Source organism: Bythopirellula polymerisocia (assembly GCF_007860015.1).
In the GTDB taxonomy this organism is placed as follows: domain Bacteria; phylum Planctomycetota; class Planctomycetia; order Pirellulales; family Lacipirellulaceae; genus Bythopirellula; species Bythopirellula polymerisocia.
Window position 1 is genome coordinate 131,567 of the sequence record NZ_SJPS01000004.1, and the last position, 461,373, is coordinate 592,939.

At 53.0% G+C, this 461,373-nt stretch carries 371 protein-coding genes, 7 tRNA genes, 1 pseudogene and 1 riboswitch; of the genes and pseudogenes, 188 read left to right on the top strand and 191 right to left on the bottom strand.

The window, feature by feature from the left end; genetic code table 11:
• Positions 1-849: 849 nt before the first annotated feature.
• The 11 genes from Pla144_RS13355 to ffh form a co-directional block, all read right to left on the bottom strand.
• Positions 850-1,212: a hypothetical protein gene (locus Pla144_RS13355; RefSeq protein ID WP_146451192.1), complete on the bottom strand. Its 363-nt coding sequence runs from the start codon at positions 1,210-1,212 to the stop codon at positions 850-852.
• Between the two features lie 278 nt (positions 1,213-1,490).
• Positions 1,491-2,774 (bottom strand): thymidine phosphorylase, encoded by a 1,284-nt coding sequence (locus Pla144_RS13360; RefSeq protein ID WP_146451193.1) that lies wholly within the window; start codon positions 2,772-2,774, stop codon positions 1,491-1,493.
• Between the two features lie 20 nt (positions 2,775-2,794).
• Positions 2,795-3,619 carry a purine-nucleoside phosphorylase gene (locus Pla144_RS13365; RefSeq protein WP_146451194.1) on the bottom strand — a complete coding sequence of 275 codons (825 nt, stop codon included), beginning with the start codon at positions 3,617-3,619 and terminating at the stop codon, positions 2,795-2,797.
• Positions 3,620-3,626: 7 nt separating this feature from the next.
• Positions 3,627-4,460 (bottom strand): purine-nucleoside phosphorylase, encoded by an 834-nt coding sequence (locus Pla144_RS13370; protein ID WP_146451195.1) that lies wholly within the window; start codon positions 4,458-4,460, stop codon positions 3,627-3,629.
• Positions 4,461-4,490: 30 nt separating this feature from the next.
• Positions 4,491-5,213 carry a deoxyribose-phosphate aldolase gene (gene deoC / locus Pla144_RS13375; protein WP_146451196.1) on the bottom strand — a complete coding sequence of 241 codons (723 nt, stop codon included), beginning with the start codon at positions 5,211-5,213 and terminating at the stop codon, positions 4,491-4,493.
• A gap of 40 nt (positions 5,214-5,253) precedes the next feature.
• Entirely contained in the window at positions 5,254-6,027 is a 774-nt protein-coding gene (locus Pla144_RS13380) for an AMP nucleosidase (RefSeq protein WP_146451197.1), read from the bottom strand.
• Positions 6,028-6,064: 37 nt separating this feature from the next.
• Positions 6,065-6,538: a nucleoside deaminase gene (locus tag Pla144_RS13385; RefSeq protein WP_146451198.1), complete on the bottom strand. Its 474-nt coding sequence runs from the start codon at positions 6,536-6,538 to the stop codon at positions 6,065-6,067.
• Positions 6,539-6,703: 165 nt separating this feature from the next.
• Positions 6,704-7,291: an NADPH-dependent FMN reductase gene (locus tag Pla144_RS13390; protein ID WP_146451199.1), complete on the bottom strand. Its 588-nt coding sequence runs from the start codon at positions 7,289-7,291 to the stop codon at positions 6,704-6,706.
• A 30-nt stretch (positions 7,292-7,321) separates the two neighbouring features.
• Positions 7,322-7,726 (bottom strand): holo-ACP synthase, encoded by a 405-nt coding sequence (gene acpS, locus Pla144_RS13395; protein ID WP_231936354.1) that lies wholly within the window; start codon positions 7,724-7,726, stop codon positions 7,322-7,324.
• A gap of 2 nt (positions 7,727-7,728) precedes the next feature.
• The gene (gene trpS, locus Pla144_RS13400) at positions 7,729-8,697 is read right to left on the bottom strand and encodes a tryptophan--tRNA ligase (RefSeq protein WP_146451200.1); all 969 of its coding nucleotides are present in this window, start codon (positions 8,695-8,697) and stop codon (positions 7,729-7,731) included.
• Between the two features lie 77 nt (positions 8,698-8,774).
• Positions 8,775-10,256 (bottom strand): signal recognition particle protein, encoded by a 1,482-nt coding sequence (ffh, locus tag Pla144_RS13405; protein WP_146451201.1) that lies wholly within the window; start codon positions 10,254-10,256, stop codon positions 8,775-8,777.
• Between the two features lie 336 nt (positions 10,257-10,592).
• On the opposite strand from ffh, the gene Pla144_RS13410 reads away from it, so the two are divergent.
• The 5 genes from Pla144_RS13410 (at position 10,593) to gap (ending at position 15,831) form a co-directional block, all read left to right on the top strand.
• Entirely contained in the window at positions 10,593-11,948 is a 1,356-nt protein-coding gene (locus Pla144_RS13410) for an AAA family ATPase (protein WP_146451202.1), read from the top strand.
• A 165-nt stretch (positions 11,949-12,113) separates the two neighbouring features.
• Entirely contained in the window at positions 12,114-12,590 is a 477-nt protein-coding gene (locus Pla144_RS13415; protein WP_146451203.1) for a hypothetical protein, read from the top strand.
• Positions 12,591-12,730: 140 nt separating this feature from the next.
• A complete protein-coding gene (mch, locus tag Pla144_RS13420; RefSeq protein WP_146451204.1) occupies positions 12,731-13,693 on the top strand; it encodes a methenyltetrahydromethanopterin cyclohydrolase in 963 nt (320 codons plus the stop codon).
• Positions 13,694-13,705: 12 nt separating this feature from the next.
• On the top strand, positions 13,706-14,578 hold the full coding sequence (locus Pla144_RS13425; protein ID WP_146451205.1) for an ATP-grasp domain-containing protein: 873 nt from the start codon (positions 13,706-13,708) through the stop codon (positions 14,576-14,578).
• Between the two features lie 233 nt (positions 14,579-14,811).
• Positions 14,812-15,831 carry a type I glyceraldehyde-3-phosphate dehydrogenase gene (gene gap / locus Pla144_RS13430; protein WP_146451206.1) on the top strand — a complete coding sequence of 340 codons (1,020 nt, stop codon included), beginning with the start codon at positions 14,812-14,814 and terminating at the stop codon, positions 15,829-15,831.
• 93 nt (positions 15,832-15,924) lie between these two features.
• Here the strand turns inward: gap and Pla144_RS13435 are convergent, their stop codons facing one another.
• The 6 genes from Pla144_RS13435 to Pla144_RS13460 form a co-directional block, all read right to left on the bottom strand.
• The gene (locus Pla144_RS13435; protein ID WP_146451207.1) at positions 15,925-17,415 is read right to left on the bottom strand and encodes a hypothetical protein; all 1,491 of its coding nucleotides are present in this window, start codon (positions 17,413-17,415) and stop codon (positions 15,925-15,927) included.
• 164 nt (positions 17,416-17,579) lie between these two features.
• On the bottom strand, positions 17,580-18,995 hold the full coding sequence (locus Pla144_RS13440) for a hypothetical protein (RefSeq protein ID WP_146451208.1): 1,416 nt from the start codon (positions 18,993-18,995) through the stop codon (positions 17,580-17,582).
• Between the two features lie 200 nt (positions 18,996-19,195).
• The gene (locus tag Pla144_RS13445) at positions 19,196-19,783 is read right to left on the bottom strand and encodes an ATP-dependent Clp protease proteolytic subunit (RefSeq protein WP_146451209.1); all 588 of its coding nucleotides are present in this window, start codon (positions 19,781-19,783) and stop codon (positions 19,196-19,198) included.
• Between the two features lie 78 nt (positions 19,784-19,861).
• Entirely contained in the window at positions 19,862-20,512 is a 651-nt protein-coding gene (locus tag Pla144_RS13450) for a ClpP family protease (RefSeq protein ID WP_146451210.1), read from the bottom strand.
• 90 nt (positions 20,513-20,602) lie between these two features.
• Positions 20,603-22,090, bottom strand: a complete 1,488-nt coding sequence (gene tig / locus Pla144_RS13455) for a trigger factor (RefSeq protein WP_146451211.1) — start codon at positions 22,088-22,090, stop codon at positions 20,603-20,605.
• 212 nt (positions 22,091-22,302) lie between these two features.
• Positions 22,303-22,375 (bottom strand) — tRNA-Gly (locus tag Pla144_RS13460).
• 171 nt (positions 22,376-22,546) lie between these two features.
• Here Pla144_RS13460 and Pla144_RS13465 point away from each other — a divergent pair.
• Positions 22,547-22,876: an ASCH domain-containing protein gene (locus tag Pla144_RS13465; protein ID WP_146451212.1), complete on the top strand. Its 330-nt coding sequence runs from the start codon at positions 22,547-22,549 to the stop codon at positions 22,874-22,876.
• Between the two features lie 13 nt (positions 22,877-22,889).
• Here the strand turns inward: Pla144_RS13465 and Pla144_RS13470 are convergent, their stop codons facing one another.
• The gene (locus tag Pla144_RS13470; RefSeq protein WP_146451213.1) at positions 22,890-23,546 is read right to left on the bottom strand and encodes a hypothetical protein; all 657 of its coding nucleotides are present in this window, start codon (positions 23,544-23,546) and stop codon (positions 22,890-22,892) included.
• 101 nt (positions 23,547-23,647) lie between these two features.
• On the bottom strand, positions 23,648-24,616 hold the full coding sequence (locus Pla144_RS13475; protein ID WP_146451214.1) for a M28 family peptidase: 969 nt from the start codon (positions 24,614-24,616) through the stop codon (positions 23,648-23,650).
• Between the two features lie 1,754 nt (positions 24,617-26,370).
• On the opposite strand from Pla144_RS13475, the gene Pla144_RS13480 reads away from it, so the two are divergent.
• The 3 genes from Pla144_RS13480 to Pla144_RS13490 all read left to right on the top strand — a co-directional run bounded on the left by Pla144_RS13480 (position 26,371) and on the right by Pla144_RS13490 (position 28,461).
• The gene (locus tag Pla144_RS13480) at positions 26,371-27,579 is read left to right on the top strand and encodes a cysteine desulfurase family protein (protein WP_146451215.1); all 1,209 of its coding nucleotides are present in this window, start codon (positions 26,371-26,373) and stop codon (positions 27,577-27,579) included.
• A 107-nt stretch (positions 27,580-27,686) separates the two neighbouring features.
• Positions 27,687-28,019 carry a HesB/IscA family protein gene (locus Pla144_RS13485; protein WP_146451216.1) on the top strand — a complete coding sequence of 111 codons (333 nt, stop codon included), beginning with the start codon at positions 27,687-27,689 and terminating at the stop codon, positions 28,017-28,019.
• Between the two features lie 262 nt (positions 28,020-28,281).
• Entirely contained in the window at positions 28,282-28,461 is a 180-nt protein-coding gene (locus tag Pla144_RS13490) for a Flp family type IVb pilin (RefSeq protein ID WP_146451217.1), read from the top strand.
• Positions 28,462-28,539: 78 nt separating this feature from the next.
• Here the strand turns inward: Pla144_RS13490 and queA are convergent, their stop codons facing one another.
• Positions 28,540-29,604, bottom strand: coding sequence for a tRNA preQ1(34) S-adenosylmethionine ribosyltransferase-isomerase QueA (queA, locus tag Pla144_RS13495; protein WP_146451218.1), 1,065 nt, complete (start codon positions 29,602-29,604; stop codon positions 28,540-28,542).
• Positions 29,605-30,033: 429 nt separating this feature from the next.
• Between queA and Pla144_RS13500 the strand changes: the two genes are divergently transcribed.
• From Pla144_RS13500 to rsmH, 3 genes are all read left to right on the top strand, one after another.
• On the top strand, positions 30,034-31,518 hold the full coding sequence (locus Pla144_RS13500; protein WP_197530671.1) for a Do family serine endopeptidase: 1,485 nt from the start codon (positions 30,034-30,036) through the stop codon (positions 31,516-31,518).
• 298 nt (positions 31,519-31,816) lie between these two features.
• Positions 31,817-32,467, top strand: coding sequence for a Crp/Fnr family transcriptional regulator (locus Pla144_RS13505; protein ID WP_197530672.1), 651 nt, complete (start codon positions 31,817-31,819; stop codon positions 32,465-32,467).
• Complete coding sequence (gene rsmH, locus Pla144_RS13510; RefSeq protein ID WP_231936356.1) at positions 32,457-33,332, top strand: 16S rRNA (cytosine(1402)-N(4))-methyltransferase RsmH; 876 nt, start codon at positions 32,457-32,459, stop codon at positions 33,330-33,332. The genes Pla144_RS13505 and rsmH overlap by 11 nt, the downstream gene beginning before the upstream one ends.
• A 44-nt stretch (positions 33,333-33,376) precedes the next feature.
• Here rsmH and Pla144_RS13515 read toward each other — a convergent pair whose 3' ends face one another.
• The 10 genes from Pla144_RS13515 to Pla144_RS13560 all read right to left on the bottom strand — a co-directional run bounded on the left by Pla144_RS13515 (position 33,377) and on the right by Pla144_RS13560 (position 44,976).
• Positions 33,377-34,414, bottom strand: a complete 1,038-nt coding sequence (locus Pla144_RS13515; protein ID WP_146451222.1) for a tetratricopeptide repeat protein — start codon at positions 34,412-34,414, stop codon at positions 33,377-33,379.
• 128 nt (positions 34,415-34,542) lie between these two features.
• The gene (locus tag Pla144_RS13520; RefSeq protein WP_146451223.1) at positions 34,543-35,109 is read right to left on the bottom strand and encodes a hypothetical protein; all 567 of its coding nucleotides are present in this window, start codon (positions 35,107-35,109) and stop codon (positions 34,543-34,545) included.
• A 218-nt stretch (positions 35,110-35,327) separates the two neighbouring features.
• The gene (locus Pla144_RS13525) at positions 35,328-36,308 is read right to left on the bottom strand and encodes a type II secretion system F family protein (RefSeq protein ID WP_146451224.1); all 981 of its coding nucleotides are present in this window, start codon (positions 36,306-36,308) and stop codon (positions 35,328-35,330) included.
• 1 nt (position 36,309) lies between these two features.
• Positions 36,310-37,275, bottom strand: coding sequence for a type II secretion system F family protein (locus Pla144_RS13530; protein WP_146451225.1), 966 nt, complete (start codon positions 37,273-37,275; stop codon positions 36,310-36,312).
• 110 nt (positions 37,276-37,385) lie between these two features.
• A complete protein-coding gene (locus Pla144_RS13535; RefSeq protein WP_146451226.1) occupies positions 37,386-38,711 on the bottom strand; it encodes a CpaF family protein in 1,326 nt (441 codons plus the stop codon).
• A gap of 481 nt (positions 38,712-39,192) precedes the next feature.
• On the bottom strand, positions 39,193-40,398 hold the full coding sequence (locus Pla144_RS13540) for an AAA family ATPase (RefSeq protein ID WP_146451227.1): 1,206 nt from the start codon (positions 40,396-40,398) through the stop codon (positions 39,193-39,195).
• Positions 40,399-40,515: 117 nt separating this feature from the next.
• Positions 40,516-42,336 carry a type II and III secretion system protein family protein gene (locus Pla144_RS13545; RefSeq protein WP_146451228.1) on the bottom strand — a complete coding sequence of 607 codons (1,821 nt, stop codon included), beginning with the start codon at positions 42,334-42,336 and terminating at the stop codon, positions 40,516-40,518.
• A 119-nt stretch (positions 42,337-42,455) separates the two neighbouring features.
• Positions 42,456-43,502: a Flp pilus assembly protein CpaB gene (gene cpaB, locus Pla144_RS13550; protein WP_146451229.1), complete on the bottom strand. Its 1,047-nt coding sequence runs from the start codon at positions 43,500-43,502 to the stop codon at positions 42,456-42,458.
• A 280-nt stretch (positions 43,503-43,782) separates the two neighbouring features.
• Positions 43,783-44,349: an A24 family peptidase gene (locus Pla144_RS13555; protein ID WP_146451230.1), complete on the bottom strand. Its 567-nt coding sequence runs from the start codon at positions 44,347-44,349 to the stop codon at positions 43,783-43,785.
• A 447-nt stretch (positions 44,350-44,796) separates the two neighbouring features.
• Positions 44,797-44,976, bottom strand: coding sequence for a Flp family type IVb pilin (locus tag Pla144_RS13560; RefSeq protein ID WP_146451231.1), 180 nt, complete (start codon positions 44,974-44,976; stop codon positions 44,797-44,799).
• Positions 44,977-45,181: 205 nt separating this feature from the next.
• Positions 45,182-45,268, bottom strand: a riboswitch (cyclic di-GMP riboswitch).
• Positions 45,269-45,654: 386 nt separating this feature from the next.
• Here Pla144_RS13560 and Pla144_RS13565 point away from each other — a divergent pair.
• Together Pla144_RS13565 and Pla144_RS13570 are read left to right on the top strand one after the other, a co-directional pair.
• The gene (locus Pla144_RS13565) at positions 45,655-46,527 is read left to right on the top strand and encodes a hypothetical protein (RefSeq protein ID WP_197530673.1); all 873 of its coding nucleotides are present in this window, start codon (positions 45,655-45,657) and stop codon (positions 46,525-46,527) included.
• A complete protein-coding gene (locus tag Pla144_RS13570; protein WP_146451233.1) occupies positions 46,524-47,564 on the top strand; it encodes a DUF362 domain-containing protein in 1,041 nt (346 codons plus the stop codon). The genes Pla144_RS13565 and Pla144_RS13570 overlap by 4 nt, the downstream gene beginning before the upstream one ends.
• Before the next feature lie 89 nt (positions 47,565-47,653).
• On the opposite strand, the gene Pla144_RS13575 is transcribed toward Pla144_RS13570, so the two are convergent.
• The 3 genes from Pla144_RS13575 to Pla144_RS13585 form a co-directional block, all read right to left on the bottom strand.
• Complete coding sequence (locus Pla144_RS13575) at positions 47,654-48,349, bottom strand: hypothetical protein (RefSeq protein ID WP_146451234.1); 696 nt, start codon at positions 48,347-48,349, stop codon at positions 47,654-47,656.
• Between the two features lie 123 nt (positions 48,350-48,472).
• A tRNA-Ala gene (locus tag Pla144_RS13580) sits at positions 48,473-48,545 on the bottom strand.
• Entirely contained in the window at positions 48,536-48,727 is a 192-nt protein-coding gene (locus Pla144_RS13585) for a hypothetical protein (protein ID WP_146451235.1), read from the bottom strand. The genes Pla144_RS13580 and Pla144_RS13585 overlap by 10 nt, the downstream gene beginning before the upstream one ends.
• Before the next feature lie 25 nt (positions 48,728-48,752).
• Between Pla144_RS13585 and Pla144_RS13590 the strand changes: the two genes are divergently transcribed.
• Both Pla144_RS13590 and Pla144_RS13595 read left to right on the top strand, forming a co-directional pair.
• Positions 48,753-49,775 carry a lysylphosphatidylglycerol synthase transmembrane domain-containing protein gene (locus tag Pla144_RS13590; protein WP_146451236.1) on the top strand — a complete coding sequence of 341 codons (1,023 nt, stop codon included), beginning with the start codon at positions 48,753-48,755 and terminating at the stop codon, positions 49,773-49,775.
• 246 nt (positions 49,776-50,021) lie between these two features.
• Complete coding sequence (locus Pla144_RS13595) at positions 50,022-51,410, top strand: uracil-xanthine permease family protein (RefSeq protein WP_146451237.1); 1,389 nt, start codon at positions 50,022-50,024, stop codon at positions 51,408-51,410.
• A gap of 167 nt (positions 51,411-51,577) precedes the next feature.
• On the opposite strand, the gene Pla144_RS13600 is transcribed toward Pla144_RS13595, so the two are convergent.
• The 4 genes from Pla144_RS13600 to Pla144_RS13615 form a co-directional block, all read right to left on the bottom strand.
• Positions 51,578-52,525 (bottom strand): MBL fold metallo-hydrolase, encoded by a 948-nt coding sequence (locus tag Pla144_RS13600; RefSeq protein ID WP_231936388.1) that lies wholly within the window; start codon positions 52,523-52,525, stop codon positions 51,578-51,580.
• A gap of 362 nt (positions 52,526-52,887) precedes the next feature.
• Complete coding sequence (locus Pla144_RS13605; RefSeq protein WP_146451239.1) at positions 52,888-54,399, bottom strand: PQQ-dependent sugar dehydrogenase; 1,512 nt, start codon at positions 54,397-54,399, stop codon at positions 52,888-52,890.
• Positions 54,400-54,507: 108 nt separating this feature from the next.
• Positions 54,508-55,197, bottom strand: a complete 690-nt coding sequence (locus Pla144_RS13610) for a phosphohydrolase (protein ID WP_146451240.1) — start codon at positions 55,195-55,197, stop codon at positions 54,508-54,510.
• An 87-nt stretch (positions 55,198-55,284) separates the two neighbouring features.
• Positions 55,285-56,715 (bottom strand): HD-GYP domain-containing protein, encoded by a 1,431-nt coding sequence (locus Pla144_RS13615; RefSeq protein WP_146451241.1) that lies wholly within the window; start codon positions 56,713-56,715, stop codon positions 55,285-55,287.
• A gap of 277 nt (positions 56,716-56,992) precedes the next feature.
• Between Pla144_RS13615 and hydA the strand changes: the two genes are divergently transcribed.
• Positions 56,993-58,369 (top strand): dihydropyrimidinase, encoded by a 1,377-nt coding sequence (hydA, locus tag Pla144_RS13620; protein WP_146451242.1) that lies wholly within the window; start codon positions 56,993-56,995, stop codon positions 58,367-58,369.
• Between the two features lie 3 nt (positions 58,370-58,372).
• Here the strand turns inward: hydA and Pla144_RS13625 are convergent, their stop codons facing one another.
• The 5 genes from Pla144_RS13625 to Pla144_RS13645 form a co-directional block, all read right to left on the bottom strand.
• Entirely contained in the window at positions 58,373-59,296 is a 924-nt protein-coding gene (locus Pla144_RS13625; RefSeq protein ID WP_146451243.1) for a class I SAM-dependent methyltransferase, read from the bottom strand.
• 21 nt (positions 59,297-59,317) lie between these two features.
• The gene (preA, locus tag Pla144_RS13630) at positions 59,318-60,445 is read right to left on the bottom strand and encodes an NAD-dependent dihydropyrimidine dehydrogenase subunit PreA (protein ID WP_146451244.1); all 1,128 of its coding nucleotides are present in this window, start codon (positions 60,443-60,445) and stop codon (positions 59,318-59,320) included.
• Between the two features lie 87 nt (positions 60,446-60,532).
• Complete coding sequence (locus Pla144_RS13635; RefSeq protein ID WP_146451245.1) at positions 60,533-61,210, bottom strand: HAD family hydrolase; 678 nt, start codon at positions 61,208-61,210, stop codon at positions 60,533-60,535.
• Complete coding sequence (locus tag Pla144_RS13640) at positions 61,207-62,835, bottom strand: DUF6798 domain-containing protein (RefSeq protein WP_146451246.1); 1,629 nt, start codon at positions 62,833-62,835, stop codon at positions 61,207-61,209. Before Pla144_RS13640 ends, Pla144_RS13635 begins: the two co-directional genes overlap by 4 nt.
• Positions 62,836-62,995: 160 nt before the next feature.
• Positions 62,996-64,477 (bottom strand): undecaprenyl-phosphate glucose phosphotransferase, encoded by a 1,482-nt coding sequence (locus tag Pla144_RS13645; protein WP_231936357.1) that lies wholly within the window; start codon positions 64,475-64,477, stop codon positions 62,996-62,998.
• Between the two features lie 265 nt (positions 64,478-64,742).
• Here Pla144_RS13645 and Pla144_RS13650 point away from each other — a divergent pair, with 265 nt between their 5' ends.
• Positions 64,743-70,892 carry an alpha-2-macroglobulin family protein gene (locus tag Pla144_RS13650; protein ID WP_231936358.1) on the top strand — a complete coding sequence of 2,050 codons (6,150 nt, stop codon included), beginning with the start codon at positions 64,743-64,745 and terminating at the stop codon, positions 70,890-70,892.
• A gap of 42 nt (positions 70,893-70,934) precedes the next feature.
• Here the strand turns inward: Pla144_RS13650 and dcd are convergent, their stop codons facing one another.
• Together dcd and nth are read right to left on the bottom strand one after the other, a co-directional pair.
• Positions 70,935-71,510, bottom strand: coding sequence for a dCTP deaminase (dcd, locus tag Pla144_RS13655; RefSeq protein ID WP_146451247.1), 576 nt, complete (start codon positions 71,508-71,510; stop codon positions 70,935-70,937).
• 68 nt (positions 71,511-71,578) lie between these two features.
• A complete protein-coding gene (gene nth / locus Pla144_RS13660) occupies positions 71,579-72,283 on the bottom strand; it encodes an endonuclease III (RefSeq protein ID WP_146451248.1) in 705 nt (234 codons plus the stop codon).
• A 289-nt stretch (positions 72,284-72,572) separates the two neighbouring features.
• Here nth and Pla144_RS13665 point away from each other — a divergent pair, with 289 nt between their 5' ends.
• The 19 genes from Pla144_RS13665 to Pla144_RS13755 all read left to right on the top strand — a co-directional run bounded on the left by Pla144_RS13665 (position 72,573) and on the right by Pla144_RS13755 (position 88,305).
• Positions 72,573-72,986, top strand: a complete 414-nt coding sequence (locus Pla144_RS13665) for a DUF309 domain-containing protein (protein ID WP_146451249.1) — start codon at positions 72,573-72,575, stop codon at positions 72,984-72,986.
• A 57-nt stretch (positions 72,987-73,043) separates the two neighbouring features.
• Positions 73,044-73,757 (top strand): LON peptidase substrate-binding domain-containing protein, encoded by a 714-nt coding sequence (locus tag Pla144_RS13670; RefSeq protein ID WP_231936390.1) that lies wholly within the window; start codon positions 73,044-73,046, stop codon positions 73,755-73,757.
• Positions 73,758-73,858: 101 nt separating this feature from the next.
• Entirely contained in the window at positions 73,859-74,482 is a 624-nt protein-coding gene (gene folE / locus Pla144_RS13675) for a GTP cyclohydrolase I FolE (RefSeq protein WP_146451251.1), read from the top strand.
• A 27-nt stretch (positions 74,483-74,509) separates the two neighbouring features.
• Positions 74,510-75,361, top strand: a complete 852-nt coding sequence (locus Pla144_RS13680) for a hypothetical protein (protein WP_146451252.1) — start codon at positions 74,510-74,512, stop codon at positions 75,359-75,361.
• Positions 75,362-75,423: 62 nt separating this feature from the next.
• Positions 75,424-75,906, top strand: coding sequence for a hypothetical protein (locus Pla144_RS13685; protein ID WP_146451253.1), 483 nt, complete (start codon positions 75,424-75,426; stop codon positions 75,904-75,906).
• A gap of 32 nt (positions 75,907-75,938) precedes the next feature.
• Positions 75,939-78,926, top strand: coding sequence for an anaerobic glycerol-3-phosphate dehydrogenase subunit C (locus Pla144_RS13690; RefSeq protein ID WP_146451254.1), 2,988 nt, complete (start codon positions 75,939-75,941; stop codon positions 78,924-78,926).
• A gap of 14 nt (positions 78,927-78,940) precedes the next feature.
• Entirely contained in the window at positions 78,941-79,168 is a 228-nt protein-coding gene (locus Pla144_RS13695) for a MoaD/ThiS family protein (protein ID WP_231936392.1), read from the top strand.
• An 11-nt stretch (positions 79,169-79,179) separates the two neighbouring features.
• Complete coding sequence (locus tag Pla144_RS13700; RefSeq protein WP_146451256.1) at positions 79,180-79,629, top strand: molybdenum cofactor biosynthesis protein MoaE; 450 nt, start codon at positions 79,180-79,182, stop codon at positions 79,627-79,629.
• A 17-nt stretch (positions 79,630-79,646) separates the two neighbouring features.
• The gene (gene moaA / locus Pla144_RS13705; protein WP_231936359.1) at positions 79,647-80,675 is read left to right on the top strand and encodes a GTP 3',8-cyclase MoaA; all 1,029 of its coding nucleotides are present in this window, start codon (positions 79,647-79,649) and stop codon (positions 80,673-80,675) included.
• Positions 80,676-80,677: 2 nt separating this feature from the next.
• Positions 80,678-81,874, top strand: coding sequence for an aminotransferase class V-fold PLP-dependent enzyme (locus tag Pla144_RS13710; RefSeq protein WP_197530676.1), 1,197 nt, complete (start codon positions 80,678-80,680; stop codon positions 81,872-81,874).
• 41 nt (positions 81,875-81,915) lie between these two features.
• On the top strand, positions 81,916-82,362 hold the full coding sequence (locus tag Pla144_RS13715; protein WP_146451258.1) for a YkgJ family cysteine cluster protein: 447 nt from the start codon (positions 81,916-81,918) through the stop codon (positions 82,360-82,362).
• Positions 82,363-82,747: 385 nt separating this feature from the next.
• Positions 82,748-83,152 (top strand): HU family DNA-binding protein, encoded by a 405-nt coding sequence (locus tag Pla144_RS13720; RefSeq protein WP_146451259.1) that lies wholly within the window; start codon positions 82,748-82,750, stop codon positions 83,150-83,152.
• A 326-nt stretch (positions 83,153-83,478) separates the two neighbouring features.
• Positions 83,479-83,697 (top strand): hypothetical protein, encoded by a 219-nt coding sequence (locus Pla144_RS13725; protein ID WP_146451260.1) that lies wholly within the window; start codon positions 83,479-83,481, stop codon positions 83,695-83,697.
• 241 nt (positions 83,698-83,938) lie between these two features.
• Entirely contained in the window at positions 83,939-84,895 is a 957-nt protein-coding gene (locus tag Pla144_RS13730) for a dihydroorotate dehydrogenase (protein ID WP_146451261.1), read from the top strand.
• Between the two features lie 218 nt (positions 84,896-85,113).
• A complete protein-coding gene (gene rpsP, locus Pla144_RS13735; protein WP_231936360.1) occupies positions 85,114-85,599 on the top strand; it encodes a 30S ribosomal protein S16 in 486 nt (161 codons plus the stop codon).
• A gap of 79 nt (positions 85,600-85,678) precedes the next feature.
• On the top strand, positions 85,679-86,377 hold the full coding sequence (trmD, locus tag Pla144_RS13740) for a tRNA (guanosine(37)-N1)-methyltransferase TrmD (RefSeq protein ID WP_146451263.1): 699 nt from the start codon (positions 85,679-85,681) through the stop codon (positions 86,375-86,377).
• Positions 86,378-86,478: 101 nt separating this feature from the next.
• Complete coding sequence (gene rplS / locus Pla144_RS13745; RefSeq protein WP_146451264.1) at positions 86,479-86,850, top strand: 50S ribosomal protein L19; 372 nt, start codon at positions 86,479-86,481, stop codon at positions 86,848-86,850.
• Between the two features lie 4 nt (positions 86,851-86,854).
• Positions 86,855-87,295 carry a YraN family protein gene (locus Pla144_RS13750; RefSeq protein ID WP_146451265.1) on the top strand — a complete coding sequence of 147 codons (441 nt, stop codon included), beginning with the start codon at positions 86,855-86,857 and terminating at the stop codon, positions 87,293-87,295.
• A gap of 59 nt (positions 87,296-87,354) precedes the next feature.
• On the top strand, positions 87,355-88,305 hold the full coding sequence (locus tag Pla144_RS13755; RefSeq protein WP_146451266.1) for a cytochrome c: 951 nt from the start codon (positions 87,355-87,357) through the stop codon (positions 88,303-88,305).
• Positions 88,306-88,310: 5 nt separating this feature from the next.
• Here Pla144_RS13755 and Pla144_RS13760 read toward each other — a convergent pair whose 3' ends face one another.
• Together Pla144_RS13760 and Pla144_RS13765 are read right to left on the bottom strand one after the other, a co-directional pair.
• Positions 88,311-89,012, bottom strand: coding sequence for a class I SAM-dependent methyltransferase (locus tag Pla144_RS13760; protein ID WP_146451267.1), 702 nt, complete (start codon positions 89,010-89,012; stop codon positions 88,311-88,313).
• Between the two features lie 12 nt (positions 89,013-89,024).
• A complete protein-coding gene (locus Pla144_RS13765; protein ID WP_146451268.1) occupies positions 89,025-90,497 on the bottom strand; it encodes an outer membrane protein assembly factor BamB family protein in 1,473 nt (490 codons plus the stop codon).
• 292 nt (positions 90,498-90,789) lie between these two features.
• Here Pla144_RS13765 and Pla144_RS13770 point away from each other — a divergent pair, with 292 nt between their 5' ends.
• The 3 genes from Pla144_RS13770 (at position 90,790) to Pla144_RS13780 (ending at position 93,896) form a co-directional block, all read left to right on the top strand.
• Positions 90,790-91,686 carry an ABC transporter ATP-binding protein gene (locus Pla144_RS13770; protein ID WP_146451269.1) on the top strand — a complete coding sequence of 299 codons (897 nt, stop codon included), beginning with the start codon at positions 90,790-90,792 and terminating at the stop codon, positions 91,684-91,686.
• On the top strand, positions 91,683-92,498 hold the full coding sequence (locus Pla144_RS13775) for an ABC transporter permease subunit (RefSeq protein WP_146451270.1): 816 nt from the start codon (positions 91,683-91,685) through the stop codon (positions 92,496-92,498). Before Pla144_RS13770 ends, Pla144_RS13775 begins: the two co-directional genes overlap by 4 nt.
• Positions 92,499-92,666: 168 nt before the next feature.
• Positions 92,667-93,896, top strand: coding sequence for a nucleoside permease (locus Pla144_RS13780; RefSeq protein WP_231936362.1), 1,230 nt, complete (start codon positions 92,667-92,669; stop codon positions 93,894-93,896).
• Positions 93,897-93,966: 70 nt separating this feature from the next.
• On the opposite strand, the gene Pla144_RS13785 is transcribed toward Pla144_RS13780, so the two are convergent.
• From Pla144_RS13785 to Pla144_RS24620, 4 genes are all read right to left on the bottom strand, one after another.
• Complete coding sequence (locus Pla144_RS13785) at positions 93,967-95,694, bottom strand: sodium/solute symporter (protein ID WP_146451271.1); 1,728 nt, start codon at positions 95,692-95,694, stop codon at positions 93,967-93,969.
• Positions 95,691-95,912 carry a DUF485 domain-containing protein gene (locus tag Pla144_RS13790; RefSeq protein ID WP_231936363.1) on the bottom strand — a complete coding sequence of 74 codons (222 nt, stop codon included), beginning with the start codon at positions 95,910-95,912 and terminating at the stop codon, positions 95,691-95,693. The genes Pla144_RS13785 and Pla144_RS13790 overlap by 4 nt, the downstream gene beginning before the upstream one ends.
• A gap of 178 nt (positions 95,913-96,090) precedes the next feature.
• Entirely contained in the window at positions 96,091-97,437 is a 1,347-nt protein-coding gene (locus tag Pla144_RS13795; protein WP_146451273.1) for a DEAD/DEAH box helicase, read from the bottom strand.
• A gap of 510 nt (positions 97,438-97,947) precedes the next feature.
• Positions 97,948-98,112: a hypothetical protein gene (locus Pla144_RS24620; RefSeq protein WP_197530677.1), complete on the bottom strand. Its 165-nt coding sequence runs from the start codon at positions 98,110-98,112 to the stop codon at positions 97,948-97,950.
• Between the two features lie 589 nt (positions 98,113-98,701).
• Here Pla144_RS24620 and Pla144_RS13800 point away from each other — a divergent pair.
• Both Pla144_RS13800 and Pla144_RS13805 read left to right on the top strand, forming a co-directional pair.
• Positions 98,702-98,899 (top strand): cold-shock protein, encoded by a 198-nt coding sequence (locus Pla144_RS13800; RefSeq protein WP_146451274.1) that lies wholly within the window; start codon positions 98,702-98,704, stop codon positions 98,897-98,899.
• Positions 98,900-99,303: 404 nt separating this feature from the next.
• Positions 99,304-99,504, top strand: coding sequence for a hypothetical protein (locus Pla144_RS13805; RefSeq protein WP_146451275.1), 201 nt, complete (start codon positions 99,304-99,306; stop codon positions 99,502-99,504).
• 76 nt (positions 99,505-99,580) lie between these two features.
• Here Pla144_RS13805 and Pla144_RS13810 read toward each other — a convergent pair whose 3' ends face one another.
• From Pla144_RS13810 to Pla144_RS13825, 4 genes are all read right to left on the bottom strand, one after another.
• The gene (locus Pla144_RS13810) at positions 99,581-100,204 is read right to left on the bottom strand and encodes an SOS response-associated peptidase (protein ID WP_146451276.1); all 624 of its coding nucleotides are present in this window, start codon (positions 100,202-100,204) and stop codon (positions 99,581-99,583) included.
• A gap of 204 nt (positions 100,205-100,408) precedes the next feature.
• Complete coding sequence (locus Pla144_RS13815) at positions 100,409-101,077, bottom strand: PEP-CTERM sorting domain-containing protein (RefSeq protein WP_146451277.1); 669 nt, start codon at positions 101,075-101,077, stop codon at positions 100,409-100,411.
• A 512-nt stretch (positions 101,078-101,589) separates the two neighbouring features.
• Positions 101,590-102,210, bottom strand: coding sequence for a hypothetical protein (locus Pla144_RS13820; protein ID WP_146451278.1), 621 nt, complete (start codon positions 102,208-102,210; stop codon positions 101,590-101,592).
• A gap of 569 nt (positions 102,211-102,779) precedes the next feature.
• Positions 102,780-102,864 (bottom strand) — tRNA-Ser (locus Pla144_RS13825).
• Positions 102,865-102,927: 63 nt separating this feature from the next.
• Between Pla144_RS13825 and Pla144_RS13830 the strand changes: the two genes are divergently transcribed.
• Positions 102,928-103,194 (top strand): DUF6800 family protein, encoded by a 267-nt coding sequence (locus Pla144_RS13830; RefSeq protein WP_231936364.1) that lies wholly within the window; start codon positions 102,928-102,930, stop codon positions 103,192-103,194.
• Positions 103,195-103,238: 44 nt separating this feature from the next.
• Here Pla144_RS13830 and clpB read toward each other — a convergent pair whose 3' ends face one another.
• On the bottom strand, positions 103,239-105,896 hold the full coding sequence (gene clpB / locus Pla144_RS13835; protein WP_146451279.1) for an ATP-dependent chaperone ClpB: 2,658 nt from the start codon (positions 105,894-105,896) through the stop codon (positions 103,239-103,241).
• Between the two features lie 162 nt (positions 105,897-106,058).
• Positions 106,059-107,969 (bottom strand): molecular chaperone DnaK, encoded by a 1,911-nt coding sequence (dnaK, locus tag Pla144_RS13840; protein ID WP_146451280.1) that lies wholly within the window; start codon positions 107,967-107,969, stop codon positions 106,059-106,061.
• Between the two features lie 366 nt (positions 107,970-108,335).
• On the opposite strand from dnaK, the gene pheA reads away from it, so the two are divergent.
• The 8 genes from pheA (at position 108,336) to Pla144_RS13880 (ending at position 113,864) form a co-directional block, all read left to right on the top strand.
• Positions 108,336-109,445: a prephenate dehydratase gene (pheA, locus tag Pla144_RS13845; protein WP_146451281.1), complete on the top strand. Its 1,110-nt coding sequence runs from the start codon at positions 108,336-108,338 to the stop codon at positions 109,443-109,445.
• 107 nt (positions 109,446-109,552) lie between these two features.
• Positions 109,553-110,323 (top strand): triose-phosphate isomerase, encoded by a 771-nt coding sequence (gene tpiA, locus Pla144_RS13850; protein ID WP_146451282.1) that lies wholly within the window; start codon positions 109,553-109,555, stop codon positions 110,321-110,323.
• A gap of 71 nt (positions 110,324-110,394) precedes the next feature.
• The gene (gene secG, locus Pla144_RS13855) at positions 110,395-110,829 is read left to right on the top strand and encodes a preprotein translocase subunit SecG (protein ID WP_231936365.1); all 435 of its coding nucleotides are present in this window, start codon (positions 110,395-110,397) and stop codon (positions 110,827-110,829) included.
• Between the two features lie 74 nt (positions 110,830-110,903).
• Positions 110,904-111,791 (top strand): YicC/YloC family endoribonuclease, encoded by an 888-nt coding sequence (locus Pla144_RS13860; RefSeq protein WP_231936366.1) that lies wholly within the window; start codon positions 110,904-110,906, stop codon positions 111,789-111,791.
• Positions 111,788-112,390 carry a guanylate kinase gene (gene gmk / locus Pla144_RS13865; protein WP_146451283.1) on the top strand — a complete coding sequence of 201 codons (603 nt, stop codon included), beginning with the start codon at positions 111,788-111,790 and terminating at the stop codon, positions 112,388-112,390. The genes Pla144_RS13860 and gmk overlap by 4 nt, the downstream gene beginning before the upstream one ends.
• The gene (locus Pla144_RS13870) at positions 112,383-112,646 is read left to right on the top strand and encodes a DNA-directed RNA polymerase subunit omega (RefSeq protein ID WP_146451284.1); all 264 of its coding nucleotides are present in this window, start codon (positions 112,383-112,385) and stop codon (positions 112,644-112,646) included. Before gmk ends, Pla144_RS13870 begins: the two co-directional genes overlap by 8 nt.
• Positions 112,647-112,682: 36 nt before the next feature.
• Positions 112,683-113,222: a flavoprotein gene (locus Pla144_RS13875; RefSeq protein WP_146451285.1), complete on the top strand. Its 540-nt coding sequence runs from the start codon at positions 112,683-112,685 to the stop codon at positions 113,220-113,222.
• 12 nt (positions 113,223-113,234) lie between these two features.
• Complete coding sequence (locus Pla144_RS13880; protein ID WP_146451286.1) at positions 113,235-113,864, top strand: phosphopantothenoylcysteine decarboxylase domain-containing protein; 630 nt, start codon at positions 113,235-113,237, stop codon at positions 113,862-113,864.
• An 8-nt stretch (positions 113,865-113,872) separates the two neighbouring features.
• Here Pla144_RS13880 and Pla144_RS13885 read toward each other — a convergent pair whose 3' ends face one another.
• The 3 genes from Pla144_RS13885 to Pla144_RS13895 all read right to left on the bottom strand — a co-directional run bounded on the left by Pla144_RS13885 (position 113,873) and on the right by Pla144_RS13895 (position 116,150).
• A complete protein-coding gene (locus tag Pla144_RS13885) occupies positions 113,873-114,082 on the bottom strand; it encodes a DUF2934 domain-containing protein (RefSeq protein ID WP_146451287.1) in 210 nt (69 codons plus the stop codon).
• 190 nt (positions 114,083-114,272) lie between these two features.
• Positions 114,273-114,749: a CBS domain-containing protein gene (locus Pla144_RS13890; RefSeq protein WP_146451288.1), complete on the bottom strand. Its 477-nt coding sequence runs from the start codon at positions 114,747-114,749 to the stop codon at positions 114,273-114,275.
• Positions 114,750-115,037: 288 nt separating this feature from the next.
• Complete coding sequence (locus Pla144_RS13895) at positions 115,038-116,150, bottom strand: aminopeptidase (protein WP_146451289.1); 1,113 nt, start codon at positions 116,148-116,150, stop codon at positions 115,038-115,040.
• A gap of 165 nt (positions 116,151-116,315) precedes the next feature.
• On the opposite strand from Pla144_RS13895, the gene Pla144_RS13900 reads away from it, so the two are divergent.
• The 3 genes from Pla144_RS13900 (at position 116,316) to Pla144_RS13910 (ending at position 123,061) form a co-directional block, all read left to right on the top strand.
• Positions 116,316-118,229 carry an acyl-CoA dehydrogenase family protein gene (locus tag Pla144_RS13900; RefSeq protein WP_146451290.1) on the top strand — a complete coding sequence of 638 codons (1,914 nt, stop codon included), beginning with the start codon at positions 116,316-116,318 and terminating at the stop codon, positions 118,227-118,229.
• Between the two features lie 304 nt (positions 118,230-118,533).
• On the top strand, positions 118,534-120,522 hold the full coding sequence (locus tag Pla144_RS13905; protein ID WP_146451291.1) for a redoxin domain-containing protein: 1,989 nt from the start codon (positions 118,534-118,536) through the stop codon (positions 120,520-120,522).
• 223 nt (positions 120,523-120,745) lie between these two features.
• On the top strand, positions 120,746-123,061 hold the full coding sequence (locus Pla144_RS13910) for an efflux RND transporter permease subunit (RefSeq protein ID WP_146451292.1): 2,316 nt from the start codon (positions 120,746-120,748) through the stop codon (positions 123,059-123,061).
• Between the two features lie 172 nt (positions 123,062-123,233).
• Here the strand turns inward: Pla144_RS13910 and Pla144_RS13915 are convergent, their stop codons facing one another.
• A complete protein-coding gene (locus Pla144_RS13915) occupies positions 123,234-123,983 on the bottom strand; it encodes a rhomboid family intramembrane serine protease (protein WP_146451293.1) in 750 nt (249 codons plus the stop codon).
• Positions 123,984-124,127: 144 nt separating this feature from the next.
• Positions 124,128-124,289, bottom strand: coding sequence for a hypothetical protein (locus Pla144_RS24625; protein ID WP_197530678.1), 162 nt, complete (start codon positions 124,287-124,289; stop codon positions 124,128-124,130).
• Positions 124,290-124,317: 28 nt separating this feature from the next.
• On the opposite strand from Pla144_RS24625, the gene Pla144_RS13920 reads away from it, so the two are divergent.
• Positions 124,318-126,024 carry an esterase/lipase family protein gene (locus Pla144_RS13920; RefSeq protein WP_146451294.1) on the top strand — a complete coding sequence of 569 codons (1,707 nt, stop codon included), beginning with the start codon at positions 124,318-124,320 and terminating at the stop codon, positions 126,022-126,024.
• Positions 126,025-126,056: 32 nt separating this feature from the next.
• On the opposite strand, the gene Pla144_RS13925 is transcribed toward Pla144_RS13920, so the two are convergent.
• Positions 126,057-127,406, bottom strand: coding sequence for a WS/DGAT domain-containing protein (locus Pla144_RS13925; protein WP_146451295.1), 1,350 nt, complete (start codon positions 127,404-127,406; stop codon positions 126,057-126,059).
• Between the two features lie 458 nt (positions 127,407-127,864).
• Between Pla144_RS13925 and Pla144_RS13930 the strand changes: the two genes are divergently transcribed.
• On the top strand, positions 127,865-128,452 hold the full coding sequence (locus tag Pla144_RS13930) for an HdeD family acid-resistance protein (protein ID WP_146451296.1): 588 nt from the start codon (positions 127,865-127,867) through the stop codon (positions 128,450-128,452).
• Positions 128,453-128,576: 124 nt separating this feature from the next.
• On the opposite strand, the gene Pla144_RS13935 is transcribed toward Pla144_RS13930, so the two are convergent.
• The 4 genes from Pla144_RS13935 to Pla144_RS13950 form a co-directional block, all read right to left on the bottom strand.
• Positions 128,577-129,287, bottom strand: coding sequence for an ankyrin repeat domain-containing protein (locus tag Pla144_RS13935; RefSeq protein WP_146451297.1), 711 nt, complete (start codon positions 129,285-129,287; stop codon positions 128,577-128,579).
• A gap of 39 nt (positions 129,288-129,326) precedes the next feature.
• Positions 129,327-129,539: a hypothetical protein gene (locus tag Pla144_RS13940; RefSeq protein WP_146451298.1), complete on the bottom strand. Its 213-nt coding sequence runs from the start codon at positions 129,537-129,539 to the stop codon at positions 129,327-129,329.
• Positions 129,540-129,690: 151 nt separating this feature from the next.
• Positions 129,691-130,485, bottom strand: coding sequence for an alpha/beta fold hydrolase (locus tag Pla144_RS13945; protein WP_146451299.1), 795 nt, complete (start codon positions 130,483-130,485; stop codon positions 129,691-129,693).
• A gap of 28 nt (positions 130,486-130,513) precedes the next feature.
• Entirely contained in the window at positions 130,514-131,989 is a 1,476-nt protein-coding gene (locus tag Pla144_RS13950) for a peptidoglycan-binding protein (RefSeq protein ID WP_146451687.1), read from the bottom strand.
• A gap of 98 nt (positions 131,990-132,087) precedes the next feature.
• On the opposite strand from Pla144_RS13950, the gene Pla144_RS25310 reads away from it, so the two are divergent.
• Positions 132,088-132,216, top strand: coding sequence for a hypothetical protein (locus tag Pla144_RS25310; RefSeq protein WP_261342327.1), 129 nt, complete (start codon positions 132,088-132,090; stop codon positions 132,214-132,216).
• A 660-nt stretch (positions 132,217-132,876) separates the two neighbouring features.
• Here Pla144_RS25310 and Pla144_RS13955 read toward each other — a convergent pair.
• A complete protein-coding gene (locus Pla144_RS13955; protein WP_146451300.1) occupies positions 132,877-133,101 on the bottom strand; it encodes a hypothetical protein in 225 nt (74 codons plus the stop codon).
• Between the two features lie 137 nt (positions 133,102-133,238).
• Between Pla144_RS13955 and Pla144_RS13960 the strand changes: the two genes are divergently transcribed.
• A complete protein-coding gene (locus tag Pla144_RS13960; RefSeq protein WP_146451301.1) occupies positions 133,239-133,868 on the top strand; it encodes a class I SAM-dependent methyltransferase in 630 nt (209 codons plus the stop codon).
• Positions 133,869-133,951: 83 nt separating this feature from the next.
• On the opposite strand, the gene Pla144_RS13965 is transcribed toward Pla144_RS13960, so the two are convergent.
• Complete coding sequence (locus Pla144_RS13965; RefSeq protein ID WP_231936367.1) at positions 133,952-134,527, bottom strand: VOC family protein; 576 nt, start codon at positions 134,525-134,527, stop codon at positions 133,952-133,954.
• A gap of 272 nt (positions 134,528-134,799) precedes the next feature.
• Between Pla144_RS13965 and Pla144_RS13970 the strand changes: the two genes are divergently transcribed.
• A complete protein-coding gene (locus tag Pla144_RS13970) occupies positions 134,800-135,051 on the top strand; it encodes a hypothetical protein (RefSeq protein WP_146451303.1) in 252 nt (83 codons plus the stop codon).
• 211 nt (positions 135,052-135,262) lie between these two features.
• On the opposite strand, the gene Pla144_RS13975 is transcribed toward Pla144_RS13970, so the two are convergent.
• Together Pla144_RS13975 and Pla144_RS13980 are read right to left on the bottom strand one after the other, a co-directional pair.
• Positions 135,263-135,335: transfer RNA gene (locus Pla144_RS13975), tRNA-Lys, on the bottom strand.
• Positions 135,336-135,619: 284 nt separating this feature from the next.
• Positions 135,620-136,090 (bottom strand): hypothetical protein, encoded by a 471-nt coding sequence (locus Pla144_RS13980; protein WP_146451304.1) that lies wholly within the window; start codon positions 136,088-136,090, stop codon positions 135,620-135,622.
• Between the two features lie 651 nt (positions 136,091-136,741).
• Here Pla144_RS13980 and Pla144_RS13985 point away from each other — a divergent pair.
• From Pla144_RS13985 to Pla144_RS14000, 4 genes are all read left to right on the top strand, one after another.
• Positions 136,742-137,995, top strand: a complete 1,254-nt coding sequence (locus Pla144_RS13985) for a S26 family signal peptidase (protein ID WP_197530679.1) — start codon at positions 136,742-136,744, stop codon at positions 137,993-137,995.
• Positions 137,996-138,123: 128 nt separating this feature from the next.
• Positions 138,124-140,112 (top strand): signal peptidase I, encoded by a 1,989-nt coding sequence (lepB, locus tag Pla144_RS13990; protein WP_197530680.1) that lies wholly within the window; start codon positions 138,124-138,126, stop codon positions 140,110-140,112.
• An 89-nt stretch (positions 140,113-140,201) separates the two neighbouring features.
• Entirely contained in the window at positions 140,202-141,044 is an 843-nt protein-coding gene (lptB, locus tag Pla144_RS13995) for an LPS export ABC transporter ATP-binding protein (RefSeq protein WP_146451306.1), read from the top strand.
• 45 nt (positions 141,045-141,089) lie between these two features.
• Entirely contained in the window at positions 141,090-142,259 is a 1,170-nt protein-coding gene (locus Pla144_RS14000) for a TIGR03032 family protein (protein WP_146451307.1), read from the top strand.
• A 7-nt stretch (positions 142,260-142,266) separates the two neighbouring features.
• Here the strand turns inward: Pla144_RS14000 and Pla144_RS14005 are convergent, their stop codons facing one another.
• Positions 142,267-143,346, bottom strand: a complete 1,080-nt coding sequence (locus tag Pla144_RS14005; protein WP_197530681.1) for a DUF1573 domain-containing protein — start codon at positions 143,344-143,346, stop codon at positions 142,267-142,269.
• Positions 143,347-143,839: 493 nt separating this feature from the next.
• On the opposite strand from Pla144_RS14005, the gene Pla144_RS14010 reads away from it, so the two are divergent.
• From Pla144_RS14010 to purQ, 3 genes are all read left to right on the top strand, one after another.
• Positions 143,840-144,685, top strand: coding sequence for a prephenate dehydrogenase (locus tag Pla144_RS14010; RefSeq protein ID WP_146451309.1), 846 nt, complete (start codon positions 143,840-143,842; stop codon positions 144,683-144,685).
• Positions 144,669-147,608, top strand: coding sequence for a phosphoribosylformylglycinamidine synthase subunit PurL (gene purL, locus Pla144_RS14015; RefSeq protein WP_146451310.1), 2,940 nt, complete (start codon positions 144,669-144,671; stop codon positions 147,606-147,608). Before Pla144_RS14010 ends, purL begins: the two co-directional genes overlap by 17 nt.
• Positions 147,609-147,819: 211 nt before the next feature.
• Positions 147,820-148,584, top strand: coding sequence for a phosphoribosylformylglycinamidine synthase I (purQ, locus tag Pla144_RS14020; RefSeq protein ID WP_146451311.1), 765 nt, complete (start codon positions 147,820-147,822; stop codon positions 148,582-148,584).
• Between the two features lie 20 nt (positions 148,585-148,604).
• Here purQ and Pla144_RS14025 read toward each other — a convergent pair whose 3' ends face one another.
• Positions 148,605-150,014, bottom strand: a complete 1,410-nt coding sequence (locus Pla144_RS14025; protein WP_146451312.1) for a hypothetical protein — start codon at positions 150,012-150,014, stop codon at positions 148,605-148,607.
• Between the two features lie 258 nt (positions 150,015-150,272).
• On the opposite strand from Pla144_RS14025, the gene Pla144_RS14030 reads away from it, so the two are divergent.
• From Pla144_RS14030 to Pla144_RS14065, 8 genes are all read left to right on the top strand, one after another.
• Positions 150,273-151,292, top strand: a complete 1,020-nt coding sequence (locus Pla144_RS14030) for a DNA polymerase III subunit (protein ID WP_146451313.1) — start codon at positions 150,273-150,275, stop codon at positions 151,290-151,292.
• A gap of 279 nt (positions 151,293-151,571) precedes the next feature.
• Positions 151,572-153,791, top strand: coding sequence for a V-type H(+)-translocating pyrophosphatase (locus Pla144_RS14035; RefSeq protein ID WP_146451314.1), 2,220 nt, complete (start codon positions 151,572-151,574; stop codon positions 153,789-153,791).
• A gap of 587 nt (positions 153,792-154,378) precedes the next feature.
• Positions 154,379-155,077 (top strand): PEP-CTERM sorting domain-containing protein, encoded by a 699-nt coding sequence (locus Pla144_RS14040; RefSeq protein WP_146451315.1) that lies wholly within the window; start codon positions 154,379-154,381, stop codon positions 155,075-155,077.
• A 165-nt stretch (positions 155,078-155,242) separates the two neighbouring features.
• Positions 155,243-155,331: transfer RNA gene (locus tag Pla144_RS14045), tRNA-Ser, on the top strand.
• A gap of 301 nt (positions 155,332-155,632) precedes the next feature.
• Positions 155,633-158,461: a TolC family protein gene (locus Pla144_RS24630; RefSeq protein ID WP_197530682.1), complete on the top strand. Its 2,829-nt coding sequence runs from the start codon at positions 155,633-155,635 to the stop codon at positions 158,459-158,461.
• A 99-nt stretch (positions 158,462-158,560) separates the two neighbouring features.
• A complete protein-coding gene (locus tag Pla144_RS14055) occupies positions 158,561-160,138 on the top strand; it encodes an efflux RND transporter periplasmic adaptor subunit (RefSeq protein ID WP_146451316.1) in 1,578 nt (525 codons plus the stop codon).
• Complete coding sequence (locus tag Pla144_RS14060) at positions 160,135-160,842, top strand: ABC transporter ATP-binding protein (RefSeq protein ID WP_315851804.1); 708 nt, start codon at positions 160,135-160,137, stop codon at positions 160,840-160,842. The genes Pla144_RS14055 and Pla144_RS14060 overlap by 4 nt, the downstream gene beginning before the upstream one ends.
• Before the next feature lie 8 nt (positions 160,843-160,850).
• Entirely contained in the window at positions 160,851-162,155 is a 1,305-nt protein-coding gene (locus tag Pla144_RS14065; protein ID WP_146451318.1) for an ABC transporter permease, read from the top strand.
• A gap of 137 nt (positions 162,156-162,292) precedes the next feature.
• Here Pla144_RS14065 and Pla144_RS14070 read toward each other — a convergent pair whose 3' ends face one another.
• The 5 genes from Pla144_RS14070 to Pla144_RS14090 form a co-directional block, all read right to left on the bottom strand.
• On the bottom strand, positions 162,293-163,264 hold the full coding sequence (locus tag Pla144_RS14070) for a sigma-54 interaction domain-containing protein (RefSeq protein WP_146451689.1): 972 nt from the start codon (positions 163,262-163,264) through the stop codon (positions 162,293-162,295).
• 530 nt (positions 163,265-163,794) lie between these two features.
• Positions 163,795-164,700, bottom strand: coding sequence for an LpxI family protein (locus tag Pla144_RS14075; protein WP_146451319.1), 906 nt, complete (start codon positions 164,698-164,700; stop codon positions 163,795-163,797).
• Positions 164,701-164,777: 77 nt separating this feature from the next.
• Positions 164,778-165,845, bottom strand: a complete 1,068-nt coding sequence (gene lpxD / locus Pla144_RS14080; protein ID WP_146451320.1) for a UDP-3-O-(3-hydroxymyristoyl)glucosamine N-acyltransferase — start codon at positions 165,843-165,845, stop codon at positions 164,778-164,780.
• 146 nt (positions 165,846-165,991) lie between these two features.
• Entirely contained in the window at positions 165,992-166,429 is a 438-nt protein-coding gene (locus Pla144_RS14085) for a hypothetical protein (RefSeq protein ID WP_146451321.1), read from the bottom strand.
• Positions 166,430-167,081: 652 nt separating this feature from the next.
• On the bottom strand, positions 167,082-167,945 hold the full coding sequence (locus Pla144_RS14090; RefSeq protein WP_146451322.1) for an SDR family oxidoreductase: 864 nt from the start codon (positions 167,943-167,945) through the stop codon (positions 167,082-167,084).
• A gap of 320 nt (positions 167,946-168,265) precedes the next feature.
• Between Pla144_RS14090 and Pla144_RS14095 the strand changes: the two genes are divergently transcribed.
• From Pla144_RS14095 to Pla144_RS14115, 5 genes are read left to right on the top strand one after another with little or no spacing between them, the layout of a single operon-like run.
• Positions 168,266-169,069, top strand: coding sequence for a hypothetical protein (locus tag Pla144_RS14095; RefSeq protein WP_146451323.1), 804 nt, complete (start codon positions 168,266-168,268; stop codon positions 169,067-169,069).
• Positions 169,070-169,095: 26 nt separating this feature from the next.
• Positions 169,096-169,761 (top strand): DUF4129 domain-containing protein, encoded by a 666-nt coding sequence (locus Pla144_RS14100; RefSeq protein WP_146451324.1) that lies wholly within the window; start codon positions 169,096-169,098, stop codon positions 169,759-169,761.
• A complete protein-coding gene (locus Pla144_RS14105; protein WP_146451325.1) occupies positions 169,745-171,112 on the top strand; it encodes a DUF4350 domain-containing protein in 1,368 nt (455 codons plus the stop codon). Before Pla144_RS14100 ends, Pla144_RS14105 begins: the two co-directional genes overlap by 17 nt.
• Positions 171,097-172,044 carry an AAA family ATPase gene (locus Pla144_RS14110; protein WP_146451326.1) on the top strand — a complete coding sequence of 316 codons (948 nt, stop codon included), beginning with the start codon at positions 171,097-171,099 and terminating at the stop codon, positions 172,042-172,044. The genes Pla144_RS14105 and Pla144_RS14110 overlap by 16 nt, the downstream gene beginning before the upstream one ends.
• Positions 172,041-173,363, top strand: a complete 1,323-nt coding sequence (locus Pla144_RS14115; protein ID WP_146451327.1) for a DUF58 domain-containing protein — start codon at positions 172,041-172,043, stop codon at positions 173,361-173,363. Before Pla144_RS14110 ends, Pla144_RS14115 begins: the two co-directional genes overlap by 4 nt.
• 11 nt (positions 173,364-173,374) lie before the next feature.
• Here Pla144_RS14115 and Pla144_RS14120 read toward each other — a convergent pair whose 3' ends face one another.
• Positions 173,375-174,388, bottom strand: a complete 1,014-nt coding sequence (locus tag Pla144_RS14120) for a stage II sporulation protein M (protein ID WP_146451328.1) — start codon at positions 174,386-174,388, stop codon at positions 173,375-173,377.
• Between the two features lie 599 nt (positions 174,389-174,987).
• Here Pla144_RS14120 and Pla144_RS14125 point away from each other — a divergent pair.
• The 4 genes from Pla144_RS14125 (at position 174,988) to hemG (ending at position 180,635) form a co-directional block, all read left to right on the top strand.
• Positions 174,988-175,803 carry an RDD family protein gene (locus Pla144_RS14125; protein ID WP_146451329.1) on the top strand — a complete coding sequence of 272 codons (816 nt, stop codon included), beginning with the start codon at positions 174,988-174,990 and terminating at the stop codon, positions 175,801-175,803.
• Between the two features lie 156 nt (positions 175,804-175,959).
• Positions 175,960-176,976 (top strand): DUF1559 domain-containing protein, encoded by a 1,017-nt coding sequence (locus tag Pla144_RS14130; protein ID WP_146451690.1) that lies wholly within the window; start codon positions 175,960-175,962, stop codon positions 176,974-176,976.
• Between the two features lie 1,134 nt (positions 176,977-178,110).
• A complete protein-coding gene (locus tag Pla144_RS14135; protein WP_146451330.1) occupies positions 178,111-179,136 on the top strand; it encodes an outer membrane beta-barrel protein in 1,026 nt (341 codons plus the stop codon).
• A gap of 53 nt (positions 179,137-179,189) precedes the next feature.
• Complete coding sequence (hemG, locus tag Pla144_RS14140) at positions 179,190-180,635, top strand: protoporphyrinogen oxidase (RefSeq protein WP_197530683.1); 1,446 nt, start codon at positions 179,190-179,192, stop codon at positions 180,633-180,635.
• Here the strand turns inward: hemG and Pla144_RS14145 are convergent.
• From Pla144_RS14145 to typA, 4 genes are all read right to left on the bottom strand, one after another.
• Positions 180,632-181,105: a hypothetical protein gene (locus Pla144_RS14145; RefSeq protein WP_146451332.1), complete on the bottom strand. Its 474-nt coding sequence runs from the start codon at positions 181,103-181,105 to the stop codon at positions 180,632-180,634. The two genes, hemG and Pla144_RS14145, sit on opposite strands and share 4 nt — an antisense overlap.
• 154 nt (positions 181,106-181,259) lie before the next feature.
• Entirely contained in the window at positions 181,260-182,285 is a 1,026-nt protein-coding gene (locus Pla144_RS14150; protein WP_146451333.1) for an SHD1 domain-containing protein, read from the bottom strand.
• Between the two features lie 120 nt (positions 182,286-182,405).
• Positions 182,406-183,233 (bottom strand): hypothetical protein, encoded by an 828-nt coding sequence (locus Pla144_RS14155; RefSeq protein ID WP_146451334.1) that lies wholly within the window; start codon positions 183,231-183,233, stop codon positions 182,406-182,408.
• A gap of 218 nt (positions 183,234-183,451) precedes the next feature.
• Positions 183,452-185,329, bottom strand: a complete 1,878-nt coding sequence (gene typA, locus Pla144_RS14160) for a translational GTPase TypA (RefSeq protein ID WP_146451335.1) — start codon at positions 185,327-185,329, stop codon at positions 183,452-183,454.
• Positions 185,330-185,792: 463 nt separating this feature from the next.
• Here typA and Pla144_RS14165 point away from each other — a divergent pair, with 463 nt between their 5' ends.
• Together Pla144_RS14165 and Pla144_RS14170 are read left to right on the top strand one after the other, a co-directional pair.
• A complete protein-coding gene (locus tag Pla144_RS14165; RefSeq protein WP_231936368.1) occupies positions 185,793-187,559 on the top strand; it encodes a hybrid sensor histidine kinase/response regulator in 1,767 nt (588 codons plus the stop codon).
• 86 nt (positions 187,560-187,645) lie between these two features.
• Positions 187,646-188,824 carry a metallophosphoesterase gene (locus Pla144_RS14170; RefSeq protein ID WP_146451336.1) on the top strand — a complete coding sequence of 393 codons (1,179 nt, stop codon included), beginning with the start codon at positions 187,646-187,648 and terminating at the stop codon, positions 188,822-188,824.
• Positions 188,825-188,845: 21 nt separating this feature from the next.
• On the opposite strand, the gene Pla144_RS14175 is transcribed toward Pla144_RS14170, so the two are convergent.
• The 4 genes from Pla144_RS14175 to Pla144_RS14190 form a co-directional block, all read right to left on the bottom strand.
• Positions 188,846-189,568, bottom strand: a complete 723-nt coding sequence (locus tag Pla144_RS14175; RefSeq protein WP_146451337.1) for a class I SAM-dependent methyltransferase — start codon at positions 189,566-189,568, stop codon at positions 188,846-188,848.
• A gap of 90 nt (positions 189,569-189,658) precedes the next feature.
• Complete coding sequence (locus tag Pla144_RS14180) at positions 189,659-191,695, bottom strand: VWA domain-containing protein (RefSeq protein WP_146451338.1); 2,037 nt, start codon at positions 191,693-191,695, stop codon at positions 189,659-189,661.
• Positions 191,696-191,701: 6 nt separating this feature from the next.
• Positions 191,702-192,595: a DUF58 domain-containing protein gene (locus Pla144_RS14185; RefSeq protein WP_231936369.1), complete on the bottom strand. Its 894-nt coding sequence runs from the start codon at positions 192,593-192,595 to the stop codon at positions 191,702-191,704.
• Positions 192,596-192,805: 210 nt separating this feature from the next.
• Positions 192,806-193,822 (bottom strand): AAA family ATPase, encoded by a 1,017-nt coding sequence (locus Pla144_RS14190; RefSeq protein ID WP_146451339.1) that lies wholly within the window; start codon positions 193,820-193,822, stop codon positions 192,806-192,808.
• Positions 193,823-194,042: 220 nt separating this feature from the next.
• Between Pla144_RS14190 and ispD the strand changes: the two genes are divergently transcribed.
• Both ispD and tyrS read left to right on the top strand, forming a co-directional pair.
• The gene (gene ispD, locus Pla144_RS14195; RefSeq protein ID WP_146451340.1) at positions 194,043-194,780 is read left to right on the top strand and encodes a 2-C-methyl-D-erythritol 4-phosphate cytidylyltransferase; all 738 of its coding nucleotides are present in this window, start codon (positions 194,043-194,045) and stop codon (positions 194,778-194,780) included.
• Positions 194,781-194,872: 92 nt separating this feature from the next.
• Positions 194,873-196,165, top strand: a complete 1,293-nt coding sequence (gene tyrS / locus Pla144_RS14200) for a tyrosine--tRNA ligase (RefSeq protein ID WP_146451341.1) — start codon at positions 194,873-194,875, stop codon at positions 196,163-196,165.
• Positions 196,166-196,180: 15 nt separating this feature from the next.
• Here tyrS and Pla144_RS14205 read toward each other — a convergent pair whose 3' ends face one another.
• Together Pla144_RS14205 and Pla144_RS14210 are read right to left on the bottom strand one after the other, a co-directional pair.
• Positions 196,181-196,816 carry a DM13 domain-containing protein gene (locus Pla144_RS14205; RefSeq protein WP_146451342.1) on the bottom strand — a complete coding sequence of 212 codons (636 nt, stop codon included), beginning with the start codon at positions 196,814-196,816 and terminating at the stop codon, positions 196,181-196,183.
• A gap of 190 nt (positions 196,817-197,006) precedes the next feature.
• Entirely contained in the window at positions 197,007-198,077 is a 1,071-nt protein-coding gene (locus Pla144_RS14210; RefSeq protein ID WP_231936371.1) for a DUF1559 domain-containing protein, read from the bottom strand.
• A 346-nt stretch (positions 198,078-198,423) separates the two neighbouring features.
• Between Pla144_RS14210 and uvrA the strand changes: the two genes are divergently transcribed.
• The 4 genes from uvrA (at position 198,424) to Pla144_RS14230 (ending at position 204,365) form a co-directional block, all read left to right on the top strand.
• Positions 198,424-201,264, top strand: a complete 2,841-nt coding sequence (gene uvrA, locus Pla144_RS14215) for an excinuclease ABC subunit UvrA (RefSeq protein ID WP_146451343.1) — start codon at positions 198,424-198,426, stop codon at positions 201,262-201,264.
• Positions 201,261-202,148, top strand: a complete 888-nt coding sequence (locus tag Pla144_RS14220; RefSeq protein ID WP_146451344.1) for a hypothetical protein — start codon at positions 201,261-201,263, stop codon at positions 202,146-202,148. The genes uvrA and Pla144_RS14220 overlap by 4 nt, the downstream gene beginning before the upstream one ends.
• A gap of 9 nt (positions 202,149-202,157) precedes the next feature.
• The gene (locus Pla144_RS14225) at positions 202,158-203,198 is read left to right on the top strand and encodes a ThiF family adenylyltransferase (RefSeq protein WP_197530684.1); all 1,041 of its coding nucleotides are present in this window, start codon (positions 202,158-202,160) and stop codon (positions 203,196-203,198) included.
• Between the two features lie 249 nt (positions 203,199-203,447).
• Positions 203,448-204,365 (top strand): serine/threonine-protein kinase, encoded by a 918-nt coding sequence (locus Pla144_RS14230; RefSeq protein WP_146451345.1) that lies wholly within the window; start codon positions 203,448-203,450, stop codon positions 204,363-204,365.
• A 68-nt stretch (positions 204,366-204,433) separates the two neighbouring features.
• Here Pla144_RS14230 and Pla144_RS14235 read toward each other — a convergent pair whose 3' ends face one another.
• Positions 204,434-206,023, bottom strand: coding sequence for a sigma-70 family RNA polymerase sigma factor (locus tag Pla144_RS14235; RefSeq protein ID WP_391580969.1), 1,590 nt, complete (start codon positions 206,021-206,023; stop codon positions 204,434-204,436).
• Between the two features lie 703 nt (positions 206,024-206,726).
• On the opposite strand from Pla144_RS14235, the gene Pla144_RS14240 reads away from it, so the two are divergent.
• The 3 genes from Pla144_RS14240 (at position 206,727) to glgB (ending at position 210,270) form a co-directional block, all read left to right on the top strand.
• Positions 206,727-206,945 carry a hypothetical protein gene (locus tag Pla144_RS14240; protein WP_146451346.1) on the top strand — a complete coding sequence of 73 codons (219 nt, stop codon included), beginning with the start codon at positions 206,727-206,729 and terminating at the stop codon, positions 206,943-206,945.
• Positions 206,946-207,228: 283 nt separating this feature from the next.
• Entirely contained in the window at positions 207,229-207,897 is a 669-nt protein-coding gene (locus Pla144_RS14245) for an RNase H family protein (RefSeq protein WP_146451347.1), read from the top strand.
• 153 nt (positions 207,898-208,050) lie between these two features.
• Entirely contained in the window at positions 208,051-210,270 is a 2,220-nt protein-coding gene (gene glgB, locus Pla144_RS14250; RefSeq protein ID WP_197530685.1) for a 1,4-alpha-glucan branching protein GlgB, read from the top strand.
• 132 nt (positions 210,271-210,402) lie between these two features.
• On the opposite strand, the gene Pla144_RS14255 is transcribed toward glgB, so the two are convergent.
• Entirely contained in the window at positions 210,403-212,718 is a 2,316-nt protein-coding gene (locus Pla144_RS14255; RefSeq protein ID WP_146451349.1) for a hypothetical protein, read from the bottom strand.
• A 418-nt stretch (positions 212,719-213,136) separates the two neighbouring features.
• Between Pla144_RS14255 and topA the strand changes: the two genes are divergently transcribed.
• Positions 213,137-215,890 carry a type I DNA topoisomerase gene (topA, locus tag Pla144_RS14260; protein WP_146451350.1) on the top strand — a complete coding sequence of 918 codons (2,754 nt, stop codon included), beginning with the start codon at positions 213,137-213,139 and terminating at the stop codon, positions 215,888-215,890.
• 32 nt (positions 215,891-215,922) lie between these two features.
• On the opposite strand, the gene Pla144_RS14265 is transcribed toward topA, so the two are convergent.
• Complete coding sequence (locus Pla144_RS14265) at positions 215,923-216,936, bottom strand: hypothetical protein (RefSeq protein WP_146451351.1); 1,014 nt, start codon at positions 216,934-216,936, stop codon at positions 215,923-215,925.
• A gap of 691 nt (positions 216,937-217,627) precedes the next feature.
• On the opposite strand from Pla144_RS14265, the gene Pla144_RS14270 reads away from it, so the two are divergent.
• Positions 217,628-218,488, top strand: coding sequence for a hypothetical protein (locus tag Pla144_RS14270; protein ID WP_146451352.1), 861 nt, complete (start codon positions 217,628-217,630; stop codon positions 218,486-218,488).
• A 157-nt stretch (positions 218,489-218,645) separates the two neighbouring features.
• Positions 218,646-220,085: a polysaccharide biosynthesis/export family protein gene (locus Pla144_RS14275; protein WP_146451353.1), complete on the top strand. Its 1,440-nt coding sequence runs from the start codon at positions 218,646-218,648 to the stop codon at positions 220,083-220,085.
• Positions 220,086-220,154: 69 nt separating this feature from the next.
• On the opposite strand, the gene Pla144_RS14280 is transcribed toward Pla144_RS14275, so the two are convergent.
• From Pla144_RS14280 to Pla144_RS14300, 5 genes are all read right to left on the bottom strand, one after another.
• Positions 220,155-221,081 (bottom strand): hypothetical protein, encoded by a 927-nt coding sequence (locus Pla144_RS14280; protein WP_146451354.1) that lies wholly within the window; start codon positions 221,079-221,081, stop codon positions 220,155-220,157.
• 327 nt (positions 221,082-221,408) lie between these two features.
• The gene (locus Pla144_RS14285; RefSeq protein WP_146451355.1) at positions 221,409-221,822 is read right to left on the bottom strand and encodes a hypothetical protein; all 414 of its coding nucleotides are present in this window, start codon (positions 221,820-221,822) and stop codon (positions 221,409-221,411) included.
• A 265-nt stretch (positions 221,823-222,087) separates the two neighbouring features.
• Positions 222,088-224,625 carry an O-antigen ligase family protein gene (locus tag Pla144_RS14290; protein ID WP_146451356.1) on the bottom strand — a complete coding sequence of 846 codons (2,538 nt, stop codon included), beginning with the start codon at positions 224,623-224,625 and terminating at the stop codon, positions 222,088-222,090.
• Between the two features lie 392 nt (positions 224,626-225,017).
• A complete protein-coding gene (locus Pla144_RS14295; RefSeq protein ID WP_146451357.1) occupies positions 225,018-225,833 on the bottom strand; it encodes a tyrosine-protein phosphatase in 816 nt (271 codons plus the stop codon).
• Positions 225,834-225,955: 122 nt separating this feature from the next.
• On the bottom strand, positions 225,956-228,280 hold the full coding sequence (locus Pla144_RS14300; RefSeq protein WP_197530686.1) for a polysaccharide biosynthesis tyrosine autokinase: 2,325 nt from the start codon (positions 228,278-228,280) through the stop codon (positions 225,956-225,958).
• Positions 228,281-229,387: 1,107 nt separating this feature from the next.
• On the opposite strand from Pla144_RS14300, the gene Pla144_RS14305 reads away from it, so the two are divergent.
• A complete protein-coding gene (locus Pla144_RS14305) occupies positions 229,388-229,948 on the top strand; it encodes a transcription termination/antitermination NusG family protein (protein WP_197530687.1) in 561 nt (186 codons plus the stop codon).
• A 252-nt stretch (positions 229,949-230,200) separates the two neighbouring features.
• Complete coding sequence (locus Pla144_RS14310) at positions 230,201-231,574, top strand: nucleotide sugar dehydrogenase (RefSeq protein ID WP_146451360.1); 1,374 nt, start codon at positions 230,201-230,203, stop codon at positions 231,572-231,574.
• Positions 231,575-231,790: 216 nt separating this feature from the next.
• On the opposite strand, the gene Pla144_RS14315 is transcribed toward Pla144_RS14310, so the two are convergent.
• Positions 231,791-232,204, bottom strand: a complete 414-nt coding sequence (locus Pla144_RS14315) for a hypothetical protein (protein ID WP_146451361.1) — start codon at positions 232,202-232,204, stop codon at positions 231,791-231,793.
• A 93-nt stretch (positions 232,205-232,297) separates the two neighbouring features.
• On the bottom strand, positions 232,298-233,758 hold the full coding sequence (locus Pla144_RS14320) for a hypothetical protein (RefSeq protein ID WP_146451362.1): 1,461 nt from the start codon (positions 233,756-233,758) through the stop codon (positions 232,298-232,300).
• A gap of 608 nt (positions 233,759-234,366) precedes the next feature.
• On the opposite strand from Pla144_RS14320, the gene rfbB reads away from it, so the two are divergent.
• The 21 genes from rfbB (at position 234,367) to Pla144_RS14425 (ending at position 262,978) form a co-directional block, all read left to right on the top strand.
• Positions 234,367-235,413, top strand: a complete 1,047-nt coding sequence (gene rfbB, locus Pla144_RS14325; RefSeq protein ID WP_146451363.1) for a dTDP-glucose 4,6-dehydratase — start codon at positions 234,367-234,369, stop codon at positions 235,411-235,413.
• A 268-nt stretch (positions 235,414-235,681) separates the two neighbouring features.
• Positions 235,682-236,590, top strand: coding sequence for an exosortase/archaeosortase family protein (locus tag Pla144_RS14330; RefSeq protein ID WP_146451364.1), 909 nt, complete (start codon positions 235,682-235,684; stop codon positions 236,588-236,590).
• 629 nt (positions 236,591-237,219) lie between these two features.
• Positions 237,220-237,900, top strand: coding sequence for an exosortase U (xrtU, locus tag Pla144_RS14335; RefSeq protein ID WP_146451365.1), 681 nt, complete (start codon positions 237,220-237,222; stop codon positions 237,898-237,900).
• A 53-nt stretch (positions 237,901-237,953) separates the two neighbouring features.
• Positions 237,954-239,375, top strand: a complete 1,422-nt coding sequence (locus Pla144_RS14340) for a lipopolysaccharide biosynthesis protein (protein ID WP_146451366.1) — start codon at positions 237,954-237,956, stop codon at positions 239,373-239,375.
• Positions 239,376-239,433: 58 nt separating this feature from the next.
• Complete coding sequence (locus Pla144_RS14345) at positions 239,434-240,654, top strand: glycosyltransferase family 4 protein (RefSeq protein ID WP_146451367.1); 1,221 nt, start codon at positions 239,434-239,436, stop codon at positions 240,652-240,654.
• 82 nt (positions 240,655-240,736) lie between these two features.
• On the top strand, positions 240,737-241,423 hold the full coding sequence (locus Pla144_RS14350; RefSeq protein ID WP_146451368.1) for a class I SAM-dependent methyltransferase: 687 nt from the start codon (positions 240,737-240,739) through the stop codon (positions 241,421-241,423).
• Positions 241,424-241,617: 194 nt separating this feature from the next.
• On the top strand, positions 241,618-242,436 hold the full coding sequence (locus Pla144_RS14355) for a class I SAM-dependent methyltransferase (RefSeq protein ID WP_197530688.1): 819 nt from the start codon (positions 241,618-241,620) through the stop codon (positions 242,434-242,436).
• Between the two features lie 119 nt (positions 242,437-242,555).
• The gene (locus tag Pla144_RS14360) at positions 242,556-243,746 is read left to right on the top strand and encodes a glycosyltransferase family 4 protein (protein ID WP_146451370.1); all 1,191 of its coding nucleotides are present in this window, start codon (positions 242,556-242,558) and stop codon (positions 243,744-243,746) included.
• Between the two features lie 104 nt (positions 243,747-243,850).
• Positions 243,851-245,146 carry a hypothetical protein gene (locus Pla144_RS14365; protein WP_146451371.1) on the top strand — a complete coding sequence of 432 codons (1,296 nt, stop codon included), beginning with the start codon at positions 243,851-243,853 and terminating at the stop codon, positions 245,144-245,146.
• A 61-nt stretch (positions 245,147-245,207) separates the two neighbouring features.
• On the top strand, positions 245,208-246,353 hold the full coding sequence (locus Pla144_RS14370) for a glycosyltransferase (protein ID WP_146451372.1): 1,146 nt from the start codon (positions 245,208-245,210) through the stop codon (positions 246,351-246,353).
• A 37-nt stretch (positions 246,354-246,390) separates the two neighbouring features.
• Entirely contained in the window at positions 246,391-247,548 is a 1,158-nt protein-coding gene (locus tag Pla144_RS24635; protein WP_231936396.1) for a glycosyltransferase, read from the top strand.
• 340 nt (positions 247,549-247,888) lie between these two features.
• Complete coding sequence (locus tag Pla144_RS14380; RefSeq protein WP_197530691.1) at positions 247,889-250,147, top strand: bi-domain-containing oxidoreductase; 2,259 nt, start codon at positions 247,889-247,891, stop codon at positions 250,145-250,147.
• 208 nt (positions 250,148-250,355) lie between these two features.
• On the top strand, positions 250,356-251,609 hold the full coding sequence (locus Pla144_RS14385; protein ID WP_146451375.1) for a glycosyltransferase family 4 protein: 1,254 nt from the start codon (positions 250,356-250,358) through the stop codon (positions 251,607-251,609).
• 218 nt (positions 251,610-251,827) lie between these two features.
• A complete protein-coding gene (wecB, locus tag Pla144_RS14390; protein WP_146451376.1) occupies positions 251,828-252,943 on the top strand; it encodes a non-hydrolyzing UDP-N-acetylglucosamine 2-epimerase in 1,116 nt (371 codons plus the stop codon).
• 318 nt (positions 252,944-253,261) lie between these two features.
• Positions 253,262-255,157, top strand: coding sequence for a heparinase II/III family protein (locus tag Pla144_RS14395; RefSeq protein ID WP_197530692.1), 1,896 nt, complete (start codon positions 253,262-253,264; stop codon positions 255,155-255,157).
• A gap of 275 nt (positions 255,158-255,432) precedes the next feature.
• A complete protein-coding gene (locus Pla144_RS14400; RefSeq protein WP_146451378.1) occupies positions 255,433-257,202 on the top strand; it encodes a tetratricopeptide repeat protein in 1,770 nt (589 codons plus the stop codon).
• A gap of 379 nt (positions 257,203-257,581) precedes the next feature.
• Positions 257,582-257,911 (top strand): DUF433 domain-containing protein, encoded by a 330-nt coding sequence (locus Pla144_RS14405; RefSeq protein ID WP_146451379.1) that lies wholly within the window; start codon positions 257,582-257,584, stop codon positions 257,909-257,911.
• A gap of 1 nt (position 257,912) precedes the next feature.
• Complete coding sequence (locus Pla144_RS14410) at positions 257,913-258,272, top strand: DUF5615 family PIN-like protein (RefSeq protein ID WP_146451380.1); 360 nt, start codon at positions 257,913-257,915, stop codon at positions 258,270-258,272.
• Between the two features lie 260 nt (positions 258,273-258,532).
• The gene (locus tag Pla144_RS14415) at positions 258,533-258,730 is read left to right on the top strand and encodes a hypothetical protein (protein ID WP_146451381.1); all 198 of its coding nucleotides are present in this window, start codon (positions 258,533-258,535) and stop codon (positions 258,728-258,730) included.
• Between the two features lie 239 nt (positions 258,731-258,969).
• A complete protein-coding gene (locus Pla144_RS14420; protein WP_146451382.1) occupies positions 258,970-260,652 on the top strand; it encodes a TIGR03790 family protein in 1,683 nt (560 codons plus the stop codon).
• 796 nt (positions 260,653-261,448) lie between these two features.
• Positions 261,449-262,978, top strand: a complete 1,530-nt coding sequence (locus Pla144_RS14425) for an MraY family glycosyltransferase (RefSeq protein ID WP_146451383.1) — start codon at positions 261,449-261,451, stop codon at positions 262,976-262,978.
• Between the two features lie 255 nt (positions 262,979-263,233).
• On the opposite strand, the gene Pla144_RS14430 is transcribed toward Pla144_RS14425, so the two are convergent.
• Positions 263,234-264,010, bottom strand: a complete 777-nt coding sequence (locus tag Pla144_RS14430; RefSeq protein WP_146451384.1) for a hypothetical protein — start codon at positions 264,008-264,010, stop codon at positions 263,234-263,236.
• A gap of 585 nt (positions 264,011-264,595) precedes the next feature.
• Here Pla144_RS14430 and Pla144_RS14435 point away from each other — a divergent pair.
• The 3 genes from Pla144_RS14435 (at position 264,596) to Pla144_RS14445 (ending at position 266,458) form a co-directional block, all read left to right on the top strand.
• Positions 264,596-265,390, top strand: a complete 795-nt coding sequence (locus Pla144_RS14435) for a hypothetical protein (protein ID WP_146451385.1) — start codon at positions 264,596-264,598, stop codon at positions 265,388-265,390.
• Between the two features lie 377 nt (positions 265,391-265,767).
• Positions 265,768-266,037 carry a hypothetical protein gene (locus tag Pla144_RS14440; protein ID WP_146451386.1) on the top strand — a complete coding sequence of 90 codons (270 nt, stop codon included), beginning with the start codon at positions 265,768-265,770 and terminating at the stop codon, positions 266,035-266,037.
• Positions 266,030-266,458 (top strand): PIN domain-containing protein, encoded by a 429-nt coding sequence (locus Pla144_RS14445; RefSeq protein WP_146451387.1) that lies wholly within the window; start codon positions 266,030-266,032, stop codon positions 266,456-266,458. The genes Pla144_RS14440 and Pla144_RS14445 overlap by 8 nt, the downstream gene beginning before the upstream one ends.
• A 433-nt stretch (positions 266,459-266,891) precedes the next feature.
• Here Pla144_RS14445 and Pla144_RS14450 read toward each other — a convergent pair whose 3' ends face one another.
• Entirely contained in the window at positions 266,892-268,133 is a 1,242-nt protein-coding gene (locus Pla144_RS14450) for a PEP-CTERM sorting domain-containing protein (RefSeq protein WP_197530693.1), read from the bottom strand.
• Between the two features lie 1,066 nt (positions 268,134-269,199).
• Between Pla144_RS14450 and Pla144_RS14455 the strand changes: the two genes are divergently transcribed.
• From Pla144_RS14455 to Pla144_RS14465, 3 genes are all read left to right on the top strand, one after another.
• Complete coding sequence (locus tag Pla144_RS14455) at positions 269,200-269,949, top strand: hypothetical protein (RefSeq protein WP_146451389.1); 750 nt, start codon at positions 269,200-269,202, stop codon at positions 269,947-269,949.
• A 466-nt stretch (positions 269,950-270,415) separates the two neighbouring features.
• Positions 270,416-271,180, top strand: a complete 765-nt coding sequence (locus tag Pla144_RS14460; RefSeq protein ID WP_146451390.1) for a hypothetical protein — start codon at positions 270,416-270,418, stop codon at positions 271,178-271,180.
• 288 nt (positions 271,181-271,468) lie between these two features.
• Positions 271,469-272,383, top strand: a complete 915-nt coding sequence (locus Pla144_RS14465) for a hypothetical protein (RefSeq protein ID WP_146451391.1) — start codon at positions 271,469-271,471, stop codon at positions 272,381-272,383.
• A 396-nt stretch (positions 272,384-272,779) separates the two neighbouring features.
• On the opposite strand, the gene Pla144_RS24640 is transcribed toward Pla144_RS14465, so the two are convergent.
• Positions 272,780-272,929 carry a hypothetical protein gene (locus tag Pla144_RS24640; RefSeq protein ID WP_197530694.1) on the bottom strand — a complete coding sequence of 50 codons (150 nt, stop codon included), beginning with the start codon at positions 272,927-272,929 and terminating at the stop codon, positions 272,780-272,782.
• A 209-nt stretch (positions 272,930-273,138) separates the two neighbouring features.
• Between Pla144_RS24640 and Pla144_RS14470 the strand changes: the two genes are divergently transcribed.
• Positions 273,139-273,876, top strand: a complete 738-nt coding sequence (locus tag Pla144_RS14470; RefSeq protein WP_146451392.1) for a hypothetical protein — start codon at positions 273,139-273,141, stop codon at positions 273,874-273,876.
• A 798-nt stretch (positions 273,877-274,674) separates the two neighbouring features.
• A complete protein-coding gene (locus tag Pla144_RS14475; protein ID WP_146451393.1) occupies positions 274,675-275,379 on the top strand; it encodes a PEP-CTERM sorting domain-containing protein in 705 nt (234 codons plus the stop codon).
• A gap of 500 nt (positions 275,380-275,879) precedes the next feature.
• Here the strand turns inward: Pla144_RS14475 and Pla144_RS14480 are convergent, their stop codons facing one another.
• On the bottom strand, positions 275,880-277,043 hold the full coding sequence (locus tag Pla144_RS14480) for an ROK family protein (RefSeq protein ID WP_146451394.1): 1,164 nt from the start codon (positions 277,041-277,043) through the stop codon (positions 275,880-275,882).
• A gap of 152 nt (positions 277,044-277,195) precedes the next feature.
• Here Pla144_RS14480 and Pla144_RS14485 point away from each other — a divergent pair, with 152 nt between their 5' ends.
• The gene (locus Pla144_RS14485) at positions 277,196-278,176 is read left to right on the top strand and encodes an aldose epimerase family protein (protein ID WP_146451395.1); all 981 of its coding nucleotides are present in this window, start codon (positions 277,196-277,198) and stop codon (positions 278,174-278,176) included.
• 164 nt (positions 278,177-278,340) lie between these two features.
• A complete protein-coding gene (locus tag Pla144_RS14490) occupies positions 278,341-278,988 on the top strand; it encodes a DUF4405 domain-containing protein (RefSeq protein WP_197530695.1) in 648 nt (215 codons plus the stop codon).
• A 366-nt stretch (positions 278,989-279,354) separates the two neighbouring features.
• Here the strand turns inward: Pla144_RS14490 and Pla144_RS14495 are convergent, their stop codons facing one another.
• Positions 279,355-279,834, bottom strand: a complete 480-nt coding sequence (locus Pla144_RS14495) for a hypothetical protein (RefSeq protein ID WP_146451397.1) — start codon at positions 279,832-279,834, stop codon at positions 279,355-279,357.
• Between the two features lie 218 nt (positions 279,835-280,052).
• On the bottom strand, positions 280,053-280,856 hold the full coding sequence (locus tag Pla144_RS14500; protein ID WP_146451398.1) for an enoyl-CoA hydratase/isomerase family protein: 804 nt from the start codon (positions 280,854-280,856) through the stop codon (positions 280,053-280,055).
• Between the two features lie 431 nt (positions 280,857-281,287).
• On the opposite strand from Pla144_RS14500, the gene Pla144_RS14505 reads away from it, so the two are divergent.
• The 7 genes from Pla144_RS14505 (at position 281,288) to Pla144_RS24645 (ending at position 289,855) form a co-directional block, all read left to right on the top strand.
• Positions 281,288-282,187: an ABC transporter ATP-binding protein gene (locus Pla144_RS14505; RefSeq protein WP_146451399.1), complete on the top strand. Its 900-nt coding sequence runs from the start codon at positions 281,288-281,290 to the stop codon at positions 282,185-282,187.
• A 68-nt stretch (positions 282,188-282,255) separates the two neighbouring features.
• The gene (locus Pla144_RS14510) at positions 282,256-284,070 is read left to right on the top strand and encodes an ABC transporter permease (protein WP_146451400.1); all 1,815 of its coding nucleotides are present in this window, start codon (positions 282,256-282,258) and stop codon (positions 284,068-284,070) included.
• Positions 284,067-285,713: a hypothetical protein gene (locus Pla144_RS14515; RefSeq protein ID WP_146451401.1), complete on the top strand. Its 1,647-nt coding sequence runs from the start codon at positions 284,067-284,069 to the stop codon at positions 285,711-285,713. The genes Pla144_RS14510 and Pla144_RS14515 overlap by 4 nt, the downstream gene beginning before the upstream one ends.
• A gap of 288 nt (positions 285,714-286,001) precedes the next feature.
• Complete coding sequence (trkA, locus tag Pla144_RS14520; protein ID WP_231936373.1) at positions 286,002-287,336, top strand: Trk system potassium transporter TrkA; 1,335 nt, start codon at positions 286,002-286,004, stop codon at positions 287,334-287,336.
• Positions 287,337-287,473: 137 nt separating this feature from the next.
• Positions 287,474-289,051, top strand: coding sequence for a TrkH family potassium uptake protein (locus Pla144_RS14525; RefSeq protein ID WP_146451402.1), 1,578 nt, complete (start codon positions 287,474-287,476; stop codon positions 289,049-289,051).
• Positions 289,052-289,114: 63 nt separating this feature from the next.
• Entirely contained in the window at positions 289,115-289,627 is a 513-nt protein-coding gene (locus Pla144_RS14530; RefSeq protein WP_146451403.1) for a hypothetical protein, read from the top strand.
• A gap of 57 nt (positions 289,628-289,684) precedes the next feature.
• The gene (locus Pla144_RS24645; protein WP_197530696.1) at positions 289,685-289,855 is read left to right on the top strand and encodes a hypothetical protein; all 171 of its coding nucleotides are present in this window, start codon (positions 289,685-289,687) and stop codon (positions 289,853-289,855) included.
• 19 nt (positions 289,856-289,874) lie between these two features.
• Here Pla144_RS24645 and Pla144_RS14535 read toward each other — a convergent pair whose 3' ends face one another.
• Positions 289,875-291,521, bottom strand: a complete 1,647-nt coding sequence (locus Pla144_RS14535) for a prenyltransferase/squalene oxidase repeat-containing protein (RefSeq protein ID WP_146451404.1) — start codon at positions 291,519-291,521, stop codon at positions 289,875-289,877.
• Between the two features lie 276 nt (positions 291,522-291,797).
• Between Pla144_RS14535 and rpmG the strand changes: the two genes are divergently transcribed.
• On the top strand, positions 291,798-291,974 hold the full coding sequence (gene rpmG, locus Pla144_RS14540) for a 50S ribosomal protein L33 (RefSeq protein ID WP_146451405.1): 177 nt from the start codon (positions 291,798-291,800) through the stop codon (positions 291,972-291,974).
• A gap of 54 nt (positions 291,975-292,028) precedes the next feature.
• Positions 292,029-293,768 (top strand): single-stranded-DNA-specific exonuclease RecJ, encoded by a 1,740-nt coding sequence (gene recJ, locus Pla144_RS14545; protein ID WP_146451406.1) that lies wholly within the window; start codon positions 292,029-292,031, stop codon positions 293,766-293,768.
• A gap of 50 nt (positions 293,769-293,818) precedes the next feature.
• On the opposite strand, the gene ilvE is transcribed toward recJ, so the two are convergent.
• The 6 genes from ilvE to Pla144_RS14575 form a co-directional block, all read right to left on the bottom strand.
• Positions 293,819-294,676, bottom strand: coding sequence for a branched-chain-amino-acid transaminase (ilvE, locus tag Pla144_RS14550; RefSeq protein WP_146451407.1), 858 nt, complete (start codon positions 294,674-294,676; stop codon positions 293,819-293,821).
• 78 nt (positions 294,677-294,754) lie between these two features.
• Positions 294,755-295,537 (bottom strand): ABC transporter ATP-binding protein, encoded by a 783-nt coding sequence (locus tag Pla144_RS14555; RefSeq protein ID WP_146451408.1) that lies wholly within the window; start codon positions 295,535-295,537, stop codon positions 294,755-294,757.
• A complete protein-coding gene (locus Pla144_RS14560; RefSeq protein WP_146451409.1) occupies positions 295,530-297,044 on the bottom strand; it encodes an ABC transporter permease in 1,515 nt (504 codons plus the stop codon). The genes Pla144_RS14555 and Pla144_RS14560 overlap by 8 nt, the downstream gene beginning before the upstream one ends.
• 57 nt (positions 297,045-297,101) lie before the next feature.
• Positions 297,102-298,685 carry a lysine--tRNA ligase gene (gene lysS / locus Pla144_RS14565; protein WP_146451410.1) on the bottom strand — a complete coding sequence of 528 codons (1,584 nt, stop codon included), beginning with the start codon at positions 298,683-298,685 and terminating at the stop codon, positions 297,102-297,104.
• 298 nt (positions 298,686-298,983) lie between these two features.
• Entirely contained in the window at positions 298,984-299,388 is a 405-nt protein-coding gene (locus Pla144_RS14570) for a DNA polymerase ligase N-terminal domain-containing protein (protein ID WP_197530697.1), read from the bottom strand.
• Positions 299,389-299,436: 48 nt separating this feature from the next.
• Complete coding sequence (locus tag Pla144_RS14575; RefSeq protein ID WP_146451412.1) at positions 299,437-301,755, bottom strand: DUF11 domain-containing protein; 2,319 nt, start codon at positions 301,753-301,755, stop codon at positions 299,437-299,439.
• 419 nt (positions 301,756-302,174) lie between these two features.
• Between Pla144_RS14575 and Pla144_RS14585 the strand changes: the two genes are divergently transcribed.
• The gene (locus Pla144_RS14585) at positions 302,175-303,674 is read left to right on the top strand and encodes a DUF1598 domain-containing protein (protein ID WP_197530698.1); all 1,500 of its coding nucleotides are present in this window, start codon (positions 302,175-302,177) and stop codon (positions 303,672-303,674) included.
• On the opposite strand, the gene Pla144_RS14590 is transcribed toward Pla144_RS14585, so the two are convergent.
• Together Pla144_RS14590 and Pla144_RS14595 are read right to left on the bottom strand one after the other, a co-directional pair.
• Positions 303,671-305,041, bottom strand: coding sequence for a glycerate kinase type-2 family protein (locus tag Pla144_RS14590; RefSeq protein ID WP_146451414.1), 1,371 nt, complete (start codon positions 305,039-305,041; stop codon positions 303,671-303,673). The genes Pla144_RS14585 and Pla144_RS14590 overlap by 4 nt on opposite strands.
• 87 nt (positions 305,042-305,128) lie before the next feature.
• A complete protein-coding gene (locus Pla144_RS14595; RefSeq protein WP_146451415.1) occupies positions 305,129-307,795 on the bottom strand; it encodes a hypothetical protein in 2,667 nt (888 codons plus the stop codon).
• 500 nt (positions 307,796-308,295) lie between these two features.
• Here Pla144_RS14595 and Pla144_RS14600 point away from each other — a divergent pair, with 500 nt between their 5' ends.
• Positions 308,296-308,583, top strand: coding sequence for a transcriptional regulator (locus Pla144_RS14600; RefSeq protein WP_146451416.1), 288 nt, complete (start codon positions 308,296-308,298; stop codon positions 308,581-308,583).
• Between the two features lie 384 nt (positions 308,584-308,967).
• Positions 308,968-310,428, top strand: coding sequence for a protein kinase domain-containing protein (locus tag Pla144_RS14605; RefSeq protein WP_146451417.1), 1,461 nt, complete (start codon positions 308,968-308,970; stop codon positions 310,426-310,428).
• Between the two features lie 90 nt (positions 310,429-310,518).
• Here the strand turns inward: Pla144_RS14605 and Pla144_RS14610 are convergent, their stop codons facing one another.
• The 3 genes from Pla144_RS14610 to Pla144_RS14620 form a co-directional block, all read right to left on the bottom strand.
• A complete protein-coding gene (locus Pla144_RS14610; RefSeq protein WP_146451418.1) occupies positions 310,519-311,589 on the bottom strand; it encodes an NAD(P)/FAD-dependent oxidoreductase in 1,071 nt (356 codons plus the stop codon).
• Between the two features lie 32 nt (positions 311,590-311,621).
• Positions 311,622-312,434, bottom strand: a complete 813-nt coding sequence (locus Pla144_RS14615) for a hypothetical protein (protein ID WP_146451419.1) — start codon at positions 312,432-312,434, stop codon at positions 311,622-311,624.
• A gap of 171 nt (positions 312,435-312,605) precedes the next feature.
• Complete coding sequence (locus Pla144_RS14620; protein ID WP_146451420.1) at positions 312,606-313,655, bottom strand: hypothetical protein; 1,050 nt, start codon at positions 313,653-313,655, stop codon at positions 312,606-312,608.
• A 289-nt stretch (positions 313,656-313,944) separates the two neighbouring features.
• Between Pla144_RS14620 and Pla144_RS14625 the strand changes: the two genes are divergently transcribed.
• Positions 313,945-315,984, top strand: coding sequence for a PTS sugar transporter subunit IIA (locus Pla144_RS14625; protein WP_231936375.1), 2,040 nt, complete (start codon positions 313,945-313,947; stop codon positions 315,982-315,984).
• A gap of 31 nt (positions 315,985-316,015) precedes the next feature.
• Here the strand turns inward: Pla144_RS14625 and Pla144_RS14630 are convergent, their stop codons facing one another.
• The 3 genes from Pla144_RS14630 to Pla144_RS14640 form a co-directional block, all read right to left on the bottom strand.
• Positions 316,016-317,959, bottom strand: a complete 1,944-nt coding sequence (locus tag Pla144_RS14630; RefSeq protein ID WP_146451421.1) for a SulP family inorganic anion transporter — start codon at positions 317,957-317,959, stop codon at positions 316,016-316,018.
• 85 nt (positions 317,960-318,044) lie between these two features.
• Complete coding sequence (locus Pla144_RS14635; RefSeq protein ID WP_146451422.1) at positions 318,045-318,353, bottom strand: hypothetical protein; 309 nt, start codon at positions 318,351-318,353, stop codon at positions 318,045-318,047.
• Positions 318,354-318,388: 35 nt separating this feature from the next.
• The gene (locus Pla144_RS14640; protein WP_146451423.1) at positions 318,389-319,054 is read right to left on the bottom strand and encodes a carbonic anhydrase; all 666 of its coding nucleotides are present in this window, start codon (positions 319,052-319,054) and stop codon (positions 318,389-318,391) included.
• 767 nt (positions 319,055-319,821) lie between these two features.
• On the opposite strand from Pla144_RS14640, the gene Pla144_RS14645 reads away from it, so the two are divergent.
• Positions 319,822-319,894, top strand: a tRNA-Arg gene (locus Pla144_RS14645).
• Positions 319,895-319,926: 32 nt separating this feature from the next.
• On the opposite strand, the gene Pla144_RS14650 is transcribed toward Pla144_RS14645, so the two are convergent.
• Both Pla144_RS14650 and Pla144_RS14655 read right to left on the bottom strand, forming a co-directional pair.
• The gene (locus Pla144_RS14650) at positions 319,927-320,676 is read right to left on the bottom strand and encodes a hypothetical protein (protein ID WP_197530699.1); all 750 of its coding nucleotides are present in this window, start codon (positions 320,674-320,676) and stop codon (positions 319,927-319,929) included.
• Positions 320,677-320,909: 233 nt separating this feature from the next.
• Positions 320,910-321,710 carry a hypothetical protein gene (locus tag Pla144_RS14655; RefSeq protein WP_146451425.1) on the bottom strand — a complete coding sequence of 267 codons (801 nt, stop codon included), beginning with the start codon at positions 321,708-321,710 and terminating at the stop codon, positions 320,910-320,912.
• 846 nt (positions 321,711-322,556) lie between these two features.
• On the opposite strand from Pla144_RS14655, the gene Pla144_RS14660 reads away from it, so the two are divergent.
• The gene (locus tag Pla144_RS14660) at positions 322,557-322,994 is read left to right on the top strand and encodes an NINE protein (protein ID WP_146451426.1); all 438 of its coding nucleotides are present in this window, start codon (positions 322,557-322,559) and stop codon (positions 322,992-322,994) included.
• 183 nt (positions 322,995-323,177) lie between these two features.
• Here Pla144_RS14660 and Pla144_RS14665 read toward each other — a convergent pair whose 3' ends face one another.
• From Pla144_RS14665 to Pla144_RS14705, 9 genes are all read right to left on the bottom strand, one after another.
• Positions 323,178-326,042 (bottom strand): BatD family protein, encoded by a 2,865-nt coding sequence (locus tag Pla144_RS14665; protein ID WP_146451427.1) that lies wholly within the window; start codon positions 326,040-326,042, stop codon positions 323,178-323,180.
• A gap of 40 nt (positions 326,043-326,082) precedes the next feature.
• Positions 326,083-327,285: a hypothetical protein gene (locus tag Pla144_RS14670; RefSeq protein ID WP_146451428.1), complete on the bottom strand. Its 1,203-nt coding sequence runs from the start codon at positions 327,283-327,285 to the stop codon at positions 326,083-326,085.
• A gap of 17 nt (positions 327,286-327,302) precedes the next feature.
• Entirely contained in the window at positions 327,303-328,406 is a 1,104-nt protein-coding gene (locus Pla144_RS14675) for a vWA domain-containing protein (RefSeq protein WP_146451429.1), read from the bottom strand.
• A gap of 25 nt (positions 328,407-328,431) precedes the next feature.
• Entirely contained in the window at positions 328,432-329,520 is a 1,089-nt protein-coding gene (locus Pla144_RS14680) for a vWA domain-containing protein (RefSeq protein WP_146451430.1), read from the bottom strand.
• Positions 329,520-330,512, bottom strand: coding sequence for a hypothetical protein (locus Pla144_RS14685; RefSeq protein ID WP_146451431.1), 993 nt, complete (start codon positions 330,510-330,512; stop codon positions 329,520-329,522). Before Pla144_RS14685 ends, Pla144_RS14680 begins: the two co-directional genes overlap by 1 nt.
• Entirely contained in the window at positions 330,509-331,384 is an 876-nt protein-coding gene (locus tag Pla144_RS14690) for a DUF58 domain-containing protein (protein ID WP_146451432.1), read from the bottom strand. Before Pla144_RS14690 ends, Pla144_RS14685 begins: the two co-directional genes overlap by 4 nt.
• A gap of 55 nt (positions 331,385-331,439) precedes the next feature.
• Entirely contained in the window at positions 331,440-332,450 is a 1,011-nt protein-coding gene (locus Pla144_RS14695) for an AAA family ATPase (protein WP_146451433.1), read from the bottom strand.
• A gap of 409 nt (positions 332,451-332,859) precedes the next feature.
• Complete coding sequence (gene rpiB / locus Pla144_RS14700) at positions 332,860-333,312, bottom strand: ribose 5-phosphate isomerase B (protein WP_146451434.1); 453 nt, start codon at positions 333,310-333,312, stop codon at positions 332,860-332,862.
• Between the two features lie 188 nt (positions 333,313-333,500).
• Positions 333,501-334,625, bottom strand: coding sequence for an L-threonylcarbamoyladenylate synthase (locus Pla144_RS14705; RefSeq protein WP_146451435.1), 1,125 nt, complete (start codon positions 334,623-334,625; stop codon positions 333,501-333,503).
• A gap of 239 nt (positions 334,626-334,864) precedes the next feature.
• Here Pla144_RS14705 and Pla144_RS14710 point away from each other — a divergent pair, with 239 nt between their 5' ends.
• Positions 334,865-335,821 (top strand): NHL repeat-containing protein, encoded by a 957-nt coding sequence (locus tag Pla144_RS14710; RefSeq protein ID WP_197530701.1) that lies wholly within the window; start codon positions 334,865-334,867, stop codon positions 335,819-335,821.
• A gap of 20 nt (positions 335,822-335,841) precedes the next feature.
• Positions 335,842-338,913, top strand: coding sequence for a VWA domain-containing protein (locus Pla144_RS14715; RefSeq protein WP_146451436.1), 3,072 nt, complete (start codon positions 335,842-335,844; stop codon positions 338,911-338,913).
• An 11-nt stretch (positions 338,914-338,924) separates the two neighbouring features.
• Here the strand turns inward: Pla144_RS14715 and Pla144_RS14720 are convergent, their stop codons facing one another.
• The 10 genes from Pla144_RS14720 to nuoH all read right to left on the bottom strand — a co-directional run bounded on the left by Pla144_RS14720 (position 338,925) and on the right by nuoH (position 350,318).
• Complete coding sequence (locus Pla144_RS14720; protein WP_146451437.1) at positions 338,925-339,431, bottom strand: hypothetical protein; 507 nt, start codon at positions 339,429-339,431, stop codon at positions 338,925-338,927.
• Positions 339,432-339,486: 55 nt separating this feature from the next.
• On the bottom strand, positions 339,487-340,542 hold the full coding sequence (locus Pla144_RS14725) for a DUF1559 domain-containing protein (RefSeq protein WP_146451438.1): 1,056 nt from the start codon (positions 340,540-340,542) through the stop codon (positions 339,487-339,489).
• A 166-nt stretch (positions 340,543-340,708) separates the two neighbouring features.
• Complete coding sequence (locus tag Pla144_RS14730) at positions 340,709-341,503, bottom strand: ABC transporter ATP-binding protein (RefSeq protein ID WP_146451439.1); 795 nt, start codon at positions 341,501-341,503, stop codon at positions 340,709-340,711.
• Between the two features lie 104 nt (positions 341,504-341,607).
• Positions 341,608-342,045 carry a hypothetical protein gene (locus tag Pla144_RS14735; RefSeq protein ID WP_146451440.1) on the bottom strand — a complete coding sequence of 146 codons (438 nt, stop codon included), beginning with the start codon at positions 342,043-342,045 and terminating at the stop codon, positions 341,608-341,610.
• A 23-nt stretch (positions 342,046-342,068) separates the two neighbouring features.
• Positions 342,069-343,802 (bottom strand): NADH-quinone oxidoreductase subunit N, encoded by a 1,734-nt coding sequence (locus Pla144_RS14740; protein WP_197530702.1) that lies wholly within the window; start codon positions 343,800-343,802, stop codon positions 342,069-342,071.
• A gap of 56 nt (positions 343,803-343,858) precedes the next feature.
• A complete protein-coding gene (locus Pla144_RS14745) occupies positions 343,859-345,673 on the bottom strand; it encodes a complex I subunit 4 family protein (RefSeq protein ID WP_146451442.1) in 1,815 nt (604 codons plus the stop codon).
• A 39-nt stretch (positions 345,674-345,712) separates the two neighbouring features.
• Entirely contained in the window at positions 345,713-348,115 is a 2,403-nt protein-coding gene (nuoL, locus tag Pla144_RS14750) for an NADH-quinone oxidoreductase subunit L (RefSeq protein ID WP_146451443.1), read from the bottom strand.
• Between the two features lie 6 nt (positions 348,116-348,121).
• Entirely contained in the window at positions 348,122-348,481 is a 360-nt protein-coding gene (gene nuoK, locus Pla144_RS14755; protein WP_146451444.1) for an NADH-quinone oxidoreductase subunit NuoK, read from the bottom strand.
• A gap of 8 nt (positions 348,482-348,489) precedes the next feature.
• Positions 348,490-349,062: an NADH-quinone oxidoreductase subunit J family protein gene (locus Pla144_RS14760; protein ID WP_197530703.1), complete on the bottom strand. Its 573-nt coding sequence runs from the start codon at positions 349,060-349,062 to the stop codon at positions 348,490-348,492.
• 2 nt (positions 349,063-349,064) lie between these two features.
• A complete protein-coding gene (gene nuoH, locus Pla144_RS14765) occupies positions 349,065-350,318 on the bottom strand; it encodes an NADH-quinone oxidoreductase subunit NuoH (RefSeq protein ID WP_146451445.1) in 1,254 nt (417 codons plus the stop codon).
• 297 nt (positions 350,319-350,615) lie between these two features.
• Here nuoH and Pla144_RS14770 point away from each other — a divergent pair, with 297 nt between their 5' ends.
• The gene (locus Pla144_RS14770) at positions 350,616-351,845 is read left to right on the top strand and encodes a glycosyltransferase (RefSeq protein ID WP_197530704.1); all 1,230 of its coding nucleotides are present in this window, start codon (positions 350,616-350,618) and stop codon (positions 351,843-351,845) included.
• A 22-nt stretch (positions 351,846-351,867) separates the two neighbouring features.
• Here Pla144_RS14770 and Pla144_RS14775 read toward each other — a convergent pair whose 3' ends face one another.
• The 8 genes from Pla144_RS14775 to Pla144_RS14810 form a co-directional block, all read right to left on the bottom strand.
• Positions 351,868-352,779, bottom strand: coding sequence for a class I SAM-dependent methyltransferase (locus Pla144_RS14775; RefSeq protein WP_197530705.1), 912 nt, complete (start codon positions 352,777-352,779; stop codon positions 351,868-351,870).
• Positions 352,776-354,008, bottom strand: a complete 1,233-nt coding sequence (locus Pla144_RS14780) for a glycosyltransferase (RefSeq protein WP_146451448.1) — start codon at positions 354,006-354,008, stop codon at positions 352,776-352,778. The genes Pla144_RS14775 and Pla144_RS14780 overlap by 4 nt, the downstream gene beginning before the upstream one ends.
• A gap of 85 nt (positions 354,009-354,093) precedes the next feature.
• The gene (locus Pla144_RS14785; RefSeq protein ID WP_197530706.1) at positions 354,094-355,632 is read right to left on the bottom strand and encodes an SDR family oxidoreductase; all 1,539 of its coding nucleotides are present in this window, start codon (positions 355,630-355,632) and stop codon (positions 354,094-354,096) included.
• A 180-nt stretch (positions 355,633-355,812) separates the two neighbouring features.
• Positions 355,813-358,140, bottom strand: a complete 2,328-nt coding sequence (locus Pla144_RS14790; protein WP_146451450.1) for an efflux RND transporter permease subunit — start codon at positions 358,138-358,140, stop codon at positions 355,813-355,815.
• Between the two features lie 96 nt (positions 358,141-358,236).
• The gene (locus Pla144_RS14795; RefSeq protein ID WP_146451451.1) at positions 358,237-359,442 is read right to left on the bottom strand and encodes an NADH-quinone oxidoreductase subunit D; all 1,206 of its coding nucleotides are present in this window, start codon (positions 359,440-359,442) and stop codon (positions 358,237-358,239) included.
• Between the two features lie 30 nt (positions 359,443-359,472).
• On the bottom strand, positions 359,473-360,003 hold the full coding sequence (locus Pla144_RS14800) for an NADH-quinone oxidoreductase subunit C (protein WP_146451452.1): 531 nt from the start codon (positions 360,001-360,003) through the stop codon (positions 359,473-359,475).
• Between the two features lie 86 nt (positions 360,004-360,089).
• Positions 360,090-360,719 (bottom strand): NADH-quinone oxidoreductase subunit A, encoded by a 630-nt coding sequence (locus Pla144_RS14805; protein ID WP_146451453.1) that lies wholly within the window; start codon positions 360,717-360,719, stop codon positions 360,090-360,092.
• A 49-nt stretch (positions 360,720-360,768) separates the two neighbouring features.
• Positions 360,769-361,317 (bottom strand): NuoI/complex I 23 kDa subunit family protein, encoded by a 549-nt coding sequence (locus tag Pla144_RS14810; RefSeq protein WP_146451454.1) that lies wholly within the window; start codon positions 361,315-361,317, stop codon positions 360,769-360,771.
• A gap of 808 nt (positions 361,318-362,125) precedes the next feature.
• On the opposite strand from Pla144_RS14810, the gene csrA reads away from it, so the two are divergent.
• The 5 genes from csrA to Pla144_RS14835 all read left to right on the top strand — a co-directional run bounded on the left by csrA (position 362,126) and on the right by Pla144_RS14835 (position 366,229).
• On the top strand, positions 362,126-362,344 hold the full coding sequence (gene csrA / locus Pla144_RS14815; protein ID WP_146451455.1) for a carbon storage regulator CsrA: 219 nt from the start codon (positions 362,126-362,128) through the stop codon (positions 362,342-362,344).
• A 244-nt stretch (positions 362,345-362,588) separates the two neighbouring features.
• Positions 362,589-362,660 (top strand) — tRNA-Glu (locus Pla144_RS14820).
• Positions 362,661-362,934: 274 nt separating this feature from the next.
• Complete coding sequence (gene argC, locus Pla144_RS14825) at positions 362,935-363,945, top strand: N-acetyl-gamma-glutamyl-phosphate reductase (RefSeq protein WP_146451456.1); 1,011 nt, start codon at positions 362,935-362,937, stop codon at positions 363,943-363,945.
• Between the two features lie 65 nt (positions 363,946-364,010).
• On the top strand, positions 364,011-365,204 hold the full coding sequence (gene argJ / locus Pla144_RS14830) for a bifunctional glutamate N-acetyltransferase/amino-acid acetyltransferase ArgJ (protein ID WP_146451457.1): 1,194 nt from the start codon (positions 364,011-364,013) through the stop codon (positions 365,202-365,204).
• Entirely contained in the window at positions 365,204-366,229 is a 1,026-nt protein-coding gene (locus tag Pla144_RS14835) for a potassium channel family protein (protein ID WP_146451458.1), read from the top strand. The genes argJ and Pla144_RS14835 overlap by 1 nt, the downstream gene beginning before the upstream one ends.
• A gap of 52 nt (positions 366,230-366,281) precedes the next feature.
• Here Pla144_RS14835 and cbiE read toward each other — a convergent pair whose 3' ends face one another.
• From cbiE to Pla144_RS14850, 3 genes are all read right to left on the bottom strand, one after another.
• Complete coding sequence (gene cbiE, locus Pla144_RS14840) at positions 366,282-367,523, bottom strand: precorrin-6y C5,15-methyltransferase (decarboxylating) subunit CbiE (RefSeq protein WP_231936376.1); 1,242 nt, start codon at positions 367,521-367,523, stop codon at positions 366,282-366,284.
• 115 nt (positions 367,524-367,638) lie between these two features.
• Positions 367,639-367,962, bottom strand: a complete 324-nt coding sequence (locus Pla144_RS14845; protein WP_146451460.1) for a hypothetical protein — start codon at positions 367,960-367,962, stop codon at positions 367,639-367,641.
• 77 nt (positions 367,963-368,039) lie between these two features.
• The gene (locus Pla144_RS14850) at positions 368,040-368,291 is read right to left on the bottom strand and encodes a hypothetical protein (protein WP_146451461.1); all 252 of its coding nucleotides are present in this window, start codon (positions 368,289-368,291) and stop codon (positions 368,040-368,042) included.
• On the opposite strand from Pla144_RS14850, the gene Pla144_RS14855 reads away from it, so the two are divergent.
• Positions 368,290-368,562, top strand: coding sequence for a hypothetical protein (locus Pla144_RS14855; protein WP_146451462.1), 273 nt, complete (start codon positions 368,290-368,292; stop codon positions 368,560-368,562). The genes Pla144_RS14850 and Pla144_RS14855 overlap by 2 nt on opposite strands.
• Before the next feature lie 23 nt (positions 368,563-368,585).
• On the opposite strand, the gene glgX is transcribed toward Pla144_RS14855, so the two are convergent.
• Positions 368,586-370,646: a glycogen debranching protein GlgX gene (glgX, locus tag Pla144_RS14860; RefSeq protein WP_231936398.1), complete on the bottom strand. Its 2,061-nt coding sequence runs from the start codon at positions 370,644-370,646 to the stop codon at positions 368,586-368,588.
• 489 nt (positions 370,647-371,135) lie between these two features.
• On the opposite strand from glgX, the gene purM reads away from it, so the two are divergent.
• Positions 371,136-372,197, top strand: coding sequence for a phosphoribosylformylglycinamidine cyclo-ligase (gene purM / locus Pla144_RS14865; protein ID WP_146451464.1), 1,062 nt, complete (start codon positions 371,136-371,138; stop codon positions 372,195-372,197).
• 102 nt (positions 372,198-372,299) lie between these two features.
• Here the strand turns inward: purM and Pla144_RS14870 are convergent, their stop codons facing one another.
• Both Pla144_RS14870 and Pla144_RS14875 read right to left on the bottom strand, forming a co-directional pair.
• Positions 372,300-374,393, bottom strand: a complete 2,094-nt coding sequence (locus tag Pla144_RS14870) for a protein-disulfide reductase DsbD family protein (RefSeq protein ID WP_146451465.1) — start codon at positions 374,391-374,393, stop codon at positions 372,300-372,302.
• A 561-nt stretch (positions 374,394-374,954) separates the two neighbouring features.
• Positions 374,955-376,604 (bottom strand): sulfatase family protein, encoded by a 1,650-nt coding sequence (locus tag Pla144_RS14875; RefSeq protein ID WP_146451466.1) that lies wholly within the window; start codon positions 376,602-376,604, stop codon positions 374,955-374,957.
• A gap of 660 nt (positions 376,605-377,264) precedes the next feature.
• On the opposite strand from Pla144_RS14875, the gene Pla144_RS14880 reads away from it, so the two are divergent.
• Together Pla144_RS14880 and Pla144_RS24650 are read left to right on the top strand one after the other, a co-directional pair.
• Entirely contained in the window at positions 377,265-378,599 is a 1,335-nt protein-coding gene (locus Pla144_RS14880) for a TrkH family potassium uptake protein (RefSeq protein WP_146451467.1), read from the top strand.
• A gap of 244 nt (positions 378,600-378,843) precedes the next feature.
• Complete coding sequence (locus Pla144_RS24650) at positions 378,844-379,017, top strand: hypothetical protein (RefSeq protein ID WP_197530707.1); 174 nt, start codon at positions 378,844-378,846, stop codon at positions 379,015-379,017.
• Between the two features lie 466 nt (positions 379,018-379,483).
• On the opposite strand, the gene Pla144_RS14885 is transcribed toward Pla144_RS24650, so the two are convergent.
• The 3 genes from Pla144_RS14885 to Pla144_RS14895 all read right to left on the bottom strand — a co-directional run bounded on the left by Pla144_RS14885 (position 379,484) and on the right by Pla144_RS14895 (position 382,136).
• On the bottom strand, positions 379,484-380,815 hold the full coding sequence (locus Pla144_RS14885) for an HD domain-containing protein (RefSeq protein WP_146451468.1): 1,332 nt from the start codon (positions 380,813-380,815) through the stop codon (positions 379,484-379,486).
• 9 nt (positions 380,816-380,824) lie between these two features.
• Entirely contained in the window at positions 380,825-381,523 is a 699-nt protein-coding gene (locus Pla144_RS14890; protein WP_146451469.1) for a hypothetical protein, read from the bottom strand.
• Positions 381,524-381,644: 121 nt separating this feature from the next.
• The gene (locus Pla144_RS14895; RefSeq protein WP_146451699.1) at positions 381,645-382,136 is read right to left on the bottom strand and encodes an acetolactate synthase; all 492 of its coding nucleotides are present in this window, start codon (positions 382,134-382,136) and stop codon (positions 381,645-381,647) included.
• Positions 382,137-382,380: 244 nt separating this feature from the next.
• On the opposite strand from Pla144_RS14895, the gene Pla144_RS14900 reads away from it, so the two are divergent.
• Both Pla144_RS14900 and Pla144_RS14905 read left to right on the top strand, forming a co-directional pair.
• On the top strand, positions 382,381-382,764 hold the full coding sequence (locus tag Pla144_RS14900; RefSeq protein ID WP_146451470.1) for an acyl-CoA thioesterase: 384 nt from the start codon (positions 382,381-382,383) through the stop codon (positions 382,762-382,764).
• A 37-nt stretch (positions 382,765-382,801) separates the two neighbouring features.
• Positions 382,802-383,377: a DJ-1/PfpI family protein gene (locus tag Pla144_RS14905; protein WP_146451471.1), complete on the top strand. Its 576-nt coding sequence runs from the start codon at positions 382,802-382,804 to the stop codon at positions 383,375-383,377.
• 165 nt (positions 383,378-383,542) lie between these two features.
• Here Pla144_RS14905 and Pla144_RS14910 read toward each other — a convergent pair whose 3' ends face one another.
• Together Pla144_RS14910 and Pla144_RS14915 are read right to left on the bottom strand one after the other, a co-directional pair.
• Positions 383,543-384,286, bottom strand: coding sequence for a gamma-glutamyl-gamma-aminobutyrate hydrolase family protein (locus Pla144_RS14910; protein ID WP_146451472.1), 744 nt, complete (start codon positions 384,284-384,286; stop codon positions 383,543-383,545).
• Positions 384,287-384,759: 473 nt separating this feature from the next.
• Positions 384,760-385,422 (bottom strand): CPBP family intramembrane glutamic endopeptidase, encoded by a 663-nt coding sequence (locus tag Pla144_RS14915; RefSeq protein WP_146451473.1) that lies wholly within the window; start codon positions 385,420-385,422, stop codon positions 384,760-384,762.
• 184 nt (positions 385,423-385,606) lie between these two features.
• Here Pla144_RS14915 and Pla144_RS14920 point away from each other — a divergent pair, with 184 nt between their 5' ends.
• The gene (locus tag Pla144_RS14920; RefSeq protein WP_146451474.1) at positions 385,607-386,662 is read left to right on the top strand and encodes a 3-oxoacyl-ACP synthase III; all 1,056 of its coding nucleotides are present in this window, start codon (positions 385,607-385,609) and stop codon (positions 386,660-386,662) included.
• Between the two features lie 245 nt (positions 386,663-386,907).
• Here the strand turns inward: Pla144_RS14920 and Pla144_RS14925 are convergent, their stop codons facing one another.
• Positions 386,908-387,654 carry a hypothetical protein gene (locus Pla144_RS14925; protein ID WP_146451475.1) on the bottom strand — a complete coding sequence of 249 codons (747 nt, stop codon included), beginning with the start codon at positions 387,652-387,654 and terminating at the stop codon, positions 386,908-386,910.
• A gap of 605 nt (positions 387,655-388,259) precedes the next feature.
• Here Pla144_RS14925 and Pla144_RS14930 point away from each other — a divergent pair.
• Complete coding sequence (locus Pla144_RS14930; protein ID WP_197530708.1) at positions 388,260-389,231, top strand: phosphotransferase family protein; 972 nt, start codon at positions 388,260-388,262, stop codon at positions 389,229-389,231.
• A 195-nt stretch (positions 389,232-389,426) separates the two neighbouring features.
• Here Pla144_RS14930 and Pla144_RS14935 read toward each other — a convergent pair whose 3' ends face one another.
• The 14 genes from Pla144_RS14935 to Pla144_RS14995 form a co-directional block, all read right to left on the bottom strand.
• Positions 389,427-391,769 (bottom strand): hypothetical protein, encoded by a 2,343-nt coding sequence (locus tag Pla144_RS14935; protein WP_197530709.1) that lies wholly within the window; start codon positions 391,767-391,769, stop codon positions 389,427-389,429.
• Positions 391,759-391,920 carry a hypothetical protein gene (locus tag Pla144_RS24655; protein WP_197530710.1) on the bottom strand — a complete coding sequence of 54 codons (162 nt, stop codon included), beginning with the start codon at positions 391,918-391,920 and terminating at the stop codon, positions 391,759-391,761. The genes Pla144_RS14935 and Pla144_RS24655 overlap by 11 nt, the downstream gene beginning before the upstream one ends.
• A 249-nt stretch (positions 391,921-392,169) precedes the next feature.
• On the bottom strand, positions 392,170-394,557 hold the full coding sequence (locus Pla144_RS14940; protein ID WP_146451477.1) for a hypothetical protein: 2,388 nt from the start codon (positions 394,555-394,557) through the stop codon (positions 392,170-392,172).
• A gap of 79 nt (positions 394,558-394,636) precedes the next feature.
• On the bottom strand, positions 394,637-395,449 hold the full coding sequence (locus Pla144_RS14945; protein WP_197530711.1) for an Abi-alpha family protein: 813 nt from the start codon (positions 395,447-395,449) through the stop codon (positions 394,637-394,639).
• A gap of 262 nt (positions 395,450-395,711) precedes the next feature.
• On the bottom strand, positions 395,712-396,149 hold the full coding sequence (locus tag Pla144_RS25140) for a helix-turn-helix domain-containing protein (RefSeq protein ID WP_231936377.1): 438 nt from the start codon (positions 396,147-396,149) through the stop codon (positions 395,712-395,714).
• 51 nt (positions 396,150-396,200) lie between these two features.
• Positions 396,201-397,601, bottom strand: coding sequence for a PEP-CTERM sorting domain-containing protein (locus tag Pla144_RS14955; protein ID WP_146451702.1), 1,401 nt, complete (start codon positions 397,599-397,601; stop codon positions 396,201-396,203).
• Between the two features lie 198 nt (positions 397,602-397,799).
• Positions 397,800-399,347: a serine/threonine-protein kinase gene (locus Pla144_RS14960; RefSeq protein WP_146451479.1), complete on the bottom strand. Its 1,548-nt coding sequence runs from the start codon at positions 399,345-399,347 to the stop codon at positions 397,800-397,802.
• A 361-nt stretch (positions 399,348-399,708) separates the two neighbouring features.
• Positions 399,709-400,530, bottom strand: a complete 822-nt coding sequence (locus Pla144_RS14965) for an enoyl-ACP reductase FabI (RefSeq protein WP_146451480.1) — start codon at positions 400,528-400,530, stop codon at positions 399,709-399,711.
• A complete protein-coding gene (locus Pla144_RS14970) occupies positions 400,530-400,964 on the bottom strand; it encodes a 3-hydroxyacyl-ACP dehydratase FabZ family protein (protein WP_146451481.1) in 435 nt (144 codons plus the stop codon). Before Pla144_RS14970 ends, Pla144_RS14965 begins: the two co-directional genes overlap by 1 nt.
• Positions 400,965-400,976: 12 nt before the next feature.
• Complete coding sequence (locus Pla144_RS14975) at positions 400,977-402,425, bottom strand: phytoene desaturase family protein (protein ID WP_146451482.1); 1,449 nt, start codon at positions 402,423-402,425, stop codon at positions 400,977-400,979.
• A gap of 107 nt (positions 402,426-402,532) precedes the next feature.
• Positions 402,533-403,936: a phytoene desaturase family protein gene (locus tag Pla144_RS14980; protein ID WP_231936378.1), complete on the bottom strand. Its 1,404-nt coding sequence runs from the start codon at positions 403,934-403,936 to the stop codon at positions 402,533-402,535.
• 45 nt (positions 403,937-403,981) lie between these two features.
• The gene (locus tag Pla144_RS14985) at positions 403,982-404,245 is read right to left on the bottom strand and encodes an acyl carrier protein (RefSeq protein ID WP_146451484.1); all 264 of its coding nucleotides are present in this window, start codon (positions 404,243-404,245) and stop codon (positions 403,982-403,984) included.
• Between the two features lie 82 nt (positions 404,246-404,327).
• Positions 404,328-405,572: a beta-ketoacyl-[acyl-carrier-protein] synthase family protein gene (locus Pla144_RS14990; RefSeq protein ID WP_146451485.1), complete on the bottom strand. Its 1,245-nt coding sequence runs from the start codon at positions 405,570-405,572 to the stop codon at positions 404,328-404,330.
• Positions 405,573-405,731: 159 nt separating this feature from the next.
• Positions 405,732-407,015, bottom strand: a complete 1,284-nt coding sequence (locus Pla144_RS14995; protein ID WP_146451486.1) for a hypothetical protein — start codon at positions 407,013-407,015, stop codon at positions 405,732-405,734.
• A gap of 130 nt (positions 407,016-407,145) precedes the next feature.
• Here Pla144_RS14995 and xylB point away from each other — a divergent pair, with 130 nt between their 5' ends.
• On the top strand, positions 407,146-408,654 hold the full coding sequence (xylB, locus tag Pla144_RS15000; protein WP_146451487.1) for a xylulokinase: 1,509 nt from the start codon (positions 407,146-407,148) through the stop codon (positions 408,652-408,654).
• Between the two features lie 89 nt (positions 408,655-408,743).
• Positions 408,744-410,054 (top strand): outer membrane protein assembly factor BamB family protein, encoded by a 1,311-nt coding sequence (locus tag Pla144_RS15005; protein ID WP_231936400.1) that lies wholly within the window; start codon positions 408,744-408,746, stop codon positions 410,052-410,054.
• A 12-nt stretch (positions 410,055-410,066) separates the two neighbouring features.
• Here Pla144_RS15005 and Pla144_RS15010 read toward each other — a convergent pair whose 3' ends face one another.
• The gene (locus tag Pla144_RS15010) at positions 410,067-410,993 is read right to left on the bottom strand and encodes a DUF1571 domain-containing protein (RefSeq protein ID WP_146451489.1); all 927 of its coding nucleotides are present in this window, start codon (positions 410,991-410,993) and stop codon (positions 410,067-410,069) included.
• Between the two features lie 205 nt (positions 410,994-411,198).
• Between Pla144_RS15010 and Pla144_RS15015 the strand changes: the two genes are divergently transcribed.
• Entirely contained in the window at positions 411,199-411,861 is a 663-nt protein-coding gene (locus tag Pla144_RS15015) for an MBL fold metallo-hydrolase (protein WP_146451490.1), read from the top strand.
• A 32-nt stretch (positions 411,862-411,893) separates the two neighbouring features.
• Here the strand turns inward: Pla144_RS15015 and Pla144_RS15020 are convergent, their stop codons facing one another.
• Complete coding sequence (locus tag Pla144_RS15020; RefSeq protein WP_146451491.1) at positions 411,894-413,666, bottom strand: ATP-binding protein; 1,773 nt, start codon at positions 413,664-413,666, stop codon at positions 411,894-411,896.
• A gap of 604 nt (positions 413,667-414,270) precedes the next feature.
• Here Pla144_RS15020 and Pla144_RS15025 point away from each other — a divergent pair.
• The 4 genes from Pla144_RS15025 (at position 414,271) to Pla144_RS15040 (ending at position 417,847) form a co-directional block, all read left to right on the top strand.
• Entirely contained in the window at positions 414,271-414,906 is a 636-nt protein-coding gene (locus Pla144_RS15025; protein WP_146451492.1) for an OmpH family outer membrane protein, read from the top strand.
• 88 nt (positions 414,907-414,994) lie between these two features.
• Positions 414,995-415,867, top strand: coding sequence for a UDP-3-O-acyl-N-acetylglucosamine deacetylase (lpxC, locus tag Pla144_RS15030; RefSeq protein ID WP_146451493.1), 873 nt, complete (start codon positions 414,995-414,997; stop codon positions 415,865-415,867).
• Between the two features lie 58 nt (positions 415,868-415,925).
• Positions 415,926-416,732, top strand: a complete 807-nt coding sequence (lpxA, locus tag Pla144_RS15035) for an acyl-ACP--UDP-N-acetylglucosamine O-acyltransferase (protein ID WP_146451494.1) — start codon at positions 415,926-415,928, stop codon at positions 416,730-416,732.
• Positions 416,729-417,847, top strand: coding sequence for a Gfo/Idh/MocA family protein (locus Pla144_RS15040; protein WP_146451495.1), 1,119 nt, complete (start codon positions 416,729-416,731; stop codon positions 417,845-417,847). Before lpxA ends, Pla144_RS15040 begins: the two co-directional genes overlap by 4 nt.
• 147 nt (positions 417,848-417,994) lie before the next feature.
• On the opposite strand, the gene Pla144_RS15045 is transcribed toward Pla144_RS15040, so the two are convergent.
• From Pla144_RS15045 to Pla144_RS15055, 3 genes are all read right to left on the bottom strand, one after another.
• On the bottom strand, positions 417,995-418,957 hold the full coding sequence (locus tag Pla144_RS15045; RefSeq protein ID WP_197530712.1) for an N-acetylmuramoyl-L-alanine amidase: 963 nt from the start codon (positions 418,955-418,957) through the stop codon (positions 417,995-417,997).
• 204 nt (positions 418,958-419,161) lie between these two features.
• The gene (locus tag Pla144_RS15050) at positions 419,162-420,625 is read right to left on the bottom strand and encodes an ABC transporter permease (protein ID WP_146451497.1); all 1,464 of its coding nucleotides are present in this window, start codon (positions 420,623-420,625) and stop codon (positions 419,162-419,164) included.
• A 65-nt stretch (positions 420,626-420,690) separates the two neighbouring features.
• A complete protein-coding gene (locus tag Pla144_RS15055; protein ID WP_231936379.1) occupies positions 420,691-421,035 on the bottom strand; it encodes an acylphosphatase in 345 nt (114 codons plus the stop codon).
• Between the two features lie 165 nt (positions 421,036-421,200).
• Here Pla144_RS15055 and Pla144_RS15060 point away from each other — a divergent pair, with 165 nt between their 5' ends.
• Positions 421,201-422,328, top strand: coding sequence for a hypothetical protein (locus Pla144_RS15060; RefSeq protein ID WP_146451499.1), 1,128 nt, complete (start codon positions 421,201-421,203; stop codon positions 422,326-422,328).
• A 253-nt stretch (positions 422,329-422,581) separates the two neighbouring features.
• On the opposite strand, the gene Pla144_RS15065 is transcribed toward Pla144_RS15060, so the two are convergent.
• Positions 422,582-423,943 carry an aspartate aminotransferase family protein gene (locus Pla144_RS15065; protein ID WP_146451500.1) on the bottom strand — a complete coding sequence of 454 codons (1,362 nt, stop codon included), beginning with the start codon at positions 423,941-423,943 and terminating at the stop codon, positions 422,582-422,584.
• A gap of 200 nt (positions 423,944-424,143) precedes the next feature.
• Here Pla144_RS15065 and Pla144_RS15070 point away from each other — a divergent pair, with 200 nt between their 5' ends.
• On the top strand, positions 424,144-425,661 hold the full coding sequence (locus Pla144_RS15070) for an NCS1 family nucleobase:cation symporter-1 (protein ID WP_146451501.1): 1,518 nt from the start codon (positions 424,144-424,146) through the stop codon (positions 425,659-425,661).
• Positions 425,662-425,696: 35 nt separating this feature from the next.
• Here Pla144_RS15070 and Pla144_RS15075 read toward each other — a convergent pair whose 3' ends face one another.
• On the bottom strand, positions 425,697-426,662 hold the full coding sequence (locus Pla144_RS15075) for an L-threonylcarbamoyladenylate synthase (RefSeq protein WP_146451502.1): 966 nt from the start codon (positions 426,660-426,662) through the stop codon (positions 425,697-425,699).
• Between the two features lie 215 nt (positions 426,663-426,877).
• Positions 426,878-427,747, bottom strand: coding sequence for a nitrilase-related carbon-nitrogen hydrolase (locus tag Pla144_RS15080; RefSeq protein ID WP_146451503.1), 870 nt, complete (start codon positions 427,745-427,747; stop codon positions 426,878-426,880).
• 240 nt (positions 427,748-427,987) lie between these two features.
• Between Pla144_RS15080 and Pla144_RS15085 the strand changes: the two genes are divergently transcribed.
• The 10 genes and pseudogenes from Pla144_RS15085 (at position 427,988) to Pla144_RS15130 (ending at position 436,807) form a co-directional block, all read left to right on the top strand.
• Complete coding sequence (locus Pla144_RS15085; RefSeq protein WP_146451504.1) at positions 427,988-429,499, top strand: CoA-acylating methylmalonate-semialdehyde dehydrogenase; 1,512 nt, start codon at positions 427,988-427,990, stop codon at positions 429,497-429,499.
• A gap of 160 nt (positions 429,500-429,659) precedes the next feature.
• The gene (locus Pla144_RS15090; protein ID WP_146451505.1) at positions 429,660-430,088 is read left to right on the top strand and encodes a hypothetical protein; all 429 of its coding nucleotides are present in this window, start codon (positions 429,660-429,662) and stop codon (positions 430,086-430,088) included.
• A gap of 137 nt (positions 430,089-430,225) precedes the next feature.
• Positions 430,226-430,432 (top strand): annotated as a pseudogene (locus Pla144_RS25145) (type II secretion system protein); the annotation flags it as partial.
• Positions 430,433-430,937: 505 nt separating this feature from the next.
• Positions 430,938-432,137, top strand: coding sequence for a hypothetical protein (locus tag Pla144_RS15100; protein WP_146451507.1), 1,200 nt, complete (start codon positions 430,938-430,940; stop codon positions 432,135-432,137).
• 120 nt (positions 432,138-432,257) lie between these two features.
• Positions 432,258-433,034, top strand: a complete 777-nt coding sequence (locus Pla144_RS15105; RefSeq protein ID WP_146451508.1) for a hypothetical protein — start codon at positions 432,258-432,260, stop codon at positions 433,032-433,034.
• Positions 433,035-433,692: 658 nt separating this feature from the next.
• Positions 433,693-434,088, top strand: a complete 396-nt coding sequence (locus Pla144_RS15110; protein WP_146451509.1) for an S-adenosylmethionine decarboxylase — start codon at positions 433,693-433,695, stop codon at positions 434,086-434,088.
• Entirely contained in the window at positions 434,085-434,645 is a 561-nt protein-coding gene (locus tag Pla144_RS15115; protein WP_146451510.1) for an SET domain-containing protein-lysine N-methyltransferase, read from the top strand. Before Pla144_RS15110 ends, Pla144_RS15115 begins: the two co-directional genes overlap by 4 nt.
• Before the next feature lie 228 nt (positions 434,646-434,873).
• Positions 434,874-435,422: a PH domain-containing protein gene (locus Pla144_RS15120; RefSeq protein WP_146451511.1), complete on the top strand. Its 549-nt coding sequence runs from the start codon at positions 434,874-434,876 to the stop codon at positions 435,420-435,422.
• A gap of 225 nt (positions 435,423-435,647) precedes the next feature.
• Complete coding sequence (locus Pla144_RS15125; RefSeq protein WP_146451512.1) at positions 435,648-436,121, top strand: thioredoxin family protein; 474 nt, start codon at positions 435,648-435,650, stop codon at positions 436,119-436,121.
• A 185-nt stretch (positions 436,122-436,306) separates the two neighbouring features.
• Positions 436,307-436,807 (top strand): thioredoxin family protein, encoded by a 501-nt coding sequence (locus tag Pla144_RS15130; RefSeq protein WP_197530713.1) that lies wholly within the window; start codon positions 436,307-436,309, stop codon positions 436,805-436,807.
• Positions 436,808-436,827: 20 nt separating this feature from the next.
• On the opposite strand, the gene Pla144_RS15135 is transcribed toward Pla144_RS15130, so the two are convergent.
• The 4 genes from Pla144_RS15135 to Pla144_RS15150 form a co-directional block, all read right to left on the bottom strand.
• Positions 436,828-437,796 carry a hypothetical protein gene (locus Pla144_RS15135; RefSeq protein WP_146451514.1) on the bottom strand — a complete coding sequence of 323 codons (969 nt, stop codon included), beginning with the start codon at positions 437,794-437,796 and terminating at the stop codon, positions 436,828-436,830.
• A 183-nt stretch (positions 437,797-437,979) separates the two neighbouring features.
• On the bottom strand, positions 437,980-438,951 hold the full coding sequence (locus tag Pla144_RS15140) for an aldo/keto reductase (RefSeq protein ID WP_146451515.1): 972 nt from the start codon (positions 438,949-438,951) through the stop codon (positions 437,980-437,982).
• The gene (locus Pla144_RS15145; protein ID WP_146451516.1) at positions 438,944-439,990 is read right to left on the bottom strand and encodes a ferrochelatase; all 1,047 of its coding nucleotides are present in this window, start codon (positions 439,988-439,990) and stop codon (positions 438,944-438,946) included. The genes Pla144_RS15140 and Pla144_RS15145 overlap by 8 nt, the downstream gene beginning before the upstream one ends.
• A gap of 166 nt (positions 439,991-440,156) precedes the next feature.
• Positions 440,157-440,579: a hypothetical protein gene (locus Pla144_RS15150; RefSeq protein WP_146451517.1), complete on the bottom strand. Its 423-nt coding sequence runs from the start codon at positions 440,577-440,579 to the stop codon at positions 440,157-440,159.
• A 503-nt stretch (positions 440,580-441,082) separates the two neighbouring features.
• On the opposite strand from Pla144_RS15150, the gene Pla144_RS15155 reads away from it, so the two are divergent.
• On the top strand, positions 441,083-441,496 hold the full coding sequence (locus Pla144_RS15155) for a hypothetical protein (protein ID WP_146451518.1): 414 nt from the start codon (positions 441,083-441,085) through the stop codon (positions 441,494-441,496).
• A gap of 122 nt (positions 441,497-441,618) precedes the next feature.
• Here Pla144_RS15155 and Pla144_RS15160 read toward each other — a convergent pair whose 3' ends face one another.
• Positions 441,619-443,031, bottom strand: a complete 1,413-nt coding sequence (locus Pla144_RS15160) for a hypothetical protein (RefSeq protein ID WP_146451519.1) — start codon at positions 443,029-443,031, stop codon at positions 441,619-441,621.
• 729 nt (positions 443,032-443,760) lie between these two features.
• Between Pla144_RS15160 and Pla144_RS15165 the strand changes: the two genes are divergently transcribed.
• Together Pla144_RS15165 and Pla144_RS15170 are read left to right on the top strand one after the other, a co-directional pair.
• A complete protein-coding gene (locus tag Pla144_RS15165; RefSeq protein ID WP_146451520.1) occupies positions 443,761-445,116 on the top strand; it encodes a transporter in 1,356 nt (451 codons plus the stop codon).
• A gap of 25 nt (positions 445,117-445,141) precedes the next feature.
• Positions 445,142-445,894 (top strand): C39 family peptidase, encoded by a 753-nt coding sequence (locus Pla144_RS15170; protein ID WP_146451521.1) that lies wholly within the window; start codon positions 445,142-445,144, stop codon positions 445,892-445,894.
• Between the two features lie 6 nt (positions 445,895-445,900).
• On the opposite strand, the gene Pla144_RS15175 is transcribed toward Pla144_RS15170, so the two are convergent.
• Positions 445,901-447,010: a DMT family transporter gene (locus Pla144_RS15175; protein WP_146451522.1), complete on the bottom strand. Its 1,110-nt coding sequence runs from the start codon at positions 447,008-447,010 to the stop codon at positions 445,901-445,903.
• A 1-nt stretch (position 447,011) separates the two neighbouring features.
• Between Pla144_RS15175 and Pla144_RS15180 the strand changes: the two genes are divergently transcribed.
• Complete coding sequence (locus tag Pla144_RS15180) at positions 447,012-447,668, top strand: peroxiredoxin-like family protein (RefSeq protein WP_146451523.1); 657 nt, start codon at positions 447,012-447,014, stop codon at positions 447,666-447,668.
• Positions 447,669-447,920: 252 nt separating this feature from the next.
• Complete coding sequence (locus tag Pla144_RS15185) at positions 447,921-448,568, top strand: hypothetical protein (protein ID WP_146451524.1); 648 nt, start codon at positions 447,921-447,923, stop codon at positions 448,566-448,568.
• A gap of 95 nt (positions 448,569-448,663) precedes the next feature.
• Here the strand turns inward: Pla144_RS15185 and Pla144_RS15190 are convergent, their stop codons facing one another.
• Both Pla144_RS15190 and Pla144_RS15195 read right to left on the bottom strand, forming a co-directional pair.
• Positions 448,664-449,734 (bottom strand): cytochrome-c peroxidase, encoded by a 1,071-nt coding sequence (locus Pla144_RS15190; protein ID WP_197530714.1) that lies wholly within the window; start codon positions 449,732-449,734, stop codon positions 448,664-448,666.
• Between the two features lie 127 nt (positions 449,735-449,861).
• Complete coding sequence (locus tag Pla144_RS15195) at positions 449,862-451,409, bottom strand: hypothetical protein (protein WP_146451525.1); 1,548 nt, start codon at positions 451,407-451,409, stop codon at positions 449,862-449,864.
• A gap of 726 nt (positions 451,410-452,135) precedes the next feature.
• On the opposite strand from Pla144_RS15195, the gene Pla144_RS15200 reads away from it, so the two are divergent.
• The 3 genes from Pla144_RS15200 (at position 452,136) to Pla144_RS15210 (ending at position 456,833) form a co-directional block, all read left to right on the top strand.
• The gene (locus Pla144_RS15200; RefSeq protein ID WP_197530715.1) at positions 452,136-453,200 is read left to right on the top strand and encodes a PEP-CTERM sorting domain-containing protein; all 1,065 of its coding nucleotides are present in this window, start codon (positions 452,136-452,138) and stop codon (positions 453,198-453,200) included.
• 335 nt (positions 453,201-453,535) lie between these two features.
• Entirely contained in the window at positions 453,536-454,351 is an 816-nt protein-coding gene (locus Pla144_RS25575; RefSeq protein ID WP_391580970.1) for a type II secretion system protein, read from the top strand.
• Between the two features lie 76 nt (positions 454,352-454,427).
• Positions 454,428-456,833 (top strand): hypothetical protein, encoded by a 2,406-nt coding sequence (locus tag Pla144_RS15210; protein WP_146451527.1) that lies wholly within the window; start codon positions 454,428-454,430, stop codon positions 456,831-456,833.
• 207 nt (positions 456,834-457,040) lie between these two features.
• Here the strand turns inward: Pla144_RS15210 and Pla144_RS15215 are convergent, their stop codons facing one another.
• Positions 457,041-461,216, bottom strand: a complete 4,176-nt coding sequence (locus Pla144_RS15215) for a beta strand repeat-containing protein (protein WP_146451528.1) — start codon at positions 461,214-461,216, stop codon at positions 457,041-457,043.
• Positions 461,217-461,373: the final 157 nt, after the last annotated feature.

A 461,373-nucleotide genomic window follows, 5' to 3' on the forward strand; every position in this document is an offset into this window, starting at 1 on the left:
TGCCACCACCTCCATCACAAGCCGCCAAGACCTCACGGCGAAATTCCTTCGAGTAAGCTAACATCGGTTCACCTCCTGTTTCTGGTGAACCTAGATTAACTAACTTACCTAGAGGGCGCTAGAGCTATTCGATGGACGCACTAGGCATGTCCTACTCCTGTTCCGGGAGAAACCAATCCGATGAGCTTTGAATAGCCATTATTGTAGTTGCACGACAAAGAAAACTCAATATTCCCAACTGGAATTTGGCTAGATCATACCCCGGAATCTATACCGGGCCTGACTTTCCCTTGCGGCGGCGGAGTGCCAAACCCCGGAACTTAACCGCAACGCCACCCCAGCAACCGCTCCCTCCAAATGGGGCTTTAGCAGCGGCGGACGACAATACTTTTCCTGCAAGAGTCCGTCAGGCTAGAAAAGGAAAAAGCGGTTTCCTTCCAGGTGTTAATGTATACGCCAAAAAACGGACATCATAAAGTAATGATTAGGTTAGGATATACTTAACAATGAAGAGTATTGGTGCAATATTTGGTGTGCTGCTAATTTGGTATTCATCACTGCAATGGTGTTATGAGTATTGGCACAAATGGTATCCATCGGGGGTATATTTTTACTTTGTTCCAATTGGTGTTTACCTAGTCTTTCGAGCATGTCATCTCACTTCATCCTGGAAACCGTTCTGGATTTCACTCATTGCCCTGATTCCTCCGTTAGTTGCACTGGCGTGCCGTGGCTTCAACATCTGAGCATGCGGCGGTGTGCCAAACCTCAGAACTTAGCGGTGCCTACCGATGGTAGCGGCGGTCCATAAATTCTCGCGGTACTAGGGAGAAAGTCCGTTTTCTGCCTTCAGTCGGCAGCCTCAACCGACGCTTCCAAGGGGACACTCTTGATTGCCGTCAGGTCCTCCGCTGCGAACTGGTACAAGGTGTTGTTATGAACCACGAATATGTATTTGTCATTAGCCGCTATGGCAGGAGCACATCCCATCAAATCATCTGCCAAGGTGCCGCCAAAACCTCCACCTCCGCCCTCTCCTCCACCGAAGCCAAACCCTATACCGAAACCCCCACCTTCCGCCTGGCTAGAGGGTTGCTTTGAACCCTCTTTAGTCTGCTCTTGTGCATTAGAAAAGCCCAATAAGGTTACGACAAGTACCGTTGTCGCTACGCAAGCTGTTAGGCATGACAGAAGATTTTTCTGATTGATCATCGCATGGTCCTTTTTTGATTATGGTTGACGAATGGAAAGAAATGAAGATTACATCCCATGAGGCGGAACGAGTCCGTCATAACCCCAGGTAGCAAAGAGCAACATTAGCTAAGACTCGCCAGAGGCGAAGCAGCAATCTCAGAAGGGCCATCGTTGATTACCAACTAGCGAGACCGTCTGGGTGCGGCGTGCCATTCGAGTGCCAAACCGCTGCAGTAAACATGCTCAGTTTATCATACTATTCTAACCGTTGTTTCAATCCCACCTACAAGTCTGACTCATCCCACCCGTTCCAGAATTAACGGGCCGACTTCTGGCGGTTCGTCTGAGATCTGAATCGCGGAGAGAAACAATTCTCGGCCGTCAGCGGCAACGCCGGCCGGTGCAAAGAGTTTGGCGAGCGGATCGCCAGTGTTCACTTTTTCCCCCAGTCGCACCAGCATTTCAAAACCGGTCGAGAGATCGAGCACATCCCCCAGTTGCTTGCGGCCACCCCGCATGGCGATCACCGCCTGGCCGAGCTTCTCGGTATCCATGGCTGCAATGTATCCTGAGCGACTTGCAGGAACATCGCTGGTGGGGGAGACCTTCCGTGGCGCGTCCAGATTGCCACCCTGAGCGGTCACCATTTGGGCGAATTTCTCGCGTGCTGCTCCAGAGTCGATGGTCTGCTGCAATTGCTCGCGCGCGGATTCAATCGAAGCGGACTTTTTGGTCGAGACCAACAGCTCCGCTCCCAGGGCAAGGGTCACTTCCATGAGATCATCAGGCCCGTTCCCCTCGAGCGCGGCAACTGATTCGTCGACTTCCACCGCGTTGCCGACCATGCGGCCCAGAGGCTGATTCATGTCAGTCAACACGGCAGTCGTCTGCACATTCATTCTCTGACCAGTGGCCACCATCGACTCAGCCAGCTCTCGAGCCAATTCGGCGGTCTTCATAAACGCGCCGCTGCCAAATTTCACATCTAGCACCAAAGCATCGAGCCCCTCGGCGAGTTTTTTGCTCATGATGCTGCCAGTTATAAGAGGTATCGAGGGGACCGTGGCAGTCACGTCGCGGAGGGCGTAAAGCTTGCGGTCGGCGGGGACCAGGTCGGCCGTGGCACCGCTGATCACACAACCTATCTTCTTTACCACGGCACGCATTTCGTCCATTGATAGATCGGTCCGAAAGCCGGGGATCGCTTCGAGTTTGTCCAGCGTTCCACCCGTGGCGCCGAGCCCACGACCAGAAATCATCGGCACTTGCAGGTCACAACAGGCGAGCATCGGTGCAAGAGGCAGCGAGACCTTGTCGCCAATCCCGCCAGTCGAATGTTTGTCGACCTTTGGTAGGCCACCTGCGGGCCATTCAAATCGGGCTCCTGAGGCGAGCATGTTGTCTGTGAGTGCAGCGATCTCAGCGGTCGTCATTCCCTGCAGATAGATCGCCATTGCCATCGCCGACATCTGATAATCGGGAACGTCTCCCCGCGCATAGCCGGCGACGAACTCACCGATCTCAGCTGCAGTGAGTTCCCCGCCGTCGCGTTTCTTGGCAATGATCCAGACAGGATTCATAGGTTATCCGCAACCTTTCTTTACTTGAGTGACGCGACTACCGATTGCACGATTTCGGTCAGCTTGTGTGTGGCAGACTGTGCAGCATTAATCACGTCGTGTCCTGACGTTCCGCTGGGAGCATCGGGGGAACCAACATTGGTGATCGTAGATAAACCAAGCACCCGCATGTCTGCGTGCCGGGCCGCAATCACCTCGGGGACCGTGGACATCCCGACTGCATCGGCCCCCAAGTGGCGGGCTAACCGATACTCAGCACGCGTTTCATAGGTCGGCCCCAACATGGCCAAGTAGACCCCACGGTGGAGCACGAAGTTATTCCGTCGCGCCGCCTCGGCTGCGATCTCCATGAGATCACGATCATAGGGACTCGACATATCGGGGAACCTCGGGCCAAGCTTGTCGTCATTCACGCCGATCAAGGGATTGTCGAAAAGAAAATTTATCTGGTCGTCAATCACCATCACGTCGCCGACAGCATACCGCGGGTTCACTCCCCCCGCTGCGTTGGACACGATCAACGTGTCAGCGCCCAAGGCACGCGACAGCCGCGCAGGTTGTGCTGCCTGTTGAGCGGTATATCCTTCGTACAGATGAAACCGACCCTGAAACGCGACGACGGGTACGTCTGCCAATCGACCACAAATCAGGCGGCCCTTGTGACCCAAGGCTGTCGTGCGAGGGAAGTGTGGTATCTCGGCATAGTCGAAAGTCTGCTCGACAACGATCTTATCAGCTAATCCCCCCAACCCCGAACCGAGGATTATTCCAACGCTTGGTGTGGAGTCCCACCTTTCTCGGACGGCCGCTGCCGCGGCAGCGCTCTGGTTAGCAACTTCTTGCATCGCCTCGTTAACCTCGCTCTCGCTCGTGGGCTAGTACGCCCAGCACCAAAGAGCGCAGTTTGGGCTCCGCCGAATTGGCCACGGCAATAATCTCTTCCACGACTGCCGGCTTCAAGTTGTCCGGCAAGCACATGTCCGTAACCACCGACAGGCCAAACACTCGCATTCCACTGTGGACCGCGACGATCACCTCCGGCACGGTGGACATGCCGACGACGTCGGCCCCGATTTGCCGTAGGAAACGGTACTCAGCACGGGTTTCCAGGTTCGGCCCTGTGACGGCCACCATCACACCACGCTGGACGGGGAAGTTTCCCTTGCGGGCAATCTCTTGTCCCAAAACGATTAGTTCGGGGGTATAGGGGGCACTCATGTCTGGGAAGCGAGGCCCGAGGCGGTCGTCGTTGACACCTACCAGCGGGTTGTCGCCCATGAGATTGATTTGGTCGTCGATGATCATCACATCGCCGGGGACGTAGTAGGGATTCAATCCCCCGACGGCATGAGTCACGATCATCAACTCGGCGCCCAAGGCTTTCATCACCCGCACAGGCAACGTGATCTGCTTGAGGGGATAACCCTCGTACTGATGAAAACGCCCCTCCATGGCCATCACAGGCACCCCTTCTAGAGTTCCACACACGAATCGTCCCCGGTGGCTCACGGCCGTGGAGCGCGGAAAGTTTGGGATGTCTTCATAGTCAATGGCAACTGCCCCTTCAATGCGATCCGCAAACCCTCCTAGGCCAGTCCCCAGGATGATGCCGGCACGAGGGGTCTGGTCCCATTGTTTGCGGATTGCCTCGGCGGCAGCTTGGATTTGATCGAAAAGTTCTAGCATGCTTATGGTCTCATTGTGGAATGGTATGCGTTAGTATCCGGCTGAGCTTTCCGATTGCTCACCGCGTTCACCTTGAGAAATTGCGAGTGTGCCGCTGGTCCCGAGCCGAGTGGCCCCCAAGGCAACGAATCGACACGCGTCCGCATAGCTGCGGATTCCACCAGACGCCTTAACTTGCACCTTGTCGCTGGTGTGCTCGCGCATCAGACGAATATCGTGCTCCGTGGCCCCCGTGGCCTGCATAGATCCGTCAGCAGATTTCACAAATCCGAATCCCGTAGAAGTCTTCACAAAAGCAGCGCCCGTCTCTTCGCAAATCTCACAGAGTTTTATTTTGAAGGAGTCTGCGGGAAGCAGTCCTGTCTCGAAGATTACTTTGGTGATGGCTCCAGCGGCAGAAGCAGCTTCAACGACGGCACGAATGTCGGCAGACACATATGCCCAATCTTCTTGAAGCACGCGACCGATATTAACCACCATGTCGACCTCGCGGGCTCTGTCCTGACAGGCGATCTCGGTCTCACGTACTTTTGTTCCCGTCGTCGTCCCACCGTGAGGAAAGCCAATAACTGTGCTGGGAACTACACTCGAACCTGCCAGCAATTCGCTTGCCAATGCGACCATCGCTGGCTTCACACAAACACTCGCTGTCCCCACTTCCACACACATCGTGCAAGCCTGCCGAAGATCGGCATCTGTTTGGGTCGGACTCAGGACGGCATGATCTATCAGGGCAACAACTGAGGAGGACATCACAGGGAACTCGTATGATTTAAAGGATAAAGTTTAGCGATCAATAACGGAAATGCTTAATCTTCTCGCCTTTGTCACCAATCTCGGTGAGAGATTCGATACCTATCTCCAAGTGCATGTCGGACCAGATGGAATCAACCTTGGCATCGCTCGCCTGGGTCTTGATCCCGTGTTCGGACATCGGCAAGTCGGATACTAGAAGCAAAGCACCACGTGAGATTTCATTCTTATGTCCCACAATAAATATCGTGGCGACTTCCATATCGATCGCGATTGGAGTGTATTCGATAAGTCGGGCCTTAAAGTGTTCGTCGTGTTCCCAAACCCGTCGGTTGGTCGTGTAGATGACACCCGTTCGATAATCAAGCTTGCGTTCCACGAGTTTGTCAGAAACAAATTTGTGCAACTTGAACGATGGCAAGGCCGGAACTAATTTCGGCAAATAGTCATCGGACGTTCCTTCGCCGCGGATCGCGCCAATGGGGAGGATAAAGTTTCCAATCTCAGTGGAAGTCTTGAGTCCCCCGCACTTTCCCAAAAACAATACCGCCTCAGGATGATAGGCGGTAAGCAGATCCATCACAGTTGCCGCATTGGGCGAGCCAATCCCAAAGTTAACAATCGTGAGGCCATCTTCATTCGTGGCTGCCTGCATCGGACGGTCTTCACCATGCACTTCGCAACCAAACTTTTTGGCGAATTTGCTGACGTAATTGCGAAAATTTGTCAACAGGACATAATCACCAAACTTTTCGAGCGGCATGCCCGTATAGCGGGGGAGCCAATCTCTCGCGAGATCCAGTTTCGTGACCATAGTTGTGTTGAATCCTTCTTGGGCTTACTAAAGGTGATTAGTAAGCGACCTTGCCAGGGCTTGCATTCCACAGATCGAACAATTCACGGCATTCGTCGACCAACAAACCGCCGATCAATTTTACCTGGCTGCCGCCTATCCTCAGCAATTCGGCAGCCGGCAACTGCAATTCATTGAAACCTGATGTGTCGGCGTCGGCAATCGTAGCACCGTAGAACACGGTTCCAACTCGTGCCCAATGGAGGGCGGCCATACACATCGGACAAGGTTCGCAAGTGGTTGCCACAACTGCGTCGGTCAGGAAGATATTCTCGACCGTCTTGCAGCCTAGCCGAATCGCGTTCACTTCTGCGTGGGCTGTGATATCCGTTGTCAATACCACGGAATTATGCGCTTGCGCAATTACTTCATCGCCGATGGCAATCGCACAGCCAAAAGGACTTTGTCCCTGAGCGATCCCCTCACGGCAGGTCTCGATGGCAAGTTGCATCAATTCGGCTGGATCGATCATGGAGTTACCAATAAGTACTGGGAAGTTGAAGTTTGTGAAAGAAGTTATTTGTTTTGAAATTTCGTTAGTCGAAAGTACAGTAGGTTTAGATTAACAGAGTATTCACCGCATCGCCTAGCGAGAAACTTCGAAGGCAAGTTAGGTTCCACAAAAAATCATACATTCTTAAGGGCGGGCAAGTCGCTGGAGTACGTCGGCGAGCCCTTTTCCCAGTTTTGCAATCGCCTCCTGGGTCGAGGAGTCCTTCAATTTTCCTTCCTCGTCAAAGGCATCATGGGCTTGGGAAACTGCCCGCTGATCCGGTAAGACGGTCACGCCGATATTTTGCAGGATAGCCCGGACGTGGACCAGTCCCCGCAGACCACCCAGCGCACCAGGTGAGGCAGCCATGAGCACCGCGACCTTGTCAATATAAGGCGCCAGTCGAGGCTCACCTGGAACCGGTCGTGAGACCCAGTCAATCGTATTCTTTAGCAGTGGCGTGATCGAACTGTTGTACTCGGGGCATGAGATCATCAGCCCGTCACTCTCTAGAAACAGTTCTTTCAATTTGGTCGCATTTGCGGGCAGACCCTGCTCTTTCTCCAAGTCCTCATCCATGATCGGAAGCGGATAATCGGCCAGATCGATTAAGGTGACCTCGGCACCCGCCTCCTCTGCTGCTGTAGCAGCCAGTCGGACCAACTTCTTGTTATGGGATTCTTTGCGAGCACTCCCAGCGAAGGCCAAGATACGAGGCTTACTCTTCTTCATGATCGTCAATCCTCTAGTTAGATCTGCCAATTAAAAATCATCAGATGCCACACCTTCCGCAATCGCGTATGCCGTTGCATGGCTGCGGCAATGGGAGATACTGATGTGCATCTTTGTGATGCCTGATCGCTCAAAGACCTCACGGGCACCTCCACAAAGGGCAATTGTGGGTGCCCCGCCGGGTTGGTTGCGGACTTCGATATCTCGCCAGCTAATTCCGCGCCTCCAGCCCGTGCCGAGTGCCTTGAGTACAGCTTCTTTCGCGGCCCAGCGACCGGCATAGTGTTGAGTCGCTGCTTTCTTCGTGGAGCAATACGCGATTTCATGGGGAGTATACACTCGACTGATAAACAACTCGCCGTGGCGATCGATCATCTGCGCAATGCGCAAGCATTCGATGATATCCGTGCCGATGCCTATGATCTGCAGTGCCACGGTTAAAAGCCCTTGAGTCCACAGGCTTCCTGGGCACGATTGAGTACCTCACCAGCCTTTTGGCGGGCTTTGGCAGCTCCGGCTGCGAGGATGTCGCGCACATCATCAGGTCGCCGTTGCCAATCTTCGCGACGACTGCGTGCATCCGCGAAGAAAGCCTCAGCCGCCTCTGCCAGTTTCTTTTTCACGTCTCCATAGCCAAACCCACCACGCTGATAAAGTTCGGCCATCTCCGCTCGATCACTTTCAGCGGCAACGAGTGAATACAAAAGATACAGCACGTCGTCCTGCGGGTCTTTGGATTCGTCCATCGGTCGCGAGTCAGTTGCGATTCGCATGATCTGTTTTTTTTGAGCCTTGGCATCTTCAAATACTGCCAAGGTATTGTTGTAGCTCTTCGACATTTTCTCACCATCGGTACCTGGCACTCGGGCCGAACTGTCGAGTACCTTTGCCTTGGGAAGTACAAAGACCTCGCCATATTGGTGATTGAAACTCCCGGCAATGTCGCGGCACACTTCGATATGCTGGACTTGATCTTCGCCGACAGGCACGGTGTCACTGTCGTAGGCCAGGATGTCGGCTGCCTGCAACACGGGATAGGCAAACAGTCCAGCGTCGGCGGTGAGCCCCTTGGCTTTTTTATCCTTGTAGGCATGGCAGCGCTCGAGCAACCCCATCGGTGTGCCACTCAGCAGTATCCAGCAGAGTTCGCTCACCTCGGGCACATCCGACTGGACAAACAAGACCGCCTGCTGAGGATCGAGTCCCAAGGCAATTAAATCCATTGCCGCGTCGAGCGAGTATTGAGCAAGCAACTGCTTATCGCGCACGGTCGTCAGCGCATGAAGATTTGCGATGAAGTAGTAAGCCTGCTCTGCATCCTGCAAGGCAATGTACTGCACAATCGCACCGAAATAATTCCCCCAGTGAGGACGTCCAGTAGGTTGGATTCCGCTAAGAACGCGCATGTGGTAATCGTCTGTGTTCAGTAGTGAATAGCCGTGACTCAGCGAGTCGCAGGGCATGTGACTTTTTGGTAACTCACTCAGCTTCCACGCTGCTCTCGCTTGCGGCGGCGCATCTCACGGTCTCGCTCTTTCTTGAGCTTGGCCTTCTCGGCAGGTGAGAGCCGCTTGCCAGTGGGTTGCTTTTTCTTCGAGAGCTGGGCGTTGGGGTTGGTCATGTCAGACTGCATCTGACGCATCATCTTCATCCGCTCTCGCATCCCTTTACCCGCCAGTTGGGTCATCATCTGTGCCATGACATCGAACTGTTTGACCAGTTCGTTCACTTCGTGGGGCTCGACCCCCGAACCGGCAGCGATGCGGCGGCGGCGGCTTTGATCAATTGTCTTGGTTGGGTTTCGCCGTTCATCGGCAGTCATCGAGTCGATAATTCCAAACAAACGCTTCATGTCTTGCTCGGGATCGACGTCTCCCATGGCATCCTTGAGGCCACTCATGCCAGGGATCATGCCCATGACCTTTTGCAGCGGCCCAAGCTTTTTTATCTGGCTCAATTGCGATTTGAAGTCGTCGAGCGTAAATTCGCCCTTCTTCATTCGCTCTTCCTGGCGAAGCATTTCATCCTGATCGAATTCCCGCTGGGCCTTCTCGACGAGTGTCAGAATATCGCCCTGACCCAGAATGCGACCGGCCATGCGGTCGGCATGGAATTCTTCGAGTGCATCAAGATGCTCGCCCGTGCCGATGAACTTGATCGGCACACCGGTTACATGCTTGACTGAGATGGCTGCTCCGCCACGGGCATCTCCATCCATTTTGGTAAGGATCACGCCATCGAGTTCCAAGGCATCGTTAAATGCCTTCGCACTATTGACAGCATCCTGGCCCGTCATGCCATCGACAACGAGATAGGCTTGGTGGGGATTGCACTGGCGGTCGATCCGTTGCAGCTGGCCCATCAATTCTTCATCAACGTGCAGTCGCCCAGCCGTGTCGAGGATCACGACGTCGGCCCCGAGTTTCTTCGCTTGCTTGAGAGCCTCGTTGCAAACTGAGACGGGATCCTTCTGCGCGCGATCTGAAAAGACGTCGATACCAAGTTGCTCGCCAAGCACGTGCAGTTGGTCGATCGCGGCAGGACGTTGGAGGTCGGCAGCGACTAGGAGCGGCTTACGTCCGGACTCCTTGAGCATCCGACCAAGTTTTCCGCAGGTCGTTGTTTTGCCCGAACCCTGCAGACCGCACATCATTAGCACGGTCACTTCGCCCTTGCCCAGAAGGTGCAGGGAGTTGTCGACCGGACCCATCAGGTTCACGAGTTCCTGGTACACGAGGCCCACAACCTGCTGACTGGGGTCGAGCGACTTGAGTACCTTCTCACCAAGCGCCTGCTCGGTGACGTCCGCCATGAATTGCCGGACGACCGGGAAGCTCACATCCGCTTCAAGCAGCGATTTCTCGACCAGTTTAAGGCCGTCGCGCATGTTAGATTCAGAAAGCTTGCCCTTGCCCCTGAGCGTCTTGAACGCCGAGCCGAGTCCGTCTTGAAGGGCTTCAAACATAAGAGATACCGCTAGGAATGTATTCGAGGTTGTTGCACCCCCCGATCGTGGGGGAAGGGGGCTGAAACTTGGATTCTAGCCGATTTCGCGGGCAGGGGAAATCCTCCGTGCCACAGACTTCCTGCCTGTGAATCTAGGCGACTGGCAGGATTCCTACCCCACTTATCCGCTAAGACTGGCAAACCTCCCCGGCCACTCGAGCGGATCGGCCCCCATTCGCCGCTCATGACTGGACAACCCCTATTTCATGACCAAAAGTCCAGTGTGGGAACTTCTGCGCGCGTTGGTTCCCTGAAATACAAAGTTCTTGTCAAAAACTTTCAGCAGGTAAGCTCGATGGCCAGCGAAACGCTTCACGCACCCGTTCATTCCAACATTCCTTCCCCGGTTGCGAGTTCCGCACGAAATTGTGCTTCCCAGGATAGTCAATCCTCGTCGTCTCCGGTGCGGTTTGTCCCCCCCGATCCTGAATCGCTTGAAGAGACGGGCCTCAATGAGCACGACTTGGAAGTGCTCGTGTTAAAGCTCCTCTTGAAGCGGGGCACGGTGTCTGGTCGAGGGATCGCTGAGAGGCTGCATCTTCCACGCCCAATTCTTCAACAATCATTTGAAAGGTTGCGCTCGGAACTGATGATCGCCATCAAGGGTTCTTCAGGTTTGGAAGACTACGTGTTCCAGCTGACCGAGGCTGGTTTTGATCGCGCTCGACGCGAGCATCAGCATTGCTCCTACGCCGGTGCCGCCCCGGTGCCCCTGGATGCCTACATGGAAGGCATTGCCAATCAATCGCTTCAACAAAGCTCACTGACGATGGAAAAACTGCGGGCCGCATTCTGCGACCTGCGTTTGAGCGAAACGCTTATTAGCCAACTCGGCCAAGCGATTAACGATGGTCGCGGCTTGTTCCTGTTTGGCCCCCCTGGCAACGGCAAGACGAGTCTCTCTGAGTTAGTGGTGAGTGCCTTCGGAGAGTATCTTTGGATTCCACGAACCATCACCATCGACGGGGAGTTAGTGCGACTCTACGATCCGCGCAGCCATGAGGCGGTTGAACTGCCCCAGTTGGAAGAAATCAGCTACGACAAACGATGGATCTTGATTCGTCGGCCCACGATCATTGTCGGTGGCGAACTGACGATGGAACAACTTGATTTGCAGGTGAATCCACAAACCGGCATCAGCGAAGCTTCGGTTCAATTGCGAGCTAATGGCGGGGCACTGGTGATCGACGATTTCGGTCGGCAACGGATGCCCACGTCCGAACTCCTGAATCGGCTCATCGTGCCGATGGAGAAACACCACGACTATCTTAATCTCTCCAGCGGCCGGCAAGTGGCCGTCCCGTTTGACATGCTGATCGTATTTTCGACCAACTTGGAGCCAAGCGACTTGGTCGACGAGGCATTCTTGCGGCGTATCCCGTATAAGATCGAAGTCGAGGGCCCGAGCACTGAAGAGTTCGTAGCTCTGTTGCACGACCTAGCAAGCAAGATCGAATGCAATTGCGACCCTGGCGCGGTGGACTATCTCCTTAACAAACATTACGAGCCAACCGGTCGTCCATTACGTTTCTGTCACCCTCGCGACCTCCTGCGGCAGATCCGCAACTACTGCGAATTCCACAACCAACCACTGGCTGTAACGAGTCAAACGATCGACATCGCCGTGAAAAACTATTTCGCGGGACTGTAGTATTCTGTTCGTTACGACGTGGTATTCTTCCTTAGCCGCGACGCACCTTCGAGTGGAGCTCGACAAAGTGGAGCGAGTCTCTATCTCATCTCCACCCCTATACCGCTTTGTGATAGAATCTGCACGGTATTGTAGGTCACCCAACTTTCAGGCACAGTGCAAGCGATGGCAACGGATATCGACGACTTAAAAGCAAATCTCAAACGCTGGACTCTGTTTCTCGGAGTGCTCCAAATCGCGGTTGGCTGTGTCATTGGATTTATTCCCCCATCAGCCGTAGCTTGGTTTCGTGGGATCGTGATGGCCCATATAGAATTCACCGCCAATGGTGTCTTAATGGTAGCCTTTGGATTCCTGATCGCTGAACTAAACCTGAATTCGGTGGCATTGAAAATGTGGTTTATCCTATTGCAAATCGGAACATGGACAAACGGAGCGGCGGGAGTAGCCGCTGCTTTCCAGGGTGCAACCTCGAAGCTTATGCCAACGCTCAATGAGAAATTTCCGCCACCCAACGGGACCGATAGTGCCCTGGTTTCCGGCTCACTCAAACTCTGCGGAGTGACAATCATGGCTGCGTTGTTGCTCACACTTTATGGGCTAGCACGATCGAGAACGACCGATCTCGATGAGAACGTCTGATGACGCTTTCTACAAAAAAAAGACCCTAGAATAGTGCATAGTCTCGATTACATAGCGTTCCTAGGCAGAGACCGTATTGAAGAGGTAACTTGTCCACCAGTCGCTAGCGAAAACCTCTGCCATCCGCTATCGTCACATTCATGAGTGACCACTCGTATTTTCAACTGAATCAACGTGCTAGGCGCCTCTGCCAGGAGATTGTGGCCCAAGCGCGATCGCTGCAAGTCACGGTCAACACACTCAACTGTGGCGAGACGCTCATTGACATGGGAATCGAGGTGCAGGGAAGCCGGGAGGCGGCACTGCTGCTTGCGCGGGTCTGTCTGGCGGATTTAGGGGAAGTAGCGTTTGACGACTCACCAACGGGCAATCAATGGCCGAATGTGAAAGTGACGACTCGCGAGCCGGTCGCGGCTTGCCTGGCCTCTCAGTATGCCGGTTGGGAGATTCAGGGCGAAAAGTTCTTCGCCATGGGTTCGGGACCGATGCGGGCCGCGGCGGGGCGGGAGGCTTTATTTGATGAGATTGGGAACCGAGAGACCGCAAGCGAAGTGGTCGGCGTGTTAGAGACAGGGAAGTTTCCGCCGGAGCAGGTTTGCCTAGAACTTGCCGAGAAGTGTGGCGTCGCGTCGGAGGGATTGACGCTGTTAGTGGCACCCACCAGTTCGGTATGTGGCACGTTGCAGATCGTCGCTCGTAGCGTCGAGACGGCCCTGCATAAGTTGCACGAACTAAAGTTTGATCTGTCTCGCATCGAAGCGGGTCAGGGGACTGCCCCGATGCCCCCCTTGTTGACGGACGACTTTGCCGCGATTGGACGCACGAACGACGCGATCCTCTATGGCGGGCAGGTCACGCTGGAGGTGCATGGCGATGACGAGTCACTAGCCGAGATCGGACCACGTGTCCCTAGTTCGGCTTCGCCGGATTACGGCAAGCCATTCGCCGAGATACTTGCCGAGTATGACAATGCTTTCTACAAAGTCGATCCACTCCTCTTCAGCCCTGCGGTAATTGAGCTGGTGAATCTCGATACGGGAAATCGCTTCCGGTACGGTGAAGTGAACATGGAAGTGCTAACCCAATCTTTCACGAGCCACTAGCAACTTATCCCCATGCAAATTGCAATCCTGGGCAATGCCGATAGTTGGTATACAAACGACCTCGTTCGCGCTGCGGATGGGCGGCACGAGATACTCCCCATCGATTACCAGCAGCTTGCCTCAACGGTCGGAGGCGACACGAAAGTTCACACGGCGTGGGTAAACCTCAACGAGTTAGACGCGGTGCTAGTCCGCTCTATGCCGCCGGGGTCGCTCGAACAAATCATCTTCCGCATGGACGCCCTTGCGAATCTGGCAATGGCGAGCGTCAATGTGGTGAACCCTCCGCGATCTATCGAAGTGGCGGTCGACAAATACCTGGCCACGACGCGGCTAGCTGCAGCGGGCCTGCTCGTGCCTAAAACAATTACCTGTCAGACGCTGGAACAAGCGATGCTGGCCTTCGAGGAGTTGGGAGGCGACGTGGTCCTCAAACCGCTATTCGGTTCCGAGGGGCGAGGCATCGTGCGACTCAGCGATGAGGCGATCGCCTTGCGAACGTTCAAGGCACTTGCCGCGATTGGCTCGGTGTTCTACTTGCAAGAATTTCTGGAGCACGAAGGATGTGACCTCCGACTCTTGGTGATTGGCGAGGATGTGCTGGGCATGAAACGTTGCAATAAACTCGACTGGCGGACCAATATCAGCCGAGGTGCGACGGGCGAGTCGCTGGCCGTAACCAGCGAACTGGCAGGAATAGCCTTGCAGTCGGCGGCCGCCATTGGGGCCCCCCTGGCGGGCGTGGATTTGCTGCCTACGCGTGATGGTCGTCTGATTGCTATTGAAGTGAACGCAGTGCCCGGCTGGCGGGCATTGTCAGAGGTGACTGGCGTGGACGTAGCTCTGCGGGTGCTGAGATATCTGGAGACCCACGGACCACAGTAGTAATGTTGTTGTAAAGGCGAGATATTTTCCGAAATTGCCCTCTTTGCCAGCCAGTTGTTGGACCCGCACGGGATCGGTATAATCGCTGGTTAAACATCCACCTAGCACGGCCAAAAGAGGGCCTGTGCCCCTGCCTTGTGGCCGCTTCTGTATAAAGTGTCCGAACCGTCCGAAGGCTGTTTAGACTGATTATAGTGACCGGTCGGAGTTCAAATCACAAAGGAGAAAATACTGTGTCGATTAAAGTAGCAATTAATGGATTTGGCCGCATTGGCCGACTGACGTTCCGCAACCTGCACGCCCGTTCCAGCGAGTTCGAGGTGGTGGCAATTAACGACCTGACCGACAACCAGATGCTGGCGACTTTGCTCAAGTACGACAGCACCCACCGCCGCTTTCCTGGCAACGTTTCTCACGATGCCGAGCATTTGATCGTCGATGGTAAAGAAATCAAAGCATTGGCGGTGCGCAATCCAGCCGAACTCCCCTGGGGTGAAATGGGAGTGGATGTAGTGGTAGAGAGCACGGGCATTTTTACTGCCCGTGCCACCGACAGCAAGCCTGGCTACGATACCCATCTCAAAGCAGGTGCTAAGAGAGTAGTGCTAAGTGCCCCTGCCAAGGATGGTGCCGATCTGACTTGTGTACTTGGGGTGAACGACGACAAGCTCACCGCGGACATGAAGTGCATTTCCAATGCAAGTTGCACAACGAATTGTCTTGCGCCTGTTGCTAAGGTGCTGCACGAGACATTTGGCATCGAGAAAGGCCTCATGACTACCGTGCATGCCTACACGAACGACCAGCCCACGCAGGATCAGCCCCATCAGGATCCTTATCGGGCTCGTTCGGCTGCCCAGAACATCATTCCGACGAGCACCGGTGCTGCCAAAGCTGTCGGCTTGGTAATACCAGAATTAAAGGGCAAATTGACCGGGATTGCCCTGCGGGTGCCCGTACCGAACGGTAGCGTGGTCGATCTGACTGCGATACTTGGCAAGAAAGTTACCGAGGCAGATATCAACTCTGCTGTGAAAGCCGCTGCCGAGGGTCCGCTCAAGGGGATCTTGTGTTATACCGAAGATCCGATCGTATCGACCGATATCATCGGCGACTCCCACAGCTCGATATTTGCCGCCGACTTCACTCAAGTGATCGATGGCAACATGGCCAAGATTGTGAGTTGGTACGATAACGAATGGGGTTACAGTTGCCGAACAGCGGATCTGATTGCTCTGATCGGCAAACTGTAAGCGACTTTGTATCTAGTAAAAAATAAAAGCCTCGTCCTGAGTTTGGGACGAGGCTTTTTTGTTGACACATCGTTGCAGGTCTGGTGAATTACCTCAAAACTCCACCTGATATTTCTGAGTCATCTTACGACGGATGGCTGCGGTGGCGTCGTCGATCAACTTGAATCCTTCTACGCGGGCATTGTTGGAGGCGGCCATAGCTTGAGCTCGAGCGGCAGATCGATCAGCTGCACTTGCCCGGGCACCGCCGTAGGCATCGCCAATAAGGTTGCCAAAGTAGCCGTAGTCGATCGAGTAATTACTGTAGCCACCGCCTCCCATTCCAGCTGTTGCAGTGCCGTAATCTATCCCGCCCTGTCGCTTGGAGAGAGCCATCGAACGCAAAGTAGTCGCAAGTTGGGCGCCGAACTCGAGCAATTCCGGATCGACGTTCAAAATGGGCATGCGATCGATCTTGCGTGAGTAGCGTTCCATCACGGCTGCACTTGCTTTATTGCCTTTGAGGTCCCGGCGGAGGTCCTTGATCAGCACATCGATCGAACGAAAGTAAACAAGCGAAGCCTCTCGTATCTCGCTTTCAGGTGTTTCTTCCGAGCTCTGACTTTCGCCGGTAGAGTCTTTGAGTTGGCTGAACTTGGTTGACGGAAGTTCGATCACACTGAAAACTCGGCGTTGGCCGTCTTGCGATAAAGGACCTTCCATGTGGATCGCTCGATCCTTTACGCTCAACTTCCAGGATTCCAAATCCGAGATATTAGCACCCAAATCACCTAAAACAGAAAGCACCAATTCCTTGGCAACTGGTTCGAGTGGAGCGATGTCGCTTGCGAAGTCGACCCGCAGCTGGGCTTGCACATCTTTGCCGACTGCGACTCGCAAGGTGGCGCCTTGCAGGCTCGTGAGTAGCGGAACGATCTCCTCGGCCGACAATCCCGTCTTTTTGAGTAGCGGAGATGCTTCGATCTTTTGAATAACTTCATGAGGCTGCACGACATTCGCCAGATCGATGGCCATGAGAATCTGGACCTTTTCGTTGGTCAACCGCGTGGCCTGCTTGAGATAGTCCGTAAGGGCCACTTCGGTGTTCTTCTTGGCAAAACTCAACCACCGGGAAACGAACTGGCGTTCGGCAGGAAACATGACTCCCAGTTCCTGGCGACTCAACTCGACAAAGTAAGCATCACTCGGAGTCCAGGCAGCTTCGCTGCCGTCAATTGTATCGAGATATCCGCCTTCACTTCGGGCAATGGAGCGCATGGAGACCGACTCGCTTAGCTCCATAACACCCAATTCCCACAGTTGAGAGAAGTCATCGCTTGGCTGCAATGCTGCTGCCAGTACCAGCTTCTTTGCTTCGGGGGGGAGGAAGATGGGCCGCTCAACGTAAGCGAGTTCCAGTTTTTTGCCCCAGCCCTCTTGCTGGGCAAGGGGACTCTGCAATGTTTGCTCCACATCGATCAAGACCAGGGTATTCGCTGACGCGGGAACTTTTGCAAGTAATTGGTCGAATTCGCCACACTGGGCACTATTTGTTAAAGCGAGTGTAAGCAAGAGAATGAGTGGGCCACAACATTGTCGTATCATCAATAAACCTCATTGTGATGAGAAGCTTTGATTCAAAAGAATCGGGAGACTAGTAAACTGGAGATGATACCAAAAAGAGAAGTCGATTGGTAGAACTTACCACTCAAATCGAGATGACTTTAAGCGAAATAGAATCGCAGAAAGCTGAATTCAAGTTTCAGAGGTTACTTCCGTGCAGTCCACTGCTGCTTGCCCGCAGTTGTTGAAGACGGCCGGGAATTGGGCGAGTTTCGGTTGCGAATTGCGCTGGTTTTCCACTGCTGATCGTCTGTCGTCGTGGCGAATCCAGAATTCACGCCAGCGCTAAAGTGAGTGGCCGCGCGCCATTGTGGCTCAGCTTTTGAAGCTGAGTCTGCCGAGGCCAGTGATGTGCTCTGGACCGTGGAACTACTCTTCACTTTCCGATCAGATCGGAGTGGATTGATGCTTGCGAGTTCCACTTCCTCTTCCAATGATTCCTCTGAGTCATGAGCAAGCTGAGCGACATCAGCATCCTCCATCCTGGCTAGCGTTGCCGATTCAAGCGGAACCTGCGCTAGTAGCTTGCGGCCATCGGAGGCTTCCAGGCGGACCCACAATTCACAAGGCCCAGCGGGAAGCTGAGCAACTTCCAAAGGCAATTCCAAGTGCAGCCCATCGCCAAAATGAGAAGTCTGCCAGGCGGCGGCGGTTTCTTCTTCGGTGAAATCCCACCGTTTGATTCGCTCAGGCGATTCGGGGTCTCCCTGCATGACCATTAGCGAAACTTTGCCATCGAAGTCGGCAGGCTCGTTTCTGGAATCGCGTGCTTCGACGACGGAGAGCAAACTACTGGGCTCTGGTGCACCCGTCGAATCACGGAAGACATGGGCAATGACCAGTCGCTCCGCTTTCCGGCTTGACGGTTTAGAAGGAACATTTTCGATCTCGGTCTTGCTCTCAACTATTTCTTCGACTTCTTCGACGGTTTCCTCTTCGAAGGGAAACTCCACGGATTCGCCCAACTCATCAAGGCCGGTTTCAGATTCGTCGTAAGTAGCTGTTTGGTAGGCGGCCGGATCAGGAATGCGAACGGTCTCGGCACGTTGCTCGTATTCAACGCTCTCAGAATTAGCCAGATGCGTGGCCTCTAGTTCTACTTCGGAGCTGATCGGTTCGCCAATTTCTAGTTCGAGGGCGGGAACTTCAAGCTCTTCAATGGGTGTTTCCGACTCGGTCGCAGGCTCAGCAGAATCCAAGATAGATTCTTCGCGCGGCTCCTGCAGAGTTCTCAGGGATGGTTTTTTCTCGACAGTTGATTTTTTTGTACTAGACCGAGTTGGCTGTTTGGATACAGGGCTCGGCTTGGACGCCGATGCCACATGGGGCTGCGAACAACGGCATTGACGCAGTTTATCGGAATACTCAACCACATAGTCTTCCAACTCGTAGATGTAGTCTTCCTGAGCCCGCAGTTCTCGCTCGAGAATGTCGATTTGATTGTCACGTGTCGTACGGCATCCTATCGTCGCAAGTAACGACAGTAGAGCCGCGCACACCGTCAAGGCATGTAGTGCTCGCATGACAAGGTTTAAATCTGTCGTATCGTTTGCTGTTGGCATCACTCAGCTCGACCTGGACCCGGGAAAAGACTTCTGGCAACTGGCAGAGTCGCTGCGCACACACCCGCCGAAGCCAATTGGGGGGTAAGGAATAGGAAAACCGGTAGGCACCGTCAAGCGAGATAAGCGGTGCTAGCACTAGTAGTCGCTGGTCCGATGACCTAAGTACTTGGTCATTGGACGTTGAAAATTGGAAATTCCTACAGCTCCATTTTCTCAATGACTTTATCGATGATTCGATATTCACAGGCGTCGGCGGCGGACATGAAGTGGTCGCGGTCGGTATCACGCTCGATTTGCTCGAGGGTTTGGCCTGTGTGCTCGATCAGGATGCGATTGAGTTTGTCCTTCGTTTTGCGATATTCGGCCGCATGGATCATGATGTCTTCAGCTGTCCCTTCCATGCCGGCGGAAGGTTGGTGAATCATGATGCGAGAATTGGGCAGTGCATGGCGTTTGCCAGCAGCGCCAGCTGCCAGGAGCAGGGCACCCATCGAGGCCGCCTGACCCAGGCAGTAAGTGGCAACATCGCAGGTAACAAACTGCATCGTGTCGTAGATGGCCATCCCAGCCGTCACACTGCCACCTGGCGAATTGATGTAATAGTGAATATCGGCCTTCGGGTCATCAGATTGGAGAAACAGCAATTGTGCCACGATGCTGTTAGCAACGTCGTCATTTACCGCCGAACCCATCAGCACGATGCGATCCTTGAGCAAACGACTGTAGATGTCCATGGCCCGCTCTTCGCGGCCAGACTTTTCGATGACAAAGGGAACTAGCGACATGACGGCAATCCATTGGTTGGGGGGATAAATTTGATTTGAGAACTTCGAATTGAAAATCGCCTGGATTAGGCACCAGATTCAATCGTCATCCTCATCTTCCGATTCTCCACCAAGTGCGGGTTGTTTAATGAGAATGTCGTCGACGATACCGTATTCCTTGGCCTCGGAAGCGGTCATGTAGTAGTCACGATCACAGGCCTTGTGAATATCTTCGATCGACTTGTCGGTGTGTTCAGCCAAGATGCGGTTAAGGATCTCCCGGGTGCGGATGATCTCGTTGGCCTGGATTTCAATGTCAGAGACCTGGCCTCCGACGCCGCCGTGTGGCTGGTGGATCATGACCTTCGAGTGTTTGAGAGCAAAGCGCTTTCCACTGGCTCCGCCTGCCAGTAGTACGGCACCACCGCTAGCCGCCAGCCCTACACAGTAGGTTGCCACGGGAGGTGAAATCATCTGCATCGTGTCGTAAATCGCCAAGGTAGAAGTGACACTTCCGCCCGGCGAATTGATATAGAAATGAATGTCCTTGCGACGATTCTCACTCTGCAGGTAGAGCAATTTCATCACCAGTTCATTGGCGTTACCGTCGTAGATTTCCCCTTGCAGAAAGATCACGCGGTTTTCCAACAAGAGATCGCCCAGCGTCATCTGGCGTTGACGCTGATAGTCACGCATCGCCGAAGCGAGCCGAGGGTCAAAGCCGTTCTCGGCTGACGTTTCAAAATTCATAACAACTCCCTTTTGGAAACTCGCTCCTGATATTTAACCGCTCACGCCATGCGACAGATTTATTATTGCCTCAAACTAATTAGAGGCAACTTAGCTTTCCGTCGACTCGGAGGTTTCTGGGGCAGATTCACTCACAGAGGTCGGGCCCTCACCACCACCGGCAGCAAGGTTCACTGCTTCTACATCGAACGCTTCTGGCTCGTATGGTTTGTCGGCAAATTTAGCATGCTCCTGAACAAGCTCAAGAACTTTTCGTTCGACGATCTGATTCTGCAACACATCCATCAAGCCACGTTTCTCGATCTGGGCACGCACGCGACGAGGGGACTCGCCACTCTGCATGGCGATCAAGAGAACTTCCTTTTCAAAATCCCCTTCCTGGGCCTCAATATTTTCATCCTCCGCGATCCGCTCCAGAATGAAATGCTCTTTCAGACTTCGGGCTGTGGAGGCTGCGCTGTTTTGACGCAAGGTGTTTTCACGGGCACGAATTTCCGCTTCATTGAAACCGGCTCGTCGGAGTTCCATGACTGTGCGTTCGAGTTCACGACTGCTCTGACGCTTCAGCAAGCCAGGAGGCAACTGCCAATCAGCCGACTTGGTAAGCAGGGAAGATATTTGTGCTCGAATCTTTTGTTGTTGCTCATATTCAAGTTGTCGATTGAGACTGTCGTTGATGGCGTCGCGAAGGTCTCCCTCGGTCTTGAAATCTCCCATTTCGGAGAGGAACTCTTCGTTAAGTTCGGGGAGCTTCAGTTTCTTGACTTCAAGCACCTCAAATTCCACGTTGATCTTTTTGCCACGCAAGTCTTCGTTGGGAGCATCTTGAGTAAGCTCGAAATCAACTTTTCGACGATCCCCCGCCTTGGCGCCCACCATCAGTTTGGCGAAGTCTGCAACCTCGCCGTCGCGGAAGCTCAGTTTCTGGCGAATTCGCAATACATGCTCTTCTTCTTTCTCCAGTTGCTTGCCATCGTGCGAAGTGGTGATGTTCACCGTGAGATAGTCGCCCTCACTAGCCGGCCCATCATGGGGAACAAGCTGACCGTAGCGGGCCAGCATCTTTTCCAGGTGCAGATCGACATCGGCGGGAGTAAACTCGCGCACAGGCCGCTCAATCTTAGCCCCTTTCCACTTGGGCATGTCAAATTCAGGGCGCACCTCGATGTCGAATTCGAAGGTCATCGGTCCATCATCGGGGACTTCGACGGCGTCGAGATTGAGATCAGGCTCGCTGATGGCTGTGAAGGACTGCTCCTCGCTGATCTGACTCAAGCTATCTAAGAGCAATGATCCCTTGATTTGTTCGGCAATTTGCTTCTTGAATTTGCTTTCCACCAGCTTACGTGGGGCACGACCTATCCGGAAACCGGGCACGTTTGCGCTGGGCATCAGTTCGCTGTAGGCATCGTTCATGTAGCGGTCGATATCCTCGCGGGAGACCGTTACCGTCACATGACGTTCGCAATCGCTGGGGCTGGCGACTTCAACCTCGAGATTGAGCGGTTTGTCTTCCTCACCTTCAGGCTCTGCGGTCAACGTGTCGGCTTGTAACTCGTCCAGTTCTTCGTCTGCCATGAACTTTTCTCTCTGCAAAAACCCCGCCTCAAGTGACTTGAGGCAGGTAAATAAAGGTCTTAAAAAACCAAAGGCCCGCAACCGGCAATGGCACCTCCCCTGAAGGAAGGCCAATAATCGGGGGCGGGCTCCAATTCGAAGCGAATTCTCTCAGCAGTCCTACGTGTCTGGCCCGGAATATACCCAGCGACCTCGTAACGACCAATAATCAGAGCGGGTGATCGGGTTCGAACCGACGACAACAACGTTGGCAACGTTGTGCTCTACCAACTGAGCTACACCCGCGGATCGCCCTGAAGGACTCCCAGCCAGTAGCCGAAGAACCGCAAGAACGATTCCCGAATTATAGGCCCGCCGCATCCTTACGCAAGGGGATTTGCCCACTCAGGAACGCTAAAATCCCCGGGAATCGTCTACTCCTAGCCAAGTCTTGCCCCTTCTGGTTACGATGGCCCCATGTTGCTGTTTAAGAAGAAGTTTCTGCCAGCCATACGTAGCGGTGAAAAGACGCAAACCATTCGTTTGTGGAAACATCGCATGATGCGTGACGGCCAACGGAGCTACATCCCCGGCGCAGGCTACATCACGATCGACTTGGTTCAGCAAGTAAAAATCGACGAATTGACCGACGCCGATGCGATCCCTGACGGTTTCCCCACAGCCGTGGCTCTTCGCACTGAACTCGATTCTCTCTACGCAGACAAGATTGCCGCAGGTTACCAGGCCTACCGGGTCGTGTTCCACCTTCAGGAACCGCAACCCACCAAATCAGTTGCATCGAGCTAGCAACTGGTTCACTTCAATAGGAAAAGATTTCCTGCATCGCTTGGGCGATCTGCTGCGGGTGATTGAGCATGTGGATCATGCTTGTGGCAAGGAGCAGAATTGCGAACAGCACGATCCCCAACCACCGTGGGTTGGAATCCACGGAGAGAGAATCCAGCCTCGCACCGAGCAGTCCTGCCAGCTGCCGCCAACTGGTCAGATTTTGTTTCGCACCACTCGCGACCAGCGAAACGTTGCGCATGATCTCGAAGGTTTCCAAATGGAGCTGGATCCCCACGGTTGGAAGCGACAAACTGTCCCCCGCCCAACGGGCTTGGGGGTCCAAACTGCGGGCAGCCTCTGAGAGCACAGGTCGAAGCTCTTCGCTGCTGATGTTGTAGATGATCAGCCGGGGTCGCGAGAGCAACATCGTGAGCCAGATGCCCAGCCCGTAAAGCAAAAGCAGAAACAGCCAGACATAACCGCCGAACTCCACAGAGGCAGCTTCAGGACGGAATAATTCGATGGGGCCAATGAACACCATTCCCGAGAGCGCGACACCAAGCGTAGCCAAGTCCGCCCCGCCGGTCGTAATAAATGGCTTCCGCCGCGCGTTCAAGATCCCCAGCATCAAGCAATAAGATGCCACCGGCAGCAAGGCAATCGTCAGGCGCAATGGATCAGGCAGCATCCCCACATGCTAACTCTGCCAGGCAAATAGTAATAGGCCCAAGCAAGAAGTTAGCCGGCATCGTCCCGATGCCCCGTCGCCATCGTTTCGATGCCGCTGAGCTAATTCGCCGACCTCAACCACTCCAGCATTACCAATCCGACCTTGCCAAGAGAATCCGCCGAACAACGCCCCGGGGTATCGGCAGTTGTGTGCCAGTAGCTATTCCGTCTGTCGGGGTATTCGAAGTCGATCACGTCGCAAACCGGGATCCCGCCGATGTTGTGCAGGGGTAGATGGTCATCGCGAACCTCATAGCGGACCTGAGGTATGAATTCATTAACTCCCAGCCGAGCAGCAGTCTCCCAGATCCCTTGGACAATAGGTCGTGTGTCATCCCACGCCACGCTATTGCGTTCTTGGTAGATGCTCAGTTTAGCATCGCCAACCATGTCGAGCAGCACCCCAGCGACATAGCTGTAATCTCGCTCGTTCTTGCGATATTCTCGGGCAAAGTACTCACTGCCGAGAAAGTAGGGGTCCGTTCGGTCGGAGTAAACCATCTCTTCTGCGTCGAAGAGCACAAAATCGAGTCCATAACGATCCGGGAGACTCTTTATATGATGCGCCAGTTCCATCAACACCGCCGTCCCACTGGCCCCGTCGTTGGCACCTAAGAATAATCCCTCGCGGCGCTGGCGTGGATCGAGATCCTGTGAGGGGAGTGGACGCGTGTCGTAATGAGCACAGAGCAGAATCCGCTCCTTACTCTCCGGATTCCACTGGACAATGAGGTTCGCCATCGGCACGGGCTGACGAGTAATCGGATGCCTGGCGGAAAACCGCTGCCAGGTGACCTGCCCCCCCAGTTTTTCAAAATGCTTGGCGAGCAACTCCTGTTGCTTCTGCATCCCCGGACTGCCACTCATGCGATTGCCCAAATCACAAAGCTGGCGAAGATACTCGTAAGAACGCTTGCCGTTAAATGAAGTAGGCCCCTGAACGACTGTCTGAGGCGGTTCAGACTGCGCAGCAATCTCTAAAGTCGTGAGAATAGAAGCAGTCAAGATTGCGATGCTAAAGAATTTCATTCTGCCAATAACTCCTGAATGAGAAATCGTGCTCACACGACATAACTGATACGGGAAATTATAGGCCGAATCTTGCAGTTGCGGATAGTTGAGTTAGAAAAGTGCTACTGCCGCAGGCCGGACCGAGTAGCACCAGTTCCGGCAAATCAATTCGGCCAAGAGCAAAGGGGCTAGAGCCGGAAGAATGGCACTCGTCTCTAGACTCTCAGCTTTTCAGCTAGAGCTTCGCACGGGATTTCCAAAAAGAAGAGCGTGATCCACAGGTCGTCTTGCTGGCGGCAACTGAGGGCAGGGCTGAGGCTTGCCGAGAAATTTGCGGCGGTAAATTTACGTTAACCAAAGACAAGTGAAGAAAGTGAGTAAGAACAATTTTTTATACTTCTTTCTGCCCCGTTTTCTTCTCAAACGCTTCAACTAAATTTATCCTATAAGTTCGTGAGGAATTTCGTTATGAGGAGGTTCATTCAATTCTTCGACAGCGTTTCTAGTAGTCTGCCTGTTTTGTTACTATTTGCGATTATGCTTGTATTTGCTAGTGGCAAAAATTTATACGGATTGCTAGTTCTGTTGATATGTCTCGGAGTGATCATTGGGCATTGTCCTCGACTATTTCGGAGTGATAGAACTGTGTGGCGACCACAGAATGTGCTCCGAGTAAGTGCGATCATACTGATCCTAGCTCCGGTTTCATTGTTCTCACCATTCGATGTGTTTTTCCGCCATGGCGACGAACTCAGCTTAGCTGTTTTGCCTGTAGCGGGCGGCCTTTCCAATATTGAAACGCTTAAGTCGCAAGGCAAACAACCACTGGAAGATTTTATTCCTATACTCTCTTCTCATTCGCTTCCCATGTTCTCTAAAACGAAATATGGACTTGTATTGGTTGTTCCATGGTAAGGAAAAGAAATCGGGTCAGTGCAATTTTCCAAAAATCGTAATGCCCCCTTTGTGCTTCCTGTTGCCCGACTCTCCGAGTCGGGATTCATTCAATCCCGACTCCCACCCAGGCGGGTTGACTCAGAGTCAGGCAACAATGGCGAATCCGAAATTGGCCCAAAGATCTTTGTAGATTTCGGCCACTCGATTTCAGATAATAGCCCTCGCCACCTCCAGGCGATATCTTTGACAACTTGAATAAAGCGCGAGCCGCTGGCGGCTCAGCGTGCGCCAACCATCGTACCCGCCCGCAGGGACGGCGAGACCGAGCGGGCGCAGGGTTTTGTTTGGAAAAACTCCCCCCCGCCCGGCCCGCCGCGAACCACGTAACTCTCGATCCGCCAACGAGTTGAAACGATGCGGACCGGCGAAATAGGAGGGGGTTTTTTAATAAAAAAAAGATTTCGGCAAAAAAGATCCAGGTAACCTTAGGGTCGGGTGTCCCCGTTCGTCGGCGTCCGCGTCCGTCTGGCCCAATGTTTTTTGTTGGAATTGGCCCCCCATGTCAGGGAATAGTCCTCGCCAAATGCCAGGCGCCATCGATGCCAACTTGGATATCGCGAGCCGCTTGCTGCTGAGCGCTGCATGCACCACGCATCCTTGAAGACCGGTCGCGCAAAAGCCGTCGACTCCAATATGATGGCTGTTTCGCGCGGAGGGCCGTTTGCAATGGATCGACTGTCCGAAGTTTTCCGGCAGTCTGGGAGACCCTCAGCGAATCGAGTGAAAAAATCGAACTCCAGTCGGCCTCGCAGAGGTGCCCACGAGAATCAATCGCTTAGCTCAAGACCCTATTGTTGGCTACAATAACGAATGACATGACTAAGCACCCACCCATCTACATGGACAATCACGCCACTACGCGGACCGATCCCCGCGTGGTCGAGGCGATGCTTCCCTATTTCTCTGAAACATATGGCAATCCGGGGAGTGTAGGGCATTCGTTTGGCGAGGAGGCCCATGAAGCCGTCGAGATTGCAACGGGTTCCATTGCTGAGTGCCTTCATGCCGATCCTCGTGAGATTATCTTCACCAGTGGTGCGACCGAGAGTAACAACCTGGCAATTCGGGGCGTTGCAGAGCGCAACCAGCGGCGTGGCAAACATCTCGTGAGCGTGCGCACCGAACATCGGGCCGTCTTAGAACCGCTGGAACGCCTGGGGCAAAGTGGTTATACGGTCACGCTCTTGGATGTCGAACAGCATGGTTCTTCGCAAGCAGGATGGTTGGATCCTGAGCGTGTGGCCGAGGCATTGCAAGATGACACGATTCTGGTGAGTGTGATGCTCGCCAACAATGAGATTGGCGTTATCCAGTCACTTGCAGAAATCGCTGCCGTGTGTCGCCACAGTGGAGTGCTATTGCACTGTGATGCGACTCAGGCGGTCGGCAAAATCCCGGTCGATGTCCGCGAACTGGGTGTTGACCTCATGAGTTTTTCGGGCCACAAGATTTATGGCCCCAAGGGAATCGGCGCGCTCTATGTTCGACAGGGGAGCCCCATCGTGCGGTACTCGCCGCAGATCACTGGCGGTGGGCAGCAAGGAGGACGACGTAGCGGCACACTCAACGTGCCAGGTATCGTCGGGATGGCCAAGGCACTCCAATTGTGCGTCGAGGAAATGCCAACCGAGATGGAGAGACTTGCCGACCTGCGAGACCGGCTGCTGACTAACTTGCAGGACCGCGTGACTTGCGTATCACTCTGCGGCCCGGCGACTGGCGAGCGAAGTGCGGCAGGTGGCCGTTTGCGATTGCCGGGCAACTTAGATGTCGCCTTTGGAGATATCGACGGCGAGGCACTGATTATGGAAATTGGCAACCTGGCGGTCAGTTCGGGGGCGACCTGTTCCTCACACGAACCAGGGCCCAGCCATGTGCTGCTGGCCCTGGGGCTCGGAGAGGACCTCGCACGGAGCAGCCTACGATTCGGCCTGGGCCGATTCAATACGTCCGCAGAAGTCGATTTGGCAGTAGAAAGCGTCTCGCATGCCGTAGAAAAACTGCGAAAACTGGGGGCCAGATAGGGTTCGGCTTTTCCTCGGAAAGTTTTTGCTATAATCTAAGTAGGGAGCCGAAAGGCGAACCTTTACCGCGAAATTTCCTTCCATCCCGCATAGCTAGGATTCAACCGATGAGCATTGTCTTGACCGAAACCGCTGCCAAAGAAGTCAAGCGGATTATTGAAGATCAGAAACTTGAGGGCGATACATTACTGCGCGTCGGTGTCGCAGGGGGTGGTTGCAGCGGGTTTAGCTATTCGCTGGGATTCGACCGTTCCTTCGACGAGAAGGCCGACTCGAAGTACGAGTTCCACGGAATCCCCGTCGTGGTCGACAAGAAGAGTGCCCTCTATCTGGACGGCACGACCGTCGATTTCTACGAAGGCCTCGAAAAACGCGGCTTTACGTTCGACAATCCTAACGCCGTAAAAAGCTGTGGATGCGGAAGTTCATTCCAGGCGTAGGCTAAACCCCAGCCGGTCCGCCACGCGGTCCTGGGTTTTGGATCGCTGTAATGCTCTCTCCCGGAGGCATGTGTGCCTCCGGCTGGGTTGGGTCGTGTGCACATCCCCTACGAATGGCGTAACCGTAACTTTCGCTAACTTTGTCTCACCATCTACCGCTCATTCTTCCGCCTGAGCTGCGATTATAACCTAGGGTTCAGATAGGACATGGACGCTCTCGGCTAGTCGCCGCGAGAACTCCTCTTATCTGGATGGATTTCTTATGAAACAGCTCATCAAACAATTTCTGAAGAACGAGGATGGACCAACTGCAGTAGAGTATGCCGTGATGCTCGCGCTGATCGTGATCGCGTGCTTGACCTCTGTAGGACTGCTCTCGAATCAAACCGCAGCCAGTTTCGACAATTCTGCTACGCAACTTAACGCAGTGTTAGGTTCGTAAAGTCTGAACCCGTCGAGACAGCTATCGAATCGTAGTTGGGGAACACTTGTAGTTCGAACGTGAATCATTCACGAGTCGCTACAGTATCAACATCGCATCGCCATAGCTGTAGAACCGGTATTCTTCTCGGACAGCCTCTTCGTAGGCTCGTCTGACCAACTCAGTCCCCCCTAATGCCTGCACCAATAGCAGCAGTGTCGTACGGGGAAAATGGAAGTTGGTGAGCAGTGCATCAACCAATTGGAACTCATAGGGAGGATGGATAAACAAGTCTGTCTCCCCTTGCCAAGGGACAATCGATGCTGAGTGCTGACGGTCAAGATTCTGACCAGCGGCGACCGACTCCAGTAACCGCGTTACGGTTGTCCCCACGGCGATAACTCGTCCTCCAGCGGCTCGTGTGGTGTTTAGCTCCTGAGCGGCAACAGCGTTTAGTTCTCCCCACTCGGCATGCATGGGATGCTGAGTTGGGTCGTCGACCGTGATCGGTCGAAACGTGCCCAGCCCCACGTGTAATGTTACCGCCGACAAATCCACGCCCGATTGTTCAACAGCCCGCAAGAGGTCAGGCGTAAAATGCAACCCGGCAGTTGGTGCCGCCACGGCCCCGGGATTGCGTGCAAAGACGGTTTGATAGTCGGCAATGTCCGAGTCCACCATGTGTCCCTTACGTATGTAGGGGGGCAGGGGAACATGTCCAACTTCATCCAGCAATTCCAGAGCAGGGCGGTCCTCGGTGGGCCGAGCCAGCCACTCACCTTCAGTAAGTTGCTCCAGTAGCCATAGGGTCGTGGACGATCTCCCCTCGCGATCGACCAGCTTGATCTGCTCAGGGGGATGAAGATGGCCACGAGTTTTGCAGACAAGCCGCCAGTCTCCATTTGCATTCGAGCCAAGATAGAGTCCTTGCCATCGGCCCCCGGTGCTGGTCCTCAATCCCCGCAGTTGGGCAGGGATCACCTTAGTATCGTTCAGCACGAGCCGATCACCCGGATCAATCAGTTTGGCTAGGTCGCGGATATGATAGTGGTCGATCGAGTCCGTATTTCGATCGAGCACCATCAGCCGCGCATCGGCACGATGCGCAAGCGGCTGCTGGGCGATTAGTTCGGCAGGAAGTTCGTAGTCGATCCAAGGTTCCATAAATATTGACCATTGTGCGGGTTCGAGTCGTCTGAAGTGTACCGGTCTGTCGCCAAGAAACTAGAGCAAAACCGACGGATGCTTCTGCGATTTCAATGAGAAGAATCCCAACTAGCGGGCGAAGAGTTCAAAGCCAAAAATTCTAACTTTAGGCTCTCAACATTTACTTGTTCATTCTTCCCAACAAAGGCAATGTCCAGTTCACATTCTGTGACTTTGGTTGCACACGTGAACATTCTACAAACCTTTTCTCTATTGGCCACGTACTAGCAACTATCGCAATCGCCTCGGGGGTTGATTGCTTGAAGATGCGATACGGAAGCTAAGTTGCCAAGTGTCGCTAGTGGCTCCGTTTGCAATGCCGGGCAGGCTTTCTTCGCAAACGGGGATTCACACATCAAGTAGATATTGGAGGTTGAGATGAATATTGTGGCACGAATCAGAGAATCCCATGCAATATGTACAGCGGCCAAGTTGGTCATGGTTGCCGCTGTCTTGAGTCTATTTACTTCAGTCAAAGCGTCGGCTACGGACAACGCTAGTCCGGCCGTTGCCGCAGCCCGAGATCTCTCTGGGGCTTTTCGGTCTGCTTCCGAAAGTGTGATGGATGCCGTCGTAGCTATCGAATCCAGGAAGGAAGAACACAATCTTTCTGCAGGGCAGGGCGTGCCTGAGGGAACGAATCCATTTCAAGGGAGCCCATTCGAAGATTTATTTCGGGATCGACTCGGCCCTGGAAAACCGAGCACTCCGCACCGAAGCCAAACTGGCATCGGCTCCGGCGTACTCATTCACAAGTCAGGCCTCATCTTGACGAACAATCACGTCGTTGAGGGAGCAGACCAGGTAATCGTCCGACTACACGATGGCCGCGAGTTCAAGGCTGTGGACGTGAAAACCGATCCAAAAACGGATATTGCAGTCGTACGCATTCAGGCAGACGAAGATTTTCCATTCGCCAAGCTCGGCGACAGCGATGTCGTTGAAATCGGTGACTGGGTACTCGCCCTGGGCCAGCCCTTTGGTCTGGAAAGCACTGTCACCGCAGGGATCATCAGCGCGAAGCATCGTGGCATTGGTATCACTGCCCGTGAAAACTTCTTGCAAACCGACGCGGCAATCAATCCAGGCAATAGCGGTGGCCCGCTTGTGAATTTGGATGGTCAGGTCATCGGGATCAACACGGCCATCTCCTCCTCTGGCGGGGGAAATGACGGCATTGGTTTTGCGATCCCCGTGAATATGGTGAAATGGGTTGGGAAACAACTCGTAGCCGAAGGAAGGGTTCATCGTGCCTATCTGGGAGTCGGCATCCAACCCATTACAGCAGAACTAGCAAATCAGTTTCACGTGAGCCCTCGTGAAGGTGTTCTCATAAACCAAGTCCATACCAACACGCCCGCGGACAAAGCTGGCCTCCTGTCCGGCGACGTGATTGTTGAGTTTTCAGGCAAGGCAGTGACCGATCCCCGTGAACTGCAACTCTTAGTAGAGTCTGCCGACATGGAAAAAAATCATTCTCTGAAGGTTGTCCGGGATGGAAAATCGATCGACTTGTCACTGCGACCCGAGGAATTGCCGGAAGACTTGGATACAGAATCGCCCTCCGCGATGGAAGCTGAGTCAGATCAACTTGGAAAACTCGGTTTATCTGTTCAAGACTTGAGTCCGTCGATCGCTGAGCAACTTGGCATGGAGGGAGTGACAGGCGTGCTGATTACGGAAGTACTTGCAGGCAGCCCCGGCCAGCGCCAGGGCCTTGAGCCGGGGAACATGATTACCCACGTGAATCGCCATGCTATCGATAGCAAGAGCAAGTTGATGTCCGAGTTAAGTTCCGCCTCTCTTGAGGATGGAGTTCTCTTGTTTGTCAAAACAAACTCGGGCTCTCGATTTGTGGTTTTAAAAAGTTAGAGAAAGCAGCTCCTGGTGAGCTGCGAGCAGTGAATTCTGCCCGGGCCGGCGATGCTATCCTCCCCCCGCGATGCATCGTCGGCCTCTTTTATGCGCGATCATGGAAGAAGCTTGTGCCCTGAGATGATTTGGAAGGCTTGACGTTTGCTCTCGATCGTGTCAAGAATCGAGCTAGCCATCTCTTGCCTTCAGAATCAAAATCATGCTGCCGACCTCGTCAAACTTTAAAAAGTATCACGCGATTCTATCGCAATCTCCTCTATTCCACGGGTGCGACCGTCAATTCTTACATGACCGCATGGTTCATTTAGAACCTATCGAGCATCCGCGCGGTGCCGTTGTGCTTGACGCCCAACAAACGACGACCACTTTTTTCATCGTTGTCGAGGGGAGGGTTAAGCTCGTCAGTCGGGCTGAGGCCAATGAGAGAGAGATCACGCTTTTTCTCTTAGGCCCGGGGGAGGCATTTGACGTTGTCAGCTTGCTGGATAAACAGGCTCACAACCTAACAGCTGAAGCCTTGGATGATGTAACTTTGCTCTCGGCCTCAGCCGATCAGGTTCGCAATTGGATCTCGCATCATCCAGAGTTCAATCGAACTTTTCTTCCTTATTTGGGCCGCAAGATGTCGCTTTTATCAGAACTCGCCAGTGACTTGACGCTGCACGACACGGGAATCCGCTTAGCGCGGTTGATCCTGCGTCACGTCGATCCCAGTTCGTCGAAGCATGAGGTAAACCTCATCAATAACCTGTCTCATGAGGAACTGGCCAATATGATTGGCACTGTGCGCGTAGTGGCTAATCGGCAGATTCAGAACCTTAAGCGTCGTGGGATCATCGATGCCCGTCGGGGTCACCTGGTCGTCAATGACCTTGATGCCTTGGTCAAACAATGTGACTTCACCGTTCCAAAGCCGGGCAGCGAGGATGGCACTTTTGAATCCTAGCTGCCATATTCCCGTATTGCTCGACGAAGTGATCGAGTGGTTGGAACCCTCTGCAGGCAGAATATTGGTTGACGGCACGCTAGGTGGGGGAGGGCACACAGCGGCATTTGCGGAACGTGTTGCGTCAGAAGGATTAGTCCTGGCTATCGATCTAGATCCTACAGCTATCAACCGAGCTGAGATTTCATTGACCGGAAAGCCTATCAAGCTAGTACAAGCCAACTATGCAGAGATTCCCACCATCTTGAACCAACTCGAAATTGCCTCAGTAGATGGCATTCTGCTCGACCTTGGACTTTCTAGCGATCAATTGGCTGACGATCAACGTGGCTTCTCGTTCCAAACCGGCGGCCTGCTCGACTTGCGGTTCAATCCCGATAGTGGGGAAAATGCCAGGGAACTTCTCGCCCGCATTGGCGAGAATCATCTAGCAGATATCATCTACAAGTATGGCGAAGAGAGATTCAGTCGTCGGATTGCTAGGAAGATCGTAGCAACACGCCATGAGGCGCCGATTCACACTGCCGAGCAATTAGCCGGATTGGTTCGAAGCTGCGTACCAAAAAGTCGCGTTGCGAAAATCGATCCTGCCACGCGGACATTTCAGGCACTTAGAATCGCAGTCAACGGAGAACTTGACTCACTGGAATCTGCCCTGAAATCGCTGCCCGATTGCCTCAAGCCTGGTGGACGGCTTGCGATCATCAGTTTCCACTCTCTCGAAGATCGGCTTGTAAAACACGCCTTCCGCAATGACGATCGACTTTCCGTGCTAACTAGGCGGCCGATACTGGCATCGGATCGAGAATCCACTATCAATCCCCGCTCGCGGAGTGCGAAGATGCGAGTCGCGGAGCGTGCGTAGTAGTCTTCGCTGAGGTCTGTCTGTCACAAGCAAAAGTCCAGTGACTATCGCACCGGCGGAAAACTTAGCGGCGAATTCCCTACGGGCATCGAAGCTGTTTCAGCGGGAAAATTTTGTGGCTGGGGTATCATCGCATGCGCACCGGTCGAGGGATACTGGGCACTTGCTGATTGATTAGGTGGAAACATTGGTGTCGGCAAGATGTCATCGTTCGAACCCGGAGTGAAATTTTCTGCCGCAGTAATCGAAACTTGGATACCTTGACGAGGCGTCTTTTCCGCAATTCTTTGCAAAGTAGATGGGTCTAAAATAGTCAATAGTTTCTGAGCATCGGCAAATTCAGGATTCTCAGCCAAGGAGTTTTTCAGGTATGAAGCTGCCTCAGCAGTGCGTTCTCTCTGCTGTAAGAGCACAGCCATATTGTAGTTCGCATATGAGGGCTCGTAGACTGCCTTCAAATGAGCGATTGCCAAGTCCAGCCGATTCTTCTCGATCCAAACCTTAGCAATATTATTACGATAGAGCTGTTTGTCGGGTTGCATTCGCACGGCCTTATCCAGTAGTTGCAGGCAATCATCCATCTGGCCGTTGCGTGAGAGGCATAGGGCTAAGTCATTCAGTGCACTAGGGTCCTTCGGATTGAGCGTCACTATTTGTTGATAGAGTGGTATTGCTGTTTGAATGTTACCTTCGCGATCTTCCAAACGAGCAAGTCCTAGTAGACAGTCAGAATTCTTTGGTTCCAGCGCAAGCCCTTTTTGGTAGAGTGAGCGGGCCTGATCTGTATTGCCCCCTTGATCACTCATCTGAGCCATCGAGAGATACATTGCTGCCGATGGCTTTCCGCTGCCAAACTCCAATGAAATAGGATCACTCTTGAAATCTGTTGCCTTGGGTTTCTTCGAGTCCTTGGAAGTGAAGGGCGCAGTGATCTTCTCGGTCCAGCTCGTTTGGGCCACTGGTGGGGCTGACGCACCGAAATTATTCGGCTGAGCCTGCTTTTTAGCTCCGGGAAAACCCGGAGTCGAGCAACCTGCCGATAAGACCACCAATGTCCAAGTTAGTTTCCAACTCGATCGCATGACTCCACCCTCCCTGGCGAAATTTTCGATCTATCTTGATAAGAATTCGCAATGAGATCGATGCCGCGACTTGATCAAGACCCAAACCTATTGGGCTTCCACAAATTGCGACTAAATATTTCTAAGCGCTACTGAGACGACACCGCACTGCTTGAGCCACTGGCTGCAGGCAGCATCGGTGCTGGCTGATTTGATTGAAATCCAACAAACATATTATCCACCGCACCGGCAGGATGTCCTTCCGAAACGAGGTGAGTATCGTTGACCATGATCGGCTCTGCCACGGAGCTTTGGTTCGCAGCCCAACTATGAACCGCTGCAATTCGACTAGCTGTAGCAGACTGGTCTTCTCCGCGCTGCACGTAAACTGTCCGTTGCTCTTGTGGAGCCTGAGTGAGGATCCATTTCGCTTTTAGCTTGCCAGCATTTGTCAATTGATTCGTGCCGGGTTCGAAATGGTAGTCACCAAGCAGACATTGTCTTCGCCAGCCGTTGTTAATCATTACCGCGTAGGCACTGTTGACCGCGTTGCGTGCCGGTGGCACATAGTACCGCGGCCAATGGACATTTGTACAGTAAGCTGCAACATACAATTGGCAAGGACTTGCACCCTGGCAATGCGTGCATTGGGCCTGTACGCCTGACGCGGTTACAATCAGTGAGAGAGCAATCGAGAGTATACCTAGCAGTTTCATCGTCTGGGTCCAATGTGTTGTGCGAGGGGTTAGCACCAGTCTCGTTGTGAAACTAGCCGTGTTGAGTTGCCGGCTACTCCTGTGCGTTTACCAAGCGGGTTGGCAAATCAAAGGGAAGTCGGCGCCGCTTCCTCTGCGGCACCCATCGTCACTATCGACCCAAACGGGACAGAAGCTCCGGAACTTATGTTGGAACCGGATTCTCTTGCCCAGTTTGCCTAAGTTGGATTCATTGAGGGGAAAAGCTCGTTAATCATCGTGATAGCAGCCGGACCCACAAGTACCACAAAAATCGCTGGAAAAATGAATAGAACGAGCGGGAAAATGAGTTTAACGGCAGTTTTTGCAGCTTTTTCCTCCGCCATCTGCCGCCGGCGCGTCCGCATCGAATCACTCTGCACTCGAAGGGCCTGGGCCACGCTGGAACCGAACTTGTCAGCTTGGATAAGGATTGCTGCCAATGCTTTTAAGTCGTCGACTCCTGTGCGAGATCCCAGGTCATGAAGCACTTCGTTGCGGGCACGGCCCATTTGAAGTTGCAAATTGCACAGGCCAAATTCCTCCGCAATGATGCGGTAGGCTTTCTTCATTTCCTCGGCCACTTTCCGCATGGCCTGATCAAGTCCCAAGCCGGCCTCAACACAGACTACCATCAGGTCGAGGGCATCTGGCAAACCATAGAAAATATTGTCCTGGCGACTCTTGGTCATAAACCAGATCACCACTTCGGGCAGGAAGAACATCACGAGTCCGATACCTGCGGAGTAGGTAATCGAATCAATGTTAAATCCCCGCGTGAGAATAACAGCGCCCCCGCCGATCAGAAAACCCACTACTAGCCCAACCATTTTCAATGCCCAGAAGGCTTCCGGAGCTTTGGGGCCACGGAAACCTGCCTGGTTAAGCTTCGAGCGGGTTTTGCCAATGTCCTCATTAGATTTAGGTTGCAAAGGCTTCGACAGGGCAGGCGAAGCCATCGACAACACTTGGGACATTTTGCTCCCTTTGCCTTTTCCTTCGCGCAGCAAGTCGACCTTGCGACTATTGGGATCGCGTATTTCCTTTAGCCGCTCTTCAGCGCGAGGCTTTCCTCCCGCGAATACTTCGAGCAGCCACCAAATCACAGCGGCGGTGCAGCCGATGATCGACAGGTGTAGGATCAAAGGGGAATCAAATAAACTGGATGCGAGCAAACTCATGTCAGACTCGGATGTTAACGATTTTGCGAATTGCCAAAGCTCCCAACAGCTGCATTACGATGCCGCCGACCAACATTTTCTTACCAAGTTCGTCGGTAAACAGCAGGGAAAGATAGTCAGGATTCATGCGATATACGGTGACAAACAACAGCGGAGGCAATGCCAATAGGACGATGCCCGACAGACGGCCTTCGCCTGTGAGTGCCTGTACTTGCCCCCAGATAGCGTAACGTTCGCGGATTAGGCGACCAATTTTGTCAAGAATTTCCGCCAGATCACCACCCGTCTGCCTTTGCAGGATCACAGCGGTGACAAAAAACTTGAGGTCCAAGTTAGGGACTCGATCGCACAGATTTGAGAGCGCTTCTTCAAATGGAAGGCCCAAGTTTTGTTCTTCAAAAACTCGTCCAAATTCCGACGCAATTGGATCGGAGCCCTCTTGTGCAACAAGATGAAAACCCGCGGCCAGACTATGTCCAGCACGCAATGCTCGAGCGACCAATTCAAGCGCCTCGGGCAATTGAGCGGCAAATTTTGCGAAACGTCGTTTCCGGCGGAATACTAGCCAGAAAAATGGTAAAGCGGCAAAGGTAATGCCCACCACGGGGGCCAACATCACGTTGAGCCCTGCCAAACCTACCATGGAACCTGATCCTACACCCAGGCCTAGGCAAATTAGCAGAAAGGTCCCAGTAGACATCGTCACTTGAGCCTGTTCAAAGAGCAGGTTCAAATTGAATATACTGCCAAAAGCAGCCTCGAATGCAGACTTTCCCCGCTCTTTGGCGAGCAATTGGGTCAGTTCCGTCAGACCGGTGGGATCGTTCTTGTCTCCCTTACCAGTAATCGTCGAAAGACGCTCTTCCATCTGCGATACCGACTGATCGCGGAAAAATACGGCTATTCCAACGATGAGCGCGAAGACACCTACGAATGCTGCGCCGATTATTAGGACACTAGGAAGCATGATCGACTCTCTATGCTCTCTCTGGTTGTTCGACTTAGGAAGGTCGTTTGTGGTAAATGGCTCGCCGGGGTCCCCCTCTAGCGCCCCCCGGCAAGCACAAATTAATATGATCAGTCGCGAAGCATCATCCGCTCACGGAAGGCACTCGCTGGAAGCCGCACACCATGAGACTCCAGCCGAGGAATGAACGTCGGTCGAATACCAGTGGCCTGGAAATATCCTGTGGCGCGACCATTACTATCAACACCCTCCTGATGGTAATTAAAGACATCCTGCATCACGATTGTATCTTGTTCCATTCCAATGATCTCGGTGATCGCGGTCACTTTACGGGGACCACCCGAGAGACGGTTGACCTGTACAATGAGGTCCACAGCGCTGGCGATTTGGGATCGCATCGCTCGGATTGGCATTTCAAAACCTGCCATCATGATCATCGTTTCGATACGCGCGATAGCATCCCGCGGTGTGTTTGCATGGCAAGTGGTAAGTGAACCATCGTGACCAGTATTCATCGCCTGCAACATGTCGAGCGTTTCCGGTCCCCGACATTCGCCGATGATGATTCGGTCGGGACGCATACGCAGACAGTTTCGCACCAGGTCGGTCGCAGAGATCTTGCCCTTGCCTTCGATATTAGGTGGACGAGTTTCTAGCCGCACGACGTGGCTCTGCTGTAACTGCAATTCTGCCGCATCTTCAATCGTGACGATGCGATCCTCATTCGCGATGAAACTCGACAAGGTATTAAGCAGTGTAGTTTTACCAGAGCCCGTACCACCGGAGATGATGATATTCAGTCGGGCTTTCATTGCACCTTCCAGGAGCATGACCATCTCAGGAGTCATGCTCTTATAATTCAACAGATCTTCGAGCTTGAGAGGATTGGAGCCGAAACGGCGAATTGTCAGGCTGGGGCCGTCCAGGGCCAGTGGCGGGATGATTGCATTCACACGCGAACCGTCCTGAAGGCGGGCATCGCACATCGGGCAGACTTCGTCCACCCGGCGACCCACCTTCGAGACAATGCGGTCAATGATTTGCATCAAATGTTTGTCATCGCGGAAAGTAACTTCTGATTTTACGAGCTTACCACTCGATTCGACAAAAACGTTTTTTGGGCCATTGATCATGATTTCGCTGATCTTGGGGTCCTTGAGAAGCATCTCCAGTGGTCCAAGGCCGAAAGTTTCGTCTAGCACTTCCTCGATGAGGCGGTCGCGTTCGTTGCGATTCAGAAAAGTGTCTTCCGTATCGCAAAGGTGTTCGACGACCAGGCGAATCTCACGTCGGAGCACATCCCCTTGCAACTCGCCTACGTGCGACAAGTCAAGCTTGTCTACCAACTTAGAGTGGATGCTCTGCTTGAGCTTTTCAAACTCCAGCTTTTTGTCCGCGTCACCTGAGGTGGGCAGAGTGGTATTAAGCTTAGTCATAGGGAATCGCTCCACGTTTTCTATGCTGCGCGGGTCGCAATCTCGAAGGAAGGCCGTACGGACGGATCACACAGAGGATCGAAATTGCTTCACGCAAAGATAGCTCATAATCAGGAAGGTTGAGCCAAGAGTTGCAGGTTCACATCGAGAATCGCAGGTGGATTACACGAAATGATGGTTAGGCCGAATATACCGGGAGAGAAAAGTCAATTACTCTCAGGCGGCAACCTATCTTCTTTGGAAGCTTGAACTGAATACCCATCTCCACCCGCACCTTAAGGCGTGTCAACTCTATGCGGAGGAGAGAAAGCGAGAGGAGAATTCTACACTCAGCCCGAGAGAGGTAATTATTCGCCGAAGGGGTGGAGCAGCAATGCTAGCCACCCCAAAAACCCGGAGAACGTGGCGATAGCAATCCCATTCTCCACCGGTTCGGCGAATACTTACCGAGAGAGTGGGTTCGGCTGAACGGATAAGGCCGCTACTTCGCTGGCCAGAGATTAAGCCAGCGACGGCTTTTTGAGTCTTTGTCTCCCACCTCGCTTTCCTCGCGCACCTTGCCGCAGATTGCGTCGGAAAGTTGTAGGATCGAATTGGTGATGCCAGCCTTAGGGGCATGCTGCACAAGGGGTACTCCGTTATTTCTTACTTCGACCATAGTCCGATAGTCGTTAGGAATCTGCCAGAATATATCCCGACCGATGGATTCCTGAGCCTTTTTGAGACTAATTTGACTCGAATCATGACCAACTCGATTTACGATAATCTTCACTTTACTTCTCAATGACTCGTCGCTATCGAAAGTCATCATCAATCGAACTACATTTCGCAGGCAGGGCAAGTCTAATTGCGTAACCATCAAAATATCGTCAGCCATATAGATGGCTTGCATATCCAGGTCGCCGAAATACTTGGAGAGGTCGATTACGATATGAGTGAAAGAGGTCTTCAATAGTCCGATCACTCTTTGCAGGCTGTCGGGAGTGATTTGCTTTACGTCCTCAAGCTGGACAGGACGTGGCAATAGATGTAGACCCGTGGAATGTTTAGTAAGGGATTTCTTCAGGAGAGTCAGATCGAGTCGCCCGACGTTTTGCGCAACGTCAGCCAAAGTGTATTCAGGAATTGTATCAAGGAAAACATCCGCATCGCCAAGCGCGACATCCAGATCTACGAGCACAACGGAGTTAGCTTCATCTGATGCAATGGCACAGGCTAGGTTCACGGCCACACTGGTCGAGCCTACTCCGCCAGTTGCACCACCCACAGCGATAACTCGGCAGCCAGCAGCATTCGTAGTCTTTTCTCCGGCATTCTGTCGTTTGACACGTTTCAGCGCGGTGATCAAATCCTCTTGCTTGAGCGGTTCTGTAAGAAACTCTTTCGCACCGGCACGCATTGATTCGAGAATCAACCGTCCATCAGTGCTGCTGCTAGTCACTAGCAGGGTACATTGTGGGTGCTCAGCAGTGACTTCCGCAACAAGCTGAATTGCCCTAGCGGGATCCGCATCCATTGCAATCAAGCCGATATCGGCCTTGGTTTGCTCGATCACATCGGAAAAAAACTCATATCGTGAACTCTCTGCTTCGAGCCAAACGCTATCTAGCTGCAAGAGAACAGACTTGAGTTTTTCTCGCGACGCATCGTTGGGATCAACTAGCGCTATCCGGAGTACATTAGCCATAATTCGAGTCCAGCTTCTCGGGCGAAATCACCGAAGACCGGGCCGCACAATATTCAAAGGAGCAATTTCAAGGGTGTGAGATCCCGGTAGCCTCACACGTTGCTGAGCTAATGTAGCTTATTTTTCCATGTCGTATCCAATAGGGCCGATTAATCCTGGTGTTGAAGTAGCTGCCGGACGAGACTGACTCTCGGACTGATACTCATGATGTTGAGGAATTTGAAGGTTGCTATAGGCGGGTTGTCTTGCTTGATGCAATGGTGCGGTCATCTGCATCGCTGACGGGTCCGCAGGAAGACTATTCCCAGGGGTGCTTTTCCCAGCGGGCGCTGTCGGCTCAACCGGTGTTGCGGGTTGCAGCGATTCAGCTGGCATTCCTAAGGAATCATAGCTTTGATCCCCATATTCAAAATCGGAGTCAGCAGGAACTGGCCCATACTCATTCATGGGAGTAGGTTGACCGCCATAGCCATCGGTGGCTACGCACACACTTCCCTGAGAGTTGTTGTAGTAGTTCGCACAGTTCTGGCCACACCCGGTTGGCGCACAAGCCCCGCAAGCGGGAACTTCCAGGTGGCCGCCAAAATAAAGCTGGCAATTGTTTGGCGAAACCGTTTCCATACCGGGTCCACAGAGTGGTACCTCATGCGGATCCATGCCATCGACAAATTCGGGTGTCACCAGGATCAAGAGTTCGATCTCATTGACGGTCTCTTGGATGCTACGGAAGGCGGCTCCAACATATGGAAGATCACCGACGTACGGAAGCCCACGTTCCTGAGCTTCTACACGAGTCTGTACCAAACCAGCTAATGCCAATGTTTGGCCAGCTTTCATCTCAACGCCAGTATCTACTTGACGAACTCTCAAAGCTGGAATAGGCGAGTTGCTTCCTACGAGTGTGATTGCATTTGCATAATCAAGATCGCTTACACGGGGACGAACTTCGAGACGAATGTTTCCATTTCCAAGGACTATTGGCACGAAGTCGATCTGTGTGCCATAGGGCTTATACTGAATCGTAACTTGATTGATACCTTGAGGAATTGGAACAGGTATCTCTCCGCCTACATTGAACTGAGCCGGACGGCCACTAACTGTCGTAATGGTTGGGTCAGCGAGAACTTTTGCAAGCTGATTCTGCTGTAATGCATCGATAAAGCCAAAAAACGTACTATTATTGCCCAACACGCCAAAACGAATTGACTCACCAGAAGCTGCGACCTCACCGCCAGCGATACTGGAGCTTGTAATCAAATCTGAAATGCTGGAAACAAATCCGCCGTTATCGCTGAAGCTAGCAAAATCCACGCCTAATCTGCGGAGTTTGGTCCGGGAGACTTCCATGACTCTTACTTTGAGCATGATCTGCTGAACACCACCCACGGAAATGTTATTCACGATCTTGGGAGCATAGTCTTCGGCCAGACGGATGATAGGGCTGACCGATTCAGGTTTCTCGACAAACCCTTCCAGTACCAAGCTATTCGTCAGGCGCATCACCTTGATCGAGGATTCAGGGAATAGCCGTTCAAGTGCCAACTCCAGTTCTCGCACGTCGCCGTAGATCATCACGTCGACTGTGTAGACTTGGTCGTCCTCATCCCATAGATTTACTTGAGTTACACCCGGTTTGCGGGCCGCAAGTTGGACTTGGTTCGCACTGATCGGAGTGACGGTCACCAATTCAGGATTGTTGACCACCATCCGCGGGATACGTTTCTCAAGTGTGAGAATCCTGCTCGTATTGACTGTCAACTCCAGCCGTTCAGTTGACTGAGTGATATTGCGAATCACCTGGGACTGTTGAAACTGTGCAAGGACAGTCGAGTTGAAACTGCAGAGCAAAGTCACTGTGGCCAACGTCATGTGAGCCAGAGTGATCTTATTAAGTGCCAAGTGGGCAACATTGAGGCGGGGAGTGAGTTCGGGGTACATCCTTGTACTTCCTTCGCTTTGAGTTTACTGGAATGTTGAACCCGATAGGATCGGGAGCCTCAAATCAGTCGCTGGGTAAGTAACATCCTTGTCACCTATACCAGCACTTAGTTCTGGGTTTATTCAAAATCTATCGGGAATTGACCCTCGGGTTTGTCAGCTCCGAGATCCGGTCCGGTCGAAGTGGCCTCGCCTGATCCATTGCCAACGGTATTCGTAGAGTAAGTGTTAAAATTCTCTTCTTCCTTTTCCAAGGGTTCGCCAGTCGTGTTATCAAAGTCAATCTGGCTGACCTCGTTGGGGAAGATCAATTTCATGCGGAAGGGAGGCTCGACTTCAACCGTCGGGTTGTGACTTATTTCCTTGCGGAGAGCCAATTCCATTTCTTCTTTCTCATTGCTCTTGTCGAATGCAGCCCGTTCTTTCTCGCGACTGCTGGAATCGCTGCGGGCAAAGATGTCCTCTAGCGATTGTTCCGCGTCATCTACGATCAAGTCGTCATCCGGGTGGCGGGGAATCAGGCTCAGCTCGCCCATGTTTTCTGCAGTAGTCATTCGACTCGCCTGTTGGGGAGTCACGACCAACGACAAAGTCTTAGCAATGCTCCGCTCTTCAGTTCCTTCGGCAGTTCGTTGCACAGCCTGATCTACCGCATAGACACGAATATTTTGCAGAATAATTTTAGTGAAGGAATGTGGGATGCCGTTCCGCTCGTTCTGCGGAACAAAGAGTTGTACATCCACACGGTCACCAGGGCTCAGCAGGCCAGCCGCACTCTTGCGAGCATCGACGGACACAGTCTTAAGCCGCATGCCTGGAGGAATGCCAGAGATCGGATCATGAGTTTCGCCCTTGGCCAAGAACTTACCATCATTGAGAGGCTCCCCCTGAAAGATAGTCGTCTTGGGACGACGGCTTTCGATGTCTTCCCACTTGGTAATGGCACCCACGGGGACCTTGTCCCGGGGCCATTCTTGCAGGCTGACCATGGCATCATTCACCGGGTCCCCCAGATTGATGTTCTGGAGAGCCACGTAAATGGGCACCGTCTCGATGGAGGCTTGTTTCTTGTTGTTGCTGTCGAGGACCTGGCTAATGCCTATCGAGGCGACCAAGCCGCAGCCAAGCGCAAGCGCAAGCAATAATAATGATTTCGGACGCATCATACCCCCCTGGCATGAGGTCGGAATTATCGGATTCCGGTTGTGTGCCACAACAAGTTGTTGTGAATGGTAGTATCTTTAGGGTCAATAATGTTATCTTGGCCCTTTTTCCGTCGGGTTCTTCTACAGGCCGATCCCGCGATAAAGGGGTTGACCTGTCTTGACGCAATCTCCGCTAACTTGGGCGGACTCTTACGCCTTGTCTGATTCTTCGGCTCTCACTGGCTTTGTGGTCCACTAATTTGTGGAAATTATCCGGTTGTCGCGGTCGTACAACCATTTTCTATAGCTGCATCCCGTGCCAGGCAAAATATGCGATCGAGCCAATGGCAATGGGAATTCCGTAAGGGAGTAAAAACATTCTTGGTTTTCGTTCAGCCGCAATCTCAGCGAGCTTCTCGGGGTCTTTGACCGTAACAATCTCGTTGAAAATGCCCCAGAATTGGTCACGATGCTTGTCCCAAGACTTGGTCCACAGCACCATCCCGACAGCAATGACTCCTCCCACGATGGCAGAGACCGCAAAGGCGAAAAACGTGACGGTTGGCCACATCCAGGCCCCCACACCTGCCAGCAACTTCACGTCGCCAGCACCCATTCCGCCAATGGCATACAATGGCATCAAAAGGGCCAGCCCTACGACCGTACCCAGCAAGCTATACCCCAAGCCTTCCCAGCCCGCATAGGAGGACAGCACGGCGCTGTACGCCCAGCCACTGAGGATCATTGGATAGGTTATCCAGTTCGGAACCTTGAGTTGCAGGCCGTCGATGACAGCAGCCACAATGAGAATCACGGTCACAAACCAGACGTGCCAAGTATCACCAAGAAAATGTACCAATTCGTTCATCAGATTATCCACTTTGCGAGGTTGTAAGTTGCAACGCGTCTTCCACCACTCTGGGTGTCTCAGCTGCGGGGTACGAGGAAGAAAGTTACCATCAAACTCAACATGGCCAGCGCACAACACGCTAGTTGAAATACTTGGGTAAACAACTCATTGGGTATCATGTTGAACATGGTGATAGACTCCACATCATGCGACCGATGGGACGCGCAAATACCCGTCTGACGGGCTTCTTCTAAGCAACAATAGCTTACGAATTACGTGAGTAGGGAGAGTTTGCAAAGTTTTTTCGCGATATAGTCGCCATTCGCTCCGCGAAAGTAGCGCTACTTTCGCGGAGCGAATGGCGACGGTGATTAAAAAAACCTCCCGGGACCCATGTGGATCCCGAGAGGATTCGTCAATTCAAGCGTAGTTCTGACTCCCTGAAAGGGAGAGGCCCACGTTGGATCAGCTACCAGTCAACTGACCAGCGACACCCGTAAAGGTAGCCGAGGCGTTGGTACCGACCGACCGAATCGCCGTCAAGCAGACGATCACGATCAAGGCGAGCATGACTGCATACTCGACAGCGGTGGGGCCATCTTCCGACACGAGGAAACGTTGTACCTTCTTAGCAAAATTCTTCATAGCATTCCTCCAATTCTCGGTGCCGACTTTGTCGACACCCTTCAGGGTTGTCAGGAGTTTTAGTGCTCCCGTTAGTAGGCATTTCTCCGCGTTTCGACCTTCCTGATCTAAGAGCCTTCAATTTGCGGTATCAATGCCTGAACAATAACAAGTGTGCGATTCATCCCTTTGTGTGTGCTTCGTTGCGACTTAAAGTGTGTCTCCATTCGGTAGTCAGGCGAACGTCGAGTAACGTACTCGCCGCCCCTTGACTTTGCGTCCCAACCTTGCGGCTGGTTTGCCTTTGTCGGGGATGATCTCGCAGCAGGCTCAGGTCTGCTCAACAACTCTCACCTAGGACATCCGTGAGTAACCGACTGGTCAGGAAAAGAGAAGTCTTGCAGGTGGCGCCCGCAGCGCTCACCTTTTGCAATCGGCTGACAACCTGTCATTCCGACCACACTTGAAACTTATGTCAGTTCCAAAGGAAGTCAAAATGAAATGGCCAGTCGGGCCATATATTTTCTGTTGGCAGTGTGTACAACTCTCCCCCTCCGTCGATTCAATACAACTCCATCCGAGAAGTCCCTGATTTAAGCTCTTTTTGATGTCATTTTGCAACCTAGACTTGCAATGCGTGGCGATTGGGAATCGTCATCTCCAGACGCGGCTTACCGCTTTGCAAACAAAGAGAACGAAGTGAACGTTATCAAGCAAACAATCGAGCAGCTCGCCTCGGCGGATCGCTGTGCTTACAGCCCCACAGGACCCTGGGCCGCCGAGCCGACTGCACTTACCTGCTTGGCACTTGAGATTCACAACCAACACCAACCAGCCATTCGACTGGCGAAACAACTCGCCGACGCACAAGATTCGAACGGATCAATTGGCGCACTCGCAGACCACGATACTCCTGCTTGGCCAACTAGTCTGGCAATCTTGGCCTGGTTGGCGTGTGCTCAGAAGGCATTCGCCGACAATATCAGGCGCGCCGTCGATTGGTCGCTGGCCACGTATGGCAAACCCGCTGATCCCACACCACAGGTTGGCCACGACCCAAGTATCCTCGGATGGTCGTGGGCCGCCGATACTCATGCCTGGATGGAACCGACCTGTATGTTCGTCTTAGCGCTCAAAGCTGCTGGAATCGGTAAGCACTCACGGGCTCGTGAGGGAGAAAGGCTCATCATCGATCGCTTGCTGCCGACCGGCGGCAGCAACTACGGCAGTACCCTGGTACTTGGACAAGCTACTTTGCCACAAGTTCAGTCGACTGGCCTTGCCATGCTCGCTCTTGCGGGAGAAGAAAATTCTGATCCGCGCGTGGAGGCTTCGCTTAAATATTTGGAAGAAACTCTCGGCCCAATGACCACCACTAGCTCGATGTGCTACGGATTGCTTGGACTCACTGCCCACAATCGCCGCCCACCGCAAGCCGACGACTTTCTCCAACAATCACTAGAACGTGAAGTGAGTCGTGGAACTTGTGAGTATAAATTGGCCCTGATATCACTGGCTGCCCTTAAAGATTTGGCGATTTTTCCAGGGGTCCTTCCCAAGGTAAGTGTATGACAGCACCCAAACAAACTTCACCCAGCGAATCCTTATCGAAACCCACTCGCAGGGCACTACTTGCTGCCGGCGGGGTGGCGTTAGCCGGTTTTTCAGGCGCCAAGGTCCTGGGGCAATTGCTTCTGCCCCGTGCTGATGTCTTCGTTGCCCGCAACCAGAAGTATGATGGCGTGTTGGTGCAAACAATCCGCGATGGCCTAGCCGCTTGCGGCTTCGCGTCTCCCCATTTTGCGGGCAAACGGGTCCTTCTCAAACCCAACATGGTAGAGCCAACTCGCCAAATTCCCCACATGACCACGCACCCAGCCGTGATCATTGCTGCTGCTGAAGTCTTCCGCCAATGGGGCGCAACCGTCACTGTCGGCGAAGCTCCCGGCCATGTCCGTGATACTGAGATGGCCCTAGTCGAGTCGGGTGTCGCCGAAGCCCTCCTCGATTCGAAATTAAACTTTGCTGACTTAAACTACGAAGAAGTAGCTTGGCGTGTGAACCGTGGTCGCGTCAGCCCGCTAAAAGGAATTTACTTTCCGCGCAGCGTGTGTGAAGCCGACTACGTCGTATCGCTTCCGAAGATGAAAACCCACCACTGGGTTGGCATCACTTGTGCGATGAAGAATTTTTATGGGACTCTGCCTGGAATCAAATACGGCTGGCCCAAGAACGTGCTCCACCACAACGGCATCCCGCAAACCGTGGTCGACATCAACGCCTCCCTGCCCAAAACGCTTGCCATCGTCGACGCGATCGACTGCATGGAAGGGGACGGCCCGATCATGGGCAGCATGAAGCACATGGGCCTGGTGCTAGTTGGCAGCTCATTACCCGCCGTCGACGCAACCGCAGCCCGAATCATGGGCCTTCGCCCTGAACGGGTAAGTTACCTCCAACTCGCCGCTGATCGCCTCGGTCCAATCGCCGAAGATCGCATCACCCAGCGGGGTGAGCATTGGCAAGAACTCGTTAGTCCCTTCACGATTCTCGACGAGCCGCATCTAAACAGCTTGCGCGCCACACTCACGGGGCAGTTGGTGAGTTAATACTCATTTGATAGCCGCGTCGCGGAAATCTCAGAAAGAGAAGTGACTTCTGCTTGACAACGCGGAACGTGTCTGCGCTCATCTCCTAACTATTGCCCATCCTGAGCCTGCTCTCCCAGCACGCCGTCGACAATCCGTCGCACTTCTTCCGATGGATCAACCTCTTCAACGTCCTCCGGAATCTCAGCAGCATCCGCATCTGCCTTGGCGGCGGCCAGCATCGCCCGCAAATCCTCGTCACTTACCTGCTCCCTAAATACCCAAGTTCCGTCTGGTTGGCGGGTAGCGATGTGGGACATGACACCGTCGATATCCTCTTCTTTGATCTTGTCTTCCAGCACTCCACTCACAAACCGCCGGAGCGTCATTTGCCCCGCGGCAATTTCTTCGGCATCAAGACCCGACTTATCCAGATACTGGGCCTCGATCACAGAAACGACTAAAGTGTTCAACAAGGGCGACTCCACGAGCGCAGTCATGATTTCCTCCAACTGTGGGCCCGAAATCTGTTTCGCTTGGAAGGCATCAATCACGCGATTGAGTTCCTGCTGAACTTCAATTTTTTCTTGCGCGGGCAGATTTGAGGCATCAAGCGATTGCTCGATGGCAATCGTGGCGACTGACGCTACCCACCCACGCCACTTGAATGAGGCAACGACCCCAAAGATCACCGCGAGGGCGACGAAGATTGCCAGCACAATGAGGCAACCCCGCAAGCAGCCAGAACCCTTTCGAGGTTCGCGGTACGACTCTTCCGGTTCGATTTCAAAGCGTTCGCCAGGCATTCGATAAAACTCCTGCTATAATCCAAGCTTGAAATCCTTGCTGCGCAAGAAAAACCCGGTCACTTACCCATTCGTAAGTGAGACCGGGCAATTGGAATGGTGGAGGCCAACCAATGTTAACAGTGGAGGATAGCGGGCTCGAACCGCTGACCTTCTGGCTGCCAGCCAGACGCTCTCCCAGCTGAGCTAATCCCCCGCGGAAGTGACCAATTGGGCATGTTCGTGCGATGAACCGCACTGGCCCTTTCGGCGACGAACTGGCAAACTAACACCCTCCAAGCCGATTGTCAACGCCGCAACAGCCCGCAGAATACCCAACGCCCAATCACCAATGATCAATGGACTGATATCCGCTTCCTCGTCTTGGTCGTTGGACATTGGTCATTGAAAATTGGTCCTTCCTATGAGCCTCCCCAAAAGTCTGAAAATCCTGGTCACCGTGTGCAAAGTCGCCCTTGCCCTGGGAATCGTCATCTATCTCGTGGCAAAAATTGAAGGGGACGCTGGATTTTCGCGGCTTGTTAGCGAACCCAAGGACTGGCCATTTCTGGCAGCCGCGCTGGTCCTGGTGCTTGTCTCATTCTCATTCAGTTTCGTCCGCTGGTATCTCCTGGTCCACGGACTCGGCATGCAGTTCCTGCTGAGCGATGCTTTCCGGCTCGGCACGCTGGGTTTTATGCTCAACCAAGTGATGCCCGGCAGCGTCGGTGGCGACTTATTCAAGGCCGCTTTTATTGCCCATGAGCAACCGGGCCGCCGGACCGAAGCAGTCGCCTCCGTTTTCATCGACCGTTTCGTGGGTTTGGTAGGCATGTTAGTGGTTGCCAGTGTGGGACTGATATTTGCTGGCCAATCGCTTCGCGATAGTCCCCTGTTGAAAGGGGTCGAGGTAATTGTCTGGACTGCTACTGCCGCAGGCTTGGCAATGCTCATGCTTATGACCAGCCGCCTCGTATCAGGTAACTGGATGCAGAATCTCCTCGGAAAGATCCCCTTGGTGGGCCACCCCTTGAGCCAGTTGAGCGAAGGCTTGGCCAACTTTCGCAGTCATCGACTCTATCTGGTGGCTGCATTCTGTCTCGCGCTCAGCACACATTGCCTCTTGGTAACTGCCTTCTGGTTTATCAGCCGGGGCCTCCCCATCACCGGACCAAGTTTTCAGAACAATGCCACGATCGTGCCTATGGCCTTGGTAGCGGGGGCGTTGCCGCTCACACCAGGAGGTTTGGGCCTCACAGAAACAGGCCTCGCTAAATTATTCGGCACGATCGGTCTGCGCGAATCCGACGGCGCAATGGTCGCACTCTGTTACCGAGCACTTACCTATGTGGTCGCCGCCCTAGGAGCCTTCTACTATATTGCTGCCAAGAAACGAATTGACAAACTCTTAGTTGAGGCGGAAGAACTCGCCGAAGAAATCGCTTAGCGTATCCCCACACGAGCGTTTGCCAACTTGCCGCGATCTGACACATCGCAGGGAATCTCACGGAAGATAGTCTCGGACGGAAAACCCCATATCTCGCCTCCCCTTTTTGTGCCTTTTCGTGTTCTTAGTGGCCGATCCATTTGAACCGACTTACGACAATAGCCTACGGACTCTGCCACCACTTGAGGTAAACTGCTATGCTGGTGAAGCTTTCCAATGCTGCAACAAAGGGAATGAGTACGCCCCATGTCGCAACCAACTCGATTGCCTAAAGACGCCACGGGCCTTCTCTATGACTTGGAAGACCGGCCCGATTTCGCCGCCAGTCTCGTGGGTGCGATCCAGCACGTGCTGGCAAGCGTCGTGGCGATCGTGATGCCAACTTTGGTGATTGGCAAGGCACTCGGCCTGGGAGATGAAATCCCGCATTTGATAAGCATGTCGCTGATCGTTTCCGGAATCGGTACCTTCATTCAGTCGCACCGAATTGGGCCCGTAGGATCAGGGTTGCTTAGCTTACAAGGGACAAGTTTTTCGTTCGTAGGGCCTATTATTGCTGCCGGCATGGCCTACAAAACAACGGGCCACACATCGGAACAGATACTCGCGCTCATCTTTGGACTCTGCCTTGCTGGTTGTCTGGTGGAGATTGGCATCAGCCAGTTCATTACGTCGTTGACGCGGATCATCACGCCGGCGGTGACTGGTAGCGTGATTACGGTGATTGGCTTATCGCTGATTAAGATTTCTTTCACTGACCTGATCGGCAGCGAGGAATCATCTTCAGCGAGCGGCCTGACAAACCTGGCAGTGGGTTTCTTGGTCGTGGCCGTGATTGTCTGGTTGAGCGTTCTGACAAATTTTTGGTTGCGTATCATGGGAGTGATGGCGGGAGTCGGCATTGGTTTCGCAGTTAGCTGGTCATTGGGGATGGTCGATTTCGCAAGACTCAGCAGCGATGCCTGGACAGCAGTCCCGCAACCATTGAAATACGGGCTCGATTTTGATTGGGTCTACTTCGTGCCGATCATGCTCGTCTATGTGATCACTACCATAGAGACGACGGGTGACCTGACAGCAAACTCCGTGATCTCCGGCGAGCCTGTCGCGGGCGACATCTATCTGTCGAGAATCAAAGGGGGTGTGCTGGGCGACGGAATTAACTCCGGCTTGGCTGCACTTCTGAATACGTTTCCCAACACCACGTTTTCGCAAAATAATGGAGTGATCCAAGTGACCGGCATCGCCAGCCGCCACCTTGCGGGTTACATCGCAGTCATCTTGATCACGCTGGGGTTGTTCCCGGTACTGGGCAGCGCATTGCAATTGATACCCAGGCCGGTGCTGGGCGGAGCGACACTCGTCCTGTTCGGCTCGATCGCCGTGGCGGGGATTCGCATCCTGGCGTCGCAGCCATTCAGTCGCAAACAGATTTTCGTTGTCGCGCTCTCGATAGGATGTGGGCTAGGCGTGGCCATGGTGCCCGAAGTACTCAAACCACTTCCCACTTCACTGGGCAACGTCTTCGAGTCACCAATTACCACCAGTGGTGTCATCGCAATCGTGGCAACCCTGCTACTGCCGGGTGATCCCAAGGAAACAGCAAGCCGCGGTCTTACAGATCGCCGGGAATGACACGTTGCTGCAATGTGGCGAAGAGCAAGTATCCCCTCACTCGCAGAACGGCCACTCTCGATGCTGTTTGGTTGTTACGCAATATCGACATTAGCAGCAGAGGCAAAATCGCAAACGTCACGAGTGGGCGGATCGTCGTGAGGAGGCCGAAGAGAAAAAAGCTGCATTTAACGAGGGTGTGTAGCCGAGGCAAAAATATGCCGCCCTCTTTTCCCGCTTGCGAGCAGGAAGCTCGCAGCCGCGCACAAGATAAGCGTGTTCGGCTCGGGGACTGGCTTGAGTGTGATCGAGTCGAGCGCTTGAGTAAAAATGGTGGCATAAGGATAGAGGGCCCTGACGTTCGCCTCCTCTTGGGGCAGCGAACCGGCACGCAAATGCGCGGCAATGATGTGCCGAGGGTTGATTTGATTGAGGATTACTTGCTTGTTGGCCTCGGTGAGCAGTGTGTTAAACGTAGGGAGCACCACCGCGTCAATCTGGCGACTGGGAAAGTCGAAGTTTTCGAAATTCTCGTTGATGTAATCCACGTCACCCAGATGCAAGAGCGACAATCCGCCCATCGTTATGAGGTAAGTGAAGTCCTGGACTCCCGAAAAATCGTTGCCAAATTGATCGAAATGCTCCATGTGAAAAACTTCGATCTCGATGCCGGGCTCGCCAAATTGGATCGACTCAGTTTGGAAGGCAGGGGCGATATTGAGCGCCTGCGAATGCGGACCCAGCGAGGACAATACTTGGGGTGGACCCAAGAACTTGGCATCCGGGTTATTCGCCAGAAAAGTTCCCACGGCACCGCGAGCGTAATGGTCGGGATGATTGTGCGTGGCCAGGGCATAGGCAATATTATCGAACGGCGCGATGCCACGGACCAAGTCCTGCAAATCGGGCGACGACAGACGCGTCCAAAATGAGTTGTTGTGTAGCTGCAGTGCGTCGACGAGGACCTTCTTTCCGCCAGCCGAAAGCAGTACCCCGTTGTTGCCCATGAACGTCACCTGCATGTCTGCGTGAACAGGAGCAACCAGCACGACGAGAAGACTGGCCATCGCGGAGAGAAGGGTCAATCGCGCAGAAAGCGCTTTCAATTCAAAGTGAAATAGGGGGGGAATCTTCATCACTTGGGCTTTCTCCGGGTCTTGGCTGGTGTGTTTCAGAAAATCAAAGTTTAAACAACAGCGGCGATAGATGACGCGACGCATAAACGACGAGAAGCAGGTAGGGTAAATGCAAAACCACCAATCGCAACGGGTAGTTTCCAAGCAGGATCGAAAGACATTGTAGAGGGGCCACTCTGCAAATGCAACCAAAATCCGGGAGAAATCAGAAGTGCAGTCCTTTCGCCCTCAGCGCAGATCACCGAAGGAGAAAAGGAAAACTATTTTTAGGGACGTAATAATCCACCTTAGTATTTGTACGCCAACCTCCACTCTACAACTGTCCCGCCCACTGTCTTGGCTGCAGAGAATTAGCGGAAAGTTTATCTGCGGCGAGTTCCCCAAAGACTTAACATGCTTGCGACACTCAGAGCCAGCGTCGATGGCTCAGGGATATTAAGCGGTGAACTGGTCAATGGTTCTGGAGGATCCTGAGCTGTTTTGCCCAGATTACGCTGCCAGATGAGGAAGTCACGGCCATCGGAATCGCCGTCATCATCCGCGTCGGCGTTGGCATTGATACTGTAACTCGCTTCCCATTTTGCAAGATCGTCTCCGTCTACAATTCCATTCCCGTCAAAATCACCGGGCACAACGGCATCGGTGACAAAACGAAATATTTCTCCCGTGTAATCTAAGACGTAAAGATTTCCATAAAAATCTTCGGCGAAAGAGACAGGCGCATTGAGTGTACCGGCATCAGGAGGCAGCGAACCATGGATGTTGGTTGCGGTCCCAATAGGATTCAAGGGATCGAATGTGCGAATAAAATTCTGCTGAGAATCGCCAAAAAAATACTGTCCTTGCAATTCCGGATCAGGACCACGATAGACATAGCCGCCAGTCACCGCGGCCCCTCCACCGCGAGGATAGTCGTACTCTGGGTCAACTGCCCCAGCGGGAGTAGGATCATTCGGATAGGCTGGGTTTTGAATGAATCCTTCGCGAACTCGCCAGCCGTAGTTCCTTCCTCCGGTGTCGGAGGCTGGTTGGAAATCGATCTCCTCACGAGAGCCTTGCCCGACATCCCCGATCCAGAGGTCCCCCGTTTGTCGGTCAAAACTTGCCCGATAGGGATTTCGAAGTCCATAAGCCCAGATTTCATCATCCCCTGTAACACCGACAAAAGGATTCGAAGCAGGAATGCCATAATTGCCTCCCGTGCCGTTAGTACCATCGACATCGATCCTCAGTGCTTTTCCAAGCAAGTTGGAAGTGATGTCTTGAGAGTTGCCGATGCCGGCCGTGTGGCCAGTGCCAGTATCGTTTCCGTTACCTCCGTCGCCCGTCATGATGTAAAGATATCCGTCATTGGGACTGAAACCAATCCAACCCCCATTGTGGTTTGATTGGGGTTGATTAAAGGCGAGTAGTTCTGTTGCTCCCGCATTGGCAACTTCCGGATTCTCTGAGACTGTATACTCCCGAATGTGTGTCCGCGTAGCCGCCGTTCCACCATCATCGTCGACTGTCACGTTGATGTAGAACTTGCCATTCGTTGCGTAGTCCGGATGGAAGGCCAGGCCGAGCAGGCCCTCTTCACTACTGCTGCTATCCGTGTCTGGAACCGACAGGAACGGAGTCGAGATAATTGTTTCAGTCGACAAGTTTACAATCTTGATAGTTCCAGTTCTTTCCAAGACGAACAGACGCTCTTTATCCCCTGGAGCAAACGTGGCAAACACGGGCTGATTTAAGCCATTAACCACCCGATGCAAACCCACGGCAGCACCAAACGAATATGCCACTCCCAAAAACCCGAAGGCCAGCAGAAAAGCTGAGGTTGTTAGAGTGCCGCTGAAAGATGCGTATTTGTAGCCAGATCTCCGTGCCATGATTCGCCTCGCTTGTTCCGGTAGTGCGATACTTCTGTCCCGAGTGCAAGTATCCCAAATGAGCGAGCTGAATGCAAGAAAACCAAGCAATAATCGTAAGCTAGCGAGCTATTCTGAATCAGCCAAATCATCGTGCGAGACGGCCAGTTCTCGCAGCATTTCTAAGGCATCTTCGACTTCCGAAACTAAGATGCCAATTTGTCGCCCTGCCAAATCGCACCTTGCCAGACAAGTTAATTCGTCGAAATCCTCAGCCGCCTCAAGCCTTCGCCGTGCTCGGACTCCGAGTGAACCGTTCATAAGTGAATGCGCAATCGGGAGGTTCTCAATAAACCAGAGAGTTCGTTCGGTGACGATGCCTTCAAGTGCCTTCAGGGTAGCAGCATGCGGTTGTTTGCGATCGAAAGCCTTTCCCACATCATGCAACAGTGCCGCAGTTAACAGTTCTTCATCGTAAGGAATTTCTTCGCGAACTAGCACGAATACCTGCAGGCTGTGGTAGAGAGCATCTCCTTCCGGATGGGTATGCGGGCTTTGCTTGATCTCGGCAAGAGGGTGCAGCAGTTCGGCATAAGCTGTAAAGCGACGATTCCATTCCACAAGTTGATCGGCGCGGGCTAACGAACGTATCTGCTGGCCGACTTCTGAATCAGAAGGAATATCGATTTGACGAATCCCCTCGGGGAAGAGTCGCTCGGCAGCCGAACGCCGCGCATCCGAATGGCGCAACTCCGGTTGCTCGCGAATGAGCCTGGCGGCTTCCCAGGCGATCTGGCGGCGTGCTTTCGAGTGCTTCACTGGTACGCTAGTGTCAGCTAGTGGTCGAAATGGCGAGCATCGAGGATTCGACGATCTGGAATGGGACGCAAGAATGAGTAAAGCATTCTATCTTGTACCGGCCAACGCGGCACTATCGAAAGTGCAAGTGAGTGTATCAGTTTTGGCTTTTTTCCACGGCTGAGTGTCTCGTTTACCCAGACTAATGCGGCGGAAATCTTCCTCACGGGCGACAAATGCCTCGACCACCGCGGGATCGAATTGCTGAGCGTAGCTAGTGACGATCCACTCTCGGGCGGATTCATGCGTAAGTGCCTCCTTGTAGGGCTGATCGGTCTTAAGGGCGTCGTAAACATCAGCTACGGCCACTATTCGCCCCTCCAGCGGGATCGCTTTCCCTTGCAGGCCTTGGGGATAACCACTCCCGTCCCAGTGTTCGTGGTGCGTCGCTGCGATCTGTTCGGCAACCTTCAAAAAGTCATCATTGGCGAATTGCTTGCGGATCGATGCCAGGCATTCTTTGCCGAGTGCGGCATGCATTTCGATTGCTTCACGTTCACTTGGAGTAATGCGATCGGGCTTGAGGAGAATGGCATCCGGAATGCCGACCTTCCCAATGTCGTGTAGCAAGGAAGCGGTTGCCACATCCGCTACAAAACTAGGTGTGATTCTATGATTCGTCCGTGACATTTCGCTGGCCAAAATCAAAACATAAGAGCGGATACGCTCCAAGTGTTTATTGGTATCGTAGTTGCGGAACTCAGCAAGTCTTGCCAGGCCGAACGTGAGCGCATTACGTGTGCAAATTAAGGACTGGGTCCTCTCTGCTACTTGCGTTTCGATTCGTTTGTTTACAGCATCCAATCCCGCTTCGTAGCGTTTGAGCAAAAAGGCGGCTATCATTGCTGTAGCCCCGACCACGAAAGCAGCCAAGATATAACCGATTTGCATAACGGGCCGAACCGTCGCAGCAACAAACGAAGCGATGGCGATGTCGGAATGGTATACACCCAAGATGGCATTGATGCTGGGAAGACTCAAACCTGTAAAGGTATATATTTTTCCTTCCAGATCGACCTTGCCGTTGACGATTGGAACTCGTTGGAACTCTGCCTCATGTGCCAAATGAATGATCGGTCCATTTGTGCCATCGTTCATCAAGAGGCACTTTCCAGGGAACAATCGAAGTAGCCCTGGGTCGTTCTTGAGGTCGGGATGGCATAGCATGGCACCGTTGTCGCGACGCATAAAGCAGAGGATACCATCGTGTGAGATGTTTGCGTTTTCACACAATATCTGCAGCTTCTGCCAATCCTCAGTGCCAGGTTCGGCTGTCGTGACATGCAGTTCCCTGACTTCGAGCGCAAGTTCGTGCGCCTGCAATTGTCCTGCAGCGGATACATAGTCGTGGACAATGTGGTCATAGGATTCCCACAACCAGCCGGTTACCCATGCGACACCAAACAAGAGGCACCCTGCCTGGGCGGAGACTAATAATGCCAAGAGGAAATATCGGATTCTGATCGGATGCAGGGTCATAGAGGTCGTTCAAATTCTGAGATGCGGTAAATCACTGAGGCTAGGAATTCCCTCTCCTATGAAGCAATTAAGTAGGGGGGAATCAGAGTAAGAATAGCTCGTTGAATAACTCCAATTCTTGATGAAATTTACTCAATGAAGGCTATTTCAATCGATCGCTCTCCCAACAGGCACATTCCCCAAATACGACTTGACCCGACCCTCTAGAGCGTCACAATTGGCCAATTGTGACGCTCATGGAATGAATTTCGATTTTCCTCGATTCGGTAGGTTGCACATGTCCTTGCTCATCAAAAATGGTCGGATTGTCACAGCGTCAGATGACTTTGTGGGAGACATCCTCTGTGAAGGGGAAGTTATCTCGAAAATTGCGCCCCATCTTGATGCAAAAGCCGATGAGGTTATCGATGCAGCAGGGAAATATGTCTTCCCTGGCTTCATTGATCCTCACGTCCATATTTACCTTCCATTCATGGGTACGTATGCCAAGGATACATACGAGACGGCAAGCAGGGCGGCTCTCGTGGGAGGAACTACGACATTGATCGAAATGTGCTGCCCCGCACGCAGCGACGATCCCTTGGAGAGCTACGAACTTTGGCTTTCGCGCGCCGAGCTAAGTGCCTGTGACTACTCCTTCCATATAGGAGTTTCAAGATTCGATGACGAGACCGCAGGCCAACTCCGTGAAATCGTCAGGCGAGGGATTGCTTCATTCAAGATTTTTCTGGCCTACAAGGGGGCGTTTGGCATCAACGATCAGGAATTGTTTAACACGCTCAAGTTGGCGAAGGAACTAGGGGTCATCGTCACAGCGCATTGTGAAAATGAAACGCTCGTCGCTGAGTTACAAGCCCGTTTACTCAGCGAAGAGAAGACCGGTCCTGAGTGGCAAAATGAGTCCCGACCTCCGCAAGTTGAGGCCGAAGGGGTTCATCATTTGATGACCTTTGCCGAGATGACGGGTGCTCATGTCTACTGCGTACACACCTCGTGTCGCGAAGCGTTGAAAGCCGTTCAAGAGGCCCACCTGCGCGGGGTCCATGCGTGGGTCGAATCAGTGATTCCACATTTTGTGCTCGACAAGTCATATACAGAGAAGCCTGAGTTTGAAGGCGCCAAATACGTGATGTCGCCACCTTTGCGTGATGCCAGTCATCAGGATGCACTGTGGGCAGCGTTGAGATCACGACTTATCAGCACGGTGGGTACCGACCACGCCCCATTTGATTTTGTCGGACAAAAGGAGATGGGCAGAGGTGATTTCACTAAGATACCCAATGGCATACCCTCCGTTGAAGATAGAGTGAATATCCTGTACACCCACGGCGTCTGTCGAGGACGCATTGATCTGAATACATTCGTCGACGCTGCAAGCACCCAAGCGGCGCGAATTTTTGGGCTCTACCCACGCAAGGGGACCATTCAAGTAGGCAGTGACGCAGATTTGGTGATCTACGACCCCGACTATCGGGGAACGCTTACTGTGGCCACTCAAGAAATGGCCGTCGATTACAACGCCTTCGAAGGTTGGAAAATCGAAGGGAGACCGGAAGTTGTCACCGTGCGGGGGAAGGTTCAGGTGCAAGGCAGTAAATTCGTCGGTGAGTTAGGCCATGGACAGCTTATGACGCGCGAGCCATCGCATTTCTAGCCATCACCGTTTTTCAAGGGTTAGCATATAGTAACGATGTACGCCACCGCCCACGGTGAATGGCATCAAGAGACCCGAGATCGAATTTTCCAATAGCCGCTGTGGAAAAGCCTTTAAGAAGGCCCGTGCTGCCATAGGCATCTTGAAGAATCGGCGAGAGAGACTGTAAAAGCGGGCCAGGTTGTGGCTTATATTAGACGAAAGATCCTGCAGTTCAATCAGGGATAAGTCTTCTTCCTGTGCTTGCTGGAGCCAATCATCGCACACTGCAAATTCTTCAACAGCCATGGTTTTTTCTACTAGTCGCGCTGCCAACTGCAAATTGGTGTCGTAGGTTTCGAGCGGAGCGTCGCGAAAACAATCGATGACAATGAGCTTCCCACCGGGGCGCAAGACCCGCTGGATTTCGGCAAGAGCTCCCTGCCAATCCGTTCCCTGGCAGAGGCACTCGATTGCAAAGACGGCGTCAAATGCCGCATCATCAAAACGTAGCTGATGAAAATCACCCTGCTCAAATCTGACGTTTGCATATTTTGACGCCTCTTTGACCGCACCTTCAACGTGCTCGACCGAGAGATCGACGCCGGTTAACTGACAATCAGGCAAACGGCTGGCCATATTGCGGAGGTTGAATCCCGTTCCACAACCCACTTCGAGGATGTTGCCTTCTTGAGGCAACTTCTCGGCGATCAGAGATACTTGCCCTAGATAGCCGCTTGTGGAGAACTCCTCATCGCAATTGAGGGCCACGTGCATGGCTCCCTCGCGAGAATGGAACAACCGATATCCCCGATCACTTTGCTTGTAGTAATCAAGTACACTGGAGGAGTCGATTTTGCGATTTGCAATCGCCTGAGTGTCAAATTGCTTGGCGGCGACTTGCAAACACTCGGCAAGCGACAGATCGGGAATCGAAGCAACCTCCATGTAGTCGGCAATCCTCTTTTTCTAACCTCGTGCTAAGGCATCCGATTGATCGACAAAGTCATCGCCAGACCACTGGGCATCGTCGCGAATCATCCGCTTGTCATGCTCAGCCTTGGCAGCAGCGCGGGTAGCCGCTTGACGTTTTACAAGATCGGCATGCGTAGTGAAATACTGTACGCTATGCCCTTTGAAATCTTCTATGCACTCAAACTTATGCTTCTCCATGAAAGCCAGCAGTTCGTCGCACATCTCTTTAACGATGCCATAACCAAACTTCATCACCCCGGTACAGACTTGCACGGTGTCTGCCCCCAGCAAGATGAACTGGGCAGCATCGTTACCTGTTTCTACGCCGCCAATGCCACTGAGGGTCCGGTCTGGATATTCGTTGCGGATTACTTGGGCAATTTCCATGCACATCCTTAGTGCAATTGGCATCACAGCGCGGCAAGAGTATCCACCCGGAGTGGTATACCCTTCTACTTGGGGCTCAGGACGCAGGGTTTCCAGGTCGACGCCCAACACGCTTCGAATCGTGTTGATTGCACTCACACCCTCACATCCTGCTTTGAATGCCGCCCGAGTGGGATCTTCAATATGCGTAACATTAGGGGTCATCTTGGCCCACACAGGGACCTTGGCCACGGCATTCACCCAACCGGAAACTTCCCCCAGGATGTCTGGATTTTCGCCCATGGCGGATCCCATCTTGCGTTCTGGAAGTCCATGAGGGCAAGAGAAATTCAGTTCAAACGCATCAACACCCAAGTCTTGGCAACGTTCGACGATTTCGACCCATGCGTCTTTATTGAACTCCTCCATGATTGATGCGATCAGAATTCGATCAGGATAATTGTCCTTGACGGCCTTGAGTTCCTCAGCCCAGATGTCGAAGCTTCGGTCGCTAATTAGCTCGATATTCTCCCAGCCGATGATCTCTTTCGAGTCTCTTGCACGGAGGCGCGCATAACGGGGCTGGACATTGACCACTTTGGTGGCGTCGAGGCTGATCGTCTTGCAAATGACGGCTCCCCAACCTTCTTCAAATGCCTTCCCAATAACATTTCCGTTGGTGCCTGGAGGGCCTGAGCCAATCACAAAGGGATTGGGAAGTTTTAGGCCATTAACGGTTGTTGCTAGAGTAGGCATCGGAATTCCTCCGCGAGTGAATAGGGGCTACTCATAGTTTGTCGCATCTTGTAGGTAGCGTCAATCACGATCACTCGCTGACAGAAATTATGCAATATTCAATGCACGATAGATGCGGCTATCCAACAAGGAATCGGCGATGAACTTGGCACCAGGGAATTGGTGTGTATGTGAATGACCACTGGGGACCGCCACTGCGTAGTTGCCTGCTGCAACTGCAGCCTGGCATCCCAACTGGCTATCTTCCAGCACAAGGACCTCCTGAGGTGGAAACCCAAGCTTCTGCGCAGCCAGCAGATAAACATCAGGGGCTGGCTTTCCATGCTCGATGTCGTCTCCTGATAGAGTAAAGCGAAATCGATCTGTCAGATCGGAAAGCTCCAGCACGTGGTCCAGGAAATCGCGAGTGCTACTGGTGGCGATTGCCATAGGCAGATCAGCCGCCTCCAAAGCGTCAAGCAGCGGTATTAGACCAGGCATTGGGGTCAAGCGAGTTTCCAATAGTTTTCGCATCACTTCCATGGATTCACTCGCAAGCTCTGGCACCGTGGTGTCGAGTTCATGGTAGTCAATCATGATCTGCAATGCTTTGGCCGACTGGCGTCCCATCATCTGATTGAGAAGTTCGTCAGTAAACTCGCAACCGCGACGTGCCAGCACGGTACTCCCTACTTCTTGGTAGAGTACTTCCGTGTCGAACATCAGGCCATCGAGATCGAACACGACTCCGCGAAGAGGTGTGGCAGACAAGGGAAAGTCGGTCATTGCGTTGTGATACTCCCGGCTTCTTCTGGAGGTGGAGATGAACCTTTGGTCGTAGATCGGTAAATCTTAAACCAGTCATTCTCAAAGACCACTGGTAAACCTAGAGGAGGATACTCATTGGCAATTATGAAATCGATCCCATGTTGCGAGGCAATTTCTCGTATTCTGTCCGTACCCAATTCGCCCAATGATCGGTATGAGACTTGCTTTCCCCATTCATTCGTGTGCGAGTAGATCTCTCGGTTGCGACGAAACCACTCGACAATCGATGCAGGGTCTTGAGGAACATCTTTCCAATTGAAATAGTCCGGTCGACCAGCGTAGCATTTGAAGGATTGTCCGTGTCGAGGGATGAGAAACAGTGTGTCCTTGGGAGTATTCTCTTTTGCCCAACCACAAGCCTCCTGCCAGGCAAATCGATCCGAGAGTTTGGAATCACTCGGAGCAGTATTGTCTAGCCCTCGGTTGATAGACAAATTCAATAGTAGGGCGGCAGGGACGACTATCGCAAAGATTCCCGCAAGCACCACCGCATGAGATCGTCTGTGAGCAACCATACTAAATAACCACGCAGCAGAAAGTGAAATCGCCAATGGCACGGCAATATCCGCCATGCGAAACCAATAGAATTTCAGCAGACTGGCAGAAAGGGCAAAGTGATTCCAGGTAGCCACCTCCCAGGCAAGCCCCAGTGCTCCAAAGACGACACATGCTCCGGCAAATCTTTGCACTCGTACGAGTTGCAGTAAGGACCGAGATGGCAAGCGACCGCAGGCACGCCACAACCACAGAAACATTGCCAACAAGAGACCGAAACGCCACGTGCGCAAGAGTAATTCTGCTACGGGCAAGGTCAGCGGAGCCAAATGATGCGGTAGCCGCTCGAAAACATAAATCTGATTGGCTTCGGCTTTTACATTATCCGGTACATCGATGGACAACATCAGCCCCGGGATAACGCCAGGGAGCGCCAATAACCCGCCGAGTATCAAAGTGGGAAGCATTGCGTAGAATGATGGTCGAGATTCTTTGTCCTCAATTCCCCAGACTGCCAGCGCGGCAAGCACGGACCAGCCCCCCACTAAGACATGCCACGCTGAGGCAATGCCTAAAAGTGGCCAGACTTGTCGCCAATTCCCTCGTGCGAGTTCCGCGAGTCCCCAGAAGACGAACACGTAGGCAAAGCATTTGCCTTCGACACCACCGACAACCCACTCCCCGGCAAAGTTTCCCCACGCAATGAGTGTCACCAGCAGCATTGCCGTGACCACCGATAGATACTTCACTGGCACTATCTGCCAGCTCAATCGTTGCCAAGCCCAAGCCAAACTCATCCAGGCCACAATCCGTCCCAACCATGCAACCGTTGGCAAGCTGAACCACTTCGTCAACAACCCCACGGTCCAGTAGAAGAACAAATGCGGATCAGCCGACTCCAGAAAAAGGTCCCCCGCACACCAATCGGGATTCCAATAATGTTTGGCCTTCGCAAGATAGTGGGCCTCATTATTATGCGGGACTGGAGCCCCACCTTCGACAAAGAAGACCAGCAAGATCAGCGCAATCTCTAACAACCGCGCAGTGGCCGTTTCATAGGGAGCCGAATTGTCTCTGTTTCGTGCCATCCCCACAGGTTAAGGAGCAATTAGCGGATTGGCCAGGGCACTCTCCATTAACCGCGAAGCGAAGCCACGTAGAAGTGAAGTGCAGCTTCATAGGACGCCTCGGGTCCAATGCAAACTTCTTGGTACGGTCTGCTCTCTGGAAGTACCAGCCGCCGACCACTCAGTATGCATTCTCTTGCTTGAACACGACCAGCGCGGTTTGCACAAGGATTTTTAAGTCCATCCATAGGGTCCACTCCCGGATGTAGCGGTGGTCGAATTCGATGCGGCGTTCCATTTTTTCTAGTGTTTCGGTCTCCCCACGCCAGCCATGCACTTGGGCCAGTCCTGTCATCCCGGGTTTCACTTTGTGCCGGAGCATGTAACCGTCGATCAACATTCGATACTGCTCGTTGTGGGCCGTGGCATGGGGTCGAGGGCCGACAAGCGACATACTGCCACCGATTACATTGAACAATTGCGGCAACTCATCTAGTGAAGTCTTCCGCATCAGTCGGCCTAGTGGAGTGACGCGATCGTCATCCTTAGTGGCTTGCGAGACATCGTCATTGTCCTGACAAACGCGCATGGAACGGAACTTCCAAACGCGGATTTCTTCGCCCATGAGGCCGTATCTTTTCTGCCGAAAAAACACCGGCCCTGGAGACGACCATTTTACGAGCAAAGCAAGTATCGCCAGTGGCACAGCCAAAATCACCAAGAGTGCTGTCGAAACCAATAGATCAAAACCCCGTTTCAACACGCCGTCGATTCCCGTGATTGGCGTCTCAAAGACGCTCACCACCGGTAGGCCATTGATTTGATTCCAGCGAGCATGCAACATTTGGAATACAAAGAAGTCGGGAACAATGTAGACCGAAGCCGTGGTGTCACTCAACTTGCTCAAGTAATCGCGAATACGTTTCTCCGCACGCATGGGGAACGTGATAAAGATCATATCCACCTCGCCCCGGCGAGCCATCTCGGCCAGTCGAGTCAATGTGCCGGCACTGGGCAACTCGCGGCCCATGGATTCTTTGATTCGATTTGAAGGTCGATCGTCAAAGAAACCAGCAAACTCCAATCCCAATTCTTGTGAGGACTGAATGTTGCCGGCCAATTCCAAACCTAGTGGGTTAAGTCCACAGATGGCAAATCGGCGTGTATTGAAACCACGCTTACGCAAACTCTTGAGTACCAGCCGAAATACAATACGGCTACTTCCCATTGCCAATGGGGTTAGCAGCAGCCAGATAATCTTGGATTCATAACTAAATCGCGCATTGAGCTGGGTCAATAAGCCAGCACCCAACACAAGTGGGGCCGTGTACATCCAGTTCAACATCAGGCAATACAGTTCAAGAGCCAGCCGCGAACCGCGCCAACTACGATACAAACCGCTGACTTCCGAGGCGATCAGATGGATCAGCAGTGTTGTGGCGGCGATGACTGCCAGTTCTTGTGGCGAAGCTAGTTGTGTAAACTGAGCAGCCAAAGTCGCGCCGCAAACGATGCCGAGCGCATCGAGCAGGCGATAGGCGATACTGATCACCGACCGGTGCATGCGCACATGGTAGTTGCCGGAGGAAACCACGGTATGAATTCCTTGGGAGAAGGGTTGAAAAGCCGATGCTGGCAGCCAGTGCCGAGCGACGTTTCGCAAGTTTACGTTCCAGTCCGGCCTCTGGTTGAAGAATCTTGGGAAGAAGCACAAAGGTGTTGATAAAAAGCAACATGCACCGCCTTGAAATAGCCCGGGTTAGATATCAGGGAACTTTTTCCAGCCCAATTCAGTCAGATAGTGGAGAGTATGGAAACTCGCATACGGCTGGACCTCAATAGCACTTCTGCCGTAGAACACAGGCTTATTGAAAAGGCCCTGATCAGCTTGTTACTGGCGAACTAGCACAACAGATGGTGTGATCACGATGAAATTCTGGATATCCGTTATTTTCTCATTATTCTTCCTTCTACCTGGTAAAGACGGATCTCTCATGCTCCAGGAAGCAAACAAGCTCTACGACGAAGGGAATTACCAGGATGCTCTTGATAACTATCAACGTCTGTTGAAGAAATCGACGGCCGATTCTGCTCAACTTGTTACAAGCCTCCAACGCTCGCTGGAGTGCCATCGACGGCTCAATCGCCACAGTGAAGTCGATGCTCTACTGGAATCTGTTGCGACGATCCATGCGGAAGATTGGCAAGTACTAGCCGCGGTCGCGGAGGGCTTCGATTCCTTAGGGCACTACGGCGTGATGACGGCAGGCGAATACATACGCGGACCGCAACGTGGTGGGCAGGGCAGAGTCGTTAATTCGATTGACCGTGATCGTGTCCGATCGCTTCAGCTCAATCGCCAAGCATTCGAGATACTCTCTCAAACAGGTGAACAGAAGAAAACCCCGCAAGCATTTGCATTCCTGCAAAGATTCGCTGCCTCTCTCCTGCAACCAAGTTCAAGTGGACAATCATGGCGGCTGCAAGAGCTGACCGATCTTTCCCAACTTCCCGACTATGAAGATGGCTGGCAACATCGATCCTTTGGAACTTCAGGCGCCCCCGTAACAGAGGGGGGAGATCCTGTGTTCTATGAAGTTCCTGCTACCTGGGAGGCAGCAGTGAACGATGGTGAGCGATGGCGTTGGATTCTGAGCCAGACAGTCACTTGGCAACCCGAGAGACTTACCTACGAACTTCTCACCCGTGCCCAGTTCTTACAGTCTCAATTCGGCTCACAGACCATGGCCGAATACAATTGGTGGTTTGGCAGATCACCAGAAGCGGGAGAAGGTAAAAAGGACACGGGTACCTTCGCCCTGCATACACTCAGCGAAAATGAAATAATCGCGCGCTTAGCAACGGGCATCAAACGCTTTTCACTCCCCGACGAGCACAACTTCATCAAGCTCTATGAGCAGGTCACTGAAGAAAATACCAGTGCCGAAAACGGTCCGGGCCTCGACGCTTGGACGCAGGCTATCACTTCTTTGGCGAATATTTTCGAGAACCGGCGACAGTATCCTCGGGCATTAGAATATTGGCAGCGAATCGCAGACCGACCGATCCCCAGTCGACAAGCTGCCCTTGACCGAGTCTCGCAAATAACTGGCAATTGGGGTCGCTTCGAGCCGGTCTCTTCGCAACCTGCCGGAGTGGGTGCTACTGTCGATTTTCGGTTTCGCAACGGCAAACGTGTCGAATTCGTAGCCCAGCGGATTGAAGTCCGCAAATTGCTTAACGATGTGAAGGCCTACCTCAAAAGCAACCCTGATAAACTGGATCATGAGCAGCTCAATATCGAGAACATCGGCTACCAGCTGGTGACGAGCAAGCAGCAAAAGTATCTCGGCGAAGAAGTCGCTCGTTGGAGTTTGGACCTCTCCCCACGGGAGAATCATGTTGATCGCCGCATCACCGTGACGACTCCCTTGCAGGAGCCAGGGGCCTATCTGCTTACCTCCAAGATGGCCGACGGCAATACAACCAGCATCGTGCTCTGGCTCAATGACACGGCGATCATCAAAAAACCCGTCCAGGGCAAATCGCTGTACTACGTAGCCGACGCGACAACTGGCCGCCCTGTTGCCAAGTGCAATCTAGAATTCTTCGGCTTCGCGCAGCAGCATGTGAATGGAAATCGCTATCAAATCGAAACGAAAAGCTTCGCTGAGAATACCAATGCCGATGGAATAGTGACTATTGCTTCCGACGAAACCAATCGCCGCTATCAATGGCTCACGACTGCAACCACATCAGAAGGCCGTTTCGCTTACATGGGTTTTCGCAATATCTGGACCGGTGACTATTACGACCAGGAATATCAACAAGTTAAGGTGTTTTCGATCACCGATCGGCCTGTTTATCGACCGGAGCAGGAGGTGCAATTCAAGTTCTGGGTCGCCCAGGCCCAATATGACATGCCTAACGAATCGCGATTCGCGGCCAAGTCGTTTCAAATTGAAATCCGCGATCCGCGCAACGAGCGCGTCTATAGCACGCAAATGATCTCCGACCTATATGGGGGGTTGTCGGGCACTTGGCAGGTTCCCGCTGGTGCTACTTTGGGGCAATACCAAATTAATGTAGTTAATCACGGCGGCGGAACGTTCCGTGTCGAGGAATACAAGAAGCCTGAGTTCGAGGTCACGGTCGATGCCCCTGATGAGCCGGTTGTGCTGGGAGAAAAAATCACTGCCAAAATATCGGCCCGCTATTACTTCGGTTCCCCCGTCACCACTGCCCGCGTGCATTACAAGGTACTTCGCACCAGCCATACGGAACGCTGGTATCCACCCTCTCCTTGGGATTGGCTCTACGGTACTGGATACGGTTGGTTTGGCGAAGATTACAGTTGGTATCCTGGCTGGCGACGCTGGGGCTGTTTGCCTCCGTCCCCGTGGTGGATTTGGCAGGCACCCACGCCTCCCGAGGTTGTCATCGAACGCGATGTGGAAATCGGCCTCGACGGAACGGTCGAGGTTGAGATCGATACTTCATTGGCGAAAGAGCTTCACCCCGATGAAGACCATAGCTATCAAATCCAGGCTGAGGTCGTCGACCAGTCTCGCCGCACTATTGTCGGCAGCGGCAGCGTCCTGGTTTCTCAGCAGCCTTTCCAGGTAACACTGTGGACCGATCGTGGGCATTATCGCACAGGTGACACAATTACCGTCGGCACGGCAGCTCGGACACTCGCTGGCAAACTGGTCTCAGGGACTGGCAAATTACGTCTACTGAAAATCGTCTATGAAGATGGCAAACCGGTCGAGACCGAGGTGGGGCGTTGGGAATTGAATCTTGGAGAGACAGGCCAGGCGTCGATGCCAATCAAGGCCTCAGCTCCAGGCCAATATCGCCTCTCTTATGAATTGACTGATGAGAAAAATCAAACGGAAGAAGGGGGTCGCATCTTCACGATCGCAGGCCCCGACTTTAATGGTGCTGAATTCGAGTTCAATGACCTTGAAATCGTTCCCGACCGCCGCAACTATCAGCCCGGTGACAAGGCAGCCCTGCAAATAAATACCAACCAAGTCGGCTCGGCAGTCTTGTTGTTTCTTCGCCCCGCCAACGGAATCTATCAGCCACCGCAGTTGGTCCAGCTCACCGGCAAGAGTACCCTCGTGGAAGTTGATGTTGTGGCCAAGGACACACCCAATTTCTTTGTCGAAGCCGTGACGGTGCACAGTGGTCGGGTCCATTCTCTGGTGCAGGAAATGTTTGTCCCTCCTGTCAAGCGAGTCCTCAACCTGGAAGTCGTGCCGTCGTCTCCCGTCTACCTTCCGGGACAAGAGGCCAAGCTTACGCTCAAGTTGACCGACGTCGAAGGGATGCCATTTGTCGGCTCACTGGCCTTGGCAGTCTACGACAAGGCTCTCGATTACATCGCCGGCGGCTCAAACGTGGCCGACATTCGTGCCTTTTTTTGGAAGTGGCGTCGGAATCACAATTCGCAGGGAGATACTAATCTACAAGGTTACAGTCCTGTTCTGGTGAAACCTGATCAACCGACAATGGGGAATCTCGGTATTTTTGGTGAGAACGTTGTCGACGAAATCGACCAACAACTTAAGCAGAGAGAACTAAGTGGATCTGTACGTCGCCTCCCCATGATGCTGGGTTTTGAGGCCGGAGAGGCAATGCCGATGGCCGCTGCCATGGCGGATGATGATGGAGCAGTAGGTGGTAATGAGAATTTGGCTGCCAAAAGAGAATCAACCGATACCCCAAATCTGGTCGAACCCACTGTCCGCCAAAACTTCGCAGACACAGCTTTCTGGATGGCCACGCTGGAGACCAACGCTGAAGGAATCGCCCAGGTCGATTTTCCCATGCCAGAGAATCTCACCGCCTGGAAAATCCATGCCTGGGGAATGGGCCATGGCACTCAAGTGGGAGAAGGATCCGCAGATGTCGTCACGCGCAAAAACTTGATCGTCCGTCTGCAGTCACCCCGGTTCTTTGTCGAAACTGACGAGGTCGTACTTTCTGCTAACGTGCATAACTATCTCGCCACGGAAAAAAAGGTTCGCGTCTCTCTGGAGTTGGACGGTAATGTGATCAGTGGTCCGGATGACATGGTGCAAACTGTCTCCATCCCCGCTGAGGGCGAACAGCGCGTCGACTGGCGCGTGAAGGTTGTTCGAGAAGGTGAGGCTACGATTCGCATGTCGGCCCGCACCGACGAAGAATCGGACGCGATGCAGATGAGTTTCCCTGTACTCGTGCATGGGATGCTCAAGACCGAGGCTTACACGGGGGTGATTCGTCCGCAAGAAGAGTCCGGTGAATTTACAGTCACTGTCCCCAGCGAGCGGCGGGCTGAAGAGACTCGGCTCGAAATCCGCTACACGCCGACGCTTGCCGGTGCGATGATCGATGCCTTGCCCTACTTGATCGACTATCCCTACGGGTGCACCGAGCAGACCCTCAATCGATTCCTCCCGGCGGTCATCACACAACAGACTTTACGGAGGATGAACATTGATCTGGCAGCGATCCAGGCAAAACGCACGAATCTCAATTCGCAGGAAATAGGTGACGATCGAGATCGTGCATCGGGCTGGAAACGATTTGACCGCAATCCGGTATTTGACGATGCTGAGCTGAGTAAGATCGTCAAGGCGAATGTGAATCGGCTCACGGAGATGCAACTGGGCGATGGTGGCTGGGGTTGGTTCAGCGGGTTCGGCGAACAGAGTACTCCTCACAACACGGCCGTAATCGTTCGTGGCTTGCAGATTGCCTCGCAAAATGAGGTTGCCCTCGTTCCCGGGGCATTGGACCGAGGCATCGCTTGGCTTGCAAACTATCAGGCCGAGCAAATTCGGCTGATCGAAAACTACGAGCTTGAGCAGAAGTTACCTGTCAAGCAACGTGGCAAGAATCGCTCGAAGCCCCACGCCGACAATCTCGATGCTTTGGTGTTCATGGTGCTTGCTGAGCAAGGAGTCACTTCACCAGAGTCAACCGAAGCCACGACCAGAATGCGTGACCTCCTGTACCGTGACCGCACCAAGCTCGCCGTCTACAGCCTGGCGACTCTTGGCGTTGCCTTGCACAAGCAGGGCGAAACAGAAAAACTCGCCATGGTCATGCGTAATATCAGTCAGTATCTACGTGAGGACGATGAGAATCAAACCGCATGGTTGGAGCTTCCAGGCGGTAGTTGGTGGTATTGGTACGGCAGCGAGTACGAGGCTCACGCCTACTATTTGAAACTGCTCGCCGCGACCGAGCCGGACAGCAAGATCGCCCCACGGTTGGTCAAGTATCTCTTAAACAACCGCAAGCACGCCACGTACTGGAACAGCACCCGCGACACGGCACTGGTTGTAGAGGCCTTTGCCGACTACTTGCAGGCCACAGGCGAAAAGGAGCCTGACGTCACGCTCACTCTCTGGATCGACGGACAAGAGCGCAAGTCGGTCACTATCACCAAAGAAAACCTGTTCTCTTTCGATAACAAGCTCGTGCTAACAGGCGAAGAACTTGCTGAAGGCAGACACACAGTTGAACTCCGCAAAAAGGGAGATTCACCGATTTATTACAACGGCTACCTCACGAACTTTACCTTGGAGGATGATATCAAGGCCGCAGGATTGGAGATCAAGGTCAATCGCAAGTACTTTAAGCTCACACCCGCCGATAACAAGAGATCGGTCGCTGGTGGTCGTGGACAAGTCGTCGAGCAGGCTGTGGGAAAATATGACCGTACTCCGTTGGTAAACTTTGCCGAGGTCACCAGCGGTGACCTCGTGGAAGTAGAACTCACAGTCGAGAGCAAGAACGACTACGAGTACATCTTGCTCGAAGACATGAAGGCGGCAGGACTTGAACCCGTCGAGGTCCGCAGTGGCTATAACGGCAATGAACTGGGAGCCTACGTGGAACTCCGCGACGAACGAGTTACTTTGTTCCTACAGCGATTAGCCCGAGGTCGCCACAGTCTCTCCTACCGACTCCGCGCCGAAATCCCAGGCCGATTCAGTGCCCTGCCTGCCAAGGCATCGGCGATGTACGCCCCCGAGTTGAAGGCAAATTCTGATGAGATGAAACTGCGGGTGGGAGAGTAATTCGAATTGGTAGATTTGTGATTGGATGATTTCTATTTAGTCTCACCCATGCGATCGCTCCAAACCGAAATTCAGCGGCAATTGCGGGTCGTTTTCTCGCTCGGGGTCGAGCTCTTCAAAGAGCAAGCTCGGTTGGATGTCGTGATTGTGTTGGTATTTTGAGCAGTACTCTTCCACGGAGCCAGTAAGTTCGTGGTAGATAATCTGACATATCTCGGTACCTGCATAAATTCGCACAGGCTGAACGGCGAACATCTCCAGCGTCCAGAAGCCCTCGAAACCAACGTCGCCAAAACCGGCGGTCACATGCACGAATAGTCCGAGTCGGCCAACGGACGAACGCCCTTCGATCTGCGGCACGAGATTACGAGTGTGCGTGCGCTCCACAGTGCGGCCCAAGTAAAGCTGGTTGGGGCTCAGGACGATCCCTTCCTTGGGAATCTCAATGCGGCGGACCCGATTGGCCTTTGCCATGTCGAGTACCACTTCCTCATAGACCATCAACTCATCATGTAGCGTGAGGTTGTAGCTATTGGGATTGATCTTCGTCGGATCAAAAGGATCGATGTCGATGTCCCCGCCCATGCGGCTGAGGATTTCTTGACCTGAAAGAATCATGGCGATTAGTCAGTGGTTTGTTGTTAAATGTAGGTTGATTAGCCGCGATGCAGCGCATCTCTGGGTTCTTAGGTACTCACTCCGATTTTGGGGCAAACCGTTTCCAATGAGCAGTGTTCACAGTCAGGTTTTCGCGCCGAACAAACTTGCCTACCATGAAGGATCATGCGATGTGAGAAACCGATCCACTCGTCTTTGGGGATGAGTTGCATCAGGTCCTGTTCGACTTTCACGGCATCCTTGTTCTTGGTAAGCCCCATCCGCTGGCTGAGGCGGCCTACGTGAGTGTCGACGACGATGCCTGAAGGTATACCAAAGGCAGTTCCGAGCACTACGTTAGCCGTCTTACGCCCGACTCCCGCGAGACCGACAAGGGCATCCAGATCCTGCGGTACTTGCCCTTTAAATTTTTCCACAAGTTCAACACTGCAAGCCTTAATATTCTTCGCTTTGTTGCGGAAGAAACCAGTGCTTTTGATGGCCGTCTCCAGTTCTCCAAGGGGAGCGGAGGCAAAGTCGGCTGGTTTCTTGTACTTGCGAAACAGGTCCTTACAGACCAGGTTGACTCGCTCGTCGGTACATTGGGCTGAGAGAATAGTTGCCACCAGCAGTTGAAAGGGTGTCTTATGCACCAGCGCACAATTGGCATCTGGAAAATCTGCGTTCAACTGCCGCAAGATTTTAGCCGCGTGACGCTTTAGTTGGCCAGCAGGAGCAAGCTTTTTCGTGTTCTTGGACTGCCGAGTAGCCGTGGAAACTCGTTTTGGTGGCATGGCGGTCAGCGCTTTTGGAGTTCGACGCTATGGAAGCAAATATGCGATAAAAACCGGCAGAACGGATCCAAGCTTGGACCTCGACGAGATTAATTACCGCAAAGGTTTCTGTTCTTGCCGGTCTATTTTCCGCTCACCGCTCGAACTGTCAAGTGATTGGAATAAGGCGAGTTTGCCAAACAGATTGTGCTCATACAATAATATTGATTCCGGTTGGCCCCCACGATCAATCTCGCCTATAATCCCTTAGTTAACGCCCGCCCAACGAATCCCACCCTTTGAGGACCCCATGACCAGTGATAGTGCCGGTGAGCAAGATATTTACGATCCGCTCTATCTGGCCGGGATCGAGCATTTCAACGTATGCGATTTCTTTGAGGCTCACGAAACCTGGGAGGAATTGTGGACTGAGTATCGTGGTCCTGCCCGTAGATTCTATCAGGGTTTAATCCAGGCGGCGGTCGCTCTGCATCATTTTGGAAATGGAAATATCCGAGGGGCGCGAAAGGTTTACCTCACGAGCCTCAATTACCTTGCTGATTACCCAGCGATTTATCAGGGGCTTGATCTCGAGAATTTTCGCAAACAATATGGCGAGTGTTTTGCAGAAATACTGGACAGCGAAGAAGAATATCCGCAAATTGAGATAATACCCGATTTGATACCTGAAATTCATTTGCAGCCCGCTGCGGCTGATGCCTGACAACCATCCTCGTGGAATTGTTCCCGAGTAGAATTTAATGAAAGTAGTGTGAAAACTATGGTTCCCTGGAACGCAGAAGATTTGATATTCGACGAGACACGCTTCAAAGGGACGGCTCGTTTGTTTCCGCTCCCCGACTTGATCATGTTTCCTCATGTGATGCAGCCCCTGCACATTTTTGAGCCCCGTTATCGAGACCTCCTCAATGACGCTCTCGACAGCGACGGTTTGATCGCCATGTGCATGCTTGCACCTGGTTGGGAATCGGACTACGAAGGCAATCCGACACTCTTGTCGCACGCTTGCTTAGGCAGAGTCGTTACTCACCAAAGGACCGACAACGGCGAATACAATATCTTGCTTCTGGGTATGCGGAGGATTCGGATTGAACGCGAGTTGCCCTCGCCCCGTACTTTCCGGCAAGCAGAAGTTACTTTACTCGACGATTTCTGCAAGACCAGCAACGATGAAAAGCGTTCCGATCTTCAGGCAATGCTCACTCGGCAATTCCAAGAGTTTCTCCCTCAGGGCAAATCAATGGATGGTGCGCTGAAGGAGATCTTGGCAACTGAGATTCCCTTAGGAGTACTCACGGATTTGGTCAGTTTCGCCCTGCCTATGGAGTTTCAGCAAAAACGCGACTTACTCGGTGAATGCGACATCGACAAGCGAGCTACCATGTTGCTCTCGGCACTCGATGCAAAAGGACTTGGTAAGTCCGGGCGCAATCGTCGATTTTTCAATACGCTCCCTCCATTTAGCGCCAATTGAAACCATCGCACTAGAATTCTGTCGGTTGACTATGCCCCCTGAGGGGACGTAACATCGATGGTTTGGCCCCCTTCGGTTAGAATTCTCTAGGTAGATCGAACATGAGTACCTCTGTCTCTAGCTGCGCGACTGACGAAGCCATGCCCTGTGAGTCGACCCCGGTGGACTTGCCACGCATCGAACGTGCAGTGAGAGAAATACTCTCTGCTGTCGGCGAAGACCCTGATCGTGAAGGATTGCGAGAAACACCTGCGCGAGTAGCTCGGATGTATGCTGAGCTTTTCAGCGGTTTGCACACTGATCCAAAAGTTCACTTGCAAAAGTTTTTCACAGAGAAGTACGACGAAATGGTTCTCGTGAAAGATATCGCCTTCAACAGCATGTGCGAGCATCACATGCTTCCTTTTATCGGAAAGGCGCATATCGGCTATGTGCCTAATGGCAAAGTGGTCGGGCTAAGCAAATTAGCCCGAGTGGTCGAGGAAGTTTCTCACCGCCCCCAGGTACAAGAGCGCATGACTGAACAGATCGCCGATCTCTTGATTCAAGAACTTGAAGTAAAAGGGGTTGCCGTGGTGATTGAGGCGTCTCACTCCTGCATGTCTATCCGTGGCATCCGCAAGCCGGAGAGCATGTGCGTCACCTCTGCAATGAAGGGCTTGTTCCGTACAAATCTTTCTAGCCGATCAGAAGTCATGACCCTCATCTACGGTGATCGACGTTAGCTTGGCCGACCTTCTCTGAATCTTACTATGCAATTGCTCATTCAATTCCTGCTGCGACTATCCTTTGGATTGGCGGCAGGGATGGCGATCACCTCGTCGAAGCAAGTCACGAGTGGCTACTTCCGCAATCACATGTATGTGACGCTGGGACTGTCAACACTCGCGGCAATGGTGAGCTATTCGGTTGCCCCGGAAGTCTTCTGGTATGCATCATTTGCGGCGTTACTGAGCTACGTGGGCTCTGTTTGCTGGCTTTATGAGATGTCAGTTGCCGGAAAGGCATTTTTGCTGATAGTGATTTCTGTTTCACTTATTGGTTTGAACGGCCAACTAAATGATCAAGTAGAATCTAATACGGGCCATTGGAGCAACTATTTTCCCGTAGTTGAGAACGATCAAGTATTAACGTCTGAACAGGCAAATGTTTTGCAAGTACAAGCGAGTTGGATGGGTTTGACGTCAGGCCTATTGACAGAAATATCAATTGTAAGTTCCGGCTTGCTCCTCGGCATGACCATGGCCGCGATGTTGTTGGGCCATTGGTATCTCAACACACCGACGATGGAACTTGCCCCTCTGCGGCGGCTAATCCTGGCCATGGGCGCGGCTGTCGTGTTCCAGATGATCGTCTCTGCACTCGGACTCTGGGGCGAATTGGAGTACGCACAAGAAATCACAACGCAGTGGTGGTTGTTTCTCTTGCTTCGGTGGTCGTTTGGGCTAGTGGGCGTCGCCGCGCTGGCCTGGATGGCGTGGGAGACGCTGAAAATCCCCAACACCCAGAGCGCGACCGGAATTCTTTATGTCGCGGTGATCGGCACGTTTGTCGGTGAAACCATGGCCTTGCTACTGTCTGCCGAGTCGCTATTTCCTCTATAATACCGATATCATGATCGAGGCCGACAACTGCGGCTTAGCGATCACACTTGGAAGAGGCTACCGTGAATATTACTTATGCTTGCCCAATTTGCCATGCCCCGGCACGAACTAGCTTCGAAGCCGCCACTCGCGAACTAGACTGCCCCCATTGTCACCAGCGACTTGCTGTCCCAGAGGATGCAGTAGCGGGAAATATTGTGAAGCGTTGTCTGGTTTGTCCCAGCACGGATCTTTTTGTCCGCAAGGATTTCCCCCAGCGATTAGGTATTCTAATTGTAGCCATCGGCATCGTGGGGAGTTCGATTGCTTGGTACCACGCCAACTTGGCCTGGACTTACGGCATATTGTTTGCCACGGCGCTCGTAGACGTGCTTCTCTATTCGTTCGTCGGGGACGCCCTGATGTGCTACCGCTGTCAGGCCCAGTATCGAGGTGTGGCAGAGATGGATGCTCATGGAGTTTTTGACTTGGAAACGCATGAACGCTATCGTCAGCTCAGTGCACGTCTCGAAGCAAATCGTGAGCAAACGGCCCCTCGCGCATGAACGCCCGCCATTCAAAATAGGTACCACGCATCATGGAAGTCGAAAGACAGCGGATTCAAGAAGATCTGCGTGGTCAAATCGCGGGGGATGTCTATTGCGATGACCTATATGTCCAGCTCTACGCCAGCGACGCAAGCATCTATGAAATCTCACCGCTCGGTGTTGTTCGACCGAGGAACGTGGAAGATGTTGTTGCGACCGTTAAGTATGCGGCGGCTAACGAGATTCCCCTGCATGCGCGCGGAAGTGGTTCGGGACTTGCTGGAGGAGCACTAGGGCGGGGTTTAGTGGTAGACTTTTCACGCTACCTTCGCAAAGTTCTCATGGTTGATGAAGAAACGGTGCGTGTGGAAGCTGGTATCGTGCTCGACGATCTCAATCGTCATCTGGCCAGCAGAGGAAGATACTTTGGACCTGATCCCGCCACCAAACAAGTGACGACCATCGGTAGCATGGTTGCGCTTGATGCCTCTGGGAGTCACTGGCCCGTGGTAGGATCGGCCCGTCGGCACGTAAAATCATTGCAGGTCGTGATGGCTGATGGTGATGTGAAGGAACTCGGGCTGCACAACATTCCCTTGAAAGAGGCGACTACCGACGAAGAGCAATTAGCCGCCGATCTCTCAGCAATTCTTGAGAACCACCAAGACGCTATCCTCAAATACCATCCCAAAAGTTGCGTGAATTGTAGCGGTTATCAACTAGATAACTTGCACGTGCCAGGATTCGGTGGTTCGCAGCTAAATCTGGCACATTTGCTCGTGGGAAGTGAAGGAACGCTCGGGCTGGTTACAGAAGCAACACTCAGTACACTCCCACTACCCGAGCACGTTCTTAGCATCCTGCTCTTTTTCAATTCGCTGGATAAAGCCGCTCATGCTACGTTGGAAATGACCTCGCTCGGGCCGAGCGCATGTGACCTCATGGATCGACGCCATTTGAGTATTGCTCGTGAGAGCGACCCTCGTTATGAATTCCTCATTCCCCTTGAAGCAGAAGCGGTGCTGCTGGTTGAATTCCAAGCAGACTCTGATGACGAGATTCAAGAGCGGTTGGCCCAGACAGTAACACTCATCAAGGACAAATTACGATTAGCATCTGGGGCTTACATTGCTGCAGACAAGCTTGACCACGACCTGCTTTGGCAACTTGCCCGGCACTACACACCTACTTTGTACCGCCTGAAAGGATTGACGCGCCCCTTGCCCTTTATTGAGGACATCGCCGTCCCGCCAGAGAGCTTGCCGGATTTTTTGCCTCGGGCGCAGCAGCTATTCAGACAGGAACAAACGACGACTTCATTGTTTGGACACGTCGGCCATGGGCAGTTGCATATTCGCCCTTTTCTCGATTTGGCCAATTCCGAGGACATCGGTAAGATGGATCTGCTAGCAGACCAACTTTACGAGGAAGTTTGGCGAGTGGGTGGAACCATCAGTGGCGAGCATGGCGACGGGCTGAGTCGCACTCCGTTTGTAGCTCGTCAATTCGGACCGTTGGCGTCTGCGTTCCAGGAAGTAAAACAACTCTTCGATCCTAATAATCTCTTAAATCCCGGTAAAATCGTGCCCGCTGAAGTCAGCGGTCTGAGTAGCAACTTGCGTCATGTGCGCTACCCTCTGCTCGATTCCGTGTTCACACCAACCACCGAAGAAGCGAAGGAAAAAACTGCATTACCGGCTCGGATAGAATTGCAATTGGCCTGGCAACCAGAAGAAATGGCTCATGCCGCCCGCACCTGTAATGGTTGTGCGGCGTGTCGGACACTAGCTGAAGAGACTCGGATGTGTCCGATATTTCGTTATTCTCCCCGGGAAGAAGCTTCCCCACGTGCTAAGGCCAACTTAGTGAGAGGCGTTTTGACGGGTAGTCTCCCTGCCGAAACCCTGCTCGAAAGTGATTGTAAGGAGATTGTCGATCTTTGTGTGCATTGCCACATGTGTCGGCTAGAGTGCCCAGCCGTTGTGGACATTCCCAAGCTCATGGTTGAAGCAAAGGCTTCCTATATGGCAACCAATGGCGAATCGTTGCACGGTTGGTTTATGAGCCGCATCGACAGACTTTGCTTCTATGGATCAAATTATAATCGAGTCGCTAATTGGGCGATTGGTAATCATGCCTGCCGGTGGGTGATCGAAAAGTTGTTGGGCATCTCACGCAGTCGCAAACTCCCCCGTTTCCGCAGTCGACCTTTTCTGCAGTGTGCCGATCAGCAGAAGATCCAATTGCCAGAGAAAACTGGTGTGGAAATGGTACTTTATTTCGTCGACACCTATGCAAACTATTGCGACTCACAATTGGCCGAGGCATTTGTTGCAGTACTCGAACACAATGGGGTTCCCGTCTATATCCCTCCGAGGCAACAGGAGTCGGCCATGCCTTATATAGCCCGGGGCCATGTGTCGCTTGCTCGAAAAATCGCGGAAGCTAATGTTGCATTGCTGGCAGAAGCAATTCGCCAAGGCTACACAATCGTAGCGACAGAGCCCTCGGCCGTCCTGGCGTTGACGCATGAGTATTTGCAACTCTTGCCGGATGATCAGGATGCCGAAATGGTTTCGAAGAACACCTATGAAGCCTGTCATTATATTTGGCGACTCCATCAGCGAGGCAAGCTCTTGCTGGACTTCGATTCGCTGGACACTTCGCTTGGTTACCACACCCCTTGCCACATCAAAGCCCTGGGAATTGGTTCCCCTACCCAGAATTTGTTAGGTCTTATCCCTGGCCTTAAGATCGAACAGATCGAAAAAGGATGCAGCGGCATTGCGGGGATGTACGGTTTTCAGCGAGATAATTACCGCAACAGCCTGCGAGCTGGATTGCCTCTCATTACGGAAATGCGAAACGGACTGTTTGCCGCAGGGACTACCGAGTGCAGTACATGTAAAATTCAGATGGAACAAAGCACCTCGAAACCAACGATTCACCCAGTGAAGGTTCTTGCTTTGGCGTATGGACTGATGCCCGAGCTACGACAACTCCTTGATAGCCCAGGTCGGGATTTGGTGGTAACATGAGAGTGAAGGTGAAAATGTTTGCGGCAGCCCGGGATGCTACAGGAGCTTCCGAAGTGGTTGTAGAACTACCAGAGCTAGCTAGAGTGCGCGATTTGCGAATTGCCTTGGAGAGTGAGTACCCGCAACTCGCACCACTGCTGTCCCGGGCAATGTTTGCTATCAATACCCATTATGCGGATGAAGACACTCCTGTTCCTCTGGCAGGTGAGATCGCTTGTATCCCACCAGTTAGTGGTGGTTAACTGCAAATCCAATGATTCAACTTACAACTTTCCCGATTGATTCAGACGCACTAGTCCGCCAAGCACAAGTGCCTGCTTCGGGGGCGGTTCTCCTTTTTCTCGGAGTCACCCGGCAGCACACCTCTGGCCGGGAAACGGCTGAGCTGCGTTACGACGCCTACCATGAAATGGCGGAGAAAGAGTTGGCTGCCCTGGAAGAAAAGGCCCGCCAAAAATGGCATCTCAACGAATGTCTGATTGTTCATCGTTTAGGGAAAGTGCCTTTGGGCGAGGCGAGCGTGGCTATTGTTGTGGCGAGTCCGCACCGTCATGCAGCGTTTGCTGCCGGTGAATGGTTAATCGACACTCTCAAAATGAGCGTCCCGATCTGGAAAGAAGAACACTGGGCCGACGGGTCGAGCGATTGGATACATCCAGAACATGACGTGAAACACTCGCAGGCCACCTCAACAAACAAATGAGCAGAATCTCGCCAACCGTGACATCTAAACTATCTATTCTTGGCGAGCAACTCACCGATCGATTGGGTCGAGTCCACACATCCTTGCGAGTCAGTGTAACCGATCGCTGCAATATCCGCTGCTTCTATTGCATGCCGATTGAGAATGTCAACTTTCGCCCTCGCGAGGAATTGCTCACGTTTGAGGAAATTGAACGATTTGTGCGCATCGGTGTGACGGTTGGAATTCGGAAGCTCCGACTCACAGGAGGAGAGCCCTTGGTGCGGAGCAAGTTGCCCCGATTGGTCGAGCGGTTAGCAGCCATCGAAGGTGTCGATGACCTGGCACTCACCACCAACGGTATTTTGCTCGCCGAGCAAGCCGCCGCTTTGCAAGCGGCGGGTCTTCATCGCTTGAACGTGAGTCTCGACACCTTAAATGAGGAAACCTTCCAGAAGATTTCCAGGCGCACTGGCTTGCAACGTGTCCTCGATGGAATTTTTGCGGCTAGGCAAGCGGGTTTTGAAGATATTCGACTCAATGCTATAGCCATCCGTGGGCTTACTGAAGCCGAAATCATTCCTTTGGCGGAATTCGCCCGTAGTAATGATTTCGAATTGAGGTTTATTGAATTCATGCCTCTGGATGCCGAGAATCAGTGGGAGCGTGAACAGGTACTTACCACTCAAGAGATCCGACAAATTCTCGAAGCCGCATTTTGTTCCCTTGAGCCGAGTCCTCGAATCGATCCGAGCCAGCCTGCCCTAGATTATCATTTCGCGGACGGCCGCGGGAGGATCGGGTTTATCAATCCTGTGAGTCAGCCCTTTTGCTCAAGTTGCAATCGTTTGCGGATCACTGCGGAAGGGCAGGTCCGAAACTGTTTATTCTCAACGACTGAATGGGATGCGAGGTCCTTGCTACGCGGTGGTGGAACCGATGAACAGATTCGCGAACTGGTTCGCGAACTGGTTCGCGATTGTGTGTCTCACAAGCATCCTGCTCATGGAGTGGGGGAGGTAGACTTTGTGAAGCCCGCCCGGGCCATGTACCAGATTGGCGGTTAAGCGTGGACCACTCTGATAGAAGTCAAACCGCTCGCCGCCGCTTGTATCTTGACAATGCTGCCACCAGTTGGCCGAAGCCGATGTGTGTCTATGAGGCTCTCGACAGCTATCAGCGCGAGATTGGTGCCCCCTATGGCCGCAGTGGTTATCGAGCCGCTGAAGAAGCGCAGCGGCTTGTAGTTAGTGCCCGCCGCAAGGTCGCCGAAATAGTTGGAATTCAGAATCCCAATCATTTGGCCTTCACTGCTAATGGAACGGACGCACTCAATACCTCGATTCTCGGCATTCTTCGCCCGGGGGATCATGTTGTCACGACGGTGTGCGAACACAATTCCGTGGTGAGGCCTCTCATATATCTGGCAGACGAACACCAGGTCGAAGTGAGTTACGTTACCTGCGATGTAGCTGGATATGTCTCACCGGACGACATTCTGAAGGAGCTGCGTCCCAATACTCGCCTAGTGGTAGTGATTCACGCCTCCAATGTCACGGGGGCCATCCAACCAATCGCTGAAATCGGCAATCGGGTCCGCACACACGGGGCATACTATCTGGTGGACGCAGCCCAGTCCCTGGGACATGTCCCGTTGGATTGGAATGCATGTCACGTTGATTTGCTTGCCGCTTCGGGTCACAAGGGATTGCTGGGGCCGCTTGGAACCGGCGTGCTCTGTCTTGGAGAGCGAGTGCTTGACGAACTTCAACCGCTCCGCCGAGGCGGCACGGGTACTGAAAGCGATGACGAGCGTCAGCCGGCCGAATTACCCGAGAGGTTCGAGGCGGGTAATCTCAATGTCCCAGCTCTGGCAGGGCTGGCGGCCGCCGCCGAATATCTCCAACAGCATTCGATCGAAGCGATCCAACTCCACCATCACCAGCTATCCGAACGACTACTCGCCGGATTGGAATCTCTCCCAGGTATAACGATTCACGGTCCGCGTAGCGATCAACCTCGGACCAGTGTGGTCAGCTTCACCTGCGCTGGTTATGATCCACAAGAGCTAGCCGCACTGCTGGAAATGGCGGCGGGGATCGAGTGTCGCGCCGGTCTGCATTGTGCCCCTAGGATGCACCGTGCATTGGGAACCCTGGCCGGTGGCGGTACGATACGGCTTAGCCCGGGTTGGGCGACCACACGCGAAGAAATCGATACCACGATTTCTGCATTGGAGCATCTGTTGGCGAGCCCAGTAAAATAGATCGAGTCAAATTATCTCAGATTGGAAAAACCTTTTGCACCATGGCCAAGTCTGCCAAATCTAAAAACAGTTCGACCCAGGAACCTTGGTACAAGGATGGCTTGCGTTTCAAATGTACTGGCTGCGGCGATTGCTGCACGGGTGCACCTGGCTACGTTTGGGTGAACCAACAGGAGATCGATGCAATGGCCAAACGACTCGCGATGAAAGTCGAGACATTTCAAGCAAAATATGTCCGTAAGATTGGCATCCGCCGCAGTTTGGTGGAATTCTCCAATGGCGACTGTGTTTTCTTCGATAACGAGTCGCGAAAGTGCAATGTCTACGAGCAACGACCGCGGCAATGCCGCACCTGGCCGTTCTGGAACTCGAATCTAAAATCTCCCGAAACCTGGGCCGAGACTTGCGAATCATGCCCCGGCAGCGGCAAAGGGAAGCTCTACCAACTTGAGCAGATCCAGGAACAGGCCGATGTCTTTAATGTTTAGTGCGAGCCGACATTGCAAGCAGTGAATCTGTAACGGTTGGTTCAAGTTTGTGGATTGCTATGCCGATCAATGGGGCATGAGCCTAGGCTACTGCCGGTAAAATTGCGTCAACTCAGAACGATGAAGAGCTGAGGCAGTTTGGGAGGTTTAATGCCGCTTGAATGGCTGTTCTTTGACAATTCGATGCCTTTTCAAGGACCTTTCTGGCCCAATCGCAAGACCTGGAGCCGAGTCGTAAGTCTTTGAGCGGTGTACCGAAACCTTGACACTAAGTCTTGCGCCAATTACACTTGGAGCAAGTGGACGTGATTCACTTGGTGAACTTAGCTCATTTGATGAAGCACCCTTGTGATCCCTTTCCGGGCTATTCGCGGAGGACCTCGTCGTGACAAAAAAAGAGATCGTACGGACTATTTCTGAAGAAATTGGTCTCACTCAATTGAAGACAAAGGAAATTGTCCAAAAGACCTTCGATGCGATCGTGGAAACACTCGTCGAGGATAGACGCATTGAGTTGCGGAATTTTGGCGTTTTTGAGGTCAAACGGCGTGCTGCTCGCAAGGCCCGTAATCCACGAACCGGCGAGAAAGTCTTTGTACCCGAAAAGTTTGTCGTGACGTTTAAGCCCGGCAAAGAAATGGAAGAAAGAGTGCATGAACTCGAACGGCAGGCGAATGCCGCCGCCGAAGCAGCCCATCGAGCGGCCGCTGGTTCGCCACCACCAATCAATTCAACAAATCACGAAACTCTTTCCCCGCCAACGAGTTATGTTCCAAAAGCTGGCACTTAATGCTAGCAGGCAGCGGTTTCGCTCCCTTTTGTAGAACTGAATTCACAGGGTGGACAATTGGCAGTGCCGAATTCTGCTCTCGGCGCAGTAATCCAAGATTGCTACTCTATTCGCGACTTTTCTACCAGACTTTCGGCTCTAGACGATCCAGACAATTGTTGTGGATCGGATGACGGGTTGTTTGTCACTGACTTTTCGTTTTTTTGTGGGACTGGTAGTTATCCGGGAAGAAGAATTCTCGGGAAGCTGCTGACTAATTGGAAGCGGTCCACCCTACTGCGTGCGCAGTTGGGTTTCGCTTCGGTGCTCAAGGAGGAGCTACGCCCATGCGTAAATGGCTCTTGGTAATGGCGACTGTCTGCACGTTGACCAGCACGACTGGCTGCCTGCTGCCGGGGTATTCGGCAGATCCGGCGAGACGTTCGCAGCAGTTGATTTTTACATCCGAAAACCTGCGCTCTATGCTCGATGAGTGGGAACGGATCTGGTTTCTCGACCAGCCTTCTCACTTGACGCCCATTAGCGTCCACGGTGGGATTATCTAACCTCGTAGGGGCTTTTCGTTCAGCGAAATGGCCAGCGAAGGAGCTGCGCTACCGGTACGCGAAGAAAATGACTAATAATCCAGGCCTAGTGACCAATTTTTAAGCCGGAAATTGGTTTCTCATCGATGTGAACAAATCGACTTTGCAGTCCGCCTGAAGGAATTCTAGAAGGCATAGGCAGAGTGAATTTGGTAGGATACGTGGCTGCCGTATCACCAAGTTCCGCTCTTGAAACGTTCCCATGCCAGAACCACCGGCTTACGAATCAACAATTACGCCCCCACATTCAGTCAACCTGCAAGTCAGTTTGGGGCGTGTTCAACTGGCCAATCCGATTTTGGTTGCTTCGGGGACGTTTGGCTATGCCAGGGAAATGGAATCGCTGGTCGATCTATCTCGTTTGGGAGGAATTGTCCCCAAGACGATCACCAGACTCCTGAGGAAAGGCAATGCTCCCTGGCGGACGATTGAAACCCCCTCGGGGATGCTCAATTCGATCGGGCTCGATAATGATGGGATCGAATTGTTCATTTCCCATCACTTGCCGTATCTGGCGTCGCGGAACACAGCGCTCATCGTAAGTATTGCCGGACGGACTCACGACGAGTTTGTCGAGATGGCAGAAATGCTCTCAGCGGAATCCGGGATCGCGGCTATCGAGTTGAACATCTCTTGTCCCAATGTCAGTGGGGGAGTCGATTTCGGCACTGATACGAGCATGTGCGAACGGCTCGTGTCCGCTTGTCGACAGAATTCGTCGATTCCGATTATTGCCAAACTGACCCCAAATGTGACCAGCGTTGCTGACATGGCCTGTGCGGCCTCGGCGGGGGGAGCGGATGCGATTTCCCTGATAAACACATGCCAGGGGATGGCTATCGATTGGCGAAGGCGGAGGCCCCTGTTGGGCAATGTGGTTGGAGGGCTAAGTGGCCCGGCTATCAAGCCCATCGCCTTACGGGCTGTGTATCAGGCTGCCCGGGCAACCGAGACCCCCATTATCGGTATTGGGGGGATAGCCACCTGCGACGACGTCATGGAATTCTTGGTCGCCGGTGCCACTGCAGTGCAACTTGGCACGGTAAACTTCTACAATCCCAAGGCCTCGATGGAAGTGCTGGATGCGCTGCCGGAGGCAATTGGCGAACTGGGAGCGACCTGTCTCGATGAAATCGTTGGCACGCTGAATATTGACTGAGCAGATATTTGGCCGGAAAATGAGATACCAATGGTAAATGCTCATCGAACATTGGTCATTTCTATCACCCCCCCTTGTCAAAAGCGCCATAAATCTGGCAAAATCTTAGGTTTCCAGCATCCAGGGCGGCCTCGATGGTCGCATACCAAAAATACAGTTTGGCAGATTCCATTGGCAGGTCTCAATGGGATGGGCCAAGATCAGGCGAGGAGTACTTCGTGGCAGTCAGAATTCGATTGAAGAAGATGGGTCGGACCCATCGCCCGTTTTTCCGTGTTTGTGCGTTTGATCAGAACGCCCCTCGTGATGGCAAGGCCTTGGAAGAACTGGGCGTCTACGACACCAGCGTGCCCGAAACCGATGCCCGCGCTATCCTTAATGGAGAGCGGATCGCCTATTGGCTAGGTGTGGGTGCCCAGCCAACCGAGAAGGTTGCTGTGCTGATCAAGAAGTATGGCAAAGACGGAACCCACTTGGCCCAACAACAGGAAGCCTTGGCTAATAAGGCTCAGCCCAAGGTTGTTCCTGATCCGGGCGCGCCTGCTTCACTTCCTAAGAAAAAAGAGGAAGAACCGGCCCCTGTGGAAGCAGCCGCTGAAGAAGCTCCAACTGCGGAAGCTGCTCCAGCGGAACCGGCGGCCGAAGCCTCCGCTGAAGAGCAACCCACTGATGCAGCTGCCGAGGAAACTGCAGCAGCAGAGTAAAGGGGTGAGTAAGTGAGTAGGTGACTAAGTGGAAATGTACTTTTCACCTACTCACTTACTCACCATTCACCAAAACTAAATGCGATTCGATGTGCTGACGCTGTTTCCGGAGATGTTTTCCGGATACATGACGCAGAGCTTGTTAAAGCTAGCCATCGAACGAAACCTAGTGCAGATTCATCTGCACAACCTGAGAGACTGGAGTCGCGACAAGCACCAATGTGTCGACGATCGCCCCTTTGGCGGCGGGCCCGGGATGGTGATTAAACCCGAGCCAACGGTTGAAGCGGTTGAAGGTGTACAAACTCTGGGAACAAGCCCAGGGAAGCTGATCATGCTTACCCCTCAGGGGGAAACGTTAAATCAGCAAGTGGTCGAGCGACTGGCCAAGCACGAGCGATTGGTGCTCTTGTGCGGACGCTATGAGGGTTTTGACCAGCGAGTTTGCGATATTTTACAGCCAGAGGAGTTGTCGATCGGCGACTTTGTCCTCAATGGCGGGGAAGTGGCGGCGATGGCAGTGATCGATACTGTTATCCGCCTTGTGCCCGGCGTGTTGGGAGACGAGGAGTCGAGCCATGTGGATTCCTTTTCCACCGGCAATCGGCTGCTTGAGCATAGTCAATACACAAGGCCGCGAGAGTATCGTGGCCACCAAGTACCGGAGATTCTCCTCAGTGGAGACCATCCCCAGATAGCAGCCTGGCGAGAACAGAACAGCAGAGAACGGACCAAATCGCGGCGTCCCGATTTACTCGACCGGACCGCAGAGAACTGAGAATTGGAAGCTATTTGCCACAGGCTTTTAGCAGTTAGCCAGAAACTGACGGCTAAGTGATAATAGCTACGTGCTAACCGCTAAAATACAAGGAATGAATCATGAGCCAAGACATCATCAAATTAGTCGAACAATCGAGCCTCAAGGAAGACGTTCCTCAGTTCGAGATTGGCGACACGGTAGACGTGCATACCCGTATCCTCGAAGGGGATAAGGAGCGGATCCAGGTGTTCACCGGCGTGGTGATCGCCCGCAGTGGCACTGGTTCTAAAGAGATGTTTACCGTCCGGAGGATCGTCGACAGCCAAGGGGTAGAACGCAAGTTCCCTGTCCACTCCCCGCGGATTGCCAAGGTGGAAGTCAAGCGAAGCGGCGTGGTGCGTCGGGCTAAGCTTTACTTCCTCCGCGAACGTTCTGGCAAGGCCGTCCGCCTCAAGGAACGTCGTACCGATCGGGCCAAAGTCGGGAAATAGTCCCATGACTTCGCTACTTTCCTGGTTGCCGTTTCCATTCCCATCCTCGGCACCCAAGAATTTTGGCGAGCGAGGTGAATTAGCTGCGGCACGATTTCTCAAGCGTGTAGGCTATCGCATTGTCACGACCCGTCTCCGCAAACGCTACGGCGAGATCGATATCATTGCCGTCGACTACTCCGGTGAGTGCGAGACGGTCGTTTTCGTAGAAGTAAAAACCCGTCGCCGCGACGACAACACCCAACCGGCGGAAGCGGTCGATTCAAATCGGCAGCGAAGACTCACGAATGCTGCCCTCGCTTTCTTGAAGGGCCACGGTTTACTCGACTATGCCAGCCGGTTCGACGTAGTAGAAGTTGTCTGGCCTGACGGCCAAAGGCATCCCAACGTCCGGCACATTATCGATGCGTTCCCAGCAGTTGGCAAAGGGCAAATGTATAACTGATTCACAAGCTTGTGAAGCATTCGGTTGTCTCATATTCGATTTCTATTGACTAATGCAGCATGAAAGCACGCTCCCGACAATCCTCAGTACTGCTTCTGATGCAGATGATATTGGTCGCCGTTTTGGTGACCTGCCCGGTTAGTTTTTCTCTTGCTGGCGAATCAGCTATTCCCACACAAGCCACTTCGCACATCAACGTCGCACGGTTCCCCCATCTGCACAACTTACAGCAGCTTTCGCAGCGCATCTACGTGGGCGGCGAGCCCCTCGAGGATATGGCGTTTGCCGAGCTGGCCGAGTTGGGAGTCCGAACAGTGGTGAGTGTCGATGGTGCTAAGCCGCAAGTGGTGGCTGCTCGCCATCATGGCCTGCGGTACGTGCATATCCCCATTGGCTACGACGGCGTTCCGGAGGAAGCCGGACAGGCGCTGGCCCAACTTGTGCGTACCGTCGAGGGACCGATCTACATCCATTGCCACCACGGCAAACATCGGGGCCCCGCTGCAGCGGCGGTCGCGTGTCTTGCAGAAGGGGCCGTAGATCCTAATGGGGCTCTCGACATTCTCAAAAAATCTGGCACTAGCAGTGATTATGCTGGACTTTGGCGAGACGTTGAAAAATACCAACCCCCGACTAAGGACGCACTACTGCCTGCGCTAGTCGAGGTAGCCCAAGTTGATTCCCTTACCGCGGCGATGGCCCAAATCGATCGGGCAAGCGACAATCTCAAACTCCTCCAGCAGACTTCTTGGCAGCCGCTCCCCGACCACCCGGATATCACAGCTCGTCAAGAGGCTTTGCTAGTGCGCGAAGGCTTGCACGAGGCTGCACGTCAACTTACCCTCGAGCAGCAATCAGATGATCGTTTTGTCGAATGGTTTGCCACCGCGGAGAACACGGCCCAAGAATTAGAGCAGGCGCTCGAAGCAAGTGACGCAAGTTTTGTCGCTAAACAAATGGATATCCTCGGCAAAAGCTGTCAACAATGTCACAAAGCCTACCGAGATTAACCCCGCTAAGCCGCCAGCGGCTTTTTCGCCAGGCACACCCAGTCCCAGGGAGTCTTGGCCGAAGTCGAATCCAGACCATCGTCGTCCCAGGGATAGTGTATTCGCCGAAGTGCGAAAAACCTCATTCCTCGTGACACAAGAGCCCGGCGGAGTTCTTGACGGGTGTAATGTTTTTGCTCTGTGTCACAACGACGGATAAGATCATTCTCGGCTTCCAATGTTCCGCCAAACGCCTCGGCATCTTGCTCGGCCACATGGCGCGCCGATTCCAACGAAGGTACCACCACAAGCAGATGTCCTCCCGGACGCACCAGTTGCACCAAACTATTCCACTGGCCTGTACGCATCAAAGCACGAGGAGAAGTGATCACATTCAGACAGGCAACCAGATGGCCGACTTCACCGAGTTTTGCTCCAGCATCCTCTAGCGGCAAGGTTTGCCAAGTCGCCTGAGTCAGCTCTCGGCAGCGCCTACGAGCCCGGCGGACCATCGCCGAGGCAAAATCAAAGGCGATGACCTTTCCAAATTGAGGCCCAAACCGTTTAGCGAAAGACCCGATGCCACATCCCGCATCGACCAGCGTCTGCCGTCGCGTTGGGTGAACCGCTTCCACCAACTCTTCAAGTTGCTCCCCACTGCTGGCGGTGATATCACAGACTGATTCTTCAAACTGTGCGGCCAGTTGGTTCCACCCTTGGTGACTCATGTGAGGATTGTGTCACTCCGCAATTGAGTAAAGATGCCCCGAAGTGCGAATGATCATCTCGTTGCCGACTATTGCCGGAGTGGCATCGATGGGCTCGTCAAGCATGTTGGTGGCCAAGACCTCGAATTCGGGGCCGTGTTTGACAACCGTCGTCGCACCATTGCGTCCGGCAAAGTAAATCCTATTCGCAGCTGCGACCGGTGACGCATAGATCGAATCCATCTCCGGAAGCCGCTTGCCCCGGTAGATTACTTCGCCCGTCTCCGCGTTGTAACAGGAGAGGATCGCGTTGTTGGATTTCGTGAAATAGAGGTGGTCACCGTAGATCAACGGCGAAGGAACATAGGGAGTGTCACGATCTAGGTGCCAAGCGATCTGGTCGCTGTCGGTGATGTCTCCCTTGGAGCCTAGAGGAATGGCATACAATGCTGCGCCACGATGGCCGGTCATGCAGAACACAAGGTCACCATAGGCAACCGCCGTAGGTACAGCTCCCATTGCCTGTCCGCCACACTCCCAAATGATCTCGCCATTGGCGAGGTCGTAACCACGAGCACGATTCATGCCGTTGACGATGACTTGCACCTTTCCATCGTGTTCGACAATGAGGGGAGTAAGCCAAGTGGTTTCCTCATCGCGTTCAACCTTCCATTTGCTCTCGCCCGTGTTGGCATCTAACGCGGTGATGAAGGATTGACCCTCGTGGTCCCAATTGACGATCAGGGTATCCTTGTAGAGGGCCGGAGAAGATCCCTCGCCAAAGACATTGCGTATACTCATTTTGCCGAGGTCTTTGTGCCAGCGTAGTTTGCCATCCATGGTGTAGGAATAGATTCCACGCGACCCGAATGATACATATAAATTCTTTCCATCGGTCACCGGTGTTGGCGAGGCAAAGCTGGCCGTGCCATGATGCCCTTCGTGAGGAACCGCTTCGCAAGCCGTTTGTTGCCAGACCACTTCGCCTGTATTGCGATCCAAGCACATGACGACAAATTGGTAGTAGTTGGTTGGCACTTCTGCCCGCCCAAATCCCCCACCGCGACCGCCGAAACCCCCTCGGCGTCGACGCTCCCCACCACGTGGAACTTCACCGCGTGGTCGCTCGGTTTCTTGGGGCGTTTCGGCTTGGGCAAGCAGCGAATACCGCTCGTTGCCAACCAGCTGAAATTGTGAATCAATGTTTATGACCGCAGTCTCCCCGGTTGTGTCGGCCGTTCGGTCGGTTTTTATCGCGGTTTGGAGATAAATGCGATCTCCCCATACGGTCGGCGAACCGCTTCCCTGACCAGGAATCGCAACCTTCCAGCGGACGTTTTCTTCTTCGCTCCAAGTCGTAGGTGGATTGCCCTTGGGTGCCACGCCCGTAAACTCAGGTCCGCGAAAACCAGGCCAATGCAGGGCAGATTCCTCCGCTAGGGAAGGATTCAAGGTTGTAAATAACACCGCAAGAAAAGTCACCACCGAACAAGTGTACTTGAACATCCTCTGCTCTCCTCGTTTGGGTATCTTGGTTCACTATCAACAAGACTAAATGTTTTCGACTCGAATCTGCGTTCATTCTACAGAGTGGGTAAAAGCTAAAACTAGTGCATTTCGCAAGAGACTTTTAAGCAATTATTAAGTTTGGCTGTAGTTTTTCTGCAAGAAATCGCTCGACGTTAACTTAGGCGAATTATTTCAATGTATCTGTTATAGTCGAGAGTTAATCGCGGTTTGTGAGTCGAATCGGATTTACGGTATTCGTTCTTGGTCAACTTGATCCTGAGTACTTCTAGTGAACGTCATAGCAACAGAGCAACTTTCGCTGAACTATGGCAATCGAACGGGCATCACTGAGGTCGACCTCTGCGTGCCTCAGGGAGAAATATTTGGTTTTCTTGGACCAAACGGAGCCGGCAAGACCACCACGATTCGAATTCTGCTGGGTCTACTTAAGCCACACCAAGGGACTGCGCGGATTTTCGGCCAGGATTGTTGGAGCCACAGTGCCACTATCAAAGAGAGCCTTGGTTATCTACCCGGCGACTTGCGCCTCTATCCCTGGTTCACCGGCAAAAGGGCCCTCAGCATCCTAAGTTCAATTCGAGGAAAAGATCTATCCATTCGAGGACAGCAACTTCTCGATCGATTCCAGTTAGATGAAAATGTCCCCGCGAGAAAGATGTCACGGGGAATGCGGCAAAAGTTGGGGATTATTCTCGCGCTTGTCCACGAGCCGCAACTACTGATCCTTGATGAGCCGACTTCGGGGCTCGATCCTCTGATGTGCGACGAATTGTATCGCTGTTTGCGTGAATTGACTGCGACCGGTGCCACGGTCTTCTTTTCTAGTCATACGCTAAGTGAGGTGGAACTTCTATGCAACCGGGTGGCCATCGTCCGCGGCGGAAGAATCATTGCTGATGAATCTATGGACACTCTACGCAAACGGGTTCATCGCGCTGTTGTGCTCAGATATCGTGAACCTGACGATGCCGCGCGGACTCAGCTCCCTTCGTTCCTTCAGCTTGAAGAGTGCAACGGCGCAGTCTGCCGTTGTGTGCTAACAGGAACAACGCCGCAGTTGGTCGAGTGGGCGGCTGAGCAACCTTTGGAAGATTTGTCAGTAAGTCCTCCCAGCCTGGAAAGCTTGTTCCGTCGATTCTACGAGGCAAAGGAGCCTGGCAAGTGATCAAAGGCATTTTGCGAAAAACACTATTTGAAACTTGGGCGTTGCATTTGGCGTTTGGAATCGCCCTCTTTGTGGTGGGGATGTTGCTCACGATGCTGCTCCCTCAACTCGAAAAGGGGCTTAATCAGTTCTTGACGACCTTGCCTTTCGTACGCACGTTTATCCAAGCCCTGCTTGGTAATGACTTTGGCGGGAACATCAATGCAGAGACCTTGCGGGCAATCGTATGGGTTCATCCGACAGTCTTAACTTTGCTTTGGGCTCATGAGATCGTCTACTGCACGCGACTGCCGGCTGGCGAAATCGATCGAGGAACTATCGACGTACTCTTGAGTTGGCCCATATCTCGCCGAAGACTCTATGTGAGCGAATCCATTGTCTGGCTTGTGGCAGGCGCATGGCTCTGCGGAATGTTATTTGCTGGGTATTGGACGGCAGGGGTATTCGCTCCATCTCAAGGGGACCGCTCACTTCGAATGCCACTCGTGGTGATAGGCAATCTGTATTGCGTTTATTTTGCCATCGGAGGCGTGGCACTGATGGTCTCTGCACTGAGTAATGTTCGCGGCAGAGCGATGGCAACAGTCTTTGGTCTGCTGTTAGCTTCATTCCTGCTCAACTTTCTGATTCAGTTCTTGCCAGAAATCGAGTTTTTGAGTCCGCTGGGTGTGCTTAGCTACTATCGCCCCGCTAGTATTCTAGCTACAGGTAAAGTTCCCTGGGCTGATATGCTGACACTTATGGGCATAGGATTCGTTGGTTGGATTGCGGGGCTAGAGGCATTTAGTCGCCGCAACATAAGCACTTTGTGAGCAGACCCGCGCAGAGAATCCTAGCGATTTGTACTGGCATGACCGCCCCAGTGTTGGTAACTTTTCTGGGGAATATAACGAGTCATCGCACGACTGCTGCAAGTTGTGCAAGGGATTGCAAGAGACTGTTCAACGATCCTACTAATCCTCTTTCCAGGAGTTTTTGCCGTGACGAGTGTCCGAACGCAACTTTCGATTATGATGTTCCTCCAGTTTTTCATCTGGGGGGCCTGGTATGTGACGGTCGGAAACTACATGACGGCCCACGGCATGTTTGATCAGGTATCCTGGGCCTACACGGTCGGGCCTATTGCCGCAATAATCTCGCCCGTATTTCTGGGGATGATCGCGGATCGATTCTTTGCCACCGAACGGGTGCTCGCTGCCATGCATTTGATCGGAGGACTGGCAATGTTTGCCGTGCCCGCCGCAGCAGAAATTGGCCCAGGTGCAATGATAGCATTGTTGATGGTTCATATGTTGGCATACATGCCGACTTTAGGACTTACCAATACGTTGGCGTTTCACAACATCGAGGATCAAGAAAGAGACTTTCCTTTGATTCGCGTATTTGGCACGATCGGCTGGATTGCCGCGAATTGGGTCGTGAGCAAATGGCTGGTAGGTGATGAAAAAGCAGTGCAGTTCTATGTGACGGGAATCGCCAGTATTGCATTGGCAGGTTTCAGCTTAACATTGCCACATACTCCTCCTCCAGCGGCGGGTAAGAAAGTTTCCATCGGTGAGATCTTTGGGGTCGACGCATTGCAACTTCTCAAAGAATGGCCCTTCGTAGTGTTTATTGTCGGTTCGTTTCTAATCTGCATCCCCCTGGCCGCTTACTATGCTTATGCACCCGTGTTTGCCTCCAAAGTAGGCTTCGAGAATGTCGCCTTCACGATGTCCTTCGGCCAGATTTCGGAAATAGTGTTCATGCTTTCAATGCCGCTATTCTTCCGCCGACTCGGCGTGAAATGGATGCTCTTGGTGGGCATGGCAGCCTGGGTTGCCCGCTACGGACTGTTTGCCGCAGCGGATGAAGACAATATCAAATGGATGGTTCTATTAGGCATCTTGCTTCATGGGATCTGCTACGACTTCTTCTTCGTGACCGGGTTCATCTACACGGACAAGAAATGTTCTAAAGAGATCCGTGGGCAGGCTCAAGGATTGTTGGTGCTAGTGACTCAGGGACTCGGCCTGGGTATTGGAGCTCAGGTCGTGGGCCGATTGGTGGCTAAGTATACAACTGCAGGTGATCCGCCGGTGACCGATTGGGGAAGCTTCTGGATCGCCCCCGCCGCAATGGCCGGCGTAGTGATGTTGCTTTTTGCTTTCCTGTTCAATGATCGAGCCGTGGAATCCGAGGTGAAGGGGGAGACCGAGACGAAACCCTGACGATTATTTCGTTCCAAAGAAATGTAGGCCGTTACTTGTTCCAGCGTTGGGCCAACGCCTCCCGCTCGGCTTATTGTTTGTTTCGCGATAGCAGGGATACCACAACCAAAGTAGCAAACCCCAGCGGAATTGTAACGATCCCTGGTTGGCTAAAAGGCACCAGGGCGTTTTCCGCTGGCAGGCCATAAACCGCAGAATATGTGTCAGCGCTCAGCAGAATCCAGCCAAGTGAACTAGTCATGCCCACGACCACGGCGGCAATAATTCCCTGCTTAGTGACGCCCTTCCAGAACAGCAGCATCACCAGCGAGGGCAAATTGGCCGAGGCGGCGACACTGAACGCCCAGCCGACCAAATAACTTACATTGAGCTTCTCGAACAAGATGCCCAGCACGATGGCAATTGCCCCGACGATGACCGAAGTGATCTTAGCGATCCGCACTTGTTCGTGGTCAGTAAGCTTAATGCCAGAGAAACAACCTACCAAGTCATGAGCAACTGCCCCCGCAGATGCCAGAATTAATCCACTCACGGTGCCAAGTACCGTAGTAAAGGCGATAGCTGAAATGATGGCAAACAGCAATTCGCTCATGCTTTTTGCCAAAAGCGGAGCAGCCATATTGCTGTTGGTCACGTCCATCGCCCCGCTGGTCATCGCTCCCAAGCCCATGTAGAGCGTCAAGACGTAGAAGAATCCGATGCAGCCAATACCGACGATGGTGCTCTTGCGAGCGGCGGCTTCATTCTTGACTGTGTAGTAGCGAATAAGAATATGTGGCAACGACGCCGTGCCGCAAAAGAGGGCGAGCATTAGCGAAAGAAAGTTCAGCTTCTCGGAAAACTGGTCCCCACGGATTCCCTTAAACTTTGGATGTTCGCCAGGACGCAATATCTGGCTACCAGGTGTTTGTTTAGGCGAGTAGGTGGTTGTCACTGAGCCGTCTTTTGCAGTCGTTTTCGAACTCGTCCAGAGCACAACTTCGCTCTTCTGCAAGGTGCTGAAGAATTCAATCAGTCCCAGGGGGCCTGTACGTGTCTTGCCATCGGGCAGTTGGGAAACAGTGCCGACAGGCCGAAGAGATGCTTCGCCAGGCCCTTTGCCTTTTGGTAGCCCATTGATGATTTCACTCCCGTCGGGCGTGATTGTTACTGTCTGTGCCTCGGGGGTACTGGGATCGACCTCAAATCCACGTTGGAGAATCATCACCGTCAGCACAGCACTGAAAATCACCAAGAGCGACCCCTTGAGGAATTGCACCCAGGTGGTCGAAACCATGCCGGCAGTAACAACGATGATAATGACCACCGCGCCAACGATGAGTACACCCGCCCAATGGGGAAGGCCCAACAATGGTTGCACCAATACGCCGGCACCTACCATCTGCGGGATCAGATAAAATACGCTCACAGCGAGCGTACTCAAACCCACTGCGAGTTTAATCCCAGGAGAATCAAAGCGAGAATTCAGCGCATCAGCGAAAGTGAACTTTCCCAGTCGTTTCATAGGCTCGGCAACGACAAAGAGTGCGACAACCCAACCTGCGAGGTAACCGATGGAATAAAGAAACCCATCATAGCCATGAAAGGCGATCATCCCACAGATACCAAGAAAGGACGCGGCCGAGAGGTAATCCCCCGCAAAAGCGACGCCGTTCACGAACCAGGGTATCTGCCCATGTGCTGCAAAATAACCGGCGGAGGATTTCGCTCGACCACCAAGATAGAAACTGAGCCCAAGCGTGATCCCGACAAACAAAAAGAAAATGGCCACCGCCAGAAAGGAAGGTGTGTAAATCACCGTTCATCCTCCGCAGTTCTACAGAGAAAACCATAGACGAGTGCCAACACAAACGCTGCCAGGATCAATCCAAAACCATACCAAATTGCTAGATTCACACCTGCAAAAGGAGTGGAATCCATCGTGGAGGGCCAGAAGGTATTAAGCAACACAAACCCGCCGTAGAGCAGCAGGTAGAGAAAAAACAGAACCAGTCCGATCCGCGAATTTCGTGTCATGTGCTCGCCTGCGAAAAGTGAATTGCAATGATGCCAGGATATCTTAAACATCACCGCAATCAAAGAGCGAGCCACTTCAGAATTGAGCGCGGATGAATGCTGATACTGCGCAGAGGCGAACGAGCGGTAGGCCGGCAATACGCACGGCTTTCCGGACTACTGCTCGTTTCGACCTGCTTTACTTGCCCGTCGTAACACGCCGAGGACGACGCTTAGGGCGACGAGGCTTATTCACGCTAACCTGAGCTTCAGTCTTCTGTGCCCCGGACTTTGCAAATTTGGGGCGACTCGATGCGGACTGATTTTTCTTGCCGGATTGGGGTCTTCCAGAAGAACGTCTCGGGCGTGACGAATCACCGTTTGATTGGGAAGTTGACTTCTCTGGCAAGGCATACTCGGGTTGAGTCTTTTCTATGTTGATCGAACGACGAGTGAGTCGCTCAATTTGTCGCAATCGACCACGCTCTTCGCCGCCACAGAACGAGGTGGCAATGCCGCTTGCACCTGCGCGGCCAGTGCGGCCAATTCGATGTACGTAAATCTCAGGGACCTCAGGCAATTCATAGTTTATCACATGCGTGACCGCATCAACATCGAGCCCACGAGCTGCGATGTCGGTGGCGACCAGGACCGGTGGGCGTTGCGATTTGAATTGCTCCAGCGTACGAGCGCGGGCGTTTTGGCTCTTGTTGCCGTGAATCGCTGCGGCGCGTATCCCCGCACGCAGCAAGTGCTTCACGATTTTATCTGCACCATGTTTTGTGCGAGCAAAAACCAGCGTCCGCTCCCATGCCGTGTTTTGCAGATAGTGCGTCAGCAATTGTGGTTTGTGCTGAGTATTGACCAAGAAGACGGACTGCTTCACAGTATCGACCGGTGAAGAATTCGGCGAGACCTGTACGTGTTTTGGATCATTCAGCCACTGCCCGGCCAGTCGTCGAATCGCATCTGGCATCGTTGCAGAAAACATTAGCGTCTGGCGATCTTTCGGTACTGCTGAGACAATCCGAGTCAGGTCTGGCAGGAATCCCATGTCGAGCATCTGGTCTGCTTCATCGAGAATCAATACCTCGACATGTTTCAAATCAACATGGCCTTGATTCATCAGGTCTAGCAATCGACCTGGTGTGGCGACCACGATATCAACACCCTTCTGCAGTGCTCGGACCTGGGGATTTTGGTTCACGCCACCATAAATGGTTGTGGATCGCAGTTGGGTGAATTTGCCGTACTTGGCAAAACTCGCAGTGACCTGCACGGCCAGCTCACGTGTGGGTACAAGCACCAATGCGCGAATCGGTCGCGTGCGGAGCTTGGTGCGTTGGTTCCCTTCAGACAACGTGTGCAACGTCGGCATCGCAAACGCTGCTGTCTTACCTGTACCTGTTTGGGCGCAGCCCATCAGGTCGTGTCCCTCCAGGACCGTCGGTATAGCCTGTGCTTGAATGGGGGTGGCCGTCTCGTAGCCTTCGGCGCGAGTTGCGCGCAACAGAGACTCGGACAAGCCTAATTGGTCAAATTTCATCAAACAGTTCTCTCTTTCAGAGTATACAGATCGAGCGCAAGGACAGAAACACTGTCGGCAAATACGCTCGACCAAAATGGATTATGCCCAACGACCTTCGTGCCGAGGTCGGTGGTGCGGGATTCGCTCGACCACTGACGGATATGTTTACGCAGTATTTCCCTGTGCAAAACAATTCAGTAAGTGGGAGGCCGGCGGCGCAGATTCATCTCTCTCAAGCAAAATCTGCACAGCTCTACTGGAGCCCCAGGAGCAAGAAAATCAGTCGCGGTCGCCAGCAAGATACTAGGGCGGCAATAATGAGCTCGCCCGAGTGACCGCTACAGTCGATTTTGAATGATCCGGTGACGGATGGTACCATCCCGGTCTCGCGCCTTCATAACTATCGGCAGCGTAAGTGTACCACAATCAGGCTAGTAGTCAATGGAGGGTTTAGCCCTATTTACCGATTGCTTCCAGCCGCCGTCTCTTAGAACGAGGGCTGAAAGCCACAGCTAGGCAAAAAGCACGTCATTCGTCCGCATCTGGTTCTTCGGCAGTCGAGTCGAGGTCGTGAGGCTTGACCTCCAGAATCCCCTCTTTCTTCTTACGGCGGCGCTCCCGCTTTTCATCGTTCTTGCGCTTCTTTTCAACTTCTCGACGCATTTTTTCAAACGTGTTTTGGTTTTTTGCCATCCATTTATCCTGGGTTCTTGTTCGAGACAAACATGAATTCATCGCGGGAAAGTTTTATCTCGTAGACATTCATTGTATCGGGTGCTTCATGGTCTAGGAACCACTGCTAAGCCGCAATCATAATTGTCAAAGGTTGAGTCACCAAAACAGGAATGAGATCCGACCTTTGAACCCATATAGATCAGACAATCAAGGTTCGAGATCGAAGAAATAACGGGTATTATGGGGTCAATTTTCAACTTATTTTGCTACTCCGGGGAGGATTCTTCAACTTCCGGTCACCAAACACGCTACAATGGAAGCTAGTAAAAGGAAAGCAAAGGCGACGCGAGAGGCTTTGCTGGGGGAATGTCTTTTTTTGGTGATATGCCAACGAACGACTCTTTTCGCTAGCGTTCTTCTTAACTCGGCCTTGTGATAGACCGGCATCAATATGCAGGTTGTGTTTTCAAGGTTGTTCCGATGTTGGTTCAGCTTGCTTTTCGCCATGGGTCGCTCTACTGTGGAGCGACAATAGCTGGACCGTATGTGTACTGCACGGCGCATCGGTCGGGTACTATTTCGTTCTGCGTGCAAGGAGTGATGCGAAGTGTCGCAAGGTACTATTAAGAAGTTGACTGAAAAGGGTTTTGGATTCATCGAGGGAGAGCGGGGAGATATCTTCTTCCACAGTTCCGCCGTCGAGGGCGAAGGCTATGAGAGCCTCCGTGAGGGACAAAAAGTAGAGTACACGGAAGGACAGGGCCCGAAGGGGGCGCGTGCAGAAAACGTCAAGGTCTTAGCCTAAGACTCAGGCGGTGCTGCCAAAACCTTTTTGGCACAAAAATTCTCGGCCGTCCGGAGGCTGATAGCCCCCGGGCGGCTTTATTTTTTCCGCGCCGACTGGCAAGTCGCGAAGCGGATTGCACGTTCACAAGTGTGACGTGCGAAGAAAGATGTGCAAACATGGAGAATACTACCAAGCCCCTTCCTCTTCACACGAATCCCACCGGAAAAGTTTGCCCGATCTGCGGCAAGAGTTCCTATTCCCCGTCAGGCATTCATCCTCAATGTGCCATCCAGCAAGCCGACGCTCCCCGCCAAAAACGCCTTGCGGATGCGAAGCGCGCCAAGAAACTTCACGAAGAAGCAAGCAAGTCTTCGGTTGCAAAGCGGTAGCTACACCGCGCTGATTCAGACTGCGATTCCATCGTGCGGTCGGGGTGGTATTCGCATCTCCCCGCTGATACTGCGGATAAACTGCAATCTGTGGGCGCGCTGTATGCTCAAAACGAAGCAGTTGGGGCAGAAACTGCTCGATTCGATCCTGGTCTAGAGATCGTGATCGATGCCTGGGACAAGATTTCGGAAGAGACTAGGGCTACGATCCTGGGCTTGATCGAGAGCGACTGATATATCTCGGGGCGGATTTTGGATTCCGCCTCCACCCCTCCGCGCTTCGGAGGTACCAGTACAAGTACCACCCTTCCTATTCAGGGGTTTTCCTAGTTTGAAACGTCCCATCGGCTGATGGCAGCAAAAGTCTCTCCAAAGCTTCACGTTCCACAATCTCGGAGTCGAGCCAAGATTCCAAATCGTTATCCTTGGTCAGCGCGACAGGCATTCTGTGGTGCCCAACCTCTTGCACTTCAGCATTCGGCGTGGTGGTGACTATCGTGCAGCTCTCGACAGTCTCACCGTCCCACTGCCAGTGTTCCCACAATCCAGCAAATGCGAATAGCTCATTTTCAGGCAGGTGGAAATAGTGGCCCTTCTCCATGAACTCAGTGGCAGGAATGAGACACCGGCGACTCTTGAACGCTGCCCGGAAAGTTGGTTTCGTGTCGATAGTCTCTCCCCGGGCGTTGAAGCATTTCCGCTGATAGGCTTTGCGGGAAGTTTGCTTGCCAGACGGCCTCCACCAGAAAGGCAGCAGCCCCCACTCCATTAGAACTATCTCGCGCTCGCCTAAATCATCTATGCGAATCACGGGAACTTGGTTGAGTGGGTAAAAGTCTCCGAAGGGCAACGCGAGTTGATCGTCGGCAATGGTTGCCTTGAACTGCTTGGCTAGCAGGCGGGCTTCGTTCAAGAGGCGGAAGTGGTGGCACATCGCGAGGAATGTAGTGCAAACCCTAGCTTTACCGCTGCCAAAATTGACAACTATTCAGGTACTCAAGAATTATAGTTCTCTAGGCAACTTCAAAGGCTCAAACGCTGCTAAGCCATAGAGGACGATCAGGAGGAAAAGCAAAGTGGGCCACCCAGTTCTATGGAACCGGGAGGCCCACGATGAATCGAACCAAAAAATGGAACTCTATCGTCGACGAATCAAGAGACCCAAGCCACAGATACCCATCAATACCAGTGAAGTGGGTTCGGGTACCATCGTCAGGTTGAAATTATCCAAGAAAGCAGACTGAGGATTCACACCCGCGTTGCGTCCACCGGTCATCACGGCAAACACGCTCATAGTATTTCCAGTCTGGACACCATTCAATGACAGAGCAAACGGAGTGACCGCCGAGCCAAAACTGCCGGGGGGGATTGGTGCTGTCAACAAGTCTACGGTGTCCTGCAATCCACCTCCAGGAGTATTTGAAACGATGGCAACATACCACTCGTTCGCTAGAAAGTTTGCTTCGCGGGCAGCGTCAAAAGTCAAGATATAGTTGCCGTCTTGTGGAGCGGCAACGCTTTGAATCAGAATCGAATCGCCAGTTAGATTGCTCCCATTACCTAAACCGGTGAAAGACTTGTACCAAATGCCTGTGAGACCATCACTACTGGAAAAGCCGGCAGTTTGGAATTGTGTCGAGAAGTCGAAATTATTGGGTTTGTTTGCGGAGAGCACCCAGGGACTATTGCTCGTGATGCCGCCACCCGTGGCTGCCTCAAAGCTTCCGTCGACCAATAGATTTGCCTGCGCAACACTGGCCGTAAGGCCTATGGCCAATAGCAGGGCACAAAAGATTTGCTGTTTCATTAGTTCAACCCATTCTTTGTTAGTGGTAAAAACCTAGATGCAAAAAAAAGACTGATTCCGACGAATATCGCAAAGAAAACAGATAGCTTTGAAAAGAATTGAAACCGCTTCCACGCGTCATGGTAATGGCATTTCCACCACGCTGTCAATCAAATTTAGTGATTTTTAGCTAACTAAGTGCCTTGAATTTCGAACCTTGCTAAAAAAAGCTCATTTCAGTGAAAAATACCCGGATTATCGCAAGCCCAAAGCGAGTAGGAACTGCCCGGTAGCCTCTTTCGTGACCAATGGGGGTTCTTGTCCTGGTGTGTTCTACTAACGATTTAGCAACGATGAGGAAAATTATCCGGTCGGAATCATTGAGGCCGAAGTGGTTAGGTTTTCATCTCGTACCCAGCCCCTCGCGACTGCGGATAGCCGATATTTCTCCCCACGTGCCGAATCTCAAGCACACCTGGGGGAATATTCGGAAGAATATTGTCAGAGTGTGGTGATAAGTTATCTAGGCACTCTCAGGCTGCGTTGCCATTTTCCGAGCCATGTGCAAAGGACTCGGCACACTTGGGGCAGACCATCTCACGCAAATTAGGAAATCTCTCGGCATCTAAGACCTTTAGTTTGGCAGAGACTTCCTCCGCAGCCAACCACCCTACCGGCTCAAGCAAGGCTCGCTTGCAACAACTGCACAGAGTCAGAATCCTATTAGAGCGTGGTCGTGACTTGTCGAGGATACCAAGATAGGGCTGCGACTCGGTCTTAGTAAGTAGGCTCTCGTAGAGTACTTGTCCGCCCTCCTCCGGATGGATGATCATTCGCATGTGACGTATCAGCGTGGGAGAATCACAACGGAACGGCAGCACGACTGGTTTGTTGCTTGATCGGACTCGAGAATGCGCTTGCTGATACAGAGTGCAAACATCGTCGCCCCCGACGAAGTCCCACAGAGATCGCCCGAGGACATTTTCCTCAGTCAATTCCGTGGCCCCATTCTCTTTAGCAAAGGCTAGCCAGAGTGTGTCCACCCAAATCAGAATGTCGGCCCGATCAACTCGGTATCGGTATCTCGGAATCTCGGCGGCCATGACAGATGAATTCGTTTCGCAAAAGGAATACTCTTCGGACCATCCACTCATTCTTACAGCGGATCATGTCACCCGCAAGAATCCATCGCACGGAATTAGCCACAGTGCCGGTGAATTACCGGTGGCGACTTCCCAATATCCGCCTCCTTTGAAGGAACGTACTCAAAATCTTGACACCAGTCTAGAATTCATGCTCTCCCATAAACTCAAAGGAATGAGGTAAGGTGGGCAAGAGTTGGCTCTGCTATCATGTGGCCTTCTCGATCATCATGGGCAGACATTGCCTAGGGCACGACAATCGAAACCTATGAACCCAGTTTGAGAAGATCATTGAAGGGGCAGGGGCTGACTCCGTGGCCGAAGCTGTTTCACAATCTTCGAGCCACCCGTGAGACGGAGCTGGCCAACGATTTTCCGATCCAGGTAGTTTGTTCATAGATCGGAAATAGCACCACTGTGGCTTTAAAGCATTACCTGCAGACCAAATCTAGAAAGCCTCCGACGCCAACTGCAGGCTCAAGACGAAGCAGTCAAGGACCGAATTGTGTAGAAATGAGGGGCAAAACGGTACTGGAAAAGTGGAAAGCTTTGGGGTTTCCAATGTAATTGCAAAAACCGAGCGGTCGGGGTGGGATTCGAACCCACGGTACCCGGAGGCACGCCGGTTTTCAAGACCGGTGCATTCGACCACTCTGCCACCCGACCGAAACGGGAATATTCGCCACGTTGACGCCGTGAGCCGTCTCCAGTACAAAAGATAGGCTAGAGGTGGCTTATTGCCAAGCTCTACTTAGCCAGTCGTACCCATTTGCTGACAAGGTGACCTTTCGCAAGGAGATTTTCGTGGGAGCCAGTGAACGTCAAAGAGAACTACGCCGTCGCCGTAAGCGCTATCATAAGTTGGCCCAGCTAAAAGGCAAACTTGCCAAGGCGACGCAATCCGAGAAGCTCGAAATCGTCCGCAAACTTCGCGAGATGTCACCGGGTGCCGAGAAACTGATTGTTGAATGGGAACTCGTCGAGGCGGGACGTTAGGATTCTGAAACGGATGGCTGGAACAAGTCGTGCGCTGTTCCGGTCTACGACTTCTTGGCGAAGGTGAATTCATCGTCTGCGAAGTCAACCACGATTGTCGAATCCTCAGGATAATCTCCTTTCAAGAGTTCCGTGGCTAGCGGATTCTGGATCGATTGCTGGATCACCCGCTTTACGGGTCGAGCACCGAATAGGGGATCGTACCCTTCCGCCGCAATGTGGTTGCGAGCCGCTTCGGTAACAACCAGGTTCAATCCCCGCTTGTTCAAGAGTTCAGCCAGTTTTTCTATTTGTAATTCGACGATTTGCGCGACCTGACTTCGATTGAGTGGTTGGAACACAATCGTCTCGTCGATGCGGTTAAGAAACTCCGGCAGGAATCGCGCCTTGAGTGTCTCACTCAGTGCCTGGCGCATCTCTTCCTGTGAACCTCCTTCGGAGGTGATTTGCTGAATGAGTTGGCTACCTACGTTAGAAGTCATTACGATGATAGTGTTCGTAAAATCAACCGTATGTCCGTGATTGTCCGTGAGCCGACCGTCGTCGAGCACCTGCAACAAGATATTAAACACATCGTTGTGCGCTTTTTCAATTTCGTCCAAAAGGACAACCGAATAAGGTCTCCGACGAACTGCCTCGGTGAGCTTTCCCCCTTCTTCGTAGCCGATGTATCCGGGAGGAGCACCGATAAGCCTGCTGACGGTATGTTTCTCCATGAACTCGCTCATGTCGATGCGGACCATCGAATTTTCGTCGTCAAAGAGCGTCTCGGCCAGAGCTTTGCAAAGCTCGGTCTTGCCGACACCCGTTGGTCCGCAGAACAGAAACGAACCGATCGGGCGATTGGGATCCTGCAGCCCGCTCCGGCTGCGACGTACCGCATTCGCCACGGCCACGACCGCTTGATCTTGTCCAACGACTCGTTGATGCAATCGTTCTTCCAGCACGAGTAGTTTGGCCCGCTCAGTTTCCATCATTCGAGAAACTGGCACGCCGGTCCAAGCGCTTACCACTTCGGCGATTTCATCGGGGCCAACCTCCTGTCGCAGGAGACGCCGCGTGCCTTCTGGCTTGGTGGCACCCTCTTCTGAACTGGAAGTTTGTCTCTGCTCGATTTCTTCCAACTGTTTGGTAAGCTGCTTTCGCTGTACATCGAGTTCGTAGAGAGATTGGTAGAGATCTTCCCCTACCGGCTCGCCTGCCGATTGTTTGTCCTTGATCGTGGCCGAGAGTTGCTCACCCCGATGCGTGGCATCGAGCAGCTTCTCGCGGACCTGCTGCACATCCCCTACGCCAAGCTTTTCGCTCTCCCACTGCTCGCGCAGGTTAGCCAATTGTTTCTTGATCTGGGCCATGTCCTCATTGACTTCGGCTAGCCGCTGTTTCGCGTGTTCCTCGGTCTCCTCGGCCAATTGCCTTGCCGCCAACTCAAGCTGCATCAGTTTTCGTTGGAGCTCGTCAATCTCGGTGGGGACACTCTCAAGCTCCATTGCCAAGCGGCTGGTGGCCTCGTCCATCAAGTCGATGGCCTTGTCAGGCAGAAAGCGATCAGCAATATATCGATGTGACAGTTCCGCCGCAGCCACCAGAGCAGAGTCTTTGATCCGCACCCCCTTATGATGGGCTTCGTAACGTGGTTTTAAACCACGCAAGATGGCGATTGTGTCTTCAACGTTCGGTTCTCCGACAAATACAGGTTGGAAACGTCGTTCAAGGGCTGCGTCTTTTTCAATGTACTTGCGGTACTCATCAAGCGTCGTTGCCCCAATGCAGCGAAGCTCACCGCGTGCGAGCGCCGGCTTAAGCAGGTTTGCTGCGTCATTGCCCCCTTCGGCCGCCCCGGCACCAACAACCGTGTGAAGTTCATCAATAAACAGAATGACATTTCCGCCAGCATCCTGGACCTCGCGAAGTACCGCCTTGAGTCGCTCCTCGAATTCGCCACGGAATTTTGTCCCGGCAATCAACGCCCCCATATCGAGCGCGACCACGCGCTTGTTTTTCAGGCTCTGTGGCACGTCGCTCTGCACGATCCGCAGTGCGAGTCCCTCGGCAATGGCCGTTTTGCCGACGCCTGGCTCACCAATCAACACGGGATTATTCTTCGTGCGACGCGAAAGCACCTGGATCACTCGACGAATCTCCTGGTCCCGGCCAATTACCGGATCAAGCTTCCCCTGATCGGCTCGCTCGACCAAGTCGATACCATATTTCTCCAGAGCCTGAAACTTCGCCTCGGGGCTGGGGTCGGTTACTCGTGCTGAACCGCGCACCTCACGCAGCGCCTTGAGAATATCCTGATCGTCGACGCCATTGAGCTTCAGAACATCTTGGGCCGGAGATTTTTCATGGGCCAACGCCAATAGCAAATGCTCGGTCGAGACGAAGTCGTCCTGCATTGCATTGGCTTGCCCCTGGGCCGCTTCGAGAATCTTGCTCGTCGTAGAGCCAATCTGTGGAGGGGCACCACCAGATGCCTTCGGCAGATGCCCAAGCTCAGCATCGACAATCTTTGTGAGTTGTCCCTGATTCGCACCAATTCGATCCAAGAGAGGCCTCACGACCCCATCCTGCTCTTCGAGCAGAGCGGAAAGCAAATGAATTGGCTCAAGCTGCGGATTCCCCGCATCGGCCGCAAGCTCTTGCGCCCGTTGAACGGCCTCTTGGGCCTTGATCGTAAGTTTGTCAAAACGAAATGCCATATAAATCAAATGCGGAATGGTGAAATCTGATTGCGGAATAATAATTGATAGCCGCGATGCGGAGTACGAGCGCAGCAGAGAGCAAAACTTTAACTTCCGATTAAGTAAAATCCCTCCGGACAGTAAATCGCAATTGTATTTCGTCCGGAGGGGCTATTGTGCTTAACTCTTCACTTCAAACTCTGCGTCAATCGCGTCATCGTCTGCGGAGTCTGAAGAATCGGACTCGGCACTCGCGCCATCCGCTGAATCGGACTCGCCTGCGGCGGTGGTTGCCTTGTACAGCGCTTCGCTCATCGCGTGAGACGCTGCTTCAAGCTCACCGACAGCCGCCTTGATAGCCGCGGAATCTTCGCCCTTTGCCGCTTCGCGGACCTTGGTAATAGCCGCCTCGAGCGACTGCTTGTCAGAGTCCTTGAGCTTGTCACCTTGCTCCTTGATCAGCTTTTCAAGCTGGTAGCAACGCGATTCGGCTTCGTTGCGGGCTTCGACCAATTCACGTTTCTTCTTGTCATCTGCCGCGTGAGCCGAAGCGTCGGTCTTCATCCGCTCGATTTCTTCCTCGCTCAAGCCGCTGGACTGCTCAATTCGCACAGTCTGCTCCGTGCCGGTGCCAAGATCCTTAGCAGCGACATTGAGAATACCGTTGGCATCAAGGTCGAATTTCACCTCAATCTGCGGCACTCCACGCGGGGCAGGGGGGATGCCCTCGAGATTGAATTGTCCCAAGAGTCGGTTGTCAGCACACATCTCGCGCTCACCTTGAAACACACGAACTGTGACTGCAGTCTGGTTATCGTCGGCCGTGCTGAACACCTGCTTCCGCTCAGCGGGGATCGTGGTGTTTCGCTCGACCAACTTGGTCATCACGCCACCGAGGGTCTCGATGCCAAGCGAGAGGGGCGTTACGTCCAAGAGCAGGATGTCCTGCACCTCGCCACTGAGCACGCCACCCTGAATCGCGGCACCGATCGCGACCACTTCATCTGGATTGACCCCCTTGTGTGGGTCTTTGCCAAAGATTTCTTTCACAACTTCCTGCACCTTAGGAATTCGGGTCGATCCACCGACCAGCACCACCTCGTCGATGTCGCTGGGCTGCATTTTGGCATCTTTCATTGCCTGAAGTACGGGACCACGTACACGCTCGATCAGGTCGTCGACCAATTTTTCAAAGTCGGCGCGAGTGATATTTAATTGCAAATGCTTAGGGCCGCTGGCATCCGCAGTGATAAACGGCAGATTGATGTCGGTAGAGTGCGCCGAGCTAAGCTCCTTCTTCGCCTTTTCGCAGGCTTCCTGTAATCGTTGGAGGGCCATCGTATCCTTGCGGAGGTCGATGCCTTGCTCTTTCTTGAATTGGTCAGCTACGTGGTTAATGAGCGCTTCGTCGAAATCGTCGCCACCCAAGTGGGTATCACCATTTGTGGCTATAACGCGAAATACGCCGTCGGCCACTTCGAGAATCGAAACGTCAAACGTACCTCCACCCAGATCGAACACGCAAATCTTTTCGTGGGCCTTGCTGTCCAGGCCATATGCCAACGACGCCGCAGTCGGCTCGTTGATAATGCGGGCAACTTCAAGACCGGCAATCTGACCTGCGTCCTTGGTCGCCTGGCGTTGGGCATCGTTAAAATATGCCGGCACGGTGATCACTGCCTTGTTCACGGTGTGACCGAGATATGCTTCAGCAGACTCTTTGAGTTTACGCAGGGTCTTGGCTGAGATTTCTGGGGGAGTGAACTCCTGATCGCCTGCCTTGATCTTCACATAGTCCTGCGGACCACCCACGATTTCGTAGGGCACCATTTTCTCTTCGGACGCGACTTCGTCGTGCCGACGGCCCATGAACCGCTTGATCGAATACACAGTCTTAGTGGGGTTGGTGACAGCTTGGCGACGCGCAGGCTCTCCGACGAGGACTTCCCCTTTGTCTGTAAAAGCCACTACGCTGGGTGTGAGGCGGTTCCCTTCAGGATTGGGAATCACCTTTGCTTCTTTACCCTCCATCACCGCGACGACCGAGTTGGTCGTGCCAAGATCGATACCAATGATTTTTTCGCTAGCCATTTTATGCTCCTGGTTATGAACCTAGTTTGTTAGGTTTAGGGATTGCTGAATTCAAATCAACAGCCCAAATTTTGTATGCAAGTGAGTACTTCCACCGATGCGCAGAATTACCTTGCAGGAAGGAAAGCAAAGACCATGCCGATAGGAGTGCCACTCTTAAAAACCCGTAAATCCTTATCTTGTAAGCATTTATGCATAGCTCACTTGGCTGGCAAATTGACAGAAATGGATTTGTATCTGTCAGAATGGCAGAGTTTAGCGCGGTAAGCTTGCTTTGAGTGATTCCAGCTCAATGCCAGATTGGCAGACTTTGCTTCCCTGAGCCTTTGGCTTGGCGTACTGATTAATGATACCCATACTTGAGCGATGGCTAAAAAGAAGAAAAGTAAACGGCCCGGAAAAACTACCTCAAGCGGGGTGAAAGCTCCTGCGCAGCGTCAGATCGACAAGCTAGATCAGGAGATTCTGGAACTCATCAATCGACGCGCCGAGTTGGCCATTCAGCGTAAGAGGACCACGCCGACAGAAAGCGCCGACTTGCGTGAATCCTTGGAGCACGTGGTCACGTTAGGACATTCCGACAAGGGCCCGCTTAGCGCCGATTCCGTCCGCTCAGTATTCCGTGAAATCCTCAGTGGCACTCAGGCGGCCTCCCAGGTCACTAGAGTCGCCTATTTGGGCCCAGAATTCACTTACAGCCATCTCGCCGCTATCGAGCGGTTTGGCCAAAGTGCCGAACTCGTTCCCGTCGCCACCATCGCGGCTGTGTTTGAGGAAGTGGAGCGTGGGCATGCCAATTTCGGCCTGGTTCCAATTGAAAATTCCACCGACGGCCGCGTCGCCGATGCCTTGGAGTGTCTGGCTCGATCCCCTATTCAGATCTGTGGCGAAGTCCCCCTGCGGATTCGCCACTGTCTGCTTGCCAATTGTAGTCGCAGTAGTGTCGTGCGGGTTTACAGCAAGCGACAACCTCTTTCGCAATGTCGGAACTGGCTCAGTCAACATCTGCCCGATGCCCAACTCATCGAGGTTTCCAGTTCAGCCGAAGCGGCCCGCAAGGCCGCTGAGGAATCAGGCTCGGCAGCTATTGCCAGCGAGCAGGCAGGGGTCAACCACGAGATTGCCGTCTTGTCCCATGGCATCGAGGACAACAGTGATAACGTGACTCGCTTCGCGGTAATCGGGAAGGAGAGTGCCAAGAAGACCGGCAACGATAAGACTGCGGTTGTTTTTGAGATCGACCACCAGCCCGGTGCCTTGGCCGATGCGATGGGTATCTTCAAACGACAGAAACTCAACATGACCTGGATAGAATCATTCCCCCTCCCAGGTCAGCGAGGCAGCTATCTCTTCTTCGTCGAATTCCAGGGTCATGCCTCACAACTGCGAGCCCGCCGGGCACTTGCCGCCCTAGAAAAACGGGCCCTGAGGCTGACTTTGCTTGGCTCCTATGCGCAGACCGAGCCTATCGGCTAAACTGAGGGGCTACCTTGAAGAGGGGAGCAGCAGTTTCTCTCTCCCGGGCCGAAAACTCGTTGTTCGGCCCTAACCGATTCGACTTTGCTTTACAGGAGACTGCGACAATGCGCACCCCTCTTATTGCCGGCAACTGGAAGATGAATACCGATACGAGCGGAGCGCGCCAACTTGCCAGCGCAATTGCTAGCCGTGCCGGCGAAGCGGAAGGAACAGAGCTATTGGTGTGTCCCCCGACTGTCTATTTATCTTTGGTACGCGATGCCATCGGAGACGCTGCGGTTGGTTTGGGGGCGCAGAACGTCTACCCGGAAGCCAATGGAGCTTTCACTGGCGAGACCAGCACGTCCATGCTCTGTGACTTGGGAGTGCAATACGTGATCCTGGGCCACAGTGAACGTCGACACATTCTTGGCGAGACCGACCAGGATGTGAACAAGAAAACCCTCGCAGCCTTGAAGGCAGAGCTGCGACCAATCGTGTGTGTCGGTGAATTGCTCGAAGAGCGAGAGGCCGGCAAGACCTCCGAAGTAATTCGTCGTCAATTTGAGGGGTCGCTTGCCAATGTCTCAGCCGAGCAGATTATCTCCACCGTTATTGCCTATGAACCGGTCTGGGCCATCGGCACTGGCAAAGTTGCCACTACCGAGCAGGCTGAAGAGGTCCATGCCGACCTTCGCAATCAACTCACTTCCCGCTACAATGCGGAGATTGCTAGCAAGATTCGTATCCTCTACGGTGGCAGCGTTAAACCCGACAACGCTGAGCAACTCCTTTCGCAACCCAACGTGGACGGGGCTCTGATTGGCGGGGCAAGCCTCAAGGCTGACGATTTCCTCGCTATTGCGGCTGCCGGCGCAACGGTTGCAAAGTCGTAAGCAAAGGCACTAAACGCACTGCCAGTTTTAACCTACTAACTCACTTCGTAATTTGAGACGGAGCTTTCACAGTGATTATTCCCATGTTCGCCGCCTTTCAGGTGGTCTTTCAAATCTTGTTGGCCCTAGTCGCCATCTTCTTGATTTTGCTGGTTCTCGTGCAACGGGGCCGCGGGGGAGGATTGGCCGGTGCTCTGGGTGGCATGGGGGGGTCGAGCGCGTTTGGTGCCAAAGCGGGCGACATCTTCACACGCGTCACCATAGTCGCGGCGGCGGTGTGGATCTTGCTCTGCATAGCTGCTACGAAGTTCGCCTCTTCCAGTGGCGAGAGTCGATTGAACCTTGGCGCTCCTGCTGAAAGCTCAGGTCCCTTGCTGCCTGGAGTGGACAGTGAAGAAAATACTGCGGTTGGTGAAGACTCGGCCGCCGATCTCGAAGAGACGGCATCGACTGAGGAAACCCCGGTCAGCGATGGGAAAACCGACTCGTCGGACGAGTCCGAGTAGATTTTCCGGCTTTACTGAACCCTAATTTGCTATAATCGTCGCCGATTTATAACACCCTTAATTGAGGTAAATCCTTGGCTCTCTTGAGCATGACCGGCTTCGGTGAAGTGATTCAGCAACGCGGTGGCTATGCCATCGCGGTCGAACTTCGTACTGTTAACAATCGCTACTTCAAGCTCAACATCCGCACAACCGAAGGGTACAGTTCGCTTGAATCGCTCATTGAGTCGGCCCTGCGTGAAACAGTGAAGCGCGGCACAGTGAGCTGCAATCTCCGCATTCGCCATTTGGCCAGCGCTGAAGACTTTCGGCTAAATACTCGTGTATTGCATCAATACGTCGATCAATTGCAGGAAGTCGCTGCCAAACGCAACTTGGACGAAATGATTCGGTTGGAACCCTTGGCTTCGTTGCCCGGAGTTGTCGAAGAGCTTTCAACCGAGTCTCTGGATGCTGCCGGTTTATGGCCACTTGTAGAGCCTGCACTGCGTGGCGCAATTGAGCAGCTTACCAAGATGCGTACCGCCGAGGGAGAAGCCCTGGCCGTCGACTTGAACGATCAATGCAACACGGTGGCCGCTTGCCTTGAGGTGATCGAAAAGCAGGCTCCTCTGGTGGGTGAGAGTTATCGCAAACGCATCCAAGATCGTGTAAATGAAGCGCTTTCTTCGCTCAATGTAACGCTCGAACCGACCGATCTGGTCCGTGAAGTTGCGTTGTACACCGATCGGGCCGATATCTCGGAAGAAATCGTCCGACTGCGGAGTCATCTCCAGCAGTTTGGCGAGGCTCAGAAATTGCCCGAAAGTGCCGGACGTAAGATGGAATTCATCTGCCAGGAAATGGGTCGCGAAACCAATACGATTGGTTCAAAAGCCAACGACGCCCTCATCTCGCAACAAATCGTCGAAATCAAGACCGCGTTGGAACGTATTCGGGAGCAAATCCAGAACGTCCAATGACCACTGCTCTCGGAAAATCCGACCTGCCCGGAAAACTCGTCGTCATCTCCGGCCCATCGGGTGTCGGCAAATCCACCGTGGTGAAGCAGGTACTTGATCGCCTCGCTGGCCGACTCGTTCCGAGCATCTCTGCGACCACTCGCGAGCCCCGTTCTGGTGAACAGGACGGCGTCGACTACTACTTTCTGTCTTCCGAGCAATTTGCCCAACGCCGCGAGGCAGGCGACTTTTTGGAAACAGCCGAGGTTTTTGGCCGGGGACACTGGTATGGGACGCTGTGGAGTGCGGTGAGGCCTAGTCTCGCAGCAGGAAAATGGGTACTCTTAGAGATTGACGTGGCGGGGGCTGAAGAGGTCCTGCGTCAGTTCCAGAATGCCCTTACCATTTTCATCCAACCCTCGACGATCGAGGAATTGGAACGCCGACTGCGATCCCGAGCCACCGAGACTGCCGCTGACATTGAGCGTCGGCTGGAAGTGGCCCGTCGGGAGATCGCGCTCGCCAGTCGCTATAAGTTTCAAGTAGTCAACGACACCGTTTCGCAAGCGGTGGAAGAAATAGTCACCATATTGCAGAACGAAGGAATTCTCGATGATTGATGCCTTGAAGGAAGAACAGATTGTAAATAAAGTCGGTGGCCGGTTCAAATTGTCTACTCTTATCCAAAAGCGACTCGCCGCCATCAATGCCGGCGCGCGACCTTTGGTCGATTTTCAATCCAAAGACAAAATGGAAATCGTCGTGCAGGAAATCTTGCAGGATAAAATTTACCTCGATGCGTCAAGTCAAGTGAAGATCACTGGTGAGGATGCCACAATTGGTGCACCTCCTGAATTGGATCTCTCTAGCCTCTAGCAGTTTCCTCGGATCGAACAGGCGGGCAACCTGAGCATGGCACACGAAATTGTAGTCGGCGTGTCGGGCGGCATTGCTGCATACAAGACGGCCGCGTTGGTAAGCGATCTCGTGCAAACTGGAATAGGCGTGACTGTGGTCATGACTCGCGCCGCGGAGAAGTTCGTCGGTCCTGCCACCTTTCAGGCACTCACGGGTCGGAGGGTTCTGACGCGAACCTTCGATCGCCACGATCATCCGCTGGGCGCACATATTGAACTCGCTCGACAGGCGGAGCTACTCTGCGTGGCTCCTGCAACGGCCCACCTTCTGGCACAGGCAGCACATGGTCTGGCTGACGACCTATTGAGTACGCTGCTAGTAAGCTTCACGCGCCCCATCGTTTTAGCCCCCGCCATGAATTGCGAAATGTGGGAAAAACCCGTCGTGCAGCGGAACGTCGAACAACTTCGCACCGACGGATTTCATTTGGTTGGCCCAAATGAAGGTTGGCTCAGTTGTAGGCAGCAAGGCATGGGCCGCATGGCCGAACCTCAAGAGATTGCCGCTGCCGTTAGAAAACTGCTCCAAGTCTAGAGGCCATTACTCATCGCACGAATACTCATCACTTCCGGCCCCACTCGCCAGTATTTCGACCCTGTACGGTATTTGACCAACGCCTCAAGTGGGCGCATGGGCGCTGCACTGGCCGAGGCAGCCTTGGCGCTGGGGCATGACGTGACAGTTGTCAGCGGACCCGTTGAAGTGGAATACCCATCGTCCGCGCGAGTGGTTCCAGTCGTTTCGACCGAAGAGATGCTTGCAGTTTGCCGCGAGGAGTTCAACTCAAGCGACGGCTTGATCGGTGCTGCTGCTCCTTGCGACTACCGCCCTGTGCATGTCGAGCAGAGTAAAATCGCGAAGACGGGGCAGCCACTGGAATTGCACCTAATCGAAACCGACGACATCGTCGCCACGCTTGGTGCTGAAAAAGGGACTCGCTGGGTCGTCGGCTTTGCTCTTGAGAGTGAAGATCATCGCCTCCGGGCACTCGCCAAGCTTGAACGCAAGCATTGCGACTTAATCGTCTCCAACAGCGTCAGTGCGATGGACTCGTTGGACAACGAAGTTGAAATCCTCGATCCCACGGGTACCGTACTCAAGCAGGTCGCCGGATCGAAACGACTGGTCGCCGACGAAATCTTGGCTGTGATAGCTGGGCGATTGATTCACCCTTAGCGCAACTCTTACATCGCTGCGCGGTTGCGTAGCCGGGCTATCAGCCACCGGATCGGCCCACCGCCGGGGCGCTGCTCGGCCAGAAGTTGCTTCTTGGCCGTTTCCCAGTCGGCTGAGCCGTCACCGTGGGGACAACCCCTCGACTCCCAGATTTCGTAGGCACGTTGGGCAATGGCTTCGTCAGAAACTTGTGCAAAGGGGAGGTGATCGGAACTCATAGTATTTCCTCGCGAAAATCCGTTTGGCGATTGAATCGATAATTATCAAACTAGCGACGGTTATAGCCCCAAACAGCCAAATATGGCAAGGCCAGCAATGCTAGCACCATAGAATACGATGAGCACCGCCCACGAAGCAAATTTGGTATGCTTCGCATTTAGAATGGCAGGCACTGCCTACACTACAATTTCAAACCAGCGGGGCGTCGCTACGTTCCACAACGGCACTCAAATAGAGGAGCGTTGATCCGGTGTCCTGGGTCACACCTTGTTTACGGAGTTCACCGAGTGCTTCTCGCATCACATCTCGGCGACTTACTTGACCGATCAGGACCCCATCCTCTAGCACAGGCAACCGCCGATAATTCGTCAGTAAAAATACCTGTGCCATCGAGAGAAGTTGAGTATCGGATTCAATAGTCATAGCATCGGTGTTCATAAACATCCGCACTTCATTGCTGGGCAGTTGTTCGTAGGCTGCATCCAAGAGGACCTGCATACTGCACTTCTCAGAAAAGACTCCCAGATAGTTGCCTAAGGCATCGACCACGGGTGCGCCGGAAATTCGATTCTTGAGCAGTAGCTCTACGGCTTTGAGAACATCCATCTCAGGACTGAGTGTGACCAATCTAGTGGTCATGCAATCGCGGGCAGTGATTTCGCACATGGTTTAATGCTCCGAAGCACCTACTAAGTCAGCAACCGACATTAGTGAATAGAAGAGAAGTATTGATCCACCAATCAGTTGCTAACTGAAAGGTTGGCTAATAGTATCAGTTTAGCATCGCTGGATACCCGACCGCTAGTTGTAAAGTGGGTTAAAACACTTGTGAAAGTTTTCACAAGCCACGCTTCGTGAAACTTTTCACGATTTGTAGGTCCGACTCTTTGAGACTGACATTGTGACAGCATCGCAGTAAACTCGAGTCGCGGAGAGACTCGACTACGAATCTATTTAGAGCCCTACGTTAAGTTCCCTCAGATCCTCCGGCACAAAATGACCGTCCTTACGGATCAGTTCGTCATCAAACCAGATTTCTCCACCTCCGTAATCCTCGCGTTGGATGAGAACCAGGTCCCAGTGAATGCGGCTATTGTTGCCATTATCGGCCTCTTCGTAAGCCTGCCCCGGAGTGAGGTGAAAACTCCCACCGATCTTCTCGTCGAAGAGCGTATCGAGCATCGGAAGACGCACGCGATTGTTGGTCCCGAGAGACCACTCCCCGCAATAACGGGCCCCTTCGTCTGAGTCGAGAATTGCGTTGATTCGCTCATTATCACTCGACTCAGCCCGGACGATTTTGCCATTCTTAAACTCGAATTCAATGTCGCTAAATACTGTCCCTTGATAGCGTGACTGGGTATTGAATCGAATTACACCATTGATACTGTCACGGACTGGCGCAGTAAAAACTTCTCCATCGGGGATATTCCGTTCGCCGTTGCACGGGATGACGGGGATATCTTTGATCGAGAATTCCAACTCAGTGCCTGGCGACAAAATGCGCACCCGATCGGCTGCTTCCATTCGAGCAACCAACGGCTCCTGAGCCTTGCCCATCGCCACGTAATCAGCGGTGCAGACTTCAAAGAAGAAATCCTCGAACGCTGAGGTGCTCATATTCGCTGCTTGAGCAAAGGAATCGGTTGGGTAACGAAGCACTACCCACTTCGTATCAGGGACGCGAACTGCTCCGTGGACTTGTTTCCACCAATGCTGTTGAAACAGATCCATCCGCTCGTGCGGCACATCTGCAAATTGGCTGCTGTTGTAAGCGCCACGAATACCGATATATGCCTGCACCGACTTCATTCGCGCACCTTCAAACTCGGCTGCTGCTTTCATGCTCGCCTCGGTCGCCGTGCGGTAGAGAGCTCGCAACACAGCGTTGTTTTTCCAACTCACCAATGGCACAGCCCCTCGTTCAGCAGCACCTTCCACTAAGGCTGTCACCAGATTCGGCTCCGGCAAGTCAAACGCTTCGATCAGAATATGTTCTCCTGATTTGAGAGAACAACTGTGATCGAGCAATAAATTGGCAAGTTTATCAATTCGAGAATCGTGCATGGGTGGTAAGTGGCTAGTGGTTGGTGATTGGAAATGAGACAAGACAAATAGACGCGAAACAAGGGCCCGTAGCTATTTATCCCTCATATCATCCCTCTACTTTACCCCAGGCACAAGGTAGAATGTATGTATCCCAAGATTTATTCTAGACGTGAAGGAGTGCAGATGTCTCCCGAAACTCAACCCGACACTGAACACGAAGCATCATTCGCCGAAACGGCGTTGAAACTCGGTGGCAAGAGTGCCGATGAGGCCCGTCGCACTGGTGCTATCGACAAAGCCGACGATCAAGTCGAGGCCCTCTTTGCACCGCAATACCAAACGATCAATTCCCCTGCCCATCGAGCCGTATGGGATCGCGGTGTGCCAGTCGAATTGTTTCAGAGCACACCCGTCAAGCCCAGTGCCGACATCGAGCGAGTGATGGACGCTTCCGTCGCATTGGTGCGACAACATCGCGCTGCGAACACCCTGCTCGATGACAATGGAAAAATTACCGAAGACGTGATGCAAGAACTTGCCTCGGTCGGATACTGGGGTCTGTTGGTTGACAAAGAGTACGGCGGGTCGGGAACCCCGTTCGCCGAATTCGCACCGTTTCTCACCCGCATGGCTACGGCCGATCCTACCATAGCTGGCCTGGCATCGGTCCACGGTTGCATTGGTGCGGTGGATCCTGTGCGGACGTTTGGCACTCCCGAGCAAAAGCAATATTTCTTGCCGGGCTTGGCCGACGGGTCGCGACTCAGTGCTTTTGCCCTCACTGAGCCATGTGCCGGGAGCGACCTCACGGCATTGCGTACTCGGGCTGTTCTCGACGGAGACGATTATGTCGTCAACGGCGAAAAGTTATTCATTACCAACGTCCTGCCAGGAAGAACCATCGGGTTGGTCTGCCTGATCGAGGATCGCCCCGCCGTGCTCATCGTTGATTTGCCCAAGACAGAGAACGAACACTTTCAACTCCGCAAGTATGGCCTGTGGGCACTCAAGCAAACTTACAATCAAGGTATCATCTTCAACAACTTTCGAGTCCCTGCCGCGAACCTGCTCCAGCCTACCCGAGGAGATGGACTTACCATCGCTTACCACGGTTTGAACCTGGGTCGCGTGGCGCTTTGTGCCAATGCGGCTGGCACGATGCGTATCATGCTCGCCAGTATGATTCCTTGGGCCAATTTCCGTGTTACTTATAGTGCCCCGATCGCCCAGCGCGAACTTGTGCAGCGGCGTATCGCCCAGATGGCTGGACTCATCACGGCCTGTGATGCCCTGGTGTCCTGGTGCGCGGGACTCATTGATCGCGGCTATCGAGGTGAAATGGAATGTATCATTGCCAAAATCTTTGGGAGCGAATCCCAAAAGCACGCAGCGATCGAACTGTTCATGAAGACCCACGGCGGACGCTCGTTCCTCCATGGGCACCTCCTGGGAGACAATGTTCACGAGTACTTGGCCCCCTGTATCTACGAGGGAGAAGGGGAAGTGCTTGGTATGGCATTTTTCAAATCCCTCGTTAAACACCACGGAAAGACTTATTTTGAACCGGTGGGCAAGGCCCTGGCCGCCGCTGGAATCAAAAAACTCAACCCACTCAACCCGTCCCACGTCTGGGCGCTTAAGAGCGTGGCGTTTCCCTATTTGAAATGGCTCGTGGCGCGACGCCTGTTACCCACGGCCAAGAGCCAACTTCCCACGATGCCAACGGCACTGGCCCAGCATGCAGAATTCGCCTGCAACGCTCTGCAAGACATGGCATTGGAAATCTCAAGCACGATGAGCAAGTTTCAACTGTCTCTTGCCGACCGCCAATGCCGGATGGCAGAACTTTCGCTCCGCTGCCAGAGCCTGATCACAATGCTCTGCACAGCGCTCTACGGCGCAAGGCAAAGCGACGAAATCGTTCGCGATGCAGCCGATATCTTCTGTCAGGAGCAGACGCAGCAATACACGGGCCGTCGCCCTTCGAACTCCTACTACCGCCAGGTGACCCGATTAGGCGCCGCGATAGCCGAAGGGAAATTTTCAAGCATTGCGGGTCTCGATCCCGACGAAATCTTGATGCGATACGAAAACTAGAACATGGAATTGGAGAAACCGATTCTTCATAAAGCCGTGTCGACCTGTCTAGATCCTGCTATTTTTTAGTCTGAAAAGGACGCGACGAAGATTCTCTAGATGTCAACAGCCCATGTTTTTGGTATTCTTCAAGCAGACATGCAGAAACTGCCTGAACTTAAGCAACTCAGCCACGTTGAATCGCTTAGTGCGCGTTGACTGGTTGCCTTCCAGTGGAGCATGCGATACGTGCATTTGATAGACTTCCAACGTCTTTGACATGCTCGATGGGCGGGAACAATACCTAAGCTTGAGGAGTTGATTGATGGAATGGAGCAAGGTTTTGTCTCGAATCAATTGGCAGCTGATTCTCACACTCTCTATATGCTTCATCGGGGAGGTTCCCTCCTTCGCGACCAGTCCAGCACGAATTGATTGGTTCACAGTTCGTGACGTTGAAGGCCAGTCGCTGGACCTCAAAGGCAGCAGGTGGAAGGTTGTATGCTTTCTGGGAGCGGAATGTCCGTTGGCACGGCTCTATGGCCAGCGACTCAGCCAACTGAGCGGCGAGTTCGCCCCCCAGGGCGTCCGCGTGATCGGTATCAACTCCAATCCGCAGGACTCGGCGGCAGACGTGCGTAACTACATGAGAGACTTAGAGATATCGTTTCCCATTGTCAAAGACGAAGACCAGTCGTTGGCCCGCCGTTTGGGAGCTACCCGCACGCCGGAGGTGATCGTGCTCGACGCGGCCGGCATGGTCCGCTACCAAGGCCGCATCGATGACCAATACGAACCCGGCATTTCGCGAGGGAAACCAACCCAGCACAATCTGCGAGATGCAATTGAAGCGTTAGTCTCCGGCGAACAGGTCCCCATTGCCAGGACAATTACGGTCGGGTGTCTCATCACTTTCATCGAGCCCGCTGCAAAGATGCAAGCGAGAGACGAATCGCTTACCTTCACTCGCGATATTGCCCCCATTCTCAATCAGCACTGTGTGGAGTGCCATCGACCGGGTGAAATCGGGCCCTTTGCGCTGACCGATTACGACGAGGTGGTCGGTTGGGGTGAGATGATGTTAGAGGTCATCGAACAGAAACGGATGCCGCCTTGGCATGCAGCTCCCGAGTACGGCAAGTTTATCGGTGCGCGGCACATGCCTCCCGAGGATTTGAAGACCTTGGCGGCATGGGTTTCACAAGGAATGCCGGAAGGCGATCCGAAGGATTTACCGCCGCTTCCGAAATGGACCGCGGGTTGGCAGATGTCGACACCCCCCGACGAGCAATTCACCATGCGTCAGCAACCGTTTCAGGTGCCAGCCGAGGGCATCGTCGACTACCAATACTTTGTGGTCGATCCTGGTTGGAAGGAAGATCGCTGGATACATGCAGCGCAAGTCGTGCCGGGCAATCCTTCCGTCGTACACCACTCTATAGTATTTGTGCGAAAGCCCGACGGTACGCGCTCCAACGGCATAGGCTGGCTGGGAGGCTACGTGCCTGGACAACGAGCTGTAGAATTGCCGCCTAGTTACGCTCGCTTAGTGCCTGCCGGATCGAAACTTGTGTTCCAAATGCACTACACACCTAATGGCCACAAGACGGAAGACACCACCAAAGTAGGCATTTGGACTATTGACGAAAAAGACGTCACTCATGAAGTGACAACGCGTGTGGCCCTGAACCACCACTTCGAGATCCCTCCCGGTGCCAAAGAACACAAGGTGGGACTTCAGATGCGTCAGTTCACTAGTGGCTCACTCCTGCTGGGTGCCACGCCACACATGCATCTGCGCGGCAAGTCGTTTCGACTGGAAGCTCGCCGAGAGAACGGACTGGAAACGCTTTTGAGCGTGCCAGAATACGATTTTAATTGGCAGCATCTCTATGGTTTTACCTCGCCGATACCGTTGGACGACATCTCGGCCCTGGAAATGGAGGTTACCTTCGACAACTCGGCTGGCAATCCTACTAATCCCGATCCTAATCAGTTTGTCACCTGGGGTGATCAAACATGGCAGGAAATGGCAGTGGCATTTTTCGATGTGGCCCTGCCATGCGACCAGCCCCGCATAGTCGTACGGCACGAATCTGACGAACCTGCCGAAAGCCAACAGCAACGTCAGGAACGCATCGACAAACTGACCAACGAGTTTCTGTCGGATATGGACAGCGACGGTGACGGCTTGGTGCTCTACGACGAAGTCCCCGAAAGTTTTCGTATATTTGGTTTCAAACAGATGGACCACGACCACGACCGCCGGATCGAACGGAGTGAGATCGAAAAAGAGGCGCAGAGGCGGCTCTAAAAGTACTGGCAAAAAGCGAGAGTCCTTGCGAATCAATATACTACATCATGTAGCCATGCCAGCGATCTCCGGCACAATACATGACAATATGACAAAGCAACTGAGGGGAATTGTTTCGCTTTCAGCACTGCTATAAGTCGAACAATCCAGAAACTATGACTCTCACATTCGCGCTATTCGCAGACAACACGGAAGAGAACTGATTTCAGATTAAGTGGGCAACATGGAAGAGGCTCAGAAAGCAACCTCGCTCAGTACTCGTTTGTTTTACTGGTGGGCAGATCGTCCGATTCTGCAATTGCTAGTTTTGGTGTTGGCGACAAGTTTATCGCTGATTGGATTCATTCAACCCTCGCTGATCACCAATCTGTTCTCCTCTTCAGAAATTCAGCAGCAACAGAAAAGTGTAGCTTCCGAGCCGGGCGCGCTTCTCGAATCCGACCAGCCACCACCAGACGTCACTCCCTTTCGCGTCGGCGGGGGAGACGTCACGATCGTCGTCACCAGCCACGACTTTTTCACGCAGGAAAGCCTCACCGCGATTCGTACCGCGGTCGATGCTCTGCAAGACCTGCCGCAAGTGCGTAGTATTCTGTGGATCGAAAGCATCCCAGGACTCAATCTGTTTGGACTGCCGGAATCGCCGCTGCCGCGATCTGACGCCTCGGAGCGACAAATGGAATTGGGGCGGGAACGCACGCTGGGTAATCCCTTGGCCGTTGGGCAACTGATCTCCAGTGACGGCAAGACATTGCTGCTGCACCTGAATCTCGACTGGTTCTTTGTCACCAGCGATACTGCCTGTACTAGCGACTTGAGCGAAACTGCCGCGGCGGCTGCCAGCACGGTGCCTGGCTCAGACCTGAAGTTTCAAGTCACCGGGCAGGCTCCATTGAATCTCTTGATGCGACAGAACCACGTCCGCGACGCATGGCGGTATCAGTTGATAGGCTACTGCATCATGATTGTCTCTGCGTTAGTGCTATTCCGCGGGTTCTCGGCAGTGGTGATCGTCGCAGTCGCACCTGCATTGGGCGTTTTCTGGACAATGAGTTTCTTGCGGTTTTTCGATCTTGAGCAAAACCCTTTTTCTGATGTGATTGTCCCGATATTGGTCAGTCTCGTCGGGCTGACTGACGCCGTGCACATGATGGTGGAGATTCGATCGCAGCGGGCCTCAGGTCACGATGTCCGCGAGGCGACGCGTCGTGGTGTGGCCAAAGTGGGCATGGCCTGCGTGTTGACGAGTCTGACGACCGCGATCGGCTTCGCCAGTTTGATTTGGGCCCATCACCAGATCGTGCGTGAGTTTGGCCTTTGTTGTGTGATGGGAGTATTCTGTACGCTGGTAAGCGTCTTGACAGTACTGCCCCTGGGTTGCCGTTCACCATTGGGGCGACGTCTTCACGTGGGGCTCGGCAAGAGCTTAGTGGACAGGCAGCTCAATCGGATTGGACCAGTCGTCGCGTGGGTGCTGAAGAACGACCGAAAGGTGGCATGGATTGCGATCGGGTCGACCGCAGTGCTGGTCGCCATCTGCTCCCAACTCACTCCTGATGAAAAACGCTTCGGGTTGCTAGGCGATTCCGGCGAAGCGGCCCAGGGCCTGAGGCATTTGGATGACGCGATGGGAGGGTTAGAGTTTGCCTACGTAAACATCACTTGGAAGCGATCAGTCGAGGACAGTCAGTTGCTGAAAATACTGGAGGACGTTAATGACGTGCTAGCTGCCGAACCTCTAATCGGGCATCCATTGGGCGTTCGGGAACTGTTGGCCGCTCTCCCCGGCGAGGGTGAACCGGCGGAACGCATGACGCTACTGGAACTTCTACCCGCCGAATTGAAACGCGCGTTCTACACCCCGGAAAACAGAAGTGCAACCGTACAATTCCGCGTAAAGGACATCGGCATCGCTAAGTACGGCCCGGTCTTTGAACGGATCGAAAAATCGCTGAGAGAGCTTTCAGACAAGTATCCGGACTTCACTCTGGAACTAAGTGGTGGCGCTATTTGGCGCTGGCATAATATCTACCGGATAGTCACGGATCTGGCCACCAGCCTGGGAACTGCCAGCATCATCATCTGGCTGGTGCTTACGATTGTTTATGGCTCAATCCGCATCGGTCTGATCTCCATCATACCAAACGTCTTTCCCTTGGTAGCGACGGGCGCGATGTTGGTGATCGCAGGCCAGCATTTGGAGATCGTCACCGTCTGCGTTTTTACAATCTGCATCGGCATTGCCGTTGACGACACGATACACTTTCTCACACGGTTCGCGGGAGAACGAGGTGCCGATGTGGATGATCGTCAGGCGATCCAACGTGCGTTTACTGGTGTCGGCTCGGCGCTGCTCATGACCACGATCGTGCTAGTGGCCGGCATGTTGACTGCCGTCACGGCGGATGCCCGCGACGCACGACTGTTCGGCACCATGGGAGCACTGACACTATCCACGGCCCTATTTGCCGACATCATCTTTCTGCCGGCACTGCTGAGCAGATTTGCGCGATCAAAGTCGTGGGGCTGCGATACTTAAATACCCGCTCACCGTACATCTGGGTTCGGCCTTGGGAAGTTCAATCTTGCACAGCAGTTCTTTATCAGCGCAACAAACCAAGTGGAGATATCTCTTCAGAGAAATTGATAGGAAAGTATTAGATGACTTAGGGCAGAAGCCTACAAACTCTGTTGCCGAAGCCTGCTAATGGTTAATCCCGCGAGTTGCTTCCCACGCTGGCCTTGAAGGGTGCGGCCAATATCGCCCCGGTGATGAACCCGCCGATGTGGGCACCGTAGGCGACCCCTTGTTGATCACCACCCAGTAACCCCAGTCCACTGATCACCTGGAAGGCAAACCACATCCCTACGGCAACATACCCCGGAACGTCGGTCACGAATCGAAACAACAGGACCATCACCTGGCGATGAGGATGCAACACAAGATAAGCCCCCATCACACCCGAAATCGCACCTGACGCGCCCAAGCAGGGAATCAGCGATGCTGGTCCCGACGCACTCACCAGCACATGCGCCAGCGATGCCAATACTCCGCACAGGAGATAAAAAACCAGGTAACGCACCTTGCCGAGATCGTGTTCGATGTTGTCACCAAAAATCCACAGAAACCACATGTTCCCCGCCAGATGCATTATGCCGCCGTGCATGAAGATTGCCGTAAGTAGTGTCAGATAAACAGGGATCGGAGTGGTCCGAAGCCCCGGCATCTGTACTTCCTGCACACCAACGGGAGTATTCATTTGCACGATTTTGTCTTCGGTCACCACATCATGCCCCGAAGTAATCTCTGCAGGTACCGTGGCATAGGCAAGTGTGAAGTTTTCGTTCTTCCCCATTCCTTGAAACACCGCAAACACGAGCACATTGATTACGATCAGCGTAATGTTCACGATCGGAAATGTGGTGCGATCCGAGTTGTCGTCGCTGAGAGGGAATACCATACAAATTTTATGGGTTAAATGGTGGTGACTAATTGGCGAAAAGTGTGCAGGCCATTATTCTCTGAAAACTGCCTTCCGTACAAGTCGTATGACAGCCACCTTGGCTGTCATCGCGATGTATCAACGGCTGGAAGCCTACACCACTCAGCTCGTGTTAAACTCTTCTGATTGCTCGCGTTGTGCCGACGCTTGAGCAGCTTTCTCGAAGTCTGCGCGACTTGCTTCGACCTTCAAACTCTCCAGACGCTCTGCAGCGTGGTATATTTTCACATTACCAATACCTGCGGTCCATTTTCCGCTAGGCACTCGCTCTCATGGAGGAGACGTCGCTCTTGTGAAAGGCACGTTTCGCAATACTCTGATTTGGTGCAGCTTGTTCGTCGTCTGCCTGGTGGCAAACGTCGGCTGCTGCTCCGTTTTTCGGAATAAAACAGTTTGGCAACCGCCGTGCTACGCTGCTCCTGATCCCGATGGCATTGGAAACTGGTCGTTGGCAGTAGCTGAAGAAAGCTACGCTGCGGCGATGCAATCTGAAGCAGCCGGTTGTCCCAACTGCGTTGACTTTTACTATCAGGCAGCAACCTCCTCTTGGCCCGTCCTAGAACGGGAACTTGCTAAGACTGGTAAGACTTCCGTTCGCTCTGCCGAACTCCATCGCTCAGCAGTCGCCAAGTTGCTCGTGACCGCTCAGCAGTACGGGCGTTGGGATCCCTGTCGCGGCGTTGCAATCTCCACGGTTTGCGGCAAGAACTTATTACCGACCACCTACCAAGGGTTTACTTGGGGGCCGGAACAGTTTCAGCGACTTGAGCCCGCCGGGAACTATGCCTCACCCAATGTGTCCCAAGCGTTTCGAGATGGTGGACTAGGAGTACCACTAGTTGCTGTTCGTGACGGCGCAGCTTCGCTTCCCTTCACACAGAACAAGCGCACCTTCGCGGCGACTGTCGTTTTGCGGCCCGACGACTCTCAGTCGGGCTATCAACTCGAGTTTCACGACCCACTGCGAGTGAGCACCACAGTGGTAGCGGGCAGCCAAGTGCCTTTGGCATACGATATTACGGCCCCGTTTGTGTACGCCACCCAAGGAGAAGATCGACAGTGGCTCGATAGTTTCCTGTGGCCAGGGTCGGCGGGGGACCGAGATGGTCTATTCATGATCGAGCCCTATCAGCCAGGGAAAATACCAGTCGTATTTATCCACGGTTTGCTCAGCGATCCTGTAACGTGGGTCGGTGTGGTGAACGAACTGCGTGCCCGACCAGAGTTGAACGCCCACTTCCAATGGTGGGGCTTTCGCTATGCGACTGGAGAGCCTTTTCTGACAAGTGCAGCCATTCTGCGCCGGCAGATGAAAGAGCTTCGGCAGACGTACGATCCCACCCATAGCGACCCTGCACTTTCGCAAACAGTTCTGATTGCGCATAGCTTGGGGGGGTTAGTCGCAAAACTGCAAGTTACTAACAGCGGTGATCGGCTTTGGCAAGCCGTTGCTTGTCGTCCGCTAGCGGATGTCGTAACGACACCAGAAACTCGCCGCTACCTAGCTAGAGATTTTTTCTTTCAGCCTTCGAACGCGGTCAAGCGAGTCGTATTTATCGGAACCCCCCACGAGGGATCTCCTTTGGCACGGCGACCCATTGGGCGGATCGGTTCGGCCCTAGTAGAACCGTCGGCCCAATCTGTGCAACGACATAGCCAGCTTGTACGCGACAATCCAGATCTCTTCTTTGGTCAAATGGAAGACCACTTTCCCACGAGCATCGATTTGCTGGAACCTCAGAATCCCTTATTGGATGCAACACTGACGCTGCCCTATTCGTCAGCAGTGGCCCTCCACTCGATCGTTGGATACGGTCACTACACCTTGACCGGCGAACCCTCTGATGGCGTGGTCCCCGTTCATAGTGCTCGCCTGATTGGCGTCCAAAGCGAGAAAGAAGTCGAAGCTAACCACGAATTCCTGCATCGCGACCCAGTCACAGTTGCAGAGCTGGTCCACATCCTCCACGAACATTTGCGGCAGAATGGACTCTACTAAGATCTATTAAGAGCCGTGGATTTGATGGGGAGCTACTGTAAAATCTGCTTTGCTGTATTGCGGAGTCGTTCAACATAGACTTCCAAAAGTTCGCGGGCATTGGCAGCTGTTATCGCACGTGAATCGTAGTGAATTGAAATGTCTAATCTGCCTGCGTAAGTGGATACTCCCAGGGCGGCAGAAGTGTAAGGCCGAACAGGCGGAAGAAACTCAATCCGTTCCAAAGTCATTTCACCGGCCACAATTTTCTCGTCACTTCGTGGCAACGGCACATCCCTTAGCGGCTTCCCGAGATTGCTAAGTACAGTCGTGGCGTTGCAGACTTGTTTCTCTGACATTTGTTGCAGGCGCGTAACCGCGCCAGGCAACGAGCGCATGAACTGTAACATCAGCGGGAATATTAATCCGAGCCTCTTTCGTTTTATTTCTTGCATTTCGTGCCCAATCGTATTTAGCAAAGACAGGCCATCGTCGAAACTCTGAGGGCGCCGATCGAGAAAAACCATACTAACAACATTGGCCGCAGACGACCTCTTGAAGTGTTGAGTGCGAAGATTCATCGGGATCGATATTCGCAACCATTCGCTTCCATCGCCAAGCTTTCTAGCTTTACGAAACTCTCCCAATGCCAAGAAGAGATCTCTGACGAGTAGATCATTGACGGTCGCCCCCACATCGCGCGCTGCGGCCAAGAGTCCCGCCGTTTCAGAATCAGAAAACTGTTGTCCGTGCGAGGTCGGAAAGCTATGCGGCAGTTCGGCGGTGGCAGCTTCGATCTCTATCGGCTCAATCGACACAGGTTGTCGCATGAGAAACTGTAGTGCTCCCAACAGCCCAACTGTTAGTGTGGGAAGCATTTTTATCAGTTTCCACTGTGACAGACCGAACCGACCGCGATCACGCAAATCATACTCGTCAATTGATCGGAACAAAGTTGGCTCGGGAGCGTTTTCAACTGCAGCGGCATAGGCCACAAGCAAGTCTTCAATGAACTGCAGTGCTCCGATCGCATCGCAACATGAGTGGTGAAATTGCAATTCCAACTCCGTCTTTGACTCGAGTCGTCTCGCAGAAAGTCGCATGCCACACTCAGAGAAGAGATCAATAGGTTCGGCCCGAATAGGGTCATTGAAGGGAAACCACTTGAGTTCGACATCTTTTCGCTCAACATTCGTCCAGTAAAGCGAGTCTTTCTTTCCTTTCTCGATGGTAGCCAGCAATAGTGGGTGGCGCTGCAGCGCGATCGACAGAGCTGCGCGAAGTGATTCTGAATCGCAATTACCTGATAGAGTGAGCTTCAGAAAAAAGCTCATGGGATGCGTCGGCCGATCGTCGATCAGCATGTACTCCTCGAATGGCACTAGTGGCAGTGGGAATAGCATACGTCCGAACTGCGGTAAGGGTGTCGGCGAGTAGCACGTGTCACTCAGCTTAGTACCGAAGAAGAACTTTGAACAGTACAGGACAAGGCGACATGAAACATTGTTGGCAAGTTGGAAAACTGAACCATCAAAGTTTGCTGAAAGCTCTCTGACTTACGAAACAACTGAAATACGAGTTTGACCGAATAAAATAGCCGAGCTTTTACCCAAGGTATGCATTCGCAGGACCTCCCGAGCGTAAAGTGCCTCGCTGCTTTACGGAAATCAGGCTAATCCGTATCGTAATCGAATAGGCGATAAGTGCACTTCCCCTGATTGTAGTAGTGGTGCTAAATTTTCAATTTACACATCCAGATTTACGCTTGCTTCTCAGCTAGTGTGAACTAAACCTATATTGAGGTAATACACTACAGAAAATTCTCGATCCAAACCAATCTCACACATTGAGGGACACAAAAATGTCTACAGATTCAAATTTGCCAGCGACCGTGGCTGCCGAAGCAGTTCAAGAGATAAAACAATTGCGTGAACATTGGTGGGCTTTCTTGGCACTCGGCATCGTATTGGCTGTGATCGGATCGGTCTGTATCATCCATCCTTTTATGGCATCAGTCACTTCGGTAGTCCTTTTGGGATTTTTGATGGTGGCCGCCGGTATTGCCCAGGTTCTCAGTTCCTTTTTAGCTGGCAAATGGAGCGGAATGTTCTTGCATTTGTTCGTCGGGGTGCTGTACGGGCTCGTAGGATTCATGATCATTGACTCCCCCGTTGAAAACACGCTGCTTTTGACAAAAATCCTGGCTATCTTTCTGATGGTGGTCGGACTGCTTAATATCCTTACCTCACTGATTCAGAGATTTCATGGCTGGGGCTGGGTGCTGCTAAATGGTGGTGTCACGTTCCTGCTTGGACTGCTGATCAACCGACAATGGCCGAGCTCTGCCCTGTGGGTGATTGGCCTGTTCATCGGAATTGAAATGATCTTCAACGGCTGGGCCTGGATCATGTTCGCCTTCGGCATCAAGCCTCGCTCGCAAGCTGCATAGCGACGGACTTGCTGATTCAAATCATCAGAAAAGAAATGGGCTGGTCACCAAACCCGGTGACTAGCCCATTTTGATTCAGCCTATGGCCCTGTCGCAACACAGACTGCTTGGCGCAGTGACGGTTCTACTTCGCCAAGAGTTCCACAACCTGGGAGTGACCATTTCGCTTAGCAAAGTCGAGTGCGGAATCACCATCCACATCGCGAATAGCCGGGTTTGCTTTGTGCTCAAGTAGTAGTCTTACAACTTCCAGTTGCCCCTCAGCTGCCGCATGCATGAGCGAAGTGAACCCTTCCCCTTTGTCGACAGCATTCACGTCAGCCCCTGAGTCAAGTAGCAGCTTGACTGTCGCCAGGTTGTCACCGGTCGCAGCAAACATGAGTGCTGTTCTACCTAAGGCATCTTGATGATCTAGCAAAGCACCTTGGTCCAACAAGAGCTTTATAATGGAAGTGTGACCATTGAATGCCGCCAGCATCAGTGCGGAACGCTGCTGATCGTCAACCGCGTTGACGTCGACACCATCCTTGATGGCCTGCCGAACGAAATCGATATTACCGTCCATCGCGGCATCCCCGAAGGCTGTAATATCAACTACGACTTCTTTAGATCCACTTGTCTGAGTGGATATCTTCTGCGGTTTCGCTTCTGCTGGGGGCTCCTTCTCCGCGGCTCGACCCTCGTTGGCAGAAACTATCTCCTCCTCCGAATCAATCAGTGCCTGTGACGGCGATTCAGTCGCCTCTTCGCAACCGACCAAGATAAGCACCAGGACGCTTGATGCGAAAAGTGATGCAGACCAACGAACCCAAGCAAGCAAAATATGGTTTTTCATAAACCCATCTTAGCACCCCGAAGCCTTTTTTGTCATCAATTAATTCGTTGCTGCGGATTCGTTCGATTTCCCCGATTTGCTATCGCTTGCCTGCCACGATTCTGTGGAATCGCGTTCTTCCACTAACGCAGAGGGACACACCTCTTGATCGCCACATTGATGGCAGACCACTCGAATCAAATCCGAGCCTCCCAGTCTCAATTGCTGATCCTGACATAGTTGGTAGAGTTGTTGCAAATGAACACAAGCCATTGTCAATCTCCTTTGCAAAAAGTGATTTTAGCGCGGATTATAGCACCTTATCTCGGTTAGGGGTGCCACCAAATTGACGGTAAAATGGGAAATCGGCTGGTTGCCTCAGGGTGCGCGGAATACTTGCATCTCCTTTGCTTTGGAGAAGTAGTTAGCTGTCAGCCAAAAATTCGAGCACGGACTTAGCGAAGGCTTGCGGCTCCTCCCAATGAAGGGAATGGGCGGCGTTGTCAATCACCTTGAAGGTCGCCCTTGGGATTTCCTGCGCCATTCGAGCACAGTTTGCAAGTGGAAACAGAAGGTCGTCTTGCCCGCCCAATACCAGCGTTCTTGGACAGACTTTGGCTAGTCCACTGCAGGAGTAATTCGCTATCGCCTCAACTTGATTTCTAAATGCAATCGCACTCTGGGGGTACGGGTATTCGACCGCAAATCGTACGGTGTCCGCAACGGCCACGGTGTTCTCAAAAAACCGCGCTGAAAAAAGCCAGAAAAAGATGCTACGGAACCAGGGTTCAAGCTCCATGCCTGATTCCAACCATGAAGCCCAGCGGCGAAATAAAGTCTTGTTCCGACTGGATACGGGTACCGAGGTTGCGGCCAAGATCAGCTTTTGGGCAATGTCAGGAAAACGCGTCGCGAGTTCCAAGGCTACGAGCCCACCCATGGAGTGACCAAGCAAGTAAACGGAAGAGAATCCCAGATGCCGGATCAGTGCAACACAATCATCGGCAATCAGGGGAACGCTCAACTCAACGTCTTGAGGCCCAGTTCGACCTACTCCTCTATTATCAAACGTAATTACAAGATATTGCTTGGATAATGCATCGAGGATTGGCTGCCAGCTTTGCGAGTCACTGCCCAGACCCGCCACGAGAACCAGAGGCAAACCATTACCATGGGTTTCGTAGTACAGCTCAACTCCATTGATTAACGCGTTTGGCATTTCGAGCGAAGCTTCAAGCTTTGAATCTCTAGAGGGCCGAGCGTCGCAAGATCCAACAACTACCCGCCAAGATGAGAAGGAGTAAAGTCGCCGGCTCAGGGACCGTTGTAACTGCAGCGGTGACGCTTGCGTTGTAGATGCTCTGCCATAAGGCCAAGTCCGACCCACTCAATGGATTGATGGTATCACCTCGTTGCCAAACCAGGAAATCTTTTCCATCGACTTGATCATCGAAATTAAAGTCTCCTGGCATATCTACTAGTCCTGCTAGGCGAGTGGGTGAGCCGACATCAAGGTGTAAGTGGTTTTGATGACCACCACTGGAATCAAAATAAGTCGCAGTCGCAGGCCGCATAGAGTTGAGTCCTGCGAGAATGTCTTGGTTTGAACTAATGATTCTAATGACTTTACCCATATCCAGTCCTCCGCTCGCACCGGCGTCAATGTAGTTAACGGCAATTTCGATCGCCTTTTGCTCGGCGGCACTCGTGACACCATTGCCGAAATTCCAAGTCGAGGCGTCGACGTGCATGTCAATATCCATGCCAACTCGGTGTGTGCTATGTGACACAGCCGATCCATAGCCATCCACCGCCGACATCGCATTCATGAGTTGAGTGGTCCCGGTCGCCGCCTTGGCGTCGGCAGAACCTTGAATCCACAGATCTTGAGCCCAGCTAGTGCCGAAGCGCTCTACCTGCGGCGTAAGTCCCGTTCTCAGGTTGGTGCCCGGATCGCGGCTTGGCAAAATATCGAAGTCGCCAATCATAGTGTTGACGCTAAAAGAGCCAGGAACTTGCGGGTCGGGATCAATCAGCTCCTCCCAAGTCGGAGCGTTCGCGGCATTGAGCCAACCGGCTGTATTAGGACCCACGATTCCATCGACATTACTCTGAGTTGTGTTAATGCCTGCCACGAAAGCCGCCTGAAATGTTCGCAGCGCGGCATCGGTATTCGGGCCAAAATCACCATCTACAGAAATCGGCGTGCCCCCCTGCCGAACAAATCCTAGATATCGTAGACGCTGCTGCTGTTGAGCTACAAACAGTTTGTTGTTTGCCGGTTTATTAATAGCTTCCAAGCTCTGTCCTACCGAACCCGATCCGGCTCCCGTGTAACCCGGTTGAACGGTTACCGCAAAAGATTTCTGCTGGCCATTCACCAGTACAGTCCCTTCCAGAGTCCCTTGAAAACCACGTGAAGTAGGATCGACATCACCCAATGAAGGAGTATTGCGTGCCGGATCAGCGAAAACCCATAGCTGCCCATCGACAAGAAAATTCCCTTGGTTGAGATTGGAACTTGTTAGTGCGGTATGGCTACCAAATCCGCTCAAAGATAAGCCAGAAAAAGTAGCACCACTAGGAACTCCCAGTCGAGACTTGAAATCGATCTGTATTCCGTTGCCCGTGCGACCATAAAACTGGTAATCCACAGCTAGGCAGAGAGCCGCCTGCGAATAACTGGCAGCAAATAACAGGAGCATGGCGCAAGGGTGCCGCATAATAGGTTTCCGTCTTCTCTGTTCTGTAGTGTTGGCGTGTTCCAGCAAGCCTTACCGCTATTCTACACTAAGCCCACAAAAACGACGACCGACAGAAAATGGAAGAAGACCTCGAAACCAAGAAATGGATCGGCAAGCTGGCTGGCGTTATTTTTGACCGCGAGCGGGGCAAGTTCGCGTCGGCTCACGACCTGCGGCGCTCGTTTGGCTACCGCTGGAGCCGTTAGGTCATGCCCCCCCCAGCTACGAGAGATAATGCGACATGCCAGTATTGAAACCACTATGACCTGCTACGCCAAACAGAACGCTGAGGCCACGGCAACGGAGCTATGGGCGGCCCTAGGTAAACTTATGGGCAAACATTCCTAACTGGATTCCAGAAACCCCCTAGAAAACCAGCACAGCTCAAAGAATTGAAACCTCTAACCTACGGATTGGAAATACTAAGGTTGTGGATAGGGGATTTTGCCGGGATTTGAACGTTTTCTCGCTCAGTCAGTCTCGTTGGCTCCCCCGTCGGTCGTTTCGGACAAGAGCCACCGGCGGGGTTGATTTTACGACGGGGATCGGCTCACGGGCAGATTTCAAGAGAGGATAAGTCGGTCGAAACGGCCCGATGGGGGCCAGGCGGTTTGGCCGTTTTGATATTTAACAATTTGGATAGCTTCCCATGGATCAGAGCGTAAACGGCCGCCATGGGATAGGGTATGCCCCGATCCCTATCTAGCGGCGGTCGATAAAACCTTCCTGTAAGAGTCTGTCAAGTTAGAAAAGAAAAAAGTGGTTTCCTTCCAGGTTGCTGCGTACAAGTAGTGGTTTGCGTACTCGCCTGTGTTGTTAATTCGTTGATGGTCTTGTGGAAATTTACTGAATTTGATTGGGCTTGGTCATCGTTGCCGCTGCGGGAAGTTGCGATCGTTCTTTTCAATGGCGATTGCTCCCAACACATTCCTTCGCAAGGTACCGCTCACGTTCACCGTGAGGTGCGCAAAGAAAGCGTTGACTTTCTCCGGTTTCGTGGAGACCTGCCGAGCCTGCAGGACATCCCCTTCTTCGTTGCGGAAAGAAATCGTCAGTTGCCGTGCATGTTGGTCGATTCCAAGGTATAACATCTTCGTGGTTCTCCTGTAGTAGAGGGAAGTGATAAACAGCATCCCAATTCGATAGGGATCCACTTCTTCTTTTCAAGACTCTTTCATAGATATCAACGCAGTTGTCGCGTCCTAGCTGGAAAGGTAAATTCGTCGACATGACAGCAGAGTATTGGGACAAAGTCGCAGACCAAAAGAACTTTAGTCATCCGCTCAACCATGAGGTGTTCGCCTCGCTGATGGAGCCTACCTTCCGAGTGCTGGACGTCGGTTGTGGATACGGGAGGATTCTCGAACAGCTGCGGAGTATGGGCTACCGCAACACACTTGGCATCGACTCGTCTTCGAGCATGATTGCCCGTGCGACGCGAGAGAATCCACATCTGGACTTTAGGCAGGCGGAAGGAACCCGCACCGGCGAACCTGCAGGAAGTGTTGACGCCATTATCCTCTTTGCCGTCCTGACGAGCGTGCCGGGCGATAACGACCAAGAACAGCTCGTGCAAGAGTGCTGGAGAGTCCTACGGGCAGGTGGAATCGCGTACGTGAGTGACCTTTACCTCAACGACGATGCGAGAAACATCGACCGATACGACCGTGGTGAGCAAGAGTTCGGCGTTCGAGGCGTCTTTCGTTTGGAGGATGGTGGAGTCATGCGGCACCACACGGAAGCTCGCATTGAATCGCTGTTTTCCGACTTCGAGACAATTCACTATGAAGAGTTTTTGGCACCCACGATGAATGGAAATGCCTCGAAGGCTTTCCAGCTAATAGGGCGTAAGCCCTGAGACATTCATCCTGAACCTCACCAGCATGAAACGCCGAGTGCAATTAGGAACTAGCGTCGAACGGTGAAGTGGAAGTGCCTCTACTAGTCAGCCGCACTCTCGAAGAGCTTCTCAGCTGCGGCCATGATTTCCGCCTGGGTCATGTCGTGTAAACGCATAGTTACACCCCATTCGTGTCCGAAAGGATCTCGCACTCGTGCGAATCGTTCACCCCAAAATACATCTGTTGGCTCCATGACAACCTCCGCACCATGTTTCTTCATTTGGGCCACCATTGCGTCGCAATCATCCACGTAGAGATGAATGGCCACCGTTGTTGCACCTAATGACGCGGGGCTCGGCGTACCACCGTGTTCGGGTAGCTCTTCGCTCAAGAAGAATCTCGCTCCATCAAAACAAAATTCGCAATGCATGACTTTACCATCGGACATTTTCAACAGCAGCGAGGGCTCTGCCTCGAAAACACGTGAGTAAAACTCAACCGCTTCATTGGCGTCGGTGACGCTCAGGTAAGGAACGAATTCTCGGGTTGGCATGGCAAACTCACCTTTATCATGAATCGATTGAACTTGTCTTTTTCCACCACAAGCCTCTGTTTTCACGAGCCAGAATACAAGGGCAATACTTGTGGATTCGACACAGCTGGGGGTAAAGTTCATTCCATTTATCCGCCGAATCTGGGCCATAGATTTGCTTCAAGGCTAGTCTTCATATCGAGATTCGGCGTGAAGCCACGAGGCAGGTTGCAGAGCTAGCTATATCCAGCGGCGGCGTGCCAAACCCCGGAAGCGGTAGTACCCACCAACGCCAGCAAGCCACTTGGGCCCACCGTTGACCCTCTGAACACAACATAGGGGCAGATAGCAGCCAAGGGCTTGCAGGGTACTTGCGTCTATGCATCTTGGCTCTCTCACCCCGGGAGCGAAATGCCATGGACAACATTAGCGGGCCTAGTGCTTATCTCGAAAGGGGGACACCCATGCCACTATCGAAAGAGATGCGGGCCTATTTGGCCGAGCGTTACGACTGCGACCCGCATACAGAAATACTATTCGACGGTAACGCGATTTCCGTTATCGGCATGTCGCCAGGGAACAACGAACCCGAGCAGTTTTTTGCGGGCTACGTTGCCGACATAGAACACGAAATGGGGATACACAATGACTACTTTGGGGCCGAATAGGCTAAATGAAGAGACAATCACTCACCGAGGATACCCCCTAACGCGTTCCTGGAACCTAACTCGATTAATACCCCGATTTGGGGCTTTTAAGGATTCTTGGAGGTATTGCAGTATGGCCGACGAAATCAAAGTCTATGCAGTGAGGTAAACATTAAGGTAAACTAGCCGCTGCTGAGACTCCCCGAAACTCAAAAAACCCCTTAAATAAATATGAGCCCGGCGGGGCTCGAACCCACGACCCACGGATTAAAAGTCCGTTGCTCTACCAACTGAGCTACGGGCTCATACATTTCAGTCAACGCCTGAAAACCAGAGCCCCAAAGTATAGCCGCCCCACGGTCCGTCGGCTAGCCGTTCCTCGGGGTGGTTTGGCAGAAAATCGCCAAGAAAGTAGGGTAGCGCAAGAGGTATTGCTCTGCCAAAATCTCGGATGTGAGGGTGGCGCGCTACGGAAGAAGCTTCCGCCAAACGCAGTAGGAAATACAGGAATGAGAGGACTTGTGACTCGTTCCTCCCATTCCTGCGCTGGGTTTCCCTAGTGCTCTCTGTTTGCGAAGTGAGGCGGAAACTACTGTCCGCAATTGCAATCGCTAGTTCCCATCGAGGTTCCCATCGGAACTCCCATCATCATCGATGAGCTGCCGTCGAAGCCGTAGTTCACCGCTGAACCTTCTGAACAGCATGGATCGCAAGGCTGTGGGCAGCACATCGGTTGCTGGCAACAGACGGGTGCACTCCGTTGTACGTGCCCCATCATTGGAGTTGCGCAAGCACTGCTACGGGAACCAAACATGTTGCGACAACTGCCGCAGCCGGAGGCATTGAGGATCAGCGCGGCTGCCGCTATCAATAGTAAAGTCTTTTTCATCTCCTGCTTTGTCCCGCGTGTGGGGACGCTCCGTTCACGTGGTTTGCCGAAGGGCAATGGTGCGCGCCAACCGCGAACGTTTGTTCGTGGGTAGGCAGGCAAATATTTCTCCAGACAAGCATTCACCGCAGAGTGGCGTTTGGCAAACATCGTGGTGAGATTTTGCCTCATTTTCCCAGCTAATCGTAACCTGCATACCGTTTGTGGCGAATGTGCAATCCACGGTCGTGCGATTATTCCACCAAGAATGATTGTTCCAACGACCACCGCCGTTTACGATGATATTGGCTGGGCGAGCCAGCATGTGCATTGAATGGAACGCGGAGAACAGCTGATTGTCTCGGACTCAAATTCAAACACTGCATCTATCCATACTATTAACGTTCCAAGTTTTTGAAGAGCGCTCAAATTAATGCGCTAGGACGTTGGCCACTGATTTTCCCAGCGCGGTCAAAGGCCGCAACCAAAAAGGGAACACGAGGATCGGTGACGGGGCAGATGTATAGGGAAGAAATAGAACGCGGATAAACGCAGATTATGAGGAATTGCGCGGATCAGACTGATTGGCTTGGTACTAATCAGTGATAATCTGCTGAATCCGCGTTTGTCCGCGTCTAATTTCCGCCCTCTTTAATTCTTGTTGAAAAAAATTTGCGACAACTGCGAAGATTTGAATTGTTAGTAGCACGGAAGAAACGTCAGATAAGAAACAAACATGTCAATTCATTAGTGTTTCATCCGTGTGCATCCATTGCTAAACAAGGGATTTTGGTTGCCGTCATGTGCCGCACTGGGGCAATCCCTGGAAAGGATCTTGCTGATTTGAAAGCTCACTCTTCAAGTATTGTCACGGCCTTACAATTAGTCATTGGCACGTTTGTTCTGGCGATCGTGCTGCGTACCTGGTTGGTGATGGGGCTTATCGAGCCGGTCACGGTGGCGGGGAGTTCGATGGCCCCGACTATGCTGGGTCCTCATTTATCGCTCAAATGTGAGCGGTGCCGACATATGTTCGATGTGGGTGCTGAGTTTGCCGTCGAAACGGAACATGCCGAATGCCCTCAATGCGGATTCAAGGCAAACCCTTTTGCTGAGTTGCCGGTGCGACGCGGCGACCGGTTAGTGATCGACCGCATGACGTTATTATTTCGCTTACCCCGGCGTTGGGAGCCGGTCGTGTTCGTTTCACCCGCGGACGAAGGGGGCTTGGTCGTAAAGAGGGTGGTCGGTCTCCCCGGCGAAAAGATTCAACTGCGCGATGGGGAAGTCTGGATCGACGGTCATCTGGCAAAGAAAACTTTCGAAGAGCAGCTGAGCTTACGCCACTTGATCCATCGGGAAGCAACATCGGCGCAGCGCTGGCAAGGAGATGGCTGGACCTGGCGCAACGGAATTTGGAACTGTGCATCTCACGAAGATTGGAATTTGCTCAGCTATGTGCATCCACAAGAACAGCTAATCACCGATGACTCGTCCTACAACGCCGGACTGACCCGCCGGTTGTTTGCTGTCTACGATCTTTCTCTTTCGATTAAGCTGCAAGTTACCGGCACCGGCGAACTCGCCATTTGCCATTATGACGGCGAGCAAGAACGGGAGATTCGCCTGAATCCTGCTGAGGGCAGATTCGAATTGCGCTCGGGAGGAATCCTTTTGAGCATCGTCGAGTTATCACCCGCATCCTCGAAGGCACTCCAAGTCGGTGAAGTCCAAATCGAAATCGGAGTCATCGACCAGCGATTGCTTTTTGCCATCGAAGGCAACGTAGAATGGGCTCGCGATATAGAGGATTCCGAACAGAAGGGGTCGGGAGTCAATAGAAAAGACTCCTGTCCCGTTTTTAAAATAGGGGCAAGGGGGCTCACGACGAGATTGAGAGACCTGCGACTCTTCCGAGATGCCTTTTATGCGTCGCGCGAGGAAGCGGCGAGTCTCGACGAGCCAATGATTCCAATTCTCCTTGGCGAGAACGAAATATTTGTGCTGGGCGACAATGTCCCCGTTTCCATCGATAGCCGCCATTGGGGCCCTCTGCCGCTGCGATTTTTGGTTGGACGACCACTAAATGTCCGCTAGCATCCGTCTCTTTGTGGTGTTTCAAGTTTACCGCCATCGAGAAATTCGACTATATTCCGCTCGCTCCGACGAATAGAATCTATCGACCGCACTGAAATTCTCCGAATAGACACCTCCCTCGCGATTTCATGGCCAAGAAAAACTCCCCCAAATATCGAAGTCCACAGCCTACTCGTTCAACGCGCGAGGAAGTCGCTCCCTCTAGTAGCAGCACGGTGGCGATGCGCGAGACGATTGAGTCCATCGTAATCGCCTTTGTGCTGGCGTTCTTGTTCCGCACATTTCAGGCCGAAGCGTTCGTCATTCCTACGGGATCGATGTCACCTTCGCTGTTGGGCCAGCACAAAGACGTGAAGTGCAGTGAGTGTGGCTACCGGTTTCGCACAACGGCTAGCACCGAAGGGGAAGATCGCGATGCCCGCCTGGCTCGCCTCAGAAATCCTACTGTGACTCACCAGGAACGAATGCAATTGGAACGAGAGATTGCCGGGGCCGAAGTAATCGCTGGTATGTGCCCCATGTGTCGACAGACGATGCTTTACCGCACCGATGATCTCCCTCGTGGTCTGCCGGCGTCAGTGGATACCGAAAACGTAGTCGATGAGCCCAGCTATCCGGGCGATCGCATCCTGGTGAACAAATACAGCTTTGGCTTCCGCGATCCCGAGCGATGGGAAGTCGTCGTGTTCAAGTTTCCCGGCAATGGCGAGATGAACTATATCAAACGATTGGTCGGGCTGCCTGGAGAGGAACTACAAGTTTATCAAGGAGATATTTTCGTTCGACCACAAGAAGAAGGTGCCGAATATAAGATCGAACGTAAACCGCCTCATAAAGTAAAGGCGATGCTCCAGCCGGTGCACGATACCGACTACGATCCGCAGATCTTGCACAATGCCGGTTGGCCCTTGCGGTGGAGTGATGCAACCGGAGGTTGGCAGACCGAAGTTGAATCGGACGATTCGAACTTAGTGCAGCGACACAAGTTCGTTTCCACCGATGCCCCCGCAGATGCTCCCGTGTCGTGGCTCCGCTATCAACATCTGCTACCAGACGATAATGATTGGACAATAGCTCGACGCTTCGCCGACCGGGGAGAGTATGTCGGGACGACGAAGGAGCAGTGGCTCGCGGGTATTCGGCCGCAACTCATTACCGATTTTAATCCGTACAATGCCCGTATCCTCCGGGCGCAGCTCATGAATCGTGGCCCCTTGCAGATTGAACCCCACTTGCTGGGGATGGAATGGGTTATGGATCTAGGAGTCTTGATGGATGTGGAAATCCACGAGGCACGGGGAGAATTGCTCTTGGATCTCGTCGAGGCCGGAAAACACTTTACCTGCCAGATAGACCTCAGGACTGGCAAAGCCACGCTAAGCATCGATGGCATGCCAGAGTTCGCTCCGACTGCCGAGACCCCTCTCTCTGAGGCAGGTGAATTTCGAATTCAATTTGCTAACGTCGATGATCAGCTCATGCTCTGGGTGAATGACGAGTTGATTCCGTTCGGAGAATCCAATGAATCGGCGACCTATAATGCCGACCAGGTATTTGGCGGACGCGAAAACGCAATACCGCAAACCTCTGAGGACGACCCCGGAGACCTCGCGCCTGTTGGGATTGGCGCACGTGGCGCTTCGCTTACCACTACGCACTTGGAAGTGCTGCGCGACATTTATTATATCTCTGCCAGGGCCAATGATGAGCCGATGCGGGCCAAGTGGAGCGGGCTAGGTTATCATCTCGACTACGATCACCCCGACGATGCAGCCGAACTTTCAGATGGTACTCGTATTCCTCCATTGAGTTACGAGAGGCAATTATTTTCCGACCCCAGCACCTGGCCCCGGTTTCTCACTCGCCATAAGCGGAATTTTCCAGTGGACGAGGGCCAGTACTTTGTCATGGGAGACAACAGCCCGGAGAGCCTCGACTGCCGCCTTTGGAAACGTGGAAACGACCCCAATGCCGTACCGGGTGGAGCCTATTTGGACGCGCGATTAATGACCGGCGATGCCGTGAGCGTATTTTGGCCGCATTCCTGGGGAAGTATCCCCGGTTTAAAAAAGCTTCCCGGCTTCCCCAACTTTTGGGATATGAGAATTGTTAGGTGAGTAGGTTGTTAGCAATTAGCATTTAGGCATTTGCCATTCTGGCTAACTACTAACTGCTAATAGCTAACTGCTAGTCATGGAGGACGAACGTGTCACTACTGCGAGCAAGTGGATTAGTAAAAAGCTATGGCCGTCGGCGGGTGGTCGATGGCGTTGATTTCGCCGTCGAGCGGGGCGAAATCGTCGGTTTGCTGGGACCCAATGGTGCCGGCAAGACGACCTCATTCCGCATGACTTGCGGGATGGTCGAACCCGATTCAGGCCAAGTTTTGCTTGGTGGCCAGGACGTGACCGATTGGCCCATGTATCGTCGCGCCCGTGACGGGGGGATGGGATACCTGTCACAAGAATCCAGCGTTTTCCGCAAGCTCTCGGTCCAGAATAATCTGCTTGGCGTGATGGAAATGCTCGGCATCGATCGCAAGACACGCCGACAGCGATGTGACGAGTTGCTCGAACAATTTGGCATCACGAAGCTTCGCCGCAGTAAGGCCCACCAACTCTCCGGTGGTGAACGAAGACGCTTGGAAATCGCCCGCTCCTTGGTTTCCGATCCCCAGATCATCCTGCTCGACGAACCTTTTACAGGCATCGACCCGGTAACCATTGCCAGCATCCAGGAGATCATCCGCGACTTGCGATCACGCGGCATCTCGATACTCATTACCGACCATCAGGTCCGCGAGACTCTGCAAATCACTGACCGCAGCTACGTTATCCGCGCGGGGCAAGTCCTCTGTCACGGGACTCCCAACGAGGTGTTGAAAAATCAAGAGGCCCGCAAGCATTACTTCGGCGAAGGAATGGAAATGAGCCTCGCCGGTCCGCACTCGCCGGTCGAGTCGTCAGCCGAAACGCGACTCGCAGCCCTCCGCGAACGCATCTCCCACCGCTTCGATGCGACCGACGATCCCCACGAAGGCGCGGCCTAAAGTGCGAGGTTCGCAGTACATCAAATTGCTCGTTATAATGTCGCTATGAGCGAATTATCTCCTACGAATGAGCCTCCCATCAACGGCGCCGTAGATTCTGACTCCGCGGCTGATAGCCCCCCACCGCTACGAAGTGTTCACACCTCGAACCTCCCCCAGATATTTGCTGAGGGGAACTTCTCGCTTTTGGTCACAACCTATCAGGCTGGCAAACTCGTGTTGCTGCGCAACGACAAAGGGATCCTCAATACGCACTTTCGCAACTTTCTCAAACCGATGGGCTTGGCCGTCCGGGGAGGCAAGCTGGCGATCGGCTGCAGCATCGACATCTGGGAGTTTCACAATGTGCCCGCTGTTTGCCAGCGGCTTGATGACCACGAAGAAAATAAAGAGACCGGTTTCCACCACGATGCCTGCTTCTTGCCTCGTCGCAGTCATACCACCGGCGACGTGCAAATCCATGAAATGGCCTGGGTCGACGACGAGCTTTGGTTTGTGAACACTGCGTTCAGTTGCCTCGCCACCCGTAGCGAAATCAATAGCTTTGAGCCACATTGGCGACCGAAGTTTATCACCGAACTGGTGCCCGGCGACTATTGTCATCTCAACGGTCTTGCCACGCGGGATGGCAGAATTCGGTATGTGACCGCGCTGGGGGAAACGGATACCCCCGGTGGGTGGCGTGAGAATAAACGCGACGGTGGAGTCTTGATAGATGTTGACTCAAACGAGGTTATCGTGCGGGGCCTCTCGATGCCCCATTCCCCCCGTTGGTATCGCGACAAACTCTGGCTCCTTGAATCGGGCAACGGCACGATTGGTACCGTTGATTTGGCGACGGGAAAGTACGAAGTGATTGCCGAGCTACCTGGCTTCACACGTGGTATATCGTTCTTGGGGCCACTGGCTTTCGTCGGGCTGTCGCAAGTCCGCGAGTCGGCTGTTTTTAGCGGCATCCCTTTGGTGGAGCGTTTAGAAGAACGCACCTGCGGAATCTGGGTTCTCAACATCGAGACCGGGCAAACAGTCGCATTTTGCCGATTCGAGGACGCAGTGCAAGAAATTTTCGCGGTCGAAGTTTTGCCCGGAATTCACTTCCCTGACGTGGTCAACCATGATGCTGAACTTATCGGCAGATCGTACGTACTCGGCGACGAAGCGCTAGCACTGGTCCCTGCCGACCTCCGCGGCGGTAAGCTCAAAAGCGAATCTTAAGGCAGCCTCAGATGCCCGTTGTATCTGCAACCTGAAGAGTATCCTTCGAGACCTTGGATTGATTATTGGCCTCGGCCTGTGATTCAGCGGCAGCGGGATCAGCAACAACTTCGGCGGAGACGGTCAAGGCTGCACCACGGTTGGGGCGATCGGTTGTGATAGTTACTGGCACCTTTACTGGACCAGGTTGATCACCAGGGCGATAGGTAATCTCGACAAGGTGAAGTTCCTTCGACTCGTCGTCGGTTTGGAAGGTGAAGCAGTTGTCGCCACAATTAACATCGAGAATCTTAAACGGCTTCTTGCCACGCACGACGACCTTTTTGGTGACAGGTTCTCCAGCCTTGACGGTGCCTAAGACCAAAGTTTCAGGAGTTACCGAAATCTCGGGAACGACATGTCCGCTGACGAACAATGGAATACGTTGGCTCTCGGCCCGCGCGTCGTTGGTTACCACGGTCAATTGATCTTTGACGAACCCTGAGGAAACCGAGTCCTTCATGCGCACTACAAGGCCGTAAGTGACCTTTCCCGCGGTGCGAGTACCACCATCCAATTCTACTTCAAAGTGGTCATTGTCGTTGGTGACGTCGACTATTTTCCAATCGTCGCGGCCTGCGTAACTCACGCTAATCCGTTGCTCTTTGATTTCTCCTTCGTCGACTTTGCCGAACTCCACTGCGCCAGGGGAGAAGACCACGTCGCCGCGGATGTTGCCATGTACGCGCACCTGAACCTCGGCCGAATAGGGAGCCCCAAAGGAAACGGTGAGTGTCGCACCATGTCGGCCGACAAATGTGTGTGTATTGAACTTCGCAACGAGGTAGGCCTTTTCGTATGTATTGATGACCTTATTCTCGATCGATGGAGATGTGCAGCCACAACTTGAGCGAACCCCCAATATCTTCATCGGTTGCTTATAAAGATTGGTAATCTCGAACTTGTAAACAGTCTCTGCACCACGTGCGACTGTTCCGAAATCATGTTCAAGTGTGTTGAACATTTTTTCAGCCCACTCTTGGGCAGAAGCCTGACCGAGAACGAAACTCCCCAACACCAGCAAATTCAAAATTCCAACGCGCAACATGGCAAATGTCCCCAAGAAACGTGAACGGCCTGTTTGCGCAAATCCATTCGCACTAAGCATTTTCTGACAAACTTTCCCTGCTAGCAAGCAGTCCTGACTCTGTGATCAACCGTACGGTATTTTACCGCGACAAAGGGGACTCGTGAGAGGCTACTCTCAACGAAACTTGGATTTTTTGCTTTTTTTAGTCTTCCTTGATAGGGCAATTCCGGAAGCGGAAACTGGTCACGTTGTGCCGAGTCTAACGACGACGGCGAAGCAGCCAATCTGTCATAAACACGTCGTTCGGTCTCTGGTTAAACTCACATTGCAGCGATGGCGCGGTAAACCAGAGGTCTCGGATCAACTGGGAAATGCAGGATGTGCCCCCCTGCAAAGCTCCCATAGTTTGCTAGAATGCCTCCTTCGATCCATTGCCGCCTGGTGCTGCTCGGGTGAGCCTTCGATGAGTCTCACCCAACCGGGCTAAACCAGCCATTCAACCCACCTTCGCATGCCTGTGGCTATAAATGTAACTATTGTCGGGGTCGGACTGATCGGGGGGTCGATTGGCTTGGCACTCCGCGAGCGAAAACTGGCAAATCGAGTCGTGGGTTGCGGACGCCGCCAGCAATCTCTCAACAAGGCACTGGCTGTCGGTGCCATCGACGAGGCCTCGACAGACATCACGGCAGCGGTTGCAGATGCTGAAATAGTGGTAGTTGCCTCTCCCGTAGCATCCGTTGTTGACCACGTTTGTCGTGTTGCTGAATCTTGTAGAGCAGACTTGATCACCGACGTTGGTAGCACCAAGGGTTTGATTTGCCGTCAAATCGAGAAACAACTCTCTGGATCAAACCCCCACTTTGTGGGAAGCCATCCTCTGGCGGGCGACCACCGCACGGGTCCGGAAAATGCCCGCGCCGATCTGTTTGTAGATCGAACCGTGGTGGTGACGCCTTCCGAACAGACCCCGGACAATTTGACCCAGCGAGCGGCTGAATTCTGGCGATCACTGGGTGCTAAGGTCGTAGAAATGGGCCCCGAAGAGCATGATCAAGCGGTGGGAGCAACCAGCCACTTGCCGCATCTGGTCGCCTCGGCCTTGGCTGCCTGCACTCCGCATAAGTTCTTGCCACTGGCTGCCACCGGCTGGGCCGACACGACCCGCGTCGCTGCTGGAGACCCCGAATTGTGGACGCAGATTTTCTCGCAGAATGCCCCGGCAGTAATTAATGAGTTGGACAATCTAATGGAACAACTTGTTAAACTACGTGGAGAATTGGCAAGTTCGGACTGGCAACGGATCCAAGAGACCTTAGAAAAAGCGAAACAGGTTCGAGATGCTTTGGGAATTTGACATACATCCCCTCGATGGGTTACCTGACCAGGAGGCTCAACGCATCGCACTGCTAGCGAATGAAACGGGGATATGCCCGAATCTCTCGGTTCGGTCGGCCCGCGGATTCCTGCTGGAAAGCGATTCGCTCAACGCTGATCAGGCCAACCGTCTCGCGGAGGAATTGTTTGCCGACAATACTGTAGAGAGCTCGGTAGTTGCCCCCGTAGGGGATTCTCGATTGGTTGATCATGCCTCAAGCCAAACCAAAGGCAACTGCCCCACGCTGCTGCAAGTGCTGCTCAAACCGGGAGTCATGGACCCCGTGGCTCAGAGTGCCGAGACGGCTATTAGAGACTTCGGCTACTCGGTCTCGGCCGTGCGCACTTTGCGAAAATACTGGATCGATGGTGCCAGTGAGGAGCAAGTCGCTGCAATTTCAGAACGAATCCTGGCGAACGACGCTATCGAGCAAACCGTCCAAGGCCCTCTCGGGTTCGATGAGCTCCAGCAAGGTTGCGAATATCAGTTCAAACTACTCACTGTTCCCCTCGGCGGTCTCGACGACGAAGGTCTGATGCGGCTCAGCCGTGAGGGGCAACTGTACCTGCAACTGGCCGAAATGCAGACCATCCAACGGCACTTTGCCGAGCTGGGCCGCGAACCAACCGACATAGAACTGGAAACGCTGGCCCAAACCTGGAGCGAACATTGCAGTCACAAGACGCTGGCTGGCCGAATCGCCTACCGCGACGAACGGGGTGCACGGCAATTCGAAAACATGCTCAAGGAAACCATCTTCGCCGCCACGACAGAGCTGCGTTCCCGCTGGGGAAATAAGGACTGGTGCGTCAGTGTGTTCCGCGACAATGCTGGCATCGTGCGGTTCAACGACGAGTTCAATGTGGCATTCAAGGTCGAGACTCACAATCATCCGTCGGCCTTGGAACCTTACGGCGGTGCAAACACCGGAATTGGCGGTGTGATTCGGGATACCATCGGCACGGGGATGGGTGCCAAGCCAGTCTGCAACACCGATGTATTTTGCTTTGCTCCTCCCGATACCTTGGTGGATGACCTGCCCAGTGGTGTGCTCAACCCTAAGCGGGTCATGCGTGGAGTGGTGAGTGGAGTCCGGGACTACGGCAATCGCATGGGAATTCCCACAGTGAACGGGGCTGTCTTTTTCGATTCCCGGTATCTGGGGAATCCGCTGGTTTACTGTGGCAATGTGGGAATCATCCCCGTCGATAAATCTTTCAAGCAGCCTCAACCCAACGACTTGATTGTCAGCGTCGGAGGTCGCACGGGTCGTGATGGCATCCATGGTGCAACCTTTTCCAGCGCAGAACTAACTCAAGAGAGTGAATCTCTCTCAGGCGGGGCCGTACAGATCGGCAATGCCGTCGAGGAGAAAAAAGTACTCGACGTGTTGTTGGCCATCCGGGATCGTGGCCTGTACACCGCCATCACTGACTGTGGGGCAGGAGGGTTCAGCAGCGCAGTCGGAGAAATGGGAGAGGAGATCGGTGCCGAGGTGTGGCTTGAACTTGCTCCGGTGAAGTATGCCGGTCTGACCTACACCGAGATTTGGATTTCCGAGGCCCAAGAACGAATGGTGCTGAGCGTCCCCGAGCCCAACTGGGAGGAGCTGCATGCTCTCTGTGCCGCTGAGGGAGTCGAGGCCACGGTGATCGGTAAGTTTGCTCCCACGGGTCGGCTGGTGCTGAAGTATGACGACGAGATAGTGGGCGATCTGGCAATGGACCTTTTGCACAACGGGCGGCCTCCCGTGATTCGCTCAGCCAGTTTTACTCCTGCTGAAATCATCCCACTGGAAATCCCCACCAGCGGCAGCGAACTGACGGCGGACCTTTGCAGGATTCTAGGTTCCTACAACGTTGCCAGCAAAGAGTGGATCATTCGACAGTACGACCACGAAGTGCAGGGGGGAAGTGTTGTGAAACCTCTGGTGGGAGTTAACCTCGATGGTCCCAGCGATGCTGCCGTAGTTCGCCCTGTGCTCAGTTCCCGGCGGGGTCTGGTGATTTCCTGCGGCATGAATCCTCGCTACGGCGACCTAGACACTTACCACATGGCTGCCAGCGCGATCGACGAGGCGATCCGCAACTGCGTTGCGGTGGGCGCCGATCCGGCACGCATCGCGCTGCTCGACAATTTCTGTTGGGGTGATTGCGAAAAGAGCGAAACCCTCGGTTCATTGGTTCGGGCGGCGCTGGCCTGTCATGACTTATCGCTAGAATTCGAGACTCCCTTTATCAGTGGTAAGGACAGCCTGAACAACGAATTTAGTTTTGTCGGATCCGATGGTAAAAAGCAAACGATCGCGATTCCTCCAACGCTGCTCATTAGTGCCCTCGGGCAAATTGCCGATGTCGCGTCGGCCGTGACGATGGACCTCAAGCACTCCGACAGCTTGCTCTACCTGGTGGGCGAAACGAAGAACGAACTCGGCGGCTCGCATTTCGCTTTGATTCACGAACTCGAGGGAGGACAGGTTCCGACCGTTGATCCAGCTATTGCCAAACAAACATTTGCCGCCCTGCACCAAGCAATTGTCCAGGGACTGGTTGCTTCGTGCCACGACTTGAGCGAGGGAGGCCTGGCAGTCGCCGCCGCAGAAATGTGCTTTGCCGGTGGAATCGGTGCCGAATTGGAACTAGCCAAAGTCCCGAAGGGGAGTATTGACCTTACCTCGTTGGAAAAACTGTTCAGCGAATCGAACACGCGATTCTTGTGCGAAGTACAAAGCAAGAAGGCGAGCGAATTCGAGAACTTGTTGGCAGGCGTGCCTCTTGCGTGCCTAGGTCACACCATGTCTGAGAAAGAATTGCGCATTTCAGAAGCCTCAGGATCAGCACCTGTAATTTCAGCAAAACTGACGGATTTGAAAACCGCTTGGAAAGAACCTCTAGCTTGGTAGCCCAAAAGTAATCCCGACCCGAAACAAATAGATTAAACACGAATAGTATATGCAAGAGATAGAACACTGATGAACGCTGATTGGGCGGACATTCGCTGATAGGAATACTCTCTTTCAAATCCGCGCTTATCCGCTAATTCCGCGTTCGTCCGCGGCCCATTCCCTCTCTTTCGATTCCAACACACATTTCAGTTCCATTTTGAATTGCATCATGCCTCAACCTCGAATACTCATCCTTCGCGCACCCGGAACGAACTGTGATGTCGAGACCGCGCATGCTTTCCAACTTGCCGGGGGGCAGCCCGATGTATTGCATCTCAATCGGCTGTTGGAAGCTCCTCAATTGGCGGTAGAGTATCAGGTACTCTGCGTTCCGGGGGGATTTAGCTACGGCGACGACATCGCTGCCGGCAGGATTTTCGCGAATCAAATCCGTCACCATCTGAGCGACGTGCTTCAGGAGTTTCGCTCAGCCGGCAAGCTGTTGTTGGGAATCTGCAATGGATTTCAGGTCCTGATCAAATCGGGCCTCTTAGATACGGACGATGCCGCTGGTCCAGCAGCATCGCTCACTTGGAACGACTCCGGCTGCTTCATGGATCGCTGGGTCGGGCTGCAAACCGAGGGTGACAAATGTGTGTTCCTCTCCGGCATCAACGAACTGTATCTCCCCATCGCCCATGCCGAAGGGAAGTTTGTCACTCGAGACCAGTCAGCTCTCAAACGATTCGAGGAGGCGGGCCAGCTTGTACTCCGCTATGCCGACGTAGGAGGGAGCGTTCAACCTTTTAACCCCAACGGAGCCGAACAAGATGTCGCCGGCATGTGCGACACAACCGGTCGCGTCTTCGGTCTGATGCCCCACCCCGAACGCTTTGTCGATTTCACCCAGCACCCCAACTGGACCCGCCGTGAAGATCGCGGCGAGGGGGTGGGGCTCGCGCTATTCCGCAATGCGGTGCGATATTTCTCCTGAACCAATCAGAGGCTTCTAGCTCATTCCTCCTCCGGCAGCGACTCCGCCAGCCACCACGCGAACCGTCCCAACACTCTCAAGTAGACCAGCGCTCCTGCCAAGGCAATCGGTACGCCCACGTAACTCCATCCAGGTGCCTGACGGATCAGTAGTGCGATAGTGACCCCCACAAGGGCCCACAGGAATGCCGATTCACCCCAGAGTAGTAACCAGTGAAATGGACGCTTGAATACGCTCCCCATAATCCGCGGTGAAAACACCCCCAGTGGGGTTCCTTCCTGAAATGTAGACAACAGAAATACAGGGAGCACTACCAGAAAGGCCCCGAGGCCTGAGGCGATGCCAATCTGCCAGGGAAGCAGCGCAATGAATGCCATCGCAATACTGAAACTGACCGCCAGCGGAATGCCGATATGGCACAACTCTGTGAAGCAGTTGATGAAGAAGACACTTGGTTGAGCATGCACCTTTTTGTGTCCATCGGAACTCTCTGCGATGATTGCACAACTGATGGCAGAGAGTGGACCGGAGACCAATAAGAAACCCACGCAGGCAAAGACGCGGCACATCATTGCGAATATCTGGGAGAAGCCGCCGCCACCGGCCCCCACGAAAGAATTGACAAACAACCATGCGACAGTGATGGACGCCACGGATAGCCCCACCCACCACGTTGTCACTGGTTCTGTCACAAGCATCGGCCAGACACCTTGCAAGGTTGGCCAGGTAGGCATCTTGGGACGTTCTTCTTCCCGCTTGCGAGCAGCCTCTTCAACTTCGCGCCGCGCCTTGTCGCGTAACTTCCAAAGGTCTTCGCGGATTGGGCGCGGGGTTACTTGCTCCGTTGGATCGAGTTGATATTCTTGCCCATCGGGCACGAGGGCTGACTTTTTCTCTTGAGGTGGAGGTGGAGCCTTCACCATCGTCAACGCTCCACAGTCGGGGCACTTAAGTGAAGCGCCGACGTGCTTGGGCTGGGCGTACATCAGCGTGTCGCAGACCCGGCAATAAACGGGGAAGAGTTGCGGCTGTTTGGACCGCAGTTGCTCAGACTCCGGAGCCTTATTGACCTCCCAGATGCCATATTGCTGACCATGCATCGCCGATGGCTCTTGGCGAACTTTTGGAGCCGCTGGCTGGGGGACCTGATTCTTGCCGCCACAATCAGGGCACTTGGCATGTTTCCCAGCATCGATGGCCCGCGCCACGAGCCGGGTATCGCAGACCCGACACCAGAATTCAATGTGGCGAGGGGCCGAGGGAGCGGGCTTCGCAGGAGTAGAACCAAAATCCTGCAGCCTGGGAACGACAACAATCTTTCCGCAACCTCCGCAACGGACCCTTTTCCCCGCCCGGGCTGGGTCGTATGGCAAGGTGGCCTGACAGCCTTCGCATTGAAATAACCGCGTTGGGGAAAGAGGCGTAGACATGGCAATCCTGGAGTGGCCCTTTGGTACCAGTGTAGTCTGTCGCGTTCAGCCAAGGAATCGTGAAAATAACTCTGGTCGTTCTGTTTTTCACCTCCCCCGTATTCAGGGGGGAGGTCGGGCTCTAAGGCCCGGGAGGGGGCATCGGGAGGAACCCTATTCCTCGAGTCGGCACTCAGCTAACGCGACCTCTCCCGCAAGCGGGAGAGGTGAATTGGGGCTGCTTGCCACAGGGTTTAGCTGGCTGGTAGGATCAACTGGATGTGGCAAGGAATTCACGGACATGACCAGGTAGTAGACCGCTTCCGCAGCAATCTTGCCTGCGGGCGGATGGCGTCGAGCTACCTATTTCTCGGGCCCGAGGGGATCGGCAAACGCTCCTTTGCCCTCCAATTAGCCAAGGCGCTACTCTGCACCGGCACCTCGCCTGACAAACTCGATGCCTGCGGCCAGTGCGACAGTTGTCGGTTAGCCGATGCGGGCAACCACCCCGATATCGACTCAGTTGAACCACCCCAGGGAAAGCGGCTGCTCCCAATAGAGCTCTTTATTGGGCGAAAGGAACAGCGGCACAAGGAAGGGTTGTGTCACAATCTATCCTTAAGACCCATGATAGGGCGTCGTAGAATTGCAATTATTGATGATGCCGACTGTTTCACACCTCCAAGTGCCAATTGTCTCCTGAAGACTTTGGAAGAACCTCCACCTGGAACAGTACTCATTCTCGTGGGTACAAATCTCAGTCGGCAACTCCCCACCATTCTCTCCCGAACGCAAATCGTCCGCTTCCAACCCTTGGAGGTCGACGTGGTGAGCCGTCTGCTCCTGGAGCAAGGGACCGCCGAAACTACTCAGAAAGCCGAGCGATTGGCTGCTGAGAGCGGCGGCAGCCTCTACCTGGCTACCTCCAGGGCTGAAATGGCGATGGATGATTTCCAAGAGCGTTTTCAGAGACAATTCTCTGTTGAGACACTCGACGGCAGCCGGCTCGTCGGTGTCATTAGTGATTTTGTCAACGATGCAGGCACCGAGGCAGAATCTCGTCGACGGAGATTGAGGGCTGTCTTTGACGCGGCTATTCAACATCTGGGCACCAATTTGCGAGCTAATGCTGCGACAGCAACAAGCGACCACGTGCGCATTAATCGGATGCTTGCGGCCTTGGACCGCTGCCAACAGGCCGAAGAAGAACTCGACCGTAACGCTAATTTAGCAACCCTGTTGGAATGTTGGGTCGATGACCTGGCTCGGATACTGTCACCGCTGGGAGGTAAAATCTGAAATTATGTGGATGGGGCCATTTCAGCTGTTTTCAAAATGGCATTGGTGACTTAAACTTTCCCGACTGGTTGAAGATAATCAGACTTAGATTGGACAAAACCAGTATCTTTCGGACTTCGGTAATTTACTTAGCTCACCACGTAGAACCTTGAGGAATGAAAAAACCACTGGTTTTTCAGGCCAAGTCGGCTGTTCAAGCGTGTGCTAAGGTTTCTTTGAGTCCCAGCTACGACAGCCTGGTTGGGGCGGTCTGGTCGAGAACACCTAAGGATTGAACTCGTGTCTACTAATGCAATTGTTTATCTCGTCCCTGGAGTAGCCATACTTGCGTTGGTCTACGGCTTGATGCGAATTCGTTGGGTCCAGGACCAAGATCCTGGAACTGAACGAATGCAGCTGATAGGAAAATGGATTTCCGATGGCGCCATGGCATTCCTGGCTCGGGAGTATCGGACCCTCGCATTGTTTGTCGTGCTAGTGGCCGTCATCTTGGGTTTCGCAAACGCCTCGGTTGGTGCGTCGCAGAATACCAACGGTCTCATTGCCTTGTCGTTTGTACTTGGCGCTTTCTGCTCAGCCTTGGCCGGTTATATCGGCATGAAGTCGGCTACATCCGCCAACATGCGCACCGCTGCTGCCGCCCGCATCGGCTTGAATGAGGCCCTCCAAGTTGCCTTCGCAGGCGGCTCGGTGATGGGGCTCGCAGTCGTCGGTCTGGCTTTATTAGGACTTGGCTCCTTGCTGCTACTATTTCTCCGAATGTATCCCGAGGCCATAAATGGTGGGGACCCCACGATGCTGGTCTTGAATTTGCTTTCGGGATTCTCGCTGGGTGCATCGTTGATTGCGCTGTTTGCCCGCGTGGGAGGTGGAATTTTTACGAAGGCAGCCGACGTCGGAGCAGACTTGGTAGGAAAGGTAGAAGAAGGCATCCCCGAAGATCACCCACTCAATCCTGCCACCATTGCGGACAACGTCGGAGACAATGTCGGCGACGTGGCAGGCATGGGGGCCGACCTGTTTGAATCGTACATCGGCGCGATCATCTCCTCGATGATCCTGGGGGCGGCCTGGTTTGGTGGTCTGGAAGCAGCCAAAGAGGGGGCGGGTCTCAACGCCGTTTTGCTCCCCCTGTTGGTGGCAGTCATTGGTGTGGTCGCCTCAATTTTCGGCTTCTTCTTCGTCAAAACAAAAGAGGGGGGGGATCCCCAACAGGGACTCAACCGGGGGACCTTCTCCGCAGGGGTTTTGATGGTGATCGGAACCATCGGGGCCATCAAAATGATGGTGCCTGAAAGCGGAGTCACGGTCGTTGACATCATCTCCGGCGAGAACACCTATCAATGGTGGGGAATTGCAGTTGCAGTCGTTGCTGGTTTGATTTCAGGCATTTCTATCGGAATGATTACCGAATGGTACACTGCCACCGAACGTTCTCCAGTAGAGTCGATCGTCACTTCTTCTCGAACGGGCCACGCCACCACGATCATCCAAGGGATCGCAGTGGGCATGAATTCGACGACGCTCCCTGTACTAGTTATCAGCGGCGCGATATTGGTTGCTTTCCATTTTGCCGGTCTCTACGGAATTGCCATGGCAGCGTTGGGGATGCTCTCCACGATCGCGATTCAATTGGCGACCGATGCCTATGGCCCCATCGCAGACAACGCGGGTGGAGTGGCGGAGATGTCTCGACTTGGACGCGATGTGCGTGCCCGGACCGACAAGCTCGATGCCGTAGGCAACACGACCGCCGCCATCGGTAAGGGCTTTGCGATCGGCTCGGCTGCCCTAACGGCCCTGAGTCTCACCGCAGCGTTTCTTACCAAAATGAATGGCGAAGTAAATATCGATGCCGCGAACCCCTATGTCCTGGTAGGACTATTAATAGGATGTATGTTGCCTTTTCGCTTTTCTGCGATGGCGATGCTCGCCGTTGGCAACGCCGCCCAGGACATGATTCAGGAAGTCCGTCGCCAATTCAATGAGATCCCCGAACTTCGCCCCGCACTCGCGGCTGCCAATCGGGCTGAAAGTGAAGAGCGTGACCCAACCCCTGAAGAAGCAAAAATCATTCACGCCGCCGACGGCAAGGCAGACTATTCCCACTGTGTCGAGATTGCCACGGGCGCTGCCATCAAAAAAATGATGGCCCCCGGAGTTATGGCTGTCATGGCGCCCATTGTCATCGGATTCATCTCGGTGGACATGCTGGGTGGATTGCTCGTGGGTGTCACGATCTCGGGCGTGTGCCTGGCAATCTTTCTTTCGAACTCCGGTGGTGCCTGGGACAATGCCAAGAAGCAGGTCAAGGACGAAGGACATGACAAATGGGGCAGTGAACATGAAGAGATGCATAAGTCGACCGTCACCGGCGACACGGTTGGCGATCCCTTCAAAGATACAGCAGGCCCCTCGCTGAACATCCTCATCAAACTGATCAGCGTCGTGGCCATGATCATCGCACCGGTCCTCTACGCCTACCATTTCCCTGGGTAGAAATCTTTCTTGTCCGTCATTCCCGCGCAGGCGGGAATCTAAGGAGTATCGGACAGAATAAGCTTTAGATTTCCCACCCGCGCAGGAATGACATAAACGCCGCAAACTCCTAGCAGTACCTTTTGCTTGCGGCGTTGACTGTCACTTCAAGACTTCACCCAAATCCAACTAAAGAGCGAAACTGGTAGATCGCCTGAGACTCTTCCGAAGTCATTGCACAATCTCGAAACCTGGATGCCTGATGTCCGCAGCATCACTCGACAGATGAAGAACGCATCCTGCTGCACTCCGAAAACAACCAAAATGCCTTGTACCACTTTTGGGGGGGCAGACTAACCACTGCGAGGAAGGTCACACTCTTGAGGCAAGTATTCTAGTAGGTACTTTGCGATTTCAGGTTCGACTCGAATGGTAAATGTGAATTGGGATATAACTTGGCAGGAACTGATAAGTCATTGTTTAACTCGCAATCACTCATAAGATTGATTTTCTTGATTTTTGTTGGATTTTGACTACCACTCCTGTTAGGATGCCAGTTGCGTTGATCTTGTCGTGAACTCTGTTTTCTAAGTAGTGGAGGAGAACTAATGTCTAAGATTAAGCTAAGTCGGTTTCCTGGAGGCGTATGCCTTGTATTTATTGGCTTGCTACTCCTTTCGTTCATGGGGAATGCTCAGGCGGGCACACTGATCGGGGTGGCCCAGGATCCGCCTCCTCCAATGGGTCCATTCTTCGGAGATGATGAGAATGGGGATATGATCATGGTTGGAACACCGACCAACCCAATTCCCGTTACTCCAGATCCAACTTCGACTGCTCCATGGATGAAGGAATTTGTGATTAACCGCGACGGCCAAGGCTGGTCAGAGAGTGGACCAGGGTCGATGGTAAGTGTCATGGAGTTCATCACGCTTGGTCCCCCCACATCATCGCACCCCTTACCAATCGTAGACTGGCACGAAGATATCGACCCAACGGTCGGTGACGGTGGCAAGTTCAAGTGGGTTGGCGGAGTCATTGAGACCCCATCCGGCCCGCATCCGGGCAAGACCAGTACGGATGGCTTCTCGATCTGGTTTGATTTCCCACCCCTACCACCTGGCACTCCGATCAAGATTACCAAGGACTTGATGTGGACTGGCAGCACGATCACGCCGGGGCCAAACGGGGAGAATAATTATCTTATCAAGATCAACGAGCAGCCTTCGGTTCCCGAACCGAGTTCGTTGCTTCTCTGCGGGTTGGCGTTGCTGGGGGCTGCCGCCTATCGGCGGCATCAATCGTAGTTTGATCGTCCAATAATTGGCAGGGACACTTCCTTGCTCAAACGTACTCAGAAAGGGGTCGCAGCTCATTGAGCTGTGTCCCCTTTTCGTATGGTTAGGCGGTCTTGCAGATCGGGGCCGTTTCCCTAAAATAAGGGTAGTATCCGCTTTTGGGATACGCCATCGGGAGAGGTGGCAGAGTGGTCGAATGCGCCGGTTTGCTAAATCGGTGACCGGTTTACGCTGGTCCGCAGGTTCAAATCCTGTCCTCTCCGTTTTGTTTTGTGGGCACTGCCCATCAGAAAACTGCCTACTTTGGAAGTGAAAAGGTGGGCGATCCCCACCCTACTCTCCTCTCTTTCCCAAGGCATTCTCAGCTAGCATAAAATTGCCAGCTAGCAGGATCTCTATTCTCCCTTTCTCTGAAGTGGGACCCCCGCTTTTCCGAACTTCCTTATAGTAACCTGATTTCGTCAGACTGCACCTCTGCGCAGTCTACGCAACATTTCGCTGACGCTTTTCAAAAAAGCCGATTGGATTCAGTTCCAATCGCCTACTTTTCCCGGCAAAATAGCCATGCGATTGAAGTTCGCTGTCAATTTCCAGCGTAATTGTTGTCGACGCAATATCGACTCACCGTGGAAATGCGCGTCTGGGGTGCGCTGGAAGTTCGTGGCTATGTTGCTGATAGCAATGATTGTGCTCGGTGGATGCAAACCATCGAAGTATCGCCAGCTGGCAGATCAAGATGCTTATTCCTTGGAGAATCAAAAAGCTGCCATGGCCGGGTTTGAACCTGGGCAATTTGGAGTTTATCCGGATCCCCGATCACGGATGTTTGACCCTAACGACCCGGACTATGAACCCATGCCACCGGACGACCCAACAGCAAATCAGTTGATGAATTACATCGATGGCAAGAAGGGTTCGCCGAAATGGAAGCGACTCCCCAAGACGCTCTTCGTGGAAAATCCTGGCTGGCTGGAATCGCTCCCCAGAAATCAAGAATGTCAGGTGGTTCTGGACCTAAACGGTGCGGTAGAAATGGCTCGTCTAGAGTCTCCTCGCTACCAGTCTGAGGTGGAAGAGCTCTATCTTTCGGCACTCGATGTTAGTTTCGAGCGGTTTCGATTTGATTGTCAGTTCTTCCAAGGGTCGAGTGTCTTCATCACTTCTGATGGTGAGAATCGTTCGGGGACGGGCAATCCCTCAAGTTTGTTTGAGGTATCTCCACTCAGGCCAGGTAATAGGTTGCGAGTTGAGAGATTTACTGCTACAGGCGGGCAGCTTGTTGCCGGGCTTGCCAATTCACTCGTTTGGCAGTTCGCAGGCAACGACGATTATTCCAGCAACACGCTGCTAGACTTTTCCATAGTGCAACCACTGCTCCGCGCTGGTGGGCGCACGAGAGTGCTTGAACGCCTAACGATTTCCGAGCGAAACCTGTTGGCCAATGTCCGCGAGATGGAGCGCTTTCGCCAGGCGTTTTACGTGAGCGTTGTTACGGGCCGTGATCCCGGACAAGGGCCTTCGCGGCGTGGTGGCTTCTTTGGAGGTAGCGGACTGACAGGGTTTACAGGTGTGGGCGGCGGTGGCTTTGGCCGTGTCGGCGGTGGCGGATTTGGCGGAGGCGGCGGAGGTGGCGGGTTTACCGGAGGGGCTGGCGCGCAAGGTTCAGGTGGCTACTTGGGTCTCCTGCAGAATGAACAAGTACTTAGCAATCAATACGCCAATGCAGTTTCTCTCAGTGATAGTGTCCGCCAATTGGAAGCAACCTATGAAGCAGGTCGCATCGACCGTTTCCAAGTGGATCTGGCTCGCCAGGCGCTCTTCAATGCCCAAAGTCAACTGCTAACAGGCGAGACACAGTACCAGTCGTTCCTGGAAAGCTTTCTTACCGGACTCGGTTTGCCTCCGGAATTGAAGGTAAAAATTGAAGATCCTGTGATCGACCATCTAAGATTGCTGGACCCCGATTTGGAATCCTTAAGAGGGCGTGTTAGCGAGGTGCTTGATGAAATGCGGCTGCTGCGTGATGCACCGGAGTTGATTGCACCCGATCCGGATGAAGAGCTGTTGGTTCCGAACCTGTTCGACAACAAGGCCAACGAAACTGCGGCCAATTTGGAAGCTCGACTTGCACCTATTGTGGCCGACATTCTTCGAATCGAAGAGGCCACGATCGAGAGGCTGGCAGTTGTGCGAGAGGACTTTGAGAAGCTTTCGGCAGTTCTCCCTCAACGTCGCAAGGCACTCGAACGACTGGCCACGCGCCCGGAATTGGTTGAAGCCAGTGTCGAGATCGAGATGTTCAGCGCCGAGAAACTCGACGAGCGTGTTACCAAACAGGTCGAAGGACTTGATGAGTTGGAGAAGCGTCTTACCAAAGTCAGTTCCGAGCTGGTGAACCTGGTCCAGGAGGAAAAGCCTGTCGATCGGAAAATGCTGACTCAACTAACCAATGTGCTTACCGAGTTGTCTAGCCAACTGCTAGAACTCTCTCTTGCCCAGGCAGGTGCGAGGCTAGAGGCGATCAGTTTTGAACCTGTCGAACTCACGATGGAACAGGCATTGGCGATTGCTGCCGAGTATCGGCTTGATTGGAAAAACGCACGGGCGAACTTGGTAGACTCATGGCGACTAATCTATTTCAATAGAAACGATTTGCGCAGCGATCTGAACGTCTTTTTTAGTGGTGACATTGGCAACGTGGGGGACAATCCGTTCCGTCTTCGCAGTACTCAAGGGAGACTGCGGGCCGGCGTGCAATTCGACAGTCCCCTCACGCGGCTTGCGGAACGCAACGTTTATCGCCAATCGCTCATCGAATACCAGCAGGCACGGCGAAACTATTATCAATATCGCGACGGTGTCTATTTGAATCTGCGAAACATCCTCCGGCAGATCCGTCTGAACGAGCTGAATTTCGAGCTACGGAGGGCAGCAGTCCATGTGGCCATTTCACAGGTCGAATTGACTCAATTGCGGCTCTCCGAACCCCCCAAGCCGGGTGAGGTGGCTGAGTTTGCCAACACGACGGCCCGTGACCTGGTGCAAGCCTTGGGTGACCTGCTCAATGTACAGAACGATTTTCTAAGTGTCTGGATAAACTACGAAGTGCAGCGTTTGAATCTTGAACTCGATTTAGGGGTGATGGAACTCGATCAATGCGGGTTGCGGATGGAGAATCCTGTGCCATTGGAAACGTATCTCATTGGGTTGCCATGCAATTCGACAGACATGGGGCTGGCTGTCGAAGAAAACGAGTGGTACGGGACCTTCGAAAATTTGGATTCGGAAAGCTTGCCGCCGGTGGAGCCACTTTCCGAAGAAATCAGTGAAGAATCGGGTCTCCCCCACGCAGAACCTTTGCCTATCCCCGATCCGCAATATTCGGTTCCATGATAGTGCCCTGTTTTTGGTACCAACTCTTCCTATAATGAAGTGTTCGGACTTAAGGCCTTAGTCCCCCCGGGTTGTCTTCCTTTTACAGGTTAGCGACAAATGAGATATGCCCTCCTGCATGTCGAAGTACGACTGTTCCAGCCACCCCTTTGCCAGGGAACAAAAGCTCCCATCAAAGGTTCTATTCGGCGGGGAGCGACTTCGTTCTTCTTCATGTTCTTTTTACTTCTATTAGCGGCAGGAGCCGGAGGAGCATGGTGGTGGACCGTACGTGGCGATCAGGAAGGTACAACAGACGCGATCCTTCATAGTGTAGACAGACGCGACTTCACACTAGATATCACCGAACGTGGCGAAATCAAAGCCGGTGGAGTCACTGAGGTTAAGTCTGAAGTCAAAGCCAAAAACGCTGCCGGCATCGCCATCTTGAAAATCGTTCGCGAAGGGACCGAAGTACAACAGGGCGATTTTTTGATAGAACTCGACTCTTCGATTTTGCAAGAAGAGCTGACTGTCCAGAAAATCAATTACAACACCGCCAAAGCAGTTTTGGTGGAGTCCAAGAATATGTATGAAACCGCCGTGATTGCCTTACGCGAATACCTGGAAGGGACCTATGTTCAGGAGCGTCAAGTGATCGAAAGCGAAGTGTTCGTCGCAGAGGAAAATCTTAATCGTGCGAGAGAGTATTTTGCTTATAGCAAGAAACTGGCTACCAAGGGGTATGTGAACGATTTGCAACTCGAAGCGGACCGATTTGCCGTGGAGAAGTCCCAAAAAGAACTCGACGCTGCCAAGACCAAGCTCAACGTGATTGACGAGTTTACTAAGGCTAAGATGGTCAAGCAATTAGAGAGCGACATCGCCACAACCAAGGCCAAATGGGACTCCGCCGAAAACAGTTTTGAATTAGAATCTAATAAGTTGGCAGATGTGCAGGATCAGATTGCCAAGTGTACGATTCTTGCTCCCCGGGAAGGAACTGTCGTCTACGCTCACGAGCGGGATCGCGGGGGAGACAACTCATTCATCGTCCAGGAAGGCGCGGTTATTCGTGAGCGACAAACGATCATTAATTTGCCTATCCCTGATTCGATGGAAGTCGAACTGACCATCAATGAATCACTGATCCAATTCTTGAAAGTTGGATTACCGGCACGCATCACTCCTGTTGGTTTTGGAGGTCGTGTTTTGATTGGTAAAGTTAAAAAAATCAATCAATTTGCAGAGCCAACTGGTTGGCGAAAGGCCAATGTAAAGGATTACAAAGCTACCGTAGAAATCGAATCGGCACAAACTGGCTTGCGATCCGGTATGACGGCTTCCGTTACCATCAAATGTCAGGAAATTGATGATGCTTTGCAGGTCCCCGTGCAGTCCGTCTATGCCCATGGAAACAAGTTCTACTGCTTAACGTTTGATGCCGGCAAATGGCAGGCCCGACCTGTGGTATGTGGCCCCACTAACGATAAGTTCTATGTGATCGAACAGGGGTTAGACGTAGGTGAGCAAGTAGCCATGAATCCCCGCCGCTATCTTGATCAGGTAGTCTTACCCAAAATCGCACCTGAACGCGAGCAACGAGCCGTCGCTCAAGGTCCAGAAGCGGAGGCCGAGCAGTCCCTGGCCACTGATGCCAAGCCGGCATCGAGCACGGCTTCCGCTACGGGAGGCTGAGCTCTATCGTATTCGCCGGAAAACCACTTGCTGCCAGCATCTCCGCGCTCCGCAAAGACTATGTGCTCAGCGGCGAGACGGTCCATGCCTTACGAGGAGTCTCCTTCGATGTTCCAGAAGGGGATTTCATCTCCATTATGGGGCCGTCGGGCTCGGGAAAAAGTACACTGCTGAATTTACTAGGTTGCCTCGATCGGCCCACTTCTGGTCACTTTCTGCTCGGCGGCGACGATGTAGCCCGCATGAACGACGATCAACTTGCCGAGACGCGTGCCCGTCGTATCGGCTTCGTCTTTCAGTCCTACAACTTGCTGCCGGCTTTGTCGGTAGTTGAGAATATCGAGGTTCCTCTCTACTACGGTGGGCAACTCAATGCGGCTACACGTGCCAGGTCACTCGAATTGGCACACATGGTAGGACTCGAATCTCGCTTGGGACATCGTCCGGCACAGCTATCGGGGGGGCAGCAGCAACGCGTAGCGATCGCCCGCAGTCTGGTAAACGATCCCAAGTTCATTCTTGCTGACGAACCAACTGGGAATCTCGACTCCAAGACGACCGAGGAAATTCTTGAGCTCCTACAACGTCTAAATGACGAAGGGCGCACTATCATCATGGTGACTCACGAGCCGGACGTGGCAGAGTTAACTCGGAGGACTATCGTGTTGCACGATGGCAAGCTGCAATCGGATGAGAGGCGATAACCGTGGCGATGTGGTGGCGGACAATTCAGCTCAGCATCAAGAGCGTGCTCCTGCACCCGCTCCGTTCAGCGTTAACCATTTTGGGAATCTTCATTGGCGTGGCGAGCGTTATTTGGCTGCTGGCCATGGGAGAAGGGATTGGCAAGGCCGCGCAGGAACAAATTGCCAGTCTTGGAGCGTTAAACATCATCGTGCGGACCGTTAAACCCTCCAGTGATGACGTCGAAGACGGCAGCTACGGCCTAACTCGCAGCGATTATGTGCGATTGGTGGCCACGATTCCTACGATCACCAAAGCCCTGCCTATCCGCATCTTGGCGCAGGAATTCCGCTATCAGACCCGCAGCTTCGAAGGCCGGTTGGTGGGCTGTACACCCGACTACGCTGACGTCACCCGCCTAAAGCTGGATCGCGGGCGGTTTCTCTCTGACGCCGATCTCGACCGTGAGCGGAACTACTGTGTACTCGCACATGAGTCCGCCGAGCGATTGTTTCCCTCTGGAAACGCGATTGGCAAGGACATCATGGTCGACGAGCAGTTTTACACCGTAGTCGGAGTGATGCAGCCCCGCGCACCCTCTGCGGGGATCGGCGGTTCGCTAGCTGCCGAAGATTATTCACGGGATGTGTACGTGCCGATCACCACCCTCTGGCGGCGAATCGGCGATATGATCGTCGTCACGAAACCAGGCCAGTTTCAGCGAGATTGGGTCGAAGTCACGCAAATCACGTTGCAGGTCGCCGAGCGAAACGACGTGCTTCGAACGGCCGATCTCGTGCGGACCACTATCGAGAATGAACATTCATTCTCCGACTATGGCGTGACCGTTCCGTTGGAACTTTTGCAACAGGCCGAAACGACCCGGCTCATGTTTATCTTGTTCCTGGGATTGATCGCCGCGATCTCGCTCGTCGTGGGGGGCATAGGTATTATGAACATCATGCTCGCCACGGTTACTGAGCGGACCCATGAGATCGGCATCCGCCGAGCATTGGGGGCGAAACGGCAGGACATAACCCGGCAGTTCCTGATCGAGAGCACGGTCCTTTCGCTGGCCGGTGGGCTCTCGGGAGTGATTGGTGGGTTGTTTTGCCGCCCGCTAACTCTCTTCATGCGCGACCAATTGGAACGATGGTTTCCCGATCAAATGGCGACCTTACCAGATCTGATCCGCACCATGGAGCCGCAGTTGGTAAGCTGGTCGATACCGCTGGCTTTTGTGATTTCGCTAGCCGTGGGAATTCTCTTCGGCGTCTACCCAGCCCTGCGCGCCGCCCAGCTGGATCCGATTGAAGCATTGCGACATGCCTGATTCCAAGTGGAGTCGGATTTCACCCGGAATAAAGTACCCCAGTGGAAAGTTCATCGAGCTGAGCGCACTCCGCCCGGTCTCACTGTATTAGCGCTCATAATGTGGCTGACGCGGCGCGATTGAAAGCCGCGCGTCGGCTACTCGCCTTCGTCAAGTTGCGCCAAGATGCGGGTCAGCGTGTTGGGGTGAACACCTAGCAACTCGGCAGCGCGGCCCTTATGGCCGCTGGTGGTGCGGAGGGCTTGTTCCACAGCAACCTCGCGGAGTCTTCCCAGATTAGTGAAGGGGAGATTCAAGTTGCGGCCCGTAGTTTCAGGCACGCCTGGCAGAATGGGCTCGCACTGCAACACATAGCTCTGCTCAATCACGAATCCGAGTTGCCGGACGTTGCCGGGCCAACGGTATTCACAAAATCTCCGTAGTGTTTCGGGACTCGGGACCCAAACGGGCTGATCGTAGCGAGCGGCGTACTTCTTGGAGAAGAAGTCGATAAAGTGCGGAATATCTTCAACACGATCCCGCAGGGGGGGCATCCGCAGTTCGACCAGATTGAGTCGATAGTAGAGGTCTTCTCGGAAGCGGCCTTCTTCGACATCTCGTTCGAGGTTGCGATTCGTGGCAGTGACGACCTGCACGTCGACGTGTTGTGGGTGGGAAGAACCGACAGGGGTGACTTCCCCCTCTTGCAACACGCGGAGTAACTTAGGTTGCAGTTCCATGGGCATGTCGCCGATTTCGTCGAGGAAAACGACGCCACCATGGGCCGCACGGAAAACGCCCAAGCTCGCTCCGGCAGCACCGGTGAACGCACCTTTCTCGTGACCAAACAATTGGCTTTCAGCCAACGTGGCGGTCAGGGCCGCACAGTTGACTGGTACGAATGGCTTGCCCGCGCGCGGACCAAGACGGTGTAGCAGTCGCGCCCAAACTTCTTTGCCGGTACCGGTTTCGCCGGTAATTAAGACGGTGCATTCCACTTGAGCTGCACGCTCAGTGTGGTGTGCAATGCGATTAATAGAAGGATCTTGCCCCAAGAGGAGGCTGTCGGGATTCTCCGGCGCAAGCGACGCTAGAGAGTCCAAATTAGTAGAAGTAAACGTAGTTGCCATCTCGTGCTCCAGGACGGACAAGCTAATTGTCCGTCACAGAATTGCCCCACGGATTTTCCCCACTGTTCTTGCAGGAATAGCCGTTTGTTTAGTCAAGTCACTGGCGACCCAGCCCATGATTCTGAAAGGAAATCAAAAAAAGACACAAAAGTACAGTTGCTAGAGGGCAAGAACCCCCCGCTCCCATCTCGTCATTATAATCTCGTTGGGGCGATTGCACAAAGATTTTTATTAGGGAAATAGAATTTAGTTAGGAAAGCAGGTTTAAAGGCAGAATACTTAACCTAAAGGCGCAAGTCTTGATAAGACATTGACTTAGGGCTGTTTGAGTAACTTAGGTATTAGCTGGCTGGGCGTCATTTAGAGAGCATCCACTACATGCTGTAGAATTGGACCTGGTCGTTTTGATTGGTTGACAGTTGGAATTCTGGCAGCACGTTGTGCTACGGCTTATGCAATAGTTGTGGCTTTGCCGTGTGTAGCGTTGCGGGGGGGCGAGAAAGAGGCAATATGCCTGCCCCAGGAGAAAACTAAGCAGCTGCGCGGCCCTGGCTGGCAACGGCTTCGGCGACGACCGAAATGCCCAGGCGGCGGGCTGCTTGCAGGAATTCCTGGTGGTCGAGCAGGATCGTTTTGTCGGCCTCGACAGCCAAGACCCCACCACCGGCGGCGGCGATGGATTCGAGGGTGGCAATTCCTACCGTGGGGACATCAAATCGCATGTCTTGTTGGGGTTTGGCAACTTTTACGACCGTGATGCCACCCGAGCCGCAAAGTTGGCCAGCTCGGCGGATGCAGAGATCGGTGCCTTCAATCGCCTCAACCGCGATGACCGTTTGATTCTTGATGCAAACCGTTTGGCCGATGTCGAGGCCTCCCATCGCCTTGGCTGTTTGCCAACCGAAGCTAACGTCTTTCAGTTGTTTGCTGGTAAGAGGTTTTCCAGCCAAGAGTCCTGACGACACAAGTAGCTCCGGCGCGAATTTCATGATGGGTTGAAAATCGATTCCTTGACGAGCAAAAGTGGAGACGATGGTCGAGAGGAGCGTGTCGTCCTTGCGATCGGACTTGCCCCAAATCAGTTGCGGCGAAAACGCCTTGATGCTTGTCCAGTCAGGGCGATGTTTGAGCCACCAACCAGGTTGGTAGAGCAGCACTTTGTGGACCTTGCCAGCCATGATCGCCTCGCGGACTCCCCAACGTTTGAACAGCCGAATCGCGCGGCCGATGCCTCCCAGCCCAATCCAGTCGAAATGCTCGCAGAGGTCAGCTAGACGGGGATCGGCATGATCGAGGATGCCGACGCCAGCAACCTGATGCCCTTGGGAGCGAAGCTGTTCGGCAATGGCGCGAGGGTAGTTACCCCAGCCGGCCAGCAGGCCGATGGGGCGGTTGGAGTCACTAAGTGGGGCGGTGGAGTTGGCTGGGATAGACATGGAGAAAAAACGAAGTTCTATTCATGGTGGCACGGCTACCCGAGTCGTAAATCATCTACTCGGAGAGTCGTGTAACACTACGCGGCGTGCTCGCTGGGATGGTCGTTGTTTGCCTCTGGAAGTTGTTCTTGTAATTTGGCAAGTTGCTGCTGAAGTTGGCGGAACTCGCGCCGCATTTCTGGTAACTTGGCGATGGCGGCCATTTGCACTTTTTGCCTACGAATGGGCGTGGCGGGTTGGCCAAGCATAATTTCGCCAGGAGCTACGCTATTCGGCACGCCGGCCATGGAGCAGAGGACGGCCCCTTCGCCAATGTGGACGTGGTCGCGCACCCCGACTTGCCCGGCCATCACGACGCGATCGCCGGTAGTCGTGCTCCCCGCGATCCCGACCTGGCCGCAGATTAAGTTGTGCTGGCCGATACGGCAATTGTGGGCGATCTGAACGAGGTTGTCGATTTTCGTGCCCGCGCCGATGGTCGTGGCACCATATGTCCCGCGATCAATCGTGGCACAAGCACCGATCTCGACGTCATCTTCGATCACAACATTGCCGAGCTGCGAAGCGAGTTTGTGCTGGCCTGCGTCCTCGCGATAGCCGAAGCCGTAGGCTCCGATTACCGCACCCGCGTGCAGGATGACACAATTTCCGACGTGGGTATCTTCGTACAGGACCACGTTGGGGAAGATGGTTGTGTCCGAGCCAATGATGCAACCGGCCATGATTCGTGCGCCCGAGTGGATGACCGTGCCGCTGGCGATTCTCACATCATCGCCGATCGTGGCGCCTGGATGGATTTGTACATCACCAGCCAATCGTGCGGATTTGCTGATCCAGGCGGCAGGGCTGATTCCGCACTTCGGACGATTTCGCGGAGGCCGAAAGTGGGCAACGATCTGGGCGAAAGCTGCGTGAACATCGGTGACGGCGATGGTTGGCTTGGTGCCAGCCGGGAAGTCGGTGGGAACGATGGCAGCGATGGCTGGAGACTGCTCGAACGCGGCAGCTCGATCGCTGTTGTCTACGAGCGTGATCTCGCCCGCTTGGGCCACGTCGAGTGTAGCGAACCCGTCGATGGGTGTGGTGCCAATGCCGTGGATTTGACCTGACACAATTTGTGCCAATTCGGCCAGGGAGGTTGGCATGTCGGAATCCTTTCCATCTGCGGCAAGGTGGGGAGACCTGCACCGCGCGCCTTGAGATTGTGCGAGTTGAGGGTCGTGATACTATCCGTTTCTCGTCATTACTAGCAAGAGCAGACGGAACGCTAGCATGCATTTGTACGGCGAGGTCAGGAAACTTGCACAGGGCTTGTGTCGTCCCCGCGAACCAGCGAGAGAGCCTTGTCGAAATTTTTCTGCAGACGGAGAAACTTTTGGAGGTCGCCGCCTCGGTCGGGGTGGAGTGTCTTGGCTTTCTCGCGATAGGCTGCCAAGACTTCTGCCTCGGTGCAGGGCATTTTCAAATCGAGGGCCCGCAAGCAGGCCGGGCGCTCCAGCAGAGCCCAATAGGGAATTGCGGGCGCTGTCATAACATTCGTGGCAATAACCAAGGCTCGCCGCAGCGAACGGAGATAGCGTCGGAAATCAAGAAACATCACGACGTACCCCAGCAGGGGAATACCCAGGATCACTATCAGATAGCTGGCCGTGATCAAGAGATCAATGTCGTCGGGCCAGTTTTTCCTGGCCGACGCTGCGAAGAGCAGGTGCATGGGTAGGGAAGACATGGTCGGGCATAGTCTAGGGGACGCGGCGAGTGCTTCTAATTTGCCCGACGAAAGTGGATTTGTCTACAGATGAATCACTGGCTGATCGATGACGGCGCAGATGTATAGGGAAGAAATAGAACGGGGATGAACGCAGAATATGCGGAATTGCGCGGATCAGACTGATTGCCTTGGTACGAATCAGCGAAAATCTGCTGAATCCGCGATACGATTGATTCAATTATTCGCCGCTTGCGCAAATCTATTTCAGCAGGATGAAAGAGGGGAAATTAGACGCGGACAAACGCAGATTTAGCGGATGAATCGCGGATTATGAAAGACCTCTTTCTTGGAAAATCCGTGTATATCCGTCCAATCGGCGTTCATCTGCGTCTAATTTCTCCCCCTCTTTGATTCTTGTTGAAACAAATCTTCGCAGCTTGCATAAATTTATTGAACATGAGGTTACAGAGAAAACGGAGGGAATAAAAAAGATAGAAAAATAGGTACACTAATCTACGCTAATCAGAGCGAATCTAATTAGTTCAGATTAGCGAAGATAAGTGTTTCTTTCTTCATTGCTTTCATTCTCTCTGTTAACTTGGTCACCTCCTGTTCCATTAATTTGGGTTGCGGCCACTGGCAGCGCTGGGACAATCCGTGGCTAAAAAAATTAATCCACTGGTTTGAACAGGCCCATGACTCTTGCTAAGACTCGGTCAACGAGTTTAGGGTGTACGTACCGTAGGAGGTTCATGCCGTGGGCGTCGAGACCGACGTGGTAGTGCACTCTGAGCCAGTGGGCGTTGAGGGCGCGGAGAATAACGCGTGCAACGTGTTCAGGTGAGGTACGCGATTTGGCGCCTCGCTCGTTGAATTCTGCGCCGAGCCTGTAGAATTCCCCATAAGTTGGGAGCAATTCAGCAGGGATCTTATCGCGGCGCTTGTCGATCTGCTCTCTCGCCTTGGTGAAAATGGGCGTGCGTACCTGGCCGGGGCGAATCAGGGTCAGCGAGATTCGCCAGGGGCGTAGTTCCACTCGTAGGGTGTCGGTCAGTGCCTCGAGGGCGAACTTGCTGGCCGAGTATGCACCAACCATCGGCAGGGCCTGAGTGCCATTCATCGACGAGACATTGACGATCCGGCCATGGGTCTTGCGAAGCAATGGCAGGCAGTGCCGGATCATTCGTAGCGGTGCGATTGCATTGACCTCAAACAGATGCCGCAGTTCTTCGGGAGTGGTCAATACCGTCGCCGCCGCCAGTCCGACGCCGGCGTTATTGACCAAGGCATGGAGTCCCTCAGGACTTGCCGCTTGAATTGTTTCGACGGCACTGGCGATTTGAGCATCCTCGGTGACATCCAAGAGCAGCGTTGTGAGATTCCCATGAGCGGCACTAACAAGTTCGGCTGCCTGTTGTTCACCCCGGAGGCCAGCAAACACTCGGAAGCCGCGCTCAGCGAGCAAAAGAGCGGTAGCCCTGCCAATGCCGGTCGAGCAACCCGTGACGAAAACGGTGCGGGCAGAAGGTTTCATATGCACCGAATAGAGAAGCAAAAACGTGAAGTAAAAAGTACCCTGTTCCAGACGATAGTGTAGCAAACGATGGACAATAATCCAGTCGCGTTGCTGGATGAGGCTAATGAGTTGCTACGGTAGTCAGGCTTGGCAGTTTAGCCACAATTCACAAGGGTTTTTGCCTGACTTGAAGGGTGATGTAGTTCCTACGGAGATTGATAATTTCCTATGTCAACCCAATTACAGGGTGGTTATACTAGCGCAACACTATTGTGCCCATCGATGAATGATGTCCTGATCTCAAATCGTTTTTTTCAAGAGTGATATGGGGGAATCAAATGCAGTACGAAATCAAATCACTTGGGCTCGGTGGTATCCTTGATCAGACCATCAAACTCGTTACAAACCACTTTGGACTGTTCTTTGGCATCGTTGCCGTCCTCTATCTACCGTTTGTATTGCTGCAAGGATTCATACCATTGGCAGTTCTTCCTGAGTTGCCTGCCCAACCAACCACGGAGCAAATCAGAGCCTATCAGGAAGCCAATGCTCAGTTAGGACTATACCTTGCACCTTTATCGATCCTGTTTGGATTTGTCATAGTCCCTATTACCAACGCTGCCGTGATTGATGCCGTCTCACGATGTTATCTCAGTAGAGAAGCAACAATCGGTACTTCCTATTCTCATGCCAAGAGAATTCTCCTCCCATTGCTAGGAACTTGGTTGCTCCAAATGCTTGCCATCATGGGGGGATTTATTCTTTTGATCATCCCCGGAATCATATTCACCTTTTGGTTCTATCTTGCGACTCATACAGTTGTCATCGGAGGCGAAAGCGGTAAAGCTGCTCTTTCGCGAAGTAAGAAACTCATGAAAGGCAATATGGGCACAGCCGTTGCGTTAACTATGGTAATCAGTGTGATTCAATGGGCGTTCATTGGAGGAGCCTATTTTATTCCTCAGAAACATGTTGCTACCGCAGCTCAGGCAGTATTGGGCGCCGCTGCTTTTGTTTTCGCAACTGTTGCAATCGTCGTGTTCTATTACTCTTGTCGTTGCAAGGTTGAGAATTTCGATCTGGCATTGCTTGCCGAGAACATTGGCCTGGAGGGGCCAGTTGAGACAGAAAATGCACTGTGAAATGGAACCCATGATAGAGTGCATAGATGCCATCACCTCAACTACCTCCAGATCCAGAGACGATTCGTCGCACAGCGGCTGAAATCCTGCAAGGATCCGATTTTCGCATCGATCAGGATACTCGGGTTGGCGACACTATTGTCGACATAATGACTCAAATCATTAAGTGGATAGTTCTGCCTTTTCGCTGGCTGTTCGATGCGATGGATGGTTTGCCAAATGGAGTGTGGTGGTTGATTGTGATTGTCCTGGCAATACTTCTTGCGATATTGGTGGGACACATTCTCTATACGCTGCTTACCATTCTGAGTCCTTCGGTACGGAAATCAAAACTTAGCTCGGCTTTCTCATCGAAAAAACCTCTCACTGCGGACCAATTCGAGCAGCTTGCTCACGAGGCATTCGCCCAGAACGAATATATTGTCGCAGTACGTTTTCTATTCCGTGCGAGTTTAGTGCACCTCCAGAGCCTCGAGGGACGACTATTCAGCCCGGGACTGACCAACAGGCATTATTTGCGTCGCTACCGCAATTCTCCATTCGTTAAATCACTGCAGTCTTTCGTTGATATCATTGACACTGCTTGGTACGGAAATGGAGTTTGTCGAGAAGCAGAGTATCTCAAGTGCCGCGAGGCCTACGCTGAAATCAAGCGTCAGACGAAGGAGGTCGTGCATGCTGACAACGCGTAGTGTTATTATCGCAATCATCTCTGTTGCTATCCTTTCGGTAGTCTGCGGGCTTATTTCTTTGCTCTGGAGCGGCGCTACTTATAGCACTTTGGGCAAGGATTTCTACGGCACCCGCGCTGAGGGTTATCGGGCCCTTCACGATCTCCTGGTAGCTTTGGAGTTTGAAACGGAGCGAGTTCTTATCACCGCCCCACCTCAAGACTCTTCTTCAACTAGCTACGTCTTATGGAATCCCCGAGATAGCGTCGTGCAGAATGAACCGGCATACCTCAAGGGGCTTTTACGGTGGGTCCAGGATGGCGGATATCTCGTCGTAACTCCTAGTGTAGAAACGGGTGAGGAAAAGAATTCTATTTGTCCCCGATGCCATTCTTTGCGCTGTAGATGTATCCCTATTAAGTTGCTCAAAGAATTGGGTTTGGAAGATGTGACCATCGAGGAATACGAAATCCTGCTTGTGACACCGGATGAGCAGCTGGATACCGTCGATTCGAGTGATGATTCAGAAAACACAAATACCGATGCCATACGTGATGCTGTTCGAGATATATTTGAGGCCAAAGAACGTCCCACGACCAGATACTCTGTCGCCTGCGAAGGGGAATGGGACAACTTGAGTACTCAAGTTGAACAAGTCGAACTTCCCAACGGCCCGTCTTGGAGAATTAACCTCGGTGAATTGGAACCGCTAGCTCGCATTGCGATTGACGATAAGAAGGGGGATGCTGACAGCACCTTGGCCGCGCTGTTCTCACTTGGAAAGGGGCGCGTTGCCGTCATCAGCAACCCCTACTTGGCTAGTAATGCCAGTTTGAGTTCTGTGGACAACAGTGTTTTACTCGTCCATTTATTGACCGGATCGCGCTCACAAGTCGTATTCGACGAGTTCTATCATGGTTTGACGGTGCGCGGGAACCCGATTTGGCTTTTGTCAAAGCGACCCTATGCAGTGGTCGCAACATCTATTCTGGCAGTGGTAGGAGTGTGGGTATGGCGACAGGCTATCTTCCTGGGGCCGAGCCGACTTGAAGAAACTGCTTCACGTCGCACACTCGGCGAATACATCGAGGCAATGTCCCGCTTCCTACTCAAAGGCCGGGAAAGCTCGAAGTTTGTCTTGACTGAAGTGCGTGATGGTGTCTTGTGGCATTTCTGCAAAACGCTAGGCTTACCTCCGCAACAACAAAATGTGGATGTTGTGCTGGGATTGCTCGCGAGGAGAACTCCCCAAAAGGCAAGTCAGCTCAATGCCGCTCTCAAATTTGCAGATGCGGTTCTAGATAATCCTCGGGCTCCCAAACAAGAAATCCTCCTTGCAACTCAAAAGGTGAGCGATTGTCTCTCAACTTAACCTATCAGAAGATACGCGACGAAATTGGCAAAGTTATCTACGGCCTCGACGACGTCGTTGAGTTCACTTTGGCTGCCTTGTTTAGCAGCGGCCACGTCTTGTTGGAAGGTCCACCTGGAACGGCTAAAACGCTACTTGTGCGAACCATTGCGGCGACACTCGATCTGGATTTTCGCCGCATCCAGATGACCCCCGACCTGCTCCCTAACGACGTGACCGGTTCTTCCATCTATCGTGAGGATACGCGCGAATTCGAATTTCGCCGAGGCCCGGTCTTTACCAATTTCCTGCTCGCCGATGAGATCAACCGTTCGTCGGCACGCACGCAGTCGGCCCTGCTCGAAGCGATGCAAGAGCTTCATGTTACTTACGATGGCGTCTCGCACAGTCTCCCAGAACCGTTCATGACGTTCGCAACGCAGAATCCCATCGAGCAGGAAGGGACCTATCCGTTGCCTCTAGCCCAGCTCGACCGCTTTATGTTTAAGATTATGGTTTCTTACCCTCCGACCTCCCAAGAAAAGCGTGTGCTCACCGAGCATCATGCAACGGGTGGTCGGTCTGATCCTGTAAAGATGAACGTGCAGCGAATTCTGAAACCTGATGACATCCTGGCAGCCCGCGCTACAATTCGTGGCACTCAGATTCGTGAAGAAGTGGTCGGCTACGTTTGTCAACTTCTGCAGGCAACGCGCGAAGACGATTTGCTCTCGGTAGGAGCCAGTCCTCGCGCAGGGTTGATGCTGTTGATGGCTGCCAAGAGTCTAGCGTGCTTTGATGGGCGAGATTACGTGACTCCGGATGATATCCAGAAGGCACTGCAGCCTGTTATGCGACATCGGATCGTACTGAGTCCCACTGCCGAATTGGAGGGGATTTCCAGTGACGATGTCTTGGCAAATATCATGGAAGTGGTTGAGGTTCCCCGGTGAGGTTCCGTCCAGGTCCCAATCTGGTGCTCGCGATCCTGGCGTTGGCTTTACTCTCACCGTTCACTTTCGCAGTGCCCCAGACTTGCTGGTTGATTCTTCTTGGCTTGCTTCCACTGTTAGCAATCACCTTTCGAGAGTATCGCCACCTTCATGGCATGCTTGCCAAAATAGAGATCTCGCGTAGGCAACCCGCGGTAGTTGGCAGGGATGTCACATTCCTGGTCGAATTGGATATAGTCAACCGAGGAGCACAAGAAGCAATCGGCACAGTTCGAGACGTCTTGCCCAACGTGGCGATTCCCGACTTTCAATCAGAGCCAATCAGACTTGATGCTAAAGGAAGTACAACCACGACGAAACAACTGCGTATCCCCATTCGTGGCCTCTATGAATTGGGGCCGGTTTGGTTGAGGTTGCAAGGACCTTGGCAGTTGCTCGAAGGACAAAGAGTCTACGATTGCCGGGCGTCTATCAAGGTGTTGCCGGAAACTTATGTCTCTAGAGAAGGACTCAGCGAAGACCAACAAGCCCAGCTACTGATGCTCGACAAAGTTACTCGTGTGCGAAGTAGCGGAGCAGGAACTGAGTTCGAGTCACTTTCAGAGTATCGCCATGGTGATGATCCTCGTCGGATTGACTGGAGAACCACTGCCCGAATCGGACGCCCAATCATCCGTCGCTATCAGGTCGAGCGACATCGAGATGTCATGATTCTCGTCGACTGCGGTCGTTTGATGGGGGCTCTCACGGAGACGGGATCCAAGCTGGATTGTGCGATCGACTCGACCCTCTTGCTGGCAGAAGTGGCATTGAGGTATGGCGATCGCTGCGGGATCGGTTTATTTGATGATCGGGTGAGGGGTTATCGTGCTCCTCTCTCGGGCGTCAGTTCCGTCCGCACGATAGCAGAGAGTATCTACAGTTTACAGTCTCAGTGGCGAGAATCCGACTTTGGGACAATCTTTGCCGAGTTGCAATTGAAGCAGACTCGCCGCTCCTTGATCGTGCTCCTCTCGGATATCGTTGACGTTGAAACCACATCACGGTTCCGAACCTCCCTGGCTCGATTGGCAAAAAAGCATGTCTTTCTTTTTGCAGCTCTGCGCACTCCTCTACTTGAGCAAGTCGTCCATGCGCCGGTAAAGACTTTGCTGGACGGTTCACGGAAGGCAGTCGCCTTTGAATTACTGCAACAGCGACAGAAAGCCCTGCACTCGCTCAGGCACGGTGGTGTGCATGTCCTCGACGTTGAGCCGAGCGAATTGACAGTTCCCTTGATTAATGAGTTCATCGAATTGCGTTGTCAGAATCTGCTGTGAGCTGGCCAGCCTCAGGCCAGATCATCGGATTTTAACTGTTCAAACTCTCTTGCCATCCGTTCCCGAGAGAGTCCTGTAGCGAAGTAAGTGATCCAAAACAAGGCAGTAATTCCTGCAAACAGCAGACGAGCAGTACTGTCGAGATGGCTTTGCCTTAAGTAGCTTTCAATCACAGCGGCAACAATCAACATCAATGTCACCCCCACACAAGTTGATCCTGCCTCGATTCCAGCACGTCGCAGACTTTCACCGCGGGAAACAATTCCTGGGTTTACGATGGCCTTGCCCAGCATTAGTCCACACCCTCCACAGAGAATAATGGCTCCAATTTCTGTCACTCCATGGGGAAGTATCCAGGCCCAAAACTCCGTGGTAATTCCCGCTTGATGGTGAATAGCGACAAAGGATCCCAGCATCATTCCGTTGAACACCATTAAAAGAACCGTGGGAACTGCAGCAAGAACGCCTAATCCCATTGCCAGAATGCCTACCTTTAGATTGTGGCTAAACAGGAAAGAAGCGAAGAAAAACTTCCCACCACCCCCCATGTCACGCCCCGATCGCAAAACCTGGAGTAGTTGCTCCTGGTTTGAGCCAGGCTGCCGAACGTCTTCGGCAGGCATCATGGCATAAGCTGCCTGAGGGTCTTGCGTTGATGCAAAATAGGCGAGCAGGCCTCCCAGGGTTACCAGTGCTGCTGAAACTAAATGATACTGCCAGTTCCGAGCGATCGCTCTGGCAAATCCTTCACGCAAAAAGGTGGTCATGCCGCGCCACAGTGAACGGCGCGGAGGTAAATAAATCATTTCATGGGCAGAGGAGACCAGACTGTTGAGATAGTCCTCTAAGCGTTTGTCCGTACTACGAGTTGCAACTTGCGAGAGATGGATGGTCGTTTGACGATAGAGGGCATCCAGTCGTTTGAGATCATGAGGCAACATACTCCGTTTGGATTTCCGATATCGCTGGACCAGAGATTCTAACTCATCCCAGATTGGCTTGTTACGTGTTACAAAACTACTCATACTAATTCCTGGTCCACCCGGGAATAAAAGATAGTGAATGACCCAGCAAAGCCCCTGGCCTCAAATGATTTGAACATAAGGAAACAAAGCTAACAGAGGAGAAAAAATAGAACGCAGATGAGGCGGAATCACAAAGATCAGTTAGATTGATTTTTGATCCATCCGCTAGATCCGCGTTTGTCCGTGGCCCATTTCATTCTCATGGCTTTCTTTCCATCAGTTTCCGCAGCATCCGAAAGTTTCAATCGCTATTATCATAAACAATATATTAAAGCTACGGATTCCCACAGATGAAACGCGGATAGGAAACACATTTGTCGCTTTTTCCGTGTTACTAACGATACAAATCCTCGCAGCTTACTTAAATTTATTGAACATGACGTTACAGAGAAAACGGAGGGAATGGAAAGGTAGATATAGGAACGCTAATCAGCGCTAATCTAAATTAGTGAAGATTAGCGTAGATAAGTGTTTTTTTCTTCCTTGCTTTCATTCTCTGTTAACTCGGTTACCTCCTGTTCCACGAATTTTGGTTGCGGCTAGGTACCGTGCTGGGACTTATTTGATAGTGGCCACCCAACCGAGTCCACGCTTTCCCCATGAACGAACGCATCAATTTTGAGACGCCTGAGAACATTAAGATCTCCTACCAATTGGCGGGCCCTGGTACGCGGTTCTTGGCCTGGTTTGCCGACTGCATCTTTCTGACTCTTTTCTGTCTGTTTCTGCTGGTTATTTTCGTCGCAATCGGTTTTTCGGTGGACGGAGTATTTGGCGATCTATTCGAATCCAGCCGACGCGATGACCCGTTTCGGAAGGACCCGCAGTTCTCGATGGTGTTTCTTGGAATCTGGATAATGATTTGGTCATTGGGAAGCTTCGTCTATTTCGGGTTGAGCGAACTTTGCCTGCATGGGCAAACCATAGGCAAGCGAATGTCGAAGATCCGAGTCGTAAAATCAGATGGTTTCTCCCTGGATCCCATCAGTATTTTAATTCGCAGCATCTTTCGACTCATCGACCAACTACCCATACTATGGATTGTACCCGTATTGTCAGATTCGTCCCAAAGGCTAGGCGACATGGCTGCAGGCACGCTAGTTATTTCAGACGAGCCGTCTGAAATCAGTCCCGTCCGCGAAATACTATGCGATCGTACTGCCGCCGAAAGCAAGTTTCGCATCACAGCGGCCATGCTCGCCCGTTCACGACCGAGCGACTTCTCGGCCATCGAAACTCTCCTGGAACGCTGGTCAAGTCTCCATGAAGAAGAGCGAACCGCCCTGACAAGCACGATGGTCCTTGCCCTTGCCGAGCGATTACAGACAGAGGCGCCACCTCCCGCAGAGTACCAGCAGTATTTGGAAGACCTACTCGCCGCGGAGTATCGTAGGCAAAGTCGTAGTTTGGGTTAGCTTTCCACTCCCCATTCATCGCCTTGATCAGGAGTAGAAAGAGAGAGAAATAGAAAAAAGCCCCTCAGGGGCGGCAGAAGCGTCGTCTAGATTTGTTGAAACCTTCCGAAACAGACTACAATAAAACGGCGAGTTCTGAAGCGGAACCATTGCCACATGATGCCCAGCCTTATCCCGCGCCGCGGATTGACAATGTTTGAGGTTCTGGCCGTGATTGCCATAATCGCGGTCTTGATCGCAATCTTGCTACCCGCAATTCAGTCAGCACGAGAATCTGCTCGGCGTGCGCAATGCCAAGGCAACCTGTACCAAATCAACACTGCCACTCAATCCATTCATGCGGCAGAAGGGGCTCTGCCTTCGCATTACAATGGCACAGCACTCCCATACCCGCTCCGTGAATGGGATCTCTTTCATATGCACTCGTGGCGAGTACCACTGCTTCCTTATCTTGAGCAGGCTGCGCTAAAACAACAACTAAAAATGGACAAGCTGGCAACCGAGGTCGAGAATGAAGCAGTTGCCCAGAGTGTCGTGCCGACATTCATCTGCCCCAGCGGTGGTGACCCATCGAACATGAAAATGGGAAGAGCGGGTCTTAAGCACGGCTCTCTCGGTATTCCGCCGGACAAGAGACAGGAGAAAGACTTTTACCACATAGTCCGAAGTGACTATGATGCTATGGCGGGCATCCAGGTTCATTCCGATCCTCTCCCTGCCGACGTGGAATACAATTCGGTAGATTATGTTCACTGGGGTATCTGGGGATGGGCTGTTTTCGATACCCAAACGATCACCGGTTCTCGATTGCTGCGATATCGCCGAGGAACATTCCGCGATGTAACTGATGGACTCTCAAATACGATCGCGTTTGTTGAACGCGGAGGCAAACCGATTGAAATGCGCAACGGCAAACCGGAAGTGACAGCCGACAACCCAAACGCTGAGTACCCCGGTCAGATTGGTTGGTCGGCCAGCAATACCTTTATCTGGTCAATCAATAGGAACAGAGTCGGTGTCAACGAGTCCAACTCGATGGGCATCTACTCATTTCATCCCGGCGGGGCCAATGTTGCTATTGCAGATGGGGCAGTCAAGTTTCTTTCCGACGCCACCGATTTTGACATTCTCGTAAGTTTGTTCGGTCGCTCAGACGGCGGCTTGCCCAAATGAAACCGAGGCAAAATATTGTTGGCATACCGGCAAGAGTGCAAAGAGTAGAATACTGTCAGAACTTTTTGCCCTAGCCAATCTCCATCTTCGGTGTCCTGCGCAAGTGACGTGACTTGCTCGCGTTCCAGTCGCATCGCCAATCATTTTTCCCATTTTATATCCCTCCCTTCCTCCCACTCTCCCACTCTCCCATTTTGGTGGCCAAAAATAGTCCCTAAACACAGCCCCCTGATTCCTTATAATTACAATCGCAAAGCACAGGTTTTCTCTGTCCAATGAGCTGAGAAGTTCGCACCGGTTCAGATGCAGCGGACCAATCGACGGTTCAACGTTGGCCAGAGGGATGACTGGTGCTGCGCGAAGTTTGCTTAAGAGTTCGAGCGCTGGGGCGCCCCATTTTTTTCTCGCGATGAATTACCAATCAAGTGGTCGATTCCCCCCTGACAATTGTCAGGCTGGGCTATCTGCATGAATGGAGAGACTCGGGACGCCTGGACCGTGCAGCATAGAAGGTGATTGAGTGCAGGGTTTTGTATTACAAAACTCACCCCCACCCGGGCCGCCTCAAAAGACGTAAGTCATTATTCTTCAAGGTGTTGAGTCAAAATGAACCCGCGGTTAAGGAGGGGGTTTTTTAATAAAAAAAAGTTCAATCGAAAAATACCACCTGCAAACAACCTTCGCGTCGCCATGAGAAGGAGGGGGCACGCAGCTGCTCGGCTGCGTTTATGAACTCCAGTTTTAGATGGCGTGGCAAGGGGGCAGTCAAACATGAAGATGGGTGGACCCATCTGTCTAGATCCCATTCAGAAGTCTCTCGCAAAGGCGCTAAATCGCAAAGAATACATCTGGACTCGAATCTTTGCGACTTAGCGAGAAACCCATTCCCTGCCCCCCGCAACCTGACCAAGTTGAACCCCCAATGGCAGGCGCAGCGCGCTTTGCTAGCAACCCTTTGGCGGATAAAAGCCGTGCAATGATAGCTGGCAGTGCCACCAAGGAGCACGTAGAAAATGACTATTGTGCAATGCCCAATGACCAACTTCAGGCCGAATAGTGGCCTCACTGGAGATTGCTCATTGGAAATTGGACAATCAATAGATGGCTTTCAAGCTTTACTAGGTTCTCCTCGCCGTGCCACCGAGTTCCGTTGACACACCCTGGACCAATTGCCATACTCCGCCCCTATTTTGCCCGCAGACCTGGGCTCAAGAACCGTTGATCTCTTCTCCAACCCACGGCAATTCGATCCGCATGGAAGCGATTTTCGCTCACTCCTGGCTTACCCAATGCGCGAATACTGCTCGCTTTGCGCTGCTTGTTGTGGCGATATTGATGAGTCCGAACAGCTATGGAAAAGAATCTGCCGACGACATCCCAGATTTCACGATGGACGATCCAGAAGATAGCGAAGTCATGTCTTCGGATGCGGCCAAGTTTGACAAGTGGGAGTCGATCTTTGAAGAGAACGAAGGTGCTGAGGAGGACACGGCGAGTTGGAATGACCCGACAGTAAAAACCATTGACTGGATGCGTTGCTTTGGATTTCGCCATTCATCTTCTAGTGGTCGACATACTCACAAAGGGATCCCCTTAGAGGGAACCAGCTGGCTTAATCGACCCTACCACGTCGACTGGTTTGTCGGCACACTGCTAGGGGACGAGTTGATCACTGATCGAGTTAACCAAAATAATGAGGTGATGACTGGCCTGAGAATTGGTTGTGACTTCGATTACTTCTGGGGAGCTGAGTGGCGAATGGGTTGGTCCAACCCAGATATCGATGCCACCAATACCACCGAGCAAGCCATCAACGGGAGCTACTTCATCACGGATGTTGATCTCAAGTATTACCCTTGGGGGGATTCGGTTGTTCGTCCCTATTGGCTTGCGGGATTTGGGATGACACAGATCGATTTTCGCGACCACAACGATATCAGTCGCAACGTGTCACTTCTGACGATGCCTTTCGGCACGGGGGTTGAGTTTCATCAATGGCCCTGGCTGGTGTGTCGGCTTGAAGTGCTGGACAACCTGGCTTTCGGAGCGGACGGGGTGAATACGCTCAACAACTTCTCCTTCACCGCTGGATTGGAATACCGTTTTGGGGCAAAACCCCAATCCTACTGGCCCTGGCGAACAAGCCGCCGAATTTGGTAACATGCATGTCCTGCCCCATGCCATTCCAGCCCTTCGTCCGGAATTGAATTCCCTTGCCTGGCCCGACGAATACCTCGCAGCAATTACGCTTTGCCGTCATCGGCGCTGGCATCAGCGGGCTTACGGCTGCCTATCGCCTTACGCAACTCTTGCCCAACCCAAGAGTTGAAGTGTTCGAAGCAACCAATCAACTTGGCGGCGTACTCTCGACTCTCAAACAAGATCAACTTCTTTTCGAGCGGGGAGCGGATAGCTTTCTTGCGAAGCAGCCATGGGCCGTCGAGCTCTGTCAAGAACTTGGGCTGGCGGATGAGTTGATCCCCACGAACACGTCGAATCGACGAGCACTGGTGCTTCGGGCTGGAGAACTTTATCCCGTGCCCGAGGGGTTCTTCATGATGAGACCCCAGCGGGTGCTGCCGATCCTTCGGAGCCGCCTGCTGAGTTGGCCGGGGAAGTTGCGGCTGTTGGCTGAACGTTGGATTCCTCGTCCCGCGAAGATTGAGAGACCTGATTATGACGAGAATCTCGCAAGATTCGCGACCGATCGACTGGGTCGTGAGGCATTTACAAGGCTTGTGGAACCTTTACTTGCCGGCATCTACACGGCTGACGCCAACCAATTGAGCGTCGCGGCCACGATGCCCGAAGCTGTCGAGTTGGTCCGCAAACACGGGACGCTGTGGCATCGTGAGCCTTCTCCCGACTCAGCGACGAGGGCAGCTAGTGGTGCGCGGTATGGAAGTTTCGTTTCACTACGTGATGGATTGAGTCGCCTAATCGATGAACTGGCGGGGCGACTTCCGCCAGATTCGATCCACCTAAATCAACCTGCAAAGCAACTCTCTCGAGACCACCAACGCAACTGGCTATTAAAGCTTGCCGATGATTCGACTCATGGCCCGTTCGACGGTGTCGTATCTGCTCTACCTGCGCCGCAGACTGCCAACTTAGTCGAATGTGAAGATTCAAGACTCGCTGGCTTGCTCCGGCGGATTCCCTACGCGAGCAGTGCCGTGGTGTGCTTCGTTTTTCGACAGGATCAAATGGCTCGGCCGCTGGATGCCTTTGGGATAGTCGTCCCAGCGGCAGAAAACTCCAGGATGGTGGCTGCGAGTTTCTCCAGCGTCAAGTTCCCTGGTCGCTCGCCCGTGGATCAAGTTGTAGTGAGAGTGTTCATGGGTGGGACTTTGCGGCCAGAATTCGTTGACTTCTCAGATGACGAACTCCGTGAGATTGCGATCGGAGAATTGTCGCCGCTGCTGAAGTTATCGGGTACCCCCTTGTTTGCTGAAGTCGTGAGGTGGCGCGAGAAGATGCCACAATACCACGTCGGCCATATTCAGTTAGTCGACGAGATCGAGGCACGTGCTACCGAACTCTCTGGCTTTGCACTCGCGGGGAATGGCTATCGTGGGGTGGGTATTCCCTACTGTGTTCGGAGTGGCAATGAGGCGGCGACCCGTCTGGCGGCTGGGATCGAGCGTTCTAGAGGCTAGACGATTTTGAGCCCAACTTCTCCGGCAAAGCTTGAAAGAATTGCGTGTCGAGCCGGCTGTTCAGTATTCGAGTAGAAGTAATTATCAGCCGAGCCAGATACCTCGGCATCCTCTTGCAACAATTGGATCACTTCTTCAGCCAGTTCAGGATCTTGCGCAAGCGTCGCCTCGATGAGTGTCCGCTGCGGATGGTTCCCTACTACTACCAGCTTGCCATCTTCCACGGTCAACTCCAGAGGTTCTTCTATTTGAATCCCAGCCGAAGAGAGCGCTCCTTGAACACGATTGGCGAGCGGTATTGCGCTCGGTGCTGGCTCGATGCTGTTTTCTGCTTCGTGCGGTGAGAAAGAATTGGCCACCGCATGCAGCACGTCGGCAAAAGGTTCGAGGGCGACACGCGCAGATCGGTCCAGCAAACTACCAGCCTTGGCAGCAGAAGCTCCCGCTATCCCTAACATCACCGGTTTCATCAGCGACTTTCTTGTCGAAGACCTAATTCGCTAGCTTGCTCCAATAGGATCATCGACCGAGTGCGTGGGTGGATTGAGAAAAACAGGCAGAGTTTAGCGCCGCTAGCACTGACCAATGACCAGCCATCGTTAGCAAGCACTCTTTTTCCGGAGATCAATGAGACCAACTCGAAGCAAGTTGAGCAGCCAAGGACTCGCGTGCCAGCACCATGCGTTGAGCATGGACGTACTCTTGGAGAAAGGTTAAATCGGCATCGCTCAGTCTGGATAGGTGGATCGAGATTCGATTTCCTGTGACACTCTGAAGAAGGACGAGCTTTGAGGTCAAACTCACTAGTCTAGCTTCGCAACTAAATTCAGCGGAGCTATCAGTCCAAACTCGAGATTCTGTGCTGGCAAGGTCCTTGTCAGAACTTATCTTTGGCGGAAGTCCTTCCTGACTGAAAGGATCAAACGGTTCAGGTTTCGCTTCCTCCTTGGGTTCCGGCTCCCCGTCTACAGGTCCGAAGAGGTCTTCAAACGAATCAGACTTGTTCTCCGGTTCTTGATTAGATTCCTCCACCGGGACCAATTCTGAAGCTTCAGGAGATTCTGAAGTAGGTGGCTGTTCAGTTTCTTGTTTAGGTTCAACGAACAAGGCTTCAGTAGAGTTTGGCTTGGGAGTAGTCGATTCTTTCGACGGCGATGGCTGTGGCTCGGAAATGGCCGAGGGCTCCTCAAAAAGCGAATCGATTTCAGACTTTTTTTCGGGTGGGGATACCGCTGGTGGTTTATCTGCGGAGCCTGCAGGACCCGGGAACAGGTCGTTAGTTGGAGGAGCTAACTCATTATCCGGCTGTGGTACAGCGATTGGTGGCGGTGGCGTGACGGGAGTGGGTGTTTCGGATGCCGGAGTTGGTAGTTGTTTTTTCGGCTTGGTGACAACTAGTTCCTTAGCAGGTGAGCTGGACTGGGTGTCCGCTTGCTCGTGAGACATTACTTCTTGAGCTTCGCATTCACAGACGCCACCTGCCGTGAGTTCTTTAACGGAGTAATCGACGCAAGGTTCGCCTGCATCGCACACAGTCTGGCAGTCGCAATCCCAGCAAATGTAAGGCTCGCATTCGCAGGCCATAACAGGATGAACCGACTGCAATGCGACCAACAGCCCCATCACAAAACGAGTGGCGAAGGAACCCATATCTCAAAACCTCAAAATGCGACACATCACAATTACGACAAAAACCATGGGGAGACTCTATTTTGAATCAGAATCTCCGCGCAATCAAGAAAGATTCCCACTCGATGCCTCGTTTACTCGCTAATTTTTGTAAGCAGGAGCAAATGGGGCGATATCGGGATACTCATGATCCAGATAGCTTGCCACGGCGTTGTGCTTATCCAATATTAGTGACTCTTCCATCCTCAATTGGGTTGCAGAGCTCTGCCAACTCTGAGCAAAGGGGCCGGAGATGCCAGCACTTGGTCCATCTGTCAGCAAAGCGAGGGCACGTTCGAAGAGTGTGACGGCAGAAGTGTTCCAGATGACCACCTGGCGCCCATGGTCGATTAGGCGGTCGTCTACGCCAAATTCATCTAGTTGTTTCAGTGTTTCAAGTGCTTGAGAATGACCTTGTTTGCGACTTGTCAGGTAGTCGTAGAGTTGCCATTCCTGATCGGCCTGAAACCCTTGAGACCTGTTTTTTGCTTCGTACAACATGCAGTCGGTGAGGGCGTCCCAATAGACTCTCGTGGCGGCACGTCGTTTGGCATCGGTCAGTTCAGGTGTCTTATTGGTACCCAAAGTACCACTTCTCTTACCAAGCTCATCAGATTGCTCTGATTCATTGAGTTGATTCATCATGTCGATATCACTCGTTGTGCCAGTCTCAGGTGATGGAGAATCTGTCGACGCTGATTTCAGTTCAGCCTGAGTTTGGGTCGGATCACTACTTGATTTGAAGAAATCAGGACTCACGACATCGGCTTTAGCTAGTACGGCGATGGTCATATCTTTCATGTCGATTCCGAGATAGGTCGAACCCAAGAAGACTCCGCCAATCATTGCCACCATACATCCAGTAAATTCGAGAAAAGAAAGCCCTCGTCTGCATGTACGACGGATGTAGATTTTCGCTACTGTTCTCATAGAATGGTCCCTTAGCTGAATAACCGTCTTCTTGCCCACAACTTAAATTCATAGCGGGGAAGGGAAGGATAGTCAGGATTGCTAGTGTGTGGTTGCGCCACTAGAAAAGCATAGCTCCTGGAAGCAGGGGACCTAAAATCAGCGCATCGGATCACCCCCAGCTGGAGTCGCCAGAGACGGGTTGAGCGGAATATGAGGAATGCAGAGCCGAATGCGATTTATTCAGCACTTGCGCGCCGTGCCGCCCGGCGACGATCGGCCTCGATCAGCATCATCTTGCGGATCCGAACCATGCCTGGTGTCACCTCGACTAGCTCATCTTCTTCGATGTATTCCAAGCACGTTTCCAGGGACATAACACGGACGGGGCGGACTTGACTGTTGTCGTCCTTACCAGCGGCACGGACGTTCGTGAGCTTCTTGCCACGAACTACGTTGACCACCAGGTCTCCAGTGCGGCAGTGTTCACCAACGACTTGACCCTCGTAGACCTGATCGCCAGGGCGAATGAAGAACTCTCCTCGATCGTACAATGCATCGAGAGAATAGGCAGTTGCCATGCCAGATTCGTTGGCAATGAGAACTCCAAAGGGACGGCTTAGCGAGGCTCCGCGAATTGGCTCGTATCCCAAGAAGGTATGGTGCATGATGGCTTCCCCTTGGGTCGCATTGAGCATCCGGCTTTTGAGGCCCATCAGCGATCGTGCTGGGATCGTGAATTCTAAATGAACAAACCCACTGGATTGGCGGTGGGTCATTTTGGTGAGGTTGGCACGTCGGTCCCCCAGTAAGGCCATTACAGAGTTTTGGCAATTTTCCGGACAATCTACGACCAATTGCTCGATCGGTTCGCAGCGTTCTCCGTCGATATCTCGCAGAATCACTTCCGGTTTCCCAACGCATAGCTCAAATCCCTCGCGACGCATGTTTTCGATAAGAATCCCCAAATGCATCAATCCCCGACCAGAAACCCGGAACTGTTCCTGGCTCGGCCCCTGACCTACGCGCAAGGCAACATTGGAGCGCAGTTCTTTTTCCAGGCGATCTCCTAATTGTCGACTTGTTAGATACTTTCCTTCGCGACCCGAAAAGGGCCCGTCGTTCACACGGAATGTCATGTGCAATGTGGGTTCGTCGATTGGCACAGCTGGCAGAGGTTCGGAGCAAGTCAGATCGGATATCGTGTCTCCAATTTCAATCGGTTCTAGTCCGGTAATCGCACAAAGATCCCCGGCGGCAACACTGTCGACCTCTTTGCGGTCGAGTCCATCGAATCCGAGCAGTTGGGCTACTTGCTTCTCGGTTGAATTCCCCTTTCGATCGATTACCAATACACGCTGTCGTCTCTTGATCGTTCCTTCCCGAACCCGACCAATAGCAATTCTGCCCACGTAGTCAGAGTAGTCGAGAGAAGTGACCTGCATTCGTAGCGGGCCATCTTCGAGTCCCACTTCAGGAGGCGGAACATGCTGAACTATCGTTTCAAACAATGGTCGCAAGGAATCGCTAGGCTCGTTGAGATCCAGTGTAGCCCAACCTTGGCGGGCCGAAGCAAAAACGACCGGGAACTCTAACACCTCTTCGGGAGCATCCATTTCTACCAGGAGATCGAAAACTTCGTTCAATACTTCCATGGGACGCGAATCAGGCCGATCGACTTTATTGATGACCACAATCGGTCGCAGGCCATGTAGCAAAGATTTTTCGAGTACGAACCGGGTTTGTGGCATGGGGCCCTCATAGGCATCTACCAGGAGCAAGGTTCCGCTGGCCATTCCAAGAACCCGTTCAACTTCGCCACCGAAATCGGCGTGACCAGGGGTATCGATCAGATTGACCCGGTATGAATCGCCGAGGGTTGAAGTGTAGCGCACCGCGCAATTCTTGCTCAGGATCGTAATTCCACGTTCTCTTTCCAGATCATTGGAATCCAAGATCAGTCCATGTTGTCCGCCAGCCAATTTGGCCAGGTCTTCATTTCGATACTGTCCCGATTGGAGCATCATCTTATCAACAAGTGTTGTCTTGCCATGGTCAACATGGGCGATAATTGCCACGTTGCGGATCTTGTGGGCGGTGGCAGGCGTAGCGGTCATAGTCATAGGTTTCGCAACCAAGCGGGGATTGGGTTTTAGGATGATGCAGCTCAGGACAATTACGAACGAGCAGTCATCGAGCAATGGGAAAACAGAGCAATCGCTCTTCTCGGCAGCCGAAACGTCGGCAGGAGGGATCAGCAATTGTACGAAATCAAGGGTCGCCTGGGCAGTTCATTTTTCGACGGAATTGCCATATTTATCGCGAAGGAGTGGATATACCAACTTGCAGCTTACCTCTCCAAAGTAGGTTTGCTCGGACAAATGAATGTGACTAAAGCATCAACTGGGAAAAGAGAATCCCTTGAAATAAGGCCCTGCGAGCGAGAGTCAAACTTGTTGGGTTTGTTAAAGCGCCCTATACTATGGGATATTATACAGATCAGTAGAGAGAGCGGAATCATACCCACTTCTGTGCAGTGCGGTCCGTGAGCTTCTACAAATCGGCAGTTGGAAGTGTGCGGTGTCAGGATCCATAGTGTCGCCAGAAAGCGCGTCAACCAGTAACGAAGATTCGGGCCAGCGGCCAAAAGTTCTCTACTTTGGTGGCTCCCACGACTCGGAGATCAATCTCCCAAACTGCTTGGGTGAGGGAGTGGAGATTGTCGAGGTACACTCTACACCTGATGTCTTGTCTCATCTCGTTCGCGGAGAATTCTCAGCCGTCTATTGCGACGCAGAGAATTTTGCCAACTCACTCGATATCAGCAAGCTCTTTTGCGGAGATCGCATTCTCGAAGGAATGCCCGATGGTGTTGTGCTACTTGATCGAGAATACAACATCCTGTGGGGCAACGGACGACTCAAAGAGTGGAGTGGTTCGGAGAAAGTACTCGGAGAAAACTTCTACCGTGTGATGGGTAGTCCCGAACTGTTGGGCCCCGATTTCTGCCCGTTGCAAAGTGCTTTGGCCACTCGGCGTGCATGTGCATCGATCATGCGTCGCGACGACAACAAGTATTTCCGCCTTCATGCTGCACCGGTGTTTATTCCTGGCAGCGACGAACCGCCTCAAAACCTCGTCGTCAGTGTTCACGACATGAGCGAAGAGGTACTGCAGCAGCAAAAATTGGCCGCAATCCACCATGCCGGTGTTGAGCTGGCCGACTTGACCACTAACGATGTAGCCCAGCTTTTGGAAGAAGAGCGAATTGAGCTGCTTAAGTCGAATATCTTGCAGTGCCTTCAAGAAATCTTGCAATTGGATGTCGTCGAAATTCGGATGCTCGACCAAGACACCGGCGAATTGATTCCGCTGCTTGAAGTCGGTATGCTCGCCGAAGCTGCAGCCAGAAAACTCTATGCCAGTACCTCGGGCAACGGGGTGACCGGGTTCGTAGCAGCCACTGGCAAGAGTTACATATGCGAGCACACATTGGAAGACCCTTTGTATCTGGAGGGGGTCGAGGGAGCACGCAGTTCGCTGACTGTGCCATTGATCCTGCACGATCAGGTTATTGGCACACTCAACGTCGAAAGCCCCGAGGGGAGCGCCTTCACCGAAAGTGACTTGCAATTTCTAGAAATCTTTGCCCGCAGTGTTGCCGTAGCACTCAACACGCTCGAGCTCTTGGCAGCAGAAAAAGCTAGCACAGCGGCTGCCAGTGTCGAGGCGATTCATAGTGCCGTCGCTCTGCCTGTGGATGTAATTCTCAATGATGCTGTAAACATCATGGAGCGTTACATAGGCCACGAGCCCGATGTGGTCGAGCGATTGCATCGCATTCTGCGTAACGCCCGCGATATTAAGCAGGTGATCCAAAAGGTGGGCCAAAGCCTGAGTCCCACGCAAGCCCAGCCTGCCAGCGGCTTGACGGAGTCCCGCCCCAAGCTCGTTGGCCGTCGAATCTTGGTGGTGGACGACGACGCATCGGTTCGTTCTGCCGCCCACGCGCTTTTAGAAAGGTATCAGTGTGTGGTCGAAACTGCCCACGATGGCTACGAAGCGTGCCTCATGGTGCGTAACCTAGTGGAGGGAGCCGCATATGATGTGATCATCGCTGATATTCGACTGCCTGATATGAGTGGCTACGAGCTAATGATAAAGCTCGCGGATATGATGCAACAAGTTCCTATGGTCTTAATGACCGGTTTTGGATACGACCCGGGACATTCTATCGTCAAAGCTCGGCAGGCAGGATTGCAACATGTGCTCTATAAACCGTTCCGCCTCGACCAGTTGGTCAGCATCGTCGAGAGTACAATCGATGCAACCAGTTCCACGGCCTAGCGTCCGCACTCTATTTCTTACTAGGGGAATTGACTTGTGCCTTGATTAGCGATCGGGGACCTGATTCTAGAGAAACCGACTGAGTTATGCTTCCACTTGTGTTGATTGTCCTTGCACTGGGATCGCTCATTGGTCATGGATACTTCTGGGTAGCAATTGTAAACCGCCTGCATGGTTGGAATGGTCCGCGCCGACTGATCGATTTTCTTACGCTACTGTGTTGCATTGCTTTCATCTTGCTACCGCTAGTTGTGGTGGAAGAGTGGTGGACCCAGGGAGCGTCCTTTCTGTCGACAGGCAGTGATCATCCCGTCGAAACTGCAGGCGGTGTCTATCTTTTGCTTTGCTTCTTTATCGGGCTTGGCAATCTGCTTGCACTTGTCTTGGGATATCACCCAGAAGATGATCCGACAATCCTCGTTCACAAGCAGAGAGAATTTGTGACGCCGGAGAAACCCTTCGAACATCACCAATTCCTGGGGATATATCCAAGACTCCTTGGTGCAATTCCGCTGAATGAATCGCTCAAACTAGCCATCGATACCAAACGCCTCTCTATCCCTCGACTACCGGAGAAGCTCGCCGGCTTGCGAATCGCCCACATCAGTGATTTACATCTAACTGGTCGAATTGGCCCTGAATGGTTCAGTTTTGTTGCGAACGAGGTAAATGGCCTCTCAGCAGATGTTATCGCCATCACTGGTGATCTAATTGAGAACGAGGCCTGCCGGGGCTGGCTTAGGGAGAGTATGGGCCGATTGAAGGCACGCTACGGCGTATACTTTATCCTTGGCAATCATGATTTCTTTATCGATGGCAAGCGGACGGTTGCAGAACTTAGGGACGCGGGACTGATTTACGTGGGGTGCGATTGCCTTAGAACTCAGTGGAATGATACATCAGTAGCCGTCTCGGGAGACGAATATCCTTGGGCTGATGATCATCCTCCTGCGTCCGAGTCTCCAAGCTTCCGACTCTGCTTGATGCATACTCCTGACCAATTCGATTGGGCAGTCCAGACGGGGGTGGACTTGGCCTTAGCTGGGCACACACATGGGGGACAGGTATGCTTTCCCCTGCTAGGAGCGGTCGCGGCACCTAGCCTTTACGGCACGCGCTATGCTTGCGGCACATTTCGCAAAGGCGACACCGTGATGCACGTCACGCGCGGCATTAGCGGTGAAACCCCTTTGCGCTGGAACTGCCCTCCAGAGATCGCTGTGCTTGAGCTGGTAAGCGGAGGCACGAATCTGCCGAATTGCTAAGGTTCAAATCAAAAATTTTGATTACAGTTTTTCGAGTTCGACACAAATCCCACCGGCTCGCATAGCCTTGTGCATTTTCGTGAACCACAACTCTTGTCGACAAACAAGTCCCAGTTCTTCCCAAATCTGTGTGAGGATTTTTCGATTAAAAGTCTGACAATACCATAGACGGCTCGTCCATGCCCCCGCTAGGTTGTCCTCGGTGGCAAGCAGCAGCATGCGGCCCCCTTTGCGCATCACCCGGGCGATCTCGCTGAGACCTGGACGTGGGTCGGGCAGGTGCTCCAGCACATAGCCACATGTGACACCGTCAAACGACTCATCGGCAAATGGCAGTCGTTCCAGGTCAGCTGTGACCAATTCAGGTCGAGTACTCTTGAGACGCATACGAGCGCGCTGCAACATTTGACGTGACAGATCCGTACATACGATCTCCGAATCGGGGTCGGCATATTTGAGCAAGTGTTGTGCAATTTGGCCGGCACCGCTCCCCACATCAAGAATCGAGCGCATACCGCGAAGGTCGTACTTGCGAGTACGGAATAAACGTTCGCCGAGAGGGACGTGCAGAGAAAGCAGGCTGGCTGTCGAGAGGAGAGCCCCCTTTGGGCCGCCATAGACTCGTTGTACTTTGCGTCGATACTCGTCGCCACTCACGCGACGTATGAGATCATTCTCGATCAAGCGTTTAAGAGCAGCGCGGTTCTTCCGCTTGGCTGGTCGCTCATCAATTACTTTGTGCATTATCTTTCGGAAAAGGATCCGCCTTAAGTGGTGCGTTCCCAGCGAGGGATCATTCAATTCCGAGAGCAGATGCAACTCGTTACGAGTCCTTTAGATATACACTCGGCGATTATAGATATACCATTCCAGGACCAATACGAACAGGGCCAGCAACAGCAGGGGTTTCCACAATTCACGCCGAACTTCCGCTTGGGGTGATTGGGCAGCCACGTCCACGTATCCTATCGCCAAACCTTCGATGGTGTTCAGATTATCTTCCCCTGCTTGCCTAACGCGCAGGGCAATATCGCTTTCGCGTCGGTCGAACAAATTCACTGCGAATCGTTTGACCATACGCCCTCCCACGAGTATGTCGTAAATACCCAGTTGCTCGGTGTCTTGAAAGTTCAACCTGCCAGATTCGTCCACCGCGACATTTTGACGTGTCCCATCCGGCAACACGACCTCGACGTTTTCCTCGGTGGGGCTGAGTTTCAATTCCACCATTTTTTCAGGGCGGTTGACCAACTGAGAGTCTTCGGAATTTCCCGCGAAATGCTCCAGTGCGTTAAGCCAGAAACCGGGAAAACTATGTTTCCTCGGCCAATCCGTATTGAACGTGCGTTCTCCTGCCGCATTTGTGCCGACAATCTCAAACCCGATGACGACGTCTTCGTAATGATCTCGGGGGGCAACGGCGATGAGAGGGCCATCCGTTGAATCGACAAGTACTCGCCCCCCCAAGGGAGGCTGCACGATCACTGCGTCAGCGATTTGAATTCCTCCTAACTCCAACAGACTCAACAGCGGATGATTGCGTTCCCAGTCCACGATCTGGGGTCCAAAAACTTTTTCAGCAGTTTCTTCTTTGTTCCAATGTTTCCCCGGTGGTAGAGTGCCAATGAACAACGTATTCGCTTGGGGCATGATTTCGGGAGTGCATTGGTCGAAAATAATCAGATCGTAGTACTCTGTTTGACTCTGCCGTTTGAAATCGACACTTTCGAGGGCCGCAGGGGCGATCTTTTCCACTTTCGCCAGGCGCTGGGCACGCTCGGTCGTGAGGGCAGCTTCCAAGGACGCATTGCCAGGGGTAACCAAGAGAACTCGCGAATCGCGGCGATTCTCGAGAACGGCATAAGCCGTGTTGTCGAGCTTCAATCCGTCGACTGAATTCTTCCCTGGATCGATGACTGCTCGAAGTTCCCCCTCGGCTTCTTTGCTGAGATTGAACGTGGTCGAAGCGGATTCCCCAGCAGGAACCTTTACTTCTGCTGCGTCGACCAATTGATCATTCAGATAGAGTTCCACCACCGCCGAACGGTCAGAACTGCCAAAATTGGAGACTTGCACAAAAGCCTGCACGACTTCAGGTCGCTCCTCACCTTGGCGTGTGTTCAGGGCAGTGATCGCCAGATTCTCTGCCGTCAGGGATCCGATTGGCAAAAACATTGGTTGCAGATTACCAAGAGAAAAATCTTCTACGCCTGCAAACCGACCGTCGCTCAGGATAAACAACTCAATCTCCTGCTGATCGGTCACTTCATATTCCGCGTTTTCGTCTTCTATCGTCACTCTGCCAGGATTCGCAAATCCATCGGCAAGCCGCAAAGCTCCCGTGAGATCGGTCTGGGCAGAAGAAGGCAAAATGCGATCCAATGCATCGCGAAGTTGTCGGCGATTGTTGGTGAATTCTTGCACCACGTTGGGTTGCTCAGCAAACGATATGATCATTGCCGTCATGTCTGAGTCCATCTGATCGATCATGGCTCCGACTCGTTGCTTGGCGTCGACGAGTCTTGAGCGACCGTTCTCGCCATCGCCGGTCGACATGCTTGCCGAGTTATCTACCAGTAATATAAACTGTTGCCCTTGAAGAGTTTCTCCCCGCCATCCAGGTCGCAGGATTGCCAGTATGGCTAAGCACACGACCAGTAGTTGCAAAAACAGCAGCAAACTTTTTCGCAGCCGCTGCCACAGACTGTTCACATGCAGATCTTCGACCACACGGTGCCACAGATAAGTACTTGGCACCTCCAACGGTTGGCGCTTGAGCTTCAGGAAATAGAGCGCAAAGATCGCTGGCGGAATCATCCCCATGATGATCCATGCGGTGGGGCCCAACGAGTTGCGAAACAGACTGTCCATGATGCGTTATCGCACGAGTCCTCTGCGACGCAGATGTCTGGCGATCAGTTCCTCGACAGGTGTCTGGTTATTTGCTAGGAGGTAGTGCATGCCACGTTTGGCACAAAACTGTTGGGCCCCGCTGCAAAATGAATTGAGGGTTTGCTGATACTTTCTCAAGAGAGGAGTGCTGACGGTAATCTCCGCTTCGTCCTCGTCTTCGCAATCCACTAGCCGGAGGTCTCCTTTCACATCCGGCTCAATTTCGGCTTGCGAAAGCACCTGGATGACAAAGCAATCCATTTCGTGTGAGAGAAAATAGTTAAGGGCCGTCTCGTAGCCATCCTTGTCCATAAGATCGCTGATAAGAACGACTATTCCTCGACCCGGATTGCGGAGACAAAAGTTTTTCACACCTGCTGCAAGTTGCGTCCCACCGCGGGGCTCGATCGCTTCCACTTGTCGCAGCATTCGCCAGGCACTTGCGCGACCTCGATAGACGGGGTTTCGCTGAGAAACGGGTTGGTCCAAGGTCTCGATACGCACCCGGTCGGCCCGTATTAAACCGACGAATGCCAAAGACGCAGCGAGTTGCTTGGCGTATTCGAGTTTGCTCGGATCGCCAAAATCCATCGACAAGCTCGCATCGACCAAGGCATAGAAGTGCAAGTCTTCCTCTTCAAGAAATAGCTTGAGGATCAATTTGTCGAGTCGGGCATACAGATTCCAATCCAACATCCGCAGATCATCGCCGGCCACGTAATTTCGGAAGTCGGCGAACTCAACGCTTTGGCCCTTACGTTTGCTACGACGTTCCCCCTTCATGCGACCCCGAAATATCTTGCGGGTCACCAACTCCAGTCGCTCTAACTGAGCCAATAGCGACGGGGACAACAGTGAGGATTCGGTCGCTTTGCTCAATTTGGTTTCCAGCAGTCAGTATTCAAGAAAAGGATAATATCGATGTCATTCCGAGGGGAGTATCACGACCTGAGGAATCTGAGTGGAACAGTCAGTGCAGTTCCATTCCGAGTCATGGAACAACCCAGATTCCTCAAGTCGTGGAACTCCTGTCGGAATGACTTTGTGGTTACCTTAATCACAACGCAGCACCTCGAACTCCGCATTTCCTTATGCCACTTTAAAATCGTCCGCCTTCTCGGGCACTTTCTTGACAATTTCTGTTAGCACCTGGTCAGGCTCAATCCCTTCGGCAGCCGCCTCGAAATTCAGGATTACCCGGTGCCGCATGGCTGGCAGATACACCCGGCGAATATCGTCGAAGCTGACGTTGTAGCGCCCACTCAAGAGTGCTCGCACTTTCGCGGCGAGAGTGACCGTCTGCGCACCACGAGGACTACTTCCCCACCGCAAGTATTGATTCGTTGCCGGCTGGGCGAACGGGCCATTGGGGTGGGTGGCCAGCGTTAGCCTGACGATATAATCCTGCACATGCGGGGCGATGATTACTTCGCGCACGAGTTGTTGCCAGCGGAGGATCTCTGCGCCGTCCATCACCTTCTCTGGTTTCACCGTCACCCCTCGGGTCGTTCGATCGATAATCGCAGCCAATTCCTCCCGGTTGGAGTACCCAACCACGAGTTTAAAGAAAAAACGGTCGAGTTGGGCTTCGGGCAGGGGATAAGTCCCTTCCTGCTCTATGGGGTTCTGCGTGGCCATCACGAAGAACGGCAGCTTCATCGGGAATACTTTGCCTGCGATGCTAACCTTCTGCTCCTGCATGGTTTCGAGCATCGCCGATTGTGTTTTGGGAGTCGCACGATTGATTTCGTCGGCCAGGCAGATCTGCGTAAAGAGTGGGCCCTTTTGAAATTCAAACGATCGTTTGCCTTCAGGGGTCTCCATTACCATGTTTGTCCCCAAGATGTCAGCGGGCATCAAGTCGGGAGTAAACTGGATTCGCGAAAAGTCCAGATCCAGCGTCTCTGCCAAAGTTCGCACCAAGAGAGTCTTCCCTAAACCGGGAACCCCTTCGAGCAAGCAGTGGCCACCCACAAACAGGCATGTGAGCACCCCATGCAGAATGTCGCTGTGTCCCACAATCACACGGCCCAACTGTTCTTTGACAGCCTTGTATCGTTGTGCGAACTCTTCGGCATCTTTTTCTATGGATTTACCAACACTCATGTTTGCAGGTTCTCGCTGGATGAGGAAAGATTGCAGCTCAAGACTTGAGGCAGTCAGCAGGCATTTTGGTCCTATTTAGCCTACTCGCCCAGACTTTTCTTCGCTAGCGCCCGCTGAGACAATACCCCTGCATTCCGAATTGTGTTATTTTGCCCTATTCACATGTTCCGGAAGCTTAAGCATCCGGCTCGCCAACCATTAGCCACCAACCACTACCCAAATGTCAAACGTTGCCGTGATCATGCCTGCCGCGGGTGCCAGTCGGCGGTTTCATGACAAGAACTACAAGAAACCCTTTGCTCCGCTCGCTGGTCGGGCAGTGTGGCTGCACGCGGCGGAGAAGTTTCTTAATCGTTCTGACGTGAAGCAGGTAATCGTGGTGATTGCCGACAAGGACACGGAAGAATTCCAGCGAAAGTTTGGGGCGAATATCGCTATCTTGGGTATCGATGTTTGCCGTGGAGGCCAGGAGCGGGCCGACTCCGTGGAAAAAGGCCTCGCTAAAGTCAAACCGGACATCGATTTGATCGCCGTCCATGACGCTGCCAGACCTTGCCTGGCAGACAAGTGGATCGACGCCGTCTTCGAGGCGGCAGCGAAAGATGGTGCGGCAATTCTCGCCATACCAGAAACTGCGACCTTGAAACGAGTCAACCAAGGCAAGATTACCGAAACGGTCAACCGTGATGCGCTCTGGCAAGCACAAACACCACAAGTTTTTCGTCGAGACTGGCTCGTGGAGGCCTACGCTGCCCGCGACGGTAAGAATGCGACCGACGATGCGGCACTGATCGAGATGGCAGGTCATCCGGTAAGCATCGTCGAAGGCTCACCTATGAATCTGAAGATCACCACCCGCGATGACCTCAAGCTCGCCGAGCAGGTTCTCAAGATTCTCCCCAAACCGAAGCTAGACGGTTTCGCCAATCCCTTTGCCGGGGATGATATGTGGAGATAAGTTGATATCGGATCTCAGAATTCGGGATTCGAAATTGTTCTGGTTCGTACGTTTTATTGATTTCATTCCGCACTCCGCATTCCCAACCCGCAATGACATTATTCTCCGATCTTCGCTGGCGCGGCCTCATTCATCAAACCACCAATGACGAAGGCATTGATGCCTGGCTCGCCGAAAAGCAGCGCACCCTTTATGCTGGTTTCGATCCCACGGCCTCCAGCTTGCATGTCGGCAGTTTAATGGGGCTCTTGATGCTAAGGCGTTTTCAGCAGGCAGGGCATCGGCCGATTGCTGTTGTTGGTGGTGCGACGGGGATGATCGGCGACCCCAGCGGTAAGAGCGATGAACGGAATTTGCTTTCCAAGGAGCAACTCCAGGAAAACGTCGAGGGCCTCGGCAAGCAGATGGCCCGTTTTCTTGATTTCGACGACTCCAAGAATCCTGCTTTGTTAGTGAACAATTTCGACTGGACCGGCAACTGGACTTATCTCGATTTCCTTCGCGACATCGGTAAGAACTTCCCCGTCAACGTCATGCTCGCCAAAGACTCGGTAAAAAGTCGCTTAGGCCGAGGTGAAGATGCCGGTAGCGCCGGCATGAGCTACACCGAGTTCAGCTACATGTTGTTGCAAGCCTACGACTTCGTGCATCTGAGCAACGAGTACGGCTGCGAGCTTCAAGCCGGAGGCAGCGACCAATGGGGCAATATCACCGCCGGAATCGACTTGGCCCGCCGCATGCGCGGCACACAGCTCTATGGCTTGACCTGGCCACTGCTCACAAAGTCGGACGGCACCAAAATGGGGAAGACCGAGAGCGGCGCCGTCTGGCTCGATGCCGAGCGAACGAGTCCTTACCAGTTCTACCAATACTGGATCAACGTCGACGACGCGGACGCGGGTAACTGCCTCAGACTGCTTACCGAACTTTCCCAAGACGTGATCGAATTACTCGATATTGCTCGCGTTAACGATCCAGGCAAACGCGAAAGCCAACGCCGCCTCGCTGAGGAACTTACTCGATTGGTCCACGGCGAGGTGGCACTAGCAACCGCACAGAAGGCTACGGAAATCTTCTTCGGCGCCGAAATTGCCGACCTCTCCGACGCGCAGCTCACCGAAATCTTCGCCGACGTCCCCAGCAAATCCTTAAGCCGCTCGCGACTTGGGGATGGTACATTAACCATCGTCGATGCCCTCGTCGAGTCCGGCCTCTCCAAAACCAAAGGCGAAGCCCGCCGCACGGTAGAGCAGGGGGGTGCCTACATCAACAACCGCCGCATCGAGGGGATTGATGCACTGCTCAGTACTGAGTACCTAGCGAGCGAGAGCGTGATGGTGTTGCGGAGTGGGAAGAAAAAATATGCTCTGCTGCGATTTGAGTAGCAATCTCCAATTATGCTACTGCCGGCAATATGAAATCCACAACAACAGCATCATCGCGGCAATAAGCACCCCTGAGGGCTCAGGGACCGCAGTTAGATTTGGCAGTACATCGCCATATTGCGATTGCCAATCGGAGAGAGTTGCTCCGCTGGCTGCGCCTCGCTGCCAGATGAGGAAATCATGGCCGTCGACGTCGCCATCTTCGTCGAAATCGGCTGAGAGGCCAGGCGCTGCAGCAAATGAACCGGAGCCAAAACTTGCAGTCGCAGCGACACACCAGACGGAGATCGCATTCAAGCCTTCGAGAGTATTTCCAAGCGGGAGGTCGTAAACGAGTGGACTCTGCGTGCCGTCAAAAGTAGTTCCTTTTAACTGGGGGCCTATTGGGATTCCAGCGATGAATGAGGATTGAGTGTCGTCCATCCCCAAGTAGAAAAAAACGCTGATACCACCTCCATCATAGGTAAAGTTGTCGACTTGAATCGAGTCCTCGTCCAGAATCGTGACCATTCCAGAGACGCCGTGGGCGAGGGTGCTCAGTTGCGTTTGCCAGCCTATTTGCGGCGAAGTCAATTGCGCCCAGCAGTTAGTTGCTGTGAGAATCGTGCAAACGAAGAACGCAAAGGAAACAAGGAAGGAGGAAAATCGCATGATCTCTACACCTTTCGCCACGGAATCAGAGGAGCCTATGGCAGTATAGCCGTTCAATCGCAGAATTTCTTACAAAGATTTTGTGAGTTTTCCTCTCAAATGCCCAAATTCAGTTTGCCTGCTTCACGGGCTTCTTTTCGACATGCGCCTCTGTCAGGCGAACTTGGGTCGATGTCGTCCCGAAAGCTATTCATTTATCACTGGGGATAGCCTCGCCGCCTTCGCGGGTGGCCAGTGCGCGCCAGACAAAGAGATCGATATCGCCGTTGACTGTATCCACGGAACCGTCCATGCGGGAGGTATTCACTAAATTGCCGCTGTGATAGCTGCGTGAGGTGACGGCGGCATAAGTAACCTGCGTCTCAGCGAGATAACCGCCCGGATTCGCGGGGTCCCAGCCGACGGCGCGATGGTTGTTCCAGTCGACGTCGTATTCTGTGCCGCCATTGAAGCAGGTGACGCGTGTGTTAGGAGTAAAGGTCGCGGTGAATCCCGCTTGATGGACGCGGCCATCGATCCATTCAGTGTGCCCTGAGTCGGCCTTGAAATTGCCTCCGAGTGAACATATTTCATTTGTGGTCGAAGCGATTGTGGTTGTACCACTGTTGCCATCACGATAGTAAGGTTGCCAACCTCTGACTTCCGAGAGCATGAGGGTGTTGGAGAGACCATCGGTGAAATTGTTTGTCCCGAGTCCGGCATTGGGATAAAACGCTCCCTCTCCACCGCTCTGGTCACGGGGATCGTAGACTTTCCAAACTCCGCAATTGACTCCGTAATTCAGCAAATAATCCGTCGGCTCGCCGGAGGAACTGTCGACACGCTGTTCGTCGCGGACTTCATCGGGGCAAATGAATGCCGATACGCGCATTGACTTTAGCAGATTTCCATTGAGAAATACGTTGTGATAATCTTCAGTGAAGTTGATATTGTTTGCGATGCCATTCTGCTCGATGAAGGGCAAAATGCGGGCCTGGGCTGACCAACGGAATTGGTTGGGCCCGATGAACATGCTGGGGGGGAATTTCTTATTGGTTGACTCGTAGTTGTGCATCGCCAGGGCGACTTGCTTCATATGATTGGCGCAGGTCATTCGTCGGGCTGCTTCACGGGCCGCCTGGATCGCTGGGAGCAGCAGAGCGACCAGCACTCCGATGATGGCGATTACGACCAGCAATTCCACTAGGGTGAACGCCATTTTGGCACAGGCTTTAGCACGCTTGCTGGCTGCGTATTTAGAGGACTTGGAGGCAAAATCCATGGTATTTCAGATCCTATAACAAGAATGCGATGGTCAGCGAAGTTGTCGGTTTGTTATCGAGACTCAGTATCAGTAATGGAATAGACGCAATTATCCGTTTGAAAATTGCCTTGTCAAGGAGTCTTGGGCAAATTGATCTTCAATTCGATTCGATTCGTCTGGTGGCTGGATTCCTCGCGGAAAAGACTGGTTAGGCTCGATACAAAAGGGTCCTCGATCCTCTCTCGCCGGATAACGGTGGATTCGTAAAAAATTCTTTGGTGTTGGCATCAGTGCAACACTTGCCTCAGCCGCGTACAATCAAGGGTTTATCTAGAAACCGTGATCGCACGCTGGGCACACTCCTGTGACGAAATCCACCATTTCCCTGCGCGGCGTTGCCGTCAACAATCTGCAGAAGATCGACCTGGATCTGCCGCACCGGAAGCTGATCGCCTTTTGCGGAGTCAGCGGCAGCGGCAAGACGAGCCTGGCCCTCGACACCCTCTATGCCGAGGGGCAACGACGCTATATCGAGAGTTTCTCCACTTATACGCGGCAATTTCTGGAACAGCTCGACAAACCGACCGCGGAGAGCATCGAAGGAATCCCCCCTTCGATTGCCGTTACCCGCAAGAACGTCGGTCGCTCGAGTCGCGCTACAGTAGGAAGGGCCACCCAGATCAACGAACACCTGCAACTCTTATTGGCACGAATCGGGGAGGTGGTTTGCCACGGGTGTGGTCAAAAGGTAAGCCAGGACTCTGCCGAGTCAGCCGCCGAAAGACTCGGTCAATTACCCGACGGCACCCGACTGATGATCGGCTTCACTTCGCAGCGCGGCGGGGATCGTCCTGTTGAAGTTTGGATCGCTGATCTGATCGCACTCGGCTATCGGCGCGTCATCGTCGGGGACCGCTTCGCTGAACTCAGCCCCACGGTCGTGGATGAGCTTGTTGGCCAAGATGAGGTGGCGGTTGTTCTCGACAGAGTGGTATCCAATAACGAAGCAACCACTCGGCTGCGAGATTCACTCGAGGCGGCTCAGGAGGCAGGGTGTGGTAGTTCGCTGGTGTGGATCGATCCCAAAGGGATTGGCACGCAGTCACAGCTTAAAGGCGACCAAGTTGAGATCGATGGTCAGTCGTGGTTCCGCTGTCGATTTAGTCAGTTCTTTCGCTGCGAAGCATGCCATGTCGATTACCCAGCTCTGGAACCTCAGTTACTCAACTATAACAACCCGCTCGGTGCCTGTCCGGCGTGCGAAGGGTTTGGAAATGTGATAGGCATCGACATGGACCGCGTGGTGCCCGACAACGGCAAGTCTCTCCGCGAGGGAGCGATTGCACCTTGGAACACGCCGGCCTATGAGCATGAGTTACAGGAACTACTCGCACTCGCGAAACAATATGACCTACCGGTGGATGTTCCCTTTAAGGAGCTAACCCCCGAACATTTGACGATCATCCACAATGGTGTGCCGGAGTGTAAATTCGGAGGTCTCACCGGCTTCTTCAATTGGCTCGAACGCCGCAAGTACAAGATGCATCTGAGAGTGTATCTGAGCCGATGGCGGAGTTATTATCCCTGCAAGGCATGCGGCGGGGCACGACTCAATCCTTCGGCACTCGCTGTAAGGATCGGCGGCAAGAATGTCGCGGAAATCTATCACATGAAGATCCGCGATGCTCTCACTTGGTTAGCTGCGCTGGAACTTTCCAACTGGCAGCAACAGGTGGGACGGTTGCTGCTCGAACAAGTAATCAACCGACTAAAATACCTCGACCGAGTGGGTGTTGGACATCTGTCGTTGGAGCGAGCACTTCGGACGCTGAGTGCCGGTGAGGCACAGCGGGTGTCGCTCACCTCAGCCCTGGGCTCCAACTTGGTGGGGATGCTCTATGTGCTCGATGAACCCTGCATCGGTCTACATCCCGCCGATGTCCCCCAGCTTGTGGATGCAATCGAAGGTCTTCGCGACCGGGGAAATACGGTTGCTGTGATCGAACATGATGCCTCCGTATTGCGAGGTGCCGATCATGTTGTCGAAATGGGACCAGGAGCGGGAGAGTTTGGCGGACAAGTGGTTTTCCAAGGAACGCCTGCCGAGATGCTGGAATGTACGGACAGCCGAACTGGCGATTGGCTGTCCGGGCGGCGAACGTTGGGACACCGCGGTGCACCGCGCCCTACAGAAAATGGCGCGATTCGCCTTGAGGGGGCCCGCGGCAACAATTTACAAAATCTCTCAGTGGAGTTTCCCCTGGGTGTCATGTGTGTGGTGACTGGCGTGAGTGGTTCGGGCAAAAGCACTCTCGTACAGCAAACCTTATTTCCGGCAGTCGCCCAACGTCTCCGGATGGATGTTGAGACCCCGGCATCTTTCGACGAAATCCTGGGCGTCCATCAGATCGAAGATGCCGTGCTGATCGATCAAAGCCCGATCGGTCGGACTCCAAGATCAAATCCAATCACATACATCAAAGCGTTTGACACGATCCGCGCGCTCTTTGCCGACACCACCGAGGCCCAGGCTCATGGCTTCAAGGCGAGCCATTTCAGTTTCAATGTCGATGGTGGTCGCTGTGAAGCATGTCGTGGAGATGGGTTTTTGCAAATCGACATGAGGCTGATGGCCGACGTATATATGAAATGTCCCGAATGCCAGGGACGCCGTTTTCGGAATGAAGTGTTGGATGTGAAATACCGCGGGCTTAACATTGCCGAGGTACTTAGTTTGTCGGTACGCGAAGCCTTCGCTTTCTTCCGAGGCCACCGCAAGATTTTGGCCAACATGAAGTGCCTGATGGACGTGGGGCTTGATTACCTGCGGCTCGGCCAGCCAGCCAATACGCTCTCCGGCGGCGAAGCACAGCGATTGAAGATGGCGTCCTACATGTCGGCCAAGCGGCGCGGGCGAACCCTGTTCGTGCTCGACGAGCCGACTACCGGGCTCCACTCATCCGACGTGCTGCAACTCTTGGATTGCTTTGATTCGCTGATCGATCTTGGACATTCGCTAGTCGTGGTGGACCACAATCTGCTGATCATGCAAGCAGCGGATTGGATCGTAGACCTCGGGCCCGGTGCTGCTGACGATGGTGGCCGAGTGGTCGCTGTGGGAACGCCCGACCAGATCAGCGAGAATCCGAACTCGATTACCGGTAGTTTCCTGGCCGCACAATTAGCCGCGGAAGAAGTCCCATGATCGACAAGTTGAAGTTCCGAATCGGCAATTGCACACAGAACGATGCACGCATAACTATCGAGCCGCGGTTAGAGTCCGAGATAGTTGAGATGACCGGCTTAGTGCGCGGGCCGTTTTGTGACTGGTCTAAGACACTGACTGCCGATTTCCCATTGCGACCCGTGCGACAAACCGGCACTCAAGCCGTTTCAGTCGAAACCCTGGTGATGGAACCCTGTTATTGGACTCCGCACTTGCCATTCATGTACGACCTCCAATTGAATCTACAAATGGCGGATGGCCGATCAGAGTGTGTCACTTTGAGAACGGGCATGAAACGCTGGCATGGGGAAGGCCGCAACTTTCGGTTGGAACACAAACGACTCGTGCTCCGCGGGTTACGTTGCACTTCGCCAGATGAAAAGTTGCTGCAATTGGCTCGCAAGTGTGAGACGGCCCTCCTTGTCCGTAACCCAGATGCTACAGTCTGCGAATTGGCAAGCCGGCTGGGAGTTCCCTTGATCGCAGATTTGCGCGACGACACGCAACCTTGGCAAGACCGCTGCCGAAAATCTGATTGGTATCCCGCTGTGATGCTCGTCCTGTTGAGTGCGGAGCAATTGACCGAAGGCGCCGACGATCCACGATTGCCGCTGCATAGCCCCGTCGCAGCTTGTATCAGCGCAAAAAGCAGCGCAGAGGGCTGCTCAGTGATCCAAGCATCGGCACTGGCCGTGGAACTCTCCCCCGGCGAACGCCCTCCAGCTTGGCTCGCAAAGGTAGACGTACCAGTAATCGCAATATCCAACGGTCCCGAGTGTGACATTGAAGAGGCTCGCTCCCACTGCGATCGGTTGCAGGCCGCGTTGGCACCTCATTTCGATCTGGCAGGCTACATTGTGTAGACTGTGAACATGGAAGAAGCCGCTAACATCCCCGACCGCTACATTCGCCAAACCCGCTTCGCGCCGTTCGGAGTCGAGGGACAGCAGCGCCTCAGCAAAGCCCGCATGTTGATCTGTGGCTGTGGGGCACTTGGCTCCGTGGTGGCAGACCAACTGGTTCGCGCGGGAGTCGGTTATCTGCGGATCGTCGACCGTGATTTCGTTGAACTCGATAATCTACATCGGCAGGTTTTATTCTCCGAACAGGATGCTGCCGACCAACTACCCAAAGCTATTGCCGCTCATCGGCGACTTGGTCAGGTGAACTCACAAGTCGAGATCGACTCGGTGGTGGCAGACGTAGACGCGGCAAACATCCGGCAACTGGCTACTGACATGGATGTACTAGTAGATGGCACCGACAATTTCGAGACCCGCTATTTACTCAACGATCTGGCAGTCGAGCAAGGCTTGCCATGGGTATTCGCAGGTTGTGTGGGTGCCGAGGGGCAAACTATGGCGATCCTCCCCGGGCAGACGCCGTGCCTGAGTTGTTTCCTGCCCGAACCTCCTCCCGCCAGTAGTCAGCCGACATGCGAAACGGCTGGGGTGCTTGGTCCGCTGGTAGGTGTGATCGCCTCGCTCCAAGCGACGGAGGCTTTGAAGCTCGGCAGTGGAAATGCGGCGGCCGTGAATCCCTACCTCACAGTGCTAGACTTGTGGAATAACCAGTTACGCTCGATCAATATGGCCAAGAGTCGTCGCGCGGATTGCCCTACCTGCGGTGAGCGGAAGTTCCCCTGGCTCAAAGGGGAAAAGGGGGCCGCAGTTACCAGCTTGTGCGGCAGAAATTCCGTTCAGATTTCTCCCACTGCTGGGGAGTCAGTCGACCTCGCAGTGCTAGCAGAGCGGCTCGGTAGCATTGGCCGAGTAACGACCAACCCCTATCTGGTGCGACTAGCCGTGGGAGATTACTTGCTGACAGTGTTCGCCGACGGACGTACGATCGTCGGGGGCACTGACGACCCGGCCCTAGCCCGCACACTGCATGCAAAATACGTCGGCATCTGACGTTAAGAATCGCCATGCTTTGCCATTTTCGCGCGCGAGAGTGGAAACAATAGAATCTGCTGTGGATGGTGTTCGAGTGCCAGGCCTCAATCGGTCGATGGAAGGGGTAGACCCAAATACTGCGGCTACCACCCGTGAGCTTACGCTTGCATTGATTGGCAGTCTGCAGGACCCAAACGAACCAAGGACACCCCGCAAATCTCGTGTCCTAGGATTCGACCCTTTTTCTTAGCTAGACGACATCACAGCATGGCTACCGTAGAACGTACGTCTCGAGTTTCCACGAATTTTGCCGCCACTGGGAGCTCGGCCCCACAATCCGCGATTGGCCGCATGGGGCCCTGGCAGTTGGTCCAGCTGCTGAGCGAAAGCGAACTGGCGCGTGTCTATTCGGCCCGTCCTGCTGATGCGCCGTCGAGCCAGACCCCCCGCTACGTAGTGAAGGCACTGCGCAAGGAATGGTGGCGCGATCCGCAGACGATTGAAATGCAACGCCGCGCGGTGTTCGTCGGGAGCCAGATTTCGCATCCCCACCTCTTGCCAGTCCTGTCGGCCAACGTACAACATGCCCCTTTTTATTATGTCACCCCCAGAATCCCCGGCTGTACGCTGGCGGAAATTCTGAAGCATGGGACACGACTTCCCGTGCCGATGAGCCTGTGGATTGTACGCCAAGTGGCCGAAGCCCTTAGTGCACTGCACGAGTCGGCCAAGATGATCCACTCGGATGTGAAGCCAAGCAATATCATCGTTTCCCGCGAAGGGCATGCGACTCTCATCGACTTGGGGTTTGCCTTTGCGGCCTACGAAGCGCGGCACTGGTCCCTGAGGCCGGTAACCGGCACGCTAAACTACATCGCCCCCGAGGCCGTAACTTCCTGTCTGGCGGTCGATGAATCGAGTGATCTTTATAGTTTGGGAGTCACACTTTACGAGCTGATCGCCGGGCGGGTACCGTTTGCGGCTAAGTCTCCCGATGAATTGGTGCGGATGCACCGAGAAGCAAAGCCGACCTGCATCCGCGAAGTGCTTCCCCAATTGCCAAAGCCAGTGGCGTCTCTCGTCCACAGGCTCCTCTCCAAAGACCCGCTCCGCAGACCTGCGTCGGCGGCGGCAGTCGCGCAAGAGTTGCTGCGACTAGAGATTGATTGTTTTTCAATCGCTTGAAGATATCAAATGAGGATGCGCCGGCGGGAGGAAAACCGACGCATCCCCATAACACAGGGGGGACTGATTTAGGTGCTCTCCATCGGTGCCGGTTCAACACCGTCTAGAAAGCCAGTTAGTGAGCGGCAGCGATACGGCGACTGAAGTTTGCGAACCGCCTTCGATTCGATCTGGCGGACACGTTCGCGGGTAACCGAGAAAATCTTGCCCACCTCTTCGAGCGTATAGGTGTAGCCGTCGGCCAGGCCATATCGCAGGCGTAGGATTTCCCGTTCACGGTGCGAGAGGTCGGTCATCACTTCTTCGAGTTTCAGCTTGAGTGCTTCGAGGTTTGTGTCATAGAGTGGATCGTCGTCCCGCTGCTCTTCGAGAAATTCGCCGAAGTAGTTGTCTTCGTGATCTCCCACCGGCTGATCGAGCGACAAGGGATGCCGTGTCATCTTGTAGACACAACGGGCATCGTCGATGGAGATATTCGCCCGCTCGGCGATCTCTTCCGGGTTGGGTTCCCGACCAAATTCCTGGACGAACTCGGCTGTCACGATCCGAATCTTGCTCATCGTATCAATCATGTGGACGGGCAACCGGATCGTGCGACTCTGGTCGGCGATGGCTCGAGTGATCGCCTGACGAATCCACCAAGTGGCGTAGGTGGAAAACTTGTAACCCCGGGCATGTTCGAACTTATCGACCGCCCGCATGAGACCAGTGTTCCCTTCTTGGATCAGGTCCAAGAAGCTCATCCCACGATTGCGGTAGCGTTTGGCGATGGAAACAACCAATCGGAGGTTGGCTGCGGAAAGTTCCCGCTTGGCGGCATCATAAGCTTCTTTGCGGGCAGTCGTTTTGCGGACAAGACGGTGGAGCGTCCGAGGAGTTTCCAGCGAGATCTTCATCAAGTACTTCATTTCTTCGGTGAACTCACGTTGCAGGACCGCATGCAACAGTTCCTCGGGATGCTGAAGTTGCTGCTTGATTGAGGTCATCCGCTGGGAGATCTCTTGCAACTGCTCCCACAAGGGCATCAACTTCTGCAAGCGGATGTTCAGCTCCTCGACCAGTCGGACGGCCTTGTTGCGACGGATCACCAAGCGTCGCCAGGCTGCGTGTTTTTGTTGGTCGGTGGCGCGACGGCTGACGGCGGTCCGATAGTCGATCTGGTTTTGCGACAAGAGATGGCGGATCGTAACCAGGTTGGGTCCGATTCGTTTAAGGATTCGTTTCTTCTCGGATGTGTTGGTGACCGAGATTTCGATCGTGCGGTCGAGTCGCAGGTTGCCGTCGTACACTTTTTGTAGGAGATCGACCGCCCCATGAAGCATGAAGTCATTGCCCATCAGCGAGCGGCGAAACCGAGTACGAGTCGCTTCAATCCTTCGAGCTGAATAGACCTCACTATCGCGGTTGAGCATTGGGATTTCGCCCATCTGCATCAAGTACATCCGCACGGGGTCATCAATCGCACTTGTCTCGTCCCCCTCTGAATCGTCGGCAGAATCCGTGTCATCATCAATTTCAACATCATCGACATCTGATCCCTCTTCGTCTTTGAAGTCTCGTTCTTTTGCTGAGCGAGGCGATTTGCCGTTCTTACGAGCCGCTGTCTTGGAAGGGGATTTGAGCTTAGGGGTCGAACTCTTGCGGTTTTTCGTTGCCACGGCTGTGCCTCTTGAGTTGCCTGCGTTTGGAGTGAATCGCTGGCATGTGTGATTGCAGAGGACGTGCCGGGCTTCCCGAAAGAACTGGAAGGATTCTGTAACACCTTGTGTTGAAGGGACTTGCGTCGATTGACGGAAGTCGACGGGCTACCAGCTCAGAGATTTATGCTGCGAAAAACCAACGCCGAGTCAGCAGCGATGTTGTCCGGGGACAACAAGGATGTGAATCTGATATGTAAGGAAAAGAGACGAGGAGTGAGATAGAGGTATGTGGCGTGCCTCATGAGCTTCATAGCAATGGAGTCCGATAAAGATGCAGGCGGGCATTAGTAGTCATGAAGGACTTCTATCAAAAGTTCACGAATCCCAAACTCACACGCTTCCCGCCGATAGTTTCTTGTGGTCCTTAGAATCGTGTGTGCGTTGCCTACTCAGAATAATGAACCATCAGTCACAAGATGAAATCTGCCCCACTGCCGGGCATTCAATGCCGCTTACTTAAGCGAACTGCATTTTATTGTTCATCACAATTGCCAACCTTTTCATCGTAAACCATTCCCAAATCAGTACTTGGAAACTGGCTCCTCCGATTCCCAATTGTATGGCATAGCAGTTGCCCCTATGGGATACGGGGCAATTTCAGGAGTAACCAATTGTCTGGGTACCAACTTGATTAGGGAGTTTCATCGCTATGATCCGGGAAATGACTCGAGTAGATTCCGATGTAGCCGTTGTCGCAGGCCGAACCCTTTATAGGACCAGTGATTTCTCAGACCAGAAGCTGACGCCTGCTGAGAGTCTTGAGCAGGAGATTTCCCGACTTACGTGGGCGGTGGTTGATGGCTGGGCTAGTCGCGAAGAGCGCAACGAGTTGGCCGCGCTTGTCGAGTTGCAGCACGAATACCGGCACTTAGGATCTTGAATTCGAAAAGCCGAGGCTCAAAAAACGCTGTCCAGTCGCAGTGTAAGCTTGGGAGAGTTTGGCTTACGAAATTCTGAAAATCCTCATCTTGATAAACTGGAGAGATTGCGGTGGGTTTGTCGATAACGTTCTCTGGACAGGGTTAGCTTTGTCCAGGCCCGCAGTGGACGCGAGTCTTCCGATACTCCCCGCTGGGCAGGAAGCATTTGAGGCTTTCGGCCCTAAAACCCTGTAACAGAAGTTGGCCTGTCCAAAGTTGGGCTTAGCCAATTCGCGTCCCTCTATGAACACATCTCCCCATTACTTGCTCTTTTCAGAGGCAAGTTGTTGTGCCCCTGCCGGCAAATCTTGGCGGTTCGTGCTCCAAGATGTTGAGTCAAACAGACGACTCGCTGTTTCAGATCAGGAACCGGCGGCGTGCGGTGAACGGCTTGAACTGTTGGCAGTAGTTCGCGGACTCGAGGCACTCGATGGTCCCGCACGGGTGACGCTCGTTACCCGCAGTCGCTATGTGAGCCGTGGAATCAAACACGGCCTGACCGAGTGGCGGGCTAACGAGTGGCGCTGGGAACGGTTCGGTCGAATCGTTCCGGTTAAGGACTGCGATCTCTGGCAGCGTATCGATCGGGCGCTGCTGTTCCATGAAGTCGAGTGCCAGGCTTGGCAATTCGAGGAGTCCGCCGAGGCTGCTCCAGTCGCCTCTCAGCCGGAAGCCGAGGTCGCTCCGCAGCTTCGCGAAGTGAGTCCGCCGGTCGGGGAAAAAATGCCGCGCCGAGTGGTATCGAGAAAGAGCGCACCCGCCACTGACTGGCCGCATCGGGCCGATTTGGCTTCGAGTCGGCAGCCATCCAAAAAATGGCAACGATCACTACTTGGGCGGGCACTTCATTGGATAGACTCCCTGAGAGGATTGGGGATCCCATCCAGGCCGGCCATCCAGGGGGCGGTGTGACCAGACAAGAATCTCACTGAGCATGCAAGAAACTTGCCCTTCTGATGGCAAAAAACAAGTGATGATAGGAAATATTGGCGTTATCTAGGCAGAATGGGCAGTAAAGCCAATTCGTTTCAAGTACAACAGAAACATAGATTAGGACAATCACCAGTGCGGACTCAAGTTGATCTCAATGCCATTGCGCCAGTTGTTCACGGATATCATAACAACCCTTTTGAGGTCCTTGGTCCCCATGAGATCGAGGACGAAGGTCGGCGGGCGCTGGCTATTCGAGCCTATCTCCCTGAGACGAAGCAGGTCTGGTTGGTCGACAAGCAACATGGGCTATGGCAGCCTATGCGGCGGATCCACCCTGCAGGGCTTTATGAAGCAATTTGTGAACCAGAAGTTTACAATCGTAAGCAGGGACGTAATTACCAATTCTGCAGTGTGAATCAAGCAGGCGAACAGACGACTATGCACGATCCCTACTCATTCCCCACTTTGTTGACTGATTACGATCTACACTTGCTTGGAGAAGGTCGCCACTGGGACAGTTATCGTCGATTAGGAGCCCACCTCCGCGAAATCGACGGCATCAAGGGGGTTAACTTTGCCGTCTGGGCACCCAACGCCGAGAGCGTCAGTGTCGTTGGGGATTTCAACGGCTGGGATCGTCGCAAACATGCAATGCGTAAACACCTGCCAGGTGGCACTTGGGAATTGTTTATCCCAGAGCTTGGGCTGGGAACTCTCTACAAGTTCTCGGTCAAAAACCATGGCAATGTCGTCGAGAAGTGCGATCCCTACGGTTTCGCTGCGGAAGTCCCCCCAAAGACCGCCAACATCGTTTCCGATTTAGATGGCTTCCAGTGGAGTGACGAAGAGTGGATAGCAAAGAGGGCCAACCACAATCCACTCACAGCCCCGCTTTCCATCTACGAAGTGCATCTGGGGAGTTGGCAGCGGGGTGACGACTGGCAGCACCCATGGCTCAATTATCGCGATTTGGCGCACCGACTCGCCGCTTACTGCGAGAAGCTGGGCTTCACCCACATCGAACTCATGCCAGTGAGCGAGCACCCGTTTACCGGGAGCTGGGGTTATCAAACGGTCGGTTATTTCGCTGCCACGAGCCGCTATGGCACTCCCGAGGATTTCCAATACTTCGTGGACTATCTCCACCAGCACAACATCGGGGTGCTGATCGACTGGGTCCCGGCGCATTTTCCCAAGGATAGCCATGGACTCGATTTCTTCGATGGCTCGGCCCTCTACGAACATGCAGATCCTCGCCAGGGTGAGCATCCCGACTGGGGAACGAAGATTTTCAACTATGGTCGGAACGAAGTCCGCAACTTCCTCACATCCAACGCCCTTTTCTGGCTCGACAAGTACCACATCGACGGCCTGCGAGTGGACGCGGTCGCCTCGATGCTCTACCTCGACTACAGCCGAGAAGACGGCGACTGGATTCCCAACCAATATGGCGGTCGAGAGAATCTTGCTGCCATCGATTTTCTGAAGGAATTCAATGAACAAGTCCACTTGCAGTATCCAGGAGTGCTGACAGTAGCCGAGGAATCCACCGCCTGGGGAGGCGTGTCGCGGCCCACGTATGTTGGCGGCCTGGGCTTCAGCATGAAGTGGAACATGGGCTGGATGAACGATACCCTGCGTTACTTCCGGCATGAACCGATTCACCGTGGCTATCATCACGATGAGTTGACGTTCTCGTTGATCTACGCCTTCACCGAGAATTTCGTCCTACCTTTCTCCCATGATGAAGTGGTCCACGGCAAGGGCTCAATGCTCGACCAGATGCCAGGCGACCTTTGGCAGCGGTTTGCCAACCTGCGGCTTTTATACGGTTATCAATGGACCCACCCGGGGAAGAAACTAACCTTTATGGGTGGCGAAATTGCCCAGTGGAATGAATGGAACTGTGACGAGAATCTGCAATGGGACCTCTTGGAGTGGGAAAGTCATCAGGGGGTGCAGCGATTGGTTGCCGATCTGAACAAGCTGTACTGCAACGATCCAGCCCTCCACCAGCAAGACTTCGATCACACCGGCTTCGAGTGGGTTGACTGCCACAATCACAACGATAGCGTGCTGGTCTATCTCCGCCGCGGAACCAACCCACAAGATTTTGTGCTGGTCGCCTGTAACTTTACGCCTGTGGTGCGGAAAAACTACCGAATTGGCGTTCCGGAAGGAGGCTGGTATGCCGAAGTCATGAATACCGACTCCAAATATTACGGCGGCAGCAACGTTGGCAACTACCCGGGCCTCCAGGCTGAGGAAAGCGAAAGCCACGGGCGACCCTACTCGCTGCTGATGACTTTGCCTCCATTGGCGGTAGTCGTGTTTAAACCACAGCGCGGGTAGTAGAATTCTCATTCCGAAAGGAATCGCACGGGTTGAGAAATCCAAGTAGACCTTTAAGATACTCTCCGTGCGTAGTAGTTTTTCAACCTAGATCCCTCTGGTCGTGGAACTCCCATCGGGATGACAAGTTATCTATTCCTCTTCTTCAGCCTGCGTCGGGTTGAGGAACTCTTCGAGCTTCTCCAGGTCTAGGCCGACGCGCTTCGTCAATTCCTCAAGAACTTGACGCTGTTGGTTTTGCCAACGTGCCATCATCATTACCTGGCCACCATACCAAGTGTTTGCTTCTGAGAGGAAAACCTGGTGCAGCTCGTCTTCGGGGCGTTCACGACGATCGAGTTGGATGATGTAAGCGATGGTTTGATCGTAATTGAGAACCGCAGCGACTTCCTTGCCAGAGAGACTGAAGGCCTTCTCCATAAAATTGGGTCCAATGGCTTCCAGGGGGGGGGCCTCTCCCAGGCGTGGTCCCCGTTCGACTTCTGCCGTCGAACCAAATGTCAGCCAGCTGAAGAGGTCCGTCGTGATGACCTCGTAGGGCTTGCCTACCATAAAATTGGCAAGCGAATCACCCAGCTTTTCGCTTTCTGAAGCGAGTTCTTCTGCTTTTTTTAATGCCAGTTTCGCTGCTTGTTGTTGCTTCCAGGCCTCTGCGACTTCGCCGCGGATATCCTCGAAGGCTGGGATTTTCTCGGGTACATCCTGAATCTTCGTGACGAGATACCAGTTCCCGTCCAGGTCCTGAGCTAAATACGGTTCGAAATTCGCGAGCGATGAAAATGCTGCCTGGACCACGTACTGTCCTTTGGTTTGAGCATCAATCGCCTTGCCAACAAAAGTATCGGCCAACTCCCGTTGGGTGACAAGCAATGTCTCTTCAGAGATCAAACCCGCCGCCGCAGCACGTTCTTTGAGATTGGTGAGTTGCTTTGGAGGAGCAGGGATTTCTTTCTCTTCTGTCCGGGCCGAGACGACCTGGAAACCGTAGGGGTTGTACTCCGACTGAAGCTCTCCGAATATGTCTTCAATCTTATTTTTGAGTTCCACAACAGCTTTGTCCGTCGCCAGCTTGTCGCGGATGGAATCTTTGACATCTTCGAGCGGTTCGTATTCAGCTTCATCTTCGGAGTCCGAGGCATCTCCAGAGTTGTCGTCATCTGAGGAATCCGAATCAGTGGTTTCCCCATTATCGGCTCGTTCAACGTCCGAGGATTCGTCGCTGTTATCGTCAGTGTCCTGGAATGCGACCAGACGGATATGTCCCGGGGAGGTCAAATTGCTGGACTCATCGTCTTCTGGAGTAGCAGGTTCTTCGGTCGCGTCGTCAGTAGAGTCCTCAGCGTCGTTTGCGGATTCGCTTGATTGTGAAGCAGCGTTGGCCTCATCACTTGCCTCACTCGATTCTGCCTCAGTATTCTCTGTGGATTCATCCTCCTCCTCCTTGGATTTGTCACCAGAGTCAGAATTAAACAGGCTGTCGTCGAACTTGCTTGAGCCACCCTGCTTATCAAACAGGGTTCGCTTATTCCGTTCGTAGTAGTCAGCAATTTCCTCGTCGGTGATCGAATCACGATACTCGTCTCTCCAGCTATTCACGTCACCCAAGATGTAGTTGAGCTTCACTCGCCGAGGCTGCATGAAGCCTGGGTCCGGTGCGGGCAATTGGGCACCCAAGACCATATGAACGAGACCAGGGACATTGTTCTTGTACTGCTCATAAAACGCCAGAAGTTCGGCCTCGCTGGGATCAGGGACTTTCTCTACAAAATCCGCCGCCGCGATAGGGGTTGCTTGGAGAGCTATCCTTTCGTTAATGCGGCGCCAATCTTCCCAGCGTTGCTCAGGCAGCACGTTTCTTACGTTCGAACCGAAGGTTCCAAAATACGTGTTTCCTAGCAGCAACTCTCGTAAACCTGAGAACAATTGCTCTTCCAATAACCGCGGATCACCCTGCTGCACACCTGAGAGCAGAGACATGATCCCCCGATCGGAAACGCGGCGGAAACTGGTTTCCTTCAGAAATTGATTGATCATGCCGTCGCTGACAGACATTCCCGCATTCTTGGCCTGTTCTGCCAAGATGCGGGTCGTGACGACACCCACTTGCACATCTCGTGAACTGCTTCCTTCGGGCAGAACAAAGTCTGGGACCGAGGGCATCGTCGGAGTGCCCCCCTCTTCCATAATCTGCTGGGCACCCGTCATGCGGAGGCGTTTCAGAAACTCGCTGAGGAAGTAGCGCCTTTGGGTCAAATTGGCCAACTCTTGAACCGTGAGCGAACCACCCTTCCACTCAGCGACGACCGTATTCGGATTACTACTTCCGCGAGACTGTCCAATATATCCGAACATTGCATCGCCGATGACGAAAACAAACATGGCAACGACTGCTGCCACGGCTAAAAATGCCTTTTGATGCTTGCGAAAATAGCGAAACGGGCTTGCCATCTAACCGTCCTGAGTCGAGGCTGCCCGGCAAGCTACCACTTGACAGCCTAGCCGGTGCATAAGTAATGATTGACGACGTGAAGTGTTGATTTAGGGGTCCGTGATTCTATGGCAGATCGACGTAAATGCAATCCCAATCGGGAGTGTGGTCGATTCTGCTCGATAATTTGGCCCACATTGACATGCAGATTTTCCGTTCCGAGGAGGCATTTCCAGTTGGACTGCCTGCCGCCGATTGGTCTTCACATGCTGGAAGCCCTTAATTTACGGCTTGTAGAAGTTGGCCGGAAGAGGCAGTTTGGAAAGTCTTCGCTCACGAATTGGGTTAGAATTCGGCGAAGTTAGAGTAACTTGGCAGGGACGGTACGTTTTAGACGGCTTTTTGGCCAAACTGGCCAGTAAAAACATTAGGATCAAAATGGCGAAGAAAAAGGCAGCTTCCGAATCCAAAGGCCAAGCACTGGTGATCGTAGAATCTCCAGCCAAAGCCAAGACGATTGCCAAATACTTGGGTAGTGGCTATCGCGTGGAGGCCAGCATTGGGCACATCCGCGACCTGCCTCAGGGAGCAAAGCAGATTCCAGCCCAATATAAAGGAGAGCCCTGGTCCAATCTCGGGGTCAACGTCAACGACAACTTCACGCCAATCTACGTGATCCCCCCCGGTAAGACGAAGCAGATTAAGCTGCTCAAGGATCAGCTCAAACTGTCGAATGCCCTTTACCTGGCGACGGACGAGGACCGCGAAGGGGAGGCCATCAGTTGGCATCTGATGGAAATCCTTAAACCCAAGGTGCCGGTATACCGGCTGGTCTTCCACGAAATCACCAAAGACGCAATTCAAGAGGCACTATCCGGTCCGCGAGAGGTGGACGAGCAGTTGGTGCGTGCCCAGGAAACTCGCCGCATCCTCGATCGGCTCTATGGATATGAAGTCTCACCACTGTTGTGGCGAAAAGTCCGACCCAGATTATCTGCCGGACGGGTTCAGAGCGTCGCGGTAAGGTTAATCGTCCAGCGTGAGCGAGAGCGAATGGCCTTCGTTTCGGGCACTTGGTGGGACTTGCTGGGAACCTTTTCCAAGCAGAACGAATCTAGTAAAAGCCAAACGATGGAGGCCCCACTTGTCTCGTCTGACGGGCGGAAGATACCCAGCGGCAAGGATTTCGATTCCACCACGGGGAAACTCAAGAATCCGGAGTTATTGCTGCTCGATGGTGAGTCGGCGGAGCGGCTTTCCGAACGCATTCGCAACGGAGAATTCCAAGTCACTGCGGTCGAAGACAAGCCCTACACGACCAAGCCTTATCCTCCGTTTACTACCAGTACCCTACAACAGGAAGCCAACCGGAAGCTTGGCTTCACTGCACGCCGGGCAATGCAAGTCGCTCAGAGCCTTTACGAAAATGGCCACATTACTTACATGCGAACCGACTCGACCACACTGGCGAATGTGGCTGTCGACGACGCCCGCGAGTTGGTTGAGCACAATTACGGCAAAGAGTTTCTTCCCGCCGAAGCACGGATATACAAGTCCAAAGTTAAGAACGCTCAGGAAGCTCACGAAGCGATCCGTCCGGCGGGGCATCCTTTTGAATTGCCCGAAGCGATGAAGTCGAAGCTCAATAGCGATGAGTTCAGGCTGTTTGAATTGATCTGGAAACGTACCATTGCCAGTCAGATGGCTGACGCGCGCGGTCGCCGTATTGTGGTTTCGATCGAGGGCGAAGGGTGTGTCTTCCAGGTGAGCGGGAAGACGATCGATTTCCCAGGCTATCTTCGAGCCTACGTGGAAGGAACCGATGATCCGACGGCTGAGTTAGCTGATCAAGAGCGAACCCTTCCGAGCGTAGAAGTTGGCGAGATGCTACGCTGCACGGGCTTGGAATCCAAAGAACACAGCACGCAGCCTCCAGGGCGTTTCAGCGAAGCTGCGCTCACCAAGGCCTTGGAAGAACGTGGAATCGGTCGGCCGAGTACCTACGCCTCGATTATCGATACTATTCTGGCTCGAGGTTATGTTTTCAAGAAAGCGAATGCCCTGGTGCCCACCTGGGTTGCCTTCTCGGTGGTGACCCTGATGGAAGAAAACCTCGGCTCGCTGGTCGATTATCAATTCACTGCCCAGATGGAAGATGACCTCGACGCGATCAGTCGTGGCGAGCGGGGGCACATCGAGTACCTGGAGAACTTCTATTTTGGCAACGGACGCCCAGGGCTCAAGAAGCTGCTTGAGCACAAGATCGACGAAATCGATCCGGCCAAGATCGGACGCATCTCGATAGGTACGCCGGAAGGAATGCCCGAGGTGTTCGTCCGCGTGGGTCGATATTCTCCATTTGTCGAACAAGGAGATCGCACGGCCTCGCTCAAGGAGGATATGGCTCCCGACGAAGTGACGCTCTCAGTTGCTCTCGAATTATTGGATCAGGCAGAGCGCGGAGATGAGCCCTTGGGTCTTTGCCCAGAAACTCAGAAGCCAGTCTTCATTAAGGTCGGTCGATTTGGACCCTACGTGCAACGTGGCACGACCGATGACGAAGAGAAACCGCAAAATGCCAGTCTACTCAAAGGGATGACCCCTGAAGAAATCGACCTGGAAACCGCACTCAAATTGTTAACGCTGCCCCGCGAAGTAGGACCTCATCCTGATAATCAAGAACCGATCATAGCTCATAATGGCCGATACGGACCGTATATCAAGTGTGGAACGGAAACCCGATCTTTGCCGACGGATATTTCTCCTCTGGATGTGACGATGGAGCAGGCTCTGTTCTTGCTCTCGCAGCCGAAGACGCGCGGTCGTGGTGCCGCGAAAAAGGAGCCTTTGAAGGTGTTTGAGGTGTCGCCAGTTACAGAAAAACAGGTGCAGATTCTGGATGGGCGGTTTGGACCCTACATAACCGACGGGACAACGAACATCTCACTGCGCAAGGGAATGATGCCCGAGGAGATCACGTTCGACGAGGCCTTGTCTCTACTTGCCGAAAAGGCGGCCTTGGGTCCTGCTCCAAAAAAGAAGAAAGCAGCCAAGAAGAAATCGGCAACCAAGAAGTCGACTGCCAAGAAGGCTCCTGCGAAGAAGAAGTCAACGACCAAGAAGTCGGCAATAAAAAGAACAACAACCAAAAAAGCTGCTTCCAAGAAGTCTGCAAAGAAAGAGCAGGGCTAACACTCTGGCGATTCAATGATTGCGGGCGCGCCTCAGCGAGTTCGCTTGCCGCGGTTCTGACCAAGCAGGCAAAGTAGCGCCATCGATATCAATCCTCCGATTGCAGGTTCAGGTACGGCGGCCGCGCTTGCCACCAAAGGAGGAATGCCATAGTTGCTCTGCCACTGGTTAAGATCGGTTGCGCTCAGTGGATTTGGCGAACCACCCCTTTGCCAGACGAGGAAATCGTGGCCATCCACATCGCCATCATCGTCAAAATCTCCGGGGCGATAGTTTCGGACAACAAAGTTGTCAAAAAATGCCGTTGCAGTCTGGCCTTGTGAGATGGCGTCGGGTGCCGCTGCAAAAGAAGCAATATCAGCATCGGTAAACATACTGGAAACCCCGTCCACGAAACCTTGACTTCCTTTCTGAACCCCATCCACGAAGACCTTGTAGTTGTCTAGCACAAAATCGAGGCGAATCTGGAAATGGTGCCATTGACCAAAGGTCACCGACGCACCAGTTTCTGCCAATATTCCACTGCCTTGCAACTGGTATAAAACATCACCGGTTGTTGCATCGACACCGAGTGAGCCTAGGACTCTGGGAGCCCCAGGGGGAGTGCCTGTGTCGTCATAAGTATCGACGCCCAGGAATGGTCCAAATGCCGTGCTCGAACCCGTCCCCATCACTTTCATGTCCCAATCAACCAAGATATTGCCATAGCTGGGAAAACCTAGGCCACCGACTGGCACTGCCCAGCGGTCATCAGAATTGGCTCCTCGATCAACTTGCACGCCTTTGGAATTTGATAACCCCACATTGCTTCCAACGACCGCAGTTCCTGCACTCACATTGCTGGCATGCTTCCAATCTCTGGGAGTGGTTGTGGCGACGGGTTGAAATTGCCCTTCAAGATTTCCAACCGAATAACTTTCAAAACCTCCGGTATTGATAATCTCTGCCGAGAAGCAGGTCGGGAGCAGTAGAACAGCTAGCAAGACAGTGAAAACCAACCTGCGAATCGTTGGATAGCCACAGACCAATTTGCCAGGATTGTACATCTCTCTGCTCCAGGTGTTGGGAAACAATGAGCACCAATAAACAGCAAGCGTTTGTATCAAATGAATGCAGGTGATTCACTGCGCAGAAAGCCCTCAGAGACAGTCTGCCAGAAGTACCTAGAACACCCTCCCCAGTCTAACGGGTAACTAAATCTGAATCAAACATTTGTGCCAGCATTTTCTGGCAGGTCTAAGAATGTGAAATGGCGATCTTCGCTAAGTCCCTTCAGGGAAAAGGCTTAAGACGGAAGCGACTTAAGCTAACAGATGGGAAGGCCCTAGATTTTCGGTGAAATCCGCGTAATCGGAAAATCCCGCTCAACCGTCGCAATTTCCCTGACCGATACTGAAGCTGACGAACAAAGTTCAAAGCCTTTGCTGGCTTTGCGCTTTTCACTGCCCGGGGGGGCTTAAGTGCGTCGTTCTTGTGAGACCACAGGGTTTCTCAAAAACACAACCTAGATCCAGACTGTTCCGCTAGCACGGCCCCCTCATAATGCCACCCACTTCAATCACCCACCGAAAAGATTCTCAGAGATCGCCAATCGATCTCTCAATCGCTTTTGACTCGGTTTTGAACCCAGGCATGGCTCCTCAGAGGGTGATCTCTTGTGGCATGACAATGGTAATTTTGGCATCGCTCGTGGTATTTCTGCCTGGTTGCAATATCTGTCTCAATGCTAGAAGGACCATGTTTCATGAGCCTGCCCAGTACGGCTGGAAGGTAGACCGTAAGCGCAGCATCAAGGCGTATCGCGAGTGGGCGGAAGAAGCATGGCTGCGACATTCGGGTGCATCGTCTGGGACGCAATCGCCATGTGACTTCGAAGCTGGGTTCAAAGATGGCTTCGTCGATTATGTCAATTTTGGTGGCAATGGCGAGCCACCCCCAGTGCCCCCGCGAAAATATTGGAACCTGGCTTATCGCATCCCAGCGGGAGAGCCTTCTGCTGCAGACTGGTTCGCAGGTTTTCGTTATGGGGCGCGCGTTGCACGTGAAGAAGGCTATCGAGAAAAAGGTGTTATTGACTCGTCGTTATTCAACTTAGGACTGCAAAAATCGGATTCCTACGACAACTATTATCCAGATCAGCTTAATGATTTAGAAACTTCTGACTCCCAAGCTATGGAGCTGTTGCCTCCAGGGGATTACCAATTTGAACCCGAGGACGAGAACTTCGAGTCGGAAGAACTTCCCAACCAGGGCCCGCTGATCACCCAACCTGCGCTCGATGCGACACCGAATCCGCAGGCACCAATTCCTCCAGTATTGCAGGCTCCTAAATCGAAGCCTCCAGCGCAGCAGTCACGTGATCCGCAGCCAAGTGTCCCGCAGCCAGTAGCGCCGCAGCCCGTGGCTCCACAGCCAATCGAGGAGTCAAACCCGCAATCAGATCCACCAGAGTCATTGGAAGATCTCTTTGGGAATCGTCGGAAAGAAGATTCATCGTTTGTCAGTAGCAAGGTTAGCGAAAGGAAAGTGGCTGCGGCCCCCTTGCCAGCGAGGAGCAAGGTCAAATCCGGTCCATCAAAGGATCACTTCATCCGCTAATTCATAGATAAGATTAGGCCCAGTTAGCACCGAAGCACACCACCTGTTTACCCTGCTATGAAATGAAGATTGCACGAGAGAGTTCGCAAAATGTTCATTACCACTTATCCATCGAATCAATCTTGCATGCGACGACTTGCTCGGTAAGGCATACCAAATGGATCAACTTACAACTCATCAAGACTTCAGACATGTCGGCAGCAGGGCCATGAGTGCTCCAGCGAGACCGACTCGTGAGAGCTGTTGTCACGTTAGGGTTAAGTTGACGCTGATACTTGGCCTGCTCTTCTGCAGTGCGTTCTCGGGCTGTGCTGCCCTGACCAATCCGACTGCGAACGGCGTCCCCGTACGAATTCTTCCCGACGAGTTGCTAGCCGAATCGAAGGAAGGCTTTGTGTCCTTGCCGCTGACTACTCTTCGCCAACCGCCGCCAAAGGTCTATCTCTTAGAACCGGGTGACACCCTGGGTATCTACATTGAAGGCATTCTGGGAAGTGAGGAAACTCCGCCACCGGTAAATATCCCTGATTCCACCGAAGAGCCTCCTTCGATTGGATATCCGTTTCCGATCCGTCAGGACGGCACGATCTCGCTCCCCTACGTGGGGTCGATCAAGGTTGCCAAGCCTGCCTTGGAGCATAGCATCACAATCGAAGAGGCCGAGGAACGTGTTGTCGAGGCCTATCGCGAAAAGGATATCTTGCGGGTCGAAGACAAACGTATTCTCGTTTCGCTGTTTAGACCCCGCTATGTTCGGGTACTAGTCATGCGCGACGATTCAAGTCGACCGCAAGTGTCTATCCAGAGTGCTTCGCCGCTTGGACTGGGCACGAGCAGTGCCTCGATTGGGGGGGGAACTCAAACCACGGGGCAGATCCTGGAATTGCCCGCCGGTCAAAATGATTTGCTCAATGCATTGGCGAAGACAGGTGGCTTTCCAGACATCGAGTCTACGCTAGAGATAGTGATTCAACGAGGCTATTGGGATGCTGCTGAAGATCCCACGGCATCCTACTGCCAGTGCCCAACCGAAGCTGATCTGCAGGATGGCAACACTGGGCGAAGTATCACCCGCATTCCGTTGCGAATCCGTGCCGGAGAACCTTTGCCATTTCGTCCTCAGGATGTGGTACTTCACAGCGGGGATATTGTGATTGTTCGCAACCGCCAGCTTGAGTTCTTCTATACGGGAGGTCTGATCGTTTCGGGTGAGCATGTCTTGCCGCTGGACTACGATCTGACCGCCGTGGAAGCAGTCCTCAGGACGCGGGGTCCGCTGCTCAATGGTGGTGTAAATACCAGCAATTTGAACGGATCAGTTCTCGGCTCGGGGATAGGAAATCCTTCCCCCAGCCTGTTGAGTGTGGTCCGAAAGACACCTTTGGGTGGGCAAGTCACGATTCAAGTCGACCTGAATCACGCGATGCGTGACCCCCGAGAGAACATCCTCGTGCAAGCGGAAGATGTCTTGATTCTGCAAGAAATGCCCAACGAGGCGATCACACGGTACTTCACGCAGGTCATGCAGTTCAACTTCTTTACAAGAATCATCAATCGCCAGGATGCTCAGGCCTCCGGCAGCATCGTGGTGCCGTAAACGAAGAAAGACGCTGTTCACTTCAAGCGAACAGCGTCTTTCTGGATTATCTAGCCTTCAGGGCACTCGTTACCGACGACGCCTTGACATGGGCATCGCGACCAAAGCGGCCATTACGAGCATAAGCGAACCAGGCTCGGGAACCTTGACATCGACTTGAAAGACTTTGTAGTTGTCGAAATAGGCGGTACCAACCAAGCCTTGAGAGTCAGGATCTCCAGCGGCAGCAAGCCCTGCAATAGGGGCATCACTGAAATCATCGAGCATTGAACCTTCTTCAAAAGGCTCCGAGTAGTCTCCTACTCCTCCCATAAGCAAAGGAGAGCCGTTCAAGAAGGTACTGTATTCATGGAGTTGGAAATCGAGATCGATGCGAAAGTGATTCCATGCTCCAAAACTAACCGTAGAGGTTGTCTCGGTATAGAAACCGGTTCCTGCTGCAGTGTAGAGTACATCACCAGTCGTGGCATCGACTCCAAGACTACCCATGCGACCCTTGGTTGAACCCACTCCTGCATCATCGTAAGCTTCAGCACCAAAAAAGGGACCAAATGAACCGTTCGGGCCCATGGCGTCATCGACCCACATGTCCCATTCAATGCAGATATAACGAGCATTGTCTGGCCAAGCAGTGACTGGAACGCCAAAGCGACCACCACCAGGAGCTTCATTGGCAGCGCGATCAAACTTCACAGCTTGGGTACCAGAGTTCACGACCGTTGACTGTACTACCGCAGTGCTCGTGGTACCGATCGAGGCATCCCAGGCCTGAAAGCCAGGAAATGGAGCATCATTGGGAAGTTTAGCAGCTTGGCCTTCCAGGGTGCCAAGGCTGTAAGCTGGCGGCTCGAATCCTTCGCCATCGATAATGATGTCTGCTGCTTGAAGGTTGCCAGAAGCCACAAAGAGTGTAGCAACACAGACCAGAGAATTGATTGCCGAAGAGTGGGAGAACGAACCCCAACCCCAGAGCGACCGAAATTTAATCCCTAACATTAGCTCCCCTCCAAAATAGTGATTCAAAAAGAATTCGTAGAAGTCAAACTTACCCACTTAGAAAACAGCGGAGTCGTAAACCCAATCAACAGGAATTACCCCATTGACAGAATTTCCGCCTAGCTGACAGAGTACCCGCCCCGGGAATCAAGGTCAATCAAAAAAGCACGGATCAAGTCGAGAATCACAAGAATTCTCCACGGCATATTTTTGCTTGGTCACTCGAAAACCACGACTGGTTTCGGCCAAGTTGGAAAGCACAGAAATAGCGAGGAAAGCAAAGCCAGCGCAGGTTTGCTTTTCGGAAGTCGCGACAATGTGTTTGATCTAGAAGCCGGGTCGTGGCGGTGGTCGATAGGGGCTACGCACCGGGGGACGATAACCTGGACGACCAGAGGACGAAGCTACTGGTAATTCGCTTGGCAAAACGGTAAGTGTTGCAGCGGAGCTCGTCTCGGCGACTGGCGAAGTGGAGGTGGAACTTAAGTTTGGACCCTGGTCCAAGATCGATTGTCCAAACCGAGAAGCCAAACCATTGGTTTCAGGCAACCCAAATGGATTGACCGTCAGCCGGCTCGTCCCACTCGTAATGAATGGATTGAAGTAGCGAGCGCGAATCTTGAACGAGCCGCGCTGTGGCGTCGCAAGCTGATCGCTTTGTTCGAATTGAGCCGTCGCCGATCCAATCAAAGAACAAAGGAAGAAAGCAGTGGTTGTCAGTATCCGTATGCTGCTAGTCATGGTGTCGGTGTCCTGTTGGAAAACTCGGCCGATTTTTCATCTGGGAGAATGCTTCCAAATGGCTTGCCTTATATCAGGGCAAGCTACGGCTCTCAACGCTCTAAGTTACCAGAGCAAAGTACCCAATACAAGTAAGTTCTATCTTTGAGGGGGAAAAACTTACTATGAGCCTCATTAGGGGCTACGACTCCGATCTGCTTACTAGGTATAAGGTTACGCAGCTAAGTCGTGAAGCTTGGGCCTCCTGCGAACTGCTGCAAAAAGGCTATTCGGGCCCCGGCGAGGGGGATTTTATTGGCAGAACGCTCACTTCCTCGATCAATCTGGTGGCGGCCGGATACCCGGGCCTGAGCCGCAGGCAGATCTTGGCCTCGCGGATCGCTGCCTCATGCTGACCCACCTTGGCCAAGGTTTGGGCCAGTGCCAATCGCCAGCCGACCTGTCCGTAATCCAAAGCCAGCGCACGATTGAAATAAGGGATCGCCGCCGCGTAGTTTTCTTGTTGATTTTCCAGTGTGGCCATCTGGATATACTCGCTGGCCGAGGCTGCGCCGGAATCTGCCAGCGCACGGAGCTTCGCTTGCCGGCGGCTTCGGAGAGTCTCCGCCAATTGCGCGTACTCTGGATCGGCATCTTCAACATTCAGGAGAGCGATCAACTGAGATATCTTGCGGTGATCCTCGCCGGCAAGTGCTTCGGCCAACTCGGGACGCTTGAGAACCTCGAGGTACAAACTGGCCACGTGGCTGAATTGATTGGGATCCAAAGCCACCGCCCGATCCAACCAGGATCTTGCTTCTTCGGTATCCCCTTGCTGGGCCGCCATTTGACCGGCGGTCAAACATGTCAGTGCATCATAGGGAGCCAACTCGGCAGCTTGCCGAATAAGCTGTTCCCCTGCCGGTTGTTGGAGTACGAACAGCCGGAGCTCCCCCTCCAAGGCATAGGGGGGCCCAAAGGTGGGGCACAAGCGACGAGACCTCGCAAGCTCATCGGCAATCTGCTCCACGATCGGCAAGGCATCGGGATGCAGCAGCAGTTGCCCCGTCTCGGGGTCGCGCGTGCGGCTGATCGAACGCCAGCGCACCAGGTTCAGCTGATAGGCCAGCAGGGCATTGTCTGGCTCAGCCAGTGCCGCTTGCTCGGCGGCGTTCAAGAGATCGACATAGTCCTGATCGCTCACTGGATCCTCTGCCTGCTGGATCCGACTTTGCATGGCGAGAAAGATATTAGTCCAGGCCTCAGCCCGGTAGGCGGCATAAGCTCCGCTGAGCGCCCACCCCCAGACTGCGACCCAGCCGATGCCTAGAGCAATCCCCCAGGCAACGTTCAGCAGAGGACTGTGTTTCCCTGAGGAACTCCTACGCTTGTGGTCTCGGCGCTTGCTCGACTCGTAGTTGGCGATCGCCAGGATTAGCCCGCTCACCGCGGCCGTCATGGCAAAGACCGCGGGGAGGTGCTGTCCGAAATCACTCAGACTATGGATCGCGGTGGCAATCAGCCCCAGGCAGAGCCCAAAGACCGCGACAGACAGGATCGTCCGACCTCGGAACAGAAGCTTCCTCGCGATTATCAGGACCGAAGCCAAGAATGCGACGACTGCAGCAGCGCCGACCAGCCCAAACTCTTCGAGCAGTTGGGCCCAATCGTTGTCGGCATGTTCCGCCACCACGGGACTCACCGCAGGATCATAGAGGGGGAATACAAATTCGTACGTCCCCAGGCCACTCCCCCAGAGGGGGAAATCTCGCCAGGCGCTCAAGGTGCCCGACGTCATCTCGAGTCGGCCCTCCAAGCTCGAGCCATCTTCGAGTGTCGCCAGTCGATCGTAGACAAGGTCGAACGAGGTGAAAAACAGCACGATCAGCACACACCAAGGTGCCATCCCCAGGAGCCAACCGCGCGTGCTCAGTTCGCCGCGGTAATAGAGGAGCCCTCCAATGACCGCTGTGGCGACGAACAGCGAGATCGCACCATTGCGACTCATCGACATCAGTACCGCCAACGCGCACAGCACGAGTCCTCCCAGGAGTCTCAGATAGCGCTCCCAGCGGATTCCACCGAGGCCGACGGTGTGGAATTGATCTTCGCGTTTGTCCTCTTTGAGTCGCACCAATAAGAGCGCCAGTCCCGCCCCCAGGGCGAGATTGATAAACTGACAGAAATGGCTGTAGTTAATAAAACTTCCCGACGTGACGACGGTAGCGCGCTCGGCATAAAGCCAGTGAATCTTGTGGGACATGGTCAAGATTTGCAGCAGCGAGAGTCCCGCCTCGATGCAGCCCACGGCAAACAGGACTTTGAGAAAGCGAATGATTTGCTGCGAGGTCTTGAACGAGCAACTGACCGTGACAAACAGAGTCACAAAGATCAGTGCCATCCGCAGGTCGTGGGCCGTCTGATAAGGGTAGAGCGAAAGCTTGGCGAACCCTCCGGCTGGTGCCGAGCCAGATTCCCCTAAGAACTGCGCGCGAACCTCCATGGTGTGGGGAGCAATCGTGCTCACGAGTCCCGCAGGTAAGGGGACCAACTGAAACACGATCAGTCCCAAGATTACCGCCAAGGTGAGGTAGACCCAGGACTTGATGACATGAAACTGACGGTCCAGCAGGCTGCGCAGGATCAGGCACAGCGAAAGCCCTGCCGCGACGAGCACGACCACCAGTTCGCTCCACGCCTCGACTGCACCCAGCGAGAGGGGCATGAACAAGAGGAGCCCCGTGAGCAGGACGAGAACGGCCCAATCCCAAGTGCTTTCGCTGGTGCGCCAGTCCGCCACGAGGACGCCCGAGGGGTTATTCATCGGGATCCCCCTGAGCCAAATGACTGGGAACTAAGGTACGGTTTAGTGACATGTTCGACATTGTGGGGTACCCGCGAATTGGTTTGAACAGGGGATTGTTTGAACGGAAGGAAAGGGAGTCTACAGAGGGAATGAAAAAGAGTGAAATAGGAACACTAATCTTCGCTAATCAGCGCTAATCTGATTAGTGAAGATTAGCGAAGATAAGTGTTTCTTTCTTCATTGCTTTCATTCTCTCTGTTAGCTTCGTTACCTCATGTTCAAAATAGTTTTGGTTGTGGTTTGTAACCGCGTCGGCGCCTCTATTTTGTTCTGTTCATTCAAGGCCTGTGATGTTGCTGTTGATCCCGAAACCAGTCGCATCATTCTTGCTATCGAAATAGGGAAGTTCTTCATGAGTCGTTCCTCAGCGGGGATGCGATGGTTGTTCCCTGGTAGACCTGCAAGGGGTTTGCCAGGCAGAGTTGGCTGGCTGTTTCTGACCCCAACTGTTCGGTCAAGGCAGCGAGTGCCGCACTGAGCCGGGGGGGCCTGTGCTGGGTGTCATGGGCGTCGGTTGCGATCAGGCTGGCCAGATTGGCTTGGACGATCGCCCAGGCCTGGGCGTGGGCCCGCCTGCCAAAGTCGCCCAAGAGACTGCCGGCGGTGAGCTGGATCACGGCACCCGCCTGCACCCAGGATTGGAGCATTGGTTCTTTACCAGCCAGATAGCGGTAGCGCTCCGGATGGGTGATGATCGACTGGATCCCTCGTGCGTCGAGCAACTCGATCGTGGGGAGAGGATCGATCAAGAAATCGTGTGGCAGCTCCAAGAGAAGATGGCGACCCTTGTCGGCGAGGGTACCGATCTCACCTTCATCGAGCAAATGGGGGAGCCGCTCATCGATCCGCACATCTCCCCCCGGGAGGATCTCGAGCGGAATCCCCGCCGACGCGAGTGCGGACGACAGCTCTTGAATTTCGGCTCGAATGAGTTCGGCGGAGTTCATCCGGTCATAGCGCCCCAATTGGTGAGGCGTTGCCATAACGGTGGTGATTCCATCCTCGACCAAGGCTTGAGCCAGCTGCATTGAGGATTCGAGGGTCGGGGGACCATCATCCAGACCGGGGAGCAAATGGCAGTGGATATCCACGCACCGTTCGACTTGAAAGGCCTCGAGCCTGGCTAACTGGGTTTGGCTCCACGCTGCAGGCTGGGAAGTGCTCATAGGCCACTGAATGGTTAGTCAATAGAGTATTAGGATTGAGCGGCGCGGCGCTAGCCGCCGGTTCCCTAGAATAACCGGTGGCTAGCGCCATGCCGCTCACATTATCAGGTTTGACATAACCACTAGGTGGAGATCTCAGAAGTCTCGGCCGGGTCGGTACTTGGAGTCTCGGCTTTGGCAGAGATCGCGAGACCTTTCTGGCGGCGACCGTTGGCAGGATAGGCGTCCAACTGGTAGGCGCTCTCACCGTAGCTTCCCCCGGCGTGCCCGTAAGCACCGTAGCCACCATAGCCATAGCCCGAGGAATAGCTGGATTGCTGACGCGCGGGAACGGCGTTGACGACCACCCCAATTCGCTGGGCGTGGACTTTCCACAATTCATCACGCGAAGCCACGCTCATCCGCCGCGTCGAGCGGTCTGCCCGCAGGACGAGGATCGTGGCATCGGTCTGAGCGGCAATCACGCGGGCATCGGCCACGGGCATCACGGGTGGTGAATCGATGACGATCTTGTCGTAGTCCAAGCGAAGCTTATCCAAGAGTTCGCTGAAGAAGCCATTGTTGAGTAGCTCCACGGGATTCGCGGGACATACACCGCAGGGCAACAAGTCCAGGTTGACCACCTCCGTGGAAACGATCAGCTCCCGAACGGGGCGGCGCTCGGTCAGTACGGTCGACAATCCCTGCTCGCAGGTGACTTCAAAGATGGTGTGCTGGGTGGGTTTACGCATATCAGCATCAATCAGCAGCACGCGCTGATCGGCCTGGGCCATCGCGATCGCCATGTTACTGGCGACGGTCGACTTGCCATCTCCTGGCGAAGGCGAAGTCACGCAAATGATCTTGGCATCATCCCGCGCGAGCCCAAAATGAATGGCGGTCCGCAAGGTGCGAAATGCTTCGGCAGCAGTCGAACGAGGATGCGTCAGCAGCACGGTGCCAATCGCGGAGCGGCCTTTACGATCGTTAGCCCGCTCGCTGGAGAGGGGTAAGGCCCCCAGCACGGGGAGCTGCAAGACTTGGGCGATTTCATCGATCGATTTCAGGCGATGATCCATCAAGTTCCGCAGCCAGGCCAGCCCAAAGCCGACCAAGCCGCCTAATAGCCCCCCCACCCCCAGAAATCGCGTGCGATTGGGATACGTGGGAACAGTCGTCGGCCCAGCCACTTCCAGGATACTGACGTTCATCGCGCCGACGTCTTCGATCAGGTTCACTTCCTTGATGCGTTCGTCGAGGATGTCGGTCAACCGGGCGGTACGCGCCAAGGATTCTTCGAGCAGGGCCAGCTTGGCCGCCTGGGAGTTCACCTGCAGGGCCAGCTTAAATTGGGAGTCGTAGTTGCGTTGCAATTCGGCCCGCTTCTGCTCGAGGAGCTGATACTCCTGGGACATCGTTTCGACATAAGCCGAGACGATCGCTTCTTTGTTCTTTTCAATGTCGGCCTGCTGCTTGTCGAGGCGCGCCTGCAGCTTCTCGCGCGATTCGAGCATGATTCTCACGCGGGGATGGCCGTCGCCCCACGTCGATTGGAGCGAGGCGATCTGCAAATCAAGGTCACGGATTTTGTTTTCGAGATCCAGAGAGAGCTGGGATTCCGAACGGATCTCGTTAGCCACCTGCTGCTGAGAGCTGGCCAGCTCTAAAAGGAAAGGTCGCTGGCTGGGGGTCTCGTACATGCTCTTGGTGCGATTGTAGCGGGCCTTGGCGTCGAGCAGTTCTAGCTCGACCCGGTCGAGTTCCTGAGCCAGGGACGAGAACCGCTTCGTGATGACGTTCTCTTCACCCACCTGCACAGCCAGGGCGGCATTCTGCTGGCGAAATTCGATCAGTTCCTGGCGGCGGGCTTCCAGCTCCGCATCGCGGCGCTGCTTTTCATTGCGGAGGATGGTGAGCACCTCGACCGTATCGGTCCGCCGTTCTTCGGCATACTTGCTGATGTAGGCCTCGACGACCGAATTCACGAGTTGGGCTGCGTCGGCCGAGTTCGCGAGTTCAGCCGAGACGTTGATGATGTCGTCGTTCTGGCCGACCTGGACATCGATATTCTTCCGGAGGAAAGCGACCCGATTGTCGACATCCCGAAAGGTTTCCAGGCTGGCGTTCTCACCTTGTTCGGCAGCGGCAGCCAACACGGGGGTCGAGCGAATCAACTCCGCCTGAGTGTAGAGATAGCTGGCCGAGTTGCCGAGTTGGACTTCCTGCTCCAGAATCCGCGGCATGTTCCGCTCGATGTACAAGCGGGAGACGCTTGTGAAACGCGGCTCGACGCGTTGCAGCAGAATCCACGCGGCCCCCAATCCGGTGAGCACGGTCAGCAGCAACAGCCACCGAGCTTGCCAGGCGAGTTCCAATAGATTCGTCTGCCCCGCTCCTGCGGCATGGTCATGCGCCATGCCAGAGGGTTCGAGTTGGGTATTCGAATCGTATTCGATCAGCGACGACATGGGCGAACATTCTCGCGGTGGCGGAATTGATTTACGATGAAAGGGCAACGAGCGCATTCGTAGGCAAGAACATCAGCGCTTGCTGAGGCCCTGGCCGTGGTGTGCATTATAAGTGAAACGTGCAACGAAGTCTTAGACGCTCGAGGCAAAATGCCTGAATCTTTTCGCAGCTTGCGAGCGGGTTGCATCAATGCAGGGGAAGCATCGATTGTAACGATTAAGGGGTTCAGGGGGAAGCATGCAGCGCTAAGTCCAGGAGAGGTGCAAAGTCGAAAATTTAGCCAATTAAAAAATTGCCACAGAGCTCACAGAGAGCTCAGAGCAGAGAAAACAAGGAATTCTCTGTGCTCTCGGTGTTCTCTGTGGCTTTGCTATCTTTCTGGTTTTCTGACTTTGCAGATTTCCTGCGCTAAGTCGCCTCCCCCTCGAAACGGGTCTCGCCAGGGCTGCAATTGTTTTGAGTGTCTTTTGATGCATGACAGCACTTCAGATTTACCTCTTCTGGGCTAGTGGTTTTCAACGCGGTGCTGGTCGTATCGATGGTAGCGACTAGACCCCCTGCGAGACGGCCTAAGACATTTAATGCTTGCTAGTTAGGGGTTCCCCGACTAACCTCAAAGGAGAGTCGTCGGACGAGTACTAGGGCACTGGAAGTTGACTCCCTCCCTGCTGTGGAGGGAGTTGGCTAATTGCTCGACTTCTTGCCGCGACAGACTCCCCCCTGAAGCGTCCTTGAGCTTCGCTTGCTTTCCCGATCGATCGGGGCAAGTGTTGGCTCACTGGTGACTAGGGCAAAATAATCGGTCCCGGGGTTGCGCATTTTTGCCCTCCGGTGCACCGACGTGGACGGAGTCCGCGCGGGGCGAGGGGATGTATGAATTATGATTTATGAGTTTTGAGGCGCGAGGCGCTAGTTGCTGGTCATTGGAAATTGCTTATTCTTCCTAACCACTTCTTCTGACTAGCGCCTAACAACTAGCGCCTCGCGCCTTTATCACTCTCACAACTCACAACTCGCAACTCGCAACTATCTTAAAACTTACCGACAATCCGCCGATGACTTTGTCCGCGACTTCCTCCTTGGCGGAGGTTGAGGGGGACTGGACCGTGGCTTATTGCAAGCCGCGGCAGGAGAAAGCGCTCGCTTGGGAATTGTGCCAGCGCGAGGTCCCTTACTTCCTGCCGATGGTGTTGCGCGTGACTTCGTCGGGGGGTCGGCGGCGGAAGAATCTCTATCCGCTGTTTAAATCGTATCTGTTCTTCGCCGGCGAAGATCGCGAACGGCTCGAAGTCCTCAAGACCAACCGCATTGTCAAGCTGGTCGAAATTCATGCGGCCGAACAAGCAACGTTCCTGCGGGATATCACCTCGCTGGAACTGGGACTGCGGAACGCAAGCACCCCGGTGGAGCTGTACCCGCGTCTGGTAAAAGGGGCCTGGGTCCGCGTGGTCGCGGGGCCGATGAAGGATGCCGAGGGGACGATCCTCAGTGCCGACAATAAAACGAAACTCCTGCTGGGCATTTCGCTCATGGGGGCCGGCGCCACGGTCGAGATCCATCCCGACCTGGTCGAGCCATGCCAGCGCGAACCGGCCACGATCACCAAACCCTCGGTGACGGTGGTTTTCAATGATCGTTGTCGGGAGAAGCATCAGAATAGTGGTTAGTGGTTAGTGGTTAGTGGTTAGTGGTTAGGAAGAAATTAGACGCGGAGAAACGCGGATTTTTCGGATGACCGCGGATCATTTCAAATACAAATCCTGTTTCTTAAATCTGTGAAAATCAGCCCAATCAGCGTTCATCCGCGTTCCATTTCTTCCTCGTAACTCGCAACTTACTGTCCCAATACTCTCCCGCCCGCAACCCCTAACCTCTAGCCTCAAACCTCTAGCCTCTATTTTTCCTCCAGGACACCTATTATGAGTAATGGCCAAAACTTGAAATCGCCCCAACTCGCTAAGAAGTCCTTGGCGGAATCCAAGCGGGCCGACGCGCTGGATCCGCTGGCTTGTACGGCTATTGTCGGGCTGGGGTATGTGGGTTTGCCGCTTTGTCTGCAGTTTGCCAAGTCGGGCTATCGCGTGCTGGGGCTTGACATCGACGCTAAGAAAGTTGACGCGATTCAGGCGGGTAACTCTTACATTGGCCACATCCCGGCGGCCGACATCGCCGACTGCGTCGACTCGGAACGGTTGAGCGCGTCGACCGATTTCGAGCGGATCCGCGAAGCATCGGCGGTGATCATCTGTGTCCCCACGCCGCTCTCCAAAAACTTTGAGCCGGACATTTCTTACATTCTCGCGACGGGGACAGCGATCGCCCCCCACCTGCAGCCGGGCACGCTCGTGGTGCTGGAGTCCACGACCTATCCCGGCACGACCGATACCGAGCTGCGCGAAGTCCTCGAAGCGGGCTCTGGCATGGTGGCCGGTGTTGATTTTCACCTGGCCTTCTCCCCCGAGCGGGAAGACCCGGGGAACCCCGCCAGCAAGGTTGCCACGATCCCCAAGGTGGTTGGTGGATTTACGCCCGAATGCCTGGCCAAGGCGGTGGAACTGTACTCCTCGGCCGTGGATGAGGTGGTCCCCGTCAATTCGTGCCGCGTGGCCGAGGCGACGAAGCTGCTCGAGAACATCTACCGCAGCGTGAACATCGCCCTGGTGAATGAGTTGAAGGTGATCTACGGCGCGATGGATATCGACATCTGGGAAGTCATTGCCGCGGCCAAGACGAAGCCGTTTGGCTTCAACGCCTTCTACCCGGGCCCCGGCCTGGGGGGGCACTGCATCCCCATCGATCCGTTTTATCTTAGCTGGAAGGCCCGCGAATATGGCCATCGCACCCGCTTCATTGAGCTGGCGGGCGAGATCAATCGCAACATGCCCCGCCATGTGATCGAGGTCCTCGGCCAGGCCCTGAACCAGCACCACAAATCGATCCGCCGCAGCCGCATCCTGGTCGTCGGCCTGGCGTACAAGCCAAACGTCGGCGACGAACGCGAATCCCCCAGTTTTGTTTTTCTGGAGGAGCTGACCAAGCGGGGCGCCGAGGTCGAGTACTACGATCCGTATGTCCCCGAGATTCGTCCGACGCGCGAACACCCCCAATGGGCCGGCAAACAGTCCATCGCCTGGAGCGAGGAAAACCTCGCGAGTTTCGATCTGGTGTTGATTAGTACAAATCATGCGTGTATCGATTACCAACAACTGGCCGACTGGGCCCCGCTGATCGTCGACACCCGCAACGCAATGTTCGGAGTGGAGACAAAAGCGGATCAGGTGTGGAAAGCGTGAGTAGGCGCTAGTTACTAGGCGCTAGGCGCTGGTCAGAATACTGGGTTGGTGGTTAGTGGTGAGGCGCGAGTAAGAAATTAGACGCGGAGAAACGCGGATTTTGCGGATGAAACGCGGATCTTTTCAAATACAAAAATGTTTCTTAAATCTGCGAAAATCCGCCCAATCAGCGTTCATCCGCGTTCCATTTCCCCACGTCTGACTAGCGCCTAACTACTAGCGCCTAGCGCCTACTTTCCTCCATCCGTTTACTTCCCAGCCTTTCATGGTGAGACCGACTTTGGCGAGTTCTTGCTCCAGATTTTTTTTCGACTCCTTCACCTGTTTACGGGCCTGGATTAATAGATGGTCCATAGCATGCCGCTCCTTATCGGCTGCGAACTTTTCGTGCATCATTTGCCGGGCAAGCATCTGCTCGGGTCGAGAACTTCCGATATAGAGACAGCATTGCTTGCCATTCTCGCGGAAGCGATAACTCATATAAGGGCCGTAGGTCGTTCCGCGCACCCGGCGATAGCTAATCTGTATCGAGCCACTCGTCGTCGACATGCAATCATAGAGGGCGTGCAGTTTCCCCCTGGTTTTTGCGGTGTAGCAAGCGATTTGGTCAACAAAATCTTGTTTTTCCATGTTTCTGATCCTCCGGTGATGCAGCACAGACCACAGATTGGCTCCCTTTTGATCTAAGGTGTTCCCACAATGCAACAGGGAGCTCACCAGAATCTAGTAGCCCATTGCCCGCAAGGCAGTCTTTTGTTTATCCCTAAGCTCTTGCACTTTTGCCAAGATGCCGGTAGCAGCAAGTTTTGAGTGAACCACTGTCAGGTAGCGATCGAGTTTTTTCCTGTGCTGAGGTTTGGAAGGCTCTTTCGTGAGATCATTCAAATTTATCGCTTGGTTTAGGTAGTACATTTCGACAATTTCAAGCCAACTTAGATGCAGGACAGTCATACCAAGGCTACGTTCCAGACTTCCCTGGGAATTTGCGTAAACCTCCTCGGCGAGTTGCTTCATCTCAAGTAGGCTTATTTGGAGTGAACCGGGTAGAGCTGAGACGATGACGCCCGGGGGTTTCCACTCCATGTGCAATACTGCTTCCTGTAAGGTCACTGCCGAACATTTTTCGATATAATTCTCACGCTCCACTAGCGCTTTAATTTCAGTCTCTAGTTCTTTAGTTTTTTCAGCGATTGTAGGATCCAAAACCGACCGAAATGAAGCAACATACTCATCGGCGATTTGCTCAGGGTCAAATGGTTGATTCGTATCAGCAGTAAGAATTTGTTCAGAGTCAACAGAAGTATCCAGGTCCTGCTCAGCGAAATTGGGAGGGTCACCCGCATCGGTCATTCCAGGAACTTGTGGATTTATCTCTGGAGAGGAAGACGCTTCAAATTTGATCGCATCCTTGTGTACATTAGGTTTTTCCACTGATTTTACATTTTCAGCGACTGATAGATCGTCTCGGAATGGTCCACTTTGTGGTACTCTGTGCGGGAATGTCTCGACTTGATCAACAGATTTCTCTAGTATCGGCTCCTGGGGTAAATCATCCTCCAAACTACTGTCGCAACTGGATTGCGAAGCTGCTCTGCACCCTTGCTCGGATGCGGAGGCTTCTGCAAGTGGCTCGTCATCTGGTAGGGAAGGAGCAGGGCCCAGCGAGTCGGGCTCAAGATCAGAATCGCCATCGGTGGGCAGAAATTGCTCGTCAGATTCGGGCGCGTTTTCGTCGACATCAACAGCGCTGGCTGCGGATGGGGGATGCCCATTTCTTGCTGGATCGTTGGCCTGTCGATCCACAGGATCCAAGAATTTGGCGAGGTTTTTTTTGCGAGCCAATCTAGCCCTGAGTTGTGCGATAGCTTCCATCGCTAGGTCGAGTTCAATCCGTGGCTCGGCGGTAGAACAAGCAGGATCGTCGCCTTGAGCTTCTTCCTTAAATTTGTCGGAGTAAATTTCGAGTTGTTCTACGTACATGTACTGCATGGGCAGCAGGTGATCCGGGCGATTAGTTCGGGTCCATTTCAGATCTTCATTCCATCTCCATTGGAAGTCTTCCAGGCAACGGAATTCCTGCACGCATTGTTCCCCGGAAACGACGTCTGGGGTTACTGCAGAGGAATCCCCATTAGAACTAGGCTGGGAATACGAAGGATGGGCAGGGGGGGACTGGATGTTCACGGCGAGGTCTCCTTGAGTGTTACATGTTGTGACAAAAACCGAGCCAAACACTGGCCCAGCCGGAGTCCCAGGGGACTCCAACACAACACCTGTCACTCACCCCGCGTGACTTCCTTGATTTCCCGATCAAGGGCTAGCACCGCTAGCAGGCATCTTGGCGCATTAGACAAAGAATTAGAGAAAAATGTCAACACGATTTGACAGGGGTATGAAAAAAGCCCCATTTTTGATTATTGGCCTTATTTTAAAGCCTTTTTTGAAACAGCAGTTATCTCCCGACACGATCAGGGTAGGCAGTCGAGAGTCGAAATCACGGCTCTCCAAAAAAATTTGACCCGTTTTGACCTCCCCACTGCTCCCTCTGACCAGCGTCTAACAACTCTCGCCTCGCGCCTGTTTTCAATCTCACCACCAAAACCAATTAGGAAGTTGTGGGTTTTGAGTTTCGAGGCGCGAGTAAGAAATTAGACGCGGAGAAACGCGGATTTGGCGGATGGCCGCAGATCATTGCAAATACAAACCTGTTTCTTAAATCTGTGAAAATCCGTTTAATCAGCGTTCATCCGCGTTCCATTTCCCCAGCCTCTAACCTCTAACCTCTAACCTCTATTACAACCATCCTCATCACAGGTGCCGCCGGCTTTATTGGCAGCAATCTGGCCCGGCATATTCTTCACCACACCAACTACCAGGTGCTGGCGGTGGATAAACTGACGTATGCCGGCAATCGGGCTTCGCTGGTCGATCTGGAAGAGAACCCCCGGTTCCAATTCCTGCAGGCCGACATTTGTGACGTGGCTGCGATGCAGCAGGCCTTTGCCGAACACCAGCCGACTTGCGTGATGCACTTGGCGGCGGAGTCGCATGTGGACCGGTCGATTGATGGGCCGGCCGCTTTTATCCAAACGAATCTGGTCGGCACCTACGTCTTGTTGCAGGCAGCACGTGAATATTACGATGGATTGGTTCCCTCAGATCAAGCCGGCTTTCGCTTCTTGCATGTCTCGACCGACGAAGTGTATGGCACCCTCGGCATGGACGACGCGGCCTTCTCGGAAACGACTCCCTACGATCCTCATTCCCCCTACTCGGCGACCAAGGCGGGCTCGGATCATTTGGCGCGGGCCTGGCATACGACTTATGGCCTGCCGGTCATTGTCACCAATTGCTCGAACAATTATGGCCCCTACCAGTTTCCCGAGAAGCTGATCCCGGTGGTGATTCTGAATGCCCTGCGGGGGGAACCGATCCCCGTCTATGGCCGGGGCGAGAATGTGCGGGATTGGCTCTATGTCGAAGACCACGCTCGGGCACTCGCTTGTGTGCTGGAGGCAGGCCGCCCGGGCGAGACCTACAACATCGGTGCGGAGAACGAATGGAAGAATATTGAGCTGGTCCGGTTGCTGTGCGAACTTCTCGACGAGCTGCGGCCCCGTGACGACGGACAGAGTTACGCCGAGCAGATCACATTTGTCGCCGACCGCCCCGGTCACGACCTCCGCTACGCCATGAACACGGAGAAGATCCGCCGCGAGCTGAGCTGGGAGCCCGCACACGATTTCGAAACATCCCTCCGCGCCACCGTCCAGTGGTATTTGGAAGCAGGAAGTCGCGAGTCACGGGTTTCGAGCTTCGAATTGCGAGTAAGAAATTAGACGCGGATTATCGCGGATGTTGCTGATAAAGCGCAGATCATTTAAGGTCCCCCACTTCATTAACAATCCGGCTAACCAAATAGGCTTTCTCACAGAGACACAGAGAGATTGGTTTCTTGAATGCTCTGCTGTCTCCGCGTCTCTGCGAGAGATTATCTTCTTTAAAACCTGTGATAATCCGTCTAATCAGCGTTCATCAGCGTTCCATTTCCCCAAACTCTGACCAGCGCCTAACAACTAGCGCCTCGCGCCTCACAACTAACAACTAATGCCCTACGTCCTCCTCTTCCTGATCGCCCTCGGCTACGCGCCGTTCCTGTATCTCCACTTCGAGCTGATGTGGAGCCAGCCGCAGTATCAGTATTTCCCCTTCGTGATCGGTGCCCTCGCCTGGCTCGCCTACTCCCGCACCTCCCCCAACCCCCAGCCCCCAGCCCCCAGCTCCAAACTCACCTTGCTCGGCATCGGTGTCTCCTGGCTCGTGCTGGCCGCGGCCACGTTTATGTTCTCCCCCTGGCTGGCCATGCTTTCGCTGATTCTGTTGTTCGGCGTGGGCATCTGGCATGTGAGCCGCACCCACACGATCACCAACCCGTGGGGCCTGTGGTTGATCTCGTTCTTGTTGCTGCCGTTGCCGTTGGGGCTCGATCGCAAACTGGTGCAAGCCTTGCAGGGAATGAGCAGCCGCGTGAGCAGCTACATGCTCGACGCCCTCGGGGTGATGCACTCCATGGAAGGGAACGTCCTCCGCAGCGTGAACAAGGAATTCTTCGTCGACGAGGCGTGCAGCGGCATCATCTCGGTGATGTCGATCATCGCCTGTGCGTTGATCTACTCGGTCTGGAAGAATCGGCCGCTGGTACACCTCCTACTGAGTGTCGTGATCGCCACGCTGTGGGCGATGGCCCTGAACATCGCCCGCATCACGCTGATTGCCGTGTTCTACATCCAGTGGGGCATCGATTTGTCGGCGGGTTGGCAACACGAGACCCTCGGCCTGGTCCTGTTCCTGGCCGCCTTCTGCGGGGTGGTCGGCACCGACTTCCTGCTGGCCGAGTGCCTGGCCCCGATCGACTGGCGGACCTTGAGCGAAAGCCCGACCCGCTTGGTAAGATGGTTTAATTGGTTAGTAGGCGCGGGGCGCGAGTTGCGAGGCGCTAGTCAGGATGGGGAATAGAGGTTGGTGATTTGTGATTCGTGATTTCTGATTTGTGATTGGGAATTTGACCATTCACCAATCACCAATCACCAATCACCAATCACCATTCACCACTCACGACTCACGACTCACCCCTCACCCCTCACCCCTCACAACTTTTTCGTGTGCGGCGAGGCGTTAGGCCTCGGCAGTTGTCATTTAGTGCAAAAACTTTTTTTACAAAACAAAACCCCCTGCTTTTCGGAGGGTCGAGTTTTTCGTAAAGCGTTATTCTATAAAGGTTTACGTCGCAGCCTGGGTCGTCGATTATTGTGAGTTTTGTCACACAAAACTCCATCACCGCGTTACAATCTCCCGCTCCGGCGAGGACGGATCTCCCACGGCATCGCTCGCGAGAGCGATTTGCAAAAGTTTCGATCCTCCCTGCTGGGAGCCTGTTGTGTGGCAAGTTCCATTATCAGGATCACGAAGAGGAGTTCCACAACGATTTTTGGGCCAGGTTTATTGGGGACAGGGGGCTAGGAATCGGAAGCTGGGGAGTTCTGATTTCTTATTTATGATTTATGGGGAATGCGCAATTGACTCACCACTCACCACTCACCACTCACCACTCACAACTCACAACTCACAACTCCTAACTCCAAACTATGAAACTCTCCCTCCTCATTGGAATCCCCTTCGCCCTGTTGGGCGCGCTGCAGATCGCTCCCTATCTGGTCAGCCGTCAGCAATCCGCTGTCGGCATTGCGGCTATCGAACGAGCCCACGAGATCGACGAAAAGACACTGGGCGAACTTCCCCTCGGTTGGCAAGTCACCGCCACCGAGCGCATCAACCGCGAAGAAAATCACTCCGAGGGGCACTACTCCACCACGTTTGACCTCCGTCAGTCCGGTTCACCTACCCAAGTCCGACTCTCGTTTGACTATCCATTCATGCACGGGTGGCATCATCTCACCGGATGCTACACCATGGCTGGTTGGGAATGTTCGAATGAGAGGGTGGTCACGAATGAGGTGAGATCCGATTGGCCCTATGTAAGAACGATTCTCCGTGACAAAGAAGGTCGTGAAGCGATGCTATTTTTCTGTATTTTCGATGCACAGGGAACTCCGCTCGCACCTCCCTCAGGAGATTTGCGTTTTGCTCTCTGGCAGAGAATCATGAAGACCGAAGTAACCTCCAGCTTGCCCACCTATTTTCAGGTTCAATTATTCACAGCCGCTGTCGGGGGCAATTCCGATACAGAGACTGAGTTGCTTCAGCTATTCCAAGAGACTAGAGAAAAAATCCGGACCTTCGTGGCCCATTCAGCTTCAGAAGAGTAGTACAGGACCTTACTGCAACGCCTTTCGTTTTCAGTGATAGATCACACAATCAAGTGACTAACAACGCGCCCCCAACAAGAATTTTTAAATCTGCGATTCATCTGCTTGCGGGCAGAGGCGTAACATTAATTAATCAACTCATCTACGTCCCCCTAATGCTTTCAATGTGGGGCAAAGAGTTGTACGGAGAATGGTTGTTGTTGAGTGCTATCCCGTCTTTCATTGAACTAGCTAACGGAGGTATATCAAAAGTAGCCTGTGTCGATATGATCAAGGCCACGGCACGCAAGGACTCAAAGCGATTTCAGCAAATTGTACAGACAACTTGCACTCTAATTCTTCTAATAACATTCCCTGTAGCCATGCTCTTACTAGTTGCCTCGGCTACTCCTATTGATAGTTATTTGCCTTTCTCGTCAATAGATCCATTTGAAGTTCGAGTTATCACATTTACTTTTGTCGCCAACTTTATTTTGATGCAATTGTCGCAAATCTACGATGGAATGTACCAATCGTTCCTCAGTTTTGCTCGCCTAGTTGTACTCAGCAACATAGAGCGATTGGCTACTGCAGTAGTCGTGATTATTTTTGTTTTGCGAGGAGCTACTCCGATTGGTGTTGCTCTCACCATGACGATAATGCAATTCCTGTTCTTGCTGGCGCGCAGCTATGACATTCACAATGTCGCTGAGCCATGGGCAAGGTCCGTTATGGGATTTGGCATCAGACACCGTTCCCACGAATTGGTTCGATCCCTGTTTCGACCTGCAATATCCTATGGATTGCTGCCATTATGTAATGCCATTCGAGGAGGAGGGATCCTCTGGATCATCGGTTATGCCTTGAATCCTGCAGCTGTGGCCCTTTTTTCTGCACTGCGTACTCTAGCCAACTCAGGCGGGATGCTGCTCAGTGTTGTAACACAATCCATTTCCCCTGAATTAACAGTTGCTGTTACTTCGGAGAATCACGATCTGGCCAGGTTAATCTTCCGCAAAGCATTGCAGGTCGTGGTTGTATCTAGCATTTTTTTTGCCATAGGACTTTTCTGTGCTGGGGGTTGGATCTTCGCACTTTGGACAAATAGGGAGCTGCAATTTGACAATCAAGTCTTTACTCTACTTCTCTGTGTGGTAATTGCTAAGAACTTCTGGTCCTCCGCACTAGTTGTCGCGACGTCTAGCAATCGGCACACCCGTGACACAGTCTTTGTGCTACTGGGACATCTAGTTGCTTTAAGCGGAGCCCTTGTATTAGTACCTCTGATCGGCTTGCCAGGTGCGGCGATTTCCTTGCTAGTTTGTGACATTGTAATTAGTGTCTTCGTAATTCGTCGTGCGCTTATACTCTTAGAAGAAAGCAGTTGGAATTTTCTTGCAAGTTTTAGTCCCAGTTCTCTAATCCAGCTTTTTTCATTTATAAAGCAGAGTTCAACTACAGCCAATCACCCTGTTCCACAAGATCATCAGTTATAAGAGGCAATCGATTTATATCGAATGCCACACAAAGTTGCTTTGAAAGGAAAGCATTTAGATGAGTGAAATAGACAATCGCAGTCAGCAATCGCGCCTTTGCTGGCTCGTGCCCGGTGAAAGGGCGGGTGGCATCATTTGGGTCGCGGATTCATGCTGTCGGCAATCCGCGGCTGAAGGATATGAAGTGACTCTTCTTACGATGGAGCCACTGAGCACAAGGACTAGACAAACGGCCAACTACTCAGTCAATTGTTTGAATGTGATTTCACCATATACAGATACGCCAAAGATTTTTTTGGATTGGGTTACTCAGAATCGTCCGGATGTATTGTTTATCAATGGTTGTGATACCATGGATGATTGCATACCTTACCTGCCGCCAGAGGTACGTTGCGTATACGTCGTTCACGACACGATGTCGTTCTACTGGAAGAGGGCGGTAAAGTATGAGAAAAGTCTCGATGCGATCGTAGCGGTATCGAACGCGACGGCGAGTCGGTTCCGTGGCCGGCTCAAACATCCTGAAAGACTGCACGTAATCCAGAACGGCACTGTCTTCCCTCCGCGTCGCACATTGGACTCTCCATCCCACGGAAAGGATTTAGTCTTTTTGGGGGGGAGTGACTCGCGCAAGGGCGCTTATGACCTAGTTCATTTATGGCCGATATTAGTTGAAAGTGGTTACAGTGGTCGCCTGCATTGGTATGGTCAAATGGCCGAAGACATAAAGCTGCGTATCGCCACGCTGCCTGCCTCAGATCAGATAATGACCTACGGGCATGTGCCGCGCACTGAAGTCTTATTGCGACTTGAGTCTTCAAGTGTTCTGCTCATGTTGAGCCGGGCCGAGGCTTGCAGCATTGCCTTACTCGAAGGAATGAGCATGGGGTGTGTGCCGGTGGCCTGGGATATCAACGACACAGGTACGAAGGAAATTGTCAAAGACGGCCATCGTTTCCTTGCGCCTCTTGGCGACTATAACGCTCTGGCGAAACAGACACTTCTAGCCCTCGAACATCATGATGCGGTCACGGAAGGGATTGCGACTCATGCACGTACAGAGTTCGCGGAATCCCGCATGTGGCGCGATTACGGAATTATTATTAACCAAATAGTCACGCAGCCCCTTGCAATAAGGCCATGTGAAGGCCAGTCTCCGCCCGATTATGAATTTCCTATACGGACTTCTCAACTTATCCCGCGCAGACTCTGGAAATTTCTGAAGCCACGGATCGCCAAATCTCCTCGACTCTACTATTTCCTCCGCAAGAAACTCTGATTGACCAAAGCTGCCTCTCAGGTTTCATGGACTTGTAAGCGACTCTAGCCGCGAGCACTCTCTCAAATCAGGAACAAGTCAAATGCTTACCGATCCTTTCTCTCTCAAATCTCGCTCTAAACTATCGCCAAGCCGTATCGCATTCACTGCACGGGCAAGATGGTGCGAATACCTAGCTCAACGAAAATTCGAAGCGTATGAGCTACCACGGAAGGAAATCGAAGACTTACCTGATATTACAACGGCTGTGTCATGGGATGACACTTCTGTCACAAAGTTACAACTTCAGCATCTGCTTAAAGGGTTAGAAGACACTGAGCTAATTGAGGGATGCGTTGTGGAATTAGGATCCTACCGAGGAGAGACCACAATCGCTCTCTCCAGACATACAGCACGGCTTGTGGTAGCAGTTGACCCGTTTCTAGGCGGCTGGGGAGCAACCAATGAAGATTTCAGGACATTTATTAATAAGATCCAAGATTCGCCGAAAATAGTCCATGTTCATAAGACATCCGGCGAAGGTGCTTCCTCCTGGGAATATGGGCCGGCCAGCTTTGTTTTTATCGATGCGGTCCATAACTATGTCAATGTTGCATTTGACATCTCTGTTTGGTGGCCCAAACTTGCAGTAGGTGGCATCATGGCATTTCACGATACTGATCTACGAATCTTCTCAGGTACACGTCGGGCGGTTCATGAGCTTGTGGAAGAGGGTACTTCCATCTATGCGCACCCCAATAATTTGACCATGTTGAGGAAACTCAAGTAGAAACCAAGTAATCTCATTTAATATTGCGCGAACGTTAACCAATCAATTCCGCCTACTAACCAAAGTGTCTTTCATACTTAATTTCACTTTGCATTATGGGAAGAGAGTCAATTGCACGGAATGCTATTCGACAAGTCGATCTACTACAAGCTGATGGTGGCAATCTATTGTCTTGCAGATTCAGGAAACACCCTATGAATCGTTCGATTCTCGTTCGAATCATGGGCTTCCGTGCGACTCTAATACACGGTGATACGCTTGTGTTGGATCGTTGGCGGTGGTTAAGGCGTCGATTGCCGAAAACAGCTAATAACGAAAGTCTTCTTGATGTAGGCTGCGGAACTGGCGCGTTTACAATTGGCGCCGCACTAAGAGGCTATCAGGCAACGGGAATTAGTTGGGATGAACGCAATCAAGAAGTAGCCAAACAGCGCGCGATGCTTTGTCATGCTGAAAAGTCGAGCTTCGTGATCGGAGACGTCCGAGAACTTGGCGAGCTTCAGAATCTCAAAGATAATTATGATTGCGTGATTTGTCTCGAATGTGTGGAGCACATTCTCAATGACCTCAAGTTATTCCGCGATCTAGCCGACAGAATTAAACCCGGTGGCCGTCTCCTGCTTTCGACGCCCCACTACTATTATCTTCCAATGAGCGATGAAGATCTTGGCCCTTTCCTCACCGAAGAAACTGGATGGCATGTACGCCGCGGTTACACATCCGCGATGCTTCTTGAGTTGTGCGAGACAGCAGGACTTCACCATGGCGAGATATCATATTGTAGTGGATTCATTAGCCAAATGGTGACGAGATTTTGGCGTACGTGCAACCGACTGCCGGGTGGTACTGCTCTTGGCTTCGTACTTACGCTCCCGCTCAGATTGTTGCCCCTCATTTTACCTGACAGATGGATCACGCAAGTGCTGAGATGGCCCTTTTATTCCATTTGCTTAGAGGCTTATAAGCCTCGCTTTGAAAACGAAAAAGGCAATTCAAGAATCTCCGATTCGTAAGATACAGTCTTGGCTAAATCCTCAAGATGATCCTAACCGATGCCTAACTTTGCTCCGCAAATCATGTCAAGCGAAGTGAATAAATAGTGCGCGTTGTGGTTGCCCAATTGGGAGCGAGGATGCATTACGCGGTACCGCGCATCCTGTCCCAGTCTGGCATGCTCGAGCACTTTTATACGGATATCTGTGCAACTAAGAGCTGGCCTCGGTTGCTCCATGTCATTCCCAACAGTGTTCGGCCCCAGGGTGTGCAAAGCCTTTTGAGTCGAAAGCCAATTGGTGTTCCTGCTAAGCACACTACTGCATTCACTCGACTTGGCTGGACTCGTGTAAGAAATCGTTCGAAGTGTAAGACTCCTGCAGACGAGTCTCGATTGCACTTGGCCAGTAACAAAGAGTTTGGCAGGCTTGTTGTCGACGCCGGCTTCTTTGGAGCCGACACGACGTTCACTTACAACACGGCGAGCCTAGAAATAATGCAAGCAGCGAAGCAGCAGGGTCTGACCACCTTTATGGAACAGACCATAGCCCCTATGACTATCGAGCGGAGATTATTGGCAGATGAATCCAAGCGTCACCCTGATTGGCCCTATAGCGACACTGCGGATGCCTACGATGAATTGATTGCCCGAGAATATGCCGAATGGGAGATTGCGGATCACGTTCTGTGCGGCTCGGAGTTCGTCAAGCAAGGAATCGCTGATTTGGGTGGACCCGCCGAAAAGTGCATCGTGGTCCCCTACGGCGTGGATACGCAACGCCCCCCGGAAAAGAAAATTTCTCACGATGGCCCTCTGCGGATACTCACCGTGGGGGCCCTGGGACTTCGCAAGGGCACGCCCTACGTCTTGGAAGCGGCAGATACCCTCAAGGGAACAGCCGTTTTTAAACTCGTAGGCCCTGCGGAGGGGCTACCCACGGGCAGAGAATTTCCTTCGAATGTGGAGATCTGTGGAGCAGTCCCGCGTTCGCAAGTCACAGATTTCTATAGGTGGGCTGATGTTCTGCTGCTTCCATCGATTTGCGAAGGATCTGCCACGGTAATCTATGAATCGTTGGCGGCCGGCTTACCAGTAATTTGCACGCACAATGCGGGCAGTGTCGTCAAAGATGGTGTCGATGGTTTTCTTATAGCTGCAACAGAATCAAGTGCGATAGTTACAGCAGTCATGCGATTAGCATCAGAATGTGAGCTACTTAAAAACCTTTCTCTTAACGCAGCAGAAAAGGCCAAGAACTATTCAATGAGACGCTATGGCGAGCGACTGGTAAAAGTAATGAAACTTAAAATGCGCATGCCGTCTGTATAAGTCAATTCCAAATGTTTGTACTTAGTATTGTCGTAACCTTCGGAATTCTGATTTGCACTGCATATGTCGCGTACAAGAGAACTCTCGACGCATTGCATCCGGCCATGTTTCTTGTACCGATGCTTATGTATGTATATGTAGCGAGACCCGCGACCTATGCAATTAATGAAAGTATTGGAGTACTTTTCAGGAGCGAACCCCAACTTCTCTTAGCGCAGTTTATACAGATCCTGGGTTTATCTTGCTTTTGCTTTGGAATTTTGCGAGGCACCCCCTTTAGCTTATCTAGACCTAACAGATCCTTATCGGGGTTACCCGAAGTCTCACGACATAAACTGCTCGGTCTCGCCCTTGTCTTAGGAGGGATTGGTGTAATTGGATTCCTGATCAGTATTTTTACCGTCGGTGGATTTGACGTCGCCTACTCACAAGCGAAAGGCGGAGGCTACACCGGTAGCGGGTACGTACGTGAATTGCCCCACCTGACAATACCCGCGATTGCTCTACTCTTCTTGGCAAGAAAAAAGCAGGGGTTCGCTTTAGAGGATTGGGTGCTTCTTGCTTTGTTCTGTTTTCCCTTCGCAGTTTCTGGCATTTTGGGAACGCGTCGTGGTCCACTCTTCATGGTGCTTGGGGCAGTGATTTTCTCGCACATGCTCTTTTCGCGCCGCCGAATTTCGTTGACTAAGATGTTGCCTGCGGTTGGTCTAATGGGTATTTCTGTGCTCTTTGTCTTCGCTCATCGCTCTGTGATCTATCTAAACTCTGATTTTGAGTTCAGCTTGGATTCGCTTGCTGAAGTAATTGCTCCAAGCAAGCGTGTGTCACGAGACAGAATCGACTCCAGCAGTGTTTGGCTGATTTCGACAGCCACCATTGTCGCCGCAAATCAATCGCACGTACACCATTGGGGACAGCGATGGGGCGTCATTTTGTTCATACGGCCGATCCCTAAGCAATTGTGGCCTACCAAGTATGAGGATGTTGGCTTTGAGTGGATGGTCAACGGAAGATCATTTGAGGGTATTTCTCCCCAATACTGGTATCGCAGCGTTGGCTGGCTACCGCCCGTTGGTTCTGCAATAAGTTTTATTGCTGATGCCTATTTAGAACTATGGTACTTCTATACTTTACTGCTTTATTTGATGGGGCGTATGTTTGCGGAGCTGTGGAAGAGGGCAAGAACCCTAAGTGGTCTCTGGGCGGTAATTTACGTCGTTTCGGCTGCTATCTCAATATTCCTGGTCGCCCAATCAGTGGAAGCATTTTTCTTCCGATTTTTGTTTATCAGTATCCTGACAATCGCAGCTGCCAGATTTGCTGGGATTCCAATTCAAATCACAACTGCTAAGCAAGAATCTCCAGTGAATTCATCGAACCTGCAACAAGTTCGTTTCTAAAGACTCTCAGACTCCTAATAGAGTGAACAAATATCCAATAGCAAAGACGAGGGCATAAAAAGTGTCTTTGCTAGTCGTGTTATGGAATAACTTTGGTCCTTATCACGTAGCACGCTTGATCGCATGCGAGAAACGGCTAAAGCTAAAGAACATTCGAGTAATCGGAATCGAACTTGCTGGACAAGAATCTACCCGTGACTGGCAGCTTGAAAGAGAGAGCTTAAGCTGCGAAATTCACACGCTTGCTCCCGACGTGATGCTCCCGAAAGACGGCAAAGATCTCTCGCCTCGAATGATTGAAAAACTAGATGAACTCTCTCCAGATTACATAGCCGCCGCTGGCTACGATCGACATGAAATGCGTTCGGCAATCCAGTGGGCGAAACAGCATCATCGCTCAACGATCCTCATGTCTGAAACAAAGTGGGATGATCGGCCGCGTCCATTTTGGAAGACCGTACTCATCAAGCGTTTTCTCAAGAAGTTTGATTCAGCTCTAGTATCTGGTGCAGCTGCCGGTGAATATCTGGTTACTTTGGGTTTTCCGCGAGAGCACATTTTTAGACAGTATGGAGTCATTGACAATGAGTATGTGATCAAGGCCACTGATAGGTTGCGAAGCGACCCCGGTGAAGATGGAAGTCGACTTCCACGGAAATACTTTCTGGCGTGTAGTCGCTTAATTGAGTCGCGAAAGAATATCCGTGGACTGCTTTCTGGGTTTGCAAGATTTCAAGAACTCGCTGCTGATCGGGATTATCAACTTGTTATTTGTGGCGATGGTCCCGACAGGGAGATGCTCGAATCTTTTGCGAGAGACCAAGGCATTTGCGATGTCTCATTCGTTGGTTTTCAGCAATTAGATAATCTGGTGCGATATTATGCGCACGCGTTTTGCTTTGTACATACAGCAGTCAACGAGGCATGGGGACTCGTGGTCAACGAGGCAATGGCTGCTGGCTTGCCAATTCTCGTATCGAGTCGTTGCGGATGTGCCTACGATCTCGTTTCTAATGGAGCAAATGGATTCACATTTAATCCATACGATACGGAAGAATTGGCCCAGCGCATGCTACAGATCTCACAATTGCCGGAGACGGAACTCAAATTAATGGGAGAGTCTTCGCGAGAGATCATCTCAAGATTCGGGCCTGACCAATTTGCGCAGGGCATCCAACAAGCAATTGAATGTGCATCGAGAAGATAGCCCCAAAAATGCCAGCATCCCACTCAACGTCTTTCTTGTGATAGTTGATCATATAGTTGGTGGACTCTCTTCCAAAGCGAGCGGAGTTGCGACAGTATTAACGGAGTTGACCGCAGCTCAAAGTGATCTTGGAATAGCTACTACTGTGTTTTCCACAGACTGTGTCTCCTCTGGCTTAAGAAGTGTTCCCGTAAAGTCGCCTGTAAAATCGATTTCTCCGCCGGGGCGTTGGCTGGGCCGTTTATGTTATTCGCCTGCGCTTAGACGAGAGCTAGATAGTCTCATACCTCAAGGAGATGTGGTCCATATTCACAGTTTATGGACTATGCCAAACGCTTATGGCTCTTCGTTGGCAAAGAAGCATGGAAAGCCTGTCGTGTTCTCACCCCATGGGTCTCTTGAAACCTGGGCTCTGAATCGCCACCGGTGGAAGAAGCGAATCTGTGAAGAGATGTTTCAAAGAAGAGATCTTGAGCAAGCCAATTGTGTTCATGCGCTAAGTCATACCGAAGCAGATAGCATTCGTGGTTATGGACTCACAAATCCCATTGCAGTCATTCCGAATGGAATAAACCTCTCAGCATACGAGAATTTGCCAGATCGATCAGTTCTACTCAATTCCTATCCGCAACTAACGGACAAGCGAATCGTACTTTTTCTGTCGAGGCTGCATCCCAAAAAAGGTTTGCAGCATCTTGTCGAGGCGTGGAGGAAAATAGTAGTCGACAACCAGGATGTACAGTTAGTGATTGCAGGCCCCGATAATGGTCACGAAGCAATAATCCGAGGCTTGGTCTCAGATCTGGAGTTGGATAGCAGCGTACTATTTACAGGGCCACTGTATGGAGAACAGAAGTTGGCAGCTCTAGCGGCAGCCGATCTCTTCGTGCTGCCTTCGTTCTCCGAAGGTTTTAGCATGGCCATCCTTGAAGCGATGGCTTGTGAACTCCCTTTGTTGATATCTCGCAACTGTAGTTTTCCGGAAGTTGCAAATTCGGAAGCTGGTTTAGAATGCGAATCGGATGTCACCTCAACCGAGGAAGGCCTGCGAAAGATTCTCTCAATGACAAATGATGAGCGCCAGTCCATGGGGCGTAACGGTCGCAAGCTTGTAGAGCAACGTTACACTTGGGATCGAATCGCAAAACAATTCCTGGAACTCTACGAGCGAGTGGTAAATGGGGAAGAGGCGTAAGTCGCGAGTGGTGACACGAAGAAATAGAACACAGATGAACACTGATTGGAATGAATGAGGCGCGAGGCGCTAGTTGCTAGGCGCTAGTCAGAAGAAGAATACCTAAATCGAACAATTTCAACTTGATTTCCTCCTTTCCTTCAAACAACTAGCGCCTAGCGTCTTGTAACGTTCGGGGGGGAGGTAGTTAGTGGTGAGTCGTGAGTAGTGAGACAGAAATTACCGGTGGCTAGCGCCAATCCGCTCAGGAAAAGTTCCAGCCCTCAGTCCCTAGCACCCAGATCCTAATCCCTTAATCATGCTGCAATTGTTACAAAATATTCGTTCCGGAGAACTCGCTTTGCATGAGGTTCCTGCGCCGGCGGTTGCACCTGGTGAGGTGCTGATTGCTAATCAGGCCTCTTTGGTGTCGGCGGGGACGGAGAAAATGGTCATGGACCTGGCGAAGAAGTCGCTGCTGGGGAAGGCGCGGGAGCGGCCGGATCATGTGCGGCGGGTGTTGGAGAAGGTGCACAATGAGGGGCTCGTGAGCACCTATCGGCAGGTCCGGCAGAAACTCGAGGAGCCGCTTTCGATGGGGTACAGCTCGGCGGGGGTGGTGATCGCCTGTGGGCAGGGGGTGCAGGACTTCAAGCCGGGGGATCGAGTCGCCTCGAATGGGCCGCATGCCGAGGTGGTGAGCGTGCCGCGGAATTTGTGTGCCCGCGTGCCGGAGAATGTGTCGCTGGAGTCGGCGGCGTTTGGCGTGCTGGGGAGTATTGCCCTGCAAGGGGTGCGGCTGACCCAAACCACGCTCGGCGAGACCGTGCTGGTGATCGGGCTGGGGCTGGTCGGGCAGTTGACGGTGGCCCTGTTGAAAGCTGCCGGGGTGCGGGTTCTGGGGGTGGATCCGGACGCGAGCCGGTGTGAGTTGGCTGTGCGGATGGGGGCCGACGTGGCGCGGCCCGACCTGGGGAGTGAGACGATTGAGCAGCTGACGGGGGGGCTGGGGGCCGACGCGGTCGTGATCACGGCCAGCACCAAGAGCAATGGACCCATTGAGATGGCAGCCGGCGCGGTGCGGCAGAAGGGGCGGATCGTGTTGGTCGGCGTGGTGGGGCTGGAGCTGGATCGCCGGCCGTTCTATTTCAAGGAATGTGAATTTGTGGTGTCGTGTTCGTATGGGCCGGGCCGGTACGACGCGAGCTACGAAGAGCGGGGGCAGGACTACCCGGCGGCGTATGTGCGGTGGACCGAGCAGCGGAATATTCAAGCGGTGTTGGATCTGATGGGGGCGGGGCGTCTGGATGTGGGGCCCTTGATTTCGCATCGGTTTGAGATCGGCGAGGCGGCGCGGGCGTATGAGATTATTGAGAGCGGGTCGGAAGCGTTTTTGGGAATGGTGCTGGAGTATGGGGGTAAGGAAGTTGCGAGGCGCGAGGCGCGAGGCGGGAAAGAAGTTGCGAGGCGCGAGGCGCTAGGCGCTAGCAATTCTACTCGCCACTCGTTCGGAACTTCCATTCGGTTGCGGGCTGCGAGTGGGAAGTCGGGGGGGAAATCTCGCTGTGGGGTGTTGGGGGTGGGGAATTTTGCGCGGGGGGTGATGTTGCCGGCGATGCGGGATGCGGGCGCGTTTGAGATTGCGGCAATTTGTAGTGCCAAGGGTGTGTCGGCAGCCCAGGCGGCGAAGACTTACAACGCGGAAGTCGCTTGCACGGACGAGGAGGAGATTTTTGGCGATCCTTCGATTGATACGGTGTTCTCGTTCACGCGGCACGACTTGCATGCGCGGCATGTGTTGCGGGCCATTCAGACGGGGAAGAATATTTTTGTCGAGAAGCCGTTGTGTTTGACGGTGGAGGAGTTGGGGGAGGTAGAGGGGGAAGTTGCGAGGCGCGAGGCGCGAGGCGGTAAAGAAGTTGTTAGGCGCGAGGCGCTAGGCGCTAGGGAAGAAGGGGGAGAGTTGAGTGCCGGAGGGGGGAGAGAAACACCTCTGGTGATGGTGGGGTTTAATCGGCGGTTTTCGCCCTCGGCGCGGTTGGTGCGGGAGCATTTTGCTCAGGTGGCGGCGCCGCTGACGGTTTCGATTCGGTTTAATGCGGGGGATATTCCTGCGGAGCATTGGACGCAGCAGGATGAGGAGGGGGGTGGACGCATCATTGGCGAGGCGTGTCATGCGATCGACCTGGCGACTTATTTGTGTGGTGCGCCGGTGGTGCGGGTGTTTGCTGAGTCGGTGGGGGGAGATCAGCCGGGGCAAATTACGGACGACCAGTGTTTTATAACCTTGCGGCATGCGAATGGGAGTATCTCGAACATCGCGTATCTGGCGGGAGGGGATCGGGCGTTTCCCAAGGAGCGGGTCGAGGTGCTGGGGGCCGGACGCGTGGCGGTGATCGATGATTTTCATACCGTGACGACGTACCACGGCGGCAAAAAGAAGGTCACGAAGGGGAAACAGCAGAAAGGGCATGCCGAGGAGATTGCAGAGTTTGCGAACGCGATCGTTGCGGGGGGGGAGGCGCCGATTCCTTGGGAGGAATTGCGGGCGACGTCGCTGGCGGCGATCCTGGCGGTGCGGAGTTTGAGAGAGGGAGGGGTAGTAGAGGTTAGTGGCTAGAGGTTGGAGGCTAGGGGGGAAGACTTTTTACTGCGGAGACGGGGAGACCCAGAGGTGGGAGAGCGGCGCGAGGCGCTAGTTGTTAGACGCTGGTCAGAAGAAGAGGCTAGTGGTTAGGGGATGAAAAAAAGCAATGAACAATGCAGAAGGATAGATTGGCTTACTTTTTGACTAGCGCCCAGCGCCTAGCAACTAGCGTCTTCTTTCAATGAAAATTCTTTTTTTCTCACATTACTTTCCTCCTGAGGTGAATGCGCCGGCTACGCGGACCTATGAGCATTGTCGGCGCTGGGTGGCGGCGGGGCATGAGGTGACGGTGGTTACTTGCGTGCCGAATTGCCCTGAAGGGGTGCCTTATGAGGGGTATCGCAGTCGGCTGCGCCGCCAGGTGGAGATGATTGATGGGATACGTGTAGTGCGGATCTGGACTTTCATGGCGGCCAACGCGCGGTCGAATCGCAGAATCGCCAATTACTCGAGTTATTTCCTCAGTGCGGTGTGGACCGCGATTTCGCAGGCCAAGCCGGATGTGGTGGTGGCGACTTCGCCGCAGTTTTTTTGCGGGTGGGCGGGGGTGTGGGGAGCACGACTCAAGCGCGTGCCGTTGGTGCTCGAGATTCGCGATATCTGGCCCGACTCAATCGCGGCCGTGGGGGCGATGCGGAAAGGTAAGCGCATTCGCTTTCTCGAATGGCTGGAACGGCGGATGTACCTGGCGGCGAAGCATATTGTTGCCGTGGGGACCGGCTACCGGGATGTGATCACGGGAAAAGTTCCCAGTGTGGCGGATCGGATGAGTGTAATTACGAACGGCGTCGATGGAGAGCAGTTTCGCCCGCAGGCGCCATGCGCCGAGTTCAGTGCCCGGTATGGGCTGGAGGGGAAATTTGTGTGCAGCTATGTGGGCACAGTCGGCATGGCCCATGGGTTGGAGGTGATGATTCAGGCAGCCGAGCGCCTGCGGGAACTGGGCCGTACGGATATTGTGTTTCTGATCGTGGGAGGTGGTGCCGAGCAGGGTAAGCTGGAACAATTGGCGCAGGACAAGGGGGTAGCGGAGCAGGTGGTCTTCACGGGGCGGCTGGGTAAGGAGGAGATGCCCAAGGCGCTCGCGACGAGTGATTGTTGTCTGGTGCATTTGCATGGGACCGAGTTGTTTGCCACGGTGATCCCGTCGAAGATTTTCGAAGCGATGGCGATGCAGTTGCCGATCGTGATGGGGGTTCGTGGCCCAGCGCTGGAGATTGTGATGGAGGCGGGGGCAGGGGTGCCGATGACTCCGGAGGCGGATGAGGAATTGGTTGAGATTTTATTGCGGCTGGCGGATGATCCGCATGAGCGAGAAACGCTGGGGCAGAACGCTCGGGAATATGTGCTGAAGCATTATGGGCGAGATCGGTTGGCGGGGGAGTATTTGAATTTGTTGGAGAGGGTGGTGGGGGAGGAAGGCGCGAGGCGCTAGTTGTTAGGCGCTGGTCAGATAAGAAAGGTTCAAAGCCATTGATTTCCACGGATTTCCCAAGAAGGTTACACATCTAATGATCTGCGTCTCATCCGCAAAATCCGCGTTTGTCCGCGTCTAATTTCTTACTAACGACTAACCACTAACCACTTTTTCTGACTAGCGCCTAAAAGCTAGCGCCTCGCGCCTTTACCGCACTAACCTCTAACCTCTATTTCATGAATCTTCTTCAACTTGCTTGTGTCGTCGGGGCGCGGCCTAATTTTATTAAGATGGCTCCGCTGTTGCGTGCGCTGGGGGCGTATCCGCAGGTGGCGGTGACGCTCGTGCATACGGGGCAACACTATGATGCGAAGCTGTCGGATATTTTCTTTGAACAGCTGGGGATGCGTCAGCCGGACGTGCATCTGGAGGTGGGGTCGGGGAGTCATGGGCAGCAGACCGCGAAGATTCTGGAGCGGATGGAGCAGGTGCTGCGGGACGGGCCTGCGGCGGGGGGAAGCTTTGACCGACTGATTGTGGTGGGGGATGTGAACAGTTCGATGGCGGCGGCGCTGGCGGCGGCCAAGCTGCAGATACCGGTAGCCCATGTCGAGGCGGGGCTGCGGAGTTTTGATCGGGCGATGCCGGAGGAGATCAACCGGATTGTGACCGACGCGATTGCGGATCTGTTGTTGGTGAGTGAGCCGGCGGGGGTAGAAAACCTCACGCGCGAGGGGCGGTCGGCTGACGAGATCCACCTGGTTGGCAATGTGATGATCGATACGTTGAGAGACCAACTGGCAAGCGCCCAGGCCCTGAATCTGGTGAGCGAGTATGGCCTCGTGCCGGGGGGGTATGCGGTGGTGACGCTGCATCGTCCGTCGAATGTGGATTGCCCCCAGACGCTGCGGGGGATTGTTGAGGTGCTGGCCCAAGTTTCGGAGAAGCTGCCGTGCGTGTGGCCGATTCATCCTCGAACGCAAGCGCGACTGACTGACTGTGAGTTGGACCAACTGCTGGAGCGGGCGTCGGCGATTCGCTGTTTGCCGCCGCTCGGGTATCGGGAGTTTCTGTGTCTGGTGTCGCAGGCGAAGGTGCTGGTGACCGATTCCGGGGGGCTGCAGGAAGAAACGACCGCGCTGGGCGTGCCTTGCCTAACGATGCGGGAAAACACGGAGCGGCCGATTACGGTAGAGCAGGGGACCAGCACGTTGATTGGGGGAGACACGCAGGCGCTGAGCCGGGAGTTGGATGCGGTGCTGGCGGGGACCTACAAGCGGGGGACGTGCCCAGAGTTGTGGGATGGGAAGGCGAGTGAGCGGATAGCGAGAATAGTGGTGGGGGAGGAATAGAGGTTAGAGGTTAGGAAGAAATCAGACGCGGAGAAACGCAGATTAAGCGGATAAGGCGCGGATCGAAGTAAAGACGAGGTACTGGGATCTGGGGGCTCGGGACTAGGGGAAGTGATTTGTGATTTGTGATTAGGAAGAATAAGCAATTTCCAAAGTCCAGCGCCTAACAAGTAGCGCCTCGCGACTCATTCCTTCCCAATCAGCGTTCATCCGCGTTCCATTTTTTACTACCGCCTCGTAACTCGCTACTCGCAACTTACTCTCCCTCTAACCTCCAGCCTCTAACCTCTAGCCACTATGCCCACGACTGATTTAGAGATGCTTGTTCAACAGGCGAAAGGGTTGGTAGGGTCTTGGGACAAGCTGGCGCGGGTGGGGAATGTGCTGCGGTATTATCGGGCCGAGCAGCTTGTTCGCAGGGGAGTGGGGATGCTTCGGCCGAGTGTGTTTGCGCGGAGGCCGCAGCGGATTCTGGAAAAAGTCACGGTGCGAGAGGAGGCATTGGGGGCGTTTCGTGGAATTGCCGAGACGAGGGTTTGGCGTTGTTTGGCGACGGCTGAGGAGCAGCGGGACGATCTGGCTCGGGGGTGTATTACGCTGCTGGGCGAAAAGAGGAGTCTGGGATCGCCTATTGATTGGGCGGGAGGCGGAGGGTCGGATCTTGCACGACTGTGGGGGTTTCAGCTTCACTATCAGGAATATCTGTCGGATCTGGCGGCGAGTGTTTCTGCAGAAGACTCGGATGCTTGGCGGATTATATGGGAGACGGTCGGATCGTGGATCACGGGGAACCCCTCTGAAGACTTGACCAAGAGCGATGCTGTGCATCCGAGCGATGCGTGGCATCCCTATTGTGTGTCACGGCGACTGCCGATCTGGGCGCAACTCTATGCGCTTTGCCCCCCTCCGCAGGAACTTGAAGCGGAGTTTCTGACTAGCTTTGCCACGCAGGCGGAGTGGCTCAGTGGCTCGCTGGAGTTTGACCTGGGGGGGAACCATCTCCTGGAAAACTTGCGAGCCTTAGCGCTGGCGGGGTGTTTCTTGGAGGGACCTCGCGCAGAAAGCTGGCTGTACTTGGTCGAGCGACATTTGCCAGCGGAGCTAGCGCGACAGGTGCTGCCCTCGGGTGAGCATTTCGAGCGGTCTCCCATGTATCACTGCCAGGTGCTGGGGAATCTGCTGCAGGTTGGAATCGCGGCCCGAGCTATTCGTCCGCAGCTCTCGGGGAGTTGTCTCGCGATCGCTGCCAAGATGGGTGGCTTCCTGGAGCAGGTGCTCCATCCCGATGGGGAGATCCCCCTGTTTGGGGATAGCTGCTTCGGAGAAGCGTTTTCGGTAGAAGAACTAGATCGTTTGGCCGCTGTCGCAGGAATTGCGTTTTCACCGAAGCAGCTTAATGGTGCCACGGTCACGGGCAATTACTGGGTTTGGCGCGACGGTGAGGATGCATTGATCTTCGACGCGGGGCCGGTGGGAGCGGATTGCTTGCCGGCACACGCCCACTGCGACCTGCTGGGGTTTGAAGCCTCGGTGGGGGGCCAGCGGTGGTTTGTGGATAGTGGGGTCTACGACTACTCTGAAAGCTCGATGCGGGACTACTGTCGGTCGTCATTGGCGCATAATGTGGTGACGTTCAATAATCAAAATTGTTGCGATATCTGGTCGCGATTTCGGATGGGAAGGCGAGGACGGGTCACGCGGTTCGAACATGGAAAGCAGGGTTCGTTTGCCTGGTGCCTGGCTGGCCACGATGGTTACCGTTCGCTGGGACTGCCGCAGATAAACCGCCTCTTAGTGGCCCAGCCGGAGGGGGGATGGGCGTGTGTGGAGTCCGCCCCTCCAGGACAATCGGCAGGGACGTTAGAATCGGGGGAGCTGGTCGGGAGACTCCATCTGGCACTTGGAATGCGAGTTGAATCAAGGGGGCCTCAGCAATTAGAGTTGAGACTGCACGATACGGTCCGCTGGCTGGGGTTTCCGCTGGGGACTGAGTTTGAGTTTGCCGAGGGGTGGTACTGCGACCGATTTGGCAAACGGACTCGGACGCAGGTAATTAGTTATTGGCCGACGACCAGCTCAGCAGATGGCACTCTCTTTGGGTGGTGGTTCGAGCCGAAAGGCGGGGAGAGCGAATTGAGTTTCCCAGGGGAGGGCGGAGTGCAGTTTGCGGCTGGTGGGGAAGTATTTGAGGGAGGAGGTTGGGGAGAGAAGTGATTTGTGATTGGATGAAAAGAGAAAAAAGAAATGGGACGCGGATGAACGCTGATTGGGAAGGAATGAGGCGCGAGGCGCTAGTTGTGAGGCGCTAGTCAGATTCGTGATTAACTCGCAACTCAAAACTCGCAACTTCCTCACCTTATCCGCGTGTCATCCGATAAATCCGCGTTCATCTGCGTTCTATTTCTTCCCAGTGCCTCGCTACCCCCTAACCCCAAGTTCCTAGCCCCCAACCCCCTAAAGTCTTGCAATTGATTGATTCAGTAATACAAATGTTTCGAAATCTGGGCCAGCGTATCGCTGGGCTTGGTGCGGCCATGGTTTGGCCGGTGGAGAAGTTTTTCGGGTGGCTGTTTGGCAGCGTGCTCAACTTCACCGACTATTTCGAGCGGATCGAAGGGCTGTTCTTCGCAGTTGGGCGAGGTCTCTTGTGGCCATTTCGGATGGTGGGCCGACTGATGCCGTCGTCCGTCGCGCGGCTGCTGAGCCTGCCGTTCGTGCTTATCGGGCGGTTGTTTGCTGGGGTCGGAAACCAGATTCTCCGCGTGGTCGAGTACTTCAATCTCGACGGGGTGGTTCTCTGGTTGGTGTGGCTCACGCAGCCGATTTGGAGGCCTTTCGCAGCACTGGGTGGATTCCTGCACGCCTGGTTTGTGACCCGCAATTGGCGACATTTGGTGTGGGGGCTGCCGGCGTTGGTAATGCTCTTGCCGTTCGCCATTGTCTTGGGAGCAGCGGCCTGGAACGGTCAAGGAAAAGTTGTCGGACGCTATCAGACCGCCGTCCGAGAGGCGCTCGAGGCGAAGGACTATGAGCGGGCTCAGCTCTACGAGCGCAAGCTGGCGCAACTGGGAGTCGATACCCAGCTGACGGCTTATCGGACGGCGCTGGCGCTGGCCGAGGAGGACAAGCTCGAGGAAGCCTACGAGCGAATGTTGGTCCTGGCACCCACGGATCATCCGGGCTATCCGGCCGCCCATTTCTGGATTATTCAGCGGCTATTCAATGGCGATCTGGTGGAGTCGCGGGAGGAAGCCCGCGCGCTGGTCAAAACACACCTCGATCATCTTGAGTCTTTGGGCATCCAAGGGGCGAGTGTGCAGCTCATGCGAGCCATGTGGTTGGCGCAGGGGGGGCAGTTGGCCGAAGCGGTGGAAGAATTGGAGCCGTTGGTGCACGTCATGCCGGCGGCGGCCTTTGAACGGATGCGGATGAACCTGCAACTCAAGCAGACTTCAGCAGCACGTCAGGATGCCCGCTCGTTGATCACCCAGATGAATAGTTTAGTCCAACGAGGTTCTTCCCTGGAGGCCACGGAATTGCAGTGGTGGTTTACCGCCGAAGAAATCCTGGGAAACTGGGATCAAATGGGGACGATTCTTGCCCAATGGCGGAAGCTGGAGCCTGAGAACGAGCAGATTCGCCAGGCCTCGGCAGGGGTCGCTCGGCAACAGGCCGACAAAATCTTGCGATCCCCGCTGCCCGACATGGACAAGGTGGCGGAGCTGTTGCTGGATGCTGAAGAGCTGGACCCGAATCCTGAAGCGATGCAGCAACTGGCGGCGGGTCTGTTTCGTGCCGAAAGTCAGAATCCGGATGTTGCGAAGCTACTGACGACACTCGGAGAATCTCCGCGTGTGCCGGCGGAGCTCTTGGTCTTATTGGGAACCGAGGCGGCGATCCGAGAACGCTATAGCGAAGCCCAGAAGTTTCTTGCGGCGGCTCTGGAGAAAGATGACTCCAACCCGATCGCTTGGAACAACTATGGCCTGGTGCTGGCCGATGGGGACGATCCCGATCTGGAAAAAGCGCTCAAGGCGGTGAATCGTTCGTTGGAGATGTCTCCCCAGGAGTACCGGTTCCGTGAAACGCGCGGGCAGATACTGCTGAAACTGGGACAATGGGAAGCCGCGATCGACGACTTGGAATTTGCGCTCAATGGGATGCCCGACCTGGCGGTGATTCATCAATCGCTGGCCACGGCTTATGATGCATTAGGTAACTCGGAGCTTGCCGAGTTGCATCGAGAGGCGGGGCGATGAGGAGTCGGGCTGGAATTCGGGGGCTGGAGACTGGGGAGGGAGAAATGGAACGCGGATGAACGCTGATTGGACGGACTTACACGGATTTCAACAGGAGTGGACTGAGAGAACGGAGAGGGATGAGAGGAACGGCGCTAGCCGCCGGTGAGTTCTGTTTGCATCACATGTCGGCCACATATCTTCTGTTGGTGCTCAGTTGCGGCGAGGCTATAATTGAGTAGGCGTAAGTCAGAGAAAGAGACTGGAAGCTGGGGAAGAAATCAATTCCCAATGACCAATCACTCGACGCTTCCACACAGATTCCCCGGGGGTCCTCGAAATAACCTATTTCTCTAACCTCTCGTCACGACTCACTACTCACTAACCACCCAATTTCCCCATGCCTCTTCCTATCCAAGCTGATCTGCCGCCGCTGTGTGAATCGCAGGATGGCGTGGTCCGGATTGCCGGGACCAGAATCCCGCTGGAGCGTGTGGTGCGGGCCTTTTGTGCCGGTGCAACTCCCGAGCAGATTGCCCAAGACTTCGACGTCCTTTCGCTCGAAGTCGTCTACGCGGTGATCAACTACTATTTGCACCACCGCCAGGAGGTAGACGCTTACCTCGCAACCGCCGACGAGGAAGCAGCCGAGCGAAAGGCCATCTCCCAAGAGCGGTTCGATCCCACCGGAGTCCGCGCGAGACTGCTCGCCAAGCGGGACGGCGCCTGAGATGCTGCGTTTTCTGACGGATGAGGATTTCAACGGGCGCATCGTGCGGGGATTGTTTCGCCGCAAGCAGGAGGTGGATCTCGTTCGAGTGCAGGACGTTGGATTGCAAGGTGCCAGTGACGAACTACTGCTTGAATGGGCTGAAGATCACGCTCGAATTTTAGTGACTCACGATGCACGTACCATGCCTGGCCATGCCCTGGATCGCTTGGCGAGCGGGTCGGTCTGTCCTGGTATGTTTGTTGTCGACGACTTGGCACCCATTGGAGTATGTATCGAAGATCTCTTGCTCGTCGAAGAGTGCAGCGACCCCAGCGAATGGCTAAACCGAATCGTTTATCTACCATTCGTCAGGGGATAACAAAGTGTAGCATTGAGAAAGAAGCACCAGACGGAGAAGAGACGCAAGGCGCTGGTTACTTGGCGCTAGTCAGAGAAAGAGGCTAGAGGGGGGATTCAGGGTTGAGTGAACTGTGTTTAGGGTAGGATTGCCACGAGAAGCACAAAGAGTCACAAGAAAGACGATGGGACTTGGAGCTGGGGGTATGTGTTTTTACCACGGAGACGGGGAGACGCAGGGGATCGACGTGCTCGACCAAAATTTTCGATCGAAGTGATACCATGAATATTGAGAGTGAGTGCGAGCTGAACGTTACACGTGAAAAGTTGGCCAAGCTGCGCGCACGTTTTGAAGAAGTTCGACGCAACGCTACCGACAAGCCGATCGACAAACTTACCCTCCAATCCTTGAAACGCATGATTAACCAATTAGCCGAGGAAATAGTCGTCTACGAGTCGCGGATCGGAGCTGGAAGCTAGTAATTCAGTTGAGTAATGAGAGCCGGATTGTTAGCTACGGATTGTTTCAGCGAGGCATTTGGCGGCAACCAAAAAGGCAAGAAAAGAAATGGAACGCGGATGAACGCTGATTGGACGGATTTACTCGGATGAGAGTGAAAGTTTTGAGTCACGAGTTGCGAGTCGTGATTAGCTCGTAGCTCGCATCTCGTAACCCACGCCTTCTTCCCTAACCACTAACCACTAACCAACAACCACTTATGAAAAATATATACGTCCTAATTCTCCTCACCATTACTATTGCCAGCCTGCCTTCTCTCGCTCAGGCGAAGTTGCGACCCTCGGAAATTGCCATTATTGCGGTGCGGGGGAGTAAGGAGTCCGAGCGGCTGGCGGAGTATTATGCCGAGCAGCGGAAGATTCCGGCCGAGAATATCTGCCTGGTCGTGATGCCCAAGGGGGAGACCCTCGATCGCGAAAAGTGGCAGTGGGCTGTGCGGCCGGAGATTCGCAAGTGGCTTGAGGACAAGGATCCTCAGAGAGAGATTCGCTGTCTGGTGACTACCTGGGACGTGCCGCTCAAGATTGGTCGCGGCAAGAAAGATAGCCCAGCGCTGTTGGACTACCGGGACTATCTCACGGGCGAACGGTCCAAGCGGGTTGCGCTGCTGAAGGATATCACCAAGGAGTTCGAAGTGTTGGCACCTGGGGTGGCGTTGGCAAACTCGTCGAATGGCGTAGCAGATGCTTCCTCCGCTAGTAGTGACCCAGCCGACAAGGAAGCAGCCGCCAAAGCGGAGCAAGCGGAGTTGGAGCAGCGGCTGGAGAAAGCACTGCAGGCGGCCCAGGCGCGGATTCGGCAGCTGAACGATCCCCAGGAGCAGCAGCAGGCGCTGGCCAAGGTGCAGCAGTATGCCACGATGGTCGGCGGAGTGCAGGTGCTGGCCCAATCGCTCCAGAGCCGGATTCAAGCGGAGGGAGCCAAGCCCCCCGAACTCAATGCCGAATTGGAGCGACTGCGCGGGATGATGCTGGCCTATCTGCAAATGCGGCAGGAGTTGGAGGCCGGCGCCCCCGGGATCGAGCGGGATCACATACTCTTGAATGTTCTCAGCCAGGCAGCGGGATTAATCCAGAGCATCAAATGGCTCGATGAACAGATCTCGATTGCTGACAAGAACGAGACCGCGGCCAGTTTCGACAGCGAACTCTCGCTGGTGATGTGGCCGGATGACTACCAGTTGCTCCGCTGGCAGCCCAACTATTTACTGCCGAGGTACAACAATTCGCAGTTGCGCGAAACTTTTCGCACGCTGATGGTTGCGCGACTCGATGCCCCCACACTCAAATTGGCTAAGGGACTTATTGATACTGCCATCCAAGTCGAAGAGACGGGGCTCGTGGGCAAGGTCTATCTCGACGCGCGCGGCATTGGCAAGCTGGACCAACCGAATGTCTCGCCGGGGAGCTATGCCGACTTCGACCGCGCGCTGTTGATCACCGCCGAAGGCCTCAAGGAGCAGACAACGCTGGATGTGGTTCTCGACGAGAAGCCGGAACTCTTTCAAGCGGGGGATTGCCCGGACGCGGCTCTCTACTGTGGTTGGTACAGCCTGGGGAAATACGTCGACGCCTTTGATTGGGCACCGGGAGCTGTGGCCTACCACCTCGCCAGCGCCGAGGCGACGACCTTGCGCAACAAGGAGAGCGAAGTCTGGTGCAAACGAATGCTCGAGGACGGCGTGTGCGCCACGATTGGACCCGTATATGAGCCGTATCTCGTGGCGTTTCCTCGTCCGAACGAATTCTTGGCATTGCTTATCAAGGGGGAGCTCTCACTGGTGGAATGCTACTACCAGACCAAGCCGTTCAATAGCTGGATGATGACGCTCATCGGCGATCCGCTGTATCGGCCGTTCGCGAAGCGGAACGTGCGAAAGTGAGAATAGAGGCTGGAGGTTAGAGGTTAGGGAAGAAGGCGTCAGTGACGAGATACGAGCTACGAGTTAATCACGACCCGCAACTCATGACTCGAAACTTTCTCTCTGATCAGCGCAAATCCGCCCAATCAGCGTTCATCTGAGTCTAATTTCTTTTCTGCCCTTCTTCGTGACTCTTCGTGCTTCTCGTGGCAAACTTCATTCCCCTCCGTTCTCTCGTTTCCCTCCTGTTCAAATCCGTAATACTGAAGAATTCAGATTCAAGGAAATTAGCCGGGGACAAACGGGGATCATCGGAAGTCCTTCCCTACTTAATAAATCCGTAACAATCCGCCCAATCAGCGCGCATCCGCGTTCAATTTCTAAAGGACTGAAAACTCGAATCTGATAAATTGCGCATTTCTAAGAACCCTTCACTAATCTACGCACATTCTTCACAAATGCGTTTATCCCAGTTGATTTCTTGCTATTGCTGCAAGATTCATCTCTCGGGACGACTCGCTGGGAATCCGCAAAATACGCATTCTATCGGGGCAAAAGGCCCAGACGCTATCAGATTAGTTGACATAATGCCCTTCTGTAGTCAAAGTATGACTAGTACTTAAATGGGAAAGGTTTTGGCAGATCGCCTAGACTAAACGTGTTAGACAGAGGTGAGTCACTGAATTAGGCGTTGGTTTTTTCATACTGTCTGGCATGCTGAGAGTCTTCGCATTTCCGCTTCTGAGTAACCGCTGAGAATTATTTCCAACTTAGATTTGTCACTTCAGTCGGCGGCCCTTCCAGGATTCAGGACACCATGTTTTATTTGCTAGCGCTGGGATGCCTCGCGACTGCGCTAAGTTATGTGGCCGCCCATTGTATTATTAGACTCGCTCCTCGGTGGGACTTGATGGATCGCCCTGACGGGCATCACAAGTGTCACGACCGAGAAGTTGCCTTGGGGGGAGGTCTCGCCGTCTTTCTGGCGGCCTCGGTAACACTCTGTGTGGGGGTCTTTTCTTCGGAGTATCTTCGATCCCTATTTGCCAGGGATACTTGGCTTCTGGAAGGCTTGTTGATTGCGTGCGGCTGGATTGTTGCTTTGGGTCTCTACGACGATCGCTTCGGCATGAGGGGGCGCTACAAAGTGCTCGGCCAGGTTGTGGCCGTGATGATCGTGATCGCGGCTGGCCTCGAGATTCGTGGATTTTCTCTCTTTGGCTATAACGTACAACTGGGGTTGCTCTCGATCCCGTTCACCATGTTCTGGCTACTGGGAGCGATCAACGCCCTCAACCTGCTGGATGGCTTGGATGGCCTGGCTACGACGATCGGGATAATTCTCTGTGCCACGATTACCGCAATGGCGACGATGTTTGGCCGGCCGGAAGTGGCGATGGTGGGGGCAGTGTTTATTGGTAGCTTAGTGGGCTTTTTACGCTGGAACTATCCTCCCGCGCGGATGTTGCTGGGAGATGCAGGGAGCATGTTGATCGGATTGGTTGTCGGTTCTTTGGCGATTTGCGGCTCTTTGAAGGGGCCGGCAACGGTAGCCATGGCTGCCCCCCTAGCGATTTGGGCGATTCCGATTTTTGATTCTGCTGCGGCCATTCTGCGCCGCAAGCTTTCCGGCCGCAGTGTCTTCGCAACCGATCGGGGCCATCTGCATCATCTGCTCATGAGTATGTTTGGGAGTAATCCCAGAGTCTTGGCCGTTGTGGCAATCAGCTGTGCCGTAACCTGTGTGGGCGCCCTGATTAGCGTATTCATGGGAAATGATCTGCTGGCTTTGCTTTCGGTACTCTCCGTACTCTGCACCCTGGTCGTTACCAAAGCTTTCGGCCATATCGAATTCGTGATGTTGATCACGAGGATCAAATCCCTCGTGTTGTCGAAGTCGCCAGGCAAAGCGGAACATGAATATTCGTTCCAAATGCAAGGAGATCGTGAGTGGCAGTTCTTGTGGGAATCGGTGATTGAGATTGCGAAAAAGACGTCTCTCGTGAGGGTCGTTCTGGATGTGAACCTTGTTGCCGATCAAGAAGGGTTTCACGCTTCCTGGAGCAGGCCGAGCAAGACTGAACTCCCAGAGCGCTGGAATACAGAGATCCCCTTGTTTTCGGGAACTCATGTGATCGGCCGCTTACGCTTGGTCGGAGTCCGAGCTCTGGGCGTTACTTCCTGCGAGACGATTGCCGAGCTCATGGAACTCCTGGAGCCAGTCGAACTGGAAATTGTGGATACGGCCGACCACCTCGTACCTGAGGAGGTTGAGTTGACTGCCAAGCTCGACCAGCTTCCGTCCACTTCTATGGACCCCGCGCTCGAGTCCATGTCGAGCACTTAACGCGGTCGCTCTACCACGCTGCCCTCTCGGCGTTATTGACCGGCGCTAGTCAATTGCAGGCAGCAATCTTCCCGGGGGCCGGAACGAGTCACATATCTTTTCCGGCAGGGGAAATTAGACGCGGAGAAACGCGGATTGAGCGGATAAAGCGCGGATCATTGAAAGTCCCGCTCTTCATGAAAAAACCGCGTAACTCCGCCTGATCAGCGAGCATCCGCGTTCCATTTCTTCGTTAAACGAAAACCCACCCGGCGGCTAACGGTGCGCCGCTCTCTTTTTCCACCAACTGGCAGCCCCGCAGGCGGCACCGACCAGGGCCAGGCTCAGGTAAGCCGCTGGCTCGGGAATGGCGTAGATGACGGGATTCGGAGTGCTATCCCGAAGGGTGACGGTGATCGTGGCAGCTGTAGGACTACTGATGTTGGTCGCTGAAATCGGCAGGACGGGGATCATGCGATAGTCGAACGCGTCGCCGCTCGTTGATGTGGGTTTGACAACGCGAAAGATCTTTTCACCTTGTTGGTTAAGGTAAGCATCTCCTCCCCAACCTGGGAAGAAGATGGTAGTGAAGGTGAATTGCAACTCTTGGGTCCTGTCGACCTCTTCATTCACTAAATCGAAAGCGTACCAGGGCATATCTTGCATCGAGACGGGACTCACGAAAGCAAAATCATTCGCAAGGTTTGCTGGAGCGTCGTTGCCGAAGTCGACCACCCCATTGAGACCAAAGTTATCTGGCACATCGAAGGGTAAACCATTCGCGCCAATGGCGTCCCAGACCATGGGTGTCGTGGGCAATTGGGCGGGGGTCCAAAATTCGGTTCCATGCAGAGGTTGTTCTCTCCAGGTGTCGATGCGGAGCTTGTTGGTAACCGTGTCGACAACTCCGGTCCAGAGAGGACCTCCGCTACCTGGAAAGCTCTGGCTAGCCCGATCATTAAACTCGAGCCACACCAAGTCGGCGTGCAGAACGTCCCCCAGCGGAGCCAGGGCTCCCAGCATGACGCACGACGATAGCAGGAATTTCCACACGAGAAGGACGCCCCGATCTCTAATCAAGAGGTTTGGTGAATCAAATCAGCCAGAAATCGCTTATCAAATCCTTCGGCGGCGACCCTGCGACAGCTTACCTTCAGCCGCTTAGTATAACACAGGTCTCCGCGAATAGATGCTATAATGCATCAGAAAGAATTACGAACAATTTCGCGACTTAGATGGGGAATTTTCATTGGAAAACCTTTGAGGCTCGGGAAGTCCTTAGAATTGTGCCACAGAGAACTCAGAGAACACCGGGGATTTCCTTGAGTTTATCCCCATCGCCCCAATTTCTCTGAGTCCTCGGTGCCCTCTGTGGCTAACTTTCAAACGTTATTTCAATGAACTTCTTGCAGTTTCAAATTGCAACTCTTCTGGTGATAAGGGTTTAAGGCTCATTCATGCCTTGCGGCCTGGCAAGCATTCATGATATTCCCGAAATTTTTGGAAAAAATGGTTGTGGTGCCTGCTGGCGATGGGTATGATGCACCAAGATCTCGGTCCCGGATGGACGCGAGGTTTCTAGCTTGAATTATCAACTTTGATAGATAACATCGCACTTTTTTAGGGGAGACTCGTCTAATGTTGAAGACATCCAGGGCACTACTTCTTACCACATTAGCCTGCACGGCAATTTTTGCCTTCGCGCTAATCCCGGCCATTTCTCAAGCTACTCCGATTAACTACGGCGACTTCGACGGTACGACGGTCATGTATCTTGACGTCACCGAAGATTCCGTAACCGACAACACACCCTTGTTCGGAGCACCGACGATTAGCGGTGACGCACTCGACTTCAATCCCATCGGCTTCGGAGCGTTTGCTTCAGGTGCAGGTGGCAACGACATGACCGATGGTCAGTTGTTCTTTATGATCCAAGCGAAGCAAGGCCAGGGGATCAACACCGTCTTGCTTTCCGAAGCCGGTGACACGGGTCTTGCTGGATTTGGCACCGATGCGACCTACACCGAGGTGAAGGGTCTCGTCACGGTCGATATTTTGGCAACGAATGTGGGACCTGTGAGTATCAATCATCAAGCGTCCATGTCCTTTTCGCCGTCGGGTGGAACTTACGGTTTGGGGACCGACGGTGGCGGCGGACCTTCCTATAGCACGAACTGGACTGGCGGTGTCCTCTTGGACATCGGTGCGATTCTGGTTCAGAATGGCATCACCGGCCAAACAGCCACCAAGGTGAATATCAATCTCGACAACAAGCTGCTGGCCCTTTCCCAAGAGGGAACGTCAGCCACGATCGCCAAGAAGGACTTCGATAGTTCGGCTGTGACGATCAAGGTGAACGACATCCCCGAGCCAACCACCGCCTTGCTGGCCATGATTGGCATGCTGGCTCTGACCTGCCGTCGGCAGGCTTAGTCCTAGTAAACGCAAATTGATGAACCTCCCCACGGGGCGACTTTGGTCGCCCCGTTTTTCGTGCGCGATTCATAATTGGATTGGTCCCAACGGGACGGTACTAATTCCACACACAACGCTCGTTAATTTCTATGCCGGAGCGCTGGCACAATGTGGTGAATTCCTCCTGAAACGACATGCGATGATGATTTTACTCTTGCTTCTCGATACCGTCGCAGAAAATCACATTCTGAATTGTACAAGCGGCGCTGCTCGATGATGTGTGGCTCAGCACCTCCACCGTGCAGATTCGAGAACGCTGGAATCACTGGCATTACTTGAGAAAACTTGACGCGTGGTTTCCCCGTGTCGTATGATTTATCAGAGGAGCAACCGCTATGAGCATTCACATTGAAATCCCCGAACCGCTGGCCGAGCAGGTGAACCAGGCGGCGAAGTCCCAAGCTAAGTCGCCAAACGACTTTGTCTTGGATGCCGTTCAAGCTACGCTAGCCAACGCGTCGCTTGCTGAGCCTCTGCCTAATGGCGACTGTAGCGATGACCCACTCTTAGGTCTCCTCGCCGACAACCCGGAACTGGCAGACTTCATCGAGAACTCCGCGATGCACGCTCGGGAAACTCGGCCGCTGAGAACTACCAGTGACTAAGTCACTCTTGGATACGGACATCCTGTCGGAGATTCTAAGGAACAAGAATCCGGTTGTTGCAGCCCGGGCTGCTGCCTATCGATACGACTTTAGCCGCTACACAATCTCCAGCGTCACGGTGATGGAAGTGGTGTGCGGCTACAAGAAAGCTGGGAAGTATGAACACCTGGAGGAGTTCCGTAGACGCCTCGCCCGCGTCGAGATACTCTCGTTTGACGCGATCACCGCAGATCTCGCCGGGTGCATTGACTCCGATTTGCAAAGTTCAGGACAAGTCATCGGTCGCGCAGACCCTATGATTGCCGCCATTGCCATCAACCACGACTTGGTGCTTGTGACTGGCAACACGAAACACTATCAACGCATCCAAGCCTTGAACTATCCCCTGCAGTTAGAGAACTGGCGAGTTGCCGCCCCTTAGTTTTCAGTCTGCTTGCTCATCGACTTCACTCCTTGCAGTTCCCGGATGATGAGATCAACGAGCCAGAATCGTACCTGGCCGATATTTGCCATCAGCTTGGAATATCTGACTCCGACAAGGAGGACTCCGAATGGCTATTCACGACTCGCAACTCGTGACTCGAAACTTTCACTCTCATCCGCCCAAATCCGCCCCATCAGCGTTCATCCGCGTTCTGTCTCTTTCTCCTCCTCCGTTGCCTCAGTTCCCTCCTGTCCAATACTCTTAGTCTGACTAGCGCCTAGCGCCTCGATCAAACGAGTTTCTCTGCCAGAACTGTGAACGGCTTGTTGTCTCCTGCGGTGGCAGATGATCCATTCCCCCCCCCCAAGAAGAACACCGACCCGCCGCGGGGCGGGTCGGTGGACTGCAGGGTCTTGGGGGAATTCCCCGCTCAAATCAACAGCGTTGCCTGCCGTCGCCGGGCGAGTCCTACGATCCCCGCCAAACCCAGCAGGAGCGCTGAGCTGGGTTCGGGGACTTTCACCAATTCGCCGACCGCTTCGATGGCGTTGATGTCGATGATCCCCCCTTGTTGGGGTCCTCCTCCCACGATGCGGAGCGCACCCAGGGTATACAGGTGGTCCCAGGCGTGGGCACCGTGCTTGAGGAAGCTGGGGACTAACCCCGCGGCCGTCCCCTCCAGCACGAAGAGCTCGCTCCCGGTGGCATAATAGCCGTCGGGATCGGTCGGATCGACGATCTGATTGATGCTGAAGATGATCGCGTCGCCCAGTCCGCCGAATTGGTTCTCTTCTCCGTCGTTATCATTGACCATCAAGGCATCGAGATTGATCGCATCGCGGCCGAACTTATCCAGCCGGTTGTAGCCGCTGGTCGGAGCCATCCCAAGGAGCGACTCTACGGCCGAGACAATAGTCGCATGCGAAATGTAGGGGAAGCTGGTAGTGGTGGGGATGTCATAGGTGAAGACCGACGTCCCCGCGCCCGCCATCACGTCGTCTTCGAGTGAGTACTTGTTCGCATCCGCCTTGAACGCCGGTTCGGGGCCCCAGACTTCGACACTGTCCAGGTCCTTGGGTCCGGCCATGGTCTGAATATCTCCGATCGCGGCCCAGCCGAGCTGAATCTCGGGAGGGGCTCCGGAAAAAATGCCGGAGACCTCGACCGACACTTCGGCAGCGCCGAAGATGCTGTTCAAATTGGAGAGGCCCACGGGACCGACCAGCGGCACGGCGGGGGCAAACACGAGAGGGGGCCCACCGGCAGCACCGGGAATCGCGACGACATCATCGTGCGAAAAGATGAGGTGTGCGCGATCCTCGCGGAGTTGGCTAAAGAGTAAGTCGTGGACGTTGGCGGTCGCGTCGACTTGTTGCTCGCGAGGGTAATCGACTCCCCGGCTGAGGCTGTAGTCCAAACCATCGCCCGTGCCACCGATGCCGTCCCAGGCGACGATCTGCTCGGGGTCGAGGACCCCCATAGAGTCTTCATCCATGTCGCGGGAATACTCTTTGCCGAAGACAAGCTTGGGGACGATGACCCCCGGTCCGATGGCCGGGAAAGCACCCGGAGGAATCACGACCGGCGTGTAAGGAGCCGCCGAAGTGGTTTCGAGCGAGCTCAGCGCGACGAGCGCGGCACCCACGCAGGATGCCAGAGAGATACGAATCATGAGTCTATCTCCTTGAGTAGGGTCAAGCCCTGAGAGCCAGAAAGCGGCGTGACCCCCCATCACCGCAAACTGGAAACGGATGAGAAGCGAAACGAACAAGGCGAGATAAGTGAAAAACACCCAGCGGCGTGAGTTCGCTCGGTCTCGCCGGCAAGATACTCCTCCGCTGTCCTGAACGTATTCGCTTTCGAATGGGGAGTCAAGAAAAATAGCAAAAAATTAATAGAGATAGGTAGGAGCGGCACCCACGTGGGGGGGGACGGGATCCCCGAGGAAGTAATCCCAGGGAGCGCATCCCCCTGGGTACGCAACCCCTAACCAAAGAGGATTTCTCGCAGAGGCACAGAGACGCACAGAGAGATTGGTTTTTTGAATGCTGCGCTGTCTCCGCGTCTCTGTGAGAGATAATCATCTTTAGGATCCGCGGAAATCCGCCCAATCAGTGTTCATCCGCGTTCTATTTCTTTCTCTTCCTCCGTTGCCTCAGTTCCCTCCTGTCCAATACTCTTAATCTGACTAGCGCCTAATAGCTAGCGCCCAGCGCCTAGATCAAAGAGGGGAAATTAGACGCGGAGAAACGCGGATTTAGCGGATGACCGCGGATTATTGAAATTCAAATCCTTCTTCCAAAATCTGCGCAAATCCGCCCAATCAGCGTGCCTCCGCGTTCTATCTCTTACTGCTGGAACCAAATAGGATTTCTCGCAGAGGCACAGAGGCACAGAGCGATTGTTTTTCGAATGCTCTGCTGTCTCCGCGTCTCTGCGAGTGATAATCATCTTTAGGATCCGCGGAAATCCGCCCAATCAGCGTGCCTCCGCGTTCTATTTCTTCCTGACAGAATCTGCGTATTTCTCGCGTTCTAGGTGCTTCTTGCGTGATTTCCGGCGGAGTCATGGCGACTACCCAGCCGTCCTGGGATGTGAAGATTTGCGGAATTTGGGGATTTTGGCGGAAAAAGTGTTTTATTGCGGTGCCGGGTCGGTTAGACTGGTCCTGGCGGCAAGTTATGTTATCCAGCTTTGACTTCCGACTAACTATAATTCGCTGAAATGAAGGTCTAGAAATGAATCGATTTCTCGCACTGTCTATCATTTTGACATCATTGCTTTTTCCTGGTGTTGCCAATGCTGATCTTGTTATCAGTGCATTAGGTCAAACTTACACAGAGAACTTTAATAGTTTTGCCGGAACTGCTGCCACCATACCTGCCAATTTTACGTGGTCAGATAGCGACTTTAGTCCTGGTGGGATTTACGATGCGTCAGGTGCCTATATTAACTCGAATAGTACCTATGCCCTCGTTTTTGGAGATACCAGCGAGCGTGCTTTTGGATCAAAATCGCCAACATCAGGTACTGATTTTCTCAACTGGTCGTTCATAAATTCCACTGGTGTAGACATATCGACTTTTGCAGTTACGTGGGATGTCGAGCAGTATTCCCAAAACACTAGATCGACTACAGTCGACTTTAATTACAATTCCAATGGCGGAGGCTTTACTCAAAGCGGAGTTGTTGGGACGACATTGACTTCAGCCATTACGGGTACTGAGTCCAATCTCTCTTCAGTCTCGACTACGTCTAGAAGCGTAATCGTAAACCTTTCAACTCCTCTAGCTTCTGGCCAAAGCATTTTATTCGGCTGGGGGATTGCAAACGGTGCTGGTTCTGGAAGCAATGCACATATTGGCGTCGACAATTTGACTGTTACTGCCGTTCCCGAACCCTCGGCCTTCCTCTTCGGAGGTTTGATCTGCGGTGTGTTGGGTGCGAATCAGCTCCGCAAGCGGATGGCGAATAAAGTTAAGAGCTGAGAGTCGAGAGACCAGAGCCAATCTAATAACACCCAAGCCCGCGCCTCGCCGCGGGTTTTTTCTTGCGCCGCATCTGGATCATCAGGCCCGCGTCTCCAGGTCACGCCAAGCAATGCAAAGGAGAGGGGCTGGGATCTGGGGGTTAGGGACTGGGGATTAGGGAAGAAGGCGTGAGTTACGAGATTCGAGCTGCAAGTTAATCACGACTCGCAACTCGTGACTCGAAACTTTCACTCTTATCCGTGAAAATCCGCCCCATCCGCGTTCCTCCGCGTTCTATTTCTTTCTGCCCTTTACAGTCCAAGGCCAAGCTGGATTGGTTACACGAAAATCGGTGACTAGAATCCTCCCTTTTTGCCCGAGATAAAGTTTGCCCGGTCAGCGTAATCGGTTACACTGGGGCGTACTAGAAAAAGTTCTCAGGCTATCCATTTCGGACCTGCACCGCTCGCTCGAGGAACTCAAGATGAACCGTTGGCTGCTGTTTTCGTTGTTGATTCTCACAGTGTTTACCTCCCAAGCCGCGCTGGGGGACCTGGTCGCCTCGGACGATTTTCAAAGTGGCACCACCAGCGGCGGAACGGGGTGGATCACCGGGTGGACCTCCGGCAGCAATTACAACAACGGCCAAAGCAAGATTGACGGCACGCGTTCCCTAGGCCTGTTTGGAAATACCAGCACTTCGCGGTTTGTCACTCCCTCAATAGTCACCACGGGCACCACAGTAGACATTTCGTTCAGCTTCCGTGCGGACTGGAACGTGTTTAGCTCAGGACAGATCGGAGTCAACGTTTTAAACGCCGCTCAGGCGCCGCTGCTGACCTACAAGTTCGCGAGTGGATCCTCCGATTTGAAACTGAACGACGGCGGCAGCGACTTTAGCGTGAGTGGAATTACGTTTGCTCAGAGCGCGATTTACGACTTTACCTTCACGTCTGATATCAGCTCGAATCTCTACTCTTTCACCGTGGATCGCAGAGACAGCTCTGAGTCCGCCTCGGGGAATAATTATGCGTACACGGGGCGAACCACCGGTTCTTTCGGCGGACTGGTTTTGTTTGCCAATACTCCCAACACTTCGGGTACCGATGCCTTCTTCGACAGCATTAGTATCACCGCCGTGCCCGAGCCCTCGGCATTGCTCCTGGGCGGGATGGTGTGCAGCGTGCTGGGCGTGAGATACGCCCGCAGGCGGCTGGCCGGTGCCAAACCGCATGCCGACATCGGCTAACGCCTTTAGGGGAAACCACTTACAGCTGGCGCAAGTTTGCGATAGCCGCGGACTTTTTTATGCGCTGGGATAAAGGCTCTCTGCCTTTGAAAACTCTCCAGTAATGTCCCTAAAGCATTGGCTGCATTGAAGTTGCACCATCTGAGTACCTCAGCGTAGGAATCCGGATGCCAATCCCAGAATCCCCAATAATGCTCAAGAAAACCCTAAAACTATTGACCTGGGGTCAATACCTGATACTCTGAGTGGAGTTTGAGGAAGGTACCATTTCTTATCGAGGGACAATCTATGAAGAAGCTGCTTATTGAAACTGTTGCATCAAATAGTCTCTGTTATCTGATCGCACTATCACTCGCCGTTTGTTTGTGTGGAACTGCTCACGCGGTAGTGGTGGTTAACTCCTTCTCCGCATTACCTGCCACGCCAAATGACAATGTTTGGTATCTGAGTGATATGAGAGGTGCGGGGACCGCCTCAATTCCTGACCTAACAGGTGAAGGAGGAAATCTCGAATTCAGTCAGCCGCTACCAACCGGGGCAGCGAAATTGACTACTGGGGCATCTGTGAATGACAAAGCTGAAGTTGGAACCTTTGGTGACTTTGGTTCGGCCGTGACTGCCCTTAACTCGGGCACGTTCGGGTATAGCTACTACAAGCAATCAGTCGGTGACGGCAACGCGTTCGCCGCCCCTTCACTCAAGCTGACTCTTTTCGCAGATGGGGGAACGGGTGACAACTATGGTACCCTCGTCTATGAACCGAATTGGAATCAGGGTACAGGAGGTTCTTCCGCCGTGCCAATGGACGCGTGGCAAAATATAAGCATCACATCTTCCACGGGATCCGGAGCGGACCCATCTGAAGGATGGTGGTGGACTGGTGGCTTTGAGCAGGGTAATACTGCAGGTGGCCCTCCGATCAAGTCTCTTGGAGAGTGGGCGACTCTGTTCAGCGCTGATTCAGACTTCGCAAATGCCAGAGTCGTAGGAGTCTCCGTTGGAGTCGGTACCTACAACTTAAGTCAGACCGGCTATTTCGATAATGTATCCATCGCGATCTCAGGCGGTTTAAATGAGACTTTTGACTTCCAGGCTGTTCCCGAACCTTCCGCCTTCCTCTTTGGTGGCTTGGTGTGCAGCGTGTTGGGAGGCAATTACCTCCGCAAACGATTCAAGGCTGGCAAGCAGACTGCTGAAGTCTGAGTCAAATAGAAACCTGTAATCTACAAATAAAAGCCCGCGAGCATTCGCGGGCTTTTTTCATGCGCTGGGGTTTCTCTTGCAGGGGAGGGAACTGACTAATCAAAATATCTTTCCAGTGCGCCAGTTTTTCCTTGCCACCTTCATTAAAAATCGCGGCACTGCAGTTAATCGACTGTGGAGGCCCTGATCAACCTTTCAGAAACATAGCCCCCTCTTAAGTTGCCAGAAAGATCGTTCGACGAGAAGCTCCCAGTATAACCGCTCGGCGTCGTTCAGATCTTCATAGCCCGCCAAGCGGCTGTAGCTCGACTGCTGCAATGGGTTTCGGGCCAAGTGCGGCTAGTTCGTGCCGAGGCGTGAATCGGTTGTCACCTCGTTGCCCATCTTGGTGAGCCCCTACGCTCGATCCAGTGCGCCGTAGGCCAGCAGACCAGCGTCACTGGTGACCTTGCTGCCGCAGAAGGTCAGCTTCAACCGGCTGTCAAAACTGACCCGCAAATCATCCGTACTGGCGTCACCCGCGGGGTTTCCCCGCCAGCTTGGCATGAATTGCGTCAAATCCCTTGTTTTCAAGGGCTTGGCACAAGTCGCGAGTCAAAACTGGGAAAATCATCCGGGGAATCGAGGCTAGGTTCTTCCGGTTTAACGACTAGAGAACCAATAAATCGGGCGAAAATTATTGACTAGGTGTGAATTTCTGATAACCTGGGTACTGCCCGCGAGATTGGCAATTCTAATACTATTAGGGAGTTTTCATGAAAAAACTATTTGGTGCGCCTGCTCTGTTGTTACTCGTCTTGAGTCTAGCATCTGTTACTCAGGCTGTTGTTGTCGTTCCCACGTACGACACGTTCGGCACACTGGCCGGTGCAACTTTTGGTGGCTCTGGTATCCCCAATGATGCCGTGGCCATCAGTACGATCGTCGATGGCTCGAACACCATAACCCTAGGCTTGACTGCGCATCAGCGTTTTGTTGGACCTAATCTGCCCAATGATGGTGCAGGAACCTTCACTGCCCCGACTGGAGTGAGTGCTGGGGCATCCTTGTGGAACTTCGCCTACTACATGGATATTAGTGGTGGTGGCACGTTTGCCGATTATCAATTCAATGTTCTTTATGATTTCGACAAAGCAGTCAACACAGATTCTGCTGATCTGGGTAACTTGGACATTAACGCCGGTATAGTTGCGTTGGGTGGGACACCTGGCTCCTTCACGCTCGTTCAGGACAGCCAAAACTTGACGTTTGGCTTCTTGGGTACAGCTTCTTCGTTCGTCACTCCTCCGTCTGCAACCTACGATCCCAATGAGGTTGGCCAATACTCGTTTGCCCTGCAAGTCTTTGATGGAAGTTCGACCTTCCTGGGTGAATCTGCAATCATCGTAAACGCCGTCCCTGAACCGTCGGCATTCCTCTTTGGCGGTTTGATCTGCAGTGTGATTGGCGGCAACTACCTCCGCAAGCGAATGGCGAATAAAGCCAAGAGCTGAGAGCGCAGCGTCTCGAGCCAAGCGAATAACTCCCAAGCCCGCGTTTCGACGCGGGCTTTTTCATGCGCCGAGGCTGGATGAACAGGCCCTCGTCTCCAGGCCACTCCAATCAATGCAATAGCCACGAAAAACACAAAAAGTCACAAAAAGAAAATCAAGCCGACGCGTCCTCTAATATTTTTGTGCATTCTTGTGTTTCTTGTGGCAATTCTCCTCCACCTCTGTTGACTCAGTCCCCTCCTGTTCAAAATCTCTCAACTACGAACACCAATAAATAGAACACGGATAAACGCGGATTGAGCGGATGAAGCACGGATCACTAGAAGTCCCACCTTGGGATGGACCGGGATCCAGAAAAACCACCGACTTACCCTGACGATCCAAGCTATAGCTGCAGCGCCAAGGCATTCAGAGCGACAAATTACAGGTGATTCTCCCAAGAAAAGAACATTCAGATGCGTATCACCTAAGCCACCTTGTCGCATGATAAGTCGTTTTGGTCAAAGCACTTGCACATTTCGTGCTATGGTGTCCGAGCTTGACCATCTGCTTCCTAGAGACTTCCAAAAGTGCGTCCTATTCGTCCAATAACTGATCTTTTTCTCAAAAACTACTTGATTTCGCCTCTTGCCCCTCTATATTCAGGATCAAAGAAATAGGGTTTTATCTCACTCTTCTGTGCTCAGCTATTCAGGTGAATGCTATTAGAGTGGTCGCTCGCTAATTTGCGAACGGCCTGAATGGTAAAGGACAATTGTATTTTTGATCTGCCATAGACTACTCTCAGGAAAACTTGCTATGAAAACCACGACAAGACTATTTGCTTTTTCGATGTTGCTTTGCTATTCGTCTTCCGCGTTTGCTGTTCTGGTTGGCCCAACCGGGACTGCGCCTGGTGGCAATTCGTGGGTAAACACAGGAGGAGTTAGTGGGACCGAAGCGCTTGCGACTTGGGACTACTCAGGTTTCAACCCTGGATCATTTAGTGCACTCTATTTTGGTCTTAATCAAGTGGACTACGGACCGCTAGCTGCGACGATCAATGGCGGTTCATTGAATCCTTTGTCCTACGTAGGGTCCTCAGGGACGACTGCAACGTGGAGCGTCTCGGCTCCCTACACGAGTGCAGGAGGAACTGGCGATCCACCATCAGGGAACTACCCTATTACATTCACAATGACTGTCAGTGGTCTTGGCCCATCCCCATGGATCGATGCAACATCTTTAGGGCTCTCTGCTGACATTGGAGCGGTTGCCGATAATTCTGCGGGAGCTGATTTCACACTTCATTGGCAAGTCCTTGTCGACATGGGTTCTTACGGTATTGTCCCTTTAAATGGACCTGGTGGTGTACCAGGTAGTAATCATACCGGTTTTTCGTTTGCAGATGGGTTCTATTCCACCGCTGCGGTACCCGAACCTAGTTCGTTTTTGTGTGTAGGTCTGGTTGGATTGGGACTAATTGGTTGGAAGAAGCTGAAGCAAAATCGCGAGAGCAACTGACGCTTAGTCTAAGCCGATTATACACCCGATCAGCCTCCACAGATGCCATAAGGCTTTCCGCCTAATCCTGCCATGGGTGGTAGTTACCTCCGCAAGAGACTCAAAGCTGCCAAGCAGACTGCTGAAGTCTGAGTCGATTGAAAATCTATGTCTTACCACGAAAAGCCCGCGAGCATTCGCGGGCTTTTTCATGCGCCAAGGCTGGAAGCTCAGGGCCGCACCTCCAAACTACTCTCCTCCACCTCCGTTCTCTCAGTCCCCTCCTGTTCAAAATCTGTAAACAACGAATACCAGGAGAGGGGCTGGGATCTGGGGGTTAGGGAAGAAGGCGTGGGTTACGAGATGCGAGCTACGAGTTAATCACAACTCACAACTCGTGACTCGAAACTTTCACTCTCATCTGTGTAAATCCGCCTAATCCGCGTTCATCCGCGTTCCATTTCTTTTTCTGCCCTTTACGGCCAGAACCTGAGAGTACTGACGAGGGAAAATAAAATCCGCTAATTGCCTGCGGCACGCATACCCATCAGGATCGCCCCGCGCCAGCCTTGGTCGCGGCTGACGCTCCAGTCGATTTCGCAGTTGCCCGGTTGGCTGTCGAAACAGCTTTGCTGGTTGATTTGGGCATAGGACTCACGCACCACGGTGAGGAACCAGTCGCGGGCACTCTCAGACATCTCGGTCATGCCGCCGCCGATGATGAACAGATTGGGGTGCAACACAGGAGCCACCGAAGCGAACAAAGCCCCCAGCATGATGGCCCAATCGTCCAGGAGCCAGCGGCAGAACGCGTCTTGCCGGTCGTCGGCAAAGGTGCGAACGTTGTAGGCAGCTTGTTTGACATTTTCTTGAGAGAGTTGATTCAAGGTGGCAAAGACTTCAGCGTCAATTCGCTGGCCACGTTGCGCTAAGTCTTGTTGGATGAACTGCTTACCGTTCTTGGTGAGTGCCCAGCCCAGGCGGCGAATCAGCCCGGAGAGCGAGGCCCGCGATTCGACGCAACCTTTTGCTCCACACCCACACTGAGGATGGGGGTCGGCGGCGAACCGCTCGGCGAATACTGCGGGAATCGCAATCTTCATATGGCCAAGTTCTCCCGCTTGACCTAGTCCGAAAAAGACGCCCCCATTCGAAATCACACAACCGCCGAGTCCCGTTCCGGTGGTAATGAAGACCGTCGTGCGCGGATCGGAACTCCTGCCAAAGCGTTCGAAGTCTTCGTCTTGCCCGGCTGCGTTGGCATCGTTGCACGCGAATACGGGGATTTCAGTGCCAGCAATTTGGCTCACTTCCGCGGAGAGCAGGTCGCCAAAGGGAACTTCCCAGAGGTGTTTTGTCTCGGGAGTACCAAGATTGGGGACATTGAGAATGAGACCATCGTGCGAACATGGGCAGGGGACCGTGACGGCGATGTCGGCCACGTCGCTCCAGTCTGCCATGAGTTGCTCAAGCACCTCTTGGATCCCGTCGATGATCTGACTAATCGTTCGTTGCGGGCCATCTTGGGTAAGGCTGGGCTTCTTGACCAACTCAGCGAGGAGTATTTCTTGGGCAGTGAGATCGGTGGCCCCCAGTTTGACGTCATTGCCACCCAGATCGACGCCAATACGCAGGTGTGCTGTCCCTGGGGGGGATTGCTGTTTGTTAGTAGGAGTCGCTGACAAGGGATTCTCCGATGTTTACGGGTTGTTCTTGTATGTTAACGAACACCGAATGAAGCTCAAGGGCGCGCAAGCGTCGCTTGTCAGCTGTCTTGCCGTTGGGCATAATCCGTGATTCTACCTGATTCGCATGCCAATGCTGGAGGTCTTGTAAGATGTATGTCGTCACCAATTCCCAGGGGATGACTGCCCGCTGGATTACGCGGGGGGCAACCCTGACTGAACTGCATGTCCCCGACCGCAACGGGAAATTGGTGGATGTCGTCTTAGGATTCGATGATCTGGCAGGTTACGAATCAGGTGCCAACCACCATTTTGGGTGCGTTACCGGGCGATTTGCCAACCGCATCAAACGAGGCAGATTTACGCTCGATGGGGTCGAATATCAACTGGCGATCAATATTGGCCCCAATCATTTGCACGGTGGGGTGCTGAGGAGTCTTGATAAGGTCACTTGGGAGGCCGAACAACTGCGTGACTCCCTGGGGGTCCGCTTCCGCTATGAGAGTCCTGATGGAGAAGAAGGATTTCCCGGCACGCTGACCACCCTAGTGACCTATACCTTGACCGATGAGAACGCTTTGCGCATCGATTACGAGGCGACTACCGACAAGCCTACGATCATCAATCTTACGAACCACAGCTATTTCAATCTCGCGGGTCACGGCAATCCTAGTGTGCTGGACCATGAATTGAAAATCGATGCCGACCGGGTCACCGAGGTCGATGAAGAGTCGATCCCAACAGGTAACCTGGTGGAGGTCGCTGGGACTCCCTTGGACTTCCGTTGTCGACACAGGATTGGCGACCAGATCGAAGCAGCCGGTGGCTACGATAACAATTACGTCCTCAATGGCGAGTGGGGAACCCTCCGAGAAATTGCCGAGGTCTATGAACCCGAGAGTGGTCGCATGCTCCGTGTCTCAACCGATCAACCAGGGGTGCAGCTTTATACGGCCAACGGGCTTAGCGGTCAGCCGGGTAAGGGAGGAAAGCCGTACCATAAATATGGATCGTTCTGCTTAGAAACGCAAAATTTTCCCGACGCGCCGAACCAACCGACTTTTCCGACCTCAGTTCTACGGCCCGGCGAGACGTATCACCACACCTGCATCTATGCTTTTGATGTAGCGTAGTCGGCTCGGTGGTTTGTGCCGTGGGGGCGCTTGAGCGCATCAAAACGCTCATCTTGAGGCCATTCTCTGCGGTTTTTGGGGTCTTTCCCGCTAGGCATCCGAATTGCACTCTGTAACAGAATGGAGTTTTGCATTTTGACTAGCTGAGTAGAGAGAGGTATCCCGTGAAACGCATCCACTGGAACGCGCTGGTCGATGGACTTGCGCTTGTCGCGTTTGTGTTGCTTTCGTCCACAGGTCTGCTGTTGAGTTTTCAGCTTCCTCCCGGGAGCGGCGGCAGGGAAATGCTGGGCATGGGACACGGTGCGGGGGAAAAATCGGTGACACTCCTGTGGGGGCTCACGCGCCACGAATGGGGTGATATTCATTACTGGTTGTCATTGTCAATTATGGCTATCTTGGCCGTGCATCTCCTGCTGCACTGGAAGTGGATTCTCTGCCTCTTCAAGCCTTCTGGTGCCCATATCTACTCTGGTACACGCCTTGCTTTGGGCGCTATGGGTATGCTCATGCTGGTAGTGATGGCGGCGGCACCCTATGTCACATCGACAAGTCAAATTCCACGTGCTGATCTGCAGTCCTCAGATACTGAGAGTGAACATGCGGAGGAAGATTTAGGGATTCGCGGACGCATGTCTTTGGCAGAAATTTCAGCCGAGTCCGGCGTGCCGGCAAAATATTTATTGAGAGCATTGCAGCTTCCCCCAGAAACTCCCTTGGATTCGCAGGCCGGTAGACTATTGAAGGATTCAGGCAGAGATATGGCGGATTTACGAGAGGTAATTAAGAAGTATGTGTCTGATAAACAATAACTGTTCTCAAAGTACATAGGAACGATTCAATAGTAACTTCGGCAGTGTGGGTGCCCCTCTGGGATTGATTTGAACAGGAGGAAAGGGAGACAACGGAGGGAATAACAAGTAGGACGGAAGATTAAGCTATACAAATCTCTGTTGTCTCCGTTTCCTCCTGTTCTTTCAAGGCCCATGATGTTCCCCTTAATTCCGAGACCAGCGAACAATTCCTGCTGTCGAAATCGGTGAGTTCACCTTGAGTCATTCCTTAATCAGCCGCAGGGCTACCGTTAATCAGTTTTCGGCAGCGCAGCAACGAAAGGAACAACTCCCGAGCGCGACGCGGCAGATGGACTTCGTGCTCGTGGAGTAGAAGTTGGGTAACTATTTTTGCTGAGGATCGTGCGAGTTCTGCTGAGGTTCGTGCGAGGCGGGAATGCTCCCTGTTGCTGCACTCTCTTGCCGCAAGGCAATATGACAATGGACGCAACTGAGGGTCAGTTGCTGGAACCCTAGGGTAACTCCCTCGATGTTTTCCTGCTTGGCTTGCTTCTCGATCTCGGCTACCGCAAATTGGAACGATCGCAACTGGGTCACATATCCTGGTGTTCCTTTGCGCACAAAGCCTTCGAACTCGCCAAGCGTATGGAGTTGCTTTGCGCAGTCGGTGATTGTCTCATAGTCGGCCTCCGTTAATGCTGCAAAGATCTCCTGAGATTTCTTGAGCTTGACGTCCATCCAGAAATTAAAAGGACGGCTTTCTGTCGTGGGGAAGGGCTCCACGACTGGTTCTCCTGCAATCTGACCCGCTGCTGGATTACCTGCAATGAGCAGTGGGGCTACGAACAGCACGAATCGTCTCATAGCTAATCTCCTTATGTCCTTGCCGGATGCGGCCACTACAATGCGCCAATAGGCAGCAAGTTGCGTACCAGTGAGAGAAACCAGTCAATCCGGGCACTAGAGAAGTTCAGCAGAAAAAGTTTGTGTGCTTGTTAAGCGATGTTCCGACGGCCCCTGTGCGAAAACGCACATCACCAGCGGGGCAGGCTGAACTTGGTGAGACATTTTAAATGGGGGGACTATTTCCATTCGGGCTTGCGCTCTTCCAGAAACGCGGCAATCCCTTCCTGGGCTGCCTCAGTGGTGAAGGAGGTCGCTTGCAAAATGGCCCCAGCCGTTAGCTGTGTATCCAGTTGCTCACCAACAGTTTCGTTGAGAATTCGTTTGGTTAACTGCACGGCTTCGGGGGCACCCTCGGCACATTCTCTTCCCAGTTCCACCGCCCGAGCCCAGACCTTGTCCCCATCCACAAGTTCGTGAAAAATACCCAGGCGAGCCGCCTCTATGGCGTCGATGATCGACGAGGTCAATAGAAGTCGGGCAGCATGGCCCGCACTTAGGCGGTGGCAAAGTAGCGGAGCGACGACCCCGGCTACAATGCCGCGGCGTGGATCAGGCAGCCCAAACGTACTCTCAGCGCATCCGACGACAATGTCGCAGGCCAACACGAGTCCGGCACCATGGGATAACGCCGCTCCGTTTACGGCGGCGATAATTGGTTTGGGTGTTTCCAGCATCCGGGCGATGAGTTCACGAAAGTCAGCGGCGTCTTCGCCCCACCGTTCTTGCGACGAATCCCAATCAGGTTGCAGCGAACAAGCATCGCTGATTTCCTCCAGATCGTTGCCTGCGCAAAACGTATCCCCCGCACCAATGAGGATGATCGCGCGGACCCGCTTTTCCCGATAGAGGTCCTCGATCGCCTCAATGAGTTGCCTAACCATCCGGCGTGAGAGGGCATTGCCGTGGTCTGGGCGATTGAGAATGAGCGTGCCCACGTTGTCGGTGAGTTTAACTTCAACATGCTCGCTGGGCATATACATCGAGGGTTTACCCCTTCACCACTCGCTTGAAGAGTCGAACGATCTAGAAGAATTGTTGCCGACTAAGGCCTTCTAGGCAGCTTAGCGGGCTGAGGTGGCATTTTCAAGCTGATCGCAGTCCTGCCATCACGCAGACTCGCTTTCTAGATCGAAGAACGATCGAGGAGGCAAACAACAGCCTTTTTAGCTCGGTAGTTGCTTGCCCGCTAGTCGTAACTTATACTGGCAACTTGCTTTGCGACAAGGATGGCAGGCAAGTAACATAGCGCATAAAGAGATGTTCTTGCCGAGTTTTTGGTGCCTCTGCGAACCGTACAGCTGGTAGAGGCGTATGCGTGATTGAGTTGTTGTGTTTATCGCCAGCTGTGTTAATTGCCCAATGTGGCATTTATTGTATTTTTACTCAGACCTGATTTTCCACGATCTAATCCATGAGCGAAGACATAGTTATTCAAACGCGGGCACTATCGAAGGTGTACCGTGATTTCTGGGGCCGTCAGAAAGTGCGAGCTCTGAAACCATTGGACTTGGAAATTCAACGTGGCGAAGTGTTTGGCCTCTTGGGTCCCAATGGATCTGGGAAGACCACCACGATCAAGCTCATCCTGGGGCTGCTATTTCCTACCGAGGGTGAGGCAATCGTTTTTGGCAAGCGATCGACCGACGTCAGTAAGAACGAGCGGATCGGATATCTTCCCGAAGAATCGTATCTCTATCGGTTTCTTAATGCGGAAGAGACCCTGGATTTTTACGGACGACTTTTTGATATGCCGGCCGAGACCCGCCGTGAGCGAGTCGATGCATTGATCAAGATGGTTGGGCTGGACAAGGCTCGCAAGCGCCAATTGCAGGAGTATTCCAAGGGCATGACCCGTCGTATTGGGTTGGCCCAGGCACTTATCAACGACCCTGAGTTGATTCTGCTCGACGAACCCACCAGTGGTCTCGATCCCATTGGTACTCGTGAGATGAAGGACATGATCTTGCGGCTCAAGGGGGAGGGAAAGACCGTGGTGATGTGCAGCCACTTGTTGGCTGACGTGCAGGACGTTTGCGATCGCATTGCAATTTTGCACCAAGGGGAACTGAAGGAATTGGGTCGAGTAGATACGCTTTTGACCGTGGCGGATGTAACACAGATTCGTGCCCGCAACCTTTCGCCTGAATGTCAGACCGAGATTCGCGATTGTATTTCTCGCCATCAAGGTGAATTGATCGAAATGGACAACCCGAGTACGACGCTAGAGGAATTGTTCCTGTCGATCGTGCGAGACAGCGAAGCGCGGCCTGGTCGCCGAGCTAATGTTGAACCGGTAACCAGCGACACCTAGCCACCCCGGTCAGCGTCAGATCCCACTCTTTCGACCTCCTAACCCTGGCTTGCCGACATTATTCGACTATGGTTCTTGAACACGAAATCTTGCCCTATTTTCAGTGGCTGTGGAGCGGCGGAGCCGGTTCGATCGGTGCTTTGCCGCGATTCTTGTTGGTCGCCCTTGGGTTAGGGCTGTTGGGACTCATGCTGGGTTACGTCATCGCGGCTGCCCGACATGGTCTGCTTCGTGGCGGCGATATTGTCTATCGTACGATCACCAATGGGGTGCGAGAGCTCTTCGAGACCTCCCCCCGGCGCGTGATGGCCCTGGCGGGGTTGGCCATGAAAGAGGCGTGGCGGCGTCGCGTGGTTGTGGCCTTGGTGGTGTTCTTCATTATTCTGATATTCGCCAGTTGGTTCTTGAAAAAGAATCACCAGGATCCGGCGAAGCTCTATATCAGTTTTGTACTCACGGCGACCACCTATCTCGTGTTAGGGATCGCCCTTCTTTTGAGTGCGTTTAGTCTGCCGAATGATTTCAAAACGAAGACTATCTACACCATTGTGACCAAGCCGGTGCGATTGGGAGAAATCGTCCTCGGTCGCATCCTCGGTTTTACAGCAGTGGGGACGATTTTGTTGGCGATCATGGGCGTTTGCAGCTATGTCTTCGTGAATCGCTCGCTGGATCACACCCACGGCATCGATGAAGTGAGCCTAAAAAATGTCACTGATGCTGATGGCGCGAACATTGGTAAAGATGGCCGGACAACACTCGAAAATTATCATCGCCACGACGTGGAGCTGGATACGAACGGCGACGGTTTCGCCTTGGGAAATTTTGGCCATACTCACAAGATTGTCCAACGTGGTGGAAAGGGAATGGTCCTCGGAGCAGACGGGATCATGCGGGCCAGAGTGCCCCAGTGGGGCAAGCTGACTTTTCTCGATCGCCAGGGGGTTCCCAAAGAGCGTGGCATCAGTGTGGGGAGTGAATGGACCTACCGCAGCTTTGTCGATGGAAGCACTCAGGCAACCGCGATTTGGACCTTTGACAAGATTAGTGAAGCTCTGAATTCCGAGGAGGAGGGGGGACTACCAATCGGTTTGATCGTCCGCGTTTTCCGTACTCACAAGGGAACCATTGGTAAGGCGATCACAGGTTCGATTCAAGTACGGAATCCCGAGACGGGGCTCACTAGTGACCTGATCCCCTTCGCGGCTCTAGACGCCAAGATTGATGAGCGTGCCATCCCCCGAAAGCTCACTGGAACGGATAATTCAGAATTGGATTTATACAAAGATCTGGTGAGCTCGAACGGTCAGCTGGAAATCCGCGTACAGTGCTTAGAGCGAGGACAGTATTTCGGCTTTGCTCAGCCGGATATGTATATCCGGATGCGTGATGCCTCTCCGATGGTGAATTACGTCAAAGTGTGCCTGAGTATTTGGGTGCAAATGGTGATTGTGATTGCCATTGGAGTGGCGGCGAGTACCCTCTTAAGCGGCCCGGTGGCTATGTTGTTTACGGTGTCGTTTATCGTACTAGGTTTCTTTCGACCGTTTTTTGTCGATGTGGCCCAGGGACCTCAGTACGGTGGTGGTCCGATCGAGTCGTTTTATCGGTTGATCACGCAGATGAACATGATTAGTGCTCTCGAAGACAGTGCGGTTACTCGACTCATAAAGGGTGTGGACTGGGTGTATGAGAGTCTCATGTTGTCACTTGCCCAAGTGCTACCTGATTTTTCCAAACTGAGTACGGTGGATTTTGCGGCTTATGGTTTCAATGTGCCCGCGGACCTTGTCTTCCAAAATTTGACGATGTGTTTGGCTTATGTAGTGGGGATGTCGATACTCGGTTACTTCTTGTTCCGCACACGTGAGGTCGCCCGATGACCGAAAATAATTCATTTTATCGCAAGATCATTTACGTGGTGTTGTTGGCAGTGTTGCTATTCCCGATTTCGTATTTGGGTGCACCGGCGACTGTGGACGACGATGGCGGCAAGCTTGCCCTTGTGCGCCAGGAAGCGGGTCTGGGCCAATCGAATCTCGGCGCAATCGATCCTGCCAGCGAGACCATTCGGATGGCGACTCTCGGCTTGCGCGGGATTGCGGTCTCGATCTTATGGAACAAAGCCAACGACTACAAAAAACGCGAAGATTGGACCAATTTTCGGGCGACCCTTGAGCAGCTTGCCAAGCTGCAACCCTATTTCATCTCTTTTTGGAAGTACCAAGCGTGGAACCTGGCCTACAACGTGTCGGTCGAGTTGGATGACGTCCGTGATCGGTACAGCTATGTGACTCGGGGAATCGATTTCTTGAAGGAGGGAACGAAATACAATCAGTTCAATCCCCACCTGATTTCGGAACTGGGATGGTTTATTGGCAATAAGATTGGTCGTGCCGATGAGCGTGTTGAGTATCGCCGGCTGTTTAAGGCAGACGATGATTTTCATAATCGATTCTTCGACGGCAACCCGCCCCCGCCAGAGCAAAGAGACAATTGGCTTGTCTCGCGTCGCGAATATGAAGACTCAGTCTCAGTAGTGGACGATAAAAAGAAGAGCATCGGACAAAAGAATCCGACAACTTTTTTCGCCGCACCTGCGATGTCTCAGATCAACTATGCCGAAGCGATTGAAGAAGATGGTGTCTTCCAGGAGAAGGCGCGTGCCGCTTGGAGAACTGCCAGCAAGCTGTGGAATGATTATGGCAACCGTGAAATGCAATCTTCGAGAGGCAGTTTGATTCGACTTGCTGATCTGAATCGCGAGGAGTTAGTTGCGAGAAAGTTGGAAAGTGAATTCCAAAACCTCGCCCCCGGTGTTCGCGATGAGATCGTCGCCGAAAAGCGTGCCAATTTACCCGCTGAGGTGGTCGCAGCATTGGCGGTGCCGGAGAGCATCCGGACCGAGGAACAGCAACGCTTGGCGGCAGAAGCGGATGCCTCACTTGATGTGTCGATGCAGGAAATTGCAGAACAAATCGCAAAAAAGTACCCCGACAAGGCCGCTCAGGCTAATAAGCTCGCCAATCAAATTGCCGAGATTCAAGATCGAATTTTCCTGATCAAGAATAACCGACAAGTATCCAATTACGACTATTGGAAAACTCGAACTGATTTTGAGCAAACCTCAGACGCTCTCCGCGCACGCGAGTTGGCCCATGCGGCGAATCAAGCCTTTAAGGAAGATGCTGACCTGCTCGAAGCGCGACGATTGTACGAACAAAGTTTCGACCTCTGGGCAAAAGTACTCGATGCGCATCCCAGTTTGGAGTTCGACTCGACCACAGGCTCCGACCTCATGGAATACGTCGACAAGTACAACGAGATTCTGCAACAATTGGACTTGAGACTTAGCGATGAAGAAGTGGACGCCAGTTTTCCTTTGTGGGAAATCGTGGAAGCAAGCGATCAGGAACGCAAGTATTTTGATGATATTGCGGAGCACAAGCGTCGCGTTGAGGGGAGTGGCCAAAGGCCGGAGCCTGAAGCAGATACTCCCATCGAAGGTGATGACCCTGTCGAGTAATGCTCACCGCGCGCCTCTATCCATTAAGTGCTGGCCTGCAACTTGAGCGGGGTTTCTTTGTGGTCTTGGTCTTGGACTGCTATTAATTGAGCTCATATCTTCGCGGCTATTCTGGGGCTCAAGTGAGAAACGCCTTTCGCTGAAGCCTCAGACATCTTAGAATCGCTTTCGCGTCATTGAGGTGACCTGTGTCCCTCCAAGGCAGATAATTCCGACTAGCAGGCCCGTATAGCTTGTTCACTGGCTATAAGTTTCTCCGTATCATCGATTTCAACCAAGCTCTATCTAATGCGAATTGTAGTTTTGGGGGCAGGAACCGTTGGGAGATCAATCGCATCTCTGCTATGCCTGCATCGTCATAGCGTTACGGTTGTTGATACCAACGCAGATCGTATCCGCCACATCAATGAAAATTTTGACGTGCGCGGGATCACCGGGTCCGCTTCGCAATCGAGTATTTTATTCCAGGCGGGCGTAGGTAGTGCTGATCTTTGCCTGGCAGTGACCGGCTTAGACGAGGTGAATATCGTCTCTGCCAGCATGGCCAAAGCGATGGGGGCCAATCGAGCGGTTGCACGGGTCTATGCCCCCGTGTTTCGCGACTTGAGCACGTTCGACTACCGTCGGCATTTCGGTATCGACCGTTTGCTGAGCCTTGAACATCTCACCGCCCTGGAACTAGCCCGGGGAATTCGCCACCCTGGTTCTGTAGTTGTAGAGAGCCTGGCACGAGGCGAGCTCGAAGTCCACGAAGTGATGGTCTCGAAGGAAAAGAAGGGGGTTGGAAAAGCCCTCAAGGAGTTGGAACTATCGAAAAATGTGCGCATAGGTTCGCTAAGCCGAGATGGCAGAACGTGGATTGCTGGTGCGGAGGACAAGATTCAGTTAGGCGATCGGCTCACGATAATTGGCACGCGGCACGAGATAGACGATGTAAAGTCCTTGTTTTGCAGCGATACCAACCAGAAGCAGCGAGTAGTGATCGCGGGTGGCGGTGAGACAGGCTATCATCTGGCTAATGTGCTTGAAGGAGGTCACCACAACGTAGTTTTGATCGAGCTGGACCGGGATCGATGCGAATTCCTGGCGAGCCATCTCAAGCAAACTACGGTCGTGAATCGGGATGCCACTCGTCGGGCAATTCTCGAAGAAGAGCGAGTATCCGCTTCCGACGTGTTTGTTGCCTGCACAGGAGATGATGAAGACAACATCATGGCTTCGGTTGAGGCTCGCGATATTGGGGCCAATACGATCATGGCATTGGTGGGGCGCCCCGATTATGCTCATGTGGTCGGGAAACTCGGAATCGATCACGCCGTGAGCCCTCGTGAAGTTGTTGCAAAGCAGGTTCTAGGCTTTTTGACCAATGGACCGATTGTTTCTAAGACAATGCTTAGCGAAGGAAGCAACTTGAGCGTCCTGGAAATCGATGTTAAAGAGGGTTCCCCTGCAACCGAGCATGTTCTGGCAAATTTAGGGCTTCCTTCACAGACTTTGATCGCGGCTGTCATTCGAGAAGGTTTCGCGGCGGTGCCTGGAGGGGACTATCAGTTTATGCCAGGAGACACGGTCATAGCACTGATTGCAGACGAGATGATTGAGTCTATCGAGAAGGTGTTTTAGTGCTTTGGTAAGGTCGTCACCCACTCGCACTTAATTCAATCCGGTTCTATTGTGAGTAAGTGGGCAGGCATACCGAGCCAGACGGCACCCATATCACCTACTAACTAACTTACTCACCCACTCCACCAATACTGAATATGAATCTCCGAATCGTAGCCCGACAACTTAGTGTGATTGCCTGGCTTATCGGCTTGACGATGCTCTTCAGTATTTCGGCTGCTTGGCCAGAGATCGGTGGTCAAAGCGAGTTCGAGACCCGCGGGTTCTGGTCTTTATTGCTCACCGTGGGCGTTTGCGGCATTGTGGGATTATCTCTCCGAATGGCCGGTGGCAAAGTTTCCGACACTCTCTATCGGAAAGAAGCGATGGCAGTAGTTGGACTTAGTTGGGTACTCGCCACCGTGTTGGGTGGGTTGCCCTACTATTTCAGTGAAACCATCTATACCAGTATCGATGGCCAGGAGATTCCGATGGGCTTGGCGGACAGCATTTTCGAGAGCCAGTCCGGTTTTAGCACTACAGGAGCAACCGTCCTTACCGACATTGAGAACCAACAGTGGGTGCCGCGGTGCATATTGTTTTGGCGTTCGAGTACCCATTTTCTCGGAGGACTGGGTATCATTGTGCTTTTTGTGGCCATACTGGGCCAGGGATCTGCGGGGAAGGCGCTGATGCGGGCTGAGATGCCAGGGCCCAGCAAAGAAGGTTCCCAAGAACGAATGCAACATGCGGCCTGGAATTTTGCCGCGATTTACTGCGCGTTAAACCTGATCTTAACTATTATTCTTCGCCTGGAAGGAATGACTTGGTTTGAAGCGATTTGCCATGCCTTTGGAACAATGGCCACGGGTGGTTTTAGTACCTTAAATGCCAGTCTCGGCGGTTTTAACTCCAAAACAATCGAGTATACGGTGATCGTGTTCATGATTCTGGCGGGCACAAATTTCACCCTGATCTATCTACTTACGCTGGGTAAGTTTAGAAAGTTTATTACGGATCCTGAGTGGCGTACCTACATGGGAATCCTTGCGATTGCTACTGCACTTGTGATCGTGGTCGGAATCTTTGAGTCGCACGACTTCGACCGACAGGATAAACTCTCAGCGGGTGCCGAATTTGAACTGGCCTTTCGCGACGGATTGTTTCAGGTGGTCTCGATCATGACAACCACAGGATTCTGCACGGCAGACTTCGACCTTTGGAATAATTTTAGCAGAGGATTACTGGTGGTCTTAATGTTCGTCGGCGGATGTGCGGGGAGTACCGGTGGTGGCATGAAAGTCATCCGGATCATCTTGTACACAAAAATCTTGGGTAGAGAGGTTGAGCGGTCCTTTCATCCTGCGGTTGTGCGACACATTCGGTTGGCGGGCGAAGCAGTGACTGATCCCGATCTGCCTCGCAATATCCTCGTCTATGTAGGACTCATTGGAGCGATAATCGTGATGAGTTGGTTGGGACTGACGTGGATCGAGTTGGATCGTACATGGATCGAAGCAGGACACCCAGCACATAACAAGCTGATCGATTCCGGGACTGCCGTCTGTGCCACGCTTCACAACATTGGTCCAGGCCTCGGAATCGTGGGTGCTACCAGAAACTACGCTCCTTTCTCGGATTCATCAAAGATTCTGTTCACTCTCTTGATGATGCTGGGGCGACTAGAGTTGTTTGCCGTTCTGGTGCTGGTGATGCCGAGTTTTTGGCGGGACTGAATTAGAATATTATTACTATCGATTACAAACGAATTGGAAAACATCCACTACTGGAGGACACACATGCTCACGTCAATTTGTCAGATGGAACCACTCATATTCGGCTCGACAGTTTTTGGCCAGGCTCAGCCAACACTCGACGGTGCGTTTGCATTGCAGGTCTTTCTCAGAGTAGTACATATATTGGGGGCAGTCATCTTGGCTGGCGGGTTATTCTATCAGCGATCCATCCTGTCCCCTGAAGGAGTGGATGCCTGTTTTGCCGGTCGTCGCCAGGTTTGGGCTAAGTGGGTCGGCATCGCCACTCTGATGCTGCTGGCAAGCGGGCTCTATAATTTCATCACGATCCTGCGAACGGCCAAGTTCGACGGGACGCCACTACCCCCAACGTACCATGCTCTTTTCGGCGTGAAGTTTCTGCTAGGACTTTTGGTTATGTTTCTGGCGGCTATTCTCGCCGGAAAGACTGCTGCCGCTGAGCGGTTCCGCCAGAAGATGGGCAAATGGCTTAATGTGGCTTGGACAGCAAGTCTTACCATTCTGGTGCTCGCAGCCATCTTGCGCAACTACCATTGAATTGTTGGCAATCTCGCTGTCGACGTAAAAAACACTGCATCAAAAGAGGGAAGCACGATGGACAAAAAAGCCAAGAAACGAATCGAAGTCTTACGAAAAAAGATTTCGCAGTCACAGGTATTGTTAGCCGCCGCCAAGCAACAACCCGATGACCCCGATGAACCGGCACGAATCGAAGCCGACATCGCTCGGGCAGAAGAAGAAATTGCTAAACTGAAAGAGAGTTGAGACTCAGCTCGAATGCCACCTACGGTGCCTCTTCCACGAACTCTGCCTGGTACATTGGCATATAGCGGTAGTAGACCTCGAGTGTGAGAATTGCGAGCGTCGTTGTATAGAGTCGACCGCCGCGGTCGCTCCAGGCTTCATCGAAGTACCAACTTCCGTTTTCATGACCTGAGTCGGATTGGGATTGCACCAGATAGTTGCGCATCCGCGGATTCCATCTACGCCAGCCGGATCCTCCCACATGGTGGAGCACCTGGCTGGTATAGTAATTGAAGTACATATTCGACTTGCGGGGATCCTCCTTGGCGAGGGCAGCTGCCCCCTTTAGCAGCGGGGGATGATCCTGCGGCCAGCCGATCATCATACGCCCATACAGACCCACTGAGCTCATCGCAGGTCGCGTGGTGGAGGGCTGCTGGTAGCCGTAGGCGGCCCCTTTCTCCGCCTCGACACTATCTAGGAATTCAGCCGCTCGATACCACACGTGCCTAGGTATATCGAGCCTTCCCAGGACACCGCTTTTGAGGGCCATCAGCTGCCAACCGGTTACGGATAAGTCTCCAGGCTGTCGAGGTTCATACCGCCATCCTCCTAATGCATGTTGGGCGCTGACGATAAAATCGATTGCATCTTGCGCCGGAGCCGCAATATTAGGATCCCGGGTCATGGCATAATCTTCGCTCAATGCCAGAGTTGCAATGGCGTGGGAGTACATGTCGCCCCGTTTGCGAATAGACATGCGGTCGGCGAACGGCAGAGTGAGTTCCGTGACGTCTCGCAGGTCTCCTCCATCGGGAGTGAGCATCATCCTGTTAATCAGAAAGTACAGACCATTTGCGACCACTTCCTGGTAGGGTCCTTCGTGTTGTGTGTAACCGGCACCAAGAAAACACAACAGGGCCAGTCCCGTGGCGCCGGTACTCGAATCAAGAACTCCTGGATTACGACACTTGCCGGCACATTGGGGGCAGTGCTCTTCATCGAGAAGAAAGGACCAGCTCCCATCTTCGAGCTGATGAGCTGCCAGCCATTTAAGACCCGCTTCGACGGCAGCTTCACTCGATTCCGAACCACCGCCTGAAAGGGCAATGCTACGTCGGTTTTCGAGGTTACGGCCTTCAAGACCACCTCCAGCGGACGCCAAGGGATTGCCGATGTCCACCATCTCTGTAGCCAAGGCATCGACCGAGGCAGTTGCCATGGGAGCGATCAATGGCTGGGTAATGTCGACCGAGGTAGTGCCGAATTGCAAATCAGGAATCCCCATGGCTGTTGGTGCCGAGCTTTCATTCTCCAGATCATCACCCACTGAAGGCAATTGGTTCAACTCAATATCCAATTCTTGCGGTAACTCGTTTGTTGCCGTCCCTTCCAGGGTCCAGTCTGGTCCGCTGCCTCGATGTGTAATAACGATCAGGGACAAAGCAATTACGATGGCCAGATGGGTAACGCCGCTGGCCAGCCAAGAGCAGGATTCGCTGTCGGATATCCAGTCGAGGAACCAGCCCTTGACCGATTTGAGGGGGTGAGATCGAGAACTTTCTGAACCATTGGAAGAGGTGCGAGAGGAAGCCTCGGGGGAAGTATGGGTCGGATTTTCCACAAGCGGCACGATAGGAGCCGAACTGGCGACGAGCGATGAATTGTCGGCGTGCGAAGGATTCACGTGGGTCGGCCTTGGTCTCTGTCACGGTGAGCCGGACGCGTAAGCCTCCGGATTTGAGCTTGTCCAGCTGAATGCGTAAGCTTCCGAAACTCACTGCTTCCCGCATCTTCAAGTATAACCCCTTATCGGGTTCCGTTACCCGGCAAAATAATCCTCTGATTAACCACTGGATGCAACGGATAAAAAAGCCTAGAATCTGCTGTTTCGCACTTGTTCGACACCCCCGCACGTAGGAATCCTGGCGGGCGTGTTATAGACTCGATTTGAGAAGATACGATGGCTAAGAAATCTGGTAAACGCAAGAAAAAGGTCGAGACCGTCTTTTTGGTTTGTGAAGAGACGGGCGACTATAACTACACGATCCGCCGTAAGCTCGGAGGCGAGAAATTAAAGCTGAAAAAGTACTCTCCTCGCTTGCGCCGCCACACCGTCCACACTGAGAAGAAAAAATAGCCGTAGTCGGCGCGATTTTTCACCACGGACTTCTGCTTCTGATTCACGGACGACATGCCCAAACGCTGGCGAATTGCCAACTATGATGCTGACTGCGTTGCTGCCTTGCAGCAGTCAGCGGGCATCCCGGCCGTGGTTGCCCAATTGCTACTCTCTCGTGGTATCAGCGATCCGGATGTTGCTCGGCAATTTCTCGATCCCAAGCTCAATGGGCTACGCGATCCTGCGCTGCTACCAGGTGCCACGCAGGCTGCCGAGATCATATACGCAGCCATTCAGTCTGGCGACAAGATCACCATTTACGGCGACTACGATGCCGATGGGATGACAGCTACTGCGATTCTCTTTCGCTGTCTGAAGTTGCTGCATGCGGATGTCGACTATTACGTGCCGCATCGGATCGATGAAGGCTACAGCTTGAATGTCGAAGCCCTGGATAAAATCGCCAGCCAAGGTTCGAAACTGGTCATCACGGTCGATTGCGGCGTCGCCAGCGTTGCTGAGGCCCAACATGCCCGCGACTTGGGTCTCACACTTATTATCACCGATCATCATCAGATGGCCGATCAGCTCCCACCAGCGGCCGCGATTGTCCATCCGGGGCTGCCGGGCGGCGACTATCCTTTCGCTGGATTGTGCGGTGCGGCGGTCGCATTCAAAGTCGCTTGGGCCGTTTGCCAATTTGCCAGCGAGGGGCAAAAGGTCACCGATCGGCTGCGGAGTTTTCTGCTTCAAGCGGTTGGGCTGGCTGCCATTGGAACCGTGGCCGATGTGGTGCCTTTGGTCGACGAAAATCGTATCTTGGTCCGCTACGGCTTAGGCTGTCTGAAATCCGAACCAAACATCGGCATAGCTGCCTTGCTGCGATCGACAAAACTTCACGGGAAATCACATCTCGCGGGGGATGACTTGGGATATTCCATTGGGCCTCGGCTCAACGCCGCTGGACGATTGGGCCAGGCGGAATTGGCCATCGAACTATTGACCACCGAAAGCCCTCAAAGGGCCGATACAATTGCCCAGTACATGGAAGAATTGAACCTCCAGCGACAAACTCTTGAACGCTCGATGGCTCGTGCAGCCGCTAAGCAGGCCCGTACCCATGGCGATCCTGACCAAGCCCCGGCCTTGGTGCTGGCCGACCACGACTGGCACGCGGGCGTGATCGGCATTGTGGCAGGCAGGCTGGCCGAAAAGCATTCTTGTCCCGTGGTGATGATCGCCAATGATCCGCTCGGCGTGAAACCAGGGATCGGCTCTGCACGGAGTGTGCCCGGCTTCAACTTGCATGAGGCGCTCGCCGAGTGTGGGCACTTGCTGGAAAGCCATGGCGGCCACGCAGCAGCAGCCGGCCTGCGGATTGCCCCTGACAACATTGCCGCGTTTCGCAAGGCGTTCTGCCAGATCGCCGCGGAGCAGCTCAACGAAGGGCACAAGCAAGAAGATTTACTTGTCGATGCAGAGGCGTCGTTACAGATGCTCACTCGACATACGGTCGAACAGATAGAGAGTTTGGCCCCATTTGGGCAAGGCAACTCTGCCCCGATGCTCTGCGCGACCGAGGTGCGACTCTCAGGCGCACCCAAGCGGATAGGATCGACGGGGCGGCATCTGTCTATGATGTTTGACCAATATGGCATCAAGATGCGGGCCGTGGCCTTCGGCGGTGGCGATTGGGAATCGGAACTTGCCGGTATCGAGGGCCCTATGTCGATTGCCTTCCGCCCGGTTATCAACAACTTCCGTGGCCGCACTTCGGTGGAGATTCATCTGGCCGACTGGCGGGTGGAGTGAGCCACAACAATGCCCAGGGATTGCAATCCCTGGGCATCGTTGTGTGTTGACTACGACCGTGCCAGCTTGTGGAACCGATCTGTGAGGTCCTTGGTCACTGGCCCCGGCTTGCCGGTGCCGATGGGCCGATCATCGACCTTGACCACAGGGATCACTTCGGCGGCGGTACCTGTGAGAAAACATTCATCGGCCACGTAGACATCGTGCTTGGTCAGCGAGATTTCTTGAACTTCTGTCCCGGCAGCTCGGGCCAATTCGATGACCGCTTCGCGAGTGATCCCGGCGAGAATCCCGGCATCTAGTGGTGGTGTGGTGAGTACCTCATCCCGCACCAGAAAAATATTGTCCCCTGTGCATTCGGCGACTTCGCCCTTATGGTTAAGCATCAGGGCCTCAATGCAGCCTGCCTTGAGGCCTTCGATCTTTGCCAAAATGTTGTTGAGATAGTTGAGCGACTTGATTCTTGGGCTGAGTGCCGAGGGGTGGTTGCGGCTTATGCTGGTGGTTATGATCTCCAAGCCGTTGTCGTAAAGTTCTTGAGGGTAGAGCGCGATCGTGTCGGCAATGATAATCACCTGGGGATTGCTACAGCGATTGGGATCGAGTCCTAGGGTGCCAGCACCGCGGGTCACTAGCGCTCGGACGTAGCCATCGGAGAGGCCATTTTTCTTGACCGATTCGCTGACCGCCTGGCACATCTGATTTTGCGAGAGCGGTATTTCCAAGCAGATAGCTCGGGCTGATTCATAGAGCCGCCGAATGTGCTGCTCCAGGCGGAAGATTTTGCCTCCATAACTCCGAAGTCCCTCGAACACTCCATCGCCATAGAGGAGTCCATGGTCGAATACGCTTATCTTGGCCTCTTCTTGAGGGACAAATGCGCCGTTGATATAGATTTGTCGAGACATAAAGAAATTGCAGACTTCGGATAGGGGAGTACGGAATGATTCAAGCAGAGACAGACTAGGAAGCAGTCGGGTTCGCCGTTAGGCTCCCTGGATGCGGCCTTCGACCAGCTTTACGGTCCGGTCGGCCTGCTCTGCGATCCAGGGGTCGTGGGTCACCATGACTATAGTGAGCTTTTCCTGTTGGTTCAACTCGCCGAGAATTTTCATGATTTGCTTGCCGGTGGATCGGTCAAGGTTTCCTGTAGGTTCATCCGCCAGCAAGACCCGTGGCTTGTTAAGAAGGGCCCGCGCGATTGCAGCCCGCTGCATTTCGCCCCCTGAGAGTTCTCGAGGTTTGTGCTTCATCCTGTGCGAGACGCCTACGAGTTCCAGCAGTTCGGCCGCCCGACGGCGATGTTCGCCCCGCCGGAACCAGTATCCGAGAGTACTCTCGGCAATCAGAGCAGGGGCCAGCACGTTCTCCAGAGCCGTCAGTTCAGGGAGCAAGTGGTAGAACTGAAAGATCATCCCAAAATGCTTGTTTCTCAGAATATCGCGGCTGGCACTGGGGAGATTGTCGATCCGATGGCCATCGAAATGCACCTCACCCGCATCAGGCCTGTCGAGAGTACCGAGCAGGTGCAGCAGCGTGCTCTTTCCGCATCCGCTTGACCCGACGATGGCGAGAAACTCCCCTTCGTAGATTTCCAAATCAATTCCCTGCAGCACAGGGATGCCGAACGAACCCTTTTGGTAGCTCTTAAACAGTTGCCGAGTTGCGATTTGCACTCTTGCAGGAAGAGGCTGTGTTGCCAGGGCAGAGGTCCCCTCGCTGAGTCGCAGGGCTGGTCTTGCCTGTCGTGGATCTGTGATACTACTCATAGCGCAAGGCCCTCACAGGATGAAGATTTGCGGCCCGCAGTGCAGGAAACACACTGGCCAAGACGGCAATCAATACAGCCCCCACACAGATCCAAGTAACAGTGAAGGGGGCGACAATTGTCGGGATCTTATAGAAGTAATACACAGAGGGGTCAAACACAGGCTGACCTGTAATTCGACCTAACAGATCCGCGATCTCATTGATGTTTGCGACGAAGGATAATCCTAGCAGCAGACCGACTCCCGAACCGACGATGCCAAGGCTCAAACCATAACCCAGGAAAATTCCCATCACGCCGCTGCCCGAGGCTCCAAGTGACTTGAGGATCCCAATGTCACGGGTTTTTTCTACGACGATCATCAGGAAGATTGCGAAAATACCAAAACCCGCGACAGCAATAATCATGAATAGCAAAACGTTTAGCACAGCCGTCTCCATATTCACGGCCGCAAGCAGTGGACCTTGCTTATCGCGCCAAGTGCTGACCATGTAAAACTGAGCAGGAAAGGCATTTTGTAATGCGTCACGAACTGACTCGGCGTTTGCACCTGGAGCCAGTTTGATCTGGATCGAAGTAAACTTACCGACGCCGGAAGTTGGATCGATCATGCCACGGCTTTTTTGCAGTGCACGCAGAGGGACAAATACGAAGCTGGAATCGTATTCGCTCATTTTGCTCTCGTAGAAATCCGTGATCGTGTAATGTTCATTGATTGCCTTGGGTGGGAGCGTGGCTGCTGGAAAACTCACACGGACATCATCACCTGGTAGGGCCACGAAATGATCACTGCCGTCGGCAGTACGATAGCCACAGACACCAATTCCCATGACGATACCGACGTGCTGCTCGGTGGCCATGTCAAAGTCACGGCCTTCCCCTTCATCAGTCGCCGGAACCCCGAAAGGATTCTTGTGCTCCGATTCTGTAGAGGGTGAGGCGGTAATTAATTGCCGTTGTTTCTTAAGCATGGCCTTCTGCTTGCGATACCACCAACCGGCCTGCTCCATCTGGGTGCGGGGCTGCTGCTCACTTTGGTCAGGAAGCTGATGGTCAAAGGTGTCGTACCCACCTTCCCGAAGCGAAAAAGTAAGTTGCTCTCGGTTCTTGGGGTGCTGCAAATAATCGCCAAATGCACTTACGCTTGAATAGGTCGCTTCGTCGATGCCCACCATTGTGATCTGACGCGTGAGCAATTGGTCGTTGATGTCGATATACATCAGGCCAGGCACATGTACGGTGGGACTCATGCCGATAATAGAGTCACCTGCAATTCCCTTGATTTTTTGCATGTGAGCGTCAGCATCAAGCACGCCATCCATTGAGCGGCTCTCAAAGATGAGGTCCCCCAACATGCCATTTATGCGGGCTTGCATTTCGTGAGTAAAACCGGCCATGACGCTATTGACGACGATCATCGTCGCCACTCCCAGCATCACACTCACAATGCAGACCAATGCAATATAGCGCGTACGCAGATACCGCCAGCAGAGAAGTAGCTTATACATAGGAAACCATCCGTGGTCCAAGGCGAGCGGGGAGTGTTAGCTCCCTGCATCTAGTTGTTATTTCTCAGATCTCAAAAGCGGGAACAAAATCACATCGCGGATTGTTTGCGTGTTGGTAAGCAGCATCACCAAGCGATCGATGCCAATTCCTAATCCCCCTGCGGGGGGCATCCCGTGTCGGAGCGCACGCACAAAGTCCGTGTCCATTTTGGCCATCGAGTCTTCTTCGCTTAGGCCGTCCAACTGGGTACGGAAGAGCTCCTCCTGCAAGTCAGGATCGTTGAGTTCCGTATAGGCATTGGCAACTTCCATTCCGTGGATAAATAGCTCAAATCGTTCGGCAATGGCCGGATTGTCTCGCTTGCGCTTGGTCAGAGGGCAGATGCTCGCCGGGTAGTCCATGACAAAAATTGGTCCCACGAGGGCGTCCTCGACCTTTGCTTCAAACACATCGCTCTTAATCACGTCTGGGTGTCGACCTACTGTCTCAATGTGAAGCTCCTTCGCAAGTCCGGCGATGGCTGCTTCAGCGGCCGTGGATTCGGTATCGATGCCTGTAGCTTCTTCAAATAGCTCGGCGTATGTGCGTCGGGCGAACGGGGGGGTGAAATCGATCGTATTGTCGCCCCAGGACAACATGAAAGGCTGTCCGATGGCCTGGATCGCGTTGCAGATGCAGGCCTCCGTGAGGTCCATCATTGAGCGATAGTCTCCATATGCCTGATAGACCTCAAGCATAGTGAACTCGGGATTGTGCTTAGGACTTATCCCCTCGTTCCGATAAACACGGCCCAATTCATAGACACGCTCGATCCCGCCGACCATCAGACGCTTGAGGTGCAGTTCTAGCGCAATACGTAGCGTGAGGTCCATATCGAGCGTGTTATGGTGCGTGGAGAATGGCCGCGCAGCGGCACCCCCGGCTATGGAGTGAAGAGTGGGCCCTTCCACCTCGACAAATCCCTGGCCATTAAGCGTCTCCCGGATCGAGCGGACGATTTTCGTCCGGTTCAAGAAGCGCTCGAGTACTCCCTCGGTGTAAGTCAAGTCGAGATAGCGTTGCCGCTGACGAAGCTCAACATCTTGTAAGCCGCCATGCTTATCGGGAGGGGTCTCAATCGACTTCGTGAGAAAATGGATCCGCTCGGCAGCAATAGAAAGCTCTCCCGTATTGGACCGCACCAGATCACCATCGACGCCGATGAGGTCTCCCAAGTCTAGTAGTTCAACGACCTTCCAATCGTCTCCTACTTGTTTCTGGCCGACCATCAGTTGAATCTGGCCCGTCATATCGCGGATGTCGATGAAGTGCAGTTTCCCCTTGTCGCGATGGAGCACAATCCTGCCAGCCGCACGCACACGTGGCCCAACGATTTTTCCTTTTCCCTGGTCGGCCTTCCACTGGCGAAAGTTGAACTCGGAACTTTGTTGTTCGAAGTCTGGAAGCGGCAGCGAAGTGCCATCTTCGAGCTGATAGAAGATGTCACCTGCAGCTGCGCGAATTTCCGCAATGAGTGTGCGGTCGTCGAATCGTCCTCCCCAGGGGTCAATTCCTAGCTCTACGAGCCGAGCCATTTTCTCGCGGCGGTTACTCTCCAAGGGAGAGAATTTGTCTGACTGGTTTTCGGAGTTTTCTGTCATCACTTGGGGCATCAGTATGGGTCTGCGCGCGAGTTGGGCCTCGATTCGTTAAGAGAGGTAAGATTCTAGTGGATAGGCAAACTTGGTCAACGCCAGCCCGGGCACACCTCAGGAGAATTGCAAAGTCGCAAATTAGCCAATTAAAAATAGCCACAGAGATCGCAGAGCACAGATAACAAGGAATTCTCACTGCTCTCGGTGTTCTCTGTGGCTATGATATCTTTGGGTTTTCTGGCTTTGCAGTTATCCTGAGTCACACCTTTACGAAGGCTTTGTATTCTGCCCAATTCCCCCGGCATCACTTCTGAGAATCGGATAAACGCATCTGCCACTGGCCAGCGGTATCAGAGCTATCCAATTCCACGCTGCATCGCAGAAACTTGCCCTCGAGTTCGACGAGAATACGCTCAGATCTCAGTTCTCGGATATCTAGTTTACCCCTATCGCAGCAAGCCACAGTTCCCCGACCGCCTGAGAGGGGACCTTCGTAGGTGAGGTAGGCGAGCCGATGTTCGGGCAGCCGGGTGGCGGTAATCTGGGAGCCGGTTTCCCGATGAACAAGATTCAACGCTTCCGCCCAAGCTGCTGGCAACTCAAGCAGCTCCCAGGTTGCTAGCATACCATCCAGCTCCAGCATCAGGTCCCAATGGCTCGGCTTGTACTCACTGGGGCATTCGTGGCGAAGGAGGACGAAGCGGGGCATGGTGGAGGCGGTTTTGAGGGATGAGGGAAAAGCCATTTCCCGAGCGAATTAGAAGCCAACGATTTCTACTTGCTCGGTCTTTTGGATTCCTTGGGGAAAATTCTTGCTAACCACCTCGGCGGTAATGTTTACGATACCTGCCTTGAGTACTGAGGTCGTGACAGTAAAACTTAGCCGTTCATTGGCGCGGATACTGGCGACAGGATTGAACCCTAGTTCATTTCCATTGAGTTGCCCAGCCACAACTGACTGCAGCGTGGCCATGTCTGGGATTATCTCTGGAGGGAACAACACACGCAGTTGTATCTGCTCGTCCGTGTTGTTTGTGCTATTCTCGACAAAGAATTGATACGTTGCGCGGCTGCCTGCAAGTGGTTTCTTGTTGTAAGGCGAGATCGAAAGTCGTAAGCCCCCAGCAGAACCAGCGGGAGGAACGACATCGGCCGTGCCGCCCGTTTCTGGATTGCGAGCGTCAACGATCTCGAGACAATGGTCGTCCGCACTAGGAACCATGCCAATTCCAGGCCCTCCGTCAGCCTCGACTTGAGCTATGCTACAAGCCCGCTGCTTTCTGGCCTGACCAACACACTCCACCTCGAAACGCTCAGTTGCACCTACTTCCAAGCGAGGGATTTGCCAAAGAAAGGTTGGTTTGTTGCCGGAATTAGGGATCTCCCTGAAGTTGGGTGTGAGCGGCTTCGCCAGGAAGACACTGTCATATTCGTCTAATACTTGTACATTCGAGAGGGGAACAGCACCTGTGTTCTTTACCGATAGCGTGAATAGTGTTGTTTTTCCTACCATGACTTGCCTTACTCCGTCCTTGCGGACTTCCAAACCCGAGTTCGCTTGAGTTGCAGATGGGACCACGTCCACGCATACGCGTTTTGAGGCTTCGGACCCTTCCCGACAACGGACTATTATATCGTGGCACAGGTTCCCTGCGCGGACGATTTCAAAGGTGATGTACTCAGTATGTGACTGCCCCGGGCCAAGTGTGATGGAGAGAGGTTTGTCGATATTGCGAGATCCCAAATTGTCGTTGGGATGGCGAAAACCCTCGTCAAAGCGATCGTTAATTGTAATTCCCGTCGCGGCGGCATTGCCTCGATTGCGAATCACTACTTCAAACCGTGCTTCCCCTCCCACCTGACCAGTTTGCTCTCCTTGGACTTCCAATTCTAAGTTGGGTCGTTGCACCACGGCAGGTTCAGCTGGTGTGATTGGGGTGGTTTCTCCGTTGCCGGGAGTTGGAAAGGAGGGGGAAGGAGTACCGAGGTCGTCTGCCGGTGGAAGATAAGTGCTGCTGCCATCCCAAACTACATTAGTCGCACCGTTTGCCACTACCAAGCGAGGCATATCGCTTCCAGCGAACCGAGCTGGTCGGACAATCTGCATGTTGATGCGGGTCATATTCCCCGCTCCACCAGTCGGTGTGACATCGATACTCGCGTTGCCATCGGCACCGGTAGGAACTTCGACTGCCTGACCGGATTGTCCCCCGGAAAGTGCTCCGCCTCCTTCGGCTACTTCGTAACGCACAAGCCAACCTTCCAGCGGTGTACCGTCTGATTGACGACGGACGTTGGTGGTAAGAATCCGTGAGGAACCTCCAGATACGCTTGAAGCGGGGAAAGTCCACTGCACGTCGACCCAATAGATAGTAGCGCTAGCACGGCGCTGGGGCCAGCCGTCGACCACGGGTGCCACGGCCGTCACGTGGCTGGAGCCTTCCACGGGAGAAGTGATACTCGCCCAAGCGTGGCCTGGCTCGATCTCGACATCGTCACTGGGGTCCTCCGTGCCGCGGTTTATCGTCATCGGGACCTTGGCGGTGTAACCGATGCCAAACTGGTTATCTATTTTTTTCGGTTTATTCCACGGCAAGAGAGGATTGCGGCAGTACCCCTTACCCCCCAGTTCGACGATTTCGCCGGCATTTTGCCGTGCAACAAGCCACTCGATTTTTTGGTCAGTCACCAGATAGTTGCTATCCGTGCAAATGCCCGCTTTCAAAATCACTTCGCTGCCTATAGGCGCAAGCACTCGTTCAGGCGAAATGGTAAGCGTCTCTGGAGCGACAGTATTTCCAGGCTGAACTGGGGCACCGAAAGTACTAGCCGCTGCGGCACTGGCAGTGGGCATCGTGGCCTGGGGAAATACTGGATCGGTGAAGACAGGGGGAGCAACGGGGTTCCCTATCGCCGGAGCGGCTAGGACCGCAGAGGTTGCTTCCTGATTTGGCCAAATAAAAAATCGTTCTCCTGAGGGGTCGATGCGAGGCAGACAAGCGCAGCCGCTAACAACGAGTGCTGCAAGGGCGAGCACTAGCTTTGGCGTGGAACTTATTAAGCGTGGTCTGTCCATGGAGAATCTGAATCTCAGTACGACCCGTTGCTGCACTGGTTCAATGCCCAGCCCGGCACGGATTATCTAACTGATAAAATCTAACGCCTGCAGGGCGAAGCGTTGCCATAAAGCATCATTCGCGATGAGTTTACGCCACATTCCTGGCATGGTTTGGCGGTTGGGGGGGACACGCCGAAAGGGCCGAATATGGCGATTTCAGCGAGAAAAACTCTCGATCCGCTCAACGCCGGGGGGGCATCTGCCAAAGAAACTCGGGGGCTACAATTCCTTGCTTCTCTCGGAATCCCCAATTACGATAAAGGTGGGCCCCAATTGCCTGTTCCGCCGACTTTTAGTAGTCGCTCGGGATGAGACTCTAGTGGGACTCTTGAAATCCTTCGGAACAGACTCTTTCGCTTGATAGCTTTGAGGTACCCATGCGAACATCGTTGAACTCATTTCGCCGAGGCATCTATTCTGCCCTCGTCTTAGCTCTTGGGCTGTTGGCAACTGCCAGCCTGCAAATCTCCAATGGACAGGGTACAGGTGGAGGTACAGGCGGAGGTACAGGTGGAGGCACAGGTGGAGGTACAGGTGGAGGCACAGGTGGAGGCACAGGTGGAGGCACAGGTACTGGCAATGGTACTGGCTTGATTGCTGCTGGCGTGGCAGTGGATGCCAATGGTGTGCTCCAGCGGCTCACAAGTGGTGATCCCAACGGATTTCTTTCCCGTGAGCGTGCCGCACAAGCTTTGGCTTCTTTGGATGCTGATATTGCAAAACCGAGCAAGCTGCGCAAGGTTTCACTCACGCGACTAGCCCGTTTGACTCAGCAAGCAATTAGCGAAGGGCATGGACCTGATGAAGCCATGAAATGCCTCGCGGGTCTCACACGCATCAAGTATGTGTTTTACTATCCAGAATCAAAGGACATCGTTATTGCTGGTCCTGCCGAGGGTTGGATGCAGGACTACGCTGGCCGCCTAGTTGGCATCGAGAGTGGACAGCCTATTCTCGAACTCGAAGAGTTGATCGTGGCGCTGCGTACATTCCCACCAAGCAAGAATTCCAATCCGATTGTTTATTGCTCGATTGACGCAACTGATGAAGGGCTAGTTCGGATGCAACAGTTCCTCAGCTCAATCGGTCGGCAAATTGGCCCTGGCGACGAGCAGTACATAGTCAACGGTCTGCAAGAAAGCCTTGGATTACAACTGGTCACTGTAGGTGGAATTCCCGCGACGACTCGTTTTGCTCGCATCATGGTCGAAGCCGACTATCGCATGAAACTCATCGGTATCGGGCTGGAGGAACCTGCCGCCCGAATTCGGAGTTACATCTCGCTGGCAAATTTCGGTGCCATGGCTCGTAACGCGATGTGTCGTTGGTGGTTTGTGCCGGACTATCAACGGATTCGTACGTCTGAAGATGGCCTCGCTGCCGAATTGGTTGGTAACGGTGTGAAACTGATTGGTGAAGATGAAGTCGTGAGTTCCAGTGGGCAGCGCCAACAAGCCGGCAGACAGAATCGAGCTAGCGAACGCTTTACCAAGGGTTTTACTGATCACTATGGACAATTGGCCGAGCGTGATCCAGTTTATGCACAGCTTCGCAACTGCATCGACATGTTGGTCGTCGCGGCCCTGATACAGAAGAATGATTATTACGGGCAGGCCGATTGGGATCTCTCCGTCTTGGGGGACGAAAAGGCATATCCTGTGGAGACTTACAATGCACCAGAGAAGGTTGCCTCTGCAGTGAATAGTATCTGGAAGGGGTCTCATTTAGCGACCCCGGTTGGTGGTGGTGTGCAGATTGACGCCAGCCAAGCCATGGATGCCGACAATCTCCTGGATGATGAAGCTGGGTCAGTCGCCGCCGCCCGTGCTGAGATAAAGCTCGGTGACCTCCCGGCAGACCAATGGTGGTGGGACTAACAACCGCTTGTACCTTGGCGAGCAACCGTGACTACGCGCAGATCGCAGACATTGGTTTGCGTCGGCCCAGTTTTGAGTAAGCCACCCACTGCTTCGAAGAAGTGATAGGCGTCATTGCGCCTGAGGAACTCTGCTGGCTCTAATCCCAGTTTGTTCGCTCGCTCTGCGATTTCTTCGTCCACGATCGCTCCCGCGGCGTCAGTGGGTCCATCTTCGCCATCTGTGCCTCCCGCCACGAGGCTGAGTCCCCGCCAATCAGCGATTGCATCCAACATCGCCAGTGCGAGTTGCTGGTTGCGTCCTCCTAGTCCTCGCTCACTTGAGGGACACAATTTGACGGTCGGTTCCCCCCCAGAGATTAGGCAATCTGGACCTTCTTGCCCTCGCATAGAGAGCGCCATGGTGGCGACATGCGCCGCAACTTGTTCTGCAGATCCTTCGGATTCGCTGGCAGATATCATCGCATGGCTATAGCCCAATCGCTCTGCTTCGCAACCGGCCCCATCGACCGCCGTGGCGTTGTTGCCGATGACGATATTCGATACCGAACATTGATGCGTGACATCGGATGATGGTGCCAATTTCTCTTTCTTTTCAAGCAATAGAATTGCCTTCTGCGCCGCAGGTTGATCTTGGACTCCCAAGTCGTGCAAGACTTGAATTGCTAGATCGGGAGTCGATTTGCGGAGCACGGTCGGCCCTGATGCGATGGTCTCGAGATCGTCCCCTAAGACATCCGAAAGAATAAGAGTTACCAACTGACCCGCCCGGCAGGCACGTGCCAGCCCTCCTCCTTTCACTCGACTCAACTCGCGTCGCACAGCGTTAAGTTGGTGAATATTTCCTCCGCTGGCCGAGATTTCACGAATCAGTTCACATTTCTCTGCGAGGGATAATCCTTGAATAGGCGCTGGCAAAAGGGCCGAGCCTCCCCCTGTGAGCAAGCAGATACACAAATCATCCGGACCAAGGTCTGCAACTATTTCGAGTATTCTTTCTGTCCCGAACGCTCCCGCTTCCCTGGGCTCGTTCACCCCCGTAGGACGTGCCTGATGCAAATGAATCGACTTGGCCGGCAGCAGAGTCTCGTCTGGGATATTCACCCAGCCGGCTACATTTTTCTCGTGTAGCACTTGGTCGCCTAGGGCTTTCTCTAGGGCGACGGCCAACGAAGCCCCCGCTTTGCCGGCACCTACGACTGCAATGTTATTGATGGAACCGAGGTCAAATTCTTGATTGCCCAATAATAGTGTGCGACCCTCCACTGCAACATAATCTGGAATTAGGGTTGATGGCTGCACAGCCGCCACGCCGGCATGCCAAATCCTCAGAGCATCATCGCGGAGTTTCGCAGCTTGACGTTTCATCAACTCAGTTTGGCAGCAGATCGCAGAGAAAACAATTATCAGATTGAGAATAGCAGCCGGCGAATAGGGAAGTTTTCATGCGTAAAGTTATCGTCGTGGCCTTTCCAGTGACTCCGGCTTGCCTGCCAACTCTCGAGGAAGTTGTAGCTTCCGCACTACCAAATTATCCACCTGCGCTTTACCTATACCCGAAAGGGCCAGAGAAACAGTCAGACTGGTATCGGAGGGCACGCATCGGAGAATACGGAATGGTTGCCAACTTGGGGCAATTTGGATGCGCGTGGCCATCCCCGGCCCTCCCAATGAATCAATGATTTCTAGGCCGTCAACTGTGCCGATCAATTCTTCTGGGACGCGTGCCATCCCTATTATTTCCACGATCTCTCCAGCTTTGACCCTCATCGGTGCCGAGGAAATCCAGACTGGTGCTGTGGGAACGACAGAGATTGGCTGGCTGGGATCAAGTGACTTGGCTTCCAGTTCCAGGCAATACGACCCGGAATAGGGGGCGTCCGGCGAAAGTCGCACAGCAGAGGTGATCCCTAATAATGGTAGTTGTTTGTGTCGCCAGCCTTGGTCGAGCAGCGGTTGAAGGGCTTCAAATTCCCCTCCCGCAAGCAACTCCGATTGAACCGTTGCGCGGGAGAGCGAATCCTGCATTCGTCTTTCAGCTGCAATCGACGTGACGCTGAAGATCAGTGGAGTCGTGACTTGTCCGGGTTGCCCCTGGTTTCGCAAGACGTACTCAATTTGCGAAAGAGTTCGCTCGATGTTTTGCGTCCGCCGATAGGACTGCTCCGCAAATCCACGCTTGAGATCCATACCGCAAGCAAGTAATTCGCCTTCCGCACGAGACAACAACGGTTTCACGATGCTGGTCTCATCGAGATTCTCCTCTTTGCCGACTTCGACAAGTTCCTGCATTCGCTGGGTAACAATGTCGTGGCGGAGTTGCGCAGCGCGACCGGCGATGCTACGCAAGAACTGGGAAACATGCGAGAATGCTTGCGGATCGCTGGTGAGCATGATCAGGCCGTCAGGTGGAAGCGAGTCGACCGAGATTTTTATGCCACCAGTTACCCGTTCGTGGCGTACCCGTTCAGCACCTGCCAGTGATAGCAAATACACGTCGGCTGACTCGGCTACTCCCGGCACAATGAACGAAACAGGCCCAGATACTTGGGATTCTTGTTGAGAGCGGAAATTTCGCGACCATCCCATGGGCATCAGCAGATGGCTCCGCTCGGCTTGCAACATAACCGCCGACACCACGGGGGGCGTGCCGCGAACAACACCAGCCACCTTGCCTGCAGCGAGCCAGGGGGTGAGTAGTCGTAGCCGCAGATTCATTAATTCCAAGTTGCGCGCCCTTTGGCGAGTGTGTGGGTCGGGAGCGGTGAGAGAAGATTGCGATTCAAAAAAGAAGTCTCGGCTGCGGATACTCATGGCCGCCGAAGTGATCGCGGCAAGTTGCTCGTAAGATGCACCTGCGGGTGGAACCTGAATACTGGACCCCTGAAGTGCCTCAATTTGATGAGCCCGCTGCAGGCTAATTTGCGAGGGTACCATCGTCCACAAGGGAGTTCCTGGTCTTGCCAGTCGCTGGCGTTGGCCCAGCCAGGTTACATAGTCCCGCAACGTCAGATCTGTGCCCAAGATGTCACGCCCGAGCAAAAGAGCATCCGTTGCCCGACTCACATCACGCGTCAATTGCTCACAGGTCATCACAGTCGTCCGCGAGGTGACGGGGTCATGCTGGCGAATAAGTTGTTTTAAGCGAATAACCTGGTCCAGATCATCGGCTGCGACAAGACTTCCTAGATCCCACGCCAGGACATAGTCCCACGATTGGTCTCGAAGTTCTCTGGCCAGAAGATCGGAGGGAGGTGGAGGGCACACGATCGCTAGATCGAGGCGATGGGCCTCTTTGCGTTCAACTGCTGTCGCCGGTCGCGCAAGCCAGATTGTATTGAACCCTAAACTCTTGAGATACTCAAAAGGCTCACCTTGCCAACGAATGATTCGTTGTATCTGTGAGGGAGAATGGGCAGTGCTTCGTCGAGTGAGTTTTTCCTGAGGACTCGCATTGGCTTGGTCTGTCGCAGGCTCGATTTCAGGTTCAACAAGAATCGATTCTGCTCCTGCTGGAGTGACGGCGGGATCATCATGGCGATCGATAAAGATTCCATCTAACTCAACCCGGTCCACTACGATTTCGGTTATGCCGGTGCCTCCGGGAATGAGAAATACGAGTTGGCGAACATAGGCTTCGCGTGGGTCAATCCGAGCCTCCGACCGAATTCGAGCTATGCGAGTCTGTCTATCCAATAGCTGAGGCAGATTCGCGAGGACAATTTGTTCGCCAGGGACCCCTGTGCTTAAATTGCTGCCCCGCAAAATTACCTCTCGGCTGCGACCAGTTTGAGGATCGACGCTGCGGGGAAGAACAACCTGGGCGGCTATCTGCACACCTGGCCGGTTGCATGAGATCGTAGTCGCGAGGACTAATTCAGCGATGACCGGGGCGCTCGGGAGTTCGAACAATAGCATGGCGGTTTCACCGGCAGGACCTTGCAGTTTGACAACCTCGGCACCCGTACCTGTGAGATGCTCGTCCCGTTCGACATACTGGCTGACCACACGAAAATCGGTTTTTTCAACCAGTCGCAATACGGGCTGATCGCTATCCATTTCGTCCAGGAATGCCGGCTCAGCACCGCATATCGACCCTAGCATGGAGAAGGAGATGATCAAGCAAGAGATCGATCTCTGCAGCCAAGTGTTTGGCGCGAGTCTCAACGCAAGCTGGAAGTCTTTGTCAGGCCAAGCTATGCAGCCTCGGAGCATTCCAAATTGTGGCCTTCGATGAATCATTTGGGTAAAATTCAGACGAGCATCGGTTCCTTCTGGAGGATGTTCCAGAACTCAGTCACCATTCTGGCCGAGACTAGCGGTTTCTTGCGTGTAACTGTCGGCTCGCAAGGACGCCGTGTTGCTGAAATCCAACACCATGGAATCAGCCACTATTTGCTGTAAGTCCAGCTTGTATCAGGAGTTCCGTTGATTTACCAGTTCAATCCGAAGCGAGAAATAAACGTGCAGTCTGCCTGTCAGGAATCATCGAGGGGGAGCTTTTTGTGCCGTAAGTGTATTGAGGTTAATAGTTTGCGTCGATACCTGCGCCAGGTGCTTCGGCATTGGTATGCGCTCTGCTCAATGACAACTCAACCCCCCCTTTTCTTCGGAGACAGAACATGAGCAGCATCCAGAACCCCTCCCTATCGACGGTCGAAACCGTACCAGCCGATCTGCAAAGGCTCGCCGAGGCGATCAGTAATCTCCCCTCTGAACAGGCGGTTCAATTGGCTCCGCTGATTGACGCCGTGATCGAAAGCACATGCCGGCGGCGGCGGATTCTCACTTTAGTCCAAGATGCCCTGGGCCAACTCCGATTGGACATGAAATACCTGATGTTCGACCTCGAAGCCACCCGACGTGAAAGGGACGACTATCACGCAAAACTCGAGGAGTTCGAGAACTAATCCAGGCAGAATCTCCCAGGAATAGCAAGATATCCTTGGGTTTTGCCTTGCTGGTAGACCTATATCTCAGCTACAGGACCGGCTGCCCCATCTTCGTGACGATATGCTAGTCCCTTCAAATCTGGTAGAATTAGGGTTGGATTTAGATCTTAAGTAAAATTTCACAGTCCCCCCCTACATGGTGGAATAGTCGGTAGTTCTGAGCAGTTTGATTCGTGTGCAAGAAGCTTTTCCAGGTTGACAAGACAGCAAGTGCTTTTGGCGCCGGCTGTCGCAGGTTGTTACTGATTGGCGGGCGGAAACTCGTGAATTGGGCCTGCCACATCAACTTCTCTGGACCTGACGATACGGACTGGATTACCCGGACTGGGGCGATTGCGCGCTATGGTCACTGATCAGACTGCCGAAAAGCTGGCACAACGCGCGCTGGATGTCAACATTGTCACGCAAGAAGAATTGCGTGGCGTTTGGAATGTGCTTGGCACACAGGATCTTGATTACGAGCAATTCAAACAACTTCTTGTGCGACAGGGACTGCTCACCAATTTTCAGCTTGAACGACTTGAACAAGGCTACCGCACCGGGTTTGTCTACGGCGACTACAAGGTTCTCTATCTGGTTGGAGCTGGCACCTTCGCTCGTGTCTACCGTGCAGCCCATCGAGTAACCAACGAACTGTTCGCCCTAAAGGTTCTTCGCAAGAGCAAAAGCGAAATTCCCGCCGAGTCTGACCTCTTCCGTCGTGAAGGGGAATTGGGGATGCAGCTCAAGCATCCCAATATCGTGGCCATTCATGAGGTTTTTTCTAAAGGAAAAATTCACTATATCGTGATGGACTTTGTTGAAGGACATAACTTGCGCGATTTCTTTCGGGTGCGTGGTAAATTCGAACCTCTCGAAGCTGCCCGCATCGTCGAAGGGTTGGTCTCTGGGTTGAGTTATGCTTTCCAGCGCGGTATCACCCACCGCGACCTCAAAATGTCCAACGTCATTGTTTCAAGTGATGGAGTGGCCAAACTAGTCGATTTTGGCTTGGCTGGCTTGGGAGGTGACGAAGGAGGCGAAGCGGTAAACCCGCGGACGATCGATTATGCCGGGCTCGAACGGGCGACCAATGTTCGCAAAGATGATTTGCGGAGCGACATCTTCTTCGCTGGATGCATCTTCTACCAGCTCATGTGCGGCCAGTCTCCCATGTCCGAGAATCGTGACCGCACCAAGCGGCTGGACAAATCACGATTTCTCCATATCCGCCCAATTTCTGAGATTGATCCCAATCTCCCCCTAGCTTTGGTGCGAGTCGTCAACAAAGCAATGGAGCTGATTCCCGAGCGTCGTTATCAAACTCCGGGAGAGATGTTGGCCGATCTGAAGTTGGCTAGCAAGCGGGTCCGCGAAAATCGCGACCTGCCTGTAGCGGAGTTGGACATTGGCCCTCAAGAAGGGCACGATGCCAACGGTCAGCCTCGTAAGGTGATGATCGTGGAATCGGATACCAAGATGCAGAATGTCTTTCGCGAGCTCTTCAAGAAACAAGGATATCGCGTGCTGGTGACCAGTGATCCCGATCGACTTTTTCAGCGGTTCTATGAGGACAGCAATTTTGCAGACGTTGTACTCTTAAGTAGTGGCCATATCGGCAGAAGCGCCGTTGAGGCTTTCAACCGGTTTTCGGAAGAGTCCTCGACGAAGAATACACCTGTGGTGTTACTCTTAGGTGACAAACAGAAGAGCCTTCAGAAACAGGCAAAACCTGACGAGCGTCGCGTGGTAGTACAAATGCCTGTAAAGTCGAAGGAGCTGCGGCAAGCGATCTTGCAGCTATTGCCAACAGTCAGCCTCTAATTTCTGACTCAAAGCTGACGATTGATAGCCTGGAGCACTCCAGATGTGGCGGATTGAATTCTGTGAGCCGTATCGCTTTCAACTCCCACCTCACTTCGAAAATTTCGTACGTGCGGCCTGCGAAATCTTGTCGCCGATCATCGCGATCTTCTGATCTCGCAACCGTTTTTCATTAAGCCAATAAGGACTCGTGATTTCCTTAAAGGCATAGATCGCCGCTTGAATCCCCTCGGCCCAGGCGACCGTGATGAGCTTGATGTCGCCGTGAACGTCGCCGACAGCAAAGATGCCCCGCCGGCTGGTTTCAAAATAAGGATCTACAGCAATGCTACCGTCGTCGTTAAGCCGCAGATCAAGCCGTTGAAACGTCTCCTTTGCCGACAAGAATCCAATCTGCACGATGATGTACTCGGCTTGCAACTGGGTGCCATTTGTCAACTCCAAGGCGATTAACCCTTCGTGAAACCAGGCGCGAGATACTTCTGACGAGCAATGTACAATGCCTCCCGCCTGCTCTAGACGCTCGACACTGTCGGCCTTGGCAATAGGCGTTTCTTCGCGGACCACCAGATTGACCATGCCATGCCGTTCCTGGGCCATCACAGCCGCATCAAGGGCCGAGTCACCTCCTCCAACCACCACGACCGGTTGACCATCGTAGTCGCCGATCTTCGGTACCTTGTAAAACACTTTCTTTGATTCGAGCGAATCCACCACTGGCAGGGCCCGCGGATAGTGCAAGAGTCCACAGGCGATCAGCACCTTTCGGCAGAGGTAATTCCCATTCTTAGTGACCACCCGCTTGAGAACATCCCCCTTTTCTTCTTGGTCAGTATCGTCAATTGTGACCAATTCATCATTGAAGCGAAACTGGACCAGTGCATCGACTGCTTGGCGATAGGTGCGTTCAGAAAGCTCTTCGCCGCTAATGCCATCGGGAAATCCTGGGATGTCGACAATCTTCTTGTCGGCATACAAGAATTGCGGCTGCCCACCCGGCTTATCCTTGGCCTCGATCACCAGAGTCGTTAATCCTCGATGCGCGGTCGTAAGGCTGGCAGCCAGCCCAGCGGGTCCAGCACCAATGATTACCACATCCCAATAAGCGAGGCTGTCGAAATCCAAATCGTCTGCCAGCTCGGTAACTTTGAAATCTGCCATGAATAATTTCTCACTAAGATCAATGGACCGCGTCACACTTCTGGAGGTTCAGGGGCTTCTTCTTTTGGTTCTGACGTATCTAGACCGCGACGGTTCGCGCGACGTTCACGCCCTTCATTGCGACGTATACCTCGCTTGCCTCTCCCTGGTTCCTTCTCAAGCAAGGCGGCAGGCAAATCAAATTCCGCTCCCAATAGATTCTCCAGTTTTTGCAGTTGTTCAGGGGTGAGGATTTCACTCACCTCTTGTCTGGCTTCTGCCAAGGTTTGGGGCGCGCGACCCTGGGCCTCGCGCGCCTTGGCTCTGAGTTGTTTCTTTTGATCTGGAGTCAGATCGAGCGCCATCGCAATGTCGTTGCTGGTGAGAGCTGCGGCAGGACCGTTTTTGCGGAGCCCCAACTGCAAATCGATCTGCTTGAGCCGCTCCGATTGATCCTTGTTCAAAACGGTTTCCAACCGTTCATTGATTCGCTGGGCAATTTCACCCACCTTTTCGCGAAACTGCCCACGCTCTTCTGGATTCGCTTCCCGCAGTGACTGGAGTATCTGGCGAATTTCTTCGGCAAAGTCTTCTCGAATTTGTAAGGTAAATGATTCGAGCTGAGCGGCTTGCTCTCCCTCAACATTAAGCTCTTGCCTTATTGAATCGACCTGCAACAACGGCACCATTCCTAGCGCCTGTTTCCCCATTCGTCCACGGCCCAGGAAACCTTTCGGTGGTACCTGCTCTTTTTGCTGCACTGCAGGAGTGGGAATAGGCTCTTCATTTTGAGCCGCAACGAAGTGGGAGTTGTCCCCCCCGAAAGTAACCAACGCGATTAAGCTGACTAAGCATTTATTGATCATGGCATTGCTCCCTCTTCTCAATTTCACTGCACATCAAATCGCAACTAAGCTTCCATGCTACGCCGTATTGCAGAGATAGAACAGCGGTCCCGAATGCCGCAAAAAAATTCTGTCAGCCGCGACGCGGCTGTCGAGCCCTGCTCGACGGAGCGGAGAGTGCCCCACACGGCTTCAGTCACGTTTGGCACTTATCAATCCTAGATGGTCCTGGGCCTCAGGCCATGAAAGAGCTTCTTTGAGTTTTTCGCTCGGAACCTCAATAGCGGTGACCTCCTCAAGCGAAAACTGGTTTTCGAACTTCCCTTCAAGATAACCGAATGGAATTCGGGCAGCCATTTCTTCGGGTGGCAAACCTTTCTCGCGAGCAGGAATGAACAGCTCCCAGAATGAGTCTGGCGTTTTCACTGTAAGCAGTTTGTGAAATCGCTCTTGGATTTGCTTCCCGGCGAGGGTGTCTTCGGCATTACGCAGCACAAGAATCGCCTGGTAAGCGAGGGCCCGATTCCAGTGGTTTTCAGAAACGACGTAGTGTGAGAAGTGCAGGCGATCATCAAACCCCAAGCTCAGCGGGTTCGTCGGATCGGTCGGCAAGTTTTTTCCCGCTATCAAAAGCTGCTGCATCTTCCGGGCGTCTTGGTGGCGAATTGAGTAGATGAAATGCATACCACTAAACGGTGTCGCCCAACCATGTTCGCGCACAGAATCACGCAGTCGAATTATCACATCCCCATATCGCGGAGAACCATCAGGAGGCCCGACACTGGCAAACACGCAGTCAAAGGCACCGTACAACTCGTTTTCCAACGCGGGGGTCGTGTGAATAAGATGCTTGCCGATCCTCTCCTCTTCGTAGTAAGAAGAAAGCTGTTTGTTCTTCAAAACTGCGCGGAGGTCTTCAAAATGTAACCGCGTCACGATCGGAGCAGGAATGCTCTCAATTTTTGCTAACAGCTCCTGCTCTAGTTCTGTCAGTGGAGCTAGAAACAGCTCAAACTCGGCCATTGTGCACTTGGAACTGATCTTCATCCACTTGCGAATTGATCCTGCATCAAGCTCCCTGTGAAATGGTCTAGCATCGATTGCAGTTCTTCGCGCGGCGGCAATCGGTCCCCCACCCAACTCAGGGTCTGAAATGGACTGTTGCGATTCGGCCTGCCAGGGAAAAAGTAATCCTAGCGAAATTGTATAGAGAAGCCTCAAGGTTAGCGAATATTTTAACATGTCAGATTCTACGAGTGAGTGGCCAAAAATTCTCTCTGGCGCTATTGTAACAACCGACCAACATGAGGGTGAGTTTAAGTTGCCTGCTTCGTATGAGAATTGATGTCAAATTTAGAAACACTTCATGAAATGCTGATCTCCCAACACTCTAATTGAATCCAGGCAAGCAAGTCCCCTTGTGGCCTGCTATTTTTCTCTGCCGGGCAGCAAAACTGACTATGCTAGAAATTAAACTGCGGGTATCGTTGAAAGCAAGGTAAACCCACCTAGAGATCAGAAAGGGTCTATTTTGAAGAGATTGCTTGAAGCCTGTGATCAGGGTTTGCTTCTGCTCGACGTCTCCGCAGGGAGTCTCGATTCGGCAATTCAGCAAATGGTGGGCTTGTTAGTCCACAAAGGCCTTCTTGCTGCAACCGATGCAGGCGAGATGCTTTCCGCCCTGCGAGACCGTGAGCGATTGTCGGCTTCTGCGATCGGGCATGCAGTGGCCGTTCCACATTCTTATCTTTCTTGCCTCGAAAAGCCGTCGATCGTTATTGCCCGGCTTAAGCACGCGATCAACGCTGGTGCCCCTGACGGCCTGCCTACTCGGTTTATCTTTCTGCTAGTAGGACCAACTGGTGCAACAGCCGAACACTTGGATTCGCTGGCAAGTGTAGCCCGATTAATGGCGGATGGCGAATTCCGTTACCTTGCCCAAATAGCCAAGACACCGGCAGAATTTCGTGCAGCAGTAGCTTCCAGGTCTCAGGAAGAAATTGCACCTGTACCACCCAAGTCCGATGAGGGATTGCAATACAGCGGACGACTCCTGGGCGGTCTCATGGCGGACATCCGCCGACGCTTGCCTCACTATGCGAGTGATTTCCTGGATGGGTTGAATCGGAAATGTGTCGCATCAACGTTGTTCTTGTTCTTCGCCTGCATGGCCCCCACGATCATCTTTGGCGGCCTCATGGGCAAGTTAACGGATGGCCACATCGGAGCGGTAGAGCTGATCGTCGCTACTGCATTCTGTGGAGTTGTGTATGCCCTGTTTGCGGGCCAGCCACTTGCTCTGATTGGAGGCACGGGACCGATGCTTGCCTTCACCGCGATACTTTACGCGTACTGCGATTCACATGAGATACCTTTTCTCCCTACCTATACGTGGGTAGGAATTTGGACGGCAATTTTTGTCGTGATCATGGCCATTACCGACGCCAGTTGCTTGATGCGATTTTTCACGCGGTTTACCGACGAGATCTTTGCTGCACTAATCTCTTTGATTTTTATCTCGGAAGCCGTCAAAAACCTGATAGCAATTTATCACAGAGTCCCTGAGGCAGCTTCCCAGGGATATGGCATCGCCAACCTGTCTCTGCTTTTGGCGCTGGGAACCTTTTATGTTGCCATGAGTTTAAGTCGCTTTCGACATAGTCATCTCTTACTTCCGGCGGTACGAGAGTTTTTGGCAGATTTTGGACCTACCATTGCAATCGCTTCGATGGCTGCAATAGCGTATTTCGCCCGAGATGTCACGCCACTAGAACCGTTGCCGGCTCCTACGGCTTTTGGAACTACCTCTGGACGCCCTTGGCTTGTGCCGTTCTTAGACGCTCCCCAGTGGCTAATTTGGGCTACCATTGCCCCAGGGTTGCTGTGCAGTGTGTTAGTTTTTTTGGATCAGAACATCACCGTGCGATTGGTGAACAGTCCAGATAACCGTCTAAAAAAGGGTTCCTCCTATCATCTCGACCTGGGCATCGTTGGTGTTTTGATCGCGATTTGTTCAATATTTGGGTTGCCATGGTTGGTTGCCGCCACGGTGCGGTCCCTGAATCACTTGCGCAGTCTGGCAACCACAGAAGAGGTAATCGACAAGTCGGGCGTAGCACACACCCAGATTCTCCATGTCAGAGAGAACCGCATCACAGGCATTTCCATCCATATCCTCATTGGAATGTCCTTGCTTCTCCTGCCTGCTCTTCACTACATCCCTTTGGCAGTACTGTTCGGACTCTTTTTGTACATGGGGATCGTCTCGATGAGGGGCAACCAGTTCTTCCAACGGATTGGACTCTGGCTCACCGACCCGGCGCTTTATCCTTCGACTCACTATGTTCGCCGTGTATCAAAGAAGACGTTACACCTCTTTACACTTATTCAGTTTGCCTGCTTGGTCGTACTTTTGATTGTAAAGAGCAGCGTGTTCGGGATATTCTTTCCCTTGTTTATCGCATTGCTGGTCCCTTTCCGATACGCACTGGGCTATCTCTTTAGTGAGAAGGATTTGGCCGTTTTAGACGCCGAAGAGAATCCGATCGAAGAAGAAGAAACATGGTCGTAGTTGCTGCCGATAGCAAACGAATTGGGCACAACTATACGACCGATTCCAGTTGCTCGGCCTCATCTTGATTGAGACGAGCCATGCGGTCGACGCGAGAGTGTAGCGAGCCCCAATCCATCACCAGATTTCCTTTGCCTGACTCGTGTTGTTTAGCCCAGTTCATCAGAAGCTCCAGGCAAGCATGGTCGATGTAATCCAAATGAGAGAAATCGACATGCAAGTCAGCATCCTCAGGAACTCGTTCCAGCACGGCTGCTAATTTTGGCAGACGGATAAACGTCGCCGAGCCTTTGAGCTTGAGCACAGCATCCTTTTCTCCATTCTCAGACAGGCTAAGTTTTGCTTCCAGATGAGAAAACGTATAGAGAAGCTTGCCTGCGGAGAGGGCAATACCTACCAGAACTCCAGAGAGTAAGTCGGTGAATATGATCGTGCCCACCGTGGCGGCATAAATCGCAACTTCCCCCCAACCATATTGTCGTAATTTGACCATCGATTTCACGTTGATCAGCTTGTAGCCCGTGTACACCAACATGGCGGCGAGGCTGGACGTAGGAATCAACCTCAATAGAAACGCCAGCACACTCACGAATAATAAGAGCCAGACACCGTGAAAAATAGCTGAAAGTCGAGTCTTGCCCCCTGCTTGTATGTTCGCTGAGCTTCGGACGATAACCCCTGTCATCGGCAAGGCACCTACCAACCCGCAAAGAACATTACCGATACCCTGGGCAAAGAGTTCTCGGTCGTACGCAGTTCGGGGACCTTGCTGCATCTGGTCGACAGCCGTTGCGCAAAGCAGCGTTTCAGCACTCGCGACCACGGCCAACAGCACAGCAGCCTTAGCCAAGTCGGCCCAAGGGGCGTACCTTAGTATGTCTGTATTGGGTACCCGCACTTCCTCCCACAAATTATTGGGAATCTCGACGTACAACACTGGCACAACGAATACAGTAGCCAGGATCGTGGCCAGAACGATAGCGACCAGAGGAGCCGGTATCACCTGCAACTTCTTCGGTGCGAATCCTTGCCAGAGAAGAATCGCCAGGATGGTGACCATTCCCAGTCCGGCAGCCAAATGATGGTTCTTTAGACTCGCCAACAAATCCTCAAGGACCATGATATTCTCCGTTTGCAATTGCAACGCCTTACCGAGATTATCTTTCTCCAGTCCTTCCAGAGCAGCCTCGCTATGACTCAGAGCTGCCGTACTTGCCGCCACGATTCGCTGCGAACGTTTGCTCCCTTCGGTGAGTTTTTGCAATTGGTCAACTTCATCCATCAAACCTGTCATTTGCTCGACAAGGCCTTGCTGCTGCTCGACAAGCTGCGGCATAGTAACTGCTGGTGGTTCCAGTTCTATGTCGGTCGGTGCTATTGCGCCTGGCAAATGGGGCACGTGCTCGGCCAATCGTTCGTGGATATTCACCTGTTGACGGTGCAACTCGCCAACTTCGTGCAGGAGTTTGGAGCGAATTCTACGGACTTCTGTCGGAGCAAACTCCGGCAAGGCAAAACTCTTGGCGATGGCCTGAGGAATTGTGGCCAGATTCTGAGCACCGCTCCCCTTGGGCTTGTCATCGATCATCACATGGAACTGGCTTGCTACAATCAGGAAACCAATCCCGGCGAGCATCCCTTGAATCACAGCCGGGGAAACTGCCCGAAACCACTGTCCCCAACGCAACAAACCCGCCACGATCTGAATCACACCTGCCAACAGCACTGCGAGCCCAAGCATTTCGAGCCCCATCGTCTGAATGATTTCGTAGACGATCACCGTCAGTCCTGCGGCTGGGCCACTCACCTGCAACGGGCATCCGGCTAGACTGCCGACTATGATACCGCCAATGATGCCGGTAATGAGACCTGCTGCCACGGGCGCACCCGAAGCGATCGCGATACCCATGCACAACGGTAAAGCAACGAGGAATACGACAATGGAGGCCAGCAGATCGCTCTTGAAGATGGACATCGATAGATTACTTTCGAACAAGTCTCATCCATGCAGCACGGAGGCCGTTTGGCTAATGACATGCTGGAGTCGACACATGGCAGAACTATGCGGCCGACTTCTCTCGAGCAGATTCCTGAGAATCTGAAACTAAGATAGAAGCATCGGTAAATGACTTGGCATCGCTATTTTCTTTGCGGAAATGTGCGACACGAACCGTACCTAGAAATCCATAAAAAACACTGATGACCAGCAATGCGTCGATCGATGTCGAAAATGCAAACAGAGAATTGAGAGTTAGTCCAACAAGCCCAAGTACGAGACACGAAATGGCAGCCCCAAAGCAAAGTTGCGCTTCCTTGTCGTGGATTGCACAATGGAATAATGACTTAGATACAGAATGATCCGATTTCATGGAGACTCCTTTAGAACCAATTAGAGCGCTGATATTCAAATGGCGGGCAAATGCACGGGAACTTCCTTTGGCTCGACAAGAGTTTCTGCCAGGGGTACGTATTGCCCTTGCTCAGGCTTATAGGCAAACACCTGCCCCGTTTCAAACTTGTAGACCCACCCATGAACCTTGACATCGCCGCGCATCAGTGCGGCAGCGACCGAGGGGTGGGTGCGGAGATTTTCAATCTGCACGAGGACATTTTCCTCGACGGTGGCCGTCAGCAGAGCCTGGGGATCACTGATGTGAGCGTAATTCTCCTCAATGATACGAGCAGTCGCTTCAGCCTGACCCAGCCAAGATTTTACGGCTGGCAACTTGGCAATCTGATCGGGCGCCAGCAGTCCCCCCATCGCTCCACAATGCGAGTGTCCACAAATGATGATGTCTCTGATTTTTAGAACACCAATTGCATATTCAATGGTCGCTGCCTCGCCACCTGCAACCGCACCGTAGGCGGGAACGATGTTGCCCGCATTACGCATGATGAATAACTCACCCGGGTCGGTTTGCGTGATCAGACTCGGATCGATGCGTGAATCCGAACAAGTGATGAAGAGGGCTAGAGGATGTTGCCCTTTCGTCAGTCGTTCAAACAGCCTTTTTTGCGAGGCAAACGTACTCTGCTGAAACTGATGAATACCCTTAACTAGTTTTTGCATATCAACTGCTCAAAACGTGAATGGATAGGCTTGCCCGAAAGATCGCTACTACGTCGGCAACAATTGCGTCTCCAGCAGAGGTTCGAGGGAAGCACGACTGGAAAACCGTTGGCTATATCAATCTGCACTAAGAGCGCAGTAATTTACTTCAGAGGAAGCGATTGGCCTAACAGCGCAGGGGGGCGCAGAGTTCGCTTGAGAGCCTGTGCCCAAACAGAGATCTAGGAGTTAGCCAAGGAGCAGACTGGATACCTTGTTCAAAGGAGAGGATTTGGTACGAAGCCCAAAAATGGCGAGTTCGCACGAGTCGAGACTCGTTTCCCAGTATACATTCCGTTTGGGAAGAACTAGCTTCCGAATTGTCAGACGATTCGCAGTTGGCAAGCGATTCCACGGCTAGACCAGGCCCCGTTGTCAGTAGTAGGGATACCACGAACAAACCGAAGAACACGAATCGCAATCCCGCCAACAAAGGTCGGGATGCCAGGAAGTTTCTAATTGTCGGTCGCACAAACATCGAGGGCGATCAAAAGAGAATCGGAAAGAAATAAGACCTCAACTTGTCTATTCTCCCTGTTTTACGTTGCTAAGTCCAGGCCGGTTGAATCGTTCAATTTCCGTAAAACTCTTGAAATTTGCCCTCGATGGAGTTGGTCACCGGGGCAATTGATTCGTAATAGTGTGGACTCTGAGTTATATTTTGGACATCGCAAGTTTGCCGTCAGGGGGTATACTCCGACCAAAACTCGGACTAAAACCAATCCTGAGCCCCCGTAGCTCAGGGGATAGAGCGACGGTTTCCTAAACCGCAGGTCGCAGGTTCGAATCCTGCCGGGGGTATTTTTCTTTGCTGGTGTTCAATCCTGGATGACTTAAGCAGATTTCTGCTGCATCCACTTGCGAATATAGTTGGCACCTAGCACACTGCAGACCAGTCCGCCAAAGAGGAAGGCAGAGGGTTCGGGAACACTTGCGATATAGCTGAGCGGCGAACCCGAAAACGTAAAGTCATTTTGACCAATGTTAGCGCCAGTAAAACCGCTGCCGTACCCCTCATTGGAGGCAAAGCCTAGACTACCATCGCCACCAAAAGGGTTAAGATAAGTACCAACGAATTTGATTTCGGCTCCACTGTTCGGTGTCAGCCCAATGTCTGAGAGATTAAACGAAAAGTTGAAAGATGCCTCAGAAGCGCTCGAGGGATTACCAACGCCAGCAACAAAACCTAAGCCGTTATTCCCAATTGATCCAGTATCTGGAATCGACCACAGACCCCCAAACCCCGTGTTGATTGAGATGGCATATGATGCCTGGAAACCCGCTGGTAGGGTCAAAATCTTACCAGTGCTCGCTTCCATAAACGATATGGCAGAACGATTGGTATCCTGACGATCATTGACTAGGGTTCCAATCGCATTGCGACCGCTCACACCGGTATCAAAATACAGCACAAAACTGTCGCTGAAATTGCCGCTGGTTCCCTTGGTGAAGTTCACAGTGACCGTAGTCCCATCGTCAGTCCAGTTCATTTTTGAGGCGCCGACAGCCCCAGCAAAACCACTCTCCCCGGAGCCGGTATAAAGGGTGGCATGTGCAGAGCTTATTGCAATACAAGAAAGCATCAAAATGCTTGCAACAAAACTGTTGCGAAATCGTTGCTGTTGCATCGCCTGCCAACCTTAGAAAAAGAGCCCTGAAAAGACCAACTCTGAATGGCACGGGAGATAACCCCCTTTGCCAACATGTCAGACTAACAAGTAGGTAAGACGCGGTCAATTAAATTTCGGTATGAGAAAAAGGGGGATTTTGCCGGATTCTTGGAGCCATACGGAGCCTTCTGAACATCCAATTCGCCTTAACTACCTGTAGAGCCAAGAGTTATCTCTTCCTGCCGAATCTTCAAAGTTTTTCTGCCGCTGAGCAACCCCCATTGCTGCAGTCGGCGGCGAACGTAGCCGGCACCCAACACGGTCGTAATTAAACCCCCAAACAAGAACGCGGAGGGCTCGGGGACGGTTGCAAAGGTTCCATTCACCTGTAAGTCGTTTGGATATGCCGTACTGCCTGTGAAAAAGTTATTGAAATACCATGTTCCACTTGTTGCTCCACTCCAGTTAGCGACTCTGAAGCTGACTTTTGTCCCGGAGGAGACATTCTGCAGATCCAGAATCGATGTTAAATCAATTGCGGATTGCAGATTTCCGTTGGAACTCGTTGTGCTACCCCAATTAATTGCGCTGCCGATGCTTGTCCAACTACCCATCCCTAATTGATACTGCCATTGACCTAAGGAGGGGCCTGTGCTCGATCTGCGGATGTTATAAGGAGCAATGTTTGTCAAAGATAAACTCGTGCCCGAACCAACGGTAAACGAAAAAGAAACAAAGTCGGAAGCGGTTAATGAGTTTGCCAAACTAGTGGTATCGAAGCCATTCCCGCCCCATGCGTTGCTACTCGCCGTACCGGATGTGGTAACGCCACTTCCCCGAGTTATTCCTGTTGTACCAGACAAATCAAGGCTGGATTGGGTGGGGGCAAATGGAGAAGGTCCCCAACTTGTGAGATCGAAGACGTCCCATCCGACAACTAAGTCAGCAGAACACTGTGAAATCTGAAAAAGCAAAATCACAAGGGCGCACAAGCAGGAGCTTCTCATCGAACGATCCTTTCGGCAACTTAAGAGGGGCTATCTTCTTGAAAGGTTGTTTAAGGCCTCAGCGGTCGGTTGACTGTGGTGGTGCGATTTTAAAACGCTCACCCAATGGCGGCAAGAAAATTCCAGGGTGTTTTTTGGATTATCCTGGTCCGCTTGTTTCAATTCCGAATCATTTGCCGTTGTGCAGTTGACATAACTTCAATACCACCAATGATTTATAAACACCACTGCACTGATTATGCGGGCAGGGAAAATTCACCCCTGCACACCGAAAAATCCGTGTCAGACGCCGACTTTCGCCAGTCCTAGGCGTTTACCCCAAGTTCGGTCTAAGCTCGGGCAAGTCCAGATGGAGCCTAAAGAGTTTCCAGGGCAGTATCCTGCCACGACGAACTTTCGGAACAAGTTGTAAACAACTCCTGATTTCGATAGTAAGAATTGTTCGCTCGGTTTCGGAATCAAGAGGAACATCGCGGGCTTTGAAAGTACAGGAGGCAGCAGAGACAAAAAAGATTCGTAGAGAATAATTTTCCAACCTAGTTTTCATTTCCTCCGCTATCTCCCTTTGTTCCTGTCCAAACCAATCCAGCGGATACCCCAAACTGCCGGAGTTGTCATTGAATCAATCCTCATCAGAATATTGAGCACGGAGTTTTCTATATGAGCATGGCCTCAAAAATAGAAATAGGCCAAGGTCCAACTCTGAGCTGATCAACTATGCCTGATAATGGTTTCTTGATTGGTGGGATCAATTCTGGATTTCTTACTTCTGGGAGTGAATGACAACAAGCGAGGTATAGAATATAATCTTCTATGTCCCCATTTCCCTCAGAACAGCAACTTGCCATGAGTCATGAATCGTACGACGACAACGAATATGGTGAAACAACAGATGTTGAGACGCATAGTCTTGTCGTCGGCTATCTACTGTGGATTTTCGGTTTCACCGGTGCGCATCGCTTCTACTATGGGAAGCCGGTCTCCGGGACGATTTGGTTCTTTACTCTTGGCCTGTTGGGCATTGGGTGGCTGGTTGACCTGGTGCTGATTCCCGGCCTGCGAGCAGCAGCTAATCGACGCTACCTGCCCGGGCCGACAAACTACACGATCGCCTGGCTCCTGCTGACTTTCCTCGGCCTGTTCGGTGTCCACCGTTTCTACCTTGGTAAATTATTCACCGGGATTCTCTATTTTTTAACAGGCGGCCTCTTCCTGTTAGGCATCCTCTATGATTTCTGGACGCTCAACGAGCAAGTTGACGAAACAAATGCATTCTACGTCTAGGTGTCAGGAGTCACAGTCTGAATAGACCAGAGAGAAGAGCAGGAGTAATACTCCCACAGTAGGATCCTGTTAAAAAAAGCACTCGTACATCTCCAGACAGATTCCAATGATTCAGGTGCAGGTGATGAAAGCGGCGCGCAAGAGCAGTATCCTGACGAGTCATTGGCTAATTGAACACGGCGTCTAGATGACTTCCACGTTCCTGGATTGAACCCAGCCAGTTTGTCCTGATTCCGAACGAATCTTAAGCCAATCACCTCTTTGCTTCAGAAACTCCACCGCTTGTCCTTCGCTCAGTTTCAGATTAGTCACTGGAAAGCTGAGACCGTCGCCCTTACGCAATTCTGTGGATGGCGAACTGATGATAGCGATCGTGTGGTCAGATTTTGCCCCATAGACACTGTAGAGACTTGCTGAAAAGATAACGAGGGCCCCAGCCGTTGCCGCTAACGTTTTCCATGGGAATTGCAATCCAATCAGCCGCAGTCCCAAGACCAGCCAGAGTGCGAACCAGGCGGAGACTGCTATTCCTCCCATGAAACGCGGACTCAGGTTTCGAGTTAGCCAAGCGATTGTCGCTGACGCTAGGGCAGCGAAGTCATTCCCGACTTCGTCGCTGCCCTCGGAAACGGACGGGGCAACCAATTGCATTGCGTGCTCCAAGTTTATCTGTGCCTTGCGATTTCCTGGATCGATCTCTAGTGCTCGCTTGTAATTCGCTATCGCTTTGCCTTGCTGGCCACTTTGCAGGTAGGTATTGGCCATATTCACGTACAAACGGCTGTTTGCGACGCCGGAGTCAACCAGCAGTTGATACTTCTCCGCGGCATTCGCGAATGCCTGCTTAGCATCCGCAGAGTCCTGGCTGTGTGAGTTCATAGCGCTGTCGTATAACCGGCCGGCCTGTTCCAGAATCGCTTGCTTCTGTTCGGCTTCAAGCACACTGCTAATGTCACGAGGCTCTGATTGTGCATCCTGCGGACTTGTGGCATTCGGTGTGCTCTGAATCAATGGTTCTCGCACCGTACCGGCGGTCGCCAAGCAACTGGTCAAAGCGATCGTCCCGGCAAGAACTACCAGACTTGCTACATGAGAGGTTCCCCTTCCATGGCCAGCTTTGATGCGGTTGAATTGCTCTGCCGAGAATTGCCGAGGCTTGGGTTTGGTGTGTTTTCGCAGGTGGTGTCGTTGCATTTCCGATAGCACTTCGAGGGCTTCATGTTTCACATCTTCGAGCGACGCCGTGCGACTTACTCCACTCGCATAGGGCTGGTTAATTGTGTGGAAGACTCTCTCACATTGGACTGCCAACTTGTGGTTTCCGGCGGCCCGCAATGCCCCGATGATCTCGGAGGTGTCTTTCAAGTCGGAGTTTAATCCCAACCGGCGAGCGAGGTAAGATTGCAGCGTACGACAGACTTCGGCAGCAGTCTTGGCCTCCAGGATTCGAGTTTGCACTTGATGGCTTCCAAAACCAAGCCGGCCCAGAAGTTGTGAGACGCTACTTCGATTGAGTGCGATTCCGATTCCAACGACGATCAAAGGTGGCAAAGTCACTAAGAAGAAAAGCGTACCTGGGCTGAGGTCCTGCGGCGCCTCACTGCTCAAGAGGCCGTCGCCAGAGTAGTTCTGAAACGACGCAGACGGTTCCCCAGACGCCGCGACTCCTTGCTCTACGCGGTTGCTTGCTGCTGAGCGGCTGCCGACGATGGCGTCAAGAGCCAAGGTGTCGGTCGGGTCGACATGGATCGAGATCGGTTTGCTGCGTACGGTGACGAATTGGTCTTGCTGTGGATCGAAGAAAGTAAACGGTATGGCCGGGATTTCGGTAATGCCATCTTTGCGCGGTCGGATCGTCGTGGAGAACACTTTGCGATCCTCCTGTACAAATCCAGCCAGCGGTTCGTTGGGAACCTTGAAATTGGTTGTCAATTCCGATAACTCGGCCAGTGGAGGGGCCTGCACCAATTCCATCGGACCGGTCCCCACGATGCCAATGAGCAACTCGATCGGGTCGCCAGCCTTCACAGAAGTTTGGCGAGCTTCAGTCACGATACCATAGTCCCCTACGGCACCGCGATAGTCGCCGGGGCGGTCTGCAGTTGGTATCGGGCGTACATTGATCGACTCAACTGAAGCATCAGACACAATGGGCCGGACCGACTGGACCGCGAGTCGCCGCCCAAAAGGCGAGGGGAAGTCGTCCATACCAAATCCGCCGGGGAAAGGCATACTATCAAACATTGATGCAAAAGGATCGCGAGCGGTGCCCAACGCGGTAGGATATTCGACGATCACGTGAATGTCGTCTCCAGCGATCGCACCCGCATGTTTCGGGTAAATAGTCGCATCGATTTCGTACAGATAGTAGCTATGTTCGACACCATCGCGGTCTTTTCGAAGCACCTCTTGCGCCTTGGGTCGCTGGCCGGTGTTGGCCATTTGCTCGATCCGATCACCGAACACTCCCCAACTGGAGCTTGGCGAGATCATCTTCCACATGTCACCAGCCGAAAGGGTGATGTTTCGTTCCGAGTCGCGGAAAGGCCGCAGCCAAATCTTGAGGGTCAAATCCAAGGCCTGGCCGACGTATATCTCCTTCTCTTTTCCGGCGACTTCCACGAACATCAAGTCGCCCGTTTCACTCTTGGACGCGACGAACTCAATCGCCTGTGTCTGCTTTTGGGTGCCGTCCATTTCAATCGTGATAGGCGGGATGCGAAAGCTGCCAGCCCGTACTGGAACAACTTCGTAGACATAAGTCAGTGATGTGTTCTTTGTCGTTCTGCCGTTGATGGCCGTAATCTGAGTGCTTTGCGAGGGAGTGCCGCGAGAATGAATATCGAGGCCATCCACTGTGGGGATGACGGGCGGCTCGACGCTCGACGCGTTGCTGACTTGAATCTGCAAAACGACGGGCATACCGACATAAGTGTCCCTTGATGAGACGCCGACTCGCACATCCGCCGCCGACGCCTGGAGCGCGCCGCCACCGATCAAAGTGGCCAGTACTAGGAAACGACAGATATTTGAGATGAAATGTTGCATGATTCTTGGGTTGGAGAGGTTCCTCGTGGTTCGTAGCCAATTACCAATCGCGGTCGACTGGAATGTGTTGATTGCGTTCTGCAGCCTGCTGGCGGAGGCGACGAATCATGTCGCGATCGCGAATCGCTTGCAGCATTTTTGCGGCCTCTTCCTCCGTAATTTCGCCTTCTTCCCCAGCCTGAACGGCAGCCGATTTCTGTTGGCTGACCTTGTCCTTCTGATCGGAAGGTTGTGCGGCCGACAGCTCACCCTTGGGTGGCTGCTTACCTTGCTCTTCGTGGGTTGCGTCAGTCTCTGGAGAGGAACTCTCTTTCTCGCCGTTCTCGGCCGAGTTCTGCTGGCTGCGATTCTCCATAGGCTGCGTCTGGTTCGACGAATTGTCTTGCCGTTCTTGTTGATCTGCCTGCGAGTTCTCGTTGGCTGACTGCTTGTCTTTAGCGTCTTCACCTTTGGACTTCTGTTCCTTGGACTGATCGTTTTCTTGCTGTGAATCTTCAGATCGCTCTGAGTCTTCTTCCTGAGAGTTTTCATCTTGTTTCGCACTCTCAGCAGACTGAGATTGGTTCTGCTCTTGCTGTTGATCGTCCTGCTGTTGGTTTTCGCTTTGCTGACCGGATTGCTGCTGCTCATTCTGTTGCTGTTGGTCCTGTTGACCGTCAGATTGCTGTTGCTGGTCCTCTTCGTTCTGCTGTTGTTGGGATTGGTCTTGTTGTTGCTGTTTTTGTTGTTGATCCTGTTGTTGTTGCTGCTCCTGCTCCTCTTCTTTACGCAACTTGTCGATCAGTTGAGATGCTAACTCGATATTGGCACGAGCTTCGGCATCGGCCGAGTTGACGTCCAGTGCGCTGCGATAGTTTTCGATCGCCGATTCCAAGTTCTCAATAGCTGCCGGGCGATCCTGTTCCGCTTGTTGGAGGGCGTTCACGTAATCGCAGTTACCGAGATTGAACCGTGCCTTGGCAGCGATCGCATCATTGTCCGCCGCCGCTAACGTCTTGAAATGGTCCGCTGAGGCTGAAACGTCACCCTTGCGATACTGCGCCACAGCGTAGTTGTACTCAAGGTTGGCCGATGGCGGAACGAGTTCCTGCAATTCCTGATAGGCGGCGATTGCCCCATCGACGTCGCCATCTCGCAGCAGGCTATTCGCCGTATTGATCTGCGTGGCCACAGCGCGGTCGGCATCGTCGGCGCGCAGCGTTCCGGCGCTGGCGACGCTCACCAGGAGAATAATCGAACACATTGTTTTTTGCATTGTCGTCATGCTGCGGTCGAATGTTCGGCGGTTGATTTGTTGTCCTGCTGTGGGATCCCATGCTCCTTGTACACTGCCGTAGCCGAGTCGACATGGCTAGCACGACGATTGGGCCAGGTGGCGATCACGACTTCACCCAACAAGAGCAAAAGCGCTGGCGCCAGGAACCACTGAAAACGGGCTTCGTATTGGTTTATCTGTGCCGTTTCGAATTCCATTTGCTCGACGTCGGCGATATAGCTGTGATAAACGGCGGACATGTTCACTTGCTTGGTGCCGGCTGGAATGTAAGCACCATCGGTTTCTACCGCTACTTGACGGAGAATGTCTCCGTGTAGTTTAGACCACACCTGCTCGCCGTCGTGCTGCAGGTACTCTTTGCCACCATCGGCTGTCAGAGGAATACGGGCGCCTTTGTCCATGTCGCCAAGTCCAACGGTGAAAATCCGTATGCCCGCATCTTGGTGCGCCTGCTTGGCAACTGCTACTGGATCGCTTTCCTGATCTTCGCCATCGGTGAAAATGACGATGGCTTTGTGGGCGTTTAACTTGGTCAGAAACGACTGCGATGCAACTTCAATCGCTTCTCCTAGCCGCGAGCCTCCGCGCCGCATGTTGTGTGGTCCCACCTCGTCGAGAGATTGCTTGAAATCGTCGTAGTGGGTGGTGAGTGGAATCTGTTGTCGAGCGTCCCCGGCAAAGACGACCAGGCCGACGCGGTCGCCTGCCATTTCGTCGACTAAGTCCTTGATTTGCTGCTTTGCCCGTTCAAGTCGATTCGGTGACGCGTCTTCGGCCAGCATCGATCGCGAAACGTCGAGCACAAACATCACTTCGATGCCCTTTTGAGGAACCTCGCGCGACACCTTGCCCCAGCGTACGTCGATCAGTGCCACCACCATCAAAGCCATGGCTCCCGTCACAAGCGCCGCACACAGAATTGTGCGGAGCTTGGTGGATCCAGGCAATACACGACTGATCAGGTTGGCCGTAGCGTAACGTTTTCTCGCCCGACGACCGGCTGCGGCTGCGAGCAATATTGCTGCAAGCGACAACACTGGAAGCCAAAGCCAGGTTAGCTGAGTCAAGTTGCCAAAGTGGATGTCCATAACGAAATAGTGTTGTTAGATGGTTTCAGGCAAATTCGCGGAACAGGGTATTGCTAAGTAGCACGCGGGCGGAGAGCAGACCTAATGCCACCAATACTAGAGGTGGAAAACTCAACGTGCCCAGGGGTATCGACTGAACCGCCAACTCGCGATAATCGACGAAACGTTGTTCTTCGATCTTGGTCTTCTCGAGTTGGTCAATCTCGCGATAGATCTCCGTGAGCGATTCGGTGTTCGTAGCGCGGAAGTATTTCCCTCCTGTGGTTGCGGCGATCTTCCGCAGGGCGTCTTCATCGATGTTCACTTCGGCCCATCTGATTTCTTCACGACCGGATAAAGGATTAATGACCGGCACAGGAGCCCGACCGCGTGTGCCGACGCCGATCGTGTAGATCTTGATGTCCATCTTCTTCGCCAACTCAGCCGCTTGCTGTGGATCGACTTCGCCGGCATTGTTCTCGCCATCGGTGAGCAGCACGAGTACTTTGCTCTTCACTTTCTTCTCTTTCCGGTCGTCGAGCGAATTGAGTTTCTCCACCGCCAAGCTGATCGCGTCTCCAATGGCCGTGCCGTCTTCGGCACGTTTTACGACGATATCCTGGTGATTCAATTGTGCCATCACAAACGCATGGTCCAGAGTCGGTGGTGTCACTGCGTCGGCAAAGCCAGCGAAAGTGACCAGCCCCACCAGGTCACTCACCCGGCCTGTCAGGCCATCCTCCTCCTGAACCTTGTCGTCGCCCCCGATAAACCGGCCCGCGACATTTTTAATGGCAGTTAGCCGATCGACGTGTTGTCCATCGATTTTGAAATCGAGTGCCCGCATACTTCCTGAGCGATCGACCACCATCTCGATGGCAATGCCGTCGGCATCCACCACGGTTTGCTCACGGCCTTCCCGAGGTCTCGCGAGGGCGATGATAGTAACTGCGATGGCAGCCAGAGTGAGTGCGGCTGGCAGCCAAGCCAGTCGTTGTCGCCAAGTAGGGCGCAAATGTTGAAGGTGCTCAATGGAACTGAACGGTACCGCTGTCTGTCGAGCGCCGGTCCACATTCGCCAGGCAATCACCGGGAGCAGCAGTAACAACGCCAGAATCCAGGGATTATGGAACATCAGGCATCCTCCCTTTCCAACGCTTCACGGTGCACTTCGCATTCGAGCACAAAGGCCTTGACGTCTTCAAATGCTTGTTGGAGCTGTTGGTTGTCCACTCCATGGCAAGCGAACTTGATGTCGTCGGCTACCGCCATGAGCGAGGCAAGCCGCTGGCGAGGGGTATCCCCCAGTTGCACGGTCTTTGCCGCTTCGAGGAGGAATTCATGGCTGGTCCGAGTGAGTGTCGGTACATTGTATTCGTATTCAAAAAATTCGCGGACGACGTTTACCAATTCGTTGTAAGTCAACTCGGGATCAGCAGAACTGTCAGACAGAAGCTGCTGCAAGTCTTCGATTTGTGCGAGCGCCCATGCTGCTGGTGTCGGGCCACGATTTCGCCTAGTCAACAGCACCGCTGCCAGGGCAACAGCTGCGGCAATGCTGACGCCTGCCACGGTCCACACGACCCATGCATTGGAACTCTCCTCAGGCACGGCGACGTCGACCACGTCCTTAATGTCGCGGAACTTGGTCGGATCTGAACGATCCTCCAGCACACTAGTGATTTGAATCTCGATGGGTTGACTCTGAACTGTCTCGAACACTGTCGCGTTTTCGAGGGTAGAAAAATGCACGTCGAGCGACGGAATCTCTACGCTGCCCGTCTTGATCGTCTCGAGGGTAGCTTTCAATATCCAGAGCCGGTCATTTGCATTTTCAGCTCGTGGAATGTCTCGAAGTGTCTCACTATCTCGAACTTCGAAGTCGCCCAGTTTCTCAGGGAGCCTTGGCATTTCGACATGTGTCCCTTGTGGGGCCGTCACTTCCAGGACCAGCTGCACGGGGTCGACAACTTGTGCTACGACCTTGTCGACACTTACGCTGAGAGTTACCGGGCCTTGCCTGACCTGCGACCGATGCAAGCTGGAGTCAGCACGAGCGACAAGTGATGTAACCGACGTCAACGTGACCAGCAGGGCGAAAGGTAAAATGCGTTTTGATAAAATCATCGGTGATTCTCCCTTCGATGGAAGAACCTCTGCAGTGGTTCGACAAAGTCCTCTCCCGTGTACAGATGGATGGGGTCGAGGTTCAACTTGCGGAATAGCGTGTCGCGCTGCTCCATCCTTCGCTTGGCATGCTCTTCGTAAGCTCGACGATTAGCGCGGCTGAAAGTGTCAAAAGTAATCATCTGACCAGTTTCGGCGTCTCGCAACCGAACCAACCCCACGTTCGGCATTTTCATTTCCCGCTGATCGGCAACCACGACTGGTATGATGTCGTGTTTGCGGCGGGCGACTTTGAGTGACTTTTCGTAGCCCGTGTCCTGAAAATCGCTAATCAGGAACACGACCGTCCGCCGTGCCATGGTGCGGTTCAGGTGGTCGAGCACCTTCGTCAGGCTGGTGCCGTGCCCCATCGGGTCACAATAGAGTAGTTCGCGGATGAGTCGCAACACGTGGCGGGTCCCCTTGCGGGGCGGCACGAACTTCTCGATGCCGTCGGTAAACAGTGTCAGCCCAACTCGGTCGTTGCCTTTGATCGCAGAGAACGCCAACGTGGCACTGAGTTCCGTCACTTGCTCGCGCTTGGTCTGCCAGTGGGAGCCCATGCCCTGCGAGGCACTTTGGTCCACCAGCAGCATCACCGACATCTCGCGTTCTTCTTTGAACAGTTTGATGAAAGGCCGACCGGTACGAGCAGTCACGTTCCAGTCGATTGCACGCACATCGTCACCGAACTGATAGGGGCGTACCTCTTCGAACTCGATGCCGCTTCCGCGAAACGCCGAGTCCCACTGGCCAGCCAACAATTCATCGACGATACGTGTCGTATGAATCTGGATGCGGCGTATCTTCTTGATAATCGTACTAGGCAGCATTGGTATCTAAATTGAATGTGGGTCAGGGTCGTAAACCGATGTTAATTCGGAAGGGTTAAGGCACAGGAACCGCGTCCATAATGGTCCGGACGATATCCTCCGAAGTCTTCTCCTCCGCTTCGGCTTCGTAGGTGAGGATAACCCGGTGTCGTAGCACATCAAGGGCGATCTCCTTAACGTCGGCAGGAAGCACGTGGCCGCGGCCATGCAAGAACGCATTTGCCTTTGCCGCCAATGTCAGGTTAATCGTCGCACGTGGCGAGGCACCATATTGAATAAATTCTTCGAGAGCCAGACCGTACGCCTTGGGCTCGCGAGTAGCGATAACCAGATCGACAATATACTCCTGCACTTTGCGGTCGACATAAATTCTGTCGACAAGCTTGCGGGCGCCCAGAATTTCTGCGGGGCTGGTGACCGCCTTGGTTGCGATCTGAGGATTGGTCGTCGACATCCGTTCGAGAATCTCCAACTCCTGGTCGCGATTCGGATAGTTCACCACAACCTTGAGCATGAAGCGATCCATTTGAGCTTCTGGCAACGGATAGGTTCCTTCCTGCTCCACAGGGTTCTGGGTCGCCATGACGAGAAATGGTTCGTCGAGCGGGTAGGTGTGGCTGCCGATGGTCACCTGTCGTTCCTGCATCGCTTCCAACAGCGCACTTTGGACTTTGGCAGGAGCGCGATTGATTTCATCGGCGAGAATGATGTTGGAGAAAATCGGTCCCTTCTGAACGACAAACTCCTGATCTTGAGGACGATAGATCAAGGTTCCGATCAGGTCGGCCGGCAGCAAGTCAGGCGTGAACTGCAGACGCTGGAAATCGGTTTGGATCCCCTTAGCCAGACAAGCCACCGCCGTGGTCTTCGCCAGACCGGGAACACCCTCAATCAACAAGTGGCCGTTGGCAAGCAGTCCAACCAGCATGCGATGAATCAGCACTTCCTGACCAACGATCGTGTTGCCGACTTCGGCAATCAATTCGCGGAATGGATTGCTGTGTGCTTCGATTTCTTTGGAGAGTGATTCAATTTGTTCGTGAGTTACAGAAGTTGTTGAAGTCATGATTTTGCGTTCCTTGGACAGGCTAAACTTTCAACCGGCAGGACCGGCAGGTCAGATTCTGGTGGCGGGGGCCCCTGTTCTGGTGCAATAACGATCTGCAAAAACCGCCGTCAGCGGAGCCAGCAAAATCGCGTCTCATCCATGGGCCGAGGGGCGGCCCGAGGTAACTTTATAGGATTTGTTACCCTGCTTAGGTGCTTACGCAACGGCGGCAAAGAAAGTTCGAAAGCCCCCAAGAGCTCCATCCCGTCCAGATTCTTATCGACTGCCCAAGTAACAATAGTTACAGTCAGCACCATAGCGCGACTTTGGCCGGGTTTGTAGTTCGGAGGCAATAGCCGCAGGCAGGAACTCGCGTTGCTCGGTTCGGCCTGGGGGATTAGATCAGCGTTTGTAACGAGGCGCGAGGCTAGGTTTGCAGGGTGTGTTTTTCGATTTCTGTGATTTTGTCGACGCGGCGGGAGTGGCGTCCTCCTTCGAAATCTGTTTCGATCCAAACTTCGACCATCCGTTCGACCATGCGAGGGCTGAGCATGTCGGCAGGCAGGCAGAGCACATTCAAGTCGTTGTGGCGACGACTGATTTCGGCAGTCACCTCATCGGTGATGGGAGCGGCCCGCACGTGGGGGAATTTGTTGGCGGTGATCGCCATGCCAATCCCTGTGCCGCAGATCAGTATGCCTCGGTCGGCGGATTGTTCGCTTACCTTGCGCCCGACGATTGCCGCGAAGTCGGGATAGTCAACCGATTCGGTGACGTCGGTACCGACATCTTCTACCTCGTGACCCTTGGACCGCAAGATGGCCGCCAGCTTCTCCTTGAGGTGGTATCCCCGGTGGTCACTACCGATGGCAATTTTCATGTCGAACACCTTTCGCATCAATGCGAGTTTGAACTCGAAGAAAGTGAGCAGAATGCCGCTAGCCACCGGCGGCAAGGGCCGAACTACTCAGCTATCCTTGGGAACCGGCGGTTCGCCGATCCGCTCAGTTATTCCACGGAACCGGCGGCTAGCGCCGTTCCGCTCAAACATCATTCCTACCATGATTTTTAGGTAAAATCAACGGACTCGAGCCTTTCCCGGAGTGCCGATTCGACCTGTTCCCCGCATTCTCTATAAAGGGCTTTGGGCCCACCGATTGGGTCGCTGATGTCTCCCCCATCGACCCTCAATGTATGGGTGCGGCTAGACACTTCGGGCCAACGCCTTAATATCGCGTGACGATGGCCATTAGTCATGGCGAAGATGAGGTCCGCATGGCGCACCAAATTGTCCGTCAGTGGCTGTGATTCGTGGCGCGAGATGTCGATCCCTTTCTCCTTCATGATTTCGACGGCTTCCATGCTGGCAGCGCAACCGGGGAGGGCAGCCACCCCTGCTGAGGCAACGACGACTCCGTTCTGTTCCAGCTCATCGACGGCGCACCCTACCTTTTCCGCTGCTAATTTCTTTAGCAAAGCCTCGCCCATCGGGCTGCGGCAGGTGTTGCCAGTACAGACCAGTAATACGATCATACTTGATAAACGATCTAATGTGCTTTTACCCACGACGCCCTCTCGAAGACAATTGTAAGATTTCTCCGTCACACGTACCACTGTCGAGGGCTGACCGTAGTGACAGGGGCCGTCGTTGAGGACCAGATCCACGTAGTCACTCAGGCCATTTAGGGCCTCTTCCGCGGTTCTGGCATCAGCTTCTCCCGACCAATTCGAACTCGTGAGAGCGATAGGCCCCGAAAGCATCCCGAGGACGTCTTGCACGATCTGATGGGCAGGCACGCGAAGTCCCACGGAACCATTCGGTGCCACCGCCTTTTGCACCGAGGCAGGCAACTGGCGGAGCAGGCTTTCTTCATGGTGATTGTCGACGACCAGGGTCACAGGACCGGGCCAACACCTCCGGGCCAAGCGTTGGGCTATTTTCCCGGGATTGGGGACGTAGTCGAAGGCTTCCTCAGCACTCTTGATCGCCAGCGCCAGGGGGAGATCGTGGGCGCGGCCCTTAGCAGCAAAAATCCGCTCGACCGCTTCCGCATGACGACCACTGGCTCCAAGCCCGTAAACGGTCTCGGTAGGGAAGATCACCAACTTCCCTTCGGCAAGCATTTGAACTGCTCGATGAACCACATCCCGCGTATCTTCAGCCTGGCGTAGATCAATTACGATTGGCGGCATAAGCAGATGCCAAGAACTGGCCAGGAGTAGAGGAAAAAAAAAGGGGAACGGTCAGGGGGCAATAGCCAGACCTGACGGGCCGGTCCTAATCACCCCGAAGCGTAACTATAGTCGCATCAGCCTTTGTGGGTCAAGATAAATGGACCTGGATATTCGGATGCATCTCCTTACCAGGCAATAGTTTGCGTTTAGACCGGCTGAGCCAGCAGATATCGCTGCGAATCGCTACACTAGGTAATATGTCAACTCGCCTCACCGCAAGAGAAATGATGTTCTGCCCGCGCCGATTAGGCACTCTTATGGCGCTGCTCTGTTTCTCGCTCGGTTGCGTTCCATTTAGCGGGCAGAGCGAGGCACCCGACTTGGTTTGGGGAATACGTGGTATCTCATCGGGGAGGTTTCAAAAACCTCGTGCCATTGCCATCGATGCCCACGATCGCCTGTATATCGTCGACATGACGGCTCGCATCCAGGTCTTTGATGTGGATGGCCATTTTCTGCGGAGCTGGCATACTCCTGAGAGTGCGAACGGCAGGCCTTCGGGGCTGACAATCGATCGGCAAGGCCGACTCTTGGTGGCTGACACGCATTACTATCAGATGTTAGTCTACGATTCTGAGGGGAATCCGATCCCCGAGGCAAACATCGGTGGCACGCTGGGCCACGGTCCGGGTGAGTTTGGATTTGTCACCGACGCGGTCGAGGACTCCCAGGGTAATTTCTACATCGCCGAATATGGTGACTTCGACCGAATTCAGAAATTCTCTCCGGAGGGTGAATTCCTCTTAGAATGGGGTTCTCCCGGCGAAGAGCCTGGGCAGTTCCGCCGTCCGCAGAATTTGGAGATCGACGCCGAGGACCGAATCTGGGTCGTGGATGCCTGCAACCATCGGGTGCAGGTTTTCGATACCGAGGGGAAACTTCTTAATTGCTGGGGACAGGAAGGCAGCCAGCCGGGTGAGCTTTATTATCCTTACGATCTAGCCCTGGATGGCCAGGGGCACATTTATATTTGTGAGTATGGCAATCATCGAGTGCAAAAGTTTACGCTGGAGGGAAAATCACTCGGCTGCTGGGGATCCCAGGGTCGAGAACCAGGAAAACTCAACAACCCCTGGGCCCTAGCCCGCGACAGCCAGGGAAGACTCCATGTACTCGACTCCAACAATCATCGCGTGCAGCGCATAATTTTTTGATCGGATCAGATAGATCAGTCATGTGGGAACACAGTTTCACCTTTGATAGCCCGGGCTACCTGCTGCTCTTGTTGCTCCTGCCGCTGATGTGGTGGTGGAGTTACGATAGCCTCTCGGGGCTCGGCTATTGGCGCCGACTGGCAGCATTGGTGTTTCGCTCCTTGGTGCTCACGGTGATCGTCCTTTCTCTGGCCGACATTCAGTATCAGCGCCGAAATGACCAGCTCACGGTCATTTATCTCTTAGACCAGTCGCTTAGCATCCCGACCGACGATCGGCAGGATATGGTGGAGTTTGTGAACGACTCGATCATGGAGCACCAGGACGAGAGTCGCAATGATCGTTATGCGGTGATCGTGTTCGGTAAAGACGCGGCCGTCGAGATGCCGCTGGTGAATGTGCAGCTTCCGCTACCCACGCGCACCGAAGCGATTCTTGATCCTGAGTACACCGATTTGGCGACGGCTATTCAGCGCGCCAAGGCGATGTTCCCAGCGGACGCCGCCAAGCGGATTGTCATTCTCTCCGACGGCAACGAAAACCTGGGCAACGCTCGTCGTGAGGCACGTTCAGCGTCAGCCACCGGCGTGAGCATCGACGTGGTGCCGGTGATGCTCTCGGCACGTGGCGAAGTGTCGGTGGAAAAGTTGGATGTGCCTGCCAATGCTCGGCGCGGGCAGCCGTTTCAAATGCGTGTCGTCATGCGCAACGACGCACCGGAAGGCTCCGCTCGGCCCGTCAAAGGCAAACTGAGAGTCATCCGCAAGACAGGTGACCGCGAAGACCCCATCATCGAACAGGACATCGAAGTTCCCCCCGGCAAGCGAGTTTTCACTGTCCCCGAGGAGATCGACCTGCCCGATTTCTACACTTACGAAGCGCGCTTCTCGCCGGACGATCCGGCGGCAGACGGGATGACTCAGAACAACACTGCCTCGGCCTTTACCCACGTGCGGGGCAAGGGGCACGTCCTGCTGATCGAAAACTGGGAGAAGCAAGGTGAGTTCGATTATCTCGTGGATCGACTCCGTGCTGAGGATATCACGGTGACTGTCACGACCACCGATCGACTTTTCAGTTCGCTGGCGGAGTTGCAGCGTTATGATTCGATCATCCTGACCAATGTCTCGCGCAGTTCGGGAACTGACGCGGACAATGTGTCCAGCTTCAGCGACGACCAGATCAGCATGCTGGAGAGGAATACTCGTGAACTCGGGTGCGGGCTGATTATGCTCGGCGGCCCGGATACGTTTGGCGCGGGTGGTTGGACCAACACCGAACTAGAAAAAGTGATGCCGGTCGATTTTGAAATCAAGAATGCCAAGGTGACGCCGGTCGGTGCCCTCGTGCTCATGATGCACGCAGGCGAGATGCCTCAAGCGAACTATTGGCAGAAACGAATTGCGTTTGAATCGATCAAGATGCTCGGCAGCCGTGACTATTGTGGACTCGTGCAGTGGAATGGCAACGACAGTTGGCTCTGGGGAGCGAGCCAGGGGGGACTGATTCGGGTCGGCCCGAATCGCAAGATGATGCTCGGCCGCGTCGATCAAATGACCATCGGAGACATGCCCGCATTCGATGGAGCCATGAAAATGGCGGCGACCGCCTTCGCCGGGGTCAAAGACGCCGCAGTAAAACACATGATTATCATCAGCGACGGGGACCCCCAACCCCCGACTACCGCGACGCTCAATCTGCTCAAGCAACAACAAGTCAAAGTGACGACCGTGGCAGTCGGATCTCACGGAACACTTGGTAGCCAAGAGATGCAGAAGATCGCCACTTTCACCGGTGGCAAGTATTACGAAGTGAAGAGTGCCAACGCACTGCCGAAGATTTATCAGCGCGAAACTCGGCGGATTGCTCGGCCTTTGGTGTATGAGCCCAAGCCACCGGTGCAACCACAGATCGTTTCGCAGCACGAGATTTTGGATGGATTCGAGGGAGGTGTGCCGCCAATCAGCGGCTTTGTGCTTACGAGTGTGAAAGACAATCCGCTCGTGGAGGTAATCCTCCGTTCGCCACAACCCACAACCGAGAAAAATGCGACTGTGTTGGCCGCCTGGACTTATGGGGCAGGCAAGGCAGCCGCGCTGACCACTGACGCCGGCAAACGCTGGGCTTCCGATTGGACGAGTTGGGACAACTACGACAAATTCTTTAGCCAACTCGTTCGCTGGTCGATGCGACCCACCGACGACGCGGGGATCTTCAATATCGCTACCAATGTCCGCGATGGTTCGACGGAGGTGATCGTGACTGCGCTCGATGAGGACGATCAGTTCCTCAACAACCAGTCGCTCAGCGGCACGGTCGTGGCCCCCGACATGACCTCGATCCCGTTCCATATCGAGCAGACTGCACCTGGTCGCTACACGGGCGAATTCCCTTCGGAGCTGGCTGGCAGCTATCTGGTGGTAATCAACCCCGGTTCTGGAAAAGCCCCGATCCGCACTGGCGTGAATGTCGGATATTCAGCCGAGTATCGTGACTACCAAACCAACATGGCTCTGCTACGGACGCTGGCCGAGCTCGCCCCCAAAGACGCTCCGCGCGGCACTTTGGTTGAGTCAGGACTTAACGCCACAGAGGCAGAACTAGTCGAGGACGAAAACCCCTTCCGCCGCGACTTGCCGCCGGCTATTTCGAACCAATCAATCTGGCCGTGGCTGATCGTGATCGGTAGCTGTATTTTTCTCGGTGATGTGTTTGTTCGCCGCGTGCAGATCAACTTCCTCTGGATGAATGTTTTCCTGGCAAAGGTGCGGGACAAATTGCTCCGTCGCCAGCGAGAGGCTCCTGTGCCGGAAACAATCGGCCGCCTCCGCAGCAAGAAACAAGAGATCGGCCAACAAATCGAACGCCAGCGTTCTGCCAGCCGATTCGAAGGGACCGCCCAGAGTGCGACTGGTCCTTCGCCCCTTGCCAAAGAACCCACGACCGCGCCGACACCAACGAAGAAACCCACGCCGACAGCCGACCAGCTGGATGCACCCACCCCAGAGTCTTATACCGAGCGGCTACTCAAAGCGAAGCGGGATGTGTGGAAGGAGCGTGGAGGTGATCCACCATCAGAGAAAGAGAAATAAAACCTCTTCCCTCAGCGTTGTCGAATATCATCACGATTGGTCTGCGGAGGCTGAAACTTTCCTGACCAGAGATTCTCGTATTCAGCCTCGTCGACTTCACGCTGGGTCATATCTAAAAATCCAACCATCCGATTCCCGTCAATTCCGACGGATTCAAAGATTACCGGCTCGGAACTACCCATCGCACTACCTACAACCGAGTACCGAATCTTAAACGGCTCGCCATCACGTTCGTTGACAAACAACTCGTCGATGGCATTGGGGTCTATGCCGATTCGGGTGAGTTTCTGGGGATTATACGAGCGAAGGAAATTTTTGAAGCCTGCTTCGTCGGCAGGTCCCTGCCAGTCATGCTTCATCTGGTAGGTAAAGTAGAGATTTGCGAGACGCTGAATATTGTTTTTATTGACTTTGGCAATGGCCTCGTTCACATCGAGTTTTCGGCCGCATCCGGGGATCAGGCTGAGAATTAACAGGCAACTGACAATTGCAAGGGGTAATCGGCAGATTTTTTTCATGTGACTTTCACAAGAGTACGAATTAGGCAAGCCAGAATGAGAGCGACACGAGGACCTATAATTCGGCTGAGGATACGAGAGACCCATCGGCTCTCTTTCCTAGGTGGTCAAGCATAAGAAGATCAGCTGAATCAGAAATGGTATGCGTCGATCCGTCGCCGTAAACAGTATTGATGATTCCTGGGTGAGCAGATCCGAATCCGAATTCTTGCGACTGACCGCCACTTCTCTCATCGTCACCTCGAATCGGAACTTCCGGGGACGGACTCGCTGAACCTTGTGTTAGTGCGCCGAACATTCTCATCACTGGCCAGTCTGCTCCCGTGTAATATCCGTATACTTCCCAAAAAGGCCAAGGACTAGAGCTGGGGATTGTCCAGAATTTACTCTGAACAGATTTTTCGGCTAGGAGAATGGTGTTCGAAGTTCCATCCTCAATTGAAGCAAAATCGACTTCGCCGAATTTCCAAATCTGCGGAGGACTTTGATTCTTTTTTACCTGACCACCCTTAACTAAGATGCCTGTCCACACGGCAGTCTCCTCATTGGGATTTGGTGCGACAGTATCCTGCCAGGCAAATCCTTGCCACCCTGGATCATTCCAACTCGCCATGACACCTGCATAGTCGCCCAGTGCGTAGATGTCCGTGCCGATAGTGGCGATTCGGCCGGAACGCGTCGGGCAGTTGAATGCCGACACAGGAATCTCGGCGAGCCCTGTCTCGACAAAGCCCGCATTCAGGTTGCCATCCCCACGTCGCATATTGGCTAGATTCTGTTGTTCGATATAGGGAAGTATCTGGTACATCCAACTGGCATTCTCGTAGCCATAAGCAGGCTTCGAGAGATCGGCCCGATTCAGAAACTGCGATACGGCCCCACCAGCCGTGGGAAAGACTCCCTTGGCTGACTCAAAGTTGAGCATCCCCAGACCGAGCTGGCGAAGATTATTGATACATTGTGTGCGGCGGGCAGATTCCCGCGCCGCTTGTACTGCCGGTAGCAACAAGGCAACCAGTACCCCAATGATGGCGATTACCACCAGCAGCTCTACTAAGGTAAAACCAGTCAACGGCGAACGGTTGCCCGAGCGAGAAAGTCTAAGGCGCATCGAAAAGACTCCAGTAGACGAAAAGAAGGGATGAGTTACTTCATATTATACCAGACGAGTTCCATTGGGGAGTCGAAACACAGTGCGTGAAAATTTGTTTCACGAACTTGTGCGAGCCACCCCACATGCCAGATTTCTGTTGGGTGAAGTGCTGTTGTTGTAGAAGTTACTTCCACAAGGGCCAAAGTCGCCCCGCCACATTTTCCAGCTTATAAAGTGAGGTTTGATAGACTTCTTCGATTCTTGTTTTCGTCACCACTTCGTGTGTCCGGCCCGAGGCTACAATTCGACCTTCAGCCAGCATCAGGGTTTGGGATATGCAGGGAACGATCTCTTCGAGATGATGAGTTACGAGTATCGTGGTTGGTCCCGTAGTTTTGCTTACAACCTCATTGAGCCATCCGAGAAACCTTTCGCGCACCCCCGGATCCATCCCCGCACAAGGCTCATCCAATACTAGCAAGAATGGCTCAGCCATCCGGGCTCGAGCGATCAGCACTTGCTGCCGTTCTCCCTGCGATAACACTCCGAATGGTTTTGCAACTAGGTGGGAGCAGCTGAGCTGAGAGAGTAACGCACGTGCGTCGGCAAAATCTTGTTCCGAGGGCTGGTCGCCGAGAAAAAATTTGAGCCCCCATTGGCTTAGCCGACCTGTGACGACTGTCTCCAGAGCGGTTTCCTCCAATGGGATTTTGGTGGCTAATTCAGAAGTAACCCAGCCGATGCTCCTCCGTAGTTGCCTTAGGTCGAGCATTTCTTCACCCAAACGCAAGACTCTTCCCGAAGATGGCCAGAGATAACCGCAGGCAACTTCCAGCAGGGTCGTCTTGCCGGAGCCATTGGGTCCTAGTACAGCCCAATGCTCACCATCGTCAAGCATCCAATTGATGTCCGACAGGATCTGCGTTTGTTGTTGCCGATAACCGACGTTTTCGAATTCTAGGATTGGTGGGTTTGACACGACAAGAGCAGGCCTAAAAAACCGGTTCCTCAGGAAAGATGTTCGACTAACAAAGTTCTAAGGAAGTGATCTAATCGACCTTTGTCGACTGCAAAGAACAACCGTTAAGAAGCCGAGCTACTAGCAGGCAAGACTTCCTGCAGCGATTCGAGATGGCCCTTTGCCATGCCGAGTGCTTCTTCGCAGAGGGCTTTCGCTTCGGGGTAGGATTGCAGTTCGTCGATGAGGGCACGGATCGAATCAATGTCTTGCTGTTGGTAACCGATTGCCGCCGCGAGTTGATAGTCGATACTCAGGTCATGCGTGTCAGTGTATTCCATGGGAAACCCACCTGGGCGCAGAGGGGCTTCGGCGTCCACCAAGAGCACACCAATCCTCTCGGCCAAGACATCCTGATCGTGGACGATGGCTTCGATGGTGTCGACAATCGCTTCGCTACCAGGTGGCATGTAGGGCCGCGAGTAACGAATGTACTGGGGGAAAGATTTCCCCACGATGCCCAGCAATTGGTTCAGCAGATGGTAAAGCGAAGCTTGAAACATGTTTCCTCAATACCGTGGGCCAATTAGCTAAACAGTTGAGAGACGGCCAGATCGGTCCAGTTGGCCAAGGGGCCTGGGAGGATACCGAAGATCAAAACCGGCACAGAAACCACAAATACGAACGCCGCGGGCAAAAACCCTAGAGAGACCGCCCCGCGTGTGTCGGGTTCCGGGTCAATGCACATCGTCTTGGCCACGCGAAGATAATATACCAGCGCAATAGCCGTGTTGAGAGCGGCAGCAACCAGGACAAATGTCATCAACGGTCCACCGGCCATATAGAGTGCTTGCAACACCCGCAGCTTGGGCCAGAAACCAGCCAATGGAGGAAGACCAATCAAACTCACCAGGACGGCCGTCATCATCACCGCCGTCAGGGGGGAGGTGCGGATTAATCCAGCATAGTCAGCGATATCTTCACTGTGCATTTCATTCCGCAAGAACGCGACGATGGCAAAAGCTGACAAATTCATAAACAAGTAGAGAGTGATATACAATAATAGAGCAGAGACTGCCGTGCGGGCATCCACGACATCACGACCCGCCAAGGCAATCGCCGCCGCGACGGCCATCATCATGAACCCCGCGTGAGCAATCGTGGAATAGGCGAGCATCCGTTTGATGTTGGTCTGACCATAGGCCGCTAGATTGCCAAAAGTGCAGGAGACGATTGCGATCAATGATACCAGGATCACAAAGAATCGACGGACTGGCGAGAGTGGGCCGCCACCGACATGCGTAGCATCCTGAGAGTCAGCAACCTGTTTCACAAGCACGGCATTCTGTGTCGGGGCAGTTGTTTCATTTGCAGCGACTGCTATCACCCGAGGAGGGTCCGCAGAGTCGGCCACAGGCAGTTCGGCAGTGGTCAGCCCTAGACCTGCTCCGACACGCAGCAGCAACACAAGGGCTGCGGCTTTTGATGCTACCGACAAAAAGGCATCGACCTCGGCCGAAGCACCTTCAAAAACATCGGGACACCAAAAGTGGAAAGGCACCGCAGACAGCTTGAAGGCTAAGCCTACTCCCAGCATCAATCCGCCCAGCACCAGCACCATGACCGTCAGCCGACCCTCGGCAGTGGTAAGCAGATTGGGAATATCGAGATCCGCAAGACTTGCCGCCATCGTCGGCAAATGGGCTGAGCCCAAGACGCCAGTCAGTAGGCTAATGCCGTAAAGCATTACGCCAGCCGTGCCAGCTCCGTAGATCACGTACTTGAGTGCTGCTTCGCTGCTCCTCTGACGGCCCTTTACGATACCAGCGAGCACATAAGAGGGCACGCTCGCCATTTCTACTCCCATGAAGAGCATCATCATGTGGTTAGCCGAGGACATGATACACATGCCAAGTGTGGCACCTAAGACCAAAGCGTAGTAGTCTTGGCCGTCCTTCGCATCGGCAATGCCAGTCAATCTCGAGAGGATGATGAACAGCACGACAAACGACAACAAGAATATCCGGATAAATGCCGTGAGAGTGTCGTAGACCAACATGCCAGTGAACAACTCTTGCCGCGGCATGGTCGCCCAGGATTCAAAGCCTTCGGCAGGAAACGCCAAAATGAGCGCGGTTATCGAACCCAAAATGGCAATAAAGAAGGAGGGAATATATTCTCCTCCCTTGAAAATGCGCACGAACAGCAAGATGACAATCGTTGCACACAGAGCCAGTTCAGGCCGGAAAAACGGCAGGCTCATGTCAAGCGTATTGTCGACGAGCGAATCAACGACGTTTTGGAGGGTCACAGGTTGCACAGTGGAATGCTACTATTCGATTAAATTTGATTATGGTTATTCTTTAATGGCTGCAACTAACGTTGCCAAGCGTCGGCGACTTGGCCATCTTGTGAGCCCAACGGATTGGAAGCGGTGGCGCGGTTGTCGTGTTCCTCGGTCCAAACTGCTAGCCGGTCGATCTGCATATCCACCGAGGGCTGCATGTAGTTGAGTAGAGCCGTCGGATAAACTCCAAAGACAATGGCCAGCACCAATAACGGCACAGCGATGGAGAGCTCTCGCATCGTAATCGGAGTGATCGCTTCACCATGAGGGCCCTTGTACTCCGCACCTAGGTAAACCCGTTGGATCGCCCACAAGATGTAGCCCGCGGTCAGAATCACTACTGCCGCAGAGATGATGGCCAGGGCATAACTGTATTTCCAGACCGACAACACGACAAACACTTCGCCGATGAAGCCGCACAAACCGGGAAGTCCCAAGCCAGCGAAAAATATACCGACGGCCAGTCCGCTGTAGAGGGGCATTTTGGCAAACAGGCCACCAAACTTATCGAGATCACGATGATGTACGCGGTCGTAAATGACGCCGACCATAAAGAACATACCCGCCGAGCTGATGCCGTGGGCGATCATTTGGAACATGGCGCCGTTGGCACCCATCTTCCAGTAATCGGGATTGTAGCCTGTATCGGCGACGGCACTCCAAACGCCGAGTCCCAACACCACGTAGCCCATATGGCTCACGGAACTGTAGGCGACCATTCGCTTGAAATCTTTTTGAGCCAAGGCAGCAAAGGCACCGTATACCATACTCAGCACCCCGACGAAGCAGACAAAATAGGCCATTTGGTACCCTGCGTTCGGGCAAATTGGGTAGCAAATCCGGATAAGGCCGTAGCCACCCATCTTCAAGAGGATACCGGCCAGGATCATTGAGATCGGCGTGGGGGCTTCGACGTGGGCATCGGGCAACCAGGTATGCAGCGGCACGCTGGGGACCTTGATCACGAATCCAATAAACAGTAGCAAGAAAGCCCACCATTGCGTGCTCTTACCCCAAAGTGCCTCGCCATCAAACAGATCGGTATGCTGGCCCATCTGTTGAAGAGCAAGGATGTTGAACGTGTGTAATTGCTTTCGCTGAGTAAGATCGGCTTCTTTGGTGATCTCTGCATATCTCTGTGCGAGAGGCAAATCGCTCTCTTTCCACTTCTCAAACGATTGGGCAGCATCCCCTCCTTTTTCCACGGAGACAATGCCCGCATCGGCCAGTTGCTGGGCGTCGAGTCGCGTCAGGTCGCTGTTGAAGTACAGCATCAAAATAGCGATCAACATCAACACGCTGCCGACCAATGTATACAGAAAGAACTTAATTGCCGCGTATTCACGCCGCGGACCGCCCCAGACCCCGATGAGGAAGTACATCGGCAGAAGCATCACTTCCCAGAAGACGTAGAACAAGAAGAAATCGAGAGCCATAAAGACGCCTAACATGCCCGTTTCCAAGAGCAGGAACAGGATGCAGTAGCCCTTCACATGTTTGGTAATGGGCCAGGACGCTCCCATAGCCAGGACCGACAAGAATGCCGTCAGCACGACAAGTGGGAAGCTGATGCCGTCCATAGCCATGAAATACTGGATTCCGAAAGAGGGGATCCAATCGACGTTGAACAGGTTTTGCATCTCGGCGACACCCGCCTCAAAGTCGATAGGCGCTCCTGAGCGGAAGAAACCGAGCGTGAGGATGAATACAAAAATGGTCACCGCCAAGCTGATCAGCTTGTAGGATTCGTCTGCGAGGCGTGGCAACACGGCCAGCACCAAGGCTGCCACTGCGGGCAGGAAAACCAAGAGGCTCAGATAAACCTTCGGGTCGCTGAGTGTCATAGTATTGAGCTAGTGGTTAGTGGTCAGGGACTGAGGGAATCAACTTGTGGGGATGAAATAGGCCTGGACGATACTTATGGTCACAAACAGGGCCACCGTTCCGATGACGATGAACATCACGTATTGCCGCAGGCTGCCGGTTTGTATTTTTCGGAGCCAGAGTCCTAATCCCCAAGTACCGCTGGCTAGAGTGTTCACCGTGCCGTCGACGACCGTTTGATCGAACAGGGCATCAACCACCTTCGAGCAAGCCTTGCAGATTGCAGCGGAGGTGTGCAGGATCGAATCGATGATATTGCGATCGAACCAAGCAGCACAATGAGAGACAATTAGTGTCGGTTTGACGAACAAATAATTATAAAGTTCGTCAAAGTACCACTTGTTCCACAAGAATCCGTAGAGAGGTTTGAAGCTCTCCTTGAGTTCGTCGGGATTTAAGAGTCGCCATAGGTAGATAATGCTCGCCAATAATACACCCGCCAACGCCGTGCAGAAAGCAGCGATACCAGCCGGAATTTTGATCAAGGGGACATGGCTGTCGTGCTCGCTAGGAATCGTCAGGTTGGTCAGCAATTCCCCGTGCGTGGCAGAGAGAGTTCCCACTGGACGGCCTTGTTCCAGCAAGTCATTGACATGGAAAATGGGCCAGCCGATTCCTATTGCAAAAGCGGCCAACACAATCAGCGGACCAGTCATCACTCGTGGCGATTCATGGGCATGATCGTAGCGATGCGGATCGCTGGGCTGTCCTGCGAAAGTCATGTACCATAAACGGAACATGTAGAATGCGGTTATGAACGCACCTGCGACCGGAGCCCATTTGAGAATCGCATGTTGTGGGTTGACACTTCCAAAGCTCCAGGCCTGTTCAATGATCGCGTCTTTGGAGTAGTAACCGCTCAAGCCGTATACAGACAAAGGAAAGCCTGCACCGATAATCGCCAGACAACCGACAAGCATTGTGTAAGCTGTGATCGGCATCTTTTTGCGCAGGCCCCCCATAAAAGTCATGTCATTAGTATGCACGGCATGGATCACTGAGCCAGAGCACAGAAACAACAGGCCTTTGAAGAAGGCATGGGTAATCAAGTGGAACATTCCAGCAACCCAGCCACCCAAGCCAAGAGAAAGCATCATGTAGCCAAGTTGGCTCACCGTCGAGTAAGCGAGAACGCGTTTAATGTCGGTGGCTGTGATGGCGATGGTTGCCGCAATAAAGAGCGTGATACACCCGACGTAGGCGATGACCAACAGGGCTTCGGGCGAGAAACACGGGTAGAATCGACCGACCAAATACACGCCTGCCGCGACCATTGTGGCCGAATGCACCAAGGCCGAGACGGGGGTGGGTCCTTCCATCGCGTCAGGGAGCCAGACATGCAGAGGAAACTGGGCACTTTTACCCACGCAGCCGCAGAAGATACCGACCCCGGCGATAAAGAGGAGCCATTGGCCTTGGGTGTTACGCTTGGGGTCGATGGCCGGTGTTGCGGCGTCACCGGCGGAAGCATTGGGGTCGCCAGCAAACATGCGTTTTTGTTCGGCGATCATTCCAGCGGGGGGGGCGAGTTGGTATTCGCTTTCCTCAGGACGGAGCAGACTGAAGAGGCCTTGCTCGACTTCTCCCTTTTCGTTCTTCATGTCGCCGAAAGCGAAGGTGCCCACACTGGACCACAGGGCCATCATGCCGATGAGCATGCCGAAGTCGCCGATACGGTTGACGATGAAAGCCTTATTGGCGGCAGTCGATGCGCTGTGCCGTTCGATGTAGAATCCGATCAGGAAGTATGAGCAGATGCCGACCAGTTCCCAAAAGACAAACACCATCGCCACATTGCCGGCGATCACGATGCCGAACATGCTGAAACAGAACAGCGACAGATACTGAAAGAACCGGTAAAACCGACCCTTGCGATGCAGGTGCTCACCACTGGAGAGGGTCACTTCATGATCGACAAACTGCTCGTGCAGTTCATCGTGCATATAGCCCAAGGCATAGATGTGTACGCAGGACGCGATTACAGAAACCATACAGAACATGGCCACCGTCAGCGAGTCGATGTAATAGCCGATCGTAAGTTTGAGAGTGCCGAATTCGCCGAGGGAATACCAATCGCCGGTGTAATAGTCGGGGTGGGGGTTGTTCGAGTGGGAGTCCTTGGAATGGGACTCATCGGTCGCTGAAACAACCGCGCCGTCATGAGTGGAGGAGCTGTGCTCAGATTCATGAGCGGCGGGGAAATCATGGTTGGGAAGCCAGACGCCAAACATCGCGATCAGGCTGAAAATGGCCGAGGTGACGATCGCCAGCACGGATAAGTAGCCTGCCCCGATGCCGCGGGGGCCCATGTATTTACCGAACAGGACGATCAGCACGAATGACGCCAGTGGCACCAGCCAGGCGGCCATCAGAAGTACTGGTAATGTTGTGTCGGGATCCATTTTCGCTTAGCCGCGGAGTTGATCGGCGCGATCGACGTCGATCGAGTCATGGTTGTTGTAAAAATTGAGTGCGATCGCCAAAGCGACTGCCGCCTCGGCGGCGGCAAGTACGATCACGAACAAAGCCATCAGCTGCCCGTCGAGCCCCAGTGAGTGTCCATCATTGCGTAGGTACTGACTACCAAAAGCGACAAAGTTCAAGTTCGCCCCATTGAGCACTAGCTCGATCCCCATCAACACACCCAGGGCGTTGCGTTTGGTAGCCATACACAAGGCACCGCAGATGAACAGGATCGCGCCGACGGTCACATAATGGGCAACACCCACTGGTTCGGACAGCAAATTGGCGAGTGGAAAGTTAAACATCTTCTGGGTCAAATCTTTTCGATGGAGCTCCGGGACCGCTTAGCACGCGCCAAGTAGGCCGCCCCGATCAGTACGACTAGCAAGTGAACCGACACAATTTCAAACGGTAAAAGGTATCCCGCACGACTGGGGTCGTCAGTGCGAGCCCCCAGCAGTCCCATGGCAATGGGAGTGACGGTAGGCTGGGCAACAATGGCATCCGCCTCGGTTCGTTCGATACCTCGCCATTCAGGGATACTAAAAGCCGCATAGGCGAGAATAAACAGTAGTGCACCACCGGCGAGAAAGGCCTTCACCCAATCACCGGCCCAGGTTTTCATTACAACAAACCGCTCCTGCGAAGTAAGCATCACGCCAAAGATCAAGAGTACCAATGTGCCTCCCACGTAAATCAGCAGTTGCATCGCACCAACGAACTCAGCGCCGGCGAGGAACATCAATCCCGCCGTCGCACCGAGCGAGAGCACGAGATAAAATGCCATCCGAACGATATTGCTTGATAGCAACACGGCAACAGCAAATGCGCAGGCCAATCCGCTAAATAGATAGAAAAAGAACGTAGGCCAATAGATTGAATCCACCGCTAGAGTCCTTTCTGTGCAAGTTCGAGGCTAGCGGGCTTCTTTCGAGCGATCTGATCCTGCTCGTTAACATCTTGTTTTGACTCTGCGGGTTTCACTAATCTGGTGGCAGAACCACCGTCACCGATTGCAAAAACAGATGGAGAAACATTGATTAATCCAAAGAAGGCTTTTCCAGGCATTTGAAGCTGCCATAATGTGGCACCCAGGAACATAGCCGCAGCTATTGGCGTGCAGTATTTCAAGCAGGTTGCCATCACCTGATCGATTCGCAAGCGGGGTAAGGTCCACCGAATCCACATCATGATGCACACCCCAAAAACGCCCTTGCCGATTACATTCACGGCTCCAATGAGTTGACCCATGTATCCCAGGACAGGCCCGTTCTCAGGGCTCAGGTCGAGAAAATTAGTCACTGGGATCGGCCCATGCCACCCTCCCAGGAACAGGATCGAAGCCAGGATACTCACCGAGAACATCGAGCCGTACTCGGCCATGAAGAAAAAGCTCCAGCGAAGCCCGGAATACTCTGTATGGAATCCTGCCACGAGTTCGCTTTCAGCCTCGGCCAAGTCGAAAGGAGCCCGATTCACGCTTGCCGTGGCGCAAGTGCAATAGACCCAAAAGATAATGAAGGTGAACGGATCGTGGAAAATAAACCAATTCAAAAGCGAGCCAGCCTGTGAGTCGCCAATCACCACCAAGTCGAGCGAGCCTGCAATCAACACCGGCACTACGACGCACATCCCCAGGGGAACCTCGTAGCTAACTACCTGTGCCGCTTCACGCATCGCTCCGAAAAGCGACCATTTTGAAGCCGAGGAATACCCCGCGAGAATTACTCCAAAGACTTCCAGCCCCAATACAGCGAGCACAAAGAAGACTCCGACATTCAAATGTTGAGCGATCCAGGGATATTCTCCCCCTGCAAATGGAATTGCGATGAATGCAGCAATGGAGGCACAAAAGCTCACGTAGGGAGCAATTCTGAAAAGAAAGTGGTCTGCCCCGGCCGGCGCAAGGTCCTCTTTGGTGAGCAACTTGATACCATCGGCCAGAGTCTGTAACCAGCCGAATTTACCTCCAACTCGGGTCGGGCCCAGTCGGTCCTGGATACGGCCGGAGATCTTGCGTTCCAACCATATGAAAACGAGCGCACCCACCGCCACAAGGTTAAGTATGAGAACGACATGCACTAGCCCAGCGATTGTATACGCCAGCCAAGTCCATATATACTGGGACAGGAACGGGGCCACTTACGGTTCTTCCTCAAACCCTTCGGTGCCAATGCCGCCGAAAACACCCCCCAACTGGTTGTCGCTGGGGTGTGACAGCACGAACTCAAGTTGTTACCAGACTGACACTTACCAGTCTCTGAAACTAAGATTGTGAAATATGGCACAAGGCCCCCCGACTATACAAGCCCCTAACAAGCATCTCGCGAATAATTGGCCTCAATTTTCGATTTCTCCGTGTCAACTCAGTGAGGGAAGTGGGCGCGCTCGATCTGCCGCTGCTTTAAGCAAACCGTGACCGCCCTAGAAGCTTTTATCGTGGTCGTTCTGGTAGGGCTGGTAGTGGTCCAGTCGTTTCTAGTGTGGCGATTTGTGCGGACCCTCAGAGCGCCACCCGCAGAGCTGATCTCGGATGAGGTCGCCCCTCAGGCAACGATCGTGCTTTGCTTGCGTGGCACGGATCCTTTTCTGGCCGATTGCCTGCGGGGACTTACCAACCAGGATTACCCTCGGTATGTCGTGCGGATTGTGGTCGACTCGCCTGATGATCCTGCCCATGAAGTCGTTAAAGCGTTCCTTCGAGAATCGGACACCTCCAATGTACATGTGGAAAACTTGGTCGAGAAAAGTGTACATTGCAGCCTCAAGTGCAGTTCACTGAGACAGGTTATGTTGTCGCTTGACCCTGAGTATGAAATCGTCGCGCAGCTTGATGCCGACACAATCGCCCATCCCACCTGGCTCCGCGAACTAGCAACAGGCCTCGCGCCAGCCGACGTTGGTGCAGCGACTGGTAATCGCTGGTACATGCCCAACACCTACTCGATCGGGGCATTGGTTCGCTACACTTGGAACGCTGCTGCGATCGTCCAGATGTACTGGTACAGAATCGCATGGGGTGGAACGCTGGCAATAAAGACGAAGGTGTTCCGAGAAAGCGATCTTTTGGATAAATGGGGCAAAGCGTTCTGCGAAGACACTATGTTGCATGCCCAACTCAAGAAGATTGGTTTACGCGTCGCTTTCGTTCCGAGTTTAATGATGATTAACCGCGAAGATACGTCGGTTTCCAGTTTTATTAGCTGGTCAGCACGTCAATTGATCTGTGCGCGACTCTATCATCCCGCCTGGCCTTTGGTTCTAGGTCACGGAGTGCTTTCAACAATGCTTCCGCTTCTGGCAGTGATTGTGTTTATCGCTACGGTCCTCCTGGGCGACTTATCCGTTGCCATCTCCATGGCAGCAGTCCTCGGATTGGTTGGCTTATCCTGGATCACTTCACTCTGGCCGATGGAACGCGCGGTCCGGCAGATTGCCGAAAACCGTGGCGATTCAACCAACTGGCTCACTATCACCGGCGCATTGAAGTGCATGGCAAGCATGCCTGTAACACAACTTGTTTATCCTCAGGCTCTGGCTAGTGCCGTTTTTACCCGGGTGACGAATTGGCGTGGAATCGACTACCGCATCGAGGGACCTTGGCAGATTTATATGGAAGAGTACGAACCCTATAGCTCTGCGGGAGAGCAATCTAATGAATCGTTGTGAATGCGAATCTAACAAGGAGAGCTTATTTTACCATCGCAGTCAGATCTTTCGAATTAAGGAGGAGTTTCGTGACCAAGTTATGCGGAGTCGACCAGTTTCTGCCAATTCCTAGAAGCATTCTCCCGATATTGAGTTGCAAGGGAATCCGACGGGATCTAGCTGTTTCACTCTTTTCGAACACCAGCGGATTCCAGAACAACTTACCATCTACAGGGTATAACCCGTAAGGTTCATACAAGGTGTGAAAATCGCCACTGTAGCGGCGGTTGGATCGTAGGTGGGTCGTAACTGCTGAATGGATGTAGTGGAATGGAGCGTGAACGATTAGTTTTCCTGCATCCCGTATCGCGCTACTGAGCCATCCAACTAGTTCCGATGGATTTGGCACATGTTCCAAAACGTCTAGGCAAAGAACTGCGTCGTAGCTTTCCTGCTGAATTTGCTCAACGTTGTCAATCATCGTGACGTTGAGATTACCATGCTCAAAAATCCGGCGCGCAAACTTGGCACATTGCTGAGAGACATCGAAATAGGTCACCTCATGGCCAAGTTGGGCCAAGTAGTAGGCGTCGATCCCCAGTCCATCGCCAAAGGTCAACACTCGCTGAGGTTCTGATGAAGAATATGAAAGGTAACGACCGATCCAACGACGCATGTCATTCTTAAGATCAGCACGATTCCAAACAAGCGTTTCGTAGAGAAATGCGTCCGTCGTTGCGTAGAATTGCTCTAGATCAGGGCTCCATTCGTGATAAGGTATTCCTTGCTTAACCATAGCCCGACGAACGTTCCCGCCTAAATCGCCATGTTCTTGTATAAATCTGTCTGCGACTTGTTCAATTGGAGCATCACTGATCTCGGCAATCAACGCAATGATGAATTGATTGTCTTGTAGCGGCGGGATAAGTGGATCGACAATCGCTTGAGTATTCATATGGTTTCGGTTGTCTCGTTGATCGGAAGGTACTTTTTCATGCGGATGTTTGCTGGTGGAATGACCTCGTAGGTAATGCCGCTCCACGTTACCTTTCGGGCGAATGCTGCAGCCAACATGGCATAACTGAATAAGACGTAGGCCAGTGGTATAACCATCATCATGCGGCAGCGAGTTGGCCAGTCGATCGCCGGATAGCTGGTTCCCTGCACTCGTAGTGCCCGCCGAGCGATAGCTCTGTGCAGCCATTCAGAAAGAAGTTGGCAGCTGGCGATTTCAAGAACGAGTCCCCCCAATAGGGTAAATGCCAGTATTCCATTGCCAACGGTAAGTCCATAAATTCCAACAATCGAGAACCCAGTCAAGCAGAGATTTACGACCCAATTTCCGACTAAAAGCAGCATCCAAGCTGAATGGTATAGCCGTGTCCACAATAGCTGTCGTTTCATGAAATTAAATGCTGAGGCGAGTGTGGAAGTCTCGCGATTTAGAATCATTACATTGGGTTGTATTTCTAGGCGAAGACCTGCAATGAATGTGGCTTTTTGGAAAATTACTTCTTCACTAAAACTTTCGATTGAACCTTCGTTGAACGTCCTAGTCTGAAACACAGCTCGCTTGATTGCGAGTGATCCCCCCCAGGTAGCTCCCATGAAATACATGGGAGGCACGCAGAGGGAATTGTAGAAAAATTGCACTAGTCCTCCCAAAGAGACACACGTCGGATCATACCATCGATTTCCCGTTACCAAGCCGACCTCATCGCTCATGAGTGGCAGCACCAAATCCCTGAGCCATCTCGAATAGGAAAGCGTATCAGCATCGGCGAGAACAATAGCACCAAAGTCATCCTCCAATGTCCGAATACATTGCAAGACAGCACTCGTCTTTAAGTAGGCCTTCGATGAAGGATTATTTAAGTAGGATATCTCCAAGGGAGCCTCTGGATGTCTAGTGCTCCACTGTTGGATGACTTCGCTGGCCGGATCAGACGGATGATCGACAACAACGAAAACTTGGTATCGTGGGTAGTCTTGATTTACCAGACGCGAGAGACAATCTTCCAATGAAGGTGACGCACCTCTCACCGCTAAGATAACCGCTGCGCGGGGGAAATGTGATTCGTTGACTTGCGGCAATTCGTAGCGAGAGAACCATTTGAGATAACACGTCACACCCCACACGGGAACTAGCACCAAGGCAACGATCAAAAAGAATGCAAACAACATGAGAGCGAAGCTGAAAAGAACCTCACGACGAGTTGAATAAAAACAGGAATCTGAGGTCGACCGGTCAGTCCAATTCAGAATTCTCTCATACAGGTTGAGAGCGATCTTGGTGTAACAAAGGAATGTAGTTGATTTTATCTCCTTCTTGGTCTCCCATAGATCGCTTTAACGCAGCAAAGAACAGTCGCTCTGCATATAAAGTGCTGATTGGCTTCGCCGATTTCAGCTTATCAGTGGGAAATTTCTGAGAGCCAACTTGGACAGGGGCAGCAAGCAGTTCGACTGGCAATGTGATTTCAGAAGTAAGAGTCGCTGCGATGCCAGGCTCTACAGCAATGATGCGTTCACTATTCAGAGTGATGGTCCATTGCCCGCCGCCCGGCCCAGTGAGATCAAGGCCAAGAATTTGTCGCGATTGTTGGTCAGGAGATGTTTGATCGTGGAAAGTTGTTTGTGACAACGCTACTGCACGTTGCAGGAACTTGGCCACATCAAAAGACTTACGAGCCATCGGGAGACGCCGTTTCCCCCAATTGTCTTCTTCTCCGTATTTCATGAAGCGATGAAACATGGCTTCGTCGATGGGAGGGCAGGGAAGGTGCCCGGCAAACCTTTCTAAGTTAGTCGTGTCAAATTCAGGATCGCTGTACTCATAGTCACGGTATAAGGTAGAGTTTTCATAGGCATGGCGTTGCAAATCACCGTCAGAGAGGTCCAATTCCTCGGCATGGCCGATGAATTCCACTCCGGTTGAATTAAAATAGCTGCATCCTGCTTCGATCATCTGGCGTGGAGTCATCCGCACCCGGGGCGCGAGGTGAAACGTATGCCCATGGGCTTCGGGAGTACAAAACAAATGGGTAATGACTGCCGCGGCCCAATCGACGGGGATCACATTCCGCTGTTCGTCACCCGTAAGATGCAATTGGACTTCGGTGCGTCGCACGCCATCAGATCCTGGTTGGGTATTGCGGGCCAGGATACACATGATCTTGAGATAGAGAAACAATCCATGGTAGGTGTTTGTGTAGCCTGATTGCGAATCCCCAGCGATTACAGCTGGCCGATACACGGTCAACTCATCAATATGGTCGTCGTCGCGGATAAGCTGTTCGGCCTGGAGCTTGCTCTTTTCGTAGTCATTGCGAAACGCCTGTCCACGATCAAGCTCCGATTCGTAAACCCGGTCCTCGCGCATTCCGCAAACGTAAGCCGTCGAGACATAGTGCAGCTTCCGGATGTTGGTATCGCGGCACAGCTGCAGGACGTTGCGAGTGCCTCCGACATTGGTTTTCCACGGCTCGCCATCGGGTTCTTCGAGGAACGTCAGCGATGCTGCACTATGAATGATTGTGTCACAAAACTCAGAAACCCACTGGCGAGACTTCTCATCGAGGCCCAGGAAATCCTCGGTGATGTTTCCGGAGAGATAAATCGGCCGACTTAAGAACGAGGGGAGATCTTTTTCCCAGAACTGAAGTATGTCTTCAATCCGCTGCTGTACGGTCTGGCGTTGACTGGTCCTTACGACAACAGCAATCCTTTTGCCTGCCAGCAATAAATCGCGCAGCAGGTAACGCCCCAATAGTCCGGTGGAGCCAGTCAGTAATGTGTACTTTTTCAATGCGCACTTTCCTTGCAGTGCTCGGGTTTGTTCGTTCGTTCCTGCCCGCCTGCAATTCTTTGAAATGCCAAGTGGCTCATTCTAATAGAGCTGAAACAGACAGGCAACTGGCCAGCGGTTCCAGAAGTACTAGGACCAATACGTTTTGTTTAGATAATTGGAATTGGTTATTGAAGGTTTTCATCGATCGATTCCCTGAAAACACCTACCCGTTCGGCCCAATAGAAGAGCCGGGAGTACTACCAGATCCCCTACCAAAGCAACTGACAACATGGCGAACATCAGCCAGGCAAAGCGGGCAATTGGCACAAAAGGACTAAATGCGTACACGAGCAGCCCCAGGCCACAGATTAAAGTCGTTTCGATCATTGCCAACCCACACTGCCGATAGGCGAGAGCCACAGCCTCACGCCGATCGCAACCTTGTCGTAGGCCCTGACGAAACCAGGAGAGAAAATGCAACGTGTCATCCACAGCAATTCCTAAAGCGACACTGGCAGTGAGCAGGGACCCAATATCGACCCGCACTCCGGTTAATCCCATCACGCCAAAAATAATGGCACACGGCAGCAGGTTAGAAATCATCGAGACTCCACCTGCAAGTATGCTTTTGATTCCAGTTTGCCCACGTTGAGTTGGAGTTGTTGCTCTTTTCCAATCAGGATAGAGATGTACAAACGCCAGTAGGGTCATGACCCCCGAGATCATCCAAGCAGCCGAAAAGAATCCCGCCTTCAAGTCGAGGAGCATCTGTCGCTGAGTTTTTTGCACCAGAGGGACTCCCCCGCAAAAGAGGAGTGAAGTATTCTTGAAACCGAAAGTGGCCGCTTTATCTAGTAGTGGATCCAGTTCCCTTCGCAACGTAGTGAGCACATCGCTAAGTTGAAGCACACTGCCCGCATAAGTGCGGGCACTGATTCGCCACAACTCTTCACCAGGGGCGTCCACAAAGAATCCATTTTGAGAAAACTCTTCTCGATAAGAATCCAATTGGTTATTAATGAAGGACTCACGAGCAACTTGAAATGGGCGGCGACTCTTGCGCTCGATCGGAGGTGCAAAGGTGGCCGCGGATATCACAGCACCGACCTCTGGGTGATTATCGACCAGTCGTGCTACCGTGGCCACCAGTCGCAATTTATCCAACATCCCCGGTCCGCTATCTCCATCTTCAGGGGTTGGCATCCGCAACACGATTTCCAAGGGAACCAGGGGGCCAATATTTTCTTCAACCCAATCGTAATCCTGGATAATTCGTGAGTCATGCGAGAACAAATCGTACACCCTCGCGCTTGTCTGAAGCTGGGAGATACCCCAGCCGCTCAACGCAAAAGCCAGGGCGGTCGCCGCTAGAATTGGCCAGCGCAGTCTTTCCACAAACCATTGGAGTGTGTCCCAGTAGCTCCCTTTGGGGGGAGTTTCAGCGGATTCGGCAGGCAATAGTTTCAGTCTCGGACCGAGCCAGGATAATTGACATGGGAGCAAGATGAAAAGAATTCCAGTCGAGAGAAGCAAGCCCACAGTACCAAAGATCGCGAACTTATCGACAGGCACCAGCGAGCTCACCGTGAGCGAGATCAAGCCGATAGCCGTCGTTGTCGTCGATAAAAGACAAGGCACAAGGGCGTGACGCATTGCTTGGGCGGGGGCTTCAGCAAGTGGGACTTCGTTTAGGCTGTCCCGATAATAGTTCAGCACATGCACACACGTAGAGACAGCCAATACATATACCAGCGATGGCACTATCAAGAGAACACTGTCCATTTGTGTCCCAGAAAGAGTAACTACCGCTAGGCTCAATTGTTGACAAAACAATGCATCGAAAAATACCAACATTGCCAGTGCAAAACTGCGAAATAAGAGCACCATCAATATGATACTCAGGCCATAAGAGCCCGCCATCATCGCAGCCATGTTGCGATTGCTTGCTTCATCAATCGCCATCGTATCGAGAGTCAGTCCTGCCATGTGGAGAGATTCAGGAGAAAGCGTGGGTTCACTCTCAGCCCACCTCTCGATGGTTTCAACTATCGAGGATACATAGGGCCAACCGTCGGGATCCATCAATAACAGCAGGCACCCAGTTGTACTTTCTTCGCAGGTAAGCCAGCCGCAAAGTCGCTTCTCGGCGGCTCGCTTTGAGAGTGACAGCGGCTCGGCCTGGAGTCGGGCAATCACCTCCTCGGGCGTCATCACGCTACGAGTCAAGACTAGCTGCTGGCCATCCCCCACATTGATCGGGTCGCGCAAGAGCTCGGCCAGTTGTGCAGCTCGAGGATCGTTGAGAGTAAAGCCATCCCAACTTACGACAAGCAGATCATCGGCCACAAAGTGTTTCTGAAACCAGAGAACATCTTGGGTCTCCGAAAAGGATTCTGGCAACCAATCTTCCGTGTTGGTCGAAGTCCCTTGAAATGCCTCCAGAGCCTTCCATACTACGAAAGGGTAGATAATCAGTACGAGAAGTAGGACCGCATCTCGATGGCGTAGGAAAAAAGAAAACCCCATCTAAGGCAATTATCCAGTAGTGTGAACTTGATGCTCTTTCGAGCATCTCTGGTCAAAAATCCATGACACGTCGACACTATCACTGACACAATATCGCTAGCGATCAATCTCTCCCATCACAATGTCGAGCGAACCGACGATGGCTGGCACATCCGCGATCAAGCAACCCGCACACAACGGACCGGTGACAGATAGATTGCAGAAAGAGCTGCTGCGTGCACGTACTCGCCAGGGTATTGGAGAGCCATCGCTGACGAGGTAGAACCCCATCTGACCCCGAGGTGCTTCCGTTTCGAGATAGGCCTCGCCTACCGGGAGTTTTTGATTGAGTTTAACGGGTTCGCCATAGCTACCGGTGGCAGTGCTGTAGTACTCGATCCCTTGTCGAACCAAGTCGATGGCTTGAATAACCTCAAGCATCCGCACATAGAACCGGTGCCAGCAGTCGCCGAGGACCGCTTCAGAAGGAATTTGGGGATAGATATGGTCCTTAGGATAATGGCCATTCTTCTCAACGATTACTTCGAAAGCATACCCGTCGTACATGGCAGTATAGATTTCTTCTCCATCCCGACGCAGATCGTGGTCCACGCCACTACCACGCAGAACGGGTCCACTGGTGCCATAGTCGATCGCCATTTCAGGCGACATGATACCGATCCCGGCAGCACGCTTTACGAAAATCGCATTGGTTGTCAGTAAAGTATGATATTCGGCAATGAGTGGCTCGAATTGATCGAGGAACGCCGAACACTTGTGTAACCAACCGGGTGGCAGATCAGCAGTCGCTCCACCGACCGTCAGGTAGCTGTAAGTTAGCCTCGCACCGCAGGCCTCTTCAAACAAGTCTAGAATTTTTTCGCGCTCGCGGAAGGCATACAAGAACGGGCTAAAGGTACCAAGGTCGAGACCATAGGCACCCATGCCGACGAGATGACTGGCAATGCGGCCCATTTCGCTGATAATCACCCTCAAGTGGCGACCCTTCTCAGGTGGCTCGTATTTCATCAGTTTCTCGACTGCAAGTGACCAGCCAAGATTCATGTTCATGCCGGCGAGATAGTCCATCCGGTCGGTGTAGGGAATCCACTGCCGCGGCGTAAGATTCTCGCCAATCTTCTCAGCGCACCGATGCAGGTACCCAATGTGAGGGGTAACTTCGGAAACGATCTCGCCATCCGTTCGCAGTACCAGCCGTAGCACACCATGCGTACTCGGGTGCTGTGGGCCCATGTTGACCAACATTTCGTCGGTGCGAACATCAAATTCAATGACCCGAGGGTCGTCAATGGTTGCTGTCATTTGCAAATTGTCCGTGGTCCGTTGTAAGGACTACCGTCCTCTTATGCCGTGGTATTCAAGCGGCATTTCATAGTCTTTGCGAAGCGGATGACCTACCCAATCCTCCGGGCACAAAATGCGACGGAGATTCGGGTGATCGATGAATTCAACTCCCAGTAAATCATAAAGCTCACGTTCATGCCAATCAGCTGTTTGCCAGATATGGGAAACTGTCGCGAGTTGCGGCAACTTACCAACTTCCTCATTTTGCCAACGCGGAAGCATTACCTTGAGCACGAGACTGTGCTTATGTTGCATGCTGAAGAGGTGGTAAACGACCTCAAGATGTGGCTGCCATTCGCTCTTGGCGGCCTTCTTTTCGTCCGTGTGCAGATAGTCAACGGCAGTCACACTGTTGAGGTAGTCAAACGCCAAGCTCGGTTCGTCACGCAGATATTGACACACATCAACAATTCCGTCAGGCGTTACCTCAATCCATGGATCGACGTTCTCAAGATTTGCGCCTGTAATCTTGTCGCCGAATTTCTGCTTGAGTTGGTCGACGAATGCTTGTCCGCTCATGGTTCTTTCACGGGGAGAATGTTAATAATACTTCTACTTTTTCACAGACCAAAACTGGGAGCACTAATCTGTCCGAGACAAAGCTCTTAGGCAGAAAGAACTGATCCAGGTGAACGCTGTGTTGCTTCCAACGTACGGGGGGGCGCCCGTTCAACGACTTCGCCGCGCTGGTTGGTTGTCGAACGTACCCAATCCAGGTCCCCCCTACGCCAGACGTATGCAAACCCCACCAACAAAACTGCGAAGAAGACTGCAATGTCTGCAAAAGAGGTTAGAGCCAATTTGCGTGCCATCGTGCGAACCCCTTCCGCACCCCCTTCTCCTAAGATGGGAGCTGCACCCATCTCTGTAAACCGCATTGCTGCCATTGGCGAAAGTTGATCGGGATTCCCATCAGGACTCACTTCCGAGGCGACCACCGCCATATTTGGCGAGGTAAGCTGAGTTGCTTTTCCAAAGACAGTTGCCCAAGGGAAAAAGAATGCGATTTCAACATCAAAAATGATAAACAGCAAAGCCACGACGTAAAAACGCAAGTCGAATTGCACAAAGCTGGAACCGATTACCGGTTCACCGCATTCATAGACTTCGAGCTTCTCTTCATTGGGGAGATTGGGGCGGACCAACCTACCGATGAGCAAATTGGCAAAAAGAAATATCGCGGCAATGCCAGCGAACAACGCCAAATAGGCCACGATTGCAGTAGGGGTTGCCATAGTTAGATTTCAATCTCTATTAAAGCCACGACTCCATGCGTCGCGGGAACTACTGATTCGGCCCGCCATGCACGGGTTCCGTGATCACTTTTGATTGAGCCACAGCAGTCGGATTGAGCGTGGCTCTGCCCCACGCCACGTCGAGTGGCAGACGGGAAAAATCGACAACACATCCATCACGGCTATAGCAACTTAAGTCGTGGGTGCCTCCCATGAAAATACAATCCACGGGGCAGGGTTCGACGCACAATGCACAAAACATACATTTTGTGTAGTCAATTGCGTAGCCAGTTATCTTAAATCCCTTGCTACCCTCGACGCGTTCTTTGCCGATGTAAATGCAGTCTACAGGACAAGCTTTGGCACACTGGTCACAAGAAATGCAAGTAGTCAGATCAAAGCGATGAAAACCGCGATAGCGCGCCGCCACTGGCACGGGCAATTCGGGATACTCAAAATGTTCGGTAAAAGTCTTACGGTCTGGGCGATACGTCTTGAACCCAGTCCGTAAAGTTACCCACAACCCGTGCGCAACAGTAAACACAGCTTCAAAAACATTTCCCAACCATGGCCAGACCCGTTTGAGTCCTTGGATCATATCTTGTTTACCTGATCCTCTCCGTTCAAAACAAACTACTGTCTTCTCGAAAAGAGCAATTGGCAAACCGAATTGCTCGAAGCATGGATTATAGAGCGACTTCAAAAGGTCGCAACCGCTTACCCACTTGAAATATGCGGAGCAGAGCAGCAAAAACTTTTATAGTTACAGAACCTCCCAGGAGCGATTGGGCCCAACCTCGAAACGGTGTCGCATGACCCAACCCTCAGATAGTTGGACTACCAATAGTCAGAAAGTCTGAGGTGCGATTTGTCAGGTCAATCGGACTCTGCTCAAGTCCTTGGGCAGGAAAGCTTTCCTTTCCACGGCCTGAGTCCATCAGAATTGGGGTGATATCCAGGACGAAAATCCCAAAATAACTTCACGATTTCTTATATTGCCTCCAAACTAGCTAAAAGCAGCTATCAATGGGTTTCGGACAATTGGCTGTTATGGCTGAATTTCAAAATAAACACGCAAACCCTTTGAAAGCAAGGGGTTACGGATTGTCCTTGCCCGCCTCAAAAGCGTCGTCCTCAATTGGTGGGCATTCCTCCAAAGGAGGGGAGCCCATTTTCTGTGCCAAATTTGATCAAACTGGCAGAAAAGCCAGTCGAACTCGCTAGCCGTTTGCTTGACTACTGTCAATCACCACGTAGAGTGGATAAGGAGACTTCTGTTGAAGTTCCGCCGTTTTGCAGATTTATGTCCGGTTCACATTTGTCCGCGGATAACTGCAAACAACAATTTAGGAGCCGCACCGATTGTGCAGGTGAGATGAGGGCTCCTGTTACGAAGGAATCGACCCATGCTGGTTTTATCGCGAAAAAAGAATGAGAGCATCGTAATCAACGACGATATCACCATTGTCGTCGTGGAGATTCGTGGCGACAAAGTCCGCTTGGGTGTCGAAGCCCCTAAGGAAGTACCTGTCCATCGTAACGAAGTCTATGAGGCAATTCGCCGCAACATGCCCGTCGTGGATGAAGGTTCAGTCGAACGCGACACCTTCAATTCAGCCGAGTAATTTTCTTTCCTTGATTCTTGCAGGCGCGAATCTTTCTTGCGATTTTGTCCTGGATTCTCTGGGAACCTGCCTGCTCGAATATGACGCGGAACACTTTGGAACCAGAGATAGGCGCATAAGGATTACTCGCCCACTTGACGTCCGCTGTTGATTCCCTTAACTCTATAGTGCTCTAGCGCTAGCTCTTTGGAGCAAGACAGCCGTTACATTGCCCTTCCTTATTGGGTGATATGTCATTGACACCGGCCCCTTCGTCTAGTGGTTAGGACACCGGCCTTTCACGCCGGCAACGCGGGTTCGAGCCCCGCAGGGGTCATTGCATTACGCCAACTTCTCTTTTGTCGGCACCTTGGTATCAGGTGAATTGCTAGGTCATTAAACCTTTTTGAGAATGACCAACAAGAGTCCGAGAATCCACCAAATTGGTCATTGGACCAATGGTCATTCAGTCAAAGAGTAAAAGTTGGTTTGCAGTTCTCCTGTCTTTGCAGCCGAACCCATGGCGGGCTGCTTCTGTCGTTTGTATACTCTTAAGGCAGTGGCCAAGGTAAGCGAGGCCCTGCCCAAATACCACAAACTACGCCAATTTCATGATCCGAGTGGCTATCCTTGGTGCGACCGGCTATACCGCCCGGGAATTGTTGGAGTTGTTGCTCCGGCATCCCGAAGTAGAGGTCACTGCGCTGGGCACAAGGCAAGAAGACGGGCCGCATCTGGCTGAGGTGCATCCTGCCTTACGCAGCCGATTGGATCTGCGTCTAGAGAATCTTACTCCAGCTGAAGTGGCCCAGCGGGCTGATTGTGTTTTCGGCTGTCTGCCCCATGGTGCCAGCGCGGAAGTTATCAGCGATTTATTGGACAACGAATGCCGGGTGATCGACTTCAGTGCCGACTACCGGCTCAACGATCCTCAGGTCTATCAGGCCTGGTATCAAGTGGAACACCCCGATCCGGAACGCATGGGGAAAACCGTTTACGGTCTTCCGGAATTGTATCGGGAACAAATTCGCGGTGCGCAGTTGGTGGCAAACCCTGGCTGCTATCCGACGGCTGCGATTCTGGGATTGGCTCCGTTACTCAAGGCTAGAGTGATCGATCCGCAAGGGATCGTTATTGACGCCAAGAGCGGCATTACCGGTGCAGGTCGTTCTCCCAAACCAAATCTCCATTTCCCCGAGTGCAATGAGAACCTCACTCCCTACAACATTGGCAAGCATCGCCATACGCCAGAGATCGACCAGATCCTGAGTACTTGGGCGAATGTTGAAACCAACGTGATATTCACTCCGCATTTGATCCCGATGGATCGTGGGGAGCTGATCACAGCATATGCCGACGTGAAGGCCGGCACCACTGGCGAGCAATTACTTGAGACGCTGCAAGGATTCTATCAGGATGAACCTTTCGTACGCGTCGTCGATCACCTTCCGGGTACGAAAGACGTAGCCCATACCAATTTTTGCGATGTGACTGCCCGAGTCGTCGGCTCCAAAGCCGTGATCGTCAGTGTGATCGACAATTTGATCAAAGGGGCCTCCGGGGCGGCAGTACAAAATTTTAATGTGATTTACGACTTTCCGGAAACAATGGGGTTGCTATAGGTCCTAGATGGACAGCAATTCCAAACAGAATAAATGCACAGTAAGAATATTCGGCGGTAAGCACTATGGCAGAGAGACTACCTAAAGGTTATCGGGCGGCTGGCGTCTATACCGGTGTCAAGCGAAACCCTACAAAGAAGGACCTTTCGCTCTTTGTCACGGACTCTCCCGCGATTGCTGTTGGTGTTTATACGCAAAATCTGGTCGTCGCTGCTCCCGTCAAATTGTGTAAGTCTCGAACCCCATCGAAAGCGATTCGGGCGGTCGTGGCGAATTCCGGCGTTGCCAATGCTTGCACTGGAGAACAGGGAGACAGGGACGCCCTCTTCATGGCTGCCAAGACGGCTCAAACCTGCGGCATTGATGCTGAAGAAGTTCTGGTCATGTCGACCGGAGTCATTGGCGAAATGCTTCCCATGGACAAAATTTCAGCGGGCATCGATGAGGCTTTCAAGATACTCGACACCGATGAGCAGTCGCTCGTCGAAGCGGCCCGCGGAATTTTGACGACCGATACCGTGCACAAAGTCAAAACGCGTCAATTCGAGATCGACGGTGTGCCGATTTGCATAACGGGAATTGCCAAAGGGGCCGCCATGATCGGACCAAATCTAGCGACGATGCTCGCCCTGATTCTGACCGACGCAAATATCGGACCTGAAGATGCCGATGCCGGCCTCAAGGACGCAGCCGACGAATCGTTTAATTGCATTAGCGTCGATGGTCATACGAGTACCAACGATACGGTGCTCTTGCTGGCCAACGGTGCTGCAGGTGGACCTCAACTTACTGGCCAAGCTTTGGCCAAATTCCAAGCCACTTTGGTCGAGGTGTGCGAAGACCTAGCCCAATCCATCCCTGCCGATGGCGAAGGGGCATCCCATTTGATAACTGTCGAGATCCACGGCTGCCGTTCGCGTAGCGATGCCGTCAAAATCGCCAAAACCGTTGCCGACAGTCCCCTAGTAAAAACCGCAATTGCTGGGAATGATCCCAACTGGGGACGCATTGTCTCAGCCGCGGGCTACGCTGGTATAGAGTTTGATCCTGCCAAGGTGAGCCTCCTGGTCAACGGCATGTTGCTGTACGACCAAGGACAACCGGTGAAGTTCGACGAAGCGGTGGTATCTGAGTCAATGCGGTCCCAACGCAATACACTCATTGTGCTCTTAATGGATGGAGGGACAGCTTCGGCCCGATTTTGGACCACCGATCTCACTGCGGAGTACGTTCGTCTTAACGCTGACTACCATACCTGATGAATCCAGCCCTCAATCGAGCAAGACGCGGTGCCCTGATTCTTGGCATGGTCTGCATTGGCTCGATTGTCTCGTATCATCTGTGGTTCAATAAGCCATTGCTAGAGTCCATCTATTGGACCGTTATCACTGTGGCCGGAGTTGGCTACTCGCAGACTCCCGAACCGGATCTTGGGGCCGCCAGGCAATTTCATTCCATTATTGTTATCGTCGTCGGCATGGTGTCGATGGCTTACACCCTTGCAATGTTCATTCAGGCGATCGTCGAAGGACAAATCGACCGCGCCTTGGGAGCCAATCGGATGATCAAGCGAATCGAGAAGTTGGAAAATCATGTTATCATCTGCGGCTTTGGTCGAGTCGGGCAAAACCTGAGCCATCGGCTGGCTCGGCACAACGTCCCGTTCGTGATCGTTGATCCCAGTGCGGAATGCCTTGTTGAAGCAAAATCACACAAGTATCTCACAATCGAGGGTTTAGCGACCGAAGAAGATGTGCTTCTCTCCGCAGGAATCGTTCGGGCAAGAACGATCGTGATCTCCGTTAGCAGTGATGCCGAGAGTGTGTTCCTGACCCTCACAGCACGCAACATGAATCCCCTCATTCATATTCTCGCCCGGGGCGAACATCCACAAACTGAGAAGAAACTTCTCCAAGCAGGGGCAAATGAAGTTATCCTACCGGCCGTAATTGGAGCCGAGCGCATGGCCGAAAAGATCGTCAACCCGACTACTGCCGAGTCGTTCCAATTCAGCGACCATCACTCGGGACTAAATGCCGAACTCGATGAGTTCCGATTCACCGCCGAGAGTCCTTTCGTTGGACAAACCATCGGAGTTGCCGAAGCAAAGTTCCAGGCAATGATCGTCGCCCTACGCAGGGCCACGGGAGAGTCACTCTTTAATCCCGAGGATGACGAAGTCTTCTGTGATGGAGATGCGGTTGTCGTAATGGGCCCCGAAGCCGACCTGGAGCAGTTCTACGAATCCTGCGTCGCGCCAAGGCTCGAACCCGCGCTTGCCTAACTCTTCCCACATCGCAACCTCTCCCTGGCCGCGACGCGACGCGCCGGTTGGGTTACCCCTTCACTGCCGCCACCAAGAATGTCGGATTCAGCGCATCGAACCGTATCCGTTCCAATTGCGGCTTTCCACGGGCGATATTGAACATCCACACCTGAACTTGCGAAGTTTTCTGTGTCAGGGCCTTATTCACCTCGTCAAGGCCTTGAACACTAACTACGACTGCTACAAGTCGTCCGCCGGGATTCAATCGGTCGAATGCCAACTCGGCTAGCCGCGCGATTTCTTTCCCACTCCCTTCGATAAACACAGCATCAGGGTTCGGAAGATCGCCCCACACTTCCGGGGCAGTCCCCAGCACGGGGGTCACATTCGATACCCCAAAACGGTCGGCATTTTCTCGGATAAGGGCTTCGTCTTCTTTGTCCTGTTCGATTGCAAAGACCTGTCCCCCTGGCGAAAGCTGGGCCGCTTCGACACTTACTGATCCAGATCCCGCTCCCACATCCCACACCACGCTCTCGGATCGCAGTGCCATTTGCGCTAGCGCCACGGCACGCACTTCGGCCGGGGTCAGCAACCCATGCTTGGGGGTCGATTGAACAAACTCTTCGTCTGCATTCCCAAACTTGCTGCGAATCTTCGACTTGCGTGGTTGATCAGGAATATCCACGTCCCGCACGAGAACCATCACGTTGAGCAGCTGGAACTCTTGTGAGGCAATCTCCTCAACCGTGCCACGAGTGACCCGCTCATTGCGGGCCCCCAAGTTTTCACAGACATAGACCGTAAAATAATCAATCTTCCTCGCGAGCAATTTCTTGGCGACCATCGCCGGGCTGATCTCATCAGTGGTGAAGAGTCCGACTTTCGTCGCTCCCCGAATCTTTTCGATCACCGTTTCCAGTTTATGGTTCGCCAAGTTGGTGAGATAGGCCTCGTCCCAATTCTCCTTGACCCGGGCAAATGCCAGTTGCATGCTGCTGACATGGGGAATGATGTCGCAGCGATCGTTTCCGAGATGCTCGCAGAGAAAACGAGCTAAGCCATAGAAAAGAGGATCTCCGTTCACTAGCACGGCCACCTTGGCATCTCCAGCGGCGTCGATCTCGTTGACGACCGCGTCCAGATCGGATCCAACAATCAGCCGTTTGCCTGGTGCCTCCGGCACAAGCGCCAGTGTCCGTTCCTTGCCGGCGAGAATGTCGGCACCGAGAATCAACTGTCGAACCGCATTGGAAACAGCCTCGAGTCCATCGTCACCAATACCAATAATCGAAATCGATTGCTTGGGCACGTAGTTTTCTCCTGCGAACATCGGTCAATTGAATCTTGGCAAAGCCAATTGTATAGCCTAACGATTTCCCCCCGACTCTGAAAGCCGAGAGGAGCGCGTTCTTCTTGGGCTCCCATCAACGCCGCTCTTGCCCTCTCAACCACCGCCGCACTTCATCACGCAAACCTTTCTGATTGGCAGAAGGCAACGCCGTCGATTCCACACGGAGCTTCGCAATGTTCCACCAGGCAATGACAACGTAGATTTCCAAGATGAGCACCAATACCGGCTCAAGTCCCATCCAACGGCAAAATGCTGCCACCAGCGACCCTGCGGTCAACAGGCCGAAGAGACTCGCCAGCCCAAACTGACGACGACCAGGCGGCAGATCGTAACGATCTCCTTTTGGAAGAATGGACGAACCGAGTGAATTCTTTTGGTGTGTTCGTTCGAGGATCATAGGACAAAATTGTACGCGACCTTCTGAGAAGCGGCTATGTGTGTCCTCATGCTTTGTAAACATGTTGTTCGCAGCCCTTACTTGGAGATACTCGCTGAAATAGCAAGTCCAATCGCTGTTACAACACCAACAAATGTACCGATCAAGAGAACCGCCGGTAAATCTTCCAAAGCATCCGAGGGAACAATCCAGTATCCAGGGTCGAATATGAACACGTCTGCAGCCACCCATGCGAGAGCAACAGAAGTCCCAGATATGAGTGCCGCCATTGGAAGCCAATTGCGTTTCTGTTCTTGCGCATTGCCAAGTGGCTTGGATAAGAACCGCATGATCACCATTCCAATCGCCAAAACGAGGTTCGAGCGCATGTCAATTATTGCAACTATGAAAAATGGCATTGTGATTGGCTCTTCTGGCAGGAGTTCTGTCCATGAAGTGGGCGCCACTGCAGATTATAGCGAACCTCTTCCTAGGAACAAAATGCGAAAAGTTGGTTGTGATCCACCACTTTTAACATACTGCAACCAAGCGGCCGACCTATGGAATCCACAACGTCTCAACGCCCAGGGATTGCAATCCCTGGGCGTTGATCTGAAATAGTTCTCAAAGTCGTGACCACCTAATCAGGCCACGTAACACATCGTCGTGTGATGGCTCAATTGCAGGCTCCGGTTGGCAGGCAATGGGGGTCCATCGGCCTTGGGGTACACGTCTAGAGGAGAAGCGGCTGACGTGTCGAAGAACAACTTCCATCGTAAGCGACTTAGCTCGAGTGGGATTTGGAACTTCTGATCCGAGGGGCCTGGGTGGAGTAGCAGCATTACATTGCGGGCGATTGGTGTCTCTAGGCCTGTCGTGCTGAATACACAGATCATGCTTTGGGATGCATGGGTCCAGTCCATCACGTGTCCAGCAGGGTTGTACCAACTCACATCGGCAAGATCACCGGGTTGATGAGGCTTCCCAGTGAGGAAGGTCGCCCGACGTACAGTCGGTTGCGCTTTGCGGAAAGCAATCACGGCCTCGCAAAAGCGGAGCATCTCAGCATTGCGGTCCACGAGTTTCCAGTCAAACCAGCTAAGAGCGTTGTCTTGGCAATAGGCATTGTTGTTACCCCGTTGGGTCCGCAACACCTCATCCCCCGAGACAATCATAGGGGTTCCGTGACTGAGGAGCAGGGAAGCCATCATGTTCTTGGCCTGTCGTATCCGTAACTCGACAATCGCTTTACGGCGTGTCGGACCTTCCACGCCGTAATTCGAACTGTAATTATTATTGTCGCCGTCGCGGTTGTCTTCTTTGTTAGCCTGATTGTGTTTTTGCTCATAGCTGACCAGGTCGTTGAGCGAATAACCATCATGCGACGTTACGAAATTAATGCTGTGGTAGGGATCGCGGCCACTGCTTTGGTACAGATCACTTGATCCAGACAATCGTGTGGCCATGCTACCGGTCATGGTAGGGTCGCCCCGCCAAAAGCGACGAATGTCGTCTCGATACCTGCCATTCCATTCTGCCCAGCGGCCTTTGGCAAACGAACCGACCTGATAGGCACCTGCCGCATCCCAGGCTTCGGCAATGATCTTGGTATCAGCCAACATGGGGTCTTCGGCAATGGCCTCCACAATCGGCGTATTTGGCATGAGTTCGCCATTGCGGTCGCGGCTGAGAATCGATGCCAGATCAAAGCGGAAACCATCGATGTGATAGTTGTAGACCCAGTAGCGGAGACAATGGAAAATCATTTCCCGGCAGATCGGATGATTCCCGTTGATTGTGTTTCCGCAACCGGAGTAATTTTTGTAAGTACCATCGTCATTGAGCATGTAATAGACGTTGTTTTGCAGCCCCTTGAAATTCAACGTGGGGCCCATGTGGTTTCCTTCGGCGGTGTGGTTGAACACCACGTCGAGGATTACTTCAATACCGGCGGAATGCAGCGCTTGAACCATTTCCTTGAATTGGCGGACCTGATCTCCTGGCTTGTCCCCTGCCATGTAGCCACGGTGAGGCGAGAAAAATGCCATCGAGTCGTATCCCCAGTAGTTTTGGCGTTCTGGCTTGTTGCCAAAGGGATCGAGAATGGGAAATTCATGCACAGGCATCAGCTCCACGGCCGTGATGCCTAGAGATTTTAAATACGGTATTTTTTCGATTACCCCTAGGTAGGTGCCGGCATTCTTCACGTCTCTGGCAGCCCCTTTTGTAAATCCCTTGACATGCATCTCGTAGATTACTGTTTCAGAAAGCGGAATCCGCAAGTGGCGATCACCTTGCCAATCGAACAGGTCATCCACGACCACACACCGGGGGGGCCGGAGTACACCATCCGCTGAGGTCTGGAAGTCCCCCGCGAGCGCACGTGCATAGGGATCGATCAACCGGGCGTGAGGATCGAATCGGAGTCCTTCTTCAGGAGTGAATGGGCCATCCGCCTGGAAGTGGTACAGCTGTCCGGCTTTGATTCCGGGAACAAATACGCTCCAAATGTCGCCCCAACGGTCGGTAGCAGGATTCAGCTCGACCACTCGATACGGCTCGCGATCGGAAATTCGGCGATACAACAGGACGCGCATCGCCGTCGCGCTGCGGCTGTATACGACGAATTGGACCCCTGCTTCCTGGAGGATAGCTCCATAGGGAAGCGGGTAGTGGAACTGCATGTGTTTGTGCATTGATGGCATAGTAAACCGGGTGCCGTTCAAGGTAGGAAGCGTAGGAGGCGCTAGACTCAGCATAATTGAAAACTCTCAGTGGTGGACAATGGCAAGTGATGAGATTCCCGTCTCGACATACAATCGACTCGTCGCAGTCTGGTGTGCGAACGGCGATGCCATAGTCCTTCGACATTTACCTCCTGGGCGCATGAGGATAGAGGAGCTCCAGCGGCAGAGCTTTGTTGCTTGCTATGTTTGATGCCATCGCTGCCGCCCCACAAGTTAACGCGTGCGGAGCAATACTTTCGAACACACCACTTGGATCATCTTCGCCACTCGGGACAGCCCTTACACAGCCACCCATAAAAGGGCAATCTGAGGCTCTCGAAGGGCGGATAATCGGTACGGCACGCATGGTTAGGAAAGTCTCTCGTTAACAGTGTGACGGTCGTTGACACTCGCTATTGGCCAACCGTAGAATTGCCCGTTCTTGCCGCGAGAGAACTTGTAAATTCTATGTCAAAAATAACCTACCGTGATGCGGGAGTCGACCTCGAAACCTACCAAGAGTCGATGTCTCGATTGCCGGCGCTGATGAAGCGGACGCACTGTCCGCGCGTATTGCCCTGGAAAAATGGATTCGCGGGGTTGTTCACGCTGGATTTCGCCGGAGGGCTTTTTTCCCGCAACTATAAGGACCCCGTCCTGGTTTCGTGTACCGACGGAGTTGGCACCAAGCTTAAGGTGGCCCAGCTGGCTCGTCGGCACGATACCGTCGGAATCGATTTGGTTGCCATGTGCGTAAACGATGCCCTCTGTTGCGGTGCAGAGCCATTATTCTTCCTTGATTACGTTGCGATGGCTGAGGATGACCCTCAACTGCTCGAAGACATCGTTGGTGGGATCAGCAGCGGCTGCCTGGCCAGCGATATGGCGTTGGTCGGAGGCGAGACGGCCATCATGCCCGATCTCTACCAAGCTGGAGACTATGATCTGGCGGGATTCTGTGTGGGAATCGTCGAGCGTTCACGATTGCTGGACGGGAGCGCCCTGACCCCAGGCGATGTGGTGATTGGAATCGAATCCTCTGGCGTTCATTCCAATGGTTACAGTCTGGTGCGAAAAATCGTATTTGAACACGCAGGGTTAAAAGTCAACGACGAGGCCGAGGGATGTGGAGGGACAGTGGGTGACATACTCCTTCAGCCAACGCTTCTCTACGTGCGGGCGCTGCGTGATGTGCTTAACCACTACAAAGTGAAATCGGTAGTGCACGGCATTGCCCACATCACCGGAGGCGGCCTGCACGAGAACTTAGCGAGGATTTTCTCACCTCATGTCGATGCCGAAATCGTGCGAGATAGCTGGCCGATCCCGCCAGTCTTCGAGTGGTTACAAAGGCTCGGCGACGTGGACGAAGATGAAATGTTCCGCGTCTTCAACATGGGCATCGGCATGGCTGTCGTCGTGAGCGAGTACTACGCCGAGAGCGTTCAACAGCAACTAGCTGCACACGGCCTGCAGAGTTGGCTAATTGGCCGCATAACCGAAGGCACGGGCGAATGCCGCTGGGCTTAGTGCCTAACTTTAGGAAACGAGACGCGGAGAAACGTGCTCGTTTAAAATCTTCTCTGGTTGGTTCAGATCCTTGCCATCAAAGCAATAATTGGAGTCTTTATCTCATCGCAATCCCGCACCAGACGAGGGTACCGCTCCAAATCCAGGGGCAGCGTTGGCCATGCCCTGCTTCGTCTCTCCACCGAGCGAAGGACCTGCCCGGCGGATTTGCTCGGTTAATCCAGCTATCGTGTAGGTGCCTGGAATCAAAATGGGTTTTGTGGGATTCTGTGCAGAGTAAATGGCCAGCAGGGGAATTTGCTGGGTGCCCAAATCCTGAAGTTTTTGGTTGACCTCGGGAGACGAGTCCTGATGAGTCCAGTCGGCTACTAACGTATAGATATCGTTATCGCGGAAGACCGCTTCCATTTCTTTGGTCTTGAGTACGGTCTTCTCCATGAATTTGCAAGTTGGGCACCAATCGGCCGTGAAATCGATCACGACTGTCTTCCCGTGCTCCAGTAACCATTGCAGTTTTTTCTCACTGTAGGGTTGCCAGGGTTCTTGTCGAACGGAGTATTCGCCCGTTCCCTCGGAGAGAAGTTGTTCAAATTTGGCATCGGCCAGGATATGTGCGTCACGCATCTGGCGCTGCTCTAGAATCGGTGCAAGCCAGTAGAACGATACCAAGCCAATCATGGTACCGAAGGCAATTCCCTCTCCTAATGCGTTCCACCTCCGACTACTTGGGGCCGTTAGAGGGACCCGACCAATCCACCAACAGACTAGCCAGATTCCGAAGAGAAATGCCACGGTTGGCACGACAAAGTGGGGCTTGAGAAGCGTGAGTAGATAAACCACAGTTCCGATCAAGACGAACCCCATCAATTGTTTGAATGTGTTCATCCATTCGCCCGGTTTGGGGAGAAACCGGATCAGTTGGGGAAATGCGCCGATCAAAATGTAGGGACTAGCCATCCCCAATCCAATCGTGAAAAAGATCGTCATGATTTGCCAGGGACTACGGCTGAGCACTCCGACTAAAGCCGTCCCCATGAAGGGGCCCGTGCAGGGAGTTGCCAGGAGTGTGGTAATTGTCCCCTTGGCGAATGCGCCTTCGTAACCTTCTTTCTGTCCAATCTCGGTCACTTTGCTGGTGCCGATAAATCCAGGGATGGGGATCTCCCAGATTCCCATGAAACTGAGTCCCATGGCAAAAATGACCGCCGCCATGGCGATATTGAATTCGGGATACTGGAACAACTGGCCCCAGCCCAGGCGAAAGACGATCGACAAGACTGCCAACAGCATGAAGACGCTGATCACACCGATCGCGTACCAGAGATTCAGAGCAAAGATTTTCCAGCGACTTTGGCCAGCTTGTTCGATAAAGGCAAATACCTTGAGCCCAATCACGGGCAAGACGCACGGCATCACATTGAGGACTAAGCCTCCCAAAAAGGCTAGGACCAACAGGTGGGGAAAAGAGTCTTGTGTGGTAGATTCCACGACCAATGGAGCCGCGGTCCCGAGTTGTTGCGAAAAGAGTTTCTCAGTCGATTGGCCCGTGGACGGAACCGTCGGTGAAGATTGGGGAATAGTAACTTCAGTACCCTCGGCTGCGGTGAACTGAACTCCGGCGGGCAAGGTTACGCCCACTCCAATTTTCGCTTGAAAGTCTTCGTTGAAAGGTACGCACGTTTGAGGATTACAGGCCTGGCCAACAACCTTGCCGACGATCTCGAGAGTGGAAGGATCAACACCCTTGGCTAGTTCGATTGGTGCAAACCATGTCACCGTTTTCGCATGTTCACGGATTTGCAGGCCCTTCCAGATTTCCTCGTCGATATGCGTCTCGGGCGGGACAACCGGTTTCCATTCTCCCAAGAGACGAACATCCTTAGGTGCAGAAATATTGATCGTCGCGGGGAGGGGACCCCCACCGCCATCAGGAAGGGCCCCCTGATCAAGTGCATAGACGTGGAACCCTTCGCCGATCTCGGCAGTCACAAAGAGAATCGCAGGTTGGTCTGCTTTGGAAGCCACGAACTCCGCAGAGACAGATACGGGATCCTTGCTTTCGCTTAAGCTGCTCCCTATGCCGCCAAAACTGTCGGGAAACTCAAACTGGGCGTGGGCGAGATTCGCTACCGCCAAAAGCGAGACGCACAGCATGGCGCCCCAGCGACGAGAAGACATATTTTGAACGTCAGACATCCGAGTAGGTTCCTTTTGACGTATGGAGTTTTCCCTGGCACCCGGGCTGGATGCCGAGGGATTCTATCAGGCGATGAAAAAAACGGTCAATGTCGCTCTAGCTTGAGGTGTATTGTCGAGCTTACTCGACCAGATGGACGCCAAAGGATTGCCTAATCTTGTTTCCGAGAAACCAACGGTCCATATAGCCAGCGCCGAGCTTGCGACCTCTTAACCCACATAATATACCAGTTTCGGAGAAGAATCTGTCTGGCAGGGCACCGCTTGCCCGATTTCCAGCAGTGCCGTGAATGCGATCTCGCCGCGGGAACCAATTATCCCTGGGGTTGAGCCAATTCTGCTAGCACCTGTCCCATTTCACAGCCCTATCCGGGTTTTCCAAGAGGCACCAGCGCGATCGGGACAGTTCTGACCTGAGGTCCGAGACGTGCCCGACTGCTTTCAACTCACTCCGCATTGAGTTTGCAAAAAATTACTTTCGAATAGTTGCGCTCAACGTCTGCGTTTTTCTCAAAATGCAAATTTGGCCATGACAATGCTTATAATTTCATGTGCGAAATACTACCGCACTTTGGGCGGTGTCGATTCCTCGGCCACCGGCCCCGCCAGCGGCGGTGTTTCAAAATACTCGCCGTCGTTGATCAGGCGCGGATCACCCGTCTCACGTAACTCAGCAAGCAATCGCTTGCGGAGTTTGCTCAAAGCTGCTGCGTACTCCGGCTCAGCCGCAACATTGTGCATCTGGTAGGGATCCTTTTCGAGATCGTATAACTCCTCGCGAGGCCGCTTGTCATACGCATGATCGAAGTAGCGTTTCCATTGGGGGTCGTTGCGATGTTCCACGAGCCAGGCCTTGGTCGGTCCTGCATCCTCGTCGGCAAGTGTGACATGCGTGTTCTCCCGCACTGCTTCCCTGGCGGGGGGATTGTCCCCTTCGAGACCTATGGGGTCTCCCAAAGGATAACGCTCCGGATGAAAGTTGATGATAAAAAGATAATCCGCAGTGCGAATGGCTCGTTGCGGATAGGGCAAATAGCCAGCGCGAGCACTGTCAACGTGCCGTTCGCGCCCCACATACACCGCATCGCGTTTCAGGTCGACTTGTCCCTCTCGCTTCGATGTAAGTATCGGCCAGAGACTGCGCGCGGTCATCTCTGCGGGAATTGTAACCCCGGCTGCTTCCAGAAATGTCGGGGCTAAATCCGGAAGACCAACGAAGTCGTCCACAACTCGATCCCCCTGCACGTCCGGACCGGCGATCACCAGAGACACTTGAGTCCCAAAATCGTAGAGATTGCATTTGCCGTGCGGAAATCCGGGGGGACCGTGGTCGCCGCTGGCAGCGATCAATGTATTGTCATACTCGCCGGAGTTTTTTAATTCTTCCAAGAGGACTCCTACGGCCGCGTCAAAGGCTTGCACCTCGCCCAGATAATCTGCCAGATCCTCTCGGACTTCGGCAACGTCGGGAAGAAACGGCGGCAGCTTTCCCTGGAGATCATCAGGGTTAATGCCCCACAATGCCCATCCTGATCCCCAAGCCCACTTGCGATGAACGTTGGTGGGACCAAACCAGTAGCAGAACGGCTGATTCCCGTCGTTATCGGCTAGGAATTCTCTGAAATCTGCACGGACTCCTTCCAATAGTTCCTGTTTCGATTCCTCGATTGATTTGCCAGAAGCTGCGAGCTTCGTAACATGTTGCGAAAATTGATTGATTCTTGAGCCAGATTTTTCGAAGGCATATTTCTGTTCGCCGTAGGGCGCGTCGCGAGGTGCCCCAGGACCCCAGACCTTCCAACTCTTGCCGATGTGATAGCCATTATCTCTCAACAATAGGGGCCAGCTCGGAATATCCGGATCCCATTTGGCACCCAGCAAAATCGCACCACGCCCAGTCCGCCAAAAATACTGACCCGAAAGCAAAGAACTACGACACGGAGTGCAGGAGGGAGCATTCACAAACGCATGGCGAAACAACACCCCTTCCCTAGCAAGGCGATCGATGTGGGGCGTACTCACAGCATCACTGATCCCCCCCTCCTGCTCCAACTTCGCATAGCTACTCGCGTGTCTCCCCCAGTCGTCGGCAAAGAGAAACAAGATGTTCGGCCGCTCAGTAGCTGAGATATTGTTGAGAGTCGAAAACGAAACAAAGAGGCAAACTGTCGGAATGAGTAAACGCAACGAGTAGAAGGGCCGAAACGACATTGCTTATATCCGCCAATTGATCTGGGACGATCACCATAATTCAAAGTGTGAGAAGACGTTAAAGTAGTCTACCGAATGAGCGCCATTTTCCCAATGGTCGCAACAAGGAGGAAAAGGACAGGCACGTTTCGCCAGGTGCAAAAGTTGGAAAGCAGCCTCACCCATAATCTCGCAGTACGGTGCGGTGAATTCCGTACGGAGTCGGTACTGTCAATCCCCCGTTTTCATCTCCTAACTACTACTCTGGGTGCCAGTGCTCTGTTCTTCTACCACACTCTTGTTCGTTGGATCAGAGTCAACGTTCCTAACCCAACAAACACGGAACAACGTATCTGCCTCTGTGCGGAGCGTGACGATTCGCTTGATACTGCGCGACCCTCTTCGCTGGGCAGCCAACCCCCAGGCGATCGCCCAGTATCATGGCTCGACTCAAACCGCCCAACCCAGCAAAATCGGTCCATTCAATCGATGAGCCGAACAGGCGTGGAATGTCCCTTTTTATCCGGATCGCCATCTTCAATCACCTGATGCAGAGAACTGTAGGACAACTTTATCTTCGCATTGGCCGGTGACCTTGATTTGCTACAATTCCGAGAGTGCTTACCCACGTTTTGCGCGTCGAATAAAGAGTTGGAACGCGAAGAAAGTAGATTCGGCAGAATGAAAAGTAAAATTACCGCGATAGGTGAAACAATCTCTCACTGGCACCCATTGCGCCTGTTAGTGCTGGGATACGCGAGTTACCTCCTCGTCACCTGGTTGCTACTTTGCCTACCCTTCTCCTGGGCAGCCGCCCCCGTATCTCCGCTCGACAATCTTTTCATTGCTACGTCTGCTGTAAGCACGACCGGTTTGGCGACCGTCAATCCGCCGGAGGCGTATTCGTTTTTGGGTGAGTTGATAGTCTTGCTGGCAGTTCAGGTTGGTGGCCTCGGGTACATGACTTTGGGGTCTTTCGTGATTTTATCTCGCAAATCAGATCTTCCAAAGGTTAGGGCAAGTGTTGGTTTGGTCGCATTTTCACTGCCGAGTGGATTCGACCTTCGGCTGTTCATCCGCCACGTAGTGACGTTCACGGTTTTGATAGAAGTTGCAGGCGCCGCTTTGCTCTATTATGCGTTTCGATCCGCTGGAATTGAGTCGCCACTTTGGCCATCAATTTTTCATAGCATATCCGCATTCTGCACGGCTGGATTCAGTGTTTTCCCCGACAGCCTTGAGCAATTTCAGGGTAATGTCTGGGTCAACATGATAATCAGTGTACTCAGCCTACTCGGAGCGATTGGCTTTCTAGTGGCGTCGGATTTCTGGCTCACACTGACTCAATATCGAACGCGTTTGACGCTGACAACCAAAATCATCGTTCTCATGACTTTCTGGTCAATTATGTTGGGCTGGCTCCTGTTGTTTCTGGTCGAGCCCACTATGCAATCGCTGCCTCTTCCGGAACGACTCATGACTTCCGGTTTTCAATCCATGTCGGCACTCACAACTGTTGGATTCAATACGCATTCGATTGGCAGTCTTCATATGGCTTCGGTGCTGATCGTAATCGTGTTAATGGTCGTGGGAGCTTCTCCCTCAGGCACAGGTGGCGGTTTGAAATCAACATCTGTATCAGCAGCTTTTGCCGTTGTCTGGAGCGTTTTGCGGGGACGTGACCGAATTACATTTTGGGGAACGGAAGTCCCGGATTTCCGGCTTCATGCGGCATTTGCAGCAACCTTCTTCTACCTTGTAATATTTTTGACTGGAAGTACCCTGCTCATGCTCGTGCAAGCATCCAGCTTTGGCGACATACTTTTCGAGGCAGCATCTGCTATTGGTACCGTAGGGCTTTCAAGAGGTATTACCTCCGATTTAACTCCTGTTGCGAAACTAATCGTGATTGCATTGATGTTTATTGGAAGGGTTGGACCACTAACTTTTGGGTTGGCATTCTTCACGCACGGCCCAATGGAAAAAGGTGAAACCCCAGAGGATTTGGCGGTCTGATGAACCGACGCATGCGGAGCCACGCAGCCACACGATTTCTAAATTCACATTGGTTCGCTTCGAGTGGGTAAACGGTGTCGTTTGAAGTGCTAGGAAGGTCGCATCGTCCGGTGCTGACTCTAGTCCAACCCCCGATTTTTCGCTCCGAATGGTGCTTTGTCGCTATGGGAACAACGTACAGGGTAGGGACATACCAGGAGACATTCTACCTTAATTTCGCCGAACCTCTTGCCGGAATGCTTCCATGCCAAGAACTGTCAGAGTGTCGTGCGGGGGATGCTTCTACCCTATCCTCAATCGGGAGTTAGTTCGGCAAGAGGTCTTTCACAAAGACGGCGATTTCGCCTTCTTCGTCGACCTGATGGTCGCGGCCAACGAGCGGTTGCCCATGCGTCTGGCCGATTGCAGTTTCTCGTAACTTTGCGCATGTATTTGGCCGCGCGATTTGTTAGACTCTGCCTTGCATAAGTTGCCGTAGCCCACGTTGGTGCTGCGCAGATCTTTCACAATCGAACCATTTCTTCCCTAGCTCAGGTAGCCACCTCGCTCGCAGCGACTGGGCTAGGGATACGTCGGTTGTCGTCAACACTTCGAGGACACGAAGCACATGGGGTTTTGTCACGGGGGAGTCGAGTTTTGTTTTACAAAACTCCCAAAAACAACAACAGTCGTCTGCTGCGTAAGTCGTTGCCTGCCAGTGAGTTGAAGCGAGCGTGACTGCTAGAAAAGGAGGGGGTTTTGTTTTGTAAAAAAAGTTTTCTACGAAATAACCGTGACAAAACCCCCGCCGCGGTGCGCAGAAGCGAGCAAAGATTGTTGGTTTTACGCAGCGAGGCGCTAGTCGCCGGCGAGTTCTGCACCTGCCCCACCGGTAAGTGAAGCAATCAGCCCGTTAGTTCGGCCGCTTCGGCGATTAGCTCAGGTAGCCGTGGCAAAGATTGCAAATCATCAGCCACCCTGGGATGAGCGAACACGCGCACGCGCTTCACATAGTCGTCAAATTGCTCCCGCGCCAGAGTTTTTACAACCGGAGAAATATCCCCCAGTCGGCGAAAGCAATGTTCCTTGGGGAAGTGCACATCGATCTGAAATTCCACTTCCAGTTTTACCGGTGGAGCATCGAACAACACTTCATGCGGAGCGACAATTCGCGACAGAGCGGTACTCGCCAGGCCTGCAAAGTTTTCTGCACAATGAATCAACCAGGGATACGGTTTGCGGGCCAGACGCTGATAGAGCTGCGGTTCCTGGAAGAGGCTATACTGCGTCACGCGTTTGTAGAGGCGACGTACTGGCCCGAACAAACCGTCCAGCAATTCGCGGGCAGGACCATCACCGGCAGCGTTTACCAAAGCATCGATCAGGGGACGCTCAGTCATGCGAAACACGGTGTCTGTGTCCAGCAGAGGATGCAACATCACAAAGGCCCTTTGTAGCATGGCTGTTGCCGATCGCACGGCATGGTGCCAATAGACTTCGCTGAACATGACATAGCGAGCGAAGACCATCATCTCTGCAGCAGTCTTCCCTTTGTCGGTAATCGCCAAGCCATCACCCGATTCATTCAGGCAAAGCGATTGGATGAGACGAGGTTGGTCGAAATTACGACCATACGGTACGCCGGCGTGCAAGCTGTCACGCATGAGATAATCGAGCTTGTCCACATCGATGGGACCGGAAAGCAAACTTTGGAGGATGCGACTCGCTCGGTCTTTTGGTTTGCCGGAGAGTAATTCGACGACTTCACGTGGCTGAATATCCCATTCGTCTCGCAGAGTGTCTGAGATTTCTCCTTCCAGCAGGAAACTGTTGGCAAACAATTCGTGGCTGGGGACGCGTGGCAAAGAAATGTCTTCAATGGGGTGGCAGAAAGGCCAATGTCCCAAGTCATGCAGCAAGGCTGCCACGAGAAACCGTTCGGCATCCCGCGGAGTAACGGAGGCGACAAAGCGGGGATCGTCGGCCAGACGATCCAGGAACAAGAGCGCCATGCGATAGACACCCAGAGAATGCTCGAATCGCGTGTGATTGGCTGCCGGGTAAACTAAGCCTACCAGGCCAAGTTGGCTAACTTGGCCCAAGCGACGAAACTCGGGGCTATCGATCAACTGCTTGACTCGGTCAGTGAGCGGCACGTCCAATTCAGGAGGAATCCTCACCAGGCCATGGCCACTGCGCAGAGCCGCAATTTCGGGGAGGTCGCGCAGCGTATCCATCGGTAAGGTTCAGTCTTTCATTCCGGGCAGGAACGGCAGGTCCATGACAAAACGTAGCAGAACGGTGACAAGGAAATAGAGAGCGTAGTGGAAAAAGGCAGAAATAGGTTCTAGGTCAAACGAAACATAAGCAGCGAAGGTTCCAATTCCCATCACCAGACCAGACAAGATGCTTAAGTGGAGCATTTCCAGACCCGACTTGAAGGCATCTTCGCCGAACACGTTCCAGCCGACGTACACATAGACCCCCCAAAGCAAGGCATACACCCATCCACACGCGAGTGAGCGAATAAGGACATCGGTCCCTTGGTAAACGCCAAGTTCGTCGTCGCGGAGAAAGGTATAGCCCGCATACGCCAAAGGTGGACCCAAGAGAATTGCTCCCAGGGCCAAGACCCAGGTATCTTTTATATCGCTTCGACCGAGCAGGAAAGCAATGACGACGCTTAGCAGCACCCCACCCGCGACCATCACAAAGATATTGGTGCTGAACTTGGTTTCTTTGCGCTTGATCGGTTTGAGTACATTGCGGCCTTTGGCATCCTTGGCTCCCGCTTCCATTTCCGGGGCATGAATGACGACTTCATCCCCAAGCTCAGGAATCTTGATTTCCCCTTTGCACTTGGGGCAGGCGCCCGATTTACCTGCGTGCTCGTCCCCGACCTTGAAGCGAGTGTGACAACCGGGACAAATAACTTGGATGGCCATGGGGCGGCGGGTCCTAATGTAACTTTAAAAATTGAGTACGTCGGAGATTTAGTTGCTTCGATTGCAAGAGACGGAAATTTTTCAATGACGAATGCCCAATGACCAATCTTGAAGGGTTGAATCAGTCCGTTTCTTTAAGATCATCTTCATTGATCGTTTTAAATCCCTTGGATGCCAGGGTTTCATTGGCCAGATCGATATTATCGACCATCAAAGCCACCACGGGGCTATTATGCGGTCGAGTTAATAAAGGATACACCTGCGAAATGTTGATCTCTGCTTGGAGCAAGGCGGTGCATACTTGCAGCAAGGGCTGAGGACTGTCGGGCAACTCCACGCCAATGAGGTCGGACTCCACGATCGCCAAGCCTGCACGCTCGAGCACTTCACGCCCTTGTTCGGGATCGCTCAACAGGAACCGGACGACTGCGCACTCTGCCGAATCGGATATCGTGAGTGCCACGATACGGACATGGCTCCCTTCAAAGCGGCGTACGACTTCGAGAAGCTGACCGACACGATTCTCCAGAAAGACCGTGAATTGTCGAATCGAGGGGTAGTCGCGCCCCCGTAGGGTCGAGAATCCGACTCCTGAGCCGTCGCCTGTGCTCATGGAACTCATCGATTAGTCTCCTTCGAAATCGTACACCGGCGCTGCCAAATTCGCCGTAATTCAAGGTCAGAAAATCATCTTCAACGGCCAGTAAATCCCGGCGTAGTATAGAGTTCTCGCCATAGAATTGCAACGTAAGGCAATTAGCGGTAGTGAGTCTGCCCTGAGGTCGTGTAAGATGCCCAGCAGGCCGATTTGCCGCCTGGTTCCACTGCACCTTGACCGCGTCATGCCCTATTAAACCATGCAACATACGATTGATATTGAGGTCCGCTACTACGAGACTGACGGGCAAGGAATCGTCCATCACGCAAACTATTTCCAGTATTTTGAGCTAGCGCGGGTGCAGATGCTCAAGGCACTGGGGCATGACTATGCGGAACTGGAACGCCAGGGGATTTTTTTGGTCGTCCATAGTATCTCTGCCCGATACATCGCTCCCGCAAAGTTCGGTGACACTCTGCAAATCGACACGACTGTCGAAAGGGCTACCGCCGCCCGGATTGATCACAGCTACCGTGTCCTTCGAGGCGGGGTGCTATTGGCAGAAGGGAAAAGCACGATCGCATGCATCGATGAGAAGGGCGAGATTCAACGCATGCCAAGTATCCTCTATCACGCAGATTGACTAACCTTGTCTCTTGCAAATCATGTGAGGCTAAACCATGTCGAGCAAACATATTCTCCTGTTGGTTGGCGATTTTGTTGAAGATTACGAGGCTATGGTACCCCTGCAGATTTTGCAGATGGTCGGGCATCAAGTCGACACTGTGTGTCCTGACAAACCAGTTGGAAGCCACGTAGTCACGGCGATTCACGACTTCGAAGGGCACCAAACCTACAGTGAAAAGTGGGGACACAACTTTGCGATCACAACTAATTTTGAACGCATAGTACCCGATGATTACGACGGGTTAGTCATCCCGGGGGGACGATCTCCTGAGTACTTGCAACTCAATGAACAGGTTCTAGAGATCGTGCGGCACTTTGCTACCAAAGGGAAACCCCTCGCCGTCACATGCCACGGCCCATACCTATTGAGTGCCGCAGGAGTAGTAGGTGGACGACGTTGCCAAGCGTATCCAACCCTGCGCCCGGAGTTAGAACGCGCCGGAGCGATTTGGGATCCGCCAAGTGCCGAGTTCGACAGCGTGTGCGTGGATGGCAACTTGGTCTCGGCCCCCGCCTGGCCAGCCAATCCAGCCTGGATGCGAGAGTTCTTGCGAATCTTGGACAAGTGAAAAGGTCCGAAATTTCTAAGTCAAATAAAACCGGCCTGACATTGGCGTCCGTTGCCAATGTCAGGCCCTGGGTCGTTGGCTCGCATCCTACGAGACGAGAGCCCCAGCCACTTTACGGGATCAGCTTTAGAAAAGCTGGTGGCCCGGGGCAAAACTCAACACTCATCAAGCAACTAAACGAACGGCACCTTGGAATTCAGCAACTCCAAGAATGAACTCTTCAAATATCCGCACATCGAGTGCCGAAGCGGTGCTCGCCTCGGGATGGAACTGGGTTCCCATGGCAAACCAATCGGACATGGTGCTTTCGATCGCCTCAACGATGCCATCTGGGCAGATTGCGGAGACCTTGAAACCAGGGGCAACTTCGTCCACGGCCATGTGATGCATGCTGTTTACGCGTAGCTCGCCATCTCCGTATACCCGTTCCATGATTGTGCCAGGTACTAACTCCAAGGTATGGCGGTGCGCTGGGTCGAGTGGATCTTTGTGAGGCAAGGCATTGGGACGGTCATCAGGGATGTGCAACATCAGATTGCCTCCCTGTGACACGTTGAGCAATTGCATGCCGGCACCGATGCCGAACATAGGCATGCGTCGCTCTGAGACTAATCGCATCATACAGCGATCAAACGATTCGCGGCGTGAGTCTTGCAATTGAATGGTGGGATGAAGCATCCAGCCATCACGGCGTGGATCCAAATCAGCACCTCCGACGAGCATCACCCCATCGAGTCGATCAAGGACTGTCTCAATATCCTCTACACACTCATATGGGGGGAGAATAACAGGAATCCCTCCTACATTGATGATGGCATCGTAATAACCGGCCGCGACACATGAATAAGCAGGCGTCTCTCCCTTGGCCGATCGAAAATCGGCGTTCATGCCAATTACGGGCTTTGTCATCGCTTCGCACTCCCTTTCTGACGCATAATGCGCCACGTTTTTCCTAATTCCGCAACGGAGTTCCAGCGAGAGAATAGAAACTATTGGGGAGTTCTATCGACTATCCTATCAAGGTAGAAATCCACCAACACGGCCGTTAGATCAGGGTCGCTGACAGGTATCCACGGGAGAAGAGATGCTTCAAACCGCGTCTGTACCTTCCTTGGTACCTGCAAGAATCCATAACACCAGAAGCCAACCCGGCTAAAGCACGTTTCCATGCACCGCCGAGCGTTGTCCCTATTGCTTCGCTTTAAAGTACTCCTTTTGGATCTTTGCCGTTGTCACTCGGCTAGTGAGAGATGCAAGTCGTGGTTACGAACCTAGACGAGTTGCCGATAAAGGCAAGTAAATAACATATATTGCGTTAAAGGCTCGCTTGCTAGCACTACATGCTGTGGTTTCCGGGTGCTCATTCAAATGTTCAAAAATGGTCAATTTGTCGGAATTTGGAATGCTATTTGATACCCGATGGCAAAAATCGCCGCATCGACCAATAAATGGCTGGTCCAGGGACCCAAAAGTGAGCCGGTACGGTGATAGAGCCAAGCCCATACCCCGCCGCCTATTGCAACACCGAACGAAAACAACCATGTGATGGGCGATAAAAAGCCGAAATACGTACCGATCACCAGCACATGATGAGCCATGAAACCGAGCGATGAGAAGACGATTGCCTTTATCAGTGAAGTTCGTTCGCTCAACTGACCAAAGACAAACCACCGCCAATAATACTCCTCCAGCAGCGAATGAATCAGGCTATAGAAAACGCCGACCGCTGCAAAAATAGTAGGAGAACCAATGTCGATACCATCGATTTTCTCGCGTATCTCATTGGCGGCAGAGAGAAAGAACGGTGCGGATCGTAGGACAAATCTATAAGCCAATAACATAATCCCGGCAACGAAGAGGCCGAAGATGATGCCGAAGAGCAAACCTTTTGCTGACCAAGGCCATACTTTGGGCCTATGCCGTTGAATCAACATGACCCACATGACGGGGAACAGGAACTGGCCTGTCTTGGCAATCCCGTAGGTGAGTTGTTGGACTTGCGGCGAAGCGCTGGCAGCCAGGATGAAATAGGCGAGCGTTACCAAGGTCGGTAGCACCAAGCCTACGGCGATAGCGATCCAATCACGTCGGGTCGAATTCGATTTGTTGAGCACCAGCTTTTCTTCAATTAAGGGGGTTATTCGCAGCGGTTGTCGCTCGACTCGGCCCACTGTATCGTGAACTATCAGAGTGACAAGTCTACCCGCGAGAATTCAGCGGTAATAATACATGCGTTATCAACGGGTCTGCCTGGAATCCTTGGGTTATACGCTGCCGCGTGAGGTGGTGACAACCGACGAGCTGGAGCAACAGTTGGCCCCTGTTTATGAGCGTCTGCGGCTTCCCGCAGGGCGCTTGGAATTGATGACCGGTATTCGCGAACGGCGTTTCTTTGCTCCAGGCACGTCTCCAGGTAGTGTAAGCCAGCAAAGCGGTGAACAGGCCATACTCGCTAGTGGGATCGATCGACATCTTATCGGAGGTTTGGTGCATGGGTCAGTGTGTCGCGATTTTCTGGAGCCAGCCACGGCCTGTTCAGTCCATCACGCTTTGGGGCTTCCAGCCGGCTGCCTAATATGTGACGTCTCGAATGCCTGTCTGGGTATTCTCACAGGCATCATCCAATTAGCCAACATGATTGAGCTGGGGCAAATCAAGGCCGGGTTAGTGGTAGGAACCGAAAGTGGTCGACAACTGGTGGAGAACACGGTTGAGCGCCTTAATGCCGACCAATCGTTGACTCGCCAGAGCATAAAGCAACTCGTGGCATCGCTTACGATCGGCTCGGGAAGTGTGGCGGTGCTGCTGTGCGATGAATCGATCAGTCGCTCCCAGAACCGACTCACCACTGCCTCGGTGCTGGCCGATACGTCTCACCACCAACTTTGTCGCAGCGAAGGTTTGGAAACCTTTATGCACACCGACAGCGAGCAACTTATGCAACAAGGCGTGGCTGCTGGTACTGCGACGTTCAAAAAATTTCTTACCGAAACTGAGTGGACTCATGCTTCGATTGACAAGACTATCTGTCACCAAGTAGGAGTTGCCCATCGCAAGTTGCTCTTTCAATCACTGGGTTTGGACCCGAATATCGATTTCTCCACGTTCGAGACTCTTGGCAACACGGGGGCTGCTGCCTTGCCGCTCACGTTGGCACTTGCCGCCGAGGCGGGGCATGTCGCCAGTGGCGACAACGTGGCTCTCATGGGAATCGGTTCGGGGATCAACTGCCAAATGCTCGCGGTGGAGTGGAACGAGACGCTGGTGCAGGGGGGTGGGGAGTGAGTCAAACTTGTCATATAAAACTGAAGGTCTTAACTTGTGAAACAAACTAAAAACAATTCTGGTTCATCCGGTGAACGGCCCCGCCGGACCGGCCGCGAGTTGCATACCGCCAGCATCTTTGTTCGAACTAGCGCACCGCGGCAGGAGTTTTGTCCCGTTCGTTTTGTTAAAAACTTTTTTTACAAAACAAAACTCGCCATTTCGTCGCCGGTTCTAAATGCTGTAACTCGTTAGGGGACCAAGGCTTACGCGGATCCCACCTCCTTCGAGTTTTGTGAGTTTTGTATAACAAAACTATTCTTCGCCTGCTCAGCTTCCTGCGATTCGCGGCGACGATCGCTGGCCTCAATTCCTGCGATGGCTGCCTCAACATCTCTGTCGCTGATATCCTTCATGCATCCGCCGAAATATTCATCGATATCGCGCTGCAACTTCTCGTAATAGCGCTGCTCGGCCGACTTCGGTGCTGGGTCCCCCTGCAGCGCTGAGCGGTATTGGCCGAAACGCGCTTTCTGCAACTCGTCGAGCCGCTGGCACATATTCTTGAGCTCGGCTTTGTTTGTGATTTCGTCAGCCATGATACTGGCGATCTCATCAAGCATGGTGCGGACCTCGCTCGGCTGGAGTAACTCCGGCTTGCGGCGGGCAAATCGTTCCGGACAGGTCCGCTCCAAAAGCCAGGCAGCGGCCCGCCAGTTGGTACTGGCGGCCGATCGTAGTGCGCGTAGCGGAGACAACCCAGCAGCCGTTTCCGCGACGGCCAACTGCTCAGCAAAGAGAGGATCGCGGTTGGCTTCACGGCGAATGGTGGCCACCGAGCAACCGACGTGCCGCGCCGCCTCGTCGAACCCTGCGCCGATTCCAATCAACGAACAGATTTCGCGCCGCTTGTGTGGATCAGCGAGCGCCCTAGGGCGCCCTGGTGGACGACTTGGTGTATCCGTGTTGCTAACGACACAAATCTTCTCAGCTTGCATAAATTTATTGAACATGAGGTTACAGAGAAAACGGAGGAAATGGAAAAGATAGAAATCGGAACACTGATCTACGCTAATCAGCGCTAATCTAATTAGTGAGGATTAGCGAAGATAAGTGTTCTTTCTTCATTGATCTCTGTTAGCTTCGTTATCTCCTGTTCCATTAATTGTGGTTGCGGCTAGGTACCGTGCTGTGAGAATGGCTCCTTAGAAAACTTCATGCAATTAGCCAGCCAATGATGCGCCAGCCTTGTAATTCCGGCTGAAGTCTGAAAGCTGACCGCTTTCGTAGAGGGCATATATACAGACGTCCACTATAGCATGTTTGGTGGCCAAAAACGAGCGGAGAAGCCAACTCAGGAAAACTGCAAAGTCAGAAAACCCAAAGATAGCCTAGCCACAGAGAACACCGAGAGCACTGAGAATTCCTTGTTTTCTATGCTCTGAGATCTCTGTGGCCATTTTTTATCGGCAAAATTTTCGACTTTGCAATTCTCCTGGCCAACTCGTGTCGTATGCCGTGAACCTCCGAAGCAGGTTAAACTATAGCAACTCAAAATCGACGCGTTTCGATTTGTCTCCGATCGATGCCTTGATAGAAAGAACAAATGGGGCGGACTGTGGAAATACATCAAGTAGCACGAGATGGGTCAGCATTTCAACAGCCTGTCAATGAACAGGATCTATTGTTGCAGCTAAACCATGTGCTAACCAACGAAACAATTACTCAGGTGACGGAACTGAAAGCCGGCCTGTTCAATAATACTTACCGTGTGAACACATCACAAAATGACTACATCTTAAAGGTGGCGCCAGTAGGGAGTGCCGATGTTTTTTATTGTGAACGTTCTTTGATGCAGCGGGAGCAATCTATCTCCCAGCAATTGCAATCACTCAGTCCGTTGATTCCTGAGTATCTCTCATTTTTCACAGTAGACGGTCGGGATGCCTTTTTGCAGCGTTGGATTCAGGGCAGGCTCTGGCACGAGGTTATCTCCTCGCTTACTGAAGCAGAAAACGCCGAGCTGTGGAAGCAACTCGGTGCGTTTGCCAGAATATTGCACAATTGTTGTGGAGAACAGTTTGGTTATCCTGCCCCTTTAGAAGGTTATAGTCGGTGGTCTCAGTTTATTGCTGCTAATGTTGAAGGCATGGTCGAAGATTGCCGGCGAATCGGTGTTTACTGTGAAGAGGTCGAGGCTTATCGCGGCTACTTGCCGCATTTTTTTCAGACATTGGATCAGGTTGAAACGGCAAAACTGCTACACGGCGATCTCTGGCCAAGAAATGTTATTATTGATGGAGCAGGCGCGGATATTCATATCAAGGCAGTATTCGATGCGGAGCGGGCTTTTTGGGGCGACCCGGCTAGTGATTGGGTCTTGATTCTTTACGGTGTGCCAGAGACTTTTTGGCAAGGTTATGGTGAGAACTTAGTGAAAACCAGCGACCCTGCTCGAATCGCTATCTATAAAGGCATGTATTTTATTCTGAATATTCTTGAAGCAGTTCGTTTTCAAGAATCCGATGAAGCGCCCAGAAAAAGATTATCAGCGGTCAATGAAGAACTGGAAGAATTTTTGCGATCATAATATCACTCAAAGGTTGGGATTCATTGTTTGATAAAGACTCCCGACCCCTTTGAATGTCGCGACCCCTTTGAATGTCGGTAGAGGAACGCCAATCCCGCGAGTGTCGACGCATGTAGCAGACGAGAATTCCACAATCTTATGACCCCAGTTGTGACCGGTGCAGAAGCCGAGCGACGGACCATTACGCTAACTCTCTTACTCGCTAAATTTCCGTTTGAGAAGTTCGCAGTTGATCACTTTTTCCACTAAATCTTGCGGAAGGTAGAAATAGTGATTTGATGCTTCGTAACCGATTCGCGAATCTTGGCTCGCAACGACATACAAGTCGCGAGCCAGCGTAATTTCGCTTTTGATTATCTGCTGAACTCGCCGGCGAAGTTGCAATCGCTGCTCATCACTCACGTTGGGTTGGCTGAGTGCATCGCGTGCCATCACAAAACGCACCTGGTTGGCGATACTGGCAAAATGCAGATAAGCCGCTCTGGCCACGCTGAGGTCTGATGCTGCTGTTTTGCGATGTTCACTCGGTGTTGCATCCACGGCTCTCTGAAAGTGCAGTAGTCCTCCAGCCCAACCTTGGGCGACTTTCTCAAACTGCTCGGCAAACACCGTAGGAGGATACAAGCCACGCCAACCTTCGAGATCGTCGTAAGGAATGCCTACCATCGTAGATGCGTAGCCGGTCGGCTTTTCGTAAAGCAAGTTGGATGGTCCCATCTGCTGCGGGCCGAAGTAGAGAACACTTCCACAGTACGGAAAACGGCGAAAACCATCGCTGAAAGCGGTCCAAGCCTTGCGAGCGTGGGGAGCCGCCTTGGCCCCGTAACGCTCCGCCGCAATCGTATTGAGCACGGTTTCTTGGTTGGCTCCAGGCAGCGTGGCAAATCGATGGGCCACTTGTAGATTCGGCGAGGGGTACCCTCCCAGCGTCCAACTCAGCATTGTGCCATCGACGTCGGCATCGGCAAGATTCTCGCAGTGCTCGGCAATCAAATCGAGCACCGGCAAGAAGGGGATCGCGGACAACTCCCAGGTATTGTTGAACTGCACTTTGGCAACTGTCTTGAGTCCCCTTTGCTTGGCCAACGCCCAATGACGCTTTGCCCGAGGACCAGGCCCGACAGCCGACATACTGTACTCTCCGACGTGACTCCGAATGCCACCCCGTTCAATCGGCAAAGCCCATTCACTGACCGACATGAACTCGACATTCTCGGGCAACTTGGCGATGGTGTCGGTTGCATCGCCATGTCCGTTCCAACCCCAATCCCAAACGATGACACGCGCGTTGGGATTGCCACGGTGTACGCCCTCTTCGACGGCCGCATTGACCTCTGCGACAATATCGGCCTGGCTGCGGCGGCGACAGCGGACACAGTCCGCCTGTCCGCCGGCAGATGCACAATTGGTGAGATTTTCGGAGGCGGTGATCGTGAAGACACCAGCTAGGTCGGGCACTTCACCAAACACATGGGCCAACGAATCGCTGAGCCACTTCCGAACTCGAGGGTTACTAGTACACAGAGTCAAGAAATCGCCTTGACGGATGCCTGCTATTTCAGGGCGGTTATCGAAAAAAGCGGAGGGCATTGCCCGCGGTTCGTTCACATACAGATAAATGCCGATGCCATACTTTTTTGCCTGCTTAACAAGTCTCTTTAGTGTGTGCAGGCGTTGCTGATGCCCATTGCCAAACTCCGGAAAATCCGCTCCTCCCGGTGCAAGTTGCCGCAATATGACGTGCATCCAGAGGCCGTTGACACCCACCTCAGCCAACCTTGCCAACATTCCATCAGGAATTGGATCAATGTTTGGGTCAATCAGCGGATCGCCAAAAGGCCCGAAGTAAGAATAGACCATCCGCAGAGGGTCGTTCCGATCGATGGACGTGTGGTTTCCATACTCGCTAGTTCCCTCCATACTGCTGAGAGTTTCGACGAAATGAAATCGTGGTTCCGTAGCCGTTTCTGACAAATCTCCGAATTGCTTCTGCACGAGCTGCTTGATTTCCGAAGCACGTAGTTGTGCCGCCTCGTTCGGTTCCTGGTATTGCAGTGGCTCGCATTTTGGTTTCAGGCTACCGAGTTTGAGGTACAAAAAATCGTCTTCCCTCAAATTGTGCGCTAACTCTTCGGGTTTTATTTCCAATAGATTCAGCAATTGATCGTATGGCAGCAAATGCCAGTTGCGCCGAATGAGCGTAATGTAGCCGCGCTCCCGCATCGTCGAGGATGTCGATACGGGCACAGGCAAGCCCATCGAATTTGCGATGGCCTCAATGTTCTTGGAAGAAGTGCCTACGGTCTGGGCCATGCGAGTGGGATCGATAAGTTGCCAGTTACGCCATACGAACGCATGCAATCGGTCTGGGAAATGAGACGCTTCAAGAGCCTTCGGATGGGAACCGACAGGGAGAGATTCTTCTGCCCAGGCAGCGAGATGCGTGGAGATTGTCAAGTATACCACGACACCAAGTGTGAAACTCGGCATCAGAGATATACTCATGAAATCCCCCGTTGGAGTGTCGTCATTCGTCATCGGTCATTCGTTCCTTATGCTGCTCAACCATGGTGGTGAACATCATCTTGACATCGAAGAATCCGCCGATCGTGATGACGATTGCCAGGAAGGCGTAGACCAGCAGCACAATGACTAGTAGCCAGCCCCAAAACATTGTCCATGCGTCCATCGTGGCTTCCTCTCGCGTGTATAGTGACGATTGAGTCGTGCTTCATATGCACAAAGGGCTACTCTTGGAACTGGCCTTTACCTCCTTTCTGATATTGCATTTCAATGAAAACAAGGCCAAGCTTGGCACTTCATAAATATCATCATAGTTGACAGCATGAATTGTTTTCCAAGTTTCTTTCATTTTGCGTATTTGCAGAGTCGCCTTTTTCCTATCACCTTGGATATCAATTCATGTATCTACATATACTCAACCCGAAATACTTAAGTTTAACTTCTTTGCTATATCCGGCAGATATCCTGTGATCTCATCGTCTATCAATTCAATCTTCATTTTGATCATGTCCGTTCCATGCTTGTGAGGAGCTTTTCCGACACCATTATGGCCATAATAAAAATCCAAACGCATATCTTTTTTCATCAGAGGTAATGCTTCCACTGCGTTTTGCTTTTCATCAATAAGAATTCCTCTCCATTTTTTGTAATCTTGCTGAATCTGGTCATTGGGTTCCAAATTGGAGGAAATATGATGAAGGATCTTGTCCCGCAAAATACAAGATTCATGAAAGTTTGCCGCGGTTCTGGCCGCATGATAGAACCAACGAACCGACATCGCTTCAGCTTCAAAGTTCAACTGTCGTTCCTCGGGCACAAGATTTTCAGCTCGATCAATTGCATCAACGGCTTTAACTAAAGCTTGCTCCATCTGCCTGAAATACTTCAAGAACAATTCTTGCCCTTTAACATCTGACTCGAACACACCTGATTTCACCGGGGATTTATAGACACCATAATCAAAACCATCAGGCAATTGTGCCTCTGGATCTGCACACATCGGATGAGCAGGTCCTAAATACATCGGGCCGCTCAAATAATCATCTATAACAGGTGAATAGCCAACGGCTTCCGATGTATGTTTCCACGCTTTTCGCAATTCGCGTCCTGCCTCATTTCCTGCAATTCTTACTGCCAGCTTTTCAAGTACCACTTCGGCAGTATCTGAGGACTCCCACCAGAAATGCTGAAATACTTCACGGGAAGTTGTACCAAAATCAGGTCTGAAAAATGACCATACAAATACTCCGTCAGCATGACTTGCCGCAATGCCTTCGCCGCGCTGTGCCCACCGATCCATCGATGCTATATAAGGCAAACGTGATATCTCAAAAGCCAACTCAGGCTCACTGTGGATGTATATTTTCCTGTTCTTTGAATGGCAAGCCTCTATCTGTGTGAACACCCGCTGCCCCGGTCCCGGCTCATCGATGCTGTAATCCCACATCAATTTCCTGATACCGCCTGGCTTTTCCACATAATCATCCTTTACTACATCTGTAAACAATGCAGTACCAGGTTTCAGTGCCTCAATGAATTTTAACTGAGCACGGTCATCTTGATGACCATTCCAGTAATGGACCGCCGAATAAGGCCAGGCGAGAACTTCTGCGTTAGGACTGACCTGTCTTGCAGCATCTCCGAGATAATCACACAATTCAGATAGAACTGCCTCAAGGCCGCGTTTATCACAACGTTGGCAATTCGTTTCATGTCTTGCAGGCACTTGATAGGGGCGCATAAAACAATGGAGAAACTCTTCACCACCGACAATAATGACTATCCCATCTATATATGGAATCTCCTTCAAAATGCTCTGCACACTTTCACTCAAATACTGACGAACCAATGGATGTGAAGTACAAAGATGATATTTATCATAAGGCGGACCATCGGCTATCAAAGCCCCACGGATTTCCGGATGAGCTTGAAAGATCGGATCATCCGCTTGTATCCTCGGCTTAAGATGAAGGTAGATATACACCTTAAGTCCATTCTCGCGGGCGCCTTTAGCGAGACATTTTAACCGTGATAAGACCGCTGGATCCTGATCCTTTTTCAATTCTGCAATGGCATCACTTTGTGACAGCATACGCAAACTTCCAATGTTCCCTGAAACAGCTTCAAAGACATCGTCTCGAATACTTCCTGTAAGAATGACCGCATTAAATCCCCCGAATATGACATCTCGATAGGAACCCATCCAAGGCACATCACTTACGCGAATTGCTATTCGAGGCTTGAAAATCTGCTCTCCAAGGGCAAAAACTGGTGCCCTTTCAAGACCTATAAGGCTTGCAAATCTTACGATACCATCACGCAATCCTTTGTAATCTTGACCTGCAATAATAATTTTGTCGGACTTAGCTGTTATCGTAAAGGATTCAGAAACTTCAGGATCTCCCCCTCCTGACTCCATTAATATTATTGCCTTTTCCGAATTCATCCTTGATCCATCAACTTCGGAAGTCGATACCGAAAGCTGCATGCGTTCATTCAAAAACTGCTTCAAGTAGCTGGCCATCAAGCTTGTAAGAGGATTCGATTTATTGGAATATAGAATTCGCCAATCCCTATCTACCAACACCTCTTTCTCAGAAGGTTCTCTACCGCAATCTCGATTAAATCGGGCAAAATAGTCTTTGGACAAAACAGAAAACGGACACTTGTCGTATGCCTGAAAATATTCTTCTGATATTTGATTAGGAGGATTCTCAGCCTGACAAGTCTGACAGTGTATTAGTGCGCAGGCTACAAAGAATGCGACTGAATGCGCAACAGATTCTCTTTTAGAGTTTATCACTTTTAGGATTCCAGCTTTGACCAATCAAAGGGGTCGGGAGTCATTGTTTGAAAATGACACCCGACCCTTTTGCATTTCCCTAGGTTTCGGGTATGCAAACCCTGGTAAAGTCTCGACCATAGCCCGTCAGCTCAAACGATACTTTTTGTTCGAAAGAGTTTGCGAATTCACGAAACTTGCGGATGAATTCTAATCTTTCCATGGATTTTTCGTGTTCCGGTTTTTTTGGTGTTTCGCTATCCGGCTCTGCAATAGACTGTTTAATCAAATTTAGAAACTCATCGACCTCATTGGAAAATTGATATTCACTTCCCTTGAAATACTTGACAAGACCAAGGCGAATGAGATTTTCAACGGATTTTTGGAACGATTCGGAACCGACTTCTTCAATAAGGGGTTCGAAACATTTATCAATTCCTGAAGAATAGCGATTGAATTTCGGACTATTAACATAAGTGAGACGAAGAACACCCGCATCTAGAGAGGAAAGCTCGGTAATAACTGAGGCGTAGCTTGGGTGAGCCCGGTCACAAATTCGGGCATCTGAACCAGATGCCAAAAGGGATGCAAACAAATCTTGTAGGTCTTCCTCATTTGCAAAAAAAGCTACTTCCTTTAGAACGACACAGCCCAATCGAAAGGGGGGCGGTTGCCGATAATCTTCTGGTATCTCGTTCAGTCGATCCCGGTACTTGTCTCGGAATCTTTTTAAATGGTGTTCTAGGAAATCCGCCGGGAGCCCTACAACTGGCTCCAAGACTTTCAAAACTTCTTCCGCCAATCGTACGGATCGAACCACAAGGGGCTGAATGTCTTTATAGGCTGTGCCGGATATCTTGACTGCTGACGTAGAAACTTCTATTCCGCCTGATTCTTCGTGGGATTTATCCATTTTGATACGACCCTTTTTGCGTAAGCGAGACCACAAATTCAGCATGCCCACAAACCCAGCTTGACATTTCACCCACAATCCGGCAATACCGCCCCCGTCGCCATATAGATGGCCAGGGCTTCGCGAAAGCAGAGGGGTCCAGAGACTTTGGTTTAAAATGAACTCCCGACTCCTCATCTGCTCCTATTTGTTCGCGTAGCCGCGTCAGCAGCTCGTCCTATTTGTATTCCAGAATATCTCCGGCCTGGCATTCGAGGGCTTCTCAGATCGCTTCCAGAGTGGATTGCCGAATCGCCTTGGCCTTGCCGTTTTTCAAGATGGAAATCTTGGCCATCGTGATGACAACTTTGTCCGCAAGTTCAGTGACGCTCGTTTTCCGCTTGGCCAACATGACGTCGATGTTGATGATGAATGCCATGCTGATCTCGTTACACCGTTCCCGCATGCGTCGGCTAGCCTGTGGGCTATTGGCTGCAGTCCCTTCGAGATAGTGCACTTCGAGACCTAACACTCGATAAGAAACTTGGCTTTTGATGAGGCTGGTAGAGTGGCGACGCTTTTGAGAAACGCTTCGCTCCGCCGAGCAGGACTCGGCAGCCGCGGCGCGGCTAACGGGGAAAGTGGCGCGGCTATCGGGGGATGCGGCGCGGCTAACGGGGAGGGCGCGAGGGGTGTAGTACACCCGATAGGAGTCGAACATCTAACCTTTGTAATCGTAGGCGACTCAGAGTTCCTGACACCTGGTATGTCCCTAAGAATGTCCTCTTTGCTCTCTCTGTCGAGAGAGCAGCGCGATGCCTCCTAGCATCATCAGCATGAGGCTGGTCGGCTCCGGTACATTCACTGCCGCGGCGATGATGCCGGGGCGGAAGCCGCCCTGGCGGTTGGCAAATACGGTTCCCTCGGTTCCCAATAAGAGCTTGCCTCCGCTGGGTGCCGTGTTGAGCGAAATCGATAGCAGGGTGGAAGGGCTGCCAGAGTCAAAAAGGGTGTCGGATTTGAAGACGAACAGCGAATCGGAAGACTCAATGTCGCTGCCATCTCCTGCAATCAGGTAGATGTTTTTGCCGATGAGTGGATCGTTCGAGGGAAGTGGGGCCCCGACATTGACAACAAACAGTCCTTCCAGGCCGCTTGCTCCCAGCGGGGAAGACGAGCCAAACTGGGTGAAGGCATTTGCCAGAGTGGCGAGGCTCCCCAGATTGGTTTGGGAGACTTCCGCATCTGACAGGTCAATCGTACCGATCGAGAAAAACCCTGTTCCGGCAGGGATCGCCACTCCCGAGGGATCGGCGATCGGCAAGCGGGGATTCAGATTACTCGAGAGGATCTGAGTTCCTGCAGTCGGCGGCACCACTGGCGGGGCCATGAGCGTTTTGGAAAACATCCAGTCATACATTTCCGGTGTACTATACACGCGGCCCCAGATGCCGTGGCCGCCGGTGGTCCACTCGGTGAAGTTCATTCCCACTATGTCGTTGTTGTAGAGTAAGGTCGTGCCGGGATCGTTGGTGGCCGGGTACACAATGCTTGCGGCCGCTGCGGCATTGAGGACATTACTCACGACGTTTCGACTAGAGGTCGTGGAAACCGTACCATCGTTGCGTGCGTGAAATGCCCAAGTAGGTTTGCCGACGAGATTGCTGGCTGCGAAATCACCGCCGGGTGATACTGCTGCGATTGGCACGCCGGCCGCGAAACGATCGTCAAAGCGGTTGAGCATGTTCCATACTCCGCCGCCTCCCATCGACAATCCGGTCACGTAGAGGCGATCCATGTCCACATTGTATTGGGTAAGTGCCTGATCGATCATCGACATCACATTGGTGGTTCGCGTAGAGTCGGCCCAAGTGAAGGTAGTGGCCTGCGGCGCGTAGAGAAAAGCACCGCGCGCCTTGGCTTCAGCAAGTAGGTTGTCGATGTTGCCATTGACTTGGGAGACATTGTTGGAACCTGTCTCACCCGCACCATGGAGAAAGAGAATCAACGGTCGCGGATCGATGCTGGTGGCTGCTTCTGGAGGAATGTACAACCTGCCCGGCACGAGCGGGTTGCTAAAATTGATGAAGTCACTCACGCTCGCCGCAGTAGAAACAGAAACGGTAAACGCGGCAATGATCAAAAAACACAAAACTAACCGTTGAATACGCATGAGATACTCCGCCTTGGGGACCTGACTCGAGGGTTTTGAACACCATCTCCAGGAATGATTGCCGATCTCAACGACGAATGGCACTTCCCCCTGTAGTTTACAGGAGATGGGGTGTGGGGGCAGAGAGAAAATGAGCGTTCGTCGAAAACACGCTCTGCTGCGCTGACGCTCCGCATCGCGGCTCACCAGGAGTCGCAGCTAACCTGAGAATGCGATAGCTAGGCCGACAATTAGCACGGCCAGGACGCCAACGGCCGCTAATGCGTAGACCCAACCTGGGGGGCCGTAGCGAGGGCCTGAGAAACCGGGGGGACGGAGGGGATCGATTTCTCCCGGGAGCGAACGAGGTCTCGGTTTCGTTTTCTCTTTTTTCTCGGCCAGTTCGAAGGCTTCTTCCACCAGGGAGACGCGTGGTTTGTCGTTGACCGTTTCTGCCATCGCCGAGGTGATATCGTCAGTGGTACTTTCGCCAGCGGAGTTGAATTCTTCGGATTCCTCGGGCTCGGATTCTTCTTCGATTGGGGCAAGCCCGATGTCTTCCTCTGGTTCTCGTTCCACAGTAGGAGCGAGCAGTTGTTTCGCCGATTTTTCAGGGGAGGAGCTTCCTCCGGAATCGCTGCCACGATTGATGGATTGAGCGAATCGTCGGAAGACGTCGCTTCCAACCCCGCCTTTCGAATCAAGGTTTTTGCCACTGTCTCCCACGTCGCGGCCACGATCTGCTAACCATTCCGCAAGTCGATCGACCACGTCATCCGCCGTTTGATAGCGTTCGGCAGGCTTCTTCGCCATCATGGTTTCGCAGATGTGCAAAAGTATAGGGGGTGCGTCGGGCCGATCCTTCAGGATGCTGGGGGCTTTTTCTACTTGATGCTTGAGTAGACGTTCAGAAATTGAGCCATCCGGGAACGGGGGGTGTCCTGTGAGCAAGAAATACAAAGTGCAACCAAGACTATAAACATCCGAGCGGGAGTCCGCTTTATGGCTATCAAGGGCCTGTTCGGGGGCCAGGTAGTCGGCTGTGCCGAGGACATTTTCATTGTTGTCGAGGGTGAGCGAGGCCTCGTCATCGATCAAGCGGGCCAATCCCAAGTCGAGCAGCTTAACGACCCCATTCTTATCCAGGAGGCAATTGGCAGGTTTGATATCACGGTGTACCAGGCCCATCTCATGGGCGTGCGACAAACCCCGGGCTACTTGGGCAATGTAGTCTGCTGCCAAGAGATAATCGAGAGGACCTTTCTCCTTGACCAACTGGTGTAAGTCCTGTCCTTCGACATATTCCATGACAAGGTAGTGTTGGCCATCATGCTCGTCGATGTCGTACGTGTGAATGATGTTCGGGTCATCGAGCTTGGCTGCGGCGCGGGCTTCGATGCGGAAGCGATCCAGATACGTCGAATCGGCGACCTTATTCTTGGGGAGAACCTTAATTGCCCTGCGAGCGCGCATCAGGATATGTTCGGCGAGATAGACGCTACTCATGCCTCCCTTGCCCAACATACTTAGTAATTTATATTTTCCGAGAATGAACCCTCGGTGCTTGCCAGCGAGAAGTTTTTCGGACTGCCATGTGGTGAGCAATTCCGCCTCGACCAATGCTGTAGCCAAGACTTCTTGCTTTTCGGGAAGTTTCCCACCGTTCTCCGTGCGCAGTTTTGCCAGGAAACGTTCCAACTGTTCTTCTTCAACGAGTTGGCTACGTTTGACAAGCTCGACAAATTTCTGAGCGGCTGTTTCACCCATTGAGGAATATGTTAGCCCGCGCGCCTATCAAAAGTTTCATGAGCGAAGCAACAACAGGCATGCTTGCCTGTAGGCGCACCCACCCTATGACCTTCTGACGAAAGGCCTCTAAGAAAAGTTCTCTGTTTTCCAATGGAGTCGTTTCGGGAAAATCCAATCCGTTTTCACCCTTTCACTATCCAACCATTCCCGGGGGGAGACTCCGCCTCAGTCTCTAGAATATCATGCCCTGGGCTTGACGACCAGAATCGATTTCAAAGCGTAGCTTCTATTTAACAGGGATTCATTGCCTTTTCCAGCATAATCTTCACAATTCCCCTAGAGACTTTCTGGTTCAGCATAGCAATCGGAATATTGACACTCAGTTGCCCGGAAGGTCGGTTCCCAGAAATCCGGCTATCAACCGCTGGTCAAAGTAGTTCACTTCCATCCCGGCATCGATCACCAACCGTTGTGCATTGATGCCGCTGGACTTTGGGCTAAGTAGAAAAGCTACGGCGGCAGCTACCTCGGCAGTTTGCACGGCCCGCCCCCGGAGGGTCGCCCTTTCGGCGAACAGGTAGGAGTCAACATACCCGGGAATTCCAGCCGATGCAGAGGTCTTCAGCAGGCCTGGGGCGACAGCGTTGAAACGAACTTCGGAGAATTTGCTAAACGATTTTGCCAAGAATGCCAAGCTCGAATCGAGCGCAGCCTTCACGGGAGCCATGAAGCCGTAGTTTTCGCTGGCCATTCGAGTAGTAGAAATCGAGATCGTCACGACAGACGCTTGGGGGCTAAGGAAGTCTTTTAGGGCGTTCGAGATAGCAACCAGGGAAAAACACGAAATATCGAATGCCCTGAGGAACTGCTCCTTGTTGGTCTCGTGAAACGGTTTAGGGCCCTCTGAATAGTCGCCGAAAGCGATCGAGTGGACAATCCCGTCGAGTTGGTCGTACTGTTGTCTCAACTCGCTGACTAGAGCTTCGATCTGGTCGGGGAACTCGACATCGCAGACGAAGATGGACAAATCCTTAGCTAACTTTGCGACAGAATTCCGCCGCTCAGGAGAGCGGACAACTAGCAGCACTTCGGCACCTGCTTCAACCAACTCTTCCGCAACGTGCCAGGCTACGCTCTTACGGTTGGCCACGCCAAAGACGGCGATGCGTTTACCTACTAGTTGCAAGAACTCAGACGGCATCACGTCACCTCGGGCTTGGTGAGTGTACAGGCAAAGTCGAATCGGACGGCCACCTTGCCTTCGATAGTAACACGGGCCTTCATGAAAAAAGCGTTGGAAAGTTGTTCAACCAGTATTGTTTCGATGAGTACGGAATCGCCGGGCAACACCATTTTCTTGAACTGCACGTTGTTGGCCCTTGTGGCCACGGGGACAGCAGAAGGATCGTTTGCTACTCGATGCGAGAGGAGCACTGCCCCCGCTTGCATGGCGGCCTCGCACAATATGACGCCCGGAGTGATCGGGAATTGAGGATAGTGCCCACGGTACCAGAATTCGTCGCCCGTGAAGGTCTTTCGGCAGACAATGCGGTCCACCGATTGTTCGACGATCTCGTCGATCAATAGGAAGGGCTCCCGATGGGGAATAGCAGCTTTGATGGCTTCGAGGGTCATTGATCGGTGAGGTTAGTCCGCCAGGGCCGCTGCGGGGCGCGAACCTTTAGTCATCAGCAGGTTGTCGACGTCGCTGGCGACCATGCGTCCGTAATTCATCGCCCCCAACCAGCCGGACATGATAATGCCGACGCTCCCGGCGTGATAGAGGCCTTCGATCTGTTTGGGTATGTCGAAACTCACGCGGAGGCCCTCGAACTTGGTGCCAAAGCTGGCTCCGGCCACATGCTGAGTGTAGTGCTTGAAGGTCATCGGAGTCGATGCCTCGGCGTGGTCGATTCGCCCCCGGATATTGGGCACGTACTTGTCGAGGGCGTCGAGCGTAGTTTCGACCAAGTCTTGCTTGCTGGCGGCGTATTCTTCCTCGCCAAGCTTTGCCCAATCTTCGTAGCGGGCGTTGGTGCTGGACACGATCAAACATCGAGGCCGACCCTCGGGGCGAGTGCGAGGATAGTAGAAAGAGTAGGTGCGACTTGTGACGTCGCGACTCAACAGCAGGTCGGTGCGAAACACGGGGGCCGTCGAGCTAAAGAGCAGATCTCCTGTGGATTCTTCGATCGTGTCGTCTGGCTTTAAAGCCATGTAAACTTGTGTGCTTGAGTTGTTGAGCCGAACTGCCTGGGCGTCTTCGACGAACTTTGGATCGAACTTATCCTCTCCTACCAGGCGAAAGATGGTTTGCTTGAGGTTTGCATTAGATACCACTGCCTTGGTTTTGATGACGCGACCATTCACTTCAACGCCACTCACGTGGCCACCTTCGCAGTGAATCCGCTCGACGTCGCAACGGATACGGATGTCGACACCGTTGTGTTTTAGCTCGTCTTCCATAAGGCCGATCAGCCGATCCGTGCCCCCCTGGAACGTAAACACGCCTTTGGACATGAAATTGGAAAACACAATACCATAGCTAATCGCGGGATCTTCAAGAGTGCTGCCGTTGGCGTAGGTGATCGGCTCCATTAGAAGTCGAATCACATCTTCGCGGCCAGGAAAGAAGCGGTCGAACAACTCACGAGTCGTGAGATGCTGGTCATCCTGAAAGTCCATCTTGCGAGCTGCGTCGAAGAACCCGTGTACCGCTTCGGGAGCTACCTGGAACTGCTCGATCAGCAGCTTCGTAAAATCCTCACGATTGAACGAGGTGGTGAGCGAAAACATCGGGTTGTCAAAGCGGATGTTGTTGAGCTGGACGATACTGTCGGCGATCTCTTTAGTCCAATAGCGTCGGCAGCTTTTCACCATGCCGTAGGGGAACCCATGGAGCGAGATATCGAAAATATGCCCCCCGGGCCGCTTGAACCAGGTCGCCATTCCACCGAGTTTGTAGTGTTGCTCCAAGAGAAGCACTCGGTAGCCGGACGCCCCAAGCATATTTGCCGACGTCATCCCGGCTAGACCACTGCCGATGACGATCACGTCGTATTCATCACGGGCATCTTTGAGAAAGTCTTTGGGCATGGGGAGGGATTACGGCTAAAGAGAATAATTAGGGTTCGCTGTATCATAGCGAAAAATGCAGGAGGGAGAAACCTGGGCGGGCCCGAGGACTGGGCCGGCCTAAAAGCTCAATAATCTCTCAAGCAATGCTGATTCGCCATCGAGATGCCACTAAGGATGCTGCCGATGATGCCGACGAAGCCTTGGTCGGTGCCGCAGACGAATAGGTTCGGCAAGTGCGTGCGGCCGTCGAGTTGTTTCTCGGGGGCACCGTAGATTGCGCCACTGTCGTGGCCGGTGAAGCGGACTATTGTCGTGGGAGTAAACATGTCGGTATCGAGTACACGGTTGCGGTAGTCAGGGACGAATCGCACAGCTGACTCGGTGATAAAGTCGTACCAACGGAGTTTTTCGAGTCGGTAGGTATCTTCATCAAGGCCTTGCCAATAGTCGAAATTAGCGAGTGCTGTGATCCGCATGGTGCCGCCAATTTTCTCGGAATCGGCCGCATAATCGAAATTATTAGGGCTGCAAATGACACCACTCCGCACGTCACACGGCTCGGACGGCACGGTCCAATGAAAGGTGTCGCTGTCGTTGAAAAAGGTAATCGTCGAGCGATGTCCCAACTCTTGCGGCTCGATGTCTAGCGACGCAATGGTCTCGCAAAAGGTGAGTCGTCCGGATGAGCGCGGAGTCACGGGTTGGCCATCATCGCAGAGTCTCATCGTTTCGTGCCAGCCAGCGGAGGAGAGAACCCGTCGGCCGGCGAGGTACTCCCCATTTTCGAGAATCACTCCAGTTGTCTGGCCATTCTCGACGACGATCTTTTTCACCCCCGCGCGGAGCTTTAGTTCGCCCCCCAGTCCACGAAATTTGCGGACCAGCTGTTTAAGAATCAGCCGAACACCAGCATGGGGCCGGCCCAAACCCTCAAGAAAAATGCTGCGAAACATTATCGAGAATTGGCCCCAGTCCATGTCGTGCTCGCGGGCAGAGCCGTAGAACATCAAAGGGCAGAACAGCATTTCCAAGAGCAGCGGTTCGTTGATGAACTCAGCGACCCGCTCACGAGCAGAAATTTCCTGATGCGATTGGTCGAGGTCGTCGTACTCGACGATCGCCTCGATGAGTCGGTCGAAGTTTTCCGCTTGCTCAGGGAACTCACTCGCAATCTCGGAACGCAGCAGGTCAATGTCGTTGTCAAATCGTAGTCGAACGCCGGGGAAGACAACTTCGGAACCCAGCTGTGGCGAAATTTGCAGTTCGTCCCAAGGGATCTTGAGTTGCCGAAGCAATCGCGCCAGTGGCCCCTTTTTTGTACCCTTGGGAGTAAAGTTGGTGAGGGCGTGCAGCCCGACATCGTAGTCACGGCCACGGAGGCGGTAAAAAGAATTTAGACCCCCGATGGTCGTATGCCGCTCTAGAATACAGACCCGCTGGTCGTAATATGCGAGGCGAATGCCCGCGGCCAGTCCCGACATCCCCGCGCCGATGATGATGGTGTCGTACATAGGGACGGGAATGACCAATGCCTAAAGTCTAATGACCAAGATAACGCATTCCAATTTCGGCAATCACTTAGCTTTCTCGACATCCTTGAGGATGGGTGTTAGATAAGTGACCGTGGAATCCATGCTTGCCAGATTGAGGTAGTCATCCTCGGGGATTTGGATACGGTGGCGCTTACGGAGTTCCATTACGATGTCCAGAAAATCCATGCTGTCGAGTTCCAACTGCTCGCGGAAGTTGACAGAGTCATCCATGTTGGTCAGATCCTCATCTGGCGCGATATTTTCGAGTATGTCGAGGACTTCTTCTCTGATTTCTTCAGCGGTCATGGGGATATTTGCTCCGTTTGTAGGTTGATTGATATTAGGCGGGGCGAATTTGGTGGGGGTCGAGGACGATCCGGCTCGCTGCTTAAACTTTCTTGATGATCACGACTGAGTTGATACCCAGCATACCAAATGAGTTGTTGAGGATGTAAGTCACTTCTTTTTTTGACCGTGGCTCTCCCAAAACTAGCCCAGGCAATGCACATTCTGGATCGAGATCGTCGACATTAATAGTGTGATGGCAGAGGCCGTCTTCGAAAGCGGGCAAATTACCGGCCAGTTCCAGCGAACCGGCTGCGCCCATTGCGTGGCCAATGAAGCTCTTGGTGTTGTTAATGAGCGTATTGGTCGAATCTCCGAATACATTCCGCAGCGCGACGCACTCTTGAATGTCACCGCTAGTAGTTGCTGTGGCGTGAGTGCTGACAATGTCGATCTGGTCGGCATTGATACTCGCTCGGTCGAGCGCCAGCTTCATGCAGCGGGCTTGTTGTTCGGGATTGGGGAGCACAAAATCACTGGCGTCACTGGTCATCGCATGGCCTACTAGTTCACCGTAGATATTAGCTCCGCGCCGCTTAGCATCACTATACCGCTCGAGTATAAACAAACTCCCCCCTTCGGCGACGACAATGCCGTTGCGATTCAGGTCGAAGGGTCTGCTCGCTCGAGTTGGATCCTCGTGTTCGGCTAGTGCTCCCTGGCTTGCGAAACCTGCAAAGATTCCAAATGTGCGAATGCTCTCGGAGACGCCACCAGTGATCGCCAAGTCGCATTCTCCCAGCTGCAGCATTTGCGCGCCTTGGATAAGGCCCGCGTTTCCCGCCGCGCAGGCAGCGCCGATGGTATAGTGTGGGCCGGTGATTCCCATGTTCAGAGTTACTTCACCCGCTGGATTGTTGGCAACCGTACGGGGATTGTGGTGGTGTGACCAGACTTTCGTGTCGTAATCGAAGGCTTTGATCTCGTTGATTTCGTTTTCGGTTTCGACATTGCCGTGCTCGGTCACGCCGATATAGACACCGACCCGCTCAGGGTCGATCTTGCTCCACTCAATACCTGAGTCGGAAACGGCCTGATTGGCGCAGTAGATCGAAACACTCCCAGCCCGGGTTCCGCGGCGTAGTTCCTTGCGTTTTTGATAGAGCAATTCATCAAAGTGGCACTCGCCAGCCAGCGTGTCTCCGACGTATCGAATATGGTAATTGTTGACGCCACTCTTGCCTTCCAGAAGCGCAGCTCGGAATTCGGCCAAGTTGTCCCCGTTTGGGGCCGTCAGGCCGACGCCGGTAATCACGATTCGCTGATAATCCTCCGCGCTACGGATCATGGAATGCAATCACTATTAGATCGCGGGCAGTGCCGCTAAAAGAATGGCAAAAATGACGAAAGTGGGAACTTGTGAGCCTACCCTTGGAAGAGAGAAATGACAACCCGCGCGAACCTTGATTATCACATGGGGCAAGGCCGAATGCTTGCTGAAAGCCGACTATTCCGGCAGGCCTAAATGCAGGCGAAATGCCTTTAGTTGCTGCACTCGACCTTGGGATTCGGTCAAGGTATCCCATTTTTTTTCAGCAACAGTCAAAGCTTCGGCAGATGGCGCATCGGCGAGGGCCTTGTCGAGTGTTGCTAGGTAATCGTCTATTCCAGGCAGGCGAGGGAGAAGATAGGCGTCCCGCGTGGAAAGTGCACGTGTTAGCCAGTCGGCGTTTTCGGCGGCACTTTTTGCAGGTAGCCATTTAACAGCTTGCGACACTTGAGAAGTGCGGAACCAGAGTGTCGACTTGCTGCGCTGGCTGAGCTGGCTCCCCGTGTTTCCGCTCACTAGCCAAGGAAGCAACTTGAACGCAGAAGCCGCATTTCGGGTGGATCGCGTCACGCTGACTAACCGCCCCGAAAAACCGCAAATGACTGGTGGAGCGGCAATGGTCGATTTTTCCCAGCGATTAAGGCTCAGGTCGAACGTCTCATCGGCAGGAAGCAGTGGAGTCAATTGGTAGTTGAACTGCTTACCTCGAGGGGGAAGTGTCACATTGGCAGCGAATTTTTCCTTGGAAGCATCTTTGGTGATTACGCCGCGCATTTGCTCCAACGCGCGCACTATCTGCGGCTGGTTCAAGCGGGCATCCATCGTTTCGGGATCGAAGAACAATGCCGCACGGTTTCCTCGTGGAGTTGCCGCGACTGCCCGAGCTATTAGTTCCGCTGCGAGTGGAAACTCAATTGCCAGCTTGAACTCAGATCGTCTCGGGAAGGGTAGCTCGGCAAGCTGCTCCCAAGTCGCCGGTAGTTTTGCTTGTGTGTCACCAGTCCAGCCAAGACACAGCGGCATCTCGCCCAAAGGCACACCCCAGACTTCGCCTCCGTAACGCATCGTCTGGTCTCGGATCACTGGCAAAATATCACTGTAAGCCAGATCACTGCTGTCCAAAACTGATTGCCTCACTGGTCGCAGCCAATCCCGCATCACTAGGGTACCCAAGAGTCGTGATGGATAGATCACGACATCCGCGTTCAAGTGTTCGGCGGCAAGAAAGTCTTCCTTCGAGATGGATTCAATGGTCAATTCCCCGCCGCTGCGTTCGCTCCATTCCCCGCTCAATAGCTCGATTCCCTTAGCCAGTTCTGGATCGTCCACCAGCAGTATAGTAAGCTTGACTGCCGCTCGAGGATTGATGGATGGCACCTCAGACTCAGTGGACAGCTTCGCTTGCTCTCGACAACCTTCGGCAGTCAGACAAATCAGCGCTAGTAAAAGTGGTCTCAGCATGGGTAATCTGTTAGCTCAGAATCTAGTAAAACGACTTCAAGACGTGGTATTTTATTGATTTTAGCCCCAGGCATTCGCCTGTGGTATCGCAACGAACCTTTTTCTAAACAAGCAGGAATTCTCAGCTGGCATGAGCAATTGTATTGGAATCGACGTTGGCACATCAGGCACCAAGGCGCTGGTAATCAATCCACAAGGGAAAATACTTGGGGAAGCCTCTTCCGCCTACCCGTGCCATCACCCGCGACCTCTGTGGAGCGAGCAGGACCCCGAAGATTGGTGGCAGGCGACCATCAAGGTCGTTCGGGAGGTCATCAAGAAGGCCAAGCTTAAGCCGGCCGACGTGAAGTCGATTGGTCTTTCCGGCCAGATGCATGGCTCCGTGTTTCTCGACCGTGCTGACAAGGTAATTCGGCCTGCCATTCTGTGGAATGACCAACGTACTGCCGCCGAGTGTGCCGAGATCGAAAAGCGGGCAGGGGGCCGCAAGCAGCTCATCAAGCTGGTTGCCAATCCTGCCTTGACGGGTTTTACCGCGCCAAAAATCTTGTGGCTCCGAAATCATGAACCCAAGAATTTTGCCCGTCTGGCGAAAGTGCTCTTGCCGAAAGACGAGATTCGCCGCCGACTCACTGGCGAGTACGCCACCGAGGTAAGTGATGCCAGTGGCATGCTGCTGTTGGACGTAGTGAAGCGAAAATGGTCAAAGCCGCTACTTTCCAAATTGGAACTCGACGAGGGTCTGCTCGGTACCTGTTACGAATCCGAGGAGATCACTGGCAAGTTGACAGCCGACACGGCAAAACTGCTGGGGCTGACCACTGATTGCGTAGTGGTCGGCGGGGCAGGGGACTGTGCTGCAGGGGCGGTTGGCAATGGCATCGTCAAAAGCGGTTTGCTAAATACTTCACTGGGTACTTCGGGAGTTGTGTTTGTACACAGCGACCAACCACAGTTCGATCCTGAGGGTCGTTTACACACTTTCTGTCACGCAGTGCGCGGCAAGTGGCACCTCATGGGGGTAACACTTTGCGCGGCTGGTTCATTGCAATGGTTTCATGACAATGTTTGTGCAGTGGGATCGAAGGGCAAACCATCCTATGATCAACTAACTAAGGAGGCTGCCGCTTTGCCGGCAGGCGCCGATGGCTTGCAGTTTCTCCCATATTTGGCCGGGGAGCGAACACCACATCTTGACCCGAATGCCCGCGGAGCATTTGTTGGACTCACCCAGAGCCACACCCGGGGACATCTCACTCGTGCAATTATGGAAGGGGTCACCTACTCCTTGCGAGACAGTTACGCCATCATGAGGGATCTTGGCGTGCCTGTGAAACAGATCCGCGCATCGGGGGGCGGAGCCAAGAACCCCATTTGGCGACAATTGCAAGCCGACGTACTTGGCAAGCCTGTCACGGCAATGGTAGCCGACGAAGGAGCAGCCTACGGCGTGGCGCTCTTGGCTGCCGTGGGAGCGGGCCACTACAAAGACATTACCGAAGCATGTGCTGCCACTATCAAGACGGCTGATGAAGCTAAACCGAGCGCCAAGTCCCGCAAAGTGTATGATCAGGCATTCCCGGTTTATCAGGGCCTCTATCGCGCGCTGCAAGGAGAATTTAAGAAACTAGGGAAATAGGGTTTCGAATCCGAGTTAAGCTATCAATTTAATGTTACAATTCTCCTTTATGACGCCGCACTCAGAAAAGGAGTCTCATCGTGTTGCGAATGAACACGTTCGGTTTGGTTTGCTCGGTTTGTCTGGCGGCGTGTCAGGCCGAATCTCCTTGGCCACAGTTTCGCGGACCAAATGGACAGGGCATCTCTACTGAAACGAATCTGCCGCTCAAGTGGGATGAAACGACAGGTATTCTATGGAAGACACCGATTAGCGGAGGGACAGGCTGTTCGTCGCCAGTAGTCGCCGAGGGTAAGGTCTGGTTGACTTCCGCGACCGAAATAGAGGCGAGTCCTCAGCAGCGCAAAGCCAAGCTCGCTGGCACGATGCTGGCCGATCAAAAGTTAGTTGCTAGGGCAATCACGCTTTGGCTTATCGAGATTGATCTCGCCACGGGTAACGTGGATCGCAAGGTGAAACTTATTGAAGTCGAAGACCCGCAGCCGATTCATTCGCTCAATAGCTACGCCTCGCCAACACCCGTCTGGGAAAATGGTCGAATCTATTGTCACTTTGGCGACTATGGAACTGTTTGCTACGACTCGCGGGCCGACAGCATTTTGTGGAAAACGAGATTGCCGCTCGATCATCGCGTCGGTCCGGGGAGTTCACCGATTCTCTATGAAAATCTATTGATACTCACCTGCGATGGCGCCGATCAGCAATATATCTCCGCAATCGACAAGGACACTGGCTATGCCGTCTGGCGCCAGGACAGGCCCTCTATTCGGCAAACCAACGGGGAGTTTCGCAAGTCGTATAGCACGCCCTTGGTGATTGAAGTCGCGGGAAACGACCAGATGATCATCCCGGGTGCGCAGTGGTGCATTGCGTACGAACCCCTCACGGGAAAAGAAATCTGGCGAGTGGATCACGGCGAGGGGTTTTCGCTCGTCCCTCGCCCAGTATTTGATGGTGATTATGTATTCATTTGCACCGGTTATCCAAAGGCTCATTTGCTGGCGATTCGCCCAGATGGAAGTGGTGACGTCACCAAATCCCACCTGGGCTGGGAACATTCTAAACAGATTCCCACCATCCCTTCACCTTTGGTGGTAGAGGGGTGCGTTTTCACCGTAAACGACGCCGGAATAGCAATCTGTGTAGACGCAGCAACGGGAGTGGAACACTGGCGGAAGCGATTTCCAGGCAAGTACGCTTCCTCACCACTCTACTGCGAGGGTCGCATCTACGCTTGCAACCAAAACGGACTAACGACTGTGTTCGCAGCTGGAGACGAATTCGACCTGCTCGCCGAAAACCAAATCAAGGGTTCACTGATGGCTTCCCCAGTGCCGGTCGACAGCACTCTGCTCCTGCGGAGTGTTTCTCACCTGTATCGCATAGGGAAGCAGCGTTAAGCCGCGAGCGGCTTATTTGAAGTACTCGACGTTTTCTTTATCGAAATCTGCGTCGGTGTAGCCGTTGTTGAGTTTGATGTTCACGTAGGTGTAGGCCTCTTCCAGGGGTGGCTCCTGACCCGGTTGTTGTGGCCACATGTAAGATGCGTAGCGAATTGGTAGCTTGAGTTCGTTATCGATGAACAGTTCAGCTTTGTAGAAGCGAAAATTTTGTCGAGGCACAGGATGCACGACTTCGATCAATGTTGCTGCGCGTCCGTTGATTACACTCTGCTTGGTTTGTACTTCGCACTCACCGAACTGGGTATCGTTATTGGCAACGTCGATCAATTCTGTTACCAGATTTCGCACACCCAACTTGTAGATGGGATACTTTTGCCCGTTCATGGCTAAGCGACCATCTGGATCCAGTTCGAAAACTCCTAACCTTTTTTTGAAGCCGCAATCTCGAGCATTCAGAAGTCCCTTGGTGTTGTTGGGACCCGAGTTATAGAGACACTCTCGACCCTTGTGAGGCTGGAGAAAGAACATATAAACCGAAAAAGGTTGGTGGCGAACCTTGATAAATGCGACCTCTTTAGGACTCAATACTCCGTCGATGCGTTCTTCCTTGATTAGCATCGCACTGTAATCAGCGATTGTGGTATCGATTCGCACGAGACCCTCTTGAGCGACTCGCATGGCCGGCATCAAAGGGTGCTCTCCCGGATGGAGTTCGAGGTTCAGGGGCGATTGGGCGGCTGGAGGTGTGATTCGAGACGCCATCTGAGGGGCCTGGGAAACCTCTTCTTCATGGGCAACGCGAAAGATCGGCTCGACAAATTGGCCGACTTGCTGTGCATTCGATAGCGTGGCAGAGCTGCTTAGGCAAACGACAAGAAGGGACGCGAGACCGCGGGAAGCAGCCGCTGGCAAGATTTCGGTGATACCACAACGCATGATCGAATTTCTCCAGAAGAAAGTTGCTGGCCAGACTTCTTAACTATCGCCCTGACCTGCAAATTTTATTACAATTTTCCAACGAATCGGTATGGTTTACTTAACCCGTTCCTCTGGCGTACTAGGACTCACAGACTTTGGCTTTCGAGTAGGGGAGGCGAATCTTAGGGGCTGCACGAAGCTGAGAAAAGAGAGATTTATACACATGGAAACTGCCACACCTCAGATCCAGACCATCGTTTCCATGCCATTCGATGAGAATTCTTATGTGCTTTCGCTCCCCGGGCAATCGGAGTGTCTTGTAATAGACCCCGGCTTTGATCCGCAGCAAATAGAGTCTGTCATTGCAGAAAATCAGCTTTTGCCGGTGGCTATCCTCTGCACCCACGGCCATGCCGACCATATTGCTGGCAACGGTTATTTGAAAGATCGTTGGCCAAGTTGCCCGCTGGTGATTGGCAAGGGAGATGCTAGCAAGTTGTCGGACCCCGAAGGAAATCTTTCGGCGGGATACGGATTCAATCTGGTTAGCCCCTTGGCTGACCAGACCGTGAAAGATGGAGATCTGCTAGAGCTAGCCGGTTTGAAATTGCGAGTGCGGGAAACGCCAGGCCATTCTTGCGGTCACGTCGTCTTTGTGATCGAAGGTTGTCAACCACCAATTGTCCTTGGCGGAGACGTTCTTTTTGCTGGGAGCATTGGCCGTACCGATTTCCCTGATGGGAGTTTCGACGACTTGAAAAAGTCGATTCATGAGAAACTTTTCACGCTGCCTGACGAGACAGTTGTTCTCTCAGGCCATGGGCCTTCTACTACAGTTGGAGAAGAAAAACGATCGAATCCCTTTGTGGGAATTGAATGTGCCTAGCTCAGGCGGATGCCTAATTTTTGGACGATCTCCTATGTAGGTAGTCGATCCATCCCTTCTAATTCCGCCTCAAAATCGGCGATTTGCTCTTTAGAAGGCTGATTGGCCGGTAGTTCGAGTGTAAATGAACTCCCTTTGCCAGGAGTACTCTCTACCATGATTTGCCCGCCGTGCTCTTCCAATATCTTACGACTGACGGGTAGTCCGAGCCCAGTGCCGCGGCCTCCTTTGCGAGACACGAAGACGTGAAAAATAGCGTCGAGGTCATCGGGCGATATTCCAGCGCCATTGTCAGTGACCACGATTCTAGCCACCTTTTCTGCAGAGTCGTATTGCGTGCAAACGGAGACTTGGCCACCTTCAACATCGTCGCACGCGTCGATGCCATTGGTTACCACATTCAATAGCGCTCGGTGCATGGCTTCGGGATCAAATAACAAGAGTGGCATCTGATCGACGAAGTCCGCGATCAGAGAGACTTTCATCTCGCCAGCGTGGACCTGCATTAATTCTACGACATCTTTAACGAGTTCGTTGAGATCGCCGACACGAGGCTCAGGTTCGCGTTCTTTACTAAATGTGAGCATGTCCATGACTAGGGCTGAAATCCGTTCCTGGTTTCGCTCGACGATCCCCCAACCCTTGCGGATCGTATCGACCGCTTTATCGGCTTTGTCTACATTTGCAGAGTCTTCGCGTTGTAGCTTGCCATGTTCGGCGAGTCCCAATTCTATGAGATAACTGCCTCCGCGCACTCCCTGCAAGATATTCTTAATATGATGCGACAACGATGCGATCGTTTGTCCTACGGCGGCGAGCCGTTCCGCTTGCAGCATCGCTTTGTAATAAGAGGTATCTTCGACTGCCAATGCCGCCTGGTGGGCGATCGCGATCATGAGGCGAAGGTGCTCTTCGGTAAATTGATCTATTTTCCCCGCATTGAGCAACATCCGTTGCGGTGTGACCACCGTGTCGATGTAGATGACACCGACGACGTTGTAGCGTCCTTGCATGGGAACACAGATGGCCTCGCGCACTCCCAGGCTTACAATACTTTGGGTGGGATCCCACCGCTTGTCGTCGCGGGCATTGCTGGTGAGCACTCCTTCAGTGTGCTCAACGACGTAGTCCAAAATGGTCTTGCTGATCGAGATTTTTTCATCAGTGCGCACCCCTCTCCGGTGGCGACGAACTTTTGGCACAAGCTTATCTGCGTCCAAGTCATACAGCATGATGCAACCACGATCAGCGTCGACCCAATCGAATATCATATCCATGATACGGGCGAGCAATTGGTCGATGTCCATCGTATGGCTGACTGCCAGTGCCGTACGATACATGATTTGCAAATTACTGCGTGCCCGCGCAATCCATGGGCTTGAGGAGTCACTCGCATCGGGCAAGAGCCAATCGCTTCCACTAGAGTGGCTCAGGGCGGCAACGATGCGGGATCCATCGTCGGAAGCGGCTCTTGGCACGATGTCCACTTTGTCGGCGATGTCTTCGTACTGGTTTTCGACAAAGCCAGTATAGAGCAACAATGATCGACCGAATTGCAATTGGTCGCCGCTAACAAGTTCACGGTCCGTTGCGTGCTGCCCGTTGATGAAGGTGCCATTGGAACTACTGAGATCGTGGAGAACATAAGTATCGCCGCGGCGTATCAATTCCGCATGTTCACGAGAGACTTCGGTATCGTGAAGACGGATGGAATTCGCCTGAGTGCGTCCCACTGAATGGACCGCATCCTCCAACTGGAAGCGTGTTCCTTGGTCACGACCACGAATGACAAAAAGCGATGGCACTTCCCTAAATTCTCCGAGATAAAATGCTGCCCCAAGGATAAGAAGAGCCGACCAATTGCTACACGCAAACTGCTTTCCAGGCCGAATTCCGCTTGTCTGGAAATTGGAGCCCTTGCCGAGTTCTCTCAACAAGTTTGCGATGCACTCTTGCAGTAATTCTCCGGACCAGTTATTCGATTTTACGTATCTGAAGGCTTCAATGGTAGGGTTCACGATCTAAAAGTCTGCTGATAAAGGGACGAAGAATAGAGAGTCGGGTTCCGAGTGCAACGACTGGGGTGCCATTGAGGGGTAAAACCTGAGGTTGTTGAGTGTCGAGAGCCCGAGTTCCACGGACCTCGGATCAGAATGGCGTCGTGGAGAATATTAGTCGAATTCCACACACCAGCTAGCAAGATCAGAAACCTATCTAGAAACAAGTAGTTTTGATGATTTTGTGAAGATTAGGTCCTGTGCAGAAGTGCTCTTTACGTCCGGAGTAGTTCTCGGCACAATACGCCCCGCAATTTACTGACCGCCCACCCCGCTTGCCGGGCGTCGTGCCCTTGGGCGGCAACCCACTATCGTCGGTCATGGATGACCCTTTCCAGCAAGGAGTGCTGACGTGAAAGCCCTGCACCTGTTCTCAATTGTTTCGCTTGGTCTCGCTGCTCTCGCTAGCCCAACTAGTGCCCAACAAACTGGTCCCAGCGCGAATTCTGCGCGTTATGGCTACGGTGTCGTCGACGTGACGTACATTTTCAAGCACTACCAGCGATTCACCACATCAATGGAAAATATGAAAAAGGAAATGGAGTCGGCAGACGGACAAATCAAGACAGAGCGAGACGCGATCGTCGAGAAGGAACGAGCACGTGAGCAGTACAATCCTGGCGCTCCCGAATTTAAGCAGATCGACGAAGAGATTGCACGCCTCAAGGCAGAATTTCAGCTGAAGGCCGGCAAGATTCGCCGCGACTTCCTTGAGCGCGAGGCTCAGGTTTATTATCAAACCTATCAAGAAGTAAGCAACGCGGTTCAGTACTATGCCCAGCAACACAACATCGGCATGGTGTTGCGGTTCAACGGAGATGCGATCGACCCTAATAATCGCGAAGATATTCTGAGAGCAATAAATAAGCCAGTTGTCTTCCAAAACAACGTGGACATCACTCCCGATGTATTGGCCCTGTTGAATCGCGGTGGAACTCCAGGTGGTACTTTGCCAGCAGCCAGCGCTGGTGCAGCTACCAAGTATTGATCAATGGTAGAAAGTTCGACCGCCCGTTCAGTGGCGGTCGAACGCTTTCTTCCGCCACAACTATGCAGGTACCTGTGGTTGCTTAGCCATGAACCCTAGTCGCTTACAACGCACGATTCGCCATCCGATTGTCATCTCTGGCTTTGGCTATTGGAGCGGCGAAGATGTGCGGGTCGAATTTCGACCTGCACCTGTCGGAGCAGGCATTGCGTTTGTACGCGATGATTTAGGGCCTGCGGCACGCGTGCCGGCCAGATGCGAGTATCGAATTGAAATACCTCGCCGCACCTGCCTGAAGAAGGACATGGTCCAAGTGGATATGGTCGAACACATCCTTGCCGCCCTGGCGGGGATGCAGATCGATAACTGCGAAGTGGGTGTCGATCAATGCGAAATGCCAGGGTGCGATGGCTCAGCAAAGGAATTTGTGGCTGCACTGGAAACAGTCGGCTCGGTTCCTCAAGAATCTGAAGTAAAGCAACTCATTGTCACAGATCATTTTAGGCTAACAGAAGGAGATAGTTGGATAGAGGCCCATCCTTCAGCGTGTGGCTTTTACAACGTATCTTTCACCCTCGATTATCCCCAGGATGACGCCATCGGATATCAGCAATTTCAAGCGGATGTCACTCCGGATAATTTTTTTGAAGACATTGCTCCCAGCAGAACTTTTATCCTCCAAAGAGAAGCAGATGAATTACTGAAGCAAGGTCTTTGCAAACGAGTCGATCTAAACGACCTGCTGATTTTTGGGAATCGTGGCCTCATGAACAACAAGTTGCGATTTCCCAACGAATGTGCCCGACATAAGGCATTGGATGTGATCGGGGACTTGGCACTGACCGGACAAGAGATTGTAGGAAATATTTCTGCTTACAGAAGTGGTCATCGCTTGAACGCCAAGTTTGCACAACAGTTGGCGGCACGATTTGCGGAACCCTTGCTGAAAGCAACTGCATGAACAGGCGGAAACCAAAGAGTCGCATTTTCCCAGTAGGCCGAATTACGAGAATTGAGCAATGGCAATAACTATCGCAGCAAACGCCTGGATTGATCCCCGGGCCGAAGTCGACAAAGAAGTCGAAATCGGGCCGTTTTGCATGATCGGTCCAGGGGCCAAGATTGGCAAAGGCACCCGCTTGCTCAACAACGTGACCGTAATGGGGAATGTTACGCTTGGGAGAAATAATCTTGTCTACCCCAACGTTGTGTTGGGTGCAGAGCCGCAAGACATTAGCTACTCGGGTGGAGATACCTGCGTCGAAATCGGCAATGGAAACACTTTTCGCGAAGGTGTGACCGTCAATCGTGGTACCGAAAAGGAAGATGGAATCACTCGGATTGGTAACAACAATTTCCTCATGGGTAATGTTCACGTCGCTCATGATTGCAAACTGGGCGACAACATCATCATTGCAAACGGCACGTTATTAGCGGGCCATGTTCACGTACAGGACTACGCCTCGATTTCAGGTGGATGTGCGATTCACCATTTTGTCACCGTGGGGAGTTACAGCTTTCTGGCGGGCCTAAGTCGTGCCTTGCACGATGTTCCTCCCTACATGCTTGCTGAAGGAATCGCTGCCCATCCTCGTTGCATTAACATCGTGGCACTCAAACGGCGCGAATTTTCAGCTGAGACGATCGACAGTCTGGCTGCAGCCCATCGTCTGCTCTATCGCTCGAAAGTAGGTTTGACCCACGCGCGCGAAATCCTCCGGAACAACAATCAGGAAACTCCTGAGGTGAAAAACTTGCTGAGTTTTATTGATTGCCAGCAAGAAGGCAAGCATGGCCGGGGACGTGAATTGAGGAGAGCCGCATGAGTCGTCTCAAAATTGCCGTGGTTGGTGCCGGGCACCTTGGCCGGTTTCATGCTCGAATTGCCGCGGCACTTCCCGACGCGCGTTTAGTAGCCATTGTCGACACAAACGAAGTTGCCTGTCATGAGTTGGCTGCCGAAACTGGTGCCAAGCCGCTCAACGACTTTAGGGACCTTTTTGGTTTGGTCGACGCTGCTATCGTCGCCACTCCGACCGAGTCGCATTTTGAAATTGCCCGGGAACTGCTCACCGGTGGCATCCATGTGTTGGCTGAGAAGCCCATCACAACGACCGTATCAGAGGCAGAAGAGCTGGTAGAACTTGCCCAGCGGCAACAACTCACCTTGCAAGTTGGCCATATCGAGCGGTTCAATCCTGCCTTATCTGCAATCAGGGATCGACTTCAGGACCCTAAATATATCACTACCCGACGGTTGAGCCCGTATTCGTTTCGCTCAACCGACATCGGTGTCGTTCACGATCTAATGATCCACGACATCGACGCCATACTCAGTCTGGTGAAGTCGCCAGTCACTCGGGTCGAGGCAGTAGGTATGTCCGTTCTTGGGAATTCGGAAGACATGGTCGACGCACGCTTGCATTTCTCATCGGGTTGCATCGCCAATCTGACCGCCTCGCGAGTCAGCTTTACGGCGGAGCGTTCGATGCAGGTGTTCACAGACGAATGTTGTGCAACCATCGATTTTGGTGCAAGAAAAGCCTCGCTCGTTGCCCCCACTAAAGAAATCTTGTCGCGTCAGTTTGAAGTGGACACGCTCACCAATGACCAGAAGTCCAAGCTCCGCGAGCAGATGTTCGCGGAACTGTTGATCAAGAGCGATGTTGTGATCGAAGACGCAAATGCCATGCAACTCGAACAACTCGACTTTGTCCGCGCGATCCGCACGAGCACTGAACCGCAAGTGACCGGTGTCGATGGCCGCGATGCTTTGGCAGTTGCTGAGTCGATATTGCATCAAGTCCATGCCCACAAATGGGATGGGATTGCAGGTAACCGCCAAGGTCCAATGGCTCAGCCCCACTGCGACTCGGTTCTGGATTCTGACGACTTCTGGTCAGAGGACGATACGGTCATTCTACGGCGCAAGGCTGGCTAGAGCTTGGCCCGCGGACTCATTTTCATGGGGTTGGCTCTCGGGAAGCTGTTATTTTGAGGCTGAAGGGTGAATCGCTCCGCTTTACTGAACGGGACGCAGGGCGCATCGCGACTAAAGGTAAGTGATTACCGTTGATAACGCAGGATTCTATTCATTAACCAACGCTTGGGCTCCGCCGATTACCTTGTCCCAATCGAACGCTGGGCCGGGATCGGTTTTGTTTCGTTGCACATGATAGTGGCCCAGGACGCCTTGAAAGTCTTTCCATTCTTGGTCCGTCAACACATGGGGGATTTCTTTTCCTTCAGCATCCCGCGGATACGTAAGTTGGATCTTAGGAAACACGCGAGATAGCGTGGCCGTGAGCTTGATTAGCGAATCGTATTGCTCGGGTGTGAAATCGTACTGATACAATTCTTGTCCCTGAATTGTGCCTTTGATAAGTTCCTGTCTCGCCGGCTCTCCATAGAAGGGTTTGGTACGCACGCCGATGTGCCCGACAGTGCGTGGCGGACGTAGATGCACGACGCCCTCGTCATCGGTGACATACCATTTGTCGAGCACTGAGTTTGGATCGGGGTAGGCCCCGATGCTGGCGATTTCTACACCGATCGAGCGCGAATTGGAAATCGTGGCATGCCAGGCACGCTCTTTCAGATCGAGAGTCTGGTAGATCGTGCCGTCGATATCGAGCATGAAATGCACACTCAAACCACGGCTATCGTGTAACACTTGAAAGCACCGCTCACTTGTGCCACATACATCGTAGTGCATGACGAATTGATCGACCACGTCCTGAAGCAAAGGCAAAGTCCAGCCCCCTCCGCGGACTTGTTCTAGTTGTTCAGGTGTCAAAGGCTCCTGGCGGATACCATAGCGGTTAGGGGTATCTAGTTTTGCTTCTTCCCGTGAAACGTCCCATTCGGCCTTCTCAAGGGGACTGAAGCGGCGCTCAACACGATAGGCGTCATACCCGCCAGGATCCATCCAGAGAACTACTGGAGCCGTGGTATGGAAGAACTGCCCACAGACGACGATTTCGTCTCCCGTGCGAGCATTGGGCTCACCAACTCCAACGCCAGTGGCGCTAGAGACCGCAATTGCGAGCATGCAACACGCAGAAGCAGAGAACAAAGATAAAAATCTGGAACAGGCATTGCTTCGATATCTACCAGAGTATTTCATGCGACCTTGACCACATCGTTACTAATATTATTGATAAGTGAAGTACCGACGCGTATTGTACACGCCACTGAAGGTGACGCGACACCTTTATGCGCAAGGATTTCTCGAATTGGCGAAGCAGATCGACGGCTAGGCTAAGTCGCGGTCTTCAAAGAACAGCAGTGCCAGAAGCATGGCAGCCGCGCAGTAGAGCAAACTGTAGATCAGTGCCAAAAGCAAGTACTCGGTCGGAACCGCTGAGGATCCGGCGATTGCTCCCTCTATTTCGTAGTGATCGAGCACAGGGAGCACGATTGAAATCAATCGCCCTATGAACTTGACGAATACGATCTCCCCTGCAGATGACTTGACGATCAATGGCCCAAGGTGGCCGAGGACGTAGATCGAACCGCAAATAATCAGGTTCGGAAGCATAGAGAGCCGCGTGGAAATGGCCACGCTGATTGCCGCCATTACGACGGCTTCGAAGAATGCCAGAACTAAACCCGGGACGATGCGTACCACTTCGGCAAAACACTCAGTCCAAATAGGTACGGTCTTAGCCGATTCGCGGGCGTCGTAGACGACTTTGTAGGAAACGGTTAGCAGGAAAACTGTGCCGAGGATTAAAAACATGAGCAGGATTGGCCAGACAATGCCGAGAAACTTGCCGAGGATGAATTGGCGTCGGCTCACGGGTTTGGAGAGGACGGTAAGCGCTGTACGGCCTTCGATTTCATCTGCGACCGACACACTGGCTGTCCATAGAGCAAAAATAATTGCTAAGACTTTGATCGTTGCCATGCCCGAAGTCTTGAGCATTTTGACATCTTCGCCAAACGTGTTGTAGGGCACATAAACATACAACAACAAGGCGGCAATACCGATTACAGTCAGTAGCATGAACAGGGGCTGGGAAATGGCTTCCTTGGAGGTAGCAGCGGCGATGATGGCGGCCTTGGGGGCGACCAGATTAATCAAGAGATATCCCAGGTAGAGTCCCACCACGCTCAGGGCAGCCACACGTAGATAGTGGACTTCGGGCATGGCGACATCACTGGTGAAGATCACCGTCAGTTCGCTTGGCAGATCGGTTTCATTGGTGAAGTAAAGGGTCTCGACTTCCTCCTCGAAAGAGCGGGGCAAACTGCTGCCGGGGGACCAAATATAGAGCTGATTCCCCTCGATTTGCACAACCGGTTCGATGTATCCCTTTCCTTTTTCCGTATTCACCGCCAAGTCCTGCTCGCTAACAAACGAGTAGCTCTGCAGTTCTTCCGGACGAAAAGAGATTTCCAGGGGAAAGTCAGGCGTATTGGCTGGAATTGTGGCGGTGACCTCTACCTGGCCCACAGCGGTCATTCGTTTCAATGAGTCCAGTACCTCGCTGACGTTCATTGTGGGAGTCGCCAACAAGGCCAAAACTCCCAAGATGGCCAACGTATAGGTCACCGGCAGAAGAATCCCTTCCCGAATTGAACTGAGTACACCTGCGGCGGCCCGCCGATTCACCAGAAAAAGGATTCCCCATAACGCGATCAGGATCACCAAGCCAGCAGTGGTACCAAGTGAAAGAAGCCAGATGGGTTTGAGCCAGATAGAGAGATTTGACATGGAGATATTTTAATCGAAAGGAAAGTTGAATAACTAGGTGACCTGGAGACACTAAGTGGATTTAACTAATGGCGGATCCTGAAGGCATGAAATTCACCCGTCGCAGGACGACGGTCGACAGCAGTGCTACGAATGCTATTGGCCAGACGTTCGCCCACTTCCTGCAAAAAGGCCTGCAATTCTGCTGAATTGCCCTCTGCGACCAGCTCCACACGACCATCAGGGAGGTTTTGGACAAAACCGGTGACTGCAAATCCCTTCGCAATTCTCTGCGTGGAATAGCGAAATCCCACCCCCTGCACACGGCCAGAGAAGAACACATGGCGTCTTTCGTGATCCATGCCCCCATCCCTTATTACTCCAAGTCCACCTATGGTCCAAAGCTGTAAGAACTCCAATATAGCTGGCATATAGTACGACTTCCAGGCGGCAGGACGACCCAGGGCCATCTTGACCGCAAAAGTCGCTTTTCGTAGCCTCTCCCCACAATGGTTTTGAAATACCAACTCCGAATAGCCATGCGCTCAACTCCCAGTTGGAGCCCCCTAACGGTAGGCCTGGTTTCAATGTTGCTCATGGGTGCAACCATTGTTGCTGAATCGGCGGCTTCACCGCCCCAACAGGGTCTGCTGGTACTCAACAACGGTAGCATCCTTGAAGGTGTCGTCAGTGAGGAAGAAGAGCATTTCCGCGTGATGCTTCCGAACGGCGAGCTTCTGGTTCGGACAACAGAGGTGGATTTTTTTTGTCACAACATCAAGGAGGCCTACTACCACCGTCGCGAACGCCATGGGGGGACCACGGCGGATTCGCACCTTGAAGTGGTTCGGTGGTGCCTGCAGCATGGTTTACTAGATCAAGCTGAAGCCGAGCTTGAAGAGGCCAGCAGTCTAGAACCTCGTCATCGATTGCTAGAGGTTTTTGCTCGACAGATTGAACACTTCCGCGCGGCCGAAACTCAGACCCAATCGCCAACGAAGATTATGCTTGCTGAGCCGGAGCCACTTCAACTTGTATCAAATGAAACAGACATCCCTCTCACGCCAGAAATCCCTCAATGGGCACGAGTCGAATTTGTAAGGCGTATCCAACCGATGTTAGTTCACACATGCGCTACCGGTGGTTGCCATGTTCCCGGCTCCAAGCAAAGAATGCTAATAGATCGCGAGGCGCTTGCGGGCATAGGGAGCCCCGAACTGATTCAGCAAAATCTGGACTCCGTGGTGCGAATGATTAGCACTAGTGACTCAGATGAGAGCCTATTAATTACCAAAGGAACGTCCGTTCACGGTTTATCCCCAAGAGCGCAATCGAAGGCATTCACACCTCGCCAAGTAGCCATTTTGCGTGCTTGGCTCACGCAACTCACGGATGAGCAACTAGGGGAGACATCGACTACTGTCGATACGGCAATCAAGCGCGATGCAGCAAGTGAGAATTCTGTCGCAGTGCAGCAGGTTGTCAACGGTGCCGATCCGAGCCGTTACATGGCAAAAGATCCCTTTGATCCCAAGTTGTTCAATCGAGAATATGCTGAACAGGCAGAAGGACCTCGAACTTATGATCCAATTCCGTCGGCTACTGATTCACAATCGGATCTCCCACCTCAGGAAGCTGCTGAACTCCCCCGTATAGAGGCGGTTGATAGCCACCTGACAGAACCGAGCCAGCCCGCCCGTGGACGTGTGAATAAGGTCCATTGAGGACCGGCGGCACATTGTCAGGATAGCTGCAACACATTTTGCAGCCCGCACAAGCCAGCAGCGCAATAAGCGCAGCGACAGATTTCATACGAGACATGGCGCTAGTTCCCCCCTAAAAGCCATGAGCCAACAATGCGCATAGGCTGCGCATCAAAACAAGATATCATTAAGACCATCGACATTTTGGGCCGTAGGCGCTCAGAATATTGATGAGGTGCTAGCAGTAAGAGGCCTGCGATGCATTGCATCGTGGTTATGGCGTTCTAACTGTGCTGAGCACTTCGTCAAGGCAATCCACCATGAAATTGGCATCGTCCTTAGTGATGCACATCGGGGGTTTGATACGCAGGGTGTTGCCAAACAGGCCCCCCTTGCCGATGATCAGGCCGCGATTCTTGCATTGTTCCATCACGGCGGCGGCTTCCGTGTTAGCTGGCTCCTTGGTCTTACGATCTCGCACTAACTCCACGCCGAGCATCAGTCCCAGGCCCCGGACTTCGCCGATGAGGGGCTGCGTTTCCTGAAGTTCTAAGAGTCGGTTTTTGAGGTGAGTACCTACCTCGAGTGCGTTCTGTTGGATATTCTCTTCGTCGATCACCTCCAACGTAGCAAGTCCTTGGGTCATGCTGATTGGGTTGCCGCCAAAAGTATTGAAGTGAATGCGGTTTTTCATTACCTCGGAGATTGGCTCGGTCGTTGTAAAACCTCCCAGTGGAATGCCGTTGCCGATACCCTTGGCCATAGAGATTCCGTCAGGCACCACATCGTAATTCTGATGCGACCAATAGTGATGCCCCGTGCGGCCGAATCCTCCCTGCACTTCGTCGGCAAAGCATAGGCCGCCATGTTGACGGACGATCTCGTACACAACCTTGAAGAAATCCTTTGGTGGCGTCACCGTGCCGCCGACTCCTTGAATCGGCTCACCGATGAAGCAGGCGATCTCACCGGGAGACTGATACTGAATCACATTCTTGACGTCGTAAGCGCACTTAAGATCGCAGGAAGGATACTCCAAATCATAGGGACAGCGATAACAGTAGCCAGGGTTCGTGTGCAGCACGTTAAGCTGCGGATTGGATTTGAACTTCCAAGTGCCATGGGCTGTAAGGCCCATAGGAATCGAGGTGCCGCCGTGATAGCCGTTGCGCAGGGCGATGACTGGTTCGTTGCCGGTGTACTCGCGGGCCGAGAGGATGGCCACTTCATTTGCTTCGCTGCCGCTGTTGGTGAAGTAGCTCCGCGATAGACCCTCGGGCATCTTGCCCGCCAATTTCTCAGCAAACTGGGCTATGGCCGGGTGCAGATAGATGGTGGTTGTATGCTGAAGTCGCCCGGTTTGTTCGCGGACCTTCTCGACAACTTTTGGATGACAATGTCCAACGCTCACTGTGACGATCCCGGCAAAGCCGTCCAAGTACCGCTTTCCCGACTCGTCCCAGAGGTATTGCATATTCCCCTCGACGATCATGAGGGGGTCCTGGTAATAAGTCAGCACGCCGGGCGAAACATACTGGTGACGAAGGGCGATGACTTCGTCGCGCGAAGGACCGTCGTAGGCAGTGGGAGTATGGTTGCAGATGGGTAGTTCCAGATTGCTGTTGGTGGCACTCATAGCGTTTCCTCAGAGAGCGTGCGGACAAGAGGGATATTTCTGCTCCAATTCTAGCGACTGCCATTGACCCTGCCCAGCACAGTGAATTAACTGGAGAGACTCGCGGGGTCAGCTTTGAGAAAACCCCATAATCGAAACTTTTTTCCTCAATTACTAATTTTCGTGGATACTTACTAACTCTTCGATTCGGGGATAACAATATGGCCAATAAATCTGCTAGCCCGGTAGCCTTCCACGATGGGATTCATGAGCTCACGACGGATCTATCGACTTCTCCCTACTACAGCGAAGACATGGCCCCGGTGCCACGCTCGGGGCGAAGATGGTCAACACGCGACATGGCAGTGTTGTGGATCTCGATGTCGGCATGTGTGCCGACGTACATGCTTGCCTCGGGCATGATCGAGGAAGGGATGAATTGGTGGCAAGCGATCCTCACGATTTTTCTTGGCAATGTCATTGTGCTCGTTCCCATGATACTTAATGCCCATGCCGGCACGAAGTATGGCATCCCATTTCCTGTCTACTGCCGGCCTTCGTTTGGAATTCTGGGGGCCAACGTGCCCGCATTGCTGCGGGCGCTGGTCGCCTGCGGATGGTTTGGCATTCAAGCCTGGATTGGTGGAGCCGCGATTTATCAGATCATGGTCGCGTTTGTGCCCGCATGGGGTTCGTTGGAAAATCTCCCAATCATCGATATCAATCTAGCCGAGGTTGTCTGTTTCTTTTTGTTTTGGGCCATCAATATGTGGGTGATTTACATGGGAGTGGAATCGATTCGAGTTCTATTGAACATAAAAGCACCGCTATTGATTGGGCTGGGCCTTGCGCTGTTGGCCTGGGCATACGTCGAGGCAAATGGTTTTGGAACTATGCTTTCTAAGCCATCTGCATTCGAAATCGGCGGTGCGAAAGCTGGTGAGTTTTGGCCCTTTTTCTTTGCTTCTCTGACGGCGAATGTAGGTTTTTGGGCCACGCTTTCGCTGAACATCCCCGACTTTAGCCGCTATGCCTATTCACAGCGGGATCAAGCACTCGGCCAGGCATTAGGCCTTCCAACCACGATGGCCCTCTTTTCGTTCATCGGGATAGCCGTCACCGGGGCAACAGCGGTCATCTATGGCGAAACCATCTGGGACCCCGTCATCTTGCTCACAAAATTCTCCAACCCCGTTGTGCTCGTCGTAGCGATGTTGTCGCTTTGCATCGCCACGCTCGCCACCAATATCGCTGCCAACGTGGTTAGTCCGGCCAACGATTTTGCCCATCTCGCCCCACGCTGGATTTCTTTTCGCACCGGTGGATTCATCACGGGGCTGATCGGCATTCTGATGCAACCATGGAAACTCATTGCCGACCCTTCGGGTTATATCTTTCGCTGGCTGGTCGCATACTCGGCCCTTTTAGGTGCCGTGGGAGGAGTCCTGCTGGCGGATTATTTGGTGTTGCGAAAGACTCAACTTGATCTCGCAGGTCTTTACCGCCGCGAAGGACCGTACTGGTACCAGGGTGGATTCAATCCACTGGCGATTATTGCGATGCTTCTCGGCATCGCGCCTTGCGTACCAGGATTCCTTGCTGCTGTATCCGACAAGTGGAAGGAGTCAATTCCTCCATTCTGGGCCGATCTGTACCACTACGCTTGGTTCATCAGCTTCGGCCTATCGTTTGTAGCCTATCTGGTGCTGATGAAAGTTAAAGCTACTAGTATGGCATAAGGTTAAGCAAAAAAAGGGGGACAGGTTTTTCGAGTTCAAGAGACGGCTGCGCGCCTGAGGCGGTCCATGATTGCGCGGCCAAGTTCGACTTCGGGGACGGGTTGGGCAACGATGATGTCTAAGCCGAGTGCATCGAGTCGACGCATTGCTGCGAAGAGATTGACCGCTGCCTCACGGAGACAGCCTTGTTCGGAAAGCACTTCGATCGCCGCAAACCCAGCAGTGAAATGCGGACGTTGGAAGCTCATTAGTCCCACCTTCAGTTTGTCGTTCGCCGAGACTATTTTCTCACTATCTGCTGAAAGGATGAGTGGAGTAGCGGGTGAATAGTGGCGTGACAATTGGCCGGGGGAAGTTGGTCGAGAAGATACAAGTGTGGGGACTTCAATTGGCCCGATGATTTCTTCAAGCTTTTCCAGCGTAACCCCGCCGGGGCGAAGCAACATGGGGCGTCCATCCTGTGAATCCACGAAGGAGACCACGGTGGATTCTACTCCGATACGGCAGGGCCCGTCGTCAAGCACTATGGGCAATTGATCTCCAAACTGTTCGATGACGTGTGTGGCAGTTGTCGGACTGATCATGCCGAACCGATTCGCGCTTGGAGCGGCGAGGGGGACACCAGCCGAGCGGATCAGTTTCCGAGCAATTTCGTGATCGGGACAGCGAATGGCGAAACTTGACAACCCTGCGGTCACGATGTCGGGAACCTGAGGTTGTTTTTTCAGCACCAATGACAATGGTCCCGGCCAGAAATGCTCGATCAATTCCAACGCCTGCGCAGGAACTTCCCGAGCCAATTTGGTGAGTTGAGAAGCATCCGCGATGTGTGAGATCAACGGGTCGAACTGAGGTCGACATTTTAATTCGAATACCTGCGCGACTGCCGTTGCGTCGAGTGCATTCGCAGCCAGTCCGTAAACAGTCTCGGTTGGAAAAGCTACCAGTCCTCCGGCGCGAATTGTGTTGGCTGCATCAGCGATGTCTTGAGCTGTCACCATTTTGCATTTTCCGCTCCTGCTATGTGTACACTGCTTGAGGAGAGTTCTGCTGACGATATGACAAGATCGAGGATTCGATCTGTCAGTGGAACCACTAAGCACCTACCATTAAGTGAAAAGGCAGGTGAATCGAATGGCAGCAAAGCAATTCCACACCAACTTCTTATGCCGCCAAAATTATCCAACTCGCGTGACTATTCGGGAGGTTGAGAGCATCACCCCGCCACGATCTCATCATAGCTATCCGGTCGCCGGTCGCGGAAGAATTGCCAGGTGTTGCGGACTTCGCGGATCTGGTCCAGGTCCATGTCTGCGATTACGATGGCATCGCCTGAACGGTCGGCTTGGGCGATGAATTGACCACGCGGATCACAGAAATAACTCTGGCCGTAAAACTCGCCGATCCGCCATGGCTCTTCAAAGCCCGGACGATTGATGGCACCGACAAAATACTGGTTGGCGACCGCATGGGCTGGCTGTTCGATCTTCCACAAGTATTCGCTGAGTCCTGCGACAGTGGCCGAGGGGTTGAACACAATCTCGGCGCCATTGAGCCCCAGGCAGCGGGCTCCTTCGGGGAAGTGGCGATCGTAGCAAATATAGACGCCGACTCTGCCCACCTTGGTTTCGAAGACCGGATATCCCAAGTTGCCGGGACGGAAATAGAATTTTTCCCAAAAGCCTGGGTTGCAATGCGGGATGTGCATCTTGCGGAACTTGCCGAGATACTCGCCCGTCGAGTCGATCACCGAGGCCGTGTTGTAATACACGCCCGTGAGATCCTCTTCGTACATCGGTACGACAATGACCAACTGGTGCTTTTTGGCAAGCTCCTGCATGAGCTTGGTCGTTGGTCCATCGGGCACGCGCTCGGTAAGTTCATACCATTTAGGATCCTGCTCGGCACAGAAATAGGGGCCGTAGAATAGCTCCTGCATACAGACCACCTCAGCACCTTTATCGGCGGCCTGCGCAAGTAGTTCGACATGCTTGTCGATCATCGCCTGCTTTACTTTTTCGACGCCGGAAGTGACTGGCTCACACAAAGTCGCCTGAATTAAGGCACCGCGGACATTTCTGGGCATCGGATGCGTCCTCTATATATAAACTGTCAAAAAATCTGGCCTGAGATAGTCACCACCAACTGCGAGTTAGCAGCGAAAGTCTGTCGTACACCTGTGTGAATCATGCGTACTAAGGTATGATAGCTGTTGAAAAACCCACTGACTACTACCCTTTCAAGGTTATCTATTGCATCTACCCGCAAGCGACTTGGCGGGAAAAATGATCCAACCTTATCAGTCCATTCATGCAGAGGTGCACTTATGTCAAGCGTTGCAGACGCCAACATTCCAATCGTACCGGTTCTTTCTGCCGGCAATTGGCACAAACACTCCAAGAATTCGGGGGGGGATGTCTACAATCCCTCCACCGGTCAGGTGATCGCTCGTGTGCCGTTTTGCACTCCAGACGAAACGGCTGCCGTCGTCTCTGCCGCCGTAGAAGCATTGCCTGCGTGGAGCGAGACGCCTGCCGTGGAGCGAGCTCGGGTGATGTTTCGCTTCCGCGACCTGGTTGCACAGCATTTTGAAGAACTTGCCGCGCTGGTTACTCGCGAACATGGCAAGACGCTCCCCGAGTCCCGGGCCGAGGTGCAACGCGGAATGGAGATGATTGAGTTCGCGTGCAGTGTTCCAACAATGTTGATGGGAGACACGCTGCCCAATATCGCTGCGAGTGTTGATGCTGAAACCATGCGGCATCCAGTTGGCGTATGTGTCGGCATCACTCCGTACAATTTTCCTTTCATGGTTCCGCTGTGGATGTTTCCGGTAGCCATTGCTTGCGGAAACACATTTGTACTCAAGCCATCAGAGAAGGTGCCGCTCTCTTCGGTACGGCTGGGAGAGCTGCTAACCGAAGCAGGACTTCCAAAGGGTGTGTTTAATATCGTGCATGGTGATCGCCATTGCGTCGATGTGCTGTTAACTCACCCCAAGGTCGCCGCGATTTCTTTTGTCGGTTCGACTGCGATCGCAAAGCACATTTACGAAACGGGCACGAAGAATGGAAAACGAGTCCAGGCCGCAGGCGGGGCAAAGAACCATTTAATCATCATGCCCGATGCTGATCTTGATCAATCGGTGAAAGCCCTCTCAGCGTCAGCCTACGGCTGCGCTGGCCAGCGCTGTATGGCTGGTAGCGTGGCGGTGGCTGTTGGCTCCGTTGCCGATCCACTTGTAGAAGGTTTGTGTGATCACGCAGGTGGCTTCCGGGTGGGTCCCACCGATGGCAATGAAAGCGTCGACATGGGCCCACTAATTCGCCGCGAGCACTTGGACCGCGTAGCCGGATATCTTGACATCGCTGCGACCGATGGCGCTCGCGTGGCCCTCGATGGTCGCCGCGAATTCGACGGCGAAGGGTTTCTCCTCGGTCCCAGTGTGTTAGATCAAGTGGAACCCTCCATGCGAGTTGCTCAGGAAGAAATCTTTGGCCCTGTACTCTCAGTAATCCGTGTGAAGGATTTGGAGAGCGCACTCGAGGTAGGACGCGATTGTCCCTATGGCAACGGGGCGTCGATCTTTACGTCAAGTGGTTACGCGGCCCGACAGTTCAAACAGCACTTCAATGCTGGGATGATCGGCATCAATGTCGGCGTGCCTGCCCCGATGGCTTGGTTTCCGTTTACGGGCTGGAATCAATCCTTCTTCGGCGACCTGCACATCCAGGGAACTGAGAGTGTGCATTTCTATACACGGCAGAAGATGACCCTGACCCGCTGGTTTGCGTCGGCAGAGGAGTCGCACCATGATCCGGTGTGGAAAACCAATTAAAGACCCATGCCAAAACCCCGGATTACACAGAGGGGGCTAACGGTTTTGTTTGTTGCTGTTGGATCGGTGGATGACTTCTCATGAGATTGTGGATTGGGGCCGTTTGTCAGACTATTAAATTGCTTGACCTCTGGGTTTCTCGCCTCTATAGTAGGCTGTTATGAGAAGGCAAGCTTTACATCAGCAACTCCCTTTAGTCGCTTTGCTGCTCTTGGCAGTTTATGGCTGCGCGGGTGTGTTGGGCTACGGTTTGCACTCTCTGTGGGGCTGTGGACACTGCCATGACGGAGTTTGCCATCAATCGGCAGATTCTTCCTCATTTGATGGTTTCCTTGCTCACGAGAATCACCATTCGCCATCTTACCTCTGCTCCAATTCGCAAAGCGAGCAAGAGGACCAGACTCAGCTAGTCCTCGCTGAGGAAGATTGCCCTATCTGTGCCTTTTTAGTTCAGGCTCAATCGCAATTTGTCTTTCAAGTAACAAGTGACTGTGTGGATGTCATTCCTACGATTCCACCGGCTCTTTTCGCGTCCTACAATTCCCCGCTCTTGGGGACACATCCCGGCCGGGGACCTCCAGCCTGCTAATTCTTAAGGGCGCAGTTTTGCTTTCTGCCAGAGAGCAGTTTCTATGCCCGTTGTTTCTGTGAACTGCTGCGCACTTTTATGTGCGTTGTGATTCGATTCTTTCCAGAAAATTGCTTTAGCGTTCAAGAGGTGAACTCATGCGCGCGCGTTCGGGATTTACCCTGGTAGAACTCTTGGTGGTGATCGCCATAATCGGAGTATTGATTGGCCTGCTGCTACCGGCCGTGCAGGCCGCGCGAGCGGCTGCCAGGCGAACTCACTGCTCAAATAATATGCGCCAGATTGGATTGGCGATCCACCAATTCGCCAATGCCCATGACGGCGGACTTCCCGTCGTGCAAGGACATGGCTTTGGAGAGAAACAATCCTGGATTTATACGCTGGCCCCACACCTGGAGAGCGTTGATTCGATTCGTATCTGTCCAGAAGATCCGCGAGGAGAGGAGCGGTTGCGAGACCGTGAAACCAGTTATGTGTTCAACGGATTTCTGGCAGTCGACATCGAGGTCGAGGGTTTCGAGCCAGTAAGAAACCTCTGGGATATCGCGGAAACTTCTCGCGCTATTCTGATGTTCGAGGCCAGTGAGATGGTTGTTGTCGATCACACGCACACTTGGAATTGGTTCAACTGGTACAACGTCCACTATCGCACAGCCGACGAACCACTCGTTTGGAATGCGTTCTCGGCCGAAGTCGCTGCCGAGCGACATCCAGGCAACATCGCCAATTATCTCTACGGCGACGGCCATGTCTCAGCGGTCCCAGCACAAGAAGTTCGCCAGTGGTGCGCTGAGGAAACTGAGCAGGTAAATTTCGCCCGCCCAGTGACAAACTAAAGAAAGAACTTCTATGATTCGCCCGATTACTTACTTACTCCTTATGCTCAACGTCTTGCTTGCGGTTTCCACGGCGCGAGCCTTCCATGCTGACATTTTCCTCACTCAAAAGTCTGGAATTCTTATTACCGGGCGAGGAGCGAGCGATCCGGGACAAAGCGGTACGCCTGGGCCTGGAATCCGCTATCATGTGAACGAGATCGCGGGCTTAGCCCCTTTTGTGGACTTGAATCCGGGGCTAAGCGCCGAGGATTCTGGTGACTCATTTTACTTAGGGAATAGCGAGTACCAACCACTTCCAGGCAATCGGTCGGTTGGATTCGACTTGAAGGCCTTCCGCATAGAAGATGGCCCTGCTGCGAACCTATTTTATTGGGACGGCACCGATTCAGTGTCTTTCTCGCCAGTTGCCAATCCCCACGATTTTCTTGAAGTACGCTCGTCGGCAAATGGCTCTGCAATAGCCACGGGCGTGGCCGAGGACGTGGCGGGATACGATTTCACGGCAACTGTCACCACTGGTTTTATTCACAGCCATTTGATCTTCGATTTCGACTTGGACAACTCCCCTGTTACACCGGCCAGCACCGGAGTCTTTCTAGCGGGCTTCGAGTTCAATATCGATCTCACTGGCGATTCTGAGCGAGAAATCGCACGGCCCCATTATTTGGCTCTATACAACGGCCCACCGGGTACTGTGAAGACCGCTTCCATGGCCGCTGTGAATACTTATCTAGATGAAAACTTCTCTCAGTTGAGGCTTTTGGGGGACGTGAGTCCTCTCGATACGGACAACCTTCCGGATGACAAGGTCGATGCCGCAGATATTGATGCGCTGCTCGCGGCAATTGCGACTCAAAGCAGTGATCCGCTCTTCGACCTAGACGGGAATTACTTCGTCAATGCCCATGATGTGGATACGTTGTTTGACCTGCTTGGTACGCAATATGGCGATGCAAACCTAGATGGCAATGTCGACGGAACCGACCTCGGCATCTGGCAAGCAAACTATGGCACGAGTGCAGGTTGGGCAGGTGGGGATTTTGATGGAAGTGTGACCGTGGATGGTCGGGATTTCTTATTATGGCAAAGGCACTACGGAAATGCGGCGGGAATGCTGGCTAGTCCACTGACAATTCCCGAGCCAACGACGATAGTTTCGTCGCTGATTGGTGTTGTAGCAATAACTTGGAGGAGGAGCTTACGAAGCTGAAGAGTAATTACCACAGAGCGCACAGTTGGGGCAGGGTTTTCTTTCAATCTTGACTACCACTCTCTGCGTTCGCTGTGTGCTCTGTGGTAGTTATTCATTTTTTCTTTGGAGGAGCTAACAATGAGAAGTTTTTGTAACCATGTTGCGCGGATTGGATTGACGCTTGCTGGCGTTATCCTGCTGAGTTCCAATCTGGCAATCGCCCAACACAGCGATCTGGAACTTTTCGATGACGGTGGCCAGGTGGTCGCTGAACCACGTATTGCCGAAGGCGAATTCGGTGAGTCACCCAACCCAGCCTATCGGGCTAATGAGCCTGGTATGGAGTCGGACCCCGACGAGTTAGTGTTGGAAGGTGAAACCCCGCTCCCCGGCGGGGCCCTTGTGGGGTTTGACCTGCAACTGTTCACCATGGACAGCGTAAGCAAGAGCCTATTTTATTGGAACGGCATTGGCAGCGTTGATTTCACTTCTGTCCCTTCTCCTTATGAGCTGAAAATCTCTGACGCGACGGAGAGTTTTTCCGTTCAGATTGATGGAACAACTGCTGCAGCGGGCTTCAACTTCGACATCACGTCCGATGGCACTGGAGCCGATCCGGATGGGTTTTTTCATCACGATCTGATCTTCGATCTGGTCGATGGCGGCGGAACCGAAGTAATTAATCCTGCTGCAGGGGTCTATGCTTTCTCCACCGAGTTCAGTGTGGCTGGGCTGACCGAATCGGAACCTGTGTTCTGGTTACTGGCTACCGGCGTCGACGAATCGGTCCACGAGGCGGCCATCGAATTCGTCGCACTCAGCCAGGGGATTATACCTGAGCCGACTTCGCTAGCACTCCTAGGTGGACTGATACTTTCCGGTTTAGGATTTAGGACTCAGGGCGATCGGAGTTAGCTCTATTGGCCAGATTTGTGAGATGATCCTTGGTAGCGAAGCGCCGCTACCTGGCATAGGAGCGGCGCAACACACCCAATAGTCTGACAGATAGTGTCCTACCGGGAGCCTCATCAAGAAAACTAAGTGAGCATTCTGATGAGAGAAATTTTCACCCTTCAGCAAATAATTCCTGGTCACGAAATCCCGTGTAGGGCGCGCGAGTGACACGCTCTGGGACAGAAAAATCGGAACCCCAAATTCGGCCTCTCGCTCGCTCAGGGCCTCTGCGGGTCTTGTGGGACCTGCAGCGTGGCACTGAGGACCACGAATTTCCTCTCAGAAAATTTCGGGAGTTTTGAAGAAACTTTTTCTTCTATTCTTCTCCCAATATGGCGAATCACACTAGACGCGCTAGGGGTGCTTTGCATAAAAATCTTTGATTAGTTTTTACTCACCCGCCCTTTAACACTTTCAGCAGACCACAAAGTTCAGCGACCCTCGAAGCGTTTTCGATCAAAGCTGTGTGCTTTCCCGCTTAAGGCTGTCCATGTCTCGCTCAAGGCTGTACTCCAGGCAATTTTAATTCCTTGCCAGGGCAAACTGCAACTCTCTCTATGCGGCACGTTGTCGCAGGTTGCAAAATTGGTTCCTCCACAATTGAACGGAGATAAAATCTGTGTTGACTGAAGCACCTCCGGAGTATCGACGGATCGTTCACAACGGCGAAAAGCACTATGGCCAGCATATGATGGTCACCGCTCTAGGCTGCAATGAAGCCCTCCTGTCGATCGAAAAGCTCTATGATTTTCTGCAGAACTGTGCAGACGAAATCGACATGGTCCGCTATGGACCCCCGATCGTGGCCCGCTTCGGCAAAGGACACGAGACTGGTTGCTCAGGAGTCCAACTCATAGAGACCAGCCAGATTTCGTTCCACACGAACGACAACCACCGCGATATTTATCTCGATGTATTTAGTTGCAAACCCTATGAGGAGGCAACGGTTTATCGAGTAATAGAGACGTTTTTTTCCCCGTCAAGTATCACAAGTGAGATGGTATACCGTAAATGAAAAGGTTCTATCCCGACCACCTGGAGGTGGTACCCAACGAACCGAGTTGGGAAGACTTCTGTGTCCTGGACGTCGATGGAAAGCGTGGACAAGGGGTGCTTGTGCTGCGGGATTTTTCTCAAGGCAGCGTCCTGTTTCGGATGAATGGCACGCTTAAGACGGAGATGACTCTGCATACTTTGCAGATGGGACCAGGCCTCCACCTGGACGATCCTTACTTTGCTGGAAAGGTGCTGCACAGCTGCGAGCCAAATTCATGGCTCGACACTGATTCGCGCCTTTTCATTGCAACTCGGGACATCACAGCCGGTGAGCTACTCACGATGGACTATGATGAAACGGAGGATGTTTTATTTCGTTCGTTCCCTTGCTGCTGCGGCTCCGCCCGTTGCCGCGGAACGATTGGCGGACGACTCGTGCGACAGCCAGCACACCGAGGACGGCGAAAGACCCAGGTGCTCACAACACCTGCCGAAATCCCCGCCCAGCTTTATGCAACGGCCATGGCCGAGAAGCAGCACTATACTGCCGAGTTCGCCACGGCTTCGGCGAGCTAAACGGAGCTTGAAGGTTGATAATCCAACGGTCTGCGGCACTAGCGCCGTAGGCCGTTTTTCTATAGGGCGAGCGGGGAGCGTAAGCTCCCCGTCTATTTTTCAGGGAGCCTACGCTCCCCGCTCGCCAGCGATTTGCTTCTGCTCGCTACTTGGCACCGCACTGCGTTTCTGGTAGTTTGCGGACCTGCGGATTTCGAATCTCTCCAGGCCGTTAGAACAGGTTTGAGTATGTCGGGTGCGATTGCCGGGGTATTCCCCGCGACTGTAAAAGAGGTGACGATCATGACGGTATGGCCGTCGATAGCTGCCACGGCCTACGGTCGCTGGTGGGGTCGACGGTTTGCCAATTCAGTCGGCCTGACCCTTTTTGGCCTCCCCATCACTTTGGGCCGATTAATGGCCCTGGTGTCGATTCCATTTATTCTTCCTGTGTACTTTCATATGCTCATCCCAAAGCTTCCTTTTGTGCTTTGGGGAATCCCAAATCCAGCTTGCCTTCGCTATCGTCTGACCAATCGTCGGGTGATTGTTGAGCAAGCCTTCGGAGGGGGAGAACAACAAAGCGTGTCCTTTGACCGGTTCGACACCATTGAACTTGAAGTTCTCCCAGGTCAAGAATGGTATCCAGCAGGCGATTTGATCTTTCGCAATGGTCAGATCGAGACCTTCCGGCTCTCCGGTGTCCCCCATCCAGAGCCATTTCGCCAAACGTGTCTTAAAGCCCGCAACGGCTTTGTCGGTGTGCAAATGGCACGCGAGAGTGGCGTGGCTGTTTGAACGCCTTGCAGGCAATCTATTCTGAACACCCTTCTTGTGTAGTCGGCTGCTAGTCATAGTCCGTTTGTAACGAAGAAACTTGTTGCGCGGGACCGCGAAGCTTCAGCCGTCGTGTCGATTCTCCCTCAGAACAAAAACATACCCATGCCCGTGCTAGCGACGGCCGATAGAACTCGTTAGCACTTAAATCTCGAATGGTTCCGCTTTTATTCGGAGGAACAGGGCATGGAGCGAATCGTCGCAGGGGTAATTCGTTGGGCAGTTCTGGCTGCCATTTTCTCCCCCACTGCCAAGTGTCTGGGCGATTCTCCCAGTGCTGCTACCGATCATGCGAAGCCACTCTTTAAGCATCACAGCTATCCAGACGCCTGGACCGCTGCCCAGGAATCTAACAAGCCAATCCTGGTCTATGTGACCATGCCACAGTGTCCCCATTGCACAAAAATGCTCGATGGTACCTATGGTTGCGCGGAAGTAAGCGAGATGGTGACCGGCTCGTTTGAGACTCTTGAGGCGAGCCGCTATACCCATGCTTTATTGGTAGAGAAGCTGCATATCAAGTGGTACCCCTCGACCGTTCTGGTGGGGTCCAATAATAAAGTCCTCGACATGATCGAAGGCTATGTCGACAGCGAGACATTCAAGCGGCGACTGCAACTAGGAATCGCCTCTGCCAATAACTCCACTCAAACTCGATAGCAATCGGTGGAAATCGCGGTAGCTTAATATGAGAGCGAACTTAAACGTCCTTTTCTTCGTATCCCAGGATAGCTTCACGAAGTCTACTTGCCTGTGATGCCGATAGTAGATATTGAGTTCTTATGTTGTCCGCTGCCATGCGGAGGCAATTTCCTGAGAGCTGTCCAAACCGAAGAGTTAACAGAATGAAGTCCTGTTGTTTCATGATTATATTGCTGGCAACGCTAGCAGTTCCCCGAGCGAGCTGCGCATTTGCCCAAGCAAGGCCGCATGCGAGTGTGGCACCCGCCGGCATCTTCGATCATCCCACGGTGGAAGGGGCATGGAAGGAAGCGATCGAGCGGCAGCGACCGCTCTTGGTGATGTTCACTTCAGAAAACTGCACATTCTGCCGGAAGATGGTCCACGAAACTTACGGAAATCCCCAAGTCCAGAAGTTGCTGCGGGGGAGAACGGAATCAGTCATGGCACATTCAGATGACTATGCCGCGCTGATAAAGAAGCTAGGAATCCGTGGCTATCCCTCGTCGCTGTTGATCTCACCCGATGGCGAGGTACTAGATTTCATCGAGGGATACCTCGAACCGAAGGCCTTTGCCCAACGAGTAGGCCCGCTCCTGAATAAGCCATTAGAGCGAGTGGGGAGTTTAAATCTTTCAAACGTCGCAGACAGGAACTTGGAATAGCCCCTTTCGAGAGAGGGCTATCAAACCAAGGCAGGAGTGCGCTGATCTTCGCTTTTCAGCGCTCTCACGCAGTCCTTTGCATCGAAGTCGACCTCAAAGGTGATCGGGTACTTGTAACCTTGCGGGGATGCTGGGGCTAATTTTGGTATCCGCCGCATCACTCGCAAGGCGAATTCTTTGGCGGCTGGTCGCCAGCCAGTTAACTCGGTCGATCGAAACTCGCCGCCAAGCACTTGCCGGAAATGCCTGTTCGCTAGAAATACATTGTTTCGCCGAGCCGCTCGTTTGGTCATGTGCTCTGTGGAAAGCGACACATTCACACCGCCGGTGTTTACGACGCGATGCGGTGTGTGTTGCGGCCAGGTGATCATTTCGCCGGGCTGGAGATCCACCTCGACGGCCAGTTCATCGTACGCCGTTCGGAAATCGAGTTCTTCCGACTTCTCCCCGCAAAGTACTCCTTCAATTGTTTCGTCAGAGACAATGCCCGATTCCAACGGGTAAGCCCACACCCGCTTTGTACCACGGATGTGCCAAAGCATATTTACGGGGCAATCGAGATGGTAATAGACAATCGCCTGTGGGGATGAAATCAGGAGATTAGCAGAGCGATTGTAAGTAGCCAGCCCGGGGCATGTATCTTCGAGTTCATCGTACAACCGATTTACCGTCTCTTCGTACTCAGGATGGTGATCCATTACGCGCCGCAAGTTCAGCCAGACGCGACCGCGACTCACGGCTTCCAAAAGCTCAACGGCTGTGAGATTCCCGGCACGACCTTCTTGCCACTCGGTGTGGAGTTCGGGATCAGTCCCCATGGTATTGATCCCCAGGTCCTTACGGGGGTGAGCGTCTAGGATCTCTATCAGGTTCTCGTCTTGGAACATCTCCAATTCGTGTAGTCGATGCTGTGCGACAAAGATGGCATTCTCCATTCGCGCAGCTTGATCGGGGGTCCAATTTTCCAGAAGACGAGTTGGCTGACTCATTTATTCATGTCTCCGCAAACGGTGGATAAATAGGCGAGCGAGAGGTAAGAACTCGCGGCACCCAGAAATCTACGTCGCGGTGACTAATGAGAAGAGAAATCCTCAATCTGAAGCAGTTGGCAATGATGAGTTGAAAGTAATTACGGGACTCCCAACCGGTATTATCTGCATGATAGGACGGATTTAGTAAAATACTCGATTAACCAAAGCCTTGCCTCGCTTTGCCAATGCCTTGTCGATTATCTCGTGTTGAGCCTCATTCAACTGCCAACCCATGGCCCCCGCCACTTCCGCGAATTGCCAAGGTCGCTTTGCTCCACATAGCGTGGCCGCGATCCCGGGCTGAAATATCGTCCAATTGATGACGACCTGAGCCACAGTCTTGCCGGCGTCCTCTGCAACAGTTCGGATTTCGTCAATGAATTGCAGATTCTTTTCCCATTCTTCGCCTTGGTACATCGGATACTTGAGCCGCTTGTCGGTGGAGTCCAGTGGATGCTCGCGAGTGATATGCCCGGCAAGTAGTCCCTTCATGAGTGCCCAATAGACGACAACCGCGATCCCCCGCTTCTGGCACCAGGGAATCGTTTGCTCTTCGATGCCACGTTGTAACATGTTGTAGGGGAGTTGCACCGCGGTCACAGGACAAACGGCATGAAACGCCTCAAGCTGCGGTAGATGAGCATTCGAAACCCCAGCAGCACTCACCTTTCCAGCGGCCATTAGCTCGGCGATGGCCCCCGCCGATTCGGCCACGGGCACCTCAGGGTCCGGAGAATGCAAATAGTAGAGATCGATGTGATCGATTCCCATTCGCTGCAGGCTTTCGTCGCACTCCTGGAGGATCGTCTCCGGTCGGGCATCCTGCTCTTGCTGGCCTTCTGAGTTGTAGTGAATCCCACACTTGCTGGCGATCACATACGAATCACGTTCCGAGCTAATTGCCTGTCGAATCAGGTTCTCACTCTCGCCATTTGGGCCGTAGCAGTAGGCCGTGTCGATGAAATTGACCCCTACGCCTGCGCAACTGCGAATCGTGGCGATGCTGTCCGCATCGTTGACACCTGGGCTCGTCGTTCCTGCCATGGGCCAGGTGCCAAGCGATACGGGAGACACGAACAGGTTGCTTGAGCCGAGTTGTCGGGTTTCAGTCATTCTTGTTTTGCGAAGGTGAAGGAGGTCGCACCGGTGAGTACAGGCAGCAATCTATCGGACAGACATCGTGACTCGGTCCCATATCGCCGAGGCTGAGGCGATTGGGCGATTCGCTAAGTCGTTCTTCAATCAAGAGCCGAATCATTTCGACAAACTTGGGATGGGTTCCCACGGTTGCAGCACGGTGCATCGTGATCCCCAGTTTATCGCACAACTCCTTTGCCTCGGTATCGATATCGAATAGCACTTCCAAGTGGTCCGAGATAAAACCAATTGGCAGCACTATCACATCCGTGACTGCTTGCCCTGAGTGGAGTTCCTGGATTCGGTCACACACATCTGGCTCCAACCAAGGCTGGTGCGGCGAGCCGCTGCGGCTCTGGTAGACTAGCTCCCATTTGTCATGACTTACTCCTGCTGCGACCAGTCGGCAAGTTTGCTGAAGCTGGGCAACATAGTTGCAGTTGTCGGCCATCCCGTTCGGGATCGAGTGCGCCGTGAAGAGCAGGGGAGTCGCTGGGCGTCTCTCTTCGGGGATCTGTTCTAAACAGCTCTGCACCGACTCGATCATTGGTTCTACAAAGCCAGGATGATTAAAGAAGACTCGGATTTTGTCGATTTGCGGCGCCTTCTTACCAACCGTCTCCTGCGCTCGGGCGATGTCCTCTCGGTACTGACGACAACCCGAGTAGGAGCTGTAGGCACTGGTGAAGAATGCCAGGGCCTGTTTCACCCCATCATCAGCCATCTGGCGGAGAGTATCAGCCAAGAGTGGATGCCAATTGCGGTTGCCCCAGTAGATCGGAAAATCGTGTCCGTGGCTGCGAAGCTCTTGCTCCAGGGCAACTATGAGCTGGCGATTTTGCTCATTGATCGGACTCACCCCGCCAAAATGCTGATAATGCTCCGCCACCTCCAGCATGCGTTCGCGAGGGACCGGCTTCCCGCGCAGAACGTTCTCAAGAAAGGGCATCACATCTTCTGGGCCTTCAGGCCCCCCGAAGGAAACTACAAGCAGGGCGTCATAGTTGGCAGACATAGGCTTATTAATGTGGTATCGAGGATTAATGTGGATCGACAGCTATCCAAATTCTAAGGGTTCTGCTTGCCACTGGTAACCGCCAAGAATGCTATTCATAAACGCGAAAAGCCGGTAGCTTTCGCTACCGGCCTTTTCGTTTTAGAAAAACTAGTGGAGCCCAAAATCAGAATGCCGATGCGGCAGAAAAACCACCGGCATAAACATGGACTGATTTGGTGGTGGTGATCGATTTCACAGGGACACCAAACACCTTAAATGATACGGTTTTTGACGTGGTCTTGCCGGCAGCCGAGCCATTGATTCCACCTGCAAAGTGGTGACCTGCAGCGAAGTAACCGTTGGCCGAACCCGCGGCGGCATTGTTCTTGCCCACATAAGCAAACGATCCACCAGCCGCAATAGCGATGGAATGGGGCTGATATCCATGACCACGCACGGACTCAGCAACCTGATCAGAGACGATTGTGGCGTCATGCAAACCCATAGCAGACAACGTAGCGCGGTCGATGGAGCCATCGAAAGCTTGTGCCGAAGATGCCGTCATGAGAAGCATGACGCTAGCAATTCCAAAAAACATTTTACACATAGAAGTACCTCTTAAGTAGAAAGCCGGGTTGTAAACAGGGAGTGCGCACAACCCGTAGAACAGTTACAACCCATCTATCTCTACTGAAACAAGAGGTATGCTCCCCGTCAATCAAATTCCGGAAAGAAAAGTCAAAAGCGGGAACCGGACCAAATCCCCGAAACTTGGTGGTCCTTGCCAAAAAAGCTGGTTTCCAGGGCGAAAATCCAGATTGGCTTCCTCGTCAATTGCAGAATTGCGTGCAGGCTGGCGACCCTAAGCAAATCGTTTGGGGCACTCCGAAAGCTCACTGAGACAAGCGTAACCGATACCTTCGTTATTCTCGACGGAAAAGCCAGAAATTATCTCTCGTCTCTTGCATCTCTTTGTTGAAGAGACTTCGACCCTGATTAGTGTGAAAGCTGTCAAGGAGCTTTCCACAATTTTTCGCATGGCTGACCTTTTCGACATTCGAGCCGATCGGCTATGCACCCCCTCTTTCTACCTCCATGGAGAAATCATCGATGAGAAAAAGTATTGTTTTGAGCGCATGCCTGGCTATTTGCTGTGTCATTGGTCAAGTTCACGCGGCCGAAGGTGTTATTCCATCCAACACCCTAGATGCCATGGGCCTCAGCGGTGTGAAAGTCGTCTCCGACAGCACTGCTGCAGAAGTACGTGGTATGGGTTATGTGCCCATCTCGATTGCGGCTGGCGGTTCGTTCGCCGGAGTAGGTAGCCACCATGCTGCTGCTGGTTCGGTCAATGGCTATTTTGCCGCTGGTAAGTACGCTGCTTCGGGTGCCAACGGATCAGAAGCAGGGATCACTAAGGTCCATGTCAAGTCCATCGACATCGGTGGTGTTACGAAGACGATTACGACGACCAAGTCTATTAGTGTCTATGCCGGCGGATATTCTTCGGCCATGTCCTTCTAGTCATCAGAAATAGAAGTACAGAGTAGAGCAACCTTCCTTTGGAAGGCAAAAAAGAAAGGCCCCGACACATTTGTGTCGGGGCCTGCTTTCTTTTCTAAGTCGCGAATCGGTCTAGTTTTATATCACCAAGTGAAGCCTGTTCCGATGGTCAAACCGATCAGGCTGAGATCGATTCCTTGAGCTAACGCAGTTGCACGTCCCTCAGAGAAGGGAGGGGCGTTGGGATCGCCGAAACCAGCGAAGGAGCTCGCGACGGCGGAACCGAGACTTGCACCCCAGTATTGATACTCGCCGGCCACACGGAAGAAGGCATTGGCTGGGAAGCACATGACTCGGTAATTAGCTTGAACACCAAGTTGGGCCTCACCAATATAAAGTGCATCATCTACCTGGGAGAACGCACCGTTATAGGAACCGGCAGTGGCTCCCGCAGTGAGTTCAATCGTGTCTGTCTCGGCACTATTAGTGATTGGTCCCCACACCACAGAGCCTCGTAAGTTGTAATACAAGCTGAGGCAAGAATCGCAGTGGAAGGGTCGATATCCCGAAAGGGCAGTCGTGATGCCCATGCCGTGGGCAGAACGATTCGAGCGAGCATTTCCGCTCAGAATTCCGAGTCCGGCTGCTCCATCGTTGAGCTGTGCATCAACACTCAAAGCCGAGTCATGCAAAACCGATGCATAACGGGCACCGAAGGCGAACGTGTTGCGACAGGTATAGTGGCAGAAGCTACGAGTCACCTCGATGTCAGCGGTGTAGGCTTCGAAACGATTGTGGATGAAGTATCCAAAATCGGGGGTTGGGCCCGGAGGAGTGAAAGTGAATGGATCATAAGTGTCTTCAGCAGCTTGCATGTTCCAGTAACGTCCCACGATCCCCCAACATCCACACTGAGCACCCAACCACAATCGGGGTGCCACGTACATGTCGTCGATAGCGATATCATCACTTCCAAAGGTTGCATCAAGCGCAGGTGCTGCGAACCCATCCTGCAAGCGGTAGCTTACTCCACTGGCATTCAAGTCTGGAGCGAGGAATGTGGCCTCTACGCCGGCAAGCCAGAAGCAAGGGGGACGGCAGCATGCGCAGCAGGACTGGCAACAGCAACCATCTGAACAGCAGCCGCTTCCTGTGCAGCAGTCACCACCCGAGCAGCAACCAGGATCAGTATAGGAACAGCTCGGATCACATTCGCTACCACAACAATCTTGGTAGGCACTGACTTTGGCAAATTCACCCGAGGTTAACTGTCCGACGTAGAAGTCAGAGTTTTTCAGTGCGGTTTGAAGAGAACCGTCTGCGACTACCTCTTGGGAAGACGTAAGTTGAAGATCTTCATTCTTAATGGTTTTTCCGAGTTCGACGTCAGACTTAAGAGGTTGCTCTACCGGAGGAAGTTCCTGGAAAGACTCACCGACAGCTAGGGGCGTAGTCGTTTCGGATGCCAGAACGAGCTGTCCATTTAAGCCAACGAGAATGCTTATTGCCGATAGAGCAATCCAGATGGGTTTCGAGTGAGATTGGTCTGTGCTCATAGCGAAGCCTTTTTCTGTACTAAGTGGATCGTGAATTTTCTAGCTCACTCGAGAGCCTAACGATTGAGGCTCTGCTGGAGCTACTATTTGCATGATTGATAGCAACCAATCCTCAGGAGTTACCGTAAGGATTCCTACCGCATGATCGACCCTCATAGAACAAAATAGACACAAATCTAGTTCCAGCAGTTGTAATCCGTAAAACCGTTAGAGTCACCTAAACCATCTTCTTAGGCATGAAAACAGGAAATACTGGCCATAAATCTTACCTAACCGTTCCATCCGGAAGGCCAGAGCGATTCACACCGCTCTCGTAAGGCGTCTCGATGAAGTTCTGAGCGAACCGCGCCGATCATCGCTATGGGATCAACTAAGCCGCATATGCGCCACGACTGCTATCACTAGCATGAACGGCGAATCTGAGTTTTAAGTACGACCCCTTTAACCCGCACGAGATTGGCTCTGGGAATCGAGAAGACAAGACTCGGCCAGAGTCTTTCGATTTCTTGTGTCTGGCAAGGTAAACGGTGATCGAAAGTAGCCACCATGAAACTCATGCAAGAACTATTTATTCGCTTCACCGTTTGGTCGACTGTACGTAGACGACCTAGGGCAACTGCTATTCTTGCACTATTGATTTCAATGTTCTTAGGAAGTCTTTCGAGTGCACAAGAAGGTGTAACAGGATTTCTTGGGCCGCTATTCTGGAAAAATCCAACAGATACCCAGATGGCACGAGAAAAGACTCAGGCAAAAGCAAAGCAAGAAGTGTGGGTCAACACGGCACCGACGGCACCCAATTATCTTCCTGCGGTTGCCAAAGCCAATACACAACACGGTTTCTCGGGACCGTTCTATTGGAAGAACCCCCAGGTTTCAGCAGGCTACAGCGGCCAGCCCATTGCAGAGGTTCACCCAAGAAATGAGTTTGGCCAGTCGATTGACCTCATGGGGCCCCTAGTCTGGAAAAATTCCCCGCATGTTTTGCCCCGGCAGGAAAGATTCTTGACGGAAGAAGTTTTTGGGCTCGCGGATGCGGGTACCCTCGATCTACGCCAGGCATCAAACTACTCTCTCTTGCAGGGTGAAGCGCCGTCACCACCTGGTTTTCTCAGTGGGGAGCCAGAGGTTGTGCAGATTCCCTCGATTGTAGGCGAAGATGGCACCTTGTTGCCACCTCCACTACCAGAGAATCTAAGTGATGTACCTGCTCCCATCGTGGGCGGAGGATTGTCGGAGGCTGACACACTGGGAGAAGAACCGGTGACCAATAACTTGCAGTTTTTACGTGCAAGTGCAGTTCTCCTCGAACCAGGCGACATGCAATTCGACATCGGTTTTTCCTACTTGCTCCTCGACAATGACTTTACAGTCGTTGATAGCGGGAACCAGTTAGTTGAAACACATTTCAAACAGCGTCAACTGGTCGTGCCGCTGGAAATTAGATACGGACTTACCGAGCGTGCCCAATTCTTTATTAACACCCCAGTTGGTTGGGCACAAACCGAATTGGCAACGCTAGGATTCGATGCACGCGAAAATGATGGGGGCATCGGAGATATTACCACGGGCATTTCCTTTTTAGTCCGAGATGGACAGGGACGTTGCGCAGATACCATTTTCACGGTCGCGGGTACTTTTCCAACTGGTACGGATCCCTTTACCACTGCACTGTTGTCGGTTAACGCCCCCTCATTGGGAGGCGGGTTTTATGCAATCTCGACGGACCTCTTATGGATCGAGACCTTCGATCCCGTCGTTATCTTTTACGGCCTTGGGTGGCGACATCAGTTTGAAAGCGAATACTTTGGTGTTGATGTGCAACCCGGCGAGGACTTCCGGGGCCAATTGGGCGTTGGATTTGCCGTGAATCAGAAGGTCACTTTGAGCACACGCTTCAATTTTGCCTATGTAACCAAAACGCGACTTGACCATCAGTTTGTCGATGGCACTTTCCAAGAGCCTATGGCGCTTCGATTTGCCGCTACGGTTGCAAATTGCAACCGGATAATTGAGCCTTTCGCTGAGATTGGTGCTACCGATTCTGCACCTGCTTCGCGCTTTGGAATTACTTGGACCTACTGAGATAGCCCTGGTCAAAGAGTAGACGATGTCCAAACAAATGCACGTGACCTCGAATGCCATCCCTTGTCGGAGAATTGTCTCGATCAGGTCGTGCATTCTGATCGTGACACTATTACTTGCTGCCAGTTACCTTTCCTCAGCCCTGGCTGCGCCGCCGATTCGAGACAGTCAGCATATTGCTTCCAAATATGTCTGTAGCTGGAAATCACTGAAAGAGCGGAACGTCGTCATGCAGAAGCGTGACTATTCCTGCGGAGCCGCCGCTCTAGCCACCGTGATCAAATTCTACATCGGCGATCCTATGAATGAGGGTGTGATCTTAAGAACCCTCGACGGACTGCTCACCTTTGAGGAAGTGAAGGATCGCATCGAGAACGGTTTGGCTATGAGCGATCTGCGCAAGGCTGCCGTGGAATTGAGCTATCAATCAGTTGTCGCGCAGATGTCTTTGGAACAATTGTTCGAGTCAAAAGTACCGCTGGTGGTGGGTATCACGGAGAATGAATATAAGCATTTCGTCGTTTACCGTGGTACCGACTATCAATATGTCTATCTCGCAGACCCCATCCGGGGCAACATTCGTTTACTGATTAACGATTTTGCCTGCCAATGGCAGAAGAACCTAGCGCTCGCTGTGGCCAAACCGGGTGTCCCACCGCGATTGGTTTCTCCACTGAGCCTAACCGCACGGGATATATTCCTGGGCCAAACAAACGACCAGCTGCTGCGAACTATTCCCAGCCGTGGAGCCGGCAAGAACGCTCGCCAGGGACTCTAGGAGACTTCACACGGTCTCGACGACTTCTGCCTCGATGGCACGAATGCGAGCCTGACTCCACATCACTAGCGCATTTGCTATCAGGACCAATACTGTGCCGATCAACGTGCGTCCCGAGAGTCGTTCGCTATCACCCAAGACGAGAAATCCGAACAGCAACGAAGTAGGCAAATACAGGTACGAGAGCACGCTGATGATCGTCGTGGAGAGCACAGACGTTACATGCACCCACATGCCATGACCCACCAATGCGATCCCCAAGCTGAGGTAGAGAATGAGCGGGATGTCGCGAGGCACGATCTCCCAATCGGTCAGCGGCCAGCATAAAAGGAACACAGGCAGGGCGAAGGTGAACTGTCCCCAGGCCCTGAGATTGGTGTCGACCTTCACATGGTGCTGATGCAACAGCGGCAACATGGCCGCAGCCAATCCACTAATAATTCCGATCAAGAGGCCAAGTGTCTGATCGTTTTCAAGGCTGAATTCTGGAATCAGCAGGTAAGTACCCAAACAAGCCAACATCAGACCCATGATGTCGAGCAATTTTACGCTCCCAAAACCGAGAATCCATCCCATTAGTAGCAGATGGAGTCCGTAGGTAGAGAAGCCAATCGCTCCGATGGCGGCGCTAGCTAGCTTGATGCTCAAGAAAAACGTCAGCCAATGCAATCCGAACATAATGCCAACTGAAATCAGCGCCCACCAAGTAGGACGGTCCCAGTTGCTCATCTTTTTCCAAGTGAGTTCTCCCTTCGCGATTACAAGCACAGTCATTCCCAAGCTTGCCAGCCCCAGACGCACAATTCCCAGCGTGTAGGCATTGAGCTCCACCATCCGCACACACGCCGGCGCGCTGGAGAAAATAAGAATCGTCAGTGCGGCTTTCAGCAATGGTGGCAAAGCGAATTCGTGTGGGATTGAGGGGGCAGGGGAGTCGGATGAAGGAGTAAGGTATTGTGAGCACAATGGCTCTGCTTTGCCACCCGACAAGTCACACCATTGTTCTGCCCGCTGGGGACCATGGCAAATCAATTTGAAATCAACTATGCTGGGTCGTAACGTATTGACCTGCCAAGGCTCCATCCTCCCTGACCTGCGACCCCAGGAACTGAACACAATGGCTCATTCCCGTCAAAACAAATGGCTTGCCAACTGCCTATTCCTTTTCATTTGCACATTGGTTCCAATTGAAAGCGTTCATTCTGAAGAGCCGCAAGAAAAAACTGCTCAGCAGGCCGCTGCAACAGCCCTCAAAGTGGGTGATCAGGCGATCGATGGTGTCCTCATCGATGGCGCGGGTAAGGAAGTCCAATTAAGCGATCTTTGGAAAGAGGGGCCGCTAGTCGTCATCTGGTATCGAGGTGGGTGGTGTCCCATCTGTATGCGTCATCTTAGAGGGATCCAGGAAGCCATGCCACAGATCAAAGAGGCAGGTGCGAAGATCGTAGCCATTGCTCCTGAACTGCCGGAGATGTCCAAGCAGACCGCAGAAAAAAATGGCTTCGATTTCTTGCTTCTCAGTGACAAGGGGAATACCCTCGGTGAGAAATACGGGATCGTATTCAAACTCGACCCCGGCACCGCCACTAGATATCAGCAGCTATTCGACCTTGAGAAATTCAACGGCGATGCAAGCATGGAGTTGCCTGTTCCTGTCGCCTATGTAATCAACGAAAAAGGCGTCATCACGTTTGCGTATGTCGAACCCGACTATCGGCAGCGAGTTAAACCGGGTGATATCGTAGATGCCTTAAAGACAACGCCTGCTAATTGAAGATTTAGATCCTGAATTGTAAGAAATAGAACACAGAAGAACACTGATAGGGTGGATTTGCGCAGATCAGAAAGATTTCAAATGAATCCGCGGTAATCCGCTAAATCCGCGTTCATCTGCGGCCTATTTACTCTCTGTATTGGAAGTTTTTAAAGAGACAAAGTACTTCGATCGTTTTAGCAAAGTTAATTGAGAAGTGAGATGGAAGAATCAGTAGTAACTAAACCACCAAGAACTATATGGAGATGGATCGTGGGAGCATTAGCACTAGGTGCTGCCTTTGCGGCGAGTTGGGTACTCACGGCTGAGTACACCACCGAGCAGACCGTCGAGCGAACTTTCGTCATCGACGAGGACTTCACCAAAGTCAGGAAAATCATGGTACGCACCAACGCGACGAAGGAAATCATGACCATGGGGGGGACTAGCGAGTTTGTCGAGCAGAAATGGGAAGAGGGCACGATAAACACCGGGGCTGAGAATATTGGTGAGGCCCTACTGAAAACAGTCTTTTCTGCCGATCCCAACTGGAAGCTCGAACTGCATGGCATCCTCAAGGTACGGACTCTAGATGACTATGTGGGCCGCGAGGTCGTCACTCTTAATCAGAATGTTGAAATCTCCCCTAATGAGATCGACTCTGTTTCGAAACTGGAAGAGGGCTCCGAGCGGCTTAAGGGATATGAACTGACGACAATTCTTGAGAGGGAAGAGGACCACACTCGCATCGACCTGAAACTTACCCAGAAGATCAAAACCCACGCCCCCTGGTTCGCCCATCGCATTGCCGACCGCCGCGTGAGGGAGTCCGCCGCCAAGTCCATTGAGAAACAAGAGCAGGCTATGATCCAACTCATTAATGACAACAAAGACAAGAGCTGGTTGTTACCGCTTAATTGAAAATCCCTGTTAGCCGTGCCTGCGGAAGCTCAGGAGGCGGAGCGAAGCGTTTTTGCCGGTACTCGCATTATTTGCACTGACGACTAGGTGAACTGCTAAAACGTGGGGAGTGGCGGGGGTTCGATGCGGTGCTGTGGCTCGCTGAGCGAGTGTAAGAATGCCTCCAAATCTTGTAAGTCCTGCTCATTGAGATGCAACGGCTTAATTCTGGAGGATTTCGTCGGGAACAAGGGATCCTCCTGCTGATCCCTACGGCGACGTAGTGATGGCATCCCAGCGTTGTAGAGTGTCAACACTTCTTCTAGGGTGAACATGCCGCTGTGCATGTAAGGTGCCGTCCTGCCAACATTTCTCAATGATGGTGTGCGAAAAGCGCCCACGTCTTTAGGATCTTTGGTGACTTTATAGCGACCCAAATCTTCGAAGCGAGTACCATAGTTACTCAGACCAATGTGATGAAACTGATCGTCCGTAAGCAAAGGTCCATGATGGCAGTTCATGCAACGCGCGTCTGTACGGAACAGGTGTAATCCAGCGAGTTCAGAGTCTGTGAGCGCCTCCGAACGTCCCTTAAGAAATTGGTCGAAATGACTCTGTCCCCCTACCAGTGTGCGTTCAAAGGCGGCCAGGGCCTGCTTTACCTTTTCCATGGTGGGGGTGCCGATGCCAAAGACTTTTTCAAACTGCTCAGTGTAATCGGGGAGACTCGAAAGATTCTGGGTAATCTTTTCAGCAGAAGAATGCATTTCGTCTGGGTTGGTCAATACAGCTTCTGCTTGTGCCTCAAGACTTTCCGCACGCCCGTCCCAGAAGAACGAATCGCGTAGCCCTCCATGTAATAGCGAAGGTGCATTGCGAGTTAGTTGGGTGCGGTTGTGGCCAAAGGAAACCGCTCGACCATCACTCCAAAACAAGTCTGGTTCGTGGCATGAAGCGCAAGCGAGCTGTCCGCTGCCAGACAGGCGGGGGTCAAAAAAAAGCTTGCGACCGAGTTCGATTTTCTCCACTGTACGGGGATTTTCACATGGATCAGCTACCTCCGGAATCTGACCAAGTTCACGCCACGAGACATCTTCTTCAACGTGAGGTGCTGGCCAGGAGGAGGGAGGTCCGGAGTAAAGCTGTCGTAGTTCAGTAATGTAGTCGGAGCGCTCGTCAGAAGACATGGATGCTCTGGGCTCGGGTCGCTTGGCTAGAACGACTGTCGACTCTAATGAAATCAACAACAATAGCACCATATAGAGCATGCTCAATCGAAGTTGGTTGTTCGGACACATGATTTCAAGCGAGGAATTAAATTTGCAAAGTCGCGTGCAACTGCCCACGATAAATCCCTAAGCAAACAAGTGCAACCAGGATTATGGATAAGCTCGTCGGTTCCGGGACTCTGACAAGGACGCCGGAAAGTGTACCTCCAGGAGCCGTTTGACCGTACCTAGCTTGCCAGATGGCTAAGTCACTCTCATCGACGAGTCCGTCCCAATTGGCATCACCTTCAGCTCGAGATGTTCCTGTGCCGTAACCCCTTTGCCAGATCAGAAAGTCGCGCCCATCGATGTCATCATCGTCGTCGAAGTCAGCGAAGGCTGGAATCAGTCGGATTTGAGATGTTAGACCACCGACATCTAGCCCAAGGTATACGACTGGAAGGTCTCCTCCTGCAGCCGGCAAATTGGTAATCTCTATTTGTCCTAAAGCCTGATTCGTTATGGGAGTATCACCGACTCCATCAGCATTTGTGTCGACCAATGTTCCGAGTCCTGCAATGACTTGGTCGTTTATGAACAGTGTGTCGTTCCAAACGTATGCAATGTCGCCAATGTCATTAATTGCAACTCCCTGGACTTGGCCGCTGAGGGACACTCCATCTACAACTTCGTTTTCTCGGTGTATGATTGCGCCATTCAGGGCGAGCACTGAATCATTCACTACTCCATCATTAAATGCCGAGAAGATGAAATCTCCCGTGTTATTGATGTCGTAGAGTCCTGACAGGTCCCAAGTCTCGCCGGACAGTCCGCCGTCGATTGCTGACACGGCATTTCCTTTGCGAATCACTGCACCACTCGGCGTGGTTGCTGGCTGGCCATTTATAACTAGCAAGTCTTCTGTGGCAGTGAAACCCGCCTCCAGGTCAACTTCGGTGATGTAATTATTTCCGGAGTCGGACCAACGAATGTTAGCCAAGATTGCTCCAGACTCTGACACGATCGTTCCTTCGGTACCGATCATGTCACCCGACTTGAGCAGTACATCGAAATTCGTCGTACTTCGGAAGAGGGCCGAACCAGTGGAAGCACCCAAGGATGTATCTGAGTAGGAACTGATCCAATTAGAAATGCCCGTCGGGGAACGATAGGCCCCGCTGGCCGAGGCAAAGAAATTTCCCGCCAAGGGACCGGTTGTAATCGCATCTCCATGGCGAAATATGAGCGTGTCGTTTTCCCAGAGGCTGCCAAATCGAGTCGGGGGCGCGCTGGGGTTCTTGATAGTGGCCGTGTAGGTGATGTTTCCCGCATTGTCGATTCCGTTGGAACTGAATGTCTCTTGCTCTTGACCTGCGATTGTCGATTCGCGTCGCAACGCAGTTGGCGTGATGCCCTGATCGGTCGAGCCGAAGTGATAAAACGTGCCCACGAAGCCAGCGTTGCCTTGTGTCGGATCGGTATTCACCGTGACCACAAAATTTCCGTTGGGCGCGGTGACAAGCGACCGATTTCCATTGTCTCTGGCTGTGTCGACAGCATTAAACCCTGGTAGTGCGCTGGCTCCGGGCAATACTTGGTTCTGGACATAAAGCCGTTCAAAGAGTGGCGCGGCTTGATTATCAGAGGCAGCCAAGCATGAAATTACCGCTATTACTAATCCAGACCGCAATATTCCAATGCACATGGGAGACCTTTGTGAACTCGAAACAACCTTAAGTATTCACCAATAGTAGTAAGACCACACCATAGGCCAGATGTGTTGTTCTTCGGAGCGAACCAACAAATAGTTTGCTCAGCTCACGAAGAAGCACCTTGCCCTCATCTTACCACAAAAATCCAAGCTTGCTGAGGAATGCGTGTGATATTGAGTTTCAATTGAAGATGAATCTTTTGAATGCGCCAAGAGAGTAAGAGGAGCGTTGGTTAAGTGATTCGCAGTTACTTCTAGAACCATATTACTTAGGTGCGATTGCTCAATCGCGAATCCACAGACCAGAATTTTTGGCTCTCCGATTTGGTTATTGCAGTTTGCCCGAAACGATTTTCAATAGTTTGCGTTTTAAAAACATTATTTTGCGATTGCGACCACTAAGTTGTGAAAGCAAAAGGATCATCGGATATTGGTGCTTCAGCTTACTTTAAGCCACAATTTGCCTGACTTTATGGTCTCGATATTGAGTAAGTTTGATTCGGGTAAGGGAGTAAGCCAAGATCAGAGTTGAAGAGTCCAGAAAGGATGCCCCGCGCTGGACATGCAGCATCTCAGCTTGTTAGTATAGGTGATTCAAACAGCTTGGGCCATCGTTGGCCTAGCTAATCTCACGAAATGTTCCTTAACCTTGAAACTTGGAGGGGAATAATGAAGACGATCAAAAACTGCACTCTGACAGCAATCGTTGTTGTCGCACTGTCCACGGCCTGTTCTGCCGCAGGATATTTTCAGGTTTACAATTTAACCACAGCCCAAGCAGGTACTACCGCAACATTTATCGACTCAATAGTCGTCGACGGAACTACTACCTATAACATCTTGCGAAATGGCGAAAACGTGGTCACGAAGATCACGGACGCAGGTGGCTCTAACACCTCAAGCGTTTTGACAAGTAATGCCACTTGGGGTGGTTTTAGTTCCTCTGGGGTGGCAGGCCAACTTGGTGCAGACGTGACTGGCGGAATGATTCGATTCGCCAATTTCTTTGATAATGCAATTCAGCAGATCGACACTACGACGGGTACTCCTTCAAACTACGTGTCTAATGCTCAGCTACTAAGTTCATTAGGCTTAGTCGCAGCGGATTTCAATGTCAGTGCCACCAATGCAGTTAATGCATCCGGTGAGGTTGCTTTCTTTAATTCAGATTCTGGTGCCAGACAGATCGCTATCTCCACAGGTCCAGGCTCTGCTGCCACTGTCGCCGATGCCACTGCGTTGACTTCATTAACAACTAACTCATTAATCAATGGCGGTATGACTTTTGTGGGTGGCGATCTCTACTTTGGATCAAACTCGTCGGACTCGTTGTACAAATGGGATACCGTTGGCGCGGGAGGCGGATCGTTGGTTCTTTCTCAGGCCAACATTGTTGCGGTAACAGGCGAAACTACTGCGGGTTTCGACGACATCTTCGCCGCACCAGACGGTCTGGTCTATTTCTATGAGACCACTGCGGATTCGATCCTGGCGTTTAACCCCACAGACCCCTCCGGAACATTGTCTGAAGTTATAGGTGCTGCCGCGCTGGCTGCTGGGCCAATGGCTGGAACCAATGTTGATATGCTTGCTTGGTTCAAAGGCAACATTGCCTGGTCAGGTGCTGCGACATCCGGCGGACAGGTTCCTGGTTTCTATGCAGTTCCGGAACCCAGTAGTCTCGCATTGATCTGCATGGGAGGGCTTATCGCCTTGCGTTTCCGTCGCCGATAAATGTCTGGATCCAACCTTTCCTGCTATATGCCCATGGTCAGATTCCATGGGCATATTTTTTGTTATGAGTATGCTTTCTTTCAGAATGGCAGGCTGCTAGGAGAGACATAAGTTACCTAATTGTATTCATCGCGGATTAAATAATGTCAGACATAGTTTTCATTTAATTACCAACTTGCTATAGTGAAGATTCGCACTACGACGAGGAATGAGTTTCTCGAAAGAATTGCAAAGGATTGCCCGTGGTTCAGAGCGTTTCTGGCAACAGCCGGTGCAAAATGCCGCCCGGTGTGCCAGTGGTTTTATTCCACAAAAATCGCACCGGATTCTTTCAAATGCGAACACCAGCCAGACGGTATCGTTTCTCAAAAATGTTCCCAACCGCTTTCACGTTGGTGGAACTCTTAGTCGTGATAGCGATCATCGGCGTATTGGTTGGGCTCCTATTACCCGCGATACAAGCTGCTCGTGCGTCAGCGCGTTACGTCCAGTGCACGAGCAACCTACGGCAGATTGGCCTGCTCACGATCATGTTTCGGGATACGCATCGTGGCAGCTTTCCCCACCCTGTCGATGATCTCGGTGGTTATGCGCTCGTCAAGAAGAAACCGGCGGATTTGGATCCTGAAGAGGAAGCAATTTATGAAGACGAAGATTATGTCACGGTTACGCGGGGAAGTAGCAATTTTCGAGTAGCTCATGGTCGCAAGTGGCCCGAGTCTTCGCGATCCCTTCCCGAAATATTTGGCATGGAAGCGACTTTTGTCGGTAAGAAATATATCGAACCGCAGGCCGGCATTTTCGATTGCCCCGATTTGACCCAGATGAGTGATTTTTGGGGAAACAGCTACGCTTTTAATGCCAAGGTTGCCAACTACTTGATCAAACCCCCCGTATCCGAACCCGAGAAAATGGCACGGATCGCTTGGGCCTGGTGCAATACAGTGAATCTCCCTGCTCGGAGTGGCTGGAGGGAAGATTCCGTTGGGTTAACTATTCGTGCAATGTCGAAGAACGATCCCTCTTACGGTATCTTTAAAGATTTGTTTCAACGACCCCACCCGCAACAGGGAGATACTGGATGTGGTCAGAATACGCTTTATTTTGACGGCCACGTTAAGTACCTGAGCACTACCTGTTTTGAATTGTGATAGCCGGAACGTCACAATAATAATTGAGCCACACGAGGTCGCCTTGAGTGCTCCCCTGCGCGCCGAGAATTAGATTATGATATTTGCACCACACTGTCTAAGGAATGCCATCTTCGCTCAGGACCGATTTCAGAGGTCACTGCTCAGTTGTATTCTCTGGATTTTCTCTGCGTCTTTTTGCACCGCTCAAGACCAGTTTAACTTCTACTTCTCCGGCTCAACTGCCGGTGTCGGAGATATCGGTTCTTATACCTTTGACGCCGCCGGCGATTTTTGGGTTATCGGGCGAAGTCCAATCGTTTCGCAAACCCCCGCGCCACGAATCAGCAAGCTTAGCAATAACGGGTCGAGCTGGTCAGCCGATCCTCATGTACTCGATGAAGACTTTGCATTCTTTTATAGATCGGTTGATCTTGCATCAGGAATCGCGGATGCAAGCCTGGGTGGGCCTGCTCTTGGCACACCAGCCAGTTTTTTGCTCAATCCCGCTCCGCTTACACTTACGATTCCCACGGGTAGTGGCGGCACAATGCAGCGAATCTACCAGCCGGGAGAACTGGCGTTTGTCAGTGATGCCATGGGAGTGATAGCCGAGCAGAATGGCACGCCGATCTTGAGTGCGACCAAGAAAATCTTTCGCTACGATCTTCGCAAGGTTCACAATCCTGATTTCGGTGTGGATGGCACAACGACACAGCAACCTGATTATGCTAACGCCACCATTACCAACGGTGTGAATACGATTCAATTTGGAGCGAGTGGCGTAACGGATTTTAACGACGCGTTTGCCGTCGTGATGAGTGAGCAGGATATGCAGGATGCCGTCGCGGCATCCCTGACGGCCGATTTCAATAAGAATAAGGTAGTAGAAGGATTAGATTTACAAATTTGGCAAGCCAACTACGGCTCAGCGGCTACTGGCACGACGGGGGATACTGATGCTGATGGGGACGCAGATGGCCGTGATTTTCTGACATGGCAAAGGCAGCTCGGCCTAAAGGATGGCGGTAGCGATAACTTTGGCCGATCCTTCGCCTGGTCCAGCGATGGGCAGTCAATCTATGCCGTCGATGCTGGCTCCAACACGGGTGGCATCTATCGCATCGATGCCACCCAACAGGTTGCAGCCAGAAGAATCTGGATTGATACAAAAAGCGATGATTTCAGCTCTCGGATCAATAGTGAGCCAGCGGTGATTCACACATCCGCCAGAGACTTCGACCCGGCTAATCCGGCTGTGGGTGATCAAATTATCGTTGAGGGTTCTTTAACCGGCGGCAACGAGGGGGGCGTTAATGTTTACCTCGATACCGGAGCGTTGACAGTCACCGATCCCTTACACCTCTTCTCCGAAGCCGATTTTCGCGGATTCGCGGAATACATAGGAGACAGTTCGCCCCAGTATCTTTCGCTCACGACCGATCAGGTCGGCAACTTGTATTTTCATGAGATTCAAACCGATGGGGTTTTTGTTTACGACACTCAGGGGCGCTTCGCCAAAATCGCCAGTGAAGCCGAACATAATGAGTTTCAATTGGCCAATGGAGTAGGAGTCAACGACACGGTCCTCGATCTGCAAGTGCGGACATCGAACATCCCGGGTTTTACGGTCAACGAAGTTATCTATACTGACGACACACTTGATGCACCCGTCGGCATCTTAGCCTACAAGACTGGTGATTTTGATCGTGATAATGACTTGGATGCTTCAGACTTTGCCCTTTTTGCGAGTGCATTGGGTACTCGTGGTGCCCCAGCTGCCCTCGAAAACTACAAATTCGACCTTAATGGCAATGCTGTGTTGGCTTTCGATACGGAGGATCAGAGATTTGAACATGTATCGAATGGCCCTGTCGTCGTCGACTGGAAAGACGTGAAGATCTTGCAGCAGTTTGCAGATATCAAGAATGGAGATGCCAACTTTGACGGGGCCGTTGATTTTCTCGATTTGGATATCATGTCATTAAACTACTATACAATCTCCGGGCAAACTGCTGAGACTTGGATTGATGGGGATTTCGCCAGCATCGATCCTGATTACTTCCTGGACGCTAGCGATGTGAATCTTGTGAATCGGGTCGACTTGGATGTCATCGCCGACACCTGGGTCAATCTCCTAGGGCAATCCCCAGTAACTGTCATGGACGCCAATTCGCACGGCTATGTTGGCCAGTTTCGGATTGATTTGCTTTCCGCGTTTGCCGACATCTCAGCACTCAGCGCCGACTTCAATGACGACATGTTTGTGGATGGAGTCGATTTGCAAATCTGGCAAAGCAATTTTGGTAATCCTGGCAATGGTTTGACTGGTGATGCAGACGGAGATGGCGACGTCGATGGCCGAGACTTCTTGCTCTGGGAGCGTCAGTTTACAGGCAATGCCCCTCTCGTAACCGCTTCACAAAGCACAGTCCCAGAACAGAGTTGCTTTTGCTTGTCATTGCTTGTGTTACTGGGTTGTATTTCACTCCGACGTTTGTAAGTATACGGAATCATACATGTTGAGCCAATTCTTCGTTCGCCCACTTGATCGCTGACCGCCTTGTGCGAGAATCCGCTGCCAGATCCATTGAGAAGCTGGAGCAGGCGATGTTCCAACTCATCGACGATAACAAAACAAGAGTTGGTTGTTCCCGCTGAATTAACAAGATGCAAGCGGATTTATTGGCATAAGAAGTGAGGTGAGTACTTAACCCAAGCTACGGCAGCGCAAGTTTCTCTCGACAGCACGAAATCGACCGTTTCTAGAAGCGAGAGTAACCACTGAAACAAACAATAAGCAAATCGAGGCTGGCTCCGGCACGGAGAAGTAAGTTGTTCCGAATGCTTCTTGCCAAACATCGCGATCAATCTCATCGACTAGACGGTCGTAATTGCCATCCGCAGCTAGATCACCTGTTTGAATGGCTCTTTGCCACACCGCGTAGTCGACATCGTCAACGAAGCCATCGCCGTTGTAATCGCCCGGATTGTGGACCAGTGTAACGGTTATGAGGGCTTCTGGTGCAAAATAATCAGGGTTCATTTTAGAGCCAAGAAAGAAACTACTATTCAAACCGAACTCAAATTTACTCCCGTAAGCCAGTGTTCCTGCGAGCGATACATCACGCTGGTGAATCGTATGAGGAACCCCAATTGCTAAATTATCGATGGAAATGGCATCGATGGTAAATCCAGTTCCAAACAAGTGAACTGCACTTTCATCAAATACTTTAAATTCGCTGCCAAAAGTTCCACCAGAGATATTCATGACACTACTATCGTACGCGGCAATACTTTTTATGTGACCACCTGCGAGATTTACAGTACTTCCTTCATCAGCAGTGAAGGAAGAACCAATCATCCCCCCCATTATGTTGATCACACTGCCTCGCCAGGCTCGAAATGAATTTCCAATCGTACCTTCAGTGATATTCACAATGCTTCTTTCAAATGCTGAAAAATTCGTACCGATCGTCCCGCCATCCAAGTTGATTGTTGCTCCGAGCGCTTCAAGGTTTTTATCAATAGATCCTCCAGTTAGGACGTCGACTCTACTCCCTATCCCCGCATTGAAGCTGTGGGCAACTTGGCCCCCTGCATCGACGACCAATCTCTGCCCTCCGCGAATGCCGTAAGGAACCGGATCGGTCGAGGCTACTATGTGCGTTGGACCGATAGCGGCGACTTGGGAATGGTGAAAAGTCAAAACCGTTTGGGGAGTAATATAATCTGCGTCTTGATGAGCCAGAGCAAACGGAGTGCCGTCTGCCAACACTCCCGAGTAGACAGCCAGAGTATTGAAATCGATTTGTCTGGAATCTCCGAGGCTATCCAGACCGCTAACAATTTGCCCATCAACCCGAAACTCATTTCCGAAGATATCTAAACTTGCGTTGCCCCCCGTGGCAAAGTGATTACCAATTGTTCCACCAGAAAACGTAATTATCGCACCGTCTAGGCTCTGAGAATACTCTCCTATTCTTCCTCCGGAGATGTTAATCCAACTGTCAGGCTCGCCGCGCAAAGATCCTACTTCTCCGCCAGTGACATTTATCGTACTTCCAGTACTCGCCCATACTGTTCCACCTAACATTGCTTGTGAAGAGTCTGAAACACCCACCTTACCGCCAGAAATGTTTAACGTGCTGTCGAAGTGAGCCCGCAATCCGTAAAATACGTTCCCTGCTGAAATGTTTACAACGCTTCCTTCGAAGGCATCGAGATTGGGCCCCACTTCGCCACCCTGAACGTTAACAACCCCTCCGATGGCTTCAAGGTTCTTCCCAACCACTCCCCCTTCTGGGACAGTGATCGTACTTCCAGATCCGACCATGAAATTGTTCGGGACCACTCCTCCCAAATCTACAGTCAGAGTCTGCTCACCTCGAATGCCAGGAGGAATCAAGTCTATCGAGGCTATGATCTGCATTGGAGTAGGAAATGGTACGGGAGCTATTTTTAAAGTCAGTGTTCCGGGCATGAATGAATCCCGATCTTCTGAAGAAAATGCGAAGGGAGTTCCATTTGCGAAAGTTCCAGTTAGCACATACTTGTCGGGTAAGTCGAGTTGGAGCTGAACATCGATTTGTTGCAATCCGATTACCGGTTGTCCATTCAGCATGAAATCGTCACCAAGTATCGTTACGCTGGCATTCGAAGCGACAGTTAGGCCATCTGCAAACATTCCTCCCGCAACCTCAACTTCGCTTTGACTATCAACTTTGGTATAAGTGTCGACATTTCCTCCATGAATGATTACATCGCTACCAGACATTAACTCAAGTCCCTTGTAATAGTCTCCGCCGGTGAGATTCACATAACTGCCGGCGCCGGCTCGAACTCTATTGTTAAACACGCCTCCTGATATTTTGCCAGTGCCGCCTGTATATACTCCGACGATTCCTTCGAATATTCCACCTGAGATGTCTGTCGTTCCATTGACGACAACGCTTCCCTCGAAAATCCCAGCGGATATGTTCGTTAATCCTCCAGAATTTACTTTGAAGTTATCTCCAATTTGACCTCCAGCGATGTTGGCAACACCCCCCTCCTCGATTGATATTTTTTCATCGATGTTTCCTCCAGTTACATTTAATTCTCCCCTAGAGGCAATTCGCGTATAGCTTCCGATTGATCCTGATTTGAGATTAACTATACCACCTCCAAAAATGTCCATCGCCCCTACGATTCTTCCACCAGTTACTACCGCTAGACTACCGTTAGAGACATCGAAGCCGGAGCCGATAGTTCCTCCAGAAATATTTACTATGGCACCGGCCGCCTCAAAATATCGCCCGATTTCCCCACCTTTTTTGATGTTAACCGTACTTCCGTAGCCAGCTCCAAAATTGTCTTCCACTCTCCCGCCAGCATCGACATTAAGCGTTTGACCTCGACGAAGTCCATGGGGCAATGGATCCGTTGATGCCGTGATGAATAGTGGACCGACAGGTGGCAATTGGGTCCTTCGCAAGGTGATGTTTGCCCCCTGCAGATCATGCTTGATTGATGAATTAACGGTGCTCGTCCGGTCACTAGATGAAAAAGAGAATGCAGTTCCATCCGAAAAAAAACCACTTATTACCGAACCATCAGGAACCTCAATTGATACTGATGTGCCAATCGATTCCAAGCCTGCGACAAGTTGTCCGTTAAGGAGAAACTCATCTCCCTCGAAGGTGACGCTCGCTCCAAGACCGGCAACCAAGCTTTCAAGAACTCGACCTCCTGAGATGTTTAAATTCGAATCACCACCGGCTCTCAAGTATGCCATTGTTCCTTCGAACAGATTTACAGTGCTGTTATTAACAATCGGCCCCCCAGTGAGCATCGCGGCTCCAGAAATATTTGCAACTGCACCGTCTTGCAGTTGTAATGGACCGCCGAGATTTCCTCCAGAGATATTAAGTTCGCCACCAGATGCAGAGAATCCTCCCTTTAGCGTGGCGTTGTACATATTCAAGGTGCTTTCACTAGAATAAACTCCAGAGATAGTTGATCCAGAGTAGAAATTCCCGACGCTTCCTCCAAATAGCCCGATGCTGTTGGCGATTGCGCCTCCATGAACATTCACTATACTGTGTTCTAAGGCCTGCCCACTCGCAGTCCCAGCTAACATATTAACAGTAGCGTCAATGGCTTCAAATTCTGCTGAGCCATTCTCAACGACTTCGATCGTACTTCCAGGACCAGCCTGTATGCGTCTAATGGTGGAATCTATGGTAAGTCGCTGCCCATTGCGAATGCCAATAGGTACAAGTTCGGAGGATGTCACAAGATGCAACGGGCCAATTTGAGGTAGTTCGACAACCTGTAGCGAGAGAGTTTGAGAGCTAAATTCATCCCATAGACCTGCGAATATGAAAGGAGTTCCGTCCGCAAGGATTCCGTGAAGAGAGTAATCTCCTGAGAGATTTTGTAGAGCCTTATCACCCACTTGGCTAAGACCTGCGATAGGCTGCCCATCAAGGAAGAACTCCCCCCCAAACAATGTCACTATGCTTTGGTAGTCGATATCGATGCCATGATTGAGAACTCCTCCAGAGATATTAATTGAGGAGCCATAAGTCGCTTTGATTCCTGATTGAAAGTATCCTCCAGAAATGTTAACGGTGCTTCCTCGAAGTGCTTCCAGGGAGTACCCGACTGTGCCTCCCATAACATTCACTTCTACATTTGCATTTAATGTGAAATTGCTACCGACTTGAAAATTGCTCCTAATGTAACCACCTTCGCGAAGGTTTATTTGGGTATTAGAACGGATGGTCGATGGCAGGGTGTCGGGAGGCAAGTTGATTATCGAGGTGAATTGGGCATTCGCGCCCTGGAGAAAGAATCCCAATCCAACCAAGATACACAAAGAAAGAGTACGAAGCAGAATCATCACACTTATCCTTCCGAGAGGTGCTAGGTAGGCCATTGATAATAGCGAAAATCGGCAATGAGGAGATACACCAGTTCCTCAGTGCAGTGACACTATAGGGAAATGGCCGATTGCAATTCATACGCTAGCAACTATATAGTCGAGATAGATACTTTGG

Excerpts from the sequence above, each read along its gene's own strand:
- Pla144_RS24640 (WP_197530694.1), bottom strand. The coding sequence starts at position 272,929 with ATGCCAAGCTGGCGGGGAAACCCCGCGGGTGACGCCAGTACGGATGAT.
- clpB (WP_146451279.1), bottom strand. The coding sequence starts at position 105,896 with ATGGCATTTCGTTTTGACAAACTTACGATCAAGGCCCAAGAGGCCGTT.
- Pla144_RS14670 (WP_146451428.1), bottom strand. The coding sequence starts at position 327,285 with ATGTGTTCGATTATTCTCCTGGTGAGCGTCGCCAGCGCCGGAACGCTG.
- Pla144_RS14585 (WP_197530698.1), top strand. The coding sequence starts at position 302,175 with ATGCGAACATCGTTGAACTCATTTCGCCGAGGCATCTATTCTGCCCTC.
- Pla144_RS14725 (WP_146451438.1), bottom strand. The coding sequence starts at position 340,542 with ATGCGCCTTAGACTTTCTCGCTCGGGCAACCGTTCGCCGTTGACTGGT.
- Pla144_RS14075 (WP_146451319.1), bottom strand. The coding sequence starts at position 164,700 with ATGTCTATCCCAGCCAACTCCACCGCCCCACTTAGTGACTCCAACCGC.
- Pla144_RS14100 (WP_146451324.1), top strand. The coding sequence starts at position 169,096 with ATGCCATCACCTCAACTACCTCCAGATCCAGAGACGATTCGTCGCACA.
- hydA (WP_146451242.1), top strand. The coding sequence starts at position 56,993 with ATGTCCTTGCTCATCAAAAATGGTCGGATTGTCACAGCGTCAGATGAC.
- lepB (WP_197530680.1), top strand. The coding sequence starts at position 138,124 with ATGGCCAAGAAAAACTCCCCCAAATATCGAAGTCCACAGCCTACTCGT.
- Pla144_RS14425 (WP_146451383.1), top strand. The coding sequence starts at position 261,449 with ATGTTTTATTTGCTAGCGCTGGGATGCCTCGCGACTGCGCTAAGTTAT.
- Pla144_RS15125 (WP_146451512.1), top strand. The coding sequence starts at position 435,648 with ATGGAGCGAATCGTCGCAGGGGTAATTCGTTGGGCAGTTCTGGCTGCC.
- Pla144_RS13700 (WP_146451256.1), top strand. The coding sequence starts at position 79,180 with ATGATTCAACTTACAACTTTCCCGATTGATTCAGACGCACTAGTCCGC.
- Pla144_RS13930 (WP_146451296.1), top strand. The coding sequence starts at position 127,865 with ATGTCTACAGATTCAAATTTGCCAGCGACCGTGGCTGCCGAAGCAGTT.
- Pla144_RS14485 (WP_146451395.1), top strand. The coding sequence starts at position 277,196 with ATGTATGTCGTCACCAATTCCCAGGGGATGACTGCCCGCTGGATTACG.
- Pla144_RS14240 (WP_146451346.1), top strand. The coding sequence starts at position 206,727 with ATGACTCGAGTAGATTCCGATGTAGCCGTTGTCGCAGGCCGAACCCTT.
- tyrS (WP_146451341.1), top strand. The coding sequence starts at position 194,873 with ATGACATTATTCTCCGATCTTCGCTGGCGCGGCCTCATTCATCAAACC.
- Pla144_RS14955 (WP_146451702.1), bottom strand. The coding sequence starts at position 397,601 with ATGCGTATTCAACGGTTAGTTTTGTGTTTTTTGATCATTGCCGCGTTT.
- Pla144_RS14810 (WP_146451454.1), bottom strand. The coding sequence starts at position 361,317 with ATGATCCAAGGACTCAAACGGGTCTGGCCATGGTTGGGAAATGTTTTT.
- Pla144_RS14350 (WP_146451368.1), top strand. The coding sequence starts at position 240,737 with ATGCTTACCGATCCTTTCTCTCTCAAATCTCGCTCTAAACTATCGCCA.
- rpiB (WP_146451434.1), bottom strand. The coding sequence starts at position 333,312 with ATGAAAATTGCCATCGGTAGTGACCACCGGGGATACCACCTCAAGGAG.
- deoC (WP_146451196.1), bottom strand. The coding sequence starts at position 5,213 with ATGTCCTCCTCAGTTGTTGCCCTGATAGATCATGCCGTCCTGAGTCCG.
- Pla144_RS14675 (WP_146451429.1), bottom strand. The coding sequence starts at position 328,406 with ATGGACATCCACTTTGGCAACTTGACTCAGCTAACCTGGCTTTGGCTT.
- ilvE (WP_146451407.1), bottom strand. The coding sequence starts at position 294,676 with ATGTCTCGACAAATCTATATCAACGGCGCATTTGTCCCTCAAGAAGAG.
- Pla144_RS14680 (WP_146451430.1), bottom strand. The coding sequence starts at position 329,520 with ATGTTCCATAATCCCTGGATTCTGGCGTTGTTACTGCTGCTCCCGGTG.
- Pla144_RS14705 (WP_146451435.1), bottom strand. The coding sequence starts at position 334,625 with ATGCCGCCAATCGTAATTGATCTACGCCAGGCTGAAGATACGCGGGAT.
- Pla144_RS13750 (WP_146451265.1), top strand. The coding sequence starts at position 86,855 with ATGACTTCGCTACTTTCCTGGTTGCCGTTTCCATTCCCATCCTCGGCA.
- Pla144_RS14990 (WP_146451485.1), bottom strand. The coding sequence starts at position 405,572 with ATGATCCGTAGCGCGGAGGATTATCAGCGAATCGTGATTACCGGCGTC.
- Pla144_RS13965 (WP_231936367.1), bottom strand. The coding sequence starts at position 134,527 with ATGAACTTTACCCCCAGCTGTGTCGAATCCACAAGTATTGCCCTTGTA.
- Pla144_RS14995 (WP_146451486.1), bottom strand. The coding sequence starts at position 407,015 with ATGCTGAGACCACTTTTACTAGCGCTGATTTGTCTGACTGCCGAAGGT.
- Pla144_RS14315 (WP_146451361.1), bottom strand. The coding sequence starts at position 232,204 with ATGGAAAAACAAGATTTTGTTGACCAAATCGCTTGCTACACCGCAAAA.
- lpxD (WP_146451320.1), bottom strand. The coding sequence starts at position 165,845 with ATGCCAACCTCCCTGGCCGAATTGGCACAAATTGTGTCAGGTCAAATC.
- Pla144_RS14515 (WP_146451401.1), top strand. The coding sequence starts at position 284,067 with ATGACCGAAAATAATTCATTTTATCGCAAGATCATTTACGTGGTGTTG.
- Pla144_RS14605 (WP_146451417.1), top strand. The coding sequence starts at position 308,968 with ATGGTCACTGATCAGACTGCCGAAAAGCTGGCACAACGCGCGCTGGAT.
- Pla144_RS14220 (WP_146451344.1), top strand. The coding sequence starts at position 201,261 with ATGATCGACAAGTTGAAGTTCCGAATCGGCAATTGCACACAGAACGAT.
- Pla144_RS14665 (WP_146451427.1), bottom strand. The coding sequence starts at position 326,042 with ATGCAACATTTCATCTCAAATATCTGTCGTTTCCTAGTACTGGCCACT.
- Pla144_RS15085 (WP_146451504.1), top strand. The coding sequence starts at position 427,988 with ATGTCAAGCGTTGCAGACGCCAACATTCCAATCGTACCGGTTCTTTCT.
- nth (WP_146451248.1), bottom strand. The coding sequence starts at position 72,283 with ATGCCACCAAAACGAGTTTCCACGGCTACTCGGCAGTCCAAGAACACG.
- Pla144_RS14000 (WP_146451307.1), top strand. The coding sequence starts at position 141,090 with ATGAGCGAATTATCTCCTACGAATGAGCCTCCCATCAACGGCGCCGTA.
- Pla144_RS14690 (WP_146451432.1), bottom strand. The coding sequence starts at position 331,384 with ATGCTGCCTAGTACGATTATCAAGAAGATACGCCGCATCCAGATTCAT.
- Pla144_RS13640 (WP_146451246.1), bottom strand. The coding sequence starts at position 62,835 with ATGGCACGAAACAGAGACAATTCGGCTCCCTATGAAACGGCCACTGCG.
- Pla144_RS15050 (WP_146451497.1), bottom strand. The coding sequence starts at position 420,625 with ATGTCAAATCTCTCTATCTGGCTCAAACCCATCTGGCTTCTTTCACTT.
- Pla144_RS14330 (WP_146451364.1), top strand. The coding sequence starts at position 235,682 with ATGCCCTACGTCCTCCTCTTCCTGATCGCCCTCGGCTACGCGCCGTTC.
- Pla144_RS13525 (WP_146451224.1), bottom strand. The coding sequence starts at position 36,308 with ATGAGTTTGCTCGCATCCAGTTTATTTGATTCCCCTTTGATCCTACAC.
- Pla144_RS14910 (WP_146451472.1), bottom strand. The coding sequence starts at position 384,286 with ATGACAAAGCCCGTAATTGGCATGAACGCCGATTTTCGATCGGCCAAG.
- Pla144_RS13935 (WP_146451297.1), bottom strand. The coding sequence starts at position 129,287 with ATGAAAAACCATATTTTGCTTGCTTGGGTTCGTTGGTCTGCATCACTT.
- Pla144_RS13485 (WP_146451216.1), top strand. The coding sequence starts at position 27,687 with ATGAGCATTGTCTTGACCGAAACCGCTGCCAAAGAAGTCAAGCGGATT.
- Pla144_RS15145 (WP_146451516.1), bottom strand. The coding sequence starts at position 439,990 with ATGTCTGCCAACTATGACGCCCTGCTTGTAGTTTCCTTCGGGGGGCCT.
- Pla144_RS14085 (WP_146451321.1), bottom strand. The coding sequence starts at position 166,429 with ATGTCTTCCCTACCCATGCACCTGCTCTTCGCAGCGTCGGCCAGGAAA.
- tpiA (WP_146451282.1), top strand. The coding sequence starts at position 109,553 with ATGCGCACCCCTCTTATTGCCGGCAACTGGAAGATGAATACCGATACG.
- Pla144_RS14365 (WP_146451371.1), top strand. The coding sequence starts at position 243,851 with ATGTTTCTTGTACCGATGCTTATGTATGTATATGTAGCGAGACCCGCG.
- Pla144_RS13905 (WP_146451291.1), top strand. The coding sequence starts at position 118,534 with ATGGAATGGAGCAAGGTTTTGTCTCGAATCAATTGGCAGCTGATTCTC.
- Pla144_RS14805 (WP_146451453.1), bottom strand. The coding sequence starts at position 360,719 with ATGGCAACCCCTACTGCAATCGTGGCCTATTTGGCGTTGTTCGCTGGC.
- Pla144_RS13875 (WP_146451285.1), top strand. The coding sequence starts at position 112,683 with ATGGCACACGAAATTGTAGTCGGCGTGTCGGGCGGCATTGCTGCATAC.
- Pla144_RS14500 (WP_146451398.1), bottom strand. The coding sequence starts at position 280,856 with ATGTATATGCCCAGCGAGCATGTTGAAGTTAAACTCACCGACAACGTG.
- Pla144_RS13595 (WP_146451237.1), top strand. The coding sequence starts at position 50,022 with ATGTCGCAACCAACTCGATTGCCTAAAGACGCCACGGGCCTTCTCTAT.
- Pla144_RS13505 (WP_197530672.1), top strand. The coding sequence starts at position 31,817 with ATGGTTCATTTAGAACCTATCGAGCATCCGCGCGGTGCCGTTGTGCTT.
- Pla144_RS13695 (WP_231936392.1), top strand. The coding sequence starts at position 78,941 with ATGTTTGCGGCAGCCCGGGATGCTACAGGAGCTTCCGAAGTGGTTGTA.
- Pla144_RS14005 (WP_197530681.1), bottom strand. The coding sequence starts at position 143,346 with ATGTTGCGCGTTGGAATTTTGAATTTGCTGGTGTTGGGGAGTTTCGTT.
- Pla144_RS14285 (WP_146451355.1), bottom strand. The coding sequence starts at position 221,822 with ATGACTAGCAGCATACGGATACTGACAACCACTGCTTTCTTCCTTTGT.
- Pla144_RS14555 (WP_146451408.1), bottom strand. The coding sequence starts at position 295,537 with ATGAGTAGTATCACAGATCCACGACAGGCAAGACCAGCCCTGCGACTC.
- Pla144_RS14635 (WP_146451422.1), bottom strand. The coding sequence starts at position 318,353 with ATGAAATCGGATCATTCTGTATCTAAGTCATTATTCCATTGTGCAATC.
- Pla144_RS13615 (WP_146451241.1), bottom strand. The coding sequence starts at position 56,715 with ATGACCCTGCATCCGATCAGAATCCGATATTTCCTCTTGGCATTATTA.
- Pla144_RS14660 (WP_146451426.1), top strand. The coding sequence starts at position 322,557 with ATGAGTCATGAATCGTACGACGACAACGAATATGGTGAAACAACAGAT.
- glgX (WP_231936398.1), bottom strand. The coding sequence starts at position 370,646 with ATGCCATCAATGCACAAACACATGCAGTTCCACTACCCGCTTCCCTAT.
- Pla144_RS14735 (WP_146451440.1), bottom strand. The coding sequence starts at position 342,045 with ATGTTTCAAGCTTCGCTTTACCATCTGCTGAACCAATTGCTGGGCATC.
- Pla144_RS14125 (WP_146451329.1), top strand. The coding sequence starts at position 174,988 with ATGAACGAACGCATCAATTTTGAGACGCCTGAGAACATTAAGATCTCC.
- Pla144_RS13625 (WP_146451243.1), bottom strand. The coding sequence starts at position 59,296 with ATGGAGGTTGCTTCGATTCCCGATCTGTCGCTTGCCGAGTGTTTGCAA.
- Pla144_RS13980 (WP_146451304.1), bottom strand. The coding sequence starts at position 136,090 with ATGAGGCAAAATCTCACCACGATGTTTGCCAAACGCCACTCTGCGGTG.
- Pla144_RS15075 (WP_146451502.1), bottom strand. The coding sequence starts at position 426,662 with ATGGTGACAGCTCAAGACATCGCTGATGCAGCCAACACAATTCGCGCC.
- Pla144_RS13820 (WP_146451278.1), bottom strand. The coding sequence starts at position 102,210 with ATGAGTGGATGGTCCGAAGAGTATTCCTTTTGCGAAACGAATTCATCT.
- Pla144_RS14590 (WP_146451414.1), bottom strand. The coding sequence starts at position 305,041 with ATGAAACGTCAAGCTGCGAAACTCCGCGATGATGCTCTGAGGATTTGG.
- Pla144_RS15215 (WP_146451528.1), bottom strand. The coding sequence starts at position 461,216 with ATGATTCTGCTTCGTACTCTTTCTTTGTGTATCTTGGTTGGATTGGGA.
- Pla144_RS15130 (WP_197530713.1), top strand. The coding sequence starts at position 436,307 with ATGAAGTCCTGTTGTTTCATGATTATATTGCTGGCAACGCTAGCAGTT.
- Pla144_RS14570 (WP_197530697.1), bottom strand. The coding sequence starts at position 299,388 with ATGCCCCGCTTCGTCCTCCTTCGCCACGAATGCCCCAGTGAGTACAAG.
- Pla144_RS14685 (WP_146451431.1), bottom strand. The coding sequence starts at position 330,512 with ATGATTTTATCAAAACGCATTTTACCTTTCGCCCTGCTGGTCACGTTG.
- trpS (WP_146451200.1), bottom strand. The coding sequence starts at position 8,697 with ATGCGCGTTCTTAGCGGAATCCAACCTACTGGACGTCCTCACTGGGGG.
- dnaK (WP_146451280.1), bottom strand. The coding sequence starts at position 107,969 with ATGGCTAGCGAAAAAATCATTGGTATCGATCTTGGCACGACCAACTCG.
- Pla144_RS14230 (WP_146451345.1), top strand. The coding sequence starts at position 203,448 with ATGGCTACCGTAGAACGTACGTCTCGAGTTTCCACGAATTTTGCCGCC.
- Pla144_RS14095 (WP_146451323.1), top strand. The coding sequence starts at position 168,266 with ATGCAGTACGAAATCAAATCACTTGGGCTCGGTGGTATCCTTGATCAG.
- Pla144_RS14895 (WP_146451699.1), bottom strand. The coding sequence starts at position 382,136 with ATGAGCACAGGCGACGGCTCAGGAGTCGGATTCTCGACCCTACGGGGG.
- Pla144_RS14090 (WP_146451322.1), bottom strand. The coding sequence starts at position 167,945 with ATGAAACCTTCTGCCCGCACCGTTTTCGTCACGGGTTGCTCGACCGGC.
- Pla144_RS14965 (WP_146451480.1), bottom strand. The coding sequence starts at position 400,530 with ATGCCGTCTGAGTTCTTGCAACTAGTAGGTAAACGCATCGCCGTCTTT.
- Pla144_RS13960 (WP_146451301.1), top strand. The coding sequence starts at position 133,239 with ATGACAGCAGAGTATTGGGACAAAGTCGCAGACCAAAAGAACTTTAGT.
- Pla144_RS13955 (WP_146451300.1), bottom strand. The coding sequence starts at position 133,101 with ATGTTATACCTTGGAATCGACCAACATGCACGGCAACTGACGATTTCT.
- Pla144_RS24655 (WP_197530710.1), bottom strand. The coding sequence starts at position 391,920 with ATGGACGCATGGACAATGTTTTGGGGCTGGCTACTAGTCATTGTGCTG.
- Pla144_RS14145 (WP_146451332.1), bottom strand. The coding sequence starts at position 181,105 with ATGAAACCGGTGATGTTAGGGATAGCGGGAGCTTCTGCTGCCAAGGCT.
- Pla144_RS14470 (WP_146451392.1), top strand. The coding sequence starts at position 273,139 with ATGAAAAAACTATTTGGTGCGCCTGCTCTGTTGTTACTCGTCTTGAGT.
- Pla144_RS24630 (WP_197530682.1), top strand. The coding sequence starts at position 155,633 with ATGCGATTGAAGTTCGCTGTCAATTTCCAGCGTAATTGTTGTCGACGC.
- wecB (WP_146451376.1), top strand. The coding sequence starts at position 251,828 with ATGAATCTTCTTCAACTTGCTTGTGTCGTCGGGGCGCGGCCTAATTTT.
- Pla144_RS14265 (WP_146451351.1), bottom strand. The coding sequence starts at position 216,936 with ATGTACAATCCTGGCAAATTGGTCTGTGGCTATCCAACGATTCGCAGG.
- Pla144_RS14395 (WP_197530692.1), top strand. The coding sequence starts at position 253,262 with ATGCTTGTTCAACAGGCGAAAGGGTTGGTAGGGTCTTGGGACAAGCTG.
- lpxA (WP_146451494.1), top strand. The coding sequence starts at position 415,926 with ATGGCAATAACTATCGCAGCAAACGCCTGGATTGATCCCCGGGCCGAA.
- Pla144_RS13515 (WP_146451222.1), bottom strand. The coding sequence starts at position 34,414 with ATGCGATCGAGTTGGAAACTAACTTGGACATTGGTGGTCTTATCGGCA.
- Pla144_RS14465 (WP_146451391.1), top strand. The coding sequence starts at position 271,469 with ATGAAGAAGCTGCTTATTGAAACTGTTGCATCAAATAGTCTCTGTTAT.
- Pla144_RS13970 (WP_146451303.1), top strand. The coding sequence starts at position 134,800 with ATGGACAACATTAGCGGGCCTAGTGCTTATCTCGAAAGGGGGACACCC.
- argJ (WP_146451457.1), top strand. The coding sequence starts at position 364,011 with ATGGCAGAGAGACTACCTAAAGGTTATCGGGCGGCTGGCGTCTATACC.
- purM (WP_146451464.1), top strand. The coding sequence starts at position 371,136 with ATGTCAAAAATAACCTACCGTGATGCGGGAGTCGACCTCGAAACCTAC.
- Pla144_RS14695 (WP_146451433.1), bottom strand. The coding sequence starts at position 332,450 with ATGACTTCAACAACTTCTGTAACTCACGAACAAATTGAATCACTCTCC.
- Pla144_RS13390 (WP_146451199.1), bottom strand. The coding sequence starts at position 7,291 with ATGAAGAAGAGTAAGCCTCGTATCTTGGCCTTCGCTGGGAGTGCTCGC.
- Pla144_RS13585 (WP_146451235.1), bottom strand. The coding sequence starts at position 48,727 with ATGTCCAACGACCAAGACGAGGAAGCGGATATCAGTCCATTGATCATT.
- Pla144_RS14070 (WP_146451689.1), bottom strand. The coding sequence starts at position 163,264 with ATGGCAACTACGTTTACTTCTACTAATTTGGACTCTCTAGCGTCGCTT.
- Pla144_RS14945 (WP_197530711.1), bottom strand. The coding sequence starts at position 395,449 with ATGGATAAATCCCACGAAGAATCAGGCGGAATAGAAGTTTCTACGTCA.
- Pla144_RS14935 (WP_197530709.1), bottom strand. The coding sequence starts at position 391,769 with ATGACGAATGACGACACTCCAACGGGGGATTTCATGAGTATATCTCTG.
- Pla144_RS14890 (WP_146451469.1), bottom strand. The coding sequence starts at position 381,523 with ATGGCCATCCAAGTTATTTGTCCCGGTTGTCACACTCGCTTCAAGGTC.
- Pla144_RS14835 (WP_146451458.1), top strand. The coding sequence starts at position 365,204 with ATGAATCCAGCCCTCAATCGAGCAAGACGCGGTGCCCTGATTCTTGGC.
- Pla144_RS14290 (WP_146451356.1), bottom strand. The coding sequence starts at position 224,625 with ATGAATAACCCCTCGGGCGTCCTCGTGGCGGACTGGCGCACCAGCGAA.
- Pla144_RS14925 (WP_146451475.1), bottom strand. The coding sequence starts at position 387,654 with ATGTTCAATAAATTTATGCAAGCTGAGAAGATTTGTGTCGTTAGCAAC.
- Pla144_RS13535 (WP_146451226.1), bottom strand. The coding sequence starts at position 38,711 with ATGACTAAGCTTAATACCACTCTGCCCACCTCAGGTGACGCGGACAAA.
- Pla144_RS14385 (WP_146451375.1), top strand. The coding sequence starts at position 250,356 with ATGAAAATTCTTTTTTTCTCACATTACTTTCCTCCTGAGGTGAATGCG.
- Pla144_RS14210 (WP_231936371.1), bottom strand. The coding sequence starts at position 198,077 with ATGGATTTTGCCTCCAAGTCCTCTAAATACGCAGCCAGCAAGCGTGCT.
- Pla144_RS15200 (WP_197530715.1), top strand. The coding sequence starts at position 452,136 with ATGAAGACGATCAAAAACTGCACTCTGACAGCAATCGTTGTTGTCGCA.
- Pla144_RS13925 (WP_146451295.1), bottom strand. The coding sequence starts at position 127,406 with ATGCTATTCCCACTGCCACTAGTGCCATTCGAGGAGTACATGCTGATC.
- Pla144_RS14495 (WP_146451397.1), bottom strand. The coding sequence starts at position 279,834 with ATGAGACGATTCGTGCTGTTCGTAGCCCCACTGCTCATTGCAGGTAAT.
- Pla144_RS13680 (WP_146451252.1), top strand. The coding sequence starts at position 74,510 with ATGCAATTGCTCATTCAATTCCTGCTGCGACTATCCTTTGGATTGGCG.
- Pla144_RS15150 (WP_146451517.1), bottom strand. The coding sequence starts at position 440,579 with ATGTGTAAAATGTTTTTTGGAATTGCTAGCGTCATGCTTCTCATGACG.
- Pla144_RS15055 (WP_231936379.1), bottom strand. The coding sequence starts at position 421,035 with ATGCCAGCTATATTGGAGTTCTTACAGCTTTGGACCATAGGTGGACTT.
- Pla144_RS13530 (WP_146451225.1), bottom strand. The coding sequence starts at position 37,275 with ATGCTTCCTAGTGTCCTAATAATCGGCGCAGCATTCGTAGGTGTCTTC.
- Pla144_RS13890 (WP_146451288.1), bottom strand. The coding sequence starts at position 114,749 with ATGTGCGAAATCACTGCCCGCGATTGCATGACCACTAGATTGGTCACA.
- Pla144_RS14205 (WP_146451342.1), bottom strand. The coding sequence starts at position 196,816 with ATGCGATTTTCCTCCTTCCTTGTTTCCTTTGCGTTCTTCGTTTGCACG.
- csrA (WP_146451455.1), top strand. The coding sequence starts at position 362,126 with ATGCTGGTTTTATCGCGAAAAAAGAATGAGAGCATCGTAATCAACGAC.
- Pla144_RS14130 (WP_146451690.1), top strand. The coding sequence starts at position 175,960 with ATGATGCCCAGCCTTATCCCGCGCCGCGGATTGACAATGTTTGAGGTT.
- Pla144_RS14300 (WP_197530686.1), bottom strand. The coding sequence starts at position 228,280 with ATGTCGTCGCTGATCGAATACGATTCGAATACCCAACTCGAACCCTCT.
- Pla144_RS14905 (WP_146451471.1), top strand. The coding sequence starts at position 382,802 with ATGTCGAGCAAACATATTCTCCTGTTGGTTGGCGATTTTGTTGAAGAT.
- Pla144_RS15160 (WP_146451519.1), bottom strand. The coding sequence starts at position 443,031 with ATGAGCACAGACCAATCTCACTCGAAACCCATCTGGATTGCTCTATCG.
- Pla144_RS14650 (WP_197530699.1), bottom strand. The coding sequence starts at position 320,676 with ATGCTTTCTTGTATTGCAATAAGCTCTGCACATGCCACCCTTTATACC.
- Pla144_RS14175 (WP_146451337.1), bottom strand. The coding sequence starts at position 189,568 with ATGCACAAAGTAATTGATGAGCGACCAGCCAAGCGGAAGAACCGCGCT.
- Pla144_RS13440 (WP_146451208.1), bottom strand. The coding sequence starts at position 18,995 with ATGCCAACAGCAAACGATACGACAGATTTAAACCTTGTCATGCGAGCA.
- Pla144_RS13380 (WP_146451197.1), bottom strand. The coding sequence starts at position 6,027 with ATGGTCACGAAACTGGATCTCGCGAGAGATTGGCTCCCCCGCTATACG.
- trmD (WP_146451263.1), top strand. The coding sequence starts at position 85,679 with ATGCGATTCGATGTGCTGACGCTGTTTCCGGAGATGTTTTCCGGATAC.
- Pla144_RS14025 (WP_146451312.1), bottom strand. The coding sequence starts at position 150,014 with ATGTCTACGCCTCTTTCCCCAACGCGGTTATTTCAATGCGAAGGCTGT.
- rpmG (WP_146451405.1), top strand. The coding sequence starts at position 291,798 with ATGGCTAAGAAATCTGGTAAACGCAAGAAAAAGGTCGAGACCGTCTTT.
- Pla144_RS13725 (WP_146451260.1), top strand. The coding sequence starts at position 83,479 with ATGCGTAAATGGCTCTTGGTAATGGCGACTGTCTGCACGTTGACCAGC.
- Pla144_RS15170 (WP_146451521.1), top strand. The coding sequence starts at position 445,142 with ATGTCCAAACAAATGCACGTGACCTCGAATGCCATCCCTTGTCGGAGA.
- Pla144_RS15005 (WP_231936400.1), top strand. The coding sequence starts at position 408,744 with ATGAACACGTTCGGTTTGGTTTGCTCGGTTTGTCTGGCGGCGTGTCAG.
- Pla144_RS13945 (WP_146451299.1), bottom strand. The coding sequence starts at position 130,485 with ATGCCAAACGCGTTAATCAATGGAGTTGAGCTGTACTACGAAACCCAT.
- Pla144_RS13810 (WP_146451276.1), bottom strand. The coding sequence starts at position 100,204 with ATGTGCCACCACTTCCGCCTCTTGAACGAAGCCCGCCTGCTAGCCAAG.
- lysS (WP_146451410.1), bottom strand. The coding sequence starts at position 298,685 with ATGACAGAAAACTCCGAAAACCAGTCAGACAAATTCTCTCCCTTGGAG.
- Pla144_RS14415 (WP_146451381.1), top strand. The coding sequence starts at position 258,533 with ATGAATATTGAGAGTGAGTGCGAGCTGAACGTTACACGTGAAAAGTTG.
- Pla144_RS14405 (WP_146451379.1), top strand. The coding sequence starts at position 257,582 with ATGCCTCTTCCTATCCAAGCTGATCTGCCGCCGCTGTGTGAATCGCAG.
- Pla144_RS14455 (WP_146451389.1), top strand. The coding sequence starts at position 269,200 with ATGAATCGATTTCTCGCACTGTCTATCATTTTGACATCATTGCTTTTT.
- typA (WP_146451335.1), bottom strand. The coding sequence starts at position 185,329 with ATGACCGCTACGCCTGCCACCGCCCACAAGATCCGCAACGTGGCAATT.
- Pla144_RS13480 (WP_146451215.1), top strand. The coding sequence starts at position 26,371 with ATGACTAAGCACCCACCCATCTACATGGACAATCACGCCACTACGCGG.
- Pla144_RS14530 (WP_146451403.1), top strand. The coding sequence starts at position 289,115 with ATGCTCACGTCAATTTGTCAGATGGAACCACTCATATTCGGCTCGACA.
- Pla144_RS14505 (WP_146451399.1), top strand. The coding sequence starts at position 281,288 with ATGAGCGAAGACATAGTTATTCAAACGCGGGCACTATCGAAGGTGTAC.
- Pla144_RS13650 (WP_231936358.1), top strand. The coding sequence starts at position 64,743 with ATGAAATTCTGGATATCCGTTATTTTCTCATTATTCTTCCTTCTACCT.
- Pla144_RS13415 (WP_146451203.1), top strand. The coding sequence starts at position 12,114 with ATGGCAACGGATATCGACGACTTAAAAGCAAATCTCAAACGCTGGACT.
- Pla144_RS15120 (WP_146451511.1), top strand. The coding sequence starts at position 434,874 with ATGTCGGGTGCGATTGCCGGGGTATTCCCCGCGACTGTAAAAGAGGTG.
- Pla144_RS14610 (WP_146451418.1), bottom strand. The coding sequence starts at position 311,589 with ATGGCAGATTTCAAAGTTACCGAGCTGGCAGACGATTTGGATTTCGAC.
- Pla144_RS14850 (WP_146451461.1), bottom strand. The coding sequence starts at position 368,291 with ATGCGGTTCTTATCCAAGCCACTTGGCAATGCGCAAGAACAGAAACGC.
- Pla144_RS14355 (WP_197530688.1), top strand. The coding sequence starts at position 241,618 with ATGAATCGTTCGATTCTCGTTCGAATCATGGGCTTCCGTGCGACTCTA.
- Pla144_RS14180 (WP_146451338.1), bottom strand. The coding sequence starts at position 191,695 with ATGGACAGTCTGTTTCGCAACTCGTTGGGCCCCACCGCATGGATCATC.
- Pla144_RS14715 (WP_146451436.1), top strand. The coding sequence starts at position 335,842 with ATGTGGGAACACAGTTTCACCTTTGATAGCCCGGGCTACCTGCTGCTC.
- gmk (WP_146451283.1), top strand. The coding sequence starts at position 111,788 with ATGACCACTGCTCTCGGAAAATCCGACCTGCCCGGAAAACTCGTCGTC.
- Pla144_RS15090 (WP_146451505.1), top strand. The coding sequence starts at position 429,660 with ATGAGAAGGCAAGCTTTACATCAGCAACTCCCTTTAGTCGCTTTGCTG.
- Pla144_RS14435 (WP_146451385.1), top strand. The coding sequence starts at position 264,596 with ATGTTGAAGACATCCAGGGCACTACTTCTTACCACATTAGCCTGCACG.
- Pla144_RS14155 (WP_146451334.1), bottom strand. The coding sequence starts at position 183,233 with ATGAGAACAGTAGCGAAAATCTACATCCGTCGTACATGCAGACGAGGG.
- Pla144_RS14920 (WP_146451474.1), top strand. The coding sequence starts at position 385,607 with ATGCGTTATCAACGGGTCTGCCTGGAATCCTTGGGTTATACGCTGCCG.
- Pla144_RS14775 (WP_197530705.1), bottom strand. The coding sequence starts at position 352,779 with ATGAATACTCAAGCGATTGTCGATCCACTTATCCCGCCGCTACAAGAC.
- Pla144_RS14885 (WP_146451468.1), bottom strand. The coding sequence starts at position 380,815 with ATGGATACGCTGCGCGACCTCCCCGAAATTGCGGCTCTGCGCAGTGGC.
- Pla144_RS14475 (WP_146451393.1), top strand. The coding sequence starts at position 274,675 with ATGAAAACCACGACAAGACTATTTGCTTTTTCGATGTTGCTTTGCTAT.
- Pla144_RS15060 (WP_146451499.1), top strand. The coding sequence starts at position 421,201 with ATGGGTGCAACCATTGTTGCTGAATCGGCGGCTTCACCGCCCCAACAG.
- Pla144_RS14400 (WP_146451378.1), top strand. The coding sequence starts at position 255,433 with ATGTTTCGAAATCTGGGCCAGCGTATCGCTGGGCTTGGTGCGGCCATG.
- Pla144_RS13760 (WP_146451267.1), bottom strand. The coding sequence starts at position 89,012 with ATGAGTCACCAAGGGTGGAACCAACTGGCCGCACAGTTTGAAGAATCA.
- Pla144_RS14105 (WP_146451325.1), top strand. The coding sequence starts at position 169,745 with ATGCTGACAACGCGTAGTGTTATTATCGCAATCATCTCTGTTGCTATC.
- dcd (WP_146451247.1), bottom strand. The coding sequence starts at position 71,510 with ATGATTCTTTCAGGTCAAGAAATCCTCAGCCGCATGGGCGGGGACATC.
- Pla144_RS13370 (WP_146451195.1), bottom strand. The coding sequence starts at position 4,460 with ATGCTAGAACTTTTCGATCAAATCCAAGCTGCCGCCGAGGCAATCCGC.
- Pla144_RS14960 (WP_146451479.1), bottom strand. The coding sequence starts at position 399,347 with ATGGGTGAAACAGCCGCTCAGAAATTTGTCGAGCTTGTCAAACGTAGC.
- rplS (WP_146451264.1), top strand. The coding sequence starts at position 86,479 with ATGAGCCAAGACATCATCAAATTAGTCGAACAATCGAGCCTCAAGGAA.
- nuoK (WP_146451444.1), bottom strand. The coding sequence starts at position 348,481 with ATGTTTAACTTTCCACTCGCCAATTTGCTGTCCGAACCAGTGGGTGTT.
- Pla144_RS25575 (WP_391580970.1), top strand. The coding sequence starts at position 453,536 with ATGCGAACACCAGCCAGACGGTATCGTTTCTCAAAAATGTTCCCAACC.
- Pla144_RS15115 (WP_146451510.1), top strand. The coding sequence starts at position 434,085 with ATGAAAAGGTTCTATCCCGACCACCTGGAGGTGGTACCCAACGAACCG.
- Pla144_RS24620 (WP_197530677.1), bottom strand. The coding sequence starts at position 98,112 with ATGGCAAAAAACCAAAACACGTTTGAAAAAATGCGTCGAGAAGTTGAA.
- Pla144_RS13355 (WP_146451192.1), bottom strand. The coding sequence starts at position 1,212 with ATGATCAATCAGAAAAATCTTCTGTCATGCCTAACAGCTTGCGTAGCG.
- purL (WP_146451310.1), top strand. The coding sequence starts at position 144,669 with ATGCTTTGGGAATTTGACATACATCCCCTCGATGGGTTACCTGACCAG.
- ispD (WP_146451340.1), top strand. The coding sequence starts at position 194,043 with ATGTCAAACGTTGCCGTGATCATGCCTGCCGCGGGTGCCAGTCGGCGG.
- Pla144_RS13490 (WP_146451217.1), top strand. The coding sequence starts at position 28,282 with ATGAAACAGCTCATCAAACAATTTCTGAAGAACGAGGATGGACCAACT.
- preA (WP_146451244.1), bottom strand. The coding sequence starts at position 60,445 with ATGCCTACTCTAGCAACAACCGTTAATGGCCTAAAACTTCCCAATCCC.
- Pla144_RS14900 (WP_146451470.1), top strand. The coding sequence starts at position 382,381 with ATGCAACATACGATTGATATTGAGGTCCGCTACTACGAGACTGACGGG.
- Pla144_RS14615 (WP_146451419.1), bottom strand. The coding sequence starts at position 312,434 with ATGATCAATAAATGCTTAGTCAGCTTAATCGCGTTGGTTACTTTCGGG.
- Pla144_RS13360 (WP_146451193.1), bottom strand. The coding sequence starts at position 2,774 with ATGAATCCTGTCTGGATCATTGCCAAGAAACGCGACGGCGGGGAACTC.
- Pla144_RS13475 (WP_146451214.1), bottom strand. The coding sequence starts at position 24,616 with ATGAAATTCTTTAGCATCGCAATCTTGACTGCTTCTATTCTCACGACT.
- Pla144_RS13690 (WP_146451254.1), top strand. The coding sequence starts at position 75,939 with ATGGAAGTCGAAAGACAGCGGATTCAAGAAGATCTGCGTGGTCAAATC.
- xylB (WP_146451487.1), top strand. The coding sequence starts at position 407,146 with ATGAGCAATTGTATTGGAATCGACGTTGGCACATCAGGCACCAAGGCG.
- Pla144_RS14710 (WP_197530701.1), top strand. The coding sequence starts at position 334,865 with ATGTCAACTCGCCTCACCGCAAGAGAAATGATGTTCTGCCCGCGCCGA.
- Pla144_RS14420 (WP_146451382.1), top strand. The coding sequence starts at position 258,970 with ATGAAAAATATATACGTCCTAATTCTCCTCACCATTACTATTGCCAGC.
- Pla144_RS13410 (WP_146451202.1), top strand. The coding sequence starts at position 10,593 with ATGGCCAGCGAAACGCTTCACGCACCCGTTCATTCCAACATTCCTTCC.
- Pla144_RS14630 (WP_146451421.1), bottom strand. The coding sequence starts at position 317,959 with ATGTCCATCTTCAAGAGCGATCTGCTGGCCTCCATTGTCGTATTCCTC.
- Pla144_RS24645 (WP_197530696.1), top strand. The coding sequence starts at position 289,685 with ATGGACAAAAAAGCCAAGAAACGAATCGAAGTCTTACGAAAAAAGATT.
- Pla144_RS14055 (WP_146451316.1), top strand. The coding sequence starts at position 158,561 with ATGAGATATGCCCTCCTGCATGTCGAAGTACGACTGTTCCAGCCACCC.
- Pla144_RS13560 (WP_146451231.1), bottom strand. The coding sequence starts at position 44,976 with ATGAAGAATTTTGCTAAGAAGGTACAACGTTTCCTCGTGTCGGAAGAT.
- lpxC (WP_146451493.1), top strand. The coding sequence starts at position 414,995 with ATGAACCCTAGTCGCTTACAACGCACGATTCGCCATCCGATTGTCATC.
- Pla144_RS14600 (WP_146451416.1), top strand. The coding sequence starts at position 308,296 with ATGAGCAGCATCCAGAACCCCTCCCTATCGACGGTCGAAACCGTACCA.
- Pla144_RS14880 (WP_146451467.1), top strand. The coding sequence starts at position 377,265 with ATGAAAAGTAAAATTACCGCGATAGGTGAAACAATCTCTCACTGGCAC.
- Pla144_RS13665 (WP_146451249.1), top strand. The coding sequence starts at position 72,573 with ATGACCAGTGATAGTGCCGGTGAGCAAGATATTTACGATCCGCTCTAT.
- Pla144_RS13590 (WP_146451236.1), top strand. The coding sequence starts at position 48,753 with ATGAGCCTCCCCAAAAGTCTGAAAATCCTGGTCACCGTGTGCAAAGTC.
- Pla144_RS14525 (WP_146451402.1), top strand. The coding sequence starts at position 287,474 with ATGAATCTCCGAATCGTAGCCCGACAACTTAGTGTGATTGCCTGGCTT.
- Pla144_RS14855 (WP_146451462.1), top strand. The coding sequence starts at position 368,290 with ATGATCACCATTCCAATCGCCAAAACGAGGTTCGAGCGCATGTCAATT.
- Pla144_RS14270 (WP_146451352.1), top strand. The coding sequence starts at position 217,628 with ATGTTTCATGAGCCTGCCCAGTACGGCTGGAAGGTAGACCGTAAGCGC.
- Pla144_RS24650 (WP_197530707.1), top strand. The coding sequence starts at position 378,844 with ATGCCAAGAACTGTCAGAGTGTCGTGCGGGGGATGCTTCTACCCTATC.
- Pla144_RS14170 (WP_146451336.1), top strand. The coding sequence starts at position 187,646 with ATGCTTCCACTTGTGTTGATTGTCCTTGCACTGGGATCGCTCATTGGT.
- Pla144_RS14190 (WP_146451339.1), bottom strand. The coding sequence starts at position 193,822 with ATGAGTGTTGGTAAATCCATAGAAAAAGATGCCGAAGAGTTCGCACAA.
- Pla144_RS14720 (WP_146451437.1), bottom strand. The coding sequence starts at position 339,431 with ATGAAAAAAATCTGCCGATTACCCCTTGCAATTGTCAGTTGCCTGTTA.
- Pla144_RS15065 (WP_146451500.1), bottom strand. The coding sequence starts at position 423,943 with ATGAGTGCCACCAACAGCAATCTGGAACTACCCATCTGCAACCATACT.
- Pla144_RS14245 (WP_146451347.1), top strand. The coding sequence starts at position 207,229 with ATGAACACATCTCCCCATTACTTGCTCTTTTCAGAGGCAAGTTGTTGT.
- Pla144_RS13895 (WP_146451289.1), bottom strand. The coding sequence starts at position 116,150 with ATGCACGATTCTCGAATTGATAAACTTGCCAATTTATTGCTCGATCAC.
- Pla144_RS15100 (WP_146451507.1), top strand. The coding sequence starts at position 430,938 with ATGATTCGCCCGATTACTTACTTACTCCTTATGCTCAACGTCTTGCTT.
- Pla144_RS14975 (WP_146451482.1), bottom strand. The coding sequence starts at position 402,425 with ATGCCCAAAGACTTTCTCAAAGATGCCCGTGATGAATACGACGTGATC.
- Pla144_RS13385 (WP_146451198.1), bottom strand. The coding sequence starts at position 6,538 with ATGATCGATCCAGCCGAATTGATGCAACTTGCCATCGAGACCTGCCGT.
- pheA (WP_146451281.1), top strand. The coding sequence starts at position 108,336 with ATGGCTAAAAAGAAGAAAAGTAAACGGCCCGGAAAAACTACCTCAAGC.
- Pla144_RS14575 (WP_146451412.1), bottom strand. The coding sequence starts at position 301,755 with ATGGACAGACCACGCTTAATAAGTTCCACGCCAAAGCTAGTGCTCGCC.
- argC (WP_146451456.1), top strand. The coding sequence starts at position 362,935 with ATGATCCGAGTGGCTATCCTTGGTGCGACCGGCTATACCGCCCGGGAA.
- Pla144_RS14800 (WP_146451452.1), bottom strand. The coding sequence starts at position 360,003 with ATGAGCGGACAAGCATTCGTCGACCAACTCAAGCAGAAATTCGGCGAC.
- Pla144_RS13425 (WP_146451205.1), top strand. The coding sequence starts at position 13,706 with ATGCAAATTGCAATCCTGGGCAATGCCGATAGTTGGTATACAAACGAC.
- Pla144_RS14280 (WP_146451354.1), bottom strand. The coding sequence starts at position 221,081 with ATGTTAGGGATTAAATTTCGGTCGCTCTGGGGTTGGGGTTCGTTCTCC.
- trkA (WP_231936373.1), top strand. The coding sequence starts at position 286,002 with ATGCGAATTGTAGTTTTGGGGGCAGGAACCGTTGGGAGATCAATCGCA.
- Pla144_RS13575 (WP_146451234.1), bottom strand. The coding sequence starts at position 48,349 with ATGCCTGGCGAACGCTTTGAAATCGAACCGGAAGAGTCGTACCGCGAA.
- Pla144_RS13540 (WP_146451227.1), bottom strand. The coding sequence starts at position 40,398 with ATGGCTAATGTACTCCGGATAGCGCTAGTTGATCCCAACGATGCGTCG.
- queA (WP_146451218.1), bottom strand. The coding sequence starts at position 29,604 with ATGGAACCTTGGATCGACTACGAACTTCCTGCCGAACTAATCGCCCAG.
- Pla144_RS13600 (WP_231936388.1), bottom strand. The coding sequence starts at position 52,525 with ATGAAGATTCCCCCCCTATTTCACTTTGAATTGAAAGCGCTTTCTGCG.
- Pla144_RS13545 (WP_146451228.1), bottom strand. The coding sequence starts at position 42,336 with ATGTACCCCGAACTCACTCCCCGCCTCAATGTTGCCCACTTGGCACTT.
- Pla144_RS13435 (WP_146451207.1), bottom strand. The coding sequence starts at position 17,415 with ATGATACGACAATGTTGTGGCCCACTCATTCTCTTGCTTACACTCGCT.
- Pla144_RS13445 (WP_146451209.1), bottom strand. The coding sequence starts at position 19,783 with ATGTCGCTAGTTCCCTTTGTCATCGAAAAGTCTGGCCGCGAAGAGCGG.
- Pla144_RS15105 (WP_146451508.1), top strand. The coding sequence starts at position 432,258 with ATGAGAAGTTTTTGTAACCATGTTGCGCGGATTGGATTGACGCTTGCT.
- Pla144_RS13950 (WP_146451687.1), bottom strand. The coding sequence starts at position 131,989 with ATGCGGCACCCTTGCGCCATGCTCCTGTTATTTGCTGCCAGTTATTCG.
- nuoL (WP_146451443.1), bottom strand. The coding sequence starts at position 348,115 with ATGGATCCCGACACAACATTACCAGTACTTCTGATGGCCGCCTGGCTG.
- Pla144_RS15010 (WP_146451489.1), bottom strand. The coding sequence starts at position 410,993 with ATGCGTTGTGGTATCACCGAAATCTTGCCAGCGGCTGCTTCCCGCGGT.
- Pla144_RS13635 (WP_146451245.1), bottom strand. The coding sequence starts at position 61,210 with ATGACCGACTTTCCCTTGTCTGCCACACCTCTTCGCGGAGTCGTGTTC.
- purQ (WP_146451311.1), top strand. The coding sequence starts at position 147,820 with ATGCCTCAACCTCGAATACTCATCCTTCGCGCACCCGGAACGAACTGT.
- Pla144_RS15210 (WP_146451527.1), top strand. The coding sequence starts at position 454,428 with ATGATATTTGCACCACACTGTCTAAGGAATGCCATCTTCGCTCAGGAC.
- Pla144_RS13365 (WP_146451194.1), bottom strand. The coding sequence starts at position 3,619 with ATGCAAGAAGTTGCTAACCAGAGCGCTGCCGCGGCAGCGGCCGTCCGA.
- Pla144_RS14795 (WP_146451451.1), bottom strand. The coding sequence starts at position 359,442 with ATGACAGCAACCATTGACGACCCTCGGGTCATTGAATTTGATGTTCGC.
- Pla144_RS13790 (WP_231936363.1), bottom strand. The coding sequence starts at position 95,912 with ATGACACGAAATTCGCGGATCGGACTGGTTCTGTTTTTTCTCTACCTG.
- Pla144_RS14010 (WP_146451309.1), top strand. The coding sequence starts at position 143,840 with ATGCCTGTGGCTATAAATGTAACTATTGTCGGGGTCGGACTGATCGGG.
- Pla144_RS14030 (WP_146451313.1), top strand. The coding sequence starts at position 150,273 with ATGTGGCAAGGAATTCACGGACATGACCAGGTAGTAGACCGCTTCCGC.
- Pla144_RS14640 (WP_146451423.1), bottom strand. The coding sequence starts at position 319,054 with ATGCAAAAACTAGTTAAGGGTATTCATCAGTTTCAGCAGAGTACGTTT.
- tig (WP_146451211.1), bottom strand. The coding sequence starts at position 22,090 with ATGGCAGACGAAGAACTGGACGAGTTACAAGCCGACACGTTGACCGCA.
- Pla144_RS14790 (WP_146451450.1), bottom strand. The coding sequence starts at position 358,140 with ATGGGGTTTTCTTTTTTCCTACGCCATCGAGATGCGGTCCTACTTCTC.
- ffh (WP_146451201.1), bottom strand. The coding sequence starts at position 10,256 with ATGTTTGAAGCCCTTCAAGACGGACTCGGCTCGGCGTTCAAGACGCTC.
- Pla144_RS14410 (WP_146451380.1), top strand. The coding sequence starts at position 257,913 with ATGCTGCGTTTTCTGACGGATGAGGATTTCAACGGGCGCATCGTGCGG.
- Pla144_RS13555 (WP_146451230.1), bottom strand. The coding sequence starts at position 44,349 with ATGAACGAATTGGTACATTTTCTTGGTGATACTTGGCACGTCTGGTTT.
- Pla144_RS13940 (WP_146451298.1), bottom strand. The coding sequence starts at position 129,539 with ATGGCTTGTGTTCATTTGCAACAACTCTACCAACTATGTCAGGATCAG.
- topA (WP_146451350.1), top strand. The coding sequence starts at position 213,137 with ATGGCGAAGAAAAAGGCAGCTTCCGAATCCAAAGGCCAAGCACTGGTG.
- Pla144_RS15135 (WP_146451514.1), bottom strand. The coding sequence starts at position 437,796 with ATGAGTCAGCCAACTCGTCTTCTGGAAAATTGGACCCCCGATCAAGCT.
- Pla144_RS15190 (WP_197530714.1), bottom strand. The coding sequence starts at position 449,734 with ATGTCTTCTGACGAGCGCTCCGACTACATTACTGAACTACGACAGCTT.
- Pla144_RS14970 (WP_146451481.1), bottom strand. The coding sequence starts at position 400,964 with ATGACCCTCGAAGCCATCAAAGCTGCTATTCCCCATCGGGAGCCCTTC.
- Pla144_RS14065 (WP_146451318.1), top strand. The coding sequence starts at position 160,851 with ATGTGGTGGCGGACAATTCAGCTCAGCATCAAGAGCGTGCTCCTGCAC.
- Pla144_RS14745 (WP_146451442.1), bottom strand. The coding sequence starts at position 345,673 with ATGACACTCAGCGACCCGAAGGTTTATCTGAGCCTCTTGGTTTTCCTG.
- Pla144_RS14255 (WP_146451349.1), bottom strand. The coding sequence starts at position 212,718 with ATGGCAAGCCCGTTTCGCTATTTTCGCAAGCATCAAAAGGCATTTTTA.
- Pla144_RS13570 (WP_146451233.1), top strand. The coding sequence starts at position 46,524 with ATGACAGCACCCAAACAAACTTCACCCAGCGAATCCTTATCGAAACCC.
- Pla144_RS15040 (WP_146451495.1), top strand. The coding sequence starts at position 416,729 with ATGAGTCGTCTCAAAATTGCCGTGGTTGGTGCCGGGCACCTTGGCCGG.
- cpaB (WP_146451229.1), bottom strand. The coding sequence starts at position 43,502 with ATGATGCGTCCGAAATCATTATTATTGCTTGCGCTTGCGCTTGGCTGC.
- xrtU (WP_146451365.1), top strand. The coding sequence starts at position 237,220 with ATGAAACTCTCCCTCCTCATTGGAATCCCCTTCGCCCTGTTGGGCGCG.
- Pla144_RS13915 (WP_146451293.1), bottom strand. The coding sequence starts at position 123,983 with ATGGTATTCCCTCTCAGCGACGACAACTCGGATCGCACCACATTTCCG.
- Pla144_RS14845 (WP_146451460.1), bottom strand. The coding sequence starts at position 367,962 with ATGATCCTCGAACGAACACACCAAAAGAATTCACTCGGTTCGTCCATT.
- Pla144_RS14655 (WP_146451425.1), bottom strand. The coding sequence starts at position 321,710 with ATGAGAAGCTCCTGCTTGTGCGCCCTTGTGATTTTGCTTTTTCAGATT.
- Pla144_RS14225 (WP_197530684.1), top strand. The coding sequence starts at position 202,158 with ATGGAAGAAGCCGCTAACATCCCCGACCGCTACATTCGCCAAACCCGC.
- Pla144_RS13715 (WP_146451258.1), top strand. The coding sequence starts at position 81,916 with ATGGCCAAGTCTGCCAAATCTAAAAACAGTTCGACCCAGGAACCTTGG.
- Pla144_RS14460 (WP_146451390.1), top strand. The coding sequence starts at position 270,416 with ATGAACCGTTGGCTGCTGTTTTCGTTGTTGATTCTCACAGTGTTTACC.
- Pla144_RS14875 (WP_146451466.1), bottom strand. The coding sequence starts at position 376,604 with ATGTCGTTTCGGCCCTTCTACTCGTTGCGTTTACTCATTCCGACAGTT.
- Pla144_RS14620 (WP_146451420.1), bottom strand. The coding sequence starts at position 313,655 with ATGTTAAAATATTCGCTAACCTTGAGGCTTCTCTATACAATTTCGCTA.
- Pla144_RS15165 (WP_146451520.1), top strand. The coding sequence starts at position 443,761 with ATGGCACGAGAAAAGACTCAGGCAAAAGCAAAGCAAGAAGTGTGGGTC.
- Pla144_RS14440 (WP_146451386.1), top strand. The coding sequence starts at position 265,768 with ATGAGCATTCACATTGAAATCCCCGAACCGCTGGCCGAGCAGGTGAAC.
- Pla144_RS14120 (WP_146451328.1), bottom strand. The coding sequence starts at position 174,388 with ATGAGTAGTTTTGTAACACGTAACAAGCCAATCTGGGATGAGTTAGAA.
- Pla144_RS13755 (WP_146451266.1), top strand. The coding sequence starts at position 87,355 with ATGAAAGCACGCTCCCGACAATCCTCAGTACTGCTTCTGATGCAGATG.
- Pla144_RS13795 (WP_146451273.1), bottom strand. The coding sequence starts at position 97,437 with ATGAAATTTGACCAATTAGGCTTGTCCGAGTCTCTGTTGCGCGCAACT.
- Pla144_RS13870 (WP_146451284.1), top strand. The coding sequence starts at position 112,383 with ATGATTGATGCCTTGAAGGAAGAACAGATTGTAAATAAAGTCGGTGGC.
- Pla144_RS15045 (WP_197530712.1), bottom strand. The coding sequence starts at position 418,957 with ATGCTCGCAATTGCGGTCTCTAGCGCCACTGGCGTTGGAGTTGGTGAG.
- Pla144_RS14510 (WP_146451400.1), top strand. The coding sequence starts at position 282,256 with ATGGTTCTTGAACACGAAATCTTGCCCTATTTTCAGTGGCTGTGGAGC.
- Pla144_RS14295 (WP_146451357.1), bottom strand. The coding sequence starts at position 225,833 with ATGAGCACTTCCCAGCCTGCAGCGTGGAGCCAAACCCAGTTAGCCAGG.
- Pla144_RS14985 (WP_146451484.1), bottom strand. The coding sequence starts at position 404,245 with ATGACCGCTGAAGAAATCAGAGAAGAAGTCCTCGACATACTCGAAAAT.
- Pla144_RS14310 (WP_146451360.1), top strand. The coding sequence starts at position 230,201 with ATGAGTAATGGCCAAAACTTGAAATCGCCCCAACTCGCTAAGAAGTCC.
- Pla144_RS13900 (WP_146451290.1), top strand. The coding sequence starts at position 116,316 with ATGTCTCCCGAAACTCAACCCGACACTGAACACGAAGCATCATTCGCC.
- Pla144_RS15155 (WP_146451518.1), top strand. The coding sequence starts at position 441,083 with ATGAGAAAAAGTATTGTTTTGAGCGCATGCCTGGCTATTTGCTGTGTC.
- Pla144_RS13470 (WP_146451213.1), bottom strand. The coding sequence starts at position 23,546 with ATGCTGCCTGATCCATTGCGCCTGACGATTGCCTTGCTGCCGGTGGCA.
- Pla144_RS13520 (WP_146451223.1), bottom strand. The coding sequence starts at position 35,109 with ATGAAACTGCTAGGTATACTCTCGATTGCTCTCTCACTGATTGTAACC.
- mch (WP_146451204.1), top strand. The coding sequence starts at position 12,731 with ATGAGTGACCACTCGTATTTTCAACTGAATCAACGTGCTAGGCGCCTC.
- Pla144_RS15015 (WP_146451490.1), top strand. The coding sequence starts at position 411,199 with ATGGAAACTGCCACACCTCAGATCCAGACCATCGTTTCCATGCCATTC.
- Pla144_RS14870 (WP_146451465.1), bottom strand. The coding sequence starts at position 374,393 with ATGTCTGACGTTCAAAATATGTCTTCTCGTCGCTGGGGCGCCATGCTG.
- Pla144_RS15180 (WP_146451523.1), top strand. The coding sequence starts at position 447,012 with ATGGCTCATTCCCGTCAAAACAAATGGCTTGCCAACTGCCTATTCCTT.
- Pla144_RS14040 (WP_146451315.1), top strand. The coding sequence starts at position 154,379 with ATGTCTAAGATTAAGCTAAGTCGGTTTCCTGGAGGCGTATGCCTTGTA.
- folE (WP_146451251.1), top strand. The coding sequence starts at position 73,859 with ATGAGTACCTCTGTCTCTAGCTGCGCGACTGACGAAGCCATGCCCTGT.
- recJ (WP_146451406.1), top strand. The coding sequence starts at position 292,029 with ATGCCCAAACGCTGGCGAATTGCCAACTATGATGCTGACTGCGTTGCT.
- Pla144_RS13730 (WP_146451261.1), top strand. The coding sequence starts at position 83,939 with ATGCCAGAACCACCGGCTTACGAATCAACAATTACGCCCCCACATTCA.
- Pla144_RS14560 (WP_146451409.1), bottom strand. The coding sequence starts at position 297,044 with ATGTATAAGCTACTTCTCTGCTGGCGGTATCTGCGTACGCGCTATATT.
- Pla144_RS15140 (WP_146451515.1), bottom strand. The coding sequence starts at position 438,951 with ATGACTGAAACCCGACAACTCGGCTCAAGCAACCTGTTCGTGTCTCCC.
- Pla144_RS14345 (WP_146451367.1), top strand. The coding sequence starts at position 239,434 with ATGAGTGAAATAGACAATCGCAGTCAGCAATCGCGCCTTTGCTGGCTC.
- Pla144_RS14450 (WP_197530693.1), bottom strand. The coding sequence starts at position 268,133 with ATGATTCGTATCTCTCTGGCATCCTGCGTGGGTGCCGCGCTCGTCGCG.
- Pla144_RS13605 (WP_146451239.1), bottom strand. The coding sequence starts at position 54,399 with ATGGCACGGAGATCTGGCTACAAATACGCATCTTTCAGCGGCACTCTA.
- Pla144_RS13815 (WP_146451277.1), bottom strand. The coding sequence starts at position 101,077 with ATGAAACAGCAAATCTTTTGTGCCCTGCTATTGGCCATAGGCCTTACG.
- Pla144_RS13465 (WP_146451212.1), top strand. The coding sequence starts at position 22,547 with ATGTTGCTGTTTAAGAAGAAGTTTCTGCCAGCCATACGTAGCGGTGAA.
- Pla144_RS14780 (WP_146451448.1), bottom strand. The coding sequence starts at position 354,008 with ATGTTGTTTGCATTCTTTTTGATCGTTGCCTTGGTGCTAGTTCCCGTG.
- Pla144_RS14150 (WP_146451333.1), bottom strand. The coding sequence starts at position 182,285 with ATGGGTTCCTTCGCCACTCGTTTTGTGATGGGGCTGTTGGTCGCATTG.
- Pla144_RS13885 (WP_146451287.1), bottom strand. The coding sequence starts at position 114,082 with ATGAGTTCCGATCACCTCCCCTTTGCACAAGTTTCTGACGAAGCCATT.
- Pla144_RS15070 (WP_146451501.1), top strand. The coding sequence starts at position 424,144 with ATGGCCAATAAATCTGCTAGCCCGGTAGCCTTCCACGATGGGATTCAT.
- Pla144_RS25140 (WP_231936377.1), bottom strand. The coding sequence starts at position 396,149 with ATGTTCGACTCCTATCGGGTGTACTACACCCCTCGCGCCCTCCCCGTT.
- Pla144_RS13450 (WP_146451210.1), bottom strand. The coding sequence starts at position 20,512 with ATGAATTTTGAAACGTCAGCCGAGAACGGCTTTGACCCTCGGCTCGCT.
- Pla144_RS14360 (WP_146451370.1), top strand. The coding sequence starts at position 242,556 with ATGCATTACGCGGTACCGCGCATCCTGTCCCAGTCTGGCATGCTCGAG.
- Pla144_RS13670 (WP_231936390.1), top strand. The coding sequence starts at position 73,044 with ATGGTTCCCTGGAACGCAGAAGATTTGATATTCGACGAGACACGCTTC.
- Pla144_RS15080 (WP_146451503.1), bottom strand. The coding sequence starts at position 427,747 with ATGCCCAGAAATGTCCGCGGTGCCTTAATTCAGGCGACTTTGTGTGAG.
- Pla144_RS14275 (WP_146451353.1), top strand. The coding sequence starts at position 218,646 with ATGGATCAACTTACAACTCATCAAGACTTCAGACATGTCGGCAGCAGG.
- Pla144_RS13765 (WP_146451268.1), bottom strand. The coding sequence starts at position 90,497 with ATGTTCAAGTACACTTGTTCGGTGGTGACTTTTCTTGCGGTGTTATTT.
- Pla144_RS25310 (WP_261342327.1), top strand. The coding sequence starts at position 132,088 with ATGGAAGAAGACCTCGAAACCAAGAAATGGATCGGCAAGCTGGCTGGC.
- Pla144_RS13910 (WP_146451292.1), top strand. The coding sequence starts at position 120,746 with ATGGAAGAGGCTCAGAAAGCAACCTCGCTCAGTACTCGTTTGTTTTAC.